Origin of the sequence: Micromonospora taraxaci (assembly GCF_007830095.1) — a bacterium.
GTDB lineage: Bacteria > Actinomycetota > Actinomycetes > Mycobacteriales > Micromonosporaceae > Micromonospora > Micromonospora taraxaci.
Genome location: NZ_VIWZ01000001.1, coordinates 3315781 through 3774998, shown reverse-complemented (window position 1 = coordinate 3774998; position 459218 = coordinate 3315781). Strand labels below are relative to the sequence as shown.

At 71.8% G+C, this 459218-nt stretch carries 424 protein-coding genes, 1 tRNA gene, 5 pseudogenes and 3 riboswitches (2 of these 433 only partly in view); of the genes and pseudogenes, 163 read left to right on the top strand and 267 right to left on the bottom strand.

Going from position 1 to position 459218, the window contains the following annotated elements:
- The 4 genes from FHU34_RS17310 to FHU34_RS17295 all read right to left on the bottom strand — a co-directional run.
- Positions 1-1412: the 5' portion of a M14 family zinc carboxypeptidase gene (locus tag FHU34_RS17310; protein ID WP_145781760.1), read on the bottom strand. It extends 700 nt beyond the left edge of the window; only the first 1412 of its 2112 coding nucleotides appear in the window; the start codon lies at positions 1410-1412; its stop codon lies off the left edge, out of view.
- Positions 1413-1531: 119 nt separating this feature from the next.
- Positions 1532-2332 (bottom strand): MBL fold metallo-hydrolase, encoded by an 801-nt coding sequence (locus tag FHU34_RS17305; protein WP_145781758.1) that lies wholly within the window; start codon positions 2330-2332, stop codon positions 1532-1534.
- Complete coding sequence (locus FHU34_RS17300) at positions 2329-3129, bottom strand: alpha/beta hydrolase (protein ID WP_145781756.1); 801 nt, start codon at positions 3127-3129, stop codon at positions 2329-2331. The genes FHU34_RS17305 and FHU34_RS17300 overlap by 4 nt, the downstream gene beginning before the upstream one ends.
- Positions 3130-3235: 106 nt before the next feature.
- Positions 3236-4015 carry an endonuclease/exonuclease/phosphatase family protein gene (locus FHU34_RS17295; RefSeq protein ID WP_145781754.1) on the bottom strand — a complete coding sequence of 260 codons (780 nt, stop codon included), beginning with the start codon at positions 4013-4015 and terminating at the stop codon, positions 3236-3238.
- Between the two features lie 183 nt (positions 4016-4198).
- On the opposite strand from FHU34_RS17295, the gene FHU34_RS17290 reads away from it, so the two are divergent.
- Complete coding sequence (locus FHU34_RS17290; RefSeq protein ID WP_145781751.1) at positions 4199-4972, top strand: sulfite exporter TauE/SafE family protein; 774 nt, start codon at positions 4199-4201, stop codon at positions 4970-4972.
- On the opposite strand, the gene def is transcribed toward FHU34_RS17290, so the two are convergent.
- On the bottom strand, positions 4969-5478 hold the full coding sequence (gene def, locus FHU34_RS17285) for a peptide deformylase (RefSeq protein ID WP_145781749.1): 510 nt from the start codon (positions 5476-5478) through the stop codon (positions 4969-4971). The genes FHU34_RS17290 and def overlap by 4 nt on opposite strands.
- Before the next feature lie 31 nt (positions 5479-5509).
- Positions 5510-6763, bottom strand: a complete 1254-nt coding sequence (locus FHU34_RS17280) for a chorismate-binding protein (protein ID WP_145781746.1) — start codon at positions 6761-6763, stop codon at positions 5510-5512.
- Positions 6764-6886: 123 nt separating this feature from the next.
- On the opposite strand from FHU34_RS17280, the gene FHU34_RS17275 reads away from it, so the two are divergent.
- Positions 6887-7087, top strand: a complete 201-nt coding sequence (locus FHU34_RS17275) for a DUF5999 family protein (protein ID WP_007460326.1) — start codon at positions 6887-6889, stop codon at positions 7085-7087.
- A gap of 133 nt (positions 7088-7220) precedes the next feature.
- Here FHU34_RS17275 and gcvP read toward each other — a convergent pair whose 3' ends face one another.
- The 3 genes from gcvP to FHU34_RS17260 form a co-directional block, all read right to left on the bottom strand.
- Positions 7221-10043, bottom strand: a complete 2823-nt coding sequence (gene gcvP, locus FHU34_RS17270; RefSeq protein ID WP_145781743.1) for an aminomethyl-transferring glycine dehydrogenase — start codon at positions 10041-10043, stop codon at positions 7221-7223.
- A 74-nt stretch (positions 10044-10117) separates the two neighbouring features.
- A riboswitch (glycine riboswitch) is annotated at positions 10118-10216 on the bottom strand.
- An 82-nt stretch (positions 10217-10298) separates the two neighbouring features.
- Positions 10299-11144 (bottom strand): NAD-dependent protein deacetylase, encoded by an 846-nt coding sequence (locus tag FHU34_RS17265; protein WP_145781741.1) that lies wholly within the window; start codon positions 11142-11144, stop codon positions 10299-10301.
- Positions 11145-11225: 81 nt separating this feature from the next.
- The gene (locus FHU34_RS17260) at positions 11226-12293 is read right to left on the bottom strand and encodes a MerR family transcriptional regulator (RefSeq protein ID WP_208745019.1); all 1068 of its coding nucleotides are present in this window, start codon (positions 12291-12293) and stop codon (positions 11226-11228) included.
- A 132-nt stretch (positions 12294-12425) separates the two neighbouring features.
- On the opposite strand from FHU34_RS17260, the gene FHU34_RS17255 reads away from it, so the two are divergent.
- The gene (locus FHU34_RS17255; protein ID WP_145781738.1) at positions 12426-13082 is read left to right on the top strand and encodes an SDR family oxidoreductase; all 657 of its coding nucleotides are present in this window, start codon (positions 12426-12428) and stop codon (positions 13080-13082) included.
- A gap of 28 nt (positions 13083-13110) precedes the next feature.
- On the opposite strand, the gene FHU34_RS17250 is transcribed toward FHU34_RS17255, so the two are convergent.
- From FHU34_RS17250 to FHU34_RS17180, 15 genes are all read right to left on the bottom strand, one after another.
- The gene (locus FHU34_RS17250; RefSeq protein WP_145781736.1) at positions 13111-13809 is read right to left on the bottom strand and encodes a DivIVA domain-containing protein; all 699 of its coding nucleotides are present in this window, start codon (positions 13807-13809) and stop codon (positions 13111-13113) included.
- Positions 13806-14987, bottom strand: a complete 1182-nt coding sequence (locus FHU34_RS34040) for a globin domain-containing protein (protein WP_145781734.1) — start codon at positions 14985-14987, stop codon at positions 13806-13808. Before FHU34_RS34040 ends, FHU34_RS17250 begins: the two co-directional genes overlap by 4 nt.
- A gap of 2 nt (positions 14988-14989) precedes the next feature.
- Positions 14990-15388: a group I truncated hemoglobin gene (locus FHU34_RS17240; RefSeq protein ID WP_145781732.1), complete on the bottom strand. Its 399-nt coding sequence runs from the start codon at positions 15386-15388 to the stop codon at positions 14990-14992.
- A 261-nt stretch (positions 15389-15649) separates the two neighbouring features.
- Entirely contained in the window at positions 15650-16246 is a 597-nt protein-coding gene (locus FHU34_RS17235) for a MerR family transcriptional regulator (RefSeq protein WP_145781730.1), read from the bottom strand.
- A gap of 196 nt (positions 16247-16442) precedes the next feature.
- Complete coding sequence (locus FHU34_RS17230) at positions 16443-16907, bottom strand: bifunctional nuclease family protein (RefSeq protein ID WP_088989552.1); 465 nt, start codon at positions 16905-16907, stop codon at positions 16443-16445.
- Positions 16908-17092: 185 nt separating this feature from the next.
- Positions 17093-17791, bottom strand: coding sequence for a transcriptional regulator FtsR (ftsR, locus tag FHU34_RS17225; protein WP_197699460.1), 699 nt, complete (start codon positions 17789-17791; stop codon positions 17093-17095).
- Positions 17792-17841: 50 nt separating this feature from the next.
- Positions 17842-18294, bottom strand: a complete 453-nt coding sequence (gene odhI, locus FHU34_RS17220; protein WP_007071101.1) for an oxoglutarate dehydrogenase inhibitor Odhl — start codon at positions 18292-18294, stop codon at positions 17842-17844.
- A 215-nt stretch (positions 18295-18509) separates the two neighbouring features.
- The gene (gene gcvH / locus FHU34_RS17215; RefSeq protein ID WP_088989550.1) at positions 18510-18890 is read right to left on the bottom strand and encodes a glycine cleavage system protein GcvH; all 381 of its coding nucleotides are present in this window, start codon (positions 18888-18890) and stop codon (positions 18510-18512) included.
- A 60-nt stretch (positions 18891-18950) separates the two neighbouring features.
- Positions 18951-19979, bottom strand: a complete 1029-nt coding sequence (locus tag FHU34_RS17210; RefSeq protein ID WP_145781729.1) for a DUF881 domain-containing protein — start codon at positions 19977-19979, stop codon at positions 18951-18953.
- A 10-nt stretch (positions 19980-19989) separates the two neighbouring features.
- Positions 19990-20322: a small basic family protein gene (locus FHU34_RS17205; RefSeq protein ID WP_088989548.1), complete on the bottom strand. Its 333-nt coding sequence runs from the start codon at positions 20320-20322 to the stop codon at positions 19990-19992.
- Complete coding sequence (locus tag FHU34_RS17200) at positions 20319-21263, bottom strand: DUF881 domain-containing protein (protein WP_244311708.1); 945 nt, start codon at positions 21261-21263, stop codon at positions 20319-20321. Before FHU34_RS17200 ends, FHU34_RS17205 begins: the two co-directional genes overlap by 4 nt.
- Positions 21260-21892, bottom strand: a complete 633-nt coding sequence (gene clsA, locus FHU34_RS17195) for a cardiolipin synthase ClsA (RefSeq protein ID WP_145781725.1) — start codon at positions 21890-21892, stop codon at positions 21260-21262. Before clsA ends, FHU34_RS17200 begins: the two co-directional genes overlap by 4 nt.
- A 292-nt stretch (positions 21893-22184) precedes the next feature.
- Positions 22185-22649, bottom strand: a complete 465-nt coding sequence (locus FHU34_RS17190) for a MarR family transcriptional regulator (protein WP_145781724.1) — start codon at positions 22647-22649, stop codon at positions 22185-22187.
- A gap of 53 nt (positions 22650-22702) precedes the next feature.
- Positions 22703-23875, bottom strand: coding sequence for a PP2C family protein-serine/threonine phosphatase (locus FHU34_RS17185; protein WP_145781721.1), 1173 nt, complete (start codon positions 23873-23875; stop codon positions 22703-22705).
- A gap of 71 nt (positions 23876-23946) precedes the next feature.
- On the bottom strand, positions 23947-24693 hold the full coding sequence (locus FHU34_RS17180) for an SAM-dependent methyltransferase (RefSeq protein ID WP_145781719.1): 747 nt from the start codon (positions 24691-24693) through the stop codon (positions 23947-23949).
- A 118-nt stretch (positions 24694-24811) separates the two neighbouring features.
- Here FHU34_RS17180 and FHU34_RS17175 point away from each other — a divergent pair, with 118 nt between their 5' ends.
- The 3 genes from FHU34_RS17175 (at position 24812) to FHU34_RS17165 (ending at position 26451) form a co-directional block, all read left to right on the top strand.
- Positions 24812-25693, top strand: a complete 882-nt coding sequence (locus tag FHU34_RS17175) for a universal stress protein (protein WP_145781717.1) — start codon at positions 24812-24814, stop codon at positions 25691-25693.
- A 72-nt stretch (positions 25694-25765) separates the two neighbouring features.
- Positions 25766-25978, top strand: coding sequence for a phosphatidylethanolamine-binding protein (locus FHU34_RS17170; protein WP_088989541.1), 213 nt, complete (start codon positions 25766-25768; stop codon positions 25976-25978).
- The gene (locus FHU34_RS17165; RefSeq protein ID WP_145781715.1) at positions 25975-26451 is read left to right on the top strand and encodes a hypothetical protein; all 477 of its coding nucleotides are present in this window, start codon (positions 25975-25977) and stop codon (positions 26449-26451) included. Before FHU34_RS17170 ends, FHU34_RS17165 begins: the two co-directional genes overlap by 4 nt.
- Here the strand turns inward: FHU34_RS17165 and FHU34_RS17160 are convergent, their stop codons facing one another.
- The gene (locus FHU34_RS17160) at positions 26452-26655 is read right to left on the bottom strand and encodes a hypothetical protein (RefSeq protein ID WP_088989539.1); all 204 of its coding nucleotides are present in this window, start codon (positions 26653-26655) and stop codon (positions 26452-26454) included.
- A gap of 136 nt (positions 26656-26791) precedes the next feature.
- Here FHU34_RS17160 and FHU34_RS17155 point away from each other — a divergent pair, with 136 nt between their 5' ends.
- Positions 26792-27442, top strand: coding sequence for a hypothetical protein (locus FHU34_RS17155; protein WP_145781713.1), 651 nt, complete (start codon positions 26792-26794; stop codon positions 27440-27442).
- A 4-nt stretch (positions 27443-27446) separates the two neighbouring features.
- Here the strand turns inward: FHU34_RS17155 and FHU34_RS17150 are convergent, their stop codons facing one another.
- The 10 genes from FHU34_RS17150 to FHU34_RS17105 all read right to left on the bottom strand — a co-directional run bounded on the left by FHU34_RS17150 (position 27447) and on the right by FHU34_RS17105 (position 39174).
- Positions 27447-27632, bottom strand: coding sequence for a hypothetical protein (locus tag FHU34_RS17150; RefSeq protein ID WP_036410487.1), 186 nt, complete (start codon positions 27630-27632; stop codon positions 27447-27449).
- A gap of 72 nt (positions 27633-27704) precedes the next feature.
- Complete coding sequence (locus FHU34_RS17145) at positions 27705-28982, bottom strand: hemolysin family protein (RefSeq protein ID WP_145781711.1); 1278 nt, start codon at positions 28980-28982, stop codon at positions 27705-27707.
- A gap of 80 nt (positions 28983-29062) precedes the next feature.
- Positions 29063-29260 (bottom strand): hypothetical protein, encoded by a 198-nt coding sequence (locus FHU34_RS17140; protein ID WP_145781709.1) that lies wholly within the window; start codon positions 29258-29260, stop codon positions 29063-29065.
- 43 nt (positions 29261-29303) lie between these two features.
- Entirely contained in the window at positions 29304-31058 is a 1755-nt protein-coding gene (gene selB / locus FHU34_RS17135; RefSeq protein WP_145781707.1) for a selenocysteine-specific translation elongation factor, read from the bottom strand.
- Between the two features lie 2 nt (positions 31059-31060).
- A complete protein-coding gene (selA, locus tag FHU34_RS17130; protein ID WP_145781705.1) occupies positions 31061-32365 on the bottom strand; it encodes an L-seryl-tRNA(Sec) selenium transferase in 1305 nt (434 codons plus the stop codon).
- A gap of 22 nt (positions 32366-32387) precedes the next feature.
- A tRNA-Sec gene (locus tag FHU34_RS32985) sits at positions 32388-32483 on the bottom strand.
- 38 nt (positions 32484-32521) lie between these two features.
- Positions 32522-33706: an NrfD/PsrC family molybdoenzyme membrane anchor subunit gene (gene nrfD / locus FHU34_RS17125; protein ID WP_145781703.1), complete on the bottom strand. Its 1185-nt coding sequence runs from the start codon at positions 33704-33706 to the stop codon at positions 32522-32524.
- Positions 33703-34698, bottom strand: coding sequence for a 4Fe-4S dicluster domain-containing protein (locus tag FHU34_RS17120; RefSeq protein WP_145781700.1), 996 nt, complete (start codon positions 34696-34698; stop codon positions 33703-33705). The genes nrfD and FHU34_RS17120 overlap by 4 nt, the downstream gene beginning before the upstream one ends.
- On the bottom strand, positions 34646-37918 hold the full coding sequence (fdh, locus tag FHU34_RS17115; protein WP_280116488.1) for a formate dehydrogenase: 3273 nt from the start codon (positions 37916-37918) through the stop codon (positions 34646-34648). Before fdh ends, FHU34_RS17120 begins: the two co-directional genes overlap by 53 nt.
- A 689-nt stretch (positions 37919-38607) precedes the next feature.
- Complete coding sequence (locus FHU34_RS17105; protein WP_145781693.1) at positions 38608-39174, bottom strand: hypothetical protein; 567 nt, start codon at positions 39172-39174, stop codon at positions 38608-38610.
- Between the two features lie 838 nt (positions 39175-40012).
- Here FHU34_RS17105 and FHU34_RS17100 point away from each other — a divergent pair.
- Positions 40013-40354, top strand: coding sequence for a hypothetical protein (locus tag FHU34_RS17100; RefSeq protein ID WP_145781691.1), 342 nt, complete (start codon positions 40013-40015; stop codon positions 40352-40354).
- Complete coding sequence (locus FHU34_RS17095; RefSeq protein WP_145781689.1) at positions 40351-41010, top strand: nucleotidyl transferase AbiEii/AbiGii toxin family protein; 660 nt, start codon at positions 40351-40353, stop codon at positions 41008-41010. Before FHU34_RS17100 ends, FHU34_RS17095 begins: the two co-directional genes overlap by 4 nt.
- 71 nt (positions 41011-41081) lie before the next feature.
- Here FHU34_RS17095 and FHU34_RS34255 read toward each other — a convergent pair whose 3' ends face one another.
- Both FHU34_RS34255 and FHU34_RS34250 read right to left on the bottom strand, forming a co-directional pair.
- Entirely contained in the window at positions 41082-41513 is a 432-nt protein-coding gene (locus FHU34_RS34255) for an SDR family oxidoreductase (protein WP_425280533.1), read from the bottom strand.
- A gap of 76 nt (positions 41514-41589) precedes the next feature.
- Positions 41590-41847: pseudogene (locus FHU34_RS34250) on the bottom strand (SDR family NAD(P)-dependent oxidoreductase); the annotation flags it as partial.
- A gap of 221 nt (positions 41848-42068) precedes the next feature.
- Here FHU34_RS34250 and FHU34_RS17085 point away from each other — a divergent pair.
- Positions 42069-43859 (top strand): bifunctional metallophosphatase/5'-nucleotidase, encoded by a 1791-nt coding sequence (locus tag FHU34_RS17085; RefSeq protein WP_145781687.1) that lies wholly within the window; start codon positions 42069-42071, stop codon positions 43857-43859.
- 54 nt (positions 43860-43913) lie between these two features.
- On the opposite strand, the gene FHU34_RS32980 is transcribed toward FHU34_RS17085, so the two are convergent.
- The gene (locus tag FHU34_RS32980) at positions 43914-44087 is read right to left on the bottom strand and encodes a hypothetical protein (protein ID WP_167524833.1); all 174 of its coding nucleotides are present in this window, start codon (positions 44085-44087) and stop codon (positions 43914-43916) included.
- 79 nt (positions 44088-44166) lie between these two features.
- Complete coding sequence (locus FHU34_RS17080; protein WP_145781685.1) at positions 44167-45324, bottom strand: geranylgeranyl reductase family protein; 1158 nt, start codon at positions 45322-45324, stop codon at positions 44167-44169.
- Between the two features lie 235 nt (positions 45325-45559).
- Between FHU34_RS17080 and FHU34_RS17075 the strand changes: the two genes are divergently transcribed.
- Together FHU34_RS17075 and FHU34_RS17070 are read left to right on the top strand one after the other, a co-directional pair.
- On the top strand, positions 45560-45796 hold the full coding sequence (locus FHU34_RS17075; RefSeq protein WP_030491902.1) for a hypothetical protein: 237 nt from the start codon (positions 45560-45562) through the stop codon (positions 45794-45796).
- 85 nt (positions 45797-45881) lie between these two features.
- A complete protein-coding gene (locus FHU34_RS17070) occupies positions 45882-47315 on the top strand; it encodes an MFS transporter (protein WP_145781682.1) in 1434 nt (477 codons plus the stop codon).
- 68 nt (positions 47316-47383) lie between these two features.
- On the opposite strand, the gene FHU34_RS17065 is transcribed toward FHU34_RS17070, so the two are convergent.
- The 4 genes from FHU34_RS17065 to FHU34_RS17050 form a co-directional block, all read right to left on the bottom strand.
- Entirely contained in the window at positions 47384-47950 is a 567-nt protein-coding gene (locus FHU34_RS17065; protein ID WP_145781680.1) for a hypothetical protein, read from the bottom strand.
- 626 nt (positions 47951-48576) lie between these two features.
- Entirely contained in the window at positions 48577-49206 is a 630-nt protein-coding gene (locus tag FHU34_RS17060; protein ID WP_145781678.1) for a hypothetical protein, read from the bottom strand.
- Between the two features lie 13 nt (positions 49207-49219).
- A complete protein-coding gene (locus FHU34_RS17055) occupies positions 49220-50941 on the bottom strand; it encodes a DUF4012 domain-containing protein (RefSeq protein ID WP_244311707.1) in 1722 nt (573 codons plus the stop codon).
- Between the two features lie 160 nt (positions 50942-51101).
- On the bottom strand, positions 51102-52349 hold the full coding sequence (locus FHU34_RS17050; protein WP_145781674.1) for a glycosyltransferase family 4 protein: 1248 nt from the start codon (positions 52347-52349) through the stop codon (positions 51102-51104).
- A gap of 168 nt (positions 52350-52517) precedes the next feature.
- Here FHU34_RS17050 and FHU34_RS17045 point away from each other — a divergent pair, with 168 nt between their 5' ends.
- Entirely contained in the window at positions 52518-53072 is a 555-nt protein-coding gene (locus FHU34_RS17045) for an arsenate reductase/protein-tyrosine-phosphatase family protein (protein ID WP_145781672.1), read from the top strand.
- Here FHU34_RS17045 and FHU34_RS17040 read toward each other — a convergent pair.
- Complete coding sequence (locus FHU34_RS17040; RefSeq protein WP_145781670.1) at positions 53053-54516, bottom strand: tyrosine-protein kinase domain-containing protein; 1464 nt, start codon at positions 54514-54516, stop codon at positions 53053-53055. The two genes, FHU34_RS17045 and FHU34_RS17040, sit on opposite strands and share 20 nt — an antisense overlap.
- Positions 54517-54852: 336 nt before the next feature.
- On the opposite strand from FHU34_RS17040, the gene nhaA reads away from it, so the two are divergent.
- Positions 54853-56208 carry a Na+/H+ antiporter NhaA gene (gene nhaA, locus FHU34_RS17035; protein ID WP_145781667.1) on the top strand — a complete coding sequence of 452 codons (1356 nt, stop codon included), beginning with the start codon at positions 54853-54855 and terminating at the stop codon, positions 56206-56208.
- A 49-nt stretch (positions 56209-56257) separates the two neighbouring features.
- On the opposite strand, the gene FHU34_RS17030 is transcribed toward nhaA, so the two are convergent.
- From FHU34_RS17030 to FHU34_RS16985, 10 genes are all read right to left on the bottom strand, one after another.
- Positions 56258-56455: a hypothetical protein gene (locus tag FHU34_RS17030; protein WP_145781665.1), complete on the bottom strand. Its 198-nt coding sequence runs from the start codon at positions 56453-56455 to the stop codon at positions 56258-56260.
- Positions 56456-56459: 4 nt separating this feature from the next.
- Positions 56460-56780 carry a hypothetical protein gene (locus tag FHU34_RS17025; protein WP_145781663.1) on the bottom strand — a complete coding sequence of 107 codons (321 nt, stop codon included), beginning with the start codon at positions 56778-56780 and terminating at the stop codon, positions 56460-56462.
- On the bottom strand, positions 56780-57142 hold the full coding sequence (locus FHU34_RS17020) for a DUF1622 domain-containing protein (protein WP_088989513.1): 363 nt from the start codon (positions 57140-57142) through the stop codon (positions 56780-56782). The genes FHU34_RS17025 and FHU34_RS17020 overlap by 1 nt, the downstream gene beginning before the upstream one ends.
- Positions 57143-57181: 39 nt before the next feature.
- Positions 57182-57769, bottom strand: coding sequence for a TMEM165/GDT1 family protein (locus FHU34_RS17015; protein ID WP_145785637.1), 588 nt, complete (start codon positions 57767-57769; stop codon positions 57182-57184).
- Positions 57770-57984: 215 nt separating this feature from the next.
- Positions 57985-58950: an L-histidine N(alpha)-methyltransferase gene (gene egtD / locus FHU34_RS17010; protein WP_145781661.1), complete on the bottom strand. Its 966-nt coding sequence runs from the start codon at positions 58948-58950 to the stop codon at positions 57985-57987.
- 48 nt (positions 58951-58998) lie between these two features.
- Complete coding sequence (egtC, locus tag FHU34_RS17005) at positions 58999-59745, bottom strand: ergothioneine biosynthesis protein EgtC (protein ID WP_145781658.1); 747 nt, start codon at positions 59743-59745, stop codon at positions 58999-59001.
- 28 nt (positions 59746-59773) lie between these two features.
- Positions 59774-61093 (bottom strand): ergothioneine biosynthesis protein EgtB, encoded by a 1320-nt coding sequence (egtB, locus tag FHU34_RS17000; protein WP_145781656.1) that lies wholly within the window; start codon positions 61091-61093, stop codon positions 59774-59776.
- Positions 61094-61209: 116 nt separating this feature from the next.
- Positions 61210-62445 carry an ergothioneine biosynthesis glutamate--cysteine ligase EgtA gene (egtA, locus tag FHU34_RS16995; protein ID WP_145785636.1) on the bottom strand — a complete coding sequence of 412 codons (1236 nt, stop codon included), beginning with the start codon at positions 62443-62445 and terminating at the stop codon, positions 61210-61212.
- A 157-nt stretch (positions 62446-62602) separates the two neighbouring features.
- Positions 62603-63376: a hypothetical protein gene (locus FHU34_RS16990; RefSeq protein WP_145781654.1), complete on the bottom strand. Its 774-nt coding sequence runs from the start codon at positions 63374-63376 to the stop codon at positions 62603-62605.
- A gap of 16 nt (positions 63377-63392) precedes the next feature.
- Positions 63393-64025: an RNA polymerase sigma factor gene (locus FHU34_RS16985; RefSeq protein ID WP_145781652.1), complete on the bottom strand. Its 633-nt coding sequence runs from the start codon at positions 64023-64025 to the stop codon at positions 63393-63395.
- A gap of 530 nt (positions 64026-64555) precedes the next feature.
- Here FHU34_RS16985 and FHU34_RS16980 point away from each other — a divergent pair.
- Both FHU34_RS16980 and FHU34_RS16975 read left to right on the top strand, forming a co-directional pair.
- Complete coding sequence (locus tag FHU34_RS16980) at positions 64556-65932, top strand: serine/threonine-protein kinase (protein WP_145781649.1); 1377 nt, start codon at positions 64556-64558, stop codon at positions 65930-65932.
- Between the two features lie 124 nt (positions 65933-66056).
- Positions 66057-67319 carry a nucleotide sugar dehydrogenase gene (locus FHU34_RS16975; RefSeq protein WP_145781647.1) on the top strand — a complete coding sequence of 421 codons (1263 nt, stop codon included), beginning with the start codon at positions 66057-66059 and terminating at the stop codon, positions 67317-67319.
- An 80-nt stretch (positions 67320-67399) separates the two neighbouring features.
- Here FHU34_RS16975 and FHU34_RS16970 read toward each other — a convergent pair whose 3' ends face one another.
- From FHU34_RS16970 to FHU34_RS16955, 4 genes are all read right to left on the bottom strand, one after another.
- Positions 67400-69874 (bottom strand): ABC transporter permease, encoded by a 2475-nt coding sequence (locus FHU34_RS16970; protein WP_145781645.1) that lies wholly within the window; start codon positions 69872-69874, stop codon positions 67400-67402.
- 147 nt (positions 69875-70021) lie between these two features.
- On the bottom strand, positions 70022-70687 hold the full coding sequence (locus FHU34_RS16965) for a response regulator (RefSeq protein ID WP_145781643.1): 666 nt from the start codon (positions 70685-70687) through the stop codon (positions 70022-70024).
- A complete protein-coding gene (locus tag FHU34_RS16960) occupies positions 70684-71904 on the bottom strand; it encodes a sensor histidine kinase (RefSeq protein ID WP_145781641.1) in 1221 nt (406 codons plus the stop codon). The genes FHU34_RS16965 and FHU34_RS16960 overlap by 4 nt, the downstream gene beginning before the upstream one ends.
- Before the next feature lie 49 nt (positions 71905-71953).
- Positions 71954-72661 carry a DUF305 domain-containing protein gene (locus tag FHU34_RS16955; protein ID WP_145781639.1) on the bottom strand — a complete coding sequence of 236 codons (708 nt, stop codon included), beginning with the start codon at positions 72659-72661 and terminating at the stop codon, positions 71954-71956.
- Between the two features lie 138 nt (positions 72662-72799).
- Between FHU34_RS16955 and FHU34_RS16950 the strand changes: the two genes are divergently transcribed.
- Positions 72800-74245: an LVIVD repeat-containing protein gene (locus FHU34_RS16950; protein WP_145781637.1), complete on the top strand. Its 1446-nt coding sequence runs from the start codon at positions 72800-72802 to the stop codon at positions 74243-74245.
- Between the two features lie 182 nt (positions 74246-74427).
- Positions 74428-75639, top strand: a complete 1212-nt coding sequence (locus tag FHU34_RS16945; protein WP_145781634.1) for an ArsB/NhaD family transporter — start codon at positions 74428-74430, stop codon at positions 75637-75639.
- 34 nt (positions 75640-75673) lie between these two features.
- Here FHU34_RS16945 and FHU34_RS16940 read toward each other — a convergent pair whose 3' ends face one another.
- The 8 genes from FHU34_RS16940 to FHU34_RS16905 all read right to left on the bottom strand — a co-directional run bounded on the left by FHU34_RS16940 (position 75674) and on the right by FHU34_RS16905 (position 83455).
- The gene (locus FHU34_RS16940) at positions 75674-77263 is read right to left on the bottom strand and encodes an asparagine synthetase B family protein (RefSeq protein ID WP_145781632.1); all 1590 of its coding nucleotides are present in this window, start codon (positions 77261-77263) and stop codon (positions 75674-75676) included.
- Between the two features lie 4 nt (positions 77264-77267).
- Positions 77268-78236, bottom strand: a complete 969-nt coding sequence (locus FHU34_RS16935; RefSeq protein ID WP_145781630.1) for a DUF5715 family protein — start codon at positions 78234-78236, stop codon at positions 77268-77270.
- A gap of 101 nt (positions 78237-78337) precedes the next feature.
- Positions 78338-79147 (bottom strand): isocitrate lyase/PEP mutase family protein, encoded by an 810-nt coding sequence (locus tag FHU34_RS16930; RefSeq protein WP_145781629.1) that lies wholly within the window; start codon positions 79145-79147, stop codon positions 78338-78340.
- Positions 79144-80190: a cytochrome P450 gene (locus FHU34_RS16925; protein ID WP_244311706.1), complete on the bottom strand. Its 1047-nt coding sequence runs from the start codon at positions 80188-80190 to the stop codon at positions 79144-79146. The genes FHU34_RS16930 and FHU34_RS16925 overlap by 4 nt, the downstream gene beginning before the upstream one ends.
- Positions 80191-80250: 60 nt before the next feature.
- The gene (locus FHU34_RS16920) at positions 80251-80991 is read right to left on the bottom strand and encodes an ArsR/SmtB family transcription factor (protein ID WP_145781627.1); all 741 of its coding nucleotides are present in this window, start codon (positions 80989-80991) and stop codon (positions 80251-80253) included.
- Positions 80992-81024: 33 nt separating this feature from the next.
- Positions 81025-81543: a 2'-5' RNA ligase family protein gene (locus FHU34_RS16915; RefSeq protein ID WP_145781625.1), complete on the bottom strand. Its 519-nt coding sequence runs from the start codon at positions 81541-81543 to the stop codon at positions 81025-81027.
- Positions 81544-81698: 155 nt separating this feature from the next.
- A complete protein-coding gene (locus tag FHU34_RS16910; protein WP_088989493.1) occupies positions 81699-82304 on the bottom strand; it encodes a response regulator transcription factor in 606 nt (201 codons plus the stop codon).
- Positions 82301-83455 carry a sensor histidine kinase gene (locus FHU34_RS16905; protein ID WP_208745018.1) on the bottom strand — a complete coding sequence of 385 codons (1155 nt, stop codon included), beginning with the start codon at positions 83453-83455 and terminating at the stop codon, positions 82301-82303. The genes FHU34_RS16910 and FHU34_RS16905 overlap by 4 nt, the downstream gene beginning before the upstream one ends.
- 131 nt (positions 83456-83586) lie before the next feature.
- Here FHU34_RS16905 and FHU34_RS16900 point away from each other — a divergent pair, with 131 nt between their 5' ends.
- Both FHU34_RS16900 and FHU34_RS16895 read left to right on the top strand, forming a co-directional pair.
- On the top strand, positions 83587-84501 hold the full coding sequence (locus FHU34_RS16900; RefSeq protein ID WP_208745017.1) for a hypothetical protein: 915 nt from the start codon (positions 83587-83589) through the stop codon (positions 84499-84501).
- A gap of 95 nt (positions 84502-84596) precedes the next feature.
- The gene (locus FHU34_RS16895; RefSeq protein ID WP_145781622.1) at positions 84597-86330 is read left to right on the top strand and encodes a DEAD/DEAH box helicase; all 1734 of its coding nucleotides are present in this window, start codon (positions 84597-84599) and stop codon (positions 86328-86330) included.
- Positions 86331-86378: 48 nt separating this feature from the next.
- Here the strand turns inward: FHU34_RS16895 and FHU34_RS16890 are convergent, their stop codons facing one another.
- The 4 genes from FHU34_RS16890 to FHU34_RS16875 all read right to left on the bottom strand — a co-directional run bounded on the left by FHU34_RS16890 (position 86379) and on the right by FHU34_RS16875 (position 90968).
- Entirely contained in the window at positions 86379-86783 is a 405-nt protein-coding gene (locus FHU34_RS16890) for a DoxX family protein (RefSeq protein ID WP_145781619.1), read from the bottom strand.
- Between the two features lie 136 nt (positions 86784-86919).
- On the bottom strand, positions 86920-89250 hold the full coding sequence (gene lon, locus FHU34_RS16885; protein WP_145781617.1) for an endopeptidase La: 2331 nt from the start codon (positions 89248-89250) through the stop codon (positions 86920-86922).
- A 76-nt stretch (positions 89251-89326) separates the two neighbouring features.
- The gene (locus FHU34_RS16880) at positions 89327-90166 is read right to left on the bottom strand and encodes a manganese catalase (protein WP_145781615.1); all 840 of its coding nucleotides are present in this window, start codon (positions 90164-90166) and stop codon (positions 89327-89329) included.
- Positions 90167-90248: 82 nt separating this feature from the next.
- Positions 90249-90968 (bottom strand): sensor histidine kinase, encoded by a 720-nt coding sequence (locus FHU34_RS16875; protein ID WP_145781613.1) that lies wholly within the window; start codon positions 90966-90968, stop codon positions 90249-90251.
- 83 nt (positions 90969-91051) lie between these two features.
- On the opposite strand from FHU34_RS16875, the gene FHU34_RS16870 reads away from it, so the two are divergent.
- Positions 91052-91675, top strand: a complete 624-nt coding sequence (locus tag FHU34_RS16870) for a response regulator (RefSeq protein ID WP_244311705.1) — start codon at positions 91052-91054, stop codon at positions 91673-91675.
- Positions 91676-91820: 145 nt separating this feature from the next.
- Complete coding sequence (locus tag FHU34_RS16865; protein WP_091397759.1) at positions 91821-92168, top strand: histone-like nucleoid-structuring protein Lsr2; 348 nt, start codon at positions 91821-91823, stop codon at positions 92166-92168.
- A 133-nt stretch (positions 92169-92301) separates the two neighbouring features.
- On the opposite strand, the gene FHU34_RS33265 is transcribed toward FHU34_RS16865, so the two are convergent.
- Together FHU34_RS33265 and FHU34_RS16855 are read right to left on the bottom strand one after the other, a co-directional pair.
- Positions 92302-93582, bottom strand: coding sequence for a hypothetical protein (locus tag FHU34_RS33265; RefSeq protein WP_208745016.1), 1281 nt, complete (start codon positions 93580-93582; stop codon positions 92302-92304).
- A gap of 296 nt (positions 93583-93878) precedes the next feature.
- Positions 93879-94760 (bottom strand): DUF2726 domain-containing protein, encoded by an 882-nt coding sequence (locus FHU34_RS16855; protein ID WP_145781608.1) that lies wholly within the window; start codon positions 94758-94760, stop codon positions 93879-93881.
- Positions 94761-94976: 216 nt separating this feature from the next.
- Between FHU34_RS16855 and FHU34_RS16850 the strand changes: the two genes are divergently transcribed.
- Genes FHU34_RS16850 through FHU34_RS16840 form a run of 3 tightly spaced genes read left to right on the top strand, consistent with a single transcriptional unit; the run spans position 94977 to position 97419 of the window.
- Entirely contained in the window at positions 94977-96077 is a 1101-nt protein-coding gene (locus FHU34_RS16850; RefSeq protein ID WP_145781606.1) for an Asp23/Gls24 family envelope stress response protein, read from the top strand.
- The gene (locus FHU34_RS16845) at positions 96074-96637 is read left to right on the top strand and encodes a hypothetical protein (protein WP_145781603.1); all 564 of its coding nucleotides are present in this window, start codon (positions 96074-96076) and stop codon (positions 96635-96637) included. The genes FHU34_RS16850 and FHU34_RS16845 overlap by 4 nt, the downstream gene beginning before the upstream one ends.
- Positions 96638-96693: 56 nt before the next feature.
- A complete protein-coding gene (locus tag FHU34_RS16840) occupies positions 96694-97419 on the top strand; it encodes a helical backbone metal receptor (protein ID WP_145785632.1) in 726 nt (241 codons plus the stop codon).
- A 32-nt stretch (positions 97420-97451) separates the two neighbouring features.
- Here the strand turns inward: FHU34_RS16840 and FHU34_RS16835 are convergent, their stop codons facing one another.
- The gene (locus FHU34_RS16835; protein ID WP_208745165.1) at positions 97452-98327 is read right to left on the bottom strand and encodes a TerC family protein; all 876 of its coding nucleotides are present in this window, start codon (positions 98325-98327) and stop codon (positions 97452-97454) included.
- A gap of 226 nt (positions 98328-98553) precedes the next feature.
- Positions 98554-99243, bottom strand: a complete 690-nt coding sequence (locus tag FHU34_RS16830) for a CBS domain-containing protein (protein ID WP_145781599.1) — start codon at positions 99241-99243, stop codon at positions 98554-98556.
- 189 nt (positions 99244-99432) lie between these two features.
- Between FHU34_RS16830 and FHU34_RS16825 the strand changes: the two genes are divergently transcribed.
- A complete protein-coding gene (locus FHU34_RS16825) occupies positions 99433-99990 on the top strand; it encodes a hypothetical protein (protein WP_145781598.1) in 558 nt (185 codons plus the stop codon).
- Positions 99991-100215: 225 nt separating this feature from the next.
- A complete protein-coding gene (locus FHU34_RS16820; RefSeq protein ID WP_145781596.1) occupies positions 100216-100608 on the top strand; it encodes an FKBP-type peptidyl-prolyl cis-trans isomerase in 393 nt (130 codons plus the stop codon).
- 44 nt (positions 100609-100652) lie between these two features.
- Here the strand turns inward: FHU34_RS16820 and FHU34_RS16815 are convergent, their stop codons facing one another.
- A complete protein-coding gene (locus FHU34_RS16815; RefSeq protein WP_145781594.1) occupies positions 100653-101039 on the bottom strand; it encodes an STAS domain-containing protein in 387 nt (128 codons plus the stop codon).
- Positions 101040-101346: 307 nt separating this feature from the next.
- On the opposite strand from FHU34_RS16815, the gene FHU34_RS16810 reads away from it, so the two are divergent.
- Positions 101347-102321 (top strand): SMP-30/gluconolactonase/LRE family protein, encoded by a 975-nt coding sequence (locus tag FHU34_RS16810; protein ID WP_244311704.1) that lies wholly within the window; start codon positions 101347-101349, stop codon positions 102319-102321.
- 79 nt (positions 102322-102400) lie between these two features.
- Here FHU34_RS16810 and FHU34_RS16805 read toward each other — a convergent pair whose 3' ends face one another.
- Entirely contained in the window at positions 102401-103669 is a 1269-nt protein-coding gene (locus FHU34_RS16805; RefSeq protein WP_145781590.1) for a L,D-transpeptidase, read from the bottom strand.
- Positions 103670-104395: 726 nt separating this feature from the next.
- On the opposite strand from FHU34_RS16805, the gene FHU34_RS16800 reads away from it, so the two are divergent.
- Together FHU34_RS16800 and FHU34_RS16795 are read left to right on the top strand one after the other, a co-directional pair.
- Positions 104396-105352: a sugar phosphate isomerase/epimerase family protein gene (locus FHU34_RS16800; RefSeq protein WP_145781588.1), complete on the top strand. Its 957-nt coding sequence runs from the start codon at positions 104396-104398 to the stop codon at positions 105350-105352.
- Positions 105353-105375: 23 nt separating this feature from the next.
- Positions 105376-107475, top strand: coding sequence for a PQQ-dependent sugar dehydrogenase (locus tag FHU34_RS16795; RefSeq protein ID WP_145781586.1), 2100 nt, complete (start codon positions 105376-105378; stop codon positions 107473-107475).
- 58 nt (positions 107476-107533) lie between these two features.
- Here the strand turns inward: FHU34_RS16795 and FHU34_RS16790 are convergent, their stop codons facing one another.
- The 4 genes from FHU34_RS16790 to pdhA form a co-directional block, all read right to left on the bottom strand.
- Entirely contained in the window at positions 107534-109213 is a 1680-nt protein-coding gene (locus FHU34_RS16790) for a right-handed parallel beta-helix repeat-containing protein (protein WP_145785631.1), read from the bottom strand.
- A gap of 136 nt (positions 109214-109349) precedes the next feature.
- Complete coding sequence (locus FHU34_RS16785) at positions 109350-110720, bottom strand: dihydrolipoamide acetyltransferase family protein (protein ID WP_425280532.1); 1371 nt, start codon at positions 110718-110720, stop codon at positions 109350-109352.
- Entirely contained in the window at positions 110717-111721 is a 1005-nt protein-coding gene (locus FHU34_RS16780) for an alpha-ketoacid dehydrogenase subunit beta (protein WP_208745163.1), read from the bottom strand. The genes FHU34_RS16785 and FHU34_RS16780 overlap by 4 nt, the downstream gene beginning before the upstream one ends.
- A complete protein-coding gene (gene pdhA, locus FHU34_RS16775) occupies positions 111718-112884 on the bottom strand; it encodes a pyruvate dehydrogenase (acetyl-transferring) E1 component subunit alpha (protein ID WP_425280531.1) in 1167 nt (388 codons plus the stop codon). The genes FHU34_RS16780 and pdhA overlap by 4 nt, the downstream gene beginning before the upstream one ends.
- A gap of 105 nt (positions 112885-112989) precedes the next feature.
- Between pdhA and FHU34_RS16770 the strand changes: the two genes are divergently transcribed.
- Positions 112990-113496, top strand: a complete 507-nt coding sequence (locus FHU34_RS16770; protein WP_145781582.1) for an Lrp/AsnC family transcriptional regulator — start codon at positions 112990-112992, stop codon at positions 113494-113496.
- A gap of 6 nt (positions 113497-113502) precedes the next feature.
- Here FHU34_RS16770 and FHU34_RS16765 read toward each other — a convergent pair whose 3' ends face one another.
- Together FHU34_RS16765 and FHU34_RS16760 are read right to left on the bottom strand one after the other, a co-directional pair.
- Positions 113503-114474, bottom strand: coding sequence for a DNA polymerase domain-containing protein (locus FHU34_RS16765; protein WP_145781579.1), 972 nt, complete (start codon positions 114472-114474; stop codon positions 113503-113505).
- Between the two features lie 101 nt (positions 114475-114575).
- Positions 114576-114902, bottom strand: coding sequence for a hypothetical protein (locus FHU34_RS16760; protein WP_145781577.1), 327 nt, complete (start codon positions 114900-114902; stop codon positions 114576-114578).
- A gap of 247 nt (positions 114903-115149) precedes the next feature.
- Between FHU34_RS16760 and FHU34_RS16755 the strand changes: the two genes are divergently transcribed.
- The 4 genes from FHU34_RS16755 to FHU34_RS16740 all read left to right on the top strand — a co-directional run bounded on the left by FHU34_RS16755 (position 115150) and on the right by FHU34_RS16740 (position 118645).
- Complete coding sequence (locus FHU34_RS16755; RefSeq protein ID WP_167524832.1) at positions 115150-116421, top strand: GNAT family N-acetyltransferase; 1272 nt, start codon at positions 115150-115152, stop codon at positions 116419-116421.
- Positions 116422-116480: 59 nt separating this feature from the next.
- The gene (locus FHU34_RS16750) at positions 116481-117212 is read left to right on the top strand and encodes a histidine phosphatase family protein (protein ID WP_145781573.1); all 732 of its coding nucleotides are present in this window, start codon (positions 116481-116483) and stop codon (positions 117210-117212) included.
- A complete protein-coding gene (locus FHU34_RS16745) occupies positions 117196-118065 on the top strand; it encodes an NAD(P)H-hydrate dehydratase (RefSeq protein ID WP_145781571.1) in 870 nt (289 codons plus the stop codon). Before FHU34_RS16750 ends, FHU34_RS16745 begins: the two co-directional genes overlap by 17 nt.
- Before the next feature lie 79 nt (positions 118066-118144).
- Positions 118145-118645, top strand: a complete 501-nt coding sequence (locus tag FHU34_RS16740) for a hemerythrin domain-containing protein (protein WP_145781568.1) — start codon at positions 118145-118147, stop codon at positions 118643-118645.
- Here the strand turns inward: FHU34_RS16740 and FHU34_RS16735 are convergent.
- Entirely contained in the window at positions 118614-118862 is a 249-nt protein-coding gene (locus FHU34_RS16735) for a hypothetical protein (protein ID WP_244311703.1), read from the bottom strand. The genes FHU34_RS16740 and FHU34_RS16735 overlap by 32 nt on opposite strands.
- Positions 118863-119003: 141 nt before the next feature.
- Positions 119004-119093: riboswitch (ZMP/ZTP riboswitch) on the top strand.
- A gap of 19 nt (positions 119094-119112) precedes the next feature.
- Here FHU34_RS16735 and FHU34_RS16730 point away from each other — a divergent pair.
- A complete protein-coding gene (locus tag FHU34_RS16730) occupies positions 119113-120549 on the top strand; it encodes a glycine hydroxymethyltransferase (protein WP_145781566.1) in 1437 nt (478 codons plus the stop codon).
- A gap of 109 nt (positions 120550-120658) precedes the next feature.
- Here FHU34_RS16730 and FHU34_RS16725 read toward each other — a convergent pair whose 3' ends face one another.
- The 6 genes and pseudogenes from FHU34_RS16725 to FHU34_RS16705 all read right to left on the bottom strand — a co-directional run bounded on the left by FHU34_RS16725 (position 120659) and on the right by FHU34_RS16705 (position 126996).
- Positions 120659-120919, bottom strand: coding sequence for a hypothetical protein (locus FHU34_RS16725; RefSeq protein ID WP_030491328.1), 261 nt, complete (start codon positions 120917-120919; stop codon positions 120659-120661).
- A gap of 67 nt (positions 120920-120986) precedes the next feature.
- Positions 120987-122315 (bottom strand): aminotransferase class I/II-fold pyridoxal phosphate-dependent enzyme, encoded by a 1329-nt coding sequence (locus tag FHU34_RS16720; RefSeq protein ID WP_145781564.1) that lies wholly within the window; start codon positions 122313-122315, stop codon positions 120987-120989.
- A 3-nt stretch (positions 122316-122318) separates the two neighbouring features.
- Complete coding sequence (locus FHU34_RS16715; protein WP_244311957.1) at positions 122319-123422, bottom strand: alpha-hydroxy acid oxidase; 1104 nt, start codon at positions 123420-123422, stop codon at positions 122319-122321.
- Between the two features lie 36 nt (positions 123423-123458).
- Positions 123459-124403, bottom strand: a pseudogene (locus FHU34_RS33710) (alpha/beta hydrolase); the annotation flags it as partial.
- A 7-nt stretch (positions 124404-124410) separates the two neighbouring features.
- Positions 124411-125622, bottom strand: a complete 1212-nt coding sequence (locus FHU34_RS16710) for a cytochrome P450 (RefSeq protein ID WP_145781561.1) — start codon at positions 125620-125622, stop codon at positions 124411-124413.
- Positions 125623-125691: 69 nt separating this feature from the next.
- Complete coding sequence (locus FHU34_RS16705) at positions 125692-126996, bottom strand: SGNH/GDSL hydrolase family protein (RefSeq protein ID WP_145781559.1); 1305 nt, start codon at positions 126994-126996, stop codon at positions 125692-125694.
- Between the two features lie 265 nt (positions 126997-127261).
- On the opposite strand from FHU34_RS16705, the gene FHU34_RS16700 reads away from it, so the two are divergent.
- From FHU34_RS16700 to FHU34_RS16685, 4 genes are read left to right on the top strand one after another with little or no spacing between them, the layout of a single operon-like run.
- Positions 127262-128821, top strand: a complete 1560-nt coding sequence (locus tag FHU34_RS16700) for an AMP-binding protein (RefSeq protein ID WP_145781557.1) — start codon at positions 127262-127264, stop codon at positions 128819-128821.
- Positions 128818-130032: an MFS transporter gene (locus tag FHU34_RS16695; RefSeq protein WP_145781555.1), complete on the top strand. Its 1215-nt coding sequence runs from the start codon at positions 128818-128820 to the stop codon at positions 130030-130032. The genes FHU34_RS16700 and FHU34_RS16695 overlap by 4 nt, the downstream gene beginning before the upstream one ends.
- A 48-nt stretch (positions 130033-130080) precedes the next feature.
- On the top strand, positions 130081-130974 hold the full coding sequence (locus FHU34_RS16690; protein ID WP_167524831.1) for an aminoglycoside phosphotransferase family protein: 894 nt from the start codon (positions 130081-130083) through the stop codon (positions 130972-130974).
- A gap of 18 nt (positions 130975-130992) precedes the next feature.
- Entirely contained in the window at positions 130993-131397 is a 405-nt protein-coding gene (locus FHU34_RS16685) for an MmcQ/YjbR family DNA-binding protein (RefSeq protein ID WP_145781551.1), read from the top strand.
- Here the strand turns inward: FHU34_RS16685 and FHU34_RS16680 are convergent.
- Positions 131394-131966: a hypothetical protein gene (locus FHU34_RS16680; protein WP_145781549.1), complete on the bottom strand. Its 573-nt coding sequence runs from the start codon at positions 131964-131966 to the stop codon at positions 131394-131396. The genes FHU34_RS16685 and FHU34_RS16680 overlap by 4 nt on opposite strands.
- A 233-nt stretch (positions 131967-132199) precedes the next feature.
- Here FHU34_RS16680 and FHU34_RS16675 point away from each other — a divergent pair, with 233 nt between their 5' ends.
- Entirely contained in the window at positions 132200-133138 is a 939-nt protein-coding gene (locus FHU34_RS16675) for a lactonase family protein (RefSeq protein WP_145781547.1), read from the top strand.
- A 46-nt stretch (positions 133139-133184) separates the two neighbouring features.
- Positions 133185-133874, top strand: coding sequence for an SGNH/GDSL hydrolase family protein (locus FHU34_RS16670; protein WP_145781545.1), 690 nt, complete (start codon positions 133185-133187; stop codon positions 133872-133874).
- A gap of 68 nt (positions 133875-133942) precedes the next feature.
- Here FHU34_RS16670 and FHU34_RS16665 read toward each other — a convergent pair whose 3' ends face one another.
- The 12 genes from FHU34_RS16665 to FHU34_RS16610 all read right to left on the bottom strand — a co-directional run bounded on the left by FHU34_RS16665 (position 133943) and on the right by FHU34_RS16610 (position 145222).
- The gene (locus FHU34_RS16665) at positions 133943-135301 is read right to left on the bottom strand and encodes a hypothetical protein (protein ID WP_167524830.1); all 1359 of its coding nucleotides are present in this window, start codon (positions 135299-135301) and stop codon (positions 133943-133945) included.
- Positions 135298-136266, bottom strand: a complete 969-nt coding sequence (locus tag FHU34_RS16660) for an alpha-ketoacid dehydrogenase subunit beta (RefSeq protein ID WP_145781543.1) — start codon at positions 136264-136266, stop codon at positions 135298-135300. The genes FHU34_RS16665 and FHU34_RS16660 overlap by 4 nt, the downstream gene beginning before the upstream one ends.
- A gap of 1 nt (position 136267) precedes the next feature.
- Positions 136268-137239 carry a thiamine pyrophosphate-dependent dehydrogenase E1 component subunit alpha gene (locus tag FHU34_RS16655; protein ID WP_145781541.1) on the bottom strand — a complete coding sequence of 324 codons (972 nt, stop codon included), beginning with the start codon at positions 137237-137239 and terminating at the stop codon, positions 136268-136270.
- Positions 137236-138027, bottom strand: coding sequence for a DUF3050 domain-containing protein (locus FHU34_RS16650; RefSeq protein WP_145781539.1), 792 nt, complete (start codon positions 138025-138027; stop codon positions 137236-137238). Before FHU34_RS16650 ends, FHU34_RS16655 begins: the two co-directional genes overlap by 4 nt.
- A gap of 1 nt (position 138028) precedes the next feature.
- Positions 138029-138940: a phytanoyl-CoA dioxygenase family protein gene (locus FHU34_RS16645; protein WP_145781537.1), complete on the bottom strand. Its 912-nt coding sequence runs from the start codon at positions 138938-138940 to the stop codon at positions 138029-138031.
- Positions 138937-140028, bottom strand: a complete 1092-nt coding sequence (hppD, locus tag FHU34_RS16640; RefSeq protein WP_145781534.1) for a 4-hydroxyphenylpyruvate dioxygenase — start codon at positions 140026-140028, stop codon at positions 138937-138939. The genes FHU34_RS16645 and hppD overlap by 4 nt, the downstream gene beginning before the upstream one ends.
- 74 nt (positions 140029-140102) lie before the next feature.
- The gene (locus tag FHU34_RS16635) at positions 140103-141341 is read right to left on the bottom strand and encodes a beta-ketoacyl-[acyl-carrier-protein] synthase family protein (RefSeq protein WP_145781532.1); all 1239 of its coding nucleotides are present in this window, start codon (positions 141339-141341) and stop codon (positions 140103-140105) included.
- 67 nt (positions 141342-141408) lie between these two features.
- Positions 141409-143025: a class I adenylate-forming enzyme family protein gene (locus FHU34_RS16630; RefSeq protein ID WP_145781530.1), complete on the bottom strand. Its 1617-nt coding sequence runs from the start codon at positions 143023-143025 to the stop codon at positions 141409-141411.
- The gene (locus tag FHU34_RS16625; protein WP_145785626.1) at positions 143022-143540 is read right to left on the bottom strand and encodes a beta-ketoacyl synthase chain length factor; all 519 of its coding nucleotides are present in this window, start codon (positions 143538-143540) and stop codon (positions 143022-143024) included. The genes FHU34_RS16630 and FHU34_RS16625 overlap by 4 nt, the downstream gene beginning before the upstream one ends.
- A 53-nt stretch (positions 143541-143593) precedes the next feature.
- Positions 143594-144700, bottom strand: a complete 1107-nt coding sequence (locus tag FHU34_RS16620) for a beta-ketoacyl-[acyl-carrier-protein] synthase family protein (RefSeq protein ID WP_145781528.1) — start codon at positions 144698-144700, stop codon at positions 143594-143596.
- Positions 144693-144938 (bottom strand): acyl carrier protein, encoded by a 246-nt coding sequence (locus tag FHU34_RS16615; protein WP_145781526.1) that lies wholly within the window; start codon positions 144936-144938, stop codon positions 144693-144695. The genes FHU34_RS16620 and FHU34_RS16615 overlap by 8 nt, the downstream gene beginning before the upstream one ends.
- On the bottom strand, positions 144938-145222 hold the full coding sequence (locus tag FHU34_RS16610) for an acyl carrier protein (protein WP_145781523.1): 285 nt from the start codon (positions 145220-145222) through the stop codon (positions 144938-144940). Before FHU34_RS16610 ends, FHU34_RS16615 begins: the two co-directional genes overlap by 1 nt.
- 15 nt (positions 145223-145237) lie before the next feature.
- Between FHU34_RS16610 and FHU34_RS16605 the strand changes: the two genes are divergently transcribed.
- A complete protein-coding gene (locus FHU34_RS16605; protein ID WP_145781521.1) occupies positions 145238-145954 on the top strand; it encodes a 4'-phosphopantetheinyl transferase family protein in 717 nt (238 codons plus the stop codon).
- Here the strand turns inward: FHU34_RS16605 and FHU34_RS16600 are convergent.
- A complete protein-coding gene (locus FHU34_RS16600) occupies positions 145849-147198 on the bottom strand; it encodes a class I adenylate-forming enzyme family protein (RefSeq protein ID WP_208745015.1) in 1350 nt (449 codons plus the stop codon). The two genes, FHU34_RS16605 and FHU34_RS16600, sit on opposite strands and share 106 nt — an antisense overlap.
- Before the next feature lie 412 nt (positions 147199-147610).
- Between FHU34_RS16600 and FHU34_RS16595 the strand changes: the two genes are divergently transcribed.
- Positions 147611-148702, top strand: a complete 1092-nt coding sequence (locus FHU34_RS16595; protein WP_145781516.1) for a serine hydrolase domain-containing protein — start codon at positions 147611-147613, stop codon at positions 148700-148702.
- Positions 148703-148742: 40 nt separating this feature from the next.
- On the opposite strand, the gene FHU34_RS16590 is transcribed toward FHU34_RS16595, so the two are convergent.
- From FHU34_RS16590 to FHU34_RS16545, 10 genes are all read right to left on the bottom strand, one after another.
- Positions 148743-149570: a M55 family metallopeptidase gene (locus FHU34_RS16590; RefSeq protein ID WP_145781513.1), complete on the bottom strand. Its 828-nt coding sequence runs from the start codon at positions 149568-149570 to the stop codon at positions 148743-148745.
- Positions 149571-149746: 176 nt separating this feature from the next.
- A complete protein-coding gene (locus FHU34_RS16585) occupies positions 149747-150064 on the bottom strand; it encodes an antibiotic biosynthesis monooxygenase family protein (protein ID WP_145781511.1) in 318 nt (105 codons plus the stop codon).
- Positions 150061-151344, bottom strand: a complete 1284-nt coding sequence (locus tag FHU34_RS16580) for a beta-ketoacyl synthase N-terminal-like domain-containing protein (RefSeq protein ID WP_145781507.1) — start codon at positions 151342-151344, stop codon at positions 150061-150063. Before FHU34_RS16580 ends, FHU34_RS16585 begins: the two co-directional genes overlap by 4 nt.
- 50 nt (positions 151345-151394) lie before the next feature.
- On the bottom strand, positions 151395-152669 hold the full coding sequence (locus tag FHU34_RS16575) for a beta-ketoacyl-[acyl-carrier-protein] synthase family protein (RefSeq protein WP_145781505.1): 1275 nt from the start codon (positions 152667-152669) through the stop codon (positions 151395-151397).
- A 55-nt stretch (positions 152670-152724) separates the two neighbouring features.
- Positions 152725-153129, bottom strand: a complete 405-nt coding sequence (locus FHU34_RS16570) for a cupin domain-containing protein (RefSeq protein ID WP_088989433.1) — start codon at positions 153127-153129, stop codon at positions 152725-152727.
- Positions 153122-153877, bottom strand: a complete 756-nt coding sequence (locus tag FHU34_RS16565) for an SRPBCC family protein (protein WP_145781503.1) — start codon at positions 153875-153877, stop codon at positions 153122-153124. Before FHU34_RS16565 ends, FHU34_RS16570 begins: the two co-directional genes overlap by 8 nt.
- Positions 153874-155316, bottom strand: coding sequence for an acetyl-CoA carboxylase biotin carboxylase subunit (locus FHU34_RS16560; RefSeq protein ID WP_145781501.1), 1443 nt, complete (start codon positions 155314-155316; stop codon positions 153874-153876). Before FHU34_RS16560 ends, FHU34_RS16565 begins: the two co-directional genes overlap by 4 nt.
- Positions 155317-155335: 19 nt before the next feature.
- Positions 155336-155860, bottom strand: a complete 525-nt coding sequence (accB, locus tag FHU34_RS16555) for an acetyl-CoA carboxylase biotin carboxyl carrier protein (RefSeq protein ID WP_145781499.1) — start codon at positions 155858-155860, stop codon at positions 155336-155338.
- Positions 155857-157599: an acetyl-CoA carboxylase carboxyltransferase subunit alpha gene (locus tag FHU34_RS16550; RefSeq protein WP_145781496.1), complete on the bottom strand. Its 1743-nt coding sequence runs from the start codon at positions 157597-157599 to the stop codon at positions 155857-155859. The genes accB and FHU34_RS16550 overlap by 4 nt, the downstream gene beginning before the upstream one ends.
- Entirely contained in the window at positions 157596-157934 is a 339-nt protein-coding gene (locus FHU34_RS16545) for a TcmI family type II polyketide cyclase (protein ID WP_145781493.1), read from the bottom strand. Before FHU34_RS16545 ends, FHU34_RS16550 begins: the two co-directional genes overlap by 4 nt.
- A gap of 445 nt (positions 157935-158379) precedes the next feature.
- Between FHU34_RS16545 and FHU34_RS16540 the strand changes: the two genes are divergently transcribed.
- From FHU34_RS16540 to FHU34_RS16520, 5 genes and pseudogenes are all read left to right on the top strand, one after another.
- The gene (locus tag FHU34_RS16540) at positions 158380-159177 is read left to right on the top strand and encodes an AfsR/SARP family transcriptional regulator (protein WP_145781490.1); all 798 of its coding nucleotides are present in this window, start codon (positions 158380-158382) and stop codon (positions 159175-159177) included.
- Between the two features lie 91 nt (positions 159178-159268).
- Positions 159269-159610: pseudogene (locus tag FHU34_RS16535) on the top strand (TcmI family type II polyketide cyclase); the annotation flags it as partial.
- A gap of 97 nt (positions 159611-159707) precedes the next feature.
- A complete protein-coding gene (locus FHU34_RS16530) occupies positions 159708-161057 on the top strand; it encodes an FAD-dependent oxidoreductase (protein WP_145781487.1) in 1350 nt (449 codons plus the stop codon).
- A 1108-nt stretch (positions 161058-162165) separates the two neighbouring features.
- Positions 162166-162402: pseudogene (locus FHU34_RS34170) on the top strand (helix-hairpin-helix domain-containing protein); the annotation flags it as partial.
- 260 nt (positions 162403-162662) lie between these two features.
- Positions 162663-163871 carry a low temperature requirement protein A gene (locus FHU34_RS16520; protein ID WP_145781483.1) on the top strand — a complete coding sequence of 403 codons (1209 nt, stop codon included), beginning with the start codon at positions 162663-162665 and terminating at the stop codon, positions 163869-163871.
- 58 nt (positions 163872-163929) lie between these two features.
- Here the strand turns inward: FHU34_RS16520 and FHU34_RS16515 are convergent, their stop codons facing one another.
- Positions 163930-164757 carry a hypothetical protein gene (locus tag FHU34_RS16515; protein ID WP_145781481.1) on the bottom strand — a complete coding sequence of 276 codons (828 nt, stop codon included), beginning with the start codon at positions 164755-164757 and terminating at the stop codon, positions 163930-163932.
- A gap of 252 nt (positions 164758-165009) precedes the next feature.
- Here FHU34_RS16515 and FHU34_RS16510 point away from each other — a divergent pair, with 252 nt between their 5' ends.
- Positions 165010-165216, top strand: coding sequence for a hypothetical protein (locus FHU34_RS16510; RefSeq protein WP_088989422.1), 207 nt, complete (start codon positions 165010-165012; stop codon positions 165214-165216).
- 50 nt (positions 165217-165266) lie between these two features.
- Here FHU34_RS16510 and FHU34_RS16505 read toward each other — a convergent pair whose 3' ends face one another.
- Together FHU34_RS16505 and FHU34_RS16500 are read right to left on the bottom strand one after the other, a co-directional pair.
- The gene (locus FHU34_RS16505; RefSeq protein ID WP_145781478.1) at positions 165267-165719 is read right to left on the bottom strand and encodes a hypothetical protein; all 453 of its coding nucleotides are present in this window, start codon (positions 165717-165719) and stop codon (positions 165267-165269) included.
- A gap of 189 nt (positions 165720-165908) precedes the next feature.
- Positions 165909-166328, bottom strand: a complete 420-nt coding sequence (locus tag FHU34_RS16500; protein ID WP_145781475.1) for a winged helix-turn-helix transcriptional regulator — start codon at positions 166326-166328, stop codon at positions 165909-165911.
- Positions 166329-166424: 96 nt separating this feature from the next.
- Here FHU34_RS16500 and FHU34_RS16495 point away from each other — a divergent pair, with 96 nt between their 5' ends.
- Both FHU34_RS16495 and FHU34_RS16490 read left to right on the top strand, forming a co-directional pair.
- Positions 166425-167333 carry an NAD(P)-dependent oxidoreductase gene (locus FHU34_RS16495; protein WP_145781473.1) on the top strand — a complete coding sequence of 303 codons (909 nt, stop codon included), beginning with the start codon at positions 166425-166427 and terminating at the stop codon, positions 167331-167333.
- A 115-nt stretch (positions 167334-167448) separates the two neighbouring features.
- On the top strand, positions 167449-168408 hold the full coding sequence (locus FHU34_RS16490) for a TIGR03557 family F420-dependent LLM class oxidoreductase (protein ID WP_145781470.1): 960 nt from the start codon (positions 167449-167451) through the stop codon (positions 168406-168408).
- Positions 168409-168504: 96 nt separating this feature from the next.
- Here FHU34_RS16490 and FHU34_RS16485 read toward each other — a convergent pair whose 3' ends face one another.
- The 5 genes from FHU34_RS16485 to FHU34_RS16465 form a co-directional block, all read right to left on the bottom strand.
- Complete coding sequence (locus FHU34_RS16485) at positions 168505-170019, bottom strand: right-handed parallel beta-helix repeat-containing protein (protein ID WP_145781468.1); 1515 nt, start codon at positions 170017-170019, stop codon at positions 168505-168507.
- Positions 170020-170195: 176 nt separating this feature from the next.
- Positions 170196-172292, bottom strand: a complete 2097-nt coding sequence (locus FHU34_RS16480) for an APC family permease (protein WP_208745014.1) — start codon at positions 172290-172292, stop codon at positions 170196-170198.
- Positions 172293-172380: 88 nt separating this feature from the next.
- Entirely contained in the window at positions 172381-172782 is a 402-nt protein-coding gene (locus FHU34_RS16475) for a hypothetical protein (protein ID WP_145781465.1), read from the bottom strand.
- A gap of 363 nt (positions 172783-173145) precedes the next feature.
- Positions 173146-173916, bottom strand: a complete 771-nt coding sequence (locus FHU34_RS16470) for a DUF5995 family protein (RefSeq protein WP_145781464.1) — start codon at positions 173914-173916, stop codon at positions 173146-173148.
- A 137-nt stretch (positions 173917-174053) separates the two neighbouring features.
- A complete protein-coding gene (locus FHU34_RS16465; RefSeq protein ID WP_145781462.1) occupies positions 174054-176951 on the bottom strand; it encodes a helix-turn-helix transcriptional regulator in 2898 nt (965 codons plus the stop codon).
- Positions 176952-177145: 194 nt separating this feature from the next.
- Here FHU34_RS16465 and FHU34_RS16460 point away from each other — a divergent pair, with 194 nt between their 5' ends.
- Positions 177146-179428, top strand: coding sequence for an adenylate/guanylate cyclase domain-containing protein (locus FHU34_RS16460; RefSeq protein ID WP_145781460.1), 2283 nt, complete (start codon positions 177146-177148; stop codon positions 179426-179428).
- 93 nt (positions 179429-179521) lie between these two features.
- Here the strand turns inward: FHU34_RS16460 and FHU34_RS16455 are convergent, their stop codons facing one another.
- Both FHU34_RS16455 and FHU34_RS16450 read right to left on the bottom strand, forming a co-directional pair.
- On the bottom strand, positions 179522-180067 hold the full coding sequence (locus tag FHU34_RS16455; protein WP_145781458.1) for a YciI family protein: 546 nt from the start codon (positions 180065-180067) through the stop codon (positions 179522-179524).
- Positions 180068-180111: 44 nt separating this feature from the next.
- Positions 180112-180942, bottom strand: a complete 831-nt coding sequence (locus FHU34_RS16450; RefSeq protein WP_145781456.1) for a class I SAM-dependent methyltransferase — start codon at positions 180940-180942, stop codon at positions 180112-180114.
- 172 nt (positions 180943-181114) lie between these two features.
- Between FHU34_RS16450 and FHU34_RS16445 the strand changes: the two genes are divergently transcribed.
- Together FHU34_RS16445 and FHU34_RS16440 are read left to right on the top strand one after the other, a co-directional pair.
- On the top strand, positions 181115-184405 hold the full coding sequence (locus FHU34_RS16445; RefSeq protein ID WP_208745013.1) for an ATP-binding protein: 3291 nt from the start codon (positions 181115-181117) through the stop codon (positions 184403-184405).
- 89 nt (positions 184406-184494) lie between these two features.
- Complete coding sequence (locus FHU34_RS16440) at positions 184495-185187, top strand: hemerythrin domain-containing protein (RefSeq protein ID WP_145781454.1); 693 nt, start codon at positions 184495-184497, stop codon at positions 185185-185187.
- 119 nt (positions 185188-185306) lie between these two features.
- Here FHU34_RS16440 and FHU34_RS16435 read toward each other — a convergent pair whose 3' ends face one another.
- From FHU34_RS16435 to FHU34_RS16415, 5 genes are all read right to left on the bottom strand, one after another.
- Positions 185307-185915, bottom strand: a complete 609-nt coding sequence (locus tag FHU34_RS16435) for a hypothetical protein (protein WP_145781452.1) — start codon at positions 185913-185915, stop codon at positions 185307-185309.
- Positions 185916-186007: 92 nt separating this feature from the next.
- Complete coding sequence (locus FHU34_RS16430) at positions 186008-186571, bottom strand: dienelactone hydrolase family protein (protein ID WP_145781449.1); 564 nt, start codon at positions 186569-186571, stop codon at positions 186008-186010.
- A 106-nt stretch (positions 186572-186677) separates the two neighbouring features.
- On the bottom strand, positions 186678-187784 hold the full coding sequence (locus tag FHU34_RS16425; RefSeq protein ID WP_145781447.1) for a nucleotide disphospho-sugar-binding domain-containing protein: 1107 nt from the start codon (positions 187782-187784) through the stop codon (positions 186678-186680).
- A 132-nt stretch (positions 187785-187916) separates the two neighbouring features.
- Positions 187917-188108: an acyl-CoA synthetase family protein gene (locus tag FHU34_RS34035; protein WP_280116513.1), complete on the bottom strand. Its 192-nt coding sequence runs from the start codon at positions 188106-188108 to the stop codon at positions 187917-187919.
- Positions 188105-188554, bottom strand: coding sequence for a MarR family winged helix-turn-helix transcriptional regulator (locus FHU34_RS16415; protein WP_145781445.1), 450 nt, complete (start codon positions 188552-188554; stop codon positions 188105-188107). Before FHU34_RS16415 ends, FHU34_RS34035 begins: the two co-directional genes overlap by 4 nt.
- Before the next feature lie 139 nt (positions 188555-188693).
- On the opposite strand from FHU34_RS16415, the gene FHU34_RS16410 reads away from it, so the two are divergent.
- The 7 genes from FHU34_RS16410 (at position 188694) to FHU34_RS16380 (ending at position 195229) form a co-directional block, all read left to right on the top strand.
- Positions 188694-189914: an MFS transporter gene (locus tag FHU34_RS16410; protein WP_244311701.1), complete on the top strand. Its 1221-nt coding sequence runs from the start codon at positions 188694-188696 to the stop codon at positions 189912-189914.
- A 141-nt stretch (positions 189915-190055) separates the two neighbouring features.
- Positions 190056-190814 carry a class I SAM-dependent methyltransferase gene (locus tag FHU34_RS16405; RefSeq protein ID WP_145781442.1) on the top strand — a complete coding sequence of 253 codons (759 nt, stop codon included), beginning with the start codon at positions 190056-190058 and terminating at the stop codon, positions 190812-190814.
- Positions 190815-190951: 137 nt separating this feature from the next.
- Entirely contained in the window at positions 190952-191425 is a 474-nt protein-coding gene (locus tag FHU34_RS16400) for a fluoride efflux transporter FluC (protein ID WP_145781439.1), read from the top strand.
- Positions 191425-191787 carry a fluoride efflux transporter CrcB gene (gene crcB / locus FHU34_RS16395; protein ID WP_145781436.1) on the top strand — a complete coding sequence of 121 codons (363 nt, stop codon included), beginning with the start codon at positions 191425-191427 and terminating at the stop codon, positions 191785-191787. The genes FHU34_RS16400 and crcB overlap by 1 nt, the downstream gene beginning before the upstream one ends.
- Positions 191788-191874: 87 nt before the next feature.
- Entirely contained in the window at positions 191875-192399 is a 525-nt protein-coding gene (locus tag FHU34_RS16390) for a PadR family transcriptional regulator (protein ID WP_145781434.1), read from the top strand.
- Positions 192396-193076 (top strand): ABC transporter ATP-binding protein, encoded by a 681-nt coding sequence (locus tag FHU34_RS16385; RefSeq protein ID WP_145781432.1) that lies wholly within the window; start codon positions 192396-192398, stop codon positions 193074-193076. Before FHU34_RS16390 ends, FHU34_RS16385 begins: the two co-directional genes overlap by 4 nt.
- Positions 193073-195229 carry an ABC transporter permease gene (locus FHU34_RS16380; protein ID WP_145781429.1) on the top strand — a complete coding sequence of 719 codons (2157 nt, stop codon included), beginning with the start codon at positions 193073-193075 and terminating at the stop codon, positions 195227-195229. Before FHU34_RS16385 ends, FHU34_RS16380 begins: the two co-directional genes overlap by 4 nt.
- Positions 195230-195232: 3 nt before the next feature.
- Here FHU34_RS16380 and cobA read toward each other — a convergent pair whose 3' ends face one another.
- Genes cobA through cobN form a run of 12 tightly spaced genes read right to left on the bottom strand, consistent with a single transcriptional unit; the run spans position 195233 to position 211336 of the window.
- The gene (gene cobA, locus FHU34_RS16375; protein ID WP_145781426.1) at positions 195233-196876 is read right to left on the bottom strand and encodes a uroporphyrinogen-III C-methyltransferase; all 1644 of its coding nucleotides are present in this window, start codon (positions 196874-196876) and stop codon (positions 195233-195235) included.
- Positions 196873-197469 carry a precorrin-8X methylmutase gene (locus FHU34_RS16370; RefSeq protein WP_145781424.1) on the bottom strand — a complete coding sequence of 199 codons (597 nt, stop codon included), beginning with the start codon at positions 197467-197469 and terminating at the stop codon, positions 196873-196875. Before FHU34_RS16370 ends, cobA begins: the two co-directional genes overlap by 4 nt.
- Complete coding sequence (locus FHU34_RS16365; RefSeq protein WP_145781421.1) at positions 197466-197663, bottom strand: DUF362 domain-containing protein; 198 nt, start codon at positions 197661-197663, stop codon at positions 197466-197468. The genes FHU34_RS16370 and FHU34_RS16365 overlap by 4 nt, the downstream gene beginning before the upstream one ends.
- A complete protein-coding gene (gene cobJ, locus FHU34_RS16360; protein WP_145781419.1) occupies positions 197651-199405 on the bottom strand; it encodes a precorrin-3B C(17)-methyltransferase in 1755 nt (584 codons plus the stop codon). Before cobJ ends, FHU34_RS16365 begins: the two co-directional genes overlap by 13 nt.
- The gene (cbiE, locus tag FHU34_RS16355; protein ID WP_145781416.1) at positions 199393-200709 is read right to left on the bottom strand and encodes a precorrin-6y C5,15-methyltransferase (decarboxylating) subunit CbiE; all 1317 of its coding nucleotides are present in this window, start codon (positions 200707-200709) and stop codon (positions 199393-199395) included. The genes cobJ and cbiE overlap by 13 nt, the downstream gene beginning before the upstream one ends.
- Positions 200706-201857 carry a cobalt-precorrin-5B (C(1))-methyltransferase gene (locus tag FHU34_RS16350; protein ID WP_145781413.1) on the bottom strand — a complete coding sequence of 384 codons (1152 nt, stop codon included), beginning with the start codon at positions 201855-201857 and terminating at the stop codon, positions 200706-200708. Before FHU34_RS16350 ends, cbiE begins: the two co-directional genes overlap by 4 nt.
- Positions 201854-202687 carry a precorrin-4 C(11)-methyltransferase gene (gene cobM, locus FHU34_RS16345; RefSeq protein ID WP_145781411.1) on the bottom strand — a complete coding sequence of 278 codons (834 nt, stop codon included), beginning with the start codon at positions 202685-202687 and terminating at the stop codon, positions 201854-201856. The genes FHU34_RS16350 and cobM overlap by 4 nt, the downstream gene beginning before the upstream one ends.
- A complete protein-coding gene (gene cobI / locus FHU34_RS16340) occupies positions 202684-203424 on the bottom strand; it encodes a precorrin-2 C(20)-methyltransferase (protein WP_145781409.1) in 741 nt (246 codons plus the stop codon). The genes cobM and cobI overlap by 4 nt, the downstream gene beginning before the upstream one ends.
- Complete coding sequence (locus tag FHU34_RS16335) at positions 203421-204782, bottom strand: cobyrinic acid a,c-diamide synthase CobB (protein ID WP_425280530.1); 1362 nt, start codon at positions 204780-204782, stop codon at positions 203421-203423. Before FHU34_RS16335 ends, cobI begins: the two co-directional genes overlap by 4 nt.
- Positions 204779-205390 carry a cob(I)yrinic acid a,c-diamide adenosyltransferase gene (gene cobO / locus FHU34_RS16330; RefSeq protein ID WP_145781404.1) on the bottom strand — a complete coding sequence of 204 codons (612 nt, stop codon included), beginning with the start codon at positions 205388-205390 and terminating at the stop codon, positions 204779-204781. Before cobO ends, FHU34_RS16335 begins: the two co-directional genes overlap by 4 nt.
- Before the next feature lie 55 nt (positions 205391-205445).
- Positions 205446-207671 carry a putative cobaltochelatase gene (locus FHU34_RS16325; RefSeq protein ID WP_425280529.1) on the bottom strand — a complete coding sequence of 742 codons (2226 nt, stop codon included), beginning with the start codon at positions 207669-207671 and terminating at the stop codon, positions 205446-205448.
- A complete protein-coding gene (gene cobN / locus FHU34_RS16320) occupies positions 207668-211336 on the bottom strand; it encodes a cobaltochelatase subunit CobN (protein ID WP_145781402.1) in 3669 nt (1222 codons plus the stop codon). Before cobN ends, FHU34_RS16325 begins: the two co-directional genes overlap by 4 nt.
- Positions 211337-211596: 260 nt before the next feature.
- A riboswitch (cobalamin riboswitch) is annotated at positions 211597-211773 on the bottom strand.
- 318 nt (positions 211774-212091) lie between these two features.
- Here cobN and FHU34_RS16315 point away from each other — a divergent pair.
- The gene (locus FHU34_RS16315) at positions 212092-212808 is read left to right on the top strand and encodes an MBL fold metallo-hydrolase (RefSeq protein ID WP_145781400.1); all 717 of its coding nucleotides are present in this window, start codon (positions 212092-212094) and stop codon (positions 212806-212808) included.
- 11 nt (positions 212809-212819) lie between these two features.
- Here FHU34_RS16315 and FHU34_RS16310 read toward each other — a convergent pair whose 3' ends face one another.
- Positions 212820-213155, bottom strand: coding sequence for a hypothetical protein (locus FHU34_RS16310; RefSeq protein WP_145781398.1), 336 nt, complete (start codon positions 213153-213155; stop codon positions 212820-212822).
- Positions 213156-213402: 247 nt separating this feature from the next.
- Between FHU34_RS16310 and FHU34_RS16305 the strand changes: the two genes are divergently transcribed.
- The 5 genes from FHU34_RS16305 to ileS all read left to right on the top strand — a co-directional run bounded on the left by FHU34_RS16305 (position 213403) and on the right by ileS (position 219276).
- Positions 213403-213858, top strand: a complete 456-nt coding sequence (locus FHU34_RS16305) for an RNA polymerase sigma factor (protein WP_423437405.1) — start codon at positions 213403-213405, stop codon at positions 213856-213858.
- Complete coding sequence (locus FHU34_RS16300) at positions 213851-214561, top strand: hypothetical protein (RefSeq protein ID WP_145781393.1); 711 nt, start codon at positions 213851-213853, stop codon at positions 214559-214561. Before FHU34_RS16305 ends, FHU34_RS16300 begins: the two co-directional genes overlap by 8 nt.
- Positions 214562-214625: 64 nt before the next feature.
- Positions 214626-215156, top strand: coding sequence for a hypothetical protein (locus tag FHU34_RS16295; protein WP_145781390.1), 531 nt, complete (start codon positions 214626-214628; stop codon positions 215154-215156).
- 26 nt (positions 215157-215182) lie between these two features.
- Positions 215183-215851 (top strand): hypothetical protein, encoded by a 669-nt coding sequence (locus FHU34_RS16290; RefSeq protein WP_145781388.1) that lies wholly within the window; start codon positions 215183-215185, stop codon positions 215849-215851.
- A 308-nt stretch (positions 215852-216159) separates the two neighbouring features.
- Positions 216160-219276, top strand: a complete 3117-nt coding sequence (gene ileS, locus FHU34_RS16285; protein ID WP_425280575.1) for an isoleucine--tRNA ligase — start codon at positions 216160-216162, stop codon at positions 219274-219276.
- On the opposite strand, the gene FHU34_RS16280 is transcribed toward ileS, so the two are convergent.
- Both FHU34_RS16280 and FHU34_RS16275 read right to left on the bottom strand, forming a co-directional pair.
- Positions 219273-220175: an aldo/keto reductase gene (locus tag FHU34_RS16280; protein ID WP_145781383.1), complete on the bottom strand. Its 903-nt coding sequence runs from the start codon at positions 220173-220175 to the stop codon at positions 219273-219275. The two genes, ileS and FHU34_RS16280, sit on opposite strands and share 4 nt — an antisense overlap.
- A 73-nt stretch (positions 220176-220248) precedes the next feature.
- A complete protein-coding gene (locus FHU34_RS16275) occupies positions 220249-221499 on the bottom strand; it encodes an MFS transporter (protein WP_145781380.1) in 1251 nt (416 codons plus the stop codon).
- 160 nt (positions 221500-221659) lie between these two features.
- On the opposite strand from FHU34_RS16275, the gene FHU34_RS16270 reads away from it, so the two are divergent.
- On the top strand, positions 221660-222646 hold the full coding sequence (locus FHU34_RS16270) for a LacI family DNA-binding transcriptional regulator (RefSeq protein ID WP_145781378.1): 987 nt from the start codon (positions 221660-221662) through the stop codon (positions 222644-222646).
- A gap of 32 nt (positions 222647-222678) precedes the next feature.
- Here FHU34_RS16270 and FHU34_RS16265 read toward each other — a convergent pair whose 3' ends face one another.
- Positions 222679-223800 carry an FUSC family protein gene (locus tag FHU34_RS16265; RefSeq protein WP_145785621.1) on the bottom strand — a complete coding sequence of 374 codons (1122 nt, stop codon included), beginning with the start codon at positions 223798-223800 and terminating at the stop codon, positions 222679-222681.
- 692 nt (positions 223801-224492) lie between these two features.
- Entirely contained in the window at positions 224493-225122 is a 630-nt protein-coding gene (locus FHU34_RS16255) for a TetR/AcrR family transcriptional regulator (RefSeq protein ID WP_145781372.1), read from the bottom strand.
- 67 nt (positions 225123-225189) lie between these two features.
- Between FHU34_RS16255 and FHU34_RS16250 the strand changes: the two genes are divergently transcribed.
- The 17 genes from FHU34_RS16250 to FHU34_RS16170 all read left to right on the top strand — a co-directional run bounded on the left by FHU34_RS16250 (position 225190) and on the right by FHU34_RS16170 (position 240856).
- Positions 225190-226353, top strand: a complete 1164-nt coding sequence (locus FHU34_RS16250) for an FAD-dependent oxidoreductase (protein ID WP_145781369.1) — start codon at positions 225190-225192, stop codon at positions 226351-226353.
- A gap of 159 nt (positions 226354-226512) precedes the next feature.
- Positions 226513-227289 carry an LppM family (lipo)protein gene (locus tag FHU34_RS16245; protein WP_145781367.1) on the top strand — a complete coding sequence of 259 codons (777 nt, stop codon included), beginning with the start codon at positions 226513-226515 and terminating at the stop codon, positions 227287-227289.
- A gap of 144 nt (positions 227290-227433) precedes the next feature.
- Positions 227434-227778: a hypothetical protein gene (locus tag FHU34_RS16240; protein ID WP_145781364.1), complete on the top strand. Its 345-nt coding sequence runs from the start codon at positions 227434-227436 to the stop codon at positions 227776-227778.
- A gap of 11 nt (positions 227779-227789) precedes the next feature.
- On the top strand, positions 227790-228398 hold the full coding sequence (locus FHU34_RS16235; RefSeq protein WP_145781361.1) for a glycine zipper family protein: 609 nt from the start codon (positions 227790-227792) through the stop codon (positions 228396-228398).
- Positions 228395-229093 (top strand): carboxypeptidase regulatory-like domain-containing protein, encoded by a 699-nt coding sequence (locus FHU34_RS16230; protein ID WP_145781359.1) that lies wholly within the window; start codon positions 228395-228397, stop codon positions 229091-229093. The genes FHU34_RS16235 and FHU34_RS16230 overlap by 4 nt, the downstream gene beginning before the upstream one ends.
- 23 nt (positions 229094-229116) lie before the next feature.
- Positions 229117-230376 (top strand): phage tail sheath family protein, encoded by a 1260-nt coding sequence (locus FHU34_RS16225; RefSeq protein ID WP_145781356.1) that lies wholly within the window; start codon positions 229117-229119, stop codon positions 230374-230376.
- Between the two features lies 1 nt (position 230377).
- The gene (locus FHU34_RS16220; RefSeq protein ID WP_145781353.1) at positions 230378-230860 is read left to right on the top strand and encodes a phage tail protein; all 483 of its coding nucleotides are present in this window, start codon (positions 230378-230380) and stop codon (positions 230858-230860) included.
- The gene (locus FHU34_RS16215; protein WP_145781350.1) at positions 230835-232310 is read left to right on the top strand and encodes a hypothetical protein; all 1476 of its coding nucleotides are present in this window, start codon (positions 230835-230837) and stop codon (positions 232308-232310) included. The genes FHU34_RS16220 and FHU34_RS16215 overlap by 26 nt, the downstream gene beginning before the upstream one ends.
- A complete protein-coding gene (locus tag FHU34_RS16210; RefSeq protein WP_145781347.1) occupies positions 232310-233200 on the top strand; it encodes a CIS tube protein in 891 nt (296 codons plus the stop codon). Before FHU34_RS16215 ends, FHU34_RS16210 begins: the two co-directional genes overlap by 1 nt.
- A complete protein-coding gene (locus FHU34_RS16205) occupies positions 233197-234789 on the top strand; it encodes a contractile injection system protein, VgrG/Pvc8 family (protein WP_145781344.1) in 1593 nt (530 codons plus the stop codon). Before FHU34_RS16210 ends, FHU34_RS16205 begins: the two co-directional genes overlap by 4 nt.
- Positions 234789-235127: a hypothetical protein gene (locus tag FHU34_RS16200; RefSeq protein ID WP_145781341.1), complete on the top strand. Its 339-nt coding sequence runs from the start codon at positions 234789-234791 to the stop codon at positions 235125-235127. Before FHU34_RS16205 ends, FHU34_RS16200 begins: the two co-directional genes overlap by 1 nt.
- Complete coding sequence (locus FHU34_RS16195; protein ID WP_145781339.1) at positions 235124-235558, top strand: GPW/gp25 family protein; 435 nt, start codon at positions 235124-235126, stop codon at positions 235556-235558. Before FHU34_RS16200 ends, FHU34_RS16195 begins: the two co-directional genes overlap by 4 nt.
- Positions 235555-238194 carry a putative baseplate assembly protein gene (locus FHU34_RS16190; RefSeq protein ID WP_145781337.1) on the top strand — a complete coding sequence of 880 codons (2640 nt, stop codon included), beginning with the start codon at positions 235555-235557 and terminating at the stop codon, positions 238192-238194. Before FHU34_RS16195 ends, FHU34_RS16190 begins: the two co-directional genes overlap by 4 nt.
- Positions 238175-238690 carry a phage tail protein gene (locus FHU34_RS16185; RefSeq protein WP_145781333.1) on the top strand — a complete coding sequence of 172 codons (516 nt, stop codon included), beginning with the start codon at positions 238175-238177 and terminating at the stop codon, positions 238688-238690. Before FHU34_RS16190 ends, FHU34_RS16185 begins: the two co-directional genes overlap by 20 nt.
- Positions 238687-239610 (top strand): carbohydrate-binding protein, encoded by a 924-nt coding sequence (locus FHU34_RS16180; protein ID WP_145781329.1) that lies wholly within the window; start codon positions 238687-238689, stop codon positions 239608-239610. Before FHU34_RS16185 ends, FHU34_RS16180 begins: the two co-directional genes overlap by 4 nt.
- On the top strand, positions 239607-240068 hold the full coding sequence (locus FHU34_RS16175; RefSeq protein ID WP_145781326.1) for a hypothetical protein: 462 nt from the start codon (positions 239607-239609) through the stop codon (positions 240066-240068). The genes FHU34_RS16180 and FHU34_RS16175 overlap by 4 nt, the downstream gene beginning before the upstream one ends.
- Before the next feature lie 20 nt (positions 240069-240088).
- On the top strand, positions 240089-240856 hold the full coding sequence (locus tag FHU34_RS16170) for a hypothetical protein (protein ID WP_145781324.1): 768 nt from the start codon (positions 240089-240091) through the stop codon (positions 240854-240856).
- A gap of 51 nt (positions 240857-240907) precedes the next feature.
- On the opposite strand, the gene FHU34_RS16165 is transcribed toward FHU34_RS16170, so the two are convergent.
- The 6 genes from FHU34_RS16165 to FHU34_RS16140 are packed head-to-tail and all read right to left on the bottom strand — an operon-like array spanning position 240908 to position 246827.
- Positions 240908-241756, bottom strand: a complete 849-nt coding sequence (locus FHU34_RS16165) for a DUF6807 domain-containing protein (RefSeq protein WP_244311700.1) — start codon at positions 241754-241756, stop codon at positions 240908-240910.
- Positions 241753-242448: a hypothetical protein gene (locus tag FHU34_RS16160; RefSeq protein ID WP_208745012.1), complete on the bottom strand. Its 696-nt coding sequence runs from the start codon at positions 242446-242448 to the stop codon at positions 241753-241755. Before FHU34_RS16160 ends, FHU34_RS16165 begins: the two co-directional genes overlap by 4 nt.
- On the bottom strand, positions 242432-243313 hold the full coding sequence (locus tag FHU34_RS16155) for a carbohydrate ABC transporter permease (protein ID WP_145781322.1): 882 nt from the start codon (positions 243311-243313) through the stop codon (positions 242432-242434). The genes FHU34_RS16160 and FHU34_RS16155 overlap by 17 nt, the downstream gene beginning before the upstream one ends.
- Positions 243313-244296: a carbohydrate ABC transporter permease gene (locus FHU34_RS16150; protein WP_145781320.1), complete on the bottom strand. Its 984-nt coding sequence runs from the start codon at positions 244294-244296 to the stop codon at positions 243313-243315. Before FHU34_RS16150 ends, FHU34_RS16155 begins: the two co-directional genes overlap by 1 nt.
- A gap of 31 nt (positions 244297-244327) precedes the next feature.
- Positions 244328-245677, bottom strand: a complete 1350-nt coding sequence (locus FHU34_RS16145) for an ABC transporter substrate-binding protein (protein WP_145781316.1) — start codon at positions 245675-245677, stop codon at positions 244328-244330.
- 19 nt (positions 245678-245696) lie between these two features.
- Positions 245697-246827 (bottom strand): LacI family DNA-binding transcriptional regulator, encoded by a 1131-nt coding sequence (locus tag FHU34_RS16140; protein WP_145781314.1) that lies wholly within the window; start codon positions 246825-246827, stop codon positions 245697-245699.
- 238 nt (positions 246828-247065) lie between these two features.
- On the opposite strand from FHU34_RS16140, the gene FHU34_RS16135 reads away from it, so the two are divergent.
- The 8 genes and pseudogenes from FHU34_RS16135 (at position 247066) to FHU34_RS16100 (ending at position 257684) form a co-directional block, all read left to right on the top strand.
- A complete protein-coding gene (locus FHU34_RS16135) occupies positions 247066-248394 on the top strand; it encodes a Gfo/Idh/MocA family protein (protein WP_145781311.1) in 1329 nt (442 codons plus the stop codon).
- A gap of 24 nt (positions 248395-248418) precedes the next feature.
- Positions 248419-249852, top strand: a complete 1434-nt coding sequence (uxaC, locus tag FHU34_RS16130) for a glucuronate isomerase (protein ID WP_145781307.1) — start codon at positions 248419-248421, stop codon at positions 249850-249852.
- Complete coding sequence (locus tag FHU34_RS16125; RefSeq protein WP_145781305.1) at positions 249849-251153, top strand: enolase C-terminal domain-like protein; 1305 nt, start codon at positions 249849-249851, stop codon at positions 251151-251153. The genes uxaC and FHU34_RS16125 overlap by 4 nt, the downstream gene beginning before the upstream one ends.
- Positions 251144-252637: a mannitol dehydrogenase family protein gene (locus FHU34_RS16120; protein ID WP_244311699.1), complete on the top strand. Its 1494-nt coding sequence runs from the start codon at positions 251144-251146 to the stop codon at positions 252635-252637. Before FHU34_RS16125 ends, FHU34_RS16120 begins: the two co-directional genes overlap by 10 nt.
- Positions 252638-252662: 25 nt before the next feature.
- On the top strand, positions 252663-253841 hold the full coding sequence (locus FHU34_RS16115) for a Gfo/Idh/MocA family protein (protein ID WP_145785618.1): 1179 nt from the start codon (positions 252663-252665) through the stop codon (positions 253839-253841).
- Between the two features lie 46 nt (positions 253842-253887).
- Positions 253888-255232 (top strand): annotated as a pseudogene (locus FHU34_RS34245) (pectate lyase family protein).
- Between the two features lie 83 nt (positions 255233-255315).
- On the top strand, positions 255316-256041 hold the full coding sequence (locus tag FHU34_RS16105) for an HD domain-containing protein (protein ID WP_145781302.1): 726 nt from the start codon (positions 255316-255318) through the stop codon (positions 256039-256041).
- Positions 256042-256190: 149 nt separating this feature from the next.
- Positions 256191-257684 carry an FAD-binding oxidoreductase gene (locus FHU34_RS16100; protein WP_145781299.1) on the top strand — a complete coding sequence of 498 codons (1494 nt, stop codon included), beginning with the start codon at positions 256191-256193 and terminating at the stop codon, positions 257682-257684.
- Between the two features lie 251 nt (positions 257685-257935).
- Here FHU34_RS16100 and FHU34_RS16095 read toward each other — a convergent pair whose 3' ends face one another.
- The 19 genes from FHU34_RS16095 to mptB all read right to left on the bottom strand — a co-directional run bounded on the left by FHU34_RS16095 (position 257936) and on the right by mptB (position 279081).
- Positions 257936-258718: an AfsR/SARP family transcriptional regulator gene (locus tag FHU34_RS16095; RefSeq protein WP_145781296.1), complete on the bottom strand. Its 783-nt coding sequence runs from the start codon at positions 258716-258718 to the stop codon at positions 257936-257938.
- A 136-nt stretch (positions 258719-258854) separates the two neighbouring features.
- Entirely contained in the window at positions 258855-259982 is a 1128-nt protein-coding gene (locus FHU34_RS16090) for a hypothetical protein (RefSeq protein WP_145781294.1), read from the bottom strand.
- A gap of 13 nt (positions 259983-259995) precedes the next feature.
- Positions 259996-262341, bottom strand: a complete 2346-nt coding sequence (locus FHU34_RS16085) for a hypothetical protein (RefSeq protein WP_145781292.1) — start codon at positions 262339-262341, stop codon at positions 259996-259998.
- 12 nt (positions 262342-262353) lie between these two features.
- Positions 262354-263790 (bottom strand): baseplate J/gp47 family protein, encoded by a 1437-nt coding sequence (locus tag FHU34_RS16080; protein WP_145781289.1) that lies wholly within the window; start codon positions 263788-263790, stop codon positions 262354-262356.
- Positions 263783-264286, bottom strand: a complete 504-nt coding sequence (locus FHU34_RS16075; RefSeq protein ID WP_145781286.1) for a GPW/gp25 family protein — start codon at positions 264284-264286, stop codon at positions 263783-263785. The genes FHU34_RS16080 and FHU34_RS16075 overlap by 8 nt, the downstream gene beginning before the upstream one ends.
- A 1-nt stretch (position 264287) precedes the next feature.
- Positions 264288-264611 (bottom strand): hypothetical protein, encoded by a 324-nt coding sequence (locus FHU34_RS16070; protein ID WP_145781284.1) that lies wholly within the window; start codon positions 264609-264611, stop codon positions 264288-264290.
- A gap of 10 nt (positions 264612-264621) precedes the next feature.
- Positions 264622-266649, bottom strand: coding sequence for a hypothetical protein (locus FHU34_RS16065; RefSeq protein WP_145781271.1), 2028 nt, complete (start codon positions 266647-266649; stop codon positions 264622-264624).
- Entirely contained in the window at positions 266646-267296 is a 651-nt protein-coding gene (locus FHU34_RS16060) for a hypothetical protein (protein ID WP_145781268.1), read from the bottom strand. The genes FHU34_RS16065 and FHU34_RS16060 overlap by 4 nt, the downstream gene beginning before the upstream one ends.
- Positions 267296-267796, bottom strand: a complete 501-nt coding sequence (locus FHU34_RS16055; RefSeq protein ID WP_145781265.1) for a hypothetical protein — start codon at positions 267794-267796, stop codon at positions 267296-267298. Before FHU34_RS16055 ends, FHU34_RS16060 begins: the two co-directional genes overlap by 1 nt.
- 2 nt (positions 267797-267798) lie before the next feature.
- Positions 267799-269280 (bottom strand): hypothetical protein, encoded by a 1482-nt coding sequence (locus FHU34_RS16050; protein ID WP_145781264.1) that lies wholly within the window; start codon positions 269278-269280, stop codon positions 267799-267801.
- Positions 269277-272492 (bottom strand): hypothetical protein, encoded by a 3216-nt coding sequence (locus tag FHU34_RS16045; protein WP_145781261.1) that lies wholly within the window; start codon positions 272490-272492, stop codon positions 269277-269279. The genes FHU34_RS16050 and FHU34_RS16045 overlap by 4 nt, the downstream gene beginning before the upstream one ends.
- 2 nt (positions 272493-272494) lie before the next feature.
- On the bottom strand, positions 272495-272749 hold the full coding sequence (locus tag FHU34_RS16040; protein ID WP_145781258.1) for a hypothetical protein: 255 nt from the start codon (positions 272747-272749) through the stop codon (positions 272495-272497).
- A gap of 28 nt (positions 272750-272777) precedes the next feature.
- Positions 272778-273206 carry a hypothetical protein gene (locus FHU34_RS16035; protein WP_088989349.1) on the bottom strand — a complete coding sequence of 143 codons (429 nt, stop codon included), beginning with the start codon at positions 273204-273206 and terminating at the stop codon, positions 272778-272780.
- Between the two features lie 17 nt (positions 273207-273223).
- A complete protein-coding gene (locus FHU34_RS16030; protein ID WP_145781255.1) occupies positions 273224-274393 on the bottom strand; it encodes a hypothetical protein in 1170 nt (389 codons plus the stop codon).
- 37 nt (positions 274394-274430) lie between these two features.
- Positions 274431-275372, bottom strand: a complete 942-nt coding sequence (locus tag FHU34_RS16025; protein WP_145781253.1) for a hypothetical protein — start codon at positions 275370-275372, stop codon at positions 274431-274433.
- A gap of 157 nt (positions 275373-275529) precedes the next feature.
- Positions 275530-275895, bottom strand: a complete 366-nt coding sequence (locus FHU34_RS16020) for a barstar family protein (RefSeq protein WP_145781250.1) — start codon at positions 275893-275895, stop codon at positions 275530-275532.
- Positions 275896-275954: 59 nt separating this feature from the next.
- Positions 275955-276404, bottom strand: coding sequence for a ribonuclease domain-containing protein (locus tag FHU34_RS16015; RefSeq protein WP_145781247.1), 450 nt, complete (start codon positions 276402-276404; stop codon positions 275955-275957).
- Positions 276405-276469: 65 nt separating this feature from the next.
- The gene (locus FHU34_RS16010) at positions 276470-277690 is read right to left on the bottom strand and encodes a glycosyltransferase 87 family protein (RefSeq protein ID WP_145781244.1); all 1221 of its coding nucleotides are present in this window, start codon (positions 277688-277690) and stop codon (positions 276470-276472) included.
- Positions 277687-279081 (bottom strand): polyprenol phosphomannose-dependent alpha 1,6 mannosyltransferase MptB, encoded by a 1395-nt coding sequence (gene mptB, locus FHU34_RS16005; RefSeq protein WP_145781241.1) that lies wholly within the window; start codon positions 279079-279081, stop codon positions 277687-277689. Before mptB ends, FHU34_RS16010 begins: the two co-directional genes overlap by 4 nt.
- 176 nt (positions 279082-279257) lie before the next feature.
- Here mptB and FHU34_RS16000 point away from each other — a divergent pair, with 176 nt between their 5' ends.
- Positions 279258-280094: a hypothetical protein gene (locus tag FHU34_RS16000; protein WP_145781239.1), complete on the top strand. Its 837-nt coding sequence runs from the start codon at positions 279258-279260 to the stop codon at positions 280092-280094.
- Positions 280095-280195: 101 nt separating this feature from the next.
- Here FHU34_RS16000 and FHU34_RS15995 read toward each other — a convergent pair whose 3' ends face one another.
- The 8 genes from FHU34_RS15995 to FHU34_RS15960 all read right to left on the bottom strand — a co-directional run bounded on the left by FHU34_RS15995 (position 280196) and on the right by FHU34_RS15960 (position 287705).
- Positions 280196-281155 carry a DUF559 domain-containing protein gene (locus FHU34_RS15995; RefSeq protein WP_145781236.1) on the bottom strand — a complete coding sequence of 320 codons (960 nt, stop codon included), beginning with the start codon at positions 281153-281155 and terminating at the stop codon, positions 280196-280198.
- 255 nt (positions 281156-281410) lie between these two features.
- Positions 281411-281980, bottom strand: a complete 570-nt coding sequence (locus FHU34_RS15990; protein ID WP_244311698.1) for a carboxymuconolactone decarboxylase family protein — start codon at positions 281978-281980, stop codon at positions 281411-281413.
- Between the two features lie 71 nt (positions 281981-282051).
- On the bottom strand, positions 282052-282360 hold the full coding sequence (locus tag FHU34_RS34240) for a DUF3024 domain-containing protein (protein WP_423437360.1): 309 nt from the start codon (positions 282358-282360) through the stop codon (positions 282052-282054).
- Positions 282361-282548: 188 nt separating this feature from the next.
- Complete coding sequence (locus tag FHU34_RS15980) at positions 282549-283112, bottom strand: hypothetical protein (RefSeq protein WP_145781234.1); 564 nt, start codon at positions 283110-283112, stop codon at positions 282549-282551.
- A gap of 40 nt (positions 283113-283152) precedes the next feature.
- The gene (locus tag FHU34_RS15975) at positions 283153-283764 is read right to left on the bottom strand and encodes a restriction endonuclease (RefSeq protein WP_208745010.1); all 612 of its coding nucleotides are present in this window, start codon (positions 283762-283764) and stop codon (positions 283153-283155) included.
- Positions 283765-283972: 208 nt separating this feature from the next.
- A complete protein-coding gene (locus FHU34_RS15970; protein ID WP_145781232.1) occupies positions 283973-284914 on the bottom strand; it encodes an endonuclease domain-containing protein in 942 nt (313 codons plus the stop codon).
- Between the two features lie 188 nt (positions 284915-285102).
- Entirely contained in the window at positions 285103-286728 is a 1626-nt protein-coding gene (locus FHU34_RS15965) for an ABC transporter permease (protein ID WP_145781230.1), read from the bottom strand.
- Entirely contained in the window at positions 286725-287705 is a 981-nt protein-coding gene (locus FHU34_RS15960; RefSeq protein WP_145781228.1) for an ABC transporter ATP-binding protein, read from the bottom strand. Before FHU34_RS15960 ends, FHU34_RS15965 begins: the two co-directional genes overlap by 4 nt.
- 109 nt (positions 287706-287814) lie before the next feature.
- On the opposite strand from FHU34_RS15960, the gene FHU34_RS15955 reads away from it, so the two are divergent.
- The gene (locus FHU34_RS15955; protein ID WP_167524828.1) at positions 287815-288555 is read left to right on the top strand and encodes a TetR family transcriptional regulator; all 741 of its coding nucleotides are present in this window, start codon (positions 287815-287817) and stop codon (positions 288553-288555) included.
- A gap of 47 nt (positions 288556-288602) precedes the next feature.
- On the opposite strand, the gene FHU34_RS15950 is transcribed toward FHU34_RS15955, so the two are convergent.
- Positions 288603-290381 carry an ABC transporter ATP-binding protein gene (locus FHU34_RS15950; protein WP_208745009.1) on the bottom strand — a complete coding sequence of 593 codons (1779 nt, stop codon included), beginning with the start codon at positions 290379-290381 and terminating at the stop codon, positions 288603-288605.
- A gap of 98 nt (positions 290382-290479) precedes the next feature.
- Between FHU34_RS15950 and FHU34_RS15945 the strand changes: the two genes are divergently transcribed.
- Entirely contained in the window at positions 290480-290899 is a 420-nt protein-coding gene (locus FHU34_RS15945) for a MarR family winged helix-turn-helix transcriptional regulator (protein ID WP_145781221.1), read from the top strand.
- A gap of 162 nt (positions 290900-291061) precedes the next feature.
- The gene (locus FHU34_RS15940) at positions 291062-292846 is read left to right on the top strand and encodes an N-acetylglutaminylglutamine amidotransferase (protein WP_145781219.1); all 1785 of its coding nucleotides are present in this window, start codon (positions 291062-291064) and stop codon (positions 292844-292846) included.
- 31 nt (positions 292847-292877) lie between these two features.
- On the opposite strand, the gene FHU34_RS15935 is transcribed toward FHU34_RS15940, so the two are convergent.
- Complete coding sequence (locus tag FHU34_RS15935; protein WP_145781217.1) at positions 292878-294011, bottom strand: carboxylate-amine ligase; 1134 nt, start codon at positions 294009-294011, stop codon at positions 292878-292880.
- 164 nt (positions 294012-294175) lie between these two features.
- Between FHU34_RS15935 and FHU34_RS15930 the strand changes: the two genes are divergently transcribed.
- Positions 294176-294904, top strand: a complete 729-nt coding sequence (locus tag FHU34_RS15930) for a hypothetical protein (RefSeq protein ID WP_145781215.1) — start codon at positions 294176-294178, stop codon at positions 294902-294904.
- 12 nt (positions 294905-294916) lie between these two features.
- Here the strand turns inward: FHU34_RS15930 and FHU34_RS15925 are convergent, their stop codons facing one another.
- On the bottom strand, positions 294917-296125 hold the full coding sequence (locus tag FHU34_RS15925) for an RNA polymerase sigma factor (protein WP_145781213.1): 1209 nt from the start codon (positions 296123-296125) through the stop codon (positions 294917-294919).
- Between the two features lie 2 nt (positions 296126-296127).
- Entirely contained in the window at positions 296128-296487 is a 360-nt protein-coding gene (locus FHU34_RS15920; RefSeq protein WP_145781211.1) for a YciI family protein, read from the bottom strand.
- Between the two features lie 362 nt (positions 296488-296849).
- Between FHU34_RS15920 and FHU34_RS15915 the strand changes: the two genes are divergently transcribed.
- Positions 296850-298175: a flavin monoamine oxidase family protein gene (locus FHU34_RS15915; protein ID WP_145781209.1), complete on the top strand. Its 1326-nt coding sequence runs from the start codon at positions 296850-296852 to the stop codon at positions 298173-298175.
- A gap of 98 nt (positions 298176-298273) precedes the next feature.
- On the opposite strand, the gene FHU34_RS15910 is transcribed toward FHU34_RS15915, so the two are convergent.
- Entirely contained in the window at positions 298274-300496 is a 2223-nt protein-coding gene (locus tag FHU34_RS15910) for a discoidin domain-containing protein (RefSeq protein WP_145781207.1), read from the bottom strand.
- Between the two features lie 230 nt (positions 300497-300726).
- Entirely contained in the window at positions 300727-301926 is a 1200-nt protein-coding gene (locus tag FHU34_RS15905) for an ROK family transcriptional regulator (RefSeq protein WP_145781204.1), read from the bottom strand.
- Positions 301927-302161: 235 nt separating this feature from the next.
- Here FHU34_RS15905 and FHU34_RS15900 point away from each other — a divergent pair, with 235 nt between their 5' ends.
- From FHU34_RS15900 to FHU34_RS15880, 5 genes are all read left to right on the top strand, one after another.
- Positions 302162-303460 (top strand): ABC transporter substrate-binding protein, encoded by a 1299-nt coding sequence (locus FHU34_RS15900; protein WP_145781202.1) that lies wholly within the window; start codon positions 302162-302164, stop codon positions 303458-303460.
- A gap of 70 nt (positions 303461-303530) precedes the next feature.
- Positions 303531-304523 carry a carbohydrate ABC transporter permease gene (locus tag FHU34_RS15895; protein WP_145781200.1) on the top strand — a complete coding sequence of 331 codons (993 nt, stop codon included), beginning with the start codon at positions 303531-303533 and terminating at the stop codon, positions 304521-304523.
- On the top strand, positions 304516-305355 hold the full coding sequence (locus tag FHU34_RS15890; RefSeq protein WP_145781198.1) for a carbohydrate ABC transporter permease: 840 nt from the start codon (positions 304516-304518) through the stop codon (positions 305353-305355). The genes FHU34_RS15895 and FHU34_RS15890 overlap by 8 nt, the downstream gene beginning before the upstream one ends.
- A gap of 29 nt (positions 305356-305384) precedes the next feature.
- On the top strand, positions 305385-306761 hold the full coding sequence (locus FHU34_RS15885; protein ID WP_145781196.1) for a GH1 family beta-glucosidase: 1377 nt from the start codon (positions 305385-305387) through the stop codon (positions 306759-306761).
- Positions 306762-306869: 108 nt separating this feature from the next.
- Positions 306870-307538 carry a TMEM175 family protein gene (locus tag FHU34_RS15880; protein WP_145781194.1) on the top strand — a complete coding sequence of 223 codons (669 nt, stop codon included), beginning with the start codon at positions 306870-306872 and terminating at the stop codon, positions 307536-307538.
- On the opposite strand, the gene FHU34_RS15875 is transcribed toward FHU34_RS15880, so the two are convergent.
- Entirely contained in the window at positions 307512-308120 is a 609-nt protein-coding gene (locus FHU34_RS15875) for a nucleotidyltransferase family protein (RefSeq protein WP_145781192.1), read from the bottom strand. The two genes, FHU34_RS15880 and FHU34_RS15875, sit on opposite strands and share 27 nt — an antisense overlap.
- Before the next feature lie 108 nt (positions 308121-308228).
- On the opposite strand from FHU34_RS15875, the gene FHU34_RS15870 reads away from it, so the two are divergent.
- From FHU34_RS15870 to FHU34_RS15845, 6 genes are read left to right on the top strand one after another with little or no spacing between them, the layout of a single operon-like run.
- Positions 308229-308726 (top strand): 2Fe-2S iron-sulfur cluster-binding protein, encoded by a 498-nt coding sequence (locus FHU34_RS15870; RefSeq protein WP_167524951.1) that lies wholly within the window; start codon positions 308229-308231, stop codon positions 308724-308726.
- The gene (locus FHU34_RS15865; RefSeq protein ID WP_145781188.1) at positions 308723-309706 is read left to right on the top strand and encodes an FAD binding domain-containing protein; all 984 of its coding nucleotides are present in this window, start codon (positions 308723-308725) and stop codon (positions 309704-309706) included. Before FHU34_RS15870 ends, FHU34_RS15865 begins: the two co-directional genes overlap by 4 nt.
- Positions 309703-311811, top strand: a complete 2109-nt coding sequence (locus FHU34_RS15860) for a xanthine dehydrogenase family protein molybdopterin-binding subunit (protein WP_244311697.1) — start codon at positions 309703-309705, stop codon at positions 311809-311811. The genes FHU34_RS15865 and FHU34_RS15860 overlap by 4 nt, the downstream gene beginning before the upstream one ends.
- Positions 311812-311839: 28 nt before the next feature.
- Positions 311840-312205 carry an ArsR/SmtB family transcription factor gene (locus FHU34_RS15855; protein ID WP_145781186.1) on the top strand — a complete coding sequence of 122 codons (366 nt, stop codon included), beginning with the start codon at positions 311840-311842 and terminating at the stop codon, positions 312203-312205.
- Positions 312205-312846: an SRPBCC family protein gene (locus FHU34_RS15850; RefSeq protein WP_145781184.1), complete on the top strand. Its 642-nt coding sequence runs from the start codon at positions 312205-312207 to the stop codon at positions 312844-312846. Before FHU34_RS15855 ends, FHU34_RS15850 begins: the two co-directional genes overlap by 1 nt.
- Positions 312847-312899: 53 nt before the next feature.
- Positions 312900-313415 carry an NUDIX domain-containing protein gene (locus tag FHU34_RS15845; RefSeq protein ID WP_145781182.1) on the top strand — a complete coding sequence of 172 codons (516 nt, stop codon included), beginning with the start codon at positions 312900-312902 and terminating at the stop codon, positions 313413-313415.
- Between the two features lie 24 nt (positions 313416-313439).
- Here the strand turns inward: FHU34_RS15845 and FHU34_RS15840 are convergent, their stop codons facing one another.
- The 3 genes from FHU34_RS15840 to FHU34_RS15830 form a co-directional block, all read right to left on the bottom strand.
- Positions 313440-315383 (bottom strand): ABC transporter ATP-binding protein, encoded by a 1944-nt coding sequence (locus tag FHU34_RS15840; RefSeq protein ID WP_167524950.1) that lies wholly within the window; start codon positions 315381-315383, stop codon positions 313440-313442.
- Positions 315384-315458: 75 nt separating this feature from the next.
- Complete coding sequence (locus FHU34_RS15835; RefSeq protein ID WP_145781178.1) at positions 315459-316916, bottom strand: ATP-binding protein; 1458 nt, start codon at positions 316914-316916, stop codon at positions 315459-315461.
- Positions 316917-316943: 27 nt separating this feature from the next.
- Positions 316944-318602: an NAD(P)/FAD-dependent oxidoreductase gene (locus FHU34_RS15830; protein ID WP_208745008.1), complete on the bottom strand. Its 1659-nt coding sequence runs from the start codon at positions 318600-318602 to the stop codon at positions 316944-316946.
- A 149-nt stretch (positions 318603-318751) separates the two neighbouring features.
- Here FHU34_RS15830 and FHU34_RS15825 point away from each other — a divergent pair, with 149 nt between their 5' ends.
- The 8 genes from FHU34_RS15825 to FHU34_RS15790 all read left to right on the top strand — a co-directional run bounded on the left by FHU34_RS15825 (position 318752) and on the right by FHU34_RS15790 (position 326360).
- On the top strand, positions 318752-320989 hold the full coding sequence (locus tag FHU34_RS15825) for a hypothetical protein (RefSeq protein ID WP_145781173.1): 2238 nt from the start codon (positions 318752-318754) through the stop codon (positions 320987-320989).
- 43 nt (positions 320990-321032) lie between these two features.
- Positions 321033-321524: an SsrA-binding protein SmpB gene (gene smpB / locus FHU34_RS15820; RefSeq protein ID WP_145781171.1), complete on the top strand. Its 492-nt coding sequence runs from the start codon at positions 321033-321035 to the stop codon at positions 321522-321524.
- Between the two features lie 227 nt (positions 321525-321751).
- Positions 321752-322144, top strand: a complete 393-nt coding sequence (locus tag FHU34_RS15815) for an SCO5389 family protein (protein ID WP_145781169.1) — start codon at positions 321752-321754, stop codon at positions 322142-322144.
- Positions 322145-322493: 349 nt separating this feature from the next.
- Positions 322494-322916, top strand: a complete 423-nt coding sequence (locus tag FHU34_RS15810) for a TOBE domain-containing protein (protein ID WP_145781167.1) — start codon at positions 322494-322496, stop codon at positions 322914-322916.
- A gap of 50 nt (positions 322917-322966) precedes the next feature.
- Positions 322967-323737 (top strand): molybdate ABC transporter substrate-binding protein, encoded by a 771-nt coding sequence (gene modA / locus FHU34_RS15805; RefSeq protein ID WP_145785613.1) that lies wholly within the window; start codon positions 322967-322969, stop codon positions 323735-323737.
- Positions 323734-324549, top strand: coding sequence for an ABC transporter permease (locus FHU34_RS15800; RefSeq protein ID WP_145781165.1), 816 nt, complete (start codon positions 323734-323736; stop codon positions 324547-324549). The genes modA and FHU34_RS15800 overlap by 4 nt, the downstream gene beginning before the upstream one ends.
- Positions 324546-325613, top strand: coding sequence for an ABC transporter ATP-binding protein (locus FHU34_RS15795; RefSeq protein WP_145781162.1), 1068 nt, complete (start codon positions 324546-324548; stop codon positions 325611-325613). The genes FHU34_RS15800 and FHU34_RS15795 overlap by 4 nt, the downstream gene beginning before the upstream one ends.
- A 168-nt stretch (positions 325614-325781) precedes the next feature.
- Positions 325782-326360, top strand: coding sequence for a dihydrofolate reductase family protein (locus tag FHU34_RS15790; protein WP_145781160.1), 579 nt, complete (start codon positions 325782-325784; stop codon positions 326358-326360).
- On the opposite strand, the gene FHU34_RS15785 is transcribed toward FHU34_RS15790, so the two are convergent.
- From FHU34_RS15785 to FHU34_RS15770, 4 genes are all read right to left on the bottom strand, one after another.
- A complete protein-coding gene (locus FHU34_RS15785) occupies positions 326342-327052 on the bottom strand; it encodes a helix-turn-helix domain-containing protein (protein WP_145781157.1) in 711 nt (236 codons plus the stop codon). The genes FHU34_RS15790 and FHU34_RS15785 overlap by 19 nt on opposite strands.
- A gap of 177 nt (positions 327053-327229) precedes the next feature.
- Positions 327230-327643 (bottom strand): type II toxin-antitoxin system Phd/YefM family antitoxin, encoded by a 414-nt coding sequence (locus FHU34_RS15780; RefSeq protein WP_145781155.1) that lies wholly within the window; start codon positions 327641-327643, stop codon positions 327230-327232.
- Positions 327644-327682: 39 nt separating this feature from the next.
- Entirely contained in the window at positions 327683-328255 is a 573-nt protein-coding gene (locus tag FHU34_RS15775; RefSeq protein ID WP_145781152.1) for a GNAT family N-acetyltransferase, read from the bottom strand.
- A gap of 121 nt (positions 328256-328376) precedes the next feature.
- Positions 328377-329603: a hypothetical protein gene (locus FHU34_RS15770; protein ID WP_244311696.1), complete on the bottom strand. Its 1227-nt coding sequence runs from the start codon at positions 329601-329603 to the stop codon at positions 328377-328379.
- A gap of 175 nt (positions 329604-329778) precedes the next feature.
- On the opposite strand from FHU34_RS15770, the gene FHU34_RS15765 reads away from it, so the two are divergent.
- The 3 genes from FHU34_RS15765 (at position 329779) to FHU34_RS15755 (ending at position 332439) form a co-directional block, all read left to right on the top strand.
- A complete protein-coding gene (locus FHU34_RS15765) occupies positions 329779-331338 on the top strand; it encodes an NAD(P)/FAD-dependent oxidoreductase (protein ID WP_145785611.1) in 1560 nt (519 codons plus the stop codon).
- A gap of 118 nt (positions 331339-331456) precedes the next feature.
- Positions 331457-331975, top strand: coding sequence for an RNA polymerase sigma factor (locus tag FHU34_RS15760; RefSeq protein WP_145781150.1), 519 nt, complete (start codon positions 331457-331459; stop codon positions 331973-331975).
- Entirely contained in the window at positions 331972-332439 is a 468-nt protein-coding gene (locus FHU34_RS15755; RefSeq protein ID WP_145781148.1) for a hypothetical protein, read from the top strand. The genes FHU34_RS15760 and FHU34_RS15755 overlap by 4 nt, the downstream gene beginning before the upstream one ends.
- Before the next feature lie 22 nt (positions 332440-332461).
- On the opposite strand, the gene FHU34_RS15750 is transcribed toward FHU34_RS15755, so the two are convergent.
- A complete protein-coding gene (locus FHU34_RS15750) occupies positions 332462-332959 on the bottom strand; it encodes a YcxB family protein (protein ID WP_145781146.1) in 498 nt (165 codons plus the stop codon).
- An 88-nt stretch (positions 332960-333047) separates the two neighbouring features.
- Here FHU34_RS15750 and FHU34_RS15745 point away from each other — a divergent pair, with 88 nt between their 5' ends.
- Both FHU34_RS15745 and FHU34_RS15740 read left to right on the top strand, forming a co-directional pair.
- On the top strand, positions 333048-333989 hold the full coding sequence (locus tag FHU34_RS15745; RefSeq protein ID WP_244311694.1) for a PaaX family transcriptional regulator: 942 nt from the start codon (positions 333048-333050) through the stop codon (positions 333987-333989).
- Between the two features lie 170 nt (positions 333990-334159).
- On the top strand, positions 334160-335377 hold the full coding sequence (locus FHU34_RS15740) for a cellulose binding domain-containing protein (RefSeq protein ID WP_145781142.1): 1218 nt from the start codon (positions 334160-334162) through the stop codon (positions 335375-335377).
- 90 nt (positions 335378-335467) lie between these two features.
- On the opposite strand, the gene FHU34_RS15735 is transcribed toward FHU34_RS15740, so the two are convergent.
- On the bottom strand, positions 335468-335992 hold the full coding sequence (locus FHU34_RS15735; protein WP_145781140.1) for a hypothetical protein: 525 nt from the start codon (positions 335990-335992) through the stop codon (positions 335468-335470).
- The gene (locus tag FHU34_RS15730) at positions 335952-336905 is read right to left on the bottom strand and encodes a protein phosphatase 2C domain-containing protein (RefSeq protein WP_208745007.1); all 954 of its coding nucleotides are present in this window, start codon (positions 336903-336905) and stop codon (positions 335952-335954) included. The genes FHU34_RS15735 and FHU34_RS15730 overlap by 41 nt, the downstream gene beginning before the upstream one ends.
- A 59-nt stretch (positions 336906-336964) precedes the next feature.
- On the opposite strand from FHU34_RS15730, the gene FHU34_RS15725 reads away from it, so the two are divergent.
- Positions 336965-337960 (top strand): DUF1152 domain-containing protein, encoded by a 996-nt coding sequence (locus tag FHU34_RS15725; RefSeq protein WP_244311693.1) that lies wholly within the window; start codon positions 336965-336967, stop codon positions 337958-337960.
- Positions 337961-338008: 48 nt separating this feature from the next.
- Here FHU34_RS15725 and FHU34_RS15720 read toward each other — a convergent pair whose 3' ends face one another.
- The gene (locus FHU34_RS15720) at positions 338009-338485 is read right to left on the bottom strand and encodes a DUF3995 domain-containing protein (protein ID WP_145781138.1); all 477 of its coding nucleotides are present in this window, start codon (positions 338483-338485) and stop codon (positions 338009-338011) included.
- A gap of 86 nt (positions 338486-338571) precedes the next feature.
- Positions 338572-339393, bottom strand: a complete 822-nt coding sequence (locus FHU34_RS15715) for an SAM-dependent methyltransferase (protein ID WP_244311692.1) — start codon at positions 339391-339393, stop codon at positions 338572-338574.
- A 192-nt stretch (positions 339394-339585) separates the two neighbouring features.
- Here FHU34_RS15715 and FHU34_RS15710 point away from each other — a divergent pair, with 192 nt between their 5' ends.
- On the top strand, positions 339586-343047 hold the full coding sequence (locus FHU34_RS15710; protein WP_145781136.1) for a ThuA domain-containing protein: 3462 nt from the start codon (positions 339586-339588) through the stop codon (positions 343045-343047).
- 89 nt (positions 343048-343136) lie between these two features.
- Here FHU34_RS15710 and FHU34_RS15705 read toward each other — a convergent pair whose 3' ends face one another.
- Both FHU34_RS15705 and FHU34_RS34030 read right to left on the bottom strand, forming a co-directional pair.
- Entirely contained in the window at positions 343137-343982 is an 846-nt protein-coding gene (locus FHU34_RS15705; RefSeq protein ID WP_244311691.1) for a hypothetical protein, read from the bottom strand.
- Between the two features lie 134 nt (positions 343983-344116).
- Positions 344117-347197 carry a S8 family peptidase gene (locus FHU34_RS34030; RefSeq protein WP_145781133.1) on the bottom strand — a complete coding sequence of 1027 codons (3081 nt, stop codon included), beginning with the start codon at positions 347195-347197 and terminating at the stop codon, positions 344117-344119.
- A gap of 286 nt (positions 347198-347483) precedes the next feature.
- Between FHU34_RS34030 and FHU34_RS15695 the strand changes: the two genes are divergently transcribed.
- On the top strand, positions 347484-348446 hold the full coding sequence (locus tag FHU34_RS15695) for a DUF4034 domain-containing protein (protein ID WP_145781130.1): 963 nt from the start codon (positions 347484-347486) through the stop codon (positions 348444-348446).
- A gap of 170 nt (positions 348447-348616) precedes the next feature.
- Positions 348617-349198, top strand: coding sequence for a GNAT family N-acetyltransferase (locus tag FHU34_RS15690; protein WP_145781128.1), 582 nt, complete (start codon positions 348617-348619; stop codon positions 349196-349198).
- A gap of 6 nt (positions 349199-349204) precedes the next feature.
- On the opposite strand, the gene FHU34_RS15685 is transcribed toward FHU34_RS15690, so the two are convergent.
- The 9 genes from FHU34_RS15685 to FHU34_RS15645 all read right to left on the bottom strand — a co-directional run bounded on the left by FHU34_RS15685 (position 349205) and on the right by FHU34_RS15645 (position 357469).
- Complete coding sequence (locus FHU34_RS15685; RefSeq protein WP_145781126.1) at positions 349205-350362, bottom strand: SLC5/6 family protein; 1158 nt, start codon at positions 350360-350362, stop codon at positions 349205-349207.
- Positions 350355-351158: a sugar phosphate isomerase/epimerase family protein gene (locus FHU34_RS15680; protein ID WP_145781123.1), complete on the bottom strand. Its 804-nt coding sequence runs from the start codon at positions 351156-351158 to the stop codon at positions 350355-350357. Before FHU34_RS15680 ends, FHU34_RS15685 begins: the two co-directional genes overlap by 8 nt.
- Complete coding sequence (locus FHU34_RS15675) at positions 351155-352330, bottom strand: dihydrodipicolinate synthase family protein (protein WP_145781121.1); 1176 nt, start codon at positions 352328-352330, stop codon at positions 351155-351157. The genes FHU34_RS15680 and FHU34_RS15675 overlap by 4 nt, the downstream gene beginning before the upstream one ends.
- On the bottom strand, positions 352327-353478 hold the full coding sequence (locus tag FHU34_RS15670; protein ID WP_145781120.1) for a Gfo/Idh/MocA family protein: 1152 nt from the start codon (positions 353476-353478) through the stop codon (positions 352327-352329). The genes FHU34_RS15675 and FHU34_RS15670 overlap by 4 nt, the downstream gene beginning before the upstream one ends.
- A gap of 38 nt (positions 353479-353516) precedes the next feature.
- Positions 353517-354272, bottom strand: a complete 756-nt coding sequence (locus FHU34_RS15665; protein WP_423437604.1) for an ABC transporter ATP-binding protein — start codon at positions 354270-354272, stop codon at positions 353517-353519.
- 43 nt (positions 354273-354315) lie between these two features.
- Positions 354316-355320: an ABC transporter substrate-binding protein gene (locus FHU34_RS15660; RefSeq protein ID WP_145781116.1), complete on the bottom strand. Its 1005-nt coding sequence runs from the start codon at positions 355318-355320 to the stop codon at positions 354316-354318.
- Positions 355321-355343: 23 nt separating this feature from the next.
- A complete protein-coding gene (locus FHU34_RS15655; RefSeq protein ID WP_145781114.1) occupies positions 355344-356279 on the bottom strand; it encodes an ABC transporter permease in 936 nt (311 codons plus the stop codon).
- Between the two features lie 136 nt (positions 356280-356415).
- Positions 356416-357132 carry a cupin domain-containing protein gene (locus FHU34_RS15650; RefSeq protein WP_145781112.1) on the bottom strand — a complete coding sequence of 239 codons (717 nt, stop codon included), beginning with the start codon at positions 357130-357132 and terminating at the stop codon, positions 356416-356418.
- Positions 357125-357469, bottom strand: coding sequence for a cupin domain-containing protein (locus FHU34_RS15645; RefSeq protein WP_145781110.1), 345 nt, complete (start codon positions 357467-357469; stop codon positions 357125-357127). Before FHU34_RS15645 ends, FHU34_RS15650 begins: the two co-directional genes overlap by 8 nt.
- 93 nt (positions 357470-357562) lie before the next feature.
- On the opposite strand from FHU34_RS15645, the gene FHU34_RS15640 reads away from it, so the two are divergent.
- Positions 357563-358636: a LacI family DNA-binding transcriptional regulator gene (locus tag FHU34_RS15640; protein WP_145781108.1), complete on the top strand. Its 1074-nt coding sequence runs from the start codon at positions 357563-357565 to the stop codon at positions 358634-358636.
- Entirely contained in the window at positions 358633-359652 is a 1020-nt protein-coding gene (locus FHU34_RS15635) for a phosphotransferase family protein (protein ID WP_145781105.1), read from the top strand. The genes FHU34_RS15640 and FHU34_RS15635 overlap by 4 nt, the downstream gene beginning before the upstream one ends.
- Positions 359653-359703: 51 nt before the next feature.
- Here the strand turns inward: FHU34_RS15635 and FHU34_RS15630 are convergent, their stop codons facing one another.
- Complete coding sequence (locus FHU34_RS15630) at positions 359704-360366, bottom strand: fasciclin domain-containing protein (protein WP_145781103.1); 663 nt, start codon at positions 360364-360366, stop codon at positions 359704-359706.
- 132 nt (positions 360367-360498) lie between these two features.
- Between FHU34_RS15630 and FHU34_RS15625 the strand changes: the two genes are divergently transcribed.
- Positions 360499-360984, top strand: a complete 486-nt coding sequence (locus FHU34_RS15625; RefSeq protein ID WP_145781101.1) for a GNAT family N-acetyltransferase — start codon at positions 360499-360501, stop codon at positions 360982-360984.
- Between the two features lie 174 nt (positions 360985-361158).
- Here the strand turns inward: FHU34_RS15625 and FHU34_RS15620 are convergent, their stop codons facing one another.
- Complete coding sequence (locus FHU34_RS15620) at positions 361159-362451, bottom strand: MFS transporter (RefSeq protein ID WP_145781097.1); 1293 nt, start codon at positions 362449-362451, stop codon at positions 361159-361161.
- An 82-nt stretch (positions 362452-362533) separates the two neighbouring features.
- The gene (locus tag FHU34_RS15615) at positions 362534-363094 is read right to left on the bottom strand and encodes an NADPH-dependent FMN reductase (RefSeq protein ID WP_145781095.1); all 561 of its coding nucleotides are present in this window, start codon (positions 363092-363094) and stop codon (positions 362534-362536) included.
- Between the two features lie 138 nt (positions 363095-363232).
- Here FHU34_RS15615 and FHU34_RS15610 point away from each other — a divergent pair, with 138 nt between their 5' ends.
- Positions 363233-363706, top strand: coding sequence for a MarR family winged helix-turn-helix transcriptional regulator (locus FHU34_RS15610; RefSeq protein WP_145781093.1), 474 nt, complete (start codon positions 363233-363235; stop codon positions 363704-363706).
- Between the two features lie 12 nt (positions 363707-363718).
- Here the strand turns inward: FHU34_RS15610 and FHU34_RS15605 are convergent, their stop codons facing one another.
- The 6 genes from FHU34_RS15605 to FHU34_RS15580 form a co-directional block, all read right to left on the bottom strand.
- The gene (locus FHU34_RS15605) at positions 363719-364219 is read right to left on the bottom strand and encodes an anthrone oxygenase family protein (RefSeq protein ID WP_341874436.1); all 501 of its coding nucleotides are present in this window, start codon (positions 364217-364219) and stop codon (positions 363719-363721) included.
- Positions 364220-364268: 49 nt separating this feature from the next.
- Positions 364269-366113 (bottom strand): IucA/IucC family protein, encoded by a 1845-nt coding sequence (locus FHU34_RS15600; protein ID WP_145781089.1) that lies wholly within the window; start codon positions 366111-366113, stop codon positions 364269-364271.
- Positions 366110-366718, bottom strand: coding sequence for a GNAT family N-acetyltransferase (locus tag FHU34_RS15595; protein ID WP_145781087.1), 609 nt, complete (start codon positions 366716-366718; stop codon positions 366110-366112). Before FHU34_RS15595 ends, FHU34_RS15600 begins: the two co-directional genes overlap by 4 nt.
- Positions 366715-367992 (bottom strand): lysine N(6)-hydroxylase/L-ornithine N(5)-oxygenase family protein, encoded by a 1278-nt coding sequence (locus FHU34_RS15590; RefSeq protein WP_145781085.1) that lies wholly within the window; start codon positions 367990-367992, stop codon positions 366715-366717. The genes FHU34_RS15595 and FHU34_RS15590 overlap by 4 nt, the downstream gene beginning before the upstream one ends.
- A 52-nt stretch (positions 367993-368044) precedes the next feature.
- Positions 368045-369583, bottom strand: coding sequence for a pyridoxal phosphate-dependent decarboxylase family protein (locus tag FHU34_RS15585; protein WP_145781084.1), 1539 nt, complete (start codon positions 369581-369583; stop codon positions 368045-368047).
- 80 nt (positions 369584-369663) lie between these two features.
- On the bottom strand, positions 369664-370695 hold the full coding sequence (locus FHU34_RS15580) for an ABC transporter substrate-binding protein (protein ID WP_145781082.1): 1032 nt from the start codon (positions 370693-370695) through the stop codon (positions 369664-369666).
- A gap of 236 nt (positions 370696-370931) precedes the next feature.
- Here FHU34_RS15580 and FHU34_RS15575 point away from each other — a divergent pair, with 236 nt between their 5' ends.
- From FHU34_RS15575 to FHU34_RS15555, 5 genes are read left to right on the top strand one after another with little or no spacing between them, the layout of a single operon-like run.
- Complete coding sequence (locus FHU34_RS15575) at positions 370932-371882, top strand: FecCD family ABC transporter permease (RefSeq protein ID WP_145785606.1); 951 nt, start codon at positions 370932-370934, stop codon at positions 371880-371882.
- Positions 371879-372937 (top strand): FecCD family ABC transporter permease, encoded by a 1059-nt coding sequence (locus FHU34_RS15570; RefSeq protein ID WP_145781080.1) that lies wholly within the window; start codon positions 371879-371881, stop codon positions 372935-372937. The genes FHU34_RS15575 and FHU34_RS15570 overlap by 4 nt, the downstream gene beginning before the upstream one ends.
- A gap of 29 nt (positions 372938-372966) precedes the next feature.
- On the top strand, positions 372967-373779 hold the full coding sequence (locus tag FHU34_RS15565; protein WP_145781078.1) for an ABC transporter ATP-binding protein: 813 nt from the start codon (positions 372967-372969) through the stop codon (positions 373777-373779).
- On the top strand, positions 373776-375830 hold the full coding sequence (locus tag FHU34_RS15560) for a penicillin acylase family protein (protein WP_145781076.1): 2055 nt from the start codon (positions 373776-373778) through the stop codon (positions 375828-375830). Before FHU34_RS15565 ends, FHU34_RS15560 begins: the two co-directional genes overlap by 4 nt.
- Positions 375820-376371 carry a GNAT family N-acetyltransferase gene (locus FHU34_RS15555; RefSeq protein WP_145781074.1) on the top strand — a complete coding sequence of 184 codons (552 nt, stop codon included), beginning with the start codon at positions 375820-375822 and terminating at the stop codon, positions 376369-376371. Before FHU34_RS15560 ends, FHU34_RS15555 begins: the two co-directional genes overlap by 11 nt.
- A 62-nt stretch (positions 376372-376433) precedes the next feature.
- Here FHU34_RS15555 and FHU34_RS15550 read toward each other — a convergent pair whose 3' ends face one another.
- From FHU34_RS15550 to FHU34_RS15535, 4 genes are all read right to left on the bottom strand, one after another.
- A complete protein-coding gene (locus FHU34_RS15550; protein WP_145781072.1) occupies positions 376434-380147 on the bottom strand; it encodes a S8 family serine peptidase in 3714 nt (1237 codons plus the stop codon).
- Between the two features lie 117 nt (positions 380148-380264).
- A complete protein-coding gene (locus FHU34_RS15545) occupies positions 380265-380882 on the bottom strand; it encodes a bifunctional 4-hydroxy-2-oxoglutarate aldolase/2-dehydro-3-deoxy-phosphogluconate aldolase (protein WP_145781070.1) in 618 nt (205 codons plus the stop codon).
- 63 nt (positions 380883-380945) lie between these two features.
- Complete coding sequence (locus tag FHU34_RS15540; protein WP_145781068.1) at positions 380946-381971, bottom strand: sugar kinase; 1026 nt, start codon at positions 381969-381971, stop codon at positions 380946-380948.
- Positions 381972-382055: 84 nt separating this feature from the next.
- On the bottom strand, positions 382056-382910 hold the full coding sequence (locus FHU34_RS15535) for a S1 family peptidase (protein ID WP_145781065.1): 855 nt from the start codon (positions 382908-382910) through the stop codon (positions 382056-382058).
- A gap of 172 nt (positions 382911-383082) precedes the next feature.
- On the opposite strand from FHU34_RS15535, the gene FHU34_RS15530 reads away from it, so the two are divergent.
- Together FHU34_RS15530 and FHU34_RS15525 are read left to right on the top strand one after the other, a co-directional pair.
- A complete protein-coding gene (locus FHU34_RS15530; protein WP_145781063.1) occupies positions 383083-384264 on the top strand; it encodes a low temperature requirement protein A in 1182 nt (393 codons plus the stop codon).
- 121 nt (positions 384265-384385) lie between these two features.
- The gene (locus tag FHU34_RS15525; RefSeq protein WP_145781061.1) at positions 384386-385564 is read left to right on the top strand and encodes a low temperature requirement protein A; all 1179 of its coding nucleotides are present in this window, start codon (positions 384386-384388) and stop codon (positions 385562-385564) included.
- Positions 385565-385567: 3 nt separating this feature from the next.
- Here FHU34_RS15525 and FHU34_RS15520 read toward each other — a convergent pair whose 3' ends face one another.
- The 15 genes from FHU34_RS15520 to FHU34_RS15450 all read right to left on the bottom strand — a co-directional run bounded on the left by FHU34_RS15520 (position 385568) and on the right by FHU34_RS15450 (position 399843).
- Positions 385568-386140 carry a nucleosidase gene (locus FHU34_RS15520; RefSeq protein WP_145781059.1) on the bottom strand — a complete coding sequence of 191 codons (573 nt, stop codon included), beginning with the start codon at positions 386138-386140 and terminating at the stop codon, positions 385568-385570.
- A gap of 37 nt (positions 386141-386177) precedes the next feature.
- The gene (locus FHU34_RS15515) at positions 386178-388898 is read right to left on the bottom strand and encodes an Hsp70 family protein (protein WP_145781057.1); all 2721 of its coding nucleotides are present in this window, start codon (positions 388896-388898) and stop codon (positions 386178-386180) included.
- Positions 388899-389000: 102 nt separating this feature from the next.
- A complete protein-coding gene (locus FHU34_RS15510) occupies positions 389001-389465 on the bottom strand; it encodes a GNAT family N-acetyltransferase (RefSeq protein ID WP_145781055.1) in 465 nt (154 codons plus the stop codon).
- A gap of 81 nt (positions 389466-389546) precedes the next feature.
- Entirely contained in the window at positions 389547-390101 is a 555-nt protein-coding gene (locus FHU34_RS15505; protein ID WP_145781053.1) for a DinB family protein, read from the bottom strand.
- Positions 390102-390259: 158 nt separating this feature from the next.
- The gene (locus tag FHU34_RS15500; protein ID WP_145781050.1) at positions 390260-390982 is read right to left on the bottom strand and encodes a RibD family protein; all 723 of its coding nucleotides are present in this window, start codon (positions 390980-390982) and stop codon (positions 390260-390262) included.
- The gene (locus FHU34_RS15495) at positions 390979-391662 is read right to left on the bottom strand and encodes a GTP cyclohydrolase II (protein WP_145781048.1); all 684 of its coding nucleotides are present in this window, start codon (positions 391660-391662) and stop codon (positions 390979-390981) included. The genes FHU34_RS15500 and FHU34_RS15495 overlap by 4 nt, the downstream gene beginning before the upstream one ends.
- A 57-nt stretch (positions 391663-391719) precedes the next feature.
- On the bottom strand, positions 391720-392658 hold the full coding sequence (locus FHU34_RS15490) for a lysylphosphatidylglycerol synthase transmembrane domain-containing protein (RefSeq protein WP_145781046.1): 939 nt from the start codon (positions 392656-392658) through the stop codon (positions 391720-391722).
- Between the two features lie 66 nt (positions 392659-392724).
- Positions 392725-393543, bottom strand: coding sequence for a class I SAM-dependent methyltransferase (locus tag FHU34_RS15485; protein ID WP_145781043.1), 819 nt, complete (start codon positions 393541-393543; stop codon positions 392725-392727).
- Entirely contained in the window at positions 393540-394622 is a 1083-nt protein-coding gene (locus FHU34_RS15480; protein ID WP_244311690.1) for a glycosyltransferase family 4 protein, read from the bottom strand. The genes FHU34_RS15485 and FHU34_RS15480 overlap by 4 nt, the downstream gene beginning before the upstream one ends.
- The gene (locus FHU34_RS15475) at positions 394619-395017 is read right to left on the bottom strand and encodes a 6-pyruvoyl trahydropterin synthase family protein (RefSeq protein ID WP_145781042.1); all 399 of its coding nucleotides are present in this window, start codon (positions 395015-395017) and stop codon (positions 394619-394621) included. The genes FHU34_RS15480 and FHU34_RS15475 overlap by 4 nt, the downstream gene beginning before the upstream one ends.
- A gap of 2 nt (positions 395018-395019) precedes the next feature.
- Positions 395020-396003 (bottom strand): zinc-dependent alcohol dehydrogenase, encoded by a 984-nt coding sequence (locus tag FHU34_RS15470; RefSeq protein ID WP_145781040.1) that lies wholly within the window; start codon positions 396001-396003, stop codon positions 395020-395022.
- A gap of 154 nt (positions 396004-396157) precedes the next feature.
- On the bottom strand, positions 396158-397705 hold the full coding sequence (locus tag FHU34_RS33690) for a hypothetical protein (protein ID WP_244311689.1): 1548 nt from the start codon (positions 397703-397705) through the stop codon (positions 396158-396160).
- Positions 397706-397714: 9 nt separating this feature from the next.
- Positions 397715-398578 (bottom strand): alpha/beta hydrolase, encoded by an 864-nt coding sequence (locus FHU34_RS15460; RefSeq protein WP_145781038.1) that lies wholly within the window; start codon positions 398576-398578, stop codon positions 397715-397717.
- Positions 398579-398636: 58 nt separating this feature from the next.
- Positions 398637-399218, bottom strand: coding sequence for a hypothetical protein (locus FHU34_RS15455; protein WP_145781036.1), 582 nt, complete (start codon positions 399216-399218; stop codon positions 398637-398639).
- A 31-nt stretch (positions 399219-399249) separates the two neighbouring features.
- Entirely contained in the window at positions 399250-399843 is a 594-nt protein-coding gene (locus FHU34_RS15450) for a helix-turn-helix domain-containing protein (RefSeq protein WP_145781034.1), read from the bottom strand.
- Between the two features lie 38 nt (positions 399844-399881).
- Between FHU34_RS15450 and FHU34_RS15445 the strand changes: the two genes are divergently transcribed.
- The 3 genes from FHU34_RS15445 to FHU34_RS15435 all read left to right on the top strand — a co-directional run bounded on the left by FHU34_RS15445 (position 399882) and on the right by FHU34_RS15435 (position 405009).
- Positions 399882-401492, top strand: coding sequence for an FAD-dependent oxidoreductase (locus FHU34_RS15445; protein ID WP_145781032.1), 1611 nt, complete (start codon positions 399882-399884; stop codon positions 401490-401492).
- A 239-nt stretch (positions 401493-401731) separates the two neighbouring features.
- Positions 401732-403384: a DivIVA domain-containing protein gene (locus tag FHU34_RS15440; RefSeq protein ID WP_145781029.1), complete on the top strand. Its 1653-nt coding sequence runs from the start codon at positions 401732-401734 to the stop codon at positions 403382-403384.
- Between the two features lie 230 nt (positions 403385-403614).
- Positions 403615-405009: an FAD-dependent oxidoreductase gene (locus FHU34_RS15435; RefSeq protein WP_145781027.1), complete on the top strand. Its 1395-nt coding sequence runs from the start codon at positions 403615-403617 to the stop codon at positions 405007-405009.
- On the opposite strand, the gene FHU34_RS15430 is transcribed toward FHU34_RS15435, so the two are convergent.
- Positions 404966-405796, bottom strand: coding sequence for a nucleotidyltransferase domain-containing protein (locus tag FHU34_RS15430; protein WP_244311687.1), 831 nt, complete (start codon positions 405794-405796; stop codon positions 404966-404968). The two genes, FHU34_RS15435 and FHU34_RS15430, sit on opposite strands and share 44 nt — an antisense overlap.
- 317 nt (positions 405797-406113) lie before the next feature.
- Between FHU34_RS15430 and FHU34_RS15425 the strand changes: the two genes are divergently transcribed.
- Positions 406114-408948: a ricin-type beta-trefoil lectin domain protein gene (locus FHU34_RS15425; protein ID WP_145781025.1), complete on the top strand. Its 2835-nt coding sequence runs from the start codon at positions 406114-406116 to the stop codon at positions 408946-408948.
- 46 nt (positions 408949-408994) lie between these two features.
- Here the strand turns inward: FHU34_RS15425 and FHU34_RS15420 are convergent, their stop codons facing one another.
- Positions 408995-409381 (bottom strand): DUF2267 domain-containing protein, encoded by a 387-nt coding sequence (locus tag FHU34_RS15420; RefSeq protein ID WP_145781023.1) that lies wholly within the window; start codon positions 409379-409381, stop codon positions 408995-408997.
- Between the two features lie 180 nt (positions 409382-409561).
- On the opposite strand from FHU34_RS15420, the gene FHU34_RS15415 reads away from it, so the two are divergent.
- The 4 genes from FHU34_RS15415 to FHU34_RS15400 all read left to right on the top strand — a co-directional run bounded on the left by FHU34_RS15415 (position 409562) and on the right by FHU34_RS15400 (position 411874).
- The gene (locus FHU34_RS15415; RefSeq protein ID WP_145781021.1) at positions 409562-409894 is read left to right on the top strand and encodes a nuclear transport factor 2 family protein; all 333 of its coding nucleotides are present in this window, start codon (positions 409562-409564) and stop codon (positions 409892-409894) included.
- 31 nt (positions 409895-409925) lie between these two features.
- Positions 409926-410762 carry an oxidoreductase gene (locus FHU34_RS15410; protein ID WP_145781019.1) on the top strand — a complete coding sequence of 279 codons (837 nt, stop codon included), beginning with the start codon at positions 409926-409928 and terminating at the stop codon, positions 410760-410762.
- A gap of 212 nt (positions 410763-410974) precedes the next feature.
- Complete coding sequence (locus tag FHU34_RS15405; RefSeq protein WP_145781017.1) at positions 410975-411394, top strand: ATP-binding protein; 420 nt, start codon at positions 410975-410977, stop codon at positions 411392-411394.
- A gap of 102 nt (positions 411395-411496) precedes the next feature.
- The gene (locus FHU34_RS15400) at positions 411497-411874 is read left to right on the top strand and encodes a nuclear transport factor 2 family protein (protein ID WP_145781014.1); all 378 of its coding nucleotides are present in this window, start codon (positions 411497-411499) and stop codon (positions 411872-411874) included.
- Here the strand turns inward: FHU34_RS15400 and FHU34_RS15395 are convergent.
- The 5 genes from FHU34_RS15395 to FHU34_RS15375 form a co-directional block, all read right to left on the bottom strand.
- Positions 411861-412652 (bottom strand): nucleotidyltransferase domain-containing protein, encoded by a 792-nt coding sequence (locus FHU34_RS15395; RefSeq protein WP_280116512.1) that lies wholly within the window; start codon positions 412650-412652, stop codon positions 411861-411863. The two genes, FHU34_RS15400 and FHU34_RS15395, sit on opposite strands and share 14 nt — an antisense overlap.
- Before the next feature lie 20 nt (positions 412653-412672).
- Positions 412673-413371, bottom strand: a complete 699-nt coding sequence (locus FHU34_RS15390; RefSeq protein WP_145781010.1) for a nucleotidyltransferase domain-containing protein — start codon at positions 413369-413371, stop codon at positions 412673-412675.
- Between the two features lie 94 nt (positions 413372-413465).
- Positions 413466-413936: a molybdenum cofactor biosysynthesis protein gene (locus FHU34_RS15385; protein ID WP_145781008.1), complete on the bottom strand. Its 471-nt coding sequence runs from the start codon at positions 413934-413936 to the stop codon at positions 413466-413468.
- A gap of 203 nt (positions 413937-414139) precedes the next feature.
- The gene (locus tag FHU34_RS15380; RefSeq protein ID WP_145781005.1) at positions 414140-416227 is read right to left on the bottom strand and encodes a PQQ-dependent sugar dehydrogenase; all 2088 of its coding nucleotides are present in this window, start codon (positions 416225-416227) and stop codon (positions 414140-414142) included.
- A gap of 37 nt (positions 416228-416264) precedes the next feature.
- Complete coding sequence (locus tag FHU34_RS15375) at positions 416265-417212, bottom strand: LamG-like jellyroll fold domain-containing protein (protein WP_208745006.1); 948 nt, start codon at positions 417210-417212, stop codon at positions 416265-416267.
- Between the two features lie 133 nt (positions 417213-417345).
- On the opposite strand from FHU34_RS15375, the gene FHU34_RS15370 reads away from it, so the two are divergent.
- Positions 417346-418380: a LacI family DNA-binding transcriptional regulator gene (locus FHU34_RS15370; protein ID WP_145781001.1), complete on the top strand. Its 1035-nt coding sequence runs from the start codon at positions 417346-417348 to the stop codon at positions 418378-418380.
- Between the two features lie 15 nt (positions 418381-418395).
- On the opposite strand, the gene urtE is transcribed toward FHU34_RS15370, so the two are convergent.
- The 6 genes from urtE to FHU34_RS15340 form a co-directional block, all read right to left on the bottom strand.
- Positions 418396-419088, bottom strand: coding sequence for an urea ABC transporter ATP-binding subunit UrtE (gene urtE / locus FHU34_RS15365; RefSeq protein WP_145780999.1), 693 nt, complete (start codon positions 419086-419088; stop codon positions 418396-418398).
- Entirely contained in the window at positions 419088-419864 is a 777-nt protein-coding gene (urtD, locus tag FHU34_RS15360; RefSeq protein WP_145780997.1) for an urea ABC transporter ATP-binding protein UrtD, read from the bottom strand. The genes urtE and urtD overlap by 1 nt, the downstream gene beginning before the upstream one ends.
- The gene (urtC, locus tag FHU34_RS15355) at positions 419861-421045 is read right to left on the bottom strand and encodes an urea ABC transporter permease subunit UrtC (RefSeq protein WP_145780995.1); all 1185 of its coding nucleotides are present in this window, start codon (positions 421043-421045) and stop codon (positions 419861-419863) included. The genes urtD and urtC overlap by 4 nt, the downstream gene beginning before the upstream one ends.
- Positions 421042-421929, bottom strand: coding sequence for an urea ABC transporter permease subunit UrtB (urtB, locus tag FHU34_RS15350; protein WP_145780993.1), 888 nt, complete (start codon positions 421927-421929; stop codon positions 421042-421044). The genes urtC and urtB overlap by 4 nt, the downstream gene beginning before the upstream one ends.
- 74 nt (positions 421930-422003) lie before the next feature.
- Positions 422004-423248 carry an urea ABC transporter substrate-binding protein gene (gene urtA / locus FHU34_RS15345; RefSeq protein ID WP_145780991.1) on the bottom strand — a complete coding sequence of 415 codons (1245 nt, stop codon included), beginning with the start codon at positions 423246-423248 and terminating at the stop codon, positions 422004-422006.
- Between the two features lie 409 nt (positions 423249-423657).
- A complete protein-coding gene (locus tag FHU34_RS15340) occupies positions 423658-424740 on the bottom strand; it encodes a substrate-binding domain-containing protein (protein ID WP_145780989.1) in 1083 nt (360 codons plus the stop codon).
- Between the two features lie 96 nt (positions 424741-424836).
- Between FHU34_RS15340 and FHU34_RS15335 the strand changes: the two genes are divergently transcribed.
- Positions 424837-425301, top strand: a complete 465-nt coding sequence (locus FHU34_RS15335; RefSeq protein ID WP_145780986.1) for a MarR family winged helix-turn-helix transcriptional regulator — start codon at positions 424837-424839, stop codon at positions 425299-425301.
- Between the two features lie 21 nt (positions 425302-425322).
- On the opposite strand, the gene FHU34_RS15330 is transcribed toward FHU34_RS15335, so the two are convergent.
- The 7 genes from FHU34_RS15330 to FHU34_RS15300 form a co-directional block, all read right to left on the bottom strand.
- A complete protein-coding gene (locus tag FHU34_RS15330) occupies positions 425323-425697 on the bottom strand; it encodes a cupin domain-containing protein (protein ID WP_145780984.1) in 375 nt (124 codons plus the stop codon).
- A gap of 118 nt (positions 425698-425815) precedes the next feature.
- Complete coding sequence (locus FHU34_RS15325) at positions 425816-426532, bottom strand: urease accessory protein UreD (RefSeq protein WP_145780982.1); 717 nt, start codon at positions 426530-426532, stop codon at positions 425816-425818.
- The gene (gene ureG / locus FHU34_RS15320) at positions 426532-427305 is read right to left on the bottom strand and encodes an urease accessory protein UreG (RefSeq protein WP_425280528.1); all 774 of its coding nucleotides are present in this window, start codon (positions 427303-427305) and stop codon (positions 426532-426534) included. The genes FHU34_RS15325 and ureG overlap by 1 nt, the downstream gene beginning before the upstream one ends.
- The gene (locus tag FHU34_RS15315; RefSeq protein ID WP_145780980.1) at positions 427295-427999 is read right to left on the bottom strand and encodes an urease accessory protein UreF; all 705 of its coding nucleotides are present in this window, start codon (positions 427997-427999) and stop codon (positions 427295-427297) included. Before FHU34_RS15315 ends, ureG begins: the two co-directional genes overlap by 11 nt.
- Entirely contained in the window at positions 427999-429702 is a 1704-nt protein-coding gene (locus FHU34_RS15310; RefSeq protein ID WP_145780977.1) for an urease subunit alpha, read from the bottom strand. The genes FHU34_RS15315 and FHU34_RS15310 overlap by 1 nt, the downstream gene beginning before the upstream one ends.
- On the bottom strand, positions 429699-430034 hold the full coding sequence (locus tag FHU34_RS15305) for an urease subunit beta (RefSeq protein ID WP_145780974.1): 336 nt from the start codon (positions 430032-430034) through the stop codon (positions 429699-429701). The genes FHU34_RS15310 and FHU34_RS15305 overlap by 4 nt, the downstream gene beginning before the upstream one ends.
- A complete protein-coding gene (locus FHU34_RS15300) occupies positions 430031-430333 on the bottom strand; it encodes an urease subunit gamma (RefSeq protein WP_088989237.1) in 303 nt (100 codons plus the stop codon). The genes FHU34_RS15305 and FHU34_RS15300 overlap by 4 nt, the downstream gene beginning before the upstream one ends.
- A gap of 320 nt (positions 430334-430653) precedes the next feature.
- Here FHU34_RS15300 and FHU34_RS15295 point away from each other — a divergent pair, with 320 nt between their 5' ends.
- Positions 430654-431058, top strand: coding sequence for a hypothetical protein (locus tag FHU34_RS15295; RefSeq protein ID WP_145780972.1), 405 nt, complete (start codon positions 430654-430656; stop codon positions 431056-431058).
- A gap of 14 nt (positions 431059-431072) precedes the next feature.
- Here FHU34_RS15295 and FHU34_RS15290 read toward each other — a convergent pair whose 3' ends face one another.
- On the bottom strand, positions 431073-432260 hold the full coding sequence (locus FHU34_RS15290) for an LLM class flavin-dependent oxidoreductase (RefSeq protein WP_145780970.1): 1188 nt from the start codon (positions 432258-432260) through the stop codon (positions 431073-431075).
- A gap of 177 nt (positions 432261-432437) precedes the next feature.
- Between FHU34_RS15290 and FHU34_RS15285 the strand changes: the two genes are divergently transcribed.
- The 6 genes from FHU34_RS15285 to FHU34_RS15260 are packed head-to-tail and all read left to right on the top strand — an operon-like array spanning position 432438 to position 438055.
- Positions 432438-433415 carry an aliphatic sulfonate ABC transporter substrate-binding protein gene (locus FHU34_RS15285; RefSeq protein ID WP_145780968.1) on the top strand — a complete coding sequence of 326 codons (978 nt, stop codon included), beginning with the start codon at positions 432438-432440 and terminating at the stop codon, positions 433413-433415.
- Complete coding sequence (locus tag FHU34_RS15280; RefSeq protein ID WP_145780966.1) at positions 433412-434245, top strand: ABC transporter permease; 834 nt, start codon at positions 433412-433414, stop codon at positions 434243-434245. Before FHU34_RS15285 ends, FHU34_RS15280 begins: the two co-directional genes overlap by 4 nt.
- The gene (locus FHU34_RS15275; protein WP_145780963.1) at positions 434218-434949 is read left to right on the top strand and encodes an ABC transporter ATP-binding protein; all 732 of its coding nucleotides are present in this window, start codon (positions 434218-434220) and stop codon (positions 434947-434949) included. Before FHU34_RS15280 ends, FHU34_RS15275 begins: the two co-directional genes overlap by 28 nt.
- A 14-nt stretch (positions 434950-434963) precedes the next feature.
- The gene (locus tag FHU34_RS15270) at positions 434964-436370 is read left to right on the top strand and encodes a selenium-binding family protein (RefSeq protein WP_145780960.1); all 1407 of its coding nucleotides are present in this window, start codon (positions 434964-434966) and stop codon (positions 436368-436370) included.
- Entirely contained in the window at positions 436367-436996 is a 630-nt protein-coding gene (locus FHU34_RS15265; RefSeq protein WP_145780959.1) for a hypothetical protein, read from the top strand. Before FHU34_RS15270 ends, FHU34_RS15265 begins: the two co-directional genes overlap by 4 nt.
- A gap of 42 nt (positions 436997-437038) precedes the next feature.
- Entirely contained in the window at positions 437039-438055 is a 1017-nt protein-coding gene (locus tag FHU34_RS15260) for a methyltransferase (RefSeq protein ID WP_145780957.1), read from the top strand.
- A gap of 90 nt (positions 438056-438145) precedes the next feature.
- Here FHU34_RS15260 and FHU34_RS15255 read toward each other — a convergent pair whose 3' ends face one another.
- Positions 438146-438997 carry an alpha/beta fold hydrolase gene (locus tag FHU34_RS15255; protein WP_145780955.1) on the bottom strand — a complete coding sequence of 284 codons (852 nt, stop codon included), beginning with the start codon at positions 438995-438997 and terminating at the stop codon, positions 438146-438148.
- Positions 438998-439165: 168 nt separating this feature from the next.
- On the opposite strand from FHU34_RS15255, the gene FHU34_RS15250 reads away from it, so the two are divergent.
- The gene (locus FHU34_RS15250; RefSeq protein WP_145780953.1) at positions 439166-439486 is read left to right on the top strand and encodes a hypothetical protein; all 321 of its coding nucleotides are present in this window, start codon (positions 439166-439168) and stop codon (positions 439484-439486) included.
- Positions 439480-439764: a hypothetical protein gene (locus FHU34_RS15245; RefSeq protein WP_145780950.1), complete on the top strand. Its 285-nt coding sequence runs from the start codon at positions 439480-439482 to the stop codon at positions 439762-439764. Before FHU34_RS15250 ends, FHU34_RS15245 begins: the two co-directional genes overlap by 7 nt.
- 22 nt (positions 439765-439786) lie before the next feature.
- Here FHU34_RS15245 and FHU34_RS15240 read toward each other — a convergent pair whose 3' ends face one another.
- Positions 439787-441037: a helix-turn-helix domain-containing protein gene (locus FHU34_RS15240; RefSeq protein ID WP_145780948.1), complete on the bottom strand. Its 1251-nt coding sequence runs from the start codon at positions 441035-441037 to the stop codon at positions 439787-439789.
- A gap of 354 nt (positions 441038-441391) precedes the next feature.
- Between FHU34_RS15240 and FHU34_RS15235 the strand changes: the two genes are divergently transcribed.
- Positions 441392-442141 carry a helix-turn-helix domain-containing protein gene (locus tag FHU34_RS15235; protein WP_145780947.1) on the top strand — a complete coding sequence of 250 codons (750 nt, stop codon included), beginning with the start codon at positions 441392-441394 and terminating at the stop codon, positions 442139-442141.
- A gap of 26 nt (positions 442142-442167) precedes the next feature.
- Positions 442168-442638, top strand: coding sequence for an NUDIX hydrolase (locus FHU34_RS15230; RefSeq protein WP_145780944.1), 471 nt, complete (start codon positions 442168-442170; stop codon positions 442636-442638).
- On the opposite strand, the gene FHU34_RS15225 is transcribed toward FHU34_RS15230, so the two are convergent.
- From FHU34_RS15225 to FHU34_RS15205, 5 genes are all read right to left on the bottom strand, one after another.
- Positions 442626-443180, bottom strand: coding sequence for an HD domain-containing protein (locus FHU34_RS15225; RefSeq protein ID WP_145780942.1), 555 nt, complete (start codon positions 443178-443180; stop codon positions 442626-442628). The genes FHU34_RS15230 and FHU34_RS15225 overlap by 13 nt on opposite strands.
- Before the next feature lie 25 nt (positions 443181-443205).
- Complete coding sequence (locus tag FHU34_RS15220; RefSeq protein ID WP_145780940.1) at positions 443206-446499, bottom strand: NACHT domain-containing protein; 3294 nt, start codon at positions 446497-446499, stop codon at positions 443206-443208.
- 509 nt (positions 446500-447008) lie between these two features.
- The gene (locus FHU34_RS15215; RefSeq protein ID WP_145780938.1) at positions 447009-448142 is read right to left on the bottom strand and encodes a hypothetical protein; all 1134 of its coding nucleotides are present in this window, start codon (positions 448140-448142) and stop codon (positions 447009-447011) included.
- A 510-nt stretch (positions 448143-448652) separates the two neighbouring features.
- On the bottom strand, positions 448653-451040 hold the full coding sequence (locus FHU34_RS15210) for a galactose-binding domain-containing protein (RefSeq protein ID WP_145780936.1): 2388 nt from the start codon (positions 451038-451040) through the stop codon (positions 448653-448655).
- Between the two features lie 124 nt (positions 451041-451164).
- A complete protein-coding gene (locus tag FHU34_RS15205; protein ID WP_145780934.1) occupies positions 451165-452217 on the bottom strand; it encodes an NAD-dependent epimerase/dehydratase family protein in 1053 nt (350 codons plus the stop codon).
- A 247-nt stretch (positions 452218-452464) separates the two neighbouring features.
- Between FHU34_RS15205 and FHU34_RS15200 the strand changes: the two genes are divergently transcribed.
- A complete protein-coding gene (locus FHU34_RS15200) occupies positions 452465-452665 on the top strand; it encodes a hypothetical protein (protein WP_145780932.1) in 201 nt (66 codons plus the stop codon).
- A 195-nt stretch (positions 452666-452860) separates the two neighbouring features.
- Here FHU34_RS15200 and FHU34_RS15195 read toward each other — a convergent pair whose 3' ends face one another.
- From FHU34_RS15195 to FHU34_RS15190, 3 genes are all read right to left on the bottom strand, one after another.
- Positions 452861-454081, bottom strand: coding sequence for a YeiH family protein (locus tag FHU34_RS15195; protein ID WP_145780930.1), 1221 nt, complete (start codon positions 454079-454081; stop codon positions 452861-452863).
- Positions 454081-454227 carry a hypothetical protein gene (locus tag FHU34_RS32975; RefSeq protein WP_167524827.1) on the bottom strand — a complete coding sequence of 49 codons (147 nt, stop codon included), beginning with the start codon at positions 454225-454227 and terminating at the stop codon, positions 454081-454083. Before FHU34_RS32975 ends, FHU34_RS15195 begins: the two co-directional genes overlap by 1 nt.
- 349 nt (positions 454228-454576) lie before the next feature.
- Positions 454577-456430 carry an adenylyl cyclase gene (locus FHU34_RS15190; protein WP_145780928.1) on the bottom strand — a complete coding sequence of 618 codons (1854 nt, stop codon included), beginning with the start codon at positions 456428-456430 and terminating at the stop codon, positions 454577-454579.
- 165 nt (positions 456431-456595) lie between these two features.
- Between FHU34_RS15190 and FHU34_RS15185 the strand changes: the two genes are divergently transcribed.
- Both FHU34_RS15185 and FHU34_RS15180 read left to right on the top strand, forming a co-directional pair.
- Entirely contained in the window at positions 456596-457054 is a 459-nt protein-coding gene (locus tag FHU34_RS15185; RefSeq protein WP_145780925.1) for a hypothetical protein, read from the top strand.
- Between the two features lie 54 nt (positions 457055-457108).
- Positions 457109-459218, top strand: the 5' portion of a protein-coding gene (locus tag FHU34_RS15180) for an AfsR/SARP family transcriptional regulator (RefSeq protein ID WP_244311685.1). The gene runs 932 nt beyond the window's last position; the window shows 2110 of its 3042 coding nt (coding positions 1-2110); the start codon lies at positions 457109-457111; its stop codon lies off the right edge, out of view.

Here is a 459218-nt window from a genome sequence, read left to right as displayed (position 1 = left end):
GGGTGCGGCGCGGGGTGGGCGGGGATGGGTCGGGATCCGCGGAAGACGAGGCGGCCGGTGTTGGCGGCCTGGGTCTCGATGGCTTCAGCGCGGGAGCTGAGGATGTCGGCGCGGTCGGCGCGGTGGTAGTCGAGGAACTGGTGGAAGGTCCACAGGGCGGAGTAGGTCTTGCGGCGGCGGTTGTTGGCGGTGTTGCCCTCGTCGGGGCGGGTCTGGCCGCCGGAGCTGCGCAGTTCCAGGAGGGAGTTGGTGACGTTCTTGAGGCCGAGGGTGTTGCGCAGGATGGTTTCCTCGCTGAGGCCGACGTTGCCGCCGCCTTCGCAGCCGTAGGGGCAGGCCCACCAGCCAGCTTCGGCGCCCTTGGCGTACATGTGGCCTTCGATCATGTCCTGGGACTGGTCGAAGATGGGTTGGGCGACGTTCTGGTGCCGTGGCGGGAGCATCGGGAGGTCGCCGGCGCGGGAGTTGCCGAATTCGTGGCCGTCGTAGCCGGCGACGGGTCGGTAGTCGCGGACCATTCTGATGTACGCGGCGGTCTCCGGCTGGCGGATCAGTGAGTAGTCGCGGTTGAGGTCCTGGCCGGTGGAGTTGCCGCGGGTGTTGTTGGCGCGGCCGTCGCCGTTGATGGTGGGGACGATCAGGACGGTGGTGTGGCTGAGTAGGTCGGTGATGCGGGGGTCGGTGCTGAAGGCGAGTTGCCGGGCCATGATGAGGCAGGCTTCGCGGTCGCCGGGTTCGTTGCCGTGCACGTTGCAGTTGATGGCGACGGGTGCGGTGGCGGCGACGGCTTGCGGGGTGGCGGCCGGGGTGGGGTGGCCGATGACCATCATGTTGATGGGTCGGTTCTGGACGGTGCGGCCGAGTTCGACGACGCGGACGCGGTCGCTGAGGGCGTCGATGGCTGCGGTGTAGGCGTACTCGTCGGTGTCGCTGGTGTATTGCGCGGCGTGGGTGGTTTCCCATTGGGTGCGTAGGTGTTGGCCGGGGGTTTCGGGGTTGCCCCAGGGTGCGGTGGTGGTGGCGACGACCGGGTCGGAGTAGGGCTGTTCGGTGGTGCCGACGCGGGCGCGGACTCGCCATTGGAAGGTGTCGCCGGGGTTGAATCCGGCGTCGGCGAAGGTGGGCGCCTGTTGGTTGATCTGGCGGTTGGGGCGCCAGATTCCGACGATGGTGGGTGCGCCGGTGGGGGTGTTGGTGGCGTCGACGGGGGTGCGTTCGATCTGGTAGTCGGTGGCGTCGGGGACGGGTTGCCAGGCGAGGGTGGCGTATCCGTCGGCCTGGCGGACGGTGAGGGCGGTGACCTGGGACGGTTCCGCGGCGGCGCGTTGGGCGTTGGCGGGGGTTGGTGCGGTGGTGAGGGTGACGGCGATGAGGGTGGACACGGCGATGAGGGTGGGTCGCTGACGTCTCATGTGGCCTCCGACGAGGTGATCGTGGGCGCGTGTCGATCAGCATGATCGTCGAGATCCGTCGATGCAATGATCTTGAGGGAATCTTGCGGATCGGTGGCCGCGCTCCCCCGGGGGTGTCGTCAGGCGGTGACGGTGGTGGGTTCACCCGGTGTCAGCCAGCGGATGCTGTCGCGCACGGCGGGTGGCGCGTCGTGGAAGGCCCGCTCGATGGCCTCGCGGGGTTCCTGGAAGTGGTGCCAGCCCTCGTAGTGCACGGGGATCGCGGTGTGGGGTCGCAGTGCGGCGCACAGGTGCGCGGCCTGGCGGGCGGTCATCGAGTAGCGCAGGGGCCCGGTGACGGGGAACCGTACGCCGCCCAGGTGCAGGAGGACCGTGCCGATGGGGATGCGGGTGGCGGCGGCGCGTACGCGGCGGGTGAGGACGGTGTCGCCGGTGATCCAGAGCGCGCCGTGTCGTTGCCCGGTCCAGCGCAGGGTGAAGCCGATGACGTCGCCGACGAGGGGGCGGCTCAGCGGTGGGCCGTGCCGGCACGGGGTGGCGGTCACCTCGATCGTCGGGCGTTCGGGGTGGGCGAGTCGGGTGGTCTGCCCGGGGTGCAGGCCGCGGGTGTGCTCGCCGAGGCGGCGGGCTCCGGAGGCGGTGGTGAGGACGGTGTCCGCGTTGGTCAGGAGCGCGCGGCCGGTGTCGTCGAGGTTGTCGCCGTGGTGGTCGTGGCTGAGCAGGACCGCGTGGATTTCCCCGAGGTCGGCGGCGGGGACGGCGGGGCCGGTGACCTTTCGCGACGAGGTGCCCCAGCCGAACGTGTAGCGCGCGCCGGGTGGGTCGAACGTGGGGTCGGTGAGCAGCCGCCACCCGCCGACCTCGATGAGGGTGGTGGGGCCGCCGATGTGGGTTATCCGCAGCGGCGGGGAGGTGCTCATCGTGCGTGCCGTAGGGCCCAGTCGAGGGCGTCGTCGGCGATCTGCCGCCAGCCCTGTTGCGCGGTCAGCAGGTGGGCGTACCCGTGGTAGAGCTTGACCTCGGTGATGGTGTCGCCCTTGTAGTGCGCGGCGTTGGAGCGTTGCACGCTGGGCGGCATGATGTGGTCTTCGGAGCCGGAGATGAACAGCAGCGGCGCGCGTTGGTCGTTGTGGTAGTCGACGGCGATGTCCTGTGGGCCGGGTAGCAGGTTGGCCAGGACGCTGTCCCAGAGGATGCCGCCGGCGGCGGGGATGGCGTAGCGCTCGTAGAGGGCGCGGGCGGTGGGTTCGTCGAAGGTGTTGGTGAACGCGTAGTTCCACTGCTCGAAGGTGAACCCGACGGCCCGGTGCCGGTTGGCCGGGTTCTTAAGCACCGGGAAGGTGGAGCGCAGCTGGGAGAAGGGGATGTTCTTGACGCCTTCGGTGGGCGCCGAGTTGAGGGCGACGGCGCTGGCGCCGTACCCCCGGTCGAGCAGCACCTGGGTGAACGCCCCGCCGGCGGAGTGACCGATGATGATCGGCGGCGTGGGTAGGGCGTCGAGCACCGCGGACAGGTGGTCGATGATCTGCGGGGCGGTCAGCGTCTCCAGGGGGCTGGGGTCGGCGTTGATCGCTTCGACCTCTACCTCCAGCCCGGGGTACGCGGGGGTGAGCACCCGGAAGCCCTTGGCCCGGTAGTGGGTGGCCCAGTCTTCCCAGCTGCGGGGGGTGACCCAGAACCCGTGGATGAGGACGATCGTGTCCGGCGTGTCGCTCATGTCAGCTCCGTCGATGTCGGGGGTGGCGATGGCGCAACGGCGGTGGTGTCGGTGAGCTCACCCTAGACATTCGTGACTCGCGATGGCGGGTTTTCCGCGACGTTTGTCAGCCGAGGTCGACCAGCAGGGGGCGGTGGTCGGAGATGGTCGAGGGTGGTGTGGTGACGGCGCGTACCGGTGGGAGCTGTTGGACGGCGTGTCGGTCGGCGAGGATGTGGTCGAGTTGGACGCGGGGTTGCCCGGCGGGGTAGGTGGGGCGGCGGCCCAGGGGGTGCCAGCCGGAGACGAGTCGGGCCGCGCCGGCGGGCAGGTTCAGGTCGCCGAGCAGGACGCGGGGGCCGGGTAACGCGCGTAAGGCGCGGACGGTCTGGCGGAGTTGGCGGGCGTTCCAGCCGGGCACGAAGGACAGATGGGTCGCGGCGACGGTGAGCGGGCCGTGTGGGGTGTCCAGGACGGCGGCGACGACGACGCGGGGTTCGTCGTGCAGCAGGATGAGCCCGCCGCGGGGGCCGGGGACGTAGACCGGTGAGCGGACGGGAGCGGGTTTGAGTCGGGTGACGTGCCAGCTGCGGACGGGGTGTCGGCTGATGAGCCCGATGCCGTAGCAGGGTTCACCGTGTCCGTCGTCGTCGTGGCGCAGGGGGCGGAAGTGTTCGCCGGGGGTGCCGACGACGGCGGCGGCGAACCGGTGGTGCGGCGCGTGCAGGGCGCGGGCGGCGATGGCGGTGAGGTCGAGGTTGCCGCTGCGGTGTTGGTCGCGGTCGACCTCCTGGAGGGCGAGCACGTCGGCGTCGAGGGCGCCGATGGCGGCGGTGAGTCGGTCGGAGTCGACGAGCCCGTCGGTGAGGGATCGTCCGTGCAGCATGTTGAAGGTGGCCAGGCGCACTCCTGCACCTTACGTGCCCGTGGCATGGTTGCCCGGTGGTGAAGGTGTTGCTGTGTTCGATGGTGGTGTTCGTGGCGGTGGGCGCGTTGGGGGTGTGGTTGCGGCGTACGCGGGGCCGCTGACCAGTGAGTTCTCCCACTCGGAGGGACGCTCGGGCGGATCGGGTGGGGAGAATTGCCGCCCATGGACGCCGTGACGCTCAGTACGCTGCTGGCCGCCGCCGCGATGGCCGGGTGGGTCGACGCCGTGGTCGGTGGCGGTGGGTTGTTGCTGTTGCCGGCGTTGCTGGTGGCTGCCCCGGGGTTGCCGGTGGCCACCGCGTTGGGCACGAACAAGCTGGCCGCGATCTTCGGTACGTCCACGGCGGCGGCGACGTACGCCCGGCGTACGAAGGTGGACTGGCGGGTGGCGGGGCCGGCGGCCGGGTTGGCGGTGCTCAGCGCGGGTGTGGGCGCGGCGTTGGCCGGGGCGGTGCCGGCGTCGGCGTACCGGCCGGTCGTGCTGGTGGTGCTGGTGGCGGTGGCGGTGTTCGTGCTGGTGCGCCCCCGGATGGGGGTGGTCGCGGTGCCGGCGAGGCGGACCCCGGTGCGGGTGGGCGTGGTGGTCGCGGTGGCCGGGGTGGGCATCGCCCTGTACGACGGATTGATCGGTCCGGGCACCGGGACGTTCCTGGTGTTGGCGTTCACCGCGCTCGTCGGCGCGGACTTCGTGCACGGTTCGGCGATGGCGAAGGTCGTCAACGCGGGCACGAACCTGGGTGCGTTGGTGGTGTTCGGGGTGACCGGGCACGTGTGGTGGCTGTTGGGTGCGGGGATGGCGGTGTGCAACATCGCCGGCGCGGTGCTGGGGGCGCGGATGGCGTTGCGCCGTGGGTCGGGGTTCGTGCGGGTGGTGCTGCTCGTGGTCGTGGTGGCGTTGGTCGCGAAGCTCGGCCACGACCAGTGGGTCGCCCGCTAGCGGCGGCGGCTGGGTGAGTCGAAGCGGCCGGCGCGGATCTCGCGCAGGGCCCGCCGGCGGATGTCGCCGCGCAGCGTGTCGACGTAGAGGGTGCCGCGCAGGTGGTCGGTCTCGTGTTGCAGGGCGCGGGCGAGGAACCCGCTGCCGGAGATCGTCAACGGCTCGCCGTTCTGGTCGACGCCGTGGGCGGTGGCGTGCAGGGCCCGCGCGGTCGGGAAGTACAGCCCGGGGATGGACAGGCAGCCCTCCTCGTCGTCCTGGAGTTCGTCGGACAGTTCGAGGGTGGGGTTGATCAGGTGGCCGCGGTGCCCGTCGGCGTCGTAGACGAACACCTGGGCGCTGACGCCGATCTGCGGCGCGGCGACGCCGGCGCGGCCGGGCTCGCCGAGCAGGGTGTCCATCAGGTCGGTGACGAGGGCGCGCAGTTCGGCGTCGAAGGTGGTGACCGGCTCGCATTCGGTGCGCAGGACGGGGTCGCCGATGATCCGGATGGGCCGCATGGTCATGGACGGCAGCTTATCGCCGGTGGCGGCGGGTTCAGCGTCCGGCCAGGGTGGCGCGGATCGGGGCGGTCTTCGCTGCGGCTTCGGCGACCTCGGCGGTGGGGTCGCTGTCCCAGGTGATGCCGCCACCGGCCCAGGTGTGCAGGTGCTGGCCGTCGGCGGCGGCGGTGCGGATGGTCAGGCCGAGGTCGACGCGGCCGGGAGCGACCCAGCCCAGCGCGCCCATACTGGCGCCCCGGCCGACCGGTTCGAGGGCGTTGATCTGGGTCAGGGCGGCGCGTTTCGGCGCGCCGGTGACGGAACCGCCGGGGCAGGTGGCGCGCAGCAGGTCGGCCAGGCCGAGCCCGTCGGCGGCGGCGGCCCGTACTGTCGACTCGGCCTGCCACAGGTCGCACCAGCGGCGGACGGTGAACAGGTCGTCGACGGTGACGGTGCCGGTGCGGGCGATGCGGGCGAGGTCGTTGCGTTCCAGGTCGACGATCATGACGTGTTCGGCGCGTTCCTTCGCGCTGGCGAGCAGCTCGGCGCGGCCGGCGGCGGTGGCCGGGCGGGTGCCCTTGATGGGTCGGGTGATCAGCTGCCCTTCGGTGACCTCGATGAGGGTCTCCGGGGAGGCGCAGCCGATGGCCCAGCCGTCGCCGGTGAGCACGCCGCCGTAGCGGGCGCCGGGCAGCGCGCCGAGGCGGCGCAGCGCGGGTAGCGGGTCGCCGGTGTAGCGGGCGGCGGCGTGCCCGACGAGGTTGGTCTGGTAGACGTCCCCGCGGCCGATCGCGGCGCGCACGCTCGTGACGGCGTCGGCGTGCTGACGGCGGGTCCAGCTCTCAATCCACTCGCCGAGCCACCACGCCGAGGCGGGCCGGCCGGCCGGGTCGGCCGGGGTCTGGTGGTGGCCGTAGACGACGACGGTGAGGTCGGGCAGTGTCGGCGCGGGCTCGGGTGCGGTGGTGGGCGCTCCCGCCAGGTGCGCGCCGGCGGCGGCGGACAGGTAGAACGCCGCGCCGCAGACCCCGCTGCCGTCGTGACGGGCCGTGGCGGGCCGGCTCAGGTCGTGCAGGGCCAGGCCGTGTGCGGCCAGGAACTCCTCGGCGAGGGCGGCGGGGTCGCCTCCGTCGCGCAGGTGCCACTGCAGGCGGGCACGTTCGGTGAGCGCGCCTCGACACGTGGCCGGGGCCGCCGGCACATCGATCGACGCAGCCGTGCCGCGGTCTGCGGCCAACCCAGCCGTGCCGCGGTCCGCGGCATACACCTGTGGGAGCGTTTCCACGCCGTACGGTTCGACCTTCCTCATCCGTTCAGTGGATTTCCGGTGCGACAGACGGACACCTGCTCGATGCCGGACACTTTCACTTGGTACTGTGCGTCACTGGTCATGTGAACCATGACACAGTGCCCCCACAGTCCGGAGAACCCGATGTGCCAGCACCAACCGACCTGCCCCTCCGCTGAAGCCACCGACCGGGAAGCCGCGCGAGTCCTCGCTTGCTTCCGTGAGCAGGGCTGGAGCCTGCTCTGCAATGGTGTCATCGTCTTCGAGGACACCGGCGAGCTGCTCCCCGACGGCAGCAGCATCGCACCGCACCGCGGCCCCGCCCGCCACGCTCTCGTGGCCTGACCGACCACTCAGCGTCACCGACTAGCCGCCATTCGACCCAGGCCCCGTCCCCCGGTAAGGGACGCCACGCCCAGGTCGCAGCGGCTGCCGGGGCGGCCCGAAACCGCCCGCCCCGGCACGCCCGTCGCCAAGCTCAGTCTTCGAACGCTTCCGGCGACGGGCACGAGCAGACCAGGTTCCGGTCGCCGTACGCGCCGTCGATGCGCCGCACCGGAGGCCAGTACTTCCCGGCCCGGTCCACCCCGGCCGGGTACGCGCCCACCGACCGCGGGTACGCGTGCGGCCACTCGTCACCGCTGACCATCGCCGCGGTGTGCGGCGCGTTCGCCAGGGGGTTGTCCCCCGCCGGCCACTGCCCCGACCCGACCTGCTCGATCTCCGCGCGGATCGCGATCATCGCGTCGCAGAACCGGTCCAGTTCGGCCAGGTCCTCGCTCTCGGTTGGCTCCACCATCAGCGTCCCCGCGACGGGGAACGACATCGTCGGCGCGTGGAAGCCGTAGTCGATCAGCCGCTTCGCCACGTCGTCCACCGTCACGCCGGTCGCCTTGGTCAACGGCCGCAGGTCGAGGATGCACTCGTGCGCCACCAGGCCCTTGTTGCCGGCGTACAGCACCGGGAAGTGCCCCCGCAGGCGCGCCGCCACGTAGTTCGCCGCGAGGACCGCCACACCGGTGGCCCGGGTCAGCCCTTCGGCGCCCATCATCCGCAGGTACGCCCACGGGATCGGCAGGATCCCCGCCGACCCGTACTTCGCCGCCGAGATCGCCGGCGTCGCATCCGCGTGCGCGCCGAGCGGGTCACCGGGCAGGAACGGCGCCAGGTGCGCGCGGACCGCCACCGGGCCCACACCGGGGCCACCGCCGCCGTGCGGGATGCAGAACGTCTTGTGCAGGTTCAGGTGCGACACGTCCGCCCCGAACTTGCCCGGCTTCGCGAACCCGACCAGGGCGTTGAGGTTCGCCCCGTCGACGTACACCTGCCCGCCGGCGTCGTGGACCTTCGCGCACAGCGACGCGATGCCCGTCTCGTACACGCCGTGCGTCGACGGGTACGTCACCATGATCGCGGCGAGCGCGTCCCGGTGCTTGTCGATCTTCGCGTCCAGGTCGACCAGGTCGACGTTGCCGTCGTCGTCGCAGGCCACCACGACGACCCGCATGCCGGCCATCACCGCCGACGCCGCGTTCGTGCCGTGCGCCGACGAGGGGATCAGGCACACGTCGCGGTGCGTCTCACCCCGCGAGGCGTGGTAGGACCGGATCGCCAACAGGCCGGCCAACTCCCCCTGCGAACCCGCGTTGGGCTGCACGCTGACCGCGTCGTAACCGGTCACCTCGGCCAGCCACGACTCCAACTGGCCGATCATCTCCCGGTACCCGACGGTCTGGTCGTCCGGCGCGAACGGGTGGATGTGCGCGAACTCCGCCCAGCTGACCGGCTCCATCTCGGTGGTCGCGTTCAGCTTCATCGTGCACGACCCGAGGGGGATCATGCCCCGGTCCAGGGCGTAGTCGAAGTCCGACAGCCGCCGCAGGTAGCGCAGCATCGCCGTCTCCGAGTGGTGGCTGCGGAACACCGGGTGGGTCAGGAAGTCGGTGGTGCGACGAAGGTCGACCGGCAGGGCCACGTCCACGGCCCCGTCGAACGCGGGCACCCCGAACGCCTCCCACACCTGCGTCAGGTGCGCGAGGGTGGTCGTCTCGTCGCAGGACACGCCCACCCGGTCGGCGTCGACCAGCCGCAGGTTCACGCCTCGCTGCGCGGCCGCCGCGACGACAGCCGCCGCGCCGCCCGGCACCCGGGCGGTGACGGTGTCGAAGAACGCGACGTCCGCGACGTCGACGCCACCGGCGCGCAGCCCGGCCGCGAGACGCGCCGCCATGTCATGGGTACGCGACGCGATGTCCCGCAACCCGTCCGGGCCGTGGTAGACGGCGTACATGCCGGCCATCACCGCGAGGAGCACCTGCGCGGTGCAGATGTTGCTGGTCGCCTTCTCCCGCCGGATGTGCTGCTCCCGGGTCTGCAACGCCAACCGGTAGGCCGGGTTGCCGTCCGCGTCGCGAGACACCCCGACGAGACGCCCGGGCAGCATCCGCTCCAGGCCCGAGCGCACCGCCAGGTAACCGGCGTGCGGCCCGCCGAATCCCATGGGTACGCCGAACCGCTGGGTGGTGCCGGCGGCGATGTCCGCCCCGATCTCTCCCGGCGCCCGCAGCAGCGTCAACGCCAGCAGGTCCGCGGCGACGGTGACCAGCGCCCCGACGGTGTGCGCGGCCTCGACGAGCCTCGCGTGGTCGCGGACCGCCCCGGACGCCCCCGGGTACTGCAGGTGCAGCCCGAAGAACTCCGCCGGCAACTCGTCGGCATCGACGTCGACGACCCGCACGTCGATGCCGAGCGGCTGCGCCCGGCTGGTGATGACCGCGATGGTCTGCGGCAACGCGTCGGCGTCGACCACGTACACCGGGCTCTTGCTCTTGGAGGCCCGCCGGGCCAGGGTCATCGCCTCCGCCGCCGCGGTGCCCTCGTCGAGCATGGAGGCGTTCGCGGTGGCCAGGCCGGTCAGGTCGGTGACCATCGTCTGGAAGTTCAGCAGCGCCTCCAGGCGGCCCTGGCTGATCTCCGGCTGGTACGGCGTGTACGCCGTGTACCAGGCCGGGTCTTCGAGGACGTTGCGGCGGATCACCGCCGGGGTGTGCGTGCCGTGGTACCCCAGGCCGATCATGGAGACGGCCACGGTGTTGCGGGCCGCCAGGGCCCGCAGCTCGGCGATCGTCTCGGCCTCGGTGGCCGGGTCCGGCAGGTCGAGGGTGCCGTGCCAGCGGATCACCTCGGGGATCGCGGCGTCCATCAGCTCGTCGATCGAGTCGTGCCCGACGACCTCCAACATCCGACGCTCGTCGTCGGGGCCGGGACCGATGTGACGGGTGGCGAACTGCTCTACGGTCATGGGTGGCGCTCCCGGGGCGAGGTCGACGTGTCGGCCTCCCCCTCTGTCACACCCAGGTACGGCGCTCCACAGTGCCTGCCCACGAGGTCCTTTTGCCTGAGAGGTTCCGGGGAGGATTTGCCCCTTCGGCGCCGCCCTGCGTGCTGTCGGGCGGTCTCTCCCACGTGGGTGTTACCGGCACCGACAACGCTACCAGCGTTGGTGTTACCGCCAGATGTCCTACCCCCGGCCCGCCGCCGGTCACCTGGCCGCCGGTCACACGCCGACAGTGGCCGCGCTGGCGCTCACCCGCGCGGTCAACTCCGGCAACACCGCACCCAACGGCGCGTCGACGCACACGCTGGCGTGCCCGTCACCACGGGTCGGCCCCTGGTTCACGATCGCCACCGGGATGCCCTGTTTCGCCGCCCGAATCACGAAACGTCGCCCGGACATCACCGTCAACGACGACCCCAGCACCAGCAACGACCGGGCCCGCTCCACCGCCTCGAAGCACCGCGCCACCCGCTGCGCCGGCACCGTCTCGCCGAAGAACACCACGTCCGGCTTCAACATGCCGGTGCCGCAGATCCCGCAGTCCACCGTCCGGAACGCCTCCACCTGCTCGTCGGGGAGATCCACATCACCGTCCGGGTTCACCGCGGCGACCCGGGCCACGAAGTCCGGGTTCGCCTCCCGCAACCGCCGGTCCAACTCCTCCCGGGAGGTCAGGTTGCCGCAGTCCAGGCAGGTCACCTCGTCGAGGCGACCGTGCAACTCGATCACCGACGTGCTGCCGGCCGCACCGTGCAGACCGTCGACGTTCTGGGTGATCACCGCGTCGACCAGACCGGCCCGCTGCAACCCCGCCACCGCCCGGTGCCCGACGTTCGGCGCCGCACCGGCGATCAACCGCCACCCCAGGTGGCTGCGCGCCCAGTAACGCCGCCGGGCCACCGGATCCCGGGTGAACGCCTGGTACGTCATCGGCGTGTGCCGCCGCGCCACCCCACTCGGACCCCGGTAGTCCGGGATGCCCGACTCGGTGGACAGGCCGGCGCCACTGAGCACCACCACCCCACCCCCGGCCACCAGCGAGGTCAACGCGTCGAGGCTCTCCATCACCCCTCCATGCTGCCTCAACCCGCCACCCGCCGCCGAACCCCGCGCCGGCCGGGTCCGGCGGCGGACGGAGGGCGACGTCTACACCGCGACGACGTCGGCGATGACACAGGCGATGTTGTCCGGCGCCCCCTGCGCCAGCGCCAACTCGACCAACGCCCGTACCGTCTCCGCCGGAGGAGTCGGCGCGGCCACCGTCGACCACACCGCGGCCCGGTCGACGACCGCGGACAACCCGTCCGAGCACAGCAGGTACCGGTCACCCGGCCGGGCGGTCCGCAGCGCCAGGTCCACCTCGACCTGCGTCCCGGCGCCGAGGGCGCGTACCAACAACGCGCGCTGCGGATGCGCGGCGGCCTCGTCACGGTCGAGCCTGCCCTGATCCACCTGCGCCTGCACCCAGGTGTGATCCTGCGTGAGCAGCGACAACTCACCATCGCGCAGCAGGTAGGCCCGGGTGTCACCGACGTGCGCGAGGGCCAGTTGGGAACCGCTGCGCAGCACCGCGGTCACCGTGGTGCCCGGCTGGTGGTCGTCGGTCGCCAACCCCCGCACACTCCGGTCGGCGTCCGCGACCGCAGCGGCGAGCATCGTCAACAGGTCGACGGGCGGCGCGTCCACCAGCGCCAACGGGGTGAGAGCGTCGATCGCGGCGGCGCTGGCGGCAGCACCGCCGGGCCCCCGGATGCCGTCGGCGACCACCAGCAACCGGTCGCTGGCGTACGCGGCGTCCTCGTTGCTGTCGCGCACCAACCCCGTGTCACAACGGGCGGCGTAGCGGACAGCGATGGTCGCACTCGGGTCGGACATGGTGGCGCCCCCTTCAGACAGGTGGTCCACGAGGATGGTCGCGAGCCGCGCGCGGGCCGCGGTGTCGGCGGTGACCCGCCGCCAGTACGCGGTGACCGCCTCGGCCGCCGCCGCCGGATCCAACCCACACACGACGCGGATCGTCGCCAACGGCATACCGATGCCCCGCAGCTGGGCGACCAACCGGGCCGACGGCACCTGCGCCGGGTCGTAGAGCCGATACCCGGACTCCGCGTCGACGGCGGCCGGCGGCACAAGCCCCACCTGGTCGTACAGGCGCAGCGCCTTCGGCGTCAGCCCCGCCGCCTGCGCGAACACCCCGATGGTCATGAGCCCCACGTCGACACCCTCCTCGTGCCGGCCACGGCGACCGGCACACCCCAGGGTGGGCCTTCCCCACAGGTCAAGGTCAAGCCCACCCGGTGGGCTCGTCCGCTGCGAGGGCTCCCACACCGCCGGTAGGTTGGGCGCATGCGCGTCGTCATCGCCGGAGGCCACGGCAAGATCGCCCTACTGCTGCACCACCGCCTCACCGAACGCGGCGACACACCGGTCGGTCTGATCCGCAACCCCGCGCAGGCCCAGACGGTACGCGCCGCCGGCGCCACACCCGTCGTCTGCGACCTGGAACACACCACTGTCGCCGAACTCGCCACGCACCTCACCGACGCCGACGCGGTGATCTTCGCGGCGGGCGCCGGCCCCGGCAGCGGCGCCGCCCGCAAGGACACCGTCGACCGGGCCGCCGCCGCGCTCCTCGCCGACGCCGCCACCCGTGCCGGTGTCCGCCGCTACCTGCTCGTCTCCTCGATGGGCGTGGACGACCCACCCGCCGCCGGCACCGACGACGTGTGGGCGGCGTACCTCCGCGCCAAACGCGCCGCCGAAAACGACCTACGCGACCGCGACCTGGACTGGACGGTGCTGCGACCCGGACGTCTCACCGACGACCCACCCACCGCGGCCGTCACCCTGACCCGGCACGCCGGACGCGGCGCCATCAGCCGCGCCGACGTCGCCCACGTCCTCGCCGCGCTCCTCGACGAACCACGCACCACCGGCGCGACAGTGGAACTCGTCGCCGGCCCCACCCCGATCACCGACGCCGTCCGCGCCGCCACCACCTGAGCGGGCCCGCCGCCGCGCCCCGGCGAGGTCAGCGCTGCTGATGCCGGGGCAACGCCGACCGGCCCGCCGCCGCACCAGCAGCGAACGGCGCCCCCGGCGTCTCCGCCGCGATCCGGTCCATCGTGCGAGCCAGATGCTCACTGCCGTCGTCGAGATGCCGCGCCGCCGCCTGCATGTGCGACACCATCATCTCGCCGAAGATCCGCAACGCCTCCCGGGTGGCCACCGTGTCGTCGAAGCTCGGCCCCGCCGCGCTGCGGTACTCCGCCACCGCCCGCTCCGCCTCCTGCTTCGCCTCGGCCTCCGCCGCGTGCAGGTAACTCTCGTACTGCACCCGGGCGTACTCGGCGACCCGCCGCGCGTAGTCGTGCGCCTGCGCGATGATCTGCTCCGCCTCACGCTGCGCCGCAGACAGCAGATTCACCTCCCGCGCCGCCGGGACCTTCGCCGCCGCACCCGTACTCGGGATCACCCCGTGCCGGTGCAACTCCACCCGGTCGTTCAGCCGCTCGTTCTCCGCCCGCAACGTCGCGATCTGCGTCGCCAGCAGGTCCAACTCGTCGGCCACCTGCACCCGGAACCGGTCCACGTCCGCGTTGTCGTAACCACGCCGGGCGAACGACGCGGACCCGAACTCCCACCGCCGGACCCGGTCGGCGGTCATCCGCACCTGCACACCGCCGGAAACCTGTATCCCGTCATACCGACTGATCGGGGTCGCGCTCACCTGTTCCCGCCTCCCGAAGTGTCACCGGCGGTCGTCTCCTGCACCGCCGTGCGCCAGGCCGAGCCGTACCACTGCGAACCCAGGCCCTCGTGATGCACCTGACCCGGGTGGAAACCCGCCTGGAGCAACGTCTGCACCGCGTGCGAAACCATCTCGTCCGATCCACACACGAACACGTGCCGGGAACGCCAGTCACCGTCGGCCAACGCCCGATCCACCGCGTGCACGAACTCCCCCGGTCGGTGCACGTCGGCACCCACCACGTACGTCACCGTCAACCACGAGTGCGACGACGCCAACTTGTCGATCGCCTCGCTGTCGTAGAGCTCACTACGGGAACGAGCCGCCACGTACAGGTCCACCCGCCGGCGGGAACCCTCCGCCGCCACCTGCTCCACCAACGCCTTCACCGGCGCCCAGCCCGTGCCCGCCACCAACAACAGCAGGTCACTCGAACCCGCCGACCACAACGCCAGCCGATCCCCCACCGGCGCCGCCAGGTGGATCCGATCACCCACCGCCGACCCGTACACCAACCGCGACGACACCGCCCCACCCGGCGCGGCCCGCACGTGCAACTCCAACGTGCCGTCCGCGCGGGGCGCGTTCGCCGGCGAGTAGTACCGCCACGACCGCACCGACGGATGCGACACCCCCACCGACTGGCCGGGGGTGAACGGCAACAGGTACTGCGGACGCACCGTCAACACCGCCACGTCGAACGCCCGCCGCTCGTGCGCCACGATCTCCGCCACCCACCACGGCGGGTTCACCGCCTCGGCGGCCTGCGCGGCCTCCGTCATCACCTGCGCGACCAACCCGTACGCGGCCGTCCAGTCCGCCGCCAGTTCGTCGGTCCACTGCTCGGCGAGGAAATGCTGCAACGTCGCCACCAGCGCCTCACCGACCGCCGGGTAGTGCTCCGCGCGGACCGCGAACTTACGGTGATCGGCGCCGAGGTCCTGAAGGAAACCCACCAGGTGTTCCACCTGGTCCACGTTGGACACGATGTGACCCAGCGCGGTTACCAGGCGATCCCGCTGCCCGGCCATGTTCGTGGGGAACATCTGCCGCGTCTCGGGGTGAGACAGGAACAACGTCGAGTAGAAGTAGAGCGGCACCTGGTCGCCGTGCGCGGCGACCAGCGACCAGCTCTGCTTGAGTCGGGCCGCGTCCACGCTCAGGCGCCCGACCGGTTCTCGCGGGCCACCACCTGGTCCTGCACCTGTCCCAGCACCGTCTGCACATCAGCCAGGATGTCCGCCGGAACACCCAACTCGGTCAGCGTCACCGTCAGGTGCTCGCCCACCTTCGCGTAGTGCTCCACCGGAATGTTCAACGGCTGGTGCGCCTCGGCCAACCCACGCCCGGTGTACTCGTTGGGGCCACCCAGGACCGTGGTCAACATCAACGTCAGATGCCGCCGCTGACCCACCATGTCCACATCGGAGAAGTAACCCGCCAACTCAGGGTCCACGAGCACCTTGTCATAGAACAGCTCAACCGCCGCCTTGACCGAACTGGCACCACCAATACGGTCGTAGTGCGAAGCGGGAGCGGTCTCTTCCGTAACCGTCACGGTCGTTCCTTCCGGGGGGTGAAGGGTCCAGAACCGTCAGGGACCATAGCGTGTCAAACGCCTCCGGTCAGCGCCCCGGTATCGGGTTCCCGACAATCCCCACACACGCTGCGTCACCACTACCGACAGGTAAATCCACAATCGGCCACCGCAACGACACCCACCGTATCCACAATGGACCGCACCGACCCACCGGCCCCCACCACAGTTACCGAGGGTCGCGAGAAAACCAACCGGAAAAAGCCCGGGAAATGGGAACGCTCAGCCGGCCCGCCGCCGCGCCCGCCGCGCCGCCAACTCGTCACCGACCGGATCCGCATCGGACGTCACCGCAGGCTCCACCGGGCCGCTCGTCGCCGGCTCCGCCGGCAGATGCGACAACGACCCCTGGATCTCCTTGAAAGCCCCACCGATCGCGATCCCGAAAACGCCCTGGCCCCCCTGCAACAGGTCGACCACTTCCTCCGGAGACCGGCACTCATACACCGTCGTCCCATCGGAGATCAGCGTGATCCCGGCCAGATCCTCCACACCACGCGACCGCAACGCCTCGATCGCCTTACGGATGTTCTGCAGGGACACCCCCGCATCCAACAACCGCTTCACGACCTTCAACACCACCAGGTCCCGGAACGAATACAACCGCTGCGTCCCCGAACCCGAAGCGTCGCGAACGCTCGGCACCACAAGCGTCGTCCGCGCCCAGTAATCCAACTGCCGGTAACTGATGCCCACCGCGTGGCAGGCCGTCACACCCCGGTAGCCAACCGAACCCTCACCCTCGACCGCCACCTGCGGCGACGAGGCACCCGGCTCAACCCACTCTCGACCCGGATCGGAATCCTGCGGCTCGTGCATCCGGACAACCTCCCCGTCAGTGCGGTGACGCGTCGTTTCCGGGACGCGCACCCCTCGACACGGCAACCCTATAGCCACCTTCAGGGGTTACCACGGAGGAACCGACGCGACACGCCGCGCAGTCACCAGGAAAGATCACCAACCGCACCAGGGCATCACCGACCGTGACACCCAGGGCGCAGAGCCCAGGAACACCTCAGCCCGCGAAATCCTCCGGACGCACCTGGTCCAGGAACTCGCGGAACTTCTCCACCTCGTCCTCCTGCTCATCAGGGATAACGATCCCCGCCTCGCTGAGGACCTGCTCCGAACAACGAATCGGCGCACCGACACGCAACGCCAACGCGATCGAATCGCTCGGCCGCGCCGACACCCGCACCCCATCACCGATCAACAGATCCGCGTAGAACACGTTCTCCTTGAGCTCGGTGATCTCCACCGCCTGCAAGGGCGCCTTCAACGCCGCCAACACATCCCGCAGAAGATCATGAGTCAACGGCCGGGCCGGCTTGACCCCCTGCTGCTCGTAAGCGATAGCCGTCGCCTCGACCGCACCGATCCAGATCGGCAGATAGCGGTCCCCCTCGACCTCCCTGAGCAGGACGATCGGCTGGTTGCTAGGCAACTCCACCCGAACTCCGACCACGCTCAGCTCGCGCACCGCCGCCTCCGTGTCGTTGTCACCTACGCCGCACCGCGCCCTTCCCTGCACGGTACACGGACCGCGACACGGCCGTCCCATGCGCTACAGCACCACGCCCGCGCCAGAAAGGGGTTACCCCGGCAAGCCTACGGCACGCTTCCCGGAAGAGATCTTTCCGCTCAGCCACCACCCACCGGGCACCATCAACGACCCAACGTCGACCGCAAACCCACCCGCACCAACGCCGCGTGCAACTGCTCCGACAACGCCACCAACTCCCGCGCCGTCTCCGCAGCCCGCGCCCGCGCCGCCGGATCACTCTGCCGCGCCAACGGCGCCACCAACTGCGCGAACAAACCAACCTCACGGTCCGCCGCCGTCCGATAACCCCGCAGATGCCGCGGCTCCAACCCGTACGACGCCAACCCCGCCACCGCCGACGCGATGATCAGAGCATCCCCGTCATACCAACCAGGCGGATCCGACACCAGCACACCGAGCCGCTCCAACTCCACCAACGTCGACTCGTCGATCCCACTACGCGCCACCAGGTCCGCCCGGCCGAGCCGCACCTGCGACGACTCGGCCGGCTCCGACTCACGACCCGGCACCGCACCATCAGGACCAACCGCCACCAACGCCGGCCGCGACCTCTCCGGCTGCTCACCGGACGAATCCCACTGCGCCAACTGCTCACGGATCACCCGCAACGGCAGATACCGGTCCCGCTGCGCGGTCAACACGAACCGCAACCGCGCCACATCGTCCCAGCTGTACTTCCGGTAACCCGCCGCCGTCCGCTGCGGCTCGACCAGCCCTTCGGCCTCGAGAAACCGCAACTTCGAGATCGTGGTGTCCGGGAAATCCACCCGCAACTGCCCGAGCACCTCACCGATGCTCATCAGCGGCTGAGACCGGGCCGCACCGGGTGACGTGGAGGCCGCAGGCTCGTTCACCCCCGGCCGGCCTCCTCCTCCGGGCGCGGACCGGCGATGAACACCACCCGGAACTTACCGATCTGAACCTCGTCACCATTGCTCAACGTGGCCGCCTCGACGCGCTCACGATTCACGTACGTGCCATTCAAGCTGCCCACGTCCCGCACCGTGAAAGTGCCACCGTCACGGTGGAACTCCGCGTGCCGACGCGACACCGTCACGTCATCGAGGAAGATGTCACTGTCCGGATGCCGGCCACTGGTCGTCACATCGTGGTCCAACAAGAACCGGGCACCCGCATTCGGACCTCGACGAACCACCAGCAGCGCCATACCCGGCGGCAACGAACCGGACATCCGGCTCGGCACCACATCGGTGTCCGGCCCCTCCAGCACTTCGTCGAGCGAACCGAGATTGAGCGTCGAAGTGACGTCGAGTGGGGGGAACTCGTCGTCTGGCCGCGTCATGGGACCACCTCACGGATCTGTTCGGTCGGCGTCGGGTAATGGCGGGTCTGGCCGCCGGGCACTTGAACACCCGGCGGCTGGCTCCCCGTGCCCGGGAAGGCAATTCCGCAACGCTCAACTATTTGGGTTCTCGGTCGACTGGGCGAGCCTAGCCAGCGCCGAAATGCAGGGCAACCGGACGCGCGCAGACAGCCCACGCACCGGAACAAGCTCACTCAGCCTTCGGTGATCTTCTGATACGCGCCCGCCGTCAGCAACCCATCCGTCGCCGTCGGATCATTCGGCGTGATCTCCACCAACCAACCCTCACCGTACGGATCAGTGTTGATCAGCTCAGGCGTGTCACCCAACGCCTCGTTACGGGCCGCAACCGTACCCGCGACCGGCGCGTAGATCTCCGACACACTCTTGGTCGACTCGATCTCACCCAACGAGTCACCGGCCGCGACCACCGAACCCGCCTCGGGCAACTGCACGTACACGATGTCACCCAGCGCGTCCTGCGCGAAGTGCGTAATGCCGACCCGGATCACACCCGTGCCGTCACCCGCCACCCACTCATGCTCGGCGGTGTATCGCAGATCCTCAGGAATCACCAGACGCGTCCTTCATCCATCGGTGCCCCGGACCACCCGGGTCCGGGGCGGCCGCGCCGGTCAGGAGACCGGACGGGCGTGTTCCAACTTGATCGGCACGTGCAGCGCCGAAACCTCGGCGACCTCACGCTCCCCAAACGTCACGTTACCGCCGCCACCCCGGACCGACGCCACCACCCCACCAGGAATGTTCAACGCCGTACGCATCGTCGCCGGATCACCGATCACCGTGATCGTGTACGGCCCCGTCAACCGACGCCCCTCCACCACCAACGACCCGTTGTCCCCATCGAGGAAATACGTCGACGCGATGATCCGCACCGTCGCCCGATCACCACCGGAGATCTGCATCGCCTCGGCGCCCGCACCCCGCAGCTCCTGCACCGCGTCCAACACCCGGTTCGCCGTGATCGGCTTGGCACCGGAATCGAACTGCACGGTCAGACCCGGGCCCACCGCCGGCAGCGTACCCGCCAGGATTCCCAACTCGTCCGCCCGCCGCGTCGCCTCGTCCAACGCCGCCTGACGGCCCTGCTCACCCGACTGCAACTGCCGTTGGCTGTCCTCCAGAGCACGGATGTCCTGCTGAAGACGGCTCTCCCGCGCATCCAGATCCGACAGGATCCGGACCAGGTCCTCCTGCCGCGTCGCCGCCAACGTCGGGTCCTTCGACGTCGTCTTCAACTGCACGACCAACGTGAAGCCCAGCAACACCAACAACGCCACGATCATCACACCGGCAGCACTCAACCGTGACCGACCACCCACCGCCGGCGTCGACTCCCCCACCGGCTCGGCCAACCCGTCAGAGCTCGCCACCGGCTCGGCCGACCCGTCGGAACTCTCCGCCGGCTCCCCCGACCGCGACACCGCGCTCAAATCCACCGTCGCGCCGTCGTCGACCGGCTCCACCGCAGGCCTAACACTCGACTCCGGCTCCGCGGGCTCACCCTGCGGCGCCAACGGGCTCAGCTCGTCCGGATCCGGCGCATCCGGCCGCGGATCAGGCTCACCCGCCGGCCCACCCGGCCGCGCCGGACCCGCCGGCTGCGGCCACCCCGTCCCCGTGTCGGTCTGCTCGTCACTCATCGCAACCAACCTACGCCCGGAACAGGTGCCGGCGGATCGCCGCCACGTTGCCGAAGATACGCACACCCAACACGACGACCACACCGGTGGACAACTGCCCGCCCACCCCCAACTGGTCGCCCAGATACACGATCAGACCGGCGACCAGCACGTTCGAAATGAACGACACCACGAACTGCTTATCGTCGAAGATGCGGTCCAAACGCGCCCGCACACCACCGAACACCGCGTCCAACGCGGCCACCACCGCGATCGGCAGGTACGGCTGCAACGCCGCCGGCACCGCGGGATCAAGCACCACACCGAGCACCACACCGGCGAGCAACGCCAGCACCGCGATCATCGGCCACCTCCGGAGGGGCTAACTGTCGTCGTCGGACCGGACGACCCGGGACTGCCGGACCGGACACCCGACGCGGAAGGGCTCGGACTGACCGACGGCTTGGCGTAGCGTAGCTGCGGCTCCGCAGCCGCCGGCAGGGTGAGGTCGTCGGACTCCCGCACACCGAACGACAACCCGGTCTTCTGCGCGACCTCCCGCATCAACGCCGCGTTCCGACTGGTCTCAAACTTGCGCCGCATCGAACCCGGGCCGATCGCCGACACCTCGTACGGCCCGGTCACCGGCCGGAAGTCCACCAACATCGCCTCACCCGCCGACCTGATCGTCGACGTCGACGTCAACCGCTGCCCGTTGATGGCGATCGCCTCCGCGCCGGCACTCCACAACGCGTTGGCCACCCCCTGCAGGTCGCTGTACAGCACCCGCGGCGGACCAGCACCGGCGCCGGTCACCGCATCCGCGTTGTCCGGCGCGTCCGCCAACCGCACCACCACACCGTCACCGCGCACCCGGCCCAGGCCCGTACTCGCCTCCAGGTTGCGCAGCCGGGCCGCCGCCGACCCGCTCAACGCCGCGTCCCGCTGCCGACTGACCTCCTCGCGCAGCTGGTCGGCCCGCGTCGACAACCGGTCGGTCTGATTCTCTCGCTCCTTGATCTGCGTCACCAGACCGGAACGGGCCTGGCTGCGCCCCGGCTCGTCGGCCATCGTCTGCCGGTACGCGACCGCGAACAGGAAGCCGAGCATCACCACCACGACAAGGCTGACCGTCCGCGACGACCGCGCCCGCCAACCCCGCACCGGCCCGGACTCCGCCGACCGCCGACGGGCGGCCGCCGCGTCCGCGTACCCCGGATCCAACGGGTTGCGGAACAGTTCGGTGAGGAAGTCCGGCGCGTACACCCGGTCCTGGCCGGGCTTCCCGAGCCGCGGCGCGCTCACGCCGCCGCTCCCGGGCCGCGGGCCGCGCGCACCAACCGGGCCGCCTGTACGACGTACATCGCGCCGGCCACCCAGTAGAGCACCAGCCCCCACCAGGCAAGCCCCCATCCGATCGCGGCGGTCGCCGTCGCCGCGGCGCTCCACTCGGTCGCCAGCAGCAGCACCGGGAAGGCCGCGAGGAGCAGGAACGTCGCGGTCTTACCCACGTAGTGCACCGGCGGCGGCCCGTACCCGTAGCGGCGCAGCACCGCCAGGGAGCCGAGCAGGAGCAGCTCGCGGGCCAGCAGCGCCGCGGTGAACTGCCACGGCACCACCTCGCGCGCGGTGAACGCGATCAGGGTGGCGAGGATGTAGAGCCGGTCGGCGAGGGGGTCGAGCAGTTCGCCGAGTCGGCTGACCTGGCGCAGGCGGCGGGCTATCCAACCGTCGACCCAGTCGGTGGTGCCGCCGATGGCGAGCACGACGATCGCCGCCACGTCGGCCCGCCTGACCAGGAAGAGGTAGAGGAATAGAGGTACGCCCAGCAGCCGTCCGAAGCTGATCAGGTTGGGCAGGGTGAGCACCTGGTTGCCGGGAGTCTGGTCACCGGTGTCCGGCGGTTGCTCTGCCCGAGCCGGCCGACGCGACACCGATCCTCCTCCACGGCACGTGGGCCCCCAGCCGACGTCGGGCGTGGCTGAGGGGCGTACGCGTTGTCGGGCCGACCACCGCCGGCTCCCCCTGCGGCCCCGGGCGGGGCCCTCCCCTGACGCGGCCCGCGATCTCGATGATCGCGGGCCGGGTAAGTGCGCTGTCACTATATCGGGCTTCCGCCTGGCCCCTGAGGCGCTGCCGCGCGGCATCCGGTGCGGCATTGCCGCACTGTGGCGTGGATCACCACGCGTAGAGCGTCCTAGGACACTAGTGGAGGGCGAGCCGCGCTCATGCCGTCTGCGCTGCGGGGTCGTTGTGCTGCTCGGGCACCGGCTGCGTCGCCGCCCGGGCGAACCCGACCAACGCCAGCAACAGATCGTGTTGCATCCGCGTCGGCATCCGATCCAACACCGCCTGCACCGCCCGCTGCCGCCGCTCCGCCAACTCCTCCAACAGGGTCAGCGCGGCCGGGGTCGGCAACAGCCGCACCTCGCGACGGTCACGTGGATCGGCCACCCGGCGCAACAACCCGGTCGCCTCCAGCCGGTCGCAGAGACGGCTCGCCGACGAGGGCACCACGTCCAGCAACTCGGCCAACCCGTTGACGTTGGTCTCCTGCCGGTTGCTGATCAGCATCAGCACCCGCAACTGGGTCGGCGGCAACTGGTGCCGCGACGCGGCCGAATCGAGCACGGCGATCAGCGTCTCGGCAGCCGCGTTGATCGCCGCGGCGAGATCCGCAGGTCGCTCCACCCGATGTCCCCTGCCGTCGTTACGCTGCTGGCCGCCCGGCGAAGCGGCGGCCCTCACCCGCTGCCCCGCTCACGCGGACCGCGCCAGTCCAGACAGACCACGACGGCGTCGTCCCGCAGATCGGACTCCGCGTGGTAGGCGTGCAGCTCGCGCATCACCGTACCAACCGCCTCGGCCGCCGGCTGCAACCGCGTGGCGCGCAGGGAACGCGCCATCACGCGCTGCCCGTACGGCTCCTGACCCGGCGGCTCGGCGGCCCACACCCCGTCGCTGACCACGAAGAGACGGTCACCCGGTTCGAGGCGCAACTCCTGCAGCTCGTAGCGGGTCTCCGCGAACATCCCCAACGGCAGCTGCTGGTCCAGCTTGATCTGTTCCACCACGGACCCCCGCATCCGCAGCAGGTGCGGGGAACCGGCGTCGACCGCCCGCACCTGCCCGGTGCGAGTGTCCACCTCGAGCAGCAGAGTGGCCACATACCGCTGGCCCCGGTGTTGGTAGAAGACCGTGTCCGAGGCCAACTCGGCCTGCTCCACCAGCCCGCCGCCGGACCGACGCGCGTTGCGCATCGCGTTGACGGTGACCGAGGTCAGCATCGACGCGGCCAGACCGTTGCCCTCGCCGTTGAGCACCGTCAGCGTGAGACGGTCACCGTCCAGGGACCAGTCGAAGTGGTCACCACCCACGGTGTACGCCGGCTCCAGCTGGCCGGCCAGGTCGAACGCCCGGTGCGCCACGCTGCGACCAGGCAGCAGGTCCCACTGCATCTCGGCGGCCATCGTGAGTCGCTCGCGGCGGCGCGCCCGCCGGTAACGGTCGGTCTCCCGGTCGGCCGCGCGCATCGCCACCGCCAGGGCGCCGGCGACGTCCGTCGCGCGGCCGGTGACCGCCGGACCGGGTACGTCGGGAAGCTCGATCAACAGCACACCCAGCCGCTCCCCCCACACCGTCAACGGCAGGTACAGCCGGCAGGGACCCTCGCCATCGCGCACCGGCTGCTGGCTGCTGAAACAGCGCTGTGCCACGGTGTGACAGGCCAGGAAACCCGCCGCCGGCAGGTCCGGATCCAGCAGCGGCCACAGCCCGCTGATCCGGTAGTCGGCGACGAACACGTCGGTGCGCAGCGCACCCATCGTCGACCGGATCACCCGGTCCGCCGCCTCCGCCAGTTGGTCGGGCGGGGCGTCGCGCAGCGCGCGCGACACCACGTCCGGCACGTCCACCATGGTCGTCCTCTCGAGAAGCTTGCTACAGGGCAAGCATCATACGGACGCCCCCGGACGCCGGATCCGCGCGGTCAGTCGCCGCCCCGGGCCGCGAGCACGCCGTGGAACGCGTCGGGCACCCGCGCCGGCGAACCCTCCGGCCGCCAGTCGGTGACGGGGACGATCCCGTCCACCGTCGGAGCCCACCGACCCAACAGGGGCGCGAACGCCTCCGGTGGACGCATCCGGAACTGCGGGCCCATCATCGCCAGGGCCTGCGGGTAACCCGCCAGTTCCTCGGTGTCGAAGTCCACGGCGAGCAGGCTCCCCGGTGCCGCGGCGGAGTACAACTCGTCGAGCGTACGGGTCAACGTCTCGTCGTCGAGGAACGCGGCGAGGCCCAGGAAGACCACCCCGACCGGCCGTCGACCCCAGCCGGGCACGAACCGGTGCAACTGTGCCGGGTCGATCGTGCCGATGTCGGTCGCGTCACCGAAGCCGTAGCCGGCCCGGTCGCTGCCGGCGAGGATGCTCTGCCCCAGGCGGATGGTGACCGGGTCGACGTCGGTGTAGAGCACCGTCGCGTCGGTGACGACCTCGTGCACGTTGCCCCGCGTGGGCACCCCGGCGCCGAACACCAGGAAACCGTCCACCCCCTGCTCGGCCATCGCCCGCACCGCCCGGCCCAGGAACGCCCGCAGCTCCCGGAACACCGGCGCGCACGGCCCGTACGCCTGCTCGAACGCATTCGCGGCGGCCACGTCGACCGGGAAGTGATGCTCCCCACCGAGCCAAAAGTCGATCATCCGCGCGGTGCTCGGCTGGTCCGGTTCACCCATCGACGACGCCCCCTCCCCGGCCGGTCGTCGCCAGCGTACCGACCCCGACGCGCTCCGCGGTATCGCGACGCGGAGGCGTCTGAGCCCGCGATACTGACCGCGGGCGGGAGGTGGGGCGGTGAACTCGGCGAACAACGCTGCGGTGGTGGTCGGCGTGGACGGCTCGGAGCCGGCGCTGCGGGCCGTACGCCTCGCCGCCACCGAGGCCGCGCGGCGGCACCGACCGCTGCGGGTCGTGCACGGGTTCATCTGGCCGCTGCTGCACGTGCCGGTCTCCCCCGCCCCGGGCGCGCCGCCCGGGGGTGGGCTACGCCACGGGGCCGAGGAACTGGTCAAGGCGGCGGTGGCCGAGGCCGAGGCGACCGTGCCCGGGCTGTCGATCTCCGGTGAGATCATCGACGGCGAGGCCGCCGCCGTGCTGGTGGGTGAGTCCACCACCGCCGCGCTCATCGTGCTCGGTGACCGTGGCCTGGGCGGCTTCTCGGCGCTGGTGGTCGGCTCGGTCGCCGTGCAGGTCGCCGCGTACGCCGACTGTCCGGTGCTGGTGGCCCGCGGCGCGCAACGGCCCGACGAGCCGGTGCTGGCCGCGGTGGACGGCTCGGAGGCCTCCCGCGTGGCGGCCGACTTCGCCGCGGAGACCGCCGTGTCCCGCGGTGTGCCACTGGTGGCGATGCACGCCTACCGGCATCCCGGCAGCAGCGGCCCCGGCGACATGCAACCCCTGGTGTACGACGAGGCGAAGCTGCACGGCGAGCAGGAGCGGATGCTCGCCGGCTGGCTGACCGGGCTGACCGAGCGCCACCCGACGGTACGGCTGACCTGCCGGGCAGTACGCGGACGAACGGGCAGCGTGCTCGCCGACGCGTCCCGCGCCGCCCAACTGGTGGTGGTGGGTGGGCAGGGGCGCGGCGAGGTGACCGGGTTGCTGCTGGGGTCGGTGAGCCAGTCGCTGCTGCACCACGCGCAGTGCCCGGTCGCCGTGGTCCGCGCGCCCCAGTGACCCGGGGTTGGCCCGCCGGCAGACGGGTAGACGGCCGCGGTACGCCCAGACCGCCGACGAAGGAGGCAGCAGATGCCAGGACCACGGCCGGGCAGTAACGCGTACGACAAGCAGCGGGCGCGGTTGCGCAACGCGATCGACGACTCCGGACGCCGGGTGCCCGACGGCAAGGCCAACCAGGTCGCGAACCGGATCCTGCAGGAGGATCGCGGCCAACGAGGCGTGGTACGGGGCGACCGCACGTACGGGCCGAAGAGTGAGCGCGAACCGGGCGACCCGAAGTGAGAAGGGTCGACGTGGCCGACGGCGCCATCGCGGGCGCCGTCGGGAGCACCGCGTTGAACGTGGTGAGCTACCTCGACATGGCGCTTCGGGGGCGACCGGAGAGCGATGTCCCGCAGGAGACCGTCGACAAGCTGGCCGGGTTCGCCCACCTGGATCTGGGGTCCGGGGACCGGAGGGCCAACCGCCGCTCCGGCCTCGGGCCCCTGATCGGTTACGGGCTCGGTATCGCCGCGGGTGTCGCGTTCGCGCTCTACGCCGGTGATCGGCGTCAACCACTGCCGGTGGCCACCGGCCTGCTCGGCGCCGGTGTGATGACCATGACGGACGGATCGATCACCGCGCTCGGGCTCAGTGACCCGCGCACCTGGCGGCGCTCCGACTGGATCTCCGACATCGTTCCGCACCTCGCGTACGGACTGACGGCCGCCGCCACCTGGAACAGGTTGCGGCGGCCGTCCGGTCGCGGTCGCTGATCAGCGGGTGTCGCTGTCGTCCTCGGCCACCGGCTCACCGGCCGGGCCGTACGGCGACACCTGCCCCCTGGGCACCGGTCGACCGGCGTCGCCGCGCGACGTGCCACGGTTGGCCGGGTGTCCGCCCGGGGCGGGGCCCTTGTTGTCCTGGCTGGTCGCGCCCAGCGCGTTGCGGCGGAGCTCCTGCTGCTGCGGGTTCGTCACGGGGTGTCTCCCTTCCAGGTACGGCAGGCGGCATCGACCGCCTCCACCGTCGGCATACCCGTCCGCCCCGGGGGCATTCCGGCCCCGGAGCGTCGGCGGGACGGCTAGCCGGTCCCAAACCGGGTACCCGGTCGGTGTGGGCAACGACCGAACGGTGGTGCGGGTCCTGCTGGACCGGCGCGGCCGCACGTACGCGGAGGAGGCCGGGATCCGGCTCTCCGACCGACCTGGACCGCTGTACCAGTTGCTGGTGCTGACCACCCTGCTGAGCACTCGGATCCGGGCGTGCGTGGCGGTGGACGCCGCGCGGGAGCTGTTCGCGGCGGGCTACCGCACGCCCCAGGCGATGGAGGCGGCCAGTTGGCAGCAGCGCGTCGACGCGCTGGGTCGGGGTCACTACCGCCGTTACGACGAGCGGACAGCCACCATGCTCGGCACCGGGGCCCGGCTGTGCCTGGACCGCTGGCACGGTGACCTGCGACGGCTGCACCGCGAGGCCAAGGGTGACCCGGTCGGCCTGCGCCGGCGGCTCACCGAGTTCCCCGGCATCGGTCCCACCGGTGCGGACATCTACCTGCGCGAAGCTCAGACGGTCTGGTCGGACGTGCGCCCGTACGCCGACCGTCGGGCCCTGGCCGGGGCGAAGCGGCTGGGTCTGCCGGGTTCCCCGGACCGGCTGGCCGGGCTCGTCGACGAACCGGACTTCGGCCGTCTCGCCTCGGCGCTGGTACGGGTGGCGCTCGGCGAGGAGTCGGCCGGCGAGGTCACCCGCGTCGCCGCCCGCTGAGCACTCACTTCACCGTCTTGTCTCCCGGGCGGGTCAGGTGCCACACCAGCAGGGCGGCGAGCAGCGCCAGGACCACCACCCCGCCGGAGATGCCACGGCCCTCCTCGGGGCTGCGGCCGGCGCTACCGAAGTAGATCACCGCGAGGCCGGCCAGCACCGTGACGAACGTACGCAACCCTCGGTCCTTCACGTATCGCACGGTAACCGGGCTCATCCGACTTTCATCCAGATTCGAGGCCTTTGTCCCCTGGTCGGGTGACGGTCAGCGATCGCTGACGAACCCGCGCAACCGCACCCGACGGACGGCCCGGTCGGCGACCTCCACGACCTCCAGGGTCAACCCGGGCAGGCGCACCGTCTCCCCCGCCTCGCAGGGCAGGTGCCGCAGCCGAGCCAGCACCAGACCCGCCACCGTCGTGTAGTCGCGGGACAACGGGAAACTCAGCCGCACCCCCAGGTCCGGCAGGTCGTGCAGGGGGAAGTCACCGGGCACCAGCAGGGACCCGTCCGGTTCCCGGACGACGCCGTGCACGTCCCGGTCGGTCTCGTCGTACAACTCGCCGACCACCTCGGCCAGCAGGTCCTCCATGGTGACCATGCCGTCGATGCCGCCGTGTTCGTCGACCACCAGGGCCAGTTGCTGGTGTTTCTGCCGGAGCTGCCGCAGCGCGTCGGCGACCGGCAGGGTCACCGGGAGCAGCAGCGGCGACCGGACCCGCTCGCCGACCGGGGCCGCGCCGGCCCGTACCAGGTCGCGGATGTGCACCACGCCTAGCACCTCGTCCAACCCTCCAGGACCGGTGACCGGGGCGCGGGACCGCCCGGCGGCGGCGAGCCGGCGAACCCCCTCGTCCGCGCCGAGGTCGGCCGGCAACGTCGTCACCTCCCGCCGGGCCACCAGGATCTCGCGAAGCGTGCGACCGGCGATGTCGAACGCCCCGGTCAGGATCTCCCGCTGCTGGGCGGACAGCCCGCGCTGGCTGGCCAGCATTTCCCGCAACTCCTCCTCGGTCATCTCCTCCCGGTTGGCCCGCGGGTCACCCCCGGCGAGCCGGACGACAGCGTCGGTGGCCCGACTGAGCAGCCACACCGCCGGCCGGGACACGCGGGCGAGCAGGTCCAGCGGGCCGGCGCTCAGCAGCGCCCACCGCTCCGCCCGCTGCATCGCCAGCCGCTTCGGGGCCAACTCGCCGAGCACCAGCGTGACGAACGTCAACAGCACCGTCACCAGCAGCACCGCGGCGGGACGCGCCGCGCCGCCGAGGAAACCCAACGGGCCGACCAGCGGCTCGGACAGCGACACCGCGGCCGCCGCCGACGCGAGGAAACCCGCCAGGGTGATGCCGAGCTGGATGGTGGCCAGGTAGCGGTTCGGGTCACGGGACAGCTGCACCAACCGGTCGCCGGAGCGGCTGCGCCGACCCAACCGCCGCAACTGCCCCTCGCGCAACGTCACCAGTGCCATCTCACTGCCGGAGAGCGCGGCGTTGACCAGCACGAGGACGGCCACCAGCGCCAACTGCCCGAGCTGGCCACCCATCGCGTACCCCCGTCCGCCGCCTGAGGTCACTCAACCGCAGCGCGGCCGGCTCCGGGTCCGGTTTACGGCCGCGCCCCCGCTCAGTCGACCTCCAGGTCGTCCAGCGAGATGGAGTGGGTCATCAGCCACCGGGCCAACGCCGTCATCCCGAACAGCCACAGCGGCACGGACTCCGTGGGCCCGTTGGTGGCGTAGATGGCGAAGCGCAGGTCCGGCGCGCGGTACGCCTCGATCCGCCACTGGTGCTGCCGGTCCCGCCAGACCGCGGAAGGGTCCATGGCGTCACCGTAGGCGACCGGAGTGGACCCGGGGGCCGGTTGCTCAGGTGACGACGATCCGGGCGTCGTCGGGCAGTCGTCGGGTCGCGCCGCGGCGGTCCAGCAGCTCCAGCAGGGGCACCGCCACCCGCCGGGTGGTGTCCAACGCCTGGCGGGCCGCGGAGAGCGTGAACGGCTGCGGCAGCCCCGCCAGCACCCGGACCGCGCCGTCGAGCGCGTCGGGCAGCAGCACCACGTTGTCGGCCAGCCGCAGCAGGGCGCCGGCCCGTACCGCGGCGCCGATCTCCCGGGGGCCCAGACCCAGGTCGACGAGGCGGTCCGCCTCGGGGGCGCGGAACGGACGGTCGCCGTACTCGGCGCGGACCCGCTGCACGGCCCGGGCCACCGGCTCCGGCAACGTGTCGACGCTCGCCGTCCCGACCCGCCCGGCGTGGATACGCAGCGGTGGCCGGACCAGCGCCTCGACCAGCACCCGGTCGGGCAGGGCGAGACGCTGGCGCAGCGCGTCCACCGGCATCCCCGGTTCCAACGGGTGCTCCTTGGCGTAACGGGCGACCTCCTCCGTCACCTGCTCGCCGAGCCGCTGCCAGTGCGCCGGGTCGGCCAACCAGTCACCGGCCACCGGGGCCGCATCCACCGGCACACCCATCCGGATCAACGTGCCGGCCCGGACCAGCCGACGGCGGCGCAACTCCCCGGCCAGGTCCGGACGACCGTCCAGCTCGGCCAGGACCTGCGCGCGGGCGGCGGCGGCACCCCGGCGGGCCAGCGGTGGCGGCGCCACGTCGAGCACCCGTACCCCACCTGTCACGTGGTGGCGGCCCGGGTCACGCAGCAACGCCCGGTCGCCCACCAACAGCGGCAACGGACGGGCCAACCGCAGCCGTACGGTGTCCGGGCCGAGCGGACGGACCCGTACCGGCACCGCCGCCGACCCGACGTGCAGGGTGAGGGTGGCCGGCAGGTCGGCCGCCGGGTCGCCGGTGAGTCGCACGTCGACGAGGTCGGTGCTGTGGAACCGGCCCGGGGTGAGCAGCGCGTCGCCACGGCCGAGCCGGTCACGGGGTGTACCGCGCAGGTTGACAGCCACCCGGGCCACCGCCGTCACCTCCGGTCGAGCCTCGCCCAGTGAGTGCAGGCCGCGTACCCGGACCGGTTCGTCGGCCCCGGCCACCTCCAACTCGTCGCCCACCCGCAGCCGTCCACCGCCGAGGGTGCCGGTGACCACGGTGCCACTGCCCCGCACGGTGAAGCTGCGGTCCACCCAGAGACGCACCGGGTCGTCGACCACCGGCGCGGGCAGTCCGGCGGCGAGCCGGTCCAGGGCGGCCCGCAGCTCCGGTAGGCCCGCGCCGGTCAGACCACTGACGGCCACCGCCGGCACCGCGCCGAGGCTGGTGGCCGCGATCTCGGCCCGGGCGCGAGCCGTGGCCGGCCCCGGGTCGGCAAGGTCCGCGCGGGTCACCGCCAGCAGGCCGTACGCGACACCGAGCGCGTCGAGCGCGGCCAGGTGCTCGGCGGACTGCGGCATCCACCCCTCGTCGGCGGCCACCACGATCAGCGCCGCCGGCACCGGGCCGACGCCGGCGAGCATGTTCGGCACGAACCGCTCGTGCCCGGGTACGTCGACGAAGGCGACAGTGCCGCCGGACGGCAGCGTCGTCCAGGCGAAGCCGAGGTCGATGGTCATCCCCCGGCGGCGCTCCTCGGCCCACCGGTCGGGTTCCATCCCGGTCAACGCCCGCACCAGTGTCGACTTGCCGTGGTCGACGTGCCCGGCGGTGGCGACGACGAACACGGTCAGTCGTCCCCGGGTACGCGCAGCACTGCCGCCCGGACCGCCTCGTCGGCGTCGGCGGGCACGCACCGCAGGTCGAGCAGGAGCCGACCCCGGACCACCCGCCCGAGCACCGGCTGCTCGCCGGTGCGCAGCGGCCCCGCGTACCGTTCGGGCAGGCTCAGCGCCCACGAGTCCAGCTCGACACCCGGTGCTCCGCCACCACCGACCACCGCGACGGCCGGCACCACCTCCGCCTTGCGGCCGTCCGCGCCGAGCCGGTCGCGGAGCCGCTCCACCCGGTTGCGCAGCGCACCGGGGTCGGCGTGCAGCGCGGCCCGGGTCGGTGTGTCCGGCTGGTGCACCGTCGCGGCCAGCGCGGCCAGGGTGAGCTTGTCCACCCGCAACGCCCGGGCCAGCGGGTGACGGCGCAGCTTCTCGACCAGCTCGACGTCACCGAGCAGCAGGCCCGCCTGCGGGCCGCCGAGCAGCTTGTCGCCGCTGGCCGTGACCAGCGCGGCGCCGGCGCGCAGGGTGGTGGCCGCGTCCGGTTCGTCGGGCAGCAGCGGATCCGCGGTGAGCAGACCGGAGCCGATGTCGGCCACCACCGGCACGCCGAGGGTGGCCAGTTGTCGCACCGGGGTCGCCGAGGTGAAGCCGGTGACCCGGAAGTTCGACGGGTGCACCTTGAGCACGAAGCCGGTCTGCGGGCCGAGGGCCGCGGCGTAGTCGGCGAGTGTGGTGCGGTTGGTCGTGCCCACCTCGCGCAGCCGCGCCCCGGTGCTCTCCAGCAGGTCGGGCAGCCGGAACCCGTCGCCGATCTCGACCAGCTCACCCCGGCTGACGACGATCTCCCGGCCGGCGGCCAACGCGGTGGCGGCCAGCACCAACGCGGCAGCACCGTTGTTGACCACGTGCGCGGCGTCCGCGTCGGGCACGGCGGCCGCCAGCGCGTCGAGGGCGTCGCGGCCACGACGGGCCCGCCGGCCGGTGGTCAGGTCCAGCTCCACGTCGGTGTGCCCGGCGGCGGCGACCACCGCGGCGACCGCGGCGGCGGACAGCGGCGCCCGGCCCAGGTTGGTGTGCAGCACGACACCTGTCGCGTTGAGCACCACGCGGGGCCCGGCCGCGGGCAGCGCGGCGACTGCCGCGTCGCGTGCCTCGTCGGGGCGCAGCTCACCACGGCGGACCCGCTCCTGCGCGCGGGCGACGACCGCCTTGACCCGGTCCCGGCCGAGCGTCGCGCTGGCGGCGGCCAGCCGAGGATCGGCGAGCAGCGTGTCGGTGCGGGGCACCTGCCGTCGCGGGTCCGTCGGCCCGTCACCCATGACGTCATCTCCTGCACTGGTTTGGCGGAGACGGACGGGAATCGAACCCGCCTGGCCCGGGTCCCGGACCACACCGGTTTTGAAGACCGGGAGGGGCACCAGCCGCCTGAACGCCTCCACCGGACATTCGATCACAGCGCGGGCACGACCGCCCGGTCAGGTGGAAGTTCCGCCATTGGTCCGCCGGGCTTCCACCCGCTCGCGCTGCGGCACCACCGTGTACCGGGGGTCGCGGGCCGAGGCGACACCGCCGTAGAAGATGCCGAACCGCGTCGCCACCGACGCGGCCAGCAACGCCACACCGGACAGCCCGCCGACCACGCGACTACGCCGGGCGAGCAGCGCACCGGCGACACCGCCGGCGGTGAGCAGCCGACCGGCGCGCAGCAGCCGACCGGGGCGGCCCAGCCGGTAGGGCTCGCTGAGCAGACCGAGACGGGTCTCCACCCGGTGCGCCCCGTACAACTCCAGGGCCGCGCCGGCCACCGCCATCCGCCGGGCCGGCCCGGCCTGGGCCGGCGGCGCGGCGAGCAGACCCACGCCCGCGCCGCTGGCTAGCGCGCTGCCCGCGAAGATGACCGGCAACTCGGGGTACGCCTCGTGCCACGACGGCACCGCCGTGTCGGCCAGCAACACCCCGGTGTACGTGGCCAGCGCGGGCGCGGTGCCGGCGGCGAGCAGCCCAGCGGCGTGCCCGACCGACGGCAACGCCCTACCGGCCAGCCCGAGCAGGCCGTGGCGTGGCAGCACACCGGCGACCTCGGCGATCGCGGCGACACCGGCGGCCGGCCCGTACGCGGTGAGGATCCAGGTGCCCATCGACATCGGCGAGGTCGGCTTGGCCACGCGCAGCATGTGGTGGAAGCGGGCCGGCCGGCCCAGGTCCTTGACGAGGAAGACGGCGCTGGCGCTGACGGCGGCCAGCGCGGTGACCCGCCCGGCACGACGCAACGCCGGCCGCCCGGTGAGCTGCCCACCGGCCGCGAGCAGCGACGACCCGGCCGCCAGGCCACCGGTGAACAGGTACGCGGCGATGTCCCACTTCCAGACCGGACCCTTGAGGATGGGCCGGCCGTAGTACGACGTGAACTCGGCCTCCGGGACCCGCAGCTCCTCGCCACCGCGCCCGCCGCGTCGGCGGCCCGGCCGCCGACTGGTGCCCCGCTGCGGCGGCGAGGTCACCTGCTGGCGGTCGCCGGCGTGAACCGCGGTGCCCGCCGGTCCGTCATCGTCCCCGGCCTCCGGCCGTGCCGGTAAGCCCGGGCGGTCGGAACCTTCGGCGGCCAGCCGGTCGCGGAAGCGACGGAACAGGTCACCCACCTCGGGGCGCTGCGAACTCACGAGGAACCTCCGACGAACGCGGCGACGGTGGCCGCCGCCATGGCCAGCGCCGCGAGACCGGCGCGTTTCCACATGGCCGGCAGGTCGCGGGTGGTCACGACTGGGTCCGGTGGCAGCCCGTACACCTCCGGCTCGTCGAGCAGCAGGAAGAACGCCCCGTCACCGCCGACGCCGTCGTTCGGGTCGTGCCCGTACAGCCGGGCCTCCGGCACACCCCGTTCGTGCAGGGTGTCCACCCGTGCGGCGGCCCGCTCCCGCAACTCATCCAGGGGCCCGTACTGGATCGACTCCGTCGGACACGCCTGCGCACACGCAGGCGTCATCCCCGCGCCCAACCGGTCGTAGCACAACGTGCACTTCCACGCCCGACCATCGTCCTTACGCTGATCGATCACCCCGTACGGACACGCCGAAATGCAGTAACCGCAACCGTTGCAGATGTCCTCCTGCACCACCACCGTCCCGAACTCCGTCCGGAACAACGACCCCGTCGGACACACGTCCAGACACGCCGCGTGCGTGCAGTGCTTGCAGACGTCCGACATCATCAACCACCGGAAATCGGTACGCCCCTCGACACCGGTGCCCCGACCCGGCGGCTGCGCACCCGGCATCCCCAGGAACTGCGGCCCCGCGCCCGAGGTGGTCGGCTCCCCGAGTACGTCGCCCGCCTGCGGTGCCTGACTCTTGGCCGGGCGGGGCTGCTCGATGAACGCCACGTGCCGCCACGAGTTCGCGGTCAACGCGCCCGTGTTGTCGTACGACATCCCGAGCAGGTCCAAGCCGCTCTCCGGCACACCGTTCCACTCCTTGCAGGCCACCTCACAGGCCTTGCAACCGATGCAGACACTCGTGTCGGTGAAGAACCCCATCCGCGGCGGCGCGTTCTCATAACCCGCGTCCGGCGCCGGGTCCAGCGGACCGTACAGGCTGTTCGGGTCAGGAAGCACCGCGCTCCTTCCCCTCGTCGTCGGTGGTGACCGCCGGAGCATTATGGCCCGGGGTGATCCCGGCGCGCCGCTGGTAGTCGGCGACCAGGTCCAGCAACGCCGGGCCGGTCGGACGACGGCCGGGCCGCACGTCGCAGGTGCCGACCTTGCTCTCCTGGATCAGCACGTTCGGGTCCAGGCTGATGCCGAACAGGTCGTTGGCCGAGTCACCGGTCACCAGACCCTCGAAACCGAAGTGGTACGGCAACCACACCTGGTGGATGATCCGGTCGTCCACCCGCAACGGGGTGAGCCGGTCGGTCACCAGCACCTTCGCCTCGATCACCGCCCGACCGCTGACCAGGTGCGCCCAGCCCAGATGCGTCAGACCGGCCTCGGTCGCGAGGTCCGGGGACACCTCGACGAACATCTCCGGCTGCAACTCGGCCAGCGGCGACACGGTCCGGCTCATCCCGCCGGCGGTGTGGTGCTCGGTGAGCCGGCTGACCGTGAACACGTACGGGAACACCTGACTGTGCTCCTGCGGTGGACTCGGGTTCACCGAGTTCACCGGATGCGCGTACATCTTGCGGGTCGGGTTGGCCTGCTGCCCGTAGAGCGGGTTACGCACCGGCGACTCCACCGGCTCGTAGTGCGTGGGCAGCGGGCCGTCCAGGACACCGCTCGGCGCGTACAGCCAGCCCTTGCCGTCGCCCTGCATGACGAACGGGTCGTCACCAGCGATGCCCTCAGGCCCGGACGCGCCGGCAGGCGGCCGGTACGACGGCGGTTTGGTCTTCTCGAAGTCCGGCACGTCGTAGCCGGTCCACTCGCCCTTCTCCGCGTCCCACCACACGTAACGCTTGCGCTCAGACCACGGGTTGCCGTCCGGGTCGGCGGAGGCACGGTTGTAGAGGATGCGCCGGTTCGCCGGCCACGCCCAACCCCACTCAGCGGCCACCCAGTCCTGTTCGTGTCGGGACTTGCGCCGGGCCGCCTGGTTGACGCCGTCCGCGTACACCCCGGTGTAGATCCAGCAGCCGACGGCGGTGGAACCGTCCGCGCGGGCCTCCGCGAAGCTGGACAGTGGACGGCCGGTCGCCGCGTCGTACCCGTTGATTTCCCGCAGCACCGCCTCGGCGCTCGGCTCCGCGCGCGGACCGTGCGTCGGGTAGTCCCAGGTGAGGTCGAGCAGCGCCCGATCCCGCGGCAGCGCCGAGTCGGCCAGCTTCTCCCGCAGCTTGAGGCCGAGGTGGTAGAAGAACCACAGCTCGGAGCGGGCGTCGCCTGGTGGCTCGACGGCCTTCTCCCGCCACTGCAACAACCGCTGCGTCTGGGTGAACGTGCCCTCCTTCTCCACGTGCGAGGCGGCAGGCAGGAAGAACACCTCCGTGCGGCACTCCTCCGGCACGATCTCGCCGGTGGTCACCTCGGGGCCGTTCTGCCAGAACGTGGCACTTTCGATCATGAACAGGTCCCGGACGACCAACCAGTCCAGGTTGGCCATGCCCAGCCGCTGCGCCCGGCCGTGCGCCGAACCGACCGCCGGGTTCTGACCGAGCAGGAAGTACCCCTTGACCTTCCCGTCGATCATGTTGAGCACCTGCTGGTACGTGCCGTGGTCCCCGGTCAGCCGGGGTAGGTAGCCGTAGCAGAAGTCGTTCTCCGGCGTCGCCGCGTCACCCCAGTACGCCTTCAACAGGCTGGCCGCGAACGACCGAGCGTTGCCCCAGAAACCCTTCTGGCCCGGGTGCCGGATGCTGTCCACCCACTCGTCGAAGGTCGGGTGGTCGGCGTGGTGCGGCATCGGCAGGTAACCGGGCAGCAGGTTGAACAACGTCGGGATGTCGGTCGACCCCTGGATGCTGGCGTGCCCCCGCAGGGCCATCACCCCGCCACCCGGGCGACCCATGTTGCCCAGCAACAACTGGATGATCGCGCCCGTGCGGATGTACTGCACACCCACACTGTGCTGCGTCCACCCCACCGAATAGATCAGCATGCCGGTGCGCTCCCGGCCGGAGTTCGCCGTCCACGCCCGGGCCAACTCCAGGAACAGCTCCTGCGGGATGCCGCAGACCCGCTCCACCATCTCCGGGGTGTAGCGGGCGAAGTGCCGCTTGAGGATCTGGTAGACGCACCGCGGATGCTGCAACGTCTCGTCCCGCCGGGTCTGCCCGCCGACCGGCGCGCCGTGCGACTCGTGCGTCAGCCCTGAGGCGCTGTCCCGTTCCTGGGCGGTGTGCCCACTGCCCGACGAATCCTCGTGCCCCTCGTACTGCCAGCTGTCCTGCACGTAGGTGCCGGTCTCCGGGTCGAAGCCGGAGAAGAAGCCGTCGCCGTCCTCGGTGTCGCTGAACTCCTCGCTGACGATCGTCGCGGCGTTGGTGTACGACAGCACGTACTCCCGAAAGTCCAACTCGTTGTCCAGGATGTACCGCACCACCCCACCGAGCAGCGCGATGTCGGTGCCCGCCCGGATCGGCAGGTACGTGTCAGCGACAGCGCTGGTGCGGGTGAAGCGCGGGTCGACGTGGAACACCTTCGCGCCTCGGCGCTTGGCCTCCATCACCCACTGGAAACCCACCGGGTGCGCCTCGGCCATGTTCGAACCCTGAATGACGATGACGTCAGCGTTGGCGATGTCCTGCTGGAAGTCCGTCGCACCGCCACGACCGAAGCTGGCCCCCAGACCGGGGACGGTGGCGGAGTGTCAAATACGGGCCTGGTTCTCGATCTGGAGCGCCCCCATCGCGGTGAACAACTTCTTGATGAGGTAGTTCTCCTCGTTGTCCAGCGTCGCCCCACCCAGGCTGGAGAACCCCAGCGTCCGGTTGAGCGGCCGGCCCTGCGTGTCGACGTCCTCCCAGGTCTGCTCGCGGGCCGCGAGCATCCGGTCGGCAATCATGTCGAGCGCGGTGTCGAGCTCCAGATCCTCCCACTGCGTCGAGTACGGACGGCGGTAACGAACCTTCGTCTGCCGCAACGGGCTGGTCACCAGGCTCTTACTGGCCGAACCCTTCGGGCAGAGCCGACCCCGCGAGATCGGGCTGTCCGGGTCCCCCTCGATCTGACTGACCTGCCCGTCCTTGACGAACACCCGCTGCCCACAACCCACAGCGCAGTACGGACAGATCGAACGAGCCACGCTGTCGGCGTCCTCGGTACGAGCGGTGAGCGCGCGGGACCCGGCCGACTTCGCCGCCGCGCCCCGGCCCAGCGGATCGATGCCGGTGAGCTGCCGGTAGACCGGCCAACCCTCGATGAAGGTCCGCAACCCCATACCCGACACCCCCTCCCACGCGAGCGACCACATGAACATAGGCCAGTTGAGACATGTTCGCGAGTGGGGCTTACAAGACAGCGCCGCCCCCGGCGTTGTGGGCCGGGGGCGGCGCTGGTGTCGGTGTGCAGGTCGCCTCTCGGCGAGTGGCACGACGCGGCTCCAGCCGAACGGTATTCCGCGAGGGCAATATAGGTGAGGCCCGGGGACACTGAGTCACACCGACACCCTCCACAACCAGCCCGACCCCGACCTTGTTCCCGGGTTCCCGGCGTCCCGGTTCCCGCCGCACGACGCCACGGCGTACCGGGCGGCAGGCCCACCGCACTGCGCGGTCCGCGGCACAGCGCGGTCCGCGACCTCGGCCGCGCGGGCACCACGGATTGGCTGCCTGCCTGTCGGTGTCGGACCAACTGACGCGCACACGACCAGGCACCCCGAACTGTCTGACTGCCGCCGTATGACCGCACGACCGTCCGGCCCCGGGCAGAGCCATGCCGAAGCGCACTGTCGCGTCGCGCCAGGACCCCGAATCGTGAGATCTTGGACAGTTTCCGTTACGCGTGAACGGAAACTGTCCAAGATCTCGGGATGGATGGGCCCGCCGCCGCCTTCGCGTGGCGGTGGATATGCCGCTGGCCGGCACCCGTTGTGGGTGCCGGCCATCGGTCGGATGGTTTCGGTGGGGGTCAGCTGTTCCAGTACTGGCCGACCAGGTCGGTGGCCTGCTGCTCCCACTGGGCGTAGGCGTCGGGGTAGGCGGAGACCTGGACGGTCTGCGCGGCGTCGGTCAGGGGCATGTCCTGCCACCCGTCGACCTGGCGGAGGCCCTTGAGGAACGCGGTGGTGGAGTAGGCCGGGTCGGTGATCTGCTCCGGCGTGCCCCAACCACTGGACGGGCGCTGCTGGAACAGGCCCAACGAGTCATGGTCGTTGGCGTCGCCGAGGTGGCCGAGGTTCTCCAGCTTCGACTCCTGCAGGCTCGTCGCGATCGAGATCACCGCGGCCCGCTCCGGGAGACCGGCCTTCTTCGTCGCGGCGATGATCGCCTTCACGTTGGCCGTCTGCTCGCCGTTCACCGTGATGTGCGACTGCTCGCCCTGCGGCTTCGGCGCCGCCGACTGCACCGCGACAGCAACAGGCTTCGCGTCCACAGCCGGGGTCGCGGCGTGGGCGGCGATCGGACCGGCGAACACACCACCGGCAAACGCCAGACCAGCAACAGACAGCACACTCTTACGCATGATCGTGTTCATGGGGGAAGCTCCTTCGGGGGTAAGAACACCCGACTCAGTGGGCACGGGTGTGAGCACCTCGTCCGGCGCTGCAAAAAGTCTTAGGGGTTCATCGGCGGCCTGCGAACGGGGGCTCGCGGCGCCGGGTCCCTGTGTAACGACCCGGGGACCGAGGTCATTCCGGGGTCGTGGCACCCGGTGAAGCGGGGTGCCGGACGGGGCGGGGTCCAGATGTAACCACCCCAGGCCGGGGACCATTCCCGGGGGCGGACCATCGCGCCGACAGGCCGTGGTCCTGCCATCGTCAGGGTGTGTAACGACCCCGACCCGGCCACGATTCCGGCCGAGATGTGCCGCCGACCACACGTCGACACCACCCAAACGGAACAAACCACACGGACCAACCCGACCCCAGGCACCACACCACCCAGGCCGGCGGGCAGAACACCCCCAGCTCACGCATGATCCACACGACCTCGGCGATGTGGGGGCATCCGAGAGGGTTTGATACCGCGACTTCGCCGAAACGGAGTCGATCAAGGCGCGCGGGTGAGCCAATGCCGACAAACCGGACCCGCGTAACGCCTGGATGCAGACCAGCGAGCACCCTCAGGACAGGACACCCGCGCGGAGCTGACACCACGCCCACCCAGGGCGCACGGACGACACGGCGCACAGACAGCGCGGCACACAGACGACGCGGCCCCGAACGACGCGGCCCACGGACAGCGGCGGCCCACGGACAGCGCCCGTGCAACGCGGCCGCTTAGGCCCTCGCGAGCGGCTCCCCCGACCGGCCCTGGAGCGTGTAGGGATCGTCCTGAGCGACACCGGCTCCGGTGGGCGTTACCCTGACACCATGCAGGCCGTCTCCCCCACCGTGACCGGCGTGGCCTTCCTGGCCCGGCCCGGTCGTCCTGCCGTGGTGGCGAGAACGCTCGCCGAGCTGGCCGGCCCCACGCGCGGGGTGGTCGAGTTGCCCGTGCGGTTGATGTGGAATGCCGAGCGCACCTTCGACCTCGGGGACCCTGACCAGCTCCTCTGGATGTACGAGAACGTGCTCCGCGAGACCACCCGCGCCGAGGACCTGCGCGCCCTCATCAACGGGCGCACGCTTCGGCGGGTGTGGCGACTGCTCAACCTGCCCCGCGGCGTACGCCAGGCGTGGGAGAGCCGCCACCGCGGCCTGCGCGCGGCGTGACCGAGCCGCATCTGCACGAGTTCTATCGGGAGGTCGCCCGGGTGGCGCTCACCGCCGCCGGGCCGTACCGGTTCGTGTTGGGGGGCGGTGTCGCCTGGGCGGCGCACGGGTTGGTCGCCCGTCCGACGGAGGACGTCGACCTCTTCGCGGACGTGGAGGGTGCCGCCGCGGCGGCGTCCACCGGTGTGCGGGTGGCACTGGAGCGCGCCGGCTTCCTCGTCAGCGACGCCGACCCCGACGGGGATCTCGCTGAGCTGTTCGACGGGTACGAGCAGGACATGAAGGACTTCGTGGTGAGCCGCGACGGCCGGCAGATCCGGTTGAGCCTCGCCCGGTTGGACCGCCAGCAGAGCCCAGTGGTGATGGACCTCGGCCCGGTGATGGACGTACGCGACCTGGTGGCCAACAAGATCGCGGCGTTGGTCAACCGGCGGGAGGTCCGTGACTTCATCGACGTGGCGGCGGCGTTGGAGCACTACGACGTGACCGAGCTGTTGATGCTGGCACGGCAGGTCGACCCGGCCCTCGATCCGGCGGACGTGCGTGCCGCCGGGCGTTACCTGGACCGGCTGTCGGAGCAGCGGTTCGGTCGTTACGGTCTGAGCGCCGCCGACGTCGCCCAGGTCCGGCGGCGCTTCGCCACCTGGCCGCGCTGACCGCCGGACCGCACGCGGGACGAGCCGCACCCGGGGCGGGCACCGGAAGCAGCAACCGCCCAAGCGGCGGATCACTTCGTCGGCCGACCGCCCGTGACGCCCAGGATCTCGCCGGTCACGTAGCTGGACTCCTGCGAGGCGAAGAAGACGTACGCGGGTGCGAGCTCCGCGGGCTGTCCGGGGCGACCCTCCGGGGTGTCGGTGCCGAACTGCTTCACCTTCTCCTCCGGCATGGTGGCCGGGATCAGCGGCGTCCAGACCGGGCCGGGTGCGACCGCGTTGACCCGGATGCCCTGCTCGGCCAGGTCGGCGGCGAGCGCGTAATCCAGCAACTGCGGCGACGGGTTGAACGCCTGGATCGACGCCGTGTTGATGATCGCCGCGCCCTCGGTGAGGTGCGGGACGGCCGCCTTGCAGAGCCAGAACATCGCATACAGATTGGTCTTGAGCACCCGGTCGAACTGCTCGGTGGTGATCCCGAGGATCCCCTGGTCCTGCGACATCTGGTAAGCCGCGTTTGTTGACGAGGATGTCCAGGCCGCCCAGGTCGCGTACCGCCCGATCGACCAGCTCCTGACAGTGCGACTCGTCGGTGATGTCACCGCGTACCGCGACGCCCCGCCGGCCGGCCTGCTCGACCAGGCGAATCGTCTCCCGGGCGTCGGAGTCCTCCTCCTCGTCGAGATACGAGATGAGGACGTCCGCGCCCTTCCGGGCGAAGGCGATGGCGACCGCCCGGCCGATCCCCGAGTCACCGCCGGTGATCAGCGCCCGCTTGCCGTCGAGCTTGCCGCTGCGCCGGTACGACTCTTCCCCGTGGTCCGGCTTCGGGTTCATCTGCGCGGTCGAGCCGGCGCGGACTGCTGCTGTGCGGGCTGACCCGACTGCCCGCCGTACTGGCTGGTCGGGGAGCGGTGGCTCGCCCCCGTCCGCCCTACCCCCCGTGGACCTGTGGAAACCACAGCAACGGTCGGGGCTGACGTGGCGGGAGTGTCCGCTGGTGGTTATGGTGCGCGAGGCGCCCACGAAGCGCGTCCACCCCCATGGAAAGGCACGTCATGACCTCTCCCTCCGGCCCGTCGCGTCGTCAGGTGCTCGTCGCCGCCGCGGCGGCGGCGACCGCCCCGCTGATCGCCGCCGCGCCCGCGCAGGCGGCCGGCGCGGCCCGGTCACGCACCTGGGACCTCACCCTCCTGGGCACGTCGGACACCCACGGCAACGTCTACAACTGGGACTACTACCGCGACGCCGAGTACGACGACAGCAAGAAGAACGACATCGGCGTCGCGAAGTTGGCGACCCTGATCAACCAGATCCGTCGGGAGCGGCGCGGCAAGGCGACGCTGGTGCTCGACGCCGGCGACACCATCCAGGGCACTCCCCTGGCGACGTACTACGCCAAGCAGGAACCGATCACGGCCACCGGGGAGAAGCACCCGATGGCCCGGGCGATGAACGTCATCGACTACGACGCGGTGACGCTGGGCAACCACGAGTTCAACTACGGGCTGCCGTTGCTGGACCTGTGGATCCGCCAGCTCGGCTTCCCGGCGCTCGCCGCGAACGCCGTCAACGCGAAGACCGGCAAGCCGGCCTTCCTGCCGTACGTCATCAAGAAGGTCTCCCTCGGTTTCGGCGCGCCCACCCTGCGGGTCGGCATCCTGGGGCTGACCAACCCCGGTGTGGCCATCTGGGACAAGGGCAACGTCGAGGGCAAGCTGCGTTTCGACGACATGGTCGCGACCGCCGCGAAGTGGGTGCCGGTCATGCGGGCCCGGGGTGCGGACGTCGTGCTGATCTCCGCTCACGGCGGTGACAGCGGCACCTCCAGCTACGGCCCGGAGCTGCCGAACGAGAACCCGGTGGCGTTGATCGCCCAGCAGGTGCCGGGGATCGATGCGATCCTGTTCGGTCACGCGCACAACGAGGTGGTCGAACGGTTCGTCACCAACGAGCGGACCGGTGCCCAGGTGCTGCTCTCCGAGCCGTCCAAGTGGGGCCAGCGGCTCACCCGGATGGACTTCACCCTCACCCGCGAGCGTGGCCGGTGGGCGATCACCAAGAAGGCCGCCACCATGCTGAACACGAACACGGTGGTCGAGGACCCGAAGGTGCTCGCGGCGGTGCGGGCCCAACACACCAAGACGGTGGCGTACGTCAACCAGGTGGTAGCGCAGTCCACTGTCGAGCTGTCGGCGGCGGAGTCCCGGTACAAGGACACGCCGATCCTGGACTTCATCAACCACGTGCAGACCGAGGTCGTCGGCGCGGCCCTGGCCGGCACCACGTACGCGGACCTGCCGGTGCTGTCGATTGCGGCGCCGTTCAGCCGTACCGCAGTCTTCCCCGCCGGGGACGTCAAGATCCGCGACGTGGCCGGCCTGTACGTGTACGACAACACCCTCGAAGCAGTGGTGCTCAGCGGAGCCGAGGTGCGCGCGTACCTGGAGTACTCGGCGAAGTACTTCCGGACCCTCGCCCCGGGCGCACCGGTCGACCCGGAGCAGATCAGCGACCCGGCGGTGCCGGACTACAACTACGACGTCTTCTCCGGCGTGGACTACGACATCGACATCTCCCGGCCGGTCGGGCAGCGGATCACCCGCCTGGTGCTCGCCGGCACCGACACCCCCGTGGCCGACAACGCACAGTTCGTGGTGGCGGTGAACAACTACCGGCGCAGCGGCGGCGGCAACTTCCCCGGCATCGTGAAGACGCAGGTCTACAACGCGCAGCAGGAGATCCGTCAGCTGCTCATCGACTGGGCGCAGGCCAAGGGGACGATCGACCCGGCCGACTTCTTCCAGCCCAACTGGCGGCTGGTACGCGAGGGCGTGCCGGTCTTCTGATCGCACAGCACGGACGGGCCGTGGGTGGCGACACCTGCGGCCCGTCTGCTGTTGTCAGCCCTGCACGTTCCAGCGGACCGGGTCCTCGGCCTTCTCCGGGCGGTCCCGCCCGGGATCGGTCTCGGTCAGGGCCACCCGTTCGTCGGGACGGACAGCAGGCGGCAACTCCCCGAACCGGATGTGGCGCAGGAACGCGTACTCGTCATCGGTGAACGGTTGCTCGGCCATCGGCACCTCCCGCTTCCCCTGTCATTGTCCAACGAGCCGGTCGTTCCAGACCAGCACCGCGCACACCCTGTAAGGCGTCCTAGGATCCTGGGAGAACGGCTGTGGGCCGGCGCGGCGTGGGTAGTCGGTCCAGCACGGCGAGGGCGGCCCGGATGGACCGACGTCGCAGCATCTCGTCGAAGCTCGCCCGCCCCTGGCAGAACTGCACGAACATCCGCCAGCCCGGCGGAGTCGCCAACAGGGCGTGGAACACGTCCGGGCGGCGGGTGAACACGTCCAACAGCCGGAACCCCGCCCGCATCTCCGGCACCAGCCGTGCGGCGACCGCCCGTTCGTACCCGACCAGGTCACCGTCGGCGACCGCCGCGCCGGCCAACCCGCCGGACCGCAACGCGAAGCTGATGCCCTCTCGGCTCCACGGCTCCAACAACCCCGCCGCATCCCCCACGACCAGCACCCGGCCGTTGCGCAACGGTGAATCCTCCGCACGGCACCGGGTCAGGTGCCCGGAATCGTGCTCTGCCGGCAACCCGGTCAACCCCAACCGGTCGATGAACCGCCGCAGGTACTCCCGGGTTCCCTCCCCCGCTCCCCGACCGGCGATCACACCGACGGTCAACCGGTCACCCTTCGGGAAAACCCAGGCGTACGAGCCCGGCATGTCGCCCCAGTCCAGCAGCAACCGCCCCCGCCACCGCTCCTGCTCCGCCGGGGGCACCGGGATCTCCAACTCCAGCCCCAGGTCCACCTGCCGGTACCGGACCCCGACGTGCCGGGCGGTCACCCCTGACGAACCATCGGCGCCGATCACCGTCCGGGCCGCGATCGTCGTACCGTCGGCCAGCCGCAGGCGTACCCCCTCGGGATCCTGCTCGATCGCGCGGACCGCGTCCCGCTCACGCATCTGCGCGCCGGCGGCGACCGCCGCCTCGCGCAGCCGGTCGTCGAACTCCTCGCGACGCACCATCGTCACGACCGGAGCGTCGTTGCGGCGGGTGAACTCCCGGCGGCCATCGCGGGTGAACGTGACACGGTCCACCCGGTCGTGCGCGGGCACCTCGATCCGATCCGCGACTGCCGCGAGGGAGGTGCCGATCAGGCCACCGCCGCAGGTCTTGTACCGCGGGTGCTCGGCCCGCTCGACGACAAGTGTGGAGACACCGGCACGGGCAGCGGCGTGTGCCGCGGACAGCCCGGCGGGGCCGGCGCCGACGACGACGAGGTCCCAGACGATCACGAGAGCAGCCTAGCCGTGTGTCGAAGTCCTCGGTCGAGCCGAGGCGGAGTCCAGGCGGAGTCCAGGCGGCGGCCGGCCGCAGGCCGGCCCAGGACTTCGACACACGGCTTCGGCACTACCGGACCGCGACAGCCGGACCCGCCGACCGCCCGATCGGGTGCGCATCTTCGGTCACCGACGGGGTAACCGGCGCACGGCAGCCGCCACGCGATGGCGGACGAACGGAGGAGGAACCATGCAGCAGGTGCAACTGTCGGAGGCCGAGCAACGGGTGTACCAGGCGGTCACCACCCTGGAGGCACGCGGGCAGGTGCCGTACCCGGACCTGATCGCCGAGGAATCCGGGTTGACCGAGGAGCAGGTCGGGAGTCCCCTGCACCTGCTCACCGAGAAGGGCCTGCTGCACCGCGAGGACTCACCGATGGCGGGTCTCGACTTCGGCCCCCGGTTCTGCGCCCGCCAGATGGCGTGACGGGCAGGATCCCACGAGACGGTTCGCCCCCCGCTGACCCGGGTAGCGGTCAGAGATGCGCGATCAACGGTCATCGGGGGGCACGATGAGCGCGGCGCAGCCGGTGACGGCGGCCGAGAACCGGCGGCGCTGGCAGGCCGTCGGCGTCGGCCTGGTCGCCGCGTTCATGACGCTGCTCGACGTCAGCATCGTCAACGTCGCGGTGCCGTCCATCGACCGTGCGCTGCACGCCTCGCCGAGCGACCTGCAGTGGGTTCTCTCCGGGTACGCGCTCACCTTCGGCCTGGCACTGGTCCCCGCCGGTCGCTTCGGCGACGCCCGAGGCCGGCGCAACGCGTTCGTCTTCGGTATCGCCCTGTTCACGATCACCAGCGCACTCGCCGGCCTCGCCACCTCACCGACCTGGCTGGTCGCCACCCGACTCCTTCAGGGCGCCGCCGCCGGCATCGTCAACCCGCAGGTTATCGGGCTCATCCAACAACTGTTCCGCGGTCCGGAACGGGCCCGCCCCTTCGGGCTGCTCGGCGCCACCATCGGCATCTCCACAGCGGTCGGGCCATTGCTCGGCGGACTGCTCATCGCCATCGGCGGCGAGGAACACGGGTGGCGCTGGGTCTTCTTCGTCAACGTGCCGGTCGGCATCCTCGCGGTGATCCTCGGCTGGCGTCTGCTGCCCGGCCGCCCCGCCGGTCAACCCGGCTGGCGTCAACTCGACCCCGTCGGTGTTCTGCTCCTCGGGGTGGGCGTGGTGCTGGTCCTGCTCCCACTCGTGCAGGAACAGCAGTGGGAGACACCCTGGAAGTGGGCGCTCATCCCGATCGGCCTGGCCGTGCTGGTCGTCTTCGGGCTGTGGGAGCGGCGGTACGAACGCCACCACCAACCCCTGTTCGACCTCCGGCTGTTCAGCCTCCAGTCGTACACACTGGGCTCACTGCTGGCGCTTGTCTACTTCGGCGGCTTCACCGCGATCTTCTTCATCTTCACCCTGTTCCTCCAGATGGGTCTCGGCTACAGCGCGCTCGTCGCCGGCCTGGCCATCACCCCGTTCGCCCTGGGCTCGGCGGCCGCCGCCGTCCTCGGTGGCCGCATCGTCAACCGCCTCGGCCGACCGTTGGTCGCCATCGGCCTGTTCACAGTGGTGGTCGGGCTGGCCGCGACGGTGGTCGCGCTACGCCTGGCACCGGACGCCCCGGCACCCTGGGTCGCCGCCGGCCCACTACTCGTCGCGGGCATCGGCAGTGGACTGGTCATCGCCCCCAACCAGACGATCACCCTCTCCGAAGTGCCGGTGGCGCAGGCCGGCAGCGGCGCGGGCATGCTCCAGACCGGCCAGCGGATCGGTGCCGCGGCCGGCATCGCCGCCGTCGGCTCGATGTTCTTCTCGTCGCTGGCCGACACCCGTGGCGACTGGACCACCGCCTTCGAGCGGTCCCTCATACTGGCCACCGGCATCATCGGGCTCGCGCTGATCTGCGCCCTGATCGACATCGTCCGCAGCCGCAACCACCAGGACAACTGATTCGGGTACGCCGATGGCCGGCACCCGTTGTGGGGTGCCGGCCAGCGGTCGGACGGTTTCGGTGGGGGTCAGCTGTTCCAGTACTGGCCGACCAGGTCGGTGGCCTGCTGCTCCCACTGCGCGTACGCGTCCGGGTAAGCCGAAACCTGCACGGTCTGCGCGGCATCCGTCAGCGGCATGTCCTGCCACCCGTCAACCTGCTTCAGACCCTTCAGGAACGCCGTCGTCGAGTAGGCCGGGTCGGTGATCTGCTCCGGCGTACCCCAACCCGAGGACGGGCGCTGCTGGAACAGACCCAACGAGTCATGGTCGTTGGCGTCGCCGAGGTGGCCGAGGTTCTCCAGCTTCGACTCCTGCAGGCTCGTCGCGATCGAGATCACCGCAGCCCGCTCCGGGAGACCGGCCTTCTTCGTCGCGGCGATGATCGCCTTCACGTTCGCGGTCTGCTCATCGTTCAGGGAGATGTGCGACTGCTCGCCCTGCGGCTTCGGCGCCGCCGACTGCACCGCAACAGCAACAGGCTTCGCGTCCACAGCCGGAGTGGCGGCGTGGGCGGCGATCGGACCGGCGAACACACCACCGGCAAACGCCAGACCAGCAACAGACAGCACACTCTTACGCATGATCGTGTTCATGGGGGAAGCTCCTTCGGGGGTAAGAACACCCGACTCAGTGGGCACGGGTGTGAGCACCTCGTCCGGCGCTGCAAAAAGTCTTAGGGGTTCATCGGCGGCCAGCGAGCGGGGGCTCGCGGCGCCGGGACCCTGTGTAACGACCCGGGGGCCGGGGTCATTCCGGCTCCGTGGCACCCGGTGGAGCGGGGTGCCGGTCGGTGCTGGGGTCCAGGTGTGTAACGACCCGGGGTCGGGGGTCATTCCCGGGGGCGGATCATCGCGCCGACAGGCCGTGGTCCTGCCATCGTCAGGATGTGTAACGACCCCGACCCGGCCACGATTCCGGCCGAGATGTGCCGCCGACCACACGTCGATACCACCCAAACGGAACAAACCACACGGACCAACCCGACCCCAGGCACCACACCACCCACGCTGGCGGGCAGAACACCCCCAGCTCACGCTTGATCCACACGACTTCGCTGATGTCGCGGTATCCGTGAGGGTTTGATACCGCGACTTCGCCGAAACCGTGTCGATCAAGACGTGTCGGTCAGGACCGCGCGCCCAGCACAAGGCTGGCGCCCGCCGGAACGTTCCGACGGGCGCCAGCTCTGTGCTGTCCGGGCGTTGCCCGGTGGTGCGGGTTAGTGCGCGGCACCACCGAAGCGCTGGCGGCGACGCCAGGCCAGGGTCAGCAGCAACATGATCGCTCCGGCGCCGACCAGGCCGCCACCGAGCTTCATGGGCGTGCCGAGGCTGTCACCCGTGACGGGGAGCGGCTGCTTCTTGTGCAGCACCCGCAGCTCCGTCGAGGCGGTACGACCGGACTCCCGGCCGGTCGCGGTGAAGGTCAGCAGACCCGTCACCGACGGCTTGTAGCTCTTGGTGAAGCGCCCCTGGGCGTTGGTGAACGCCGTGAAGTTCAGCGGCGCGCTCGCCTGATAGGCCACCGGGGCCATGGCCACGGTGCTGCCGTCGCTGCGGCGAGCCGGAGCCTGACCGCCGGCCGGAGCGGCCAGCGGGGTGACCGTCACCGAGATGTCGACGGTCTCGTTCGGGCCGAAGTTGGTGCCGGTCAGGATGACCGTCTCGCCGAGGAAGATCGTCGGCCGGTTGACGGTCAGTGACGCCACTACCGGCGGGTACGGCGGCGGTTGGGGCGGGTCAGTGGTCGCGCTGGGCGCCGGCTGCGGCTGCGCCGCCCCCGCTGCCGTCGGCACGGCCACCACGGCCAGGCCGACCGTGAGCGCCATGATGATGCGGGATAGCCGCATGATTGGTTCCCTCCTACTGGTCACAGCTTGGTGCGGAATGAACTTGGGTGGTCCAGGGGCTGGCGGTGGGGGTCAGCCACAGCTCGGCCTGACCGACGCCGGTCTTGGCTGTCAGCACGGTGGCCTCCAACGTCTTCTCGGCGCCGGGGGCGACGTCGACGCTGGCGGTCGCCACCTGACGGCGGCGTTCGGTACCGCTACCAACGGCCGTCTCGGCCCCGTCGAGCCGGGCCTCGAGCACCGCTCCGCCCGCAGGGCTGAAGATCGACACCAACGTGCGGACGGTGTACGGATCACCAGCCATACCGAGACCGAGGACGGACTTGGTCAGTCCGGACTTCGGCGCCGTCGAGCGCAGGGTCACCCGCAGCCGGAGTTCGCGGCGACCGTCGGGGCGGCATTCACCGACCGTCAGGTTCGCCGTCTGTCGTAGGTAGTAGCCGAGCTTCGCGCCGCTGCCGTCGTTGAGGAACACGCCGACAGTCGGCACGGTGTCCTGCTCCGGAAGCGTCCCGGCCATCCGGCTGTCGCCGAACGTCCGCTGTTCCTCAGGTCGGGCACTCCAGAACAATATCCGCCGTTCGGTGATAGCACGGTCAAATGCGGACAACAACACCCTAGGGTTGACATTCTTCTTGAAGAAGGCGTCGAAGACCGCCGCCGCCGACGCCGCGAAGAACTCGTCCTGCTCCTCGACGTCGAGCCGCCGGTAACTGTCGTTGAGCAGTGTCTGCACGACCTTCTCGCTGGCCAGCGGCACACCGCCGGGCACCAGCACCGGGCCGGTCGCCTTGAGCAGGTAGGACAGCACCACCGGATCGACGGCGAGGACGCCGTCGACGGTGGTGCCCGTCTTACGCCGGAACATCTCGCGGTACAGCGTCGCGGCGGTCGGGAAGTGTGGGGACAGATTGACGTCGGCCGGGTAGATGCCGGGAAGGTCGGTCCAGAGCGCGCGGGTCTCGGCGGGCACCTTCAGCGCCGGTTTGAAGAAGCCAAGCGAGGACGAACTGCCCTGCTTGCCCATCTTCACGGCGCCGTTCGCCGCCTCGATCATCGCGTACGCGCCGAACATGCCGCCGGTGGCACGCAGCTCGGCGAGGTTCTGTGAGACCAGCAGGTACCGCCGCGGCCCGCTCGCGCCGAGCAGTGGCGGCAGCAGGCGGGCACCCTGGTCGGCAGCCGTGGTGAGGCCGGCCAGGCGGTCGATCTCACCACGCAGGTCGACAAGCGCCTGCCGGACCTGGCTGACCAGGCCGTCGGCCGGCACCGCCGCCAGGTCTCGACGCGTTTCCTGCACGGACTCGTTGACCCGGGTCAGTTCGGCGGAGACGCCGCTGAGCCGGGCCAGGTCCAGACGACCGCCGGTCGGCACCAGGCTGGTCAGGTCCATCCGGAGCAGGGTCGGGAACGCCTGCCGGGCCAACTCGTCGATGGCGGCAGCGATCTGCTGAACGGCATCCAGGTTGTCGCCCACCATCGGGGTACGCCGACCAAGCCGCCAGCTCGGGTCGCTGGTCGCCGCGCGGGCCGCGCGGGACTGCTCCTGAAGGGCGGCAAGGGTCCGCAACGCACGGTCGGTGTCCCCGCCGACCACGAGAGCGCTCAACTCTCGGGCGAGGCCGGCGGCGTTGAGTAGGTGGGCACGCGCCTGCCAGCCGCGAAAGCCGACCCAACCGCCGGCCGCCAGCAGAAGCGAGCCGACCACCAGGGCACTGAGGAGGGCGCGTCTCACTCGGGCACGCCGACGGCGCCGGGACCGGCTCCGCCTTCGGGTCGGCCGTTCGCTTTCCGTCACACCACACTCCCATTCGGGGAATCGGACAGATGGTCGATTCCCTGACGTTCTTAGCATGCGTCCGGGAACTTCGTACCGTTATCGCAATGATTACCGCTTAAGCGAGGTTTCCTCGCAGTTCGCTGACCGGCGCTGCGGCCCGCCCCGCTGCTTCGTGCAGCAGCCGCTCGATCCGGTCCACCCCGGCGGGCAGCGACATCTCCCGCAGGTACGCCGACCGCCCTCGGCGGCCCATCTCAACCCGAGCGGGCGGCGGGATCGTGGCGGCCAGCCAGAACCGGTCGGCCAGCGCCGCCCAGTCCTCCGGCGGGCAGGAGAGACCGGCCCTGGCCCGTTCGACCAGCTCGGCCGTGTCTCCGCCGGCCGACGCGACCACCGGGGCAGCACACGAGAGCGCGGCCTGGAGCTTGCCCGGCACCGTGCCGCGCAGCTCCGGAAGGTCGCGCAGCATGACCAGCTGGTAGTCGGCGGCGGCGTACAGCTCAGGCATGTCGACAGGTGACCGTCGCTCCACGAAGCGGACGTTGTCCGCGCCCAGCTCGGCGGCGAGCCCCCGCACCCGCCGCTCGTCCGCGCCCGAACCGACGAGGACCAGGTCCATCGTCCGGTCGAGCGCCGCCGCCGCCCGGACCGCGGTCTCCAGTCCCTGCCGCGCGCCGATGGTCCCGGCGTGCATCACCACGCACCGACCGTCCCGACGGACCAGTTGGCGGGCCGCCACGCCGGGCGTCACCGGGTGGAAGATCCGCTCGTCGGTCCAGTTGAGCACCTCTCGGACCCGGGTCGGGTCGGCGCCCGCGGCGACCACCAGATCCCGCATCGACGGCGCGGCCACCGCGATCCGCGCCGCGGTCCGAAAGATCCGGGTCATCGCGCTGCCCATCCGCGCCGCCCAGCGGTCCTCGCCGGTCTCCTCGGCGCCGTCACGGGTCCAGACGTCCTGCACGTGCAGCACCGCCGGCACCTGTCCGAGCAACCGGAGCACACCGGCGGTGGCGAACGTCGTCGCCGGTAGTTGGAAGACGTAGAGCGCGTCCAGATCGGTGAAGTACCGCCGGGCGACCCACGTCGCGCTGCCCGCGAAGGACAGGTAGTTGGCCATGCGGCCCCTGGTGGACGTGGCCCGCCCGGGGTAGCGCGGCACCCGTCGGACGGTCAGCTGTCTACTGTGCGTCTCGTGGTGCCATCGCTGCCGCCAGCCGGGATAGACGTGCCCGCCCGGGTAGTCCGGGAATCCGGTGAGCACCCGAACCTCGTGCCCACGCGCGGCCAACTCCTCCGCGAGACTCCCGGGGATGAACGCCGGTTCGGGCGGAAAGTGGTACGACAGGATGCCGATCCTCACTGACACACCCCCGTCCGGTATGGATTGGCGTCGGTCGGCGCGGCACGACGACCGGCGGGCGTCTCGCGCGCGTACGATGCCGACAACCCCTCCCCGCGCGACCACCGGCGTCGACGCACCGCCCCCGCGGTGTGGACACCCGTGTCCGCACCGATGAGAGGGGCTCCGATGGCTGATCGTGTGTTGTTCGTCTGCCACGCCAACCTGTGCCGGTCGCCGATGGCCGAGTTCCTGGCCCGCCGACTGCTGGCCGGCCGGCCCGTCACAGTGGCCAGTGCGGGCACCGACGCGATCGACGGGTTGGGAATGCACCCGTACGCCATGGAGGTCGCGACCGACAGCGGCGCGGACCCGGCGGCGTTCCGGACCCGGGCGTTGCGCCCCGAGTACCTTGCCGACGCGACGCTCGTGCTGACCGCGACCCGGCGCCAGCGCTCGGTCTGCACCGCGCTGGCGCCGGCGGCGCTGCACCGGACGTTCACCGTGCGCCAGTTCGGCCGGCTGGCCGCGGCGGCCGAACCGCCCGCCGGATCGGCCGACGACTCGTTGCAGGCGGCGATCGCCGCCGCCGCCCTCGCCCGGGGACGGCTGCAACCCGCCGCCCCGGACGCGGACGACCTCCAGGACCCGATCGGCGGCACCGCCGCCGACTTCCGACGCTGCGCCGAGGAGATCGAACGGTCGCTGCGACCCCTCGCCGCGCTCATCGGGGCAGCCGGGTGAGTTCCTGGGTGTGGTCGGTGACGCCGTTGAGACCACCGGTGGTCGCGACGTGCCGACCGGTTGCGGCTCGTTCGGTCGGCACCGACGTCGTGGGCGTCGAGGCGACCACCCGGTAGGCCTCGTACTGGTACGCCTCGGCCTTGGCCACCTTCGCCATGTTGAGCACGCAGCCGAGCAGACGCACCGAGACCGAGTGCAGTGAGCGGGCCGCGGCGGCGACCTGGCTTCGCGAGGTACGGCCCTGCTGGGTCACCAGCAGCGCGCCGTCGGCCTGCACGGCCACGACCACGCCGTCGGTCACCGCGAGCAGCGGCGCGGTGTCGATGATCACGATGTCCGCCGACTCCCGGAGCGCCAGCAGCAGGTCCGACATCGCCTTGGAGCCGAGCAGCTCGCTCGGGTTCGGCGGGGCGGAACCGCTGGGCAGCACCAGCAGCGACTTGTCCCCCCAGCGCTGCACGACGTCGCCGACCTGCACGTCGCCGACCAGCACGTCGGTGAGGCCGACGCCCGCGTCCAGGCCCAGGTAGTCGTCGACCTTCGGGCGACGCAGGTCCGCGTCGACCAGCAGCACCCGCCAACCCGCCTCGGCCAGCGCGATGGCCAGGTTGCAGGAGAGCGTGGTCTTCCCCTCACCCTGCAGCGCGCTCGTCACGGCGATGACCCGAGCCGGCTCATGGACATCCACGAAACGCAGATTGGTACGCAACTTGCGGACCGCCTCGGCACGCGCGGAGGTGGAGGCGTCGCCCACGATCAGCGGCGCGCTGCGGGCGTTGCCCTCGAATGGAATCTCGCCGAGCAGAGGGCTGCCGGTGGCTCGTTGCAGACCGGCGGCGTCGCGCAGTCGGACGTCGGCCACGCCGCGCAGGATCGCCAGACCGATACCGAGGATCAGACCGATCACGCCACCGAGGGTGAGGTTCCGGACCGGCTGCGGCGAGACGGGGTTGGCGCTCACCCGGGGGCCGCTGACCACCTCGATCTTGATCGGTGCCTTGCCCTCCGGCGTCGTCTCGACCTTCTGGACGAGTTCGACGAACTTGGTGGCCAGGGTCTCCGTCACCCGCAACGCGCGGGTCTGATCGGTGTCGGTGACCGACGCCTGGAGCATGACGGTGCCGGTCTGGGTGGAGGTCTTCACCCGTTGCTGCACCTCGTCCGCGGTGAGGCCGACCGGGGTCTCGGCCACGACGCTCTGTGCCAGTCGGTCGCTGGTGAGCAGGTCCGCGTACGACTTGACGCGCTGCTGGAGGAAGAGCCCACCCTGGTATGCCTCGCTGACGCCCGTGTTGGGGGTGGTGACGAAGAACGTCACCGAGGCGACGTACCGGGGTTGGGCGCGCACGGTCAGGAAGGCCGAGACGCCGAGGGCCACCATGATCGTGACCAGCGCAACCCACCAGTGCCTACGCACGTGACGCAAATGGCGGAGCAGATCCATCAGGCGCGCCTCCGTGCCGGTCCGGTTACGCCAAAGAACTTCACGAAAACCCCCAAGGTCGTCTCTAAACTCGTGAAACCATTAAAGCGGCTCATGCGGCTTATGTCCGGAGTTATGTATTTTCTGTAGTGCGACATGCATCCGGATGACCAACCCGAGAACCGCCCATTCGGCAGCGGCGACAACGAGGAAAAAGTCGAAAGCCGGTCAGGCGACGTCCGATCGGCCCAGCGGTCGCCGGCGGACGCGAAGCCGGATAGGGTCCGTGGTGGTGTGCCGGGAAGCCTGGTCGGCGAGTGGATTCATGCCGTCCTGACGTCCGAGGTGACCCCGCAGATGACCTCCCGCACCCCGCGATCCGACGGCCAACGCCCGCCGAAGAACCGGCTGTTCACCCGGTCGTCCTGGCCGGAGGCCCGGCACCTGGCCGACGTGCTGCGTACCGAGACCGTGGGCGGCGCGCTGCTGCTGCTCGGCGCCGCTGTCGCGCTCGTCTGGGCCAACTCCCCCTGGTCCGACTCGTACACCAGACTCGCCCGCTGGGTCCCCTGGCCCGGCGGCGCGTCCTGGCACCTCGACCTGGACGTCGCCGCATGGGCGGCGGACGGCCTGTTGGCCATCTTCTTCTTCGTGGTGGGCCTGGAACTCAAGCGGGAGTTCGTCGCCGGGGACCTACGCGACCCACGCCGGGCCGCGCTGCCGGTGGTCGCCGCGCTCGGCGGAATGCTGCTGCCGGCGCTGATCTACGTGGCGGTCATCCTGAGCGCGGGCGGAGAGGGACTACGCGGCTGGGCCGTTCCGACCGCCACCGACATCGCCTTCGCGCTCGCCGTACTCGCGGTGATCAGCACACATCTGCCCCACGGCCTACGCGCATTCCTGCTCACCCTCGCCGTGGTCGACGATCTGTTCGCGATCACCATCATCGCGGTCTTCTACACCGCCGACCTACAGCCCGCCGCGCTGTTCGCCGCGCTGGCCTCGATCGGGATCTTCGCGATTCTGGTGCGGCGCGGAGGTGGCTGGCAGTGGGCGCTCATTCCTCTCGCGGTCACCGCCTGGGCGCTGATGCACGCCTCGGGTGTGCACGCCACGGTGGCCGGCGTCCTGCTCGGCTTCACGGTCCCGGTGCTGGCCGGTCCCCGGACGGCGACCGGTGACCCATCGGCCGCCGACGCCGAGGGTGGGCTCGCCGCGCGCCTGGAGCACCGTTGGCGTCCGGTGTCGGCCGGCTTCGCCGTACCGGTCTTCGCCCTGTTCGCCGCCGGGGTCACAGTGCGCGGCAGCGACCTGACCGCCCTGCTGGCCGACCCGGTGGTGATCGCCGTCGTCGCCGCTCTGGTGCTCGGCAAGAGCATCGGCATCCTCGGCTCGACGTACCTGCTGGCCCGGTTCACCCGGGCCGAACTGGACGAGGACGTCACCTGGTCCGACCTGCTCGGGATCGCGATGCTCGGCGGCATCGGCTTCACGGTGTCGCTGCTCATCGGCGACCTGGCCTTCGGCGTCGGCGGCACCACCGACGGCCGGGTCAAGGCGGCCGTGCTGCTCGGTTCGGTGATCTCCGCCGGGCTGGCCGCGGCGGTGCTCGTCCGGCGCAACGCGGCGTACCGCCGGGTGGCGGAGCGGGAACGGCTCGACGCCGACGGCGACGGCGTGCCCGACGTCTACCAGCGGCCCGCCGAGGGTTGATCGGTATGCCGCACCGCGCGGTGCGGCGACCCGCCGACCCTGGCTCCGATCAGCGTCGACGGTCAGCGGGCGGCAGGTCCTCGGTCTCCTCGACCACCGCCTCGGCGGCGGGAGCGGTGAGGTCGTCGCCCGGCACCGCCACCTCCTCGACACGATCCTGCTCGTCGGCCTTCCCGCCGGGCGGCGGCTCGGGAGCGGTGCCAGCGCCGGAGAAGCCGTACTCGTTCGGTTCGTCGTGCCGGCTCATCTGGTCATCCTCCCGATTTCCTGGTTTCGCGTCCTAGCGCCAACGGTAGGTGGCAATCGTCTTCGGCGCAGGGGGCCGGGGATTGTCGCCCGGACCACGGGGTCGGAGCGCTCAGCGCCGCGCCGAGCAGTTGACGCAGGGCGATGATCGCCACCGCGCCGACCAGACCGTTCCAGCCCGGGTCACCGGCCAGCCGTATCAGGCCGGCCGCCGTCAGCAGGTCCAGCAGCAGTCGGACGCCGGTCTTCAGCGCACCGGTGCTGAGCACTGTCACCACGGCGACGACCAGGGCCAGAGCGGTCACCACAGTGACCAGGGTTTCCATCACCCGTGACGCTCCCCCTCGGCCACCTGGCGCTGCTCCTGACGGATCTCCCGGCCCAGGAAGTAGTTCAACGCCGTCCGGATCGTCGCGATCGCGGCCAGTTGGCCGATCTGCTCGAACGACGGGGACACCGCGGTCCGCAGCACGTCCGCCGCCAACTGGAACTCCAGGCCGAGAGTCAGGAACCGGCCCAGCGAGAGCCGGATCGGAGTGAAACGGGCGGCGGTGCGGTGTCGCAGCCCCTCGACCACGAACCGCACCGCCGCCCAGACCGCGCCCACGAAGATCACCAGCGCGCCGGCCACCTCCACCACGGCCACCAACACCTGGTCGCCGTGTCGCAACAACTCGGCCGGCTCCACCCCGGGCCGTTACCCGCCCTCAGGGCAGCTAGTCGGCACTCAGGTCAGCTCGTTCACCGCCTCCAGGATCAGCCACAGACCGGAGATGGCGAACAGGATCGCGGCACCGTACTTGATGGTCTTCTCCGGCAGCCGACGACCGAGCATCCGACCGACCAGGATGGCCAACGCGTCCGCCGCCACCATGCCGATGGTGGAACCGAGCCAGGTGCCGAACCAGCCGTACTTGGTGGCGAGCGTGATCGTGGCGAGCATCGTCTTGTCACCCAGCTCAGCCAGGAAGAAGGCCACCGACACCGCCACCAACGCGGTCTTGTTCGTCTTCTCCGCCTTGCGCTTCTCCTCCTCGGTGAGTTTGTCCCCGCGCAGGGTCCACGCACCGAAGCCGAGGAACGCCACACCGGCCACCAGGGAGATCCACTCGGTCGGCAGCACCGCTCCGAGGCCCGCGCCGATGGCGACCGACGCCAGGTGCACCACCGCCGTGGCGACAGTGATACCGATCAGCACCGGGATCGGCTTGAACCGCGTGGCGAAGGTCAACGCCATCAACTGGGACTTGTCCCCCAGCTCCGCGACGAAGATGACGCCGAAGCTGACGACCAGCGCGGCGAAAAATCCCTCCATGACGTCCTTCCCGCTCATGCCGGGAGGAGGTACAGGGGCGCCCTCGACCCGGCTGCAACAGCCTGAGTCGAAGGTCTCGCCCGCCTCGGAGACCGAGGCCGCGTGGCCGGATGCGGAACGCACCAGTATGTCGACCACGACATTGGGGGCTACTCCCCTTCGCCCGCTCAGCTTATCCGATCACCAGAGGCCCGGTTCGAGGCGGGTGAACAGGCTCAGCGGGCCCGCGCCAACGTGACCCCGAACAGCCCATCCGGGTCCGTCCAGAACTCCGCCGTCACGAAGCCCGCCGCGGCCAACTCCGCGGCGATCCCCTCCCTGTGGAACTTCGCCGAGACCTCGGTACGCAGGTCCTCCCCCGCCGCGAAGTCGACGGTCATGCCCAACACCCGCACCCGCATCGGCCGGGTCGCCCGCAACCGCATCTCGATCCACTCGTGCTCCGGGTCCCAGAGAGCGACATGGTCGAACGCCCCCGGGTCGAAGTCGGCGCCCAACTCGCGGTTGATCACCTGGAGCACGTTGCGGTTGAACTCGGCGGTGACCCCGGCCGCGTCGTCGTAGGCGGGCACGATCACCGACGGATCCTTCACCAGGTCCGTGCCGAGCAACAGCCAGTCGCCAACCTCCAGCGCCGCGCGCATCGCCGTCAGGAACTCGGCCCGCTCGGCGGGCAGCAGGTTGCCGATGGTGCCGCCGAGGAAGACCACGAGCCGTCGGCCGCCGGTGGGCAGCCGGTCCAACTGCCGGGTGAAGTCCCCCACGATGCCCCGCACCCGCAGGCCCGGATAGTCGGCGGCGATCTGGGCGGTGGACCCTCGCAGGGCGCTGACCGACACGTCGAGCGGAACGAACGTGCCCAGCCCACCCCGGCGGGTGAACGCGTCCAACAACAGGCGGGTCTTCTCCGACGACCCGGACCCCAACTCGATCAACGTCTTGGCCTCGGTCAACGCGGCGATGTCCGGAGCCCGCTCGGCCAACACCGCCCGCTCCGCCCGGGTGGGGTAGTACTCGGGAAGGCGGGTGATCTCCTCGAACAACTCGCTGCCCCGGGCGTCGTAGAACCACTTCGGTGGCAGCCACTTCTGCTCGGCGCTCAGCCCGGCCCGAACGTCGTCGCGCAGACCACGCTCCAGATCGCGCTCTTCGAGGTAGACCTCCAGCGGTTCCGCCGTCATCAACTCGCCCCTCTGCTCGATCGACAATCGCGTGCCGCCCGGCGCTGCTCACCGGGTCGGAAGTGGACGTACCCGCACCCCGTCGGCGGTGGCAAGGACCAGGTGCCCCTCCGGCACCGCCCGCCACCCGGGGCCGTCGTCGTGCGGCTCGGAGGCGAGCAGCACCGCACCGGGCGACTCGCGTACCGACAACGCATGCCCGGCCACGCTCGCCACCGCCTGCCGGCCGTCGGTGAGCAGCAGGTTCAGCCGCGACCCGGGGGCGGCCGCGGCGACGTCGGCCACCGTCCGCCCGACCGCGTCCGCCGGGTCGTCCCCGGCGCGCAGCCGATGCCGCACCAACGCCCATAGCAACGCCGAGTCGGTGGCGGCGTCCAACGTGAGCAGGTCACGAACCGGCAGACCGGCGGCGAGCGGCACCACCGCGTCCGGCCAGCCGCGGACCACACCGTTGTGGCTGAACAGCCACCGCCCCTCGGCGAAGGGCGCGGCGGCGCCGTCGAGCACCGCCATCCCGACAGTGGCCGACCGCACCGCCGCGAGCACCGCCCCGGCGCGGGTCACCGCCGCCAGTTGGGCGATGGTCGGGTCGCTCCAAATCGGCTGCGCCCGCCGATAACGCACCGGCTCACCCTCGCCCGGGTACCAGCCGACGCCGAACCCGTCGGCGTTGATGGTGCCGCCGCCGCGCATGTCCCGAGGTGCCCAGGACTGCCGCACCAACGAGTGCGGCGGGTCGAACAGCACCTCGGCCAGGGTGACCGACGGCCCCAGGTAGACCAGGTGACGACACATCAGGGAACCCTGCCCACCGGACCGTCGATCACCGGTACGACTCGTCCGGTCGGGCGTCGCGGGCACAGCGGAAACCGCTGAAGATCTGCCGGCGGATCGGATAGTCCCAGTTACGGAAGGTGCCCCGGCACGCCGAACGGTCGGTGCCGAACGAACCACCACGCAACACCCGGTAGTCGTCGCCGAAGAAGACCTCCGAGTATTCGCGGTAGGGAAACGCGGTGAAGCCCGGATGCCCGCCGAACGCGCTCGACGTCCACTCCCAGACGTCACCGATGAGCTGGTGCACACCCAACGGCGACACACCGGCCGGGTACGCGCCCACCGGCGCCGGCCACAGATGCCGCTGATCCAGGTTGGCGTGCGCCTCGGTCGGGTCCTCGTCGCCCCACGGATACCGCCGCGACCGTCCCGTCGACGGATCCCACCGGGCCGCCTTCTCCCACTCCGCCTCGGTCGGCAGCCGCTTACCGGCCCACGCCGCGTACGCCTGCGCCTCGTAGAAGCACACGTGCACCACCGGCTCGTCCCCGCGCACCCGATCCCACCGGCCGAAACGCCGGTACGACCACTCGTCGCCGTCACGACGCCAGTGCATCGGCGCCGCCAGGCCCTCCCGAAGCCGATGCGCCCACCCCTGCGGACTCCACCACCGCTGATCGTCGTAACCGCCGTCGGCGATGAAGGCCTCGTACTCCCCGTTGGTGACCGGGGCCGCGTCGATGACGTACGCCGGGAGGTCGACCCGATGCGCGGGACGTTCGTTGTCCAACGCCCACGGGTCGGTGTCGGTGCCCATCGTGAACTCCCCCGCCGGCACCAGCACCTCCCCGCCGACCCGCACCGACGGCTCGGGCGGCGACGGGGCGTGCAGCACCGCCGACCCCGCGCGCAGTTGGTGGGTGGCGAGCATCGTCTCGTCGTGCTGCTGCTCGTGCTGCACGATCATGCCGAAGGCGAACCCGTCGGCGACCAGCGGCCGCTCGCCGAACGCCACCGTGTCGAGCAGGTCGTGCACCTTGTCCCGCACCGTGCCCAGGTAGGCACGCGCCTCGGCGGGCGCCAACAGAGGCAACGCCGGACGGTCCCGACGCGGCTGCTTGAACGCGTCGTACAAATCGTCGATGTCACACCGCACCGGCTCACGCCCGCCGACGTCGCGGACCAGCCACAGCTCCTCCTGGTTACCCACGTGGGCGAGGTCCCAGACCAGCGGCGACATCAGAGGCGAGTGCTGACGCATCAGCTCACCGTCGTCCACCACCTCGGTCAACAACGACGTACGGGAGCGGGCACGGGCCAACTCCACAGCGATCCGATCACGCAACTGCTCACTGCTCGCACTCACCGAACCTCCTGCCGTTCGCGACTGCGGGGCTCGCAACCCCGGCTCACTCCTCGCACTCACCGAACCTCCTGCCGTTCGCGACTGCGGGGCTCGCAACCCCGGCTCACTCCTCGCACTCACTGGTCCCCCTGCTTCGTGGCGGTCAGCCGCCGTCGTACCCCTCGCTCGATCTCTTCCTGGGTGTCGACCGGCAGGCCCAGCCGGGGCAGGACGGTCAGGGCCAGGTCGAGCAGGCCCGTCGCGGCGGCGGCCAACGCGGGGTCGGCCAGGCCCCTGCGGGCGGCGGCCGACCAGCGGTGCGCCACCGGGGCCGAGATGGCGTACGCCCCCCGCACTGTGCCCGGGTCGTGGAAGAGGGCACTCAGCACCGTCAGCGGGAGTCGCCAGTCCCGCTCGGGCTGGGCGTCCAGGTAGCGCAGCTCCAGGTATCCGCGCGGCCGCACCGGCGGGAAGAGCGTGCTGACGTGGTAGTCGAGGTCATCGGTGGTGGGCGGCTGCGGCAGAGCGCCGTCGAGCCAGTCGGCGAAGGTCACACCGGGCGGGACGGTCCAGTCCGAGCCGTGCCGACGCCGGCAGAGCAACGGCGCGGCCAGCACGTACCGGATCCAGGTGTCCCTCGGATTCTCAGCGGCGTCGCCGGGCGTCCAGACCGGTCGGGTGCGGGCCGGGTCGATGGCCAGCCAGGCGGCCATCCGGGCACTGGCCCAACCGGTGCGACGCCCTGCGTGCCGGGTGGCGGAGGCGAACGCCGCGAGCAGCGGCGGGCCCACGGCGTGGGCTGCGGCCCACCGGTCGGCAACCTGCTCCGGCTCGCCGGCGTCGAGACAGACCTGCAGGCCGGCGGTGCTGTACATCATGACGCGGCCGGCCGGACCACGCCGGTCGAAGGCGGCGCGCATCGCGCGGTAACGGGGAGTTTCCACCACCGGATGAGGCCGCCGGTGTGGGTCGATGCCGCTGCGGCCAAGGACCAGACCGGCGGCAGCCAGCAGGTCGGTGACCTGGGCAATGTCAGCCTCGGTGGCCTGGATCAACGCGGCGGTCGAGGGTCGGGGCGGGGTGGAGATCTCCAACTGGCCGCCCGGCTCCAGGGTCACCACGCCGCCGTCTCGCAGCGGCTCGGCCGGGCTGGTGGGATCCAACGTGGCGGGGCTGTGCCGCCCCAGCGCCGCCCTCAGCCGCCCCGGGTCGACGGGACGGACGGGATCGGCGGCGTCGTGCACGGTCCATTCCAGTTCGACACCGGTGTGGGTCGGTGGACCGGTCTTGAAGCAGATCCGGGCAAGGTGTCGGCCTGCGGCTGCTGACTCACGCAGGATGGCGCTGCGCTCCAGCTCGGGTGACGTCACCAACGGTCGGGGCCCCCTCTCCAGGTGCCGGCTCAGCGACACCGTGTCACGGTAAACCCACCCACCGACACCCTCGGAGGGCGTGCACGGAGCCACCAACCTCTGTCCGACAGACGAATTTCCCATGCCGGGCGGAACTAACCACCCGGGCGGCCACCGCTCACTGCGGGGTGCGGCGCTCTGACGGGGGGCGCGGCGCTAGGGTCTTCGCCGGTGCGGAGGGCTTCGCTTCCGGCACCAGCCGGTGGCAGTACTCCTCGACCCGCTCGGCACCACCGGCGGCGGTCACCAGCCGCTCGAAGCCCGGCGTCCGCAATGCCTTCTCCCGCTGGTCGGGCTTCTTGGCCAGCCACGAACGGCACTGGCCGTGCAACGGGCCGGCGGCCGGGCTGTGGGCCGGTGGCACTGCCGCTGACGGCGTGCCGGGCGACGGTGGGCGGGGCGACGCGGTGTCGCGCGCCGGCGTCGACGCCGGCGACCGGGTGTTGTCTCCGGACCGGGGCGAATCCGGCGTCGGCGACGCTCGGTGCGGTTCCGGTGCGACAGGTACCGGTATCCAGTCCTGTCGGACCGCGGCGAAGGCGGCGCCGGCCGTGGCGGTGACCGCGACCGCGCCGATCCAGGCCGCCGCGCCGGTGGTCAGCCGTCGACGGCGCGCCCGGTGGGGCACCGACGGCGACGGTTCGGCCCGGGCGGCCCGGAACGCGGCCAGCGCGGCCTCCTCTCCGGCCAGTTCCCCGGGTCGGACCGGGCCGGCGGCCGCAGCGAGCAACCGGGCAACCGGCTCGGCCGGGGTGGACCCCGGGACCGGGGGGGACGGCACGTCGGTGTCCACCGGGGTAGCGGCCGATCCAGGCCGGGTGCCCCCCTCGGGCTGGGCGGAGTCGAGCAGCCGTTCGGTGTCGGCGTGGTCGGCCCGCCGGAACGGGTTCATCGGAAATCCCCTCATGTCAGCCGTCCGCCGGCTCGGTGCGCGACGCCCGAAAGGCGGGGCTGCTGCCCGTCCGGGGTGGCGGCACCCCGTCGACCCCGACCGGCAGTTCACCCGAATCCGCCCGCTCCAGCAGGGCTGCGAGTCGTCGCAGGCCTCGGTGGGCGGCGGTCCGGACGGCACCGGCCCGACGGCCCAGCACCCGGCCGGCGGATCCCGCGTCGAGCCCGACCACGGCCCTCAGCAGCACCGCTTCGGCCTCACGGGGAGGGAGGGTGGCGATCAGCGCGAGGGCGGTCTCGGTGCCGATCGTCTCGCTGGCCCCCTCCGCGGTGTCCGCGTCGCTGGCCAGGTGGACGAGCGCCTGCACCGGGACGGGGAGGGCCGGGCGGCGGCGCAGCCGGCGCAGGTGGTCCATCGCCCGGTTACGGGCGATGGTGACGACCCACGCGCGGAACTCGCCACCGGTGAACGTCGGCAGGTCGCGGGATATCTGCAGCCAGGACTCCGAGGCGACGTCCTCGGCGTCCGCGCCGACGAGGGCGGTGAGGTACCGCAGGAGTCCCGGCTGGAGGGTGCGGTAGAGGAAACGGAACGCGTCCTCGTCCCCACCCTGTGCCGCGCTGACCGCCTCCGACAGGTCGCCGGTCATCCGCGACCCGTGGACTGCCCGGGACGTGCCGACCTCTGCTGCCTCACCGAGGCAGACCACGGGGAACGAGACGCCGAACCGACCAGTTCCCGCACCCGTACCGCCCCCCGCCGCTCTGATCGCGCCCGCGACCCGGGTGGACCGGGCCGGATGTCCGGGCCACCGCCACGGTGGTCGGCGGCGCGCGCCGAAGTCGCCGGGGACCCGAGCCGGGCTAACGCTAGGAGGGGACCGGCGACGCGACAAGCCGGCACCGCGTCACGGAAGAGTGACAATTATCAACCCTGCCGAACGGCGCGTCGGCGTAACAATCCGTGACCCGGGGCAGTGATCCATGCCCGGTCCCGGCTTTTGGCGGCCCGTCGGGCGTCCGCGCGCGCAGGGATGTCAGCTTTGGTCACCGCACGTCGTCACCGCGTCACAGGAACGTGGCGTCCACACAGGTCAGGGCGGACGCCGCGAGGCGTGTCACCCGCGCGGACGACAGGCTGCGGTGCGCCGTACAGCGCCACTCTAGGTACGGTAATGCGGTGTTGTCATCGGAGGTCGTGCTCAGCGGTCGCTACCGCTTGGACGAACGTGTCGCCACTGGCGGTATGGGCGACGTCTGGCGTGCCTCCGACCTGATCCTCGGCCGGCAGGTCGCGGTCAAGGTTCTGCTGCCCGCACTGGTCTCCGACCCGGATTTCATCGCCCGGTTCCGGGCCGAGGCCCGGATCATGGCGGCGCTGCGTCACCCGGGCATCGTGCAGGTCTTCGACTGCGGCGCCGACGACCTGCCCGGCGACGGCGGCCGAGCAGACTACCTCGTGATGGAGTTCGTCGCCGGCGAGCCGCTGTCCAAGCGGATCGAGACGGCTGGCCGGCTCGACGTGGCCGAGACGATGTCGATCGTGGCCCAGGCGGCCGCCGCGCTCAACGCCGCGCACCGCGGTGGCATCGTGCACCGGGACGTCAAGCCCAGCAACCTGCTGGTGCAGGAGGACGGCACCGTCGTCCTGGTGGACTTCGGTGTGGCCCGTTCCACCGACATCACCAGCATCACCAGCACCAACGCGGTGCCCGGCACCGCCCTCTACATGGCACCCGAGCAGGCGGCCGGTCGGCCGGTGAGTGGTGCCACCGATATCTACGCGCTGGGTGCGGTCACCTACTGCTGCCTCACCGGCAGTCCGCCGTTCACCGGCGACAACCCGCTCCAGGTCGCCGTGCGGCACCTGGACGACGAACCGCCCGAGCTGCCGCACGAGATCCCGGAGGCGGTCCGCGCCCTGGTGTCCCGGGCCCTGGCGAAGGATCCGCTGGACAGGTTCAGCAGCGGGGCGGCGATGGCCGAGGCCGCCCGGACCGCGGTCACCGGCGGCGAGCCTCCGACGGCGATGGCCACACCGGTTGCCCTGCGCGACGCCGGCCCGGGCACCCGTACCGACGTGCCGGCCGGCGCGGCGGTGGCGAGCGGGGGGCAGGCCGGGCGTCAGCGGCGGCGGGGTCCGCTGGTCGGCGCGGCCGCGGCCGTACTGGTCGCGCTGGTCGGGCTCGGTGCCGCTCTGGGCGCGGCGCGCCACACCGGCGAGAACCCGGCGGTCAAACTGCCCACCACCTCGCCGACTGTCGCGCCGAGCGGCCCGCAGGAGCTGCCGGCCGCGAACGAGCAGGTCTCCACCGGTGACCCCGGCCGGCCTGATCGGCCGCCTGTCCCGGGCAACTCCCCGTCCGCCTCGGTCTCCACCACGCCGAGCACGCAGCCCAGCCAGACGACCAGTTCACCGACTCCGACGGGGACGCCGACCGGGCCCACCGCGCCCACAGGTGGTCCGACCGGCGAACCGAGCACCCCGCCGACGTCGGCCACGCCCACGGCGACGGAGAGCACGCCGACCATTCCGGAGGGCGCGGGCGGCGAGTAATCCGCCGCCCGCCGCTCCTCGGCACAGTCCCACCAGCACCGATATCCCCAAAACGGACTTACGTCGCTGAAGACGCCTCTAGGCTCTCTGCAGGCCATTTCCACCAACTGCCGCAGGAGCCTGGGTGAGCGTTGACAAGCTGGTCGTGATTGGTCAGGGGTACGTCGGGCTGCCGCTGGCCCTGCGAGCCGTCGAAGCGGGGCTGGACGTGGTGGGTCTCGACGTCGACGCCGACCGGGTGAAGCGTCTCGCCTCCGGCGAGTCGTTCATCGAGGACATCCCGACCGACCGGCTGGGCCGGGCGTTGAGCAGCGGCCGGTACAACCCCAGCACGGAGTACTCCGACGCGGAGGGCTTCGACATCTGCGTCATCACCGTGCCGACCCCGCTGCGCGACGGCACTCCCGACCTGAGCTTCGTCGAGCAGGCCGGTATCGGTATCGGTCCGTACGTCCGGCCGGGTTGCACGGTCGTCCTGGAGTCCACCACGTACCCCGGCACCACGGAGGAGTTGCTGCGCCCGCTGTTGGAGTCGGCCAGTGGGCTGACCAGCCCGGGTGACTTCCACCTCGGTTACAGCCCGGAACGGATCGACCCGGGCAACCCGACCTGGAAGCTGGAGAACACCCCGAAGGTGGTCTCCGGGGTGGACCCGGCGTCGCTGGCCCGCGTGGACGAGTTCTACCAGCGCCTCGTGCACCGCACCGTCCCGGTGGACTCCACCCGGGTCGCCGAGTTGACCAAGCTGATCGAGAACACGTTCCGCCAGGTCAACATCGCGTTGATCAACGAGCTGACGATGCTCTCGCACCACCTCGACATCGACGTGTGGCAGGCGATCGACGCCGCCGAGACCAAACCGTTCGGCTTCCTGCCGTTCCGGCCCGGCCCCGGAGTGGGCGGGCACTGCCTGCCGATCGACCCGTGTTACCTGTCGTGGCAGGTCAAGCGCCGCCTCGGCCGGCAGTTCCGGTTCATCGAGCTGGCCAACGACATCAACCACGAGATGCCCGAGCACGTCGCGCAGCGGGTCATGGCGGGACTGAACCGGAAGGGCCGCTCCGTCAGCGGTGCCCGACTGTTGCTGCTCGGACTGGCGTACAAGAAGAACACCGGTGACATGCGGGACTCCCCGGCGGTCGACGTGGCCCGCCGGTTGCAGGCGCTCGGGGCCGAGGTCCACGCGGTGGAGCCGTACGCCGAGCCGCACCAGATCCCGGCCGGGGTCACAGTGGTCGGGCTGTCCGAGCGGGAGGTGAGCGCCGCCGACGGGGTGGTGGTGGTCACCGACCACGACAGCTTCGACTACGACCTCGTGGTCCGGCACGCCAGCTACGTGTTCGACACCCGCAACCGGTGCGTCGGCCCGCTGGTCGAGCGCCTGTAGACCCGGCACCGCTGGCCGGTCCCGCCGGCGACGGGTGGCGGGACCGGCCAGCGGATGTCCGTCCGTGCAGCCGTCCCAGGTCACTGGTCGGCCAGCGCCTCGACGACCGGACGGGACAGCGCTCGACGGGCGGGCAACACGGAGGCGAGCAGGGCGGCCACCACCGCGACGGCGAGGGTCAGACCGAGCTGCGCGAGCGGCAGCACCACGTGGAAGTCCCCGCCGAGGCGGTCCAGCAAAGCCATCGCGGAGGCGCTGACGCCGGTGCCCAGCGCCACGCCGAGCACCGCGCCGACCAGCGCCATCAGCACCGCCTCCACGGCGAGTACGGCCCGCATGCGCCCTCGGCTGAGCCCGACCGCCCGCAGCACGGCGTTCTCCCTGGTCCGCTCGACCACCGACAGGCTCAGCGTGTTCGCCACGCCGACCAGTGCGATCACCACCGCCAAGCCGAGCAGCGCGGTGACGAAGACGAGCAGCATGTCGACGGTGCCGGTCAGCATCTTCTTGTACGCGCCCTGGTCCAACAGGTTCACCGTCGGGTAGCGGCCCAGCACCGTCTCGATCACCTCCCGGGCCTGCTCGGCGCTCACCCCGGCGGCGGGGTCGATCTCGGCCAGGAAACCGCGTTGGTCGGGGAAGAGCGCGGCGAAGTCCGCGTCGGCCATGTCGATGACGTGTCCGGTGGGCGCGCCGTCGCCGGACGTGTCGTCGGTGACCACGGCCGCCACCTGGAACGAGTGGCCTCGCACTGTCACCGGTGAGCCGACCTGCCAGCCGCGTGCCTGCGCCAACTCCCGGTGTACCAGCACCTGCCCCGGCCCGACCCGACCGGCGTCGCCGGCGAGCACCGCGCCCAGGGTCCGGCCGACGAGCGCCGGGTGGGCCGCGCGGATCTCGACGTCGGCGACGACAGTGCTGCGCTGCTCGTGCACGACACCCAACTCGGGTCGGGCGGTGAGCTCGTCGGCGAGCGCGGCCGGCAGGTTCTGACCGATACCGCTGACCACGAAGTCGGTGCCGATCTGGGCGTCCACGCTGCGTTCGATGCCGTCCTTGGTGCTGCGGGCGCCGACCATGAACGCCGACACCAGCCCGATCCCGATCACCAGGGCGGTGGCGCTCGCGGCGACCCGCCGCGGGTTGCGGGTCGTGTTGGCCACCGCCAGGTCGCCGGTCGCCCCGAGCACGCGGCGGGCCGGCCAGCCGAACACCCGGGCCAGGGCCGGAACGAGCACCGGCCCGAACAGGACGATCCCGAAGAAGGCCAGCACCCCGCCGGCCGCCACCAGCAGCAGTTGGCCCGCGCTGGCAGCGCCGATCAGCGCCGCGACACCGACGGCCAGGACCACGGCGCCGACGGCCAGCCGCACCCGACCAGCGGCGCGCGCGGGCTGCACCGCGGCGTCGGTCAGCGCGGCCACCGGGGCGACCCGGGTCCCCCGCCAGGCCGGGAGCAGAGCGGCGCACACGGTCAGCGCGGTGCCCAGGAGCAGTCCGGTGAGGACTGTCGAGCCGGTCACGGTCAGGCCGCCAGCGACCGGCGCGTCCAGTCGGGACATCAACAGTCGCATCCCGCCGGCGAGGACCACCCCGAGCAGCACACCGCACGCGGAGGCCACCAGCCCCAGCACCGCCGACTCCAGCACGGCGGCCCGGAAGACCTGGCCCCGCGTGGCCCCGACCAGGCGTAGCAGGGCGGTGCGCCGCGTGCGCTGCGCCAACACGATCGCGAACGTGTTGGCGATGACGAAACCGGCCACCACAACGGCGACCCCAACGAAGATCAACAGCAGCATCCGGAACTGGTCCACGTTGCGGACCGCGTCCTCGACGGCCTCGTCGAGGATCTGCTGACGGCTCTTCACGACGGCCTCGCCGCCGATCACGGCGCGCAGCCGGTCGGTCAGCGCCGCGACGGAGGCGCCCGGCCGGGCCGCCACCAGAATCCGGCCGTACCCCCGCTCGCCGGTGAGGGCCAGGGCGTCCGGTCCGACCATGCCGACGAACGGGCCGCCGACATCACGGGCGGTGCCCGCCACGTCGACGGTGCCGACCAGGGTGTACGGGCGGGCCGGGCCGCTGGAGCCGCCGACGCGGACCGCGGCGCCGAGCGCGAAGCCCTCCGCGGCGACCGTCGGCGCGTCGAGCACCACCTCTCCGGCGCGGTCGGGCAACCGTCCGGCGACCACGTCGTACGAGCGCAGGGCGTCCTCGGTGGGGATCGCGACGAGCATGGTGAAGCCGAGCACCGGTCGACCGTCGACGCCGAGCACCCCGGCCGTGTTGGTCAGTTCACCGGCCGCCGCGGCCACCCCGTCGACCGCCCTCACCCGGTCGACCAGGGTCGGGGGCAACACCTCCCGGCCGGCCGAGTAGACACCCAGGTCGGTATGGCGGTCGAACGTGCCGGCCCGCTCGTACGTCCCGGCGCGCATCCCGTCGACGAAGATCATGGTGCCGGCGACGAACGCGACGCCGAGCACGACGGCCAGCGCGGAGAGCAGCATGCGCAGCGCTTCGGCGCGCAGCGAGCGCAGGGTCAGGCGGATCAAGCGGGGCTCCCGGTGCAGGTGGCGGATCGGACCCTTCCGACGCTATGACCGACGCCTGTCCGCCCGTCTCCACCTGCGCGCTCGACCCGTGTGCGCCCCGGGTCGCGCCGCGTCCGCCGGTCGCTACGACCCAGGTCGTACGCGGCGTCATCCGCCGGGTGTGACCAACCCGCTCTCGTACGCCAGGACCACCGCCTGAACCCGGTCGCGGAGCTGGAGTTTCGCCAGGATCCGCCCGACGTGTGTCTTCACCGTCGCCTCGGCCACGTGCACCCGGTTGGCGATCTCCGCGTTGGAGAGCCCCTGGGCAACCAGCAGCAGCACCTCCCGCTCCCGTTCGGTGAGCTGTGCGAGTCGAGGGTCGGCGGTCGGCGCGGCGCCGAGCTGCCCGGCGAAACGGTCCAGCAGCCGTCGGGTGATCGACGGGGCTACCACGGAGTCGCCCTGGGCGACCACCCGGATCGCGGCCAGCAGGTCCTCCGGTGGGACGTTCTTGAGCAGGAACCCACTCGCGCCGGCCTGCAGGGCCGCGAACGCGTCGGCCTCGGTGTCGAAGGTGGTCAGGACCAGCACCCGGGGCGGGCCGGCGGGCCGGTCGGCGCAGAGCCGCCGGGTCGCCTCCACCCCGTCCATGGTCGGCATCCGGATGTCCATCACGACGACGTCGGCCTCGGTGCGGGCGAGCACCCGCAGGGCGTCGGCGCCGTCGATCGCCTCGCCGACCACCTTCAGGTCGGGCTGGGAGTCCAGCACCATGCGGAACCCGGCGCGGACCAGCGCCTGGTCGTCCACGATCACCACTCGGATCGTCATGCCGCGATCACCTCCGTTGCCGGCTCCGACGGTAGCGGTAGCCGCACCTCGACCTGCCAGCCCCCGACCGGCCGGGGGCCGGCGGTGAGGCTGCCGTCGTACACCGTCACCCGCTCCCGCATGCCCAGGAGACCGTGACCGCCCGACGGTGCCGGGCTGACCAGTGGGCGGCCCAGCCCGTTGTCGAGGACCCGGACCAGGACGGCCTCGTCGCTGTAGGTCAGGACGACCTCGACGCTGGCGCCGACGCCGGCGTGCTTGAGCGCGTTGGTCAGCGCCTCCTGCACGACCCGGTAGACGGTCAGCTCCAATCCCGGGGGCAGCGCCGGAGGCGCCCCGGTGACGGTGCTGCGGATTCGCAGCCCGGCGTCGTCGAACCGGGCCAGCAGGTCGGGCAGCTCGGCCAGGGCCAGGCGGCGGTGCTCCGGGTCGGCGGCCACCACCAGGCCGTCGGACCCGTCCGCGATGCCCGGTCCGGCGTCGCGGAGGACGCCGACCAGGCGACGCATCTCCTCCAGGGCCTGCCGGCCGGTGTCCGCGACCACCTTCACGGCGGTGCGCGCCTGGGCGGGGTCACGGTCGAACATGAATCGGGCGCCGTCCGCCTGGACGATCATCACCGCCATGCTGTGGGCGACCACGTCGTGCAGTTCCCGCGCGATCCGGGTGCGTTCCTCGGCGACCGCCGCCCGGAACTCGGCCTCCCGTTCACGTTCCAGGGTCGTGGCCCGTTCCTCCAGGCTGAGCACGTAGAGCCGCCGGGTGCGCACGTTCAGCGCGACCAGCCACACCGCGCCGGTGACCAGGGCGTACCACAGCGCGGTGACCCACCACTGGATGACGCCGGGGGTCTGCGCGGCGGCCAGCAGCACGCCCACGGCGGCGACCGCGCCGGCCAGAACCCCGTCGCGGAGCCGCTCGCCGTACTTCACCACGCTGTAGAGCGCGATCAGGACGGCGACGTCGTAGACGAGTGGGCCCCACTCGGCGACCACCTGGACCAGGGCGAGCGCCGCGACCACCACGGTCACCGCGCTCGGGTGGGTACGGCGGAACAGCAGTGCCACCGCCATCCCCACGCCGACCAGGGTGGCCGCCCACCCGCCGGGCTGGTTCACCGCCGAGGCCACGGAGACGAGCACCACCAGGGCGGCGACGGCCACATCGAAGGCGACGCCGCGCAGCGGGCGACCGAACAGGGTGCGTCTCACGGTCACCCAGGGTACGTGCCGGGGTGCTCTCGGCCCGCACGCCCCGCGCCCGGGCTCAGGAGCCGAGGATCTCGCGCATCCGGTCGATCTCGACGGTCTGCTCGGTGGCGACGGCGTTGGCGAACTCGTTGAGTGTCAGGTCGGAGCCGACCGTGAGCAGCTTGGTGGCCATCTCGATGGCGCCCTGGTGATGCTCGGTCATCATCCGGACGAAGAGCCGGTCGAAGTCCGCGCCTCGGGTCGCGGCGAGCTGCCGCATCGCCTCGGGCGACTGCATGCCGCGCATGGTGCCGTGGTCGTGCCCCTGGACCTCCGCCGGGAGGCCACGGGTCTGCAGCCAGCCGCGCATCATGCCCATCTCCGGCCCCTGGCTGGCGCGGATGCGCTCGGCGATCGCACGGACGTCGGGATCGGCGGCCCGGTCCGGGGCGAGCTCCGCCATCGCCAGGGCCTGCGCGTGGTGCGGGATCATCATCTGGACGAACACGACGTCCAGCGAGTTGTGCGGGGCGGGGCCGACGTCACGGACCTCGTGCGCCGGGCGGGTGGCCGCTGTCTCGCCGGGGCGGCCGGGCGCGATGACGGTCAGGTCGGTGGGGACGGGGCTGGCCGTCGGCGGCGCGGTGGAGGTGGCGGGGGCGGAGACCGGCTGCCCGGTGCCCGTGCCGGTGTCGTCGCCGAGACGGATCACCAGGAACGCCACCAGCGGCAACACGAGAGCCAGTGTGACGACTGCCAGGGTGCGCGCGCGCCGATTGGTCATGGGCCACTCCCTGAGGTCGAGGTCACCGCGATGTTATCCATTGAGGAACTCACTTTCATGTGATCCAGCTCACATCGACGTTCTTCGTCGGGCGGTAACGTGTCAACCATCGTCTCCCCCTTGCGAAGGGCCCCGCCGATGATCAGACTCCACAAGCCACGGTTACGACAACTGCGCGTCGTGGCGGTCGCCACGACCGGCCTCCTCGTCGCCAGCGCCCTCGTCGCCCCGGCGAGCAACGCGCAGACGGTGCCGCAGGCGGCCCCGGCCCCCGCGCTCACCAACACGATCCCCGGCGTCGACGAGATCGTGAGCAGCCCCAACCTGCGCCAGATCGCCAACGTGCCCAAGGTCGCCCCGTTGGACGCCACCAACAGCGACATCGCCTTCCAGGGCAAGTACGCGTTCGCCGGCAACTACAACGGCTTCGTCATCTACGACATCTCGCGGCCCAGCGCTCCGACGGTCAAGGCCCGGGTGCTCTGCCCGGGGTCGCAGAACGACATCTCCGTCCACGGTGACCTGCTGTTCCTCTCCACCGACTCGTCCCGCAGCGACGACTCCTGCAACAGCACCACGCAGGGGGCGGACGTGAAGGGCTCGTGGGAGGGGATCAAGGTCTTCGACATCAAGGACAAGGCCAACCCGCGCTACATCAAGTCCGTCGAGACGGCCTGCGGCTCGCACACCCACACGCTGGTGCCGGGCAAGGACCGCAAGGCCGTCTACCTGTACGTCTCCTCGTACAGCCCGCGGGCCGAATTCCCGGACTGCCAGCCGCCGCACGACTCCATCTCCATCATCAAGGTGCCGCTGAAGAAGCCGACCGACGCCGCGGTGATCGCCGCACCGAACCTCTTCCCGGACGGCGGTTTCCCGGGCAGTGAGACCGGCTCGGCGACGACCGGCTGCCACGACATCACCGTCTACCCGGCCAAGGACCTGGCCGCCGGCGCGTGCATGGGTGACGGCATCCTGCTCGACATCAAGAACCGGGAAGCACCTCGGGTCATCAACCGGGTCCGGGACGAGGTCAACTTCGCGTTCTGGCACTCGGCCACCTTCAACAACGCCGGCACCAAGGTGATCTTCACCGACGAGCTGGGCGGTGGCGGGGCGGCGACCTGCAACGAGACCGTCGGCCCGAACCGGGGCGCGGACGCCATCTACGACATCTCCGGCCGTGGCAACGCGCGGAAGATGACCTTCCGCAGTTACTACAAGATCCCCCGGGCGAACGCCGACACCGAGAACTGCGTGGCGCACAACGGCTCGCTGATCCCGGTGCTCGGTAAGGACATCATGGTCCAGGCGTGGTACCAGGGCGGCATTTCGGTCTGGGACTTCACCGACTCGGCCAAGCCGAAGGAGATCGCCTTCTGGGAGCGTGGTCCGCTCTCGGCCGACCGACCCGTCGGCGGCGGCACCTGGTCCGCGTACTACTACAACGGCCACATCTACTCCAACGACATGGTGAAGGGCCTGGACGTCCTGGAGCTGAACGACTGGCGCACCTGGACGGCCAAGCTGACCCGCTACCAGGAGCTCAACGTGCAGACCCAGCCCAGCTACCTCGGCTGGTAGGCACCGAGCACGCAACCGGGCCCGGTCCCCGATCGTCGGGGGCCGGGCCCGGCCACGTCCGGACGGGTGCCCACCGCATCGATCCGCCTGCCCTCGTCGGCGGCGGCGCAAACGGTGGGGCTGGTCACCAGCGCGTGGGGTTGCCGGGCAGCTGACCAGGGGCTGTGCCAACGTGAGCAGATGTGACGCTTGCAGCCCCGCCCGAACCGACCACGCGTTGGCGGCCCCACCCGCTGGACGTGGCGGCGGCCGTGCTCGCCGTGGTCGGCGCGGCCTGCGCGCTGAGCGGGCTGCTCCCCCGCGCGGAGACCACCCAGACCCTGCACCGGATCCTGCCGCTGCTGCTGTTCCTCGGCACCGTGATCGTGCTGGCCGAGCTGACCGCCGTGGCCGGTGTCTTCGACGTGCTGGCCAGTGGACTGGCCCGGGCCTCCCGGGGCAGTTGGGCGGCGCTGTTCCTGCTCTGCGGCGGTCTCGCCACACTCACCACCCTCGTGCTCAACCTCGACACCACCGCCGTGCTGCTCACCCCGGTGCTGCTCGCGCTGGCCCGGAACCTGCGGATCCCCGCCGCCCCGCTCGCCGTCACCACGGTCTGGCTGGCCAACACCGCCAGCCTGTTGCTGCCGGTGTCGAACCTGACGAACCTGCTGGCGGCCGACCGGGTCGGCCTGGCGCCCCTGACGTACGCGGCCAGGATGGCGTTGCCGCAGATCGCCGCCGTCGCGGTCACCATGGCCGTGCTCTGGTTCGGGTGGTGGCGGCGGGACCGACCCGTCGGCGGACGGTTCGTTCCGCCGGCCCGCCACGTGCCCGCCGATCCGGTGCTGCACCGCACGGCGCTGGCCGGTTGTCTGCTGTTCGTCGCCGGCATCCTCGCCGGAGTGGAGATTGGTCTGGCCTCCACCGTCGCGCTCGCGCTGGTGCTGGTCGGGTTCCTCGTCCGCTCCCCCGCCACGCTGCGCCCGGGGCTGGTCCCGGTGCGCCTGCTCTTCTTCGTCACCGGCCTGTTCCTGGTGGTGCAGACCCTCGGCCGGCACGGTCTGGACGACCTGGTCGGCAACCTGCTCGGCGCCGACGGCGGTGCGCTGGGCGCGCTGCGCGCCGGGGGCACCGGCGCGCTGCTGGCCAACGGGGTGAACAACCTGCCGGCCTACCTGGCCGGCGAGTCGGTGCTGCCGAGCGCTGACCACACCCGCCTGCTGGCCCTGCTGATCGGCACCAACGTCGGCCCGCTGGCCGCCCCCTGGGCGTCGCTGGCCACCCTGCTTTGGTTCGAGCGGTGCCGGGCCGCCGGGGTGGCGGTGCCGGTGACCCGGTTCGTGCTCACCAGCACGCTGCTCGCGGTCACCGGCACGCTCGCCGCTGTCGGCGCGCTGCTGCTGGTGAGCTGAACACCGGCCGACCCGACGCCCGGGTGGCCTCTGTTCAGCGGCGGGCCGGGCGCGGGCCGACCAGTCGACGGACCACCGGCGCGGCGTTCCACTTGGCCGCGCCGACCAGGTCACGGGCGTGCTCCAGGACGGTGTAGTCGGGCCGGCTCAGCCCGTCCGCGATCGCCCGGTCCAGGTCGTTGCCGCAGCGACTGAGGACACTGTCGAAGTCCCGGCGGACCGGCTCCTGCAGGTCGTAGCCGAACGATCGGTGCAGCCGGGCGAAGAGCGGCTTGTACAGCCGTACCCGCTCGTGCAGCCCCGACGAGTAGGACATCGGGTGCTTCGGGCGGCGCAGGATGTAGTCGGGCAGCACGTCCGCGAACGCCCGCCGGACGATCCACTTCTCCTGTCCGTGGCGCAGTTTCAGATCCAGCGGCAGCCGCATCGCCAGTTCCACCACGCTGAGGTCGAGGAACGGCAGCCGCGCCTCCACCCCGTGCCCCATGGCGGCCCGGTCGACCCGCTGCAACTCCGTACGACACAGGTTGCGGATCCGGTGCAGGAACAGCCTGCGCGCCGCGGCGGGGCCGACCTGGTGGTACATCGGGTAGCCGCCGAACAGCTCGTCGGAGCCGTCGCCGGTGAGCACCACCTTGATGCCCAGGTCGCGCAGCCTCCGGAAGATCGGCACCGAGACCACGGCGTTGATGATGTCGCCGTACTCGGTCAGCTCGGAGATCCGGATCGCCTCGCGGACGTCGGCGAGCCGGATGTCGCGCGGACGCAGCTCGACCACCACGTGCGGCACGTCGAGGTCGGCGGCGAGCCGCCGGGCGTACGCCACGTCGGGGCTGTCCGCCACGCCGACCGTCACCGCGACGCAGTCCGGGTGGATGTCGCGTACCTGCCGCAGTGTCAACGAGCTGTCCAACCCACCGGAGAGCACCACCCCGACGGTCAGGTCGGTCTCCACCCGCATCCGGATCGCGTCGCTCAACGCGGCACGGACGAGCAGGGCGGCCTCGTCCGGGTCGTCGATGACCGGCAGACCCGCGCCGATGGTGAGCAGGTCGACGTGCGGCCTCAGTCGCACGTGCCCGTCCACCTCCGCCCAGCCGTGGTGCCCGGGCGGCACCTCGGAGACCGGGGCGCCGTGCCCGACGAGCGCCTTGACCTCGGAGGCGAGGTGCAGGCAGCCGGGGCGGCGGGACCAGTACAGCGGCTTCACCCCGACCGGGTCGCGGGCCAGGTACGTCCGGCCGGTGGCCCGCTCGACGACCGCGAAGGCGTACTCGCCACGCAGCCGGGTCACCGCCGCCTCGCCCCACTGCTGGAACGCGGCGAGCAGCACCTCGGTGTCGCTGTCGGTGCGGAAGGCCTGCCCGAGGCGGGTCAGCTGCGCCCGTAGCTCCCGGTAGTTGAAGATCTCGCCGTTGAAGCAGAGCAGCCAGCGTTCGTCGGTGGAGGTCCACGGTTGCACCGCCCGGTCCCGGTCGACGATCCGAAGCCGGCGGGTGCCGGCGAGCAGACCGTTCTCGGACCGGGTCTCGGTGACCTCACCGCGAGGGGCCAGGACGGCGAGCATCCGCCGGAACGTCGCCGGGTCGGCCTCGGGGCCGATGCTCAACGCGATGCCGCACACCGGGTCAGACCCCCATCTCGGCCTCGTAGGCCCGGCGCAGGCGACGGCGGGCGGTGGGCGCGAGGCACAGGTGCCACGCCTGCCCCTCGTCGATGACGTTCAGCTCTCCGGCCTTCTGCCGGTTGAGCAGCAGTTCCGCCAGGGTGTCCCGCGCTCCGAACCGCTCGAACCAGGCCAGTTCGACGTCGACGGAGTAGCCGAGGCAGTGCCCACTGGGCAGCATCGCGGCGTAGCCCAGGCGGCGCAGCCGGTACTGGTGTTCGGCGCTGCGGACCAGGCTGGTGACCCACAGCGGCGGGGTGGCCGGCGGCGCGGCGGCGGTGAACTCCCGTCCGATGTCGTTGAGCAGCGCCACCACCTCTCGGCGGGCCCGGCGGAACAGCAGCCCCGCCGTACGCGGGGTGACGTCCGGCCGGAGCCGTCGGCGCAGGCCGCGCGCGGCCCGGCCGAGCATGGTGGCGGGCTGCTCCTGGTAGCGGAAGCGCAGCAGGTCGCGGCGGCGCAGCCACTCCAGGTCGACGAGTTCGGCGCTGCCGTTGACCTGGTCGTCGGTGACGAACGTCGGAGCGTCCTGCCACCACAGCACGTCGATGCGCGAGAGCAGGTAGATCCGGACCAGCGCGGTCAGGTCCCTCGCCGAGGTGCGCTCGTTCGGCTGGTAGCGGGCCATTTCCAGCAGCAGCGTCTCGCGGGCGCCGATCAGCCCCTGTGGGGTGGCGTCGAGGACCGCGGCGAGCGCCGGCTCCCGCAGTCGCTCGTCGATGAGCACCTGTCGGGCCCGGGTGCTCGTCGCGTCGGCCAGGGCGCCCACCTCGACCAGGAGTTCGGCCACGGCGGCCCGGTAGGCGGCCAGGTCGGGCTCGGCGGTGGGGAGGCGGCGGGGTGCCGTGCCGGAGGGGCGGCGCCGGGCCGGGGCGGTGGGTGTGGCGGGAGGGCCGGGTTGCTGTCCCGGACTACGGCTGGGCACTCGCATGACGGGGGTCCCTTTCCTCCGGTCCCACATTGGGTACTTCGCCCTGTAACACACCGTAATCGCCGCGACCGGAGCGGACCGAACAATTCTCCTATCTACCCCTAAGGGAGCAAACCGTCCGGTTGCGTCGGTGCCAGCCGTTGCACCTCGGCGTATGACGGCAGCCCCGCCGGGGCTTCGAGCCCGTCGACGCGTACCCCGTCGGCGGCGGTGAGCGCGGCGGCCAGCGCCGCGCGGAACAGCAGCGAGCCGGTGCTGACCCGGGCGATTCCGACCCGGCTGAACTCGTCCAGCCCTGGACCGCCGGGTTGGTACAGCGCGTTCACCGGGGCGTCGATCCGCTCGGTGAGCCCGCGCAGCGTGGCCAGGTCCACGACGCCGGGCACGAAGATCCCGTCGGCGCCCGCCGCCCGGTAGGCGCGAGCCCGGGCGAGGGTCTGCGGCAGCGGGTCGTCCACGCCGAGCCACCAGGTGTCGACGCGGGCGTTGACGAACAGGTCCGGCACGGCCGTCTTCACCGCCGCGACCTTGTCGGCGAGGTGCTCCGGGTCGGCGAGGGTGCCGTCGGCGCGCCCGTCCTCCAGGTTGATCCCGACCACGCCGAGCCCCGCCAGCTCCGCCACGTACCCGGCCACCTCCGCCGGGTCGTCGCTGAACCCGGCCTCCACGTCGACGCTGAGCAGCACCGGCAACCGCGCCAGCCGGCGAGCCAGGGCCAGGGTCTCCCCGGCGGTGGCGGCGGTGCCGTCGGGAAGGCCCGCGGTGGCGGCCACGCCCAGGCTGGTGGTGCCGACCGCCGGGTGGCCCCGCGCGGCGAGCGCCGCGGCCGAGGCGTGGTCCCACGCGTTGGGTAGCAGCAGGGGGCGGCCGCCGTGGTGCAGGGCGTGGAATGCGGCACGAGAGTCGATCATCTGACGCTCACCTCCAGGTCGGTCGGGACACGCAGTGTGGGGTGCGGCTCGTGACGCAGGTCGGTCCGGGTGCGCCGGCAGCGTGCGCGCAGCACGTCGAGCACTCCGGCGGCAAGGGCCAGGGCGTGCCGGTCGCCGGGGCAGCCGCGCTCCCCCGCCCCGAACGTCAGCAGCCCGGCACCGGGGCGACCGGGTCGGAACGCCGCCGGCTCGGTGAACACCAGCGGGTCGCGGTTGGCAGCGTCGAAGCGCAGCAGTACCGGGCTTCCCGCCGGCAGATCCCGTCCACCCAGTCGTACCCCTGTGGTGGTGACGCGCCGGGTCGCCCGCACCGGCGGATCGAGCCGCAGGACCTCCGCCAGCAGCGCGGTGGTCCCCTCCGCCCCAGGCTCGTCCCCGTCGGGCCGGCCGCCGGACGGCGGCAGCAGGTGGTGGGCGGCGGCACCGATCAGGCCGGCCGTCGCGTCGCAGGCCTGGACCAGCAGACCGATCAGGTTCGCCCGGACCTCCGGCGGGCCCGGCGGCACGAGGGCCAGCAACGCCTCCACCGCCGCGTCGGCCCGCCGGGTCGACGCCGGGTCGACCCCCGGGTGGTACGCGGCCGCGACGACGGCGACCGCCGTCCCGGCGGCTGCCGGGTCGGCGAGACCGAGTCGTTCGGCCAGCACCCGCAGCGGCACCGGGCGGGCCAGTTCACGCATCACGTCGAGGCGGTCACCGGCGCGGTCCAGGACGGCGACGGTCCGCTGGGCGGCCTCGCGCCGCAGAGCGTCCGGGTCCAGGTCGGCCAACGCGTCGACCACTGTCGCCCGACGCTGGGCGTGCCGGTGCGGTGCACTGAACCGGCTGACCGAGGCGCGCAGCCAGGCAAGCGTGCCGGGCGGGCCGCTCTCGACGGGCGGTACCCGCAGGTTCGGGTCGGTGAGCGCCGCGCGTACGTCGGCGTGCCTCGTCACCCACCAGCCGTGTTCCGGCACATGTGAGGGTGGGCCGCAGTGCGGCGTTCCCGCGGCGGGGGCGATGTCGGGCCACGTGTCAGTCACCGCACGACGGTAGGACCGGAACACTTCGCTCCCCGCCGAACAGTCGCGCCTCCTGCGGGTTCAGGCACGTCCGCTGGCGGCTGATGGGCTCGGAGTGGGTGCGAGGGTGCCCTCGGGGACGGACAGGGCTACGGCCAGGTCGGTGCGCCCGGTTGGCGTCAGGCGAACCGCCCGGCCGGTGCCCTGGGTGATCCAGCCCAGGTCGGCGAAGCGGCGGCGCAGCGCCGCCCCGAGCGCTCCGGCCAGGTGCGGACGGCGCTCGGTCCAGTCCAGGCAGTCGCGGACCATCGGGCGTCGGCCGGTGGACAGCGCCTGCACGGGTACGCCCAGGTCGGTCGCCCACGCCCACCCGTCGGCGGTCAACGCCAACCCGCTGGACCGGTCCAGCCGACCGTCGGCCACCAGCGCGTCGTACAGCAGCACGCCGAGCCGCCCGGCCAGGTGGTCGTAGCAGGTCCGGGCGTACGTCAGGGCGGCGCTGGCCGTCGCCGCGCGCAGCGAGCCGGTGGGCGCGGGTGGGGCCGGGGCGTGGCCGGCCAGTTGCTCGATCAGCTGGGCCACCGACGGCCCGGCCAGCCGCAGGTAGCGGTGCCGGCCCTGCCGTTCCTCCACGAGCAGCCCGCCCCGCACCAGCCGGGTGAGGTGGTCGCTGGCCGTGGACGGCGCGACCCCGGCACGCCGGGCGAGCTCCCCGGCGGTCCACGCCCGACCGTCGAGCAGCGCGACGCAGATGCCGGCTCGGGTGCCGTCGGCCAGCAACGCGGCCAACTCGGCCATCGCCCGGCCCTCGGTAGCACTCATGACGCCATCATCACCCCCAGCACCGCGACAACCTCAGCGGAGTCGGGTCAACGGGGACACCGTCCGGTCCGTGCCGTCGTAGCTGCGAGCGCCGTCGAACGAGCCCGCCGGGCGCTGCCCGCCCGCGACGGCCCGGGCCAGCCGTAGGTCCGCGTTGCGGAACCGGAGCGCCAGGCTCAGGTGCGGCACCCAGGCACCCGGCGCGTGCCACGGACGCTGCCCCTCGGTGTCGGCGAGGACGTCCCAGACGGCGGCGTGCAGCGCGGTCAGCACGGGCGTGGGTCGGACGAGCCAGACCAACGGGGCGCTGCCGTCGAGAACCACGACGCGGTCGAGGGTGACCGGCACCGGCAGCGCGTCGTCGAACAGGTCGGCCAGACGGCGCTCGACGCCGGGTGGAAGATCGTCCACCGCGGCGAGGGTGAGGTGCGGCCGGTTGGTCGGATGGATGTTGCGGGCCAGGCTGGGCAGACCCGCCGCCGCCAGCCGCACCCAGGTCGACCGGATTGCCGTCTCCAACCCGGGCGAGCAGACGAGTTCCACCGTACGCACGCGCCTACGCTAACGGGACGGGTCGCCAGCCGAACGCCGGACTGGCGCGCCGGCCGACCCCGGTCACTGGAGCAATCTTGGACAGTTTCCGTTCTCGCGGAACGGAAAGTGTCCGAGACCTACGCGTCGGACACCGAGATGGTCGTCGGCGCGGATCAGAGCCAGCCGTTGTCCCGGGCGGCACGGACCGCCTCGGCCCGATCGGCGGCACCGAGTTTCTGAACGGCCGCCGACAGGTGGTTGCGGACCGTGCCGGTGGACAGGTGCACCCGGCGGGCGATCACCGCCACCGGTGCGCCGAACTCGGCCAGCCGCAGCGTCTCCAACTCCCGAGGCGTGAGCGGGCACGCCGGCAGCGTCAGCGCGTCGGCGGCCAGCGACGGGTCGACGTACCGGCCGCCGGCGTGCACCCGGCGGATGACGTCGGCGAGCGCCCCGCCGGGCGAGCCCTTGGGCACGAAGCCCCGCGCCCCGGCGGTCAACGCCTGGCGGAGGTGCCCGGGCCGACCGTGCCCGGTCAACACGACCACCGCGCACTCAGGACGGACGCGCGCCAGCTCGGCGGCGACGGCGATGCCGTCCAGACCGGGCATCTCCAGGTCCACCACGGCGACGTCCGGGCGGTGCGCGATCGTCGCGGTGACCGCCGTCGGCCCGTCGGCGGCGTGGGCCACCACGTCGATGTCGGGTTCGAGGCCGAGCAGCGCGGCGACCGCCACCCGGATCAGGTCCTCGTCGTCGGCCAGCAGGACGCGGATCACGACGGCACCGGCACTGTAGCCTCGACTGTGAACACCGCGTCCTGGCGACGTACCCGCAGCTCTCCCCCGGCCGCGGCCAACCGGTCGGCCAGACCCCGCAGGCCGTGGCTGTGCTCGTCCGGGCCGCTCTCGCCGGCGCCGTCGTTGGCCACCGTCATCCTGGCCACGTTGCCCTCCCGGTCGATGTGGATCCGGCACCAGTCGGCGCGGCTGTGCCGCAGCACGTTGGTGCTTGCCTCGCGCAGCACCGCCGCCAGTTCGGTCGCGGCCGGCTGCGGCAGGTCCACCGGTGACGGCGGCACCATGCAGCGCACTCCGCACGACCGGAGCACCTCCGCCACGGCGGCCAACTGCTCGCCGAGGTCGACCGCGCGGTAGCCGTGCACGCTCTCGCGGACCTCGGCGAGCGCGGACGCGGCGAGCCGCTGCACCTCGGCGGCCTCCCGACCGGCCCGAACCGGGTCGACCGGGGCGAGCCGTGCGGCGAGTTCGGCTTTCAGCGCGATCACCGTGAGACTGTGCCCCAGCAGGTCGTGCACGTCGCGGGCGAAGCGCAGCCGCTCCTCGGCGGCGGCCAGCCTGCCCTGGGCGGCCTGTCCCTGCCGGGCCTCTACCAGCAGGTCCCAGAACCAGACCTGGAACCTGTTCACCGCCGCCACGCCGACCCCGATCCCGCCCGTGACGGCCAGGGAACGTCCGACCGATCCGCCGGTCCACCAGGCCACCGTCGCCGAGACCAGGAGGGCGCCGGCGGTGACCGCCAACGCTCCGGGGAGGCGGACCACCAACGGGGCCATCCCGACCAGGGAAGCGCCGAGCCACGCCCAGGTCGGCCAGACCCCGGCCGCGACCGGGGCCACCAACGGCACGGTCAGTACCGCCACGACGGCCAGGCCGAGCTGGGCGCGCCGCCGCCACCGCTGCGCGAGCCAGGGGGTGACCGCCGCGTACAACACGGCGGTCTGGGTGGCCGCGAAGGCGAGGATGCCGACCGCGCCGAGCGCGACGCGGCCGACGTCCGGTTCACGGCTCAGGCCGACCGCCGGCAGCAGGACGGTCGCCCACATCCCGACGGCCAGCGACAGCAACGTCGCCCGCCGGGCCCGGAGCAACCGGCGGTCCGCCCGGGGAGTCGCCGCCTCGCTCGTCACGCGTCGATCCTAGGACCGCGCGTCGCCCGGTCCACCCATGCGAGTTGTCACGGTCGGACCGTGCGCCGTGCACGAATATCCGGTGACGGACGCGCCTGCCCACCGAGCCGGGGCGCCGGCACTGTCAAGGCATGGAGAACACACGGATGTACGCCGACCCCGCTGCCCGCGTACCGTCGCCCGGGCCGCTGACGACCGACCAGCCGGCGCCCACGGACGCGACGCAGACCGACGTGACGCCGGCCGGCGGTACCCGACGGCTGCTCTGGCATCTCGGCGAGATGGCGCTGGCGATGGTCGCCGGGATGCTGCTGCTCGGGCCGCTGTTCGAGATGGGCGGTGCCGCTCTGGGGGCGACCGACACGCTGGCCCGCCCGGAGGTGGCCGCGCTGGTGATGGCCACCACCATGACCGTCGGGATGACGGTGTGGATGCGCTACCGGGCGCACCACTGGCGTGGGGTCGGCGAGATGGCCGCCGCGATGTACGTCCCGTTCCTGCTGCTGTTCGTGCCGTACTGGACCGGCCTGCTCGACGCCGACGGCCTGCTCCTCGGCGGCCACCTGCTGATGGTGCCCGCGATGGTGCTCGTGGCGGTGCGGCATCGGCACGAGTCGGCGGCGGTAATCCGTCGACACCCGGCCGTGGTGGCGCTCGCCCGCCGCTGGCCGACCGGGCTGGCGCTGCTGGTGACCGCGGACATGTGGCTCGCCCCGGGGGTGCTCAGCCCGTGGACGATGCTGGTGCTGCCCGGTGGCTACCTGCTGATCGGCCTGATCCGGCGCACGCTGCGCGGTCCCGGTGTGCTCGCCACCCAGCTCGCCGGTCTCGCCGTCTGGGGCACCCTGACGCTGGTCGCGGTCGTGGTTGGCGGGCGGAGCGCCGAATGGCTGGTGGCGCTCGGCTGGCTGGCGCACGCCGGGTGGGACCTGGCGCACCACCGGTCCGGCCGGGTGGTGCCGCGCGGCTACACCGAGTTCTGCGGGGTGCTCGACGCGATCCTCGCCGCGGTGATGATCCTGGCGATCCTGAGCACCCCCGCCTGACCGGGACCACCGTTGACGGCGTGCTGGTGGGCACCTGTCGCGTTCATGTGGCGGTCGGCGCAGCGGCCCGGACGGCGTGATGAAAGGCTTGGCGCATGAGTTCCGCACCTGCACAGCACGACGCACCGTCCGACGCCACCCCCGCCGGCACCGACGAGGTGAACGCCTTCACCGAGCTCGGGCTGCGCGCCGAGCTGCTGGGCGCGCTGTCCGCCCTCGGCTACGAGGAGCCCACACCCATCCAGCGGGAGGCGATCCCACCGCTTCTGGAGGGTCGGGACCTACTGGGTCAGGCGGCCACCGGCACCGGCAAGACGGCGGCGTTCGCGCTCCCGCTGCTGAACCTCATGACGGCCCACCGCCGCGACGGTGACCCGGTGGCGCTGGTGTTGGTGCCGACCCGTGAGCTGGCGGTGCAGGTCTCCGAGGCGTTCCACCGCTACGGCAAGGACCTGGGTGCCCGGGTGCTGCCGATCTACGGTGGGCAGCCGATCGGACGGCAGCTGCGGGCACTCGACAGCGGCGTGGACGTGGTGGTGGCCACCCCGGGACGCGCGCTCGACCACATCGCCCGGGGCACCCTGCGCCTCGGTGGGCTGGCCACGGTGGTGCTCGACGAGGCCGACGAGATGCTCGACATGGGCTTCGCCGAGGACATCGAGGCGATCCTGGAACACGCTCCGGCGCAGCGGCAGACGGTTCTCTTCTCGGCCACCATGCCGTCGCGCATCGACGGGATGGCCCGGCAGCACCTGAACGATCCGGTCCGGATCGAGATCGGTCGGGAGCAGCCGGTCGCGGGTGAGGCGCCCCGGGTGCGGCAGAGCGCGTACATCGTGACCCGGGCGCACAAGCCGGCCGCACTTGGTCGGGTGCTGGACGTCGAGTCGCCCACCGCCGCGATCGTGTTCTGCCGCAGCCGGGAAGAGGTCGACCGGCTGACCGAGACGATGAACGGCCGGGGCTACCGCTCGGAGGCGTTGCACGGTGGCATGAGCCAGGAGCAGCGCGACCGGGTCATGGGCCGGCTGCGGGCGGGCACCGCGGACCTGCTGGTGGCCACCGACGTGGCGGCCCGAGGGCTGGACGTCGAGCAGCTCACCCACGTCGTCAACTACGACGTGCCGTCCGCCCCGGAGTCGTACGTGCACCGGATCGGCCGGGTGGGTCGGGCCGGCCGCGAGGGTGTGGCGATCACCCTCGCCGAGCCACGCGAACACCGGATGCTCAAGACCATCGAGCGGGTAACCGGCCAGCGGATCACCATCGACAAGATCCCCACCGTCGCGGACATGCGGACCCGCCGGTTGGAGCTGACCCAGGCGGCGCTGCGGGAGAGCCTGCTGGAGGACGACCTCGACCCGTACCGGGTGATCGTGGAGACGCTCACCGACGAGTTCGACCTGATGGAGGTCGCCCTCGCCGCCGTGAAGCTGGCCCACGAGGTGACGTCGCCCGGCTCCGACGACGAGGAGGAGATCCCGCAGGCGCCGGTTCGCGGTCCCCGCGAGGGTCGACCGGAGTCCGGCGGCCGGGGCGGCGACCGGCGGGGCGGGGGTCGTCCACGTTCCGGCGGTGGCAACACCGTCCAGGTCTTCGTCGGGCTGGGCCGGCGCGCGGGCGTGCGCCCCCAGGACCTGGTCGGCGCGATCACCGGCGAGACCGGGATCCGCGGCCGGGACATCGGCTCGATCGAGATCGCCGACCGGTTCTCGCTGGTGGAGGTGCCACAGGGGGTGGCCGACGAGGTGATCTCCGGGCTGCGGCAGAGCACGATCAAGGGCCGCAAGGCGACGGTGCGTCGCGACCGCGGGGGCGACGAGCGCTGAGCACGACGCCGGCGACCGCCGGGGTACGACGGTCGCCGGCGCCCGGGATCAGAAGGAGTACGGGCCGAAGCGACCCCAGGCCACCACGGCCGCGAGCACCAGCAGCACCGCGCAGGTGATCGCGCCCTGCACCTCCAGCCGACGCTCGGCCGCCGTCTCGCGCTTCTTCCGGTCGCGCAGGTGCACGAGGAAGCCGCCGATCATGACGATGACCAGCCCGACGGCTGCCAACGGGGTGAGCACTGTGGCGATGCCGGTGAGCGCGGGCAGCACGAGCCCGAGGGCGGCCAGCACCTCGACCGCGCCGAGGGCCTTGACCTGCGACGGCGGGACCGGGTCCACCCATCGCATCATCTCGCGCAGGTTGTCCTTCGGTTGGGTCAGCTTGGCCAGGCCGGCGCCGGCGAAGACAGCGGCGAGCAGGATCTGGATCACCCAGAGCACAAGGTTCACGGGGGTTACCTCCGGGGGCACCGCCTCGCGGCGGAGAGGTGTCGGGGAGCGTCACGCGAGACAGTAGCGCTCGGTGGGCGAACAGCAATGACCCCCGCCGTCACGGGGACGGCGGGGGGTCATTGTGGCCGGAGGGTCAGGAGACGAAGAGCGCCGGACCGTCCAGGGCCGGGACGTCGGCCGGGGTCAGTGCCAGGGCGAGCACGTCGGCCACGTCGGCCAGGGTGTGCACGGTCAGCGCCTCACGCACCTCGGTCGGCAGGTCGTCCAGGTCGGGCTCGTTCCGCGCCGGGATGATCACCTCGGTGAGGCCGGCCCGGTGCGCGGCGAGCAGCTTCTGCTTCACCCCGCCGATCGGCAGCACCCGACCGGAGAGCGTCACCTCACCGGTCATCCCGAACTCGGGGCGGACCGGGCGGCCGGTGACCAGCGACGCCAGGGCCGTCACCATGGTGATGCCGGCGCTCGGGCCGTCCTTGGGAACCGCGCCCGCCGGGAAGTGGACGTGGATCCGCCGCCCGGCCAGGGCGTTCGGGTCGATGCCGAACCGCCGCCCGTTGGAGCGCAGGTACGACAGCGCGATGTGCGCGGACTCCTTCATCACGTCGCCGAGCTGGCCGGTCAGGGTCAGCCCCGGCTCGCCCTCCATGCTGGTCGCCTCGATGAAGAGCACGTCCCCGCCCGCACCGGTGACGGCGAGGCCGGTCGCCACGCCGGGCACCGCGGTGCGCTCGGCCGACTCCGGGGTGAACTTCGGTCGCCCCAGGTAGCCGGTGAGGTTGTCGGTGTCGACGCGTACCGGCGACGGGTCGGTCGCCAACGTCACCGCCACCTTGCGCAGGATCTTCGCCAGGCCCCGTTCGAGCTGCCGGACGCCGGCCTCCCGGGTGTACTCCCCGGCGATCAGCGCGAGCGCCTCGTCGGCGATCTCCACCTCGTCGGCGGTCAACCCGGCCCGCTCCCGCTGCCGGGGCAGCAGGTGGTCCCGGGCGATGGCGACCTTCTCGTCCTCGGTGTAACCGTCCAGCATGACCAGTTCCATCCGGTCCAGCAGCGGGCCGGGGATGGACTCCACCACGTTCGCGGTGGCCAGGAAGAGCACGTCGGACAGGTCGAGGTCGACCTCCAGGTAGTGGTCCCGGAAGGTGTGGTTCTGCGCCGGGTCGAGCACCTCCAGCAGGGCTGCCGCGGGGTCACCGGCGTAGCCGGCGGCCAGCTTGTCCACCTCGTCGAGGAGCACGACCGGGTTCATCGAGCCGGCCTCGCGCAGGGCGCGGACGATCCGGCCGGGCAGCGCGCCCACGTAGGTGCGCCGGTGACCGCGGATCTCCGCCTCGTCGCGGACACCGCCGAGTGACACCCGGACGAAGTTGCGGCCGAGCGCCCGCGCCACGGATTCGCCGAGGCTGGTCTTGCCGACCCCGGGAGGACCGGCGAGGGCGAGCACCGCGCCGGAGCCGCGACCGCCGACCACGCCGAGGTTGCGCTCGGCACGCCGGTTGCGCACCGCCAGGTACTCCAGGATGCGGTCCTTCACGTCGGCCAGGCCGGCGTGGTCGGCGTCGAGTACCGCCCGGGCCGCGGCCAGGTCGGTGTTGTCCTGGGTACGCGTACCCCACGGCATTTCGAGCACGGTGTCCAGCCAGGTGCGGATCCAACCCGCCTCCGGGGAGGCGTCGCTGGCCCGCTCCAGCTTGCCGACCTCGCGCATGGCCGCCTCGCGGACCTTCTCCGGCAGCTCGGCGGTCTCGACCCGGGACCGGTAGTCGGCCGAACCGTCCGGCTCGTCCTCGCCCAGCTCCTTGCGGATCGCGGCGAGCTGCTGACGCAGCAGGAACTCGCGCTGCGACTTCTCCAGGCCCTCGCGGACGTCACTGTTGATCTGCTCGGTGACCTCCTGCTCGGCCAGGTAGTCCTTCACCCAGCCGACCAGCAGTTCCAGTCGGGAGGTGACGTCCGGCGCGGCGAGCAGCTCGGTCTTCTGCTCCAGGGTCAGCCAGGGCGCGTAGCCGGCCGAGTCGGCCAGCTCGGAGAGGTCGGTCATCCGCTCCACCGCGTCGATGACCTGCCAGGCGCCCCGCTGTTGCAGGACGGAGGTCACCAGGGCGCGGTACTCGCGGGCGAGTTCGCGGGCCTTTCCGGCGTAGGCCGGTTCGTCGAGTTCGGACGCCTCGACCCAGAGCGCCGCGCCGGGGCCGGGGACGCCGGAGCCGATCCGGGCCCGGGACAGGCCACGGATGACGGCGGCGGGCTCACCCTCGGGCAGCCGGCCGACCTTCTCGATGGTGGCGATCACGCCGACCGGGCCGTACTCGCCGTCGATCCGGGGCACGGCGAGCAGCTTGCGGTCGCCGGTCGCGCGGGCGGCGTCGATCGCGGCCTGGGTGGACGGGTCGAGGGTCACCGGGATGACCATCCCGGGCAGCAGCACGGCGTCGGTCAGTGGAAGTACCGGAAGAGTTGCCATGGAACACCTGCCATCACGTTGACTTGAGCGTGTCTGGCTCAAGTAACAAAGCGTTCCCCTTGTTCCGGCTTGTGACTCAGGCCACTCCCACCCCCGGGTCGGTGCCGTAGAGCCGTGGATCTCCGGGCGGCAGCACCGGCTCCGGGGCGTTCGCACGCGGGTTGTCGTCGTACCGGAACTCGCCCTTGCCGTCCGGCGACGGTCCGGACGCCCAGCGGCTCTGCGCCGCGTCCGTACCCGAGGAGAACCCGAGGTACGTGTAGCCGTACTCCTCCGCGAGGTCGCCGGTGTCCGGGAACGCCTCCGGCACCGGCATGTCCTCCAGCCCGTCCTCCTTGAGCTGCTCGATCGCCGCCAGCCACATGTTCTGGTGCATCGTGTCGCGGGCCAGCAGGAAGCGCAGCATCTGCTTGACGCCCGGGTCGTCGGTCATGTGGAACAACCGGGCGACCTGGAGCCGACCCTGCGCCTCCGCGGTCACGTTGAGCTGGAAGTCGGCGAGCAGGTTGCCGCTCGCGGTGATGAAGCCGCCGCTCCAGGGCACACCGTTGGCGTCGGTCGGCAGCGCCCCGCCACCGCCGTGGATGAAGTGTGCCGGGTTCGACCCGGCGTAGATCGCCGCGCCCCCGGGGTTGTCCGCGATGCCCTCCGACAGCGACAGCGGCGCGGCGTCCAACAGCCGGGTGATCATCGTGACGATCATCTCGACGTGGCCCATCTCCTCGGTACCGACGTCGAGCAGCAGATCCTTGTACCTGCCGGGCAGGCGGCAGTTCCACCCCTGGAAGAGGTACTGGTTGGCGACCGTCATCTCACCCCACTTGCCGCCCAGCACCTCCTGCAGGCGGCGGGCGAACGCGGCGTCCGGGCCGTCCGGTTTGGCCTCGAACTGCAGGTCCTTGACGTGACGGAACATCTGGCCCCCTCGGTACGGCAATTGGCGGTGCAGCCGTTCCCGTACCGGTGACCCGGCCGGGCCAACCCGTGTCCCGGCGGGGTCAGCGCACCGGAAGCAGCACCTCCAGCGCCGCGCCGCGCGGCTGCAACCGATGCGCCCGCAGCGCTCCTCCGTCCACCGCGACGAGCTGCCGGACGATCCACAACCCCAGCCCGGACATCCCGTGCACCGGCGCCGGGCGGCGCAGCGCGGCCAGCAGCGCGTCGTCGACGCGGCCCTCGTCGGTCACCAGCACGCTCAGGCCGGGCCCGCGCACCGTGGCGTAGAGCCCGACCTGCCCCTGCGGCGGCCCGTGCCGCAGCGCGTTCTCCACCAGGTTGACGAGCACCTGGCGGGTTCGTCCGGACGGCACCGGGCAGGATCCCGCCAACCGGGTGGCCCGCACCCGCCGCCGACCGGCCGGCACCAGCGCGGCGGCCTCGCGCAGAATGCCCGCCAGCGCGACGGTCGGCTCCGGTTGGGGGGTCAGCGCCAGCGCGCCGGTGCCGGCCGCGGCGTCGCGCAGCAGGCTCTGCAGGTGGGCGGCCTGGTCGCGGGCCAGCTCGGTGATCGCCCGCCGGTCGGCGCCGCTCAGCTCGCGGTGCTCGTCGGCCAACGCACAGGTCAGCGAGGTCAGGGTGCTGATCGGCGTACGGAACTCGTGGCACAACACCCGCAACAGCAACTCCGCATCGGCCACCGGTGCTCGCAGGCCACCCGAAGCGGGCTCGATCCGGCGCAACCCTCGCAGCAGGCCCTGCAAACCGTGGCGTGCGCGCATCCACCCGACTCCCCTCGTTCGGTGCGTACCCGCATGATCGGTACCCGCTGGGGAACGGCGCAGACATGCCGGGAGCCTCCACCATGCGAATCGTCGTCGTGGACGATCACCCCCTCTTCGTCCGCGGCCTCGAATTGCTGCTCCCCATCACCACCGACGGCCGGGCCGAGGTGGTCGCCTCCACCGGCGACGCCGCCGCCGCGGCGGCGCTGGTCAGCCGCTGCCAGCCCGACCTGGCCCTGGTCGACCTGCACATGCCACCACCGGGCGGCATCCGGGCGGTGGCAGCGATCCGACGGACCACCCCCCGGATACGTGTGGTCGCGATGTCCGGTTCCACCGACCCGGCACCGGCAATGGAGGCGCTGCGGGCCGGCGCCGAGGGGTTCCTGCCGAAGACCAGCGAGCCGGAGGCACTCCTGCCCCCGTTGCGGGCCGTCCTCGACGGATGGGCGGTCCTCCCGGCCGCGCTGCTGCACGCCATCCTGCGCCCCACCCACGCGACGCCCGTCGACCTGGACGGCGAGGAACGCCAGCTGCTCCGGGCGATCGCCTCCGGCCGCACCACCGTCGACATCGCCGACGAACTGCATGTCTCGGAGCGGACGGTGAAACGAATGACCGCCGCGTTGCTGCGCAAGTTGCGGGTTTCCAACCGGGCGGAGGCAGCCGCCATCGCCGGGCACACCGGCCTTCTCGGCGAATGAGGCCACTTCATCCGCCCCGATTCACGGTTTTGCTCGGTAACGGAATCGCGACGCGCCGAATGAATGGGACGCATATTGTTGCGGATTCCGGGGGTGATAGGTCAGACTTTGGACACATCCCGCCGCACACAGGGAGTAATCGGCAATGGCGAGAAAAGTAATCACGGTCCTGACCGACGACCTCGACGGTGGGAAGGCCGATCGGACGGTCGAGTTCAGTCTCGACGGCGTCGCCTACACGATCGACGTCTCGGACGAGAATGCCGGCGTCCTTCGCAAGGCGCTGGATCCGTACATCAATGCGGGTCGGCGGATCGGGCGCGGCCCGGTCGAGAGCACCCGCTCAGTCCGGCGTCCGGGGCGACCCGCCGGCGCGGGAATGGATCGCGAGCAGAACCGAGCAATCCGGGAATGGGCCGTCAAGAACGGCTACAAAATTTCCGAACGGGGCCGGATCCCGGTTGAGGTCGTCGAGGCGTACAAGAGCCGCTGACGCGCGAGTCGACGACGGGGCCCTGCCGGAAACGGCGGGGCCCCGTCGGCTTGTCCGGGAAACCCTCACGACGCGGCGGCCGGTCACCCGGGGGTTGTCGCCCCGGGTGACCGGCCGCCGTTGGTACGTCCGCTCAGTTGACGGTGATGCGCACCGAGTCGAATGCCGGGGTCTGGTTGGCCCGCTCCATCATCGGCAGACGGTGCGAGCCGTCACCGGCCCAGACGGAGCACTGCGCGGTGCCCGACTCCGGCAGGCCCGGAATCTGGATGGTCACCTCGTCGGGCTGGGCCCCACCGCGGCCGTCCTCGGTCGCGACGAAGAACGCGGGCACCTCCTGCGGCTCCGGCGGGGTGGTCAGGCTGTCCAGCATCCGGCACGCGGTGTGGAAGTGACCCCGGACCAGGCCCTGGGCGTTGAGCAGCGAGCTCTCCACGTAGTAGCCGCCCTGACCGGCCGCCAGGAAGCGGTCGCGCACCAGGTTGCGGGTGCTGACCCGCAGGGTGAAGGCCTGGTTCTGGCCGACCTGCTGGGGGAACTGGGTGATGAGCAGCGACGGGTTGTTCGCGGCGGCGCCGACCTCACCGAACTCGGTGCTCACGCAGCGGTTGCCGTTCTGGAAACCGTCGTGCGGCTGGAGGCGGCTCTCGTCGCAGTCGTTGGCCAGCACCCCGAGACCCGCGCCGGGGGCGTTGCCGCCACCGTTGTTGCCGCCGTTGTTGCCGCCGTTGTTGCCGCCGTTGTTGCCGCCACCGGGCGTGGTGGTGGGGCTGCTGCCGCCGCCGTTGTTGCCGCCACCGTTGTTGGTCGGCTGCACCGTGCACGGGGCGAGTTCCGCGAGACCCTGCGGCCGGGGGCCGACACGGTCGATGGCGGTCGTGATCCGGTCCAGCACCGCGCGCCGCTTGCCGGCCAGCGGTTGCAGGATCGCGTTGCGGATGAACGCCTCACCCTTGTTGCCCTCGGCGGCGAGACGGCGGTCCGCCTCGGCGATCTGCGCCTGCAACTGGGCGAGGTTGCGGTCCACCTCGGCCCGCGCCCGGTCCGGCACCTGCGGCAGCTTGGCCGTCACGTCCGGGCAGGCGATGGCCGTGCCGGTGCCGACCGTGCCGTCCTTGCCGTCCTCGCACTCGGGGACCGACTGCTGCCCGTCACCCCAGTGGTTGCGCACCCACCGACCGTTCTGCCAGGTTCGGCTGGTGGAACCGTCGCCGGTTGGCGCGGTCGCGCCCGGGCTCGGTTCCACGCACTGCCCAGCGGCCGGGCGGGGCTTATTGGTCCGCCGGTCCTGGGCCGACGAAATCTGGGTCACGGCGACGACTCCGCCGAACACCGCGAGCGTGCCGACAACGGCCAACAGACGCTTGCTCCGCGCGTTGCCGGGTGACCGGCGCGCCCGTGTGGACCTGCGCATCGAATTGCTCTCCTTCTCGATCCGGTTGTGGATTCCTGCCCTCGGCGGACCGACGGATGTGAGATGGCACGCCACGGCGGCGACCACCGTGACCTACCCGGTAATGCGTCGATGGCCGACGATGCCCTTTCCACACCGTCCCCCGGGTCCCGACGACGCGAGTGGGGAGATCCTGTTCATTCGCGCAGGAGTACGGGGCGGCGACCGGGAAGGTTCAACCAGTTCACAGGAAATTGCCGCGACCCGACGCGGAGCCGGTGCGGAGCGATGAATCAGCAGGTGGAACGGGCGAGGCGTCAGTCGGCGCAGAGGTGGTCGAAGGCGAACCCGCCGACCAGTTCGTCGCGACGCCGACTCAGCGCGACGATCTGCGCGGTCAACTCGGCACGCGGCACCAGCTCGGAGACCGCGTTGTCCCGCAGTCGCTCCCCGACGGCGACAGTGGCGAGATCCTCGGCCAGCCGGCCCGGGTCGATCCCGCAGGAGAAGCGGTGCTCGGTCACCGAGACCCGCTCGACGAGGCACGCGTCGGGGCGGACCTGCACCCAACTCCACCCCTGCGCCGGCCCGTCCGCCCAGCGCACGTGCAGTCCCCGCACGATCGGGTCGGCCACCCGCCCGGCCACGTAGGCCTCGACCGCCGCCGCGCGGGTCAGCGCCCCGAGGTCGTTGACCGCTCCGGTACGGCCGTCCGGCAGCCGACCGAGGATGTCCCGGAAACCCGTCGGGGCCGGTTCGTCATCGGAGGTGGCCACCCCGGCGCCGCCCGCGGCGTAGGCGCGCGCGTCGATCACGTACTCCACGAGGCGGCGTCCGTGCTCCGCCGCCCGCAACGTCGGAGAACCGATCCGCAGCACGGGCAGGCCGACGGCCTCGCTCACGGCGTCCTTCAGTCGCTCGACGCGCTGCTCCGCCGAGCCGGCGGACGCTACCGGGCCGATCTCCACGGCGACGACCGCGCGGCCGGTGTCGGCAGCGCAGACCACGAAGTCGAAGCTGGCGCGGCTGGCCGAACTCCACTGGCTGCCGGTGACACCAGGTGGCCGACCCTGGACCAGGTCACTGAGCCTGCGGTTCGTCTGGATCCGCTGGCCGGCGCGGCTGAGCAGCGTGTCGCGTCCGCTCTCGGCGGACACCGTCCGCAGCCAGCCGCGGTCCTCGCTGCCGATGCTCGTCATCTGCCTGATCCATCCGCCGGTCGGTCGAGCCGGGCCGAGTCTAGGCGGTCGATCATGGTGTACGCCTCGACGGCACGCCTGATCGCGTCGGGTCCGGCCGCCGGCCGGATGCACGCACCGAGATGTGTGATTCAGGTCACACGGAAGTGGTGTTCCAGGGACTCCCCGAGGTGTATCCAGCGGAGTCGCCGGTCGCGGACCGGCCGGGAGGTCAGCATGTCGCGACAGCAGCTCGGCACCCGCACCGGCACCGGTCGGGGCGCCCGCCCACGCCGGGACGACCCGCGCGCCCGTCGACCTCGACTCGCCGGTGATCCGACCATCCTCCGACGCCCTCGCACCGATCGAGCGGGACGCCACCATCGACTTCCACCGCGCCCCGTGGCCGTCCGTCCGTCCGCCCCGACGGTCGGCACCGCACCGACCGCCGGCACCACCGACGGGAACCCGGGCACCGGCACCCGGGTCGCCCCGCAGCGGAGCGCCGTCGAGACGGCGCACGTCGCCCGGATCGCTGTCCACGCCGCCCGCCAGGTGCCCGGCGTCACCGGCGCCCACCCGGCCACCGTCCGACTGGTCGACACTTCCGTGGGACTCGACCTGCACCTGGTCACCACGTACGGGTACAGCGTGCCCGCCGTCGCCGAGGCGGTCCGGATCGCCGTCGCCGACCGGGTGGCCGCCGGAACCGGGCTCACCGTGGCCGCCGTGACCGTCACTGTGGACGACCTGATCGTCCCCGGGGCGCACCACGCCGATCCAGGACCACCGGTCCGGCGCCCCGAAGCCGGCATGCGCATCGTCAATCGGGCCGCCTCGTCGCTGCTGGCCGTCGCGCTGCTGGTCGGCGGGGTGCTGCTCGCCGTACAGGCGCTGCTGGTCACGCTGGGCCGCCCGGCATCGCTGCTCGCCCGCAGCGGCTGGTACGACACGTTGACCAGCACACGGTGGTACGACCCGGACGTCCGCACCGGCGCCGGCGCGGCCATCCTGTCGGGCCTGGTCATCCTGGTCGCCCAACTGCGCCGTTGGACACCGTCCCGGCTGCGCGTCGACGAGCGGGACGGCTGGCACCTCCGCAGACGGTGCGTGGAACGCCGGCTGACCGACGCGGCCGGGACCGTGCCCGGTGTCTGGCGGGCACGGGTACGCGTCCGGCGGCGCGGTGACCAGTGGCGTCCCCGCGTGCACGCCACCGGCGACCCCGCCGCGCACGCGGAGGTCGAGTTCGCCGTGCGCCAGGAACTACGTCGGCTCGCCGCGCCCCGCACCGGCCGGATCGAGATCCGACTGCTGCCCCGCCGGAGGCCGGCATGACCGACGCCGCACACCGCCTGCTGTGGACGATCATCGCGCTGGTGCTGGTGGCGTTCGGAGCGACAGCGATGTGGCTCAGCGTCAGGGCGCTGCCCGCCGACGACCCGGATGCGGCGCTGCTCGGCGCCGGCCTGCTCGACGCGTGGCGACAGGCCGCGCCGTGGAGCACCCTGGCCGCGGCCGTCACCGGAGTGGTCGCCGCCCTCGCGGGGCAGCGCCTGCTGGCAGGTGAACTGCGCCGACCCCGCCAGGCACTACGCGGCGTGCTGAGCCACCCCGGCCACCGCCCCGGCCGTACCCGCCTGGCCACCGACGTGCTGGTCCGCGCGCTGGAGCGGGACCTGACGACCGGCGACCGCGGTGTGCGCCGCGCACGGGTGGTGCTCACCGGCGCACCGCAGCGGCCCGACGTGTGGATCCGAGTGGAGCTGGCGGCCGACGCGAGGGCCGACGACGTACGCGCGCACGTCGACGCCGCGGTCCGCCGGTTCGCGACGACCGCCGGCTGCGCACCCGCGCACCTCGACGTGACCGCCCGTATCGAGCCCGGCCCGCCCTGACCCGCGTCGCGCCGATCGGAGGGGCATGATCGGTGCCGGCGACGGGAGGTACGCGGATGCGGGTGGTGTCGTTGGTGCCGTCACTGACCGAGGCGGTGGCGCTGACAGTGCCGGGAACGCTGGTCGGGGCCACCGACTGGTGCAGCCATCCGGCCGGGCTCGACGTCGCACGGGTCGGCGGCAGCAAGTACCCGGACCTGGACCGGGTTCGCGCGCTGCGGCCGGACCTGGTGCTCCTGAACGTGGAGGAGAACCGCCGGGCCGACGCCGAGGCGCTGCGGGCGGCCGGCGTACCGGTGCGGGTCACCTATCCGCGCACCGTCGCGGGCGCGTTGACCGAACTGGGCGACCTGCTCGCCGAACTGGGCGCGCCGACGGAGCCGGCCTGGTTACGCGCGGCCCGGCGGGCCTGGGCCGCACCACCCCTGCTGACGCCGTCCCGCCGGGCGGTGGTGCCGGTGTGGCGTCGGCCGTGGGTGGTGCTCGGTGGCGACACGTTCGCCGGCGACGTGCTGCGTCGGCTCGGCGTGGTCAACGCCTACGACGAGCACCCGGAGCGCTATCCCCGACCCACCCTCGCCGAGCTGCGCGAACAGCAACCCGAGCTGGCGGTGCTGCCCGACGAGCCGTACACGTTCACCGCCGACGACGGGCCCGAGGCGTTCCCCGGCGTACCGTGCGCCCTGCTCTCCGGTCGGCACCTCACCTGGTACGGCCCCTCGCTCGCCGAGGCACCCGCGCTCCTGGCCGACCAGCTGTCCCGGCCGGTGCTGGCCGGGTGACCCGACACGTGCTGGCCGGTTGACCTGACACGTCAGCCGGCCGGGGCACGTCGCGCGGCCAGGAGGCTGACGCCGATGGAGATCACCAGGGTCAGCACCACCACCGCGAGGGTCATCCAGACCGGCAGTTTGCCCACCGGCGTCTCGGCGAGGATGAGTTTCAGCCCGGCGAAGGCCAGCAGGAACGCGAGTCCGTACCGCAGGTAGCCGAAGTGTCGGAGCAGACCGGCGAGGCAGAAGTAGAGGCTGCGCAGCCCCAGCACGGCGAACGCGGTGGCCGTCCAGACCAGGAAGGTGTTGGTGGTGATGGCGAGGATCGCCGCCACCGAGTCGATGGCGAACACCACGTCGGTGGCCTCGATGGCGACGAGCGCCACCAGCAGCAGTGTCGCCATCCGCCGGCCGGCCACCCGGGCCGTGAACCGGTCGCCGTGGTAGCGCGCGTCGGTGGGCACCAGCTTCCGGAACAGCCGGACCGCGACGTTGCGTTCCGGGTCGACGTCCGGTTTCCCGCGTACGGCGAGCCGCCAGCCGGTCCAGATCAGGAACGCGCCGAGCACGAACCCGGCCCAGGTGAGCCGGTCCAGCAGCTCGGCGCCGGCGAGGATGAACAGCAGACGGAAGACGAGCGCCCCCACGACCCCCCAGAACAGCACCTTGTGCTGGTAGCCGGCTGGCACCTGGAAGTAGCCGAAGAGCAGGGCGAAGACGAACACGTTGTCCACCGAGAGGGCCTTCTCCAGCAGGTACCCGGAGAAGTAGGCGATGGCCGGGTCGCCGCCGAGCCCCCACCAGACGACCAGCCCGAACAGCAGGCCCGCGCCGATCCAGACGGCACTCCACAGCAGCGCCTCGCGTAGCTCGATGACGTGGTTGTCCCGGTGCAGGAGCACGTCCACGGCGAGCATCACGGCGATCACCGCGCCGACCGCCGCCCAGGCCCAGAGCGGGACCGTGACTGTCACCTCCGCCACCGAAGCCCTCCCGCATCGCCACGGTGCGCGCCCCGTCACCCGCCGGCCGGCCGTTTCCGAGCCTAGGCGAACGGCCGATCCGACGTCGGTGGTCCCGCGAACTCGGCCCCTGTCGAAACGGTGCGGCGACGACCACGGGTGACGGTGGGGGAGGTGGCGCTCAGGCTACCGGCATCACCTGGGCCGGATCGGTGACCGTGTCGTCGGCCTCGTAGGTGATGGCGTTGATCACCCGCACGACGCCGCTGACCTGGCCTGCCAGCCGGCCGGCGAGGTCGACGGCGGAGCGTCGGTCCAACCGACCGGCAAGTGTCACGTCGCCGTGTCGGACCTCGACCGTGACCAGCCCGTCCCGCACGGCGAGCACCCGGCGCAGCACCTCCTGCACCACGTCCTCGCGGATCGCGGCGTCCGAACGCAGGTGCACCCGCAACAGGTCGCCACGGCTGACAATGCCCACTAACCGACCGAGATCATCCAGGACGGGTAGCCGCTTGACCTGCTCGTGGTCCATCAGGCGAGCGGCGCCCGACAACGGCGTCTCCGCGTACGTGCTGACCGCCGGGGCGGTCATCAGGTCCCCCGCGAGCAGCGCGGCCCCCTTGGCCCGGGCACCACGCCGACGGCGGCTCTCGAAGACGCGACGGTGCACCGGCTCGCCGGCGCACTCGACGCGGTGCAGGAGATCAGCCTCGGACACCACGCCCAGCACCCGGCGGAACCCGTCGATCACCGGCACCGCGCTGACCCCGCGACGCAGCAGCACGTCGACGATCTCGCGGTACGGGGTCTCGACGGTCACGGTCTCGACCTCCTGGGTCATCACATCGCCAACCTGCCAGGTCCTCATCACGACCTCACCTTCCTCGTCCCCCTCGGACGCTACGACCGCGCGACAGCCGTCGTCAGGGTCGCCGGACCGGACCGGAGGGGGTCCAACGTCCCGGGCCGATGCGGTCTGTCGGCCCTGCCGCCGAGGGCGCCGTGAGCGTCCACTGGAGATGCCACCGGGAAGTGCGGTGCGAGACTGAGAAGGGACGTGGAGACCATGACCGCGACGACCGACCGGGTCACCGTCGAGAACACCGCTCCGACGGCCGGCACCACTGGAGGGCGGGCCGTCCGGTACATCCTCGCCGGCACCCGACTGGCGCTCGGCTGGATCTTCCTCTGGGCGTTCATCGACAAGATGTTCGGCCTCGGGATGGCCACCGAGTCGAAGAACGCCTGGATCAACGGGGGCAGCCCCACCAAGGGCTTCCTCACCTTCGGGGTGACGGGCCCGTTCAAGGACGTCTACACCGGGATCGCCGGTGCCGCCTGGGCGGACTGGCTGTTCATGGTCGGCCTGGCCGGGATCGGCGTCGCCCTGCTGCTCGGCATCGGCATGCGGGTCGCCGCCGTGACCGGTGGGCTGCTGCTGGTCCTGATGTGGACCGCCGTCCTGCCTCCGGAGAACAACCCCTTCATGGACGACCACCTGATCTACGCCGCGGTGCTGGCGGTGCTCGCGCTGGTCAACGCCGGCGACACCTGGGGCCTCGGCCGGGTGTGGGCGAAGCTGCCCGTCGTCCAGCGGCTGCCCTGGCTGCGCTGACCACGACGCGCCACCCCTGAGCGGGCGTCACCATTTTCCGGTGACGCCCGCCAACCCGTTCCCGGATCCCCCGCTCCCTCGCGCCGCACTGGTCGTGCGCCGGGCTGCGGGCGGCAGCGCCCCGGGGGGATTGAGCAGGTAGCGGGTCCGCCGCACATCGGTGAGGTGCGATCCGGCAGGATCGACGGTGACCGCACATCACCCGACACGGCAGGAGATCCCCGCATGAACCAGGCAGCAGGCGCCCGATCCGGCAAGCCCGAGGTGGGTCCGATCGAGGGTGCACCGCCCGCCGACCTCGTGATCGAGGACATCACCGTGGGCGACGGCCCGCAGGCGGAGGCGGGCCAGCTGGTCAGCGTGCACTACGTTGGCGTGTCGCACTCCACCGGCGGCGAGTTCGACTCGTCCTGGAACCGGGGCGAGGCGTTCGAGTTTCCGCTCGGCGGCGGTCAGGTCATCGCCGGCTGGGACCAGGGCGTGGCCGGCATGCGCGTCGGCGGCCGTCGCCGTCTGACCATCCCGCCACACCTCGGGTACGGCGACCGGGGCGCGGCCGGTGTCATCAAGCCCGGCGAGACGCTGATCTTCGTCGTGGACCTGCTCGGCGTGCGCTGACCGATTCTCGGGGTCGCCGGCTCACGCCGGCGGCCCCGCGCCGGTCAGGCGGCCAACTGGAGGTGCGCGGTCGTGCCTCCGGTGAGACGCGCGGCCTTGATCACCTTGGCCGGCTCCAGGATCGGCATCACGCGGTGCAGACCGCTGGCACGGAGCACCCGCGCCACCACCGGGCTCGGGTCGACGAGGACCAGCTCGCCACCGCAGGCCCGGACGCGCAGATGCGCGGCGAGCAGCGTGCGGACACCCGCGGCGGAGAGCAGCCGCAGATCGGACAACTCCAGCTGAAGCACCCGGCGAGCCGGCGCGGACCACAACGCGGACCGGAACGCCGCCACGGTGGCGATGTCGATCTCGCCCGCCACCCGCATGACGACCACCTGGTCACCCACGCTGACCTGCACGTCGAGCCGGTCGCTGTCCTCTCCCATGCCAAGAAATCTAGCCGCCACCTCCGACAGTTTCGCCCCTCGGCGGAGTGATTCCGGGTACGCCCAGGGTCATACCCCGAGGCGGCACTCCTCCCCCTAAGGGTGGAGGCTCGGGGCCCTCCCGCCCTGCTCCGCCCGGACGATGACCACCTCCGGGTAGACAGGCCGGACCGCCGGTCTCCGCCACCACGGCGGCACTGATGGTCGACGCGCCGCGCAGGCGATGGTCGACGGCAGCCGGCGCCGACGGGTGGAGAATAGGTCGATGCTGATCCCCCGGCCGCGGCCGCCTCGGCTGATCCGCCCCGTGCGTGAGCCCGCGACCGTTCCTCCGGCGCTGACCGGAGCGTGGGCCCCCACCGACGACCGGCTCGACCACGTCGAGGTGCTGCCCCTGCCCGAGGGGGCCGTCGGCCCGGAGGACGTGGTGGTCGACGACGCCGACCGGGTGATCAGCGGCGACGAGGAGGGGCGGCTCTGGTGGTGGCCGGTCGACGCGCCGGCCGGCACCCGACCCCGGCTGCTGGCCGAGACCGGTGGCCGGCCGCTCGGCATCGAGGTGGACCCGTCCGGTGAGGCGCTGGTCGTCTGCGACGCGTACCGCGGGTTGCTGCGGGTCACCCCCGACGGCGCGGTGCACGAACTGACCGGGACCGCGCCGCCGGTGCACCTGGCCAACAATGCGGCGGTGGCCCGCGACGGCACGATCTACTTCACCGACTCCTCCGACCGGTTCCCGGTCTCACACTGGAAGCGGGACCTGCTGGAGCACCGCCCCAACGGCCGGGTGCTGGCCCACCACCCGAACAGCGGCCGCACCGAGGTGGTGGCCGACGGGCTGTACTTCCCCAACGGCATCGCGCTGACCCCGGACGAGTCGGCCCTGATGCTCGTGGAGACCAGCACCCACCGCCTGCTCCGCGTCGAACTGGGCGGCGGCGTGCGGGTTCTGGCCGACCTGCCCGCGTACCCGGACAATCTCGCCGCCGTGGGCGACGGGACGTACTGGATAGCGCTGCCCAGCCCACGGGTGCCGATCGCCGAGCGGCTGCTGCCGCATCCGCGGCTGCGTCAGCTCGCCGCGTTGCTCCCCGACGCGATGCAGCCGCAGCCCCGCCGCTACGGGCTGGTCGCGCTCGTCGACGGCGACGGCACGGTCCGCCGGACGCTGCACGGCCCCAACGGGCACTACCGGATGATCACCGGGGTACGCCAGCACGGCGACCACCTCTGGTTGGGCAGCCTGACCGGGCCGGGGGTGGCCCGCGTACCCCTGCGGTGATCGCCGGGGTCACCGGAGCACGCGCGCGGCGACGGGCCGGTTCGCCGCAGCGGACCGGCCCGTTTGACCGCCGTGTTTCTCAGCGACCGCTGACCGAGGGTGCCGGGGCGGGCGAGCCGCCGGCCACCGCGCCCGGGTGGGCCGGAGCGACCGGGGCGGGCTTGAGCCCGGGTGGCACCGGCAGCGCGCTACCTCGGACGAACTCGTCCCAGCTCACGTTCCACGCGGTCCAGCCGTTGCCCGGCTGCAGTTCCACTTCGGTGCCCTTCACGGTGACCAGGTCCCCGACCTGCGTCACCCCCATCAACCAGTCAGCCGCGGTGGCGGAGACGTTGGCACAACCGTGTGAGACGTTCGTGTTGCCCTGGTCCCCCTCCGACCAGGGTGCGGAGTGGATGAACTCGCCGCCCCAGGTGTAGCGCTGGGCGTCGTCGACGTCGACCACGTAGCCACCGTTGGGCTCACCCCGGGTGTCGAAGGTGGTCCGTTCGTGCTTCTCCATGATCACCATCTTGCCGCTCGAACTCGGCGTGCTCGGCTTGCCCAGACTGACCGGGATCCGGCGGATCTGTTTGCCGTCCTGCAGGACCGTCATCTGCTTGGTGGCGTTGTCGATCTCCAGCGAGACCTGCCGTCCGATCTTGGACGTCGCCGTGCGCTCGGCGTCACCGACCCGGTCCTTGCCGATCGGCAGACCCTCCAGGCCGGCCCGGACGCTGATCGTCGTCCCCGGCTTCCAGAAATCGGGGGCCCGGTAATAGACCTGAGTTCCGTCCTCGAGCCATGACCAGGTGCCCGGCTGCGGAGGATTCGTCTTCACGAACAACCGTCGCTGAACATCCGCTCTGGCCTCTTTCGGAATTCCCGGGTCGAACGCGACGGTAACCGGCATCGCGGTGCCGTACGTCCGTTTGCCGACGAAATAGAGGGTGCTGGTGATCTGCGGTTTGGTCGATTTGGCCATCGTGGTGAAGGTCGTGGTGCGGGTCGTGGTGGCACCGGAGTCACCGGTGGCGGTCACCTCGGCGGTGTACGTCCGTTTCGGTTGCAACGGAGCGGTCGGCACCCAGCCCGACCCGTCCTCACGCGGCTCGGCGCTGACCTGCTTGCCCTTGTCGTCGGTCAGACGCACACCGGTGACCCGGCCCCCCTTGACCACGGTGCCCACCTCGGCGCTGACCGGCACGTCCCGGGCCTTGTCCCCGGGCGTGACGGCGAGCTCCGGCGGGGCGGCGTGCTTCTTGGCCGAACCGGTCGCGGACCCCCGGTCGGCGGTGCACCCACCCAGGACGAGTGGTGCGGCTGCGATGGTTACCGCCAACAGCGTCAATCGCCGCCTACACGTCATGTTCAGTCCCCCCGTATTCGACTTCCCTATGCCGACATTCTCGCTTCCCCGGCATGGGCGATCTCGGTGTTCAGAAATAATTGGCGACGCATTTTGTCGACACAGTTTCCAATTATGTTCCGCTTGGTGGAATAGGAGCTCAGCCGGCATCTCTCGTGCCGTTTGCTCTGCTTCAGCGCAGGCAACGCCGGCTGTCCGGATGACGCCCTCTCGGGGCGGTTGAGGCGAACCGGACCGAAGGCGGCGTACGGCCCGCCCCCATGATCGACTCGGCTTTCCTGAGAGCGGTGCATCGACCACGCTCGGACACCCCGACCTGCCAGGAAGACGAGTGGATCACTCGGGGGGCAGAGGTGGGGCGGGCGCGGGTGCCGGTGGCGCTGCGGAGGGCGCCCGGAAGGAGGAGGTCATCCCTGCCCGCGCACCTCGACAGCCCGCTTTTGTCAGTTGGAGCGAAACTTCTGCCAAACGCGACGAAGCTTTGCCTTCGTCCGGAGGCAAGGGTAGGGTCTCGATCTAGATAGAGGGTTGCCCATTAGTCGATCAGTCTGCCGCCACCCCTGCCGGGTCGCCGCGTTCCGCTCCTGACAGGGCCGGGCCGCACCCGAGCGCCGTCCGTCACCGTCCAGCCGGAGCCCGCCTCCGGCCGGTTCGGCGCGCCCGGGCGATGGCAGCCAGGTCGACCGCCGCCGACGGCATGCCAGCCGTCAGGAAGGGACCACCACCATGGATCGACAGATCAACCGACCGGAGCCGACACCGGCGTCGGAGTCGGTCAGCCGGCGTGGAGTGCTGCGCGCCGCGACTGTTTCCGCTGCTGCCGTCGGTGCCGCCGGTCTGCTCGCCGGGCCGGCCAGCGCCGCACCCGCCGCACAGGCGCAGGGCCGGCGCCGGGTGCCGGTGGACCGGATCAGCATCCAGCTCTACACGCTGCGCGACCAACTCGCCGCCGACCTGCCCGGCACCCTGGACGCGCTGCGTCGGATCGGCTACCGGCGGGTGGAGCACGCCGGTTTCGTCGGACGCACCGCCGCCCAGTTCCGGGCCGCGCTCGATGAGGCGGGGCTGCGCTCCACCTCCGGGCACGTCGGCATTCCGCAGCCGTTCGACGCCGCGACCTGGGAACAGGCCCTCGCCGACGCCAAGGTCGTGGGCTGCAAGAAGATCGTCCACCCGTACTTCGGTCGGGACGCGGCCGGCCAGCCGATCCGGGACCCCGCCGTCTACCGGGCCCTCGCCCGTGACCTGAACAAGGCCGGGCGGCTCGCCGAGCGCGCGGGGCTCGAGTTCGGCTACCACAACCACCAGCTCGAGTTCGTGCCCCTGACCGGCGGCTCGACCGGGTTCGACATCCTCGCCGCGCAGACCGACCCGCGGTTGGTCCACTTCGAGCTGGACCTGTACTGGACCTGGCGCGGCGCGCACGACCCGGTCGACGTGATCCGGGCCAACCGCGGCCGGATCCGCCAGGTGCACGTCAAGGACCTCGACGTCGAGGGCGGTTTCGCCGACCTCGGCGACGGCCTGATCGACTTCGGCCGGATCTTCGCCCACGAGCGCGAGGCCGGCATCGAGGAGTACATCGTGGAGCGTGACGACGCGGGTACGCCGCCGCGCTCCCCCGCCGACGCCCTGGACACCGCGCGGGTCGGCTTCGACTATCTCGCTTCACTTCGGTACTGACACCACCCCGGGGGACACACCTGATGAACAGGACCGCATTCGCGTCCGCCCTGCTGCTGGTGACGGCCGGTCTGGTCGTACCACCGTCGGCAGCGGCCGCAGCGCCGGCCGCGCCGCCGGACAGCAGTTTCCAGAAAGTGACACTGAACGACTTCCCGGGCGAGCCGATGAGCCTCGCCGTCCTGCCCGACCTGCGGGTGCTGCACACCTCCCGCACCGGCGAGGTCCGCATCCACGACCCGCGCACCGGGCTGAACACCCTCGCCGCCGACATCCCGGTGTACGAGCACGACGAGGAGGGGTTGCAGGGCGTCGCGATCGACCCGAACTTCGCCCAGAACAAGTGGGTGTACCTCTACTACTCGCCGCCGATGAACACTCCGGTGGACGACCCGGCGACCCCGGGCGTCAACGAGGGCGACGCGCCGGAGACCGGCACCGAGGCGGACTGGCAGCGGTTCAAGGGCGCGCTGCGGTTGTCCCGGTTCAAGCTGGACGGGATGAAGCTGAACCTCGCCAGCGAGCAGCAGATCATCGACGTGCCGACCGACCGGGGCATCTGCTGCCACGTCGGCGGCCAGATCGACTTCGACAGCAAGGGCAACCTGTACCTGTCGACCGGTGACGACACCAACCCGTTCGCCTCCGACGGCTACATCCCGATCGACGAGCGGGCCGACCGGAACCCGGCGTACGACGCCCAGCGCACCTCGGCGAACACCAACGACCTGCGCGGCAAACTGCTGCGGATCAAGGTCAAGGCCGGTGGTGGCTACACGGTGCCGGCCGGCAACCTGTTCAAGCCCGGCACGGCGCAGACCCGCCCCGAGATCTACGCGATGGGGCTGCGCAACGCGTTCCGGTTCGCCGTCGACAAGCGGACCGATGACGTGTACGTGGGCGACTACTCCCCGGACGCGTCCAACCCGGACCCGGAGCGCGGGCCGGCCGGGCACGGTCGGTGGATGCTCGTGGACCAGCCGGCAAACTACGGCTGGCCGTACTGCGTGACGCCGACGATCGCCTACCGCGACTACGACTTCGCCACCGGCGAGTCGGGTGCCAAGTTCAACTGCAAGCGCCCGGTCAACGACTCACCGCACAACACCGGCAAGCGCGTGCTGCCGCCGGTCGAGCAGCCGGAGGTCTGGTACGCGGCCGCCCCCTCAGCCGAGTTCCCGCAACTGGGCTCCGGCGGCATCTCTCCGATGGGTGGCCCGGCGTACGAGTACGACGGGACCAGCACGTCGCGCACCCGCTGGCCGGCCTACTACGACGGGGTGCCGCTGTTCTACGAGTGGTCCCGCGACTACATCAAGGAGTTCCGCCTCGACGAGGACGGCGATGTCGACGACATCCGTCCGGTGGCGCCGTCGCTGGTCGTGGACAACCCGATGGACATGGAGTTCGGCCCGGACGGCGCGCTCTACGTCCTCGAGTACGGCGACGGTTACTTCGCCGAGAACCCGGACGCGCAGCTGTCCCGGATCGACTTCGTGCGGGGCAACCGGACGCCGATCCCGAAGATCAGCGGCACCCCGACCGTTGGGCAGGCCCCGCTGACCGTCGCGTTCTCCAGCGCCGGCACGACCGACCCGGACGGTGACAAGCTCAGCTACGCGTGGGACTTCAACGCGGACGGCTCGGTGGACAGCACCGCTCCGAACGCGAGCTGGACGTTCCCGGAGAACGGCTCGTACACGCCGACGTTGAAGGTCACCGACCGCACCGGACGGTCCGCCTCGGCGACGCTGCCGCTGGTGGTCGGGCCGACCGCGCCGGTCATCGAGTTCGTCGCCCCGGTCGCCGGGCAGCCCTTCCAGTTCGGGCAGACCGTGGCGTACGAGGTGAAGGTCACCGACGACCTGCCGGTGGACTGCTCCCGGGTGAAGGTCACCTACGTGCTCGGGCACGATGAGCACGGGCACCCGCTGTCCACCTCGACGGGTTGCTCCGGAAGCATCCCCACCTTCCTCGACGGTGGGCACAGCGGCGCGGACAACCTGACCGCGGTGTTCGTCGCGGAGTACACCGACGCCCCGACCGACCCGGGCGTACCTCCGCAGTCCGCTTCGGCGACTGTGGTGCTGGACCCGACCCCGGTTGCCGGTCTGGCCGGCTGATCGGTTTCACCATGACAGTGGCGGCGGCCGGATCCTTCCGGCCGCCGCCGCACGTCGTTCAGCTCCAGTCGCTGTCCACGTGGTTGTCCCGCCACCGTCCGCCCACCGGCGGGGTGTCCAGTCGCATGCCTTCGTCGGCGTTGCCGGCCAGGTCGTTGTCCTCGACCCGGCAGTCCACGCAACTGCCCCGCTCGGTGATCCACAGCCCGTGCGTCTGGGTCGGGTTGTCGTGGTTGTCCCACACCCGGTTGCCCCGGATGGTGGCCGAGTCGAACGGCGCGTCGACCGTGATGCCGGCCCGCAGCTCTGGTGCGGCAGCCAGCTCGTATCCGCATCCCGGCGGTGGCACGTCCCCGCTCCACGCGCTGAACGCGTCCGGGCGGACCGGGGCGAGGGTGAGTTCGTCGCCGGTGTTGGAGGCCACCATGGCCACTGCCTTCCCGACCCGCAGGACCTTGCCCCGGTGCCCGTCGTGCGGCCAGTTCGCCGACCGGTCCACCAGGGACCGCTCGCTGTAGCGGACGGCGTCACCGGTACCGCCGGTGCCCTCGCCGTACTGCCGTCCGTTGTTGCGGATCCGGTTGTTGAGCAGCACCGCGTCGGTCATCTGGTGGTCGATCCGGATCGCGTCGAGGCCGTTGCCCCAGAACTCGTTGCTCTCAATCACCACGTCCCGGATCGAGCCCCGGTAGCCGCGCCCGAGGTCGTGCGAGTGATAACCGTGCCGGCCGTTGCCGCTGATCCGGTTGCCTCGGACGGTGTACGGGCCAGGGCTGTTGCCGATGCTGACCCCGTCGCACATGTTGCCGTCGATGACGCAGTCGGTGAGCAGCCCACCCCGGCCGGCCACCGACGAGGTGCCCTGCGCCGACACGTCGAACCCGGTCTCCAGGTTTCCGGTCATGGTGCAGGCGGAGACGATCAGGCCGTCGGCGCCCCAGTCGGAGATGCCGAAGCGGTTGCCCTGACTGTGGCAGCCGACGATGCGGTAGCCGCGCGGCGGCGCCCAGTAGTCCTTCTGCAGCTCAAGGAAGATTCCGTTGGTGCCGTTGGCCAGGGCGGTGCAGTTGGCGATGGTCAGCCGCTCCACCGCTCCCCAGCCGCCGATGCCGATCCCGATGCCGGCGCCACCCATCTGCTCGCCGTTGTCCAGTCGGCCACAGCCGACGACCACCACGCCGTCGATCAGGGAGTCCTGAAGGAAGTCGCAGCCCAGCCCGGTGGCGGCGGTGTGGTGGATGTAGAGGTTGCGGAAGACGCCCCGCACGACGTACTGGAGGCCGAGGCCCTTGGCCAGGTAGTTGTACTCGGCCATGGCGACGCCGGAGCCGTCGATCTGGAAGTCGGAGAAGGTGCAGTCGGCGATGTGCCGGTCCCGGTCGGCGCCGTGCTGCACTGTGGTCCAGAAGGCCAATGGGGTGGGGTCGGCCCGGTTGCCCTCGTTGCTGAGCATGAACCGGGTCGCCGCCGGGCCGGCCCCGATCAGCGACACACCGCTGCGCCACACGGTGCCCGCGTCCCGGATCGAGTAGATGCCCGGCGGGCAGTAGATGACCCGGGCCCGTCCGTCCGAGGCGTACCCGGTGCCGAGGCGGTCCACGAGGGCGGCCAGCGCCGGCTGGTCGTTGGTCGCGCCGTCGCCGGTGAGCCCGTACTCCAGCGCGTCGCAGTACAGCGGCGCGCCGGCCGAGGCGGGCCGTCGTACCCGGACCGAGTTCAGTAGCAGCTCGTTCGCCACGGCCACGGGCGGGCTCCCTTCGACGCGTTCGGTGCGCTCCGGCGGGGCCGACTTCCCGGTCACGGCGTCGGGAAACCCGCGGGCAGGCGTCGGCCCCGGCGCCGCACGGGCGGCGCCGGGGCCGAGGGGATACGCGTCAGACGGCGGCGATCAGCATCGCCGGGCGTTCCACGCAGTCGGCCACGTGCCGCAGGAAGCCACCGGCCACCCCGCCGTCGCAGACCCGGTGGTCGAAGGTGAGGCTGAGCTGGGTCACCTTGCGGACGGCGAGCTGCCCGTCGACCACCCACGGCTTGTCCACGATCCGCCCGACCCCGAGCAGGGCCGCTTCGGGGTGGTTGATGATCGGCGTGGATCCGTCGACGCCGAACACCCCGTAGTTGTTCAGCGTGAACGTCCCGCCGGTCAGCCGGGCCGGCGGCAGGTTCCCGGCCCGCGCGGCGGCGGTGGTCGCCGCCAGTTCGGCGGCCAGCTCGGCGGTGGTGAGGCGTTGGGCGTCGCGCAGCACTGGCACCAGCAGACCCCGGTCGGTCTGCGCGGCGATGCCGAGGTGCACCCCCGCGGACTGGACGATCCGCTGCCCCTCCGTGTCGACGCGGGCGTTGAGCTGCGGGAACCGGCGTAGCCCGCTGAGGCAGATCCGGGCCAGCAGGGCCAGGATGCTCACCGGCGCGTCGGGGGTCGCCGCGTTGATCGCCGCACGGGTCTCCAGCAGGCCGGTGGCGTCCACATCGACCCAGATGGTCACCTCCGGGATCTCCCGCCGGCTGCGGGAGAGCTTGTCGGCGATCGCCTTGCGCACACCGGTGAGGGGGACGATCACGTCGCCGTCCCCGGCCGGCGCGAGGGCGACGTGCGGGTCCGGGACGGCGGCGAGCCGGGCGGCGGGCGCGGTCAGCGCCGCCTCCACGTCGGCGCGACGGATCACGCCGCCGGGCCCGGTGCCCCGCACCGTACCCAGGTCGACGCCGTGCTCACGGGCCAGCCGTCGGACGATCGGCGAGATGACCAGAGCGGCCGGCGAGCGCGGGTCGGCGGGCGCGGCGGACACGCCGACGTCGGCGCGAGCAGCGTCCGGGCGAGCAGCGTCGGCCGGGCTGACGTCGGTCGGTTCCGGGGCGAGGACCAGCCGGGGCCGACGTCGACGCCGGGTGCCGCCGCCGTGGCCCGTCCCGTACCCGATCAGGACGTTGCCGGAGCCGGCCCGTTCCTCCTCGCGGTAGGTGGCGTGGCCGGCCGGCTCGTCGCCGCCGTCCAGCGGCGCGATGGTGATCAACGGCTGGCCGACCGGGCGTACCTCACCGGCCGCGCCGTGCAGGGTGACCACCCGGCCGGCGTACGGGCAGGGCACGTCCACGACCGCCTTGGCGGTCTCCACCTCGACCACGCTCTGGTCGACGGTGACCACGTCGCCCACGGCGACCCGCCACTCGACGATCTCGGCCTCGCTCAGCCCTTCGCCCAGGTCGGGCAGGAGGAAGACCTGGGTCCGTTCGACGGTGGTCATGCCGCCGCCCAGCGCGCGTCGGGCTGGTCGTCCCACTGGAGGCGGGCCACCGCGTCGAGGACCCGGTCCACGCCGGGGAGGTGGGTGTGCTCCAGCATCGGCGCCGGGTACGGGATGTCCAGCCCGGCCACCCGCAGCACCGGGGCGTGCAACGCGTGGAAGCACCGCTCCTGCACCCGGGCGGCGATCTCCGCGCCGACACCCGCGAAGCCGGGGGCCTCCTGGATCACCACGCACCGACCGGTACGCCGGACCGAGGCGGTGATGGTGGCGTCGTCGAACGGCACGATGGTGCGGACGTCGACGACCTCCAGGTCCCAGCCCTCCTCGCGGGCGGCCTCGGCGGCCTCGAGCGCGACAGGCACCGCCGGCCCGTACGCGACCAGGGTCGCGTCGCGTCCGGGGCGACGCACGACGGCCTTCCCGAACGGCTCGGCACGCGCCGGCAGCTCCGCGTCGGCGCTGGCGAAGTAGAGCTTCTTGGGCTCCATGAAGACCACCGGGTCGGGGTCGTCGATCGCCTCGCGCAGCAGGGAGTACGCGTCCTCGACGGTCGCCGGGGTGACCACCTTCAGTCCGGGGGTGTGCGCGTAGTACGCCTCGGACGAGTCGCAGTGGTGCTCGACCCCGCCGATGCCGCCGGCGTACGGCACCCGGATGACGATCGGCACGCTCAACGCGCCCCGGGTGCGGTTGCGCAGCTTCGCGACGTGCGAGGCGATCTGCTCGAACGCCGGGTACGCGAACGCGTCGAACTGCATCTCGACCACCGGCCGCAGCCCGGACATGGCCAGGCCGACGGCGAAGCCGACGATGCCGGCCTCGGCGAGAGGGGTGTCGAAGCAGCGGTTCTCGCCGAAGCGGGCCTGAAGGCCGTCGGTGATCCGGAAGACGCCGCCGAGTTGACCGACGTCCTCACCGAAGACGACGACCCGGTCGTCGGCGGCGAGGGCGTCGGCGAGCGCGGTGTTGAGCGCCTTCGCCATGGTGGTGGCCATCAGGCGTTCCCCTCCTCGTCGCGGGCGGAGGCCAACTCGGCACGGACCTGCTCGCGCTGTTCGACCAACTGCGGGGTGGGTTGGGCGTACACGTGGTCGAAGAGGCTCAGCGGGTCGACGGTGGGCTGCTCGTTCATCCGCGCCCGCAGGTCCGCCGCGTACGTCTCGGCCTGCTCGGCGACCTCGGCGACGGCCGCGTCGTCGAGGACGCCACGGGCGCGCAGGTAGGTCTCCAGGCGGGCGACCGGGTCCCGGTCGCGCCAGGCGTCGACCTCGGCGCCGTCGCGGTAGCGGCTGGCGTCGTCGGCGTTGGTGTGGGGTTCCATCCGGTAGGTGTGCGCCTCGACCAGGAACGGCCCGTTGCCGGCGCGGGCGTGCGCGACCGCGCGGGTGAGCACGGCGAGCACCGCGACCGGGTCGTTGCCGTCGACCTGCTCGCTCGGTACGCCGTAGCCGACGCCCTTGTAGGCCAGCGACGGCGCGGCGGTCTGCCGGGACAGCGGGACGCTGATCGCGTACCTGTTGTTCTGCACGAAGTAGACCACCGGCGCCTTGAACACGGCGGCGAAGTTGATCCCCTCGTGGAAGTCGCCCTCGCTGGTCGCGCCGTCACCGATGAAGGCCAGTGCCACGGTGTCGCGACCCTGGTACGCCTCGCCGTGCGCCAGCCCGGCGGCGTGCACGCACTGGGTCGCGAGGGGGGTGCACTGCGGCGCGGTCCGCACCTCGGTCGGGTCGTACCCGCAGTGCCAGTCGCCGCGCAGCAGGGTGAGCACCTCGACCGGGTCGATGCCCCGGGCAACCAGAGCCATCGACTCGCGGTAGGTGGGGAAGACCCAGTCGGTGTCGCGGACCGCGAGGACCGCGCCGACCTGGCACGCCTCCTGGCCCCGCGAGGACGGGTAGACGGCGAGCCGGCCCTGCTTGGTCAGGGCGGTCGCCTGGGTGTCGAAGCGGCGGCCGAGCACCATCCGGCGGTACAGCTCGCGCAGCACCTCGACGGGCGGCTCCGGGTAGTCGGTGCGGGCGGGCAGCGGCGTGCCGGTCGGGTCGAGCAGGCGGACAGGCTCGGTGTTCGGCAGCAGCGGACGCGCCGGGTCGGGCGGGGTGGCCGCCCGACGGGTGCGCGGGGATGCCCTGCGGACCGCCTGGGGAGTGGTCGTCACGGCGGAACCTCCTGGGACGTGTGGTGAGCCTATGCTTCCGCTTGTGGATGATTGACTCAAGATCGACACGGAAGGCGGGACGATTGGCATGCGGAGGATCGGTCAGTGAGCCAGGAGACCGCCGACGACGCAGGCCGGGGCGCGGGATCGGGACGATCGGCCCGAGCCCTGGACGAGGTCGACCGGCGGATCCTCGACGAGCTGGTCCGGGACGGTCGCACGTCGGTGCGCACCCTCGCCGAGCGAATCCACATCTCCCGCACCAACGCGTACGCGCGGGTGGAACGGTTGCTCCGCGACGGGGTGATCACCGGGTTCCGGGCCCAGGTGGCGCCCGAGGCGGCCGGGCTGGGCACGTCCGCGTACATCGCCCTGACCATCGAGCAGAACACCTGGCGGGAGGTGTCGGCCGAGCTGGCCCAGGTGCGCTACATCGAGCACGCCGCGCTGCTCGGCGGCGACCACGACGTCCTCGCGCTGGTCCGCGCGCCGGACAACGCCGCGTTGCGGGACGTGGTGCTGGGCCGGGTGCAGAGCATCCCGGGGGTGCTGTCCACCCGCACCTGGCTGGTGTTCGAGGAGTTCGACGGGGCGGGCAGCCCGTGGGCCTGACCCGGCTCAGCGCTCGGGTGGGGCCTCCAGCCCTTCCCGGTCGGCCAACTCCAACAGCGGCTCCAGCGAGTGCCGGTCACCGTCCAGACCGGCGTGCGGGTCGCCGCGCTCGGCGAAGCGCGCCGGCACTGACAGCACGTCGAAGTCCTCCGGTCGGGCGTCGTCCAGCTCCGCCCACTCCAGCGGCGCCGACACCAGCGCCCGGGGCGTCGGGCGGATGGAGTACGCCGAGGCCATCGTGTGGTCCCGTGACATCTGGTTGTAGTCCACGAAGACCGGACGGTCCCGCTGGTCGCGCCACCAGGTGGTGGTGACCAGCTCCGGCAACCGGCGTTGCATCTCCCGGCCCAGGGCGAGCACCGCCCGGCGACACTCACCGAAGCTCCACCGCGGCTCGATCGACAGGTAGATGTGCAGGCCCCGCCCGCCGGTGGTCTTCGGATAGCCGGTCATCCCCAACTCGGCGAGGAAGGCGCGGACCTCCCGGGCCACCGGCACCACCTGCTCGAAGCCGACGCCCGGCATCGGGTCGAGGTCGATGCGCAGCTGGTCGGGGCGTTCCACGTCGGCGGCGCTGACCGGCCACGGGTGGAAACGCAGTGTGCCCAGGTTGGCAGCCCAGATCACCACGGCCAGCTCGCTCGGCGCGATCTCGTCGGCGGTGCGGCCACTGGGGAAGGTGATGTGTGCGGTGCGCACCCACTCGGGCGCGCCCGCCGGCAGCCGTTTCTGGTAGAACGCGTCGCCCCGGTTGGTCTGCCGGGTGGCGATCGTCGCTCCCTCGAAGACACCGCGCGGCCAGCGCTCCAACATCGTCGGCCGGTCCCGTAGCGCGCGCAGGATGCCGTCGCCGACCGCCAGGAAGTAGCGGACCACGTCCAGCTTGGTCAGCCCTCGCTCCGGGAAGTAGGGCTTGTCGGGGCTGGAGACGCGGACCAGCCGCTCCCCCACCTGGATCTCCTCCGCCGCCGTGGCCACGCCCTGAGGGTACGACGCGCGAGCGCGGCGCACGGCCACCGAGCGGACACTCGCGCGGCGCCGAGGGAGACGGCCGTCGACGGCAGCGATGACACGCTCGGTCAGGAGAGCAGCAGCACGCCGACCACGATCAGTGGCAGCCCGACGAAGAGGAAGATGCCGACCCCGGTGAGCACGCGCCCACCGTCGGCCGTCTCCCGCTCCGGCGCGGCGCCGAACGTGGCGCGTGCACCGAGCATGCTGATCCGGCTCAGCGTCAGGTCGCCCGTCATGCCGATGAGCCCGCCCACCACAACCAACCCGATGCCCGGCCGACCGACGTAGTCACCGCCGTCGACCGCCACCCAGATCATTGCCGCGACCGCGACCAGCGCCCCGATCACCACGAACAACAGGACCGCTTCGCGCAGACCTCGTAAGACAGTCATTGTCGACCCCCGTCGGCTGTCCGGCGCCCATTGCCTCGCATCACCAGGTCGCGGCGGTGCCCCGAAACCGACAGCGACGATCAGCAGTGCACCGACCCCACCGGCGCCACTCCCAGCCGTACGACCGAGTCGCCACCGGGCACCGCGACCCGGTCCCCGGCCGCGACCACCACCGCGGCCGACGGCTCCCGCCAGACACCGACTGGTGTCGATCGCCCCTCTTGACCCGGTCGGGCAGGATGGCGTCGTGCGCCAGCAGAAGACCAGATCGGGCGGGGCGCCCACCGTCCGGATCGACGACGCGTCGACCGAGGACATCCCCGCCCTACTCGCCCTCGACGCGCTCTGTTTCCCGCCCGGCGACCCGGCGCACGAGCCGGCGGCGCCGAGTGAGATCGAGAACGGCGTCGCGGCCGGGCACGTCCGGGTGGTCCGCGCCGGCACGGAGATCGTCGGCTTCCTTCAGTACGAGTTGCCGAGTGCCCATCACCTCTACCTGAGTGGGCTCGGCGTGCACCCGGATCAGCGGCGCACCGGTGTGGGTGCGGCACTGCTCGACGACTTCGTGGCCCGGGCCCGGACGGTCGCGGCGCAGCCCCACCTGAGCATCTCCACGGTGACCAGCCCGGAGAACCTGGCCATGCTCGGGTTGCTGCTGTCCCGCGGGTTCGTCGTGCGCACCATCGTGCCGGACTACTTCGGCCCGGGGCGCGACCGCTACTACTGCCAGCACAAGTCGCGGGTGGAGTACGTCGACGCCGACGAGCGCTATCTGATCCCGGTTGCCGCGTCGGCGCAGATCGCCACCCTGCTGGCTGGCGAGGAGAACGTCATCACGGGGCTGGTGAACCTGCCCGCCGGGCCGGCCCTGGAGCTGTCCCGGTTCGAGAAGGACGACTTCGCGGCCCTGCAGTCCGACGAGAGCGCCGCCGGGGTCGCCTTCTCCAGCGGCATCCTGGCCTCGATCGCGTTCGTGCTCGGCCTGTCGTTCACCTCCCCGGCCTATCCCGACGGGGTGCGGGTGCTGCTGATGTGCGCGGCCCTGGCCACCACCGCGTCGCTGATCATCTATGCCAACACCTCCGGTGAGCTGGCCCGGCTGCGAACCAACAGCTTCGGCCGGTACACCAAGTGGGGCAACGTGCTGTCGGAGTTCGGCGGTGTCTTCCCGTTCCTCATCGCCCTACCGGTCACCTTCGCGAAGATCACCTCCTCGGTGGGCGTGGCCCTGGCGGCCGCGGCCCTCTTCGGCGCGGCCCTGCTCGTCTACGACCGGTCGACCTTCGCCATCTCGGCACGCTTCCGACAAACCGTCAGCACGACCGTCCTGTCCCTCTTCGTCGCCGCCGCGCCGGTGCTCGGCGTCCTCGCGGTACGCCACTCCGCTGCGCCGTTCTCCTGGGCCTGGACGGGAGCGGTACTCCTCGCCCTGGCCGCCCAGTCCTTCACGTACCTCTTCCGCCGGCGCGACGAGTCGACCTCCCGGGTGGGGCTACGTCCCTGGCAGAGCCGCCGCTAGCCGGCGGGCGGCGGGCGACGGTCCGATTACCGCACGGTCGTGCCGGGTAGGGGTGCCGCATGGCGGAACTGGCAACCCTCTGGATCGTCCGGCACGGCGAGAGCACCGCGAACGTCGCGGCGACGCGGGCCGAGGCGTCGGGCGCGGAGCTGATCGACCTCACCCACCGCGACGCCGACGTGCCGCTCTCCGCGACCGGCCAGGAGCAGGCCCGGGCGACCGGCCGTTGGCTGGCAGCACTGCCGGACGCGAAGCAGCCGGACGTGGCGGTGGTGTCGCCGTACCTGCGCGCGGTGCAGACCTCGCGGCTGGCGCTGGCCGGCACCGACGTGCCCGTGCACCGCGACGAGCGGCTGCGCGACCGGGAGTTGGGCATCCTCGACGGGCTGACCGGCCACGGGGTACGACGGCGGTACCCGGACGAGGCCGACCGTCGGGAGCGGTTGGGCAAGTTCTACTACCGGCCGCCGGGCGGGGAGTCCTGGACGGACGTGGCGTTGCGGCTGCGGACGCTCCTGGGCGACCTGCGGCGTGACCACGAGGGTTGCCGGGTGCTGCTCTTCGGCCATGACGCGCTTGTCTTCCTGCTTCGTTATCTCATCGAGGGCTTGACCGAGGACGAGCTGATGGCACTCACCCGGCAGGACGTGATCGCCAACTGTTCGATCACCGAGTGGTCGGCGGACGCCGACGGGCGACTGGCGCTCACCGCCTTCAACGACGTCGCGCACCTGCGTCAGCAGGGCGCCGAGCCGACCAGGGAGGACGAGATCCATGCCGAGCCGGTCTGAGGTAAGAGTGATCACACCGGCGTTGCTGCGGGACTGGGCGCTGCCGGTGCCGGTCGGTGGCAAGGAGAGCCGGGGCACCGTGCTGGTGGTCGGTGGTTCCCGCTTCACACCGGGCGCGGTGCTGCTCGCCGGGGTGGCCGCGTTGCGCGCCGGTGCCGGGGTGCTCCAACTCGCCGCCGCCGAGTCCACCGCCGCCGCGCTGAGCATCCAAGTGCCCGAGGCCCTGGTGGTCGGTCTGCCGGAGACCGCCGACGGCGCGGTGGCCGCCGACCGTGACGGCCAACTCGGCGATCTGGTCGCGCAGGCCGACGTGGTGGCGGTCGGCCCAGGCCTGAAGGCGATCGACGAAACCAACCGCCTGCTGGCCCTGGTCCTGGAGGCGGCCCGTCCGGACACGTCGCTGGTGCTCGACGCGTACGCCCTCGGTGCGCTCAGCCACGCACCGGACCTGCTTGTCGGCTCGGGTCGGCCCGTGGTGCTCACGCCCAACGTCACCGAGGCCAGGCACCTGCTCGGACGGGATCCGGGCGACGACCTCGACGCCGAGGCGGCCGAGGTGGCCGCCCGGTACGAGGCGGTCGTGTCGCTGTACGGGCACGTGGCCGCCCCGGACGGACGGGGTTGGCGAGAGGAGAGCGGCGACGCCGGGCTTGGCACCTCCGGCAGCGGCGACGTCCTCGCCGGGTTGTTGGCGGGGCTGCTGTCCCGCGGCGCGGACCCGGCCCAGGCGGCCTGCTGGGGTTCGTTCGCGCACTCGGTGAGCGGCCAGCGACTGATCCCCCGCTACGGCCGGATCGGCTTCCTGGCTCGGGAGTTGCTCGACGAGATCCCCCGCACCCTGGCCATGGTCTGAGGCGGATTCGCCTGTTTCCGCGGTGGTCGTCGGGGTACCGGAACCACACCAGAAGAGACTGTTCAGGGAGGTCATACCGGTGTCGACCGATGCCATCGTGCTGCTCAAAGAGGACCACAAAGAAATGCGCCGCCTGTTCAAGGCCTTCCAGGACGCCGAGGAGGGGCCGGCGAACCAGCGGCAGAAGCTGGTGAACCAGATCCTGGAAGCGCTGACGGTGCACACCTACCTGGAGAACGAGGTGATGTACCCGGAGGTCCGCCGGCTGCTGCCCGACCTGGAGGACGACATCCTCGAGTCGTACGAGGAACACCACGTCGCCGACGTGCTCTGCGCCGAGCTGGCCAGCATGGACGCCAGTGACGAGCGGTTCAACGCCAAGACGACGGTGCTGATCGAGAACGTCACCCACCACGTCGAGGAGGAAGAGGAGGAGTGGTTCCCCAAGGTCCGCGACGCGCTGGGCCGCAAGCAGCTACAGGAGATCGGCGAGAAGATGATCGCGCTGCGCGCGGACGCCCCGCGTACCCCCACCGAGCCGAAGGCGATCAAGAAGGCGATGGACGCGATGACCGCGTGACCCGCCACGCGCAGAGGGCCCGGCGGCGTGCCGGGCCCTCTGCGGTCTGCACCTTGTTGACCAGGGAACCTGCGGTGACCGTCTGGTCACCCATCATCATCGCGGCGAAGCCCTGCTCGGCGACCTTCGCCGGGTCGTCCTTCTTACCCGAACCGACCCGGGTGTCCTCCATCTCGGCCCGCTCGAAGAAGGCGGTGTCGGTCGGGCCCGGCAGCAACGCGGTGACCGTGACGCGTGCCTCCTCCCCTGCGGATGGCGTACCCGCTCGTCAGGTGGTGCCCCAGGTCGGTCACCCAACCCTCCCGGCGTGTGATGAACGGAGGTCGCCCGGGACGGCCCCGGCTGGCCCGGTAGGATCGGACCGGGCCGTTACTGGCGCGTGGGGATGGAGAACCATCGGGGAGCGGCCCCGTCACGAGGACGTTTGCCGAGCGCCTGGGCCTTCCCGCACGTCTGTTGGAGGTCGCATGTCGCGCAACGCCGAGTCCACCGCATTCCGTAGTGCCCTTGAGGTGATCCGGGCGGTCGAGCCCCGGGTGGCCGACGCCATCGGCGCCGAACTGACCGACCAGCGGGAGTCGCTGAAGCTCATCGCCAGCGAGAACTACGCCTCCCCGGCGACCCTGCTGGCCATGGGCAACTGGTTCAGCGACAAGTACGCCGAGGGGACGGTCGGTCGCCGCTTCTACGCCGGCTGCCAGAACGTGGACACCGTCGAGGCACTTGCCGCCGAACACGCACGCGAGCTGTTCGGCGCGGCGCACGCGTACGTGCAGCCGCACTCGGGCATCGACGCCAACCTGGTCGCGTTCTGGGCGGTGCTGGCCGACCGGGTGGAGTCCCCCGCGTTGAAGAAGGCCCAGGTCCGGCAGGTCAACGACCTCACCGAGGCCGACTGGTTCGCGTTGCGCCGCGAGCTGGGCAACCAGCGGATGCTCGGCATGTCGCTGGACGCGGGCGGCCACCTCACTCACGGCTTCCGGCCGAACATCTCCGGCAAGATGTTCGACCAGCGCAGCTACGGCACCGACCCGGAGACCGGCCTGATCGACTACGACCGGGTGGCCGAGGCGGCCCGCGAGTTCAAGCCGCTGATCCTGGTCGGCGGTTACTCGGCGTACCCGCGGAAGGTGAACTTCCGGATCCTGCGGGAGATCGCCGACTCGGTCGGCGCGACCTTCATGGTCGACATGGCGCACTTCGCCGGCCTGGTGGCGGGCAAGGTGTTCACCGGCGACTTCGACCCGGTGCCGCACGCGCACATCGTCACGACCACCACGCACAAGTCGCTGCGCGGGCCGCGCGGCGGCATGGTGCTCTGCCAGCCGGAGCTGGCCGACCAGGTGGACCGGGGCTGCCCGATGGTGCTCGGCGGTCCGCTACCGCACGTGATGGCCGCCAAGGCGGTCGCCCTCGCGGAGGCCCGTCGACCCGATTTCGCCGACTACGCCCAGCGGATCGTGGACAACTCGCAGGCGCTCGCCGAGGGGCTGCTGCGTCGGGGCGCGAAGCTCGTCACCGGTGGCACCGACAACCACCTCGTGCTGATCGACGTGTCCGGTTACGGGCTCACCGGTCGGCAGGCCGAGCAGGCGCTCCTGGACTCGGGCATCGTCACCAACCGCAACTCGGTCCCGCAGGACCCGAACGGGGCGTGGTACACGTCCGGCATCCGGATCGGCACCCCGGCGCTGACCACCCGGGGCCTCGGCACCGCCGAGATGGACCAGACCGCGGAGCTGATCCACACCGTGCTCACGCAGACCACGGCCGGCGCCAACGCCGACGGCACCCCGTCGAAGGCGAAGTACACCCTCGACCCGGCCCTGGCCGACAAGATCGCTCGCCAGGCCACCGACCTGCTGGCCCCCCACCCGCTCTACCCGTCGGTCGACCTGACCTGACCCCCGCCGCTCCTGTCGATCATGGAGTTGTGGTGCCCGAAACGGGCTGGTGCACGACGTTCGTCCACCACCACAACTCCATGATCGACCCGGACGGGGGGTCCTGGGGTTAGGCCATGGGGCGCTTCAGGTGGTAGCGGTGGACTTCGGTGCTGCCTTGGACGTTGTTGACGTCTTCGGCGGCGGAGACGAGCTCCCACCCCTCCCGGCCGGCACGGTTGAGGTGCGCGATGGCGGTGTCCCCGTAGGCGGTGATGTCCTTACGGGACCCGTCCGGCGCGTACCAGACGAACGAGACATGGAAATTGCGGCCCTGTCCCTGATAGCGGCGGACGAGCAGGGCGTACTCCCAGGCAACCATGCGGCCTATTATGACCGTCCACCCAGGACGGCGGAACGCGGGTCGTCGCGCATTGCCATCCGATGAACGCGGTGTGTCAACCCGCCCGGGCGGCCAGCTCGTCGGTGATCAGCGCCGCGAGGCGATCCAACCCGACGTCGATCTGTGCCGGCGTCACCGCGCTGACCGACAGCCGCAGCGCGCACACCGGCGCGGTGTCGTCGTAGAAGTGCGCCATCGGCGTCCACAGCACCCCGTAGTCGCGCGCCGAGCGGTCCAGCAGCGCGTCGTCGACCGGGAACGGCACGGTCACCACCACGAAGAACCCGCCGGCCGGCACCGTCCAGCGCACCGCCGCCGGGCCGTCCGTCCCGGCCGGGAACCGTCGGCGCAGCCCGGTCACCAGGTGGCGCAGATTCCTCGTGTACGCGGAGCGCTCCCGCGTGTTCGCCGGGACCAGGCTGCATCCGTTCTCCAACAACCGGCCACCGATCACCGCCTGCGCTATCGGTGACGTGTTCACAGTGACCATGCTCTTGATCATGGCGAGCTGGTCCGCGAGCGGGCCGACGCGACCGTCCGGGCCGGCCACCCGCTGGTCGGCGACCACGTAACCGACACGCGCGCCGGGGAGCACGGTCTTGGCGAACGAGCCGAGGTAGACGACCCGGCGCTCGGTGTCCAACGCTTTGAGAGTGGGTACGCGCGGCCCCTCGTCGCTGTGGAACAGCCCGTACGGGTTGTCCTCCAGCAGCAGCAGGTCCTCCTCGTCCGCGAGGGTGAGCAACCGCCGCCGGTCCTCCGCGGAGATGCTGACCCCGGACGGGTTGGCGAAGTCCGGCATCACGTAACAGGCGCGCGGCCGCAGCCCCGCCGCCCGGGCCCGCCGCGCCTGGGCCGACAGGTCGGCCAGGTCCACCCCGGGCGGACCGCCGGTGACCGGCCACACCGGCAGGTCCACCAGCCGGGCCGCCCCGGTCAGGCCGACGTAGGTCGGTGCAACGGCGAGCAGCACGTCCGTCGGCCCGGTCCGCAGCGCCCGCAGCACCAGGAACATCGCCTCCTGGCAGCCGACTGTCACCACGACTGCCTCCGGGTCGACGGTGATGCCCTCGTCGACGGCGAGGTTGCGGGCGACCAGGTGGTGCACGATGCCCTTGGTCCGGCCGTACTGCAACAGCAGCCGCCGCGCCTGCTCGGGCGGGTGACCCAGGTCGTCGGTGAGGTGCCTGTGGAACGTGTCCAGGTGCCGGTGCACCGCCGCGACGTCGAAGAACTCCTCGTACGGTCGTCCGGCCGCGAGGGACACCGCCGCCGGGTAGCGCTCGGACACCTCGTTGAGGAAGTTCATCGAGGTCAGCGCCGGGTCGCCCAGCGCGGGGTGCAGGTCTGCGGCGGTCAGGTCGACCGGCTCGGTGGCGGTCACCGCTCAGTCCACGCCGAGTGTCCGCAGCTCGGCCGCCGCCGCCGGGTCGGCGCAGCCGGCCAGGGTGAGCGCGTCGGTCAGCTCGACGGCGAGCAGCGCCAACGCGTCCCGTGCGCCACGTTCGCCGCCGGCGGCCAGCGCCCAGAGCATCGGCCGGCCGAGCAGCACCCCGGCGGCGCCCAACGCGAGCGCCCGCAGCACGTCGGTGCCGCTGCGGATGCCACTGTCCAGAAGCACCTGACACCTGTCACCGACCGCGTCGATGATCTCCGGCAGCATGGTGACGCTGGCCGGCGCGCCGTCGAGTTGCCGGCCGCCGTGGTTGGACACGACCACCGCGTCCGCGCCCATCCGGACAGCCTCGACCGCGTCCCGGGGATCCAGCACACCCTTCACCACCAGCGGCAGGTCGACCCGCTCGCGCAGCCAGGCCAGATCCGCCCAGCGCAGCGCCGGTGCGAACGAGGCGGCGGTGTGCGCGGCGATAGCGGACACCCCGGGGGCGCCGGAGTGCGCCAGGGCGTCGCGACCGTCGGGCAGGTTCGCGGCCACCACGTCGTCCGGCAGCCGGAACGCGTTGCGCAGATCGCGGGGACGACGACCGAGCACCGGGACGTCCACGGTGACCACCAGGGCCCGGCACCCTGCCGCGACGACCCGGGCCAGCAGGTCGCCGACGAGGGCCCGGTCGCGCAGCCAGTAGAGCTGGAACCACACGTCCGCGCCGACGGCGGTGACCTGTTCGACGGGTGTGCTGCTCAACGTGCTCGCCAGGTACGGGATCCCGGCAGCGCCGGCCGCCGAGGCGAGGCCCAGCTCCCCGTCCGGGTGCAGCAACCGCTGGTACGCCATCGGCGCCACCCCGACCGGCATGGCATACGGGCGGCCGAGCAGTCGGGTGCCGAGGTCGACGGTGTCCACCCCGCGCAGCACCCGGGGCAGCACGGCGACCCGGTCCAGCGCGTCCCGGTTGGCGGCGACTGTCACCTCGGCGGCGCTGCCGCCGTCGACGTAGTCCCACACGTCCGGCGGCAGCACCGTCCGGGCCCGCTCGGCGTAGTCGGCGAGCGACACGGCGGGCAGGTCGGTCAGCAGCGGCTCACCCACCGCGTACCGCGTGCCGGTCGGGGCTTCCGCCACCTCGTCGCGCGCGGACGGCAGCCCGAACCGTTCCCGCAGGAACGCCGCCGCGCTGGCCTGCGCCCGCCGGCCGTCGGTGAAGACGCCCGGCATGGCGAAGAAGCCGTGGACCATCCCCGGGTAGTGCGCCAAGCGGGTGGGCACGCCGGCGGCGTCCAGGCGCTCGGCGTACCGCTGCCCCTCGGCGCAGAGGGGGTCCAGCTCGGCGGTGACCACCAGCGCCGGGGGCAGACCGGTCAGGTCGTCGGCGAGCAGCGGCGACGCGAGAGGATCCCGGGCCTGTGCCGGGTCGGCCAGGTAGTGCGTCCGGTACCAGGCCACTGACCGGCTGTTGAACAGCGTCGGATCGTCGTCCTCGCTGGGGCCGGCCGGCTCGCCGCTCTGGTCGGTGTTCGGGTAGACCAGCAGTTGCGCGGCGAGGGAGGGCCCGTCGGTACGGCAGAGCAGGGTGACCGCGGCGGCCAGGTTCCCGCCCGCGCTGTCCCCGCCCACCGCCAGCCGGTCCGGGTCCACGCCCAGCAGGTCGGCGTGTCCGGCGACCCAGCGGGTGGCCGCGTGACAGTCGTGCACCGCCGCCGGGAAGGGGTGTTCCGGAGCGAGCCGGTACCCGACGGTGATCACCTGACAGGGCACCGCGTTGGCCAGCCGCCGGCAGATGCCGTCGGCGGTGTCGATGCTGCCGAGCGTCCAGCCGCCGCCGAAGAAGTACAGCAGCGTGGGCAGCGGACCCGACCCGGCCGGCCGGTACACCCGCAGCGCCAGCTCACCGGCCGGGCCGGGGATGCGCTCGTCGCGTACCTCGGCCACCGGCTCGACCGCGCCGGTGCCGGCGCGGATCGCGGCCAGGTCCGCGGCGCGGGCTTCGGCGAGGGTCTGCGTGTACAGCGGCGGGGTGCCGGTCGCGGCGCGGGCCGCCCGGTACGCCGCCACCTCCGGGTGCACTGCCATGTCGCTCCTATCCGCCGGTGCTGACGAGCAGTTTGTCGATGCCACGCAGGAACAGGCTGCCGCTGTACGTGGGCGTCTCGGTAACCGTCAGGCCCGGGAAGCGGGCGAACAGGCGGGGCAGCGCGAGACGCCCCTCCAACCGGGACACCGCCGCGCCGAGACAGTAGTGCAGCCCTACCCCGAAGGCCAGCGACGGCGGGCCCGGCCGGGTGGGCTCGAAGACGTCCGGCTCCGGAAAGCGTGCCGGATCCCGGTTGGCCGCACCGATGATGATCAGCACGTTGTCGTCCTGGGCCACCGGCACGCCGGCCAGTTCCGTGTCCCTCGGCGCGGCCCGGGCCAGAAAGTGCACCGGGCTCTCCAGCCGCAGCGCCTCGTCGACGCAGCCCTGGGTCAGCTTCTCGTCGGCGGGCAGCGCGGCGACCGTCTCCGGGTGGGCCAGCAGCAGCGGCAGGCCGTTGCTGAACATGTAGACGGTGGTGACGAAGCTGGCGTTGAACAGCACGATCAGGTTGCTGATCAACTCGTCCTCGGTCAGCTCCACCTCACCCGAGTCGAGGGCCTCCACCAGCCCGCTGAGCAGGTCGTCACCGGGCGTTCTGCGGCGGTGCGCCACCAGCTCCCGGTAGAAGACCCGCAGCTCCTCGGCCGCCGTGTTGGCGGCGGCCAGCCGCTCCGGCGTCTTCCCGGCGACGTCGAGGAACTCGTCGATCCAGTCCACCCGTTCGCGGTACCACGCCAACTGCCCCGCCGGGATGCCGATGAACTCGGCCATCACCAACGCCGGAATCGGGTACGCGAAGTCCGCCACGAAGTCGACCACGCTGTTCCCGGCGTCGGCCATCCGGTCCAGCAGATCGTCGACGACGCGCACGATCACCGGTTCCAGCGCGCCCAGCCGACGCGGTGTGAAGGTGCGGGAGAACACGTGCCGCATCCGCGTGTGGTCGGGCGGGTTCACGAACATCATCGAGGTCTGGAAGGTGCGCAGGATCTCCTGTTCCTGCCAGCCGGGTGGTGGTTGTTTGGTCCACTCCGGATCGCGCAGCACCTCGTCGATCACGTCGTAGCCGACCGCCACCGCCGCCACCGTCTTGTGCTCGGCGCGGGGTGGCACCGCGCTGACCGGGCCGAGCCGGTGCAGCTCGGCGTACCACGGATATGGATTCTGGCGGCCCTCTTCGCTGTACAGGCCGGTGAGCAGTTCCTGCACCGTCACGACGTCTTCCTCCCCAGGATGTCGATGCCGCCGGGGGCGGCGGGGATCGCCCGCCGCCCCCGACCGGTGTCACATGCCGAGCAGCCGCAGCGGCACGGCGTCGGCGAGGGCCTGGTTGCCGGCGTCGTTCGGGTGGATGTGATCCCCCGAGTCGTACGCGGGCAGCAGCGCACTGGGCCGTGCCGGGTCGCGCAGCACCCGGTCGAAGTCGAGCAGCCCGTCGAACTCCCGGCTGCTCCGCAGGTACGTGTTGACCGCCTGGCGGGTGGCCTCCTTCTGCGCGGTCCACACGCCGGGCGCCCCGTGCCCCTCGTACGGGGTCAGGGTGGCCACCAGGCTGGTCAGTCCGCGCTGCTGGACCTGCTGGTTGATCTGCCGAAGGGTGGCGATGATCGCCTCGGCTGAGTCGTTGGACATCCAGATGTCGTTGATGCCCAGGTGGGTGACGACGGTACGCACACCGGTCTGGGGGAAGACGTCCTCGTTGAGCCGGGCCGCCGCGTTCGGGCCGAGCTGGTAGTAGCCGGGGTAGTTGCCGTCACCCGGCTCGGTGCCCTCGTGGTTGAGGCGGTTGCCGGCCAGGCTGAGGTTGAGCACACCGGGGGTACGCGCGTCCGGTCGGGCGGCGAGCAGCCGGTCGGACAGCAGGTCGGGCCAGCGCCGGTTGGCGTTGACGGTGCTCCCGTTGCCGTCACCGATGGAGTCGCTGAGCACCACCAGCGCGCCCGGGCTCGCCTTGCGCTGCACGTCGATGCCGGAGAGGAAGAACCAGCAGCAGGTGGGCCGGGTGGTGAACCCGCTGCCCTCGGCCGCCCCGGTCAGGTCGCCCGCGCCGATGAAGTTGGCCTGCTGGGACTGCCCGTGGAAGGTGGTCGGGCCGGTCGGCGTCGGGAAGTGCACGGTGACCACCAGGTCGCTGTCGTCCGCGACCGGGAACGCCAACGGGTCGCTGAGCAGCTCGGCGCCCCGGTTCATGGTCGCCGAGGCGGCGCCGGTGAAGGTCAGCGGACGCAGCGAGGCCGGATCGATGTCGGACAGGTCGTCGGCGGTGGCGGTGTTGGGGCGGGCGACGGTGGCCCGGCCGACAGCGACCGCCTGCTCGCCGTACAGGTTGCTCAGGCGCACCCGCAGTGCCGGGCCGCCCACCGAGACGTGCACGACCATCCGGACGCTCTGGTTGTTGAGGCCGGTGTTGGTCAGCCCGACCGAGTTCCCGCGGGTGACCGCGGTGGCCCAGCTACCCGCCCACTCGGAGCGGTCGGGCCGGCCTGCCGCGGTCCCGGACGGGCCGGCGCTGGCGACGACGGCGGGTGTTCCGGTGACCAGCAGCGCAGCCGCGGCGGCGACGACATGCCATCTCTTCGGGGTCGACATGGAACCTCCATCGTGTGGCAGCCCAGGGTCGTCCAAGGACGGCTCCCGCCTGGACGATGGTCCAGAAACCTAGCCGCCGCCGCTGACGGGCGTCAATCAACCTGATCGACGCGATCAAATGTCCGGCGGGTCTGTCGGACCGCCCGTCGGCACGGTTCCGACCAGCCGTTACCGGCCTAGGCTCGCAGGCGGCGGGCCCACCGGAGCGCGCGCCGCCGTCGCGTCGTCAGCGGGCGCGCCGCTTTCTGGAGAAGGGGGCTGCCGGATGACTGACACACCCGGGCACGCGACGACCTACGTGGACAGGGCGCTGGATCTCTTCGCCGGTTTCGGTGACCGGGAGGCACTGGTCGGAGGGGGCCGTCGCCTCAGTTACACCGACGCTGCCGCGCTGGTGCGGTCGATGGCCGCGACGCTCGCCCGGCACGGCGTACGCCCGGGTGCGGCGGTGCTGGTGACCGTGGCGAACGCGGTCGAGGGTCCGCTGCTCCAACTCGCGCTGCACCTGATCGGCTGCCGGACGATGTGGGTCGCCCCGGTCACGTCCCGCCGGGAGGTCGACGAGTTCATCCGTCTGGCCCGCCCGGACGCCCTGGTCTACGACGCCCGGGACCCGGCCAGCCTGGGCCCGGCCCTGGCCGCCGCGCTGCCCGGCACGCCGGTGTGCTGCCTGGGCGGAGGCGGCGCCGGCCCGGACCTCACCGCTTCCGCCGAGGTGGCGGAGTTGCCGGCACCCGGGGCGACGCCGGAGTCGTTCCTGCAGACCAGCGGCACCACCGGCAGCCCCAAACTGGTGCACCACCGGGAGAGTTTCTACGCCCAGATCCTCACCCTGGCCGCCGACTTCCGTGCCGCCGGGTTCCCGCTGCTGCGGCACCTGTCGCACTCACCGATGTGGCTGGCCAGCGGGCAGATCACCACCCTGTTCAACCTGTTCACCGGTGGGGTGCTGTTCCTGCGCGACGACTGGGACCCGGTGGCCTTCGTGGACACCGTGCAGCGGGAACGGATCAACTCCACCTTCGTCACCCCGCCGATGCTCTACGAGGTGCTGGACCACCCGGCGCTGGTCGGCGCGGACTTCTCCGCGATGTTCATGTTCAACGTGGGCGCCGGGCCCGCCGCGCCCGCCCGGCTGCGCCAGGCCATCGCGCGGTTCGGCCCGGTGCTGCGCATCGTGTACGGCCTCAGCGAAGCTGTCGTGATCACCGCGCTGCCCGGGTTGACCGACGACCCGGAGCACCCGGAACGGCTGCGGTCCTGCGGCCGCCCCTACGGCGACGTGCGGATCGAGGTCCGCGACGACGACGGCGCGGTGCTGCCCACCGGGCGCGACGGTGAGGTGTGGGTGCACACCCGGCTGAGCTTCGCCGGCTACCACGGTCAGCCGGAGCTGACCGCGCAGACGCTCGTCGACGGTTGGGTCCGCACCCGCGACATCGGTCACCTGGACGACGACGGCTACCTCTACCTGGTCGACCGGGCGCACGACATGATCGTCACGCACCGGCGGAACTGGGCGATCTTCTGCCGTCCGATCGAGGACGTGCTGGCCGGGCACCCCCAGGTACGCGCCGCCGCGGTGATCGGCGTACCGGACGACACCGTCGGCGAGGTCCCGTACGCGTACGTGGTGCTCGCACCGGGCGCGACGGTCACCGGGGCGGAGCTGATCGACCTGGTGACCGCGGAACTCAACGAGATGTGGGCGCCGGCCGGGGTCGAGGTCCTCGACCGGCTGCCGGTGAACCGGTCGGTGAAGGTGGACAAACGGGCGTTACGCGAGCGGTACGCGGCGCGGCGGGCGGCGGCGGTCGGGGCGTGACGCCCCGCCGGCAACTGGTCGTCCTGGTCGGCGCGGACCTGATCTCCAACCTGGGCACCCGCATCTCGGTGGTGACGATCCCGTGGCTGGTGCTGGTCAGCACCGGCAGCCCGACCAAGATGGGCCTTGTCGCGTTCGCCGAGACCCTGCCGTACCTGCTGTCCAGTGCGTTGGGCACGCCGTGGGCGGACCGCTTCGGCCTGCGCCGCACGTCGATCCTCTGCGACGCAGGCAGCGCGGTGGCCATGGTGGTCGTCGCGCTGACCCCGTGGCTCGGCTTCGCGCCGCTGGTGGCCCTGGTCGCGGTGGCCGGCGCGCTGCGGGGCATCGGCGACCGGGTGAAGCACGTGATGTTCCGACCGGTCGCCGAGGCCGCCGGGGTGCCGCTGATCCGGCTGACCTCGGCGTACGACGGGCTGAGCCGGGTGGTGACCCTGTTCGGCGCCGCCGTGGGCGGTGTGTTGATCGCCGTGTTCGGGGTGACCGAGGCGATCCTCATCGACGCGGCCACCTTCGCTGTCTGCGCGCTGCTGATCGGCGTCCTGGTGCGTCCGCCGGCCACCCCGTCGCCCCCGGGCCCGCCGGAGAACTACCTTCGTGCGCTGCGCGGCGGGTTCGGCTACCTCGGTCGGGACCGACCACTGCTCGGCATGCTGGTGGTCGTCTCGGCGCTGAACATGGTGGCCAACGCCAGCGTGGCCGTCTACATCCCGGTCTGGGTCGCCCGGGAACTGCACGGGCCGAGCGGGCTGGGCCTGGTGCTGGCGGCGTTCTCGGCGGGCGCGCTGCTGGGCAACGTGGTGTTCACCGCGCTCGGGCCGAGGCTGCCCCGTCGGTTGACGTTCCTGGTCGGTGCGCTGATCGCGGGCACACCCCGGCTGGTCGCCCTGGCGATCAGCGACGACCTGCCGGTGGTGCTCGTGGTGACGTTCCTGTCCGGGATCGGCATCGCGGCGGTCAACCCACTGCTCGGGGTGGCGCTCTACGAACGGGTACCGGCGGAGCTCCAGACCCGGGTGATCGGCATCGCCGGGTCCCTGGCCTTCGTCGGGTTGCCGGTCGGCGCGCTGCTCGGCGGCTGGTCGGTGGACGCGCTCAACCTCACCCCGGCACTGCTGCTCATGGCCGCGTTCTGCCTGCTGGTCACCGCGTCTCCCCTGCTGGCCCGGATGACCACACCGTCGCGCCCCACCCCCGCCACGACGCCGTAGAGCCCAAATCGGTTGCGGGTTTCGGTCGACCCCCGCAGGCTCGGGCGAATGAGCGCACAGCCTGACACGGGCGTATCGGAGATCAGCACCGACCTGGTGCGTCAGCTGATCGCCGAACAGTTCCCCCGGTGGGCGCACCTGCCGGTCCGTCCGGTCGAGGTCGGCGGCTGGGACAACCGCACCTTCCACCTGGGCGACGCGATGACGGTGCGGCTGCCCAGCGGCGAGGGGTACGCCCTTCAGGTCGCCAAGGAACAGCGGTGCCTGCCGGTCCTCGGGGCACGGCTGCCGCTGGAGATCCCCACCCCGCTGGCCCACGGTCGACCCGGTGCCGGCTACCCGTACCCGTGGTCGGTGTACGGCTGGATCGACGGTCAGACCGCCCGCCCCGACCGGATCGACGACCTGACCCGGTTCGCCACGGATCTCGCGGCCTTCCTGTGCGCCCTTCGTGCCGTCGACACTGACGGCGGCCCGGCCGCCGGCCCGCACAGCGCCTGGCGGGGAGGCCCGCTGTCCACCTACGACGCCGAGACCCGTGCCGCGATCGAGGCGCACCGCGACCGGTTGCCCGTCGACACGGTGACCGGCATGTGGCAGGCCGCCCTCGACGCCACCTGGGCTGGGCCGCCGGTGTGGTTCCACGGCGACGTCGCGGACGGCAACCTGCTGGTCCGCGACGGCCGGCTCGCCGCCGTCATCGACTTCGGCTGCTGCGGCGTCGGCGACCCCGCCTGCGACACGGTGATCGCCTGGACCATGCTGGGCGGCGTCAGCCGGGCCGCCTTCCGCGACGCGCTCGGCGTGGACGACGCCACCTGGACCCGGGGGCGTGGATGGGCGCTGTGGAAGGCGCTGATCACGCTGGACGATCCGGAGCGGGCCGCCGGGGCCCGGCACGTGCTCGACGAACTGCTCACCGGGCAGACCGTGACACGCTGAGCCCCGTACCGTGTGGGCATGCCCGGTTGGGACGCCGTACGCCGGATCGCGCTCGCGTTGCCGGAGACCACCGAACGCCCGTCCTACGACGGGCTGCCCGCCTGGCGGGTTCGGGACAAGATGTTCGTCTGGGAGCGACCGCTGCGGCGCGCGGACCTCGACGCCCTCGGCGACACCGCCCCCGACGGCCCTCTCCTCGGCGTCCGAGTGATCGACCTCGGCGTCAAGGAAGCCCTGCTCGCCGACGACCCGTCGATCTACCTCACCACGCCGCACCTCGACGGCTATCCGGCGGTGCTGGTCCAGCTCGACCGGATCAGCCTGGCCGAGCTGACCGAGGTCGTCACCGAGGCGTGGTACGCCCGCGCCCCGAAACGGCTCGCCGCCGCCCACCGCGCAGCTCAGGGGCCCACCAGCGGCTAGCCAGCCGGGGTTGGGACGGCGTGTTCGGTGCGGCAGCGGGGGCAGCGCAGGCGCGCTCCGGCGGCCGTCCGGGGCACCCGCAACCGCTGACCGCAACCGCAGGTCACCACCGGCGCCGACGCCCGCAGGTATTCGTCGCGATCGCGCCTCGGCCACCTGCCGTGACAGCGGGCGCACCACTTCGGCGGGTAGCTGTGGTAGTGGGCGAGACCGAACGCGCCCACGATCATCAGGGTGACCGGGACCAGCAGAGCGAGTACGGCGAGCAGGGCGGACAGCAGCCCGCCGACGCCGTTCGCCACCACAGCGGCCACCACCGTGAGGACGGCCACCGGCACCCCGAGCAGTGTGAACCCGAAGCCCCACGCGAAGACCAGCAGGGACGGCAGGAACAGCCACATGCCGGCGGGGGCCCACCGACGGACGCCGTACCCGCCGCAGCGGGGGCAGTTCGGCGAGGCGCGGTGCGGCACGGACCGCAGCGCCTTCGGTGTCAGCCACTCGACAAGCCGCTTGAGGATCTCCTCGACCAGCTTGGCCGCGAGGGCCTGGAGGAACGAGTCGAGCATCCGTCGCCCCCTCCTCGCCTCAGTCACCGCCACGGGGTCAGCCACCGCCCATCGTGGCCGGCGCGTGCCACCAGCGCGCCTCAGCACGCCGACGTGACCGTCCGTGCGACGTCAACCCGACAGCGCCCAGTCGTACCCCTCGGGTGTTCGTCGGGTGTTCGGCTGGTGGCCGCGCGGGCGTCGGTCGGGCCGGCTACCGTCGGCGCTCTCCCCGCTCCAGGAGGCCGCCGCGCATGACGTCATCGCAGATTCGCCGTACCACCGCCGACGTCGCCGCCGTCCACCGGATCGGCGACAGCGCACCGCACAGCGCGTTCACCGACCTCGTCCGGTACGCCGGGAACTGGTTCTGCGCCTTCCGGGAGGCGCGGACCCACCTCAGCGACGACGGCGTGATCCGGGTGCTGACGTCAGCCGACGGGCGATCGTGGACGTCCGCCGCCGTCCTGCGGCAGGCCGGCGTCGACCTGCGGGACCCGCGCTTCGTCACCCGGCCGGACGGTCGACTGCAACTGCTGGCGGCGGCGGCCACCGGTGAGACCACCAAGACGTTCCAGACGGTGACCTGGCACTCCGGCGACGGGCGCGCCTGGGGCGATGCGGTTCCGGTGGGGGAACCAGGTGTCTGGGTGTGGCGGGCGGCCTGGCACGACGGCGCGATGTACGGCGTCGGCTACGCCACCCGGGAGCCGAGGTTCGCCCGGCTCTACCGCAGCACCGACGGCGTCGACCTCCAGCCGTGGGTGCCACTGCTGGTCGAGGGCGGGTACCCCAACGAGTCGGGGCTCGTCTTCACCCCGGACGGCACCGCCTTCTGCCTGCTGCGCCGCGACGGGGCCGAAGCCACCGCGCTACTCGGTCGGGCACTGCCCCCGTACCAGGACTGGAGGTGGACCGACCTGGGCACCCAGGTGGGCGGGCCGGCGTTGCTGCGGCTGCCCGACGGGCGTCTGCTGGCCGGGGTACGGCTGCACGACGGCGAGGTCCGCACCGCGATCTGCGCCGTCGACCCCGCCCGGGGCGAGCTGACCGAGCTGGTCGCGTTGCCCTCCGGCGGTGACACCAGCTACCCGGGACTGGTCTGGCATGACGGCCTGCTGTGGGTCAGCTACTACTCCTCCCACGAGGGACGGACCTGCGTGTACCTCGCCGAGGTCCGGATGACCGATTGAGGGCGGCCCGCTGTCCACCCCCGGATCACTCGATTAGCCTGCGGGCATGGCATCGACGCTGGCCGAATCGACGGATCCGTACTGCCTGCGGGAGGGCGAGAGCGCGGCACTGCTGAGCGGGCACGGGTGGCGCCGCTTCGTCGTGCTCGGCGACAGCGTCGCCGAGGGCAGTTGCGAACCCACCCCGGGTTACTCCGACCAGCAGTGGGCCGATCGGATCGCCGCCGAACTGGACGCTGCCCGTCCGGGTCTGGCGTACCTCAATCTCGGCCGTAGCGGGCTGCGCGCGCACGAGGTCCGGGCCACCCAGCTGGCCCCGGCTCTGGCGTTCGGTCCGGACCTGGCGCTTGTGGTGTGCGGCGGCAACGACGCCTTCCGGTCCCGGTACGACGCGGACAGCGTCGACGCGGAACTGACCGAGATGATCGTCGCCCTCCAACAGGCCGGCGCGGACGTGATCACGGTGGGCATGTTCGACGTCTCGTACAGTCCGGCGGTGCCGGAGGCGGCGCGCCCCGGTCTGCGGGAGCGGATGCGTCGCCTGTCCGCGCACACCGCGCGACTCGCCGAGCGTCTGGGCACCCTGCATGTGCACCTCACCGACCACCCGCTGACGGCCGACCCGACCCTCTACAGCACCGACGGCCGCCACGGCAGCGCCCGCAGCGACGCCATAGCAACGGCCGAAACCCTCCGCGCTCTCTCCGCCCACCTCGGCCCGACCTCACCCCGTTGATCATGAAGTTACTGCCATCTGCGGCGGCGCGTCGAGGCAGTAACTTCATGATCAACGCAGGTGGGGGGTTAATCCTTGAGGAGGACTCCGGTCAGGAGGACGCCGTGGGCCAGGTTGAGGACGCCGTCGCAGCCGGGGTAGCCGACCCTCGCCAGGCCGCCGGAGGCTCGGCGGCCGAACAGGTACGGAGCCAGGGAGTACGGGACGTCGGCCGTCACCGTCTCGCCCGTCTCGATCTGCACGAAGTCCATCGGCACCCGGTCGGTCGGCAGATACTCCTGGAGGATCGCGCCGCCCTGCTCGACGGCGGCCCGTACGCCGGCCGCCCAGTCCGTCGGGCTCAGCTCCGGGCCGAGCAGCACGCCGTGCCCGGCCGAACCGTCGGCGGGTTTGGCCACCAGCTTCGCCTGCTCGGCGACGGCCCGGTCGAGCACCTCGGCGGTCAACGGCACGGTGTACGGCACGTGCCGCCGGATCAGCGTCTGGTCGTCAGCGGGTAGCCCGTCCACGTCCTCCCACAACCAGGCGAACGTGGTCTTGTTGCCGAGCAGCCAGGCCGCCGCCGACACGAACATCGGCAGGGTGCCCGCCGCGAGGGCACCGGCAACCGCGTCGAGGCCGGCGGTCGGGGTGACCCGATTGGGCACGAACAGTCGGAACAACGCGTCGACCGGCGCACCGCCGACGACCAGGCGGGTGTCGGCGTCCACAGTGGCCGTGGAGAGGGGCGCGATGACCAGGTCGATGCCGAAGTCCCGGGCCCGGACGGCGAGCGGGTCGAGGATCCGGATGAACGTCTCCGGGTCGTCCAGGCCGGGGTAGTCCGCGTCGAAGTCCATCAGCAGCGCCAGCCGGGCGCCGTCGGGCAGCCGAAGTTCCTCCCGGATCGCCACGAACCGCTGGTCCAGCAGGGACGGCGCGGCCCGCGCCGGCAGGCCGTCGAAGATCCCCTGCTCCTCGTACAGGCGCGCGTACCGCTGGATGACGGTGTCGGCGTCGAATCCGCCGCCGAGGCTGCTGTCGATGTTGTACTCGACGAATTTGGGCACCCCACCTGCGAAGATGACGTCCGGGCGGTACGCGGCCAGCAGCGCCTCGGTCAGCGGCTCCGACTCGTCCAGCAGTCGGGTCTCCCCCGCCGGTACGCCGAGCAGTCGACGCAGCTCACCGGCGGTGCCCGCCCGACGGCGGCAGGCGTCGAGGATGAGCTGGGCGAGCCGGTCGCAGACCTCGTTCAGCTCCCGCCACGCGTCGGCGGCCAGCACCGGGGGGCGGGCCAGCCGCCACTGCTTGTTGTAGGTGGCCCGGCCGTGGAAGACCTGCTCCCAGGCCGCCGCCCCACTGGCCACCATGGCCCGACGGGCCGGCTCCGGCAGGTCGGCCCAGGCCCGGTCGGCCGCCGGCCACACGTAGTTAGGGTCGATCATGAGGCGTCCTTCATGGTCAGGTGGATGGCGGTGGTGAGCTGGTCCCGGCCGGGCTGCACGGCCCGGTCCAGGGCCGGCGCGAACGGCAACACCGCGCCGTCCGGTCGGGTGACCCGGCGTGGCGGGGCGAGCAGTCGCACCCGCTCCAGCACCGAGGCGATGATCTCGGCGGCCATCCCGCAGGACCGGTTGCCGTCGTCGAACACGACGAGACGTCCGGTGCGGGCCACCGACTCGGTGAGACCGTCGATGTCGAACGGGTACAGGGTGCGCGGGTCGAACACCTCCACCGAGACCTGGTCGGCGAGCTCGTCGGCGACCGAGAGCGCGTCGTGCACCAGGTGCCCGATCGCGACCACTGTGACGTCGTCGCCGAATCGGTGGATCCGCCCCCGGCCCAGCGGCACCGGCGACAGTTCGTCGACGTCGTCGCGCACGTCCATCGCGCCGGCGGGCGCGAACACCACCACCGGGTCGTCGTGCCGGATCGCGGTGATCAGCAGCCCGTACGCGTCGGCCGGGGTGGCCGGTACGACGGTGACGACGCCGACGTGCGCGAAGAGGCTGTACGGGTGGTCGGAGTGCTGTCCGGCCCAGCCGGTCCGCGACCCGGAGCCGGGCACCAGGTAGGTGACCGGCACCGCGCATTGCCCACCGGTCATCAGCGGGAACTTGTGCGCGTGGTTGACGATCTGCTCGAAGACGAGGAACAGCAGCGACGGGATCTGGAACTCGATCACCGGCCGCAGCCCGGCCAGCGCCGCTCCGGTGGCGAAGCTGGTGAACGCCTGCTCGGACAACGGGGTGTCGCGGACCCGGTCGGCGCCGAACCGCTTGGCCAGGCCGGTGGTCACCATCGACGCCCCGACCTGGACGTCCTCGCCGAGCAGGAACACCGCCTCGTCGCGGGCCAACTCGTCGGCGAGGGCCCGGGTCAGCGCCCGCCGGTACGACAGTCGGGGCACCTCAACCACCTCCGGTGCGGGCGGTCAGACCGCTGGCGTACAGGTAGGCCATGGCGTCGGCCGGGTCGGGTTGCGGGCTGGCCAGGGCGAAGTCCACCGCCGCGTCGACTGTCGCCTCGACCTCGGCGTCCACTGCCGCCCGATCGGCGTCGGAAAGCCGTGAACCCTGAATGTCCACCGGGTCCCGGGCCCGGCCACGGGTCACCTCGTCGGGCGGGCGGTAGTCGAGGCGTACCGCGTGTTCGAAGGTGTGGTGGACGTCGAAGCGGTAGGTGCGGGCCTCGATCAGCTCGGGGCCGCCGCCGGCGCGCATCCGGTCGACGGCGGCGGCCGCGGCGACGCGTACCCCCTCGGGGTCCTGACCGTCGACCACGACGGCCGGGAGGCCGAACGCGGCGGCCCGGCCGGTGATGGTGCCGGCCACCGCGCCGGCGACCGGCATGGTGGTGGCGTAGCCGTTGTTCTCGCAGACGAACAGCACCGGCACCCGCCAGAGCGCGGCCAGGTTGAACGCCTCCAGCAGCATCCCCTCGTTGACAGCGCCGTCGCCGAAGAAGCTCACCCCCACGGTGTCGCGGCCCCGACGGCGGTGGGCCCACACCGCGCCCGTGACGATCGCCCCGGAGGCCCCCACTATCGCGTTGGCGCCGAGCACACCGAGGCTCAGGTCGGCGGCGTGCATCGACCCGCCCCGGCCGGCGTTGAGGCCGGTGACCCGGCCGCACAGCTCGGCGAACATCCGGGCCGGGTCCGCGCCCCGGGCCAGCACGTGCCCGTGGCCGCGGTGGGTCCCGGCGAGCACGTCGTCGGCGCCCAGGGCGGCGCAGACGCCGGCGGCGATTCCCTCCTGACCGAGGTACGGGTGGATGCCGCCGACGATCTGCCCGCCGTGGACCAGCTCCACCGCCCGTTCCTCGAACCGGCGGATCAGCCGGACCGTGCGGTAGAGCCGGACCGGGTCGGCGTCGGTCACGCCGGGCCCTTGATGGCGGCGAGGATGTCGTCCCAGAGGCGGGCCCGGGCGGCGAGCGCCGTGTTGACAGTGTCGGCGCACTCCTGCCACTTGGTGTCGTCGTCGCCGCACAGGTCGGCGAGCATCTGCATGGCCATCGGGGTGTGCTGCTCGCCGTCGACCTCGATGTGCCGTTCCAGGTAGTCGACGAACGTGTGCAGCCGGTTGCTGACCTCGTTGACCGAGACGACCTGGGTGAACATGTCCGGGATCAGGTCCTCCCGGCCGAACGCGAACGCCGCCGCCTGGCAGTGCACCGGGGTCGACTCGATGATCTGCCAGGTGGTCGCGGCGAACGCGGCGGACGGCGCCGGAACCCCGGCCTCGGCGAGCGCGTCGCGCACCGGCTGGCCGGCGCGCAGCAGGTCGATCAGGGCGTTGACGGCGGTGGTGTCCGCCCCGGCCTCGGCCATGCCCCGCACGTACAGCTCGAAGTGGCTGATGAAACCGCCGCCCAGCTCGTCGCTCTCCTCCACCATCACGATGTCGTTGATGAGGCGGCGGCTCCCCGTTGGGCCGGTCGGGATCCACGGCACGGTGACGCAGGTCAGCTGCCGTTGCAGCGACTTCAGCAGGGACATGAAGTCCCAGACCGCGAAGACGTGGTGCTCCATGAAGGTCACCAGCGCCTCGTGGGTGTCCAGGTTGGCGTAGAGGGGGTGCTTGACCACGGCGTCGCGCCGGTCGGTCACCGCCCGCTCCAACCGTTCGATGCCCGGGTGCGTCTTACCCCAGTCGTACCGTGACATGTCAGCCTCCCTGTGGGGCGCGGTGGCGCCAGATGACCGGGCAGTAATCGGGGTCGGCGTAGTCCGGTCGCCCCTCGTGGGTGCGACGGACCAGCACGTCGTGGTTGTACGCGGCGAGCGTGCCGTCGGAGAGCTGATACTCCCGCCAGGCGTTGTCGCCGTCCTGCAGGTGCAGCGAGATCGCCTGCCGGGGGCGGCCGCTGACGTTGGGGCCGCTGCCGTGGTAGGTGCGGCAGTGGTGGAAGCTCACGTGCCCCTTGGGGATCACCATGGGGATCTTGCGGATCTCCGCGCCGTTGTACGCGGCGTTCTCCGCCAGCATCTCCTCCAGCTGGCTGCGGTCCCGGTCGGCGAAGTGCCGCACCACTGTGTCGTCCGCGCCGATCTCCTTCCACCGGTGCGAGCCGTCGACCATGGTGATGGTGCCCATCTCCTCCCCGCAGTCGTGGAACGGGATGAACGCGGTGAGCATCTTCTCCGACGACGAGGACGCCCAGTAGTGCTTGTCGAAGTGCCAGGGCACGATGTTGCTCGGCTCACCGTCGATCGGCGGCTTGTAGATCAACGTGGACTGGAAGACGCGGATCTCGTCGGCCTCGGCGAGCCGGGCGGCGACCGCGCCGATCAGCGGCTTGCGCAGGATCGCGCCGAGCCCGTCGTGTTCGTGGTGGACGTAGTCGTTGTGCCGCTGCACCGGCCCCTTCGACGGGTCCCAGTAGGCCAACTTCGGTGGTCGTACCGGCAGCCGCCGGTCCCGCTCACCGTCGTAGTAGCGCTGCGTGGCGGCGGCGAGGGCGTCCACCTCGTCGTCGGTGAACAGCTTCTTCGACAGGTACCAGCCGTGCTCGGCGTAGTGGCGCACGTCCTCGTCGGAGGGCAGCAGCGCCCGCTCCTCGTCAGTGAGCGTGGTCATGCGCCCACCCCCTGCGGGGTGGCCGCCACAGTGGCGAGTTCCCGTTCCTTGGCCTCGTACAGCGCCTTGATGTTGCCGCTGCCGAAGCCCCGCGCGCCGCGCCGCTCGATCAGCTCCAGGAACAGCGTGCGACGCACGTGCATCGACTCGGCGAAGATCTGCAACAGTTGGCCGTCGTGGTCGGAGTCGACGAGGACGCCCAGCTCACGCAGCCGGTCCAGCGGCGCGTCCACCCGACCGACCCGGGCTTCCAGCGAGTCGTAGTAGCTGCCCGGGGTGCCGGCGAAGCGCACACCGCGCCGGCCGAGCGCCTCGACGGCGGTGAGGATGTCGTCGGTGCGCAGGCCCAGGTGCTGCACTCCCCCACCGGCGTGCTGGTCGAGGAACGCGTCGATCTGCCCCGGCCGCCGGGCGCGGTCCGGTTCCAGCAGCACCACAGTCACCCGACCGGATCCGCTCTGCACCACCTTCGAGTTCATCCCCTGCCCGTCGACCTCGATGTGCTCCTCGAAGATCTGCGCGAAGTCGAACAGCTTCTCGAAGTGCCGGACCGTGTCGTCGAGTTGACCGGGTGGCACGCAGACCGCCAGGTGGTCGATCTCGGCGAGCACCGGCGGATGCTCCTGCGTCGACGACGGCGTCGGTGTGATGGCCCCGGGCAGGAAGTCCGCCCGGTCACCACGGCGCTGCACCAACCGGTGCCGCACGTCGGCGAAGCCGTCCACCTCGGCGAACACCACCTCGGCGTCCGCGCCGGTGCGGGTGGTCGGTGGCGTCACCGCGGTCGCGCCGCGAGCCAGCAGGTCGGCGTACGCGGACGCCACGTCGTCGACCTCGACGGCGACGACAGCGATGCCGTCACCGTGGCGCTGCACGTACCGCGCCGCCGGATGCTCGGCGCTCAGCCCGGAGGTGAGCAGCAACCGGATGTCGCCGTGGCAGAGCAGCAGTGAGCGCTGCCCCTCCAGCCCGGTCTCCGGGCCACCCTGGCCACAGATGTCGAAGCCGACGGCGGTGCTGAAGTAGAAGGCCGCCTGCCGGGCGTCCCCCACGTAGAGTTCGATGTGGTCGATACCACGGATGTCCATGTTCCCTGAAACCCCTCCCACACAATTCCCCCCGTACTGCCGTCCGGGCCTGCCCGCCCGGGATGCCGCGTCGATCACCTCCTCGGCTCGGCGACACGCGCGAGCAGCAGGCTCACGTTCTGACCGCCGAACCCGAACGAGTTCGTCACCGCGTACTCCGGGTCGGCCTTGCGGGGTGTGCCACGGATGTGGTCCGCCGGGCAGGCCGGGTCCGGGTCGTCGAGGTGGTACGTCGGCGGCAGCAGCCCCCGACCGAGCGCCAACGCGGTGGCCGCCGTCTCCAGGACACCGGACGCGCCGAGCAGGTGGCCGGTGAGCGCCTTGGTGGAGCTGACCGGCACGCCGTCGACACCGAAGACGTCCGCGAGGGCGGTGGTCTCCGCGATGTCGCCGCGCTTCGTGGCGGTGCCGTGCGCGTTGACGTAACCGACCGCCGCCGCCGGCACACCGGAGCTGCGCAGCGCCCGGCGGATGCAGGCGGCCGCGCCGGCGCCGTCCGGGCGGGGCGCGGTCGGGTGGTACGCGTCGGTGGTCGCCCCGAAGCCGGCCACCTCGGCGTACCCGGTCACCCCGCGCGCGGCGGCGTGCTCGGCGTTCTCGAGGACCAGCAGCGCGGCGCCCTCGGCCAGCACGAAACCGCTGCGGGAGGTGTCGAACGGCCGGCTGGCGCGGGCCGGGTCGGCGCCGGCGCGGGCCAGGGCCCGCGCGTTGCCGAAGGTGTCCGCGAAGGTCGGGAAGAGCGGCGCCTCACTGGCCCCGCAGAGCACCACGTCGGCCTCCCCGGTCGCGATCAGCCGGACCGCGTCGGCGACCGCCTGCGCGCCGGAGGCGCAGGCGGTGCCGACCGACGAGCTGTAGCCCCGGATGTTGTGCGCGATGGCGATCCGCGCCGCCGGCATGTTCGGCAGGATCCCGGTGAGCAGGTACGGGCTGACCGCCGCCCGACCCCGGGCCGCGCGGGCCAGCACCTGCGCCTCCAGCGTGGCCATCCCGCCGACCCCTCCGACGATCACACCGATCCGCTCGGGGTCGACGTCGCGGCCCACCTCGATGCCGGCGTCGGCGAGCGCGTCGGCGGCGGCGAGCAGAGCGAGCACCACGATCCGGTCCAGCACCCGGGTCTCCGGCCCGGAGGCGACGGTGCGCGGGTCGATGTCGGGCAGCAGGCCGGCGACGTCCAGCGACTGCGCCGCGGGGTGCCCGTCGGGCGGGCGGGTCAGCCCGGAACGCCCGGTGGTCAGCGCCTCGAAGGTCTCCTCGACACCCCTCCCGACCGGAGTGAACAGACCCATCCCGGTGATCAGGGCGCTCACGCCGCCACTCCGCTTCGCTCCGCGCCGGCGTGAGACTCCACGCTGCTGAGCTGCCTGATTCGCTCGCTCATGAGACCGCCTCGGTGAGGTAACGCTCCCGCAGGACCACCTTGCGGACCTTGCCGGTCACGGTGACCGGGATGTCGGCGGAGCGCACCGGCACGACCCGACGCAACGTTGCGCCGACGTCCGGGCCGAGGGCCGTCCGGACCCGCTCGGTGCGGTCCTCTGCCTCGTCGGCGCCGGCGGCCAACTCCAACAACACGTCGGTGACCACCTGGCCGGCCTCGGCGACGATCACCACGGTGCAGTCGGTGACGTCTGGGCAGGCGGCGAGGATCCGCTCCTCGCTCAACGCGGTGTAGAGGCGTCGCCCGTCACCGGTCTCCACCGAGTCCACCGCCCGGTCCAGGTGGTAGTAACGGCCGTCGGCGTCGGCGCGGACCAGGTCGCCGGTCAGATACCAGCCGCGCTGACGGAACCGGTACGTGGTGGCCGAGTCGTTCCAGTAGCCACGGAACAGCGACGGCGAGTCGATGCCGAGGAAACCCACCTCACCTGTCGGCACCGGTTCACCGTCGGCGTCGAGGACCGCGACGGTGGCGAACCGGTACGGGCGGCCGATGCAACGGCCGTACCGGTCGGTGTCGGCGCGGTGCGTGATGTGGAACATCGAATGCCCCATCTCGCTGGAGCCCAGCCCGTCGATGAAGACCGAACCGGGCACCTTCGCCACCCCGTCGCGGGTGACGGTGTCGCGCCAGCCGACGGCGACGAGGCGACGGATGTGCGGCTCGTGCGACGCGTCGCCGGTGTTGAACCACAGCCGCACCGAGTCCAGGTCGTACCCGGACAGGTCGAAGCGGGCCAACTCGGCCCAGGTGACCGAGAAGCCGAACACGCCGTCGGGGTGCCACCGTTGGATGGCGTCGAGCACCCGCTCACCATCCTGTTCGGACAAGAGCAGCATCTCCGCGGAGTTGCCCAGCGCCTGGTTGACCATCAACACCGTCGCGGTGTGCGGGGCCGGCAACGCGTTGAGGATCCGGTGGGTGCCCTGCGCCTGGGGCATGGTGAGCAGGTGCCGGGTGGCGGCGAAGAGGCTGGCGTGCGAGTGCAGCACCGCCTTGGGCACCCCGGTCGTCCCGGAGGTGTGGGTGATCACGATCGGGTCGTCCGGGTGGTGCCGGTAGTGCGCCGGGGCAGCGGACGGGTCGCCGGTGCCGGCCTGCGCGGGGGTGCCGAGCAGCGGTGCGCCGAGGTCGTGCCCGGCCAGCAGCGCGGTGTGCTCGTCGTCGGCGAGTACACCGACGCCCCGCAGCCGGCGGATGTACTCGGCGGCGATCTCCGGGCGGAGCTTGCCGTTCATCAGCGCCGGAATGGCGCCGAGCCGGGCCAGCGCGAGGTAGCTGAGCACCATGTCGGCGGCGGCGGTGGCCCAGACGGCGACCGGGTCACGCAGGCGTACCCCGCGCTCGTGCAGCCAGGCGGCGCGGGCGGCGACCCGCTCGTCGAGCCGGCCCAGCGTGAGCGGTGTCTCGGCCGGGTGCCCGTCGACGGCGGTGTCGAACGTCAGCCCGGGTCCGTCCGGGTCGGCGCCGTGCGCCAACACCCGGGCCAGGACGTTGCCCGCGCCGACCTCGGGGTCGGCGGCCAGGGCAGCGCGTAGTCCTCGTTTCCTCATGGTCGTCCTTCTCCCCCCAGCAGCACCGCGACCGCCTCGGTAGGCGCGTCGGGTGCCTGTTCGATCAGGATCAGCAACACCTCGTCGGCGTCGCCGTCGTCGCGTAGCAGGTCCGCCTCGGCGACGCCGTCGGCGTGCGGGTCACCGGTCGGGCTCAGGCAGACCACCGGACCGCGCAGTCCCCAGCGGGCCGCGACGTGCCCGGCGACGCTGTTGGGCACGGACTGGAAGAAGAACAGCGGCCCGATTCGTCCGCCGTCCTCGACGGTCGCCCGTACGTGCTCCGCGCTGACGCGGTCGCCACTGGCGCTGACCAGCACGATCCCGGTCCGCACTCCGACGGGCACCCCCGCCGTCCCGTACCGCCGCCGCAGGCACCGTTCCGCCACCGCCACCACCACGGGCGCGAACTGCGAGGACACGAAGCCCGGGACTCCCGGCGCCGGCCCGTCGTCTCCGGCCTCCGGCCACCGTGCCCGCGCCAACACGCCCGGCTCTGTCCGGAACCCGCTCACCTGGGCGGGTGCGTCGGTGCGGGCACCGGACGATCGCTGGAACCCGGCGGCGGTCACGGCGCGCCGACCAGCAGTGCGGTGTTGGCGCCGCCGAACGCCGCGTTGAGGGTCAACGCGTGGGTAGCTGTCGTCCGGCGGGGCTGGTCGGTGATGACGTCCAGCGGGCAGGCCTCGTCCGGGGCCAGCCAACCGGCGTTGACCGGCAGGTCGCCGTCCCGGAGCGCGAACGCGGTGACCACGAGTTCGAGCAGCCCGGACGCCTCCAACGCGTGCCCGTGCACCGACTTGGTGGAGCTGACCGGCACCTGCGCCGCGTGCCCACCGAGGGCCCGGCGCAGGGCGGCGGCCTCGGCGGCGTCGCTCTGTGGTGTGCCGGTGGCGTTGGCGTTGACGTAACCGACGGCCTGCGGTGGCAGCCCGGCCCGGCGCAGCGCGGCGTCGACGGCACGGGCCAGCCCGGCCCCGGTCGGGTCCGGCTGGCACGGGTGGAAGGCGTCCCCGGCCCGCCCCCAGCCGGCGACGGTGGCCAGCGATTCGGTCCCGTGCCGACGCCCGGCGCTGGATTCCAGGACCACGGCGGCCACCCCGTCGCCGAGCAGCAACCCCCGCCGGTGGGCGCTGAACGGGCGGACCGCACCGTCGACCGCGAGGGCTCGACCGGCGTCGAAGAGCGCGAACTGGTCGGACTCCACCAGGTATCCGGCGGCGACCACCACCCGGTCGACGTCACCCCGGGCGATCAGTGTCGCCGCGTCGGCCACCGCCGTGCTCGCCGACACGCACGCGCTGGTGTAGACGCGGGTGTGCCCCGACAGTCCACAGCGGGCGGTGAGCTGGCCGGCGAGCGCGCCCGGGGCCGGGCCCGGGCCCGCTGGTCCGCCGTGCACGGCGAGCAGCAGGGGGCACCCGACGCGCTGCGCGGCGGTCAGGCCGGCCGCGTGGCAGGCCGCGTCGACGGCGGCGGTCAGTTCGTCGGGCAGCGCACCGACATCGGGCAGGGTGGCCGCCACGGTGACCCGGCGGGCGGCGGTGTCGAAACGGCGTACCGCTCCGAACGCCGGAACACCGGCCAGCGCGCCGGCGAGCTGCGCCTCGGCACCCCGACCCAGGGCACTGACCGCGTGTACGCCGGTGAGCTGCGCGACGCGCGACTCAGCCATCTGCGGAGGTCGTCAGCGACGCCCGGAACACCGCCAGGGCGTCGTCGACGGTACGGATTCCGGCCAGCTCGTCGTCGGTGAGGTCGAGCCGTCGGTCGTAACGCTGCTCGACGAGGTGCACCAGCCAGGCAAGCTCCATCGAGCCGACCCGGTCGGACACCTCGGCAGCCGGTTTCGCGGTGAGTTCGGCGAGCATGGTCAGCAGGTCAGCTCGCCCCAGGTCGGGCTGACCGCCCATCAGGCTTTGTCGCTCGTCGCCGCCGTGCCGGTCGTCGCCTGGGTGACGCGGTTGGCGACCATTGTGGTGAACTCGCCCACCGTCATCAGGGCCAACTGCTCCGACTCGTCGTCGGCGAACGTCACGCCGTACCGGTCCTCGACCCGGACGGACAGGTCGGCCAGGGCGAGCGACTCCAGGTCGACGCCGGCGGGGCCGAGCGTGGTGTCGTCGTCGAGTCCCTCGACGTCGTAGTTCATGTCGGCGAGCTGCTCGACGACGAAGGCGCGGACCTCGGCTCTCATGGATAACCTCTCTGGGTGGGCCAGCTGACGGCGTCCGGTCGGGACACCGCCTACGTGTGGGTCGGTCGGGATACCGGCGGTCAGCCGGATTCCTCCGCTGATCTGCTGCGTCGGGCGGGTGGTCTGCTGCTCGACCGTCCGGCTGCCGAGGTGCTGCTGACGCACGACAGCGCAGGACGGCCGGTCGTCCGCACGGCCCGGTCGGAGCGGCTGCCGGTCAGCGTCAGCCGTACCGCCGGTGTCGTGGTAGTCGCCGCTCGCACTACCGGCGCGGTCGGGGTGGACGTGGAGCGGATCCGTCCGCTGCCCGCGCTCGCGCTGGCCCGCCGCTGGTTCCCGCCGGCCGAGTCGGCCTGGTTGACCGATCGGCCCGAGGCCGGCCGGGCGGTGGACTTCCTGCGGTTGTGGACCGCGAAGGAGGCGGTGGGCAAGACGCTCGGACGAGGGCTGCGCGGCGGCGGGTTGCTCCGGGAGATGCCGCCCCCGGGGTGGCCGTGGCGACCGGTACCCGGCGTGGAGGCCCTGTGGGTCGGTCACCCGCTGCTGGGCGGAGATGTCGTCCTCGCCGTCGCGGTGCACGCGACGGCCCAGGTCGAGGTCGAGATCGAGGTGGTGCAGTGGCCCGGTCACGACGTGGCCGCCGAGCGCAGCGCGTCGGTCGAACGGACCAGTTTGCCGGTGGTGGTGCGGGGCAGCTGGTCGAGCAGGCGCAGCACCCGAGGGCGCTTGTAGCCGGCCAACCGCTCGGCGAGGAGCTTGTCCAGCGTCTCCTCCGACAGCGGCCCGTCCGGTTGCACGTACGCGGTGATGGCGTCGTCCCACACCACCACCGCGGCGGCCACCCCGGGCAGCTCGGCGACTGTCGTCTCCACCTCGGTCAGGTCGACCTTCATGCCGCCCACGGAGACCTGCGAGTCGAGTCGACCGCGCACGGTGACCAGGCCGGTGTCGGGGTCGACGGTGCCGGCGTCGCGGGTGTGCAGCCAGCCGTCGGCCCAGCGGGTCGGGTCGCTCAGCCCGACGTACGGCGACGCCGGGCAGGACACCCACAGCTCACCGCCGGACTCGCGGACCTCGATGCCGGGCGCCGGGGCGATCGACGGTCGGTGCGACCCGTGCAGGTCGGTGCCGATCACCCCGACCTCGGTCATCCCGTACATGTTGCCCAGCGGAACTCCGTACCGGTCGGTGAACGCACGGGCGACCGCGGCTGGCACCAGCTCACCACCGGTGGTCATCCGCCGTAGCTGCGGCAGCGGGCCGGCCGGCCGGGTGGAGGCGAGCAGTCCGATGTGGAAGGGCACACCCAGCACTGTTGCCGGTGTCGCGTCGGCGGCGATCGCGGCCAGTACGGCGTCACCGCTGAGCCGCTGCGGCGGCACCAGCTCGACCCCGGCGTGCAGCCCGTAGAGCAGGCCACCGACCAGGCCGAGCACGTGCACCATCGAGGGCAGCAGGATGATCCGCTCGCCGGGCAGGGCGACCCCGTCGATCTGCGTGTAGCGGCGCACCTCGGCGACCAGGTCCGCTGCCGTGCGACCGATCACCTTGGACGGTCCGGTGGAGCCGGAGCTGAGTTGGATCACGGCGTGGCCGCTGACCGCCGGGCTGTCGGCGTACGGGGTGACGCCCTCGGTGACGTCGACGAAGATCCGCAACGCGCCACTGCCGCTGCGGATCGGCGCGACCACCACCTGCGGGGTGAGCCGAACCAGGGCGCGGTCCACCTCGTGGTCGGTCAACCGGTGGTCGAGCAGGATCGCCTGCGCCCCGGCGCGCCAGGTGGCGAGCAGGTTCACCACGTACGCCAGCGACGGCGGTAGCCGCAGCGCGGCAGCGCCACCCGGACGCAGTCCGGCCGCGACGAGCCGTCCCTGCGCGGTGGTGACCAGCTGGTGCAGAGTGGCCCGATCGATGGGTTCGGGCAGACGGAGGCAAATGTCGGTAGAGCGGCCGGCGAACAGGATTTCGTCCACCCATCCGGGGTCCGTCGCCGTAGGATCTTCTGCCGCCACTGCCGTTCACCGCCCAGCATTAAATAGGGCAAATATGCCCATGACGTACGCTTGTTGGGGTGCTGCGGGGAACCATACGACGCGCACAGGACCATTGCTAGATGCAAATGGATGGATCAAAAGAAGCGGCCAGCCGGATTGCCGACAGCCCGTTCGGCGGGCAGGATCAGGCGCGTGCCTCGGCAGAGTGTCACCGAGGCATGACGCCTCGTACCACTGTCGCGCGGCCTGAACCGGACGGCCGATGGCGTCGATCAATCGAGACGCACCGGCCGTCGAGGTGATACCGACCCGCGGCGGTGGGGTTAGCCGGAGCACCACCGGGGGGCTTGCCGGAGTGATGACCTCCGGGCCGGTGACCATAGTGGAGGCCATGCGAACTCTTGCGGTGGCAGCGGCAGCGACATTGCTGGTGGCGACGGGTGGCGCCACGACACCGAGTGAGCTCCGGCGTGATGTCGAGGCGCTGCGGGCGACAGGTGTGACGGGCGTCCTGGCCCGTCTGGAGTCGCGGACCGGCGCGAGGGTCGTCCGCTCGGGCCGGGACGTCCCGCACGACCCGTATCTGCGGATCGGGAGTACCACCAAGACGTTCACCGCGGTCGTGGTGCTGCAACTCGTCGGCGAAGGGCGGCTGACGCTTGACGATCAGGTCGACAAGTGGCTCCCGGGTGTGGTGGCCGGTCGGCGGATCTCGGTGCGGCAGCTCCTGCAGCACACCAGCGGCCTGTACGACTACTCGTCCGACCTGATCGGGAACTACGTCACGCCCGAGTCCTACCTGCGGGAGCGGGACAGGCCGTACGCGCCGGAGCAGCTCGTGACGATCGCCATGGGCCACCCGCACGGCGGCACCACCTGGTCGTACTCGAACACCAACTACGTCCTCGCCGGCATGCTGATCACGGCGGTCACCGGGCGGAGCTGGGCACGCGAGGTGGACGCCCGCATCACCGGACCACTGGGCCTGCGGCGCACCCGCACCGGGTTCGTGCGCGACCTGCCCGCGCCGCACGCCACGAACCACATGCAGTTCACGCCAGGCGGTCCGCTGGTAGACACGACGATCGCGATCCGGGGGCTGGACAGCGGCGCCGACGGGTCGATGACCAGCACGGCGTCCGACCTCAACCGGTTCCTGGCCGCCCTGGCCGGAGGCCGCCTGCTGCGGCCGGCGCAGCAGGCGCAGATGCGCACGCTTGTCGCGGCGGCGGATTCCCCCGTCGGGTCCGGGTACGGGTTGGGCATCTTCTGGATCCCGCTGTCCTGCGGCGGTGGCTACTGGCGACACGGCGGCACCGGTTTCGGATACCAGGTGGAGCCGGCGTTCACTGACGACGGGCGTCGGTTGACCGTGTCGATCTTCACCAACACCGGCGACCCCGAACTGGCCGCGACCCGCCAGGACCTCCTCAACGACCTGGTCGACCACGCCTTCTGCCAGACCGTGTCCGCACACTCGTAGCACCGACCCACGCCACACCGGGGCGCGTCGACGACAGCGGCTAGCCGGGTTTGATGCTGGCGAGTTGGACCAGCAGCTGAACCAGCCGGTACGTCTCGGCGACATCGGTGGCGCGGAAGGCGACAGTCCGGCCGCCGCCGACACGGGCCACGCCCGGCACCAGGATTGCGAGATCGACCATGTAGGGGCCGTAGAGGTCGACCTCGACGTCCAACGGCCCGGCCATCGTCACCGGGGCGATCGAGGCGCGCCGTGCGATGGCCTCGGCGGCAGCGTGGCGCAGCCGCTCCCGTGCCTCCTGCGGATGCAGGGCCACCGCGGCGGCCTGACCCAGGGTCTGCTTGACGGCGACGGTGACCGCCGAGGGCACCAGCTCACTGAATTCCGCGCAGGCGGTGTCGTCTCCGCTGAGCAGCACGACCGGCACGTCGAGGTGCCCCGCCATGGCGACGTTGAGGCCGATCTCGCCCAGCGATCGTCCGGCCACCCGTACGTCGAGGACGGCGTCACTTATCGTGTGGGCCAACACGGCGGGCCCGGCACCGGCCCGAGCGTGGTAGCCGACGAGCAGAACGGCATCGGTGTGCTCGTCCAACCCGGCGAGCATGCCCAGTGGGCGGGGTTTACCTCGCACGAGGTGAGCACGCCGGTCGAGGTCCTCCGGCAGGAGGTTCCGAAACGGTCCATGTGCGTCGGCGACCCACACCACCGCGGCGGGTTCGGCGTCGAGCACGCCGGCGATCACCGCATCCGCCTCGGCCGTCATGAGCGCCCGACCGCGTTCGTAGTCGTAGCGATCCGGGTTCGTCTCGGTGGGATGCACAATCCCCGAGATGCCCTCCAGATCCACAGATATCAGTACCTTCATGGGTCCAGAACCCTACGCGCTCAGCGATCACCTCACCCCGTGGACGATCCGGTGGTGGCACCCCTTCCGGCCCAAGATCAGGTGATGAAAAGTAGGTCAGGGACGGTCCTGACAACTATTTTTCATCACCTGATCACGGAAGCAGCGCCGCGGCCATCCTGGCGGGCGCCGACCCGTCAGGCCAGGGCGGGCGTCTGGGCGTGGATGTGGAAACGCAGCGAACGGGCGTCGGTGAAACACTCCCGCATCGGGCGAACAAGGTCCCGGTGCTCCGGGCTGCGTTCCCAGGTCTCGAAGTCGGCCAGGCTCGCCCACTCGCTGGTGATCAACCACTGTTCCGGGTCGGTCGACGAACGGCACACCTGGTCGACCAGGTGCCCCGGCACCCCTCCGGCCACCAGATGCCGCACCTCCTCGTAGGCGGCGAGGAACGCCTCGGTGCGCGGCACCGGCACCCGCACCAGGAAGACCACCCGGGCCCGCTGCTCGCTCATGATGTTTCTCCCATCGTCGGCGCGGCACCCCGCAGGACCAGCGCGCTGTTGAAGCCGTCGAAGCCCCGCGCGCAGACCAGCGCGAGGCGGTTGCGCGGCCGGCGGTGCTCGCGCAGGAAGTCCAGCTCGCACCCGTCGGCCACCTCGTCCGGGCCCGCCGAGGCCGGCAGCGTGTCGTGGGCGAACGCGAGCAGCGCGGTAGCCACGTCCAACGCCGACCCACCCTGGTACGCCCGCCCGGTCAGCGGCTTCTGCGTCGTCACCGGGGGCGGCCGGTCGCCGAACACCGCACGCAGCGCCTCGGCCTCGCTGCGGTCGTAGCGGGACACCCCGAGCGCGTCAGGCAGCACCACGTCGATCCCGGCCGCCGCGACGCCGGCCCGGTCCAGGGCCAACCGCATCGCCCGCGCGTACTGGCCCGGGTCTCCCGCGCTGTCCGCCGTGGTGTGCGCGGCGTCGTGGGTGGAACCCCAACCACTGACTTCGCCGTACACCCGGGCGCCCCGGGCCAGGGCGTGCCCCAACTCCTCCACCACGAACACCGCTCCCCCCTCGGCCGGCAGGTAACCGCTGGCCGAAGCGTCGAACGGCAGGTACGCCCGCTCCGGGTCGGTCACCTCACTGAGCAGACCGGAGCGCAACTGGCACGCCAACGCGTACGGGCTCAGCGGGCACTCGGTCGCCCCGGCGATCACCACCGGTGTGCCCCGGCGCACCGCGCGGGCCGCGTGCGCGAGGCTGTCCAGCCCGCCGGCCGACTCCGCGACCAACACCCCGCTCGGGCCCTTGAACTGGTGGTGGATGGAGAGCTGCCCGACGCTGGCCGCGTAGAACCAGGCAATCGACTGGTACGCCCCGACCGTGCGCGACGTCCCGCCCCAGAGCCGTTGCAGCTCCCGCTGACCGAACAGGTTGCCGCCCGACGAGCTGGCCAGTGTCACCGCGTACCCGTACGGGTCGGAGGCCCGCTCGGGCAGGCCGGCGTCGGCCAACGCCAGCCGGGTCGCCGCGAAGCCGAGGTGCGTCCACCTGTCGGTCTGCACCAACTGTCGACTGTCCGCGTAGGAGTCCGGGGTGAAGCCGGGCACCTCCCCGCCGTTGCGGGTCGGGTAGCCGGACGGGTCGAACAACGTGATCGGACCGGTCCGCCGGGTGCCGGCCAGCACCGTACGCCAGTGCGCGTCCGCGCCGATGCCACTGGGCGCGACCACACCGATGCCGGTCACCACCGCCCGAGCCGCAGGAGCGCTGACCCCGTCCCGCTGCTGGGGCGCGCTCACGCCGGCACGATCCTCAGCGGCGCTCACGCCGCCGTGTTGCTCAGCGGCGCTCACGCCGCCACGCTCCCGGGCAGCCGGCGGAACACCATCGCCGACTGGAAACCGCCGAACCCGCTGCCCACCGACAGGGCCACGTCCACCGGGACCTCCCGCGCCTCGTTCGGCACGTAGTCCAGGTCGCACTCCGGGTCCCGGGTGCTCCAGTTCGCCGTCGGCGGCACCACCCCGAACTCGATCGCGAGGGCACACGCGGCCATCTCGATCGACCCGATCGCACCCAGCGAGTGCCCCACCATCGACTTGATCGAGCTGATCGGCACCTGGTACGCGCGCTGACCCAGCGCCCGCTTGAACGCGGCCGTCTCGTGCCGGTCGTTCTGCCGGGTACCCGAACCGTGCGCGCTGATGTAGGACACCTGCTCCGGGATGATCCGACCCTGCGTGAGCGCATCGGTCACGGCGAGGCTCATCTCCAGCCCGTCCGGCCGCAACCCGGTCATGTGGTAACCGTTGCTGCGGCTGGCGTACCCGGCCACCTCGCAGTAGATGTGCGCCCCCCGCCGCAGGGCGTGCCCGGCCTCCTCCAGCACCAGCACCGCCCCACCCTCGGCCAGCACGAACCCGTGCCGGTCCGCGTCGAACGGACGCGAGGCGTGCGCCGGGTCGTCGTTGTCCGGGCTGGTCGCCTTGATCGCGTCGAACGAGGCCACGGTCACCGGCGAGATCGGCGAGTCCGACGCGCCGGCCAGCATCACGTCCGCCTCACCGTCCACGATCATCTGGTGGGCGTACCCGATGGCGTCGATGCCCGAGGTGCAACCGGTCGACACCACCTGCGCCGGGCCGTGCAACCCGTGCCGGCAGGCCACGTCGGCGGCGAGGCTGCTGGGCACCAACGCCTGATAGAGGTACGGGCCACCGCGCGCCGCGTCGACCAGCCACCGCTGGCCGTGCTCGCTGACCGTGACGTACTCCTGCTCCAACGCCATCGTGCCGCCCACAGCGGTGCCCAGCACCACCCCGGCCCGGTCCCGCTCCGCGTCGGTGAGCACCAGTTGGGCGTCGGCGAGCGCCTCGGCGGAGCAGGCCAGCGCGAACTGGACGTACCGGTCGGCCCGGAGACGCTCGGCCTCGCTGAGCCCCGCCGCGACCGGGTCGAAGTCGCACTCCGCGGCGATCTGCGACCGGAACGGCGACGGGTCGAAGAAGCTGATCCGCCGGGTGGCGGTCCGCCCCTCGGTGATGGTCTTCCAGAACCGGTCCCGGCTCGCGCCGCCCGGGGCGACCACCCCGACCCCGGTCACCACCGTGCGGCGCCTGGTCATCGCGTCACCTCTGTTCGCGACTGCGGGGCTCGCAAAACCGGCTCACTCCTCGCGCTCACGATCCGCCCCGCTGTTCGACCAACTCGGTGTCGACGTGCCCCAACTCGGGGCGCGGGGCGAGCGGACCCAGGTGGAAGACCACCTCGGCCGGCTCGACGCCGGTGTTGCGCAGCCGGTGCCGCACGTTCACCGGAACGAACAGGCCCTCGCCGGTGGCCAGCAGCGTCGGCTGGTCGTCCAGGTCGACGGTGATCGCGCCGCGGACCAGGTACAGGAACTCCTCGCTGTACGGGTGGTAGTGCTCGGCGATCCGCTCCCCCGGCGCGAGGGTGGCCACCCCGAGGAACCCCGAGGTGCTGCCGACGGTGCGGGGGCCCAGCAGCACCCGCAGCTCACCGCCGCGCCGCCGGTCGGCGGGTACGTCCCGGGCGGCGACCGGCCGGGTGCTCAGGTCACTCATCGTCGGCCTCCGTCGACTCGTCGCCGGCCGCCGGGTAGCCCTGGTCGGCGCGTTGCCGGGCGATCCGCTCCACCCGGTCCTTGATCACTGCGAGTTGGATGACGCTGTTGGTGTTGATCCGCTCGGTCATCGCGGCGTTGTCGACGGGTGCTGTCGGCTTCATGGCGAAGTCCTGCGTCCAGGTCATCCGGGTGCCGCCGTCCTCCTCGGTGTAGCGCCAGTGGATCCGCATGTACTCGAACGGCCCGGTCTCCACCCGGTGCGCCCGCACCTGGCGGCTCACCGGGTCGGAGGTGCGTTCACTGACCCAGCTCCAGGACACCCCGTTCTCGTCGGGGTACATGGTGAGCCGGAACCGCACCGTGTGCCCGTCGCGGTGCAGGATCTCCACCACGGCGTACTCGGTGAACAGCTCGGTCCAGTTCGCCACGTCGTTGGTGACCTCCCAGACCACCGCGAGCGGTGCGTCGATGACCACGCTGTTCTCGGTGTGCCCGGGCGGGTCGGCGCGGTTGGCGACCAGGTCGGCCACCGCCGGGATGCTCAGGTGCCCGGCCTGCTCGGGGATGCTCACCTGCCACCTGTCGGCGACGACCGCGGAGAGTTCCAGCAGGGCGAGTGAGTCCATGCCCAGCTCCTCCAGCGACGCGGCGGGCGCCCGGGCCGCGGCGTCGGCGTCCAGCCCGCAGTGCGCCACCAGGATGTCGGTGATCTCGGCGGTCATCGGGCGACCATGGGTGACGGTCATCGGGTCCTCCTGTTGGGTACGTCGGGCGTCGCGGCGGACGCGGGGCGCGGTGCGGGGGTGGCCGTCGGCCGCTGTGCGGGCGCCGCACCGGGCACACCGAGCAGACGGTCGACCAGGCCCGTGGTGTAGCGGCCTTTGCGGAATGCGGCGTCGTCGAGCACCCGCCGGACGAACGGGATGGTGGTGTGCACACCCGGGCCGGCGATGTCGAACTCGTCGAGGGCGCGTTCCAGCCGGTTGAGGGCCAACTCCCGGTCGGGTGCCCAGACGATGACCTTCGCCAGCAGGGAGTCGTACCAGGGGCCGATCACGTAGCCGGCGCTGGCGTGGGTGTCCACCCGGGTGAACGGGCCGCCGGGTGGGGTGAAACGGTCCAACCGGCCGGGGGTGGGCGCGAAGCCACGCCCGGGGTCCTCAGTGTTGACCCGGCACTCCACCGCGACGCCGCGCAGGCGGATCTCCTCCTGCCGCCAGCGCAGCGGCACGCCGGCGGCGATGTGCAGCTGCTCGTGCACCAGGTCGATCCCGGTGATCATCTCGGTCACCGGATGCTCGACCTGGATCCGGCAGTTGATCTCCAAGAAGTGGAACTGTTCCTCGGCGTCGACAAGGAACTCCAGCGTGCCGGCACCGACGAAACCGACCTCGAGCGCACCCCGCAGCGCCGTCTCGGCGATGGTGTCGAGGACGGCGGCGGGCAGCGCCGGGGCGGGCGCCTCCTCCACCAGCTTCTGGTGCCGGCGTTGCACCGAGCAGTCCCGGGTGCCCAGGTGCACCCCGTTCCCGTGGGAGTCGCAGAGCACCTGCACCTCGACGTGCCGAGCCTCGGTGAGGTAGCGCTCGACGTACACCCGGTCGTCGCCGAAGGCGGCCTGCGCGGCGGCCCGGGTCCGGGTGTACGCCCGGCGCAGCTCGCCCGGGGTGCGGACCACTGTCATCCCCCGGCCGCCGCCCCCGGCGGCGGCCTTCACGATCACCGGGTAGCCGACGGCCTCGGCGATCTCGGCGGCCGCGGCGGCGGTCGGCACCGGTGCGACGCTGCCCGGAGACAGCGGCAGGCCGGCGCGGCTCATCAGGGCCCGCGCGGAGGACTTGTCGGCCAACGCGGCCATCACCGCCGGCGGCGGGCCGATGAAGGTCAGCCCGTTGTCCGCGCAGATCTCGGCGAAGTCGGCGTCCTCGGAGAGGAAACCGTAGCCGGGGTGCACGGCCTGCGCGCCCACCTGTCGGGCCGCCTCCACGATGGCGGCGGCGTTCAGGTAGCTGCGCCGGCTCGACGCGGGCCCGATCCGGATCGCCTGGTCGGCGTGACGGACCGCCGCCGAGTCGGCGTCGGCGGCGGAGTAGACGACGGCCGTCCGTACGCCCAGCTCCCGGCAGGCGCGCAGCACCCGCAGCGCGATCTCGCCCCGGTTGGCGATCAGCACGGTCTCGAACATCGTCACGCACCCCGCGCTGTCACGCCGGGTCCAGTTCGACCAGCGGCTGGTCGTACTCCACCGACTGGCCGTCCTCGACGAGGATCGCGACCACCCGACCGGCGCGGTCGGCGGTCACCTCGTTCATCAGCTTCATCGCCTCGACGATGGCGACCGGCTGGCCGGGCCGGACCAGGTCCCCCACCGTGACGAACGGGGTCGCACCCGGTTCCGGCGACCGGTAGAAGGTGCCGACGATCGGCGCCCGCACGGCAGCGCGGCCGGGCACCGACGGTGGGGTCGACGCCGGCGGTGGGCCGGGCACCGGCGGCGCCTCCACCATGGCCGGCGAAGAGGGTACGTCGGATCGGGTCACGTTCTCCGGATGCCACTCGACCTCGAGGACGGCCGGCCCGCTGCGCAGCCGGATCCGGCGCACCGGCCCGGTCAGCTCGGCGATCAGGTGCTGCGCCTGCCGACGTAGTCCGGCCAGCGCCTCCTCCTCGCCGACCTCGGTGTCCTCGGGTGCCTCGACTGTCGACACCGCCCCGTTCTCGGCGCTCACCGGACACCTGCCCGCTGACCGGCACGGGTCGCGCCGAACCGCCGGAACCGTTGCCGGCGGAGGCGGACCAGCATGGCCGGCGGCACGTCGAGCAGCGGCAGCAGATTCGCCAGCAGGGCGGCCCGCAACCGCAGCGCGGTCTCCGCCGGGTCGTCGTGCGCGGCGGCGGGCGGCTCCGGCACGACCTCGTCGACCACGCCGAGCCGGCGCAGGTCGGGGGCGCTCAGCCGCAGCGCCCGGGCGGCCTGCGGAGCCGCCGACCGGTCCGGCCACAGGATCGCCGCGCAGCCCTCGGGGCTGATCACCGAGTAGACGGCGTTCTCCAGCATCAGCACCCGGTCGGCGACGGCGAGGGCCAGCGCGCCGCCGCTGCCGCCCTCTCCGGTGATGACCGCGAGCACGGGGGTGGGCAGCACGGTGAGGGCGAGGATGTTCTCCGCGATGGCCGCCGCCTGGCCGTGTTCCTCGGCGCTCACCCCCGGGTCGGCGCCGGGGGTGTCCACCAGGGTCACCACCGGTAGGCCGAGCCGGGCGGCCAGGCGCATCAACCGCAGCGCCTTGCGATGTCCGGCCGGGCTGGCCATGCCGAAGTTGCGGGCCACCAGTTCGGCGGTGGTGTGCCCCTTCTGGTGTCCGATGACCATCACGTGTCGGCCGGCCAGCCGGGCCACGCCCCCCACGATGGCCGGGCAGTCCGCGCCGAGCCGGTCGCCGTGCAGCTCCACGAAGCCGTCGAAGACGGAGTCGAGGTAGTCCAGTGTGGTCGGCCGGCCGGGGTGCCGTGCCATCCGCACGGTGTCCCACGCGTCGCGTACCGCCGCGGTTCCGTCCGCTGCCGGGGTTGCCGGCGGCCGCGCCGCGGCGGCGGCGTCGTCGGCGAGGCGCTCGCGGTGCGACGCCGGCTCCTGCCGGGGTACGGATGGGCGGGTCGGAGCGCCGGCGTGGGTCGCGGCGAGCAGCGCCACCAGGCGTCCGCGCAGTGACCGGCGCTGCACCACCATGTCGACCTGCCCGTGTCGGAGCAGGAAGTCGGCGGTCTGGAAGCCCTCCGGCAACGCCCGGCCGGTCACCTGACGGATCACCCGGGGGCCGGCGAAACCCATCCGCGCGCCGCTCTCGGCGAGCACCAGATCGGTGTTGGTGGCGAACGACGCGGCCACCCCACCGTAGGTCGGGTCAGTCAGGACGCTCACCGTGAGCAGACCCGCCTCGCGCAGCGCGGCGATGGCCTGGCTGACGGTGGCCATCTGCATCAACGACAGCGCGCCCTCCTGCATCCGCGCTCCACCGGAGGCGGTCACCAGGACGAGCGGGATGCGCTCGTCGAGCGCCCGTTCGGCGGTCCGGGTGATCAGCTCACCGACGGCGCAACCCAGGCTGCCACCGAGGAAACGGAAGTCCATCACCGCCATCGCGACCGGGTGTCCGCCGATGGTGGCCGTGGCACAGACGACGGCTTCGACAAGGCCGGTGCTGGCCCGCGCGGCGGTGAGCCGGTGCGGATACGGCACCACGTCGACGAAGTCGATCGGGTCCGCCTCCGGCAGCCGGTCGGCCAGTGGGCGCAGCGATCCGGGGTCGACGAGTTGGCGCAGGCGTTCCGGTGCCCCGAGTCGGGCGTGCTCCCCGCACTCCGGGCAGACGTCCAGGTTGCGGCGTAACCGTTTGCGGTAGAGCAGGCTGGCGCAGCCGGCGCAGCGGGACCAGAGCTGCTCCTCGCGCGGCGCGGTGGCCGTCACGACCGCCCTCCGGTGTCCGGGGCGTCGAACCGGTAAAAGCACTGCGCCATGGCGTCACGCGGTGAGCGCCAGGTCGACAGGTACGGCGAGACGTACGGGCGCAGGCGGTCGCTGACCCGGATGAACTCAGGGTGGCCACGGGCGGCCTCGACCGCGCCCTCCGTCGACTGCTCGGTCTCCAGCAGGTGCACGTAGAGGTCGTGCAGGCGGTACAGCGAGCGGTGCCGGACGCCGACCAGGCGCGGCAGCTCCGTCGCGTCCGACTCGGCGAAGATCTCGGCGACGCGCTCCGTAGCGGCCGGATCCACCTTCGCGACGATCAGCGATCGGTCCATACTTGGCCTCCCCCCACGGCGTCCGGCCGGCAACGGGTGGTCCCCGGACGCGCTGGACGACTGCCCACACGATGCGGCAGTCCTCGTCACGGCGGCGTCACCAGGCAGGGCCCACCGTGGACGCACCTTCGTGACGCTGCGTTGACGCAAGCTGTGCATCAGCTATGTGTCAGCCATACGCCACGCTCTCGATCGATCTGATGTTTGCGCAGTTCAGAACCGATCTCAGGTTGACTGTCGCCAATAGAAGGTCCACGCCGACATTGACGCAACGTGACCGTTATTGATAATCTTCACGGTGGTCAGCCCGGCGGCCTCGGCGGGTGGGGGCCGCGCCCGGCAGCCGGGGTCGCGCCTCCACCGATGGGGTCGACAGAGGCGTCACGGGCAGCCGATCCAGGACGCAGCAGACAGTCGGGACGAGCGTTCCGCAGGGGGTGCCGCCGTGACCGCTGATCCGACCGTGCCAACCGCCGGAGGCCCGCCCGAGGAGGGCGTGTCGCTCCACCTGCTCGGCGGCTTCCGACTGCTGCGCGACTCCGCGCCGATCGTGGTGCCGCGCGGGCTGCAACGGGTGATCGCGCTGATCGGGCTGCGCCCCGGCGCCACCCGCAGCCAGCTCGCCGGGCTGCTCTGGCCCGACGCGTCGGAGGAACGGGCGCTGTCCTCCCTGCGTACCGCGCTGTGGCGGCTCCGCCAGGACCCGTGCTGCCCGATGACCGTGGCCGGCGACACCGTACGGCTCGACCCGGCGGTCCGGCTCGACGTCGACGACCTGGTCGGCACCGCGGCCCGGGTCCGCGACGGCGACGACCCGAGCACCGCCGCCGGGGCGCTCGCCGCCGGACGGCACGACCTCCTCCCCGGGTGGTACGACGACTGGGTGCTGCTGGACCGGGAGAGGCTGCGCCAACTCCGCCTGCACATGCTGGAACAGCTGGCCGGGCAACACCTCACTGCGGGGCGGCACGGCGAGGCCCTCGAAGCCGCGCTGGAGGCGATGGCGGCCGAGCCGTTACGGGAGACTCCGCACCGGCTGGTCGTCCGCATCCACCTGGCCGAGGGCAACGCCTTCGAAGCCGTGCACGCCTTCTACGTCTACCGGGACCTGCTGCGCAGGGAGTTGCGCCTGGAGCCCAGTCCGGCGATGAGCGCCCTGCTCGACGACACGCTCGCCCCGATCCGCCAGGCCAGCCGGGAAGCCGTCGTCGGTCGCCCGTCACCGGCCGGGCGGCGTACGTGACGGTGACGTGACAGTCGCTGCGGCACGGTGGGCGCACAGAGCACGTGGCGCCGATCCGAGGGTCGGAAAGGCCACCGGCGGAAGGGGTCCCATGAGTCGTCTACTGATCGTCAGCCGGATCATCCCGGGCGCGGAGGGGCGGGTCGCGCAGATCTTCGCCGAATCCGACGCCACCGAGCTGCCCGGCCTGACCGGTGTCACGCACCGGTCCCTGTACTGCCTGCACGACCTGTGCGTACACGTGATGGAAACATCGGACGTCGACCCGGACGCCCTGGCTGCGGCCCGTAACCACCCGCTCTTCCAGCAGGTCAACGAGCGGCTGTCCGCGCACACGTCGCCGTACCTGCCGACCTGGCGTTCCCCACGGGACGCGATCGCCGGCTGCTTCTACCGGTGGGACGCCACCGACGCGCCAGCGGCGCGCCCAGCCAACACCGACGCGCTCACAGCGCGCCCAACCAGCACCGACGTGCCAACGGCACGGCCAGCCAACACCGACGCGCCAGCGGCGCACCCGGCTGGTTGACATGTCCGGCGCGCCACCGCACGTCCTGATCATCGGCGCCGGCACCGGCGGGCTGTGCCTGGCGCACGGCCTGCGCCGGGCCGGGATGACAGTCGCCGTGTACGAACGGCACCGCGACCGCGCCGACGGGCTGCTCGGCTACCGGGTCGGCATCGGCCCGACCGGCAGCCGAGCACTGCGCGAGTGCCTGTCGCCAGAGCTGTTCGCCACCTTCCTCGCGACCTGCGCCCGACCGCCGCACTACTTCAACGTGGTCACCCAGGGGCTACGTCAGACCGCGTCATTCCCCCTGCGGCCGAACGCCGACCCCGTGCACACCGAACACTCGGTGGCCCGGATGGTGCTGCGCCACGTACTGCTCACCGGCCTCGACGACGTGGTGCACTTCGACAAGACCTTCACCCGGTATGAGCAACGCGACGACGGCACTGTCACCGCGCACTTCTCCGACGGCACGACCGCCACCGGGGACCTGCTGGTCGGGGCCGACGGCACGCACTCGGCGGTACGGCGGCAGTACCTTCCGCACGCCGTCACCCGCGACGCCGGCACCATCAACATCGCCACCCGCATCCCACTGACCGCGCACACCCGCGGCCTCGTCCCCGAGCGCGTCGGTCAGGGCATCTCCCTGATCTTCGGCGTCGGCGGCATTATGGGCGTCCTGCATGTCATGGAGTTCAAGTGGGACGCCACGCGGGCCGTCAAACCCGGCGTCAGCGACACGGACGCCGCCCTGCTGAAGAACTGGCCCGGCCTGTCGCAGGACACCACCACCGACAACATCAACCTGATCATCTGGAGTACGGCCCGCCGGTTCCCGAGCGACGTGATGGAGCGTCGCGGGGAGGACCTCGTCCAGGTCGCCCTGGGCCTCACCACCAACTGGCACCCCCACCTGCGGGAGTTGCTGACCCGAGCGGAGCCGGCCAGCGCCCTACCGATCAAGGTGTCGACCTCCGAGCCGGTGCCTCCCTGGAAGAGCAGCACCGTCACGTTGCTCGGCGACGCCATCCACACCATGACCCCCGGTCGCGGTGTCGGCGCGAACACCGCGCTTCGCGACGCCCGCCTGCTCTGCGAGCAACTCACCTGCGCCACCGCCGGTGACAAGACCCTGCTCCAGTCCGTGGCGGACTACGAGGCGGCGATGGCGCCGTACGGCTTCGCGCGGGTCGCCGAATCGTTGAACCGCAGCGGCACCAGCGGCGACGACCGGATGTACCGGCCGGTGGTGGGCCGGCTCGCGCTGCTCGGCGCGCGCGGCTACTTCGGAGTGACGAGCCGGGTGCCGCGGCTGCGCCAACGGTTCGTCGACGACTTCCACACCTATGAGGGCGATCGGGACTGAGTCGGGCAACGGCCACCCGGGCTCGGCGTACCCCGCCGGGCCCGGGTCTCGTCGTGCCGTGCCGCGCCGCGCCGCGGCTGTGTGGGGGCGGTCGGACCGGGCTTCCCGGCTGGTCGGGGCGACGCTGTGTCACCCGTCGGGTACCGGCTGACGTGGTAAACCCGCCCACAGCGCCCCTGGCCGAGCCTCTCTCTCATCGGTAATGGGCGTGTGCGAAGCTGCGGCGAGTTTTTCTCGTGACTTTTCCAACGAGGTGAGAGGGAGGTTCGCCGTGGCGTGGTCTATCGGACACTCGCTGATAGTGGTACTGGCACTGTTGCTGGGACTGGCCGCCGGGTGGCTGCTGCGCGGCCGGCGGGGCGTGCAGGGCAAGTCGATAGTGGAGGGTGACCCGGTCGCCGGACTGGCCGTGATCTCCACGCCGACGCCGGCTGCCACGACCGACGAGCCGCGGCCCGCGGCCGCCGTCGACCCGGCGCCGACCGCCGTCGCCGACGAGCCGGTACCGGTGGACACGGTCAGCGCGCCGGCTTCGGTGACCGACGCGGACGCCCCCACCCCGACGCCGGTCCCGGCGGACGCCCCGAGCACCGTCGACCCGTCCGACATGGCGCTGACCGAGCCCCCGCCGCCCGTACCGGTCGCCGAGCCCGATGCGGATGAGCTGCGGCCGGAGCCCGCAGCGGAGTCCACTCCCGAGCCGGTCACGGTCGACGAGCAGCACGTCCCGACGGCCGTCGTCGCCCCCCGCAAGCCGGCGGACGACCTCCCGCCGGTCGACACCACTCCGGCCGACGAGCCCGCCGTGGTCACCTCGACGGACGAGCCCGCCCGTACCGCTTCGGCTGAGGAGCCGGTCGCCGTCACCCCGGCGGACGACGCGGAGACCAGGGCCTCGGCCGTCGACCCGGAGCCGGCGACCAGCGACGCGACGCTCGCCGGTCCGGTGGACGCTGAGCCGGTGGACGCTGAGCCGGTGGACGCTGAGCCGGAGCGCTCGACCGTGGCGGCCCCTCCGGTGCGGCCTACCGACACCGCTACCCCTCCGGTCCGTTCGGCCGACGACACCTCGATCACCAGCTACGAGGGCGACCCGACGGGGCCGGCCGACGACTTCCGCCGCATCCAGGGGATCGGACCGAAGATGGCGGCGGCGTTGCAGGACGCCGGCGTGCGCACGTACGGCCAGCTCGGTGACCTGGACGAGCCGGCGCTGCGCGACCTGATCCGGGCCGCCGGTCTGCGCGCCGCACCCGGGCTGGCCAGCTGGCCGCAGCAGGCCCGCGTGCTCGCCGGCGCCGGCGACGAGATGGCCGCAGTTCTGCCGAACAGCAACCAGGCCTGACGCCTGACCTGGAGCCCCCGGCCGGCCGTCCACCGCGACGACCGGCCGGGGGCTCGCTCGTCGGTGGCGGAACGACGATCCACTCGACGGTGCGAGGCCCGCGGTAACCGCCGGACGCCGGACGTCCCGGAACCCGGGCCGACCGACCCGGTCGGGGGAAGTCCGGGCAATTCCGGGACCGTGCTGCCGGCCTGTCGTTACCGTCCGTTGAGGTGGGCCGGACAGGTCCGTCGAGTCGACCGGTTCCGCAGGAGCAACCCGTGCACCTCCCCGCGCCGGATCCTGCGTCGCCGCAGGCCAGCGGCCCTCCGGTGCGAGATCCGGAGGGCCCGCGCCGGGTGACCCTCCTCGAACTCTTCTTCGACCTCGTGTACGTGGTCGCGCTGGCGCTCATCTCCCGGACGATGGTCGAGCGACTCGACTGGCACAGCGCCGGGCAGGCCCTGATCATGCTGGCCGCCGTCTGGTGGACCTGGGCGATCACCACCCTCGTCACCGACCTGTACGACCCGGAACGCACCGAGATCAAGCTGCTGATCAGCGCCGTGATGTTCGGCGCGCTGCTGATGACGACGGCGATTCCGGAGGCGTTCGACGACCGTGGGTTCGTCTTCGCCGGCACCTACGTGGCGATCCACCTGGGGCGCGGGCTGTTCCTGATGCCGGCGGTGCGGCGTCAACCGCAGACCCAACGTCGGGCGGCGCGCATCTTCGTCTGGTTCGTGGTGTCGGCGATCCCGTGGCTCATCGGCGCATTCGTCAGCGGGGAAGCCCGGATCATCTGCTGGGCGATCGCGCTCGCCATCGACTACCTCGGTTTCCGGCTCGCGTACCCGGTGCCAGGGCTCGGAGTGGTGCCGGAGAAGCAGCGCAACGTCACGGCGGAGCATCTGTCCGAGCGTTACCAGCAGTTCTTCATCATCGCGCTCGGCGACTGCATCCTGACGATCGGCACCATGTTCAGCCTGGAGCACAACGAGGCCGAGAACCTCGCGGCGTTCGCGGTGGCGTTCCTGACGACTCTGCTGCTCTGGCGGATCTACGTGCACAAGTCCGGCGAGCTGCTGCCGAGCGCCATCAAGGCGTCCGAGTCGCCGAGCAGGTTCCTGTTCAGCGCGCCGTATACCCATCTGTTGATGATTTCCGGGGTGGTGACCACGGCGTCCGGCTTCCACCTGGTGCTGCACGAACCCACCGGGGAGACCCCGCCGGCCTGGCTGGCGGTGATCCTCGGCGGCCCGGCGCTGTTCCTGGCCGGCCGGGCCTCCTTCGAGTACGAGGTGTTCAGCCGGGTGTCCTGGTCCCGACCGGGAGGCATCCTGGCGCTGCTGACCATCGCCCCCGCCGCGCTGTACGTGCCGCCCATGGTCACGTCCCTGGGGGCCCTGGTGGTGCTGGTCGCGGTGGCATACGCGGACTTCCGGCGAAGCCACGGCAAGCCGCCGGAGCCCCCCAGCCCACCGCACTGAGCCGGCACGCGAGCGCGGCCCGATCAGCGTGGAGTCGTCGACCCGGGACCGCCGCCGCTCACACCAGCGCCCCGGCGTACCCCCGGACCTGCAACCGCTGCCGGGCGGTGCCGGCCAGGCGCACCTGCAGGCCGAGCGGCGCGGCGGCCCGGCGGACGTCGTCCAGGTGCAGCGATCCGTGCCGGTCCACGGTGAGCACGGGCGGCTCTTCGAGCTCACCTTCCGGCGCGTGGAAGGAGAGCAGGGTGACCGAGGTGGTGAGGTAGCCCGGGTATGCGGCGCGGGCCGCCGCCTCGTCCCGGTGCGAGAGCACCACCAGGTCGTCGAGGTGGGCGAAGTCGGCGGCGAGAGCGCCGGCCTTCCAGTGCGCCGGCTCCTCGGCCGCCCCGGTGAGGTGCCGGGACCGGTTCGCCGAGGTGATGTAGAGGTGGTCCGACCCGGTCTCGGCGAGCGCCCGCTCGAAGAAGGCGTTGGACGGGCAGGTGAGACCAGGTGCGATCACCTGGGTGGTCCGCAACCCCTCGTCGACCTGGACGAGGTGCTCGGGGATCCGTTCCGCCGCCGGCCCCCGGAAGCCGAACGGCCCGGCCCCGTAGAGGGCGTCCATCAACGCCCGCACCCGCCCGATCGGCAGGCGCGGTGAGATCCGCGTCCAGTCGTACATCCCCGGGATGCGTCCGATGGCGGTGGTGATGCTGCCGACGTGGTGGGCCGGACGGCCCTTGGCGAGGTTGACCCGGCGCACGGTGGCCGCGTCAGGACGAGTGACGATGGCGTAGAAGTTGGCGAACGCCGCCGCGACGACCGCACCGCCGGCGAGCGCGCGGGCCGCGACCGCGACGTCCTCGGGGCGGTCGATGTACAGGGGCGGTGTCGGGGCGTCCATGAGTCCTCCTCGGCGGGGCCGTGAGGCAGTTCTACGTCCACCGGCCCGTACGACGGCGAGGTCGGTCGGCGATCCGATAGCGCGCCCGTGCGACAGGGTGCGGGTGGCCGATGCGCGAGCGGTACTCAACGGTGGACCGCATCGGCCGGACGGACGATTCGCGGGGTCGTTGCTGGGGACCGTTAGCCGCGGGACCCGATTGGGTACAACGCCTGCACCTCAGCAATCCACCACATTCCTCAGGAGGCAGCGATGCGCGGCACCTCGATACTCGGAGTCATCGTCGTGATCTGGTTGTTGATCGGCGCGGTCGCCGCCGGCCAGCGCGGTTACTACAGCGGCGACGACACCAACTGCGCCGAGGCCGGTACGATCCTGGTCACCATCGTGGCCGGGCCCTTGAACTACATCGGCGCCAACCCCAAGGTCGACTGCAAGCTGCCCGAGCCGTCCAAGTAGGACAAAGGCTTTCCGGCCCAGGCCCCGGTGTGGGCCTGGGCCGGCGCGCTTCAGTTGTTGTAGACGATCGAGTCGCAGCGGCCGTTGTAGTCGTCGGGCCTCGAGTAGCCCAGGCAGACGAAGACCTCGGTCCAGCGGTACTGGGTGCCCACGCCGGACTCCCAGGACAGCCGGGCACCTCCGGACGACGAGGTGTCGTCGACGGCGATCGCCCCGCTGTACCCCCGGTTCCAGTAGACGTACACCCGGGCGGCGTAGCCGTCGCCGCTCAGGTCGGTGACGGTGTTGGTCCGGTTCGTGTCCAGCCAGGCGTAGCCGGCGCTGTTGACGCAGAGGGTGGCGGTCGCGGTCGCTCCAGGCCCGCCCTTCGGGCTGGGCACGTCGCCCCTGCCACTGAGGCAGCCCTCCGCGAAGGCCGGCGAGACGCCGGTGAGGGCTGTTCCGCCCCCGAGGACGGCCGCCACGAGCACGGCGGCGGCACGACGGAACACACTGTTGGTCATCCTGACTCCCCTGTTGGCTCTGCCGCGACCGCTACGGCCGCCGACACTGGTCCACGCCTGACCTCGTCTGGCGGTGAGACCGCCCTCGGTCGGGTGGCTCCGCCGGACGAGGAGAAGTCTGTTGGCCCGACGGTGACCGCCGGAAGGGGTGTCCGCTGTTTCGAACAGCCGGCCGGGTGTTCGACCTGGTCACGGGCCAGTTCGGAGATGTTCGAGAGCCCTGTCGCTGTCGTCGCGGGTCACGATGTCGGCCCTGTCCGCCCCGGCTGCGCCCAGGTCTGACCGTTGGCGACCCCAGGCTGCCAGCGGCTCGAGCGCGTCGTTGAGTCGGACGCCGTTTTCGGTCAGCGAGTACTCGACGTGGGGTGGCACCTCGTCGTAGGAGACACGGCGCACGACACCGTCCGCCTCCATCTCGCGCAGGTGTGAGGTCAGCACCTTCTCGGTGATTCCCGGAAGCAGTCGACGCAGCTCACCGAAGCGGCGCTGGGGATGCTCGTGGAGCGCCCAGAGGATCAGCACCTTCCACCTGCCGCCGATGACCTCCATCGCGGTGTCGATCCCGCAGATGTGTCCGTCCGGTGTGCCCGGCCGGTTCAGCGTCGCCATGCCGCATCCTCCTGACGTGCACGCTCACCCCGGGGTAACCACCCACTTCGACGTGCGTACTTGATCATTTGCGGGACTCTGACAAGCGTAGTCGGCATGGCACAGAACACTCTCGAGAAGACCTCCGTCACCGTGCTGGGGCTCGGCGCGATGGGCACCGCGCTGGCGCGTGCCTGGCGTACCGCCGGGCATCCACTCACCGTCTGGAACCGCACCCCGGCCCGCGCCGCTGCGCTCGCCGCCGAGGGCGTGCGGGTCGCGGACAGCGCCGCGGACGCGGTCGCGGCGAACACCCTCGTGGTCGTCTGCCTGTTGGACGACACATCGGTCGGCGAGGTGCTGGCCGGCGCCGACCTGACCGGCAAGGACCTGGTCAACCTGACCACCAGCACCCCTGACCAGGCCCGCGCCCGCGCCGGATGGGCACGGAAGCGGGGCGCCCGTTACCTCGACGCCGGGGTCATGGCCGTCCCTCCGATGGTCGGCACCGCGGACGCTGGTGGCTACGTCATCTACAGCGGCTCTCGGGAATTGTTCGAGCGGCACCAGGAGACCCTGGGCGTACCGCTCGGCACGACCTACGTGGGCGAGGACGCAGGCTTCGCGGCCCTGTACGACGTGGCTCTGCTCAGCGCCATGTACGGGATGTTCGCCGGGGCCGCGCACGCCTTCGCGCTGATCCGCCGGGAGGACATCGACCCCGCGGCACTCGCCCCACTGCTCGCCGACTGGCTCGTGGCGATGGCCCCGACGGTTCACCACACCGCCGACCAGCTGCGCCATGGCGACTACACCAGGGGTGTCGTCTCCAGTCTGGCCATGCAGGTGGCCGGCGCCCCGACCTTCCTGAGCACCGCCGAGGGGCAGGGCGTCAGCACGGAACTGCTCAGCCCCTACTTCGACCTGATGCGCCGTCGTCTGGCCGAGGGCGGTGGCGAGGAGGACCTGACGGGTGTGATCGACATGCTGGTGCGGCGGCCGACCCCTCACGGTGAGGTGACGTGACCGGCACACCCCGTACGGCATCCTAGGAGGCTGGTTTGGGGTCCGGCGGCGTTTGTCGGTGCTCCGGTCGGGAACCGACTGGCGTCAGTCACGCGGACGGCGTCGGGAGCAGGACATGGAGATCGGCTACAAGCTGGCCTCGGAGGGGTACGGCCCTCAGGAGATCATCCGGCAGGCCGTCCTGGCCGAGCAGGCCGGTTTCGACTTCGTCGAGATGAGCGACCACTACCACCCCTGGCTCGACGCGCAGGGCCACTCGTCGTTCACCTGGAGCGTGCTCGGCGCTATCGCGGCCAAGACCACCACACTGCGCCTGGCCACCGGCGTCACCTGCCCCACCGTCCGCTACCACCCGGCGATCATCGCGCAGGCCGCGGCGACCATGGCGCTGGTCTCCGACGGACGGTTCACCCTCGGGGTGGGTGCCGGCGAGCGACTCAACGAGCACGTCGTCGGGCAGGGTTTCCCCAGCGTACGAGGGCGTCACGAGCGACTCCGCGAGGCACTGGAGATCATCCGGCTGCTCTGGCAGGGCGGCTACCAGTCGTACGAGGGCCGGCACCTGCAACTCGAGGACGCCCGGGTGTTCGACCTGCCGGACACCCCGCCGGTGATCGCCGTGGCGGCCAGCGGCGAGGCGTCGGCCCGACTCGCCGCCGAGCTGGGCGACGGGTTGTTCGCCACCGAGCCGGACGCGTCGATCGTCGAGCACTACCGGCGCGCGCACGGCTCGGGCCCCCGCTACGCCGAGGTTCCGTTGGCGTGGGCCACCGACGAGCAGCAGGCGGTGCAGGCGGTGTTGCAGACCAGCCGGTGGCTGGTCACGGGCTGGAAGGTGATGAGCGAGCTGCCGAACCCGGTCAACTTCGACGCGGCCAGCGCGCACGTCGAGGAGAAGCACATCCGTCAGCTCTTCGCCGTCGGCCCCGAGCCGGAGCCGCACGTCGCCAAGGTCCGGTCGTACGTCGACGCCGGCTTCGACCACATCGTCCTGCAGAACGCCGGTCCCGATCCGGACGGCTTCCTGGACTTCTTCGCCAACGACCTCTCCGGTCGCCTGCGCGGGCGGAGCTGACCCACCTGCGGCACGCGAACACCCGGACGTGCCGAGGCCGCCCCGACTGATCGTCGGGGCGGCCGGCTGCGCGTTCGGGATGGGTGCGCGGTGTCCTCAGCGGAAGCAGTGCGCGATGGGCACCTGGCTGCCCTCGCAGTTGGTCGGCTCGTTCTCGACGACAACGCTCTCGTCGTCGATCTTGACCTGGGCGTGCGAGGCGAAGACCCCGCCCGGCTTCAGCGTCGACGCGTTGTGGGTGATCTTGCTGGTGTAGATCGCCACCGAGCCCGCCGTCGCGTAGATGCCGCCACCCGTGGACGTGGCGCCGACCGCCTCGTTGCGGGTCACGTCACTGCCGCGGACCAGCAGGTTCGCCTTCTCGGCGTAGATGCCGGCGCCGAGGCCGTGGGTGGTGTTGCCGTCGACCACGCTGTCGTCGAGCGGGGTCAGGCCCTTGACGGTCGAGATACCGCCGCCGTTGACGGTTGACGTGTTGCCACGGATGGTCATCTTGCGCATCACCAGCACCGCGTCGGAGTTCGCGGCACCGCCGCCGACCTGCGCGGTGTTGTTCAGCAGTTCGGTGTCGGAGACCTTGGTCCGGGCCGAGAAGCTGGCCAGCCCGCCACCCTGCACGGCGCTGTTCTGGGTGAAGGAGACGCTCTCCACCTCGGCCGCGCCCCGGTAGTTGCCGAGCCCGCCGCCGTACGCGTTGGCGCTGTTGCGGTGGAACTCGGAGCGCTTCAGCGTCAGCACGCCACCGTTGAGCAGGCCCCCGCCCTTGCCCGCGGCGCCGGAGGCGCTGTTGCCGATGAACGTGGAGTCGGTGACCACCATGTTGCCGTCGTTGAAGATGCCCCCGCCGCCGCCCTCGGGTGACAGCGACGTGCTCTGGGAGACCGTCACCCGCTCCACCACGGCCGTGGCGCCGTGCACCACGTGCACGCTGCCGCCCTCGATCGCCGAGCGGCCGTTGTGCAACTCCACGTCCCGCAGGGTCAGCTCCCCGCCGTCGCGGACGGTGAAGAACCGGAACGCCGCGGCCTGGGCGTCGCGGGCGATCGTGGCCCCGGCGCCGTCGATGGTGATGGGCTGGTAGATCACTGGCAGGCCGGCGGTGTCGTCGGCCGGGTTGTGCGGGGGCGCCTCGGCGTCACCGGGGGTCTCCGCGGCGTCGGCGGCCTCCCGGGCGTCGCGGATCCCGCCGTCGTACTGGTCGGTTTCGTGGAACGCCTCGGTGAGGACGTAGCGGCACTTGGGCGCGAGGCGGAGTTCCGCCCCGCCCTCGGCGTTGGCCGTCACCAGCGCCGCCACCAGCTTCGCGGCGTCGCAGGGGACCGACACCACGCCGCGCTTGCCGGTGCCCGGGGTGGTCGGGCGGTCCCGCTCGCCATCGCTGCGCTCGCGGTCCTCGCCGCTCCGGTCGTCGGCCCGCCGGTCGTCGTCGCTACCGGCCGTGCTGAGCCGGCTCAGACCGGGAAGGGCGAGGGCCCGGTCGGCGGCGGCGGCCACGCCTGCTGCTCCGGCCGCTCCCACGACCAGGCTCCCTGCCAGCAAACCGCTGGCCAGGAACCATCGGGACCGCCGCCTGGGTCGGGTCGCGCGGTCTCCTCCTGGGTACGTGGACATCAAGAATGCCTACCTTCCTGCCTTACTGCCGTGACCGCGCGCCGATCAGGGCGCGGGGCGCTCGACGTACCGTCGACCACCAAACGTCACGATAAATCCGCAATACGGACAGGAAGGTGTGAACGTGAATAGTGCCCTTATTCATCTTCGGAACCCACCAAACGGGGGCATCCCGATCACCCGCCGACGTGGATGCCGGGGCGTCGTAGCGGGTCGCGCTCGGTCCGGCGGATGATCTCCCGCACCACCGGAGGGGTGTCCCCCCGGCCGAGAATGAGATAGCGCGCCAGGTGCGCGATCGGGCTCCCCTCCGACCACTCGAAGTGCGCGTGCGGCCGCACGCCGGTCGCGTCCCGCAGGGCCAGCAGGATCGCGGCGATCGCGTTGGGCGCGGCCGGGCTGCTGGCCCGCAGCACCCGGAAGCCACTCACCTCGATGCCGTGCACCCGCAGCACCTGACTGAACTCCGACGGGTCGACCACGTCGATCTCCAGGAACAGCACGTCCGCCGCCCCGGGTACCGGATTCATCCCGCGCTGCGCCCGTTCCTTGACCGTGTACTCCTTCACCGAGCCCTTCTGCCGCTTGTTCGCGATCAGGTGCAGCTGCCCGTCATGGGCCAGCGACTCGGTGATGAACCGACGGGCCGGTTCGTCGAACTCGATCCGCTCGGCACGCAGCTCGGTGGTGCGGGTGACCCGGGACACCAGCGAGACGGCGATGATGCCGAGGATGAACAACGCCGAGATGGTGATCCCGTCCGGCTGCTCGATGACGTTCTCGACCAGCGCGTACAGCAGCACCAGCGTCAGCACCGTGAAGCCGATCGCACCCACACGCTGGTGGCGGCGGGCCGCCGCGATCGTCACCGCCACCGCGCCGGAGACCATCATCGCCAGGATGCCCGTGGCGTACGCCCCGGCCTGCGCGTTGACGTCGGCCCCGAAGGCGATCGTGATGCCGACGCTGACGACGGTGTAGACGATCACCACCGGGCGCACCGCCCTCGCCCACTCCGGGGCCATGCCGTACGAGGGCAGGTAGCGGGGCACGATGTTGATCAACCCGGCCATCGCGGACGCGCCGGCGAACCAGAGGATGAGCACGCTGCTCACGTCGTAGACGGTGCCGAAGGCCTCACCCAGGTACCTGTGCGCCAGGAACGCCAGCGCCCGCCCGTTCGCGCCGCCACCCGGCCGGAACTCCTCCGCCGGGATGAGCAGGGTGGTCACGAATGTCGTCGAGATCAGGTACACCGACATGATCAGGGCTGCGGTGGTGAGCAGCCGACGCGTGTTGCGGATCCGGGCGGCCAGGCGGGCCTGTTTGTCCGGCCCGTCGGCCGATACCAGCGGCATCATGCTGACCCCGGTCTCGAAACCGGACAACCCCAGCACCAGCAGCGGGAAGGCCAACACGGCGGTGAGCAGCACGTGGCCCGGTCCGGCGCCGGTGGTGGTCAACACGGCCGTCCAGTCCGACACGATGCCGGGGTCCTCGACGATCCGGGCCACCGCCACCCCGACGATCACCGCGTTGAGCGCCAGGAAGATCGCGACGAGTGGGATGGCGACGACCACCGCCTCGCGGAAGCCGAGCAGGAACACCCCGCCGAGGATGAGCAGCAGCACGACGGTTACCGCGACCGGCACCAGGGCGCCCTCCGGGGCGTCCGGCAGGTACGGGTTCTCCAACAGGTGCACCGTGGCGTCGGCCGACGAGAGCGTGATCGTGATGATCCAGGAGGTCGCCACGAAGCCGAGCAGCACGAGGACGAAGACCTTGCCCCGCCAGAACGGCAGCAGCCGCTCCAGCATCGCCACGGAACCCTGACCGTGCGGGCTGTCGTGGGCCACCCGCCGGTACATCGGCAGCATGCCGAACAGGGTGAGCGCGACGATCAGGAGGGTCGCCAGCGGGGAGAGCGCGCCGGCCGCCACCGCGGCGATGCCCGGGAGGTACGACAGCGTGGAGAAGTAGTCCACCCCGGTCAGGCACATCACCTGCCACCAGGCGTGCGTGCGGTTCTGCCCCTCGCTCGTCTCCGGCCCGGGCGGCTGCACCCGGTGCTGGAAGAGCCAGCGGCGCAACGGGCTGGCCGGCGGCGCCGAACGGGCCGGGGTGTCCACGCGTTCGGGCACCACCACCCCGGGCCGGCCGCCCGGGTGCGGGCGGGCCGGGTCACGGGCCGCCCGCAGCGCCGGGTCCGGCCCGGTCGGCGCGTGGCGGCGTCCACCCCAACGTCGGGCTCTCGCCCGGTGCTCGTCACCCATCGTCAGTCCCCACCCTCACCGGTCCTGACCCGACGGTAGGCGGTGGCCGGGCGCCCAGCCGGGCGAACCGGGGACGTGAACGCGCTGCTCAGGACAGGTCCGGCACGGCGAGCAGTCGGGCCAGTGCCGGCGGGTCGGCGACGGTCACCGTCGCCGCCGGGTGTCGTACGCGCCCGCCGGGCACCAGCGCCGGCACCGGCGCGCCGAAGCGCAGACAGATGCCGCCCGCCGTGCTGCTACCGAAACTCGCGCCCCGGTCGACCATCGACACGTGCGGCCCGATCACCCGCCACCAGCGGTACGGGCCGCTCAGCTCGACGGCGATCACGTTGGCCCGTGCGGTGCGCAGCCGCCACGGCCCGTACCGGATCATCAGGTCCCGGTCGGTCACGACGACCCAGGCCGTCGCCGGGCGGACGCCCACCAGCGCCAACACCGGGCGGAACACCGGATCGAAGCGGAACGGGAACCGCGTCGCGACGTCGGTCACCGGGCACCCGGCCGGGCGGTGGGTCGGGACACCGGGCCACCCGGACGAAGGGGCCCGGGCCGCGCGGGCCGGGGTCGGGCGGCGGGCCGCCGCCGGGCCAGGACGGTCATGGCGCGGGCGTACCCGTTACGCGCCCGCCGACACCCTCGAAATCCCGCACCGTCGACGCCCTGCCCCACCGCCGGCCGACACCCCCCGGGCCGGCCGACGGTGGCAGACGGTCGACACCCCCCGGGCCGACCGGCTGTACCCCGGGCCGACCGGACCTCGGCCGACCCCACGGGGTGGGTGGAGCTGGTGGGATGTGCGCCCCCGCGCTCCGCCGCCCCCCACGGGGCGGAGCGCGGGGACCCCCCGTCCCGACTACTGCAGGAACGCCCCGAGGGGCGAGAGCAGCAGCCGGCCGAGCGCTGCGGCGTTGTCGTCCAACCGCAGGCGCTCACACTCGCGGGCGTCCGGATCGTGCCGGCACCGCCAGATCTTCTGCGCGTTACGCCAGGCGACATCGCGGGTGTACTCGACCAGTTCCCCCTGGTACCAGTCGTCGATGTCGCCGTTGAGCATGTCGATGAGCAGCTGCCACCGCTCCAGATAGCCCCGGCGCAGGCCGGGGATCTTGTCGGCGAAGATGTTGTTGATCTCCAGGTAGTCGTGGTGCTGGTCGCTGCCGTCGACCGGCTCCGACTCCAGGTGGTCGAACGTCGTCACCAACGCGAACGGCAGGTCGAAGTTGATGTGCGCGTTCACCCCGGCCGCCGCCGAGGGCAACGGACGGGCGTCCGGCCCCCGCATCCGCTCGAAGAGGCACGACCAGGCCTTCGGAGTGCCCGGACTGGAGTCGGTCCACAACCGCATCGCGTCGAAGTACCGTGCGGCGAACTCGACGTCGAGCCGGGACAGGAACGCCGGATCGACGAAGCGGTCGTCGTACAGCCCGTCGAGCACGCTGCTGGTGATGGTCAGGTAGAGCTTGTTGAAGTCGGCGAGGGGGCAGCTGTCCTCCAACGGAGGCAGCCGCACCAACAGGTCCTGGAGCTTGGTGAGGTGATCGACCACGGCCGGCACGTCAGCGGGGTGGTCGGCGAGCAGGTCGACGATGTCCCGGTGCACGGGCCCCCAGACCGGTTCGGTCATCTCTCCTCCATCGTGGTCGGCGGCATCCCCCGTGCCGTCGTCGACGCGGCTCAGCCTTTCAGCCCGCACCCGTCGGCCGGATCAGTAGAACGACGTATCCCGGCACGCACAGGCGCGCCGGGATACGTCGTGGTCGGTCAGCCCCGGTGGTTGCGCAACTGGATCGCGCTGGCCTGGACGCGGGTGCGGACCTGCAGCTTGTCGAAGATGTGCGAGACGTGCACGCCGATGGTCCGCTCGCTGATGAACAGCCGCTGCCCGATCTCCTTGTTGGTCAGACCCTCCGCGACCAACGCGAGCACTTCCCGCTCCCGCGCGGTGAGCGCGGCCAGCTCGTCGTCGGACGCCTGGGTCGGCGCCCCCCGCGTCGCGCCGGTGGGCTCCCGCTCCTCCAGCGACACCCGGGCCCGCCCGGCCAGCTCGCGGATCTCCGAGGTCAACGGCACCGCGCCCAACCCCTGCGCCACCTCGTACGCCTCGCGCAACAGCTTGCCGGCGGTCGCCAGTCGACTGCGGCGAGCCAGCAGCGCCTCGGCCTGCCGCAGCCGCGAGTATGCCGCCGGATAGGGGTGGTTACGCCGGTCCCACTCGGCGACCGACGTCGCCCACAGCTCCGGGTCGCTGCCGTCGAGGCGGCTCACCTCGGCGGCGCAGAGCGCCAGGAACCCCTCCACCACCGAGCGCACCGGTCGGGCCGCGCCGGCGCTCTTGCGCGCCATCCGGTCGGCGACGTCGCGCAGTCGGCGCACCGCCGTCGGGTCCACCTCCACGGTGCGGCTGGCGTGCGCCTCCGCCTCGGCGCGCAGACCGTGCCAGACCAGGGCGGACAGGATCATCACGTCGTCGGAGCGGATCTCGGTGAGGCCGCGCTGCACCGCCATCCGCGCCACGTCGTGCCGGCCCTCCCACATGGCCAGCCCGGAGCGCAGGGTGAGCAGCGGAATGACGTGCCGCGCCCCACCGCCGGCGAGCAGGGTCGCGACGGCGTCCAGGTCCCGGCCGGCGGCCTCGATGTCGCCGTAGCCCACCGAGAGCCGGCACCGGGCGAGCAGCAACTCGACGGCGTCCGCACCGGACGGTCGGTGCCGCAGCGCCGCCGCGACCACCTTCTCCGCCTCGGCCCACTGGCCCACCCGGAACAACCCGTTGATGGCTATCGCCAGCAGCCGGGTGCCCCAGGTGCGGCCCAGCCCCAGCTCGGCCACCCGCTCGGCGCCCCGCCGGGCCACGACCACACCCTCCTCGAGGATGTTCAGCGGCCCGGTCAGCAACTCCGCCAGGTGCAGGTACGCGCAGGCGACGTCCTCGGGCTGGCCGGCGCGCTCGGCGGTGTCGAGGGCGTCGCGCATGACCGCCAGACCGGCGTCCGGGTCCTCCAGGAAGGCGTCGCTGAAGCCCAGCGCCGAGCTGGCCAGCACGACCTCCGTGGCGGACCCCTCCACGTTCTCGGCCAGCGCCAGCGCCTCCCGCGCCCGCTCACCGGCGTCGGCGTACCGGCCCAGGTGCAGCAACAACTCGGCCAGGCGGGCGGCGGCCGCGGCCCGGTCGCGCGGGGAGCAGTCCGCCGCCTTCAGCGCCCGCTGGTACTCCTCCTCGGCCAGCGCCGAGCGACCGGCGGCGGCCAGGTAGCGGGCCCGGCGGATGTGCAGCGCGCAGTTCGGTTCGCCGCCCTGGAGCGTGGCCAACTCCTCCAGCAGGGCCAACGCGCGGGCGTGCTCCCCACAGTGGTGGGCGGCCTCGGCGGCGTTTCCGAGCAGCTCGACCCGGTCCACCGCGAGCGGACCCGAGTCAGCGGCGAGCTGCAACGCCGCCGACCAGTGCCGGTGCGCCTCGGCGTAGCCGCCCAGCCGCTCGGCCTCCTGCGCGGCGGCCACCGCCGCCGGCAACGCGCGCGCCGGGTCACCGGCCAGCCGCCAGTGGTGTGCCAGCCGGGCCTGGTGCAGCTCACCCGGGGCCGCGGTCAGCGCCTCGGCGTAGCGGCGGTGCAGCCCGGAACGCTCGGCCGGCAGCAGCTCGTGCGCCAGCACCTCGGCGACGAGACGGTGCCGCAGCCGGTAGCCGTCGTCGGCGCCGACCAGCAGCCGGTGCGCCACGGCCGCGCGGGCCGCGTCGATCAGCTCGTCCTCGGGCAACCGCAGCACCTCGGCCAGCAGCCAGTGCTGCACCGGCTCCACGCCGGCAGCCACCGCGTGCACCACCGCGTGCGCGTGCTGCGGCAGCGCGTCGACCCGGTCGAGGAAGATCTCCCGCAGCGTCTCGGACAGACCGTCGCGGCCGTCGCGCAGGTCGCGGGCCAGCTCCTCGATGACGAACGGGTTGCCGCCGCTGCGCTGCCACACCTGGTCGGCCGCGTCCCCGGACAGGGGCCGACCGACCACCGCCGCGGCCAGCTCCTCGGTCTCGCTTCGGCCCAGCGGTGCCAGGTCGAGCACCCGCACCGTCCGCAGGCGACGCAGCTCGGTGAGCACCCGGCGCAGTGGGTGCGCGCCCTGCAACGACTCGGCGCGTACCGCTGCCAACACCGAGAGCTGCAGGTCGCCCAGACCGGCCAACAGGTAGAGCAGCAACTGCCGGGTGCTGCGGTCGACCCACTGCAGGTCGTCGAGGATCAACACCAGTGGTCTGCCCTCGGCGATCAGGTGCAGCCCGCGCGAGACCCGCTCCAGCAACGCGCCCGCGCCGTCCGGACCGGCGGTCTCGTCGGCGACCATCTGCAACAGCCCGCGCACCGCCGACGAGCTGCGCTTGCGAGAGGCGGACAGGTCGGCGTCGTAGCGGCGCAGCGCCTGCAACAGCGGGTGCAGCGGGGAGGCGTCGCCGATGTCCAGGCAGCTGCCGGTGAGCACCACGGCGCCCTGGTCACGCAACCGGTCGCCGATCTCGCCCAGCAACCGGGTCTTGCCCACACCGCTCTCGCCGGTCAGGAAGACGGCGGCGGTCTGCCCGTGCGCCGCGTCACCGAGCAACGCGGACCGGACCGTCCGCACCAGCTCGGCCCGACCCACGAGCGGTGCGGTGTCCACATCGCTGGCCATGGCACGCAGCCTAATCACAGGGCCCCGCACCGTTCTACGGCCATCCGCCGCTTGTGGTACTCCTCGCGTCGACTTTGCGACTAAAGGTTGCGGGTGGCCGACATACGTCGTTCTGCAGATCCCCCGTGGGCCCAGGGATGCCAATCTCCGGAGGTCATCAGGCAGAAGCGGGAAGAAGGGCCGGTGCGATACCCATGACCAGCAGCATCGTCGTCATCGACCCGCAGCGAACCGGGACCGGACACTGGCCGGTGCCGGAGGAGAGACGCACAGTCACCGTCCTCTTCGCCGACATCGTCGGCTCCACCGGTCTGGTGGACCGGCTAGACCCGGAGGACGTCCGCGCCCTGCAACGGGCCTACTTCGACACCGTCGCCGGCGTGCTGCACCGCTGGCAGGGAGTCGTGGAGAAGTACGTCGGCGACGCGGTGATGGCCCTCTTCGGCGCTCGGCACTCGGACGGCTTCGACGCGTACCGGGCGGTGCGCGCCGGGCTCGAGATCCAGGCCGCGCTGGACCGTCGGCCGATGGTCGGCGACATCAGACTGCGCGTACGCGTCGGTGTCGCCACCGGTGAGGTCGTGGTCGACCTGGGCGGCGCCGTCAGTGGCGGGCACGGCGTGGCCAGCGGCGCGGTGATCACCACAGCGGCCCGCCTCCAGGAGTACGCGGAGCCCGGCTCAGTGGCGCTCTGCGCGGCCACCGCACGGGCCACCGCCGGCCTGATCACCCAGCGTCAACTGGCGGCGGTGCCGGTCTCCGGACGGGTGCCTCCGATGCCGGTCTGGCACGCCGTCGGCCTGGTACGCCCCGGCACCGACCGCCACGACGGCCCGCTGATCGGCCGTCGCCGTGAACTGGCCACCATCCGCGACCAGGTGAGCGAGGCCATCCGCGAGCACAGCCCGAGGTGGCTGTCAGTGGTCGGCCCGACCGGCAGTGGCCGCAGCCGCCTGCTGCACGAGTTGACCCGGGGACTGACCACTGTGGACGGCGTGCCGGTGCGGTGGTGCGTGGCGACCTGCCAGCCGTACCCCGATCAGGTCCTGGCCCCGGCCGCCGATCTGCTCCGTGGCCTCGCGGGGGTGCGGCACGGCGACGGCCCGGCGGTGGTCCACGACCGGCTGGTCGCCGCCCTGACGTCGCTGTTCCCGCCGGAGCGCGTCGCGGCGGCGGTCCCCGCTCTGCAGCGGTTCCTCACCACCCCGGACAGCTCGTCGGCGGCGCTGGCGGGCGCGGCGATCTGCCGGGACGTCCTGTTGCGTCTGGCCGCTCACCAGCCGCTGATCGTCGCCGTGGACGACGTGGACCGGGCGGCGCCCGCGATGAGCCGGTTCCTGCACGCGCTGTTCAGCACGGCGACGGCGCGCGGGTTGCCGCTTGCCCTGATCACCCTGCACCAACCGCAGTGGGCCGACACCCGGCCGAGCCCGGCGCGACGGATGACGATCGGACCCCTGGCCACCGTGCAGTCCGGTCGGCTGCTGCGCCACCTGCTCAGCCGGGCCGGGCAGCCGGTGACCCTGGCCGACCGGTTGCTGCCGCTGGTCGGAGGTCGACCCGGGCACGCGGCGGCGTACGTCGCGTCGCTCGTGGACGGTGCCGACCCGGCGGCGCTCCCCCTGCCCGAGGCGCTACGCCGGGTCGTCGGAGCGGAGCTGGACCACCTCGACGGTGAGCGGCGGGCGGTGCTGATGGCCGCCGGCACCCTCGGCGGTGTGATCTCCGGTGCTGCCGTCGACCGGGCCCTCGGCTGGACGCCCGGTCGGTCCGCACCCGCGCTACGAGGGTTGGTCGCCGCCGGGCTCCTGCTCCACCACCGCACCGGCGGGTACGCGTTCGCCGCGCCCGCGCTGCGTCAGGTCGCCGCCGAGCGCCTGCCTCGCGCGTTGCGGGCCGTCTTCGGCCGCCGCGTCGCCGACGTCGTGGGCCTCGACACCGTCCACCCGGACGTCGTCCGCCCCTGCGGTGACCCGGCTGGCGCCGGTCGTGCCGCCGCCAGCGGCAAGGCCGTACGGCGTGCCGAGGGCGTACCGCGGGCCGAGGTCGTGCCCCTCGAGGCCGTTCGTGCGCGGAACAGCCGGCTCGGCACCGCCGTCGCGCCCACCAACCGCCTCGACGCCGTCTTCGCGGTGTCGCCCTCCGACGTGTCACGCCACCGACCCCGCAGCCCGACGGTGACCACCTCACCGGCCGCGTCCACTCGCGGAACGGACCCGAGGCTGCGCCGACTCCGGGTCGTCGCGTCGACGGGCGGCGTGCCACCGACCCGAGAGTCCACGACGGTTACCCATGCGGGCGTTCCTCGGGCGCCCGGCACGGACCGGGCCTCGGCGGCGATCCTCGTCGTACCTGCCGTGCCGGGGTCAGCCGAACGCACCGCGCCTGCCGACGTCGAGGGTCCACCCGGGGTGGTGCGCGCCCTGCCACGCCCTCCGGTTGCCCAGTGGGCGGACGGTCTGGCCGCCTCGGCGTGAGGCTCCGTCTCAATGGTCGTCGGAGGCCGAGCACCGCCCTGTTGAGCTGCCACGCTCACGCCGGCCATCCCGCGCTAGTCGGCGGGAGCGAGGTCAGGTCGGTCGCCCACCGAACTGCCAGTCGTGCACCTCGACGTCGGCGTACCGGTCCACGGTCAGGATGGCGCGGGCCGCGTCCCGGGACGACGCCCGGAGTAGCGCGGCGGTGCCCAGCCACGTGCCGCCATCGTCGGACAGCAGCGGCCCGTACGCGATCAGCTCGTCCGGGTCGGGTGGCACGGCCAGGTCGACGGCCTGCCCCTCCCCGAGACCGAGCACCAGGTACCTGTCACCGCCGGTCCGACCGCCCGGGAAGTCCCACATCGTGCGGCCCAGCGTGTTGCGCCACCGGCGCACCAGCACATCCCGGTAGACGCCGGCCTGGTAGTTGGGCTCGTCGAAGGCGAACGCCCGCGCGGCGGCCGAGTCGGGCAGATCGACGATGTGCACGCTGCCGGTGGCGGTGTCACCGGACAGAGTCGGGCCGCGAGCGATCATCTCCGTCGCGAACCGGTCCATGTAGGACCAGTGCTCGGCCAACAACTCGTCGCGTAACGCGCCCGAGCCGGGCCGGTCACGGTGGTAGCACAGGAATTCCATGCCGCACATTGTCGACGCCGGGCCCCATCCCCGCCGGACCGAGGTCAGCCGGGCGGTGCCAGGGGTACGGTCGCCGAGGCCAGCAGTGCCGCCGTGGGCAGCGCGAGCAGGCCGTCCGCGTCCCGGTAGGACGCGGTCACCTCGTCGTACACGGCCCGGATGCGGGCCAGCACGTCCGGAGGTTGGGCGACCAGCACCAGGCCGGGCTTGCTGATGCCATTGGCGGGGCCGCTCCACCACGCCTCGGGGTCGGTGCGATGCGCCCAGGTGATCGTCTCGCACCGCACGTCGGCGAGACCCGCGGCGTCGAGCAACCCGCCGAGGCCATCCGGGGTACGGGGGAAGTCCCTGTCCACGTCCACCGTCGGCGCGGTCGGACGGTCGACCCCGGCGGCGTCGAAGACCCTCCCCCACAGGCTCTGCGCCTCGGGCGGCGGGTCGGGCCAGATCGTCACCGCGATCCGACCGGCCGGCCAGACGACCCGTCGGAGCTCGTCGACCGCCGCACGCGGATCACCCACGTGGTTGATCACGAAGTTCGCCACGGCTGCGTCGAAGGATCCGGAGGTCAACGGAAGGCGGGGCAGGGCCGCGAGTCGCACCTCCTCGGCCGACGGGACACGGCGGCGCGTCAACTCCACCATGCTCGGCTCGGCGTCGACGGCGACGACGACCGCGCCACGAGCGCTCGCCAACGCTGCCACGGTGCCGGAACCGGTGCCGGCGTCGAGCACGCGGGTGCCCGCACCGACGTCCACGGCGTCCAACAACGATGGCGCCGGATGGGCGCAGAGCGCGGCGAGGCTGCGGTCGTACGCGGCAGCCCGCCCGGACCAGTGCGACCGTACGTACTCGTCGTAGGCAGTCGTCGTCATCGCCCCACCCCGTCGACGGCGATCATGATGTCGGCGTCAGGATATCGAAGGAGGCACGTTCCGGACGGCCCGCGCACCGACGCGACACCGCGCAGGCCCCCGGTGAGCTGGTCGTCCGTTGTCCACCGGCAGCCGGTGAGCCCGTACGCGGGCGACTAGGATCGGCCCAGTCATGCTGCTACGGGTGCTCGGGCCGCTCGAGGTCGAGGTCGACACAGGCGGACCGGTCGACCTCGGTGGCCCCCGCCAACGCGCCGTGCTCGCGCTGCTGCTGGCGGCCCGAGGCGAGGTCGTCTCCGTCGGTCGGATGATCGAGGATCTGTGGCGGGGTGACCCCCCGCCACGGGCGATCGCCTCCCTGCAGGCGTACGTCTCGCACCTGCGCCGCCTGTTGGAACCGGCCCGCGAACGCCGGGCGCCGGCGCGGGTCCTGGTCACCGCCCCACCCGGCTACGCGATCCGGGTGCCCACCGACGCCGTCGACGCCAGTCGGTTCGAGGCGCTGCTCGCCGACGCACGCGCTGTCAACGCCGCCGACCCGGGCCGGGCACGCCGGCTGCTGGTCACCGGACTCGACCTGTGGCGCGGGCCCGCGTACGCCGAGTTCGTCGAGGAACCGTGGGCGCAGCCGGAGGTGCTGCGGTTGGAAGAGCTGCGCCTCGCCGCCCGGGAGCTGCTGCTCGACGTGACAGTGCGCGGTGGCGACGCGGCCGAGGCGGTGCCGGAGGCGGAGGTGCTGACCCGGCAGGCACCGCTGCGGGAGGAGAGTTGGCGGCTGCTGGCGCTGGCGTTGTGGCGTACCGGCCGGCAGGGCGACGCCCTCGCGGCGCTGCGTCGGGCCCGGGCGACGCTGGCCGACCAGCTCGGTCTGGATCCGGGCCCGGCCCTGGTCGAGCTGGAATCCGCGATCCTGGCCCAGCGTCTCGACCTGCTTCCGCCGGTGGTCGCGACGGCGGCACGGATCGTCGCCCCGCCACCGGCGACCGAGGAGGTGTTCGTCGGACGGGAGGCCGAACTGGCGGCTCTCGGGCAGGCGGCCGCCGAGTGCGTGACGAGCGGGCCGCGTGTCGCGATCGTCAGCGGCGAGGCCGGCGCGGGCAAGACGACGGTGCTCAGCCGGTTCCGGGAGGAACTCAGCTCGCGCGGCTGGCTGGTCGCCGTCGGCCGCTGCCCGGAGGTCGAGGGCGCGCCGCCGGCCTGGCCGTGGGTCGAGGCGCTGCGGCAGCTCGCCGAGGAGACGCCGCCGGGGGGTTTCGCGTCGGCGCTCGCCCCGCTGCTCGGCGGTAGCGACGGCGAGTCGGGTGGTGACGTCGCCGCCGGCCGGTTCCGGTTGCACCGCGCCGTCGGAGCGTGGTTGGACGCGACAGCGGTCCGCAGGCCGGTAGCTGTCGTCCTCGACGACCTGCACGCCGCCGACGCCGAAACGCTGCTCCTGCTGAACAGCGTCACCGAGCTGACCACCGGCGCCGTGCTGTTCGTCGCGGCGATGCGGCCCACTGACAACCGCGAGCGGCTCGCCGACACGATGGCCGTCCTGGCTCGTCGCTCACCCCACCGGATCCAGTTGGGGGGCCTGGCCACGGCCGAGGTCGAACGGCTGCTCGGCGCGCTGGCCCGGACCACCCTCGACTCGGACACGGTCGCCGCGCTGACCGAACGCACCGGCGGGAACCCGTTCTACGTCCGGGAGTCGGCGCGGCTGCTCGCCGCCGAGGGCACGCTCGTCGCCACCTCCGACGTGCCGGAGGGGGTACGCGACGTGTTGCGCCGCCGACTCGCCCGCCTGCCGTCGTCGGCGATCTCGGTGCTGCGTCTCGCCGCCACGCTCGGGCGGGAGGCGGACCTACCGACACTTGTCGACGCCGCCGACGTCGACGAGGCGTCCACCCTCGAAGCCGTGGAGGTCGGACTGACCGCCGGCCTGCTCACCGAACCGGTCCCCGGTCGGGTGCGCTTCGTGCACGGCCTGGTCCGCGACACCATCTACACCGACCTGTCCCACCTGCGCCGGACCCGCCTGCACGCCCGGGTCGCGGACGCCACCCGCCGACTGGCACCCGCTGACTACCCGTCGCTGGCCTACCACTACGCCCGCGCCGCGTCGGCCGACACCGCTCCGCTCGCCGTCGACTACGCCATCCGCGCCGCCGAGCTGGCCGAGCGGCGGTACGCGTACGACACCGCCATCGAGGTGCTCGGCAACGCGCTCGACGCCGCCGCGACGGTCGCCGGGGATCGGGACGCGCTGCGGGTCGACCTGCTCGGCCGGTTGTTGCGGGCCCAGGCTCGGGCCGGTGCGGTGGCCGCCGCCCGGGCGACCCGCGCCCGGGCGATCGACGTCGCCGCCGCGTCCGGTCGGGACGATCTGCTGGTCGCGGCCTTCACCGCGTGGACCGTCCCGACACCGTGGTTGACGCACGCGTACGGCGTGGTGGACCACCGGATCGTGGAGTTGCTCACCCGACTCCTGCGTACCGACGATCTGGACCCGGTCGCCCGCTGCCGACTGCTCGACGCGCTGGCCACCGAACTGGACGGCGAGGCGGACCCTCGGGGCGCGGCGTCCGGGCGGGAGGCTCTGGCGTTGTCGCGGCGACTGGGCGATCCCGAACTGCGCGCCCTCGGGCTGGCCGCGCGGGTCCGCACCATGAGCTACGAACGCGACGCGACGCACCGTCGGGAACTGGCCCTGGAGCTGCGTGACCTCGCCGACGACCACGGGCTGGTGACCTATCGCTCGGTCGCCGAACAGGTGCTCGGCCACTGCGCCGCGGCGCTCAACGAGCCGGACGAGCTCCGCGCCAGCGTCGCCCGACACGGCCGGCTGGCCGGGACGTACCAGCTCAACGAGGCGCAGGTGATCCACCTGTGTGCCCTGGGCGCCCTCGCCCACGTCGCCGGTGACTTCGTCGCGGCGCGACGGCACTACGACGAGGTCGCCGTGCAGATGCGGCGGCAGGGTTCGCTGCACGCCGAGGCCTTCCACTACTTCTCCGTGGCGACCCTGCTGATCAGCCAGGGACGCATCGGCGAGCACGTGGAGGCCACCCGGCGGGTACGCGAGTCGTTGGGGCCGATCGTGGACGACCTGCTGGCGCTGGCGCTGATCGGGAGCGGACGGGTGGACGAGGCACGCGCCATGCCGCTCGGGCGGCACACGTACCGCCCCGACTACTTCGAGTCGGCGCTGCTCAGCGTGCGCGGGATGGTCATCGTGGCACTGGGTCGACGGGACCTCGCCCCACAGGTGATCGACGCCCTGCTGCCGGTACGCGACCAACTGGCCGGTTTCGCCACCACCGCGGCCGTGGTGCGCCCGGTCGCGTTGACGCTCGGGGAACTGTTCCAGCTGCTGGGACGCACCGAGGAGGCGACGCGGCACTTCACGCTGGCGGCCGGGGTGGCCCGCCGGTGGGAGTCGCCGCACTGGCTGGCCGCGGCCACGGCGGCGCTGGCCGGCTGACCGTCGCGGTTGGTGGATTCCAAGCCGGTTCCAAGTGGCACCGAGAATGATCAACAGATCTGTGCCAGTTGATCCTCGGAAAGGTCACCGTGAACCAGAACCACCGCGAAGCCATGGCGGACGTGCGCGACATGTACATGGCCCACACGACGTTCCGTCGCGAGTTCAGCCTGCTGCCGCAGCTCGTCCGCGACGTCACACCAGGTGACGCCAAGCGAGCGGAGACCGTCGGCGCCCACGCCGAGCTGCTCTGCCACATGCTGCACCTGCACCACGAGGGCGAGGATCTGCTGCTGTGGCCGCGGCTCGTCGAGCGCGGCGGGGAGGCGGCCGCGGCCATCGTGCCCACCATGGAGAAGCAACACCACGCCATCGAGGAGGCCCACGGGGCAGCGGTCGCCCTGCTGCCCGCCTGGCGTCGTACCGGTCGCGGCGGTGACCAGCTCGCTGACGCGTTCGAGCACCTCCGCGTGGCGCTGATCGAGCACATGGCCATGGAGGAGGCCGAGATCCTGCCCCTGGCGGAACGGCACGTCACGGCCGCGGAGTGGATGCAGCTCGGCGAGCACGGGATGAGCAAGTCCCCGAAGAAGCAGCTGCCACTGGCCTTCGGCCTGGCCATGTACGAGGGCGACCCCGAGGTGATCAAGGCGGTGCTGGCGCACGCCCCGCTGCCGGCCCGGCTGCTCATGCCGATCATCGGACCCCGACTGTTCGCCAGCCACGCCAAGCGGGTGCACGGCACCGCCACTCCCCCGCGCATCGGCGCCGGGGCCCGCTGAGCGAGGCCGACAACCGACCCGACAGGCCCGACGATCCGACCCGACGTCGGGCCTGCCGGGCTCGGGTACCCCGTGAGGGCGGCGCTGTCGCACATCGCGCGGGAGCCCGGCCCCGGGCCTCATCGTTGCGGCGGGATCGCGGCCTCGTCGCCCACCGGGACGGCCGTCCCGGCGAGGGCGTCGCGGTCCAGACGGCCGCCTGCCCCGGCACGGGAGCGCGACGGCCGCCACCGGGATGTGGGCGTGCGCAGGAGGGGATGGGCCTGCGGTACGCCGGCGCGAATCTGCTGCTGGAGCAGGTGGAGCGTCGGCCACCACTCGGGGTGACTCGCCACCACCTCGTCGAGGATCGGGCTCTGCCGCAGCATCTCGGCCGGCCAGTGATGCCACGAGTGGGCGAAGTCGAAGGCGGGCAGCAGCGAGGCCATCTGAAGATTGCACTCGAGCACGTCGCCGAGGAGTTCCGCGAAGATCAACACCTTCGGCCGCTCCGCGTCGTCCGGCGCGCAAGGCTTCCCGTCGAAGAAGTACGGCCGCGCCGACGGGTCCTGGAGCAGGCGTTCGTGCCAGGAACGGATGAGGTTGTTGACCTCGACGAGCGCGCTGGCCGAGCCGATGCCGTTGTTGATCCGGCTCTGCCTCGCCACCTCTCGGGTCTGCAGCGCGGAGAAGCACAGCGATATCGCGACCAGCATCAGACCGATGACGTTCAGGACCGTCTCGTTCACGCCTGTGCCCTTCGAGGAGGGGAGCCTGTCCTCAGGCTAGGCAGGCGCGGCAACCATCGACGGTCGTGCTGCTCCGCGGGCCTTGATGCTCACTAGGCTGCCAGGAAGGCCAGCACCCTGGGCCAGGTCGCCGTGCTGGCGTCCGGGGAGTACTCGCCGGCTTCCGGGTCGGTGAACAGGTGACCCACGCCGGGGTAACGGAAGACCGTCAGGTCGGCGCCGGCGTCGGTCATCGCCTGCTGCCACTCGTCGACCTCGTCCGGAGTGTCGTACGGGTCGGGGTGGGCGAGGTGCAGCTGCACCGGCAACCCGGGCCGGACCGCGTCCGGCGCACCGCCGGTGCCGTGCAGCAGGAGCAGCCCGCCCGCGTCGGGTCGCTCGGCCAGCAGCGCCCCGGCCACGCCGGCGCCCATCGAGAAGCCGGCGAGAACCGTCTCGGGTGGCAGGTCGTTCAGCGCGTGCCGGGCCCGGTCGAGCACCACCTCCTGACCGACCTTGTCGAGCAGCGCGAAGCCCTCCTCGACGGTGTCGACGGCCGGAACGCCGTACAGGTCAGGGGTGCTGACCTGGTGCCCGGCGGCGCGCAACCGGTCGGCGGCGGCGCGTACGGCGGGCCGCAGCCCGTACACGGAGTGGAACAGCACGACGTGTCGCATCACGTCATCCTGCCGCAACCGGCCGCGTACCAAGGGTGGCCACGCGGGGCGGAGGTCAGACCAACGCCGCCAAGCACACGCCCGGGCTGGCCACGCGGGGCAGCGGTCAGACCAACGCCGCCAGTCGCGCGACGAGGTCGGTCGGCGGCGGCATCGCGGCGATCTCCCGGCTCACCTGACCGGCGGCGGTGCGCAGCGCGTCGTCGGTGAGCAGGCGGGTCAGCGCCTGGGCGGTGATGTCCCGGGGGCGCAGCGCCAGACCGGCGCCGCGACGGGCGACCAGCTCGGCGTTGTGCCGCCGGTCCCCCGGACCGACGGTGGCGAGCTGGGGCAGACCTGCGACGAGGGCGCCGAAGACGCTGCCCGCCCCACCGTGGTGGACCAGCGCAGCGCTCGCCGGCATCGCCGCGTCCAGCGGGATCCAGTCGACCACCCGCACGTTGCCGGGCAGCGAACGGGTCGACCGCTCGTCCGGTCGGACCAGCACGATCTCGGCGTCCACCTGAGCGGCGGCGGCCACCACGGCGGGCATCGGCCCCCGGTCGCCCGGGCCGGTCAGGGTGCTGCGGGTGACCAGGATCCGCTGACGCTCGCCCGGCTCGCGCAGCCAGGCCGGCAGCTCGCCGCCGCCGATGTAGGAGTCGTACCGCATCGGCCACCCGGCCTGGGTGGCGACGCTGGGAGGGGCCACGGCGAGGGCGGCGGCAGGTGGCGGCAGTTCGGTCAGACCGTGCCGGCGCAGTGCGGCGCCGAGCCGGGCGGTGGTCGCGCGGACCAGGTCGCGGCCGTCGAAGAGGGCGTTCTCCTGGCGTACGGCCGGCACGTCGAGGCGCGCGGCGGCCACCGCGCCGGCGACCGCGAACGGCTCGTGCAGCACCAGGTCCGGCCGCCAGCGGGCGGCCAGTGCTACCACCGGGTCGGTGAGCTGGTCGTTGAGCGCGCCGAAGAGCAGGCCGGCGCCCCGGGTGCCGGCGGTGCCGGCCATTTCGGCGCGGGCGATCAGCGGGTGGCGGGGGAAGACGCGCAGCGCGATCCGCCCGAAGTCGAAGCTCGGTGCGATGTCGTGGACGGCCAGCCCGGCGTCGGCGGCGGTCAGACCACCGCCGCCGGTGGCCAGCAGCACGTCGTGGCCGGCGTCGCGCAGCGCGACCGCGAGCGGCACCAGCGGGAAGACGTGCCCGACGAGCGGGGCGGAGACCACCAGCACGCGCATGGGTCGCATCCTATGTCTCCACCGACGTCGGGGCGGGCCCCCGAAACCCCGGTCCGGACGGATCAGAGCAGCCGCCCCACGTCCGGGGCAGTTCTACAGGGGACAGCACCGGCCCACCGGGGTGGCCAGCGGTCAGCGGGCCGCCGGTCGTTGGTCGACGACGCGGCGCATCTTGCCCGTCGACCGCTCCACCGCGTCCGGGGCGAGGACGTCGACGGCAACGCTCACCCCGATGGTGTTCTTCACCAGCTCGGCGAGCGTCGCGCCGGCCCGCTCAGCCGCGTCCGCGGCGACCTCCGCCCGCCAGGCTGACGCGGCGGTCAGCGGGCGGCGGGCAGCCGGTGCAGGGCGTCGACCAGCGGGGCCAGCTCGGGGGTGGCCTCCGCTTCGGCGAGCGCGTCGCCGAGCACCCGGTCGTGCGTGGGCCGGGCCTGGCCGAGCAGCTCGGAGCCGGCCGGGGTCAGCTCGGTGTAGATGCCGCGCCGGTCGTCGGCGCAGAGGATGCGGGTGAGCAGACCGCGTTGCTCCAGGCGGGTGACCAGGCGGGTGGTGGCGCTGCCGGACAGGGCGGCGGCGCGGGCGAGCTGACTCACCCGCATGTGCCAACCGTGCTGACGCGAGAGTGCGTCGAGGACCGTGTATTCGACGACGGACAGCTCGTGACCGGCCTGCAACGCCCGCTCCAGGGAGGCCTCGATCAGCCCGTGCAGGGCGGCGAGGGTGCGCCAACCCTGCGCGCGGATCTCGACGGCGTCGTCGGCGATGCCCATGCCGGCCCCTCCTCGGGTGTGATCTGGACGGGCCCCAGGCTACCACGCTTGCGCCGATATAAAGCGCGTGCAAGTATTTCGTTGCTGACGCGGGTAGTTGCACGCGCCGTCCATCTGACCCCTCCCCGATGGGAAGACCATGTCCGTACGCCAACAGTCCCTGCCGCCTGGCCTGATCGCGCTGGCCATCGGCGCCTTCGGCATCGGACTCACCGAATTCGTGATCATGGGCCTACTGCCCGAGGTGGCCGCCGACTTCGCGGTCACCGAGCCGGTGGCCGGCTGGCTGATCTCCGGCTACGCGCTCAGCGTGGCCGTCGGCGGGGTCGCCCTCACCGCGGCGGTCACCCGGCTGCCCCGCAAGCCGGTGCTGCTCGGCCTGATGGTGCTCTTCATCATCGGCAATCTGCTCTCCGCCCTCGCCGGCGACTACGCCGTGATGATGGCCGGCCGGATCGTCGCCGCCCTCTGCCACGGCGCGTTCTTCGGCATCGGCGCCGTAGTGGCTGCCGGCCTGGTCGCACCGGCCCGCCGGGCGGGCGCCATCGCCATGATGTTCGCCGGCCTGACCATCGCTAACGTCCTCGGCGTCCCCTTCGGCACCTTCCTGGGGCAGCACTTCGGCTGGCGGTCGACGTTCTGGGCGATCACCGCGATCGGCGTCGTCGCGCTGATCGGGCTGGCCCTGCTCATCCCGGCTCGCGACACCGCCAGCGCCGATCGTCCGGCCGCCGGGCTACGCGGCGAACTGCGCGCCTTCACCCATTCGCAGGTCTGGCTCTCCCTGGTGATCACGGTCCTGGGCTTCGGCGGGATGTTCGGCGCGTTCACCTACATCGCCTACACGCTGACCGCGGTCAGCGGCTTCGCCAGCAGCACGGTGCCGTGGCTGCTCGTCCTCTTCGGAGTGGGACTCTTCGCCGGCAACCTGCTCGGCGGCCGGGCAGCCGACCGGTCCCTGTCGCGCACCCTGGTCACCGTCCTGGCGGTGCTCACCGTCGTGCTCGTCGGTTTCGCGCTGACCGCCACCAGCCCGGTGTTGACCATCGTCTCGCTGGTGCTGATGGGCGGGTTCGGCTTCGCCACGGTGCCGCCGTTGCAGATGCGGATCATGCACTACGCGCACCAGGCACCGACCCTGGCGTCCGGCGCGAACATCGCCGCGTTCAACCTCGGCAACGCGCTGGGCGCCTGGATCGGCGGGGTGACGATCGCCGCCGGACTCGGCTACACCTCGCCGATCTGGGCCGGCGCCGCGCTCACACTGGCCGGGCTGGGCGTCCTCCTCGGGGCGCTGCGCCTGGCCCGCCGCAGCGAGCCGACGACGGCCGGAGCGGACCTGGTCGAAACGGCGGCCTGAGCCGCCGACAGGAGTACGCCGGGCCGGGCGGATGCCCGACCCGGCGTCATCCTGATCATCGCCCCGCCATCATCTCGCAATTGCAAGTTATGTGCAACAAGGTCTGGACAACGCCGATGCGACGTAACTAGCCTTCCTTCCATGAGTCCTTACATCACGGATCCGTGGGCGTGGCAGGAGAGCTGGGACCGCCAGCAGGAGGCGTTCATGCCGGACCGGGAACACCGGTTCACCGCCATGCTCGACACCGTCGACGCGATCCTCGACGGTCAGCCACCGCGCGTGCTCGACCTGGCCGGTGGCACCGGCAGCATCTCGCTGCGGACACTGGCGCGCTTCCCCGACGCGGAGGCGACACTGCTGGACCTCGACCCGGCACTGCTCGCCATCGCCCGCGCCTCACTGGGTGACCGGGCCACCATCGTCACGGCCGACCTCGGCACCCCGGACTGGCGCTCCGCGCTCCCCCACCGCGAGTACGACGCCGTGCTCACCGCCACCGCTCTGCACTGGGTGCCAGCCGACCGACTCGGTCAGCTCTACGCCGAGCTGCGCGACGTGCTGCGACCGGGCGGTGTCTTCGTCAACGCCGACCACATGCCGGACGACGGCCTGCCGGAGCTGACCAAGCGGCTGATGGACCGGGCCCGGAACCGGCGCAACGCCCGGTACGCGGCCGGCACGATGCTGTCCTGGTCGGACTGGTGGGATCGGGCCGGCGCGGATCCGGCGCTGTCCCCGTTGGTGCGCCAGCGACAGGACATCTACCCGACCGGGCACAGCCCGGAGTGGAACCCGCCGGTCTCCTGGCACCTCGCCGCGCTCACCGCCGCCGGGTTCAGCGAGGTCGGCACGGTGTGGCGGGGCGGCCCGGACGCCGCCGTCGCAGCAGTTCGCTGACACCACCGTCGGGGCGCAGCGCGCCGACGCCGCAGGTGGCGGCAGCGCAGCCGGGCCGCAGGTGGCGGCAGCGCACTCGGGCCGCAGGTGGCGGCAGCGCACTCGGGCCGCAGGTGGCGGCACTACGCTGGGGACCCGTGGCAGAGCCGCTGGACCCGCGTACCGACCCCGACGTCGACCTCCGGGTCCCCGCCGACCGGGTTGAGCTGACCGCGCACCCCGCGACGGTCCTGGCCGCCATCGCGGTCGGCGGGGTGCTCGGCGCGCTGGCCCGGGCCGGCCTGCAGCACGCCGCACCGCACTCCCCCACGGGGTTTCCGTGGGCGACCTTCGGCATCAACACGTCCGGCTGTCTCCTGATCGGCGCGCTGATGGCGGTGCTCGGACGCCTCGACGGCGGGCATCCCCTGGCTCGCCCGTTCCTCGGGGTCGGAGTGCTCGGCGGGTTCACCACGTTCTCCACCTACACGGTCGACATCCAGCAGGCGCTGGTCGCTGGCGCTCCGGGCACCGCGCTGGTCTACCTGGCCGCGACGCTGCTCGGGGCGCTCGCCGCGGTGGGTCTGGGCGACGCCGTGACCACCCGGGTGCTGCGACGGAGGGCGGCCTGATGACCGTCCTGCTCATCGCCCTGGGCGCGGCCGTCGGCGCTCCGTTGCGCTACCTCACCGACCGGGCCGTGCAGTCCCGGCACGACTCGGCGTTCCCTTGGGGCACGCTGACCGTCAACGTGATCGGGTCGCTGTTGCTCGGCGCGCTCGTCGGGTGGCCGGTCGGCCCGGCTGTCACCGCGGCGCTCGGCACCGGGTTCTGCGGCGCGCTGACCACCTACTCCACCTTCAGCTACGAGACGCTACGACTCGTCCGGGGCGGCAACCGGCTCCTCGCGATCGCCTACGTGCTGGGCAGCGTCGCTGCCGGGCTCGTTGCCGCCACCGCCGGCTATGCCGTAGCCCGCGCCCTGACGAACTGACCCAGCCATCGCTCCCCTGACCAGGAGCCGAGCGACAATGCCCTGAGGGTATATACGCGAGGTATACCCTCGGTGTAGTCTCCTGGCATGAGCGTGCCACTGACCCTCCTCGGCCTCCTCGAACGAGAGCCCAGCCACGGGTACGACCTGAAACGCGACTACGACGCCTTCTTCGGGCGCGGCAAGCCGCTGCCGTTCGGCCAGGTCTACTCCACCCTCAGCCGACTGGCCCGGGACGGCAAGGTGGTGATCAGCGACGTCGCCCCCGGCGCCGGCCCCGACCGCAAGCGCTACATCATCACCGACGTCGGCGCGACCGAAGTCGAGCAGTGGCTGACCCAGCCGGTCGACCCGGAACCGCACCTGCAGACGGTGCTCTTCGCCAAGGTCGTGCTCGCGCTGATGCTCGACCGTCCGGCCGCCGAATACCTCGACACCCAGCGCAGCGCGCACCTGCACCGGATGCGTGAGCTCACCGAGATCAAGCGCGCCGGCAGCCTGGTCGACGCGCTGCTCGCCGACCACGGCCTCTACCACCTGGAGGCGGATCTCCGATGGATCGAGATGACCGGCGCCCGGCTGGACGCCCTGCGGAAAGAGGTGCGGCCGTGAGCGTCGTCATCGAAGCGCGCACCGTGGAGTTCTCCTTCGGCCAGACCCCCGCCCTGCGCGGCGCCAGCGTGGCCGTGGAGGCGGGCGAGATCCTCGCCGTGATGGGCCCCAGCGGCTCGGGCAAGTCCACCCTGTTGCACTGCCTGGCCGGCATCCTGGTCCCCGACGCCGGCGAGATCCTCTTCGACGGGGCCTCGGTGCACTCCATGACCGAGACCGAACGCAGCAGCCTGCGCCGGGACCGGTTCGGTTTCGTGTTCCAGTTCGGTCAGCTCGTCCCCGAGCTCACCGCCGTGGAGAACGTCGCCCTGCCGCTCCTGCTCAGCGGCGTACACCGGAAGCAGGCGCTGCCGAAGGCGAGTGCCTGGTTCGCGCGCCTCGGCCTGGACGGCCTGGAGCAGCGGCGTTCGGGTGAGCTGTCCGGTGGGCAGGCGCAACGGGTCGCCCTGGCCCGGGGCCTGGTCGCCGAGCCGCGGGTGCTCTTTGCCGACGAACCGACCGGAGCGCTCGACTCGCTCACCGGCGAGCAGGTCATGGACCTGTTGGTCGGCGTCGCCCGCGAACAGGGCACCACCGTCATCCTGGTGACCCACGAGGCCAGGATCGCCGCGTACGCCGACCGCGAGGTCATGGTCCGCGACGGGCGCGTGAACGCGCCGGACCGGATCGCCTCATGATCGGCTTCGGGCTCCGCCTCGCCGTGGCCGGCGGCCGTGAGGCGCTCACCCGCCTGATCGTCATCGCCGCCGCCGTCGCGATCGGCAGTGGACTGCTGCTGACCACACTGGCCGGGGTCAACGCGGTCAACTCCCAGCTCACCCGGTACGCGTCGATCTACCCCAACGCCTCGACGGCTGGCGACGTCGACCCGCTGTGGTGGTCGACCCGGGACGACTACTTCCACGGCACACAGATCATCCGTATCGACGTCGCGGCGACCGGGCCGAACGCGGACACCCCGGCCGGCATCCCGAGCACTCCCGGCCCCGGAGAGTTCTACGCCTCACCCGCGCTGCGGGAACTGTTCACCGCGCACCCGGCCGACCAGCTCAACGACCGCTACCCGGGCCGTGACCTCGGTGCCGTCGGCCCGGCCGGGCTGACCTCACCGGACACCCTGCTCGCCATCGTGGGCGGCACCCCGGAGGACGTCGGCAAGCTGCCCAACGCCCGGCAGGTCGGCAGCGTCGGCGACACTCCCGCACTCCCCGAGACCACTGTGAACCTCATCCTGGGCGTGATCGCCGGCGGGCTGCTGTTCCCGGTGCTGATCTTCATCGGCACGGCCACCCGGCTCAGCGCCGCTCGGCGGGAGCAACGATTCGCCGCCATGCGCCTGGTCGGCGCGACGCCCCGACAGATCTCCACCGTCGCCGCCGTGGAGGCGACCGCCGCGGCCGTCGTCGGCACCGCCGTGGGCTTCGGCCTGTTCTACGCGTTCCGGGGGCCACTCGCCGGCATCCCGTTCACCGGCATGCCGTTCTTCCCCAGTGACATGTCCCTGGGCCTGCTGGACGTCCTGCTCGTCGCCCTCGGCGTACCGGCCGGCGCGGCGGTGGCGGCCCAGGTCTCGCTGCGCCGCGTACGGATCTCGCCGCTGGGCGTCACCCGTCGGGTCACCCCCGGGGCACCGCGCGCGTACCGGCTGATCCCGGCCCTGCTCGGCGTCGCCGTGCTTGTCTTCGCGCTCGGCTTCCGGCCCGAGACGTCCGACGGCCAGACGGCGGTGTTCCTGCCCGGGTTGCTGCTCATCATGGCCGGCCTGGTCTTCGCCGGCCCATGGTTGACGATGGTCGGCGCGCGGGTGATGGCCCGGTACGCCAACCGTCCGGCCACGCTCATCGCCGCGCGACGCCTCGCCGACAACCCGAAGGCCGGCTTCCGGGCGATCAGCGGCATCATGCTCGCGCTCTTCGTGACGAGCGTGGCCGTCGGCGTGATCACCACGATCGTCGCCAACCGTGGTCCGGCCCCGGTCGGCTCGACCGACGCGGGCACGGTGACCACGGTCTTCGACGAGAAGGCAGCGTCGGTGCCCGACACGCTCTTCACCGACCTGCACGCGATCACCGGTGTGCGGTCCGCGACCGCCATCCGCGAGAACCCGAACCTCATGAACGGCGGCGAGACCGGAGTGATCGCGTGCGCCGACCTGCCGAGCACGTACGGCCGGTGCAGCGAGGGGGCGAGCGTCATCGAGGTGCCGATGGGGCTCAGCCGCTGGCGGGAGTCGGCGTCGTCCGCGACGGTCTGGCCCGCCGCGTCGCTCACCCTCGACGAACTCCAGCGGCTGCCGGTGGTGTCGATTGTCGTCGGCACGGACGGCTCCGCCGCCGCCATCGAGCGCACCCGCACCGTGCTGGAGGTCGCCTTCCCGACGTTCTGGGTGGGGCCGAACGTTCCCGGCGACTTCGAGTCGGACTTCGCGAACACGCTGCGCGGCTGGGAACAACTGGCGAACGTGATCATCATCGCCAGCCTGGCGCTCGGCGGGTGCAGTCTCGCGGTCAGCGTCATCGGCGGTCTCACCGAACGCCGACGCCCGTTCAGCCTGCTGCGTCTCAGCGGCGCGCCGGTGCGGGTCCTGCGCCGGGTGGTGGCGTTGGAGAGCGCCGTGCCGATGCTCGCCGTCGCCGCCGTCGCCATCGGGATGGGCCTCCTCGCCGCCCACCTGTTCCTGCGGGCACAGATGGGCTACACGCTGATCGCGCCGGAGCCACGCTTCTACGTGATCGTCGTCGTCGGGCTGGCCGCCTGCCTGGGTGTCATCGCCTCCACACTGCCGCTGCTGGAACGCATCACCGGCCCGGAGACCGCCCGCAGCGAGTAGTCGTCATCCCGTCGGCCCGGTGGTGGTGAGGGCGACCACCGGGCCGAGGACGAAGACGGCGGGCGGGCCGACGCCCTCCCGGGCGGCGACGGCACCGATCTCGTCCAGCCGGGCGGGCACCGACAGTTGGTCGGGTAGCCCGGCGTCCTGGACGGCGAGCACCGGGGTCTCCGGGGCGCGGCCGTGCTCGATCAGCGCAGCCGCGATCTTGGCGATGGTGTCGACGGCCATCAGCAGGACGACGGTGCCCCGGGCGCGGGCCAGCGCCGCCCAGTCCACGAGCGAGTCGGGGTGCCCGGGCGGCAGGTGTCCGGACACGACGGTGAGGTCGTGCGCCACCCCCCGGTGGGTGACCGGCACACCGGCGAGGGCCGGAGCGGCGATCGCGCTGCTCACCCCGGGCACGACCGTCACCGGCACCCCGGCCGCCTCGCAGGCCTGCACCTCCTCGTGACCGCGCCCGAAGACGTACGGGTCACCGCCCTTGAGGCGTACCACCTGGCGGCCGGCCTTGGCGTGCGACACCAGCGCCGCGTTGATGGCCTCCTGTGCCATCGACGGACCACGGGGCACCTTGGCGGCATCGACCACCAGCACGTCGGGGCGCAGCCCGGCGAGCAGCCCCTGCGGGGCCAACCGGTCGACCACCACGACGTCCGCCGCGTCGAGCAGTGCCCTCCCGCGTACCGTGATCAGGTCGTCGGGCCCCGGCCCGCCGCCGACCACAGCGACCGCCCCGTGCTCGTGCCCGTGGTGGTCATGGTGGTGGTGGTCGTGCCCGTGGTGATGGTGGTGACCGACCGGGTCGTCGGGGTGGTCGTGCGGGCGTTGCGGGCGACCGACCTTGTCGGCGAAGCCGGGCATCAACACCCGGTACGCGCAGGTGTCGCAGTTCATCCGGATGTCGCCGCCCAGCGCCTCGGCGTAGCGCTCCCGTACCAGGTCGGCGAGGGCGTCGCAGTCGCCGATCACCTCGGCCACCCGCACGTCGAGGTCGCTGTGGGCGGCGGCGAACTCGGCCGACTGGGCGACGATGCGGTCCGGCAGCACCCCGGCGAACAGGAAGTACGGTGCGACGACGATCCGCCGTGCGCCGAGGCGGCGCAGCCGTTCCAGCACCGCCGGGACCGACGGCTGGGCGAGGGAGATGAACCCCGGCTCGACACCGGCGTAGCCGCGTCCCTCCCAGAGCAGACGGGCGACCTTGGCGACCTCGGCGTTGGCGTCCGGGTCGGTGGACCCCCGCCCGATCAACGCGACCCACGTGCCGGCCCGGTCGGCACCCGCCAGCGCGGCGTCGATGCGTTCTTCGAGGGCGGTGTGCAGCAGCGGGTGCGGGCCGAGCGGGCGGCCGTAGCGGTAGGTCAACCCGGGGTGGCGTTCCTGCTCCCGGGCCATCGCGGCGGGGATATCGCCCTTGCCGTGTCCAGCGCCGGTGAGTACCAGCGGCAGGGCCACCAGCGCGCGGTGCCCGCGCGCGACGAGCGCGCCGACCGCGTCGGTCAGCGGTGGGCGGGACAGCTCGATGAAGCCACCCTCGACGTCCCCGATGTCGCCGCGACGGCGGACCCGCTCGACGAGCGCGGCGAACTGGTCGACCCCGGCCGTGCTGCGCGTACCGTGCCCGACGATGACCAATCCGGTCATGACTTCTCCTCGACGTAGAGCAGGGCGTTGAGGGCGGCGGCGGCGACCGCCGAACCACCCTTCTCGCCCACGTTGGAGACCCCGGGCAGGCCACTGGCCCGGAGCGCCGCCTTCGACTCGGCGGCGCCCACGAAACCGACCGGAAGGCCGACGACCAGCGCCGGAGCGGCGTCCAGTGTGAGTAGTTCGACAAGTGCTGTCGGCGCGCAGCCGACCACCCAGACCGCGCCGGGGCCGACCCGGTCCAGGGCGATCCGCACGGCCGCCGCCGAGCGGGTGATCCCGGCCGACCGGCCCAGCTCGGCGGCGGCCGGCTCGGCGACCGGGCAGACCAGTTCCAGGCCGGCTCGGGTGATGCCGGCGGCGACCATCGCCACGTCGGTGACCACCGGCGCTCCGGCGCGTAGCGCGGCCAGGCCAGATTCGAGGGCGGCCTCGTCGCAGACAAGCTCGTCGACGTACGCGAGGTCGGCGCTGGCGTGCACCACCCGCTCGGTCACCGCCCGGGTCAGCGGAGGCAGGTGCGACAGGTCGACGCGCTCGCGCAGGATGCGGTACGACTCGACCTCGATCGGGTGCACGACCCGGCTCATCGGGCTCCTTCGGAAGGGTCGGACGCGGCGACGCTGATCGCGTCGACGGGGCAGATCTCCAGGCATTCCAGGCAGCCGGTGCAACGGTCGGCGCGGACCGTGAGGCCGCCGGGGACGGGTCGGATGGCGTGGGTGGGGCAGGTGAGCAGGCATGCGCCGCAGCCCTGGCACGCGTCGATCGTCACGACCGCCATCGGTACCCCCGTGGTGTGACCATCCGGCCGGCGACCAGCCTGGTGTCGCTGTTGCCGACCACGACGACGCTGTACATGTCGACCACCGCCGGGTCGAGGGTGGCCACTGTCGCCAGGTGCACCTGCTCGCCGGGGCGGCTGGCGTTGCGCACCACACCGACCGGGGTGTCCAGTGGCCGGTGCGCGGCGAGGATGCCGAGCGCCTTGCCGAGCTGCCAGTCCCGGGCCCGGCTGCGCGGGTTGTAGAACACCGTCACGAAGTCACCCTCGGCGGCGGCGGTCACCCGTCGCTCGATGACCTCCCACGGGGTGTGCAGGTCGGAGAGGCTCACGTAGGCGTGGTCGTGGCCGAGCGGCGCGCCGAGCAACGCGCCGGCGGCGAGGGCGGCGGTCACCCCGGGCACGCCCACCACGTCGATCCGCTCGTCGGCGTACTCCAGGGCAGGGCTGGCCATCGCGTACACCCCGGCGTCGCCGGACCCGACCAGCGCGACCGCCCGGCCGGCGGCGGCCTCGGCGACGGCGGCGCGGGCCCGCGCCTCCTCCGCGCCCAGCCCGCTGGACAGGACCCGAGTGCCGGGGCGGAACACGTCGCGGACCTGGTCGAGGTACTGGTCCAGGCCGACCACCACGGCGGCGCGGCGCAGCTCGGCCACCGCGCGGGGGGTGCGCAGGTCGGGCGCGCCCGGTCCGAGGCCGACGACGGCCAGCCGGCCGCGCGGGACGTGCCGGGCCACCGCGACGGTGGCCATCGCCGTCGCGGTCTTGCCGACCAGCAGCGTGGCGTGCTCGGCCCGGCCGTCCGCGCCGAGCAGGGCCGCGGCCTCCGCGACGCTCGGTGTGCCGACGGCGGCGCGGACCACCTCGCTGGGGTGCGGCACGTCGATCGCCGCCAGGCGCGTCGCCGGCCAGGTCACCAGGGGTACGCCGAGCACGTCGGCGGTGCTGCGGATGCCTGCCTCGTCGGCCTTGACGTCGGCGCTGGCCAGGCACCGCAGGCTCGCCGGGTGCAGCCCGGCCTCGGCCAGCACCCGGTGCAGCAGCTCGGCCACCTCCTCGGCGGGTACGCCCCGACTCGCGCCCACCCCGGCGACCAGCGACGGTGGCCGCAGGACGGCGGTCCGTTCGTCGAGCGGCACCACCCGGTCGGTGACCAGCAGCCGGTACCCGCCGCCGGCGGTGTCCCCGTCGGTGTTGGCGTCCCCATGGGTGTCGGCCCGGGGCTGGACGTTCGGTGGCAGGGCGGGCAGCGGCCAGTCGGCGTCGGCGATCAGCTGGACGGGCTCGCCGTCCAGGATGGCCCGGGACACCGCGGCGACCGCGCCCTGCACCGGCCAGCCCAGGGTGTCCAGCCCGGGCAGACCGACGGCGTCGGTGGCGGTGGTGATCACCGGTCGGGCGTCCAGCAGTGCGCCCACCTGCTCGGCGAGGTCGTTGCCGCCGCCGGCGTGCCCGCCGAGCAGCGCCACGGCGTGCCGGGCCGCCTCGTCGACGACCACCACGGCTGGATCGCTGTGCTTGTCGCCGAGCAGCGGCGCGAGGATCCGTACCACCGCTCCGGTGGCCAGGAACGCGACCACCGCGTCACAGCCGGCCCAGGCGGACCGCAGCGCGTCGGCCACGGTGCCCCCCTCGACCAGCCGGGCGTGCGGCCATGCGGCGGCCACGGTGTCGGCGTGCCGGCGGCCGGCGGTGGTGGCGGCCACCAGTCCGATGCGGGTGGTCACTGTCAGGTCGGGCACTGGCGCTCCCCGGTGAGGACGACCACCGGGTTGGTGGCCGCGAGTCGGATCGACCCGCCGGGCAGGTCGGCGAGGCGGGCGGCGGACAGCTGGCTGCCCTCGACCGTGTAACCGGCGGCGCGCAGCAGACCCACCGCCGGTGCGACCCGGTCCAGGGCGGCCAGGGTCAGCACCACCCGTTCGGGCCGGCGGCCCACCACGGCGGCGAGGACGTCCGCGCCGCCACCGCCGACGAAGACGGCGTCCGGCTCGGGTAACCCGGCCAGCGCCTCCGGGGCTCGCCCCGTGACGAGCCGGACGGTGACCGCGTGCGCTGTGGCGTTGGCCCGGATGGTGGCGCCGGCCTCGGGGTCCTGCTCGACGGCGAGCACGGCCGCGCCGAGCAGGGCGCACTCGATGCCGACCGAGCCGCTGCCCGCGCCGACGTCCCACACCAGCCGGCCCAGCCGGGGGCGCAGCCGGGCGACGACGAGGGCACGCACCTCCGACTTGGTGATCATGGAGTCGCGGTGGGCGTACCGGATCTCCGGCAGCGCCCACCCACCGGCCGGCGCGGCGGCCGGCTGGTTGTCGACGCGCATCCCGCCGGCGGTGACCGGATCGGGTACGGCGTCGGCAGACGCCTGGGGTGAAGCAGCGTCGGCGAGCACGGCGGGCTCAGCGTCGGTGCGGCTGAGGACCACGTGCGGGTCGGCCCAGGTCCCGGTGGCGGCCTGCACGGGGGTCACGTCGTGGATCCGTTCGGCGTCGGTGCCCAGGTGCTCGGCGACCAGCAGGCGACGGGGCCAGCCGATCAGGCCCGCGCCCAGCTCGGCCGCCCCGGCGCCGGGCGCGGTGAGCACCGCGACCAGTGGCAGCGCCCGGCAGGCGTTCAGCGCCGGTCGGAGGTCACGGCCGTGCGCGGTGACCACGGCGGCGCCGTCCCAGGGCAGGCCGGCACGGGCGAAGGCGGCAGCCACACTGGACACCGCCGGCACCACCCGCAGCGGCAGCCCTGCGGCGCGCAGCCGCCGGACGATGCCGAACAGGCCCGGGTCGCCGCTGGCCAGCACGACGGCCGGTACCCGGGCGGCGACGGCGTCGGCGAGGCAGTGCAGGGCGGGGGCGAGCGGCCCGAGGGTGACGGTGTCCGCGCCGGCCGGTACGGGCACCGCTGCCAGGTGCCGCGCGGCCCCGACGACCAGCCCGGCGGTGGCCAGCACCGGCGCGAGCGCGGGGTGCGGCGGAGCGCCCGCCGCGTCGAGGCCGACCACTGTCACGCCGACCCCCGGATCCATCGGGGTCGCCGGCTCCATCCGGGTCATCGGGGCCACCGGCCGGACGAGGCGACGACGCGCGCACCGGCGAAGTCGACCATCGCCACGTCCACGGTGACCGTCGGCCCGGCGAAGCGTCGCAACACCTGGCGGACCCGCTGGCAGAGCGCGTCGCCGGCAGGTTCGAGCAGCCCGGCGGCCTCCCACAGCTCGTACGCGTGCCGCCCGGTGTTGGCCTCGGTCACGGCGGCGACGAGGGCCTCGTCACCGCCGGCCTCGGCGGTCACCGCGCCGAGCAGTGAGAGGTCCACCTTGGAGCGGGTGTAGTGGGTCATCAGCACACCGGCGGCGAGTTTGGCCAGCTTGCCGGCCATGCCGACGAAGACCACCCCGGTCATCGCGTCGCCCACGGCGGCGGTCACCGCGGCACCGGTGAAGTCACCGACCTCGACGAAGCAGACCTCGGGCAGGTCGGGCAGGAGCGCGCGGGCAGCCCGCTCGGTACGCCCACCGGTGCAGAGCACCACCGTCCGCTCCCCTTGGGCGGCCATCACGTGCACGGCCTGCACGACACTGGCCCGCCAGGACGCTGTGGAGAAGGGGCGGACGATCCCGGTGGTGCCGAGGATCGAGATGCCGCCGAGGATGCCGAGCCGCCGGTTGGTGGTCTTGCGGGCCATGATCTCGCCCCGGGGCACGCTGATCACCACGCGTACGCCGACCTCGGCGAGGTCGACCACCTCGGCCACCGCCTCGCCGATCATACGGCGGGGGGTGTCGTTGATCGCCGGGCCGCCGACCGCGAGGCCGAGGCCGGGCTTGGTGACAGTGCCGACGCCGACGCCGCCGGCGAGCCGCAGACCGGGCACGTCGGTCCAGCCCACCGTGGCGGTCAGCTCCGCGCCGTGGGTGACGTCCGGGTCGTCCCCGGCGTCCTTGACGACGACCGCCTCGGCGCGCACCGGTGGGTTGCCGGTCACCTCGCAGCGTTCGACCGGGAAGCGCACCCGCCGTCCGGCGGGCAGCCCGATCTCCACGTCCGGCTGGATCTCCCCGGTGACCAGCGCGGTGACTGCCGCCTTGGCCGCCGCCGTCGCGCACGCGCCGGTGGTCCAGCCGGTACGCAGCGCGGTGGGCCGGACCTTCGCGGTACGCGGCAGGTCCGGCTCGCGCAGCGGCGGCTCCGGGTACGTCATGGTGTGCCTGTTCCCCCGGGGCGACCGGTGACCTGGCGGCGTAGCTCGGCGCGGGCGGCCGGCTCCGCCCGGCGGAAGCCGTGGAAGTGGCCGGGGTGGTACAGGTGCGAACGGGTGCCCTCGGCGGCGAGGGCCGGCCCGACCAGGAACAGGGTGTGCTTCCACAGCTTGTGCTGCTTGACGGTGGCCTCCAGGGTGCCGACAGTGCAGCGCACCACCAGCTCGTCGGGCCAGGTCGCCTGGTACGCCACCACGGCCGGGGTGTCCTCCGGGTAGCCGCCGGCCAGCAGCTCGGCCTGCACCTGACCGGAGCGGGCAGCGGAGAGGAACAGCGCCATGGTGGTGCCGTGCCGGGCGAAGTCGCGGACCCGCTCGCCGGGCGGCATCGGGGTCTTGCCGCCTTCGAGGCGGGTGAGGATCACCGACTGGGCCACCTCGGGCACTGTCAGCTCCCGCCCGACGATCGCCGCGACGGCGGTGAACGACGACACCCCGGGCACGATCTCGACGGAAAGGCCGAGCCCTCGACACAGGTCCAGTTGCTCCTGCACCGCGCCCCACAGCGCCGGGTCGCCGGAGTGGATCCGGGCCACCGTCAGCCCCTGCTCGGCGGCCCGCTGGTAGAGCGGCAGCACGCCCTCGATGGGCAGCTGCGACGAGTCGACGATCTCCGCGTCGGGGCGGGCGTGGCCGAGCACGTCGGCGTGCACCAGGCTGGCCGCCCAGATCACGATGTCCGCCTCGGCGATCACCCGGGCGGCCCGCAGGGTCAGCAGGTCGGCGGCACCCGGGCCGGCGCCGACGAACCACACTGTGCCGTCGCTAGTCACAGTTTTCCTCCTCGGTGGTCGCGGCGGGCCGGGACCAGCAGCGTCGACAGGTACGGCAGGTCGTGCCCGGTGGCGTCGACCGGGCCGACCCGTTCGCCGGGCAGCCCGAGGCTGCGCCCGAGGACCGCGTCGGCGAGGCGGCCCTGTCGGCGCAGCTCGGCGAGCAGCTCCGGGTGCCGCCGCCAGCCCTTGTAGACGACGACGGTGCCCGGCCCGGCGAGGGCGTCGACGAACAGCGCCGATCCGGCGGTGGCCGGCAGCAGGGTCAGCGGTTCACGTCCCTCACAGAGCGGGATGCCGCTGCGGGAGGCCAACTCCTGCATCGCGGTGACGCCTGGGACGGTCGCCACCCGCACAGCCGGGCGCAGGGCCCGCACGCTCTGCGCCAGGTAGCCGAAGGTGGAGTAGACGTTGGGATCACCGATGGTGGCGAAGGCCACCGACAGCGCGCCGGCGTCGACTGCCTCGACGACAGTGCGGGCCGCGTCGTCCCAGGCCGCCGCCCGGCGGGCGGTCACCCCGCCCCGGTCGTCCAGGGCGAACGGCAGCCGCCGCAGCCGGTCCGCCGGGACGTGGTCCCGCACCGTCGTCTCGGCCCGCCCGGTGTCCGGTTCAGGTCGGTCCGCCATCACGGGTACGAAGACCACGTCGGCCTCGCGCAGCACCCGCACGGCCTTGACGGTGAGCAGTTCCGGGTCGCCGGGGCCGACGCCGACCCCGGTCAGCGTGGCGGTCATCGGCAGGCCTCGACCAGCCGGCGGGCCGCCTCGGGGTGACCGGCCCAGTGGGTGTGCAGGTAGGAGGCGTGCACCCGTCCGGCGACGAAGCCGTGCGCGGTGTCGTCCCACCGCCACGCCGGCCGGTCGCCGTGCCCCGGGTCGGTGGTGGTGCGGTGGAACTCGTGTCCGCGTACGGGCTCGCCGGCCACTGCCACCGGGGAGTCGGTGACCGCCACCGCCTCGCGGTAGCCGAGGGTGAGGCGGCCGGTCATCCGGGCGGTCAGGTCCAGTCGGCCGCACATCGGTACGCCGTCCAGGGACCGCCCGAGGTAGAGCAGCCCGGCGCACTCGGCCACGATCGGCCCGTCGAAGTCGGCCAGCTCGGCGCGCAGCGCGGCGTTCCCGGCCAGCGCCTCCGCGTACGCCTCGGGGAAGCCGCCCCCGATCACCACCGCACGGGTGCCGGTGGGCAGTGCCGGGTCACGTAGCGGGTCGACGGTGACCACGTCCGCGCCGGCGGCGGTGAGCAGTTCGGTGGTCTCCGCGTACGAGAAGGTGAAGGCCGGACCCCCGGCGAGCGCGATCCGTGGCCGCCCCGCGTCGGCCGGCCCACCGACGGCGGCGACCGGGTCCCACGCCGGGGCGGTCAGCGGTCCGGTGCTGCGGGCCAGGGTGAGCACGGCGTCCAGGTCCACTGTGGCCTCGACCAGCTCGGCGAGCGCGGCGACGATCGCCAGGGACTCGGGCGCCCGCTCGGCGACCGGCACCAACCCGAGGTGCCGGGCCGGCGCGGCCACCTCGGCGGCCCGGGTGACGGCCCCGAGCACCGGCACGCCCACCTCGGCAAGGGCGTCGCGCAGCAGCGTCTCGTGCCGGGACGAGCCGACCCGGTTGAGGATCACCCCGCCGATCCGTACGGCCGGATCGAACGCGGCCATGCCCAGCGTCAGCGCGGCGGCGGAACGGCCCTGCGCGGTGGTGTCCAGCACCAGCAGCACGGGCGCGTCGATCAGCCGGGCGACGTGGGCGGTGGACGCGAAGTCGCGACGGCCGACCGCACCGTCGTGCAGACCCATGACGCCCTCCACCACTGCGACGTCGGCGGGCGTGGGGACGCTCGCACCGTGCCGCAGCAGACCGGCGATCCGCTCCGCGGAGACCAGGAACGGGTCCAGGTTGCGACCGGCCCGGCCGGCGGCGAGGGCGTGGTAGCCGGGGTCGATGTAGTCCGGGCCGACCTTGTGCGGGCTGACCGTCAGGCCGCGTCGGCGCAGCGCGGCGAGCAACCCGGTGGCGATCGTCGTCTTGCCGTGGCCGCTGGCCGGCGCGGCGACGACCACCCGGGGCAGCGACCACGGTTCGGTGCTGGCACTCACCACTCGATGCCCTTCTGGCCCTTCTGGCCGGCGTCCATCGGGTGCTTGACCTTGGTCAGCTCGGCCACCAGGTCGGCGGCGGCGACCAGGCGCGGGTCGGCGTCGCGACCGGTGATGACGACGTGTTGAAAGCCGGGCCGGTCGGCCAGCGTGGCGACCACCTCGTCCACGTCCACCCAGCCCCACTTCATCGGGTAGGTGAACTCGTCCAGCACGTACAACCCGTAGCGTTCGGCGGCCAGGTCACGCTGGATCTGCCGCCACCCCTCCAGGGCGTCGGCGGCGTGGTCGGCGTCGCCGCCGCGCTGGATCCAGGACCAGCCCTCACCCATCTTGTGCCAGGCCACCGGTGCGCCCTGGCCGGTACGCTCATGCACCTCGCCGAGGGCCCGGAAGGCGTTCTCCTCCCCCACCCGCCACTTGGCGCTCTTGACGAACTGGAACACGCCGATCGGCAGGCCGGCCGTCCAGGCCCGCAGCGCCAACCCGAACGCGGCCGTCGACTTCCCCTTCATCTGTCCGGTGTGGACCACGAGCAGTGGCCGGTGCCGCCGCTGCCGGGTCGTCAACCCGTCGGCGGGCACCACACTCGGCTGTCCCTGCGGCATCAGCGATCTCCCCTTCGCGCGATCCTGCGGTGTCGATGGCCCATCGGTGCCCCCGTCACGCCGCCACCGGCAGCCCGGCATCCCGGGCAGGCGGGTGGGTGAGGGCGGCCAGCGGGTGGTGCGGCGCGTGCAACTGCGTCGCCAGACGACGCGCCAGGTTCAGGCGTACCGGGCCGGTTTCGCAGTCCACGACGACGCAGGGAGCGCCAGTCGCCGCCAGGACCGCCGCCGCTCCCGCCGCCCGGTCCAGCGGGCGGGTGCCGGCGGTGGCCCGGCCGTCGGTGACGACGAGGACGAGGGGACGCCGCAACGGGTCGCGCAGGCGCTCCACCCGCAGCAGGTCGGCAGCCGCGAGCAGCCCTTCGGCCAGCGGCGTACGCCCACCGGTGGGCAGTTCGGTCAGCCGGGTCGAGGCGGCCAGCACCGACGAGGTGGCCGGCAGCAACGTCCGCGCGTCGGCGCCCCGGAAGGCGATCACCGCGACCTTGTCCCGCCGCTGGTACGCGTCGGTGAGCAGCGCGAGCACCGCGTCCTTCACCGCGGTCATCCGCTGCCGGGCGCCCATCGACCCGCTGGCGTCCACCACGAACAGCACCAGGTTGCCCTCGCGCCCCTCCCGGACCGCCTCACGCACGTCGTCCGGACGCAACCGCAGGGGGCCGGTCAGCCGCCCCCGTGACGCCTGGTGCGGCGCGGCGGCGCGAACCGTCGCCGGCAGGTGCAGCGCACCGACCCGACCGTTCGGCACCCGGGCCCCTGTGGTGCGCCCCCGCCCGGTGCGGGCCCGCGAACGCCGGCCGGGCACCCCGTCACCCACGCCGGGCGCGGTGAGCAGCCGCGCGGTCAACCCACCCCGGGGTACGGCCACCGGCTGCGCGTCCGCGCCACCGTCCCGCCCCCGGCGTGGGTCGGCGTCGCCACCGTCCGGCGCTTCCCGGCCGCCGTGCTGGGCGTGCCCACCTCGGTCGTCCGTCGAACGCGCGTCGTCGGTCCCACTGGGGCCGTCGGTCGGACCGGCGTCGCCGTCGGCCGCCGAGGGTCCGGCCGGGCCGGATCCACTGTGGTCGACGGGTTCACCCTCGGATGTCGCGTGATCCTGCGGACCACCACCACCGTTCGGACCCCCGCCACCCGGGCCGCCACCGTTCGGGCCACTGTCGTTCGGGCCACTATCGTCCGGGCCGTCGTCGTCGGGGTCGTCGGGGTGGGCGTCCTGGGCGCGCTGCAACGCCTCGTCCAGGCGCTTCTCGTCCAGCCCGGGGGTGTCGAACGGGTCGCGGCGGCTGCGGTGCGGCAGGGCCAGCCGAGCCGCCACCCGTACGTCGTCGATGGTGACCCGGTCCCGGCCGTGCCAGGCGGCGTGCGCCAGAGCGGTACGGGCGGTGACGATGTCGGCGCGCATCCCGTCCACGTCGAACGCGGCGCACACCTCGGCGATCTGCCGCAGCGCGGCGTCCGGCAGGCGTACCCCGGCAAGTCGGCGGCGGGCGGCGGCGACCTGGCCGGCGATCTCCGCGTCCGCGTCGGCCCAGCGGGCGGCGAACCCGGCCGGGTCGGCGTCGGCGGCGAGCCGACGGCGGACCACCTCCACCCGGACCTCCGGATCGCGGCTGGCGCCCACCTCCACGGTCAGCCCGAACCGGTCGAGAAGCTGGGGGCGCAGCTCCCCCTCCTCCGGGTTCATCGTGCCGACCAGCAGGAACCGGGCGGCGTGGCTGACCGAGACGCCCTCCCGCTCGACGTGGCTGCGGCCCATCGCCGCCGCGTCCAGCAGCAGATCCACGAGGTGGTCGTGCAGCAGGTTCACCTCGTCGACGTAGAGCACCCCCCGGTGCGCGGCGGCGAGCAGACCCGGCTCGAAGGCGCGTACACCCTCGCCGAGGGCCTTCTCCAGGTCCAGTGAGCCGACCACCCGGTCCTCGGCGGCGCCCACCGGCAGCTCCACGAGGCGGGCCGGGCGGATCTCGGCGGTCGCGGCGGTCGGATGCGGCCCGTCCGGGCAGGCCGGGTCCGGCTCGGCGGGATCACAGCCGAATCGGCAGCCCGCGACCCGGCGGACCGGGGGCAGCAGCGCGGCGAGCGCGCGAACGGCGGTGGACTTGGCGGTGCCCTTCTCGCCCCGGACCAGCACCCCGCCGATCGCCGGGGACACCGCGTTGAGCAGCAGCGCCAGCCGCATGTCCTCCATGCCGAGCACCGCGCTGAACGGGTATGTCGTCACTGTGCCTTCTTTCGTTCGCGACTGCGGGGCTCGCAAGACCGGCTCACTCCTCGCGCTCACACCCGGTCCTCCAGATCGCCCTCGCTGGCCAGGTAGGTGTCGCGGAGCCGGTCCAGGGTGGCCGGTTCGGGTTTGGCCCACAGCCCCCGGTCGGCGGCCTCCAACAGGCGCTCGGTGATGCCGCGCAGCGCCCACGGGTTGGACTGCTCCAGGAACTCCCGGGTGGTGTCGTCGAAGAGGTACGCGGCGGCCAGGTGCTCGTACATCCAGTCGTCGACGACACCGGCCGTGGCGTCGTAGCCGAACAGGTAGTCCACTGTCGCGGCCAGCTCGAACGCGCCCTTGTAGCCGTGCCGGCGCATCGCGGCGATCCACTTCGGGTTGACCACCCGGGCCCGGAACACCCGCCGGGTCTCCTCGCCCAGGGTGCGGGTCCGCACGTCGTGCGGCATCGCCGAGTCACCCACGTACGCCTGCGGGGACGTGCCGGTAAGGTGACGGACCATCGCCACCATCCCGCCGTGGTACTGGAAGTAGTCGTCGGAGTCGACGATGTCGTGCTCGCGGGTGTCCTGGTTCTTCACCGCCACCGAGATCCGGGCGAAGGACCGTTCCATGTCGGCCCGCGCCTCCCGCCCGTCCAGGCCCCGGCCGTAGGCGTAGCCGCCCCACACCGCGTACACCTCGGCGAGGTCGGCGTCGCTGCGCCACGTCCGGGCGTCGATCAGCGGCAGCAGCCCGGCACCGTACGCCCCGGGCTTCGAGCCGAAGATTCGCGCGGTGGCCCGCCGCTCGTCGCCGTGCTCGGCGAGGTCGGCGGCGACGTGCGCCCGCAGGTAGTTCTCCTCGGCCGGCTCGTCCAGGGCGGCGACCCGCCGCACGGCGTCGTCGAGCAGCGCCACCACGTGCGGGAACGCGTCGCGGAAGAAGCCGGAGATGCGCACCGTGACGTCGACGCGGGGCCGGCCCAACTCGGCCGTGGGCACCACCTCGATGCCGGTGACCCGCCGCGACCTGTCGTCCCAGACCGGGCGGCAGCCCAGCAGCGCGAGCACCTCGGCGATGTCGTCGCCCTGGGTGCGCATGGCGCTGGTGCCCCACACTGTCAAACCCACCGAGCGGGGGTACGCGCCGGTGTCGGCGAGGTGCCGGGCCAGCAGGGAGTCGGCGAGGGCCACCCCGACGTCCCAGGCGTTGCGGCTGGGAATGGCCTTCGGGTCGACGGAGTAGAAGTTGCGGCCGGTGGGCAGCACGTTGACCAGGCCCCGGGTGGGTGAGCCGGACGGGCCGGGCGGCACGAACCGGCCGTCGAGCGCACCGAGGGTGTTGGTCAGCTCGTCGGTGGTGCGGTCCAGCCGAGGTACGAGTTCGGTGGCGGCGAAGCGCAGCACCGCGGCGACGTCGGGGATCGGCTGCCCGGTCACCTCCGCGACCACCGTGTCGACGGTGTCGGCGTCCCAGCCGAGCGTCTCCATGCCGATGACCAGCCGCCGGGCGAGGGCCTCGATCAGGTCGACCGCGTCGGCGGCGGTGCCGGCCGGCCCGTCCACCACGTCGGTCAACGCGCTGGGCAGTGCCAGTCGTTGTCCCGGTGACGCGAGCAGTTCCTGTTCGTCGAGGCCGTACGCGACGGCGAGGGCCTGCCGCAGGCCGGGCAGGGCGTGTGCGCCACCCCAGATCTGCGGGGCGCGCAGCACCGCGAGGACCAGGTTGACCCGGGGCTCCCCGGTGGGCGCGTCGGCGAGGATGTGCAGGCCGTCGCGGATCTGCACGTCCTTGACCTCGCACAGGTACCCGTCGAGGTGCAGCACGAAGTCGTCGAAGTCGTCCGCGTCGGGCATCGCCTCGGCGTGCAGGTCGTGGTGCAGTTCGGCGGCGCGTACCAGGTCCCAGATCTGTGCCCGGACGGTGGGCACCTTGGCCGGGTCGAGGGCCTGCACGGTGGCGTACTCGTCGAGCAGTTGTTCCAGTTTGGCCAGGTCGCCGTAGGTCTCGGCGCGGGCCATCGGCGGCACCAGGTGGTCGATGACCACGGCGTGTGCCCGCCGCTTGGCCTGGGTGCCCTCGCCCGGGTCGTTGACGATGAACGGGTAGACCAGCGGCAGGTCACCGAGGACCGTGTCGGGCGCGCAGTCGGCAGCCAGACCGAGACCCTTGCCGGGCAACCACTCCAGGGTGCCGTGTTTGCCCAGGTGCACCACAGCGTCCGCGTCGAAGCCGCCGTCGGAGGCCGGCGTGGCCAACCAGCGGTACGCGGCCAGGTAGTGATGGCTGGGCGGCAGGTCCGGGTCGTGGTAGATGGCGATCGGATTCTCCCCGAAGCCGCGGGGCGGCTGGATCAGCAGCACCACGTTGCCGAAGCGCAGACCGGCGAGCACGATGTCCCCGCCCTCGGTGTACAGCTCGCCGGGCGGCTCACCCCAGTGCTCCCGCATCCGCTCGCGCAGCTCAGCAGGGACCTGGTCGAACCACCGCCGGTACGTGTCCCCCGGTATCCGGGCCTCGGCGGCGGCCAACTGCTCCGGGGTGAGCCACTCCACGTCGTGCCCACCGGCGGCGATCAGCGCGTGGATCAGCGCGTCCCCGTCGGTGGGTGGCGGCGCGTCGCCCAGGTCGTAGCCGTCCTCGGCCAGTGCGGCGAGCAGCCGGACCGCCGAGACCGGGGTGTCCAGCCCGACGGCGTTGCCGACCCGGGAGTGCTTGGTGGGGTACGAGCTGAGCACCACGGCGACCCGCTTGTCGGGGTTGGGAAGGTACCGCAGCCGGGCGTGGCGCACCGCGATCCCGGCGACCCGGGCGGCCCGCTCGGGATCGGCGGCGTAGACCGAGAGCCCGTCGGAGTCGATCTGCTTGAACGAGAACGGCACGGTGATGATCCGGCCGTCGAACTCGGGGATGGCCACCTGCATCGCGGCGTCCAACGGGGACAGCCCGGCGTCGCTGTCGGCCCACTGCTTCCGGGTGCTGGTCAGGCAGAGCGCCTGGATGATCGGCACGTCCAGGGCGGCCAGGGCGCCGACGTCCCAGGCGTCCTCGTCGCCGCCCCCGGAGGCGTCCGCGGCGACCGCGCCGCCCGCCGCGAGGACGGTGACCAGCAGGGCGTCGCAGCGGGCGAAGAGCCCGAGCGGGCCGGACCCCGTGGTCAGCCCCCGCAACGAACCGCAGAAGATCGGCAGCGGGTTGCCGCCGGCCTCGCGGACCGCGTCCGCGAGCACGTCGACGAAGCCGGTGTTACCGGCGAGGGCGTGCGCCCGGTAGAAGACGATCCCGACGGTGGGCTGCTCCGGATTCGTGGGGTACTCACGGTGCACCCCGTACGCCGGGGTGGGTGTGGGCGGGTCGAACCCCTCGCCGGTGAGCAGCACCGTGTCGGAGAGGAAGCGGGCCAGCTGCCCCAGGTTGTCCGGCCCGCCCTCGACCAGGTACGCGAGCGCCTGGGTGACGACCCCGGACGGCACTGTGGAGATGGCCATCAGCTCCGCGTCAGGCAGCGCCTCACCGCCGAGCACGACAGTCGGCACGCCGGTGGCGAGCACCGCCGCGAGGCCGTCCGGCCAGGCCTGTCGACCGCCGAGCAGGCGTACGACGACGAGGTTCACGCCGTCGAGCAGGGCGGGCACCTCGTCGGCGGCGACCCGGGCGGGGTTGGCCAGCCGGTAGTCAGCGCCGCTGGCGCGGGCGGCCAGCAGGTCGGTGTCGGCGGTGGACAGCAGCAGGATGCGCACGGCGGGCTCCGGGGAGTGACGCCCCGGCCACCACGAGGGTGACCGCGACGATGCGGGTGGGTGCGGCGTCAGCCGGTACGACGGCGGGGCGGACGGCTCGCGGACGCGAGCGGCGGGGCCGGTCGGCGGCGGGCGGCGCTCAGCTCAACGGGGCGTGACCGGTCGCGGGCACTGTGCATCGCCCGCCGTGCGAGTCATGACGAAGTTCGTCGATGAATGAGACGCCGTGCGTCATCGGGTCCTCCTCGGGTGTCCACGCCCTGGGGTACGTCCCGACGGCCGAAGTATCCTGGCTTCCGGATCGACGCTCTCCCCCGGCCTTCCAACCGCAGACACACGGCCGTGACTCACGAGGGGGGATCGCTCCCCGGTGACAGTGGCGGGACCGCGTCGGAATCGCACCGACTTCCTTCACTGCCGTCAGGCCGCGAATGCTGCCACACCCTTCCGCTGCGGGTCAACGCCACTCCGTCCCGGCTAGGCGGCCGACAATCATCGAGCTTCAGCGATTGCCGCGACGGTGGATGCGCGCTGTGGCAATGCCCCGGATGAATGCCCCACGCCCTTTGCTCTGCATACCTATAGGCACCGGGCACGGATCGTCACCGGTGCGCATAGGTATGCAGAGCAAAGGATGGCCGGAACCTGCTCTGGCCTGCGCCGATCGTCCGGTGGGACGGTGCCGGGCGGCACCCTCACCTAGGATCGGAAAACGCCGCACCAGCGTCCACGATCAATCCCGGAGGTCGATCACCATGGTCGCCCCGCAGTTCCACCACCTGGCCGGCCGTGTCTGGATCTGTCCGGGCGATCCCGACCCGGAGGCCGTCCAGGCCGGCGTCGCCGTCGTCGTCGACAAGCGCGGCAGTGTGATGATCGACGCCGGGCAGAGCCCCGCGCACGCTCGCGAGATCCAGGTCGCGCTCGCCGCCGCCGGGCTACCGCAGCCACGTTGGCTCGTCTACACCCACCACCACTGGGACCACGTCTGGGGAGCCTGCGCCTGGCCCGGTGTCGAGATCGTCGGGCACGAGGCGGCCGTGCCGCTGCTGCGCGCCGAGGCCGCCCGGCCGTGGAGCCACCACTACCTGGACGAGCAGGTACGCGCCAACCCTCGCCTCGGCCCGAGCTTCCGGGCGCGGGCACGGGCTGTCGACTCCTGGGAGGACTTCGCGGTCCTACCACCGACCCGGACCTTCACCGATGCCGACGAGTTGCCGGTCGGCGTGGGGCTACGGCACGTCGGAGGTCGGCACGCCCCGGATTCGACTGTCGTCCTGGTGCCCGACTCGGGTGTCATGGTGTTGGGCGACTGCTTCTACCCACCGCCGGCCCATCTGCGCCGACCCGAGGACGGCCTCGACCTGGGCCTGGTCCGACGACTGCTACACGACGACTACCACTGGTACGTCTCCAGCCACGCCGAGCCGATGACCGCTGAACAGGCCCGGTCAGCCGTCGAGGACGCCTGAGCAGGCGAGTCTCAACGGGCGTGGCGCTCCGGGTGGGCGCGGTTCCACACCCGCATCCGTTCCGGGTAGCCGGTGCGGGCGGCCTCGTACAGCGGCACCGCGTGCTTGCGGGCGATGCTCCCCGCCGCCCGGGGAGTACCGGTGCGCCGGCGGATCCACTCACCGTCGTGGGCGATCGCCACCACAGTCGTGTCCGTCGCCGTGGTCTCCGGCTCCAGATAGAACTCCACGCCCCGCCGGCTGGCGACGAACGCCTCCAGCGCCGCGAGGTCCTCGCGGGTCGCCTCCCGGTCCAGCTTCGTCGGGGTCGTCTCGGCACCCCGTGCCCGGCGATTGAACCAGCTCATGACCAGCCCCTCTCCTCGACACCTCTCCCAGTGCACCACCGAATCCTGGCAATACGCTGCACGCCGGGTGGGAGCAACCTGACCCGCGCCGGGTGGAACCCGCGACGCCCGCGCGGTGTCATGAGTGTGATCCGAACGGAGGCCTCCCCTGGACGACGACGCTCTCGTCACCCGCGCTCGAGCCGGTGACCTGGAGGCGTACGACCTCCTGGTAGCCCGGCACACCGCGTCCGCGTACCGGACGGCGGTGCTGCTCGGTGCGGGTTCAGACTCCGAGGACGTCACGCAGGAGGCGTTCGTGAAGGCGTACCGCAAGCTGTCCCGGTACCGGGGCGAGTCGTCCTTCCGCTCGTGGCTGCTCGCGATCGTCGCCAACGAGACCCGCAACCTGCACCGGTCCCGGGGCCGGCGGGACGGGCTCGTCCTGCGGGCGGCGGCGGCCGACCCGACGTCCGAGATCGCCGAGGACGGGGCGGTCGGCGCGGTCCTCGCCGGGGAGCGCCGGGAGGCGCTGGTCGGGGCCCTGCGGCAACTGCCGGTACGGGACCGCGAGGTGATCGTCTGTCGGTACTTCCTCGATCTCACCGAGGAGGAGACGGTGGCGGCACTGGGTTGGCCCCGGGGGACGGTGAAGTCGCGCACCTCCCGGGCGCTGGCGAAACTCCGCGGCCTTCTCGACCGGGAGGAGGTCCGGCATGGGTGACCTCGAACGGGAGTTGCGCGACCTGTCCGCCTGGTTGGAGACACCCGAGCCGCCCGACGTGACCGCCCGTGTCCGCGTACGACTCGACAGGCCCGTGCGCCGGTGGCGTCCGCTCGCCGCTGCGGCGCTGGTCGCCCTCCTGGTCGCGTTGGTGCCGCCGACGCGGGCCGCCGTCGCGGACGCCGTCGCCGGGCTGCTGCGCTTCGCCGGTGTCAGCATCGCCACCTCGTCCGCCCCGACGCCGCCCGCCGGCACCCCGTCGCCGTTGCCCGCGCAGCGGACCGCCGCCTTGGACGAGGCGCAGCGGGCGGTGCGGTTCCCGATCCGCCTACCGGCGTCGTTGGGTCCGCCCGAGCGGGTGCTGGTCGCCGATCCTGACCCTTCGGGTGTCTGCCGGGTGGCGACGCTGCTCTACGACGGGGGCGCGCTGCGCATCGACGCGTTCGACGGTCGCCTCAACCTGGCCTTCCACAAGGAGGTCACCCCGCCGGGGGCGGAGTGGACGCAGGTCGACGGTGACTTCGCCATCTGGGTCGACCGACCACACGTGTTGTCGTACGTGGACCGTGCGGGCGAGGTCCGCGAGGAGACCGCCCGACTGGCCGCCTCGACACTGATCTGGCAGGACGCCGACGTGAGCTACCGGCTCGAAGGTTCCCTCAGCAAGGCCGAGGCGATCGAGATCGCCAGGTCGCTGCGCTAGGAACCTGACCGGCCCGACCGGTGTCCTGACTGTGCGACGAGTCGACGCGCACTGGAGGGGTGAGATGGGTTCACGGGGAAGAGTGACGCTGGCGATGTCCGTGGTGCTGCTGGCGGGCTGCACGGCCACGAGCGACGGCGGGTCGGCGGCGCCGACGAGCGCCGGCGGGTCGGCGGCGCCGACGAGCGACGGCGCCACCACGGCGAGCGCCTGCGCGGCGCGGGTCGAGACGGGAGCTCTGCCCGACTGGGCGGACGCCGGTTTCAGCGGCGACGCTCGGGTCCCGCACGTCTTCGGCGCGAAGGGCAACATCGTGGCGGTGCTGTTCGCCCACCCGCTGCGGCAGCACCGCAAGGACGGGTCGAACAACAAGATCCTGTGGGTGGCCCAGGCCTCCACGACCACACCCGACCCGACGGCACCGGCCACTCTGGTGATCACCGCGACGCTGGACGGCACCGACACCACTGTCACCCGGGAGGTCGCCGGCGGGCCAGGTCCGTCGATCATCGACGTGCCCCAGGCCGGTTGCTGGCGTCTGGACCTGCGCTGGTCCGGCCACACCGACACGATGGACCTGGTCTACGCGCCGTGAGCGCACGGCCGCCTAGGCTGCCGGGCGTGCTGAAGGACCCACGGGCGGCGGCGGCCCACGACAACGCCGAGTGGTGCGACATCGTCTGCGGCAGCCATGGGCTGACCGGCCGTACCGACGCCGACGCCTGGTCGGTCCCCCGCCGTTCGCCACCCTGGTACCCGGACGCGGTCACCCTGCGGCCGGGCATCGACGCCGAGGCCCTGCTCGCCCGGATCGACGTGGGGCCCGGCGCGTCGGTGAAGGACAGCTTCGCCGACCTCGACCTGTCCGGGTACGGCTTCCGGGTGCTCTTCGACGCGCAGTGGATCCACCGGCCACCGTTGGCACCACCTGTCGACACACCGCTGGTCCCGGTCACCACACCCGACCGGTTGGCGGCCTGGGCCGCCGCCCACGGCGGTGGGGACGTGTTCCGCCCCGCGCTCCTGACCGACCCACGGGTACGGGTGCTCGCCCGCCACGACGACCGGGGTGTGATCACCGGCGGTGCGGTGCTCAGCGGCGAGGGAGGCACCTACGGCGTCTCCAACCTGTTCGCCCAGAGCGACGATCCTCGGGAGATCTGGCAGGCGGTGTGCGCCACCGTGCCCGGCGCACCGCTGGTCGGCTACGAAACCACCCCGGACCTGACGCTGGCGCTCTCCGCCGGCTTCACCACCGCCGGCTCCCTCCGCGTCTGGCTGCACGCCTAGCACTCCGGCCATTGGCGCCGCGCACGGACAGCTATGCTCGACGGCATCGGCACCGATCCGGCCATCACCGGGGAGCCTCCGGAAGAACGGGCACGTCAACGCCCCAGTAGACCCGGACGTCGCGGCACGTCACGTCGCGAAATCGAGCGGCGCCCGCACCACCGGGGCGCAAGCGGGGTGGTACCGCGGAGTCCTGGCCATACGCCTGACGCTTCGTCCCCGCGTGGGCAGTGAGCTGATGCCCGCGTGAGCGGACGTGGAGTGTAGGGAGAACGTCGGTGCCGGACGGTCCATCGAAGTCGCCATTCGTGCCACTGCCCACCAGGATCGACCTTGGTGGGATGGACCGTGCGGTCATCGGGTGGTGGCAGGCCAACGACGTGTTCAACCGGAGCCTGGAGCAGACGGCCGACGGTCCGCCGTGGGTGTTCTACGAGGGGCCGCCGACCGCCAACGGCACGCCGGGCACCCATCACATCGAGGCGAGGGTGTTCAAGGACCTCTTCCCCCGGTACCGGACGATGCGCGGCTTCTCGGTGCCACGCCGCGCCGGGTGGGACTGCCACGGCCTGCCGGTCGAGCTCGCGGTGGAGAAGGAGCTGGGGCTGAGCGGCAAGCCCGACATCGAGAAGATGGGCGTCGCCGAGTTCAACGCCCTGTGCCGCACCTCGGTGCTGCGGCACGTGGACGAGTTCGTCGAGCTCAGCCAACGCATGGGTTACTGGATCGACCTGGAGCACCCGTACCAGACGATGTCCCCGGAGTACGTGGACAGTGTCTGGTGGTCACTGAAGCGGATCCACGACGGCGGGCGTCTGGTGGAGGACTTCCGGGTCGCGCCGTACTGCACCCGCGACGGCACGACCCTGTCCGACCACGAGGTGGCGCAGGGGTACGAGACGGTCACCGACCCGTCCGTGTATGTACGGTTTCCGTTACGCGAGGCGGTAGCCGGACACCGCGACGTCGAACTGCTGATCTGGACCACCACGCCGTGGACCCTGGTGTCCAACACCGCCGTCGCCGTCCACCCCACTGTGCCGTACGCCCTCGCCCGCACCGAGCGGGGCACGTTCGTCGTCGCCGAGCCGTTGGCCCGGCGGGTCCTCGGTGAGGAGGCGGAGATCCTGGCGACAGTGCCGGGATCGGCCCTGGAGGGGTTGCGATACGAGCGGCCGTTCGACCTGGTGGAGATCCCGGACGCGCACCGCGTGGTCCTCGCGGACTACGTCACGACCGAGGACGGCACCGGTCTGGTGCACCAGGCGCCAGCCTTCGGGGCGGACGACCTCGCCGTCTGCCGCGCCTACGGGTTGCCGCTGGTGAACCCGGTCGCCCCGAACGGGCGGTTCACCGACGACATCGACCTGGTCGGCGGGGTGTTCTTCAAGGACGCCGACGCGTTGCTCATCGACCGGCTCAAGGAGTCCGGTCGGTTGTTCCGGCACGAGCCGTTCGAGCACCCCTACCCGCACTGCTGGCGGTGCCACACCCCGCTGATGTACTACGCGCAGCCGTCCTGGTACATCCGGACCACCGAGGTACGCGACCAGCTAAACCGGGAGAACGAGAACACGAACTGGTTCCCGGAGCACATCAAACACGGCCGGTACGGCGACTGGCTGAAGAACAACATCGACTGGGCGGTGTCCCGCTCCCGCTACTGGGGCACACCGCTGCCGCTGTGGCGGTGCCCGGACGGCCACGTGACAGCTGTCGGTTCCCGTGCGGAGCTCGGTGAGCTGGCCGGCGCCGACCTGTCCGAGCTGGATCCGCACCGCCCGTACGTCGACGAGATCACCTTCGCGTGCCCGGACTGTGGCCGGACCGCCACCCGGGTCCCCGAGGTGATCGATGCCTGGTACGACTCCGGGGCGATGCCGTTCGCGTCGTTGGGCTACCCCCACGTACCGGGCAGCAAGGAGATCTTCGAGCGCAGCTATCCGGCCCAGTACATCTGCGAGGCGATCGACCAGACGCGGGGGTGGTTCTACACGCTGATGGCGGTGGGCACCCTGGTCTTCGACCGGTCCCCGTACGAGAACGTCGTCTGCCTCGGGCACATCCTGGCCGAGGACGGCCGCAAGATGAGCAAACACCTGGGCAACATCCTGCTGCCGATCCCGTTGATGGACACCCACGGCGCGGACGCGGTGCGCTGGTTCATGGCGTGCTCCGGCTCACCGTGGTCGCCGCGCCGGATCGGTCCCGGTCCGCTCGACGAGATCGTCCGCAAGGTGTTGATGACCTACTGGAACACCGCCGCGTTCTTCTCCCTCTACGCGGCGAACGCGACGTGGACGCCGCACCTGGCGCAGCCGGTCGCCCGACGACCGGTGCTGGACCGGTGGATCGTCGGCGAGGTCCACGCCCTCGCGGCCGCCGTCGACGAACGGATGCGGAACTACGACACGGCCCGCGCCGGCCGGCTGCTCGCCGACTTCATCGACGACCTGTCGAACTGGTACGTCCGGCGCTCGCGGCAGCGTTTCTGGGAGGGCGACCCCGACGCCCTCACCACCCTGTACGAGTGCCTCGACATCCTCACGCGGCTTCTCGCGCCGTTCGTTCCCTTCATCACGGAGGAGGTGTGGCAGCAGGTCATCCGGCGCGGCGCCGCATCGGCACCGGAGTCGGTGCACCTGGCGACCTGGCCCACGCCCGACACCACGGTGATCAGCACGGAGTTGTCGGCCCAGGTGGCCACGGCGCGGGCGCTGGCCGAGGCGGGCCGGTCCGCCCGTAAGACGAGCAGCCTGCGGATCCGTCAGCCGTTGAGCCGGGCGCTCGTGGGACTACCGGCCGGCACGGTGCTCCCGCAGACGTTGCTGGACGACATCGGCGACGAGTTGAACGTCAAGGTCCTCCAGCCGCTCGACTCCCAGAGCGGAGTCATCGACGTGCAGGTCAAGGCGAACTTCCGGACACTGGGTCGCCGGTTCGGCAACCGCACCCAGCAGGTCGCGAAGGCCGTCGCCGGCGTGTCAGCGCGGGAGCTGGTCGACGGTGTCCGGGCGAACGGGACGTACCCGCTGTCGGTCGACGGCGAACAGGTCGAGGTGGGTCTGGACGACATCCTGATCACGGAGGTGCCGCGCACCGGCTGGGTGGTGGAGTCCCAGCGCGGAGTGACCATCGCGCTGGACACCGCGATCACCCCGGAGTTGGCAGCCGAGGGCGTCGCACGCGACGTCGTCCGCATCGTCCAGCAGGCCCGCCGCGAGGCTGATTTCGAGGTCTCCGACCGGATCACGGTGTCGATCGCCGCGCCCGCCGATGTCGCGGCGGCGATCTCCGCGCATCGGAAGCTCATCGCGCACGAGACCCTCGCGCTCAAGCTGACGGTCGCGGACGCGGTGTCGGAGGGCTTCGCCGGCACCGTGGGCGACGGTCAGGAGATCGTCGTGCACGTCGTGCGGGCCTAGGGGGTGTGGAGACGGGTCAGGTCATCGGGGGTCAGGCGTAGGGCTCCGGCGGCGATGTTCTGTTCCAGGTGGTGTGGGTCCGCGGTGCCGGGGATGGCCAGCACGTGTGGGCCCTGGTGCAGGGTCCACGCCAGGCGTACCTGGTGCCCGGTGACGCCGTGCGCGCGGGCGACGGCCTCGACGGCCTCGCCCTGCGCGGCGCTCGCGCCCGCCTCCCGGCCGGTGCCGGCGAGCGCGAAGAACGGCACGAAGGCGATACCCCGTTCGCCGCAGAGCCGAACGACGTCGTCCTGCTCCCGGTAGGCGTCCACCCCGTAGTTGTTCTGTACGCAGACCACCGGCGCGATGCCCGCCACCTCGTCGAGCTGCTCGGGCCGGACGTTGGAGAGCCCGAGGTGCCGGATCAGCCCGGCGGCACGCAGGTCGGCGAGCGCGCCGAACCGCTCGGTCAGCGGCACCTTGCCGGGCCCTCGGCCGAGGCGCAGGTTCACCACGTCGAGGTGGTCGCGGCCGAGCCGACGCAGGTTCTCCTCCACCTGGGCGCGCAACTGCGCCGGGGTGAACGCCTCGGTGAAGCCCGCCTCCCTGTCGTACCCGAAGCCGACCTTGGTGGTGATGACCAGGTCCTGGGGGTACGGGGCGAGCGCCGCGCGGATCAGCTCGGTGGCGTAGCGGGCCGGGCCGGTGCCGACTCGCAGGGTTCCGCCGGGCGAGACGTAGAACGCGGCCGTGTCGATGTGGTTGACGCCCAGCTCGACGGCGCGGCGCAGCAGCGCGACGGCCCGGGCCGGGTCGGGGTCGGCGGTGATCCGCATGGAGCCGAAGCCCATCCGGCGCACGGTGCGGTCGCCCAGTGTCCAGGTGCCCGCCGCTGCGGCGGTGATCTCGTCGGTTGGCATCGGGCGACCCTAACCAGCTCGGGTACGTGACGCAGTCGGCCACGCACCCGATACCGCTCGACGGCGGAGTGGGTTAGTTTTTAGTGGCGGACGAAACGGCGTGCGGCGGGCGCAGCACCGGCACCAGCAGCAGTGTCGGCAGCAGCAGCAGTGGCACCACCAGCAGGGCCCGCAGGGTGCCGACCTCGTCGCCGAGCAGCCCCAGCAGCGGAGGGCCACCGAGGAACGCGGTGTAGCCGATCACCGCGACGACGCTCACCCGCACCGCCGCGTGCGCCTCGTCGTCGGCGGCAGCGCTCATGCCGACCGGGAAGCCCAGCGACGCGCCGAGGCCCCACAGCGCGACGCCGACGACGGCCACCGGCCCGGAGCCGGCCAGCACGGCCAGGCCGGCGCCGACCACGGCGAGCCCGATGGTGCCGCTGAGCACCGGCACCCGACCCCACCGGTCCAGCGCGACGGTGCCGACGGTGCGTCCGACGGTCATGCCCACGACGAAGACCGCGAAGACGGCCGCGCCGGCGGCCTCGCTGAGGTCCCGTCCGTCGATGAACGCGACGGCCAGCCAGTCGTTGGCGGCTCCCTCGGTGAACGCCGCCACCAGCACAAACAGCCCGATGAGCAGGGTGCGCGGCTCCCGCCAGGCGGCGAGTTGCGCCCGACGGCGGGCGGCCGGGGTGGCGTCCGCCGGGTCGCCGGTGGAGTCGATGCCCTGGGGCAGGTACGTCCGGGCGGCGAGCACCGTACCGGCCAACACGACCACCGCCACCGCGACGAGGTGCGCGCCGACCGCTACGTCGAACCGGGCCGCCCCGGCGCCGAGTGCCGCTCCGGCCACCGAACCGAGACTCCACCCCGCGTGGAAACGAGGCATGATCGTGCGGCCGAGCCGACGCTCCACCGCCGCGCCCTCGACGTTCATCGCCACGTCACAGGCGCCGGAGCCGTAGCCGAAGGCGACGAGGCCCACGGCGACGACGGCGAACGACCCGGTCATCGTGGCACCCAGCCCGGCCACGGTCAGGCCGGCCGCTACCACCCCGGTGGCCAGGGTGACGGTGCGGGCCGCACCGAGACGCTGGGCGAGCAGCCCGGCGGTGGGCATGGCGAGCAGCGCGCCGACGCTCATCGCGAGCAGCAGCAGCCCGAGCCGGCCGGCGGAGAGGTCCAACGCCTCGCGGACCGCCGGCACCCGGGAGAACCAGCTGCCGACGGCGAGCCCGTTGAGGGTGAAGGTGACCGCGACGCCGTTGCGGGCGAGCAGCACCGCTTTCGCGGACGGCGCGGTAGCCGGGGCTACGGGTCGACTGGTGGGGGCGCTCACGGGGTGGGTCCTCTTCCTCGGGGTGATCTCCTGGGACGATCGCACACCTGAGAGCGCTACCACCACAACCGGCAACCGCCCCTTACCGCTGATGTGTCCGCCGGGGCATGATGTGAGCAGGCGTTTGTCCGACCGGGCGGGCCTCGGCGGGGAGGCGACGATGACGACAGCGGCACACCGACCGGCAACTCTCGAGGACGTCGCGCGGGTCGCCGGGGTGTCCCGGTCCACCGCGTCGCGGGTGATCGCCGGCACGGGATTCGCCTCGCCGGCGGCCCGGGAACTGGTCGCGGCGGCTGTCGACCAGCTCGGCTACGTGCCCAACCCGGCTGCCCGGGCGCTGGTCCGCGGCGGCGGCGTGCGGATGGTCGTGGCGGTGCTGGGGGCCAGCGCGGCGGTGCTGGACGACCCGTACGTGCACCAGGTCGTCGGTTCGGCGGCCCGGGTGTGCACGCCCGCCGGTGTCGGTGTGGCGTTGCACTGGCTGCCGCTCGGTGACCCGGGCGGGCTGGCCCGGCTCGACGATCGCAGCGTGTGCGGGGTGATCCTGGTCAACACCACAGAGGAGTTGCTGGAGTCGGTGCCCCGGTCACTGCGGGGCCGGGTGGTCTCGATCGGCGTCGGCTCGGCGAGCGTGCCGTCGTTCGACGTGGACAACGTGGCCGGGTCCGAGGCGGTGCTGCGCCATCTGTACGCAACGGGTCGACGCCGCATCGCCATGGTGGCCGGCCCCCGGTGGTTGCCCTGCGCGCAGCGCCCCGTGGAGACGTACCGCCGGCTGATGCGTCAGGCCGGAATGCCGGAGCGGGTGCTGCCCGGGGACTTCACGGCGGCGTGCGGCCGGGCGGCGGCCGACGTGGCGCTTCGTCAGTGGCCGGACGTCGACGCGATCTACGCGATCAGCGACGACACCGCGCTCGGGGTGATCGCCGGCCTGCGCGACGCCGGGGTGCGGGTGCCCGGCGACGTCGCGGTGGCCGGTTTCGACGACATCCCACTGGCCGGGCTGACCGCCCCGGCGTTGACCACGGCGAGCCACCCGGTGGGGCGGATCGCCGCCGCCGCTGCCACCGCCCTGCTGGACGGACGTCCGGCCGCGCCGGTGACCCTCTTCCCGTCCGCCCTGGTGGCCCGGGCCAGCGCCTGACCGGCGAGTCGGTGGTGGGGCCGACGGCCCGATCAGACGGCAGGGAGGCCGAGGGCTTCGTCGACGCGGGCGAGGACGCTGGCGTCGTCCTCGGGGTTGACGCCGCGCAGCAGGTCGATGGCCGTGGCCCGGACCTGCCCGATGATCATCGCTAACGGGAGGGTCTGGGTGGCGCCGAAGAGCTGCCCAGCGGTGTGCACGGCGGCCAGCGCTGCCTCGTCGGCCCGCGCGGCATGCTGGTCGGCGTTGTCGTCCTGGCCGTTGAGGTCGGCGGCGAGGGCGGCGCCGGCGTTGCTGACCGCCTCGGCCAGCGACCGCAGGGCGACACCCAGCTCGGGCGGGACGGGGGTGTGCAGCCGGCTGAGTGTCACGCCGGCGCGGGCCAGCACCCGGACGTTGCGGACGGCGTAGTCGGTCTGCCGGATCGACTGGTCCACCGAGCGCAGCCGACCGATGTGGCGGCGTCGACGGACGTTGAGCCGTAGCGCCTCGCCGGCGGCGAGCACTCCGTCGCGCAACCCGTCCACGCGGGCGTCCATCCCCCGGGCCCGGGTCAACATGGTGACCGCGGCGTCCTCGTCGCGGCGGTCGAGGGCGTCTGCGATCCCGCCGAGCAGCCCGGCCAACTCGTCGAAGGTCCGCCGGACCTCGGCGACCAGCGGAGCCAGTGGGCGACGGGCGTCGACCAGCAGGCTGGCCGCGAGCGCGACCACGCCCCCGATGAGAGCGTCGACGAAGCGGAACGGCACCAATGTCCCGTCCGGTGGTGCGACCACCACCAGGTAGAGCGCGGAGACCGCGGCCTGCACCAGCGTCACGCCGGTGGCGCCGAAGGCCACCGCGAGCAGGACGGTGAGCAGGATGACGGTGAAGACCGTCCAGGTGCTGCCCGGGCCGAGCGCCTGCACCACCAGGTCCGCGACGAGCACCCCGGCAGCGACGCCGAGGACGACCTCGACGGCCCGACGGATGCGTTGACCCCGGGCCTGACCGAGGACGATCAGCGCGGCGGCCGGCGCGAAGAAGGGCTGCGGATGCCCGAGCAACCGGGTGGCCAGCAGCCAGGCCACCGTCGCCGCGACGGTGGCCTCCAGCACCGGCCGCCAGCCGTGCCGGAGCCGCCCGCCGGCCGTCCGCAAGCCGCTGAACCGCATGATCACCCAATCCCTCCTACCCGCGCCGACCGGCCCGCCGCACCCCGACCTGAACAGCACGTCGCCACCGAACGGCACGCTGCCGTCAACCCCCGGCGCACGCCATCACCGCCCGCCCGCACCACACCGCCCGCCCGCACCACGCCGCTCCCTCATGCCGCCCGCCCCCCTCATGCCGCCCGCCGGCCCCATGCCGCCCGCCCGCCTCATGCCGGCCCCATGCCGCCCGCTCCCCCTTTGGAGCTGATGCCACAAACGAATCGGCTCGTGCCGTGATCGCATCAGGCGCGATGTCGTAAACGATTCAGCTCCAAAGGACCGAACCGCAGCACCACACCCCCGACCCCACGACCGACGGCCCACGACCCACGACCCACGACCCACGACCCACGACCCACGACCCACGACCCACGACCCACGACCCACGACCCACGACCCACGACCCACGACCCACGACCCACGGCCCACGGCCCACGACCCACGACCCACGACCCACGACCCACGACGGTGATCGTCCCAGCACGCGTCAGACCTGCTCACCGGGCCCCACGCCGCGCCTTCCGACGCCAGTACGCCGATGTTCTGACCGGTCCCACGCGACCCGGCCGCGTGCCGGGCGTACCTGGCTGGCCCGCGCACCCGCCACGTCCGCGCGGCCACGTCCGCGCGGCCGCGCCCGTGCGGGGCTGGGGTCAGCTTCCGGTCAGGGCACGAAGCAGCGTGCGGACTGCGGCGCTCAGGTCGGTGCGGCTGGCCGCGCTGCCGGGCGGTGGGGCGGTGAGCGCGCCCGCGCCGACCAGCCTGTCGAACAGGAGCCCGTCCACGAACGCGACGAACTGGTCGCCCTGCCGGTCGGGGTCGGTGGCCCCGGCGCGGGCCAGCAGGTCCCGGGCCTGCACCCGCGAACCGGTGCCGTGGTGCAGGATGCCCCGCAGCTCGGGCCGGTGTACCGCCTCCAGCAGGCAGGCGTACCGGGCCAGGGTCCGGCTGCGCCCGACGCTCAACCACCTGTCGAGCACCTCGGCGATGCCGGCGGCGAGCAGGTCGAGGTCGGTGCCGTCGAGCCGGGGGGCCGGCGTCGGGAGCGGCGGGTCGGTCGGCAGGTCGTACGCCGCCAGGTCGGCCCGGTCCCGGTCGGCGAGCCGTCCCACCACGGCCTCGATCAACGCCTGGCGGGTCCGCAGGTACGCGGAGGTGGTGCCGGGAGGCATTCCCGCGCGGCCGTCGACCGCCCGGTGGGTCAGCGCTCGCATGCCACCGTCGGCGATCAGTTCGATGGCCGCGTCGGTCAGCAGCGCGATCCGGTTCGTCCGGGCCGTCACGGCACTCCCCCTTTCCGAGGTCCGCAGGTAGTATCCGCTTTCTACAGGTGTAGAAGGGTGGATCGAGATGGACGACTCACACGCGGTGGTCGTGGGCGGCGGGATCGGCGGCCTGAGCGCGGCGCTCGCCCTGCACCGGCACGGCTGGCGGGTCACCGTGCTGGAACGCGCCGCCGAGCTGCGCGAGGTCGGCGCCGGTCTGAGCCTGATGGCCAACGCGGTGCGCGGGCTGGACGCCCTCGGCCTCGGCCCGGCCCTGCGCGACGGTGGGCACGGCGAGGCACCCGGTGGGATCCGCGACCGGCACGGGCGGTGGCTGTCCCGGGTGGACGCCACCGAGATGGTCCGCCAGTTGGGCACCACAGCCCTCGGTGTGCACCGGGCGACCCTGCACCGCACCCTGCGCGAGGCCCTGCCCGCCTCGTCCCTGCACACCGACGCCACGGTGGAGCACGTCGAGCCCGGCCCCGACCACGCCGAGGTGCGCTACCAGGGCCCCGACGGGCCGCACACCCTCCGCGCCGACCTGGTGGTCGGCGCCGACGGCCTGCGCAGCCGGATCCGCGCCCAACTCTGGCCGCGACACCCCGGCCCGGTGTACGCGGGATCGACGGCCTGGCGAGCGGCGATCGCGTTCCCCGACCCGGTCCCGGCCGCGATCACCTGGGGACCGGGCGCCGAGTTCGGCATGGTGCCGATCGGCGACGGCCAGCTCTACTGGTACGCCGCGCTGAACGCGCCACCCGGCGGCCACGCCCCCGACGAACTGGCGGCCCTGCGGGAGCGCTTCGGCGACTGGCACGACCCCATCCCGGCGCTGATGGCGGCGACCCCACCCGGAGTCGTCCTGCGCAACGACATCCACCACCTGGCCGTGCCGCTGCCCACGTACGTGCGGGGACGGGTCGCGCTGCTCGGCGACGCCGCCCACGCGATGACACCCAACCTCGGGCAGGGCGCCGGGCAGGCCATCGAGGACGCGGTCGTGCTGGGCGCCGTCTGCGCCGCCGGTGCCGCCGCGGTGCCCGCCGCGCTTGCCGCGTACGACGAGCAGCGACGACCACGTAGCCAGGCCGTTGCCCGGGCCTCCCTCAACGCCGGCCGTTTCGGCCAGCAACTGCGCAACCCGATCGCCGTCGCGGTACGGGACAACGCGTTGCGGCTCACCCCGGCCCGGGCCGCCCTGCGGAGCATGGCCCGCTACGCGGACTGGAGACCTCCGGTGGGCTGAGCCGGCCCCGTGCTCGACGAGGGTGGCCCAACACTCCAGGGTATTTATCGAGGCTGCAGGCGGACTCGTTCGAAGGCGACAGCGCGCCCGTACAATCGGCGACTGTCTTGTGACCGATCGCTGACTGCTGGTGTGAAAGCGATCACACACACTGAGCCCATGAACAGGAGAGTCAACCGCGGTAAGGCACTCCGCGTCGCGGTGTGTCTCATTCTTCTCGCCGCGCTCAGCGGTTGCATGCAACTCAACATGGGCCTCACCGTCAACGCTGACGACACAGTCGACGGTCAACTGCTGCTGACGGCCCAGAAGAATGTGTTGAGCGCCCGGAACAAGAACGTCCCGGCCGCCTTCGCGGAGCTGCGGCAGAACATTCCCGCGCTGCCTGCCGGCGAGGAGACCCTTTACCAGGACGACACTTTCTACGGCTCCCAGATCAGTTACCGCAAGGCGCCGCTGGCCGGTTTCGACACGGAGAGCGTGAAGCTGGTCCGGGACGGCGATCTGTACCGTTTCACACTGCCACTGGATCCGAAGAAATACGGCGGAAAGGTCGCCCAGCAGAATCCGCAGCAACAGCAGGCGTTCCTCAAGCTCATGTCGTTCGAGATCTCGGTGACATTTCCCGGTCGCGTGATCGACAGCAATGGCACTGTCAACGGCCGTTCGGTGAGCTGGAAGGTCGACCCCAACCAGGACAAGCCGGCCGAGCTGCGGGCCGTGGCCGAGGCGCCACCTCGACCGTCCGCCTCGCCGGCCGCCGCAGGCGACGACGGAGGCGGCTTTCCCTGGTTGCTGGTCGGCGGCGGCGTACTCCTTCTGCTGCTGCTCGCCGTGGTGGGCGTACTCCTGCTGCGCCGCCGTCAGCCCACCGCGCCGGCTGCGCCCGGCCCGACCCCGGCGGGCCCGCCCGCCGGCGCCCCGGGGCCCGGCTGATCCACCTGGTGGCCGGCGCCGCCGGCCGCGCCCGGCTCCGGCCGCCCCCGCTACGACGGCGACCGGCCCGGTGCTCCCGGTGGGAGCACCGAACCTCACCACCACCACATCCCGGTCGCACCATCGCAGAAAAGGGGGATCGCCGTGAACGATCTCTTCACCTGGGCAGCCCTGGGCAGCATCGCCGGTGCCAGCGCCGCCACCCTCCTGGCCACCAACGTCATCGGCGGGCTCATCGGCCCCAGCGGCGACAAGGCCCGCAAGTGGATCGCCATCGGCATCGCGCTCCTGCTGTCCTACGTGACAGCGGCGTTCGCCGACGAGGCCGGCGGCGAGAAGTGGGTTATCGCGTTCTTCAACGCGCTGGTCATCTTCTCCGCCGCGCTCGGCATCAACCAGATCCCACCCGGTAACCGGCAGGCGACCCAGGCGTCGCCAACTCAGGTCGCGCAGAACCGCGAGCCCCGTTTTGTCCGCTCCTGGGTCTGAGAGGTGACGTCATGGTCTTCGGAATTCTCAGCGCGGCGATCCAGGTCATCCTCGGCGCCCTGTTCGGCTTCCTCGCCGGCGGCACGATCGGCCTGCTGATCGGCGCCGTCGTGGGCCTGCTGGTCGGCGCGGTCTTCGGCTGGGCGGTGACCTCCGCCGGGGTGTACGCGCCGGACGCGCGCGGCATCTTCCTCTTCGTCGTCGACCACACCTGGAGCCTGCTCAACACTGTCGTCGGGGCCATCTACCTGGCCGTACACCTGATCTTCGGGCACTCGCTGGACCGGCCCACCTCGGCCGGCAGCGGGCGGGTCTGCGTGGTGGAGGGGGTCTCCCCCCGCTACGCCACCACCATCGGCACCGTCTGCGCCGGCGCCAGCTCGGGCATCCAACGGCACGAGGACGTGCACATCTTCCAGGGCCGCCTGCTCGGGCCGCTCTACATTCCGCTGGTGCTGGCGAACTACGTGCTGTTCACCATCGCCCCGGTGTGGTTGCTGTACCACGACCACACCAACGCCCCGATCAACCGGTTCACCCGGTACTTCGAGATCGGCGTCTACCCGCACGTGTGGAACGAGGCCATCGCGTACCGGATCCAGGGGACGCCGCCGCGATGACCACCGATGGGCGCGGCCCGATCGAGACGGCCACCGCCGAGTTGGCCTCCTGGCTGACCGGCGCGGTGGGGGAACCCGTCCCGGTCGGTCCGCCCCGCACCGACGGCGACGCCGCCGGCCTCACTCTCTGGCCGCTGGAGTTGCGCCCGGCCCGGCAGACCCGCTCCAGCGGCGCGGTCCGCGAACCGTACCGGTTCACGGTCCGCTATCTGCTCTGCGTGACCGGTCCGGCCGGGTTGACCCGGCTGGACCGGGTGCTCACCGCCGCGACCACCGACGGCAAGTACCCGGTCGTCCTGGAGGCCGGTGACCCGCCACTCTGGACCGCGTTCGGCGCGGTGCCGCGCCCGGCGCTGCTGATCGACGTGCCCGCGCAGGTGGACCACCCCACCCCGGCCGCGCCGCCGGTCCTGCAACCGCTGCGGCTGCGGCAAATCGGGGTGCGCGCCCTCGCCGGCCGGGTGGTCGGCCCCGAGGACCAACCGCTCGCCGCGATGCGGGTCGAGCTTCCCGCCACCGGATCCGCGACCCGCACCGACCCCGACGGCCGGTTCGTGATCGCCGGCGTCCCGCACGACCCCGACCACCCGAGTCCGGTCCGGCTCCGACTGACCGGACGCGGACTCGTCCTCACCGCCGACGTCGACCCCACCGAACCCGACCTCGTCATCGTCTGCGCGCCACCGACCCACTGACGCCCACCCGCACAGGAGGACCGATGCCCAGCTACTTCTCCCCCGGCATCTATGTCGAGGAGGTCCCCAGCGGCGCCCGACCGATCGGCCCGGCGAGCACCAGCATCGCCGCGTTCGTCGGCGTCGCCCCGGACCGCTCCGCCCACCTCGGCAAGGCGGTGCCGGTCAACAACTGGACGGAGTTCCTGCGGCTCTTCGCCGGCGGTGAGCGGGTGGAGAGCACCCCACTCGCCCGGGCGGTCTTCGGTTTCCTGGACAACGGGGGTGCCCGCTGCTGGGTCGTCAACGTCGGCGAGGGCGGCGCGATCACCGGCACCGGGCAGCGACGCGGTGGCCTGCAACTCCTGGAAGCCGTCGACGAGATCTCCATCATCGCCGCCCCCGGCTTCCACGACCCGGTGTCGCACGAGGCGCTGCTCAGCATGGCCGAACGCACCCGCACCATGGTCGCGATCTGCGACCCGGCGCCGGACATCGACGACATCTCCGCGTTGACCCGCGTCGCCACACCGTCCTCCGGCAAACCCCCCAAGCCCGACGGGGGTACGGGCGGCGGCTCGGGCGGTCCCGGCGGCGGCTCGGCCCAGCCGGGCGGCTCCGGCGGGCACGAGGGCGCGGCCTACCGGCCACGGCAGTCCGAGTTCGGGGCCTTCTACTATCCCTGGCTGCGGGTCCGCGACCCGATCAGCGGCGAGTTGGAACTCACCCCGCCCAGCGGGCACCTGGCGGGCATCTGGGCCCGCACCGACGCCTTGCGCGGCGTGCACAAGGCACCGGCCAACGAACCCGTACGCGGCGCCGTCGACCTGGGCTACCTGGTCACCCGACCGGAACACGACGTGCTCAACCCCAAGGGCGTCAACGTGATCCGGTACTTCGCCGGGGAGGGCATCCGCGTCTGGGGCGCCCGTACGCTCGCCGCCGAGGCCAGCGAGTGGCGCTACCTCAACGTACGGCGGCTCAGCATCGCCATCGAACAGGCCATCGCCAACGGCACCCGGTGGATGGTGTTCGAGCCCAACGACTTCACCCTGTGGCGCTCGATCCGACGCGACATCGGGGCGTTCCTCACCCGGGTCTGGCGCGACGGCGCGCTGCTGGGGCGCAGCCCCGAGGAGGCGTTCTTCGTCAAGTGCGACGAGGAGACCAACCCGCCGGACGTACGCGACGCCGGCATGGTGATCGCCCACATCGGCATTGCTGTCGTCAAGCCCGCCGAGTTCGTGGTGTTCAAGCTGAGCCAGTGGGCCGGCGGCACCGAGACCGAGACGATCGGAGGCTGACATGCCCACCACAGCCACCCCGCAGCCCGGCGCGCCGGTCGACCCGTACCGGGCGTACAACTTCCGGCTGCTCATCAACGGCGTCACCAACGGCCACTTCACGGAGATGACCGGGTTGGAGGTGAACATCCCCGGGCAGCCGTACCGCGAGCACGGCCTGGGCCGGATGCGGATGGTGCCCGGACAGGCCGAGTACGAGCCGGTGACGTTGCACTTCGGCCTCACCGCCTCCCGCGAGCTGTGGGACTGGGTGAACGCCACCGCGCAGGGCACCCTCAACCGCCGCAACGTCTCGGTGGTGCTGCTCGACTCGGTCGGCTCCACGGAGGTGCTGCGCTGGAACCTGATCGGCGCCTGGCCGACCCGGTGGCGTGGCGCGCACCTCAACACCCTCAGCCACGAGATCGCCATCGCCTCGTTGACCCTGCGCTACGAGGGCCTGGAGCTGGAGACCGGCGGTGCCACCGCGCCAGCGCCCGCGTAACTGGTTGGCCGGCCGGCTGCGCTCGGCCGCCGGGGCGGTCGAGCGCCTCGCCGGGCGGGTCGAGCCCGTCGGGCAACCCCGGCAGGAGCCGCCGTCGGACCCGCCACGCCGCTTCGGGGAACCCCCGCAGCACTGGCTGGACGTGGTGGCCACGCACGCCCCCGGCCTGCTGCACGACCTGGACCTCGACACCGCCCGGGCGGACGCCGGGCGGACCCTGGTCCGCGACGACCGACCGGACGGGACCGGAACCGATGGGGCGGTCCCGGGCTCGCCGGACGGGCCGACGCAACCGTCCATCGTGGAACGTGGCGGCAGATCGGTCGGGGAGCGTTCCCGGCCGTCCGCCGGATCGGCCGGGTTCCCGGCCGCCGGCACTCGCGACACCGCCAGCGCCGACTCGCCCCAGACCGGTGGTCGCCGCCGGCCGTCCGGTGCGCGGGGCGGCTTCGGCGCACCGGACGTCCCCGCGACGGCGGATGGCACCGGGACCAGGGTCGGCCCCGACCCCGGTGCAGTGGGTTCCCCCGAAACCGTGGGCGCCCCCGCGACGGCCGGCCTCCTCGGAGCGGCGGGCGCCCACGGAACCGCAGGCTCCCTCCACCCGACGGGGGGCTTCCCTGCGGCGGCCGGTGCTCGCGGAACGGCTGGCCTCCCCGCACCGGACGGCTCTCACGGAACCGCAGGCTCCCCCTCGACGCCGGTCGGACACGGCACGACGGGCACCGGGCGTGTCGGCAGCCCCGACGCGTCCGGCATCCACGGCACCAGCGCGCCGCCGTATGGCGGCGACATGTCACACACGAGCGCGTCCGGCAGGTCGGCAGCGTCGTGGCCCGCGGGTGAGACCGCCGGCTCGATCGGCGAACTCGGCGGCTCCGCGATCGGCAACCCTGCCGGCGACACCCCCGGCGGCGGGGAAACACCCGACGGGCACGCGGGGCAGCCACGCCGGACACGGCCTGGTCGGCTCGGCTCGCCCCACGGGCGGGACGAGGCGACCTTCTCTCCCACTCCCGCACCCGTCGCTCCCGGCGGGATCGTCGCACCCTCCGGGCGCAGCCGCCGTCAGGGATTCGCCCTCGCCGCCGCACCCGGCGACGCTGGGTGGGACGGGCGGGCGGCGGTCGCGGTCGGTGGCTCGTGGCCCGCCCTGCCCGACGAACGGGCGCGGCCCGACCACCGGCGCCCCGACCAGCACGCTGCTCGGCAGGGCGGGTGGCGGGGCAGCGACAGGGGGACGGTCGGGGCCCCGGTCGGCGCAGCCCCACGTGACCCGGTCGGCGGGCGCTGGCCGGTGAGCATCGAGTTCCCGCCGACCGAGATCGGGTCGGCGGCCGCCGACCCGTGGCCGGCGCTACCGGACGACGGGGCGGTGTGGGCAGTGCCCGGGGACGTGCTGGACACCGCCCACCTGGGTCGACTGGACCGGGAACAGGCGGGCGACTGATGGAACGCGTCGCCTTCCTCATCGACTCCTCAGGCGTTCGGGTGGACTGCCTGCTCAACCCGGAGACCGTGCAGGTGACCCGGCTCGCCGGCGTACGCCGACGGGGTGCCGCCGGCGGTCAGCTCACCGGGTCCGGGCTGGCCGACGACCCGCTCGTCTTCACCGGCGGCGGCCGGACCGAGCTGGTGCTCGACCTGCTCTTCGACGTCGACTTCGTGGAGGCGCAGGTCCGTCCGGCCGACGTGCGGGTGCTGACCCGTCCGCTGTGGATGCTGGCGGAGAACTCCGCGGTGGAGCATGGCTGGCTCCGACCTCCGCTGGTGCGGTTGGTGTGGGGCAAGACCTGGAACGTGCCCGGCGTGATCGTCGCGGTGGCCGAGCGGTTCGACGCGTTCACCGGCACCGGGTCGCCCCGCCGATCCTGGTTGCGGCTGAAGCTGGTCCGGGCCGCCGAGACGGCCGACCAGGCGCAGGCCGGCTTCGAAGAGGAACTGGCCGCGGCGACCACGCCGACCGCCGCGCCGGGCAGCGCGGTGATCGCCGCCGGCGACGGCGCGGCAGAGCCGGGCCGATCCGGGGTGCGCTTCGACCTGCTGGCCAACGACGCGCTCGGCTCGCCGTTGCGCTGGCGTCTCCTCGCCGAACACAACCGGATCACCGACCCCCTCGCCGTACCGGCCGGCACCACCCTGGCGGTCCCACCACCGGCGCCGACCGGCGGCCCGGCCACGACGGGTGCGGTCACCGCAGCCGCGCGGGCGCTCGCCGGCGCGGTGGGTGCCGGCGCGGCGTTCGTCGGAGCGTCGATCGCCACCGCCCCCGCCGCCTGGGGCGCGGCGACCGGGCCCGCGCCGACCAGCACACCCACCGGCACCGGGGGTACGCCGTGACGAGCGCCGCGCCCCGGGCGCTGACCGTCCTGCTCGACGGCGTCGAGCTGACCGGCGCGGCCCGTCAGCGGATCCGCTCGCTGCGCGTGGCGGCACGACTCGACCAGCCCACCCAGGCGGAGCTGGTTCTCGCCACCACCGTCGGCGCCGGCGCGTTCGACCCGGCGGTCCGCCCCGGCACGACCCTCGGCGTACGGCTGGCCGATCATGCCGATGCCCTGTTCGACGGGGAGGTCACCGCGGTGGAGGTCGACTACGCCGCCGACGGTGGCGCGCTGCTGCGGCTGCGCGCGTACGACCCGCTGCACCGGTTGCGCAAGCGGCAGGGGTTGCGGGTGTTCACAGCGGTCACCGCCGTCGAGGTGGCCCGGGAGCTGTGCGGCGAGGTGGGGTTGGCGGTGACCGCCGACGTCGACGGGCCACGTGTGGAACGGCTGTTGCAGCACCGGCACAGCGACCTGGAGTTGCTGCGGGAGGTGGCCGGTCGGGCCGGGCTGCACCTGGCCGCCGACGGTGACGGCGTCCGGTTGGTCACCCTCGCCGGTTACGGAGAGCCGGTCGCGTTGACCCTCGGCGCGGGCGTGCACACCCTGCGCCTGTCCACGAACACCGACCAGGCCAGCGGTGCGAGCGTGGCGCTGGGCTGGCACCCGCAGCGGGCCGAGGTGATCAGCCAGCAGGCCGACGAGGCGCGCTGCGGTCGACCCGCCGACGACCGCCCGGACCCGGCCGACGTGGGCGCCGGTGGGGTACGAACCGCCGTCGACCAGCCCGGCCGCAGCGACGACGAGTTGGCGGCATTGGCCCAGGCCCGCCTGGACACCCGGGCGGCGACGCTGGTCACCGCCGAGGGGGTGGCCGAAGGCGACCCGGCGCTGCGACCGGGCCGGCGGATCGACCTGGGTGGTGTGCCCGACCCGGTCGCCGGGACGTACGTGCTGACCGAGGTGGTGCACACGGTGGACGCCAACGGGCACCTGACCCGGTTCTCCACGGTGCCACCGGTCACCCCACCGGCCCCGACCGGCGGCGCGGTGGTCACCCTGGGCTCGGTCACCGACGTCGCCGACCCGGACGGGCTGGGACGGGTCCGGCTGACCCTGCCCGCGTACGGGGACCTGGACGCCGGCTGGCTCGCCGTGCTCTGCCCCGGGGCGGGGCGGGGCAAGGGTCTGGTGGCGCTCCCCGACCCGGACGACACGGTGCTGGTGGTGCTGCCCGGCGGCGAGCCGGCCTCGGGCATCGTGCTCGGTTCGCTGTTCGGCGCTGTCGAGCCGTACGACGCGGGCATCGACGACGGGCGGGCACGGCGCTGGACGATGCGCACCGCAGGCGGGCAGTCGATCGTCGTCGACGACGTGAACCGCAGCCTGCGGCTCGCCACCGAGGGCGGCAGTTTCCTGGAACTGACGCCGGATCTGGCCACGCTGCACGCGGCGTCCGACCTGGTGATCTCCGCACCCGGCCGGGCCATGGTGGTACGCGCCCGCAGCGTGGACTTCCTGCACGCCGAGTCGACCGAGGACCAGACGACGGCGGCGGAGCAGGCCCGTTCCCTCGCCCGTGCCCACCACGAAGGAGGCGGCTGATGCGCTGGATTCACAGTGACTCCGTGATCACCTGTGACCACGACGGTCGGGTCGAGAACCGGCCCTCGCGGGAGTGGGTGACCGTCACCGGCGTGCCCGTGCTGGTGGACGACGACCCGGAAGGACGCGACATCGTCGCCTGCCCGAACTACGGGCCGACCATCAAGCCGTGTACGACGACGCTGACCGTCCGGGTCGGCTACAGCGACTGGATCCGCGTCGACGGGCACCGGCTGGTGCTCTCCCACCTCTCCGGGTTCACCAACGGCACGCCGCCAGGGCTGGTCAAGCACACAGTGCGGTACCCGCGCCAGCAGTTCCTGGGAGCGGACCGGTGAGGGCCTTCCGCTTCGTCGGCGCCGGCTTCGACGCTGGCCGGACCGGCGGGTTGGCGCTCACCGCGGCGGGTGGCCTGGCGATGACCGAGGGCGACGAGAGCGTACGCCAGGCGCTGTTCCTGCTCCTGTCGACCACGCCGGGCGAACGGCTGATGCGACCCGGGTACGGGTCCCGGCTGCACCGCCTGGTCTTCGCGCCCAACGACGACACCACGGCCGGCCTGGCCATCCACTACGTCCGGCAGGCGATCAACCGCTGGGAGCCCCGGGTCGAGGTGATCGACGTGGACGCCGGTCCGGATCCGGACGACGCGTGGCGGCTGGTGATCAGGTTGGACTACCGGGTGCGGACCAGCCTCACACCCGGGCAGCTGGTCTTCTCCGTGGACCTGCTCCCGGCCGACGATCCCGCCCAGGGAGGACCCTCATGACACTGCCCGTGCCGCACCTGGACGATCGCGGCTTCCTCGACCTGGTCACCGAGGCCCGGGAACGGATCCGGCAGTCCTGCCCGGCGTGGACCGACCTGTCGGCGCACGACCCCGGCATGGCGCTGGTGGAGGCGTTCGCGCACCTGACCGAGGTCATGATCTACCGGCTGAACCAGTTGCCGGAGAAGGCGTACGTCTCGTTCCTGAACCTGCTCGGGGTCGCCCGGCACGCACCCACCGCCGCGTGGGCGGACGTCCGGTTCACCCGCACCGGCACCGACCGCGCGGCGCTCCGGATCCCGGCCGGCCTGCGGGTCGCGGCGGCTCGCGGCGCGGACCCCCGGCCGGTCGTGTTCGTCACCACCGAACCGGCGATGCTGCCCGCCGACGAGACGTCGGTGACGGTACGGATGCACCACTGCGAGACGGTCGAGGCGGAGCTGCTCGGTGTGGGGACCGGCCAGCCGGGTCAGGTGCTGCGGGCCGCCCACGCACCACTGGCGCACACCGCCGAACCGCTGGACCTGCTGCTCGGCGTGGAGGTGCCGACCGGCACCGTGGAGTTGGGCGCGGCGGCCCGCGAGCACGACGGCCGCACGTTCGAGATCTGGCAACCGGTGGACAGTTTCGCGGGGCTCGGCCCCCAGTCCAAGGCGTACCTGGTCGACCGCTGCTCGGGCACCGTCACCTTCGCCCCGGCCCTCGACCTGCGACCCCCCGCCGCCGCGCAGCCCTCGGCGGGGACCCCGACGCCGGTCACCGTCGCGGCCGTGCCGCCGGCTGGGCGGCAGGTCCGGCTCTGGTACCGCTCCGGTGGTGGGCCCACCGGCAACGTGGCGGCGGGCACCCTGACCAGCCTGCGCGACCCCCTGCCGGGGGTGAGGGTGGACAACCCCGCGCCGGCCGCCGGTGGCCGCGAGATGGAGGCGCTGGAGTCGGTGCTGCTACGCGGCCCGTACGAGTTCTTCGCGCAGCAGCGGGCGGTGACCGCACGCGACTTCGAGGTGCTCGCCACCAGCTCCGGCGCGGTGGCGAGGGCGCGGGCGTTCACCCGCGCGGCGGTGTACAGCTTCGCCCGGCCCGGTGAGGTCGAGGTGGTGCTGGTGCCGTACGTGCCGCCGACCGCCCGCCCCAACGGCCGGCTTCCGGTCGCGGTGCTGCGCGAACACGAGGTGCCCGAGGCGCGGCACCGCGTCGAGGCGGACCTGGAGGAACGCCGGATGGTCGGCATCCGGTCCCGGGCGACCTGGGCCCGCTTCAAGGCGGTGTCGGTGCAGGCCCGGGTGGTGGTCCGGCGTGAGGAGGACGTGGACGCCGTCCGCAGCCGCATCCACGACCGGCTGCACCAGACGCTGAGTCCGCTGCCGACAGCGCTCAACCCGACCGGGTGGCCGTTCGGGGAGCCCCTGCGGGCGTCCAACGTGTACCGGTTGCTGGAGCACGCCGAGCCGGGTGTGCGCTACGTCGAGTCGGTCCGGTTCGTGGTCGACGAGGCGCCCGACGCGGCGGTCCGCGCCCTGGCCGTGGACCAGTACCAGCCACGCACCTGGTACGCCGGGCGCGGCCCGGTGCTGTTCCGCTCCAGCAACGGCGGCGCGGGGTGGGAGCCGGCCGGCCGCTTCGACGACGAGACGGTGGTCCGGGTTGCGCCGGCGCCCGCGCCGGTGCGGCCGGGCATCGTGGCACGTCCCGGCTCGGTGGCCGTGGTGACGGTGCGCGCCTCCGGCGGCTCCCGGGTGCACCTGAGCACCGACCTCGGCGAGACGTGGTCCCTGCTCACCGACCTGGACTCGCGGATCTCCGACGTGGCGTGGCTGGACCGCGACGGCGCGGGTGCGCTGCTGGTGGCCACCGACACCGGCCTGTACGAGGTGTCGCTGCTGCCCGGGGCGGTGCCGTTGCAGATCCTGGTCGACCCGTCCGACGCCGACCGGGGGTTCTACGCGGTACGCACGTTCGTCTCGGAGCGCGGCGCGCCGGGCGTCGCGGTGGCCGCGCAGGCGAGCTTCGGGGTGTACCTGTCGACCGCCGGTGGCCGGCCGGGCAGCTTCACCCACGTCGGGTTGTCGAACGTGGACAACCGGGTCCTCGCCGTGCAGTACGACGGGCCGGCCACGCTGCTGTGGAGCGGGGCCGGTGAGCCGGACCCGAAGAAGCCCGGCCAGGGCTGTCATCGCACCCGGCTGTTCGAGTCCGACGTGAAGTGGCAGTCGACGCAGTCCGGGTGGATCGGCGGCACCTGCCGGGACCTGGCGTTCGCCGGGTCGCTGGCGGTGGCGGCCACGCAGAGCGGCGGGGTGCTGCGGCTGGACACCCTGGCCACGCAGCCGCAGTGGCAGCCGGTGTCGGTCAACTGCGGGTTGCCGCTGCGGGACCGGACCCGGTTCGTGCCGGTCGACGCCATCGCCGTGAACGGCCCGGCGACCGGCGGGAGCGCCGGCGGCTCCGGCGCGGCGGAGCGGCTCATCCTGGCCGGCGGCGAACGCGGCGTGTACCGCAGCGCCACAGCTGTCGACTGGACACCCAGCGCCAACCAGGCCACCGCCGACGTGGTGACCGTCCCGGATACCTGGCTGCTCTGCTCCGGCGAGCACGACATCGAGGTGGTGCGCCAGGATGCGACGCTCGGCGATTGAACGGCTGCTGCCCGCCGCCTACCAGCGGGCCTGCGTGCCCGGCAGCGTGCTCTGGACGCTGCTGGACGTCATGGAGGCGCTGCACGCCCCGGACGAGGCGATCCTCGCCGAGGTGGACGCCCTGTTCGACCCGTACCGGGCGCCGGACGGGCTGGTCGTGCGGTTGACGCGCTGGGTGGCGATGGACCACGTGGTGGCGTCGCCCCGGCCGGACACCCCGCTGCCGCTGCCGGTGGGCCGGCTGCGTGACCTGGTGGCCAACGCCGCGCTGCTGGCCCGGTGGCGCGGCACCCCGTACGGGATACGCCGGGCTCTCGAGCTGGCCACCGGAATGTCGGGCTTCGCGATCGACGAACCCGCCGAGCAGCCGTTCCACGTGGTGGTGCGGGTGCCGGCGTCCGCCGCCGGTCAACTCGCCGTGATCACCCGCATCGTCGAGGCGGAGAAGCCCGCCTCGACCACCGTCGAGATCGTCCTGGAAGAGGAGTCGTCATGACCACCGAGTGGGCGGTCGTCGCCGCCGCCGAACAGTTCACGCTCGACCCGCGCAACAGCGGCGAGCTGACGTTCACCGTCTCCAACCCGGGCAACGCGCCGGACACCGTCGTGTTCGACGTGGCCCCCGGTGACGGCTCCCAGCGGGCGTGGTTCACCGTGGCCGAGCCGCAGCGGGTGGTACCCGGGCAGGGCTCGGTGTCGTTCCTGGTCAAACTCGCCGTGCCGGCCGGCACCGCACCCCGGCGGTACGACATGACCGGGTTCGCGTACTCGGCGAACACCGCGCCGGAGGAGAGTTCCCGTTCCAGCGGTCGGGTCACCTACGAGGTGCGGGCGGTCGCGCCACCGCGGCGTACCCCCTGGTTGTGGATCGCCGCCGCGGCGGCGTTGGTGTTGGTGGTGGTGACCGTGGGGGTCGTCCTGCTGACCCGCGACTCGGGCCCGGGCGAGCCCCGCGTCGTCACCGTCGAAGCGGAGAGCCTGGTCGACGGCGCGGCGGTGGAGTCGCCGAAGAAGAGCAAGGCGACGGTGGAGGCGCAGCCGAACTGCTGTGGGGTGACCTGGTCCGGCGACGAACAACTGTTCTTCCAGGGTCTGGCCATCGGCGACAAGGTGACGATGACGGTGCAGATCCCGGCCGACGGCACCTGGCGGTTCGCCGCGGTGCGCACCACCTCGTTCGACTACGCCAACACCGTCTTCGTCATCGACGGCAACCAGGTCGGTGGCACGTTCCTCGGGTTCACGCCGACGGTGCAGAAGACGGAGTTCCTGGACGTCGGCACGGTCCAGCTCACCAGGGGCGCGCACCAGGTCTCCCTGCTGGTGGTCGGCAAGACGCAGGGCACCAACCGCTACTTCGCCGGCGTCGACGTGCTCCGGTTCAGCGAGGTCGTGTCACCGGCCGCCGCGCGATGAGCGGCCGGCAGAAGGCGCTGCTGGGCGTGCTGGCCGTCCTGCTGGTGGCGCTGTTCGTGGTCGCGATCGGGGCGGGGCGCGACGACCGGGGTGACCCGGGCGCGCGGCACGGGCTGGTCGACCGGTTGGGGGCGCTGGGCGGTGAGCGCGCCGCTGTGGACCCGGGCACGGTCAGCGCCGACTGCTTCGAGGAGCCCGGCCGGCTGGTCTTCTCGGGTAGTTGTGAGCTGCGGGTCGCCGACCCCGGTGGGTTACGCACCCTGGTGCTGCGCAGCGCGGCGCGGTTCACGGTCACCGCGCCCGCCCCGGGCGACGCCGACCTGACCATCCGTGACGAGGTCGAACCGGCCGCCGACGGCACCGGAGCCGTGGCGAAGGTGGCCGTCGACGAGGCCACAGTGGTCGGCGTGCGCTGTCCCGGCCTCGGTTCCTGCACCGTCATCGTGGCGACGTCCTGAGCTGAGTGGAGGGTTTTGACGTGGGTGACCTGCGTAAACCGTTCCTGCTGCTGGCCATGCTCGCCATCGTCCTGGCGATCGGGGTGGAGTTGGGCGCCGGGCTGCTGATCGGCGGCGGCGACGCCGGGGCAGCGCTCGCGGACAGCGCCGGAGCGTTGGACGTCCAGATCGACGACGTGTCCGGGGTCAGCGAGCCGTCCGGCCGGGGCACCGGCTACCTGGCGTTGATCGACGCGGTGGCGGTCTGGAGCACCGGGCTGTTCTGCCTGGGTCTGCTGCTGCCGGAGCGGATCCAGGGCCGGGTGCAGGGCGTCGCCAGCCTGATCTTCTCGATCATCCTGATCATCGTGGGGCTGATCGCGCTGCTCATCGCGTTCGTCGAACTAATGATCATGGTGTCGCTGTTCCTGGCCGTCCCGTTCGGCACACTGGCGTACCTGGCCCTGTGGGGGTTCTTCCCGGTCGGCGACGCGGCGGTGCTGCTCGGGCTGGTGCTGCTGCTCAAGCTCGTGTGGGCCGGGCTGCTGGTGCTGGCCCAGCCCCGGTTCCTGCAGAACAAGGGCCTCGTCCTGCTGATCCTGACCACCCTGCTGTGCACCGTCGTGCTGGAGTTCCTGCACAACCTGGTGCCGGTGATCCTGGTCAGCATCGTCGACGACGTGGCGGCGCTGGTCTTCGCGATCATCGCGATCATCTGGGGGCTCGTGCTGCTGATCGGCTCGATCCCGGCGATAGTCAAGGCCATCCGGGTCACCGCCGCACTCCCGACCCGCTCCTCGCCCCGTTGATCATGAAGTTATCGCCACATCGGTCGGCGTGTCGTGGCGATAACTTCATGGTCAACCTGAGCGAGCCAGGGCGGCGACGGCGGCCCGGTCGAGGGCCCCGTCCGCCACCCACACCCGGTACCGGCCGTGCCGGCTCCCACCGACCGGCAGCACCGCCGGACTGTCGAACGCGAACGCCACACAGACCCCCGGATACATCCCGGTCCGCACGAACCACCTGTCGCCCCGACCAAGACCCCCGAAGACAAGGGTGTACGCCCCGCCGTCCGACCCGACGCCGGTCAGCGCGAGCCACGGTGCCGCGCTGCCGTTGACCGTCTCCTCCCCGGCGGCGTCGGCGGTGAACACCTCCGGCTCGCCGTCGGCGACGGCCCGCCAGAAGAATCCGCCGTAGCCGGCCCCGCCCGGGCGTCCGTTGGTGGCCGGGCTACCCAGACGCACCTCCCGGTCGTCCGGTGCCACGAGCACGGTCTCCAGGTCGAGCCGCCAGACGTCCGGTGTCAGCGCCGACGCGGCGAGCCACCGACGCTCGGTCAACAGGACCCCACCGGCGCGGTCGCGCCACTGGAGGTCGTGGACGTACCCGCCCGGGGACCGCTCGACCTCCCCGGTGTGGGCGATGACGCCATGATCGTCACGCCAGGTGTAGCCGACGTCGCGCACGTAGGTGCGCCCGCCCCAGAGGTTGCTGCCGTTGACGTCCTGCACCGCCAGGGACGCGCCGAGGTGCCACACGTGGTCGGCGGGCAGCGCGTCGGTGACGACAGTGCCGCCGAGGGTGCGTACCGGATGCAGGTACGGTCGGGGGCCGTGCCGCGCGTCCAGCTTCGGGTCGATGACGTACCGCGCCACCTCGGTCCCGCCGACCAGCATCCGCACCGGCTCCGGTGCCCCGCTCACGGCGACTCCGGGTAGGTCGGCACCGACCGGCGGCCGCCTGCGTGGCCTCCCCGCCCGGAGGTGACGGCCGCGGCGATCGGCTGGCGGTTGGCGACGGCGTGCAGGGCGGCCAGCGTGTATCCGGCGAGGATCGGCACCGCGACCGGGGTCACCAGGACGGCGAGCAGCCCGGCGAGCGCGACGACCCCGGTGAGGGCGGCCCAGCGGGTGGGTGCGTCGAGGCAGGCCCGCGCCGCCGAGCGGGCTGCCTCCCGCCACCGGCCGCCCCCGCCCACCTCGACGACGGCCAGCCCGGCGTACCCGGCCAGGCCGGCCGTGACCAGCGCCGTCACCAGCAGCGCCACCGGGCCGCCGGGCACCCGGCCGGTGGCCAGCGCCGCCAGGTCGGCGGCGAGCAACCCGGCCACGGCGAGCGCGAGCAGGCTGACCGGCACCCCGGGCGGCACCGCACGGCCGAAGCGGCGCACTGTCGTCCGCGCGGACGGCCAACTGCCGGTACGCGTCCAGTCGTGCACTGCCGCGCTGGCCGTGCCCACCGCCGCGGCGACGGTGAGCAACGGCAGCGCGGCGAGGGTCAGCAGGATGCCGAGCAGCGCCAGGTCGGCGGCGTCGCGGAGAACGTCGCGCCAGTCCCGCCGTCCGGCGGCGTCGACAGATTCGGCCCTTGACGCCGGTTCAGCCCTTGATGCCACTGGTGTTGATCCCCTCGACGAGCATCCGCTGGAAGGCGACGAAGAACAGGAAGACCGGCAGCAACGACAGCACCGACATGGCGAACATCGGCCCGACCGCGCTCTGGCTGGTCGAGTCGATGAACAGGGTCAGCGCGACCGGCACCGTGTAGTCCTCCAGTTGGGACAGGAAGACCAGTTGTCGGAAGAAGTCGTTCCAGGTCCAGATGAACGAGAAGATCGCCGTGGTGACCAGCGCCGGGCGGCTCAGCGGCAGGATGATGTGCCGGAAGATGCCGAACGGGCCGGCGCCGTCGATCCGGGCCGCCTCGTCCAGCTCACGCGGCACACCGCGCATGAACTGCACCATCAGGAAGACGAAGAACGCCTCGGTGGCCAGGAACTGCGGGATGAGCAGCGGCAGGTAGGGCCAGTCGCCGCCGACCAGCCCGAGCGTCCGGAAGAGGATGTACTGCGGCACGATCAGGACGTGCTGGGGCAGCAGCAGCGTGCCGATCATGACGGCGAACCACATGCCGCGCAGCCGGAACCGCAGCCGGGCGAAGGCGTACGCGGCCAGCAGGCAGGAGAGCCCGTTGCCGACCACGGTGAGCAGGCTGACCATCGCGCTGTTGAGGAAGAACCGGCCGAAGCTGACGTCGAAGTTGGACCACCCGGCGGTGTAGTTGCCCGGGGTGAACCGCTCCGGCAGCAGCCCGAGGTTGTTGACGATCTCCTCCTGGGACTTCACCGAGGTGCCGATCATCCAGATCAACGGGTAGAGCACCACGGCGACGATCGCCACCAGGATCAGCAGCCGCAGCACGGGCCGACCGCCGGGGCGTCGGCGTGGGCTCGGTGGCGCTACGACCGTCGGGGTCGCCATCACCGGTCCTCCCCGTCGGAGTAGTGCACCCAGAACCGTCCGGTGCTGAAGAAGACCGCGGTGATCACCGCGATGGCGAGCAGGAACACCCAGGCCATCGCCGAGGCGTAACCCATGTCGAGCTCGGTGAAGCCGGTGATGTAGAGGTTCAGCGTGTACATCAGGGTGGAGTCGACCGGGCCGCCGGTGCCGTTGCTGAGCACGAACGCGGCGGTGAAGCCCTGGAACCCGTTGATGGTCTCCAGCACCAGGTTGAAGAAGATGACCGGGGAGAGCATCGGCAGTGTGACGTTGCGGAACTGGCGGAACCGGCCGGCCCCGTCGACCGAGGCGGCCTCGTAGAGTTCGGTGGGCACCTGCTTGAGCCCGGCCAGGAAGATCACCATCGGCGCGCCGAACTGCCAGATGGCCAGCACCATCAACGTCTCCAGGGCCCAGTCCGGGTCGTTGACCCACGGCTTGCCGGTGATGCCGAAGAGGCTCAACAACGAGTTGAACGCGCCGTCGCGGTTGAACATGTTGACCCAGACGATGGCCAGCGCGACGCTGCCGCCGAGCAGCGACGGCAGGTAGAACAGCCCTCGGAACAGCCCGACGCCGCGCCAGGCGCGGTTGAGCAGCAGAGCCACGCCGAGGGCGGCGGCGAGCTTCAACGGCACGGCGATCAGCGCGAAGGTCAGTGTCACCCGCACCGCGTGCCAGTACGACGGGTCGGCGGTGAACATCCGCTCGTAGTTGGCCAGCCCCACCCACTGCACCTCGGAGAACGGGGTGAGGATGTCGTAGTTGGTGAAGCTCAGGTAGAGCGACAACAGCATGGGGACCGCCGTGACACCCATCAGCCCGATGAGCCACGGCGACAGGAAGACGTACCCCGCCAGACCTTCGCTGTGCCGGAGGCGGCCGGGCCCACGCCTGTCGGTGTGGGCCCGGTCGGTTCCGGAGCCGCGTCGGGTCGGGTCGGGCGCCGTGGTCAACGCCACGAACTGCTCCTCTCCTCGCCTGGTGCGGCGGTCAGGCGATGGCGGACTTGCACGCCTCGACGAACTGGGCGGCGGCCTCGGCGGGGGTGGCCCGGCCGTACTGCGCGTTCTCGGCCGCCTTGATCAGCTCCGACTTGACCTTGCTGTGTCCCTTGATCGGCACCTGCGGCGACTTGCCGAACTTCTGGGTCAGCTCCGCCTCCACGGCGATGGACTGCTTCATGGCCGGGTCGGTGGTGTCGTCGCTGACCACCCGGCGCAGGTCCAGGTTGGACGGCAGGCCTCGGTCGGTACCGAGCAGCTTGACGGCCTCCATGTCGTTGTTCAGGAAGTTGATCACGTCGACTGCGACGTCCTTGTTCTTACTGCCCTTGAACACCGACCAGTACATCGAGGCCCGGGCCCACTGCGCGCTGGGGTCACCGGGGTAGGCGATCACGCCCAGCTCGTCCTTAGTGTTCTTCTTCAGGTCCGGCATCTGGTTGGCCCAGACCCAGGAGGTCGCCGACTTGCCGGTGACCACCAACTGCTTGGTGACGTCGCTGGAGTTGCCCTCGTGGATCACGTCGGCGGTCGGGGTGGCCTTGCGGTCCCGGGCGCCCTTCCACAGGTCGAACCACTTGGTCACGTCCTCGGCGGTGAAGCCCAGCTCCTTGCCCTTGTAGAGGTCCTTGCCCTGCTGCCGCAGCCAGACCCAGAGGGCCTTGTAGTCGGCGCTCGGGTCCTGGGTGCCGGGCACACCGGTCTTCTTCGACACCTCCTCGGCCCAGGCGATGTGCTGCTCCCAGGTCATCCCGGTGGTCGGCTCGGGCAGGTTGTTCTTGGTCAGCAGCGTCTTGTTGTAGACCAGACCCTGGGTGTTCTCCCCGGCGGCCAGGCCGGCGAACTTGCCGTCGACAACGCCGTACTGCCAGAGGCTCTCGGGGAACTTCGAGGTGTCCAGCTTGCCGGACTTCTGGTACGAGGTCAGGTCCAGCGTGGTGTTGCGGGCCGCGTACTCGGCCAGGTAGTTGTCGTCGATCTGGAACAGGTCCGGCGGGTTGCCGCCGGCGGTGAGCGTGGCCAGCTTGTCGAAGTAGCCCTGGTTGGCCTGCCAGGTCTTCTCGAAGGTCACGTTCGGGTGTTTCTTGGTGTAGAGAGCCAGCGCGTCCTCGGTCAGCTTGGCCCGGGCATCACCTCCCCACCAGAAGATGGAGAGCTTGACCGGGGCGTTCGGATCGGCGGAGGGCTCGTCGTCTCCGCCGCAGGCGGCAGCGCCGAACATCAGCGGCGCGGCGACCGTCACGGCGAGCAGGCCACGCAGCAGGCGCCGCCGAGGCAGCGCGGTACGGTGAGCGCGCCCGACGGGCGCGTCAGTGGTGGGGGGCGTTGCGGGGTGCATGTGCGCTCACTCCTCGGCATTAGGAGGCGACGGCGTCACCGGTGGCCGCGGTCGGGATGCCCGGGCCCGCAGGGCAATGCGGGTCCGGGCCCTGCGGCGCGGCCAGGGGACGTGCCGGTCGGGCGTGCGGGCCCGGGCCGGTCGAGTCGCGGATGACCAGGTCGGTCTGGAGCATTACCTGTGCGGTGGTACGACGGACGCCGAGCGCCGTGCCGGCACCCAGCCCTCGCGCGCCGCGCGGTGACTCGGTGTCCTGTTGCAGCAGCATGTCGACGGCCGTCCGGCCGGCGGCCCCGGTGGGTGTGGCCACCGTCGTCAGTTTGGGTCGGGTGAGCCGACTCAGGGTGATGTCGTCGACCCCGACGACGCTCACCTCCTGCGGCACCCGGACCCCGAGCGCGTCCAGCCCTTCGATGAGGCCGATCGCCATCAGGTCGTTGTAGGCGAGCACGGCCGACACACCGCTGCGCCGCACCTGCTCGGCGGCGGCGGATCCGCCGGTCTCGGTGGGCGCGTTCGGGCCGAGCACTGTCAGTTCCGCGCCGCCCGCCCGGGCGGCCGCGCCGGCGGCCCGGCGCATCTCCCGGTTGGTCCACGAGCTGCGCGGGCCGCCGAGCAACGCGATGCTGCGGTGTCCCAGGCCGACCAGGTGCTCGATCGCCGACCGGGCACCCTGCCCGACGTCCATCAGCACGCAGGGCAGGCCGGTCACCTGGCGGTTCACCACCACCAACGGCACCTCACGGCTGAGCTGCTCGATCAGGCTGTTGCTCATCCGTGGACTGCACAGCAGCACACCGTCGACCTGCTTGGCCAACGCGTGGACCAGTTCCTCCTCCGCGGTCGGGTCCTCGTTGGTGTCGGCCACGAACACGTGGTAGTCGCGGTGCCGGGCCTGACTCTCCGCCGCCTTGATCAGCGGCGGGAAGAACGGGTTCGCGATGTCCGCGATGATCAGCCCGATGTTGTGCGTACGCCCGGTGATCAGTGCCCTCGCGGCCCGGTTCGGCCGGTAGCCCAGGTCCTCCGCGCAGGCCAGCACCCGGACCCGGGTCTCCGGGTTGACCAGGTGCGGAGCGGAGAAGGTGCGGGACACGGTGGAGATGTGCACACCGGACGCCCGGGCGACGTCCCGGATGGTGACTGGCACGGCGGCCCCTTCGTCCGATGTGGTGGCGGTCACGTGGGTGTGGCCCATTAATGCAAACGGTTGCGTCAGTGTCAACGGTCAATGGCTACAGCTTTGTTGCATCCAGACTCCCCTTGGTGAACTAACGCCTCGCAAACACGGACATTCACCGCCGTTTGTATCGTCGCCGTTGACGCGATCACATCGATCGTGATTACTTCACTGCAAACCTTTGCAGGATCACCGGGGGGGCGACCGCATGTCACCGAGAGCCGACGGCCGGGTCCGGTACGCCGTCGTGGGCACCGGCGCGCGAGCGGAGATGTTCGTCCGCGCCCTGGTGCTCGACCACGCCGACACCACCGAGTTGGTCGCCTTCGCCGACGTCAACCAGGCCCGGATGGACGCGCACAACCGCTGGTTGGCCGAGCTGGGTCACCGTCCGGTGCCCACCTACCCGGCCGGTGACTTCGCGGCCATGCTGGACGCCGAACGCGTCGACGTCGTCCTGGTCACCAGCGTCGACGTCACCCACGACGAGTACGTGGTGGCCGCGTTACGCGCCGGCCGGCAGGTCGTCACCGAGAAGCCGATGACGGTGGACGTGCCGCGCTGCCGGCGCATCCTGGACACGGTGACCGAGACCGGTGGTCGGGTGACCGTCGCGTTCAACTACCGCTACAACCCACTGCACGAGCAGGTCCGCCGGCTGCTCGCCGAGGGCGCGGTCGGCGAGATCGGCTCGGTGCACTTCGAGTGGCTGCTCGACGTGCGCCACGGCGCCGACTACTTCCGCCGCTGGCACCGCGACAAGGCCAGCTCCGGCGGGCTGATGGTGCACAAGGCCAGCCACCACTTCGACCTGGTCAACTGGTGGCTGGCCGCCACGCCCGTCGAGGTGTACGCGGCCGGACGGCTCTTCTTCTACGGCGAGGACGGCCGCCGGCACGGCTACGCCCGTGACTACGACCGGGCGTACGGCTCCCCCGCCGCCGCCGACGACCCGTTCGCCCTGCGACTCGACGCGCACCCCCGGCTGCGCGAGTTGTACCTCGACGCCGAGGCCGAGGACGGCTACCAGCGCGACCGCAACGTCTTCGCCCCCGGCGTCAGCATCGAGGACGACATGGCAGTGCTGGCCCGCTACTCCACCGGCGCCACGATGACCTACCACCTCACCGCGTACGCCCCCTGGGAGGGTTACCGGGTGATGGTCAACGGCAGCCGGGGCCGGCTGGAGCTGGAGGTCACCGAGAACGACTTCGTCGACCGCGGCACCGCCGGCGCGGTCAAGGGCGCCGCCCTGCACGGTGTCGAAGCCCCGCCCGAGGGCGGTGGCGCGACCCTGACTGTGCGCCCGTTCTGGCAACCGCCCCGGCAGATCCCCGTGGAGAGGCGCAGCCGGCACGGCCACGGCGGCGCGGATGCCCGGATGACAGGTGTGCTCTTCGGCGGGCAACCCGACCCGCTGGAGCGCGCCGCGACCGCCGACGACGGCGCGTTGGCCCTGCTCACCGGCCTGGCGGCCAACCGGTCCTTCGAGACCGGTCGACCGGTCCGGGTCGCCGACCTGCTCACCCCCCGCTGACCAGGAGACGAGGAGCCCATCCCCGTGCCGACGTTCGACCACACCGACCTGCTCCTGCCGCCCGAACCGGGCCAGCGCGCGCTGGCCCGGGAGCTGTACGCCCTCGCGGCGGAACAACCCATCATCTCGCCGCACGGGCACGTCGACCCGGCCCTGCTCGCCGAGGACCGGCCCTTCCCCGACCCGGCGCAGCTGCTCATCGTGCCCGACCACTATCTGACCCGGATGCTACTCAGCCAGGGCGTACCCCCGTCGGACCTCGGTGTGCCCACCCGCGACGGCAGCCCGGTGGAGACCGACGGGCGGGTGATCTGGCGACGTTTCGCCGCGCACTGGCACCTGTTCCGGGGCACCCCGTCGCGGCTCTGGCTGGAGCAGACCTTCCGCACCGTGTTCGGTGTGCACACCCCGCTCGGCCCGGCCACCGCCGACACCCTCTACGACGAGATCGCGGCCCGGCTCGCCGAGCCGGACTTCCGGCCCCGGGCGCTGTTCGAGCGGTTCCACATCGAGGTCCTCGCGACCACCGAGTCTCCGCTGGACGACCTCGGCCAGCACGCCAAGCTCGCCGCCGACGGCTGGGGCGGGCCGGGCGGCCGGGTGGTCACCACCTTCCGCCCGGACGACGTGGTGGACATGGAGTTCGAGGGCTGGTCGACCAACGTGGAGCGGCTCGGTGAGCGGGCCGGCGAGGACACCGGCACGTACGCCGGCTACCTGGCCGCGCTGCGGGCCCGACGGGCGGCGTTCATCGCCGCCGGCGCGACATCCTCCGACCACGGACACCCCACCGCGCGCACCCTGGACCTGACGCCGGAGGAGGCCGAGCGGCTGTACGACCGGGGTCGGCGCGGCCAGGCCGACGCCGCCGACGCCGAGGCGTTCCGCGCGCACATGCTCATGGAGTTCGCCCGGATGTCGCTCGACGACGGCCTGGTCATGCAGCTGCACCCCGGCGCGGTACGCAACCACAACCGCTGGCTGCACGCCCGGCACGGCCGCGACGTCGGCGGCGACGTCCCGCAGGCCACCGAGTACGTGCACGCGCTCGCCCCGCTGCTGGAGCGCTACGGCAACGACCCCCGGCTGCGGGTCGTGCTCTACACCCTGGACGAGGACACCTTCACCCGCGAGCTGGCACCCCTCGCCGGCGGGTACGCCGCGCTGCTGCTCGGCGCGCCCTGGTGGTTCCTGGACTCCCCGGAGGTGCTGCGCCGGTTCCGGGAGGCGGTCACCGAGAGCGCCGGCTTCTACAACACCACCGGGTTCGTCGACGACACCCGGGCGTTCTGCTCCATCCCGGTACGCCACGACGTGGCCCGCCGGGTCGACGCCGGCTTCCTGGCCCGGCTGGTCGCCGAGCATCGGCTGCCGATGGACGAGGCGGCCGAGACCATCGTCGACCTGGCGTACCGGCTGCCCAGGCGGGTCTTCAAGTTCGGAGGCGTGGACCAGTGACCACCACCATCACCTCCGTCGAGGTGCACGACGTGCGGTTCCCGACCGCCGCGCGGGGCGACGGCTCCGACGCGATCAACCGGGGCGACTACTCGGCGACGTACGTGGAGTTGGGCACCGACGTCGGGGCCACCGGCGCGGGCTTCACCTTCACCAACGGCCGGGGCAACGAGATCACCTGCGCGGCGGTCCGCGCGCTGGCCCACCACGTACGGGGACGCACTGTCGAGGAGATCGTGGCCGAGCCGGTGGCGTTCTGGCGCTCGCTCAGCGCCGACGTGCAGCTGCGCTGGCTGGGCCCGGAGAAGGGCGTCATCCACATGGCGACCGGGGCGCTGGTCAACGCGGTGTGGGACCTGCGGGCCACACTGGCCGGCAAGCCGATGTGGCGGTTCCTCGCCGAACTGCCCACCGACGACCTCGTCGCCAGCGTCGACTTCAAGCACATCAGCGACGCGCTCACCCCGGACGACGCGGCGGCGATCCTCGACAAGGGATTAATCGGAGGGGATGGCCGGCTCGCGGAACTCAAGCAGAGCGGCTTTGCTTCGTACACCACCTCGGTCGGCTGGCTCGGCTACCCGGACGACAAGGTGCGGGCACTGACCCGGCAGGCGTACGACGACGGTTGGCGTGCGATGAAGATGAAGGTCGGCGGCCCGCTCGCCGACGATCTGCGGCGGGCCCGGATCATCCGGGAGGAGATCGGCCCGGACGCGCTGCTGATGATGGACGCCAACCAGGTCTGGGACGTCGACGAGGCGATCACCGCGATGGCCACCCTCGCGGAGGTCGACCCGTACTGGATCGAGGAGCCCACCCACGCCGACGACATCCTCGGTCACGCCCGGATCGCCCGGGCGGTGACCGAACTGACCGGCGGCCGGTGCCGGGTCGCCACCGGTGAGGTGGCCGCCAACCGGGTGATCTTCAAGCAGTTGTTGCAGGCCGAGGCGATCGGCGTGATGCAGATCGACGCGTGCCGGGTCGGCGGTGTCAACGAGGTCCTGGCCGAGCTGCTGCTGGCGGCGAAGTTCGGGGTGCCGGTCTGCCCGCACGCCGGTGGGGTCGGCCTCTGCGAGTACGTCCAACACCTGGCGATCTTCGACTACCTGCGAGTGGGCACCGCGCTCGACGGTCGGATGATCGAGTACGTCGACCACCTGCACGAGCACTTCGTCGACCCGGTGCGTACCCGCGGTGGCCGTTACCTCCTGCCCGAGCGGCCCGGTTACAGCGCCACCATGAAACCGGCGTCGATCGCCGAGTTCCGCTTCCCGGACGGTCCGGCGTGGCGGTGACCGTCGGCGCGTCCCGGCTCGGCCTGGGCATGGTGCGCCACCTGCCCGTCGAGGCCCGCCCCCTGATCCGGCCGGGGACGGTGCCCACTGGCGTCGTACACCTGGGGTTGGGCGCGTTCCACCGCGCCCACCAGGCGGTCTTCACCGAGGCGGCGGTCGGCGCGGCCGGCGGCGACTGGGGCATCGTGGCCGTCGCGCCGCGCAGCACCGCAGTGGTCGAGGCGCTCACCGCCCAGGACAACCTGTTCACCGTCAGCGCCCTCTCCGCGACCGGCAGCGCCACCCGGGTGGTGGGGGCGCTGAGCGGCGTCCGGCACGCGGCCAGCGACCCGGACGCCGTGGTGGCGTTGCTCGCCGACCCGGCGGTGCGCGTGGTGACCCTGACCGTCACCGAGAAGGCGTACCAACTCGACCCGGTGACCGGCCACCTGTCGCCGGACTCGGCGCTCGCCGCGGACCTGGCCGGCGGCCGTCCGCCGAGCACGGTGCCGGGGCTGCTGCTGCGCGGGCTGGCCGCACGGGCCGCCGCGGACGCCGGGCCGGTGGCGCTGGTGAGCTGCGACAACCTGCCGGCCAACGGCCGGCGGCTGCGGGGCATGCTCGACCAGACGGTCGGTCGTGCCGTCGGGGTGCCGACCGGGCTGGTCGACTGGGTGGCCGCCAACGTCTCCTGCCCGGGCACCATGGTGGACCGGATCGTCCCGGCCAGCACCCCGGAGACCATCGAGGCGGTACGCCGGGCGCTCGGCGTCACCGACCTTGCGGCGGTCGCCGCCGAACCGTACGCCCAGTGGGTCATCGAGGACGACTTCCCCGGTGGCCGGCCGGGCTGGGAGCACGCCGGGGCGGTGCTCACCGACGACGCCGGCCCGTGGGAGCGGTTGAAGTTGCGCGCCCTCAACGGCGTCCACTCGGCCACCGCGTACCTGGGTGCGCTGGCCGGTCGGGAGACCGTCGCCGAGGCGCTGGAGATCCCGCACCTGGGCGACGTGCTGCGCCGGTTGATCGCCGAGGACGTCGCCGCCAGCTTCACCCCACCGGACGGGGTCCGGGTGGTCGACTACGGCGAGCAGGTCCTCGCCCGGTTCGGTAACCCGGCGATCCGCCACCGCACCCTCCAGGTGGCGATGGACGGCTCGCAGAAGCTGCCGCAGCGCGTCCTGCACACCATCGCCGACCTGCGCGCGACCGGTCGGTCCGCGCGCTGGGGCGCGCTGGTCGTGGCGTCCTGGTTACGCTTCGCGTTGGGGTACGCCGACGACGGCCAGCCGTTGCCGTTCCAGGACCCCCTCGCCGGGCCGATCCGCGCGGCACTCGACGCCGGTCGGCAGAGCCCCGCGGGCGCTGTCGACGCGCTCTTCGCGCTGCGTGAGGTCATCCCGGTGGAGGTCGCCGAGGACGACGAGGTCCGCGCCGACGTGGTCGCCTGGTTGACGGCGCTGGAACGGCACGGCGTCGAGGCCACAGTGGCCGGTGCCCGGTGAGCGGGCCGACACTGGCCGGTGGGTGGTGAACGGGGGGACGCCGCCGCCGCGGGTGGCGGTGATCGGGGCGAACGGGCACGGCCGGTGGCATCGGCGGGTGATCGCGCCGCTGCACGCCGACGGCCGGCTGCGACTGGTCGCCCTGGTCGACGTCCGGCCGGTGGAGGACGACCCGGCGGCGCCGGTGCCCCCCGGCGTCCAGGTGTTCACCGACCACCGGGCGATGCTCGCCGCCACCCGGCCGGACGTGGTGGTGATCTGCACGCCGCCGCACACCCACCTGGCGATCGCCCGCGACGCCCTGGCCACCGGCGCGGACCTGCTGCTGGAGAAGCCTCCGGTGCTGTCGCTGGCCGAACACGAGGAGCTGACCTGGGCTCTCGCCGCCGCCGGACGGGTCGCCCAGGTCGGCTTCCAGGCGCTGGGTTCGGCGGCTCTCACCGCGCTGACCGACGCGCTGGCCGCCGGCCGACTGGGCACCGTCACCGGCGTCGCCACGGTGGCCGCGTGGCAGCGGCCGGACGCCTACTACGCCCGCTCCCCCTGGGCCGGTCGTCGCACGCTCGACGGCCGACCGGTGCTGGACGGCGCGCTGGCCAACCCGCTCGCGCACGCGGTGATGCAGTGCCTGGCCGTCGCCGAGGCGCTCGGCGGGGCGACGCCCTGGCCGGTGGCGATCGAGGTGGAGCGTTACCGGGTCCGCCCGATCGAGGTGGAGGACACCGCGGTGCTGCGGGTCCTGTTCCGTGCCGGCCCGCCGGTGCTGGCGGCGGTGACCCTGGCCGCCGAGGAGTTCGTGGCGGGCGAGGTCGTGGTGACCGGGACGGCCGGGCGGGCGGTGCTGGAGTACCCGACGGACCGGTTGCGGCTGCCCGGGGACGTGGTGACCCGCCGGGTGCCGGGGCGGTCGGGACTGCTGGAGAACCTGCTCGCGCACCGGGCCGACCCGGCCGGGGTGCCGCTGATCGCGCCGCTGGCCCGTACCGCGCCGTTCACCGCGCTGCTGGACGCGTTGCGGGCCGCCCCGGAGCCCCGGCTGCTCGACGGTGACCTGGTGACCACCGTCGGCGAGGGCGGGGAACGGGTCCGTCACCTGCGGGGCGTGGTCGACGTGCTGCGTCGGGCGGCCGAGCGGGGGGCGCTCCCGAGTGAGCTGGCGGTGCCCTGGGCGGTCGCCGCGTACCGCGCCGAGTTGACGAGATAGCCGGACAACGAACCCGCACCCCCACCTCCAGTGAATGGAGAGAGTCATGCGCAGAGTCCTCACCGGCGCGACAGTCGTCGCCCTTCTGCTCGGTGCCGCCCCGGCCGCCGCCGCTGCCCGCCCGGACGACCGACTCTCCTGGTCGGCCCGCCAACTCGGTCGGCAGGCGCTGCCCGCGCGGGACGGCTGGGCGGCCGAGGGCGCCGGCACCACCGGCGGTTCGGCGGCGACCCCGGAGCGGACCACAGTGGTGCGCAGCCGGGCCGAGCTGGTCGCCGCGCTGGGCGGCGACAACGCCGGCAACGCCACCGACGCGACGCCGAAGCTCGTCTACGTCGACGGCGTCATCGACGGTTTCGAAGGGCCCGACGGCGCTCCGCTGAGCTGCGCCGACCTGGCCGACCCGGCGTACCGGTTGGATGCCTATCTGGAGGCCTACGACCCGGCGGTGTGGGGGCGGGTCGCCCCGAGCGGTCCGCTGGAGGAGGCCCGGGTGCGTTCGGTGGCCAACCAGACCCGGCAAACCCAGATCAACGTCGGCCCGAACACCACGATCGTCGGGCTGCGCGGCGCGCGGTTGACCGGACTGACGCTGATGATCGACCGGGCGTCGAACGTGATCGTCCGCAACCTGACCCTCGTCGACGCCCGGGACTGCTTCCCCGCCTGGTCACCGACCGACGGTGAGGCCGGCAACTGGAACAGCCAGTACGACCAGATCTCGGTACGCCGCAGCGAGAACGTCTGGGTCGACCACATCACCTTCACCGACGGCGACAACCCGGACAGCGCCCAGCCCATCCACTTCGGTCGGCCGTACCAGGTGCACGACGGGCTCGCTGGACATCACGCACACGGCCAGCCTGGTCACCGCGTCGTGGAACCGTTTCACCGGCCGGGACAAGCTGCTGCTGATCGGCTCGTCCAACACTGTCGGCCCGGACGTGGGGCGGCTGAAGGTCACACTGCACCACAACCTCTTCGACGGCGTCCTGCAACGGCTGCCGAGGGTGCGCTTCGGGCAGGTCGACGTCTACAACAACCACTACCGGCTCGGTGGGGACGACTTCCAGTACGCGCTCGGCGTCGGCGTGCAGTCGGCGATCTACGCGCAGAACAACTTCTTCTCGCTGGACGCGTCGGTCGACCCGGCCGACCTGCTCTACGACTGGGGCGGCACGGCGTTGACCGAGCGCGGCTCCTGGGTGCGTCAGGGCGACGGGCCGGCGCGGCCGGTCGACGTGCTGGCGGCGTACAACGCGACCCACGACCCCGACCTCGCCGCCGACGCGGGCTGGACGCCGACCCTGCGCCGCGACCCGGTCCTCCCGGCCCCGCTGGTCCCCCTCCTGGTGGGACCGCTCGCCGGCGCCGACCGGCTACCGGTCTGACCACCCGGTCCGGGCGGGAACTCGTGGTCGGGTCGACGACGTACGGGCTCATCGATGTGGGGAAGATCGGCTATAAGTGACGCATGGACTTCCCTCCGCACCTGGGCAGCATGCCGATGCACGCGATCACCGAGATCCACGGCGAACCGGGCCTGCTGGAGCGCTTCCGGTTGGAGGTCCAGCAGTTCGACGACGCCGCCCGGGCGCGGTTGACCGCCGCGCTCGATCTCGCCGCCGACCTGCACCGCGACGACCGACGCGTCCGTGAGCCGTACCTGAACCACCTGTTGCGGGTGGCGATCCGGTTGATGCACCACTACCAGGTGCGCGACGTTGACGTGATCGTCGCCGGTCTGCTGCACGACGCGGTCGAGGACCACCCGTCCGAGTTGGCCGTCGGTGACCCGGGGGCCGACCCGACCGAGGCCGCGTTGAGTGCGCTCGCCGCACGGTTCGGGCCGCGGGTGGCCACCCTGGTCGCCGCCGTCACCAACCCGGTGTACGACCCCGAGCAGGACCGCAACACGCAGTACCGGGAGCACCTGGCGGTCAGCCTGGACCGGGAGCCCTGGGCTCGGGTGATCAAGGTATCGGACTTCACCGACAACGGTGTGGGGGTGATCCACACGGTCGGGCCGAAGGTCGTCTCGTCGGCCCGGAAGTACCGGCCGCTGGTGCCGCTCTTCCGGGACCTGATCGGCCGACCGGACACCCCGCTGTCGCCAGCGGTGAAGCGGCACATCTTCGGGCAGCTCGACCTTGCCGAGGAGCGTTTCAGCGCCATCCTGGACGTGCCTGCCCCGAACTGACGGCGGTCGCATCACCCGACCGGGTTCCGTGACAAGTTCTCGGATCTGCGAGAACGCCTCGGGCTTTACGGTTGGTTTGCGCCTGATGAGAGGTAAGTCCCCTCTCGGTCTACCTTTCGGGCGCGTCACCAATCGAGAGGATTCGGACCATGCGCGATCTTTCCCGTCGTGATCTGCTCAGGGCGACGGCCGTCGGCGCCGGAGCGGTCGCACTCCCGAGCGTCATCGCCGGCAGCTCGGCAATCGCCGCCGACGGTCCCGGGTGGCCCTCCGACACGAAGTTCCCAGCGGCCGAGCTGACCGGCCGTATCGTCCGCCCGCAGAGCCCCGACTACGCGGACGCGAGCCTCGGCTGGGACGAGTTGTTCGTGCGCTATCCGCTGGTCATCGTCTTCGCCCAGGAGACCCGGGACGTGGTCAACGCCCTCACCTGGGCGCGGCAGCACGACGTCGCGCTGCGCGTACGCAGTGGCCGGCACAGCCTGGAAGGCTGGTCGAACGTCGACAACGGCATCGTGATCGACGTCAGCGAGCTGAAGGACGTCCACATCGACACCGCCACCCGCATCGCGAAGGTCGGCGCGGGGCTCAACCAGTCGGAGGCGGTGACCGCCCTCGGGGAGCACAACTTGGCGGCGACGACCGGCACGGAGGGGACGGTGGGCCTGTCCGGGGCGACCCTCGGCGGCGGCTTCGGCTTCCTCACCCGCTACCTCGGGATGGCCTGCGACAACCTGATCGGCGCGGAGATCGTCGTGGCGGCGGGCGCGGACGGCGCGAAGGTGCTCGAGGTGGACCCGTGGAACCACCCGGACCTGCTCTGGGCGCTGCGTGGGGCGGGCAACGGAAACTTCGGGATCGTCACCTCCCTGACCTACAAGGTCGCCCCGCTCACCAGCGTCGCCTACCTGCAGGTGACCTGGCCCGGTCTCGGCGATCTGCACGAGGTCTTCGACGCCTGGCAGCGCGTCGCGCCCTTCACCGACCCCCGCCTCGGCACCCAGATCGAGGTCCACCCGACCGAGATCCTGCTGTTTGCAGTGCTGGCGGAGGGGTCGGAGGCAGAGGCCAGGAAACTGCTGGCACCGATCCTGTCGATCGGCGACCCCACGGTCACGACGCAGATCGGCGGCTGGGGCGACGTCTACGCCGGCTTCCAGATCCCGACCGCGGACGAGCCCGCGAACTGGAAGTTCTTCTCCCAGTTCACCCGCGAGCCGTTCCCGGCGAAGGCGATCAGCGTGATCCAGGCATTCATGGAGAAGGCGCCCTCGCCCGACAGCAACTTCTTTACCCAGGCCTTCGGCAGGGGGGCGCAACGGCAGGAGCCGTTCGGTGGTGCGGCCTTCCCGCACCGCGACGCGCTCTTCTACTCCGAGCCAGGAGCGGGTTGGGGCACCCGCGGCGAGCCCGACAGCGGCGACGCCGTCACCCCGATCGCCCAGACCTGGATCGCCGAGTTCAGCCAGGCGCTGCGGCCCTACGTGGACGGCGCCTACGTCAACGTGCCGAACATCGGCATGGCCGAGTGGGAGACCGCCTACTGGGGACGCAACTTCCCTCGACTGCGCAAGATCAAGGCCAAGTACGACCCGCACAACGTCTTCCAGTACGAGCAGAGCATCCCACCCGCAACACACTGACCGGCCCCACCCGCCCCCACCGCGCCCCCACCTCACCGCGCCTCGCTCACCTCACCTCATGCGCATCCTTTGCTCTGCACCCACGTATGCACCAGCTACAGACCGTGAGTGTCGCGCCCGTGGGTGCAGAGCAAAGGACGAAAGACAGGTGTCCGGGGGTGGCGGCCGTGGGCACTGAGGGCGGGAATGTGGGGGCTGGCGGGGGGCGGGAATGTGGGGGCTGGCGGGGGGCGGGAAGAGAGCGGGGCCGGTTACGGAGACGGAACGGGAGCACCGGTGGCACCGGCGCGGACAAGCTGCTCCAGCCAGGGTGTCGGGGCCACGCCCAACTCCCGGCCCAGGTCGGCGCGGAACAGCTCGAACCGCCGTACCGCCTCGTTGATGTTGCGCTCGGCCAGGTGCACGGCGATCAACGCCCGGGTGGCGCTCTCCCGCAGCGGCTCCAGGTGCACGGCGGTCAACGCCACCTGCACCGCCTCGCTGTACCGGCCCTGCGTGGTGAGCCGCTCGGCGAGCGCCTCCAGCGCGTACAGCCGGGTCTGGCGCAGGCGTTCCCGCTCGGCCAGCACCCAGTCGTCGTACCAGCCGGGTAGCAACTCGCCGGTCGCCAGCGCCGGCACGCCCAGGCCGACGCCGATCACCGGTGACCCGCCGGCCAGGAACGCGGTGGCCGCCGCGCCCAGGATGGCCACGTCGCTGGTCACCCCGGCGGCCAGGGCCAGCCGATCGTCCTCCTGCACCAGAGGCTCGGGGGTCACCCGGTGCAACCGCCAGAGCATGGTGCGCAGGTTGGCACGGGCACGCTCCTCGTGGGAGCCGGGCCAGAGCGTACCGGCGGCCTCGGACCGGGCACAGTGCTGACGTACGCCGAGGTAGGCCAGCAGTCGGCGGGCGCCCTGCGGCACCGCCACCACCCGTCCGTCGCGTTCCAACCCGAACCCGCCGAGCAGTCGTAACGCGTACCGGGGAGGCAGCCCCGTGTCGGTCTCGGGTGTCCCGGTGCGATCGTCCCGCGTCACCTCGTGAACAGCCATGCATGCGCCTTTCGCACCGATCGCCCCGTGGGAGTTCCACGGTCGGGTGTGGACGATCGTCGCGCCAGCGCAGTGTCGTCACACCGACCCGGCGAGCGGCGTGGATCAACCGTTCGCCGGAGTCGGTGCCGGCCGTTCAGCGCAGCTTGCTCAGCGTCTGGGCGTACCCGGTCCATTCGGCGGCGTCACCGACGTCGGCGCGTACCCCGGCCTCCTTCATGACGGCGAGCACCTGCTCGGGATTCGCGTCGGCCAGCTTGCCGAGAGTGCTGATCCCGGCGCGGGTCAGCGCCGCGCGAGCCTTGGTCGGCACCCCGGCGAGCATGGCGATGTCGGCGTCCGCGATGTTCTCCAGCTCGGCCTCGATGCCGAGCGCCGCCGAGACCGCCGACGGGGCGCCGACAGTGGTCCGGACGATCGCTGCCTCACGCTCGCTCACCTCGCCGAACATCGCGTCCAGGCTCGGGTAGCTGGTGTCGGCGGGCAGCACCTTGAGCACGTCGCGGATCGTCCGGCCGTCGGCCAACTCGTCCTCGCCGAAGAACCGGATGAACTCCACCAGCTTCACCTCTCGGGGGAAACGCTGCCGGACGTCGCCGTGCTCGGCGGCGTGGCGGGCGAGTTGGGCAGCGCCGCGCACCTTCGGGCCGACGACCACGTCCACCCCGAGGGTCTCCACGGCGGGCAGCACGATGGTGCCGGCCTTGGTCTGCCAGATGCTGACCTTCTTGTCCATGAACATCGTGGTTCCCATGTACTTACCGAAGTCCAACGCGCCGATGTAGTTGGGGATCTGCTCGATGGCGTGCGGGCCGAGCGTCACCTTGTTCTCGTGCACCGTGGAGTGCAGCCGGTTGATCTCGGCGCGGATCTCGTCGAGCAGCCGGCGCAGGCTGACCCGCATGGCCGCCATGCAGGAGAACGCCTTGGCCAGGTCGGTGCCGAGGTGGTCCAGGTCGTGCTCGATGCGGTGGAACCGCTCGTTGAAGCCCTCCTCGCCCGGGGTCTGCCCGGCCTGCACCACGTCCTCCCCGTCAACCCAGTCGGTGTGGGCGAAGGTGCGGGCGAACGGTGGCGGCGCGCAACCCGGCTCCACGGCGGGGAACGACTCGGCGTAGCTGAACACCCGCTTCGCGGTGCCCACGTTCTCGTAGATCCACGACGAGACCAGCACGCTGGCGTCCGAGGCCGGAATGCCGTGCTTGGTGAACGCCTCGTACAGCTCGGTGACGGTCACCCCGTCGTAATTGATCTCGCTCGCCATGGTGGTGTCCCTCTCAGAGCTGGTCGTACACGCCGCGGTGCCGGCGCTGCTGGAAGGTGCGGAAGGTGCGGGCCACCGCCGGGCGCAGCGGCTCGGCGGTGCCGTCGTCGTCGAGGTCGACGTGGTCGCGACGAATGCCGAACGTGTTGATCTCCACGCCGAGCGGGCAGACCCTGCTCAGGGCGTTCATCAGCCGCTCGTACTGCTCCAGGTTCAACGTCACCCCGTCGGGCAGCTCCACCCGGAACTCGTACGGGTCGGTCAGACCGGTCCGCACGTAGGAGAGCGCCACCACGGCGACCAACCCGGTGTGGGTGGGCCGCAGCACGGTCCGCGCGCCCACCGCCTTGATCTCCGCCGTGCCGCCGCCGAGCCCCACCGTGTACCAGCGGAACCCGGTGGCCCGGCGCTCGGCCAGGTTCAGCCCGGCCTGCGGCAGGCCGATCACGCTGCACACCAGCAGCACCCGGTTGCCCGTCTCGACGAGTGGCAGCGCGGCGGCGAGGTGCTGGTCGCGCAGCAGCCCGACCAACCGGGCCAGCCGATCACCGGCGGCCGGCTGCCCGGCGATCAGCGCGGCGGCCAGCGCCACCGGCAGTTCGATGGTCTCCACCAGCTCGTCGGGGAGCCGGTTCAGCGCCGCCACCACCGGCGCCGGGTCCCGTACCGCCGGCAGACCGGCGGCGGCCAGGACCTGGTCGACCGGTTGCCCGGCCGGTCGGGTCGGCACGGCCGCCCACCGGGTGCGCGCCACCGCGTCGGTCAACGGCGACCACGCGGTCTCACCGGCGCTGGTCCAGGCCGCCCTGGCCGCGGTCAAGCCGGCCAGCAGCAACGCGTTGCCGCCCGGGTCACCCGGGGCATGGAACTGCGCCTCGACGTTCGTGTTCGCGCCGACGGCCGCACTCAGCGGCGCGGTCACCGCCAGCCCCCGGGTGGGCAGGTGCGACAGGTACATCCGGGTGGTGCTGATCCGGTGCGTGGTCGGTAGGCCGCACACCCGCCACAGCCACGCCACCTCACCGTCGGCCGCCGCCGTGGGCACACCGGCGGCGCGGGCGGCGGCGATCAGCGCCTCGGCGGTCCGGTCGGCGGTGACCGCGCGCCCGGTGTCCAGCACCCGGTTGCGCAGGTCGGTCGCCTGCGCGGGGGTCGGCCAACTGACGTCCACGCCGAGGCCCAACTCGTAGCGGCTGCCGCCGGCGTCGTCCTGGGCCCGGGTCACCTGCCACACGATCGACGAGCCGAGCGCCCGACAGACCCGCCCGGCCCGGTCCAGGGCGGCGGCCAGCGGCGGCGCGACGCCGTGCGTGCTCTCGAAGGTGTACGACTGGCGTAGGCTGGCCCGCAGCGCGGTGATCTCGGTCAGCCGGTTGGCCGGCAGGGCCCGGCCGGCGTGCACTGTGTTGTTCGGCGGGGTGTTCGCGGGCAGCACGAGACGGTCGCGGCGCAGTTGGGCGAGGAAGTTCGTGCGGTGCTGCGGATCGCCGGCGGCGACCAGCCGGATCGCCACCGCGAACCTGTCGTCGTCCTCGCGCAGCGTGAACCGTGCGCCGCCGGGCAGGTCGGCGAAGAGCCCGGTGTTCGGGTCGGTGTCCGCGCCGGGGCCGTTGAGCAGTCGTCGTACCGCGCCCGGGGTGGGCAGCAGGAACCGGCGGTAGAGCCCGAGCCGGTGGGCGTACGCGGCGTCCGGCTCGCGGGCCGGCGGGGCCAGCCGGCGGGCGTACACCTCGCCGTTGGTCGGCTCGTGCACCAGCTCGTCGACGAAGCGGGCCACCCCGACGTCCGCGCCGATCCGGTCCAGCGCGTCGCGCCGGGCGTGCGCGAGGGTGCGGTAGGCGTGCACCTCGCGGGCCGCGCGGCGCAGCCGGTGCTTCTCGTACGACACCAGGTACAGCAGCCGACCCAGGTTGCCCTCCAGCACGGCCAGCTCGACCAGCCCGGTGAGCGCGGCACCGGTGACCGCCGTGGCGGCGGCCCCGTCGACAGCCTGTTCGGCCGTGACGGCGACGGCGAACGAGGCGACCAGCGGCTCGTCGGCGGTGTCCGGGACGTACGCGGGCACCGACGCCCCGGCGGCCGACCAGGCGGCGAAGACCACGGGCGGCAGCGCCCGCTCCCCCGCGCCGCCCGGGTCGACGGTGACTGTCACCCGCACGGTCTCCTCGGCCAGGTCGCGGCGCAGCACGACGGTGAGCAGCGGATGCCGGCTGGTCCAGTCCACCACTGCCGCGCCGGTGCCGGCGAGCGGCACCACCACCCGCCGGACCGTGCCGGGGTACGGGCCTTCCAGCTGGTCGACGAGGTTGCGTTCGACGGACGGGTCGGCGCCGTCCACCGGTACCCGGATGTCGGTCATCGGGGCCCCCGCTCAGACGATCCGGAACGGCCGGGGATCGTCCCGGTCGACGTAGACGGGCACCTGGTTCGCGGCGAGTACCGCGTTGTCGCCGACCGGCAGTCGCTGTACGCCGTCGCCGGTGGGCGCGCTGCCGGTCACCACCACCGCCGAGTCGGCCGGGAAGCGGACCAGCCGCAGTTCGCGGACGTCCGCGACGCCGGGCTCGTTCATCAGCGTCCAGATCACCTCGGCGGCGCGGACCGGCTCGCCGAAGGGCAACTCGTCGACGTAGCGGCGCAGCCGGGCGTGCAGTCGGGCGCGCAGCTCGGTGGCGGCGGTGGACGCGTTCACCGTCTCCTTCGAGCCGGTGGGCAGTGGCAGGCCCCGGATCACCAGGTCCGCCTCGACGCCGATGCCCACCTCGTCGGCCCGGTCCACCGAGGCGAAGATGCCCACCGGACGGAGGTCCTCGATAACCGACTCGACGGCGGCGTGCAGACCGTCCGGGCCGTCCCAGATGGCGGCGGCGGTCGGCGCGACGAGCACCGTGACGTAGTACGGGTTGCCGAGGTCACGTTCGGTGCTGAAGACCCGCTCGATGAAGGTGAAGTTGCCGAAGATGGACTGGTTGAGGTCCAGCCCGCCCCGGCCGTCGAAGACCTGCACCTGACGTACGCCGGGCACTGTCGCCACGGCCAGCCCGATCGCCTCGGCCGTCCAGATGGAGCGGGGCGCGGCCAGCAGCAGTTGCCGGTAGCGGGCGTCGGGGACCTGCTGTTCACCCCCGGTCAGCGCGACGGTGTGGGTGATCTCCACCAACTCCTTGCCGGCGGCCTGCTCGGCGTCGTCCAGGTCAGCCAGCAGGGTGTCGGCCCGGTTCCACCTGTCGATCTTCTGGTTGGGCTGCGCGGGGTCCAGGTTGTGCGCGGGGCCGGGGTAGAAGGCGGCGACGGCCGGCACGCGTTCGGCCACTGCGGCGGAGAGCACGACGGTCTCGTCCAGGGCGACGTGGTGCCCGCCGGGGGTGGACAGTCGGGCGCCCCGGGGCAGCGTGAGCTGGGTGCGTCCGGTGGGCAGCGCGGCTGTCAGCTTCAGCTTCACGGTGCCCCGCGCCGGCAGGTACGGCCGGGGTATGCCGAGTTCCTCGCCGAGGCGGGTCAGCGCGTCGGCGGTCGCCGACACCACGTACGAGTTGTCGTAGACGGCCCCGAGCGCCGCCCAGAGACGGGCGTCCTCCAGCGCGGCCAGTTCGAGGACCTTGCGCAGCACCGCGCCGCTGGTCAGGTCGATGTCGTCACCGAAGAGCAGTCGGGCGGTGGCCAGCTTCTCGGCGAGCAGCCGGGCGAAGGATTTCGGCACGAATCCGTTCTCGACGATGCCGAAGCCGGTCGAGCCGGTGGACCGCAGCGCGGCGGCGTCGACGGCCAGGACATCGGCCAGCTCGGCCGGGAGGGTCGGGTCAGACATTGGGTAGCTCCCCGAGATGCACCGAGAGCCGGTCGTCGGTGATGGTTTCGAACTGGACCTGGACCTGCAGGGTGCGCGACGCGCGCAGCGCGGCCCGCGACGCGTCGTCCGGGGTGCCCGCGCCGAGCCGGCCGTCGTCGAGGTTCACGTCGACGATCTTGCGGACGCGCGGGTCGCGGTCGAGCAGGGTGATGATGCCGATGCGTACCTGTTCGCGGATCAGGTTCGGCTCGATCTGCTCGGCGAGGGCGTTGAGACCGTCGAAGCCGAAGGTGGCGTCGAAGACGTTGGAGCCGCGCAGCGTGGTCAGTGCCACCGCGAGACTCTGGGCCACGTTGTCGGTGCCGGCGACGAGGGCCAGCACCCGGCCGTTGGGGCCGTCGTCGAAGACGACGTCGCGGGCCAGGTCCACGCCGGGCATTGTGGGTTCGAAAGCGAGGCCCCAGCCGAGGTAGCGGCGCTGGGCGGCCTGCCGTTCCCGTTCGGTGCGGTCCATCTCAGACCGCCTTCAGCTTGGTCTGCTTGGCGTTCGCCGCCAGGCCGGAGGTGCTGCCGTTGGTGGCGCCCGTGAGGGTGCTCAGCGCGACTCCGGCCCCGCTGACGACGAGCTTCTGGGCGGCGCCGGTCGCCGACATCACCTTCTTGCACTGCATGGTGGAGTTGCTGTCGGTGATCGTGCACCCGGACACCGACTTGCCGGTGATGCCGTCGAGGCGGGTCACCTCGTCGCCGGCCACGATCAGCTTCGACTGCCCGGCCGGGGTGACGGTGCCCTGGCTGGGGCAGTGCACGTCGCTCGACGTGGTGAGCACGAAAGCCATGTCGTTCCCCTCAGTGGACGTTCATCGCGTTGGCGACCTGGACGTCGACGTCGTCGGCGGCGATGTTGACGGTGCCGCCGCTGATGTTCACCGCGCCGTTGCCCGCGTCCAGGTCGATCTGGGTGGCGGTGATGGTGATCGAGCCGTCCTGTTTCATCACGATCGACGACCCGCCGGCGGCGTGTTCGATGGTGATGCTGTCGGCCTCGTCGGCGCGGGCCGGACGTTGACCACGACCCTTCAACTGGGCCCGGCCCACCCGCACGGTCAGCTCACCCAGCTCGATGACCCGGTTGCCGTCGCCGTCGGTGAGGTCGTGCGCCACCTTGCCGTCGTGGTCGGCGGGCACCACCGTGTCGCCGATCGACGAGCGACTGCTGGTGGCCACCCCGACCGGCAGCGACAACCACCAGTCCCCCGGCTGGGACACCGGGGCGTGCCCGGTGGGCCAGAGCGCGCCCACCTCCACCGGGTCGTCCGGCGCTCCGTTGCGGTAGGCCAGCGCCACCCGGGTGCCCGGGTAGCGGGGCAGGATGAGCCCGCACCCACCCCAGGCGAACGGGGTCAGGTAGGTCACCCCGGGCAGCGGCGCGGGCTGCTCCCGGCGGACCGGCAGGCGGCGGGCGCCGTTGGGTCGGCCGTCGGGGCGGACCAGCCCCTCCCACACCGTCTCGGTCTGCGCCGGTGGTTCCACAGCTCCGCTGGCGTTGGTGGCCGCCGCGCGTACCTCGCCGATCTCCAGGCCGCGGGTCTCGCCCCGGGCCGCCCGGGCCGCGCGGCGCACCGCCTCGGCGGCGGCCACCCCGGGCGACGACGTCGGGCCTGCCGGCTCGGCGGCGGCCACACCGGAGGCGTCGCTCCAGCTGTCCCAGGCCTGGGCGCCGGAGGCGACCTCGACGCCCTGCACCACTGTGACGAAACCGGCGGTACGCGACAGGGTGTGCCGGGCGGCGCTGAGGTAGAGCAGTTTCGCCCCCGCGCCCAACTCTCCGGTCGACGGGGCGAACGGCGCGGCGAACGAGCCGAGCAGCGCCGCGCCGACGCTGCCCAGCGTGGTGGCCTCGTCCACCGCCGGCGGGTCGAAGCACACCAGGTCACCGGGCTTCAGATCCGGGCGACCCTTGAGCGTGAGCGTCCACGCCCGACGGCGGGGCGCTGCGGTGCCGCCGGCCTCGGTGGCCGCGTACGGGTCGGTGTCCTGGCTGCCGTTCTCGGTGCAGGCCAGCAGGCCGGTGGCGAGGGTAAGCGGCTTCGGTTCGCCCTCCGGGTACGGGATCGGCCGCTTGCCGACGTGCACGGTGCCGTCGCGGATCAGCAGCATCCCCCGCCCGTACGCGTTGAGCGACTGCTGCAACGCGCCGCCGATCCGCTCCAGCGCGGCGCGGTAGAGCAGCCCGGCGCCGAAGGCGGCCCGTTCGTCGCCGGACGCCTCGGTGGCGCCCCGGGTCATGGTGCCGTCCGGGTTGGCGCCCCAGGTGGTGATGTCCACCCGGGTCCGGTCGGCGATGGCCCGGACCGCGGCGCTGAAGGTGGCGGCCTCGAAGCGTTCGGCGACCCGCTGCCCGAGTCGGGCGTACGCCTGCTCGACGAGGGTCAACTCGGTGTCGTACGTCCGCTCGCCGGTGAGCCGGCGGACCTTCGTCACCCGCAGCACGGCGACCAGCGCCTGCGTCAGCTCGGCCGGGGTGGGACCGGCGTTGACACCGACCAGGTTGGTGAAGAACGCGCCGACCGAGGTGTTGGCGTCACGCCAGTACAGGTGCAGCTTCGCCACCAGCGGCGGTTGCCCCTCGGCGGTGCGCAGCGCGGCGAAGTGCTCGTCGATCAGCCCCTGCACGGTGACCGTGTACGCGCCGGGGCCCAACCCGTCGGGCAGGGCGGCGTCGATGGCCGCGTAGTAGTCGGCGCTGGTCAGCGTGAGCGCCACATCGGGGCTGAGCCCGGTCGGGGTCTCCCGGTGGAAGGTGATGGTCCAGCCGGCGTCGTTGCCGACCGCGCCCTGGCGGACCTGACCGGTCTGGAACGGCGTGAGCGTCATCGCAGCCCCCTCCGCAGCTTCTTGTCGAGCAGGTAGCGGTAGCGCAGCCGGCCGGGGCCCAGCTCGGATTCGACCCGTTGCGCGGGTGGGCGGCGACGCCAGACGAACTCGTTGATCGGCGGCGGTCCGAACTCGTCCACCGCGCGGTCGGCACGCCGCCAGGCCAGCGTCACGGACGAGCCGTAGTCGCCGGAGCCGCGTACCGTCCCGGCGTGCAGCAGCCAGGCGAGCACCAGCACCTCGACGGCGACCGGGGCGGAGCCGGTGGTGTCGGCGGGCGTGCCGGCGTCCGGGCAGACCCGGCGCAGGCCGGCGGCGAGCGGCACCGAGCCGAGGATCCGGGTGCCCTGGCGGACGACGAGGCGCAGGGGCACCCGGCCGACCAGCGCCGGGGGCGGGGGTGCGGCCGGCGGGGCGGGTCGGGGCGCCAGGTCGTCCGCGGAGCTGCTCACCACGGCGAGCGGGTCGGTGGCCAGCCACTGCCGGGCCAGCCCGGTGGGCAGGATCAGCACCGCGTGGACACCGGCGCCCAACTCGACACGGTGCGGAAGGCCGGCGGTAAGGCTCTGCCGCACCTCGGTGAACCCCTCGGGCACCTCGACGGGCGTCTCCGGCAGGAGGTAACGGTCGATCGGGAACTGTGGCATCAGTTGCCCAACCCGTCGGCGAGCGCGCCGACTCCGATGCTGGCCACGTCGAGCAGCTTGCCGAGCAGGCTGGGACGGGGCACGTGGACGAGGGTGATGGTGGTGTCCAGGACGTCGCGGCGGGCGGCGGAGGCGTTGAAGGTCAACGACTGCACCTGCATGTCGGTGCGGATGGTCATCGAGGTGACCAGGATCAGCCCGCCGAACTTCCCCCCGGAGTACGCGGCGAGGGCCGTGCCGCGTTTGCTCGCCTCGGCCATCGTCTCCAGGGCGAACTTCCAGGCGTAGCGTTCCGCGCCGACGAGCACCCCGGTCAACGTGATGGTGTCGTCGTGGGTGGCCACGATGGCCTTGTGCGCGGTGGAGCCGATCGGCGGCAGGTGGTACGTCTCGGCGAGGGAGATGGCGGTGACCGCCCACAGTGGGATCGGCAGCACCCCGTCGCTGATGATCGCCGACGGCACCGTGCCGTACCGCATGAAGCTGCTGGTGATGGCCATGCTCAGCGCCCTCCGGTGGGTGGCAGCGGCACCGGCGTACCGGTGGGTTCGACGGCCAGGCCCAGGTCGCGCAGGGCCTGGGTGATCTCGCGGACCTCGCCGGCGGCGCTGGTGACGCGCAGCCGCAGCCGGCGCTCCTCCAGTGCCGCGCTGATCCGCGCGGGCCGGGTGGACGCGGAGCCGCGCCGGTTGATCCGGTCGATCTCGGCGGCGGCGTCCTCCATCCGGGAGATCGCGTCGAGGATCCGTGGGTCGGGGGTGAACCCGGGGTCGTCGCGGTGCAGGCGGGCGATGGCGTCGCGGAAGTCGGCGGCGTCGCGGCGCAGGTTGGCGACGAGGTTGTCGGTGAGCGCGCTGACCCCGGCGACGCTGGTGGCCCGGTGCGACTTGTCGTCGATCAGCCACACCCAGCCGTCGTGGCCGATGCCGACCAGGTCGGTGCCGGCGACCTTGACGTTGGCGTCCGGTCCCTTCAGGAACAGCTCGATGCTGCTCAACGAGAACGCCGCGCTGTACTCGCCGAGCACGCCCCGCCCGTAGGTGACCATGTCGTGGCGCAGGTAGGCACGGAAGCCGGGGCCGTCGTCGGCGCGTCCGCCCCGGTCGCGGAAGCGCCGCCACAGGGTGGTCAGGGCCTCCGGGTTGTGCAGGGCGAGTTGCTGGGTTAGCCAGACGTCGCCGCCCTCGACCACGGCCCGCAGGTCCGGGTCGGCGATGCGGCCCAGGGCTTCAGCCAGTCGCGCCTCGCTCACCTGCAGGCCGCGCGAGCGAGCCTTGCCGAGATCGTCGACGGCCGTGCGCAGCCGGGCCAGTTCGTCGGGCGTGAGCCGGCCGCCGAGGCGGGTCTCCAGGTCCGCCAGGGCAGCCCGCTTTCCGGCCCCGGACTCGGCGGCCACCGCGTGCCACAGCGCTGTCGGCTCCAGCGCGGCGGCGCGGCGCAGCGCCTCCTGCGAGTCCGTCGGCATGGCCCGGAACGCGCCGCCGACGATCGCGTCGGGCTCGACGTGCCGGCCGGCCTCGCCGCCGCCGGCGGTGTCGAACTCGCGCAGCAGCGAGTCGGCGTACGCGGCGGAGTCGTCGGCCAGCCGCAGCGGCGCGTCCCCCACGATGCCGTCGCGGGGTCGGCTCAGCTCGCGCATCTCGGTGTTGAGCTGGTCGAAGTACTCGCCGAGGGTGGCCACCCGCACCCCCTCGGGCAGGGTGCCGCCCTCCAGCACGTGGTCGAGGATCGCGGCGATGTTGTCCCGCAGCACGGCGATGCGTTCCAGCCGGTTGAGCGCGTTGTTCAGGTGCAGGTCGGCGACGTCGTCGATCATGCGCCGGACGAGGTGTTCCAGCAGCCGACGGGAGCGCACCTCGCCGGCCTCGCTGTGCGCGGCGACGGTCCGGATGAAACGGCGCAGCCGAGGGTTGGCGTCGGCGGCGGCGTGCACCGCGGCCGCGTCGAGGAACCGGCCGGCGCGGAACCGGCGCGGCCCGGTCACGGCCGCACCACCGGGACGCGCGGCCCGGCGGCGGCGCCACCGGGTGCCGAGTCGAGCACCATGAGGATGAACCGGGCGCCCTCCGGGCCGCCGACCGCGCCGCTGAGCATCGCCTCGCGCTCCACGTACGCGAGGATCGGCTCCATCAGCTTCTGCACGACCCGTTCCAGCACCTCGTTGAGCAGGATCTCGGTGAGGAAGGCCTGGAGCAGGTCACGGGACGCGGCTTCGACGATCTGCCGGGTGACCCGGCGTACCACGTACCCCCGGGCGGCGCGCAGCCCCGCGCGGACGCCGAAGCGCAGGGCGACCCGGCCGCCGCGCACGGCCGCGCCGCCGATGGTGCCGGCCTCCGGGATCAACGACATCGCCAGCCCGAGGTACGCGGCGAACAGCTCGACCTCGACCTCGGTGCGGGTGAGCACCAGCTCCGGGTCGAGCATGGAGCCGTAGAGGCGCTCGCGAAGGTGAGCGTGCGCCACGTCGACGGCGGCGACGGCCACCCCGACGACGAAGCCCAGCGGTGGGCAGAGGACGGACAGCGCGATGATCCCCACCATGGTGGCGAAGGCGCTCAGCGCCTCCCGGCCCAGTTCGGTGCTGAACAGGTCGTCGACGCCGGTGGCGTAGTAGAGGTTGCCGCCGAAGAACTCGCCGATCTGCTGGTGGGTCACCAGGTGGATGCCCTGCAGCGCGTACCGTCCCCGGGGGATCGTCGCCGACGGGATGTGTTCGCTGATCCGGCTGGACCGGAACGCGAACCGGGCGTCGTTGCGGGCGCGACCGAGCATCTCGGTGTTGTTGCGCCGCATGTCCTGCAACACCCGCCACAGCTCGTCGCGGATCGCTGCGCGGTTACCGGCGAAGCGGGCCAGCACGTCGGGCAGGTCGGTGATCTGCTTGACCAGCGGGTCGATGCCCTCGGCCTCGCCGCGTTGGATGACCAGCGCCTGTTCGATCTCGGCGAGGGTCCAGAGCACCGCGTGCGAGTCACGGATCCGGGTGGTGCCGTCGCGTTCGACGATCTCCCCGGCCGCTCCGGGGCTGCTCAGGGCGGCTTCGGTGGCGAGGAACGCGCTGGAGATGGCACGGGCGGCCCCGTACCAGGCGGTGGACGGGTTGGCCATGCTCAGCGTGGCGACGGTGCCGCCGCCCAGGTCGGTGTGCGCAGACGCCCACCGGGCGGCCTCGTGGCGGCGCAGCCGCTCCCGCAGTCCCTGAAGCTCGGCGTAGTCGGTGAGCTGGGAGACGATCAGCCGCTCGAAGATCGGGGCGTACCTGTCGAAGTTGGTGATCCGGGCGTCGATGCCGGTACGCGAGCTGAGCAGCAGTTGCACAAGCATGGCCTGGCTGCCGACGACGAAGAGCTGCCCGACGGCGCCCTTGAGGGCCGAGCTGAACGCCTGGACGAAGTGCAGGTTCCAGGAGGCGGACGTGTCGATCCAGCCTCCCTGGATCCGGGCGAAGTGCTCTGGCTGGCTGTAGCGGCCCATCACCAGTTGGGCGAGGCGGTCCAGTCGGGGCACGACCCCGGCCAGGTGGCGCAGGAACTGCACGGCCGGCGAGGCGACCGGCCGGAAGTCCAGCGGACCGAGCCGTCCGCTGCCCTCCGGTACGGGTCGGGTGAACGCCTCCCGCTCGGCCGAGCCGACCAGCAGGCTGATCGCCGCGGCCCGACCGCGCAGAATGGCGGCGGCCTGGAGGCAGAAGTTCGCCGGATAGCGGCACGGCTCGCCCATTTGCAGGCGGAACGCGATGTCGTCCATCAGCCGGCGCAGCTCGTCGCCGTCCGGGCCGAGCGCGGCCAGCTCCGGTTCGCCGTTGAAGGGGGCGCAGGCGCGCGTCTCGGCGTGCGCGCCGGTGACGGCGGGGAACCGTCGACCCTCGGTGCCGGGTGGGGCGCTGGGGCTGCTCGGGTCGAAGACGAACCCACCCCGCCGGGCGCCGCCGGTGCCACCGGCATCCCCGCCGGGCCCGGTGCCGGTGCCCAGGCCGCCCGAGCCGCTGCCACCCGGTCCGCTGCCACCCGGTCCGTTGCCGGTGCCGGATCCGCCGCCCGCGCCGGAGCCGCTGCCGGTGCCCGTGCCGTCGCCGATGCTCCCGCCGGGCGGCGCGTTCGGATCCGGTGGGGTGGCCGGTCGGTGCTCGACGCTGATCGGCAACAGGTTCGCCGTTCCGGTCCAGTGCAGCGTGTTGTCGGTCTCCTCGGTGCCCACCAGCAGCAGGGAGACCCCGCCGATGCTGACCACCACGAGACTGGTCGGGGTGGCCCCGCCCACCGAGGCAAGGATCGCGTCGACCCGCCGGGTCACCTCGGCGTCGACGGCCCGTTCGATCTGCGCCTGGTACTCGTCAGCGCTCGTGGTCTCGCCGCGCGGCTGGGCGGTCCGCAACCGTTGCCGGATGTCGGCGCTCAACTCCTCGTCCACCATCGACACCAGGGCGCTGCGCCCGGCCACCGGTCGCCGCTGCACAGTGCCGGGTTGCGGGCTGGGGATCCGCTCCTCCACCTCGAAATGCGGTTGCGGGGTGGCCCGGAACACCGTCTCGCCGAACCGCTCGAAGGTGAAGACCGACCACGGCGTGGTGTTCACCATGACCGCCCAGACCGGACGACCGTCGGAACCGATCACCCGGGCGATCACCCCCTGCGGGGTGCCCGACGGCAGGCCACCGTGCTGGCGTACCGCCTCCTGACCCAGCTCGCCGAGATGACTGGCCAGGTAGGCGGCCGGACGCAGCAGCCACTGGTAGGTCACCGGCGGTGGTTCGTCGCCGTCCACCGGCACCTCGGCGGCGTCCCCACCGTCGTCGTAGGACGGCACCCGGTAGACAGCGAGGAGGTGACGCATCCGAGACGCGTCGAACACCTCGGCCGCCGGCCGGCTCAGCGGCACGGCCACCCCGGCGGGCAGCCCCGGGTCCAGCCGCGCCGCGGTGACCACCTCGTCGATGCGCCGGCGCAGCCGGGCCTCGAACGCCCGCCGGTCGTCCGGGGACACCCCCTGCACGCCCGCGCCGGTCCAACCGAACTCCGGCGCTGCGGGGCGTACCTCCAGGTAGCCGCCGCGGGGCGCGACCACCTCGCGGCGGGAACGTTCCAACGCGCGGGCCAGGGCCGCGCCGAGCGCCTCGGTCACGGCCTCCGGCCGCTCGGTCACCGACCGGGCGTCCAGCCGGATCCGCACCGGCACGTGCACCGAGATGGCCACCGTCAGACCCGCCCGTCCAGGTGCTCGGCGAGGCGGGCCAACGCGAGGTCGGCGAGCGCGTCGGCGTCGAGGGCGCCGCCAGCCGCGACCACCTCGATCTCCACCGGGAAGTGGTACGCGATGACCGCGCGATCGTCCTCGGCGACCTGCTCGGCCTCCGCCTCGCTGCCGGCCGCCGGCAGCACCAACTCACCCGCGTGCACCAGGGCCAGCCCGGTACGGGTGACCCGGGCGGCACGGCCAGCACCGGTCGCCATTCGCTACCTCCGGTTGATCCTCGTGGGGTTACGGCAGGACGGACTGGTCGCCGGTCTTCGGGTCGACGGTGGCGGCCAGGCTGAAGCCGCTGAAGGTCGCCGCGGGAGCGCCGGAGATGGTGGCGGTGGTCGGGGTGGCGCTGGTGATCAGGCAGTCGCGCAGGACGAAGGACGAGAACGCCCAGTCGTCTCCGGTGTGCTCCAGCAGCGCGATGTCGAACAGCTCTCCGTCGAGGGCCAGCTTGGTGAGCCGGCCGGCGACGTCCCCGATCGCCTTGACGGTCATCGTGAAGTTCATCGACACCGGCGCGTGGATGACACCCAGGTGGGTCACCTCGCACGAGTGCAACGCCTCGACGTTGAGCGAGAAGGACGGACTGAACGAGTCGATGGGGCTGATCAGCACCGTCTCGGTGCCCTTGGTGTACTGCACCGCCAGGCGGGTCTTCCACTCCATGGTCTGGTTCCTCCGGGTCAGAACTTGGCCACGAGCGTGACCAGCAGGCGGCTCACGGCTGGGCCGTACGTGACGGTGACGACCAGGTCGACGGTGCGGTCGGCCCGGGCGGCGGTGACGATCGAGGTGTCGGTGGCGGTGCGCGCGACCTCGGGGATGGCGAGGATGTCCAGCACCGGGATCTCGATGGTGTAGTCGTCGATCACCGCCTGCCGCTTGAGGGGGCCGAGGATGCCGTCGACCTGGGTCTTCAGCAGCGTCATGCCGGGCTTGGTGATCCGCGCGTCGCCGACCAGGCCGATCAGGCCGGCGCGCAGCATGAACTCGATCTGGTCGAGGGTGCGCACCAGGTCGACGTGTAGCAGGCTGGCGTCGGAGGTGAACAGTCGTCCGTCGGCGAAGTGCAGGCTCTCCCCGGTGATCAGGGTCGGGTCGATGATCGGGGTGAGGTTCGCCTCGGAGAGGCCCTTGATCTCGGCCGGGCTGTACTGCTTGGCCACCGGGATGGCGACTCCACGGATCTTCTTGAGCACGATGCTGTGGTGCACGGGAAGTCCGGCCACGGCGGCCATCGCGGCGGTGGCCGCGTCACCGTCCGCGCCCCGGGCGGCGATCATCACCATCCGGCTGGTACTGCTCTTGAGCGGGTTCGCGGTGGCGGTGATGTCCGCGACGTAGGTGGGGCTCTTGTCGGTGGCCGGGTTGACCATGGCGAACCCGATCCGCCGTTGGCCGGCCGCGGACATCGTCTCCACGTGCGCCTTGAGGGCGTGCAGTCCGGTGGGCGCGCCCGCGCCGGCGGGGTTGCCGACGCTCGACTCGTTGGCCAGCGACACCATCGTCACGTCGTCGGCGGCTTCCAGACCACCGAGCGCGGCGGCGTAGTCGTCGCCGGCGACCTTGACCCCGTACACCTTGGCCGGGCGCGGGTCCTGCAGGAACGCCAACTCCAACGAGTTGTAGAGGGCGTTGCGGACCACGTTGCCGGCCTGCCGGCGGGCGAAGTTGGTGACCGCGTCGTCGAGGGTCTCGATCCGGACCGGCGTGTTCGCCGGCGCCGAGCCCCCGTCGGCCGTGGACGGCGCTTTGCCCACCACGGCGATGACGCCCGGAGAGCGCTGGGCCAGCGGGGCCGGTGGTGGCACGATCCGGACTTCGATGAACGGGAATGCTGCTGTCGGTGCCACGGGTCCTCCCGGACGAAGTTGCTACTGGTCTGAGTTCTCAGGTCGAGACGGCGGCGAGTCCGATGCCGCTGCGGGCGAGCCACTGGCCGGCCCTCGCGAACCGGGCGGCCCGCTTCTGTGCGTCGGTGCCGGTGTCGCCGCCGGGCCAACCGTCGTCGTCGAACGTCTCGACGGGGACCACCCAGACGGCGACCACCCGGTGTCGTCGCCGGACGTCGTCCGGTGCGGGCACGTCCAGCCCCAACTCCTCGGCGCGGGCCCGCACCAGGCGGGTTTCGACGAGCAGGTCGGCCAGGGAGAAGCCCTTGTCGCGGACCAGCACGGCGGCGGCGAACGGCAGTGGACGCGGGGTGGGTGGGGCGGCCGACGGCGCGGCGTAGCGCAGCTTCACGGTGGCTCCGGCGGCCTGTCCGCGCATCCGTGTCACCAGGTCACCGGCGTTCGTGGCGCCGACACCGGCGAGCAGCCGGTCCAGGTGCGCGTCGGTGAACGCGGCCGGTTGGTGCAGCCCGGCCCGCAGCCGGGTCACCAGCCGCGTACGGCGTTCGGTCTCCAACTGCGCCGGGTCGGACGGCAACGCGCCCAGGTCCGCGATGATCTGTGGGTCCACGTCGAAGGCGGGCACCGCCACGTCCAGGTCCTCGACCCGGTCCCGGGCGACGCTGGTGCGCACCACCAGACTGCCCCGCCACAACGCGTCGATGCGCAGCGCCGAGCCGCCGAGGCCGTGCAGGCGTACGCGCAACTCGGTACGGGTGGTTCCGCCGGAGCCCAGCCACTCCCCCTCGGCCACGGTGACGGGGGCGGCGGCGAAGCCGAGGGTCAGCTCGTCGAAGACCGCCGCGTACGGCGGCGCGACAGGCATCGCCTCGGTGTCGTACGCGGCCTCGACCAGGTGCGCCAGCGACGCCTCGTCGAAGAGCGACGCGCGGGTGCCCGGGTCGGCCAACCGCACCAGCACCCCGTCGACGAAGTCCACCGCACGGCCTCCCCGTTGCCCGCGCCGGTGCACAGTGCCCGGCTCGGCACGAGGATCGCGAAGGGCCCGTCACCCGACCGTCACCGCCACCGTCACCGCACCCGCTCACCGCCCCGACTGTCGGGAACTGAGCACCCGCACAGGCTCGGGACGGCCGTCAGGTGGTCGGGACGTCGCGAAGGACGACGCGCAGGGGGTGCGGTGCGGTGGCGGCGAGGTCACCGAGCACGCTGAGCAGCAGGGCGTACTGACCGGCCGGCTCGTCGACGAGCAACTCGCCGGCGTCGTTGATCAGCAGGGTGAGCGGACCGGTGTCCAGCCGGTCCCGGAGCACGTCGGAGAGGGCGTCCCAGGTGCTCCCCAGGTGAGTCGGCAGGGCCAGCGCACCGCCCAACGCGGCGAAGAGCGCGGGCCGGGTCCGGGTCGCCGCACCGTCCAGCACCACCGCGCCCTGCGCCTGCGGCGCGTCGTCGCGGCGCACCGTCAACCAGTCGGGCCACCGCCGGTCGTCCTCGTCGGCCATCACGTGCCTCCTGCTGCACAACTGCGGGGCCGGCCCGGATCGACCGGCCCCGGCGTCGGTCAGAGCCGGTAGAAGTCGGTGTAGTGGTTGGGCGAGAACCAGGTCACCCCGGTGCTGCGGTTCACCACGATGCGGTACGCGTCCCGGGCGGCGCCCTGGGTACGCGGGTAGACGTCGTACTCGTTGTAGGTGGCGTTGGTGGGCAGTTGACCCTCGTAGTTGTAGAACTGGCCGCCGGCGAAGTTGGACTTCCCCCCGCTCCAGGAGTACCAGCCGCGGCTGGTCGGGAAGCCCTTCGCGGCCCAGCCCGAACGGGCGGCGCGGGCGTCGGCGCAGCGACTCATCGTGCAGGAGCTGTAGACCGCCGCCGAGGCGGAGTCGGTCAGTCGGGGGGTCACCACGGACGGACCGACCAGCGCGGCGGCGACCATGACGAGGAGCAGGGCGACTGTGGTGGTACGCCGGCGGATCGCGCCGAGCGTGACCGGCGGGGACACGAGGGTGGACACAGGCTGCCTCCAGACCATCCAGTGCATCGATCTGCGTGATTGTCAGATCGTGCCTAGTCTCGCCTCTAGCGGCCGACGCCAACACCCCCCGGCACCTCAACTGCTCCACAATGCTCGGTTAACCGAGGATGATCCTTCCCCGGGTCGGCACGTCCGACCGGAAGCAGCACGAGCATCCCGACACTGACCCAGACGTACGCGTTCGCGCCGAGGAACCCCAGCGGTCCGGCCGACCCGTTGGCGAAGACCCAGACCAGCCCGCTACAGAGCACGACGTACCCGGCGACGCCCGCACGTGCCCGCCGACGGGCCGTCGGGTCGACCGGCGGCCACGGCAGCGTGGACGCCGCGATCACCACCAGCCCCGGCACCAGCCACACCAGGTGGTGCACCCAGGTGACCGGGCTGACCAGGCACGCGACGACACCTGTCACCGCGAAGCCGGCCCGCTCGTCACCGTTGCGCACCGCCCGGCGTACCCGCGTCGCCCACACCACCAGCACGACGGCGACCAGCGCCACCCACAGCCGCCGGTCCGGGTGCGTCGGGTCGAGCCGGGCGACCACGCCCAGCACTGACTGGTTCGACACGTACGCCAGCCGGCCCACCCGGTCGGTGTCCCACAGCGCCTCGGTGAAGAACGTGCGGGTGGCGTCCGGCGCGAACGCCGCCGTGACGGTGGTGGCGGCGACGGCGGTGCCGATGGCCGTGGCGGCGGCCCGCCAGCGCCCGGTGACCAGCAGATAACCGATGTAGACCGCCGGGGTGAGCTTGACCGCGGCGGCCAGCCCGGTCCCGACGCCCGCCAGCCGACTGCCCCGCTCCACCAACCACAGGTCCAGGTAGACCAGCGCCACCAGCACCAGGTTGACCTGCCCGAAGCTGACCGTGTCCCGCACCGGGTTCAGCCCGGCCAGCAGGCAGCACGACAGCGCGAGCGCGTACCAGCGGCTCCACCCGTGCCGTCGGGCCACCGGGTCCACGAGCAGGTGCAGCAGGAACGCGACGGCCAGCGCGGTGAGCAGCAGGTTCGCCACGATCGTCGGGTACCAGGCCAGTGCCGCCATCGGCAGCATGCTGACGGCGGCGAACGGCGGGTAGGTGAAGCCGTACCCGTTGCCGGTGGTCCACTGGTACAGGTCGCCGCCGCGTACCCAGTGCCCGACCGCACCGTGGTAGACGCCGACGTCGAACCAACCCCGGTGCCCGGGGAGCACCGCGATCGCCACCGTGAGGACGACGGCCAGCACCGCCACCGTCGCCGCCCGACGCCGGTTGGCACTCATCGGGCCACCCGCACGGCAGCCGGTGGCAGCAGCAGGCGCAGTGATCCGACAGCGAGCAGCCCGACCAGCACCCCGGCGGCGGCCAGCACCGCCTGCGCCGCGTCCGGTCCGAATCCACTGGGCAGGGCCACGAACGCGAGCACCACCGCCCCCAGCGCCGCCGCCGGCCGGGCCCGCCCGTGCGCCGCCGCCGCGATTAGGACCAGACCCCAGAGCGCGTACCAGGGCCGGGTCGCCGGGCCGAGCAGCGCCGCCGCCAGCAGCACCAACCCCAGCGCGTACGCCGGGCCGAGCCGCCGCCGATGCCACCACGCGGCGACCGCCACGGCCAGTGCGGCGACCACCCCCAGCGCCAGGCAGAGCCGCATCGGGGCGTCGCCCAGGTGCAGACCGGACCGTCCGGCCGCCCGCAGCGCCACCCGACCGAGCGCGCTCGAGATCGACCAACTGTGCCGGTACATCGGGGTGCCGAGTGCGCCGACCCACCCGTACCCCATGCCGGTGGCCCAGGTGACCGCGGCGGCGGTGCCCACCGCGACGCCGGCCGTGCGTGCCACCGAGGTCGGGAGCCCGCGGTGACGCGCGGCGAGCGAGACGACCACCAGCAGCGCGACCACCGCCGGCACCTTGACCAGCGCGGCGAGGGTGACCAGCACTGTCGCCGCGCCGTAGCGGTGCTCGAAGGCGAGGCTGAGCCCGGCCACCAGCAGGCCCAGCATTACCGCCTCGTTGTGCGCGCCGGCGATGAGATGCAACGGTACGAGAGGGTTGAGCACGCCCAGCCAGAGTGCGGCCGACGGGTCGACGCTACAGTGCCGGGCCAGCCGGGGCAGGTACGCCACCAGCAGCGCCACCCCGGCCACCGCCACCAGACGAAGGCCGAGCACACCCAGCACCAGCTTGCCGCCTGTCACACCACTGACGACGGCCGCCACGGCGAGGAACACCGGCCCGTACGGCGCGGGGGTCTGCTGCCACATCTGCGGCACCTCGGCAGCCAACGCACCACCCAACTGGGTCACCCCGTGCCGGTAGACGTCGATGTCGGCGAGGACCATCGCCCCCTGCGCCAGGTAGCTGTACGCGTCCCTGCTGAACAGCGGCGGCGCCACCAGCAGCGGTCCCGCCCAGCAGGCCAGCGTGAGCGCGGCGGACCGCCGGTCGACGACCTCGTCGGGTGCCCGCCCCGCCCACCACCAGGCGGCGACGAGGAGGGTCAGGCCGGCGTACCCGCAGAGCAGCCCCGGCCCCGCGAGCTGCCGCAACGCGCTCCACCAGGCGGCGTGCGCGCCGACGGGCAGCGCCCCGGCGGCCAGGCCGGCGCACGACAGCAGCGTGGCACCGACGCCCCCGAGCAGCCGGTACGCGACGACGGTCGGCAGTGTGCGCACCCGGGCAGGATGTCGTCCCCGACTGACCGGCACACGACGCCCCGACGATCACCAGACGACGGCGCGGTGTCATACCGGCTTCGTCGTCGGCGGTGGTCCCGTGACGGCGTGGCTACGGGCATTTCGGGCACTGGTTGTTAGCGTGAGACGCGGATCCGAGGCCGTGGAGGGGTGCCATGACGGACGCCCCCGACGGGAGGCCGAGGCCCGCCGACCAGTGGCGACGCCGGGGTGTCCGCGCGCTGGTCGTCACCCGCGACGGCAGTGTCCGCGGTTGGCGGTGGTGGGCGCGGAACTGGGATCGGCTGGTCGCCGCGCTCCAGGACGAGGCACCCGTCGGATCCGCTGCCGCGCCGGCACCCTCCGGCCCCCTCGTCGAGCAGCGCGACGCGCCCCGGCTGATCGCCGTGCCCGCCCGGGGCTACGTGTACTCGTTCTACGTCCGCGCCACGTTCGCGTGGTCCTCACCGGCGACCATGCGAGCCGAGGTGCTGAGCTGGTACGTGCAGTACTTCCAGCCCAACGCGATCCAGCGGCTGACCCGGCTCGCCGCCGACGCTGCCCGGGACCTGCCACCGCACCGGGCCGCGGACCTGGAGGTGGCGTTGCAGCAGGCGCTGGCCGAAGACCCCCGGTGGCACTACCAGCGGGGCGACATCACGCTCACCTGCCGCCCCGACGCCACTGTCCGCCTCGACGAACGGATCATGCCGGCGCTCCAACCGCACGTCGACCGGATGGTCGAGCTCGAGTACCAGTTCGAGGAGCAGCTCCGCAAAGCCCGGTACGCCGAACACCTGAGCCGCCAGTGGGCGACGATCCTCAGCGACGACGCCGACGACCAGGACGTAGCCGACGCCCGCGACCAGATGCTCACCGCGCAGCGGGAAGCCGCCCGCTGGATCACCGACCTCCTCCGCCGCAACGGCGACCACCCAACGGACCCGCCAAGCACGCCCCCGATCCCACCCCAGCAGAGCCGCGACACTCCGACGCAGCCCGCCACCGACTGAGCCGCCCCCTCGCCCCTCGCCCCTCGCCCCTCGCCCCTCGCCCCTCGCCATGATCAAGTGATGAAAAGTAGCTTCTGGGGCGCTCTCAGAGCTATTTCTCATCACTTGATCATGGTTAGACGGCGTCGGGACGCGAGGATGGCAAGGGTTTCCTGACGGACCTGGAGCGGATTCGCGGTGAGGCGACGATGCGTGAAGCGGACGACGAGGATTCCGACGGTGGCGAGCAGTGCGTCACGGCGCAGGTCGATCTCGCGTTCGGCCGGATCGCCGTGGCTGGTCGCGCCGTCCAGCTCGATGTTGACCCGCTCCGCCTCGGCGAACATGTCCAGGTAGAACGTTCGCGCCCCCACCCGCACCCGCACCTGCCGGACGAACGTCGGCATGCCCGGACCGGTAAAGACGTGGTCGTGGCCCCAGATCTCCAGCGCGCTGCGACAACCAGTCGCGAGCCGGTCCAGCAGACCAGACAGCGCCGCACGGTCGGGAACCCTCGACACTTCCGCGAGCACGGTGACCAGACGCTGCGGGGTGGTCAGCCGGTCGTTGACCGCACGGATGAGCGGCCCCGAGCGGTCGACCGACGGCAGCAGTGGCCAGCAGTCCACCAGGGTTCGGTCAAGCCGGGTGACCGGCAATCCGTTCCGGGTCACGACGTACGGTGGCGCCACCGCGAAGTCGGACCGGTGGCGCACCACGAGTTGGGGACGGCCGCGCAGGCCTGCCCCTCTGGGCAGGTCCAGATACACCGGCTCGTCAGCCGGCTGGCGGCGGAGTCCCCACACGTCGAGCGCGGTGAGCCGACTCAACGCCGCGCGCCCGCCGGCGTACGCCAGCGACGCCCGGCGGGCGATCTCGGGCCCGACTCGGGACAGCAGCGGCAGGCTGGGCTCCGATTCGCGGACCAGCGCGGCGTCAACGTAGATCCCGGGTAGCACCCGGACCATCCGACCTGCCCGGCAGGCGCTTTGAAGCGCCCAGGGAGAAACCACGCTGAGCATCTCGCGCCGCATGGCCAGGCCACCACGTCGATCGAGCAGGGCTTGCAGGCGCGCGTCCACGAACACACCGTGCCTCTGATCGCCGCCAGGGCGAGGGCCGCTGTGGACAGCGAATGCACCTGTGGACGATCGCCCGGGCCACCGCAGGTTGTGGTAGAAGCCCGCCGAGATCCGTGCCAGCTACGACTCCCGCATCCAGGTCTTCAGGTCGGTTACGAAGAACACCTTGCCCTGCTGCCGTCGGATAAGTGGCGAACGCTGCCTCCGCGCTCCCCGGTGGCGCTCGGCCAGCCGGTCGGTGCGTTTTCGCCGGGTCTAACCGCCGAAGCTCAGCGCCTGCCGCAGATCCACGTCCAGGCTCTCCTTGTACTGCGGATCGGGCTCAGCCCCGGCGGCACTGAGGACGGTACTGAAGAAGCATCTGGCACCAACCGCGAGGATCACGCGGAAGATATCGGTGTCATCGAGACCGTGACCGCGCAGGCCCGCGACGTCGGCCTCGGTGACGGAGTTCGCATCGGCCGCGACCTTTCCGGCGAAGTTGACGACTGCGACCTCCTGCGCGGAGAGACCGGCGCTTCCATGGTCCGACGCGATGGCGGCGACGGTCGGCGCGTCGAAGAACTTGTCGCGTAGGACCTTTCCGTGTGCCAGACCGCAGTAGGAGGATTTCAGGGCCCGGGCTGCGGCGAGGGTCGCCAACTCGTAGCGGCGCAGTTCCATCCCGTCCTTCACCGCACCGTTGAGCTGCTGCCATGCCAGGTACACCGCCGGGCTGTGGGCGAACAACCTGGTGTAGTTGGGCAGATAGCCCATCGCCTTCGTGTCGCTGTCGAACATCCGCTCGGTGTCCGGGGACTGCTCTGCCTGCCGCAGGAAACTCATCCGACTCCTCCCATAGGTGGACCCGGACGGTACGCCGTTGGGGCTGCGAATGCTGTCGGGAAATCGAGCGGTCAGCCCCAGAAGATCGCTGTCGGGTCCCGATCGAGTTCGTCAAGGAGTTCGCCCACGTTGGTTGTCGGCGGGACCAGGTCGTACCGACGGAACCGAAGGGTGCGCTCCCGGTAGTACAACGTCCAGGTGCCAGTGGTCCTGGTGTGCCCGAGGCGCGCGACGGGAACACGAGTCCACTCCGACCCCAACTCGACCCGCCACGGGGCCCGACACTCGACGATCGTCAGGTGACGGTCCGCCTCCTCACACTCGATGCGTACCTGGTCACGGACCCGCTCGGGGACCCGCTGATCGCACCACCGCCGCACATCAGCTATGTCCGCTGCCGGTAACCCTTGACGTGCCGCCACTCTGACCTCCCGCCAATCCAACGGTAACTGGTCAGGAGGCTGCCACCGTGCTGGCCTCGGCTCGTGACCCGGGGCCGTCGCGTCACAAGGATCTCCGCCTTCTTGGGGGCGAACTCGTCCTCAGGAATGACACCCACCATCCACCGTCACGAGCCGGTCCCAGTCACGGGAAGTTCACGCATTGCCTGCCGCAGCGCCGCCGACTGCTCCACCGACCCACCGCGTACACCGAGGCTCCGCCGAGCCGCCCGGTAGTAGCCGTCGCGGGCGTCGTTGATCTGGATCAACAGGTCGGAGATGTCCGACGGGGGCTCGGTCACCCCACGGGCAAGCCGCTCGACCTGCCAGATCGCGTCGCGCCAACGAGCCGCGGCAACGACGGTCGGCTCGTCACCGAGCAGCAACAGGTTCTCCCAGACGATGGTGCGCCGGGCATCCGACTCGGCGAGGCGAACGAGGCCCTCATCACGGTCGATCGGGTGGCTGTGCGATCCCGGTCGCAGGTCGGCCGTCATCCGCAACGCCACCATGTGACTTTCCTTGAGGGCGTGCGCGTATCCGACGTACGCGTCGAGCCGTCGCTCGTCCCAGCGGACGCTCTGGCTGCGCTGCCACCGGGCACGGTCGGCCAGTGACGTGGCGAGGATGGTGCCGAGGGTGCCGACCAGTACGCCGAGGAGCGCCGGAAGCTGCGTCAGAAGGGTGCCCACGCCACCGAGGCTGCCAGCACCAGGCAAGCCCTGCGGCCTCTCACGTCAGCACGCCCCGAGCGCCACCAACGGCGGTTGCCCCGTCCAGGCCCACATCTCCAGCGCCTCCCGGTCGACGAGGGTGATGTTGAGCTGCTGGGCGATCCGGATGCCGTCGCCCGCTGTTCGTCACGAGTATGCAGATCTCGCCACCGTGAATGTCCCGGCAGGTGCCGGCGAACCGCTGGATCGCGGCACTGCCCACCCGGTTCTTGATGCTCTGCCGCTTGCACTGCACCACGACCCGTCGACCGTCAGGAGCGACAGCCAGGACGTCCGCTCCCCGGTCACGGGAGCCGCCGCAGACCGTGACATCGCGAAACCCGGACGCGACCAGGATCCGCGCGAACCACTGCTCGAACTCGGGGCCGTTCATGGTGTCGGTGACCGCGATCAGCCTGTCGCGCTGGGCTTGGTCGGCCCGCTCGCGGGCCCGCTGCCTCGACAGGAGGAGAACCACCGTGATCGCTCCGGCGACGACGAGGATCGCCAGGAAAGCGGACCAGAAGGGGTGCCGCCGCACGAAGTCGACGACCATGCCGACGAGCACGAAGCCGACGACGGCGGCCAGCACCAGAAACCAGCCTTTGGCCGGGCCGCCACCACGGGACACCCGGCGGACCGTCGACCTCTGCCGTCCACGGGCGGAGCGCCGCCTGCGGTAGTGCGCCCGAACCCGCGCGCCGTTCCTCCTGGTATGCGATCTGACGAACGGCACGAGGCGCCTCCACAGTCGCGGAAGCCCCAGTGTCGCTCCCCCTTTCAACAACCGGGGCGATCTCGGTGGCCCAGCTCGGTCCGGCAGGCGGGCCATCATCGCGTCAGGTCCGGCGGGTGGCGAGGACGGCCAGGGTTTCCCGGCGTACCGCGTCGATCTCGTGCAGCAGCCGGCGGTGGGCGAAGCGGACCACCAGGATCCCGATACTCGCCAACTGGGCATCGCGGCGAAGGTCGATCTCCCGCTGACGTGGGTCGCCGTGTGTGGTGGTCCCATCAAGTTCGATATTGACCCGTTCGCGCTCGGCGAGCATGTCGAGGTAGACCGTGCGCCGCCCGACCTTGACCGCTACCTGTCGACGGAACGCCGGCATCCCCGGACCGGTGAAGACGTGTTCGTGTCCCCAGATCTCCAGCGGGCTCCGGCAGCCCTCGGCGAGCCTCGTCAGCAGTGTCCGTAACGCCGCTCGGTCGGTCAACTTCGGAACGCTCTCCAGGGCTACTCTCAGCCGCTCGGGTGTGGTCAGCCACTCGTTGACCGCCCAAATCACTGGTGCCCGCCGCTCGGCGGGCGGAATTGTCGGCCACGAGTCGACGAGCGCCTGCTCGAGGCGGGTGACCGTCAGCCCCTGTCGCACCACCACGTGCGGGGGCTCGATGAGCAGGTTACGGCGTCGATGAATGACCACTCCGGGTCGAGTCCGCAGGTTGGCGTTCGCTGGCGTACTCAGGTGTACGACCTCACCCACAGCCTGCGGACGTAACCCCCACGCGTCGAGGGCGCTGAGGTGACTGAGTGCGCCGCAGCCTCCGGCCCAGGCGAGAGCCGCGCGATGACTCAGAGCGGGGTCGAGCCGACTCAGGGCAGGGGTATCGGGTCGACCACCGACGAGGCGCGCCGCCACGAACACCTCGGGCAGTACTCGCACCAGCTCGCCGTTACGGCAGGCCGACTCAACCGTCCACGACGGCACCACTTGCCGGGCAGCGCCGAGCGTGACCAGCCCGTCACCAAGCTCCACCAGCCCCTGAAGCACCGAGTCCACACCAGGGACCGTCCAACCTCACCCCGACCCTCCACAACCGCGCCGTCCCGCCGTCTGTGGACAGCGGGCCGTCTGTGGACGACGCCCTGCCGCGCCCCAGTGTTGTTAGCCGAGGTGATCGTTGGCAGCTGTGCAGTGCAGACGGCGGCGTGTCGAACTGTTCAGCTGCCAACGATCAAGGAAAGGCCTCAGCTCGGCACGTCGCGGCGGCGGAAGGCCGTCACTCCGACGGCGAGAAGGGCCGCGGCGACCGCTGTCAGCACCACCAGGGGCAGCGCCGCCGGGTCGACCGCGGGCACGGACGGCACATGGGTGTACGGCGAGAGGTCGAGCGCGGCTTGGGGCAGCTTCAGCACCGCACCGAGTTGCCCGAGCAGCAGGAAGACCAGCAGGACCGTCCAGGACAGCACCACCGACCAGCGGGGCAGCAGCCCGAACAGTGTGGTCACCACCCCGGCCACCACGAGCAGGGCGGGCAGTCGCAGCAGCGCGGCACCGCCCAGGTCGAGGGCCTGGCCGAGCGGGTCGTCGGTGACGAGGCCGTAGCCGAGCCCGGTGGTCAGGCCGGCGAGCAGCAGCAGCGCGACCGCGCCGAGGGTCGCGGCGAGCACCTGGGTGCCGAGCCAGCGGGTACGGCTGACAGCGGTGGCGAGCACGGCTTCCAGGACGCCGTCGGCTTCGTCGCCGCGTACCCGGAGGAGGGCCTGTACCACGTACGCCCCGATGGTCAGCGCGAAGAGCCCGAGCATCGCGGCCAGGTACGCGTCGACCAGAACCCCACCGCCGCCCATCGCGTTGATGGCCTCGGCGGCGGCCGGGTTCTGGTCGATCATGGCGTTGAACTCGTCGGCGGCGATGCCCATGGAGAACCCGAGTACGGCCAGGCCGACCGCCCAGCCGAGCAGCGTGCCGCGTTGCATGCGCCAGGCCAACCCGGCGGGGCTGAGCAGTCGTGGCGCGGCGCTGGCTGGCCCGCGTCGGGGTGCGATCAGCCCGGCGCCCTGGTCGCGTCGCTCCGCCAGGGCGTACGCCACGGCCACGCCGGCGAGCAGCAGCGCGACCGGAAGGGCGAGCACCCACCAGCGTTCACCGCCGAAGGCCCGTACCTGGTTGCCCCAGCCGAGCGGGGAGATCCACGATGGCCAGGCGCTCTGCACCCGGGTGCCGTCGGCGCTCTGTTCGCCGAGCACGTCACCGGCGGCGCGCAGCACGAAGGAGATCCCGACGGTGGCGGCGGCGAGCGCGTTGGCGCCCCGGGAGGTGACGGAGAGCTGGGCGGTGACAGCGGCGATCGCGGTGAAGGCGACCCCGACGCCACCGATCGCGGCGGCGGCCGCGACGGAGCCGGCGAGCGGCAGGCCGGCGCCGACCAGCGCGAACGCCAGCAGTACGGCAGCGAGGGTGTTCGCCGCGACGATGACGAGCAGCGCGGCGGTGAGCGGCGCGTACCGGCCGACCACTGAGGCGCCGAGCAGCTCCGCCCGGCCGGTCTCCTCGTTCTGCCGGGTGTGCCGGGTCACCGCGAAGGTGCTCAGCAGGGCGACGATCAGGGCCAGCGTCACGTACGTCTCGGCGACCACCACGGCACCGAGGTCGGTGCCGGCGATCGGACCGTTGAACGCGCGGGCGACGAGGCTGGACGCCGAGGTGGTGGCGTAGCCCTGGCGGGATGTCTCGTCCGGGTAGATGCCGGCGACGCTGCCGGCGAGGGCGTAGCCGAGCAGCGGCGTACCGAGCACCCAGATGGCGAGCCGGACCCGGTCGCGGCGCAGCACGAGCCGGGCCAGCAGGGCCGTGCCGGTGAGGGCGCTCACCGGGCACCGGCCTGCGGGGCGCCAACCTGCGAGTCGGCGTCCGAGGCACCAGCCGACCCAGCACCGGCGACAGGACCATCGGCCGGCCCGGCGGCGGGGTCGTCGCCGTAGTGGCGCAGGAAGAGCTGTTCCAGGGTGGGTGGGGTGCTGGTCAGGGCGCGTACGCCGGAGCGGACGAGCTGACCGAGCAGCTCGTCGAGGTGCGCCGGCTCGACCTCCAGATGGGTACGCCCGTCGACCTCGTGCACGTCGTGCACACCGGGAAGCGCGTCCAGGCCGGTGAGCGGACGGGCGGTCTCGACGGTGACCGCCGTGCGGGTGAGGTGGCGCAGCTCGGCGAGGGTGCCGGACTCGACGGTGCGGCCCTCGCGGATGATGCTGACCCGGTCGCAGAGGGCCTCGACCTCGGCGAGCACGTGGCTGGAGAGCAGCACTGTCGCGCCGGCCTGCTTGACCCGCCGGACCTCGTCCTGGAACACCGCCTCCATCAGGGGGTCGAGGCCGGAGGTGGGCTCGTCGAGCACGTACAGCTCCACCGCCGAGGCGAAGGCGGCGACGATGGCGACCTTCTGCCGGTTGCCCTTGGAGTACGTGCGACAGCGGCGGGTCGGGTCCAGGTCGAAGCGTTGCAGCAGCTCGTCGCGGCGTTGCCGGTCGAGGCCGCCGCGAAGCTGACCGAACAGGTCGATGGCTTCCCCGCCGGTGAGGTTGGGCCAGAGGCTGACGTCGCCCGGCACGTACGCCAGTCGGCGGTGCAGGCGGACCGCGTCGCGCCACGGGTCGGCGCCGAGCACCTGGGCGTCTCCGGAGTCGCGGCGGAGCAGCCCGAGCAGGATCCGGATGGTGGTGGACTTGCCGGAGCCGTTGGGCCCGAGGAAGCCGTGCACCTCCCCCTGCTCGACGCGCAGATCCAGCCCGTCGAGTGCCCGGATCGCGCCGAAGGTCTTGACCAGGTTGTCGATCGAGATGACGGGCATCGCCCCTCCTGCCGTTGGCTGCGTCGACCACCACCACTGTACTGACCGATGGTCAGTAGAATCAACGGTGATGGTGCCCACCGGTCAGGACGTCGCTAGGCTGACCAGCATGACCGCCGACCCCGGGGACGACACTCGCACCCGGATCCTGCGCGCCGCGCTCGACCTGTTCGCCGAGCACGGTTACCAGCGCACCTCGCTGCGGCAGATCGGTGAACGGCTACGGCTGACCAAGGCCGCGATCCTGTACCACTTCCCGGCCAAGGAACACCTGCTGTCCGCGCTGGTCGAGCCGTTGTTGGTCGATCTGGAAGCGTTGCTCGACACCGCGCGGACGCAGCCCGTCGAGCAGGCACGGTGGACGGTGCTGGAGGGTTGGGTGGACGTCATGCTCGCCCACCGCCGGCCCCTCGGCATGCTGTTCCACGACATCGCGCTGGTCGGTCGTGGCGACACGTACCACCGCCTGATGGAGGTCGCGATGCGGGCCAACGACCTCATCGCCGGGCCGGACGCCGGACGGCGGGAGCGGGTCCTGGCGACGCAGGCGGTGGCGGCGTGCAGCGATCCGATCGTCTTCTTCGTCGACGTGTCCGACGAGGTGCTGCGCGCCGACATGCTCGACGGCGTACGCCGACTGCTGACGCCGGCCGCCACGGACGCCGCAGGCCCGTCGGGCGCGAGCACCGCGGACCGGCGGCGGCGGCCGGGACGACCGCGGGCGCTGGGTCGGGAGCAGGTGGAGACGGCCCGGCGGATGCACGCGGCGGGCACCCACTCGGTGGATGCCATCGCCGCCACGCTGGGTGTCTCGCGGGCCACCGTCTACCGACACCTGGACCCGGAATAATGAGACAGTTTTAGCGACGGTTTCGAGACGGGTTTCTGAGCGGACGCTCAGGCCGCCAGTGTGGCGTAGCGGCCGTTACGGTCCAGCAGGCTGTCGTGGGTGCCGGCCTCGACGATGCGGCCGTGGTCGAGCACCGCGATCTGGTCGGCGTCGCGGACGGTGGAGAGCCGGTGGGCGATGGTGATCGTGGTCCGGCCTTCGGCGAGCACGTCGAACGCGCGTTGCACGGCTCGCTCGGTCTCGGTGTCCAGCGCGCTGGTGGCCTCGTCGAGGACCAGGATGCGCGGGTCGCGCAGCAACGTGCGGGCGATGGCGAGCCGCTGCTTCTCGCCGCCGGAGAAGCGGTGGCCACGGGAGCCGACCATGGTGTCGTACCCGTCGGGCAGCCCGGCGATCAGGTCGTGGATCTGGGCCGCGCGGGCGGCGTCCTCGATCTCCGCGTCGGTGGCGTCCGGCCGGGCGTAGCGCAGGTTCTCCCGGACGGTGGTGTGCAGCAGGTACGTCTCCTGGCTGACCACGCCGACGATCGCGGCCAGGTCGGCCAGGCGCAGGTCGCGCAGGTCGACGCCGTCGACGGTGATCCGGCCGGCGGTCGGGTCGTGCAGCCGGCTGACCAGGCCGGCGAGGGTGCTCTTGCCGGACCCGGTCTCCCCGACCAGGGCGAGGCTGGTGCCGGCGGGCACGTCCAGTGTGATCCCGGCGAGGGCGGCGGTGTCGCTACCGGGGTAGCCGAAGGTGACGTCCTCCAGGCGCAGGTGACCGCGCACCTGGGCGGGGTCGAGGCGGACCGGCTCGGTGGGGTCGGCCACGTCGACAGGGAGGTCCAGGTATTCGAAGATCCGGGCGAACAGCGCCAGCGACGCGGTGAGCGAGACACCCACGTTGAGCAGGCCCATCAGTGGCCGGAACAGGCCGCCCTGCAGGGCGGTGAAGGCGACCAGGGTGCCGATGCTCAGCGTTCCGGCGGTGCCGGGCAGCCCGGCGGCGAGGTAGATAACCGCCGGTACGGCGGCGAAGATGATGCTCATCGAGGCCATCCGCCAGCGGCCGGCCAGCTCGCTGCGCAGCTCCAGGTCGACCAGGCGGGCCGAGGAGGCGCTGAACCGCTCGATGAGCGCCGGCCCGGTGCCGAGGGTCTTGGCCAACTGGACGCCGCTGATCGAGAGCCCTTCCTCGACCGTGACGTTGAGGTCGGCGAGTTCACGTTGCCGCTGGGCGGTGATCTCCCGGCGCATCCGGGCGACCCGGCGGGTCAGCCAGACGGCGGGCGGCAGCACCACGAGCGAGACCAGGGACAGCTGCCAGGAGAGCGCGACCATGGCGACCGCGGTGGCGACCACTGTGGTGAGGTTGGCCGCGACGGCGGTGGCGGTGGAGGTGACCACCGACTGCATGCCGCCGATGTCGTTGGTGATCCGGGACTGCACCTCGCCGGTGCGGGTGCGGGTGAAGAAGCCCAGCGACTGGCGCTGGAGGTGGCTGAAGACGTCGGTGCGCAGCCGGTGCATGACCTGCTGGCCGACCTGGGTGGAGATCCAGGTCTGCACGACGCCGAGGGCGGAGGTCACGGCCGCCACGGCGACCATGCCGAGGACCAGCCAGACCAGCAGGGTCACGTCACCCTGCGGTAGCGCCCGGTCGATGACGGCACGCAGCAGAAACGGGCTGGCCATCGCGATGACCGAGGAGAGCACGATGATCGCGGTGACGGCGGCGAGCGCGGGCCGGTGGCTGGTGAACAGGCGGCCGATCCGGCGCAGGGACACCTGGCGGGCCTGCGTCTTCTCTTCGGCGCTGACGGTGCGGTGGCCGCGGTCTCGGCCCATGGGGGTGGGTTCCAAGGAGCAACTACCTTTCAGTGGACGACATTGCTGAGGTTACCTCAACATGAGGGAACAACCACATCTCCTGCTACCGTATTCCGGTGACCGAGGACACCACTGACGACAGCCTGGCCGAGACGTTCTGGGCGGTGGCGTCCCGTTTGCGGCGGCAGACCCGGGAGTCGTTGGCGCCCTGGGACATCACCCCCAGCCAGTCCCGGGCGCTCGGTGTCCTGGGCCGCCACGGCGAGGTACGCCCCGGAACACTCGCCGAGCACCTGCGCATCGCGCCCCGCTCGGCCACCGAGGTCATCGACGACCTGCAGACCCGTGGGCTCGTCGAGCGCCGAGGAGACCCGGCCGACCGGCGAGCCACACTTGTCGCCCTCACCGACGAGGGCAACCGGGTCAGCACCGCCATCCGGGCCGCCCGCCGGGCCGAGGCCGACCGCTTCTTCGGGCACCTCGACGAGACCGACCGTGCCGAACTGGCCCGCATCCTGCGCACCCTGCGCGGCTGAGCCGGACGGGCGGGGCCACCGGACGCGGGACCACCTGCGGGTTTGCCCACCCGCTACCCGGGTAGCCAGCGCCCCCGTTTCCACCGCGGGCCCCGCCACCACCAGTCGGGGAGACCTGACAGGAGGGGCCATGTCTGCCCTGGACCAGCACCGCCCGGCCTGATGTGCGGGATCAGCGGGGAGGCGCGGTTCGACGGCCGGTCCCCCGACGCGGCGGCGGTCACCCGGATGACCGAGGCGATGCGATCCCGCGGCCCGGACGACGAGGGCCTGTTCGCCGACGGTTGGGTGACCCTCGGGCACCGCCGGTTGACCATCATCGACCTGTCCGACGCGGGCGGGCAGCCGATGGTCCGCGACGACCTGGGCCTCGCCCTGGTCTTCAACGGCTGCATCTACAACTACCCGGAGCTACGCGAGGAGTTGCGGAACGCCGGGTACGGGTTCCACTCCACCAGCGACACCGAGGTGATCCTGGTGGCGTACGCGCACTGGGGTGAGCGTTTCGTCGACCACCTGGTCGGCATGTTCGCGATCGGCCTGGTGGACCGGGCCCGGCAGCGGTTGGTGCTGGCCCGCGACCGGCTCGGCATCAAGCCGCTCTACCTCGCCGAGACGCCCGGGCGGCTCCGGTTCGCCTCCACCCTGCCCGCGCTGCTGGCCGCCGGCGACGTCGACACCGGCATCGACCCGGTGGCGCTGCACCACTACCTGTCCTGGCACTCCATCGTGCCCGCGCCCCGGACGGTGCTGCATGGTGTGCGCAAACTGCCGCCGGCCACCCTGCGGGTGATCGAGGCGGACGGGCGCAGCCGCGAGGAGGTGTACTGGCGACCCGACTACGTGCGGGAGCCCGCCGACACGGGGATGGACGCCGCCGACTGGCGGGCCGCCATCGGGGACGCGCTGCGCGCGGCGGTACGCCGACGGCTGGTCGCCGACGTACCGGTAGGCGTGCTGCTGTCCGGTGGTCTGGACTCCAGCCTCATCGTGGCGCTCCTCGCCGAGGCCGGCCAGCAGCACCTGCGGACGTTCAGCATCGGCTTCGACAGTCGGGGCGGCGAGTCCGGCGACGAGTTCCACTACTCCGACCTGGTGGCCCGCGCGTTCGACACCGACCACCACCGGATCCGGCTGGCCGACGACGACCTGGTGCCCGCCGTACGCCGTGCGGTGCTGGCGATGACCGAGCCGATGGGCAGCCACGACGTGGTCGCCTTCCACCTGCTGTCCGAGCAGGTGGCGCACCACGTGAAGGTGGCGCAGTCCGGGCAGGGCGCCGACGAGGTGTTCGCCGGCTACGGCTACCACCAGCCGCTCACCGAGGTGCCTCGGCACAGCGCCGCCGAGACGTTCGCCGCCGCGTTCTTCGACCGCGACCACGACGAGCTGCGCAACCTCGTCGGCCCGGAGTACGCGCTGGAGCACGACGCCAGCCGGGAACTGCTCGCCGGGCACCTCGCCGCGCCGGGGGCGCAGACCGCGCTCGATGCCGTGCTGCGCCTGGACACCCACCTGATGCTCCCCGACGACCCGGTCAAGCGGGTGGACAGCATGAGCATGGCGTGGGGCCTGGAGGTACGCACGCCCTTCCTCGACCAGGACCTGGTCACCCTGGCCGCGCACTGTCCGCCGGAGCACAAGGTCGCGCAGGGCGGTAAGGGCGTCCTCAAGGAGGTCGCCCGGGAGGTGCTGTCCGCCGAGGTGATCGACCGTCGCAAGGGGTACTTCCCCGTGCCGGCGTTGCGCAACGTGGACGGCCCGGTGCGGGAGCTGGTCGCCGAGGCGTTGCAGGCGCCGGCCGCGCGCGAGCGAGGGCTGTTCCGACCGGAGTACGTGGCACACCTGCTCGCCGAGCCGGACCGGGCCGAGGCGGCGGCCGGCAGTAACAAGCTGTGGCAGCTCGGCCTGCTGGAGCTGTGGTTGCAGACGCACGACGTCCGCTGAGCCGCGCCACTCCCCTGACGTCAGGTCGCAGTCAGGTGGCGGCGGTGCGGCCGGCCAGGTCGTCGATGACGGCGCGCAGGTCACCGGTACTTTCCAGCACCCGGCGCTGCCGTGTCGCGCCGGTCCCGTCGCGGCGCAGCCGGGCCAGGTGCGCCAGCACGTACCCGAGGTCGCCGTGGCGCAGCAGGGCCGGGGCGATCACCGCCATCAGCTCGTCGACCAGCGCCCAGGCTGGTCGGGTGCCACCGGCGCGCAGGTCGATCAGCTCGCCGTCGAGGCCGTCGTGGGCGGCCCGCCAGTGCGCGGCGGCGACCAGACAGTCCCGGGTGTGCGGGGCGGTCACCCCGGCGCGTACGTCGTCGGCCAGGGTGGCGACGAGGGACCGGACCAGCGCGGCGACCAGGACCGTGTCGTCCACGTCGGAGCAGACGTCGCCCACCCGCACCTCCACTGTCGGGTACGCCGACGACGGCCGGGCGTACCAGTAGACCATCGCGGCGTCGAGCATGATGCCGGCGGCGATCAGCTCGTCCACGGTCCGGTCGTAGTCGGCGGCGGAGTCGAAGTACGGAGTCGGACCGATGCTGGGCCACCGTTCCAGCTGCATCGACCGCCAACTGGCGTGGCCGGTGTCGCGCCCGTCGTGCAGCGGCGAGTTGGTGGTGATCGCCTGGATCACCGGCAGCCACGTGCGCAGGTGGTTGCAGACCTGCACGGCCAGTTCCCGGTCGGGCAGCCCGACGTGCACGTGACAGCCGCAGACCGCCGGGTCGTGCGCCACCGGACCGTACCGGCGCGACATCGCGTGATAGCGGGGCCGGTCGGGGACCGTCCGGTGCGGCTCGGCAACGGGGGTCGCGCCGACGGCGACCAGTCGGGCTCCGGCCGCCGTGGCGGCCTCCGCGGCCGAGTGGCGCAGCGACACCAGGTGCGTGCGCAGTTCGTTGAGGTCGGCGCAGACCGGCGTGACCATTTCCACCATGCTGTGCCGGAACTCCTGGCGACTCTGGTCGCGGGCGTGGCCACGCAGCGCGGCCAGCACCTGGTCCGCCACCGGAAGGTTGCGCCCGTTGTCCGGGTCGAGCAGCAGGAACTCCTCCTCCACGCCGAGCGTGAGGGTGGACAGGTCGGTTACGGTGTCGGCGACGGTCGGACGGTATGCCATGGCCGCCTCCATCCACTGCTGCGGCCACGGGTGGACCCGTGGCCGGGGCGGCTCGGGTTCCCGACGCGCCCGCTGGCAAACACGCCCACCCGGGGATCTCCCCCGCCGTCGACCGAACCGGACACCGACGGCACACAGTGGAAAATGTCTGGGACGATGCAGGGATGCTGATGCGTTGGCGTGGTTCCCGCTGGCTCCACATCGCCCTGGGTCTGGTGGCCGGTGCCGCCGTGGGGTTGGCGGTGTACCTGGCCAGTCGACTGACCGGGCCCGCCCTCTTCGCGCTCTGCGGCACGACGGCGGGTGGCGTCGCGGCCGTGGTGGCCTCGGCGTACTCGCGGTTCTTCCAGCTGGCGGAGGTGACCGTCTCGGTTCCGCAGTTCAGCGAGCTGAGGTTCGCCGTCACCAGGGACAACAAGCAGACCGCTTGGCGCCTGTTCGTCGAGGCGGTCACCCGGGTGTCAGGTCAACCGCTGGCGACCGGTACGGGTCTCGTCCGGGAGGCGATGACGTCGCTCTACCAGCTGTTCGCGATCACCCGGGAGGTGCTGAGCGAGGCGGCGCCGACCATCCGGACCACCGGTCGCCCGACCGTCGAACACCTCGGGATCGCCATGCTCAACAACGAGCTTCGACCTTTCCTCTCCACGTGGCATCCGCGATTGAGAGCGTGGGAGCTGGCCAACCCCGACGGGCCCGAGTCGGCCTGGCCCGACGACGCGGAGTGCCGCGCGGAGCTGGCCGCGATGCAGCTCCGGTTGCTGCGCTACGTCGAAGGGCTGGGCGAGCTCGCCCAGGTGCCCAACGTCGAGGACGTGATGGGCGGCATCATCGCCGAACCACCGACAGTTCCCGGTCAGCCGACACGACGGTCGGCGGTGGCGGACCAGTAGCGTCCGCCTGGGTCACTGCGGCGTCAGGGCCGCCGCGCGGGCGGTGAGGAAGGCCCGTTCCGCCGCGTTGTCCGTCAGTGCGACGGCGGTCCGGTACGCGTCGACAGCCTCGGCGTTGCGACCGAGCCGGGCCAGCAGGTCAGCGCGGACCGCATGGTGCGGGTGGTAACCGGCCAGGTCGAGACGGTCCACCTCGGCGAGCGCGACTGTCGGTCCGGCCACCTCGGCGAGGGCGACCGCCCGGTTCAGCGCTACCACCGGGCTGGGGGCGATCCTCGTCAGGTGGTCGTACAGCTGAAGGATCTGGCCCCAGTCGGTGTCGGCGGCACGCGGTGCGGTGCTGTGCACGGCGGCGATCGCGGCCTGGATCTGGTACGGCCCGGGCTGGTCGCGACGCAGGCAGCGGCGGACCAGCGCCTGCCCCTCGGCCACCAGTTCGGCGTCCCACCTGCCCCGGTCCTGCCGGGGCAGCGGAACGAGGTCGCCGTCGGCGGTGGTCCGCGCCGCGCGGCGTGACTCGGTGAGCAGCATCAGTGCGAGCAGGCCGAGCGCCTCGGGTTCGTCCGGCATCAGCTCGACCAGCAGACGGGTCAGCCGGATGGCCTCGACGCACAGCTCGGCGCGGATCAGGTGCCGTCCGGCACTGGCCGTGTACCCCTCGTTGAAGATCAGGTAGAGCACCGCGAGGACGGCGTACAGCCGGTCGGGCAGGTCGGCGTCGCGCGGTATCCGGTACGGGATCCGGGCGTGACGGATCTTCGACTTGGCACGGACCAGCCGCTGCGCCATGGTCGGCTCGGGCACCAGGAACGCTCGGGCGATCTCGGCGGTGCTCAGTCCGCCGAGCAGGCGCAGGGTGAGGGCGACCCGGGCGGTCGGGGCGAGCGCCGGGTGACAGCAGGTGAAGATCAGCCGTAGCCGGTCGTCGCGCACAGGTCCCTCCTCGGCAGGGCCGTCGGTGGCGAACAGCAGGGACGCCTGGGCGTGCCGGTCGACCCGGGACGCCTCGCGGCGCAGCCGGTCGTACGCCCGGTTCCTGGCGGTGGTGATGATCCAACCGGCCGGGCTGGGTGGCGGGCCGGTCGTCGGCCACTTCGCCACCGCGATGACGAAAGCCTCCTGGACGGCCTCCTCGGCGAGGTCGATGTCGCCGAGGAGGCGAACCAGGACGGCGACCGCGCGCCCGTACTCCGCGCGGAACACCGCCTCGACGTCTGGCACGGTCAGTCTCCGGCCCCGTCGTGGAAGGGGCGGACCTCGATCGGCAGCGTGGTGGCCACCGCGTAGCGGCGGCCCCAGTCCAGGGCGACGTCCAGGTCCGGTACGTCGATGATGGTGATGCCGCCCAGGTACTCCTTGCCCTCGACGAACGGCCCGTCCGTGACCAGGACCTCGCCGCCCTCGCGGGCCCGCAGCACCGTGGCGGTCTCCGGGCCGTGCAGACCGTGCCCGAACACCCACGACCCGGTCGACGCCAACTCGTCGCGGAAATCGGCGAGCTGACGCATCACCCCGGCCAGGAACTCCGGGTCCGGTGGCAGCTCACCCTGGGGCTGGTGAAGGCTGAGCAGGTACAACGTCATCGTTCCTCCTCGCGGGGCGGCCGGCCGCACACCGACCTCTCATCCTCCACACGATCGGCGACCGCCCGGATCGACAGGCCGGCAGAAAAATGTTCGGCGGCCGGTCGGGGCCGCCCGGTCGGGGCGGCCCGGACCGGCCGGTCCGCCCGGTGGTGGTGTGCCCTTTGCTCTGCACCCACGGATGCGACGGGGGCGCCGGCCCGGGTGGTGCCTCCGCGGGTGCAGAGCAAAGGACGAACAGAGGGGGGTACGGTCTGCCGCGCCGCAGCCGCGGCACCAGCCCGAGCGCAGCACCAGCCGGAGCGGTCAGCCGCGACCGACGACGGTAGTCATGCCTTCGGCGGTTGTGGGTAGACCCCAGCGTGGCCGACGGCTTGCGGGTGGTCGTGGTCGGCGCCGGTTTCTCCGGGCTCGCCGCCGCGCTGGCGCTCACCCGTGCCGGCGCCCAGGTGCGACTGCTGGAGGCCCGCGACCGGGTGGGCGGTCGGGTGTTGACCCGCTGGCTGCCCGACGTCACCCAACTCGACCTGGGCGCGCAGTGGATCGGCCCGACGCAGGACCGGATGTACGCGCTGGTCGCCGAGCACGGGTTGGCCACGTTCGCGTCGGCGGCGCTCGGCGCGCCCACCGTGCTGTGGGCCGGGGAGCGTCGAGCCGAGCCTCCGGCGCGGGCCGCCCGGGTCCTCGGTTTGCTCGACGAGTACGCCGCCCGCCTGGACCCGAGCGCGCCCTGGCAGGCGCCGGAGGCCGCGCAGTGGGACCGGACGGTCCTCGGCGGCTGGTTGCGCGCCGCGGCCGGGGACGACGACACCGCCGACTTCCTGGGGCGGCTGCTCGCCGGTGGATTGCTGGCCACCGGCGCGGACGAGGTGTCGTTGTTGCACCTGCTGTTCTATCTGCGCAGCGCCGGCGGGACCGGGCCCCTGCTGGGGATGGCGGGCGGCGCGCAGCAGGACCGGATCGTGGGCGGGCCCCCGGCGCTGGCCGAGCGGATGGCCGCCGCCCTGCCGCCGGGGGCGCTGACGCTGGCCGCGCCGGTGCGGGCCGTGGAACAGAACGTCGACGGGGTGACGGCGTGGACCGACACCGGGCGCGTCAACGGCGACGCCCTGGTGGTCGCGCTGGCCCCGGCTCTGGCGGGCCGGATCCGGTACGCCCCACCGCTGCCTCCGTTGCGCGACGGGCTGACCCAGCGGATGCCGATGGGTTCGGCGCTGAAGGTCCACGCCGTCTACCCGGAGCCGTTCTGGCGCGCCGACGGGTTGTCCGGGGTGTCCACGAGCAGCGCCGGTCCGCTCACCGAGACGGTCGACAACTCCACCCCGACCTCGCCGCTCGGGGTGTTGACCGGGTTCAGCTACGCCTCGGACGCCGCCGCGCTTCGGGAGATGTCCCCCGAGCAGCGTCGGCGGTGCCTGCTGGATGCGTTCGTCACGGTGGTCGGGTCGCAGGCCGGTGATCCGGTGGACCTGATCGAGTACGACTGGTCGGCCGAGGAGTGGACGCGGGGCTGTTTCTCCGGCGCGCTCACCCCGGGGGCCTGGGGCGCGTACGGCCCGCACCTGCGGACCCCGGTGGGCCGGGTGTACTGGGCGGGCACCGAGACGGCGACCCGCTGGTCGGGTTACCTGGAGGGCGCGGTGCGGGCCGGTGAGCGGGCGGCGGCGGAGGTGCTGGCACGACCGTAGCCGGCCCGGTCTCGGCGGGACCGGGCCGGCCGCGGCCCTGGGTGCGACCCGCACCGACCCGGTCCGATGAGACGACCGGGCCGGCGCGGGTGCCCCGGTCAGGGGTAGGTGGTCAGGTACACCGTCTGGTTGGCCGCGTTCGCGGTGCCACCGGCGTTGTTGATCACCCGGTTGATGGTGCCGACGCCACCGAGCGAGACGGTGACCATGTTCGTGAAGCGCACGTTCGGGTTGTTGGGTACCTCAAAGGAGCGTTCCGCCACCACCGCGGGGTTGACGTTGAAGTAGCTGTAGCTACCCAGCCCCCACGCCTGGTGGCTGGTCACCGAGTCGGCGACCTTGTACGCGGCGTAGCCCCGGGTCGACCCGTTCATCCACGCGGCCTGGTTGGGCGGGTCGTACGGCAGTTCGTTCTGGTAGAAGTACGTCCGGCCACCGTTGCCGTTCCAGATGGTCTGGTACTTCTGGTAGTGCTCGACGAAGAGGCCGTACATGGTGACGTTGTCGCCGTTGACGGTGAGCCCGGTGTCGGCGGTGTTCAGCGTCCACCCGGTCGGTACGCCGCTGGCGGCGTGGTCGGCCCGCCACAGCCACATGTGGTCGCCGATCACGTTGTCGCTGTTGACGGTCAGCGTGTTGGTGGCCTTGCCGACGTGTGGGCCGCCGATGCGGAAGAACACGTCGTGCAGCGAGGTCGGGTTCGAGGCGTGGCTCGCGGACGAGCCGGATGGCCCGACCTCCATGAGCACCGGCGAGTTCGTGGTGCCGGCCTCGAACATGATGCCGGCGACCTTGACGCCGTCCACGTCGGCCACCCGCATCCCGACGGTGCCGTTGTCGGCCTGGATGGTGGCCAGGCCCAGACCGAGGATCACCGTGTCGGCCCGGTTGACCTGGATCGGCTCGGTGATGCGGTGCACGCCCGGGGTGAAGAGCAGGTGCTTGCCCTGAGTGAGAGCCGCGTTGATGGTGGCGGCGCTGGTGCCGGGCTGGACGACGAAGAACTGCGACAGCGACAGGGACGAGCCGGCCGGCGTCTTGTTGTACCAGCTGGTGCCGGTGGAGTTGGTGCGCAGCGCGGGCACGAACACCCGGTACTCACCGCTGCTCGTCACGTAGAGGAACGGCTTCTCCCGGACCTGCGGGGTCTGGCCGATGACGGTGTGCGACGGGTTGGGGAAACTCGGCGCGGGGGCGCCGGTGACGCCCTGGAAGACCATGTTCCACACCGAGCCGGTCCAGCCGTTGCCGAACTCGCTGTTACGGGAGTACCACTGCTGCTGCGAGCCGGAGACGACCAGCCCGTCGACGCGGGTGTCGGCCATCAGGCCGCCGCTGGACCAGCCGTCGCCGCCGTTCCAGAGCTGGATCTGGTTCTGCGCGCCGCGCAGGTGCATCCGCCGGTACGGGGCGGCCTGGGACACCGCCCAGCGCTCCACGGTCTGCCCGGCGGGCAGGGTGACGGAGAGGTTCTCGGCGGCCCGCCAGAAGTTCTGGGTGGCGTTGCCGCCGAACCAGAACGCCTCGGTGCGGACGTGCCCGTTGAGGTTGACGTCGTCCGGGCTCATGCCGAGGCCGGCGACCTGGGTGAAGAAGCCGAGGTTGACGTCGGCGGTGTAGGTGCCGGGCTTGAACAGCACCGCGTAGCGCTGCGGGCCGAACTGGTTGGTCTCCTGCTGGGTGAAGAGCGTGTTCAGTCGACTCTGGATCGTCGACGTGGGCGTGCTCGGGTCGAAGACGAACGTGTTCGACCCGAGGTTGGGGTTGTACGGGTCGGTGGGCGTCACCGGGGGCTCGTTGGTGCCGCCGGTCTCGCCGTAGACCTGGAACTCCCAGAGCGAGTAGCCGTAGCCGGTGCCCCGGACGGTGCCGTACATGCGGACGTAGCGGCCCGCGCCGGAGACGGTGAGGTTCTGGGTGCCGCCGGTGCCGGTGGTGGTCGAGTAGATCGTGGTCCAGGTGGACCCGTTGTCGGAGGTCTGGAGCTGGAAGGCCCGGCCGTGGGCGGCCTCCCAGAGCAGGTTGACCTGGGTGATGGTGGCGCGGGCGCCCAGGTCGACCTGGAGCCACTGCGGGTCGCTGAACGCGCTGGACCAGCGGGTGCCGGTGTTGCCGTCGACAGCGGCGGCGGCGGGAGTTCCACCGTTCTCGGTGGACGAGGCGGTGGCCGTACGGCCCTGGGACAGCAGGACGGGGGCGGCCTGCGCGGGTGACGTGGTTCCGGTCGGGGTAAGCGCCGCGACCAGGGCCACGGTGAGCCCGGCGAGCAGGTGCCGCACGACCCGGGGACGCGGGCGTACGGATGTAGCACGAGATGTCATGACATCGCCTGTCGATAGGGGGCTACGGGTTGCCGCACGGATGGGGGGTTCAGGCTCGCCCGTAGCGCCGGGGGTGGTGCCGCCGAGGCGACGCCGCGGGATGGAGAGCGCTCTCGTAGGAGTGTTGCGGCGAGATTGCGACGGCGTCAAGACATCGATCTATAACTTCGTTATTTATCCCGAGGATTCTGTTTGTGTAATTTGCCGCCGGCCTGCGGAGTCGTGCCCCGTCAGCGCCGGACGCCACCCTCGGTCAGGAAGCGGGCGATCGGGAGGGTGGCCGCGCCGAGCGCCACCGCGTCCACCCCGAGCTGACACAGCTCGATCGACGCCTGGCCGAACGGCTGGCGCAGCGCCTGCCGGCCGGCGGCCTCCCGGACGGCCGGCAGCAGGTCGCCCAACGCCATCGCCGCCCAGCCGCCGAGCACCACCCGCTCCGGGTTGAACAGGTTGATCAGGTTGGCCACCCCGGCCCCGAGGTAGCCGGCGGTGTCGTCGAGGACCCGTCGGGCGGTGGCCGAGGTAGCGGCGGCGTCGACCAGGGCGGCGATCTGGGACTCCTCGTCCTCACCGGGCACCGGTCGACCCCGGCGCGCCTCCCGGTAGCGGTCGATGATCGCCTCCGCGCCCACGTACGCCTCCAGGCAGCCGCGCGCGCCGCACCGGCAGGCCCGCCCGCCGTACACGAGGGTGGTGTGTCCCCACTCCCCCGCGCTGCTGGACGCGCCCCGGTAGGTGGCCCCGTTGGTCACCACCGACGCGCCGACGCCGGAGCCGACCAGCGCGAACACGGCGTGCCGGGCGCCCCGACCGGCGCCGAACCACATCTCGGCCTGGCCGAGGGTCTTGGCGCCGTTGTCGATGTGCAGCGGCAGGTCGGTGCCGGCGCCGATCAGTCGCTCCAGCGGCACCCGGTCCCAGCCGAGGGCCTGGGCGTGCACGACGGCCTCGGCGCCCTGCTCGACCACGCCGGAGACGCCGATGCCGACGCCGAGCACGTCGGCGGTGGCCACCCCGGCCCGACCGGTCACCGCGTCGATCCCGGCCAGGACGTGCCCGGCCACCATGTCCGGCTCGGTACGCGCCGGGTCGAGTGGGTACTCGATGCTCGCCAGCAGGGTCATCGCGAAGTCGAACAGCTCCACCCGGACCCGGGTCTCGCCGACGTCCACGCCGACCAGGAACGCGAAGCGGGGCGCGATGCGCAGCAGCATGCTGGGCCGTCCGCCGTCGGACTCGGCGGCCCCCGCCTCGGCGACCAACCCCTCGTCGATCAGGTCGGCCACCACGTTGCTGACCGCCGGCTGGCTCAGCCCGGTGCTGCGCACCAGGTCCTGCCGGGTGAGCGGACCGTCGAGGAAGAGCTTGGTCAGCAGGGCGGACCTGTTGCGCAGCCGCACGCTGCGGTTGGTGGCACGCGCCAGCTCCACTCGTCACCTCGTTCCCGTCGGCCGTTCGAGGCGACTGTAACCGCCTCGTGCTTGACGACCCACCGGCCAACAACTTTAATGACGACATAAATTAAGCCGTGATGTAACTCCCGGGAAACGCCGACGGACCCCCGACGGCGCACCCCCGAACCCTGTCCGCAGCCGGCTGCCCGTCGCCCACCCCTATCGGCGACGAGGGCCGGCGGACCCCCACCACGCACCGGAAGGGCTGACCGTGTCGAGACGACACCTCGGGATATTCACCGCCGCCGTACTGGCCGCCGCCTCGCTGACCGCCTGCGGCGGCTCCGGCGACGACTCCGCCTCATCGCCCAAGACGCTGACCTACTGGGCCAGCAACCAGGGCGCCAGCCTGGAGGCCGACAAGACCATCCTCCAGCCGGAGCTGGACAAGTTCGAGAAGCAGACCGGGATCAAGGTCACCGTCGAGGTGGTCCCCTGGTCGGACCTGCTCAACCGTCTGCTCGCGGCCGCCACCTCGGGCAAGGGCCCGGACGTGGTCAACATCGGCAACACCTGGTCGGCGTCGCTGCAGGCCACCGGCGCGCTCGTCGAGTTCGACGACGCCACCCTGCAGGCCGTCGGCGGCAAGGACCGGATCGTGCCGGCCGCGCTCGCCGCCGCCGGGGCCCCCGGCAAGCCGCCGGCCGCCGTGCCGCTCTACAGCATGGCGTACAGCCTGTACTACAACAAGAAGTCCTTCGCCGACGCCGGCATCACCGCGCCGCCGACCACCTGGGAGCAGCTCGCCGAGTACGGCAAGAAGCTGAGCACCGGAGGCAAGTGGGGCCTGGCGATCGAGGGGGCCAACCCGTCGGAGAACGCGCACCACGCCTTCACCTTCAGCCAGCAGTACGGCGGTGAGTGGTTCGACTCGGCCGGCAAGCCGACCTTCGACACCCCGCAGAACGTGTCGGCGATCAAGCGGTACATCGACTTCATGGCCGCCGACAAGATCACCAACCCGAGCAACGCCGAGTACGCGCAGAACCAGTCGGTCTCCGACTTCGCCAACGGCAAGGCCGCCATGCTGCTCTGGCAGTCCGCCGGCTCGAACCTGAAGACGCAGAACATGCCCGCCGACGCGTACGGGGTGGCCCCGGTGCCGTTCCTGGCCAGCCCGCCGGCCGGCGGCAAGAAGGTCAACAGCATGGTCGCCGGGATCAACATGGCGGTCTTCAAGCACACCAAGAACAAGGACGGCGCGCTGAGCTTCGTCAAGTTCATGACCAGCGACGAGGAGCAGACGATCCTCAACAAGACGTACGGCTCGCTGCCCGCGGTGAAGACCGCCGGCGCCGACCCGGCGTTCAGCGCCACCGAGCAGAAGACCATCCAGGAGACCCTGGTCACCACGGCGGCCCCGCTGCCGCAGGTGCCCGAGGAGAGCACCTTCGAGACCCTGGTCGGCACCGCGATGAAGGAGCTGTTCGCGGACGCGGCCAGCGGCAAGCCGGTCACCGAGGCGTCGGTGAAGGCGAAGCTGACCGACGCGCAGCAGAAGATGCGCTGACCCAGGCGTCACCGGTGGCCGTGGTCGGGTGCTGAGCCCGACCACGGCCACCGACTCCGAGAGGACCCCGATGGCAACCAGCACCACCGCGCCGGACGCCGACCGACGCGAACCCCGGGCCGGGTCACCGGCACGGAAGCCGGCCCGCCGGCCCCGCGGCCCGCGCCGCTCGCTCCTGCCGTATCTGCTGCTCGCCCCGGCCATCCTGCTGGAACTCGGCATCCACGTGATCCCGATGGTGGTCGGGGTCTGGATGAGCATGCTGGAGCTGACCCAGTTCCACATCCGCGACTGGTCCACCGCACCGTTCGTGGGGTGGGAGAACTACCGGGCGACGCTCGACCTGAACAGCGCCGCCGGCAAGGAACTGCTGCACTCGTTCTGGATCACCCTGGCCTACAGCGTGCTCTCGGTCGGGTTCGCCTGGCTGCTCGGCATCTCGGCGGCCGTCGTGCTGCAACGGCCGTTCCGGGGGCGGGCGATCCTGCGGGCGCTCTTCCTCACCCCGTACGCCCTGCCGGTCTACGCCGCGGTGATCACCTGGAGTTTCCTGCTGCAACGCGACACCGGCCTGGTCAACCACGTCCTCGTCGACCAGCTCGGGCTGCTGGGCGAGCGACCGTTCTGGCTGATCGGCGACAACAGCTTCTGGTCGCTGCTGGTGGTGTCGGTGTGGCGCAACTGGCCGTTCGCGTTCCTGTGCCTGATGGCCGGCCTGCAGAACGTGCCCGGCGAGCTGTACGAGGCCGCCGCGATCGACGGCGCCGGGTTCTGGCGTCGGCTGCGCTCGGTCACCCTGCCCATGCTGCGGCCGGTGAACCTGGTGCTGCTGCTGGTGCTGTTCCTGTGGACGTTCAACGACTTCAACACCCCGTTCGTGCTGTTCGGCGGCTCCGCTCCGGAGCAGGCCGACCTCATCTCCATCCACATCTACCGCAGCTCCTTCAAGACCTGGGACTTCGGCTCCGGCTCGGCGATGTCCGTGGCGCTGCTGCTGTTCCTGCTCGTCGTGTCGGCCGTGTACCTGCTGATCACCAACCGTCGGAGGGACGACCATGCGTGAGACCGCCGGTGAGCGCTGGGGCCGGCGCATCGTGCTGACCCTGCTCACCCTCTTCGTCGTCATCCCGCTCTACGTGATGGTGACCTCGGCCGCGAAGCCGTTGCAGGACGTGCAGAACGGCTTCACCTGGTGGCCCAGCCGGCCCACCCTGCAACCGTTCGTCGACATGTGGAGCACCGTGCCGCTGGCCCGGTACCTGGTCAACAGCCTGGTGGTGTCGAGCATCGCGGCGGTCTGCTCGGTGGCGATCGCCATCTTCGCCGCGTTCGCGGTGAGCCGGTACCGGTTCCGGGGCCGGGGAGTCTTCACGGTGACGGTGCTGTCCACCCAGATGTTCCCCGGCATCCTGTTCCTGCTGCCGTTGTTCCTCATCTACGTCAACCTGGGCAACGCCACCGGCATCGAGCTGTACGCCAGTCGCACAGGTCTGGTGATCACGTACCTGACGTTCTCGTTGCCGTTCTCGATCTGGATGCTGGTCGGCTACTTCGACTCGATCCCCCGGGGGTTGGACGAGGCGGCGCAGGTCGACGGCGCGGGGCCGCTGCGCACCCTGTTCCAGGTCATCCTGCCGGCCGCCGTGCCCGGCGTCGTCGCGGTCACCGTGTACGCGTTCATGACGGCCTGGGGTGAGGTGCTGTTCGCGTCGGTGATGACCGACGAGGGCAGCCGCACCCTGGCCGTGGGCCTGCAGGGCTACTCCACCCAGTTCAACGTCTACTGGAACCAGATCATGGCCGCCTCGCTGGTGGTCAGCATCCCGGTCGTCGTCGGGTTCCTGGCCCTGCAGCGGTACTTCGTCGCCGGCCTCACCGCCGGCGCTGTCAAGTGAGTCATCCGATCCCAGAGGAGAACCATCCCGTGCCCGACCTGTCCAAGCTGCCACCCGACTTCCTCTGGGGCGTCGCCACGGCGGCGTACCAGATCGAGGGGGCCGTCGACGTCGACGGCCGGGCGCCGTCCATCTGGGACACCTTCTCGGCGACACCCGGCAACGTCGACAACGGCGACACCGGCGCGGTGGCCTGCGACCACTACCACCGGTGGCCGGAGGACCTGGCGCTGCTGCGCCGGCTCGGCGTGGACGCGTACCGCTTCTCGGTGGCCTGGCCCCGGGTCATGCCCGACGGCGTCGGTCGGGTCAACCCGGCCGGGCTGGACTTCTACGACCGGCTCGTCGACACGCTGCTCGCCGACGGGATCCGGCCGTTCGTCACGCTGTACCACTGGGATCTGCCGCAGGCCCTGCAGGACCGGGGCGGTTGGCCGGAGCGCGCCACCGCCGAGGCGTTCGCCGAGTACGCGGCGGTGGTGGCCGGCCGCCTCGGTGACCGGGTGGCCGACTGGAACACCGTCAACGAGCCGCTCTGCGTGTCCTGGATCGGGCACCTGGAGGGGCGGATGGCCCCGGGCGAGCGGGACCTGACCCGCGCGGTGCACACCTCGCACCACGTGCTGCTCGGGCACGGCCTGGCAACCCAGGCGATCCGCGCCAACGCCGCCCGGCCGGCCTCGGTGGGCCTGGTGCTCAACCTCAGCCCGATCGAGGCGGCGACCGACCGGCCGGAGGACGTCGCGGCGGCCCGCCGGGCGGACGGGCACGTCAACAGGTGGTGGCTGGACCCGATCCACGGGCGCGGCTACCCGGCCGACATGATCGCCACCTACGGTGTCGAGCCGCCGGTACGCGGTGACGACCTGGCGGTGATCGCCACGCCGACGGACTTCCTCGGGGTGAACTACTACTTCCGTCAGCTGGTGGTCGACGATCCGACCGGCGCGGCGCCGTTCGCACGGCAGGTGCCGGTCCCCGGCTCGGTGGAGACCGCGATGGGCTGGGAGGTGTTTCCGGCGGGGCTGGAGCGGCTGCTGGTCGACGTGCACGAGGAGTACCGGCCGGGCCGGATCATCGTCACCGAGAGCGGTTCGGCCTGGCCGGACGAGGTCACCGCGGACGGCACGGTGGAGGACAAGGAGCGCACCGACCACCTGGAGCAGCACCTGGCGGCCTGCGCGTCGGCGGTGGCCCGGGGCGTGCCGCTGGACGGCTACTTCGTCTGGTCGTTGCTGGACAACTTCGAGTGGGCGTACGGCTACGACAAGCGCTTCGGGTTGGTGCACGTGGACTACGCCACCCAGCGGCGGACGATGAAGGCGAGCGGTCTGCGCTACGCCGAGGTGATCCGCGCTCACCAGGCGGTCGCCCGGGCGACCGGCACCGCCACGCCGGTGGCCTGAGACGCGGCAGTGCGGACGGCCGCCCGGGGGGTGACCCTGGGCGGCCGTTCGTGTTTCGGTCGGACGAAACCGCCACGAGCCGCCGCCACGAGTGGCTAGCCTGCGGCAATGTCCGCAGCACCCGACGAGGTCGCGCATCCCGAGCCCACCGGGCGGGTCTCCGGCACCGACCGGATGACGGCCTTCAGCGACGGTGTCTTCGCCATCGTCATCACGCTGCTGGTCATCGACCTGCGGGTGCCGGAGTACCACGAGGGTGAGCTGCTGACCGGTCTGCTCGACGAGGGCCCCTCGTACCTCGCCTTCGTGGTGTCCTTCGTCTACATCGGGGTGCTCTGGCTCAACCACCACGCACTGCTGCGGCTGATCCGCCGGACCACCCTCGCGCTGAGCTGGATCAACCTGGGCATCCTCTTCGGCGCGGTGATCATTCCGTTCCCCACCGCCGTGCTGGCGTCCGCGTTCACCCAGGGCGACATCGACGACCAGCGCGCGGCGGTCGCCCTGTACGCGCTGTCCGCGGCATTGATGTCGGCCCCCTGGCTGGTGTTCTTCGGCTACCTGCACCGCCACCCGGCGTTGCTCGAACAGCGGGTCAGCCCGGGGTACGTGCGGGCGCAGCGACTGCGACCGATCACCGGCCTCGTCCTGTACGGGGTCGGCGGCCTGCTCGGCTGGTTCGTCAACCCACTGCTGGGCCTGATCGCCGTCATCGTGATGATCACCTATCACGCGCTGACCAGCCAGGGACTACCCCGGTGGCTCGTGCGCCGCTGAGCGGCGCAGCCGGAGCAGGTCGGCCGGGGTGTCCACGTCGACGGGCGTGCCGACGTCGTCGCAGGGCACCTCGACCACCAGCTCCGGACGCTCGCGGAGCAGGTCGCGGGCACCCCGGTCGCCGACGGCGTACCTGTTCAGCAGCGGCCAGGTCCGTCGGCACAGCAGGATCGGGTGGCCCGGCCGGCCGGCGTAGGTGGCGACCACCACCGACTCAGCGGCGTACGCCTCACGTACCCGCCGGACGGCGACCGGGCTGAGCAGCGGCTGGTCGACGAGGACCACGACCGCTCCCGGCACGTCGGCCGGTAGCGAGGCCAGGCCCCGGCGCAACGACGAGCCCAGTCCGTCGGACCAGCGGTCGTGGCGCACCGGCACCGCGCCGGGCAGCTCGGGCACCTCGTCGGCGCCCGCTCCGAGGACCACGTGCACGGGTACGCAACCACCGTCGGCGAGCAGGCGGACCCCGCGCCGCACCAGCGGCTCGCCATCCAGCTCGACGAGCGCCTTCGGGCGGCCGTAGCGCCGTCCGGCCCCGGCGGCCAGGAGCAGTCCGGCGATCACCGTCGTCCTCTCGGGCATGAAGAGCTTTGCGTTATTCGCACCGACATATACCGATAAGGCTAATCTGGCCCGGTGCGGGACGAACCGGAGAACGCGACGACGACCGACGAGCGGCACTCGTCCCGGTTGACGTTCGACGTCAACGGCGCGTCCAGGGAGGTGACAGTGGACAACCGCACCACAGTGCTCGACACGCTGCGCGAGCACCTCGGCCTGACCGGGGCGAAGAAGGGCTGCGACCACGGCCAGTGCGGCTCCTGCACCGTCCTGCTCGACGGCCGCCGGGTGAAGAGCTGCCTGGTCCTCGCGGTCACCGTGGACGGCCGGTCGGTGGTGACAGTCGAAGGTCTGGCCGGACCGGACGAGCTGTCCCCGTTGCAGGCCGCATTCGTCGCTCACGACGCCTTCCAGTGCGGCTACTGCACCCCCGGGCAACTCTGCTCTGCCCGGGGCATGCTCGACGAGGTCGCCAAGGGATGGCCCAGCGCGGTCACCGACGACCTCGTCGCGCCCGCCGAGCTGACCGACGCGGAGATCCGCGAGCGGATGGCCGGCAACCTCTGCCGCTGCGCCGCGTACCCGCACATCGTCGCGGCCGTGCGCGAGACGGCGGCGGCGACGTGAAGGCGTTCCGCTACCACCGGCCCGCCGACGTGGCGGACGCGGTCGCCGTGCTGGCGGCCGAGCCGCAGGCCGCGTACCTGGGTGGCGGCACCAACCTGGTGGACCTAATGAAACTCGGTGTGCAACGCCCGGACGTGCTGGTGGACGTGACCCGACTTCCGCTGGACACCGTCGAGGAGTTGCCCGACGGCGGGCTGCGCGTCGGGGCGACAGTCCGCAACAGCGACCTCGCGGCCCACCCGGCGGTGCGCCGGGACTACCCGGTGCTGGCCCGCGCCCTGCTCGCCGCCGCCTCCGGACAACTGCGCAACATGGCCACCACCGGCGGCAACCTGTTGCAGCGCACCCGTTGCGTCTACTTCCAGGACACCGGCAAGGCCTGCAACAAGCGGGAACCGGGCAGCGGCTGCGCCGCCCTGCACGGCCAGAACCGCGACCTCGCGGTGCTGGACTGGTCCGAGCAGTGCGTCGCCACCCACCCGTCCGACCTGGCCGTGGCGCTGACCGCCCTCGACGCCGTGGTGGAGGTGCACGAGACCGACGGCCCCCGTGACATCCCGATCACCGCCCTGTACCGCTCCCCCGGCACCCACCCGGAACGTGAGACCACACTGACCAGAGGCGCGCTGATCACCGCCGTCCGGTTGCCACCGCTGCCGGCCGCGCGCCGCTCGACGTACCTCAAGGTGCGCGACCGGGCGTCGTTCGCCTTCGCCGCCGGCTCGGTGGCCGCCGTGCTGGACCTCGACGGCGACACCGTCCGCGACGTGCGGTTGGCGTACGGGGCGGTGGCGCACCGGCCGTGGCGGGCGTACCGGGCGGAGGAGGAACTGCGGGGGCGTCCGTTCAGCCCGGAACTGGCCGGGCAGGCCGCCGACGCGGAGCTGGCCGAGGCGCGCCCACTGCGACACAACGGTTTCAAGCTGCCGCTGACCCGGGCCATCACCGTGCGGGCGCTCACCGAACTGGCCACATCGTGAGCGGTGGCGAGCCCGGCCGGGTCGTGAGCGGCGGGGCGGTCGGGCGCGCGTACCCCCGGTTGGAGGGCCCGGAGAAGGTCACCGGCACGGCCCGCTACGCGGTGGAGTACCCGGTGGACGGGGTCACCTACGGCTGGGCGGTGCCGTCGGCGGTGGTCCGGGGCCGGATCACGCGGGTGGACACGGCGCAGGCGCTGGCGTCGCCGGGCGTGCTGGCCGTGCTGCACCACGGCAACGCGCCCCGGCTCGCGCCCGGCCCGGAGCGGGAGTTGTGGCTGTTGCAGGAGCCGGTGGTGCACTACCGGGGGCAGTACGTCGCCGTGGTGGTGGCCACCAGCCTGGAGGCGGCCCGCGAGGGCGCCCGGCTGGTCCGGATCGACTACGACGCCGGCCCGCACAGCACCGTGCTCGCCGACGACCACCCCGGCCTGTACAAGCCCGACCACGTCAACCCCAGCTACCCGACCGACACCGCCGAAGGCGACTTCGACGCCGGGTTCGCGGCCGCCCCGGTGCGGGTGGACGTCACGTACCGGACGCCGGCGTACCACAACAACCCGATGGAGCCGCACGCCACGACGGCGCAGTGGCGCGACGGGCGGCTGCTGGTGCACGACTCCACCCAGGGCGCGACGCCGGTGCGCGCCACCCTCGCCGAGCTGTTCGAACTGCCGCCGGAGTCGATCCGGGTCGTCGCCGAGCACGTCGGCGGCGGCTTCGGCAGCAAGGGGTACGCCAAGGCCCCGGTGGTGCTGGCCGCCCTCGCCGCCCGACACGTGGACCGGCCGGTCAAGCTGGCGTTGACCCGCCAGCAACTGTTCGGGCCGGTCGGCTACCGCACCCCCACCATCCAGCGCGTCCGCCTCGCCGCCGACACCGACGGGCGGCTCACCGCGATCTGCCACGACGCGATCAGCCAGACGTCGACCATCCGGGAGTTCGCCGAGCAGACCGCCGTCTACACCCGCAGCATGTACGCCGCTCCGCACCGCCGCACCACTCACCGGTTGGTCCGCCTCGACGTGCCCACGCCCTTCTGGATGCGTGCCCCCGGCGAGTGCCCGGGCGCGTACGCGCTGGAGTCCGCAATGGACGAGTTGGCCGTCGCCGTCGGCATCGATCCGGTGGAGCTGCGCGTCCGCAACGACACCGCTGTCGACCCCGACCAGGGGCGGCCGTTCACCAGCCGCAACCTGGTGGCCTGCCTGCGTGAGGGCGCCCAGCGGTTCGGCTGGACCGACCGGGACCCGACGCCCCGCGCCCGGCGCGACGGGCGTTGGCTGCTCGGCACGGGGGTGGCCGGGTCGAGCTACCCGGCCCGGGCCAGGCCGTCGACGGCCACCGCCACCGCCCGGCCCGACGGAAGCTTCCTGGTCCGGATCAACGCCACCGACATCGGCACCGGCGCCCGTACGGCGATCTGGCAGGTGGCCGCCGACGCGCTCGGGGTGCCACCCGAGCAGGTGGAGATCCACATCGGGGACAGTGAGCTGCCGACCGCCCCGTTGGCCGGCGGATCGATGGGCACCGCGAGCTGGAGCTGGGCGGTCATCCGCGCCTGCCAGGCGTTGCGGGAGAAGCGGCGCGACAACCCCGGCGAGGTGTCCGCCGAGGCGGACACCACCGACGAGGTGGGCGGACAGCCCGCGCTCCCCCGGTACGCGTACGGGGCGCAGTTCGTCGAGGTGCGGGTGGACGCCGACACCGGCGAGGTACGCGTGAACCGCATGCTCGGGGTGTTCGCCGCCGGCCGGGTGGTGAACCCGACGACGGCGCGCAGCCAGCTCATCGGCGGTATGACGATGGGCCTGTCGATGGCGCTACACGAGGAGGGGCTGCTCGACGAGCGGTACGGCGACTGGGTCAACCACGACCTGGCTACGTACCACATCACCGGCTACGCGGACGTGGAGTCCATCGAGGCGTACTGGCTGGACGAGCGCGACGACGGGCTGAACCCGGCCGGGGTGAAGGGCATCGGTGAGATCGGCATCGTCGGCGCCGCGGCGGCGATCGCCAACGCGGTGCACCACGCGACCGGCGTACGGATCCGGGAGCTGCCGATCCGGCTCGACAAACTCATCGGAGTATCGGAACTGGCTTAAATAAGCCGTCAGTGATACAACTGTCGTCGTGCACGCCTTCGACGTGCTGGGCGATCCGGTCCGGCGCCGCATCCTGGAACTGCTCGCCGACGGCGAGCAGACCGCCGGCGCGGTCAACGCGGTGATCCGCGACGAGTTCGGCATCTCCCAACCCGCCGTTTCCCAACACCTCAAGGTGTTACGCGACAACGGCTTCGCCACCGTGCGGCCGGAAGGCACCCGGCGGCTGTACGCGGTCGACCCCCGCCCACTGCGCGAGGTCGACGGCTGGCTGGAGCACTTCCGCCGGTTCTGGACCCCACCCCTGGCGGCACTCGCCACGGAGCTGGCCCGAGGTCGACGCGAACGTCGGCTCCGCGGGCCCGCCGATTCATCCGACGAGAGGAACACCTGATGTTCGACGCGACCGAGCAGATCAACGCCGTCCAGCGGAAGGTCGGCAGCCGCACCCTGGAGGCCGGCGAGGCTCGGGTGACCACGATCAGCCAGACCTACCAGGCGACGGTCGATGATCTCTGGGACGCCTGCACCAGCGCCGAGCGCATCCCCCGCTGGTTCCTGCCGATCTCCGGCGACCTGCGGCTGCACGGCACGTACCAGTTGCAGGGCAACGCCCACGGCACCATCGAGACCTGCGAGCCGCCGCACCGCTTCACCGCCACCTGGGAGTACGGCGACGAGGTGAGCTGGATCGAGGTGCGCGTCACAGCTGTCGGCGACGAGCGGGCCCGCCTCGACCTGGACCACATCGCGCACGTCGACCAGGACCGGTGGGCGCAGTTCGGGCCGGGCGCCGTCGGGGTCGGCTGGGACCTGGGCCTGCTCGGGCTCGCCTCGCACCTGGCCGGCGACGGCAGCGGGATCACCCCGGACCAGGCCGCCGAATGGACCGGCTCCCCCGAGGGCCGGCGGGCCATGGAACTGAGCAGCCACCTGTGGGGTGAGGCCAGCATCGCCGCCGGCACCGACGCCGACGAGGCGAAGGCCGCCGCCGAACGCACCACCGCCTTCTACACCGGCACCCCGGAGCTCTGAGCGCGGGCGGCGGCGCGGCAGACTTCGGGGTTGTCGGAGTAGCGTGCTGCGGCATGACCGGCACGCCGTACTCACACTGCTCCTACTGTGGCGCCGCCTACCCGCCGGCCGCCGGCTGGCCCCGGGTCTGCGCGGCCTGCGGCGAGACCGTCTGGCGCAACCCGCTGCCCGTGGCGGTCGCGGTGCTGCCGGTCCGCACGGCCGAGGGCCTGGGCGTGGTGGTGGTCCGCCGGGACATCGAACCGGCCCGCGGCCTGCTCGCGCTGCCCGGCGGCTTCATCGAGTACGGCGAGGAGTGGTCCGACGCGCTCGTCCGTGAGCTGCGGGAGGAGACCGGCCTGGTCGCGGCGGCCGAGGACGCCCGACTGTTCGCGGTGCATGGTGCCCCGGCGGGCGGCACCATGATGGTCTTCGGGGTGCTGCCCGAGCAGCGGGCCGAGGACCTGCCGGCGTCGGCGCCGACCGACGAGGCGACCGAGTGGCTGGTGCTCACCGACCCGGTCGAGCTGGCGTTCTCCACCCACACCCGGGTGCTGGCCGACTTCCTCGCGGCGGCACGCAGCGCCTGACCGAACGGCTGCCCGGGTGGACGGTCAGCGGGGCAGGGCGTCGTCGGTGCCGGTCAGGTAACCGCTGGCCTGCAACTCGAACAGCTCACGATAGAGGCCACCGGACGCCATCAGCTCGTCGTGGTTGCCCTGCTGGACCAGTCGGCCCCGTTCCATCACGAAGATCCGGTCGGCGTGCCGGACGTTGGCCAACCGGTGGGTGATCAGGACGACAGCCCGGTCGGGGCTGCGGCGGAGGTGCTGGAACAGGGCGTGTTCGGCGCGGGCGTCCAGGGCCGCCGACGGTTCGTCACAGATCAGCAGCGCCGCGTCCCGATACAGGCCGCGGGCAGCGACCAACCGTTGCCACTGCCCACCGGACAGTTCATGGCCGTCCTTGAACTCCCGGTCGAGCAGCGTGTCGTAGCTGTTGGGCAGGCCGACGATCATGTCGTGGGCGGCAGCCGCGCCGGCCGCCTCCTGCACGCTGGGGCCGGATCGCCCGGGTGCGCGGTCGTGCCGCCCCACGCGGATGTTCTGCCCGGCGGTGAACGGGAACTTCCAGTACTCCTGGGTCATCACGGCCACCTGGCCACCGAGGCCGCGTGGGTCCAGCTCGACGGCGTCGACACCGTCCCAGCGGATCACCCCACCGGTTGGCCGGTAGAGCCCGGCGATCAGTTTGGCCAGTGTGGTCTTGCCGGAGCCGTTCTCGCCGACCAGAGCGACCACCTCCCCCCGGCGGACGGTCAGACTCACCCGGTCCACGGCGGGCGTGTCGGTGTCCGGATACCTCAGGCTCACCTCGTCCAGCTCGATCACCTGGACGCCGTCGACCACGCGGTCGCCGCCGATCGGCACCCGGGCGTGGGCGCGGGACAGGAAGTCCCGGTAGTCCTGGTAGTAGAGGGCATCCTCGTAGAGCGAGTTCGTGGCGATGACCGCCACACCCAGGCTGTTCCGCGCCGACTGAAGGGCGAGCAGGGCGGTGGCCGCGGCGGCGAGGGCCACCATTCCGGCCAGCAGAAGACCACCGAGCACCGCGTACACCCCGAAGGTGGCCAGGCCCGCGACGGTCGCGCCGCCGACCCGCGTGCCGGTCTGGGCGCGGACCAACCGCAGTTGGGCCCGCGTCTCGACGGCCATCACGCCGCGATACTCGGCAAGCAGAAAATCGCGCATCTGGTACGCGCGCACCTCGGCGGCGGTGTGTCGGTTGGCCATCAGGTGGGCCAGCATCCACATCCGCCGCTGGCGGGTGATCCGGGCCAGCATCGCCAGGTACTCACGGCGGGCCATCCGCACCGCGGTGATTGCCTGGGGCACCGCGGCGAGCAGCAGACAGGGCAGCAGCAGCGGTTGGATGACAGTCACTGCGACGGCGGTGGCCAGCATGCCGACCACACCGGTGACCAGGTTGACAGTGTGACTGACGATGTACGCGGCCTCCGCCATCCCGCGGTCCCGGGCCCGGTCCATCTCCTCGGCGAAGCCGGCGTCGTCGAACGCGGCAAGTTCCACGGCGGTGGTGGCCTCGAACAGGCGCAACTCCACCTGATAGTTGATCTGCGGGGTCAGCCGGGCCTGCGCCCATCCGGCCGCGATCGCCAGGCCCCCACGCGCCGACACGGCCGCCGCCGCCACGACCAGCGCCGGCAGCGCCGCCCGGACCCGGTCCGGTGTGGGACCGGCGGCGAACAACTCGCTCAACACACTCGTCGTGGCCAGCAGGCCGAACGTGGTCATCACACCGGCGGCGACGTTCAGGCCGATGGAGGCGACGGTGTCCCGACGGTTGGTGGCCCAGGCCAGCCCGACCGCCTCGCGGACCAGTCGGGGCAGCCGGCGGGCCACCGCCCAGAAACCCGTGTGGGCGAACTCGTGCGCGTGATGCAACCAGTCCGGGTCCTCCAGCTCCGGCAACATCGTGCCGGCCGGCGGATCGCCCGGCTGGTCGGCGTCCTCGGCGGCGGTGCGCTGGCGGGCCATCGACTCCACGGACCCTCCTCGGGGGCGGGATCACCAACGCTGCCCGAGACTACTGCCGGCTATCGCCCGCTGTCTCTAGGTAGTCGGCGCGTCGCCCGGCGCGTCCGGTGAGCCCTCCGCGATGGGCAGCAGCACCCGGAAGGTGGTCCGCCCCGGCTCGGTCTCCACCCGGATGTCGCCGTGGTGCTTGTTCACCACGATCCGGTACGAGATGTCCAGCCCCAACCCGGTGCCCGCGCCCACCGGCTTGGTGGTGAAGAACGGCTCGAAGATGCGCGGCCGCACCTCCGGCGGGATACCCGGGCCGGTGTCGGTGATCTCCACCGCCAGCAGGTCGCCGACGAGTCCGGTGCGGACGGTCAACACACCCTTCTCGCCCATCGCGCCCAACGCGTTGTCGATCAGGTTGGTCCACACCTGGTTCAGCTCGGCCGCGTACGCCGGGACCGGCGGAAGACCACGGTCGTACTCACGGACCAGCTTGACCTCGGCGGGAATCTTTCCCTTGAACATCACCAGCGTGGCGTCGAGCAGGTCGTGCACGTCCACCACCCGGTGCGGCGCGCGGTCCAGCTGCGAGTACTGCTTGGCGGCGCCCACCAGGCCCGAGATCCGGGTCACCGCGTCGCCGATCTCCCGCATCAACAGCTCGGTGTCGACCGTGTAGGTGAGCCAGCGCACCGCCGCCTCCAGGTCGGCCGGGCCGACCGCCGCCTTCACCCGCGTCAGCCAGGCCGTGTCGAGGCCGCCACCGACCAGAATCGGCGCCAGGTCCCAGGCACCCTCGACCCCGTGCTCCTCCAGCCAGTCCGTGAGGGTGTCCTCGGCGTCCGCGGTGGCCACCGGGGACAGCTTCGGCGCGGTCGCGACCCGGGCGACGGCTTCCTCCTGCAACGCGACGAGACCGTGCAGGGCGCTGCCGTCGAGCCGACCATCGGCGATCATGGCGAGCTTGTGGCGCATCCCGGCAACCCGGTCCCGCAACACCGACGTCGCCCGCACCGCCGCCGCAGCCGGATTGTTCAGCTCGTGCGTCAGCCCCGCCGACAACGAGCCGAGCGCCAGCAGCCGCTCCCGTTCACCGACGATGGCCTGCGAGTCCCGCATCCCGAAGAACAGCCCCTCCAACAGGTGCATGGGCATCGGGAACCAGGACCGCAGGGCGTACGCGAAGTCCTCCGCCGGCAGCACGAAGAAGTCCGCGTCGGTCACCGCCCGCAGGCTGTTGCGGTAGACCTGGTCGACCTGCTCACCGAGGTACGCCTGGGTGGCCCCGCCGTACACCCCGCGCTGCTCGGTCCGGCTGACCTCCACGTCGTCGCCGTGCACCAGACGGCTCAACGCCACCGCCCCGCGCACCAGCACGAAGAAGCAGGTCGCCGGCTCACCCTCGGCGTACACGAGGGTCCCCCCGGCCCGCTGCTCGACCCGGCCGTGCTCGGCCAGCCAGTCGAGCTGCGCGTCGTCGAGGGCCTCGAACAGGAACAGGGTACGCAGCTCCGCAGGTGTCAACCGATCAGACTCGGTGCTCACTGGGACTCCTCCGCTCGCAGAACCGGCTCATTGGGCTTCCAGGTAGCGGTGCACGAGCGACACGGCCATCGCGCCCTCGCCGACGGCCGAGGCGACCCGCTTGACCGACTCGGCCCGCACGTCGCCGGCGGCGAACACGCCCGGCACGCTGGTCTCCAGGTGGTACGGGTCGCGTGACAACGACCAGCCCGCCGGCCGCCGCCCCCCGGCCAGCAGATCCGGACCGGTGACGATGAAGCCGCGCTCGTCGCGGACCAGCACCCCGTCCAGCCAGTCGGTACGCGGCTCCGCGCCGATGAAGATGAACAGCCACGAGGTGTCCACCGAACGGGCCTCCCCGGTGCGGGTGTCACAGAGGGTCAGCCGTTCCAGGTGACCCTCACCGGCCCCGCCGACCACTGCGGTGTGCGGGTGCACGGTGATCCGGTCGATCCGTTCCAACTGGTCGATCAGGTACCGCGACATCGAGGCGGTCAGGTCGGCGCCACGGATCAGCAGGTGCACCCTCGACGCGTACCGGGAGAAGTGCACCGCCGCCTGGCCGGCGGAGTTGGCCCCGCCGACGATGTAGACGTCCTGCTCGACGCAGCTCGGCGCCTCGGTGGCGGCGGCGCCGTAGAACACCCCCCGGCCGGTGAGGTCGGCCAGCCCGGGAGCGTCTAGCACCCGGTACGACACCCCCGTCGCCAGCACCACAGTGTGCGCCGCGATCTCGCTGCCGTCGCCGAAGCGCAGCAGCCGGGCACCACCCGCCTCGCTGAGACCGACCACCTCACGGGCGCTGAGCAGCTCCGCGCCGAACTTCACCGCCTGCCGCCGGGCCCGATCGGTCAACTGCGCGCCGGACACGCCGTCCGGGAAGCCCAGGTAGTTCTCGATCCGACTGCTCTGCCCGGCCTGCCCGCCGGTCGCCCGCCGCTCGACGAGCACGGTCCGCAGCCCTTCCGACGCCCCGTACACGGCCGAGCCGAGGCCCGCCGGGCCACCGCCGATCACCACCAGGTCGTAGAAGTCGGACGCCGGCACCACTGTCAACCCGGCCAGCGCGGCCAGCTCGGCCTCACTGGGGGCGATCAACGCCTTGCCCTCGGGGGTCACCACCAGCGGCACGTCCGCCTCGGTGGCACCGGCCGCGTCGAGCAACCGGACGCCCTCCGGGTCGTCCGACAGCAACCAGCGGTACGGCACCAGGTTGCGGGCCAGGAAGTCACGGACCTTGAACGACGGCGCCGACCACCGGTGCCCGACGACCCGGATCTCGGCACTCGCCGCGTCCGGGGTGGCCGCCCACGCCTCCAGCAGCCCGTCGACCACCGGGTACAGCTTCTCCTCCGGCGGATGCCACGGCTTGAGCAGGTAGTGGTCCAGGTCCACCACGTTGATCGCCTCGATCGCGGCGTCGGTGTCCGCGTACGCGGTGAGGAGCACCCGGCGCGCCGCCGGGAAGATGTCCATGGCCGCCTCGAGGAACTCCACGCCGGTCATCTCCGGCATCCGGTGGTCGGCCAGCAGCAGCGCCACCTGTTCGCCGCGCAGCTTGACCTCCCGCAGCGCGTCCAGCGCCTCCGGCCCCGACGAGGCCCGCAGCACCCGGTAGCGGTCGCCGTAGCGGCGCCGGACGTCCCGGGCCACCGCCCGGGACACCACGGGATCGTCGTCGACGGTCAGGATCACCGGGTTAGCCATGGCGCCATGAAACCACCTGCCGCGGGTCCGCCGCATCGGGGCGTGAGGTCCACCGCACGGTTGACCGGGCTCGGGACGGGTAAGCCGGGGAGCCGCGCGGGCCGCACCCCGGCCATCCGCCCGGTTGCCGCGCACACTTCGGGGGGCCCATGGCGGACGCGACACCGACCCGACCGGCGACGTCGGGTTCGATCGTGGAGCTGCGGGTGCACGGCGTCTCCGGCGCGGGGGCGGACCAGGTGTTGGACCGACCGCACGTGCACCAGGTCGCCGGAGACCGCAGCGGCGGGTTCTACCGACCGCGTCCCGGCTACCCGGACTCGACCGGGACCGACGGGGTGACGCTGGAGGCGTACCGCTGGAGTGACCTGCCCTCCGGCACGGCCGTCCGGACGCTGTCACTGGTGTTCCTGCTGCCGTTCATGCTCTGCAACGTGGCGCTGTGGATGCGCCCGGCGAACACCGCTTCGAAGAGCGGTTTCATGGCGCTGTGCCGGGTGCTCGCCCTCACGCTCACCATGCTCTACGTACTCTCCATCGTCGGCGTGGCGCTCGACCTCATCGCCTGGCGCTGCATGGGCACCCCGGCGTGCCTGGCCGGCCGGAGCTGGTTGTCCTGGCTCGGCGGGCGACCAACCGGGCTGCGCCTCGCTCTCCTGGCGTTGGTTCCGGTCGCCGCCATCGGGCTCGTCTGGCGGCTGGGCTCCCGCCCGAGCCACTCGTTCGACGCGTTCCGGACCCCCTCCACGCCCGTCTCGAAGCACCGGTTGAGCGCGGTCGGCCAGTGGGACGGCGCCCCACTGGTGGGTCGACTGCGCTCGGTCCACGTCGCGGCAGCGTTCGCCACGCTGGACGGCAGTCTGCTGGCCGCGCGGGCCAGCCAGCACTCCTCGTGGACCATGGCGATACTCCTGACGGCCACCGGGGCGGTGCTGCTGACCTGCCTGGTCATGGTCACGATCGTGCCGAGCATCGATCGACCGGATCCGTCACCCCGCGTCGACACCCTCTCCCGCACCCTGCGCACACTCGCCTGCGGCCTGACCATCCTGGTGATCGTTCACATCGCCATCAGCCCGGCACCGTGGCCGCAGGGCGGCGTACTGCCCGGCTACAGCGCCATCGTCGCCTGGGTGTTCGTCAGTCAGACCGTGCTGGTGGTCGCCCTCGCCGCGCTGGTGCTCTGGCGGCGCGGTGGCGGGCAGCGAAGGGCACCGCTGCGCGCGTTGGGAGCCCCGGTCTTCATCACGATCGCCGCCGAACTGGCGGTGGCCTTCTCCGCCGAACTGGTCTACCGGGGCGCGGACCTGCTCGACCGCAACGGGACGACGGCGGACAGCCTGGAAACCAGCCCTCCCCTGGCGTACAAATGGGCGATCTTCGGGTTTTTCCTCGCGGTGGTGACCGCCCTGCTGATCGCCGGCCTGGTCACCCGGCTGACCAGACCCGGGCGGCGGCGGGCCGCGCGGGCGATCGTGGCCGCCGACTTCCCGGACGCCCCGCCGTCGGCGGCGAGCCGGCTGCGCCGCGTCGAGCAGGCGGTCGCTCGGGCGCGCTTCACCGAACGGCTCGAACCACTCTCGGTGGTGTACGCCGGCCTGGCGGCTCTCGGCCTGTCCACCAGCGTGCTCGGCCTGCTCCAACTGCTCCCCGGCGACGAGGCGCAGCGCTACGTCGGAATACCCGAGAGCATGGTCGACTTCCTGATCGGATTCGGCAGCTACCTCATCGCGGCGGTCGTGCTCGGGCTGGTGATCGGCGGCATCTTCGCCTACCGGACGGCCGGGTTCCGGCGGTACGTGGGCGTGCTGTGGGACCTGGGCACCTTCTGGCCCCGGGCCGCGCACCCCTTCGCCCCGCCCTGCTACGCCGAGCGGGCCGTACCGGAGCTGGCCAAACGGGTCAGCTACCTGGTGGAGCAGGGGCACGGGGTGCTGCTCGCCGGGCACAGCCACGGTTCGGTGCTGCTCGCCGCGACCGTGCTACAGCTACCCACCCGGATCACCGACCGGGTCGCCCTGCTGACCTACGGGTCCCCACTGGGACGGTTGTACTCACGGCTGTTCCCGGCGTACACCGACGACCCGGCGTTGCGGGAGATCGGCGAGCGCGTCGGTTGGCGGTGGCTCAACCTGTGGCGCGACACCGACCCGATCGGCGGCTGGATCTTCGCCTCCCACCGGCCCGGGCGGGCGGAGAAACTGACCGGGCCGGCGGCGACCGTGGATCGCCGACTGGTCGACCCGGCGGACGTGGTGCCCGCCCCCAGCGACAGCGTGCCGCCCCCGATCCTCGGGCACTGGCCGTGCGAGTCGCAGGACGACTTCACCGAGGCTGAGCGGGACCTCATCGCGCGGCTGCGCCCCGCCCCCCGCGCGCGCGACTGAGCCGACCGACGCCTCAGCTCCGGCGGCCGGATATCGTCGCGGGGTGACTCCGTCCAAGCAGCCCGAACGTCGGCTGATCGCCTCGAACAAGAAAGCCCGGCACGAGTACGAGGTGCTGCGCACGTACGAGGCGGGCATCGTGCTGGTCGGGACCGAGGTGAAGTCGCTACGCGAGGGACGGGCCTCGCTGGTGGACGCGTTCGCGCACGAACGAGACGGCGAGATCGTGCTGTACGGCCTGCACATCGCCGAGTACACCTACGGCACCTGGACCAACCACGCACCCCGCCGCAACCGCAAGCTGCTGCTGCACCGCGCCGAAATCGACCGGATCCTCGACAAGGTCCGCGAGGGCGGGGTGACCATGGTCCCGCTGTCCATGTACTTCGAGAACGGCTACGCCAAGGTCGAACTGGCCCTGGCGAAGGGCAAGCGCTCCTACGACAAGCGGCAGACGTTGGCCGAGCGGGACGCCAACCGGGAGATCGCCCGCGAACTGGGCCGACACCTCAAGGGCCACCCCCGCCGGGTCTGAGCTGGGGCGGCGTTGTCGGCGGGCGGCGTTGCTGACGGTCCGCCTATCGGAGCGGCCCGAGTCTCGGAGCGCGGTTCTCGCGCGGGTGGCGGCTGGGCTTGACGAGGTTTTCGAAGGGGTGGCGGCGCGGCGCGCCGGCACCCTCGTTGACGTGCGTCCGGCGACGTGGTCTGCTCAATCCGTGCCGTTATTGGAAACGGTATTCGTTAGCGATACGGAGGAGAACCATGTCACTCACCGTCCCGCCCGCCCTGCTCGACGCCGCCGAACGCGGCCCCGTCGACGACGAGGCGTTCATCGCCTGCGTCCGCGACTCGCTCCCGTACGCCTGGGCCACCGTGAGCCGGGTGGTGGCCGAGCTTGAGTCGGGCGACGCCGAACTGGCCGACAACGTCGTCCCGCCGCCCAGCGACGCCGACCGGGGGCAACTGCTCCGGGCGCTGGCGAGCGACGCGATCCGCGCCGGCCTGGAACGACACTTCGGTGTACGCCTCGCCTTCCAGAACTGCCACCGCGTCGCCGCGTTCCGGCCGTCGGCCGTCGACGGGGAGCGCTACCGGCGCTTCGTATCGACCCGTGGCCAGCTCCTCAACCAGTCCCCCGAGCTGCGCAACTGCTGACCGGACGCCCGCCCACGATCCGCGCAACAACAGGGATAGTGCTGCCCCCACTCGCCCCGAGGCAGCACTATCCCCGAAACTGCGCAGACCTTGGGCGGGCGCCCCGCGCCCCGCGCCCCGCGCCTCGCGCCTCGCGCCACGCGCCCCGCCAAGATCGTGCTCGAACCAGGAAGTAGGGGCCTCGCCGCCGCACCGACACCACTACATCCTGGATGTAGTGCGATCTTGGTGAGCGCCCCGAAAACATGGCCTGCGGGGCGCAATTGCTGGCCCTGGCACCCACTACCTTATGTGAATGCGGGCCGTTCCGGGCTTTCGTGCTTGCAGGTGCGAACGATAAGGTCAGCCGGTGACGACCTTCCGGATCGGCGAGGCGGCCGACCTGCTCGGTGTCAGCACCGACACCATCCGCCGCTGGGTGGACGCCGGGCGACTGACGGCCGGGCGCGACGAGCACGGCCACCGGGTGATCGACGGTGTCGACCTGGCCGCGTTCGCCCGCGCTCAGGCCGCCGACCCGGATGCGGGTGCGGAGTTCTCCTCCGCCCGCAACCGGCTCCGCGGCATCGTCGTCGACGTCCGTAAGGACACCGTGATGGCCCAGGTCGACATCCAGGCCGGCCCGTTTCGCGTCGTGTCGCTGATGAGCCGGGAGGCGGTCGACGAGCTCGACCTGCGCGTCGGTTCGGTGGCCGTCGCGGTGATCAAGTCGACCACCGTGGTGGTGGAGCGGGCCGCACCCACCCCGACCAGGGGAAGGGCTGGCGGATGAACGCGCGGAAGGCCCCCCGGATGAACGCGCAGAAGGGCTGGCGCAGGGCGATGAGGCGGGTGGCAGCCGTCCTGGTGGCACTGGCTGTTTCCGGCTGCGGCGCGGACGGTGGCCGGGCCTCCGGCGGTGCCGCGGACGGTCGGGGCGTCGGCGCGGTGACGGTGTTCGCGGCCGCCTCGCTGACCGAGTCGTTCACCCGGATCGGGAAGGACTTCGAGGCCGCCAACCCGGGCAGCAGTGTGACCCTCAACGTCGCCGGCAGTTCCGCCCTGGCCAACCAGATCAACCAGGGCGCGCCGGCCGACGTGTTCGCCTCGGCCGCCCCGGCGAACATGTCCACCGTCAGCGAGGCCGGCAACGCCGATGGCACGCCGAGCATCTTCGCCCGCAACCAGTTGGTCATCGCGGTGCCCCGGGGCAACCCGGAGGGGGTCAAGGGGCTGGCCGACCTCGGCAAGCCTGGTGTGAAGGTGGCACTGTGCGCCACGCAGGTGCCCTGCGGCGCGGCGGCGCGCACCGCCCTGGACTCGGCCGGCATCACGCTGACGCCGGCCACTCTTGAACGGGACGTCAAGGGCGCGCTCGCCAAGGTGAAGCTCGGTGAGGTCGACGCGGCCCTGGTCTACCGCACCGACGCGCTGGCGGCGAGCGCCGACGTGACCGGTGTGGAGTTCCCCGAGTCGGCGCGGGCGGTCAACGACTATCTGATCGTCGCGCTTAAGGACGCACCGAATCCGACCGCCGCGCGGGCCTTCGTCGCGTACGTCCGCTCGGCGTCGGCGCAGGCGGTCCTCGTCGAGGCCGGCTTCCAGGCTCCATGAGCCGGCCCCTCGATCACGCCACGTCCCGGCGGCGGGGGCGGGTGCCGGCAGCACTGCTGATCCCCGCCGGGTTGGGGCTGCTCTTCCTCGTCCTGCCGTTGGCCGGGCTGGTGATCCGGGCGCCGTGGACGACCCTGCCGGGGCGGCTCACCGAGCCGGGCGCGCTGACCGCTCTGCGGCTGTCGGTGCAGACCGCGACCCTGGCCACCGTTCTCTGTCTGGTGCTCGGGGTGCCCCTCGCCTGGATGCTGGCCCGGGTCGACTTCCCCGGCCGCCGACTGGTACGCGCGCTGGTCACCGTGCCGCTGGTACTGCCGCCGGTGGTCGGTGGGGTGGCGCTGTTGCTGGTCTTCGGTCGGCGTGGGCTGCTCGGCGGTTGGCTCGACGCCACCTTCGGCATCACCCTGCCCTTCACCACCACGGGTGTCGTGCTCGCCGAGTCGTTCGTGGCCATGCCGTTCCTGGTCATCGCCGTCGAGGGGGCCCTCCGTGCTGCCGACCACCGCTTCGAGGAGGCCGCCGCGACGCTGGGCGCCAGCCGGTGGACCACCTTCACCCATGTGACGCTGCCGCTGGTGGCACCCGGGCTGGCCGCCGGCGCGGTGCTCTGCTGGGCGCGGGCGCTCGGCGAGTTCGGGGCCACCATCACCTTCGCCGGCAACTATCCCGGCCGGACGCAGACCATGCCACTCGCCGTCTACCTGGCGTTGGAGACCGACCTGGAGTCCGCGATCGTGCTCAGCCTGGTGCTGCTCGTCGTGTCGGTCGGCATCCTGGTCGCGCTGCGCGACCGCTGGATGGCCAGCGCATGACCGGCCCGCTGCTCGACGCCCGGCTCGTCGTCGACCGGGGTACGTTCCGACTCGACGTGCCGTTGCGGGTCGCGCCCGGCGAGGTCGTCGCGCTGCTCGGCCCGAACGGTGCCGGCAAGACCACCGCGCTACGTGCCCTGGCCGGGCTGCACCCCCTCACCGAGGGCCACGTCACGCTCGACGGCGTCGACCTGGACCGTCCGGCGACGCGGGGTTGGGTGCCGACGGAACGCCGGTCGATCGGTGTGGTCTTCCAGGACTACCTGCTCTTTCCGCACCTGAGCGCACTGGACAACGTGGCTTTCGGCCCGCGTCGGCACGGCGTCGACCGGAAGGCGGCCCGGGCGACGGCCCGTGACTGGCTCGACCGGGTGGGGCTCGACGGCCAGGTGCACCGTCGCCCTCGGCAGCTCTCCGGCGGCCAGGCACAACGGGTAGCACTGGCGCGCGCGTTGGCGCTCGCGCCGTCGCTGTTGCTGTTGGACGAGCCGCTCGCGGCCCTGGACGCGCGCACCCGGCTGGACACCCGCGCCGAGCTGCACCGCCACCTGTCCGCGCACCCGGGCGCGACGCTGCTGGTCACCCACGACCCGCTGGACGCCCTCGCCTTGGCGGACCGGCTGGTCATCGTCGAGGGCGGACGGGTGGTCCAGGAGGGTGACGGGCCGAGCGTGACCGCCCGTCCGCGCACCGACTACGTCGCCAGGCTGGTGGGGCTGAACCTCTTCCGGGGCAGGGCCGACGGTCTCGGGGTACGGGTCGCGCCGGAGCTGACCCTCGCCGTCGCGGACCGGCTGGATGGCGAGGCGTTCGTGGCGTTCCGGCCGGCGGCGGTGGCCCTGCACTCGAGCCGACCGGAGGGCAGCCCGCGCAACACCTGGGCGGGGACGGTGGCCGGTGTCCAACGGCACGGCGACAATCTGCGCGTGCAGGTGGACGGGCCGATCGAGGTGGCCGCCGACGTCACGCCGGCCGCCGTCGCCCAGTTGCGGCTGATCCCCGGCCAGCGCGTGTGGGTGGCGGTGAAGGCCGCCGAGACGCACGCCTACCCGGCCAACGGCTGATGCTGGGCACCAGCCCATCTGGCTCTGATCAACACCTCGGGCACAGACAGACTGACGACGAGCCAGCTTCGGCGGTGCGGACCCGCTGTCGTTTTCGTCCAAGACGGCTGCCGCGGTTGCCATCTAGCCTGGATCCGGCAGCTTGCCGGAACATGAGGAGACAGCACTATGCGCAGCCTGGTCTACACCGGTTTCATGTCGCTGGACGGCGTCGTCGACTCCCCCGGCGGCGGGCCTTCGGAGGAGCACCGCAGCGGCGGGTGGGTGTTCAAGGACCTCGAGTTCGTCCCGGAAGCCTGGTCGCTGAAGGGCGAGGAGCTCACCGACACGACGGCGTTGATGTTCGGCCGTCGCAGCTACGAGGCGTTCGCGCCGGTCTGGCCCGGCTCGGAGGACCACGCCGGTTACAAGGAGTTGCCGAAGTACGTGGTGTCGACCTCGCTGTCCGACGACGCCGTCGTCGACGGGTGGGGGCCGACCACCATCCTGCGCTCCACGGGGGACGTCGCCGCGCTCAAGGAGGGCGAAGGCGGCGCGATCTTCATCCACGGGAGCGCGGAGCTGGCTCGGCGGCTGTCCGACGCGGGCTTGATCGACCAGTACAACCTGCTTGTCTTCCCCGTGCTGCTCGGTGCCGGCAAGAGCCTGTTCGGCCGGGCCGACCGGGACAAGCACATGCTGACGCTGCGGGAATCGGAGAGCTACCCGAACGGGATCCTCAAGCTGGTCTACGGCGTCAAGCGGTGATCCAGGTCGAGGGCGATCGCGCCACCCGCCCCCTCGCGCAGCTGCCGGGCAGTGCGGCCGACGTAGGAGCGCAGCGCTCGGGCCAGGTGCGGCTCGTCGTAGTAGTCGAGCTTGACGACGACGTCGGCGGCTAGGTCGCCGGCAGCCAGTAGTTCCGCCGCTGTGCGGGCACGCTCGATCTGCCGGACGACGCCCTGCGTCAGTCCGGTCGCGGCGCGGAACCGGCGTTCGACAGTGCGTCCCGAGACGGCCGGGCGGTGACCCCGCAGCACGTCGACGACGAGTGCGTCACGGACCACGATCCCGGCCCGGACGAGACGGTCGACCAAAGCCTCGGCGTCGTCGGGAGAGGGTGTCTCCCAGCGCTCCCCGTCCAGCCGGAACGTCCGGCGCGTGGTGTCGGGAAGCTCGATGCCGCCGTCGGTCAGCGCCGAGGTGGGCACGGCCCGCAGCGAGGTGCCCACGGCGAACTCGATGCCCGTGAAGGTCGCACCCTCCGGCACCGGCGCCGCGCTAGTCCGGGTCTCGGGACCGGTGATGACCGTGTGGGCCCGGCTGGCCTGTTCCCAGAACACCAGGCCCCACCGCACCCCTGCGACGGACGTCATCGCAGTGACCTGCTCGCTCGTGCAGGTCCAGACGGTGTCTACCCAAGGCGAGTCCGATCCGCGCGTCGTGAACCGCAGTCCCACGGACGAAGGATACGTCGCCGCGGGTTCTCCGTTGCTCGCCCGACTCTGCACTACGGCACGCTGTGCACAACGACGAACCCCAACGGCCGGTCTGGGCGACCCGGACAGACTGACGTGCCCCGTCCGCGTGCCCGGGACGCGGAACTGTCCGCCGCCACCTGTGCCGCGCGGAGGCGGTCAGCCGGCGAGCAGGTCGGTGTGCGCGGCACGCAGTCGGGCCAGCGCGGGGTCGCTGCCTGGAATGACGCGGCGGTCCAGCTCGGCCCATGCCTCGGCCAGTGCCGCGCGGACCGCCCCCAGCTCGGCGGCGTGTCGTTGACTGCTGCGTCGGTGCTGATCGTCGAGGCGTCGGGCCCAGCCGGCGGTGACGGCGGCGAGCCGGTCGGCGTCGGCGCGGGCCTGGGCGCCACTGCGGGCGGCTGCGGCGGGGACGATTGCCGCGACCGGGCGGGGGTCGCCGTCGCGGGTGACGACGGTGACCGCGTCGGTCAGCTCGGCCAGCGCGACGAGCTGGCTGAACCGGGTGCGCGCCTCACGCAGCGGCACGGAACGCGGCGGGTCGGAATGAGGGGTGAGCGCGGGGACGGCCATGAATGCATGGTGGCGACCGGGTACGACAGAAATCCGTCGTCAGTGGACGGTGGCCGGCGATCCGCTCGCCGCGGACAGCCACTCGTCGGCCAGCACCGACCAGATTTCGAGGTCGATTCGCCCGTGCGGACCGGGCCTGAGCTGGCGGAGTGTGCCGTCGAGGCGCAGACCGAGCCGACGGGCGAGTGCCTTGCTGCGAATGTTGTCGGCGTTGGTCCGCCACTCCACCCGCTGGATGCCGCGCTCGCGGACCGCCCAGTCGACGATCCGGCGGATCGCCGGCGCGACCATGCCCCTGCCCTCGGCTGCCGGCTCCACCCAGCATCCGACCTCGCAGGCGCCGCTGGTCGCGTCGAACGACACGAAGATGACCCCGCCGACGAGGGTGCCCCGCCACCACAGGCCCCACATGCCTCCGCTGTCGCTGGCCAAGCGGTCGGCGTACCGCTGCAACACCGCTCGGGCCGAGGTCAGGTCGGTGGCGGCGAAGGACGGCGACACCCACGGCTGGATGTGCTCGCGGGCGCGGTCCATGTGGGCGAGGAACTCCTCGGCCCGCCACGGCTCCAGCGGGCGGAGCTCGACATCCTCGGTCAGCGGCAGGGCGAACACCGGGCCTCCATTCTGGTGTGCGTCGAACGTCGGTAGCAGGCTCGCACAGGCCCGGACGTCCGGGCCGCACCGGGGCACGCTCGGCGATCTGCCCATCCTGCCCGAACGACAGCCGGCGCAATCAGATGATCATGTGGGTCCAGTAGCTGAGCCAGAGCACGAACAGCGCCCCCTGCACCACGGCGAGTGTCGCGGTCAGCCAGACGTCGACGCCGGCGTGGCGAGCCCAGCGAGCCAGGACCAGCGCCACCGGGAACGCGGCGAGCAGGTAGCGCAGCAGGCTCTTGTACACCGCCGGGCCCATCGACAGCGGCACGAGCACCATGAGTACGCCGTACACCAGGTAGGGCAGTTCCCGACGGCGGAACCCGGCGGCCAGCACGACCAGCACGGCCACGGCGAACCAGACCCGGGCGGCGTCGCGCGGTTCCCCGGCCAGCCCGTGCAGGAGCACCGGCAGCGGGTTCTGCACCCGGATTCCCCAGCCGGTCTCCTGGGCGTGCTGGTAGGCGAACCAGTCGCCGCCGCGCCACCGGCAGTACGCCATGAAGGTGAACCATCCGGCGGGCAGCAGCAGCAATGGCCAGCCGATCCGTAGGTAGCCGAGCAGGGCGCGTGGGCCGAGCCGCCAGTCGTGCTGACGGAGCAGTACCAGCCCCAACGGCAGGGCCACGAGCAGGCCGACGGACCGGCTCATCGCCAGGAAGTAGCCGATGACGCCGACGAGCAGCCAGCGGCTCCGCTCGGCGTGATAGAAGGCGGCCAGCGCGAGACAGACGAACAACGATTCGGTCAGCGCGGCCTGGAACAGGAACGCGGTCGGCAGCAGCACCAGGTACCTGGTGAACCGGCGGGCCGCGTCCGCGCCGCCGAGCAGCAGCTCGGCGAGTCGGTAGCCGTACCAGAGGGCCAGCAGGAAGGCGACGTTGCTGATCAGCAGCAGGGCGAGCGCGGTGTCGCCGCCGAGCAGCGCGCCGACCGGGCGGGCCAGGAACGGGTACAGCAGGGGGAAGCCGAAGTCCCGCCACGGCCCGGTCAGGGGCAGCTCGCTCAGCCGCAAATAGAGCAGCGAGTCCCAGGCGAACCAGAAGGAGATCCACCGGTGCCCGGAGATCTCCCGCTGCTGGGCCCACATCAACGCCTCGTCCGCCGGGGGCGCGCCGGGGATGCCGTCCCAGGCGTGCAGGACCAGCAGACCGAGCAGTGTCAACAGCAGCTTCGCGCCGAGGAACAGGCCGATCACGTACGCCCAGGGCGCCGGCACCCGACGGGCCAGGCGGGCTGCGCCGTGGCCGGCCGCGACGGTGCGCGCGGCCAGCGTCGCCGCGCCGCCTCGCCACCGGTGCATCCGCCCCGCTCCCCCGGTCCGCCGGCCCGCCCGTCGCGCGCGGGTGTCGCCCCCTCCCGTTGTACGCCGCCGCGTGCCATGCCGAAGCGGAAATCACCCAGGACAAGGGTGACAATCCGTGCAGAACGGGTACGCGCCGCACCTCAACCATGACGGTGGGCAGGAGCGCGGCAGCATGAGCGAGCAGCACGGCACGGTGGTCATCGGTGCGGGGCCGGCGGGGCTCACGGCCGCGTACGAACTGCTCCGGCACGGCCTGCCGGTCCAGGTGTTCGAGGCCGACGAGGTGGTCGGCGGGATCAGCCGGACCGTGGAACGCGACGGGTGGCGGTTCGACATCGGCGGCCACCGGTTCTTCACGAAGGTGCCCCGGGTGGAGGCGTTCTGGCACGAGATCCTGCCGGACGAGGATTTCCTGACCCGACCCCGGATGAGCCGGATCTTCTACCGGGGCGCGTTGTTCAACTACCCGCTCAGCGCTATGAACGCGCTGCGCAACCTGGGGCTGCCGGAGGCGGCCCGCTGCCTCGGCTCGTACGCCCGGGCCCGACTGCGCCCACCCCGGGACCAGTCGCACTTCGAGGGCTGGGTGTCGGCCCGGTTCGGCTGGCGGCTGTACTCGATCTTCTTCAAGACGTACACCGAGAAGGTCTGGGGAATGCCGGCGGACCGGTTGCAGGCCGACTGGGCCGCGCAGCGGATCAAGAACCTGTCGCTGGCCACTGCCATCCGCAACGCGCTGCTGCCCAGCCGCCGGCGCACCGACGTGACCAGCCTGATCGAGCAGTTCCAGTACCCGAAGTACGGGCCGGGCATGATGTGGGAACGCTGCGCCGAGCAGGTCCGCAAGCGTGGCGGTCACCTGTCGACAGGCAGTTGGGTCACCGCCGTGCACCGCGACCCGAAACGACGGCGCGCCATCAGCGTGACTGTCGACGGCGCGGGCGGGCAGCGCACCCAGCCGGCCGACCACGTGATCTCGTCCATGCCGATCTCGGAACTGGTGGCCGCACTGCGTCCGTCGGCGCCCCCGGAGGTGCTGGCCTGCGCCGCCGACCTGCGCTACCGCGACTTCCTGACCGTCGCGCTGGTGGTGCCGGCGGAGTTCTCGTTCCCGGACAACTGGATCTACGTGCACGACCCGGGGGTACGGGTGGGCCGGATCCAGAACTTCGGCTCCTGGTCGCCGTACCTCGTCAAGGACGGCCGCACCTGCCTGGGCCTGGAGTACTTCGTGTTCGAGGGCGACGAGATGTGGCGTACCCCCGATGCCGACCTCGTCGCGGTGGCGACCGCGGAGCTGGAGCGGTTGGGGTTGGTCCGACCCGGTGTGGTGGAGGCCGGCTACGTCGTGCGCATGCCGAAGGCCTACCCGGTGTACGACGAGCGTTACCAGCACAACGTGGACGTGATCCGGGCGTGGCTGGCCGAGGCAGTACCGAACGTGCACCCGGTGGGCCGCAACGGCATGCACCGCTACAACAACCAGGACCACTCGATGCTCACCGCGATGCTCACCGCCGAGAACATCGCCACCGGCAGTACGCACGACGTCTGGTCGGTCAACGTGGAGCAGGACTACCACGAGGAGTCCGGCGGCGGCGACGGCCGACGGGGCACCGGCCGGGACGCGCCGGTGCTGCCCAGTCGCATCGTCGCCGCCCCGATCACGGCACCCGTCGGGGTCCGCGCCGCCGACGACGGCGACCGGTCCGCGCAGGCGCCGCTGGTCTGACGAGGGGTACGCCTCCGACCGGTCCTGCCCGGGTCGTCGACACGCCGCCCTGCGATTGTGGTGGCAGGACGTGAACCTGCCGGGCCCTCACGCCGACTGAACAGGCGAAGGAGGGCCGATGAGCGATGAGTTGCTGGTGGTCCGCTGTCAGCTCGGTGAGCGGGAGGCGTTCACCGCACTGGTGCAGGGCTGGCATCCGGCGGTCGAGCGGTACGTCGGGCGGATGCTCGGCGGGTCCGACGACGACGTGGTGCAGGAGATCTGGTTGGCGGTGTTCCGGGGGTTGCCGAAGCTGCGGCAGCCGGACCGGTTCACTCCGTGGTTGTTCGCCATCGCCCGTCGGGCGGTGATGAACCGGCTGCGGGCCGCGTACGCGCGTCCGGATCCCGAGCCGATCGACGACCTGCCGGGCGACGACGAGGCGGAGGAGATCGTCAACCGCGAGACGCTGGCCGGCGCGCTGGCGGCGCTACCCGTCCGGGAACGGGAGGTGCTCTTCCTCTTCTACCTCGAGGACCTGCCGCTGGACGCCTGCGCGCAGATCTGCGCCGTACCCGTCGGCACCGTCAAGTCGCGGCTCAACCGGGCCCGCAGGTTGTTACGCAACGAACTGGTACGGAAGGGGTACGAGGCATGACGCCGGAAGAGGTGCTGGCACGACTCGACGCGCCGCTGTCGCTGCGGAGGCGGGTCGGCTACCTGGCCGTGGCTCTCGCCGGTCTGACCGGGAGCGCCCTGATCAGCCTGCTCTGGGCAACGGAGCCCGGGTTGCCACCGCGCACGGCCGCGGCCTTCGCGGTCCTGGTGGCGATCGGACTGTGCTGGGCGGTGTTCGGCGGCTGGGCCGTGACCCGACGGACCCCGTTGTTCGCCCAGGATCGGGTGGTCGCCGGATGGCTCGGCCTCGGCGCCTGGCTGGTCTTCACGGTCGGCGCGTCGGTCATCACACTGCCGCGACACAAGCTCGAACCGTCGCTGCTGGCCGTCGTGCTCACGTTGGGAGCGGTGGCGGTGGTGAACCTGTGGGCGGCTCGCCGGGCGAGAGCAGCGCTGCTGCGCCGCCGGGACACGCTGACCGGGGCGGCGACGCGCGACGGGTGACCGCCGCTCATTCGTAGCGCGGTCAGCGGGGTGCGAGCAGGCCGCGCTCGGTCATGTAGGTCCGCAGCGTCTCGGCGTCCTCGGCGGACATCAGCCAACGGGGGATCACGGTCGCCGGCATCCGGTCGACGTACACGATCCAGAAGTCACTCGTGTCCTTCACGCGGGTGACCCCGTCCCAGGCGATGCCGCCGGACTCCGAGCCGCTGCGCATCATGATGTTGTCGTCGGTGATCTCGTAGGCACCGTCGACGGCGTAACCGCCGGACCGGCGGCGGGCGCGCCAGCGCACCCATGGCAGGAACAGCATCGACAGCACGCCGGCCAGGACCAGAGTCGTCCACAGCCCAGTGGTTCGCTCGCCGGCCGCCGATCCCCGCGAGACGGCGAAACCGATCACGCCGACCGCCGCCAGCACCGCACCGATGTAGAGGAACCGGCGCAGGCGGACGCCGCCGAGCGCGGCGGCCACCCGGCCGGGGTAGGCGGGGTCGGCGGGTACGTCGAAACGGATGTGCACGCCAGAACGATAGTGCCCCCGTCCGCGCCCGACGTCGTCAGACACCCGCCGACCACGCCCTGACCACCGGGTGAGGCAGTCTGGGATGGTGAACGTCCACGAGCCCGCCGACGACGTCCGGGTGCCCCGGGCCCAGGTCGGGTCCAGTCCGCAGCACCTGCTGGCGACGGTGCTCGGCGAGTATCTCGACTCCTCGGACGCCGACCTGCCGTCGGCGGCGGTCATCGCGATCCTGCGGGAGTTCGGGATCAGCGAACCCAGTGCCCGTTCCGCCCTGTCCCGGCTGGTCAAGCGTGGTCTCATCGCGACCCGGGGGAACGGACGGCCGCCGGTCTACCACCTCACACCGTGGGCGATCGCCCGGCACCGCACCCGGATGCGGCACTTTCTGACCTTCGGTGCCCACCCGCCGCCCTGGACCGGCGCATGGGTGCAGGCGTCCTTCTCGATCCCGAGCTCCGGCCAGGCTGCCCGGCACGCGGTCCGCAGGTCGTTGGGCGCGCTCGGGTTCGTCGGCCTGTACGACAGCGTGTGGATCCGGCCGGGGTCCGACGCCGCACCGGTGCGGGAGGCGCTCGATGACCTGTTGCAGCACGTCGCGGGCGCCCGGTGGTCGGTCCTGCACGTCCGGTTCGACGAGGAGTCCGGGCCGCACGGTCCGGCCTCCGCGTACGACCTGACCAGCCTCGCCTCGGCGTACTCGGATTTCATCGGGCGGTACGCGGACCTGCGGGTGGCCGCCCGCGACGGGACGCTGGACCCCGCCGGGGCGTTGGTGGCGCGGACCTCGGCCATGGACTCCTGGCGCAGGTTCGCGGACATCGACCCGGACCTGCCCGAGCATCTGCTGCCGCAGCCCTGGCCGCGCCAGCGGGCCAGGGAGACCTTCCTGGACATCCACTCCGCGCTCGGTTCGCTGGCCCAGGCACGTCTCGTCGAGGTGGCCACCCCGCACTGGCCCGACGCCGCCTCGTGGGTCACGCACTTCCAGGCTTCGAGGGACGAGCCGACCACAGACTCTTCACATTGACACTTATCGTTGCGCCGGTGATAGTAACTGCAAACAGCTCCCGTCGTACCGCCGGGTGGTGGACCCCGCCCACCTCCACCCGGCCCGCGGCCACCGCCACCACCCTGGTCGGACGCGAACGGACGTCCGCCTCGGCCGGGAGCACCGTCGTGACATCCGCTGGAGGGCGAATGAGAAGAACGTCGAAGATCTACGTGGGCCTGGCGGCCATCCTCGTCCCGGTCACCTCGATGATCATGGCGGTCGGCGTGACGCCGGCCAACGCCGCGGTAGGCGGTTCCGGTCCCTATCCCGCCGACTACGAGACGTCGGCCAGCCTGGCGAACCACACCATCTTCCGGCCCCAGAACCTCCCGACCGAGCGCCTTCCCATCGTCGCGTGGGGCAACGGCGGCTGCTCCGGCAACGGGCTCTCCCAGGGCAACTTCCTCCGCGAGATCGCCTCCCACGGTTTCCTCGCCATCGCCAACGGAGCACCGAACGGCTCCGGCTCCACCACGTCGCAGATGCTCACCCAGTCCATCGACTGGGCGTTCGCGGAGAACTCCCGACAGGGCAGCAAGTACTACAACAAGATCGACACCACGAAAGTCGCCGTCGCGGGCTTCTCCTGCGGAGGCCTGGAGGCGTACGCCGTCTCCAACGACCCGCGCGTCACCACGACCGGCATCTTCAGCAGCGGTCTGCTGAACGACGCCGACGACTACCAGCTCCGGAGGCTGACCAAGCCGATCGCCTACTTCGTCGGCGGGCCCAGCGACATCGCCTACCCGAACGCCATGGACGACTGGGGCAAACTGCCGGCCGGGCTGCCCGCGTTCATGGGCAACCTGAACGTTGGACACGGTGGCACCTACGACCAGACCAACGGCGGTGAGTTCGGCCGGGTGGCGACGCTGTACTTCAAGTGGCGCCTCAAGGGCGACAACACCGCCGGCACCAACTTCGTCGGCGCCAACTGCGGGCTGTGCCGCACCCAGTGGACCGTCCAGCAGAAGAACCTGACGCTCGACGACACCCCGCCGCCCACGACGCCTCCGCCCACCACCCCGCCGCCCACGACGCCTCCGCCGACGACCCCGCCGCCCAGCGGCGGTGCCTGCACCGCGGTCTACGCCGTCCAGGACCAGTGGAACGGCGGATTCGTCGCCAACGTCAGCGTCACCGCCGGCACCGCCGCCCTGACCGGCTGGCGCGTCACCCTCACCCTGCCGAGCGGGGCGGCGGTCACCTCGCTGTGGAACGGCGTCGCCAGCGGCACCAGCGGCACCGTCACCGTCGCCAACCAGAGCTACAACGGACGACTGGCCGCCGGTCAGGGCACCAGTTTCGGATTCCAGGGCACCGGGAACGGCAGCGGAACCACCGCCACCTGCACCGGAAGCTGACACCGCCCGGCGGGCCGGCGCATCGACGCCGGCCCGCCGAGAGCGGTCCGCAGTCCCCGGTCATCGGGCCCTGCTCGTACCGCCCGCCGGTCAGTGCCCCCGGGGCGATGCCACGTCCGCCGCCGTGGCGGGCTTTCGCCTCATCATCCACTCGACCGGCCAGACGCCATCCGTCAACCTGGCGTCCGGGATGTTCAGACTCTGACGGGCTGCGGCATAAAAGTCGGTACGCGCGCGGCTAGCATCGGCCACCGCCCGCTCCCATCCGTCGGCATCGGCATCCTCGATCCAACCGTGCGCGTACCACTCCATAAGCCAAACGCTCCGGTGCCACGTTCGCGCCGCTTCCACGGTTGCGGGATCGCCCAGCAGTAGGACGTGCTCCCAGTCGCGCTCCCGCTGGGCCGCGGCCGCTTCGAGCTGCGGCAAGCCGTCCTCAGGGGACAGCGAGGGGGTTTGCGCATGCAGGCCCCTGCCTGCCGCGATTCTGTTCGACAACTGGTAACAGGCCTTGATGGCGCGGCCGTAGCCCGCGTAGGCCGCCGAGCGCTGTTCGAACAGCTTTGCCGTGTGGTCACGGCGAAACCGGGCCCGGTCGTTGAGCCCTGTGCCCACGAACGAGAGGACCGCGCCCGCGAGAACGGCTCCCACCGTGAGGAGCTGTTGAGTCACATTCATCGGGATGCTCCCCTCGTCGGCGGTCCTCAGGGTGGCAGGTGGTGTCGAACGTGCAGTGGGCGACCGTGGCGTCGTCCGGCACCCGAAATTCGGAGCCACCGCTCGGGGCTTCGGCCTCTCGGACGCGACGGATGACACCGGCCGGGCCTTCGGCGGCGAGCAGTTCCAGCACGCCGGGCCAGTCGGTCAGGGCGTACGGGCTGACGATCCGGCTGGCGCCGTTGCTGCACAGTGCGAGCCCGTCGAGGTCATCGAGAGGCCTGCTGCCGGTCACCGCTTCCTGGGCCGCGCACGGGTCGTCCTTGGCGATCCAGTACCCGCCCACCTGGTTTCGGCGGGCACGCAGTGCTTCGGCACAGGAGGCGCGGACGCGGTCGTACTCCGGGTTTCCCGGTGCGAGACCGTCCAGGGGCACTGAGCATTCCCGCCTGGCGGTCACCTCGCGGTCGTCGGTGATCACGTGAAAGCTGCCGCCGGCCAGATCGAAGACGAGGAAGGAGTCCGCGAGCAGGAGATAGTCGAGGCTGTCCCGGTTGACGCGGAGCACCGCGACGGTGGCCTGAGGGCTGCGGGGATCTGCGATGTCGCACGTGTCGCAGTGCTCGGCGGCTGTCTCGACAATGGCACTGGCGAGGACCGCCGCAAGATCTCGCCCGTCGTCGTACGACAGGTGCGCGAGCAGCGCGGCGCCGAGGTGGCGGGTGTACCAGACGACACCATGGGAGCAGAGCGACTCGGCTCCCGGGATGCCGGCACCGTCCAGCAGGACGACGGCACCGGGCACCGCGCCGACGAAGTCCTCGTTCGGTCGACCGGGCCTACCGGCGCTCGTCGCCAGGTTGACGTACACCGTGTGCGTTCCTCTCCCTGGACGAAACGGATCGGTGGGACACCCCTCATCATTGAGCGGTGACGACCCCTGCCGCACTGCCCACCGATCTCGGTGTGTTCTCGTTGGCCGTACCCCCACTGTTCGCCGCGCTGGCTCCGGCGCGGAACGTCCTCATCGCCGGGGCGGGCGGTGGCTTCGACGTGTACGCGGGTCTGCCGTTGGCACTCGCCCTGTGGCGCGGCGGCACACAGGTGCACCTGGCCAGTCTTTCCTTCTCGGAACTCGAACTGATCGACCAGGACGCGTGGAGCGCAGAGCACGTCGCTGCCGTGCAGCCGGGCACCACCAGCCCGGACTGGTACTTCCCGGAACGGACGCTCGCCCGGTGGCTGGCGGCCCAGGATCTGCCGTCGACCGTGTACGCCTTCCCACCGCTCGGTGTCCAACCGCTCCGGGCCGCGTACCGGCATCTGGTCGAGAAACTCGACATCGACGCGGTCGTGCTTGTCGACGGGGGCACCGACATCCTGCTGCATGGCGACGAGAGCAATCTCGGCACGCCGGTGGAGGACGTCACCAGTCTCGCGGCGGTGACCGCGCTGGACGTCCCGATCAAGCTGGTGTCCAGCCTCGGCTTCGGTATCGACGCCTACGACGGCGTCAACCACGTCGAGGTGCTGGAGAACCTCGCCGCGCTCGACCGCGACGGCGGCTACCTCGGTGCCCTGTCCATCCCCGGTTCCAGCCGGGAGGCAGCGCTCTATCGTGATGCTGTCGCCGACGCCCAGGCCGCCACCCCGGACCGGCCGAGCATCGTGCAGGGACAGATCGCCGCCGCCACCAGCGGCGCGTTCGGAGACGTCCGGTTCACCCGGCGTACCGGCGGTGGGGACCTGTTCGTCAACCCGCTGATGGCGATGTACTTCACCGTCGACCTCGACAAACTCGCCGCCCGATGCCTGTACCTCGACCGCATCGAGAACACCGTCGGCAGACGGCAGGTGATCACGCGCATCCAAGCCTTCCGCGAGGAGTTCCTGAACACCCGCATCCCCCGCGCGTTCCCGCACTGAACACCGGGGCGCGTCGGCCATGGCTGGGGGCCGCCTGGCCCTCACGCATCACTCCGCCAGGCCCGCCGAGCGGCGGACGTAGGAGTTCGTTGCTCCGACCAGCAGCACCGCGCCGACGAAGAAGTAGGTGTTGATGGCGAGGCCGGCCCAGAACTCACCCGTGGAGATGTCCTGGGCCCCCACGAATCCACCACGACGGACTCCCGTCACCATCAGCAGGTTCTCGACCATCCCCGGAACACCTCGGACGACGAGCAGGACACTTCCGAACCAGAGCGGCGTCAGGATCAACCACCGGGGCAGGGGTCGAGCCGATGGACGGACCGTCGCGACGACGACGGCCGCCCCGGCGAGCGACATCGCGATGAGTACGACGTTGAAGACCGTGTAGGCCCTCGTGCCGCCGGGGCTGTGGGCGCTCGGATCGTCACCGGGGAAGAGCAGCAGGACCACATGGGACACCACGAAGAAGATCAACCAGGCCAGGGCGCCGTACGCCCACCGACGGCTCGCGAAATGGGGCATGGGAGCACCTTCGCCCGGCCGGCGCGAGAACGCCTCCCGCCGCCGGTGGTGCCGACTCCCCCGCCAGGGGGAACAACAGAGCCCGGTCAGGGCTTACGGGCCACCGCGCCGTAGATGGAGGCGTCGGCCAGGGGCGGTCGCTGCTCCGGTGACACCTGCGGCCGCCACTCGGTGACCGGGACGATGCCCGGCTCGGCCAACTCCAGGCCGGTGAAGAAGCGGGCGAACTCGGCGCGGTCGCGGGGCACGGCGTCCTGCTTCATCCGGCCGGCGGCGAACTCGGCCTCCATCCGTCTGACGATCTCGACGGGAATGTGGTCGGTGGTGAAGTGGGTCAGGGCGAGCCAACTCCCCGACGGCAGCGCGTCAAGCAGCCGGGCGACCTGCTCGTGCGGGCGGTCGTCGTCGGTGAGGAAGTGCGTCACGGCGATCAACACCAGGGCCACCGGCTGGGACAGGTCCAGCGTGGCCTGCAACTGCGGGTCGGCGAGGATCTTCTCCGGGTCGCGCAGGTCGGCGTCGAGGTAGGCGGTGGCACCGGACGGATCGCTGGTCAGCAACGCGCGGGCGTGGACCAGCACCATCGGGTCGTTGTCGACGTAGACCACTCGGGCCTCGGGGGCGACGGACTGGGCCGCCTCGTGGGTGTTGTCCGCGCTCGGGATGCCCGTGCCGATGTCGAGGAACTGTCGGACGCCGGCCTCCTGGGCGAGGAACCGCACCGCCCGGCCGAGGAAGGCCCGATTCTCTCGGGCGAGGGTGCGTACCCCGGGGTAGACGGCGGCGATCTGGTCGCCGGACTCCCGGTCGACGGCGAAGTTGTCCTTGCCGCCGAGCCAGTAGTTGTAGCGGCGGGCCGGGTGCACGACGCTCGTGTCGATCCGGTCGGACGGTGATGGTGTCGTCACGTGACCTCCCCAGGTCGACCGCCACCGATCGTAGGGGAAGAACGTCGATGTGGTGACCCCACGCAAGCGCTGCCCTCCGCCAGGAAACCGCTTACCCCCCTGCTATTGACGCTCGTCACTGGCTGTCAGTACCGTGGTGCGGGCAGCGAGAAAGCGCTTTCCGACCCTCACCGTCCGACAGGGAGCGCCCCCATGCCCCGAAGCCTCCGTTCGCTCTGCCTCATCCTGCTCGCCGTCGTCGCCGTGGTGAGCACCACCACCGCCCTGCCCGCCGAGGCCGCCCCCCGCTTCCGGGTGCTGGTCTTCTCCAAGATCACGAACTTCTACCACGACTCGATTCCGGCTGGCATCGCCGCCATCCAGCAACTCGGCACCGCACACAACTTCGAGGTCGTCGCCACCACCGACGCCGCCGCGTTCACCGACGCCAACCTCGCCACCTTCGACGCCCTGGTGTTCAACAACACCAACTCGCTGCCAACCTCGGGTGACCTGCTCAACGCCAGCCAACGGGCCGCGTTGCAGACCTTCATCCGCAACGGCGGCGGCTGGGCCGGCCTGCACGCCGCCTCGGCCAGCGAACGCGACTGGCAGTGGTACGAGGGCCTGGTCGGCACGATCTTCGACTACCACCCGGACTTCTCGTCCACCGGCGGCACGTTCCCCGGCCGCGTCAAGGTGCTCGACCGGGCGCACCCCTCCACCCGCAACCTGCCGGAGCTCTGGGAGCAGAGCGAGGAGTGGTACAACTGGCGGACCAACCCGACCGGCAACGTGCACACCCTCGCGCAGATCAAGGTGCGGGACGGGATCAACGGGCTGGACGAGGGCGTCGACCACGCGTACTCCTGGTGTCAGCGCTACGACGGCGGCCGGTCCTGGTTCACCGCCGGTGGGCACGCCAGCTCACAGTTCAGCAGCGCGACCTTCCTGGAGCACCTGCGCTACGGCATCGAGTGGGCCGCCGGCGCGGTAGCCGGCGACTGCTCGGCCACCAAGAGCAGCAACTTCGAACGGGTTGGTCTGGTCACCGAGAACCTGGCCGACCCGTTCGAACTGGCCGTCGCCCCGGACCGGAAGGTCTACTACATCCAGCGCACCGGCGCGTTGAAGGTGGTCAACCAGGACACCCTCCAGGTCACCACGCTGCTGGACTTCGCATACACCTCGGCCATGACCGACCAGTCCGACGGGCTGCTCGGGATGACCCTGGACCGCAACTTCGCCAGCAACGGCTGGATCTACCTGCTCTGGTCGGACAAGACCCTCAAACAGCTCAACCTGTCCCGTTTCACGGTCGCCAACAACAGCGTCGCGCTCTCCTCGGAGAAACGCCTGCTGACCATCCCCACCTACCGGGGTGAGGGCCGGGCCAACTCGCACATGGGCGGCTCGCTGACCATGGACGGGGCGGGGCGGCTCTACGCGGCGATCGGCGACAACACCGACCCGTTCGCCTCCAGCGGCTACACCCCGATCGACGAGCGCTCCGGCCGTGCCGCCTGGGACGCCCAGGGCACCGCCGGCAACACCAACGACCTGCGCGGCAAGATCCTGCGGATCACCCCGCAGTCCGACGGTACGTACACAGTGCCCAGCGGCAACCTCTTCGCCCCCGGCACCGCGAGGACCCGGCCGGAGATCTACGCGATGGGCATGCGCAACCCGTTCCGGATCACCGTCGAGCCGCAGACCAACGCGGTGCTCGTGGCGGACTACGGCCCGGACGCCCGCGCGGCCGATGCCAACCGCGGCCCGGAGGGGACTGTCGAGTTCAACCGAATCACGGCGGCCGGCAACTACGGTTGGCCGTACTGCGTGGGCAACAACATCCCGTTCAACGACTACAACTTCGCCACCAACACCTCGGGCGCGAAGTTCAACTGCGGCGCGCCGGTCAACAACTCCCCCAACAACACCGGCCTGACCAATCTGCCGGCGTCGAAGTCGGCACTGGTCTGGTACGCGTACTCCGCGTCCACCCAGTTCCCGGAGCTGGGCACCGGCGGTGGCGGGCCGATGAGCGGCCCGGTCTACGACTACGACCCGGCCAACACCCGTACCACCAAGTTCCCGGAGTACTTCGAGGGCAAGTGGATCACCTACGAGCTGACGCGCAGGTGGTTCAAGACGCTCTCGATCCACAAGACGGCGCAGACGTTCAGCAACGCGCGCTTCGGGCCGACCGCCGTCGGTGACCTCCAGTCGATCAACGGCATCTTCGACACCATGAGCTGGATCCAGCCCTTCGAGGCGGAGTTCGGCCCGGACGGTTCGCTCTACGTCATCGACTTCGGCGAGGGCACCGGTAGCGGTCGCGGCGGCAGCAACGCCGGGGCGGGCATCTACCGGATCGACTACGTGGCGAACGGCCGACCACCGACCGCGAAGATCGCCGCCACCCCGGACAGCGGACGCACGCCGCTCACTGTCAGCTTCTCCTCGGCCGGCACGACGGCGGGTGACGGCACGGCACTCAGCTACGCCTGGGACTTCACCAACGACGGCACCACCGACTCGACCGCCGCCAACCCGAGCTTCACCTACACCAGCGCCGGCAAGTACACGGCTCGGTTGACCGTCCGCAACAGCGGCAACGGGTTGACCGCGACCGCTGTCACCGACGTGGTGGTCGGCAACACCCGACCCACGGTGACCCTCAGCGTGCCCGACGGCGGCTTCTTCGACTTCGGCGACAAGATCCCGTTCACGGTGACGGTCACCGACCCGGAGGACACCACAGTCGACTGCAGCAGGGTGACAGTGCAGACGCAGCTCGGCCACGACTCGCACGCCCACCCGTTGGACGTCTACACCGGCTGCTCGGGACTGCTCTCCACCGAGGCGGACGCCGGTGACGGGCACGGGCCGGGGCAGAACCTCTACACCCTGATCACCGCGCAGTACACCGACGGGGGCGCGGCCGGCGCACCGGCGCTGACCGGCTCGACCCGCGTGCAGTTGCAGCCCAAGAGCAAGGAGGCCGAGCACTTCACCGCCCAGTCCGGCGTCACCGTCAACGACCGGCCCACCGCCCGCGCCGGCAAGCGGCTCGGCGACGTCGACCACAACGACTGGGTCGCGTACGGGCCGGTGGACCTGCGCAACGTCGGCTCGGTGACGCTCGGGCTGACCAACGGCGGTCTCGGTGGCACCATCGAGCTGCGCACCGGCTCGCCGACCGGCACGCTGATCGGCACGGCCGCCGTCGCCTCGACCGGCGGGTGGGACAACCTGGTCTCCCCCACCGTCACGCTGACCAACAAGCCGACGGGCACCACCACCCTGTACGCGAAGTTCGTCAACACCGCCCAGACCGGCGGCACCCCCGACCTGCTCGCGTTGGACTGGCTGCGGTTCAACGGCGCCGGAGTCAAACAGGAACCGGGCGGAACCTTGTCACTGGCCGCGAACCCGGCCAGCGGCACCGGGACGCTGAACACCACGCTCACCGCCACCGCGACGGCGCCGTCCGGGCAGAGCATCACCGACTACGCGTGGGACTTCGGCGACAACAGCGCCATCACGCACGGGGCGACGCTGCGGTCGATCGCTCACACGTACCCCCGAAAGGGCATCTACACCGCCCGGGTGACGACCACCTACACGAGCGGGGAAACCCGCTCGATCAACCTGACCGTCACGGTCAACTGATCGCAAGGCGGTGGCGGGCGGGGTGACCCCGCCTGCCACCGCCCTGTTCCGTGAGGGTCGGCGAGGACTGTCGACGGTGTGCGATGACGTCACCCGTCACTCGACGTGGTGAGTACGGTCAAGTCGCAACAGTCTGGGTGCGTGGCGCGGTGTCGATGTGCCCAGAGGCCAGGATCGAGTTCCTGCCGGCGAGGCGGGACCGCGGCGAGTTGCAGGCGACGCAGCAGATGAAGGTTGCGGGGCAACGCCGCGATGTCCGTCGCACGAAGGCGAGGGTGATCGACGATGAGCGACCCGTCGCTCATCGTCACCAGCACCCGATACTGACGAAGATCGGCTGGTCCGTCGGGTTGGAACAGCGTCTCACCGTGGCGGCTCGGACGGATGATGTGCCGCCCGTCCGGATCGAGATGGTTGAGAAACCATTCGCCGGCAGCGGTGCGGGCCGGCCCGTACGTGGGGTCGTGGCGGTCGACTGCGCGGGCTTGGCGCACGAGGTTGGCGAGGGTGCTCGAGTCGACCGCGAGGAACGTCTTCGGATCGCGGGGTAACTGCCAATGCTTCCAGCTCGGCCGGGTGTCGGGTGCGGTCGCCGGCCGTGGGAGCCGCGGTGCCTGCTCCAGAAACGTCGTGTCGATCGCGGCGCGGGCGAAGTGCTTACGCAGCCAGGAGCGCTGGAAGTCGTTGGCGCTCTGCCAGGTGTAGACGAGTCCGTCGTATTCACCGGTTGGCCTGGGTCGGTCGGCACCGGGCAGGTTGTGGCAGACGTCGGCGATGAGCCTGATCTCGACAAGATGCCCGTCCGGATGCTTCGAGCTGTCTGGCCTCGATGCCAAGGCCCGGATTTCGATCATCGCGGCCGACAGCAACACGGCGATGGCCGCGCGACGTTGATCGTGTGACCACCCCATACCTGGCGTTCGGCGAAGGTGCACGCCGGAACGATATCCCTTGTCGTCAGGCTGCTGGCGTGGACCTGCGTGAGCTGAGGTGCCGCACCAGCCCACGGGTGTCGCCGGAAGGGCTGTGGGGCGGTGCACAACGGCACCGCCCCACAGCTCACAACTGTTTACTCCCAGGAACTCTGCTGCGTGTAGACGAGGTTGCCGGGGATGACAGTCCCGTTGGTGTTCCACTCGGTGTACGCCCAGAAGTCGCCGTCGGCCAGCGGCTTCTCCGGCTTCAGCGTGAACCCGTACGTCAGTCCGCGCTCCACGGTGGAGGGCGCCTCGAGCGTGGCACCCGCGTACGTGGCGTTTCGGCTGATGATGGCGTGCCCGAGTTGGAAGTCGACGACCGGGCCACCGGGGTACTGCGCGAACACGTACGCCGTGTAGCGCCCCGGCTCGGGCAGGAACTTGTAGGCCTGCTCCGCGCTGGTCCAGTACCTGTCACTGCTGTAGACCAGCTCGTCGCCCTTGTACAGGTATAGATCGAGGTTCGTGTTCGGGTCGTCGGTGGTGGTCTCGACCACGATGCCTGCGGTGTTCGCCGGCACCGTGAAGTCGACCTTCTTCACTCCGGTGGCCGTCGGGTCGAACACGCCGCCGTAGACGCCGGCCGGCATCGAGTACGACGTCCGCTGCATCGGCGTGTAACCGGTGCTGCGGCCGGCGAACGGTCCGGTGAAGCCGGGCTGGAGCGAGCCGAACGCACCGTTGGTCATCCGGCCGAACTCCTCACCGTCGTCGGCGTACGGCCGGGGGGTGATGCCCCACGGGCGGGCGGCGACCGGGATCCGGGCGCTGTGTGCCTTGCCCTGCCAGGTGATCGAGCCGGTCACGTAGCGGTCCCAGGGAGCGCTGCCCCGGCGCACGGTGATGGTCACCGTCGCGGACGTGCCGGGCGCCAGCGTCACCGATGCCGGGGACACGGTGACCTTCATGCCGGGCAGGCCGGACACCGACGAACGGTAGGTCTCCTTCGCCTTACCCACGTTGGTCAGGGTGCGGGTGACGGTCACCGGGCGGGTGCCGTCGTACTCGCGCAACGAGATGGCCGGCAGGTTGAGTTCCTTGCCGTCGGGCTGGGCCGTCTCGCTGAAGGTGACCAGTTCCGCCGCCGTCGGTTGGATGACCAGGCCGGGGTCGGTGGCCTTGGCCAGGTTGATGAACCCGCTGCCCTGCTCCAGGGGGTCGCTGGTGCCGACGGTGTCGGTGGCGGTGGTCCGCAGCGCGGAGGCGACCGCGCCGGGTGACCAGTCCGGGTGGGTGGCGCGCAGGATCGCTGCCGCGCCGGCCACGTACGGCGAGGCCATCGAGGTGCCGGAGTACGCGTCGTAGTTCCGCCCGAAGTTGCCTGCGGGCGAGACCGCGGCGATGATGTTCGACCCCGGCGCGACGAGGTCCGGCTTGAAGACGCCGAGGGTCACCTTGTCCGGGCCGGTGGAGGAGAAGTCCGCCACGCTGGGCAGGCCGGGGACGCTGGAGCCGTCACCGCCGCTGCGCAGGGAGACCTTCGCGTCGGTGGGGTGGCGCATCAGGTAGTTGAAGAGCGAGCCGGCCTGCTTCTCGGTCGGCAGGTAGACCACCGGGAAGTTGAAGATGGAGTTGATCCGGTAGTTGCCGACCGGGTCGAACACCACCATCGCCGCCCCGCCCTTGGCCTTGATCTCGGCGGCGGAGCCGAACATGTCGGACAGCGCGCAGGCGACGACCTTGCCCTTGATCTTGGCAGCGTCGAGGCTGCCGGGCTCGCAGTAGACAGCGCCCAGGTCGGGCGAGCCGGCCTGCTCGCCGAAGACCATCGGCCGCGAGTCGCCACCGGGCAGGGCGTCCAGCGAACCGCCGACGAGCTTCGTGCCGTCGCCCAGCTTGACCGTCGCCTCGTCGAGCTTCGTCACCGCCGCGCCGACAGTGGTCACCCATGGCGCCGCGTTGCTGATCGCCCCGCTCACGATGCCGGTGTTGCCCGCCGACGCCGCCACGAAGACCCCGGCCAGCGTGGCGTTGAGGAACGCGATGCCGATGGGGGTGTTGGCCTCCCAGTCGCCGAGCTGGGAGCCGATCGAGAAGTTGATGACCTGCACGCCGTCGGCGACGGCGGCGTCGATGCCGGCGATGATGTCGGCGTCGTAGCCCATGCCGCCCCAGAGCACCTTGTAGACGGCGATCTGGGCGTCCGGGGCCACCCCGGAGACGGGACCGAAGCGACGACCGTCGATCGTGACGTTCGGCAGCGGCAGACCGGCAGCGGTGGAGGCGGTGTGTGTGCCGTGCCCGGACACGTCGCGGGGGGACAGGATCTCACCGTCGGGCACCGTGCCGCCGTAGGCCAACCACGAGTCGGCGAAGTACCGCGCGCCGACGATCTTGCCGTTGCAGTGCTCGGCCACGAAGGCCACACCGGTCTGGCAGGTGCCACGCCAGTTCGCCGGGGCGGGCATCTTCTTGGCGAAGGACGCGCTCTCCGGCCAGATGCCGGTGTCCAGGACACCGACCACCATGCCCGCGCCGGTGCCCGGGCCGGGCTTGCCGGGCTTACCGGGCTTGTCCGGCTTGCCGGCGGAATCCGCTCCTGCCGGTTGGTCCAGCTCGCCAGGATTCGGCGTGGCCGGGGCGCTGGGGGCCGGTGCGGTCGGCGGAGGCGTCGGGGTGCCGAGCGCCCGTGAGGCGGTGACGGCGCGGACGCGCTTGTCCGCCCGCAACGCGGTCACCTGCTGGGCGGTCAGCTTCGCGGAGAACCCGTTGAAAGCGGTGGTGTATGAGGCAGTGACCTGCACCTTCGCGGCGGCAGCGACGGCGCTGCGCTGCGCGTCGAGGTGGCCGCGGTAGGCCCGTGCCGGTGCCGACGTCACGTCCAGCCGGTCACCCGCCTGCGGGCGGGTCCGCGCCAACCCGGACGAGCCGCCGGTGTACGAGGTCAGGGGTTCCTCGGCCAGCTCGACGATGTACATGCCGGGACGGGTCTCGTCCGCCGTGGCCTGTTGGTCGGCTGCCTTCCTGCCGCCCGGCCGGCGGTCGGCGCCGTCGGTCAGGGTGACCTTCTTGTCGGACCCGGCGGTGAAGTAGCCGGCGCTGCCGCCACCGGACGGCCCTGCGGGTGCCGCCGACGCCGATCCCGCGACGCCGGTGGTACCGGTGACCAGGGCGAGGACCAGCGTCGGTATCGCTAGTCTCCGCAGCCTGTGTTCGCTCGTGCTGGTAGCCACGAGGCTCCTTTCGATGGCTCCTTTGTGGAGCACTGTTCCGATCGCGACCCGCTCATGGGAGCGCTCCCCCACCTAAGCCTCCGACGGTTAATCGAGGGTTCGGAGAGTGTTTCGGATCGCTGGTGCGTATAAGATCACGTTCCACGGGCCACGCCTAGATCATGTTTTGCCGATGCCGCCGGAGCGGCGACCCCCGCCGACGGCGCCCACCCGCGCTCCGCAGTGGTCGGACATGATCATTTAGTATCGGCGTCCATCGCGACGTGTGGCACGGGGGTTTGGTGGCATGTGGGGATTCATGAAGCGGTCCAAGGCACCGGCCCTGGACCCGACCTATGGCGACCCGCATCGAAAGGCCCTGATCCGAGCGTTGGAGAAGCGTCGGTGGAAGTTCGCGCGGGAGCTGCTCACCATGGCCGCCGACCCGGACGAGATGGCCTTTCTCATGGAGGCGGTCGGCGGTGTCGACGGGATCCAGGACTGGATCGGAGAATGGATCGACGCCGAGCCCGATTCGACGCTCCCCGTGCTGGTCGCTGGCTGTCACGCGGTGCACTGGGCGTGGGAGGCACGCGGCGGCAAGCGGGCGAAGTACACCACCGCTGAGCAGTTCAAGGGGTTCCACGAGCGGCTGCACTACGCCGAATCGTTGTTGGAGAAGGTGCTCGCCCGCGAACCCGACAACGTGACCGCCCGCGCCTGGCTGGTCACCAGCGCCCGCGGCCTGGGAGTCGGGGCGGCGGAGGCCCGAGAGCGCTTCGAGGCGGTGACTCGACTCCACCCGGGGCACGTGGTCGCGCACGAGCAGCGGCTGCAATATCTGTGCGCGAAGTGGTCCGGCAGTCACGAGGAGATGTTCGACTTCGCCAGGGGTGCAGCGGCTGCGGCCGGGCCTTACAGCCTCCTGCACGAGTTGGTGGCCGTCGCCCACTTCGAGAGGTGGGAGGCCACCGACATCGAGGACGGCAACGCCTACTTCGATTCGGACGAGGTCCGCGCCGAGCTGCTCGCCGCGGCGGAGAGCTCGATCTTCCACCCAGACTACGTTCCCGCCGGTCCCGGCTGGGCGCCTCGGCTGGCCATCTTCGCCCTGACCTTCGAGCTGGCGGAGGAGTTCGACGCGGCCGCGCACGCGTTCGCGTTGCTCGACGGGATGGTCACCGAGTGGCCGTGGCAGGTCCTCGGCGATCCGGTGGAGAAGTTCACCGCTTCCCGCGACTGGGTGGCCACGAACCGAGGTGCCGCCTGAGCGAGTGGTGCCTGACCTGCGCCCGCCACCTCAACGACCCCGACAGGTGTCACGGTCGACGACCGGGCGACCGACCGCGCCGGCAGATATGTGGTTGCTCACCCCCGACCTCGACCGGCTAGGGTCAGGCGGCCAGGCCGTGACATCCGGGAGTCCACGGGGAGAACCCGATGACCGATCTCAGCCACAAGCCCACTCTGACCGGACGCCTGGTCACGCTGCGGCCACCGACCGCCGACGACGCCGAAGCCATGACCGCGGTCATGGCTGATCCCGACGTGGCCCGCCTGACCGGCAGTGTGAGCAGCAGCGCGGATCTGGGAGTGCCTCCACCGTTGGAGCGCAGCCGCGACTGGTACGGCTCACGGAGCGCCGCCGACGACCGGCTCGACCTGGTCGTCGTGGACAAGGCAACAGATCGTGTCGTCGGCGAGGTCGTCCTCAACTCGTGGGACCCCGACGCCCGCAGCGTCAACTTCCGCACCATGGTCGGGCCGGAGGGCCGCGGTCGCGGTCTGGGCACCGAGGCCGCCCGGCTCGTGCTCGGCTACGCCTTCGACCAGCTGGGGATGCATCGGGTGGGGTTGGAGGTCTTCGACTTCAATCCCCGCGCCCGGCACGTCTACGAAAAGGTCGGTTTCATCCACGAGGGCACCCGACGCCACGCTCTGTGCTTCGACGGCGACTGGGTCGACGCCCACGACATGTCCATCCTGGAGCACGAGTGGGCTGACCGCCGCGGCGACTCCTGAGCGAAATCACCGAGCGGCCCGCCGCCAGAGCACTGTGCACACCCCGGCGAGAGCCAGCCCGAGCAGCGGGGCGACACCCACGCCGGCGAGGGTGCAGGCCACCGCCAGCAGCGCGGGTGGCACCCAGCACCAGGCCGGCACGGTCCGCGGCGCGCTACCGCGGCGGCGGGCGGCGGCCTCGGTCGCCATCGGCACCACCAGCACCGGCAGCGCGGCGGCCAGCAGCGTCAGCCAGGGCAGCACCAGGCGGTCGAAGCGCGCCACCGCCAGCAGCCCACCGAGCACCGCGACGGCGAGCATCGCCGCCCGCGCCGGCACCCGGGGCGCCAGGCCGCGCAACGCCAACGAACCGGAGTACGTGGTGGTCAGCGCGGCGGCGAAGACCGCCACCGCGACGAACAGATTCGCGTACGCGGCCAGGCCCGATCCGGCGGCGAGCAGCGTGACCACGTCCGCCTCGCCGGTGCGCAGCCACAGGCCGGCACCGGCGATCACCCCGAGCAACGCCGGCCCGATCAGCAGCCCCACGCACCAGAGCAGGTCCCGCCGCCGGGCGAGGCCGACGCTGAAGTCGGGTGCGCGCAACGCGAACACCGCCGCGTAGCCGATCAGCGCGGCGGCGTCGGCGAACCCACCGAAGGCGAGCCGGACGGGCGCGCCGGGCGGAGGCAGCACGGCCAGGCACCAGCCGACCAGCACCACCGCGCTGAGCGTGGTGACCACCGCGATCCGGTTGCCGAGTCGGGCCGGCGCCCAGGAGACGGCGAGGACCGCCACCTCCAACAGGGCCGGCCCGGCCCAGCCCGGCAGGTGGGTCAACGCGGCCAGCGAGGCACCGCCGAGCCCGACGTTGAACCCGTTCCAACCGACCATCGACACGGTCAGCACCGCCGCCAGCAGCAACCGCGAGGTGTTCCCCAGGTACGCGGGCAGCACCGCGGTCAGCGTCCCGCCGTCGCCGAGCGGCCGACGCAGACCGATCCGACCCTGCCCCCAGAGCAGTGCCGCCATCAGCGCCCCGCCGACCAGCAGACCCGCCACCGGCACCGCACCGCCGTGCCGGGCGGCCATCGCCGCGCCGAGCACCAGCGTGGCAGGTGCGGTGCCGATTCCCAGCCACGCGCCGACCGCCGCCGGCCAGCGCCGTTCGGCAGTCTCAGACAACGTGGCGCAGGTAACCGGCCACCGCCGCGTCCAGCACCTCGGCACCCGGGCGCGCCCACACCTCGGCGGAGAAGACCTCCACCTCGATCGGGCCGACGTAACCGGCCGCGTCCACCGCCTCGCGCAACCGGCGCAACTCGATGCACCCGTCGCCCGGCAGCGCCCGGCCGAGCAGCACCCCCTCCGGCAGTGGCGTCACCCAGTCGCAGACCTGGAACGCCGCGATCCACTCCCCGGCCCGCGCGATCTGCGCGTACACCGTGTCGTCCCACCAGACGTGGTACGCGTCCACGACCACGCCGACCACCGACGGGTCGAACCGCTCGGCGATGTCGAGCGCCTGACCCAGGGTGGCGATCACGCAGCGGTCGGCGGCGAACATCGGGTGCAGCGGCTCGATCGCCAGCCGCACCCCGGCGGCCTCGGCGTGCGGGGCCAACTCCCCGATCGCGTCGGCGACCCGCTGCCGGGCGCCGTCGATGTCCCGGCTGCCGGGCGGCAGCCCACCGGACACCAGGACCAGCTCCGGGGCACCCACTGTGGCCGCCTCCTCGATGGCCCGCAAGTTCTCCTCGTGCCAGTCGTCGGCGGAGAAGAAACCACCCCGGCACAGCGAAGTGACGGTGAGACCCGCGTCGCGGACCAGCTTCGCCGACCGGGCCAACCCGTACTCGGCGACCGGCTCGCGCCACAACCCGATGCCCGGCACTCCGGCCGCCACGCAGCCAGCCACCACGTCCGGCAGCGGCCAGCGCTGGGCGGTGGCCTGGTTGAACGAGAAGCGCGCGAGGCTCATTGGGCCACCCCGGCAACCGTGAAGAACGCCCGCGCCCGGGCCGCCGCCAGGTCGGCATCCGGCAACAACCCGGCCGCGTCGGCGAGGGTGAGCAGGGTGGCCAGGTGCGCCGGGGACCGGCCGGACTGCGCGCCGCCGACCATGGTGAAGTGGTCCTGGTGCCCGGCCAGCCAGGCCAGGAACACGATACCCGTCTTGTAGTGCCAGGTCGGGGCCGCGAACAGGTGCCGGGCCAGCGGCACTGTCGGTGCGAAGATCTCGTCGTACGCCGCCAGGTCCCCCCGGTCCAGCGCGGCGAACGCGGCCGCGGCGGCGGGCGCGATGGCCGCGAACACCCCGAGCAGCGCGTCGGAATGCCCCACCTCGTCGCCCCGGATCAGCTCCGGGTAGTGGAAGTCGTCACCCGTGTAGAGGCGCACCCCGGCGGGGAGCCGGCGGCGCAGCGCGACCTCCCGGTCGGCGTCCAGCAGCGACACCTTGATGCCGTCCACAATCGACTGATGCGCCTTGATCAGCTCGACGACCGTGTCGGCGGCCAGGTCCAGGTCGGCAGCACCCCAGTAGCCGTTCAACGCCGGGTCGAACATCGGGCCCAGCCAGTGCAGCACCACCGGCTCGTCGGCGGCGCTCAGCAGCTCGTCGTACACCCGGAGGTAGTCCTCCGGGCCGCGCGCCGCGGCGGCCAGATGCCGGCTGCACATCAACACCGGGCGGGCGCCGGCCGCGCGGACGTCGGCGAGCTGTTCGAGGTACGCGGCGGTGACCGCCGCCACTGTCGCCGGACCGGCCGGCAGCTGGTCCGTGCCGACCCCGGCGACGATCCGGCCTCCCACCGCGCGGGCCTCGGCGGCGCTGCGGCGGATCAACTCCCGGGTGGCCCTGTAGTCCAGCCCCATCCCCCGCTGCGCGGTGTCCATCGCCTCGGCGACCCCGAGCCCGTACGACCAGAGGTGCCGCCGGAAGGCGAGGGTGGTGTCCCAGTCCACGGCCGCCGGGGCACCCGGCACGTTCTCCGCCGTCGGGTCGGCGACCACGTGCGCGGCGGCGTACGCGATCCGGCTGGTCGCCGGCGCGGCCGGGCGGGCGAAGCCGCCGCCCCCGGTGAGCCGGTGCCGCCGGCCACCCGGCAGCGCCACCTCGGCCGTCACCGGCGGCACCACCTCGGCCGTCATGAGCGCAGCTCCGGCACCTCGACCCGACCACCCTCGCGAGCGGAGCGCAGCCCCAACTCGGCGAGTTGCACGCCGCGCGCGCCGGCCAGGAAGTCCCAGCGGAACGGCTCACCGGCGACGACGTGCCGCAGGTACGCCTCCCACTGCACCTTGAAGCCGTTGTCGAACTCCTCGTTGTCGGGCACCTCGGCCCACTGGGCGCGGAAGTCCTCGGTGGCCGGCAGGTCCGGGTTCCACACCGGCTTCGGGGTGACCGCCCGGTGCTGCACCCGGCAGTTGCGCAGCCCGGCCACCGCGCTGCCCTCGGTGCCGTCGACCTGGAACTCCACCAGCTCGTCGCGGTACACCCGCACGTTCCAGGACGAGTTGATCTGCGCGATGATCCCGCCGTCGAGTTCGAAGACGGCGTACGCGGCGTCGTCGGCGGTGGCCGGATACACCTGACCGGCCTCGTCGACGCGCTCGGGCACGTGGGTGGCGGTCACGCAGGACACCGCCCGCACCCGGCCGAACAGCTCCTCCAGCACGTAGTGCCAGTGCGGGAACATGTCGACCACAATGCCGCCGCCGTCCTCGGCCCGGTAGTTCCACGACGGCCGCTGGGCGGGCTGCCAGTCACCTTCGAACACCCAGTAACCGAACTCGCCGCGCACCGAGAGGATCCGGCCGAAGAAGCCGCCGTCGACGAGGCGCTTGAGCTTGCGCAGCCCCGGTAGGAAGAGCTTGTCCTGCACGACGCCGGTGCGTACGCCGGCTGCGTCCGCCGCCCGGGCCAGGTCGAGCGCGGCAGCGGTGTCCTCGGCGAGGGGCTTCTCCGTGTAGATGTGCTTGCCGGCCTCGATGGCCTGCCGGATCGCCTTCTCGCGCTGCTGGGTGACCTGCGCGTCGAAGTAGATCTGGACGTCGTCGCGGGCGAGCGCGGCGGTCAGGTCCGTGGTCCATTCGGTGAGCCCGTGCCGCTCGGCGATCTCGCGGAGCTTCGTCTCGTTACGCCCGACCAGGACCGGCTCCGGCCAGACGGTCGTGCCGTCGGCCAGCGTCACGCCGCCGGACTCCCGGATGGCCAGCAAGGACCGGACGAGGTGCTGGCGGTAGCCCATCCTTCCGGTCACACCGTTGACGATGATGCCGATCGACCTGCGGGTCATGGTGTTCCTTCCGTCGTGCTGGTCGTGCCGATCCGCGCTCAGTGGTTGGCGGCCGCGCTGCCGAGCAACCCACGCAGGTCGGTGGCGAGCCGGTCGAAACGGGGATCCGACATCACCGACGCGTAGTCGCGGTGCGCCGGCAGGTCGACCGGGAAGGTGCGGATGATCCGGCCGGGCCGGGGGCTCATCACCACGACCCGGGTACCGAGGAAGACCGCCTCGGCGATGGAGTGGGTGACCAGCACGACAGTGGTGCCGGTCTCCCGCCAGATCCGGTGCAGTTCGGCGTTCATCTGCTCCCGGGTCAGCGCGTCCAGCGCGCCGAACGGCTCGTCCATGAGCAGCACCGGCGGGGAGTGCAGCAGCGCGCGGCAGAGCGCCACCCGCTGCTGCATGCCGCCGGACAACTCGTGTGGCAGTGCCTTCTCGAAGCCGGTCAGGCCGGTCATCTCGATCAGCTCGTCGGCCCGACGGGACGCCTGGGCCCGGTCCATGCCGCGCATCTCGGCCTGGAGCAGGATGTTGGCCCGGGCACCGCGCCACTCCAGCAGCGCCGCCTTCTGGAAGACGAAGCCGATCTCCTTCTGCGGGCCACGGACCGGACGCTCCAACAGCGACACCGCACCGCTGGTCGGCGTGACCAACCCGGCGACGATCTTCAGGAGAGTGGACTTGCCGCAGCCGGACGGGCCGACGATCGTGACGAACTCGCCGGGCTCGATGTCCAGCGACACGTCGTCCAGGGCGGTGGTCTGGGACCGCCGGGAGGTGAACCGTACGGTCACCCCGGACATCCCGATGGCGGTGCCGGTGGCTGCCGGCGCGGCGGTCACCGGGTCACCCCTGCTTCGCGTACGAGGAGTCCCAGTACGCGTTGGGCGCGCCCGGGTCCTTCAGCTCCGCGTAGCGGGACATCAGGTCGATGGTCTCGGTCCACTGGGCCTCGGTGTTCACCCCGGGCGGTCCTTCGCCGCCGAGCAGCGGCAGCACGAGGGTGAGTTGCTTGGTGAGCACCTCGGGTGCCGGCTCGTTCTCGGCGAGCGCGGCCATCGCGGTCACCGCGCCGGCCGGGTCGCGGGCGGCGTCGGCCCAGGACTTCTGGGTGGCCTTGACGAACTTGCGGGCCAACTCCGGGTCCTTCTGCAGGGTCTGGGTGTTGGCGATCAGGCCGGTGCCGAGCAGGTTCATCCCGTAGTCGGCGAAGAGCAGGACGTCGACCTTCTTACCGGTCTTGCTCTCGATGGTGGGCGCCTGGTCGTGGAAGAAGCCCATGATGGCGTCGACCTTGCCCTCGGCCAGGGCGGCGATCTTGCCGGCGGCGTCGACGTTGACGACCTTGACGTCGTTCTGCTTGAGGCCGTTCTTCTCCAGCCAGGCCGGGAAGGTCGCGTAGAGGGCGTCGCCGGGGGTGCCCCCGACGGTCTTGCCCTTGAGATCCGCCGGGGTCTTGATGTTCTTCTCGGAGAAGAACTCCACCGAGGAGGGGCCCTTCTCCAGGTACGCGCCGAGGCTGCGCACCGGCATCCCGGTGGCCACCGACTTGAGCAGCACCGGGCTGTCGGCCCAGCCGAAGTCGGTCTGCTTCTGGGCGACCTGCTTGACCGTGTTGCCCGAGCCGTTGCCCGGCAGGATCTTCAGGTCGATGCCCTCGGCCGAGTAGTAGCCGTTCTGCAGGCCGTAGTAGAACGGCGCGTGCTCGCCGTAGGGCACCCAGTTCAGGGTCAGGGTGACCTGCTTCTTGCCGTCCGCGCCGGTCTTGCCGGCGGAGTCGTCCCCACCGCAGCCGGTGGCGGCGAACAGGAGGGCGGCGGTGACCAGGATGGTGGTGGCGGTGCGTTTCATCGGTGCCTCCGTGATGGGGTCGGTCAGGAGGTGGTCAGGGACACGCCGGCCCGGCGACTGGCGTGCCACGGGATGAGCAGTGCCTCGGCGATCTCGACCAGGACGAACAGGACGATGCCGATGGCGGACATCAGGATCAGGTCGGCGAACAGCAGCGGGGCGTCGAGGTTGCCGTTGGCCAGCAACAGGACGTAGCCGAGCCCTTCGCTGGCGCCGACGAACTCGCCGACCACGGCACCGACCACCGCGAGGGTGACCGCCACCTTGAGACCGGCCATGAGGTGCGGCAACGCGTTCGGGAAGCGGATCTTGCGGAAGGTGCGCCACGGCCCGGCACCCATCGTGGCGGCCAGGTCGAGCAGCTCAGGGTCGGTGGAGCGCAGGCCGGCCACACCGGAGATGACCACCGGGAAGAACGCGATGAGCACCGCCAGGATGATCTTCGGGGTGAGGCCGAGGCCAAACCAGACCACCAGTAGGGGCGCGATGGCGATCTTCGGGATGACCTGTGCGAACAGGACGATCGGGTAGAGCGCCTTGTCCAGGGTGCGGGAGTACGCGATGGCGACAGCGGTCGCGAGGCCCAACGCGGCGGCCAGCACGAAGCCGAGGACCGTCTCGTACAGGGTGACCAGTGTGTGTCGGGCTAGTTCCGACCACTGGTCGGTCATCGTCTCCCAGACCTGGCCGGGTGTGGGCACCAGGTAGTTCGGGACGTATTCCTGGGCGGCCACGAACCACCAAGCGGCGAACAGGACCGCGAGGACCAGCGCCGGACGCCAGAGCGAGTCGGCGAAGGCCGCCGCCCGGCGACCGAGCGTCGGTCGTGGTGGACGGCCACCGCCGGTCGGCGCACCGGACGATGCCGGTCTGTCGACTGTGGTCGGGGCCGCCCGCTCGCTGTCCACCGCCTCGGCGTCGGCGCGGCGACCTGCGGTGTCCAAAGAGTTCTCGGTCACGCGAAACCTCCTCGGGCGCCCGGCACGGCACCGACATCCGGGCCGATCGGCGGATCAGGCAAACGCTTTCCTGGGAGCGTAGGCTGCCCCTGCGATGCCGGGCAAGGCCTTTCCTCGATGTATTCGTCCGACGCCGTCAGCCGGCCGCCGGGTAGGTGTCGAGCAGGCCGCACATGCCCAGCCGACCCCGCTCGACCGGCTCGTCCACCGCGTACACGCCGGCCTCGCCCAGGTGCCGGGGGTCCCCCCGCTCCAGAGCGTCGAGGTGGGCGCCGGTGTCGGCGGCGGCCCGACCCGCGCCGGACTCCCAGCGCTGCCGCCACCGCGCCAGCAGCGGCTCGCGCAGCGCGACCGCCGCGGCGTGGAAGGCGGCCAACGCCATCGGCCCGCCGGACCGCAACGCCTGGAACCCGGTCACCGCCAGATCACGTCGGCGGTACGCGGCCCACACGTCCGCGCCCGGCGCTCCCCCGTCGGGAAGTGCCGCCGCGGCGGCGTACGCGGCCGGATCGGCCAGCACGTCGGGCGGGAAGGTCAGGACCGCGTCACCGGCCTCGGGCAACCCGCTGTTCTGCATGAGCACCACGATGGTCAACCCTCCCCCGTTGACCAGGCGGTGCACGGTGCCGGGCTCGAACCAGACCACAGCGCCCGGCCGCAGCGGCGTCTCCCGGAAGCCGGCGGCGGTCAGGGTCTGCACCGCGCCCTCGCCGTCGGTCACCACGTACCCCTCGGTGCAGCACAGGTGCACGTGCGGGGTGCCGCCGACCAGCCCGTCCGGGGCGAGCGTGTCGTAGACGCGCAGCCGGGAAACCCCGATCCCACCGGGCAGCGGGGCCGACCGGTCAGTCATCGAAGTACTCGTCGGTGTCGTCCGCCGCCGGCAGCGACACCAGCAGCACGGTCAGGTCGCCGATGGCCCGGTGCCGGCAACCCGGCTTGATCAGGAACGCGGACATCGGTCGAGCCGGATGGCGGACGCCGTCCAACTCGACCTCGCCCTCACCGGCGAGCACGATGTAGTACTCGGTGGCGACCCGGTGGTGGTGGGTGACCGCGTCCTGCACCTGGAGCAGGTGCACGCTGGCCTGGCCGTCGCTCTCGGCGATGAAGCCTCGGCGGGTGGTCCCACACGAGCAGCGCCGGGCCGGAAGGTCGTCGAGTTGGAGTACCGCGAAGCTGTCGGACACGGCCGGGCCTCCCTGCGGGAAAGGGCTTTCTCTGCGGTACCGTGACGCTAGCCGGCACGACGAAACGCCGTCAACAGATCGAGGGGGCGGGCCATGGCGACCCTGTCCGATGTGGCGCGCCGCGCGGGCGTCTCACCCGCCACCGCCTCCCGTGTCATCAACGGCAGCAGCAAACCGGTCACCGACGAGCTGCGCGAGCGGGTGCTCGCCGCCGTCGCCGAGTTGCAGTACGTGCCGAACGCGCACGCCCAGTTGCTGGCCCGCTCGCACCGCAGCGCGGTGGGCGTGATCGTGCACGACGTCTCCGACCCGTACTTCGCCGAGATCACCCGTGGGCTGCAACGTGTCGCCACCGACCAGGGCCGACTGCTGATGATCTGCAACAGCTACCGGGACCCGGACCGTGAGTTGGAGTACGTGGAGCTGCTGCGCGGCCACCAGGTGGCGGCGTTGATCCTGGCCGGCTCCGGCTACCACGACGAGGCGTTCACCCGGCAGCTCAACGAGAAGCTCGCCGCGTACGAGGCCACCGGCGGGCGGGTCGCGGTGATCGGCCGGCACGAGCACTCCGGCGACGCGGTCATGCCGGACAACCGGACCGGCGGCTACCTGGCGGGTCGGGAGCTGTGCGGGCTGGGGCACCGGGCGATCGGCGTCGTCGCCGGCCCACGGATCCTCACCACCACGACCGACCGGCTGGCCGGTCTCCGCCAGGCCCTCACCGAGCAGGGCCGCGAGCTGCCGGACCGGCGCATCCGGTACGCGGAGTTCGACCGCGACGGGGGCGCGGAGGCGACCGCCCGACTCCTCGACGCCGACCCGGAGCTGACCGCGATCGTGGCGCTCAACGACTCGATGGCCATCGGCGCGCTCGCCACCCTGCGAGCGCGAGGGCTGGCCGTGCCGCAGCAGACCTCGGTGGTGGGCTTCGACGACATGCCGATCGCCCGGGACGTGACGCCGGCGCTGACCACAGTGCGACTGCCCCTCGTCGACATGGGGGCGCGCGCGATGTCCCTGGTGCTCGGCGTCGGGGCGCCGACGCCTCGGGTCGAGGTGCTCCCCGCCGAGCTGGTCCGCCGTGACACCGCCGGGCCCGTCCCGCCCTCCGTCCGTGCCACCGCCGGCTCGACGCCGCACCCGCGGCGAGGAGACGCGACGACGTGACCGTGGTCAGCCCGACCCAACGGCGCATCACCAGTGCCGACGTGCGGCATCTGGTCGGCGCGTCGTTCGGGCCACACGCCCGGGTGCGGGACACCGGCCCGCTGACCGGAGGTGGATACGCGACGGTCTGGTGGGCGTTGCTCGACGACGACCGCCGGGTGGTGCTGAAGCTGGCGCCACCGGCCGGGACGCCGCTGCTGCGCTACGAGCGTGGGCTCTGCGTGGCCGAGGCCGACTACTTCCGGCTCGTCGCCGAGCGTGCCCCGCAGGTGCCGACGCCCGTCGTGCTGCACCACGGCTCCGACCCGGCGTACGGCGAGTGGTTGGTCACCACGATGCTGCCCGGCCGATCGCTGTCCGACCTGGCCGAGGACGGCGCCGCGATCGACGACGGCCCGGCGCGCCACGACCTCGGGGCGGCCCTCGCCGCGTTGCACCGGGTCACCGGCGACCGGTTCGGCTACGACGGCGACCGGCCTTCCGGGTCGACCTGGCGGGCCGCGTTCACGGCGATGCTGGACGCGCTGCTCGCCGACGCGTCCGACTGGAACGTCCGGCTGCCTTTCCCGCCCGAGCGCCTGCACGCGCTTGTAGAGCGGCACGCCGACGTGCTGGACGAGGTGCGTCGCCCGGCGCTGCTGCACTTCGACTGCTGGGACGGCAACGTCCTGGCCGCGCCCGACGCGGACGGCCGGCTGCGGCTGCGTGGCCTGGTGGACGGCGAGCGGTTCCTCTACGGCGATCCGTTGCTGGACCTGGTCTCGCCGCTGCTCTTCCGGCGCGTCGAGGACGAGCCGGAGCACCCGTTGCTGCGCGGCTACCGGGCCGCCGCCGCCGAGCCGCTGCTGCTGGACGCCTCGGCGCGGAGCCGCCTGGGTCTGTACCGGTTGCACCTCTACCTGCTGATGACAGTGGAGATGCCCAGCCGCGGCATGACCGTTCACACCCACCCCTGGCGGCACGCCCGACTGGCGGAGCTGCTCGACGGAGAGATCACCGCGCTCGCCTCCGACTGACGGCCGGCGCGGGTGACGCCCGACGCGTGGTCGGACGCCACCCGCCCCCGGTCAGGGCAGGTCGATCGGGCGCAGCACCCGGTCGACGGTGTGCGCGATCTGCCGGTTGCCCTTGTTGACGTCGAAGGTGACGACGCGGGCGTTCCGGTCGTCGGTGTCGGCGTCGACGAGCCGCACCTGGCGGAAGACGTGCAGGTAGGTGCGCACGTCGACCTCGACGGTGGACCCGAGCGCGGTGCTCAGGTCAGTGCCGTCGGCCCGGACCGCCGTCTTGCGATCGATGGTGGCACCGGGCACCACGTGGTAGAGCAGCACCGACTCGACGGTGTCGATGCCCAGCCCGGCGACGGCGGTGAACGCCGCGCTCTCGCTCGGCAGCTTCCTCGCCTCCGTGATCTCGCGTACCAACTGCTGGAAGGCCGCGTCGGTGGGGATGAACGCGGTCAGCGCGACAGTGCCGTCGGTGAGCACCTTGACCGGTGAGTTCGGCTTGGCCTCCAGTACGGCCAGCACGGCCGCGGTCAGCACGTCGAAGTCCCGCGAGTTGCGGTCGAAGCCGCTGGTGTCCTTCGTGAGCACCTCGGCGAGCGAGGTCGTGCCGAGCGGCTTGGTCTTGCCGGTCGCCTGCGCGGCCGGCACGGCGATGGCCGTGGTGGCCAGCGCGGTGGCCATGGTGCCCACCGCCACCCTGGCGGCGAATCGTGCGATCTTCATCAGCGGGCCTTTCGTCGAAGCGACGGATCCGTGACGTCTCGTCACGACCCATGCTTCGCACCGGGAACGCCGCTCGGATGCACCCGGGGATAACCGATTGTCCGCGGCTCATTGCGGGCTTAGCCTCCCCCGGTGCTGATTCGGGAGTTCGTCGACCAGGACTGGTCGCAGGTGTGGCCGATCATCCAGGAGGTGATCGGGGCTCAGGAGACCTTCACCTACGACCCGGCGATGACCGCCGAGCAGTCGTACGGCATGTGGGTCGAAATGGCACCGGGCCGGACGGTCGTCGCGGTGGACGGCGGGCGGGTGCTCGGCACCGCGAAGATGGGCACCAACAAACCGGGACCGGGCGCGCACGTCTCCACGGCGAGCTTCATGGTCGCCGCCGACGCCCGTGGCCGGGGCGTCGGCACCGCGCTGTGCCGCGACGCCCTGACCTGGGCCCGCGAGCAGGGGTACGCGGGCATGCAGTTCAACGCCGTCGCGGAGAGCAACCGCTCGGCGGTGGAGCTGTACCGGCGGGAAGGCTTCGCGGTGATCGGCACGGTGCCGGGCGCGTTCCGTCACCCCACCCTCGGCCGGGTCGGCCTGCACGTCATGTACCAGGAGTTCTGACCGGAGCGCTCAGCTCAGGACTGCATTGCGCTGGTCGGCACCTTTGGAGCTGATGTCACAAACGAATCGATCCTCGCCGCGTCGACCGAGTCGCCTCAGGACAACCGAATCGCTGCCGGCCAGGCGAGTCACCTCAGCTGTGTGACTCGTCTGTGACATCAGGTCGACAGGACCTCAACCGCCGACAGTGCCGCTGGCCGAGGACACACGGACGTCAGGCGGCGCCGCAGCCGGTTCCGCGCCGGCGCGGCGGACCGGACTGAAGAGGCCGGCGACAGCTACCAGCAGGCATCCCGTGCCGGCCGCTAGCGTGACGGCCGCGACCCCGAACCGGGCGGCGGCCCAGGTCAGCACGACAGCGCCGGCCGGACCGAGGGCGTAGTGCGTGCTCCAGAACGCCGACGTCACCCGGCCGAGCAGGTGGTCGGGGGTGATCTCCTGGCGCAGCGACATCGAACAGATCCCGCCGATGCTGAGGCAGCACAGGTACACCGCTGTCAGCGCGGTGACCGCCGGCACGCTCGTCGCGATGCCGACGCCCGCCACCGCGAAACCGCAGACGGCGTGCGCGCCGATCCAGGTCGCGCCGAATCCGCGTCGCCGGCGCAGCGGGGCCACCAGCAGCGCACCGGCGACCGTGCCCAGCGCCGCCAGACCGAGGACCGTGCCGACGGTGCCCTCGGAGCCGCCCAGGTCGCGGGTGACGTGGTAGATCAGCACGTCGACGAAGCCGTAGGTCAGGAAGATGAAGACCGACAACAGGACGGTCAGCGCGCGCAGGACGGGCTGTCCCCACAGGAACCGCGCCCCGGCGAGGAACTCGGCCAACGGGCGTTCCCGGGCCACCGGGGCGGCGTCGACAGGCGCGGGTCGCAGACGGATCAGCCACAGTCCGGCCGCGGAGAGCGCGAAGCTCGCCGCGTTGACGGCGATGGCGGTCGCCGGGCCGAAGCGGGCCGCCACCACACCGGCGAGCAGCGGCCCGAGGACGGCGGCCGACGCGTACGTCGCCTGCAACCGGCCGTTGGCCTCGGTGATCCGATCCCGGTCGACGAGGTTGCGGACGGCGGTCACCGCCGCGACCTGGAACACCATGCCGGCCGCCTCGCAGATCGGCAGCACGACGAAGAGCAGCCACACCTGCGGGCCGGCGAGCCACACCAACGGCACCAGACCGTAGAGCACCAGCCGCATCAGGTCCGCCACGATCATCAGCGTGCGGCGGTCGTACCTGTCGACCAGCACCCCGCCGAAGACCCCGGCGGCGACGGACGCCGCACCCGCGACGGCGGTGAGGAGGCCCATCTGCGCCACCGACCCGGTCGCCTGGAGCACCAGCAGCGGCACCGCGAGATAGGCGAACGAGTCGCCGGCCGCCGAGAGCGACTGCGCGACCCAGTACGTGCCGAAGGTGCGGTCCCGCCACAGCGGAGCCCTAGCAGGAGGGCCAACGGTCGGTGTACTCATCGCATTGGATGGTGGCACGACCGCAGGACGCAGGGAAACGGCCGCGGGATGGTCCCGCGGCCGTTTCCGAGGAGCGGAACGCTCAGGCCTTACGCAGCGGAGCGAGCGCGCCGCTCCAGGCGACCACCTGGTCGAGCGTGGTGGTCAGCGCGTCCTGCTGGAACGGGCCGGGCTTGAACGTGCTGAAGTTCTCGAAGTCGGTGAAGAGCGACAGCGCGACCTGCGAGCGCACGTCCGCCATCTGCAGCTCACCGGAGATCAGCCGCAGGTGCTCCACGGCGCGCGCGCCGCCGACCGAGCCGTAGCTGACGAAGCCGACGGCCTTGTTGTTCCACTCGGCGTACAGGAAGTCGATGGCGTTCTTCAGGGCACCCGAGGTGGAGTGGTTGTACTCGGGGGTGACGATGACGAAGCCGTCGTACGAGGCGATCGTCTCGGCCCACCGCTTGGTGTGCGGCTGGGAGTACTGGCCCATCGAGGGCGGGTACGCCTCGTCGAGGTGCGGCAGCTGGTAGTCGAGCAGGTCGATCAGCTCGTACTCCGCGTCGGTGCGCTGCTTGGCGATCTCGAGCACCCAGCGGGCGACGGCTTCCCCGTTACGCCCCGGGCGGGTGCTTCCGAGGATGATCCCGATCCTGGTCATGTGTGGCGCCTTTCAGAGGGTCCTTACCTGACGGCGAGAACGCTAACCGGTGCTTGATTGGTCAAGCAAATATCTCGTCTATGGTCGTTGTCACACGGAGGGTAACCATTTGCTCAGTCAAACAAGTATGATATGAGGATGTCCAACCCCTCCGCAGAGACTCCGCAACCCCTCACCCCTGATGAAGAGGCCTTGGTCCGTGCCCTGGGCCAGGTGATGTACGTGCTGCCCCGCACGATCGACGCGGACATGGTCGGTGACCGTCAGCTACCACTCACCGAGTACACCGCCCTGATGAACCTGTCCGAGGCACCGGAACGGCGGCTGCGCATGCACGAACTCGCCGCCCTCTGCTACCTCTCGCTCAGCGGCATGACCCGGACGATCATCCGGTTGGAGACCCAGGGCCTGGTCAAGCGGGAACGCTGCGAGGAGGACGCCCGGGGCTGGAACGCCGTCCTCACCGACGCGGGCTTCGCCCGCCTGGAAGAGTCCTGGCCCAGCCACCTGGCCGCCGTACGCCGCCGGTTCCTCCAGCACTTCGACGGTCACGACCTGGCCCGGTTGGCCCGCGCGTTCCGGCAGGCCGGAGCGGCGGAGACGACCGACTGAGCCGCGAACGGCTCAGCCGGAGTGCCGTCCCGCCACCACCAGGGCCCAGGCCAGCAGCCCGAACGCGCCGGTCGACGCGACGGCCCGGACGACGTTGCCGCGTACCCAGGTGGTCTCGAAGCGCTCCCGCACTGCCGCGAGGTCGGTGACCTGGTCGACGTCGCCGGCGCGAGCCAGCACGTTGTTGAGCGGCACGTTGACCACCGCGGTGACACCGAGCACCACCAGGTAGGCCAGCAGCCCGGCGACGATCCACGGCAGCGCCGCCCGGCGGTCGGCGCCCAGATGCAGCGCCGCCGCCAGCAGCGTGAACAGCAACGCGCCACCGAAGCAGACCGCGAACCAGCCGTTCAGGATCGACTCGTTGATCCGTTGCATGGCGAGCACCAACGTCCGGTCGTCGGCACGACCCAGCCCTGGCATGACCGCGTACGCGAAGGCGGCGAACAGCCCGGCGGTCAGGCCGGTGGTCACTGTGGCGGCGAACAGGCTCACGGTACTCAGCAATCCCATAAGCCCCATTGCACCCGTTGGCACGCCCCCTGACCAGACCCGAGCACGGTCACCGGGCCGGGGCGTGGGCGGCGAGGGGGTTGGTGAGGGTGCCGACGAACTGGAGAGCCGCCGACGGGTCGGCCAGGTCGATCATCTGCTGGTTGTTGCGCAACTGCAGCCGGTTGAGGCAGGAGAGCGTGAACTCCGGTGCGAACAGGTCGTAGTGGCGGACCCGATCGGCCAGGTGCGGCACCCGGTCGAAGTAGTCGGCGGCGCAGGCCGCGACCGTACGCCAGAGGTCGTCCTCGCCGATCACGCCGGCCTCGGCCAGAACCGCGTTGAGGTGGCGCAGGAAGCAGTCCACCACGTCGGTGAAGATGGTCAGCAGCTTGGTGTCGTCGGGCACGTCGACCCGGATCCGCTCGACCGCCTCCGGCAGCTCGACGTCGGCGCTCATCACCGCGATCTCCTCGGCGATGTCCTTGAAGATCACCCGCTCGACGGTGTCGTTCTCGTCGAGGACGAGGATGACGTTCTCGCCGTGCGGCATGAACGCCAGGTCGTGGGCGTAGAAGCTGTGCAGCAACGGGGTGAGGTAGGCGTCCAGGTAACGGCGCAACCACACCTCGGGCGTCGACCCGGACCGGGCGATCAGTGCCGCCGCCAGCGACCCGCCGTCGCTGTCCACGTGCAGCAGCGCGGCCATGGTGGACAGTCGACGCCCCGGCGCCAGGTCGGGCACCGGGCTCTCCCGCCACAGGGCGGCCAACATCTTGCGGTACGGGGAGGTGCGGTCGGTGGCCGCCTCGTACTGCCGGTGCCGGTAACCCACAGCGGCCCGCTCCCGGATCACGGTCAGGCCGGTGCCGGTCAGCACCTCGTCGCCCGCGATCAGGTCGGCCAGCCAGTCGTTGATCGCCGGGGTCGCCGCCATGTACGCGGCCGACAACCCTCGCATGAAGCCCATGTTCAGCACCGACAGCGCGGTCTTCACGTAGTGCCGGCTCGGCTCGCTGACGTTGAAGAACGTGCGGATGGACTGCTGGGCCAGGTACACGTCCGGGCCGGGGCCGAGGTGCACCAGCCGACGCTCGGCCAGCTCCCCGGCGAAGGTGACCGCCAGCTTGTTCCACCACTGCCACGGGTGCGCGGGGATCAGGTGGTAGTCGGCCAGGTCCAGCCCGAGATCGATCATCGTGGCGGCGAACCGGGCCCGGGTCTCCGCGTCCAGCTCGCCCTCGATGAGCCTGTCGTAGTCGAGGTCGGCGGCACTGCTGAACGTCGAGTGGTCCCGGTGCGCGGCCAGCCACTCGAGCCGGATCGGTGCGGCGACCTCCGGGGCGTAGCTGTGGTACTCGTCGACGCCAAAGCCGAGGCGGCCGTTGTTGGCCACGAAACACGGGTGGCCCTCGGTCATCGACGTCTCGATGGTCTGGAAGTCGGCCTCGGCCAGCTCGGCGGCGCTCGGCGCGGCCTGGGCCAGCTTGTACGCGGTGCCGGCCAGCGTCGAGGTGATCTCCTCCAGGTAGACCGGGAGCACCCGCGCGGAGAGCCCGAGGGTGTCGCGAAGCTCGATGACGAGGTCCACCGCGTCGGGTGGCGTCGGCTTGCCGTCGCGGTGCCGGGTGATGCTGTCCGCGTCGATCTGCCAGTGCTCCAGGGCGAGCACCCGCGCGGCGAACCGGTAGGTGACGGTGCCGTCGTCGCTGCTGACCTCGTACCACTGGCGGTCGTCGGTGCCCGGCACGGGCTCCGGGGTGAGCAGGCGTTCGTGGGTGAACTCGGCGAGCGCCTTGCGGACCAGCAGCCGGTTGGCCCGGGCCCAGCGCTCCGGGGTGAGGTGGCCGACCGGACTGCCGGCGGCGTGCCCGGTGGTGGCGGACGTCGGGGTGGGGACGGCGGTGGCGGTCACGCCGGGGCTCCTTCGATTCGGGTGGTGGCAGCACTGTCGACGGCAGTGCTGTTGACCGCAGCTTCGAACTGGGCGCGGGTGCAGACGCTGAGCAGGGCGTCCTTCTCCGGCTTGGCGATCGGCCCGACGACCTCGAAGCCGACGGCGGCGTTCAACGCGTGTACGGCGGTGTTGCGGACGTCCGGTTCGACCACCACCCGCCGGGTCGTCGGGTCGGCGAAGAGCCACGCCATGACGGTGGTCAGCACCGCCCGGGTGAAGCCGTGCACAGGTGTGCCGACGGGCGCGCAGAGGAAGTGCATGCCCACGTCACCGGGTTGGTGGTCGTAGAGGCCGACCAGCTCGACGTGGGCCGGGTCGTAGCGCTCGGCGAGGAAGGCGGGACTCCCCCGCCAGAGCCCGAGGTACGCGTCGTGGTGCGGGTGCGCGGCGATCCGCTGGTACTCCTCTGCCACCCGGGTCAGGTCGGCGTCCTGCATCAGCCAGAACGCCGCCTTCGGGTGGGTCACCCACTGGTGCAGCAACGCGGCGTCGGCGTCCGGATCGAGCGTACGGAGGGCGAACTCGCCGAGCCGGTCGTCCACGCGGGCGACGACGACTGTCACGACGGCACCCCGAACTCCTGGAACGTGATGCTCTTCTCGATCGGGTAGTGCTCCCGGCCGAGCAGCTCCCGGATGATCCAGGAGTTGCGGTAGGGGCCCATGCCCAGGTCCGGCGACGTGATGCTGTGCGTGTGGGTGCCCGCGTTCTGCAGGAAGACGCCCCGCCCGCTGTGGTCGATGCTGTAGTTGCGGGCCACGTCGAAGCGGCCGTGCGCGTCCCAGCGGATCCGCTCGCGCACCGGGTCGAGGAACTCCGGCACCCGGTAGTGGTAGCCGGTGGCGAAGACGAGCCCCTCGGTCCGCAGCGTGAAGTCGCGCTCCTGCTCCACCTGACGCAACCCCAGGGTGTACGTCCCGTCCTGGTGGTCGGCGCCGACCAGCTCGGTGTTGGTGAGCAGGCGGGTGTTCACCGGCCCGTCGACGCTGTGAGCGTACAGCAGGTCGAAGATGTCGTTGATGAGGTCCGAGTTGATCCCCTTGAACAGCCCCTTCTGCTCGGTCTCCAGCCGGTAGCGGGTCGCCTCGGGCAGCGCGTGGAAGTAGTCCACGTAGTCCGGTGAGGTCATCTCCAGCGTCAGCTTCGTGTATTCGAGCGGGAAGAACCGCGGTGAACGGGTCACCCAGTTGAGCTGGTAGCCGTACCGGTCGATGTCGCCGAGGAGGTCGTGGTAGATCTCGGCGGCACTCTGCCCACTGCCCACCACCGTGATGCTGCGCTTGGTGCGCAACGCCGCCCGGTGCTCCAGGTAGCGGGAGTTGTGCACGGCGTCCCCGGGCAGCGCGGCCACGGCATCGGGCAGGTACGGCGGGGTGCCGGTGCCGAGCACCAGGTGCCGGGCCCGGTACTCCACGGTCTCCCCCGCGCCGGTGCTGGCCCGCACCACGTACCGCTCGTCGGCGGAATCGAACTCCACTGTGGTCACGGTCTGTCCGAAGCGCAGGTTCGGCAGCTTCGCCGCCGCCCACCGGCAGTACGCGTCGTACTCGCTGCGCAGCGGGTAGAAGCTCTCCCGGATGTAGAACGGGTAGAGCCGGCCGATCTCCTTGAGGTAGTTGAGGAAGGAGTACGGCGACGTCGGGTCGGCGAGGCTGACCAGGTCGGCGATGAACGGGGTCTGCAACCGGGCCGACTCCAGCAGCATGCCGGGGTGCCAGGCCAGGCTGGGACGGGCCTCCAGGAACACCCCGTCCAGGTCGTCGATCGGCGCGGTGAGGCAGGCCAGACCCAGGTTGTACGGGCCGAGCCCGATGGCGACGAAGTCGTGGGTGGACATGCGAGTCTCCAGGCGCGGTCGGCGTCAGCCGACGTGGCAGGTCAGGTCGGCGTCAGCCGACGTGGCAGGTCAGGTCGGCGGCCGTGCGGTCGTGCACGTACCGGCCGGCGTGGTGGGCGATCAGTTCCAACACGTGGTCGACGTCGTCGACGGTGGTCGCCGGGTTGAGCAGTGTGAACTTCAGGAAGTGGTGGCCGTCCACCCGGGTCCCGGCGACCACGGCGAGGCCGGACGCCGCGAGGGCCTCACGGGCGTGCAGGTTCGCCGCGTCGGCCAACTCCCGGCCGGGGCCGGTCGGCAGGTAGCGGAAGACCACGGTGCTCAGCTCGGAGCGGGTCACCACCTCGAACCGGGGGTCCTCGCTGACCAGCTGCCAGGCGTCGGCGGCCCGGTCGACCACCTCGTCGAAGAGCGCGCCGAGCGCGTCCGGGCCCATCACCCGCAGGGTCAGCCAGAGCTTCAACGCGTCGAAGCGGCGGGTGGTCTGGAGGCTCTTGTCGACCTGGTTGGGGATGCGCTGCTCGACCATCCGGGCCGGGTTGAGGTAGTCGGCGTGGTACGTGGCGTGCCGCAGGGTCCGCCGGTCGCGGACGAGCAGCGCGCTGGAACTGACCGGCTGGAAGAACGACTTGTGGAAGTCGACGGTGACCGAGTCGGCCCGCTCGATGCCGTCGAGCAGGTGCCGGCGCGTCGGCGAGACGAGCAGACCGCAGCCGTACGCGGCGTCCACGTGCAGCCACACGCCGGTCGCCGCGCAGATCGCGGCCAGCTCCGTCAACGGGTCGATGGAGCCGAAGTCGGTGGTGCCGGCGGTGGCGACGACGGCCATCACCACAAGTCCGGCCTCCCGGCACCGCGCGATCTCCGCGCTCACGGCTGCCGACCGGATCCGCCGACGGCTGTCGGTGGGTACCGCGATCACCGCGTCCGGGGCGAGGCCCAGTAGCTTGGCCGACTTCTGCACGCTGAAGTGACCGGCGGCGGAGGTGAGCACCCGCAGCCGGGGCAGCAGCTCGGCACGGGCCGCCGGGCCGATCGCGTCGGCGCACGCCTCCTCGCGGGCCAGCAGCAGCGCCTGGAGGTTGGACTGGCTGCCGCCGCTGGTGAAGACACCGTCGGCGCTGGGGCCGAGGCCGATCCGCGCGGCGGTCCAGTCGATCAGCCGCCGCTCGATGAGGGTCGCCCCGCCGCTCTGGTCCCAGGTGTCCAGTGAGGAGTTCACGGCGGTGAGCACCGCCTCGCCGAGCAGCGCCGGGATGGCCACCGGGCAGTTGAGGTGGGCGAGGTAGCGGGGGTGGTGGAACCAGACGGCGTCGCGCAGGTAGACGTCCTCCAACTCGTCCAGCGCGGCGCCGGCATCGCCCAGCGGTCGGTCCAGGTCCACCCGGTCGACCAGGGGGGCCAGCTCGGCCGGGGTGATCCCGGTGACGGGACGGTCGACGCTGGCGACCCGGCGGGCGACCCGGTCGACGCCGTCGGCGATGGTCCGGCGGTACTGCTCGACCGAACCATCGTGCAGCAGGTGGGCCCGCGCGACGGCGGGCGTCGGTGACGGCGCGGTGGTCTCGACGGGGTACGTCGGCACGGTCACGGGATGTCCTTCCACGTTCTCGACGAGGGCAGCGAGGACCCACCCCGGGCGCGGCGGTGCGCCCGGGGGCGATGGGTGGTTCAGCTGACCTTCTTCGCGTTCCGGATGGCGGTGGCGAGGTTCTCCAGCAACGGCGCGGAGCCGGCGTACGAGAAGCGGGGCACCGCGTCCCACGGGGTCACCTGGTTGGCCTTGACCGCCGGCAGTTGCTGCCAGGTCGGCTTGGCGGCGAGGTCCTTGGGCTGAAGGGCGGTGCTGCGGTTGTCCAGCAGGATCAGGTCGGCCGGGAACTTGGCGGTGTTCTCCCAGCTCAGCGCCTCGAAGTAGTCGCCGGCTTCGAGCTTGGTGGGTACCACGATGTCGACGCCCAGCTCGGCGAAGTACATCAGGTCGGTGCTGACCTTCGGGTTGGAGACGTAGAAGAGGTCGGGGCTGCCGGAGCAGGCCATCACCGTGATGCCGGGGTTGGCCTTGACCGCCTGCCGGACCGACTCGGCTGCGGCGTCGAAGCGGGCCTTCGCGTCGGTGACCTTCTTGGCGGACAGGTCCGCGCCGAGCGACTCGGCCAGCGCGGCGTAGCGCTCGATCGGCTTGGTCATCGGCACCCGGGCGGTGGTGATCGCCACGCTGGGCGCGAGCGGGAGGATCTTGGCCTTGCTCTCGTCCGGCACGTACCAGAGCGCGTCCGGGTCGTACATGTGGGTGACCAGCAGCTCGGGACGCAGCGCCGCGTACTTCTCCAGGCTGAACTCGCCCCACACGTTGCCGAGGATCTCGACGGCCTCGATGTTGAGGTCACCGGCCTGCGGGTCGGCGCTACCGTCCGCACGCCTGGTCTCACCGAACACGCCCACCAGCTGCTTATCGAGACCGAAATCGATCAGTGCTGCCGCCACGCCGGTGAAGGCCACCACGCGCGTCGGCCGGGCCTTCGCCTCGACCTTCGTGGCCCGGTCGTCGGTGAACGACCAGGGGCCACTTCCGTTGCCGGCGGCGGGCTTCGCGGTGTCGTCAGTGCCGCAGGCGGCGAGCAGGGTGGCCAACGTGGCGGCACCACCGGCGGCCAGGAGGCCACGGCGGGAGAGACGACGTGCGGACAGGGCATCGGGCATGGTGTTGTCTTTCGATCAAGGGTTTGGCCGGACTCGACCAGGGCGGCGGGGTTAGGTTAGCCTAACCTCGGTCATTGTCAACAGCGGTTCGTCGCACCGCCACCACCCCGGAGCCCACACTGGACGCCACACCCACCGTCACCAGGCAGGCACCACGCGTGCCGGACCGGGGCCCGGCCGTCATCCCGGTTCGTCGCGGTCGCCAGGCGGTACGCGCCGCCGGCCTGATCGCCGCGGTGACACTGCTCGGAGTGATCGTGCTGCTCAGCATCGCGGTCGGGGCGAAAGCCATGCCGCTCACCGACGTCTGGTCCGGCCTGCTGCACCGCGACGCCGCCGAGTACGCGGTGGTGCACCGGATGCGCCTGCCGCGTACCCTCCTCGGGCTCCTCGCCGGCGCCGCGCTCGGCGTGGCCGGCGCGGTCATGCAGGCCCTCACCCGCAACCCGCTGGCCGACCCCGGCCTGCTCGGCATCAACGCCGGGGCGTCCGCGGCGGTCGCCACCGCCGCCGCCTTCCTGGGCGTCACCGCCGTCGGCGGGTACGTCTGGTTCGCGCTGCTCGGCGCGGCGGTCGTGACCGCCCTCGTCTACGCCGTCGGCGGCGGACGTGGGGCCACCCCGGCCCGCCTCGCGCTGGCCGGCGCGGCGCTCAACGCGACCCTCTACTCCTACGTGAGCGCGGTGATGCTGCTGGACACGGCCTCGCTGGACCGGCTGCGGTTCTGGACGGTTGGCTCGCTGGCCAGCGCGGACGCCGCGACCGTGCAGCGGGTGCTGCCGTTCATCCTCATCGGCCTGCTGGTCGCGCTCGGCGCCGCCCGCCCGCTGAACGCGCTCGCCCTCGGCGACGACGCGGCGCGCGCCCTGGGCGCCCGACCCGGGCTGATCCGCGCTGCGGTGATCGTGGCGGTCACGCTGCTGTGCGGCGCGGCGACTGCCGCCTGCGGCCCGATCGTCTTCGTCGGGCTGCTGGTGCCGCACCTGGTCCGCGCCCTGACCGGCCCGGACCTGCGGTGGCTGCTGCCGTACTGCGCGGTGCTCGCGCCCGCGCTGCTGCTCGGCGCGGACGTGCTCGGCCGGGTGCTGGGTCGGCCGGGAGAGCTCCAGGTCGGCATGGTGACCGCCGTGTTGGGCGGCCCGCTCTTCCTCTGGCTGGTCTCCCGTGCCAAGGTGGCCCACCCGTGAGCGGGCGAACCAGCAGACTCGACACCGCGACAGTCCTCCGTACCCCCGGCGGGTTGTCGCTGCGGTACCGTCCCCGCGCGCTGGCCGTCGGTGTCGCGGCGGCGCTGCTCGCGGTCGGGCTCGGCCTGGTCGCCCTGGGCAGCGGTGACTATCCGATGGGCTCGGCCGACGTGCTGCGCACGCTCGCCGGCGGCGGCACACCCGCGGAGCAGTTCATCGTGCACGAGCTGCGACTGCCCCGCCTGGTCACCGCGCTGCTGGTCGGCGCTGCGCTGTCGCTGGCCGGCACGGTGTTCCAGTCGCTGGTCCGCAACCCGCTGGGCAGCCCGGACATCCTCGGCTTCACCCAGGGCGCGTCGGCCGGCGCGCTGGTGGTGGTCGTCCTCGGCGGCAGCAGCCTGGCCCTCGCGGGCGCGGCGGTCGCCGGTGGGCTCGCCACCGGCCTGGTGATCTACGCCCTCGCCTGGCGACGCGGCGTACACGGGTACCGGCTCATCCTGGTCGGCATCGGCATCGCCGCGATCCTGACCGGAGTCAACGGCTACCTGCTGACCCGGGCGCCCCTGATGGACGCCGCCCGGGCGGTGCTCTGGCTCACCGGCAGCCTGGACGGGCGGGGCTGGGCCAACGCCGGGCCGCTGATCGCCGTCCTGGTCGTCGTGACGCCAGTGGTCCTCGTCCTCTGCGGCCCGGCGCTGCGGATGATGGAGTTGGGTGACGACACGGCCAACGCCCTCGGCGTGCCGGTGCGCCGGCTGCGCCTGGTGCTGCTCACGGCGGCGGTGCTGCTGGTCTCGTTCGCGGCGGCCGCCGCCGGGCCGGTGTCCTTCGTGGCGCTGGTCGCCCCCCACGTGACGAAACGGCTGACCCGGGCGCCCGGCCCGAACCTGCTGCCGTCGATGGCCGTCGGAGCGGCGCTGCTGGTCGGCGCGGACCTGCTGGCCCAGCGCGCGTTCCCCGGGCACCAGCTTCCGGTCGGTGTGGTGACCGGAGTGATCGGCGGCGGCTATCTCGTCTGGCTGCTGGCGCTGGAACGCCGGGCGGGTCGACTGTGAACACCCGCGACGCCCTCGAAGGAGCACCCATGCACCCCGGCACCTCCCGGCTCGGCGGCACCGCGCTGACCCTCGCCTACGACCAGCGCACCATCGCGGAGAACCTGACCGTCGCGGTGCCGGACAACTCGTTCACGGTGATCATCGGTCCGAACGCGTGCGGCAAGTCGACACTGCTCCGCGCGCTGTCCCGGATGCTGCGCCCGAGCGTCGGCACCGTGCTGCTGGACGGGCGCGACATCCACGACCAGCCGGCCCGCGCCGTCGCCCGCACACTCGGCCTGCTCCCCCAGTCGTCGATCGCGCCGGACGGCATCAGCGTCGCCGAGTTGGTCGCCCGGGGTCGATACCCCCACCAGGGGCTGCTGCGGCAGTGGTCGCGCGAGGACGAGCGGGTGGTCGAGGAGTCGATGGCCGCGACCGGCGTCGACGACCTCGCCGACCGTTCGGTGGACGAACTCTCCGGTGGGCAACGGCAGCGGGTGTGGATCGCCATGGCGCTGGCCCAGCAGACCCCGTTGCTGCTGCTCGACGAGCCCACCACGTTCCTCGACATCGCCCACCAGATCGAGATCCTGGATCTGTGCGCCCGACTGCACGAGGAGCAGGGACGCACCCTGGTCGCGGTGCTGCACGACCTGAACCACGCGGCCCGCTACGCCACCCACCTGATCGCCATGCGCGACGGTCGCGTGGTGGCCGCCGGAGAACCGACGTCGGTGGTCACCGCCGACCTGGTGGCCGAGGTGTTCGGGCTGCCCTGCCGGGTCATCGACGACCCGGAGACCGGCACCCCGCTGGTCGTTCCCGCCGCCCGCCGTCGCGCCGTCGAGCCCGCGTGAACGCCGAGCGTTTCCGCGACCCCTGGGGCGTTCCGCACCTGCGTGCCGACGACCCCCTCGCGCTGGCGGCGGCCCAGGGGCGGGTGACGGCCTACGACCGGGCGTGGCAGATCGAGGTGGAACGGCACCGGTCCCAGGGCACCAGCGCGGCGTTCCTCGGCGTCGACGCGCTCGACTGGGACCGGTTCGCCAGACGGGTACGACTCGACGACACCGCGCGTCGCTGCCACGCCGCGCTCGACCGGGCGACCGCCGAGTGGGTGGGCGCGTACGTCGACGGGGTCAACGACGGCCTCGCCGCCGGGGCGGCCCGCGCGCCGGAGTTCGCCGCCACCGGGCTGAGCCCCGGCCGGTGGGAACCGTGGACCCCGCTGGCGGTCTGGCTGGGCCATCACATCCTGTTCGCCGGGTTCCCGGGCAAGCTCTGGCGGGAACACGTGGCGCAGCGGCTCGGCCCGGACCTGGTCGAGGCGTTCGCCACCGACGGACCGGCCGTCGCCGGCAGCAACGGGTGGCTGCTCGCCGCCGAGCGCACCGGCACCGGGGGCGCGCTGCTCGCCGGCGACCCGCACCGGTTCATCGAGGACCCGGGCGTCTACCAGCAGATCCGATTGGCCTGCCCGGAGTACGACGTTATCGGGCTGGCGGTGCCCGGTGTCCCGGGCATCGCGCACTTCGGGCACACCGGCGCGGTGGCCTGGGCGATCACCAACGCGATGGCCGACTACCAGGACCTGTACGCCGAGCGGCTGCGCCGGCAGGACCGGCAGGTGCAGGCCCTCGGCCCGGACGGCTGGCAGTCCGTGCACTGCCACGTCGAGACGATCGAGGTGGCCGGGGCGGACCCGGTCGAGGTCGAGGTGATGGAGACCGACCGGGGTCCGGTGATCGTCGGCGGGCCCGGCGACGAGACGGCGATCAGCCTGCGCTACCCGCCCCGGGTCCGCGCCGAGCTGGGTTTCGCGACGCTGCCGGAGCTGCTGCGCGCCCGCACCGTGACCGATGTGGACCACGCGCTGCGGCACTGGGTGGAGCCGGTCAACGTGGTGCAGGCGGCGGACACCGTCGGCGGGCTGCTGCACCGGGTCGCCGGGGTGGTTCCGGTACGGCATCCGGACAACGGCCGGCGGATCGTCCCCGCGTGGGACGACGCGTACACCTGGCAGGGGTGGTACGCGCCGATGCCCCGCGCCGAGGTGGCCGGTCGGGCGGTGATGGCGAACGAGCGTGGCCTGGCGACGCCGTTGGGGGTGGAGTTCGCCGCGCCGCACCGGGCGCGCCGCATCGCCGAGCTGCTCGACGCCGGGCAGGGCTGGACGGCCGACAAGATGGCCGCGGTGCACACCGACACGTACCTGGGCTCGGCCGGGCCACTGCTGGCGGTGCTGGCCGAGTCGGACGGGCTCAGCCCGGAGGCCGCCGCGCTGCGCGACCGGCTGCTGCGCTGGGACCGACGGATGACCGCCGACAGCGCCGACGCGGCGGCGTTCGCCACAGTGCGGGCGGCTGTCGTACGGCGGATCGCCGCGCACCCGGCGCTGGCCGCGCTGGCCGAGCCGCCCGCGTACCCCGAGGTGTTCGCGCCCTGGTTGGCGGTGACGCCGCGCGTCGGTTACGCGCTGGAGCACCTGCTCGGCGGACGTCCGCTGCCCGGCGTGGACCCGGCGGCGGTGGTGCGCGCGGCGGCCGAGGAGGTCGCCGAGGCGACGGCCGGGCCGGCGCGCTGGGGGGACCTGCACCGGTTGGCGGCCTGGCGGGCGCTGCCCGACCCGGACGCCGGCCCCGGCCCCCGCCTCGACGGCGACCACGACTGCGTGCTGTCCACGTCCAGCGTCCCCGGGGTCACCCACTGGTGTTTCCGGGGCCCGGCGGCGCGTTTCGTCTGGGATCTGGCGCGGCGCGAGGACAGCCGCTGGGTGGTGCCGCTGGGCGCGTGCGGAGTGCCCGGCGACACGCACCACGCCGACCAGGGCCCCGCGTGGTTGGCGGGCGAGCTGCTGCCGATCGTCACCGACTGGGACCGACTCGTCGAGGAGCCGGATGAGCACTGACCGACACCACCACCACAGCAAGGTCGACGGATTCGGGACGGTCACCATCCGCCCGGTGCGGCCCGACGAGGACGTCGACCTGCTGCACGGCTGGGTCACCCAGGACCGGGCCCGCTTCTGGGGGATGCGGGAGGCGAGCCGCGAACGGGTGCACGAGATCTACGCGTACCTGGACTCGCTGGTCACCCACCACGCGTACCTGGTGCACCGCGACGGGGCGCCGGCCGCGTTGGCGCAGACCTACCAGCCCGAGGCGGACCCGGTCGGCGACTGCTACGAGGTACGCCCCGGCGACGTCGGGGTCCACCTGCTCATCGGACCCCCGACAACTGTCGAACGCGGGTTCACCGGCGCGTTGTTCGGCGCGATCCTCGACTTCGTCCTCGCCGACCCGGACCGACGGCGGGTCGTGATCGAGCCGGACGCCCGCAACGAGCGGGCCATCAACCGGTTCCTGCGTACCGGATTCCGGCCCGGACCACTGATCGACCTCCCGGAGAAACGCGCCCGCCTGCTCTTTTTGGACCGACCGACGGGCTGAAGCGGACCGGCCGCCGGTCGGGCTGCCTCGCGCAGCTCGACCGGCGGCCGGTGACCGTGGCGTCAGCGCAGACCGAACGCCCGGGTGATGCTCTGGTCCACGGTGTTGCCGGCGGCATCGCGCGCGGTGGTCCGCAGGCTGACGAAGCTGGCCTTCGCCGGCGCGGCCAGCGCCAGACGCCACCCGTCGCCGTGCCGGGTCAACCGCGGCTTCTGCCAGGTCGCGCCGTCGTCGTAGGACACCTCCACGGTCACCGCGCCGACCGTGCCGGAGACGTCGGGCAGGTGCGAGGCGACCACGGTGAGCGGCGCGCGCCGCGACGCCTTTCCGTCCCGGTCGATGTCCACCTGGTAGTCCAGCTGGATCATCGGCAGCACCTCCGCCGACTCCTCCCCGGTGACCGCCGAGCGGAAGCCCCACTCGGTGCGGGTCCGCCGCGAGTACGGGTTGGTCCAGGCGGCCCTGTCGTTCTCCACCACCAGTCGGTACGGCAGTCGCTGCGCAGGCAGGGCGGACACCTGGAGGTACTCGGCGTTGCCCCAGTTCAGCTCCTTGTCCCCCTGGTAGAGGGTGGTCCGGTTGACCATGTCGAAGTTCGCGTACGCCTCACCGATGTGGCCACCGCCGTCGCCCCACCCGGGCGCGGGCAGGTAGACGGTGTCCAGGTACCGCACGGGCACGTAGTTCCCGCCCATCCGAGGGCGCTGGATCGGCCCGAACCAGCGGACCGTGCTCGGCTTGCCGGCCGGGTAGGCGGTCACCCCCATCAGGTGCTGACCGGTCTCGCCGGCGATGAACGCGTCGTCGACCCACCGCTGGTCGGCGCTCACCCAGTCGGTGCGCCGGCCCTGCGCCGGGGCAGTCTCCTGGTTGCTCGACGCCCAGCCCCGCCAGATGTCGGTGCGGAACTCCAACGCCTTGCCCTGCCGGTAGTTGCGGAACTCCACGTCCACCCGGGCCAGGTCCCGCTTCGTCGGCCGGTAGGTGAGGTCGCCCGGCACCGCGCCGGTCCAGTGGTGCGCCACGTCGTACAGGTAGCTGGTCTCCGGGTGCGACTCGACGGTCAGCCGCACCGCGCCGCGCTCCAGGGAGGCGATGAGCTGGTCGCCCTCGTCGGCACCGAGGGTGGCGACGGTCACCGGGGCGGGGCTCTCCGGGCTCCACGCGAACTCGTCCCACGGCTGGAGCCGCCCGACACCGTCGTTGACGACCAGCAGCAGCGTGGCTCCGGCCGCGGCGGCGGCCTGCGCCTGGGTGGCGATGTCCACGGTGTCGCTGCGCCTGACCACCACGGCCCGGTCCCGGACCGGCCGCTTCGCCAACCCGGCCGCCGACGCGTCGGCGACATAGACCGCGTCCAGCTGACGACGACCGGCCGGCAGCGCCGGGGTCGAACGCTTCACCATCAGATCGTCGTACGAGCGGCCGCCGGCCGAGACGGTCAACGGCGGCTGTTCCAACCGCCACCGCGCACCGAACTCGAACTCGCCGTCGGTGACCTTACGGCCCGTCGGCAACGCCCACATGCTGTCGTACGAGTCGTCGGGCAGCACCTGACTTTCGGTGAGACTGGCCCCGGAGGACCTGTGGATGTCCATCCGCAACGACGTGGCGGTGGCCTCCTGCGGCACGACGGCCCGCACCTGCCGGGCAGCCCGAGCGTCGAGGGTGACGGTCCGGTCCCGGTCCAGCGTGACGTCGGTGAAGCTGAGCATCGCCATGCCCTTGGAACGCGGCCCGTGCACGCCGCGCACGTCCGCGGAGATCCAGCCGGACCAGGTGGCCACCGGCAGCCGCAGTGTCGCGGTGCCGCTCTCGGGCAGGTCCACGGCGGTGAACAGACCGTCGGTGGTGAGGATGACCTTGCCGACGAGTGGCTTGCCGTCGCGGTCCTTCGCGACGAGCGTCAGGTTCTGCCGCTGGCCCTCCTTGCCCGCCCCGATCAGGGTGCGGCCACGAACCGCCCCGGTGTCGTCGGTGGCGACGATCATGCCACTGACCTGCTTCTCCACCGGCAGCTTGTCGTACGCCGCGGTGACCGTCACGGTGGCGGTGCCGCCGGCGGGCACGGTGACCGTGTCGGCAGAGAGGGCGAAGAGGCCGGCCGGTGCGGTGGCCGCGTCGACGGCCAGTTTCAGGGTGACCGGCGCGCCACCGACGTTGGTGTAGGTGACCGTCCGGTCGACAGTCGATCCGGGCTGCTGCGGCCAGCCCTGGAAGCCGGAGTACGCGCTCGGGGTGGCGAAGACGGTGGCGTGCGCGGCGGCGACCGCGTCCACCCGGCCGGCACCGGCCTGGTACGGGGTGTACCCGGGCGTGGCCTTGACCGTGCTGACCAGCGCCTCCTTGATCCGCTGACCGGTCCAGTCGGGGTGCGCGGCGGCGACCAACGCGGCCGTGCCGGCCACGTGCGGAGTGGCCATCGACGTGCCGCTCATCAGCGTGTAGTCCCCAGAGCCGCCGCGCACCAGGTGGGAGCGGGCCGCCAGGATGTCCACACCGGGTGCGGTGATCTCGGGCTTGAGCCCGCCGTCGCCCGCACGCGGGCCCTGGCTGGAGAAGTCGGCCAGGTGGTCGGTGGCGTCGACCGCACCGACGGTCAGCGCGGAGTCGGCGGCACCGGGGCTGCCGATGCTCGCCGGGCCGCTGTTGCCGGCCGCGATCACGAAGAGGGCGCCAGTCTCGGCGCTGAGGCGGTCGACCGCCTGGCTCATCGGGTCGCTGCCGTCGGTGGCCTCACCGCCCAGGCTCATGCTGACGACCCGGGCCTTCTGCTCGCGGGCCGCCCACTCCATACCGGCGATGATCCACGAGTCCTGGCCGCTGCCCTCGCTGTTGAGGACCTTGCCGATGTGCAGCCGGGCGCCGGGGGCGACGCCCTTCTCGACACCGCCGGAGGCCGCGCCGGTTCCGGCGATCGTCGAGGCGACGTGGGTGCCATGGCCCTTGTAGTCGAGGATGTCGGGCTCCGACGGCACGAAGCTGCTGGACTCGGCGATCTGGCCGGCGAGGTCCGGGTGCTCGGCGTCCGCACCGGAGTCGAGGACCGCGACGTCGACACCAGCGGCGGTGTTGCCCTCGGCCCACAGCGTCGGCGCGCCGATCTGCGCGGTGGACTCGGCCAGGTCGGCGTGCACCCGACCGTCCAGCCACACCTTGGCGATGCCGTTGGCCAGGACCGGGGCGTCGCCCGTACGGCGGGCCGAGCCGGCCGTCAGCGCGGCCCAGAACCGGCCGGCGGTGGAACGCTCGCGGGTCAGCGCCGCGCCCTGCACGCTGTCCAACGGCCGGACCAGGGTGGCACCGTCCACCGTGGGTCGGGTGCGGGCCCGGGCCGCCGCGTCGGTCATGGTGACGATCAGCGGCAACTTGTCGGTGTGCGCGTCGTCGTACCCGTCGGCGATGAGGTCGGTGACGTTGAACAGCTGCCGGTCCAGCACACCGCTCGTGACGTACGACAGCGCCGTGTCCGGGTAGACGTAGGTGTCGCCGTCGAGGACGGTGCGGTGGAAGCTCGGCGTGCTGCCGTCCGGCCGGCGCACTGTCGAGACGGTGCTGCCGTCCGCGCCGGTGGTGACAGTGACCGTGTCACCGGTGATCAGGGTGACGGTCGACGCGCGTCCGGCTGCGGCGGGAGGAATCCCGGCCGGGCGTTCGGGGCTGGTGGGCGGGGCGGCGGACGCCCCCGCGGCGGGTGGGGTGAACCCGGCCGCCAGGGTGAGGGCGGCGCCGAGGGCGATCAGCCCGGTTCGGCGACGCCGGTGAGACAGAGCCAAGATGACCTCTTTGTGTCGAGAAGTGGTACGCAGCACAGCATCGATGCCACGCCCACCTCTCGTCCCCCACCAAACGGCGGCGCGTTTGAGCCATGGCACAAACCCGCCACCGCTGGTTCACCTCGCGGACGCGCCCGCAGTGGCCAGTTCGGCGAGCCGGTCCAGCTGGCTCGGGTCGGACAGGGCCGACCCGACCGCCACCACCCGTACGCCCGCTTGCAGGAACGGGGCGGCGTTGCCCGCGTCGAGGCCGCCGGTCGCGACGAAGCGCAGCTGGGGCAGCGGGCCGGCGAGGGCCTTGAACCAGGCCGGGCCGAGGGTGATCGCGGGGAACGCCTTGAGCCAGGTAAGGCCGTGCCGCAGCGCCTGCTGGGCTTCCGTCGGGGTGGCCACACCGGGCAGGTGCGGCAGGCCCCGCGCGGCGGCGGCGTCGGCGATCGCCAGGTCCAGGCCGGGCGCGACGGTGAACGCGGCTCCCGCGTCGGCCGAGGCGGCGACCTGCTCGACGTCGAGCACGGTGCCCGCGCCGACGATGCGGCCACGCGCGGAGCCGGCCTCGACGGCGGCGCGCAGCGCGGGCACCGCGTCGGCGGTGGCCACCGGGACCTCCACCACGTCGATGCCGAGGTCCCAGGCGCGCTCGGCGAGCCGGACGGTCTCGGCGACCGGCAGGCCGCGCAGGATGGCCATCACCCGGGCGCCGCCGAAGATGTGGTCGAAGTCCGCTGTGGTCATGGTGCACTCCATCCGAGATCGCGGTGAAACGGTTGCCTGGTGGTCCGGCCGGAACCCGACGACTCAGACCGGCGTCGGGGTGGCGGTCAGGTCGAGCGGCGACCAGGCCTCGACGGGGGCGGCGAGCAGCTCCTCGAACCAGGCCCACGGCGGGACGGGGGCGTTGTCGCCGCTGCTGGTCAGCGCCTGCGCCGCCATCAGGTGGCCGAGGCGCAACCGGCGCACGGGGTCGAGGTCGCGCAGCAGACCCGCGAGGTAGCCGGCGGCGAACGCGTCTCCCGCGCCGACCGGCTCGACCACGGTCACCCGGGGCGCGGGTACGAAGACCGGCTCGGCGTCGTGGCGCAACGCGGTGGCGCCCACCGCGCCGTCCTTGACCACCACCGTCTCCGGGGTGGGCAACAACCGGCGTACGGCGGCCGGGTCGGTGGTGCCCCACAGCGTCTGCGCCTCGTCCTGACCGACGAACACCAGGTCGCACCGGTCGGCGAGGTCACGCAGCACCGGTGCGGCCTGTTCGGCGGACCACAGCCGGGCCCGGTGGTTGACGTCGAAGCTGACCAGTGAGCCGGCCAGCGGGCGGGCGGTCACCGCGTGCTCGACAAGCGCCCGGCAGGAGGCGGAGAGCGCCGGGGTGATGCCGGACAGGTGCAGCACACGGGCACCGCTCAGCCCCGGGTCGGCAAGCGTGCCCGGGTCCATCCGGGAGGCCGCCGACCCGGCCCGGTAGTAGTGCACGGCGGTGCCCTCCGGGCCCGGGTCCTTGAGGTACAGGCCGGTGGGGGCGGCGGGGTCCACGACCACCTGGTCCACCCGGACGCCGGCGGCGGCGACGTGCCGGACCACGGCCCGGCCGAAGGGGTCGTCGCCGACGCGGCTCACCCAGGCGACCTGGTGTCCCAGTCGGGCCAGGTAACCGGCCACGTTGGACTCCGCGCCGCCGACCGAGACGGCGACCCGTTCGGCGTGCTCCAACGGCTCACCGGGCGCGGGGCAGAGCACCACCATCGTCTCCCCCACCGCGGCGACCTCGACCGGCGTACGGCCGGCCGGGGTGGTCGAGCGAACCTGTCGGGGGTCGGTCGGCATCGGGCACACGTCCTCGCGGCGGGGTCCTGGGCGTCGCCGAGCCTAGGTGTCAGGTGCGAGACGGGCAACCCGTCGCGTCACCGGTCAGGGCAACGTCAGCCCGTACGCGGCCAGCACCTCCGAGATCGGCTGGTAGAAGGTGGTGCCGCCGGCGGTGCAGTTGCCGGTGCCGCCGGAGAGGATGCCGATGATGGTGCCGGTGGACGCCACGTAGAGCGGTCCCCCGCTGTCTCCCGGCTCGGCGCAGATGTTGGTACGGATCAGGCCGTAGATCACGCCGGTGGAGTAGTTGACGGTCTGGTTGAGCCCGGTGACAGTGCCGCAGCGCACCCCGGTGGTGCTGCCGCTGCGGCACACCGCCTGCCCGATGTACGCGTTGCCGGCACCGTAGATGGTCAGCAGACCGGGGTAGGTGTAGACGGCGCTCGGGTGGGCGATCCGACCGGTGTAGCGGATCAGGCCGTAGTCGTTGGTCGGGTAGCTGCTGGCGGTGCGGGTGCCGAGCACTGTGGTCTGGGCGCTGTCGGCGTACCAGGTGCTGGCAGCGTTGGTGCAGTGCCCTGCGGTGACCACGTAGTAGGTGCTGCCGCTACGCACGTTCGCACCGAGCGAGCAGCGCGCCCCGCCGCCGTAGATCCCCTGCCCGGCCGCGATCAGGGGGCGCAGCGTTCCGGGCTCGCGGCGTAGCAGCGCCCCGGCCCGGTCGGCCACCGCCCGTAGCGCCGTCAGCTCGGCGGGGGCCACGGTGTCGTCGACGGTGAGGGTCATCCGACCGCTGGCCGGGTCGAGGCCCCAGGAGGTGCCAGCGGTGCGCACCTGGGCCAGCACGGCCGCCGGGTCGGCGGGGGTGGCTCGGTCGGGGACGGCGGCCTGCGCCGCGCCGGGCGCGACGAGCAGGAGGACCGTCAGGACGAGGGCGGGGAGCGGGGAGCGGCGCATCCGAACCTCCGAGCAGATCGAGCTTGATGGATGCGGCCAAGCATCGCCCGGTGCCCGACGCCGTGGCAACCTCCGGCCGTCCTCTTCCCCGCCCGGCGGGAATCGTCGATCCGGGGACGACCCGGGCCAGGCCCACTGATAATTCCTCGGGAGACACGGCGGGAGGCCGGGCATGACCACCAAAGGCAATGCGGCGCTGGTACGCCGGCTGGACGGGTCGACCCGGGCAACACTGCTGGAGTTGCTCTTCGACGTGGTCTTCGTGGCCGCCCTCGCGCTGACCTCAAAACTGTTGTCCGAAGAGCTCTCCTGGTCCGGCGTCGCCAAGCTGCTGCTGATGCTGACCGCCGTCTGGTGGACGTGGTCGATCACCACGACCACGACCGAGTTCTACGATCCGCAGCAACGCCCGATCCAGGCCATCCTGATGATCGCCATGGTCGGGTCGGTGGGGATGGCGGCATCGCTGCCGATGGTCACCATCGGGCACCAACTGCTCTTCGTGACCTCCTACGTCGGCACGCACGTGATCCGCTGCATCATCCTGGTCGCCGCCCTGCACCGGCAGGGGCACCGGACGGCCAGGGAGCGGGCCACCCGGTTTCTCTTCTGGTTCACGGTGTCCGGCGTCTTCTGGGTCATCGGCGCACTGTCGGAGACTCCGAACTGGGGGCTCTGGACGATCGCCATGACGATCGACCTGGTCGCCGGGGCGGCACGCTACCCGACGCCCCGGCTGGGCCGGGTGCCGCTTGTCCAGTACGGGCGGACCACCGAGCACCTGGGCGAGCGGTACCAACAGTTCATCATCCTGGCCCTCGGCGACATCATCCTGTTGCCGACGTTGCAAGTGAGCCGGGGCCATCTCGATCACCTCCGGCTCGCCTCCCTGCTCTGCGCCTTCGCCACCATGCTGCTGCTCTGGCAGATCTACGTCTTCCGCGCCGGCGAGCTGTTGGTGGCGGCCGAGGCCCACGGGAGCCGGGCGACGCGACTCGCCCCGTTCACCCATCTGGTCATGCTGGCCGGCGTGGCCGGCACTGCCGCCACCTTCGACCTGATCGTCACCAGGCCGACCGGCACGACGCCGGTGCCGTGGCTCGTGCTGATCATCACCGGCCCGACGCTGTTCGTGGTCGGCCGCGTCCTCTTCACCCTGGCGGTGTCGTGGGTCATGCCGTGGCGGCGAGTTGTCTGGCAGCTCCTGCCGCTACTGGTGCTGCCGTGGGCCGGCGGCTGGCCGCCGCTGCTGGTGGCCGCGATCGTGGCGCTCGGGTTGGCCGGTCACATCCTGCTTCCCGGGGCGGCCCGGGAGACCACGCCGGGCCTGCGGTTCCGGCAACCCGGCGACTGACCTCCCCGGTCAGCCGACGTGTCCGGCCGCCCTCGTCCCCGGTTCGCGGGAATCGCCGATCCGGGGACGGCCCGCGTCGCCGCCGCCGATAATCCTCGGAGACGGCGGCGGGAGGCCGGGCATGACCACCGCAGGAACCGCGGCGCTGGTACGCCGGCCGGACGGGTCGACCCGGGCCACGCTGCTGGAGCTGCTCTTCGACGTGGTCTTCGTGGCCGCCCTCGCGCTGACCTCGACGCTGCTGACCGAGAACATCTCCTGGTCCGGTGGCGCGAAGGTGCTGCTGATGCTGACGGCCATCTGGTGGACCTGGTCGGTCACCTCCACCACCACCGAGTTCTACGACCCGCAGCAACGTCCCATCCAGGCCATCCTGATGATCGCCATGGTCGGGTCGGTGGGGATGGCGGCGTCGCTGCCCATGGTCACCGACGGGCACGCGATGATCTTCGCGGTCGCGTACGTCGGCACGCACGTGCTCCGCGGCATCATCCTGATCACGTCGCTGTACCGGCAGCGCCACCGGGCGGCCACCATCCGGGCCAGCCGATTCCTGTTCTGGTTCGTCGTGTCCGGCGTCTTCTGGATCACCGGTGCGGCGACCGGCGACGTGAACTGGACGCTCTGGACCATCGCCATCGTGATCGACCTGCTGTCCGCGGCGGCCCGCTATCCGACGCCCTGGCTGGGCCGGGTGCCCATCGACCAGTACGAGCGGACCACCGGGCACCTGGGCGAGCGGTACCAACAGTTCGTCATCCTGGCACTCGGCGACATCATCCTGGTGCCCACCATGCGGGTCAGCCGTAGCGACCTCGACGGTATCCGGATCACCTCGCTGTTCTGCGCGTTCGCCGTCATGCTGCTGCTCTGGCAGGTGTACGTGTTCCGGGCCGGCGAATTGCTGGAGGCCGGGGCGCGGGCCGGCCGACCGGCCCGGGTGGCCCCGTACACCCATCTGGTGATGTTGGCCGGCGTGGTCGCCACGGCGGCCTCGTTCGACCTGGTCGTCTCGCAGCCGACCGGGACGACGCCGGCCCGGTGGCTCCTGCTGATCGTGGGCGGCCCGGCGCTGTTCGTGGTGGGCCGCGCGTTGTTCACCCTGCTGGTGTCCACGAACGTGCCGTGGTGGCGGATGGCCTGTCTGGTCGTGCCGCTGCTGGTGCTGCCCTGGGCCGGCGACTGGCCGCCGGTGCTGGTCGTCGTGGCCGTCGCGCTGGGGCTGACAGGTCACGTGCTGCTCCCCGGAGCGGTCCGGGAGACCACGCCCGGCCTACAGATGCGGCGACCGGGAGGGTGAGCCTCAGCCGAGGTGTCGACCGGCCCACTCGGCGAGGTCCCGGGCGCACGCGTCCACCGACTCCCGCCAGGTCCGGGCCGCGCCGTCCCCCGCCTCGTCGCTGACCTGCTTGACCAGCCGACACGGCACGCCGGCCTGCGCGGCGGCCCACGCCACCGCGTACCCCTCCATGTCGACCAGGTCGGCGCGCTGCGCCAACCGGTCCCGTGCCGCGTCGTCGGCGACGAACGTGTCACCGGTGGCCAGCACCGCGCCCTCGGCGGCCAGCGACAGTGGCGCCCCGTAGGTCTCGCCGGTCAGCGACCGCAGCAACTCGGTGTCCAGGTCGTGCTGGAGCACTGTGGCCACCTCGTGGATGCCGGCCAACCCGGGGCGCAACGCCCCGGCCGTGCCCAGGTTGAGCAGCAGGGACGGGCGCGGCCCGGCGGCCAGCACCGCGGCCACCGCGCTGGCGGCGTTCACCTTGCCCATGCCGGTGAGCAGGACCGGCAGGTCGGGCGGCAGGTAACGGGCCTCCTCCCCGACAGCGAGCACCACCAGCGGACGATCGGCGCGGACCGTACCCCGAAGATTCACCGGAGCATCGTACGGGCCGGCTCCTCGGCCGCCGACATCAGTCGTCGGCGAAGCGGTACAGGACGAAGTCCTTCTCCGCGCCGCAGGCGATCACGTGGGTGCTCCACGAGCAGGACGCGCTCCGGACGTCCTTCAGCTCGCCCAACTCGTCGGGTTCGCCGGACTCGGCCCACACGCCGGCCAGCACGCGGTTGTCAGTGACAGTGCTGGGCGCCTTGGAGAACACCAGCAGGTTGCCCGCGTCGAGTCGCACCCCCACACCGTCGCGGTCCCGCAGCACCGGCTTACCGGCGCTGTCGAAGAGAGTGAGGGCCGGTTCCGGGTACTCCCGCTGGGCGAGCACCTGCTCACCTACCGCGACCAGGCTGGTTGCGCCCGGCGTCGGGAAGCGTCTCGTGGGCTTACCCTCGGCCGCCGCCACCACCTCGGTGCGCTCGGCGTCGTTGTTGGGCACCTGCAACAGGCAGGCCCGCCGCTCGCCGCAGGCGATCAGCTCCTTCGGGCGGTACTCGTCGTTGCCCGCCCGGTGCAGCACCACCGGCTCCGCGTCGGAACCCAGGTCGTACGCCAGCAACTGGTAACCGCCCTCGTTGGCGGCCACGTACAGGCGGTCCTCGTCGGCGACCACCAGGTCGTCGAGGTCGGCGACGCTCCCCCACTGGCGCAGCACCCGACCGGAGGCCATGTCGACAAGCCGCACGGACCGGTCCGCACCGACCTGGACGAGTCGCCGCCCCGAGCCCGTCCACGGATCGCGGGGCGTGCCGTCGAGGAAGGCCGGCCCGCCCGCCGCCTCGGCACTGCCCACCGGCCGGACCACTGTGCGGTTGCCGCCGTACTGGTCGCCGGGGTTGGCCTGGGTCCACTTCTGCGCGCCGTCGCTCAGTCGCAGGCCGACGAGTTGGGCGGCGTTCCGGTCCACGAGCACCGCCGTGTCGTCGGCGAAGAAGACGTCGTCGTCACCGCGGACCGCGCGCTGCCACCGCTGCCTGCCGTCCCCACCGTCGAGCAGGGCCAGCGGCCGCAGGGTGCTGTCGCCCGGGGCGTCGGCCAGCACGGCGACCCCTCCCGGTACGGCGATGATCGCCTCCCAGTCGGCGGCCCGGGCGTCGGTCTGCTCACGCCACACCTCGTCGCCGGTTCTCGCGTCGACGGCCACCACCTCCAGCCGGTCGTCGGGACGTGAGAACCCCAGGTAGGCCCGGTCGCCGAGGATCGCCGTCCACATGCCGGCCGGTCGCTCCGCGCCGGCCGGCGGCCGGGACAGCTCGCGCAGCGACCGGAACTCCAGGTCGGGGTAGCGGTCACGGGTCAGGTAGAGAGCCGTCGCGGCGCCCACCCCGACCACTGCCAGCACCGCCCCGAGCACCAGCCAGCGCGCCCGGGGCCAGCGCGTCGCGCCGCCGGACGAGGGCACTGTGACGCCGGCCCAGTCCGGCCCGGGCGGAGGGCTCACCGGCGGGGTCGACCCGGGCCAAGGCGGCGACGGTACGACCGGCGCGGCGGCCCCGGCCGGCGCAGGCGGGCCCACGGGCCTCGGCGCGGGCGGGCTCACAGGGTTCGGCGCAGGCGGGCTCACAGGGCTCGGCGGCCCCGCGTAGGCCGGGGCCGGCAGCGCCTTGCGCAGTGGCAGGTCGGTCAACGCACCCTCAGCCACCGGCAACTCGGGCTGGTCCAGCACCGTCGGGGCGATCCCCAACTCGGCGTGCAGCATCCGGGCCACCAGCGGGATCCGGGACGAGCCACCGACGAGGAACAACCCGGCGAGCTGATCGGGGCGCAGGCCGGCCTCGGCGATCACTTCCCGGGCACGCTCGACCGCCCGGTGCAGCAACGGCGTGGCCACCCGCTCGACGTCGTCCCGGGTCAGCTGGACCGTCTCGGCCACCCCCGGCACGGCCACCGGTGCGACAGTGGACCGGGACAGCGTCTCCTTCGCACCCCGTACCTCGTCCCAGAGCCGCACCTGGTCGCGGCGCTGCGCCGGGTCCGTCGGTCGGACCAGCCTCGCCCACTGCGCGGCGTGCCGCTCACCGACCACCTCGCCGACCCGCCGCACCAACGCGGCGTCGAGGTCGAGGCCGCCCAGGTCGGGCAGGCCACCGTCGGCGACGACGCTGAAGCCGGAGTCGCCCCACGGGTCGGCACCCTCGTTGCGCAGCACCGCGACGTCGAGCGTCCCGCCGCCGAAGTCGAACACGGCGATCGCGCCGCCCACCGGAACAGGCCTCTGCAACACCTGCGTGTAGTAGCGGGCGGCGGCCACCGGCTCCCGCAGCAGCCGGGTGCCCGGCGGCGTCGGCCCGGCGAGGGTGTGCTCGGCGACCTGCGGCCAGCCCGCCAGCAGCAACGCGTCGGCCAGCACCTGCCGTCGCGTCGCGTCCCAGGCGGCCGGGCAGGTGAGGACGGCCGGGGGCAGGAAGCCGACGGCACCGACCGCGGCCCGCCCGACCGCCGCCAGCACCGCGGCAAGCAGGTCGGCCGGCGGGTACGGGCGGTCGCCGAGCAGCACCGTCGGCTCGTCCACCCGACGCTTCGGGTTCGCCTCGAACCGGGCCGGGTCGGTCTGCGCCAACCGTCGGGCGTCCCAGCCGGTGTGCAGGGTGCCGTCCGGGTCGGCGTACACGGCGGAAGGGCTGAGCGGTTGACCGTCCATCAGCAGCGGACGGGTCCGCCCGTCCGGCCAGCGCAGCACCGCGACCGTGTTGGACGTACCGAGGTCGACGCCGAGGGCGAAACCCTCGTGCTGGCCTGCCATCTGCCCGTTACCTCCGCCGATACGAGGGGAATTCGACCCCGCATCGTACGCAGGCCGCGCCGCCTCACTGATCACTCGGTCAGGGAAGCCGGTGATCCCGGCTCAGTGGGCGGACCGGACGGCGACGATCTGGCCTCCGCTGGTCTCCCCGGTCGGGCGGAACCCGAGCTTGAGGTAGAACCCCTCCGGGCCGTCCTCCCCCGATTCCCAGGTGGTGTAGACCCGGTCGTGCCCTCGCCTGCGGGCCTCCGCGCGGACGGCGTCCACCGCGTAGCGGCCGTACCCCCGGCCCTGCTGCTCGGCGGCTATGTTCAGCCGCCACAGGCCCGAGCGCCTGTCGTCCGGTCGGTCCCACTCGATGTCGAAGAAGCCCATCAGGAAGCCGACGATCTCGTCACCCTCCACGATCAGACGTGGCCAGGCGATCTCGGGTTGCGCGTACGCCTCGGCGAGGGACCAGGCGACCGGCGATGAGTACTTCTCCTGGTCGGGTCGTACGGTCAGCCGGCACGCGGCTTCCACGTTGTGTTCAGTGATCTTCACCAGTGCGGGCACGCTCGCCACCATACCGAGCGGGATCCGTCAGCAGGCCGTCGAGCAGCCCGCGCAGTCCGAAGCCGCCACGCAACGAGAAGCCGCCCGTGCCCATTAGAGCCTCCGGGGCATCTGGTGATCAGAGATGGGCTGTGCCGCGCGCATCAGCCGGAGCTGACCGATCTCCGCGACGTTCTTCATCAACTCGGCGTTGACCCAGCCGATCGTGTGCGTGACAGTGTGGTCGGTGTCGTTCCGCCACGGGAACGTGGCGACGCTGTCGAGGTCTGCCTCGGTGAGACTGTCGAGAACACCCCACCACTCGGTACGCATCCCGCGCAGCCACACGACGGTCGGCTCCCCCGCGCCCGGCCATGCGACATCCACGCGCTCCCGCGGTGGTCGGCCCCGAAGATGATCGATGGCGACCGTCCACCACCAGCCCATGTGCCAGGTCAGCCAGCCGATCGTCGGCACCGGAATCGGGTCGGGCTCGGTGTCGGCCCAGTCCGGGGTCCAGCTGCCGTCGGCGCCGCGCCGCACGGACCAACAGTGCGTGGCCGGCTCCCAGAGGAAGTCCTCGGGTGCGAGTCGTTCGAGGTGGTATTCGAACAGCGACCAGGTCAGGTCGAACTGCCAGCGCAGGAGGGCAAGGGACGGTACGGACATCCGGGAATCCTGCCGGACACCGGCGTCGCCGTCGACCGGATAATCGCTCTGAGCGTGATGCCTGTGTGGCATCAAGATGCCGCAGCGGCATCACGCTCGCAGCGAATACTGCTTCGCCGCGCGAGCCAGCGCGTGCCGGCGTGGGCCAGCGCGAGCGATCAGGCGGCGGGGGCGTCATCGGCGGGGCAGCGGTCGGAGAGGGCGTAGCGGAGCAGGACCACGTCGCCGATCTGGCGGGCCTCGGCGAGCCGGGCGCGACGGCCGGGGTGCCAGGGGAAGCGACCCTCGCCGACGAACCGGGGCGCCCGCCCGTCGCCGACGAAGAACGGGGCGACCACCAGGTGCAGCTCGTCGGCGAGCCCGGCGGCGAGGAACTGGGCGTGCACCGTCCCGCCGCCCTCCACCATGAGCCGCCGTACGCCCCGCGTGGCCAGGTCGCTCAGCATCCAGCCGGGGTCGACCGGCTCCCCCGCGTCGACAACGGTGGCCAGGTGTCCGAGGCGTTCCCGGGCCTTCTCCACCGCGCCGGTGGCGCAGTAGACGAGCCGGGTCGACTCGCCGGCGGTGAAGAAGCGCGCGGTGGGGTCGAGGTCACCCTGGGCGGTCAACGTGACCTTGGCGGGCGACTCGGGTCGGCCAGTCGCCACCCGCTCGGCGCGTCGGTCCGCCGAACGCACCAGCAGCCGAGGATCGTCGCGGCGGACCGTGCCGGCGCCGACCAGGATCGCGTCGCAGCTGGCCCGGACCGCGTCGACCCGGTCCAGGTCGTCCTCGTTGGAGAGCAGCAACCGTTGGTCGGAGGCGTCGTCGATGTACCCGTCGATCGATGCGGCGCAACTGAGCAGCACGTACGGCCGCGTGGACTCCGACCGGCCGCTCATCGGGAGGCGGGACGGTCGGAGGTGCGAGTCGGAAGCGCTTCCGCCGCCTCGGTCTCCGCCGCCTTGGCCGCCTTGGCCGCCAGGTAGCCGGCGTTGGCCGGGGAGAGGAACACGCTGGTGGGCACCCGTTCGGCGACGTCCACGCCCAACCGCGTCAACTGCTCGGCCTTGTCGGGGTTGCTGCTGAGCAGTCGGACCCGCGGCACGCCCAGCGTGGCCAGCATCTGCGCGGCGACCGTGTAGTCCCGCTCGTCCTCACCCCGACCCAGCGCCACGTTGGCCTGGTAGGTGTCCAGACCGGCGTCCTGCAACGCGTACGCGTCGAGCTTGGCGTACAGGCCGATGCCCCGGCCCTCCTGCCGCAGGTAGAGCAGGAAGCCGCCGGTCTCGGCGATCCGCTGCACCGCCTCGTGCAACTGCGGGCCGCAGTCACAGCGTTCGCTGCCGAACACGTCTCCGGTCAGGCACTCGCTGTGGGGGCGGACCAGCGGGGGTTCTCCGCCGGCGGCGAGCCGGTCCAGTGCGCCCGCCCAGTCGCCCAGGCCGAAGGCCAGGTGCTCCCGACCGTCCACCAGACCCTTGAACGTGAACACCCGGGCGGTCGTGGCGTAGCCGTTGGGGAACGTCAGCGGCACCGTGACCTGTGTACGGATCGTGGCGACCGGCAGTGCTTCGGGCATGGAACTCCTCTGTCCGGCGTCACCGCCATGCGGCGACGCGTACGTCTCACCACCCACTCAACACCCGCCAGCGGAGGCGGCTTCCCGGGCGGGGGCCGGGGTCCGGGAACGCCGGGCCAGCAGCACGGCGGCTCCGGGCAGGCTGGCGACCAACACCAGCGCACCGTAGACAGTGGCGGTCGCGACACCCTCGGCCGCGCTGAGCCCGGCAGCGCCGAACACCCACGCGGCCACCCCCTCGCGGGGCCCGAAGCCGGCGACGTTCAGCGGCAGGCCCATGGCGAGCAGGGCCAGCAGTGTCAACGGCAGCAGCCGCGACAGGGGGGCGTCCGACCCGGCGGTCCGTGCCGCCACCAGGAAGGTGGCGAGGTGACCGGCGACCATCACAGCGGAGGCGATCAGCACGCCGAGCCAGGTGCGCCGGGCCAGCAGGCCGGAGCGCACGTCCGCCACGGCGGTGCGCAACGCCCGCGCCCAGCGGGAGGGGCCGGCGTTCGGCACGGCCCGGGCCACCAGCACGGCGACCAGCCCGCCTCCGACCAGCAACGCGGCGGCGAGCGGCAGGTACGGCCGCACCGGGGACGGGAAGGCCGCGAGCACCACCAGCGCGACGCCGACCAGGACCACCTGCCCGGCCGTACGTTCCCACACCACCGCGCGGATGCCCCGGCTCACGTCACCGGCGTCACGGCCGTGGCGTACCGCCCGGTGTACGTCGCCGAGCATCCCGCCCGGCAGGGTGGCGTTGAGGAACACCGCCCGGTAGCAGTGCGCCACAGCTGTCGCCAGCGGCAGCCGTACGCCGAGGCCGCCGGCGACCAGGCTCCACCGCCAGGCCGCGCAGACCGTGGTGAGCACCCCGATGGCCAGCGCCGCGCCCAACGCGGGCGCGTCGATCAGCCGCACCCCGGCGAGGAACGGGCCGCTGCCCACCTGCCACAACAGGACGGCGAGCAGACCCACCCCACCGACCACTCGTGCCCAGGCCCAGAACATCGGCGTCGGCCCTCCCCTTGAAGATCGTCCACTTGCCCTAGTGCACGTACCCAGGGCGTGAACGGTTCATCCACCGGCGAGGAGGTCACTGTGTTCGACCAGCACGGTGAGCTGTCCGGCCGCCGCCTCGTCCAGCCGACGGCGGGCGTACGCCCGGGCCGGACCGGCCAGCTCGGGGCGCTGCTCGCACGCCGCGCCCAGCCAACCCCGCAGCCACTCGGCGGCCAGGTCGCCCTGCTCCGGGCCGAGCCGCCACGGGCTGGGCCGTTCCCGCACGTCGACGCCGTGTCGGGCGAACGCGGCGACGGTGGCGGCCACGGCGTCCGGGCCGAGCAGTCGTCGACCGTCGACGGTACGTCGCTGGTGCTCGTTGAACGCGGTCTCGACCGCCGCATCCAGCGGGTCGGCCGGGGTGAGCAGGACCCGCCCGGTCACCGAGACCGCGAAGAGGGTGGGTCGGCCGACACAGGCGGCCACCACCCGTTCGATCTCCTCGGCGGTGAGCATGTCCAGCAGCGCGGACGCGGTGACCAGGGAAGCATCGGCCAGGTCGGCGGCGTCGAGCCGGGTGAGATCACCGCAGCGGGTGCTGACGGTCACCGGGGCGCCGTCGGCCGCGACCACCCCGGCCATGCCCTCGGCGACCCGGGCCAGCAGCTCCGCGTCCCGGTCGTGCAGCACCCAGTGCTGCGGACCGGGTAGGCGGGCGGCCACCCAACGGCTCATCGAGCCGGTGCCGCTGCCCAGGTCGTGGATCACCGTCGGGGTCGGGCCGGCCAGCCGGGGGCGGACGGCCTCCAGCAGGTCCTCGGCACGCGCCGCCGCGTCGGCCGGCTCACGCAGGCGCAGCCAGTCGGCGAACGACAGGGTCTCCTCGACGGTCATCCCGCCACCTCCTCCAGCGCGGCGGCCAGCAACGCGGTGGTCACCGGCCAGTCGGTCAGGGTGTCGCGCCGGGCCAGGGCGGCCCGCCGCAGCCGGGCGCGTAGCGCGTCGTCGGTCAGCCAACTGATCAACGCCCCGGCCAGCGCGGCCGGGTCGTCGGGCGTGACCAGCAGGCCCGGCCGGTCCCCGTCGGGCGCGTACCCGAGCGCCTCCGGGAGCCCACCGACCTCGGTGGCCAGCACCGGCAGGCCACGGGCCAGCGCCTCGGTGACGACCATGCCGTACGTCTCACCCCTGGACGGCAGCACCAGCAGGTCGGCGTCGTCGTACGCGGCGTCCAGCGCCGCACCGGTCAGCGGGCCCGCGAATCGCACCCGTTCGGTGAGGCCCGCGCCGGTGAGCCGCTCGCGCAGCCGTCGCACCAGGTCCGGCTCCCGGTGCAGTGTGCCCGCGCACACCATCGTCCAGGGCAGCCCGACCACTGTGGACAAGGCGTCGACGAGCACGTCGTACCCCTTGTGACGGGTGACCGCCGCGACGCAGAGCAACCGTTTGCCGGTGACCGAGCCCGGTGCCGCCGGCGCCGGTCGCACCCCGGGCGGCGCGGCCCGGACGCGGTCGGCGAGGGTCCGGTGGCGGGTGACGAGGTGGCGGCGGGTCCACTCGCTGGTGGTCACCACGGCCCGCGCGGTGGCCAGCGCCCTGGCCTCCGCCTCGTCGTCGAGCGGCAGGTGCACGAGGACGACCAGGCGCAGCCGGCGGGCGTGCGGGACGAGCAGGTCCGGCACGGTCGAGGCGATCAGGCCGTCGAGCAGCACCACGCCGTCGTCGGGCAGGGCGGCGAGGACCTCGGCCAGCTTCGCCCGGTCGACCGGGTCGGGGTCCGGCCACGCGCCGGACACCGGGTGCTCGCGCACCGACCAGCCCTGCTCACCGAGCCCGGCGCAGATCCGCCGGTCGTAGGTGTTGCCACCGCTGGGAGCTGCCGGATCGTCGATGTCGCCGGGCAGGACGACGTGCACCGAACGGCCGGTCGTGTCCGACCCGTCGGCGGGCGCCGCCCGCCCGGCATCGATCACAGCGACCGCTCGTAGCTGGCCCAGGCGATGTGCGACTCGTGCAGGGTGACGGTGATGCCGGTGAGGTCCCGCGCTCCCGCACCGAGGTCGCCGGCGTGCACGCGCTCGACCAGCCGGTCCGCGATCGTGCGGGCCAGCACCTCGGTGGTGGTGTTCACCCCGGCGAAGGCCGGCTCGTCGTCCAGGTTGCGGTAGGTCAGGTCGCCCAGTACGGCCCGCAGCTGTTCGGTGGCCAGGCCGATGTCGACGACGATCCCGTCGGCGTCCAGGTCGGGCCGGCGGAACGTCGCGTCCACCACGAACGTCGCCCCGTGCAGACGCTGGGCCGGGCCGAACACCTCGCCCCAGAAACTGTGGGCGATCATGATGTGATCCCGAACGGTCACGCTGAACACTGTCACTCCCCGTCGTCGTAGGTGATGAGGTGGCAGAGCGCGGGCAGGTCGCCCGTGCTCAGTCGGGCAAGCACGTCGGGCAGCTCCGTGAACCGGGACGCGCCGGTTATCAGGGCGTCGAAGGCCGGGTCGTCGAGCAGGTCCAGGGCGAGCGCCAGCCGGTCGGCGTAGCTGCGCCGACCCCGCCGGGCGGGCGCGACCATGCCGACCTGACTGCTGCGTACGGTCAGCCGGCCCGAGTGGAACGACCCACCCAGCGACACCTGCACCGGGCGGTCGCCGTACCAGCTCAGCTCGACGACAGTGCCCTCCGGCGCGAGCAGGTCCAGCGACCGTTGCAGGCCGGCGCCGGTGGCGCTGGCGTGCACGACGAGGTCACGGTCGCCGCTCGCGTCATCGGGGTGGGCGAAGCGCACGCCGAGCGCGCCGGCCACCCCGGCCTTGCGGACGTCGGTGTCGACCAACTCGACGTCCACGCCGGGGAACCGGGCGAGCAGCGCGGCGACGCAGCAGCCCACCATGCCCGCGCCGATGACGGTGACCCGGTCTCCGATCAGCGGCGCGGCGTCCCACAGCGCGTTGACGGCGGTCTCCACAGCGCCGGCGAGCACCGCCCGGGCGGGAGGCACCCCGTCCGGCACGGGCACCACGGCGGTGGCCGGCACGACGTACGCGCTCTGGTGCGGGTGCAGGCAGAACACCGTACGCCCGAGCAGGTCGGCGGGCCCCTGCTCAACCACGCCGACGCTGAGGTAGCCGTACTTCACCGGGCCGGGGAAGTCGCCGTCCTGGAAGGGCGCGCGCATCGCGGCGTACTGGTCGGGGGGCACCCGGCCGGCGAAGACCAGCGTCTCGGTGCCCCGGCTGACCCCGGAGTAGCGGGCCCGCACCAGCACCTCGTCGGGCCCTGGTGCGGGAAGCGTCACCGGGCGGATCTCCGCCGCGCCGGGCTCGCGCACCCAGCAGGCGTACGCCTCGCGGTCCACCGTCGCGCACCTCGTCTCCTGCTCCGGCCAGACCCGACGGTCCGGCTTCCGTGCCCCGGTCGGGGTCGTCGATCATAAACACGGCGCTACTGTGTGCGCGGTTCGAAGCCGTCCCCAGTGATCTCTATTCCGGACAAAACGGGCACCCCCTTGCTTATGGCCCAACGCTTCCCACCTCGGTCAACCGCCAGACCCTGCTCGCGACGTCGTAAACCACCCTGCGATCGACCTGTTCCGGGACCGACTGACCAAGCCGCCACGATTCGGAAGTGGCATACAGATCGACGACCACCGAACCCCGCGTCGCCGGGCCCAGCTCGCCGACCCAGTGCCGGCCCTCCTCGATCAGCCTCTCCACGGTCTCGACGTCGGGCGCTGTCACCTCCGCCACAGTGGTGTCGACAAGGGCCGAGCCGACCAGCAAGGCCAGGAGCCGGCCGAGGACCGCCGCAGGCACCGTACGGTCCGTCGTCTCGACAGCCACGTAGCAGTCGTCGTGCCCGGAGTACAACAGGCGTGAGCCCGCCAGAGCAGGCAGGACCGGCTCGTCGTACGTGGCCGCTCCGATGACGACGATCATCTCGTCGATGCGCTCGGCGGAAGGCGTGCCCGGCACGTCGAGGAATGTCAGCTCGTACGGGTACCAACCGGCCAGGAACCGGGGCAGCTCCTCCCGGCTGATCAGCAGGGCCTCTTCGCTGAGGCCGACGACGCCGGACGCCAGGGCGCCGACCTGATGTACCACGACGTTGACGCCCTGCTCCGCCGCGATCCGCGACGGCCGCCACTGTCGATAGTCCTCGTTCAGGAAGCTGTTGGTCTCCAGGCCGACAACCATGATGGTGTCGTTCCCGGCGGGCATGAGCACATCGACCAGCTCCGCGGCCTGTGCCGCGGACGCACTCACCATCCAGGAGCCGCCTGCCTCGCGAACGCTGAAACTCAACGGGAAGGCTGCCCTGCTCCATCCCACGGTGTTCACGGAGAACGCGCCGTCAGGTCGGACTCCGACCGTCGCAGCGTCGTCCCCGGCGATCGGGTAGCCGATCGCGGCGACGTCTACCCGCAGGTCGGCGACGGTGAGCTGAGGATTCAGTGCCTTCGTCACGGTGTCGGTGAGCGGTCGATGGGCAACGATGTGCTCGACTGCCGCTCGGTCCACCGTCATCTCGTAGTAGTCGACGGCGAACTCGACGAAACGGTCGACGATGTCGTCGAGCAGGATGTCGAGCATGCTGGCCCCGTCCGGGCCGGTGTCCTCGTACGGTCCGCTCGATGGTGGGAAGGCGATGCCGTCGCCGGCGTGCCAGCGCTCGTCCCCCGACAGCCGCCACAGCACGGCCGTCGCGATGAACTGCCCGGCCTCGTCGCAGAAGGCGGGTTCGGTCAGCTGCGGACGCAGGACCTCAGGGACACCGTCCTCCAGGCCCGGCCACAACTCGTGGTCCGGATGACGGTACGGCGACATCGCCGACTCGTGATCGAAGAGCCGGATGAATGCGCCGTCGGCGGTGAACACGACAGCCCACTCGTCGCCGCTGCCATTGCTCATCAGTGCCGCCTGGTCCGTGCCCCAGGTCGAGGTGTAGGCGTAGTAGGGGTCCCCACCGTCGATGATGCGCTCGAGCACGGCCAGTGCCTTGCAGCGCTGCCGCAGCCGCTCGATGTCGGGGAGTCTGGCGGCGACGTCATGTGCGTTCACCGGGTCACCCTAGTGATGGGGCAACACCCCGGTCTCCGGGGCGAGGACTCGGATGAAGAACGCCAGAGTGTCGCGGACCAGCGGCTCCAGCGGCACTCCGCCGAAGCAGTGGTCGGCACCCCGCACCACCGACAACTCGACCTCGGCACCGGCCGCGGTCAATGCTGCGGCAAGCTCCTCGCTCTGCCCTACCGGTACGACCAGGTCCTGGTCACCGTGGACCAGCAGCATGGGTGGGGCCTGGTCGGTGACGTAGGTGATCGGACTGGCCGCCCGGCCCGCTTCCGGGTTGTCGGCCAACGGGGCGCCGATCAGAAGAGACTCCGGCGAGTCGGCCGCGTCGTGGTCGATGGTGCCGGACGGGTGCGCCTGCGACTGCATCGTCAGCAGGTTCGACGGCGCGTACCAGCAGACCGCCGCCTGGACGCCGCTGTCGTCCTGGTCGTCTCCGGTCAGCGCGACCATCGAGGCCAGATGCCCACCGGCGGACTCACCCCACACCCCGATCCGCTCACGGTCCACGCCCACCGTGTCGCTGTGTCGGCGCAGCCAGCGCACCGCCGCCTTGACGTCGTCGAGTTGGGCGGGAAAAGGCGCCTCGCCGCTCAGTCGATACTGAGCGGAGGCGACGGCGAACCCGGCCCGGATGGCGGCGCTGAACGGATCCGCTTCCATGAGCCAGTCCGCCGGGCGCTTGGGCGAGCCGAACAGCCACGCCCCGCCGTGGATCCACACCAGGACCGGGACCGGTCGGGGTTCCGCCACCGGCACCACAAGGTCCAACGTCAGCGGACGGAAGCCCGGAACCTCGTTGACGACGATGTCCCGGTGCTCGACCCGGTCGGGCCAACGCTGGGATGCCGCATCGATCATCGGCCCATCCTCGCACCAGTCGTTCACGCACGGTGGCGGCGAGCCGGGCGCTTCCCGCTCAGTCCCGCCACCAGTCGACGAAGGCACCCATCCGCTCTGTGCGCCAGCGTTCCCTTGCCGAGTACCCGTACCAGCGGCCCTCCGCCATCTCGAAGCGCCACCGCAAGAGCGGCCCGGGGCGATAGGCGACGACATCGATGCCCCACTGCCGCGCGAGTCCTTCCGCCTCACTGATCAACCGATCGAGATTGCCGGGTGCGAGGCCGAGACCCACGGTGGCGGTGACGATCACCCCCCACTGCGCGGCGACGCGGCGCGGCGGCGTGATGTCCACCTCGGGCACGTCCGCGAACTGTTCGGTGACGAGCAGCGCGATCTCGTCCGCGGTGACGTCGGACGCTGCCTGGAGCCGCATGGTCACCCGCTCGGCGAACTGGTGGATCTCCTCCGGGCTGTCCAGATCAGGGCGCAGCCAGCGCACCGTCACCTTGAACATGCCCGCCAGCACCGCCGCCAGGGCCCTGTTGTCGGGCTTCGCCGTCGTCAACACTCGACGCGCCAGGGTGCGATTGCCAAGGAGCATGGCGTGCCAGTAGTAGCCCTGGCTCGTACTCAGCCTGGTTGCTCGCCCCGTGGTCATGCCAGCAGGGTACGAACGAACGCGAAATGAACTACCCCTGGTCGGGCGTGGCGGGGCGGGCGCGGACGTGCAGCCGCTCCCCCTGCGGCCCGAAGAGGATCAGGGCCTCGGCGGTGCCGGGGCCGGGGTTGAGGACGCGGTGCGGAACCCGGGTGTCGAACTCCGCCACCTCGCCCGACGTCAGGATCAGGTCGTTCTCGCCGAGCAGCAGACGCAGCCGGCCGGAGAGCACGTAGAGCCACTCGTACCCCTCGTGGGTCTGCTGGCTCCGATCGCCGCTGGGGGCGTCCGGCGGGAAGATCAGCTTGAACGCCTGCAGACCCCCGGGTCGGCGGGTCAGCGGCAGGAACGTGATGCCGTGCTTGATGATCGGTTTGGGGCGTACCCGAGGGTCGCCGGTGTCCGGGGCGTCGACCAGTTCGTCGAGCGCCACCTGGTACGCCCGGGCCAGCGGGAGCAGCAGCTCCAGGGTGGGCCGGCGGCTGCCCGATTCCAGCCGGGACAGGGTGCTCACCGAGATGCCGGTGAGGTCGGCGAGCTGGGTCAGCGTGATCCCGCGTTGGGTGCGCAGGGCGCGCAGGCGGGGGCCGACCCCGGCCAGCGCGACGGCGTCGTCTTTTGCCATAACGGCAAGGATAGTTGCCACCCGACTGGTGGCGACGGATGGTGTTCCCAGACGACAAGCAAGAGGAGAGACCAGTGGACGAGACATACGACGTGGTGGTGGTCGGCGGCGGCGCCGCGGGGCTCAGCGGAGCCCTGGCGCTGAGCCGGGCCCGACGGTCGGTGCTGGTGGTCGACTCCGGTGAGCCGCGCAACGCGCCCGCCGACCGGATTCACAACTACCTGGGCCGGGAGGGGACGCCGCCGGGCGAGTTGCTCGCGACCGGTCGGGCCGAGGTGGCCGGGTACGGCGGGCAGTTCCGCACCGGGCGGGTGGAGGCCGCGACCCGGGACGACGACGGGTTCCGGCTGAGCCTCGACGGCGGGGATTCGGTGCGGGCTCGGCGTTTGCTGGTGACCACCGGCCTGACCGACGAACTGCCCGACGTGCCCGGCCTGGCGCAGCGGTGGGGGCGCGACGTGCTGCACTGCCCGTACTGCCACGGCTGGGAGGTCCGGGACCAGCGCATCGGCGTCCTGGCGACCGGACCGTTGGCAGTGCACCAGGCGGAGATGTGGCGACAGTGGAGCCCCAACGTGCTGCTCCTGCTGCACGGCTCCCCCGCACCGGACGCGGAGGTCGCCGAGCGGCTCGCCGCCCGGGGCATCGCGGTGGTGCCGGGTCCGGTCGCCGAGGTGGAGGTGACCGACGACGCGCTGACCGGTGTACGGCTCGCCGACGGCCGGGTGGTGGCGCTCGACGCCGTCGTGGTGGCGACGCGGCTGACCCCTCGCGCCGGGCTGCTGGTGGGCCTGGGCCTGGCCCCGGAGGAGGTGACGATGGGTGAGCACGTGATCGGTGCCCAGATCCCGGCCGACCCCACCGGTGCGACGACCGTCCCGGGTGTCTGGGTGGCGGGCAACGTGGCCGACCTCCGCGCTCAGGTGATCACGTCCGCGGGGGCCGGCCTGAACGCGGCGGCGGCGATCAACGCCGACCTGATCGCGGAGGACACCCGTGTGGCGGTCGCCGAGTACCGGCAGGTGGTGGCCACCGCATTCGAGGAGCCGGCGTGGGAGGAGCGCTACCAGTCCCGACCGGCGGTGTGGAGTGGCCGGCCGAACCCGCAGCTCGTCGCCGAGGTCGCCGACCTGGCCCCGGGGCGGGCGCTGGACGTGGGCAGCGGGGAGGGCGCCGACGCGGTGTGGCTGGCGGAGCGGGGCTGGCAGGTCACGGCCGTGGACATCTCCGCCACCGCGCTGACCCGGGCCGCCGCCAACGCCGACACCGTCGGCGTCGGTGACCGGATCGAGTTCACGCACGCCGACCTGCGCGACAAGCCGCCGGCCGAGGAGGCGTACGACCTGGTGTCCGCGCAGTTCATGCATCTGCCGCCGGAGCAGCGGCGGGAGTTGTTCGACCGGTTGGCCGCGGCGGTGGCTCCCGGCGGCGTTCTGCTGATCGTCGGGCACCATCCGTCGGACCTGTGGACGACGGCTCGTCGGATGCACATGCCGGACATGATGTACACCGCGCAGGACGTGGCCGCCGGTCTGGACCCGTCGCAGTGGGAGGTGCTCACGGCCGAGGCCCGTCCCCGCCCGGCCACCGACCCGGACGGCCACGACGTGACCATCCACGACGCGGTCCTCCTCGCTCGCCGCCGTTAGGCAGACCTGCGTCGATCATGGAGTTGTGCGGGATGACAAAGGTGGTGAGTCCACAGCTTTCCGGCACCACAAGTCCATGATCGGCGCGGGAGCGGGCGGGACGCGGGGCGACAACGTGAGACGTGGTGGGGCGGGACTTCGCATCAGGTCGGCTCGGCGGTAGCGTTGCGCCACACTGACGGCCCGCGGGGCAGGCGACCGCCGACCCTCACGCCCCCGAATCGTACGGAGGATGGTGCATGTCCATCGGCGCCGAGTCGCGCGCAGGACGCGACGATGCGGCCTCACGGCCGGACTTCGATGTCACCCTGCGCGGCTACGACAAACGCCAGGTGGACCGGCACCTGGAGCAGCTCGACGGCCAGATCGCGATGCTCAGTGGGGAGCACGGGCGCTCCGCCGTCCGCGTCCGCGAGTTGACCGCCGAGGTGGAGCGCCTACGGACCGAACTAGCCGACCTTCAGGAGAAACCGGTGCAGGTGGACCGCGCGACGATCCACGACCTGGGCCCGATGGTCGCCGAGATCATGGCTCTCGCCGACAAGCAGGCCACCATGATCACTGAATCGGCCACCGACCGCGCGAACGAGCTGCGCAGCGAAGCGGAGCAGATCCTCGCCGACACCAGGGAACGCGCGGCGCAGGCACGTCAGGATCTGGCCGAGGAGTTGGCGACCCGGCGGGCGGAGCAGGAGCAGGCGCACGAGGAGCGGCGCACGCTGGCCGAGGCCGAGTTGACAGCGATCCGCGAGCACGCGGAGCAGTTGCGCGCCGACGGTGAGGCGGCGCACGAGCGCGCCCAGCACGAGGCGAAGCGGATCACCGAGCAGAGCGCGCAGCAGCTCAACCAGACCCGGGTCGCCGCCGACGCGCTGATGAAGTCAGCCCGCACCCAGATCCAGCAGGAACTCCAGTCGGCCCGGGCGAAGAACCAGCAGGAGATGGCCCAGTGGCAGGCCAGCGTGGAGCGGGAGGTCAACGAACGGCGGACCGCCGCCGAGCGGGACATCGCCGAGCAGCAGGCCGCCGCCGAGCAGGAACTCGCCGAGCAGAGCAGCGCGACCGAGCAGCAGATCGCCGCGCTGTTGGCCGAGGCGCAGCAGCACGTGACGGAGCTGCGTAACCGCGCCGACGAGCAGGCCGCGATCCACCAGGAGCAGCTCACCGCCCTTCAGCAGGAGATCGCGGAGCGCCAGCAGGAGTCCACTGAGCTGAACGCCGAGCTGGACACCGCCCGCCAGCAGCTCGCCGAGATCCGCCAGGAGGGCGAGACGCTGGAGGACGAGCTGTCGCGGATGCAGCAGCGCCTCAGCGAGGTCCGCCGGGACCTCACCGCCGAGAGCACCCGGTTGGAGGAGGCCCGGCGGGCCGGGGACTCCGCCGAGCGACACGCCAAGGAGGTTCGCGCCCGGGTGCAACGGGAGGCGAAGCGGGTGGCCGACCTCGCCGCCGCCGCGGTCATGGCCGCGGCTGCCGGCGGGACGGAAACCGCCGAGTACCCGATGGTGGGTTCCCGTTCCGGCACCGACCGACCCGCTCCCGAGCGGGCGGGGGTCGAGCGGCTCACCGTGGACCGACCCACGGCGAGCGAGGCGGACGCCGATCGCGTCACTCCTGTCCACGCGCCTGTCGACCCGGCCCCGGCGGAGAGCGGCAGCTCCGCGGACCATGCTCCAGCCGACCAGGTGAACGGCGAGCACGTGAACGGCGAGCACGTGAACGGCGAGCACGTGAACGGCGAGCAGGGTGGCGTACCGACGACGGCGCGGGAGGTCAGCACCGACGACACCGAGCCGACCTTCCCCCGGCACATCAATGCGGACGCACCGACGCCCGTGCCGTTCCTTGCCTTTGGGCAGCCGGTCAGCGAGAACGGCGCCGCCCGGCACTGACCTGGGGACACGGGCGGTGATCAAGTGATGAAAAGTAGGCCGGAGAGGACCGGAAGACCTACTTTTCATCACTTGATCAAGGTGGGAGGGCGGTTTCTGCGCGGAACCGGGTCGCCGGGATCGGCCGACCTGGCAGGCTTGGCAGGCCGTCACGCAGCACGACGGCGACGCGCCCGGACCGCGCACCAGCGGCGTGCGCCGGCCTGCCCGGCGGCCGAGAGGAGCAGTCGGTGACCGACCGACCGGAGGAGTTCGACCTGCTCGTCGTGGGCGGCGGTAAGGCCGGCAAGACGTTGAGCATGGACGTCGCCCGGTCCGGGCAGCGGGTCGCCATGGTCGAACGCGGCATGATCGGCGGCAGCTGCATCAACGTCGCGTGCATCCCGACGAAGGCGCTGGTGACCAGCGCCCGGGCGGCCCGCCACCTGCGCGACGCGGGCGCGCTCGGCCTGGTGGTGCAGGGCGGCCAGGTCGACGTCGATCTGCTGCGGGCGCACAAGCAGGACGTGGTCGAGGGGATGGTGGCCGCCAACCGGCAGCAGTTCCTCGACTCCGGCCTGCACCTGGTGATCGGCGAGGCCCGGTTCGTCGGCCCCCGGACCGTGCGGGTGTCGCTCGCCGACGGCGGCGAGCGGCTGCTGCGTGGCGCGGACGTGGTGATCAACACGGGTACGCGTCCGCACCTGCCCTCGGTGCCCGGGATGGCCGAGGCGGGGGTGTTGACCAGCGACACCCTGCTGCGCCTGGATCGGCTTCCGGCGCGGCTGGTGGTGCTCGGCGGTGGCACCGTCGGGGTGGAGTTCGCGCAGATGTTCGCGTCGTTCGGCAGCGCGGTGACGCTGGTCGAGGGCGGGCCGCGGCTGCTCACCCGCGAGGATCCCGACGTCAGTGACGCGGTGATGCGGGTCTTCGTCGACGACGGCATCGACGTACGGGTGGGTGTCGCGGTGGCCCGGGTCGACCGGGACGTCGACGGCACGATCCGGGTGACGCTCGACGACGGCAGCCTGGTGACCGGGGACGACGTGCTGGTGGCCGCCGGTCGGGAACCGGTCACCGACGGGCTCGACCTGGATTTGGCCGGCGTACGCCTCAGCGAGCGGGGCTTCGTGGAGGTCGACGAGCACCTGCGCACCACCGCCGAGCGCACCTGGGCGGCCGGAGACGTCGCCGGCAGCCCGCAGTTCACCCACGTCTCGTTGGACGACTACCGGATCATCCGGGCGAACCTCGCGGGTGGGCAGCGCAGCACCGCCGACCGGCTCGTCCCGTACACCGTCTTCACCACCCCGGAGCTGGCCCGGGTCGGGCTCACCGAGACCGAGGCGCGTCGCGCCGGGTACGACGTCGAGGTCGCCCGCCTACCGGTCGCCGCGATCCCCCGGGCACGCACCCTGCGTCAGACCCAGGGCATGTGGAAGGCGGTCGTCGACACCGGCACCGACCGGATCCTCGGCGCGGCGCTGCTCGGGCCCGAGGCCGGCGAGGTGATCACGTCGGTGCAGTTGGCCATGCTCGCCGGGATGCCGTGGACCGCTCTGCGCGACGCAGTCATCACCCATCCGACGATGACCGAGGGTCTCAACCTGCTCTTCGCCTCGTTGCAGTCCCGTCCGGTCCGCTGACCACCAGCTCGACGGCCGGCTGTCCGGCGATCTCGTCGCGTACCCGTTGCTGGAAGGCGCGGGCCTGCGCGCCGGTCGGTGGCGGCCCGCCGTGGCGTGCGGCGATCGCGCGGTGGATCACCTCGGCCCGCTCACCGGCGTCGACCAGCCGCTGAGCGGCCGCGACCTTGGCGAGCCAGACGCCGTCGCGGTGCCGCACCAGGGACCGGCAGGCGCCGAGCACCGCGTCCTCGGCGCCGGGCGCGGGCTGGTCGTCCGGCGGTGTCGGCAGGGCGAGCCACCAGGACAGCGCCTCGACGAGCAGCCGACGCAGGTCGGCCGCCGTGAGGTCGGCGAAGACCTCCCCGGCCGGCGGACCGAGCAGCGGAAGCCCGCTCTGGCGCAGGATGCTGCGGTCCAACCCGTACCAGAAGCGTCCGTCGGCGGCCGGTCGTTCGGCCGGGTCGACTGTGCACCGGAACGGCATGGCGGCACCCGTGTTCAGTTCGACCTCGAAGCCGGGCTCCGGTGTTCCGGACGCGGCCACCGCCCGGTCGTAGACCACCAGCTCCAGTCCTCGTGCCGGACAGGGCAGCGCCTCGTGCCGCAGCCGCGCCACCACCTCCCGTTTGACTGCCTCGGTGAGCGGCCCGGCGCTGACCAGCGCCACGTCCACGTCGCTGCGGCCGGGTTGGTAGGCGCCGAGCCCCACCGAGCCGGCCGCGTACGCGCCGGCCAGGTCGGCCCCAAGCACGCCCCGGGCGGTGGCGACCAGGTCGTCGAGGTAGCGCTGGAGGTCGGAGTCCACGTGCCCATCCTGGCGCGCGGACGGCAGCGGCCCGACGCCGGGTCCGACCCGCGACGCACGCACCGGATACGGACCACCGCATCGGGCATTCCGTGTCAACCACCACGAACTTTCGCACGGACATCAGCAACTTTTGATGAATCGAGGCGAAGCCATGGACACCTCAATCGAAACACCTTAATGTCTCGATCCATCCAGCCGGTGTTTCCGCAACGTCACTCGTCGGCGTCGAGGACGTTACGGCACCGGGCCGACGGCCTCCCTCACCGCTGCTCCACGCCCGGCCGCCGGACACTCCACCGCCTCCTGGAGGAACGATGGGCACACCCCTGCTACGCCGACTCCGCACACCCGTCCTGGGTACGCTCGCACTCGTTCTCACCGCCAGCGCCTGGGCCGCTCCGGCCGCCGCTGCCCCCGCACAGGAACCGGGCGTCACGCTTCGCGTCTTCGACGTGCAGGTGCCGCTCTCCGAGATCTGCACCCTCAAGCCGGCGCAGACCCCCAACGTGGACAAGCTGATGTCCACGATCAACTGGACCTCGGCGGCCGACTTCGGCTTCGAGGACAACTTCGTCTCGCAGGTGCTCGGCAACATCACCACCACCCAGGCCGGCAGCTACACGTTCCGGCTCAGCAGCGACGACGGTTCCAAGCTGGCGATCGACAACACCGTGGTGATCAACCACGACGGGTTGCACGGCGCGACCCCACCCAAGGAGGGCACCGTCACCCTCACCGCCGGGTTGCACGCGCTGCGCATCGACCATTTCGAGCGAGGGGGTGGGCAGCAGATCACCCTGGAGTGGAAGACGCCCGGTTCGTCGTCCTTCGTGGTCGTACCGAACTCGGCGCTGAGCACCGACGCCGGCGTGGTGCGGGTGACCGCGCCGGGCCGCAAGGAGTGCGAGGGCATCGCCGACACTCCCGGCGACGGCCTGCCGCTGACCGGGGTGCATCCCGGTTACACGCTGACCAACCTGCGGCCCAGCGGGTTCCAGCCGAAGGTCACCGGGATGGACTGGCTGGCCGACGGCCGACTGGTCGTCTCCACCTGGGGCGGCAGCGACCAGTCCGGCACCTCCCAGGACGGTGAGGTCTGGATCCTCGGCAACACCGGCGGCGCGACCACTCCGGGTGCCGTGACCACCAAGAAGATCGCCGGTGGGCTGAAGGAGCCGATGGGGCTGAAGGTCGTCGACGGGGTGGTCTACGTCTCGGAGAAGCAGCGGCTGACCCGGCTGGTCAACACCGGCGGCGACGAGGTGGCCGAGCGGCTGGAGACGGTCGCCACCTGGCCGTACGGGGGCAACTTCCACGAGTTCGCCTTCGGCCTGCTCTACGCCGACGGATTCTTCTACCTGAACCTGTCGGTGTCGATCAACTCCGGCGGCGCCACCACCAACCCGCAGCCCGCCACCAACCGGGGCACCACCCTCAAAGTCAACAAGGACACCGGCGCGATCAGCTACGTCGCCGGTGGTCTGCGTACCCCGCACGGCATCGGGTGGGGCCCGGAGGGCGGCATCTTCGTCACCGACAACCAGGGTGGTTGGCTGCCCTCGTCGAAGCTCGTGCACATCAAGCAGGGCCGGTTCTTCAACCACTACACCAACCCGGCCGGCCCGTTCGACACCGCAGCGGTCACCCCGCCGGTGCTGTGGATGCCGCAGAACGAGATCGCCAACTCTCCCAGCACTCCGCTGTACCTGACCAGCGGACGGTACGCCGGCCAGTTCGTCATCGGCGACGTGACGTACGGCGGCCTCCAGCGCGCCAACGTGGAAAAGGTCAACGGCGAGTACCAGGGCGCCCTGTTCCGGCTCACCCAGGGCCTGGAGGCGGGTGTCTCCGAGGTCAACATCGGCCCGGACGGCGCGATCTACGTCGGTGGGCTCGGCGCGGGCGGCAACTGGGGCCAGACCGGCAAGCTGTCGTACGGCCTGCAGAAGCTCACCCCGAACAGCACCACGACGTTCGAGATGCTCGCCATGCGGGCCACCACCGCCGGCTTCGAGGTGGAGTACACCCAGCCCGTGTCGACGGAGACCGCCGCCGACCTCGCCGCGCGTTACAAGATCAAGCAGTGGAGGTACGTGGCGACCTCGAACTACGGCGGCCCGAAGATCGACGAGGAGACGCTGACCGTCACCTCGGCCACCCTCTCGTCGGACGGCAAGAAGGTCAACCTGGCGGTCGCCGGTCGCAAGGCGGGCCACGTGGTCCACCTGCGCTCGCCACGTCCGTTCACCTCCACCAACGGCCAGTCACTGTGGAGCACCGAGGCGTGGTACACGCTCAACGCCATCCCGGGCGTCACCCCGCCGCCCAGTGACGGGACCAACCTGGCGCTCAACAAGCCGGCCGTCGCGGACAGCTCCTGCTCCACCAGCGAGAGCCCGGCCAAGGCCGTCAACGGCAGCGTGACCGGCGGCAACAGCGACAAGTGGTGCTCGAAGGGCACCAACAGGTACCTCCAGGTGGACCTGGGCGCCAGCCACACGGTGAACCGGGTCGTGGTCAAGCACGCCGGGGCCGGCGGTGAGGATCCCGCCTGGAACACCCGCGACTTCACCATCGCGTCCAGCGCCGACGGCACGACCTGGACCACCCGCGCCACGGTGACCGGCAACACGGCGAGCACCACCACCCACAACCTGGTCGCGCCGGGCACCCGTCACGTCCGGTTGGCGATCACCGCGCCGACCAGTACGACCGACACGGCCGCGCGGATCTACGAGCTGGAGGTGTACGCGAGCGCCGCCGGCACGCCGGGCAGCATCACCGGCGTCGGCGGCAAGTGCCTGGACGTCGACAACGCGGGCACCGCCGACGGCACCAAGGTGCAGCTGTGGACCTGCAACAACACCGCCGCGCAGTTGTGGAGCCGCGTCGGCGACACGTACCGCGCTCTGGGCAAGTGCCTGGACGTGGACAACGCGGGCACCGCCGACGGCACGAAGGTGCAGCTGTGGACCTGCAACGGCACCGGTTCGCAGGTGTGGCAGCCGCAGTCCGACGGGTCGCTGCGCAACCCGCAGTCGGGCAAGGTCCTCCAGGCCGCCGGCGGTGCCACCGCCGACGGCACGCAGATTCAGATCGGCACCAACACCGGGGCCGCCCACCAGAAGTGGGTGGTCAACGCCACCTGACAACGGAGGGGCCGGACCGGGTGACCGGTCCGGCCCCGCTCCCGTCTCAGGGGCCGTGCGGCAGCGGCTGCGCCAGCGCCCGAAGATCCGCCGGGAGTTGGGCCAGCGCGTCCTCGAACTCGCGATGCCCGACCACCCGGTGCATCGTCTGGAGCACCGCCCGGGTGCCCCGCTCGGCGGCCGGGCGGTCGATCCCGGCCCGGTCGGCGACCCGGCGCAGGAACTCGTCGAAGCCGAACGCCTCCGGTGGCTCGGCGGCCTTGACCAACAGCGGGCTCAGCTCGTCGGCCAGGTGCGGGGCCAACGCTCCCGCCTCACCGCCGCTGAGCCGCTCGGTGAGGGTCCGCAGAACAGCCTCGGTCAGTGGGCGCGCCTGCTCCGGCGGAACCCCCGCCCGTGCCGCGACCTTGTCGACGAACCCCAGCTCGGCCATGTCCCCGCCCTTCGTCCCGGAATCGCGTGGCTACCCGGGCCCTCCGACGGCAAACCCCCGGCAGCCGTAGCGGGATCGTTCTGGTTGTTGCTCCGCGCGGCACCGTTCCCGTCTCGTACGGTGAGGTCGGACCGGGAACCCGACGGCTGCCGACGGCGGCCCGTGCCGCAGGAGGAGCAGATGGCCGTCGACCTACCCGACGTGATCGACAGGTACTTCCGGGCCGTCAACGACCGGGACCTGGACGCCTTCGTCGCCTGCTTCGCGGACACCGCGAGTGTCGCCGACGAGGACCGGCTGTACGACGGGCGGGCCTCGATCCGCGCGTGGCGGCAGAAGACGATGGACGCCTACTCGTACACCGCCGAGCCGGTCCGTGTGACGTCGCAGGCGGGTGACTCCTACCTGGCTCTCACCCGGGTCTCCGGCGACTTCCCCGGCAGCCCGATCGAGCTGCGGTACCGGTTCACTCTGCGCGACGGCCTGATCGGTGCCCTGGACATCCGGCCGTAACCGCTGGAGATCGCCCGATGGGAGAAGCGACGTGCCGCGAGTCTGGCTCATCACCGGTTGCACCCGAGGTCTCGGCCGGGCCCTCGCCGAGGCCGTGCTGGCCGACGGCGACCAACTGGTAGCCACCGCACGGAACCCCAGCCAGCTGAATGCCCTCAGCGACCAGTACGGCGATCAGGTCCAGCCGATAGCTCTCGACGTCACCGACCCGGCCGCCGCCCGCGACGCGGTCCGCACTGCAGTGGACGGGTTCGGTCGTCTGGACGTTCTGGTGAACAACGCCGGGTACGCCGACGTCGCCGCGATCGAGGACATCTCGGAGGAGGACTTCCGCGCGCAGATCGACGCGAACTTCTACGGGGTGGTCAACCTGTCCCGCGCGGCGCTGCCGACGATGCGGGAGCAGGGGCGGGGGCACATCGTGCAGATCTCCAGCGTCGGTAGTCGGGTCGCCAGCACCGGTCTGGGGGCGTACCAGGCCGCCAAGTGGGCGGTCAGCGGCTTCTCCGGCGTGCTCGCCAGGGAGGTCGCGGCGTTCGGAATCCGGATCACCAGCGTCGAGCCGGGCGGGCTGCGCACCGACTGGGCCGGCTCGTCGATGAGTGAGCTGCCGATCAGCGAACCGTACCGCCCGGTCATCGACCCGGCCGTGCAGCGGCTGCGTCGGGGCAGCGGCAACCAGCCGGGCGACCCGGTACGTGCCGCCCAGGCGATCATCCGGATCACCACTGTCGACGACCCGCCCCTGCGGTTGCTGCTCGGCACCGACGCGGTAGCGGCCGCCTCGGCAGCCGCCGAGGCCCTCGCGACGTCCGACGCGCGGTGGCGGTCGCTGAGCGAGTCCGTCGCCTTCGACGCGGCCCCCTGAGTACCGGACCGACGACGTTTCGGGCCGGCCCGCAGGTGATCGACCGCCGAACGGACGAACGGGCGCGGCACCGCGGATGACATGATGTGGCGACAACGGCTTCGGCACGAGAAGGGTTGCTGCTGTCCGATGGCGCACTTCGGGGCTCGCACGTCCACGCTGACCGGCCCGATCGTGGTGGCGCTGACCGGCGACCCCGGACCGGAGGGCTGATGCCGGCCGAACGACGGGACACCGTGATCGAGCAGAGCGTCCCCGCCCAGTTCGCAGACACCATGACGTACCAGGTGGCGACCGACGTGCGGGCTCTACGCGCGTTCGTCAGCGCCGCCGCGCTGGCCCGGGGGCTGCCGCCGCACCGGGTGGAGGTGTTGACGCTGGCGGTCAGCGAGCTGGCCTCCAACACGTTGCAGCACACCACCGGCGGCGGCCGGGTCCTGCTCTGGGCCGAGGCGGGCCACCTGATCTGCGACGTCGTCGACCAGGGCCCGACGCGGACGTTCGGCCGCAGCATGCCGGCCACCGACGCGGTACGGGGTCGTGGGCTGGCGATCGTGGAGCAGATCTGCGACGAGGTCGCCGTGTTCACCAGGGCCGGGGAGACCGTCGTACGGATTCGCCTGACCCTGTGAACGCCGGCGGCGATCCACTCCCTCCCCGGCCAGGGGAGCTGCCACAATGCCGACAGACCGGTCCGACTGGAACCGGGGCGAACCGACCGGGAGGACGCCACAATGCCGGACAGCGCACGCGAGGCAGAGCTGCTCGACGCCGAGCGCACCCTGCAGGCCGCCCAACGGGCCGGCGACGCCGACGCCCTCGACCAGTTACTTGTCGACCAACTGATCTGCGTCGGCCCGGACGGCCGTACGTACACCAAGCAGGACGACCTGACGGCACACCGGGAGCGCCGCTCGGTGGTACGGGAGCTGGTCGAGGAGGAGCTGGACCTTCTCGTCGTCGGGTCGACCGGGGTGACGTTCTTCCTGGGTCGGGTGGCCGGGACCGTCGACGGGGCGCCGTTCGCGGCTCGCCTGCGCTACACCCGCACCTGGATCCACGACGACCCGCACGGCTGGCGGGTCCTCGCCGCGCACATCAGCCCGGTCTGACCCCGGTCTCCGCCAGCGCGCGGCTCACCCGGTCGGACAGCCGGGCCGTCACCACCAGCTCGTTGAGCTGGGCCAGCCCGTCGGGTTGCTCGGGCAGCCGGGTCTCGTGGTGCGCCTGGTCGAGCCGCGACGCCAACTCGGCCAGGTCACGGTCGAGGACCGGGCCGGCCACGGCGTCGCCGAGCCCGCCGTGTTCGGCGGCTTGCTTCGCCGCGATCAGGTCGGGAAGGTACGTCGGCGCCGGTTCAGCTTCGAGCAGGCTCGGCAGGTGAGCCAGAACCCGACCGCTCCGCATCAGGTGGACGCCGGTGAGCAGCGCCCGGAAGGTGTACAGCAGGGGTTTCAGTTCGCCGGTCCTGTCGAACAGCCGCCGCTGCGTGGCGGCGAAGCCACGGTAGTGGTGAGCGTGGTGACGGGTCAGCACCGACGGCGCCAACCCGACCAACGCCGAGTGTGCCGCGGAGGTGTGCACCACCAGCGGTGACAGCAACTGTTCGAGCACGTAGCCGTTGCGACGGAGCATCAGCCGCACGAACTTGCGCAGGTCGTGAGTGACCAGGTCCAGTTCCACGCCGTCGCGGTCGGTCATGACCGTCTGCGTCTCGGTCGGCTGCGCCAGCCCGACCAGGTCCCGCACCGGAAGCAGGTGTGCGCCGCGCAGGTCGACATCCGAGTCGACGGACGGGAACCCGTACAGGTGCGCTCCGGAGACGGTGGCGAACACCATCGGGTACGGCTGGTCGGCGACGATGCCCGTCAGGTCGACGCCGCCCGGCAGACCGGCACCCTCCCAGGCGGTCACGCCGCACACCGCAGCGAGCGGTCCCGGACCGAGACCAACCACCGCTCGACCCTCGCCTCATCGGGTCGGTCCGGCAACGGGCTGGTGGGGAGGTCGGCCGCCATCCGGCTCACCAGCCGATCCCGCCAGGCGACGACGTCGTCCCAGGGCACCTCACCGGCCTTGACCGCCAGCAGACGGTCCCGGTCGGCACCCACGTCCAGCACCAGACGGCCGGTACGGACCAGATCGCCCCCGGCGGCCAGCAGCCGGATCAGGTGCGTCACGTGCCGCCACACCGGCATGCCGGAGCGGGCGATCCCGCGTTCAGCCTTGCCGAACTGGGCCGTGGCGTACCGCAGGTAGGTGTCCGCCACGCGCCGGGACAGGAAGGCCGGCGCGAGAGCCAGCAACTCCTCCCCCAGCGGGGTGCACCTCTCGACCAGCGGAGAGTGCAGCACTTCCAGGACTGTGGGGTTCGCCGCCAACCCCAGCACGCAGACCCGCTCCACCTCCCACCGCACCTGCTCCGGGAGGGGCCCGTCGTGATGCCACGCGGGCTTGCGCAGCCCCCAGAACGCCGAGGCCGGCAGGGCGTACACCCCGCGTCGGTCGGTGTCCGACGTCGCGCCGGACAGGCCGAAGGCGCGGGATCCCACCACCACCTGCAGGATCGTCCGGTCGTCGACCAGCTGATCCGTCAGCACGTGTGTCATTGACGCCTCCCCCGCGCGCTTGCGTCCACCGCCCGAACGACGGTGTCCGCGGCACACCATGCCTGTCGCGGACCGCTGCCGTCGAATCCTTTCCTCAGGTGACGACGGCCTCGATCGGCCCGACGCGCAGGGTGCCGTCGTTGAGTGGGGTGCAGCGGATGCCGCCAGTGGTGCGCAATGCCTTCCACGTGCCCGGTCCGACGGTGACGTCCATCCAGGCGCAGGGCCGGGCCGCCCGGTTGACCCGCAGGCTGACCGGGCCGTCCCCGGAGTCCAGCACCAGCACCCTGCCGATCAACTCGTCCACGGCTATCCCGGTGGTGAGGATGTTGCGGCGGACCTCGGCCAGACCGATGCCGACCGGCAGCGACTCTTGGGCGATGACCGTGACGCTGGCGTCGCGGTGTGCCTGCTGGCCGAAGTACCGGTCGCCGACGATGCCGAGGCCGGCCCGGATCCGGACCGTGTCGACCACCTCACCGGGCGGCGCCGGCGCCGGGCCGTCGGCGGGCCGGCCCAGAAAGCGGTGCACGGGCGAGGCCAGCAACTCGACGATCTCCGGCATGGCAGGAATTGTACGAAGCGGACAGGGTCCCGCGAGGCAGGTCGACGGACGACCGGGCCGTCGTACGCGGCGGGCGGTGACCGTCGGTCACCTCAGTGGGGGCGGGTGCGGTAGCGAGCGGTATACCTCAGAGTCATATTCATGACTCTGAGGTATACCGCTCGACAGCACATCGACCTGGGCAGGCCCAACCGCGACTCGGTTCAGGCTGGTGTGCCGGTGACGGTGAGGTTGCGCAGCCGACCCACGTTGTCGAACGAGCCGAAGCCCACCCGCCCGGAGCCGAAGGTGGTGTCCTTCGCGGTCAGCAGCGGGTCCTTGTGCCCGTCGACGTAGACGCCGATCTCGCCGGTGGACGGCAGGTGCACCACCCGGACCCGGTGCCAGTCGGCATCGGTGATCGCCGGGTTGGCGCCCCGTGACCGACCGTTCCACTGGTGGTCGATGCGCTCCCGGTCGGCGTTGTTCACCTTGAAGATGCCGTTGTGCGGGTAGATGGTGTTGTCGGTGGAGAGGTGGGCGTAGTAGAACTCGGTGTCCGAGCGCCAGCCGAAGACGACGATCACGTCGCGGTTGGTGACCTCCACCGGTGTGTCGAGGCGTACCCGAGCGTCGACCTGCACCGACGACCACGCCGGGCCGGCGGTCAGCACGGCGTACTCGAACGGCCGGCGCGGGCCCGGCCGGCTCTCCCCGGCCTCGGCCAGGATGACCTGGTCGCCTGTGAACTGCCACTTCGACGGGGTCACCGGCGCCCAGTTCGCGGCTCCGGCGGTGCGGCGCACCGTGGTGTCGCCGACGTCGCCGCTGGCGAACTCCCGAGTGCCGGTCACCTTCCAGATCTTCCCGTTGGCCTTGGCGACCAGGTAGAGCTCACCGGCGGCGTCGGTGCCGAAGCGCAGGTCCACCCGGTTGGGGTCGCCGGGGGCGCCCGGCCCGGAGAGGTCCCGCATCCGGACCGCGTTGCCGGCGGCGTCGAAGAGCGCGAGTTGGTGGATCGGGGCCAGGCCACGGCCGCGCCGCATCTCGTTCGCCTCGGTGTAGAGCACCCGACCGTCGACCAGGTCACCGAAGACGTACTTGCCGCGCAGCGCGGGCAGCGTCCGTCCCCGGTAGACGAAGCCGCCGGCCACCGCGACGCCGACGTCGTCGGTGCAGTTCCAGCCCGCGGCGGGGTCGTGGTCGTACGCGGCGACGGGGTACGTGTAGCCGTACCTGTCATCGTCGGCGGGCAATGGCAGCAGTCGGTCACAGGGGCTCGTGGCCGACTTGTCGAAGACGAAGGAGCCCTCGCGCTCGCTCCAGCCGAAGTTGTCGCCGGCGCGGACCTCGTAGATCGCTTCGACGGCGTGCTCACCGATGTGCCCGAGGTACATGCGGCCGGTGGCCCGATCCCAGCTGAACCGGTGCGGGTCGCGGAAGCCCAGGGCGTAGATCTCGCCGAGCGCCCTGGCGGTGCCGACGAACGGGTTCCCGGGTGGGATGCCGTAGCGCCCGTTGGCCGAGTTGGTGCCCCGGGGGTCGATCCGCAGCAGTTTGCCGTGCGGGAGGGCCAGGTTCTGCGGGTCGGTGTTGCGGGCGCCCTGGCCGCCGTCGCCGACCGCGAGGTAGAGCAGGCCGTAGTCGCGGTCGTGACGCTTGGCCGTGGGGTTGAAGTTGATCTCCTGGATGCCGTGCACCTGGCCGCCGAAGCCGATGCGCAGCACCTCACGGTGGGTGCCGGCGAAGGTCGGAGCGGCCGGATCGGTAGCCGTCCATTCGGTGATGACGCCGTGGAAGAGCGTGTTGGGCTGGGCGAAGTCCGGTGTGGTGGTCGTCGTCGAGGCCAACTCGGTGTGGATGGTGTAGAACCGGCCGTTGACGCCGAACTCCGGGTGGAACGCGACGTACCCGAAGCCCTGGCCCAGACCCCGGCCGGAGAAGAACTGCGGCGCGAACGTCGCGGCCACGTCCAGGTAGACGTGCGGCACGCCGTTCTCGACCAGGTAGAGGTTGCCGTTGAGGTCGGGCACCGCCCGCCGGCCCGAGCCGTCGGGCAGCTCCATGACGGTGTTGATCCGGGCGGTCCGCATGAGCCGCGGATCGGTCGGGGCCGGAGTGGGGTACGACTGCGGGAGGCTGGCGTACTCGCTGAGGACCAGCCCGATCCGGGACTGGATCGGCATCTCGGGGATCGGGTCGTCGACGGCGTCGACGGCCCGGGCGGGTGGCGCGAGCAGTGTGGACAGGACCAGCGCGAGGGCGGTGAGGCCAGCGGTCAGCCCGGATCGACGGCGGTGGGGGTTGAGCACGCGTGTCTCCTTCTCGGTGGGACGGTGCCGAGGGTGGTCAGCGGGCCAGGTGGCGATACTGCCTCCGCACGTCGCTCGCGGAGACCACGTTGTCGAGGAACATCAGGCCGTCCATGCGGCAGTCACAGGGGTTACGTTCGGCGGTGTTCTGGGGGAAGCTCCCGCCGATCTTGATGCCACGGGGGTCGGAGGCGGTGGTTACGTGTGGGCCGGGCCCGGACACCAGCCACGGGTCGTCGGTGCGGGTGTAGAAGCCGTCCACCGGTTCGCCGTTGCGGTAGAGGGCGAGGGCGCCGGTGTCGAAGTCGAAGGTGGCAGCGAGGTGCACCCACTCCCCCACCGGCAGCAGCTCGCGCCAGTCGCTGTTGGCGGCGAAGGTCTGCGAGTTGCCGCCGTCGAGTCGCCGCCCGAGCGCGACCAGGCGCAGTTGCCCGTCGACGTCGATCAGCTCCAGCAGGGCCCGGACGCCGTGGCCGTCGGAGTCGCCGGTCAGCACCCCGGCCAGCCCGATGGCGTTGTACCGGTCGTCCGGGTCGGCGGTCGTGGAGTTGGGCAGCGGGCTGTCCATGTTGAGCTTGAACCAGCCCAGCACGCTGGTGCCCGCCGTGCCGCTGAAGGCGCGCAGGGTCCGCACTCCGCTTGCCGACCAGGTGCCGGCCTTCCAGTCGTCGTTGCCGGCCACGGCCGGGTCAACCTGCCGGGTCTGTAGCGCGTTGCGGCTGCCCCGGTAGGCACGGTCGGGCACCCGCATGGCGGCCCCGCCGTTGATCAGCTCGATCTCGGTGCCGGACCGGCCCTGGTCGCGTTCCAGCGCGGGGTCGCCGAGCACCGGGTGGTCGAAGTCGTACGCGGCGACCAGGTGCGCGCGCAGCGCCGGGTGGACGTCGTGCGAGATGGTGCGCTCCGCCTGCGCCGGTGGCGCCCCGGCGCCGGTCAGTGCGCCGATCGCCAGGAGGGAGACGGCGGCTCGTCGGGCCCTGGACATCGCTGTCACCTCGTTTCGCGGCATGCCGGATGCCGGTCACGTAAGCGCTTACGTAAGCGCTTACGTACCCTAGGCTTCGATGAATGTCGCTCGCAATAGATCGGGTGGCATGAATGTTCTCGGAGGGTTGCCGATGCCCAGGGCCAGCCAGCGGCCGCGCCTCGTGGACGTCGCGGAACACGCCGCCGTCTCGCTGGCGACCGCGTCCCGGGCCCTCGCCGGCCGCGAGGGCGTCAGCGCCGAGGTGGCCGACCGGATCCGGCAGATCGCACACGACCTGGGATACGTCGCCAACCCGTACGCCCGCACGCTGGCCAGCGGGGCCAGCTCGACAGTGGGGCTGATCGTCCACCAGATCGACGATCCGTACTTCGCCGAGATCTCCGCCGGAGTCATCCAGTTCGCCGCCGAACAGGGGCTTCTGGTGCAGATCTGCCAGTCCGGCCGCGACCCCGGCTACGAGTTGCAGCAGCTACGGCACCTGATCGCCCAGCGGGTCGGCATCGTCCTGATCAGCGGGTCGGGCTACGACGACCCCCGCACGGAGGTGGCCGCCCGTGCCGAGCTGGCCGCGTTCCAGGACCATGGCGGGCGGGCCGCGGCCATCGGACGGCACGCGCTCGGCATCGACGCCGTCCTGCCGGACAACGAGGCCGGCGGTCACGCGCTCGCCCAGCACCTGATGGATCTCGGCCATCGGCGGATCGCTGTCGCCGCGGGCAGCGCCGGTCTCACCACTGTCGCCGACCGGCTGGCCGGAGTGTCGTCGGCAGTGCGGCAGCGCGGGCGGTCCCCGGACGATCTCGCCGTGGTGCACAGCGACTTCACCCGCGGTGGTGGTCGGGCGGCAGCCGAGCAGATCCTCAGCGAGCACCCGGAGACGACAGCGATCGTCGCGCTCAACGACGCGATGGCCATGGGCGTGTTGTCGACGCTGCGGTCGCGCCGGGTGCCGGTGCCCGCGCGGATGTCCGTCGTCGGCTTCGACGACGTGTCCGTGGCGGCCGACCTCGCGCCCAGCCTCACCACCATCCGCCTGCCGATGACCGAGATGGGCCGTACCGCACTCGGTCTGGCCCTCAAGCCCCGCTCGACACGCCCCCGCCGACGCCCCACCGGGCACCTGCTTGTCGTCCGCGACTCGACCGGCCCGGCCCCGAGGATCTGACCGGTCGACGCCAACTCACACCGCCAGGGCCGCCCGGACCTCCCGTTCCGCCGTGACACCCCCGTCGCCGTGCGAGGTGACCCGGCCGGATTCCAGCACCTGGTAGCGGTCCGCCACACGCAGCGCGAAACCCAGGTGCTGTTCCACGAGCAGCACGCTGAACCCGGACTGCCGGGTCAGCTCGACGATCCGTTCCTGGATCTCCGCGACCACCGACGGTTGGATGCCCTCGGTCGGCTCGTCGAGCATCAGCAGTCTCGGCCGGGTGATCAGAGCGCGGGCGATGGCCAGTTGCTGGCGCTGGCCTCCGGAGAGCAGCCCGGCCCGACGCCGCAGCAGCGGACGCAACGCTGGGAACAGGTCCAGCACCTCGGCGGTGGCCACCGTGCCGTCGCGCCGGCCGTCGGCGACCAGACGCAGATTCTCCGCGGCGGTCAGGTGTGGGAAGCACTGCTGGCCCTGCGGGACGTACGCCATTCCCCGCGCCACCCGCTCGTGCGGCCCGAGGCGGGTGACGTCCTCACCGTCCAGCTCGACGGTACCGGCGCTCGGGCGCAGCAGCCCGGCGGCGACCCGCAGCAGTGTGCTCTTGCCGGCGCCGTTGTGCCCGAGCACCGCGGCGACCCCGTCCGGCGGGACGGCCAGGTCGACGCCGTGCAGCACCCGAGAGCGCCCGTACCCGGCGTGCACCGCACGCAACGTCAGCATCATGCCTCCAGGCCGGTACGGGCCGACCCGGCGTCGACCGGGTGGCCAAGGTAGACCTCCTGCACGCGCGGGTCCGCCTGGACCTGCGCCACAGTGCCCTCGCTGAGCACCCGCCCGGCGTGCAGCACCGTGACGCTGCGCGCGAACCGGCGCAGGAAGTCCATGTCGTGCTCGATCACGACCACCGTGCGGTCCCGGCTCACCGTCTCCAGCAGCGACCCGGTGGCGTCGCGTTCCTCGTGGCTCATGCCGGCGACCGGCTCGTCGAGCAGCAGCAGCCGCGCGTCCTGCACCAGCAGCATCCCGATCTCCAGCCACTGCTTCTGACCGTGCGCGAGCGTTCCGGCAAGGTGGTCGGCCCGGTCGACCAGCCCGATGGTCTCCAGCGCGGCCGCCACGTCGTCGGGGACACCCCGCCGACGGCGGGCCAGTGTCGCCCACCCGCGCCGGGCGCCCGCCGCGATGTCGAGGTTCTGCAACACCGACAGCTCCTCGAAGACCGCCGACGTCTGGAACGTCCGCCCGATGCCCAGGCGACTGATCCGGTGCACCGGGCGCCCCAACAGCTCGTCGTCACCGAAACGGACCGAGCCGGTGGCCCGGACCAGGCCGGTGATCGCGTCCACGAGGGTGGTCTTGCCGGCCCCGTTCGGCCCGATCAGGAACCGGATGTCACCGGCGGGCACCTCCAGGGACACGCCGTCCACGGCGGTGAAACCGTCGAAGCTGACCCGCACGTCACGGACGGACAACCCGTCCAACCGGTCGCCGCTCATGCCGTTGTCACCTCCCGCTCGGCGCGTCGTCGGCCCGGTGGGGACCACCAACGCCGCGCTGGTGTGGCGCTGCCGTCACGGCGGCGGGCCAGCGCCCACAGCGACGCCAGGCCGCCGGGGAGGAACGCCACCACGACCACGAAGAGCAAACCCTGGAGGTACGTCCAGGTGCCCGGGAACCGTTCCGAGAGGGCGGTACGCGCCCAGGCCACCGCCACCGCGCCGAGCACCGGGCCGAGCAGGGTGGCCCGGCCGCCCACCGCGACGCCGATGACGAACTCGATCGACGGGACGATGCCGATCAGCGCGGGCGAGATGATGCCCACGGCCGGCACGAACAGCGCTCCGGCCAGCCCGGCCATCCCGGCCGCGACCACGTACGCCACGAGTTTGACCGACGCCGGGTCGTAGCCGAGGAAGCGGACCCGTTCCTCACCGTCGCGGACCGCCACCAGCAGCTCGCCGTAACGACTGTGGATGAGCTGACGGGCCAGCGCGAGCAACGCCAACAGGGTTCCGGCGATGACGAAGTAGACCATCCGCTGGTTGACCGGGTCGTCCAGGTCGTACCCGAAGAAGCCCTTGATGTCGGTGAGGCCGTTGGTGCCACCGGTGGTGCCCTGCTGGCCGATCAACAGGATCACCATCGCGGCGGCGAGCGCCTGGCTGAGGATGGCGAAGTACGCGCCCCGGACGCGGCGGCGGAAGACCAGCGAGCCCAGCCCGAAGGCGACCGCCATCGGCAGCAGCACTGTCGCGGGCAGCGCGAACCACGGGCTGGCGAACGGTCGCCACCACAGCGGCAGTTCGTCGAGTTGCCCGTACAGCTGCATGAAGTCGGGCATCCCGCCCGGGCCCGCGTCGGCGAGCTTGAGGTGCATGGCCATCGCGTAGCCGCCGAGGCCGAAGAAGACTCCCTGGCCGAGGGTGAGCATGCCGCCCCGGCCCCAGGCGATCCCGATGCCGACGGCGACCATGGCGACGCAGAGGTACTTGGCGAGCAGGGACAGCCGGAAGTCCGACAGCACCAGGGGCGCGACGGCGAACAGCAGCGCCGCCCCGAACGCGAAGCCGGCCGCCGCGCGCAGCCGCGATCGCCTTCGCGGCGGGTTCGGTGGTGCGGCGCCGGCGGGCGCGGGGCGGACGGCGGTGCTGGGCGGCGCGGGGGTGACGGCGGTCATGCGAGGCTCCTGGTCCGCAGGGTGAACAGGCCCTGTGGCCGCCACTGGAGGAACGCGACGATCGCCACGAACACGATCACCTTGGCGACGCTGAGGGTGGTGAGGTACTCCCCGGTGGCCTGGAGGACACCGAGGGCGAAGGCAACGATCACGCTGCCCTTGAGCTGGCCGATCCCGCCGACCACGACGACCAGGAAGGCATCGATGATCAGGTTGGTGCCCATCGTCGGGCCGATCGGGCCGAGCAGGGTCAGCGCCACACCGGCGAGCCCGGCCAGCCCGGACCCGACGAAGAAGGTCGTCCGGTCGACCCGGGAGGTGGCGATGCCGGACACCGCGGCGAGGTCCCGGTTCTGCACCACCGCGCGGATGCGACGCCCGAGTGGGGTGAGCCGCAGCGCCAGCGTGAGGGCCGCGACGGCGGCCAGCGCGAGGGCCAGGATGAACAGCCGGTTGTTGGCGATGGTCAGCCCACCGGGGAGCGCCACGTTGCCGGTCAGCAACTCCGGCGCGCGGGTCTGCACGTTCGGGCTGCCGAAGATGTCCCGGGCCAGCTGTTGCAGCATCAGGGACACACCCCAGGTGACCAGCAGGGTGTCCAGCGGTCGGGCGTACAGCCGGCGGATGAGCAGCAGCTCCAGGAGCGCGCCCATGGTGCCGGCGACCACGAATGCCACCGGCAGCGCGACCACCAGCGACCAGCCGGCCCCGGTGATGCTCTGCTGGAGGACGTAGGTGGTGTACGCGCCGGCCATGATGAACTCACCGTGGGCCATGTTGATCACGTTCATCTGGCCGAAGGTCAGCGCGAGGCCGAGCGCGATGAGCAGCAGCACCGCGCCGATGCTGATACCGGTGAAGAGTTGACCGAAGAGGACTGTCACTGTGGGTCTCCGAACTGCTGGTCGGGTGGCCCGGGTGGGGCGCGCGGCAACACGCCCCGCCCGGGCCGGCGTCGTCAGCTCAGGCCGCTCGCCCACGGATAGGTCTTGAGGTACGGGTCCGGTACGACAGGCTTGCCGGAGTTCCACACCTCGGTGATCAGACCGTCCGCGCCGATCTTGCCGATCCGGGCGGTCTTGGCGATGTGCTGGGTCTTGCCGTCCACAGTGACCAGGCCCTCCGGCGCGTCGAAGGTGATCCCGTCGGACGCGCCGCGGACCTTCTCCACGTCGAAGGCGCCGGCCTTCTCGACCATCGCCTTCCACAGGTACACGGCGACGTACGCGGCCTCCATCGGGTCGCTGGTCGGCTTGTCCGCGCCGTACTTCGCCTTGTACGCGGCCACGAACTTCGAGTTCGCCGCCCCGGGGGTGGTCTGGTAGTAGTTCCAGGCGGTCAGCTGCCCCTCCAGGTACTGGGTGCCGATGCCCTTGACCTCCTCCTCGGCGATCGACACCGACACCACGGGCATGGCGGCGGCGGTCAGGCCGGCGGACTTGTACTCCTTGAAGAACGCCACGTTGCTGTCGCCGTTGAGCGTGTTGAAAACGGCGGCGGCCCCGGACGACTTGACCTTGTTGACGATGGTGCCGAACTCGGTGGATCCGAGCGGCGCGTAGTCCTCACCGAGAACTGTCATCCCGTTCGCGGTCGCGTACGCCTTGATGATTTTGTTGGCGGTGCGGGGAAAGACGTAGTCGCTGCCAACCAGATAGACCGACTTGACACCCTGCGCCTTGAGGTAGTCGAGGCCGGGAACGATCTGCTGGTTGGTCGTCGCACCGGTGTAGAAGATGTAGGGAGACTGTTCGAGCCCCTCGTACTGCACGGGGTAGAACAGCAGCGCCTTGTTCTTCTCGAACACCGGCTTGACGGCCTTGCGGCTGGCCGACGTCCAGCAGCCGAAGACGGCGGCGACCCGGTCCTCGGAGATGAGCTTCTCGGCCTTCTCGGCGAAGGTGGGCCAGTCGGAGGCACCGTCCTCACCGACCGGTTGGATCTTCTTGCCGAGGACGCCGCCGGCGGCGTTGATCTCCTCGACGGCGAGCATGATGGAGTCGCGGACGGTGACCTCGCTGATCGCCATGGTGCCGGAGAGCGAGTTGAGCAGGCCCACCTTGACGGTGTCGCCGGAGACGTCGGCGGTGACGCCGGACGCGGTGCCCGCGTCGGTGGTCTTGCTGCCGCACGCGGTCAACGCGGCCGCGGCGACAAGGGTCATGGCACCCGCCAGGATGCGGCGGCCGGGGAACAGTGACATCTACTCTCCCTGCGGTGCACTGAGGAAGTGGCGAAAGGACGGTCGGTGCGGTCCGGTGGAGCTGACGTGGGCGATGCCGGTCAGACGGGTGGACGTCGGCCCGGGGCATCGACTCGGATATGGGCACCGAAAGCGTCGACCGGCATCATTGCGCAAGTGTTTCCCGGTCCTTAATTGACTGTTTCCGCGCCGCCAGCCGGGCGCACACGAAAAAACGGCCGGCACCGTCGGAGAAACGGTTACGGCCGTTCAGAGAGGCTGGGAAAAAGAGTCACCACAATGGTCGGGAGACGATTTCACCGACCGGGGACGCGCATTGGCGGAATCCGACCCCGAGGGCAGATCCTTCACACAGGAAGTATTTTAGGTCCGGGTCGGGTGCGGCTGTCAAGGGTCCGGGCGGGCCGACTCAGAGCTGGGCGAGCACTGTGAAGTCGAGCCCGTCGGCCTCGGCAAGATAGATGCGCTGACGGACGTGCCGACCCCGCAGCCGCAACCGTCCGCGCGGCCCGTGGTACGCCACGGTGTCCGCTGCCGTCTCGATGGCCCGTACGTCGAGGGTGCGGGCCTGACCGATCAGCGCGGCGAGCAGCATCACGCCCTCGTAGCAGGACTCCCCCAGGCTGCCCAACGGCGGCGCCTCCACCCCGAAGCGGCGGGCGAAGTCGCCGTGGAAGTCCAGGTTCTCCTGGGTCACCAGACCGGCGAAGAAACCCGCTGTGCTGTACAACCGCCGCGTCGCGCCGGCACCGCTGGCCAGCAACATGTTCTCGTCCATCAGCGTGCTCAGGCGCAGGCAGCGCTGGTCCAGCCCGGAGCGGGCGAACGCCCGGTTGAACCGCACCGCGTCCGCACCGACCAGCAACATCAGCACCGCGTCCGCGTCGCTGTGCTCGATGCGCCGCAACACCTCGCCGAAGTCGTGCGCGTCCAACGGCAGGAAGTGCTGGCCCACCACCTGCCCGCCGCCGCGCACCGCGTACCGCTGGGCCGCCCGCGCCGTCCGGCGGGGCCAGACGTAGTCGTTGCCGACCACGAACCAACGACGCACCCGCTGCTCTCCTGCGAGCAGCCGCATCGCGGGCCACAGTTGGGCGTCCGGCGTCTCGCTGGTCAGGAAGACCCCTTCGGTACGCTCACCGCCCTCGTAGAGTGCGGTGTAGACGTACGGCACCCGGTGCGCGACACGGGGCGCCAGCGCCTGGCGCACCGACGAGATGTGCCACCCCGTCACCCCCTGCACGGCCCCCACCGACACCAACGCCTCGACCTCGGCGGCCACCTCGGCCGGAGGCGCACCGCCGTCGACCGGCACCAGCCGCAGCTCACGACCCAGCACGCCGCCACAGCTGTTGATCTCCTCCACCGCGAGCTGCGCGCACAGTTCACAGGTGGGGCCGAACATCCCGCCCGGCCCGCGCATGGGATAGACCAGCGCGATGCTGACCACGGCACTGTCGACGGTCAGCCACGGCGGTGCCGGAGCGGACATGAGCACATGATTGCCCGACCCACGACGGAAGGCCAGAGCTCACCACGGACCGGGACGACTCGGTACCATGGCGGGGCCACCGGACCAGGGAGTTGCATGTCAGACGTGCCCGGGGCGCCAGCCGACCTGCTGCGCTCGCTCACCCGCGCCGAACGGCTGCTCTCCCGCCGGCTGGGCGCCGTGCTGGCCGACGACGCGCTGACGATCGAGGCGTGGCGGGTGCTCTGCCTCCTCGCCGACGGCCAGGGTCACCCGATGAGCGAGGTGTCCGCCGAGGCGTCGCTGCCTCCTGGCACCCTCACCAAACTGGTCGACCACCTTGTCGACCGCAACCTCGTCTTCCGCCGGATAGACCCACTGGACCGTCGACGGATCCGCGCGTACCTCACGACGCGGGGCCGACGCGAGCACGAACGGCTCGACCAGCGGGTTCGGGCCAGCCTGGCCGAGCTGGGCATCCCGACGGGCACCGGCCTGGTCCAGCGGCTCGACGACCTGGTCGACCGCCTCGACCCGACGCGCCGTGGCGACCGCGCCGACGCGACCGGCTCACGCCGCTGACCCGCGCACCGTCTCGTCGGCTCACTCGACCTTGGTGAGCAGCGGTTTGCCCTTCTCCACGACGTACGTGGCCAGTTCGACGGCGACACCCCCGCCGACGTTCTTCGCCTGGTGGTGAACCCCGTACGGCACAGTGAGGGCGTCACCCACGTTGCACACCACGGGTGGTTGACCCTCGAGCGTGTACTCCAGCGATCCCTGGAGCACGCAGATGATCTCCTCGCCGGGGTGGAAGTGCTTGAACGGCGGCGAGTCCGGCGTGAACTCCACCCGACTCTGCACGACCTCACGCCCCGGAATGCTGAGATCGTGCCTCTGCAGGTCGACGCGCCACAGGCCCGGCGCTCCCTCCACCGCCGTCGGACTGATGCCCTCGGGTCGATCGTTCCCACTCATCACGGCCTCCTGTGCACCGTCGTGCGCGACCCGCAGTCGCGGGTGTTTTCGACCATATGGGGCGGCAGACCCGTCCCGGGCGAGGATGCCGAACACGAAGGCCCGGGACCGCACCTCCTCACGGGGTGAGATGGGCACGCAGGGTGTGCGCGTCCGGGGCGGTGGCGGTCCAGAGGGTCGCCGGTCCGCCGGCCAGCGGCAGTCGGGCGACGGTCCCGTCCACCGCCGCCGGCTCGACGGGTCGCGATTCGTCGACCACCAGCAACGAACCGGTGGCCGGCGCCCCACCGAGCACCGCGGGGCCGGCCCAGCCGGGCGCGTGCGGTCCCACCGCCAGGGACTGACGCAGCAGCGGCCGATCCGCGTAGTCGACCTGCGTGTGCACGACCGCGCCGCCGGGCGACTCGCCGTACCGACCGCAGACCAGCTCGTCGCGCCACCGCAGGCTCGACCCGGCGGCCAGTTCGACCCGGGATTCGGCGAGGTGCGCGCAGCCGGCCGCAGCGACCAACTGCTCGGGAAGCCAGTGCAGGGTGGCACCGGCGTGCACCACCGCCCGCACCGTCATCCGGGACACCGCACCCGGCCGGCCCGGCAGGGCGATCGCTGCGGCGACGGTGTGCACCCGCACCGCCGCGCCCGCTCCCACCTCGATCTCCAGCCGCAGATCGTCGCCGGCGAGCGGGCCGGCCGCCCCGCCGACGAGGTGCACCGTGGCGACACCACCGTCGGCGGGGGTCTGGCGCAGCAGGAGCGGCGTCTCGCCGCGCAGCTCGACCAGTGTCGTCCCGCCCCGGCCGTCGGCCCTGGCGACCAGCCGGGCGAGCGCACGCATCAGTGCGGCTCCACCGGCACGGCGAGCGGGTGCAGGGCGGCGTGGTGGGCCAACTCGTGCCGGATCCAGTCGGCGACGCGACTCGCCGTCGGGTCTCCCACGATGGACAGGAAGACGGTCGGCAGGTCGCCGCGCCGCGCCCGCGCGTCCCGGTCCATGACGGCGAGGTCGGCACCCACGAGCGGCGCCAGATCGGTCTTGTTGATGACGAGGAGGTCGGCGGCGCTGACTCCCGGGCCACCCTTGCGGGGCACCTTGTCCCCTCCGGCCACGTCCACCACGAAGATCTGCCGGTCGACGAGCCCTCGGCTGAAGGTCGCGGTCAGGTTGTCTCCACCGCTCTCCACCAGGACCAGGTCCAACGGGCCGACCGCCTCGGCCAGCTCGTCGACGGCGTCCAGGTTCGCGCCGATGTCGTCACGGATCGCCGTGTGCGGGCAGCAGCCTGTCTCCACCGCGCGGATGCGCGCCGGGTCCAGCACTCCGGCCCGTCGGAGGAAGTCGGCGTCCTCGGTGGTGTAGATGTCGTTGGTCACCACCCCGAGCCGCAGCTCGTCGGCGAAGGCACGGCAGAGCGCGGCCACCAGGGCCGTCTTGCCGGACCCGACCGGTCCGCCGATGCCGACCCGCAGGGCGCGGCCCGGACGCGGCAGCGGCGGGTGCGGATCCACCCCCGGCTCGGGATGGGTGTGTGGAACGGTCTCGTCGTGCGGCGCGGCGGTCGACAGCAGTGTGGTCGACTCGGCGGTGGGCACAGCGGTGTCAGGACGCAAAGAGACGCACCTCCCAGGTGGCATGGATTTCGGCATGGATGTCGGCGAGTGGAGCGGCGGCGGCCGGCAGCCGCTCCGGTGGACCGTCGGCGGCCCGCGCCGCTTCGGCGGCCGTGCCGTCGCAGGCGTCGGCGAGGCCGACCAGCAGGGCCTGGACGCGGTACGGGTCGAGGCCGAGCAGACGTACGCCGGCGCTGGCCGCCCCGGTCACCGTCCCGTAGGCGGCGACAGTGGCGGTGTCGAGGCGGGACAGCCCGGCCGCGGCGCAGAGCAGCCCGAGCACCAACGGTTGGTGCACTCCGCACGGTGTCGCGGGCAGGTCCCCGAACGGAGCGTCCGGCCAGATGGTCCGGCCGGCACGCAGCAGCGCCCGGCCCTGCCGGCGGGAAACCTCCCGCAGGGTCGGGGCGGCGGTACGCGCGTCCAGCTCCGCGTCGAGCTGAACCAACGCGCTCGACCGGGCCGCCTCGTCCGCACCGGCGCTCCCGGACACGGCGGCGCGGTGCGCGGCGGCCGCGAACGCCGCACCGACCAGACCCGCGGTGGCCAACCGTCCGGCCAGGAAGTCCTCCAACGTCGCCAGGTCGGTGACCCGGCCGGCGGCGACGGCCGCCTCCAGACCTCCGGAGTGCGCGTGCGCCCCGGCCGGGAAGCGCCCGTCGGCCACCAGCAACAGCAGACTCGGCGTCGCCATCAGAACAGGAAGTACCGCTGGGCCATCGGCAGGCGCGTCACCGGGTCCGGCTCCACCACCTGCCCGTCGATCCGCACGGTGAAGGTGTCCGGGTCCACCTCGATGCGCGGCATGGCGTTGTTCTCCGGCAGGTCGGCCTTGCCCCGCGAGCGCACGTCGTTGACCGGCACGACCCGACGTCGTACGTCCAGGCGCAGCCCCGCGTCCAGTGCCGCCGGCGCCACGAACGCCAGGCTGGTGGCCGCCGCCGCGGTACCGTACGCCCCGAACATCGGCCGGGGCAGCATCGGCTGCGGCGTCGGGATCGAGGCGTTCGCGTCACCCATCTGGGCGTACGCGATCATGCCGCCCTTGATCACCAGGTGCGGTCGTACGCCGAAGAACGCCGGATCCCACAGCACCAGATCGGCGAGTTTGCCCGGCTCGACCGAGCCGATCTCCCGTTCCAGCCCGTTCGCCATGGCCGCGCAGATGGTGTACTTCGCCACGTACCGCCGGGCCCGGTGGTTGTCGGCGGCGCCGTCGCCGGGCAGCGCGCCCACCCGGTCCTTCATCACGTGCGCGCTCTGCCAGGTCCGCAGGATCACCTCGCCGACCCGGCCCATCGCCTGCGCGTCCGAGCCGATGATGGAGATCGCGCCGAGGTCGTGCAGCAGGTCCTCGGCTGCCATGGTGGACGGCCGGATCCGGCTCTCCGCGAAGGCCAGGTCCTCCGGCACGGACGGGTTGAGGTGGTGGCAGACCATCAGCATGTCCAGGTGCTCGGCGAGGGTGTTGGCGGTGTACGGCCGGGTCGGGTTGGTCGACGACGGCAACACGTTCGGCTCGCTGGCGACCGTGATGATGTCCGGCGCGTGCCCGCCGCCGGCCCCCTCGGTGTGGTACGAGTGGATGGCCCGGCCCCCGATCGCCCGCAGGGTGTCGGCGACGAAACCGGCCTCGTTGAGCGTGTCGGTGTGGATCGACACCTGCACCCCGGACGCGTCCGCCACCCGTAGGCAGGCGTCGATCGCCGCCGGCGTGGTGCCCCAGTCCTCGTGCAGCTTGAAACCGCCCGCGCCGGCCCGCAACTGCTCCCACAGCGCCTCTTCCGAGACGGTGTTCCCCTTGCCGAGAAGCAGCACGTTGACCGGCATCGTGTCCAACGCCTCGTGCATCCGGGCCAGGTGCCATCCGTTCGGCGTGACGGTGGTCGCCCGCGTCCCCTCGGCTGGCCCGGTGCCGCCGCCGACGAGTGTGGTGATGCCACTGGCCAGGGCCTCGGTGACGATCTGCGGGCAGATGAAGTGCACGTGGGTGTCCACCGCGCCGGCGGTGAGGATCCGGCCGTTGCCGGCGATCACCTCGGTCGACGGGCCGATCACCAGGTCGGGGTGGACACCGGGCATGGTGTCCGGGTTGCCGGCCCGACCGAGCGCCACGATCCGTCCGTCGCGCAGCCCCACGTCGGCCTTGACCACACCCCAGTGGTCGAGCACCACCGCGCCGGTGATGACGGTGTCCAGTGCCCCTTCGGCGCGGGTAGCCCGGGACTGGCCCATCGACTCGCGGATCACCTTCCCGCCACCGAAGACCGCCTCGTCACCGCCGACGCAGTGATCGGTCTCCACCTCGATCAGCAGGTTGGTGTCGGCCAGCCGGATCCGGTCGCCGGTCGTGGGCCCGTACAGGTCGATGTAGCGGTCGCGCCGCACGGCGCTCACCGCGACGACCCGTCGGCCGGTGACCGGTCCAGCGGGCCGGCGCACTCGCCGCGCAGCCCCGGCACGATGCGCGCTCCGCCGAACGGGACGAGGTCGACGCTGCGGCTGATGCCCGGCTCGAACCGGACCGAGGTGCCCGCCGGCACGGCGAGCCGCTGCCCCCAGGCGGCGCCCCGGTCGAACGACAACGCCGGGTTGGCCTCGGCAAAGTGGTAGTGCGAGCCCACCTGCACCGGCCGGTCGGCGGTGTTGACCACGAGCACGGTGGTCACCGGGCGGCCCACGTTGATCTCGACCGGATCGGACGCCGGCAGGATCTCCCCTGGGATCACGGGATCGGGTGGTGCACCGTCACCAGCTTGGTGCCGTCCGGGAACGTCGCCTCCACCTGCACCTCCCTCAGCAGCTCGGGGATGCCGTCCTGGACGTCGTCGCGGCCGAGCACGGTCCGGCCGGCCGCCATCAGGTCGACCACGGACCGGCCGTCGCGGGCCCCTTCGAGCAGGAACGCGGTGATGATCGCGACGGCTTCGGGGTAGTTGAGGCGCAGGCCGCGCTCGCGGCGGGCGCGGGCGACATCAGCCGCCACGTGGACGAGCAGACGGTCCTGCTCGTGCGGGCTGAGGAACACGGGGCTTCTCCCGGTGGGATCGGCGTGCCCGGCTCGCCGTCGGCCCCGCAGGGAGCCGCGCCGGGCAGCAACACCCGGGGTACGAGCTGGAGTCACACGACCGCCGAGTCTCCCGCCGACGGGGCGACCCGGGACTCCACCATCCCGGCCCGCACGACGGGCAACCGGCGGTGTCCGGTCGGATGCGGACCGCACCGCCCACCGCTGAGCCGACCGTAGAGGATCACCACCGGCCGGGGCAACAGTCCGGGCGGAATCGCGTCGGGGTCTGGGTACCGGGGCTCATTCCGCTTCCGCGTCGTGCCGGGCATGATCGTCCGATGACGGCGACGAGGGGTACGCACGCACTGCTCGGTGTCCTGTTCCTGGCGGCGGCCACGGTCGGGGCCTGGCTGCTCTGGCTGGGCTGGGACAACGGGTACACGGTCGACGCGGAGACCGGTGCGACAAGCGGCCCGTACGAGGCGTGGCAGGTGCTCGGCTGTGTGCTGACGCTCGTTCTGCTGGCCGCGCTCGCCGGTAGACGACTCAGCCCGTGGCTGGTGGTGCCGGTGATGACAGTCGCCTTCACGGCGGCCTGGACGTGGCGGGCGGCGTCCACCGACGACAGCGGCCTGTGGGCCGTCGGGGCGGTGCTGGTGCTGGTCGGGATGGCCGCCGGCAGCACGGCGGTGAGCCTCACCGCGCGGCGGGTCGGCCGGCGCTCTCCCGACCGACCCGTCTAACTCCAGCCGCCGGGTCAGCGGCTCGCGACCGGCTCCGGCACCGCGCGGGGTGGCGCCGAACCGGCGAAGGGGACGTCGACGTGCTCCGTCGACTCCGGCTGCCCGTCGGGGTGCCGCCACAGCCCTCGGTCGCGCAGGATCGGCAGCACACCCTCGCCGAACCAGTACGCCTCCTCCAGGTGCGGATAGCCGGAGAGGACGAACTCGTCGATGCCGAGTGCGTGGTACTCGGCGATCCGGTCGGCGATCTCGGTGTGGCTGCCGACGAGTGCGGTGCCGGCCCCTCCCCGCACCAGTCCCACGCCGGCCCACAGGTTGGGCGCGACCTCCAGGCTGTCGCGGGATCCGCCGTGCAGGTCGAGCATCCGACGCTGCCCCTCCGACTCGCTGCGGCGCAGCCCCTCCTGCACGGCCCGGATGTCGGCCTCGGCGATGCCGTCGAGCAGGCGGCGGGCCTGCGCCCACGCCTCGTCGGCGGTGTCCCGGGCGATGACGTGCAGCCGGATGCCGAAGCGCAGGTCCCGCCCGACGTCGGCGGCCAGCGCCCGGACCCGGCCGACCTTCTCGGCGACCTGGGCCGGTGGCTCGCCCCAGGTGAGGTAGACGTCGCTGTGCCGCACGGCCACGGGCAGGGCGGCGGCGGACGAGCCACCGAAGTAGACCGGCGGGACCGGGTCCGGCAGCCGGTGCAGCCGCGCCTGCTCGACGCGCAGGTGGGTGCCCGTGTGGTCGACCGTCTCACCCCGCCACAGCGAGTGGACGACGTGCAGGAACTCGTCGGCCCGCGCGTACCGGGCGTCCTTGTCCAGGAAGTCGCCGTAGGCCCGCTGTTCCTGCGACTCGCCACCGGTGACCACGTTGAGCAGGAGGCGGCCCTTCGACAGCCGCTGGAAGGTCGAGGCCATCTGGGCGGCCAGGGTCGGGGACAGCAGACCGGGCCGGAAGGCGACCAGGAACTTCAGCCGCTCGGTCACCTCGCTCAGCATCGCGGTGGTCAGCCAGGCGTCCTCGCACCAGGCGCCGGTCGGGGTGAGCGCGCCGACGAACCCGAGCTGTTCGGCGGTGCGGGCGATCTGCCCGAGGTAGGCCACGCTGGCCGGGCGGGCGCCTCCGGCGGCGCCGGTCGGCACGCCGTGTCCGCCGCCGACGATGTCCCGGCTGTCGCCGTTGGTGGGCAGGAACCAGTGGAAGGTGAGGGTCATCGCGGCTCTTTCCTCCAGCGGGAGCGGTCGGCGCACGCGACGATGCGGCACCTCCTGAGGGGTGGGACGATCCCGCGGACAGCCTACCCATAAAACCTATCGGGTTAGTAGGCTACCTGCCACGGCGCCGACACCTGTCGATGCGCCTCCACCCGCATGCCCGACCGAGGAGCCGCCATGCCCATCCCGTCGACGAGTCGCCTCCCGCGCCGCCGCCTCCTGACGGCCGCGCTCACCACAGTGGCGCTGCTCGCCACGGTCACGGTGAGCGCGTGCGGCGGGTCCGCCGATGCCGGCGGCACCGCGAGCAAGCTCCGGATCGGCTACCAGCGCTTCGGCGGGCTGAGCCTGGTCAAGGCGCGCGGCGCGGCGCCGAACGTGGAGTGGTCGCTGTTCGAGAGCGGCCCGGCGCTCACCGAGGCGCTCAAGGCCGGCTCCATCGACATCGGACAGGTCGGCGAGGCACCACCGGTCTTCGCCGCAGCCGGGAAGATCCCGTTCTCCATCATCGGCACGTCGGCGCCGATCCCGCAGGGTGAGGCCGTGCTGGTCAAAGCCGATCGCGGCTACCGCAGCTTCGCCGACCTCAAGGGCAGGACGGTGGCCCTCAACAAGGGGTCCAACGTGCACTGGCTGCTGGTCCAGCTCTTGAAGGCGAACAACATGACCCTGAAGGACATCCAGGTCAAGTACCTCAAGCCCGCCGAGGGGCGGCCCGCGTTCGACGGCGGCCAGGTCGACGCCTGGGTGATCTGGGATCCGTACTTCGCCCTGGCCGAGCAACCCGGGGTCCAGGTGCTCGCCGACGCCACCAACCTGGCCAGCAACCGTGAGTACGTCCTGGCCGCACCCGACGCGGTCGAGAAGAGGTCGGACGACATCCGGGAGTTCCTCCAGCGCTACCGCGAGGTGACCGACTGGGGCATCGCCCACCCCGAGGAGCGGGCCAGCACCCTCGCACCAGAGCTGAAGATCCCGCAGGACGTCACCAGCCGCGCCCTGGCCCGCAGCGCCAAACCCCTCGCCCCGGTCACCCCGGCCATCGGCGACGAACTCCAGGCGATCACCGACAGCTTCATCGCCCTCGACCTCATCCCCGGGCCGGTCGACATCCGGTCCCGGGTCGACGGCCGGTTCAACGAGGTGTTCCAGTGAGCCGTACGACACTGGTCGAGGCGCCCAGCGAGACAGTGGCAGTGCCACCTGTCGCGCCCCGGCGGCAGCGGCCGGCCCGACGCTGGTGGCGGCTGGTCAGCCCGGTGGCCCTGGTCCTGGGCTGGGAGATGGCCGCGCGGACCGGGCTGCTGGCACCGGAGAAGCTGCCAGCGCCCAGCGACGTCCTGGCCACCGGCTGGCGACTGAGCCGGGACGGCACACTCGGCATCCACCTGCTGGACTCCCTCACCCGGGCCGGGGCGGGCCTGCTGATCGGCGGCCTGCTGGCGCTCGCCCTGGGCACAGTGGCCGGGCTGCTGCGGCTCGGTGACGACCTGGTCGACCCGCCGGTGCAGATGGCCCGGATGCTGCCCCACCTGGGCCTGGTCCCGCTGCTGATCATCTGGGTCGGGATCGGCGAGTCACTGAAGATCAGTCTGGTGGCCCTCGGCGCGTTCTTCCCCATCTACTTCAACACCTACGCCGGCATCCGGGACATCGACGAACGGCTGGTGGAGGCGGCCCGCACCTGCGGGCTGGGGCAGGCCGCCCGCCTGCGCCACGTGGTGCTGCCCGGCGCACTGCCGTCCCTCTTCCTCGGCCTACGGCTGGCGATCGGCGCGGCCTGGCTCAGCCTGGTCGTCGGTGAGCAGGTCAACGCCCAGACCGGGATCGGCTTCCTGATGATGGAGGCGCGGGAGTTCAGCCAGACCGACGTGGTGGTGCTCGGCCTGCTCGTCTACGCCCTGCTCGGGCTGATATCCGACAGTGCGCTGCGCATCCTGGAGAGGAGGATGTTGACATGGCGTCGCGGACTGCGGGCCACCTGAACGGCGCGACGCCGGTGCTGACCGCTCACGCGGTGCACCGGGCGTTCGGGCCGACTGTCGTGCTGGCCGGGGTCGACCTGACCATCGCGCGCCGCGAAGTGGTCGCCCTGCTGGGCGGCAGCGGCTCCGGCAAGAGCACCCTCCTGCGGATTCTCGCCGGGCTGGACGGCGAGGCCAGCGGTCAGATCGTCGTGCACGGCACCGCCGCTGTGGTGTTCCAGGAGCACCGTCTGCTGCCCTGGAAGCGGGTCGCGGCCAACGTCGGGCTCGGGCTGTCGGGTGCGGACATCTCCGGGCGCATCCAACGGGCGTTGGCCGAGGTCGGGCTCGCCGAGCGGCACCACGCCTGGCCGGCCGAGCTGTCCGGCGGGCAGGCACAACGGGTGGCCGTCGCACGAGCGCTGGTCCGCGAGCCGGACCTGCTGCTGCTCGACGAGCCGTTCGGCGCCCTGGACGCGCTGACCCGCCTGCGGATGCAGATCCTGCTGCGCCGACTCCGCGCCGAGCACGGCTTCGCCGCACTGCTGGTCACCCACGACGTGGAGGAGGCGCTGCTGCTCGCCGACCGGATTCTGCTCCTCGACGAGGGCCGCATCGCCGCGGAACTGCCCGTCGACCTCGGCCCCACCCGTACGCCGGACGACCCGGCCTTCGGCGCGCTGCGCCGCCACCTGCTCGACCGACTCGGCGTTCCCACCACCTGACGAGCGGAGCTGTGATGACCCGCTGGACCCCCGATCCCACGTTCTACCCCTCCCCCCGCGAGGCGGTGACCGCGCCGGCGGAGAAGCTCGCCTACGTGGCGGCCTTCGACCGTACGGCCAGCCGTCCGGACGCCATCGTGGTGCTGGACACCGACCCCGACTCCCCCGACTACGGTCGGGTCGTGGGCTGGACCGACCTGCCCCACGTCGGCGACGAGCTGCACCACTTCGGGTGGAACGCGTGCAGCAGCGCGCTCTGCCCGACCGCTCCGCACCCGCACGTGGAGCGGCGCTACCTGATCGTGCCCGGCCTACGGTCGTCGCGCATCCACGTGATCGACACCCAGCCCGACCCGCGCCAGCCCCAGGTCGTCAAGGTGATCGGCCCGGAGGAGCTGGCGAAGAGGGCCGGCTACTCCCGGCCGCACACAGTGCACTGTGGGCCGGACGGCATCTACCTCTCCGCTCTCGGCGGCGCGGACGGCGAGGAGGGGCCCGGAGGCATCGCCGTCCTCGACCACACCACCTTCGAGGTACGCGGAGCGTGGGAGGCCGACCGGGGCCCGCAGTTCCTCGCGTACGACGTGTGGTGGCACCTCACCCAGGACGTGCTGGTCACCAGCGAGTGGGGCACCCCGTCGATGATCGAGGACGGCATCATCGGCGAGTTGCTGCTGGGCCGGCGCTACGGGCACGCCATCCACTTCTGGGACCTCGCGAAACGCCGGCACGTCCAGCGGGTCGACCTGGGCGACCAGTACCAGATGCCGCTGGAGCTGCGTCCGGCGCACGACCCCACCAAGTCGTACGGGTTCGTCGGGGTGGTCATCAGCGTCGAGGACCTGTCCGCGTCGATCTGGCTGTGGCACCGCGACGGCGACGCCTGGGCGGTCACCAAGGTGATCGACATCCCGGCTGAGCCGGCCGATCCGGCGGACCTGCCCGACCTGCTCAAGCCGTTCGGCGCGGTGCCACCGCTGGTGACCGACATCGACCTGTCGGTCGACGACCGGTTCCTCTACGTCTCCTGCTGGGGCACGGGTGAGCTGCGCCAGTACGACGTCAGCGACCCGCTTCACCCGGTGCAGACCGGCTCGGTGCACCTCGGCGGGATCGTCCGCCGCACCGCTCACCCGTCCGCGCCGGACGAGGCCCTGGCCGGTGGTCCGCAGATGGTGGAGGTCAGCCGCGACGGCCGGCGGGTCTACGTCAGCAACTCGCTCTACGGGGCGTGGGACGACCAGTTCTACCCCGACGGGGTGGGTGCCTGGCTGGCCAAGCTCGACGTCGACGTGGACGCCGGTGGCCTCACCCCCGACGTGCGGTTCTTCCCGCACGGGGACGAGTTCCGGGGCCTGCGGGTGCACCAGACGCGCTTGCAGGGTGGGGACGCGTCCTCCGACTCGTACTGCTTTCCGTGACCGTCACCGCCCTGGCGACGCTCGCCGTGCTCGGCGCGTTCCACGGTCTGAACCCGGCGATGGGGTGGCTGTTCGCGGTGGCCCGGGGCCTCCAGGAGCGCAGCCGGTCGGCGCTGCTGCGGGCACTGCCGCCGATCGCGGCGGGGCACCTCGCCTCGGTGGGGATCGTCGCCGCGCTGGTCAGCGCGACCCGTTCGGTGACGGCGAGCACCGCTCTCGCGGTGGCCGGCGGCGTGCTGCTGGTGGCCTTCGGGCTGTGGCGGTTGCTCTCCGAGCGGCACTTCCGCTGGGCGGGGATGCGGCTGTCCGCGGCGCAGCTCGCCGGCTGGTCGTTCCTCATGTCGTCGGCGCACGGCGCGGGGCTGATGCTGCTGCCGCTGCTGGTGGCCGAGCCGGTGTCCGGGGGTCACTCCGGGCACCTGGCCGCCGCGCCGGTGGGTGCGCTGACCGGGCTCGCGGCGGCCGGCGTGCACACCGTGGCGATGCTCGGGACCGCAGTGGTCGTGGCGATGCTGGTCTACCAGGTGCTCGGGGTCGGGGTGCTGCGCCGGGCGTGGTTCAACGTCGACCGGCTCTGGGCCGGGGTGCTGGTGGCCGCCGGGCTGGTCACGCTGCTGCGGGCGTGACCGACCATCGTGGACGGACGCGAATCGTGATCTGATGACCGCATGATCTCTCCGACTCCCCTCATGCACCTGGTGGCCGGTGTGTGGGGGTTCAAGACCCTCGCGGTCGGCGTCGAGCTGGGCCTGTTCACCCGGCTGGCCGGCGGGCGGACGATGACCGTCGAGGAAGCCTCCGCCGAGTTCGGCCTGCCCGACCGGCCCGCGGACCTGCTGCTGGCCGCCAGCGCGTCGCTCGGCCTGTTGGAGAAGGCCGGCGACGGCTACCGCAACTCCGAGTTGGCCGAGCAGTTCCTGGTCGAGGGCCGCCCGTACTACTTCGGGGCGCAGGTCCGCTACTCGGACCTGCGCACCTACCTGCCCTGGCACCGCATAGGCGAGGCGCTGCGCACGGATCGGCCGTTGACCTGGGACCCGGAGGCCCAACAGTCGATGTTCGACACCGCCGACCCGGAGATGCTGGCGCAGTTCTGGGACGCGATGTTCTCCACGTCCAGCTTCACCGCCAGCGCGCTGGCCGACGCCTACGACTTCTCCGCGCACCGCCGGCTTCTCGACGTCGGTGGCGGGGCCGGCGCGTTCCCGATCGAGTTCTGCCGCCGCCTGCCCGACCTGCGGGCCACCGTCCTGGACCTGCCCCACGTGTGCGTCCGGGCCCGGGAGCGGATCGCGGAGGCCGGCCTGACCGGGCGGATCGACGCGGTGGCCGGTGACTTCCTCGCCGACCCGGCGCTGCCGGAGGGGCACGACGTCATCCTGCTCAGCATGATCCTGCACGACTGGGACGAGCCGACGAACCGGGCGTTGTTGGCCCGCTGCCACGCGGCGTTGCCACCGGGCGGGGCGATCGTCGTCTGCGAGCTGCTGCTCAACGACGAGCGCACCGGGCCACCGGAGGCGGCCCTCATGGGCATGAACATGCTGGTTGAGACCGAGGGCGGTCGAAACTACTCGGGCGCCGAGTACGCCGCCTGGCTCACCGACGCGGGCTTCGTCGACGTACGGACGGTCCCGTTCGACGCGCCCGGCGCCAACGGCGCGGTGGTGGCCCGCCGGGCCTGACCGACGACGACACCCGGCCCCGGTGCGAACCGTGGGCCGGGTGTCGCGGCGCCGTCACGGCGCTGGTGTCCGATCGGCTACCGGGACGGGTCAGGCGCGAGCCTTGGCGGGCTGCTTCATGAAGTCCATGATCGCCTTGTTGACCTCGTCGGCGTGGGTCCACGGGATGCCGTGCGGCGCGCCCTTGAGCGTGACGAGCGTGCCGGTCGGCATCATCGGCCCGAGCCGCTGACCGGTCACCGGGTAGGGCAGCACCCGGTCCTGGTCACCCTGGACGATCAACACCGGAATGTTGATCTTCGGCAGGTCCTGGCGGAAGTCCTCCTGCCAGGCGTCCACGCTGTCGTGGGTGGCCTTGCCGGAGGCCATCGCGCCGATCTGCCAGTGCGCCCGGTACGCCTCCTCGCTGACCCGCTTACCCATGTTCTGGTCCGGGTTGAAGAACGCGTCGCAGAAGGACGTCAGGTAGGCGAAGCGGTCCTTGAGGATGGCGTCCTGGAAGCCCTTGAAGAGGCTCCGCTCGACACCCTCCGGGTTGTCGCTCGCCTTTGCCAGCATCGGTTGCAGCGGGCTCAGCACAACGGCCCGACTCACGCGCTGCGAGCCGTAGTTGCCCAGGTAGCGAATGACCTCGCCGGTGCCCATCGAGTGACCGATCAGGGTCACGTCGTTCAGGTCCAGCTCGGTCATCAACACGTCCAGGTCCGCCGCGAACGTGTTGTAGTCGTACCCGAACGCCGGCTGGGCGGAGTTACCGTAACCGCGGCGATCGTAGGTGATCGTCCGGTATCCGGCGTTGAGCAGCGCGGTTGTCTCCTTCTCCCAGGTCGCGCCGTTGAACGGGAAGCCGTGGATCAGCACCACCGGCTTACCGGAACCGTGGTCCTCGTAGTAAAGGTCGATGGGCGCGGAGTTTTCCGTCCCCACGGTGATGAAAGGCATGTTTGACTCCTGCTCCGGTCTGGGCTGTCGGACGCCCCGCGCTTTCCCGCCCGGTCGCGAGATATGCCGTCCACCGTGGGCCCCTCCCCGGACCCACTCGCCATCGACATTTATCGACGCCGCCGATACGCTCGCCGGTAGGAAAGTTTCGGCGTACGGGAGGTGGGCATGCCCCGACGATTGCGTCCGGCGGCTGCGGCGTTGGCCATCGGAGCGACAACGGCCGCGCTGGCCGCGACGCCGGCCCAGGCCGAACCGGTGGTGCCCCGGCACGCCATCGTGGTCTGCCAGAGCGCCAGCTTCTACGCCAACTACGACTCTGCCGGCGGGCCCACCGGCCTCAAGCGCACCCTGGTCTACGGCAACAAGATCGGCCACACGCCAGGCGCGCACCCGGTCTACAACGGATGGGCGGCGTCGTTCGACTTCGGCCCCAACGACTGGGGCTACCTGCGCGCCGAGTGCATCGGCGGGTACGACTCATGGTGAGACGACGACTGATTGCTTGCCTGCTGGCCGGGGTCGTGGCCGCGACGCTCGCCCTGCCGAGCCCCGCCCACGCCGCCAACGGCACGATCGGCCAACGCGAGACGGTGTGCGCGAGTGACCTGTTCGTCCGCACCCAACCCGTCGGCGCCTGGATGGGCACCCTCTACCAGGGTCAGACGTTCCTGGTCGAGGGTCCGCGCAGTGGCGGCTACGTCTACGGCTTCGCCTACGGGCACATCAACCGGCGAGGTTGGGTGCAGGACGGCTGGTTCTGCTGACGGCCGGGCCGGGCGCCGCCCGTCAGCGGGTGAGGCCGACCAGCGTCGCCAGTCGCGCCACGCCGGCCGGCGCCGGCTGCGACCGGGCAACGTCGGCGATGACGGTACGCGCCAACGACCGGCTCCGAACCTCAGCCGGCGCGACACTGTCCGCGTCGACCAAGGCGCGCGCCGCCCCACGCAGGTCGCCTACCTGGAGGTACGCCCGAGCGACCTCGACCAGGTACGCACCCCGATACTCGGCCGGCAACCGCCACCACCCCTCCCGCCGCACCACGGCCGAGTGCCTCCGTAACGCCTCGACGGCGTCACCCCGTTGCGCCGCCACCAGCACCCGTGCCAGCTCGACGGCGACCGGCCCGAAGCTGGTGCGGTGCGCATCGTCGTACCCCCGAAGGTTTGCGGCGACGCCCGCAGCCCGCTCGGTCAGTTCGTCGGCACGGTGGTGCTCGCCGCAGCCGGCGGCAGCGAGCGCGGCCTGAACCAGCAGCGTCCCACCCACCGCCCACTCCCCCGGCGCCTGCTGCCGCCCGTGCACCCCCGCCCCGACCCGGTGATCATGGGGTTGACGGGCGCTTTGATCTCCCCCGGACCCGCCAACCTCATGATCACCGGGAGAAGGCGGGGGTGGGAGGAGGCGGTTGGCGGGCGGGAGCAGGGCGGCCAGGGCCAGGTGGTCTCGGTTCTGCGCGCGGAGCGCCTGGCCTACCGAGATGGTCGCTGCTGCCGCGAGGAGCGCGTCGTTTCCGGCGGCAGCCATGGCGCGGTCGGCGGCCAGCCAGCCGAGGTCGGCTTCGCCGAGCTTGACCAGTAGCGACGAGGTGATCCGGTACGTCTGCACCAGCAACTCCGGTGACCGCGCGGCCTGAGCCGCGTCGAGCAAACCCGGCAGCACCCGCACCAACTGTCCGTAGTGCGCATGCTGGTAGGTCAACCAGGCGCAGCCGACCTGCCTTCTCAGCTCGTCGGGCGGCTGTGCCGGGGCCCGCGGGTTGTCGTAGCGGGCCAGCGCGGCCCGAATGTCGTCCACCCCGTCCGGCGGGCTCGCCGGGGTGCTGCGCTGCTGGCCAAGCAACACCTCCGGGTCGACCCGCAGGACGTGGGCCAACTCCTGGATCACCGAGTACCGATCCAGGGTGCGCACACCCCGCTCCACCTTGTCCACCCAGCTCTTCGACCTCCGCAGCCGGTCCGCGAGCATCTGCTGCGTCATAGACCGCCGCACCCGCCATCGGGCGACCCGTCGGCCGATCGGGAGGTCATCGCTGCTCACGCCGCCACCGCCGGTCCGGGACCGCACGGGTCGTGTCCTCCACGGGTACGCGCTCCGCCTCGGCCTGAGCCAGGAGACGCTGCTTGGCAGCCTCCCGCTCGGCCGCCTCACATTGCTCGCCTCTGCTCGTCGGCTCGTCGCCTTGCATGCCCACCTCCGTCAGCCGGTGCCGACGCTTGGACTCGCCGAGCTTCGGCGAGGGCTCTCTCGTCCTGTCTGGATGACCTCTCCTGTGGAACCAGGCTCCGCCGATTGGTAGTGACAACTTCACCGCGAGTCACGGACGACTGGGGACATCCTTGCTAGGCTGATTCGTCCCCATGCCGTCCCCCAAGCCACTGAGCAGGAGACGCGATGCCGAACGACCGTCTTCGCAACGGCATGCTCAAGAACGGTCTGACGGCATCGGCGCTGGCCGAAAAGCTGGGTGTCGACCCAAAAACTGTCGAGCGCTGGGTGACACAGACCCGCAACCCGTACCCGCGCTATCGCCACACGATCGCCGAACTGCTGAACGAGAGTGAGTCGTACCTCTGGCCAGATGCCCTTCCGACGCAACGAGCCGTGCAGATCAGCCAGTCGGAACTTGTCCACATCTACCCTCGCCGCGGAGCGGTTCCCACCGACCTTTGGCAGCGGCTCCTAGAGCACGCCACCCGACAGGTCGGCGTCCTGGTCTACGGAGGACTGTTCCTGCCCGAGTTCAACCACCGCTGGATCGCAACGCTCCGCGAGAAGGCTTTGGCTGGGGCGCAGGTGGAGTTGCTATTCGGCGACCCGGACGGCGAGCACATCGCCGAGCGTGGAGACGCCGAGGGCATCGGCCCGGCGATGTCCAACAAGATCCTGAACGCGTTGGCGTTCTACAAGGACTTACGGGACTTGGACAACGTCGGGATCTACTACCACGACACCATCCTGTACAACTCCATCTACCGCTTCGACGACGAGATGCTGGTCAACACCCACCTCTACGGCACGCCGGCCGCGTACGCGCCAGTGCTGCACCTGCGGCGCCTTGGCGGCGGGGACCTGTTCGACAGTTACGTCGCCAGCTTCAACCGAGTGCTCGGCAAGAAGCGGGCCGTCTGGCCCGAACACTGAGTCGCAGGTGGTGAGAGGCTGAGGACATGGCCCGGACCGAGCACTACAACAATCCGAACGCCCCGAAGCCGAACAGCATCGTCGTCGCGGTTACCGTCTTCGTTCAGGACGAGCAGGGACGGGTGCTACTCATCCAGCGCACCGACAACGGCTTGTGGGCACTACCCGGCGGCGCCCAGGACTTCGGCGAGTACATCGCCGAGACGGCCGTACGGGAGACGCGCGAAGAAGCCGGCGTCGAGGTGGAGGTGACCGGTTTGGTCGGGGTCTACTCCAACCCGAACCATGTGGTCGAGTACAACGACGGTGAGGTAAGGCAGCAGTTCTCGATCTGCTTCCGCGCCCGATACTCGAGCGGAGCGCCAACGACTAGTGACGAGTCTTCGGCAGTGCAATGGGTCGCCCGCGACGGGCTGGCCGAGCTATCAATCCACCCATCGATGCGGCTCCGCATCCAGCATGGCTTTGTAGGAGAAAACCAGCCCTACATCGGTTGAGCGACCATCCGGTCCTGCGTCCGACGTACGGCTTCGACCAACGCTGCCTCGGCCTTCCGCCAGAACCCCGTGACTAGGTGATCGGGGCCGTATCGCTCACGGATCTCGGCCAGCCGCTCCTTGGTGGTCAGATCCTGGCCGTCGGGTCCGGTGGTCATGTCCGCGTACCAGAGCGCATCAGAGGCGGATGACTCCTCTAGGGGAAACTCTGCGGCTAGGACCGCACCCAACCCTCGCTCATGCGCTTCGTAGGAAGCACACGAATGATGTGCAACGAGACCGGCCAGGCGCCGGCCAAACCCTTGCCGGAGTAACCAGCGTGCCCCATCCAGCGAGTGGAACCCGGTGTCGGCAATTTCCACCGCATAGCCGATGTCGTGTAGCCAAGCGGCAGCGTGAAGGATGGCGGCGTCATCGCCGACCAGTGCTCTAAGACCTTCAGCCTTAGCCGCGACAGCCTCCACATGAGACCAACGGCGCGGCAAACTGAGGGCTAGGTACTGCTCGGCAACCTGTCTTGCGCGCACAACAGCGTCAACCACCCTGCCAGGGTACGGCCTTCCCTGACTACTGGTCTATAGCATCGGATCTTGCTCGGTGAGAAAGATGCCCGTTGATCACGACTTCTGTCGTGGAATTACGCGGAAGATTGTTGGAAAGCTCTTGAATCAAAGTTGGCAGTTGTGCGCCCCGATAGTATTGCACCTTATGCCCGCGAGTGAGTTCGCGCCATTTGTTCGATCGCACTCTCTCCAAGGTGAAGATGGCAATTTCCAAACGTCGCAAAGAAGGCAATGATCGAAGTGTGCGCAATGCCCCAAACTCTATTTTCGGGTAGCTATATTCGAGTCCGGCAGACAATACAACGTCTCGCAGGTCATCATCCGCCACGACAACGCGCAGCGTTTCCAATTCTGCCATCGTTCGCAGAATCTCTAGTTCTGTCGGTGAAGGCCACCCGGACACCGAGAGCTCACGCAAACTTCGGAGATGACTGACTGCAGCAACACTAGCGCGCCGCCAGTTCTGCTCCTTATTGGAGCCGGAGAAACTTGCCCAGGCTAGATCTCGATGCACATAGTCAATCGCAGAAGCCATCCATGGCGAGGCGAGCAAATCTATTCGCTCCACGGCGCAGGTTGCTGCAAGCAACTTGACGTCCTTGGCGACCATCGCCTGATCTATAGTTAAACGTCGAAGTTTTGGTAGTGTGTTCAATGCTTCTATACATTTCTCGACACTCGAGACGTGCTGGATTCCTAGCACAGCGACCTCTTCGAGTTCTAAACCCGAGATGCTTGATATTCCGTCAGCTAAATTGGACCTGAAAAGTATAAGACTCCGAAGCAATTCGCATTTTCGTACGAAATTAAGGTCACTCAGACTTGCCGGACCCAACATTATCGTCCTCAATGCTGGGTGGCCACTAAGCTGGTGAAGGGAATCTGACACTCCCTCAATTAATATGTCTGTGAGTGCAGGAAGTTTCGCGGCCGATCGAAGTTGCCGCTCAGTGCGCACGTGAACCGTAACGTCGTCTAGCCGCATACCGTTTAAGACGGTTTCCGAATAGGCTTCGACGGCAGCATCGGGCCAATCCGCCGCCAGCTTTCCTCGAATGGCTCGGCTGTTTGACCGTCCAATTCTCGCGAGAACCGGCAACGTATCTTCGATATCGAAGCGATTCACAGCGTCGATCAACAGCGTGCCTTCCCTGTCGGTCAACGAGGTCGGATCAGGGATGACGTCAAGAATCACCTCGCCAGCCGCAGCGACTAGATCGACCTGCCTCTCGTCTTCGGGCACGACCAGGCGTGAGGCCTTTTCTCTAACGGTTTCAACCAACTCCGGGTCCAACGCACCGGGGTGTTCCAGGCAGGAAACCGCTAACAGATACAAGGGCCGACGAATCTCCTCAACCCTGTCGCCGCGCTCAAGTAAGCCTCTGATTATTCTTTCACGCTCATCTCGCCGGCCGTGACCTATCGCCATGACGATCACCTCCCTCCAGTGATCCTCATGTGCGTGAAGGAGCATCGAGTCGATATCGCCCTCGTCGAGAATGGCGCGTGCCGCCAGGTACTCCTGAAATGTCTTGTGAAGGAAGTCGACAACTCCGACTACGGGTTCGCGCAAGACCCCGGATCGGAGCAAGAGGAAGTCGAGCACATCCGCAGGCTTAGCGTCCACGTACGGCATGGCTTGCATATATCGAGATATCCTCGCAGCCGCGGCGCCGCGGTCACAGTCCGACCAGCCGTTCCGCACCAACCAGTATGCAAGCTGGCCAAGAAGCGCCTCTTGGTCCTGCTGAGAAAGCGTTAGCCGGTCCGCGCTTATACCTCTGGCTTCGTCGCGCCGGACGAGAAGCATTTCAAGTGCCGCGCTGTAGAGGCCCATGCGATCCTGGGGCAACTGTCGATAACGTTCTAGGTGAAGGGCGCAAATCAGAGCACACAGCAGAGGATTCGTTGCGAGTCGCCGCAAATCACGACGGCGAGCAAGTTTCTCTAGCAGCTCGGTTTCGTACATCTTGATCGATTGGCTGGTGTCATCTCGGACAGCAGTGATTGCCGTGTGCCATTGACCTACGAAAGTTCGAACGTCTGCGGCACCCATCGGAAGCAGCATGAAGGTCTCGAAGCCGTCGGGAACGAGAACCTTGCCGTCTACGGCCGGAGGCCGTGAGGTGATGACATAGGTCGCGTCCGGGTACGTGACGACCAAGTCGTGTAGCCAGATCCAGACGTCTCCTCGCCTACTGCGCGGCAACTCATCAACGCCGTCAATAAGGATAAGGGCTCGGCCAGATCGCATAACGGAGGCCATCCATGTCGAAGGCGCCTCGTAGGATAGCGCTGGAGCAACCTCGCGTGGAAAAAGAGCTGGGGAAGGCAGATCCTGCAGGGCATACCGCCGGAGTGGCACCAGAAAAGGAATGGCTCCGACCCATCCGACTGGAAGGTTCTGTGGAGCCTGTACGGAATTGACAGCAAGCCACTGGAGGAGGGTGGTTTTGCCTGATCCTGCTTCTCCGCGAATTAGTACCCTTTTGGCGTCGGCTAGTGCCTCATGAACCCTAAGTCGGTCAGCGCTAACCCGGCCACCTCGTGCTACCGATTCGGGCGCGGCATGAAGACTGAGGTAGGCGGTGCTGAGAGAGTAGGCGTCGCTGTGCCTAAGAGTCACCCCGAACAACTGGAGACTATCAAGCTTTTCAAGCACCAGGTCGAGATATCGCCGCTCGAAGTCCTCGATCACCTGCGGCTCGGTGGTGACGGCTAGGTCCTTCACCGATGAAGCGATTTCGCCAGTTCGGCGAATAAGCTCCAGCTGTATTCGCCGCGTAAACTCGGGCTGCCGACTAACGAACTCGACGATTTGCCACGAACACTCTCGAAGGATTCGTTCGTACGCCATCGATTGACTCTCGTTAAGCGCAGCTCTGTCGATGCGCCCATGGTCTTGTTCGCGGCACTCTCGATAGAGGCGCTCCGGATCCAGGTCCATCGCAATAAGCATCGTCGCGGTAATCGGAGATATCTGGGCAAGAGTTTCGGAGGCGGCACTCACTGCGGCTTCCCATTCTTCGCCCGCCAGGTCACCGAATTCGATCTCATGAACCGCAGTCAGCGTTGCCCCTACCTGCTCGGCAAGCTTCTTGCTCAACGCGCGGGTCAGGTTGCCAACTCTTCGCCCCGGTAGTTTCACCCGCCCCTCTGGATATAGGGGCTTTGCCACTGATCCGGCTCCAACCGGCCGTTCTATGGCCGCTCGCACAAGCGTGCCGATCACAGGTCCAAGGAGCTTGGAAAGGTCCACCATGAAACCTCCAGCTGCTTCGGCTGTGGGTTCAGTCATTGTGCCCTATCGGGTCCAGCAAGTCACTCCACACCCGGAACACACTAAAAGGATAGATTTGGTCCATCCTTCCGTAGTTGCCCGGTGAAGACTTTCTGTACGAGATCAAGGCAGCCCACTTCGCAGGCCGCTCGCGCCGCCGAACAGGCCAGGTCGATGGTCCGCCGCCGCGCCTCTGGCATTCGGCCGCCAGCGCGACGGTGACAGCCCACCGGCGCCGCGACATTCGAAGAAGCCCCGGGCCGCCACGATCGCTGGCAGTTTCGGGGCATCAAGTGGTGAAGACACAGGCAGTGCCTCCGGCGGGGCGCCCGAGCGCTCCGGGATGGTGGCCGCATCCCGACAACCCCGTACAGGCGAAGACGAGCAGGTGGGGCCTGCCCGGTCAGGGTCGTTCAGACGGTGGGGTGCTCCACCTGCTCCACTGTGTGCGGACGAAAGCCGACGGGATGGTTAGCGGGCGTTGCAGGCAGCGGCTGGTGTCGTGTCGTGTCGTAACAGGCCGTTGATCACTGGTCGGCGGCTCGCGGGGTGGCAGTCCATTGCAAGAAGGTTGGATGTGGGCCTGTGAACAGACTCTTGTCCAGAGGCAGTGTGTCGAACCCGTCAGATCTAACAAGGATGATCGTCATGGGTGGAACTCCATCTGCCAGGTCGCGAACACCCAATGCTTGTTCGATTTCCCGAAAGGCTAGATCTCGTAGCTTGGAGTTCTGAAGGTCGGGAGAAACGAAGAAGATGACTGGGCGGAAGGGTCCGTTAAACTCCTTGTGCGTCGAATAGCTTGCGGTTCGAGCCCATTCGATCGCTTGTAAAACCCGCCTTCGTACGACTGTGGTTGTCAATCCGCTAAGCGTGGCGACATCTACGGCCAGGTGTGGCATGTCGTCGGTGTCGGAGGTCACGATAAAATCTGCCCGCTCGCGACCGACCCGAACACCACGGACGTAGTCAAGCTTCCCCTCGTATAGGCGCTCCAGGTACAGCAGAGCCTCTTCCTGTGCTTGAATGTAGGCGAGCATTCCGCGGATTTCTTTAGTGCCCGCGTTCCTCTTCACGATCTGGAGCGCTTCAATGTTTGCGCGAGTGCCGCTTGACATCGTGGGGGCGGTTTCCTGGTTCGCCTTATCCGAGGGTTTCCGAGGGTTGGGCAGGTCCTCGGCCGTGGCACTCTGGGAAGATTCCTCTGTCGGCGCAACCTCCTCCGCTTCTAATGACTGATCGATCGCGTCGACCGTCTCGTCGTCGGTCTCCTTGTTCTGGCGGATCAATGAACGGATTTCGTGTCTAACTCTTTCCTGCTCCAGCTTCACGGACGTCAGGTCTTCGGACTCTCGCTCGTTTAGGCGGTCTTGTCGTGTCTTCCATATGGTGCCGCCGATGAAGATCAGCAAGAGGCCTATCGCTCCGAGAGCGATCGAGGCGTGCGGCCAATGGTTAATGACCCACAAGGCCTGCCTCTGTTGTTCCAGGACTGCGGACTTGGAATCGGGGCTCAAGTCGGCAAGCTGCTTTTGTGTCACCATGACGGCCTTTTGAGACCGCAACAGGAGTACGGGGAGCGCAACCGCCGAGGCTAGAGATAAGCCGCCAGCGCTCACGAGGAACTTGTGAAACTCGCTGAACTGAAGGCTGGGAAGCACGAGCCACAGTACCCCGTCCTCGACCGGTCGGTCCCCTGGACAGGCCGGTAGCGTCCGGAGGTAGGGCTCCTAAAACGGTGCTTTCAGGTTGTGCCCGGACGGGCGGCGCGCAATGCGTCGGCGTGGCTAGGGCCGCATCAGGGCGGCCAGGGCGTGCCGGGCTTCGCGCGGTGTGTGCCCGCCGAGCGCACGTACAGCAGTAAGTACAGCAACCGACAACACCCCCCGGAACAACTGCAACCACCATCAGGCCGTTGACCAGCGGTGGGAGCCGAACCTGGACTGTACTGCCGATCTCTGGGGGTCAAGGGGTCGTCGGCTCGATCGGTCGATCTCGACACATGCCAGGAGGCCGTTCGGGGAGTTTTTGAATGCAGTGGCCTCAGGGGCGACTTCGCGTCGACGGCGAGGATTTTCATCCTGGCCGAAGGTTCAGTTCTGATCTGAAGAGTGTGCTGCCCGCCCGATGGGCGACCGCCGGTCGGGTCCGGTGGCCGCCCATCCGATCGGTCAGCTGGCGTAGACCTCCAGCGCCGACAACTGCCCGGCCGGCCACCCCGTGTTGCCGGTGACGGTGATCCGCACGTAACGCGCCTGCCCGGCGGTGAAGGTGAGACTCACCTGGTTACCGCTGGCCGGATTGAAGACCCGTCCCGCCGAGCCGACGAGCGTGCTGAAGCTCGACCCGTCGGTGCTGCCCTGGACGGAGAGAGTCTGCGTCCGAGTACCCCAGGCCGACGACGGCGGCAGTTTCAACACCACCCGCCCAACAGTGCGCGAGGAACCCAGGTCGACCTGGACCCACTGCGGGAACGCGTTGTTGGCGCTCTCCCAGTAGGTGTTCGCGTCACCGTCGACCACGTTGCCCGACCCATAGCTCTGCACGTGGCCGCTCTCCGACGTGGGTCGACCCCGGGCGAGGTCCGCGTTGGCCGCGGCGTCCGTGGTCACTGTGACCGCGGAAGACGCGCCGGAGGTGTTGCCGGCGGCATCGCGGGCGACGACAGTGAAGGTGTACGACGTGGACGCGGAGAGCCCGCTCACGGTGGCGGTGGTGCTCGTGACGGTGGAGACCACGGTGCCGCCCTGGCGCACCTGGTAGCCGGTCACCCCCTTGTCGTCGGTCGACGCGGTCCAGGCCAGGGACACGCTCGTCGACGTCTTGCCAGTGACGGTGAGACCACTCGGGGCGGTCGGCGGGGTGTCCGTGGTGCCGCTGGCGCCGTACACCTCGACCTTGGCGAGCTGGCCCGCCGGCCAGCCGGTGTTACCGGCGATGCTGAGCCGGATGTGTCGGGCCGTGGTGGTCGTCAGCGTGCGGCTGACGGTGTTGCCGGTGGCCGGGTCGAAGGTGAACGCGGAGGCCGCGGCGATGGTCGAGAAGGAGCTGCCGTCGACGCTGCCCTGCACGGTGATGGTCTGGGTACGCGCGCCCCAGCCGGCGGGTAGCCGCACCACGATCCGGCTGACCTGCTGGCTGGCGCCGAGGTCGACCTGCCACCAGTGCGGGAACGCGCCACCGCCGCTCTCCCAGTAGCTGCCGGCGTCGGAGTCCACCGCGTTGGACGCGAGGAAGGGGCCGTTCTGGCTGCTGGCCGTTGTGGACCGGCCGGCCGCGAGGTCGCCGCTGGTCGGGGGTGGAGTGCCGACCATCGGCGGGGTGGGACGGACCGCCGTGAGCGCGAGCTGGCCCTTGAGCATCCGGCCGCCGTCGGCGGTGATCCGCAGGTAGTAGTCGGAGGAGCAGGCGACGCCGTCCTCGTCCAGCGCCCGGATGTTCGCGCCGGCCGGGGTGGTGGCCTGGGTCTCGGACGTCTTGGCGATCTGGTTGCCCTCGTTGTACTCGTCGTACATGGACACGTACAGGCCCTGGGAGCCGAGCCGGACCATGTTGTAGATGTGCCGCCAGTAGAAGTCGCCGTGCTTGCGGTGCCCACCGGCCAGGTCGCCGGGCATCACGCAGGGCAGGTAGTCGATGCCGCGTGCCGCGCAGTCGGCCATGTCGCCGACGTTGACGTTGTTGTAGTACGAGTCCAGCTCCTCCACGGTCCTGGCCCGGTAGACCATCCACGGCGAGATCGCGTGGAACGCGTGGTAGACGTCGAGGAAGCCGGGGCGGGAGTCCTCGATGCCCTGCCGCCACCAGGTGGGCACGCCACCGATGACGTAACAGCCCTGCGCCTTGAACCAGTTGATGACCTCCAGGCAGGGGCCCGGGGTGAAGGGGCGGCTGGGCTCGCTGAACCCGAAGCCCCAGATGCAGACGACCGGTTTGCCGTTCTGTCGGGCGTACGCGCTGGATGCGACGTGCGCCGACATCTTCGTCGTCCAGTCGGTCTTGATCTCCGACTGGAACGTCAACCAGTCGGTGACGTCGTACATGATGTAGAACTTGCGGTTGTAGCGCTCGGCGGCGGAACGCACCTTCTGCGTCATCGCGTCGCGGGTCGGGCCCTCGTCGCCCATCGGGTTGAACCGTTGCAGGGCGGCGGTGTCGCAGCCGTACTCCTGCATCCACCGGAAGTGGGTGTCGACCGTCTGCTGGTCGTAGGAGGAGAAGAGCGTGGCCGGCTGGCCGTTGCCGAGGTTGGGGTACGCGGTGGGATAGGCGCGGGTGTACTCGCGCATGTCCGGCCAGGACACGATGGTGGTGTTGGCCGGCGACGGCGGCTGGAACCTGTCGCGGCTCCAGTGCCACCAGCCGCCGATCGGCGCGGAGTCGCCGGGGGCGCTGAACCAGCCCTGGTAGCCGACCGTCACCTTGCCGACCACGTCCCCGGGGGGACTGGCGGCGTGTGCAGGGCTGGACATGGTGGCGAGCAGCTCGGTGCTGGAGGCGGCGGCGAGGGCGGACCCCGCCATCACGGACGTGACGAACCTGCGGCGGGAGACCGCCATGACGACCACTCCTTCGGGACGGAAGGCATTGACGGCCATCGTGGCAGCAGTGGATACCAACCCGCAAGAGTTAGACTGATCAATGAAAATCCCGTTCAGATCACGGGAATTATGCGCTGGGTCGTCAGTGGCTGATGGCGCGCTCCAGCGCCCACACCGGGGACAGGATCTGGCTGGCGTCCTGGCGGCGGCGGGCGTCGCGCACCGTCATCCGTACGCCCGCGGTGAAGCCGACCTTGGGGTACCAGCCGAGCAGTTCGCGCGCCTTCCTGCTGTCCAGCGCCATGGTGCGCACCTCGCCCGGCCAGGGCAGCGGCTCGTAACGGGCCGCGTTGTCGACGCCGGACGCCTCCCGGACGGTGTCGTACACCTCGTTGACGCTCGTCTGCCGACCCGAGGCGATGTTGACCATCCCCACCCCGTTGTGGTGACAGGCGACCGCGATCGCCTCGGCGACGTCGCTGACGTAGATGAAATCCCGGGTCTGCGCGCCGTCGTCGTAGATGACCACCTGCCGGCCCCCGAGTAGCGCGTCGGCCATCAGGGACACCACGCCGCAGTCACTGCCCTGCGGCCGGGGCCCGTAGACATTTCCCAACACCATCGAGGTGTACGACAGGCCGTGCTGATGCCCGTACCAGTCGAGGTAGCGCAGGCCGGCAGCCATGCTGATGCCGTACGGGCTCACCGGCGCGATCGGACGGTCCTCGCCGACCGGCAACTCGTGGGCGGCGACACTGCCGAAGATGGCGCCGCTGACCGCGTTGATCACCAGCCGTACACCGCTCCGGGCGCAGGCGTCCAGCACGTTGACGGTGCCGAACACGTTCACGTCGGCGTCGTACAGGTGTGACCGACGGGCAGCGGGAACGCTCGACTGTGCGGCGAGGTGCACCACCACGTCCGGCTGCCACCTATGGATGACCTCGACACCCTCCGGCGTACGGATGTCACCCGAGACGACGTCCGACTCGGTCAGTCCGCTGTACGCAGCGTCGACCAGGTTTTCGATCCGGCCGGCGGAGAAGTTGTCCAGTACCCGGACCTGGTTGCCCATCAGCATCAGTCGGGCGACCACGTGACTGCCGATGAAGCCGGCGCCTCCGGTCACCAGGACGCGCCGGGGCATCAGGTTCGTCGGCGGATCGACACCGCCGGCGGCAACGGGAAGATCCATGTGGAACTCCTTGGAACGACGAAACGGTCGGCCCGCAGCGGCAACGACGGCCGGGCACGACGGTAACCCACTCAATACCCGCCAAAGGGATGATTAGCCCAATATGCGATAGCAATACGCGAAGCCTAGTCCAATAAGTCCCGTTTAGACCATTAAGTACTGTTTAGCCCTTTGTCTCTAGTAATTTGCTCACCGGGGGGTGCTCGCTGGCATGCCCCGGGTGCCTTTGACGGAGGGGGTTGCCGCAATGAGAGTGCCGGTCGTCGCGCCCAGCGTGCTGCTCGCCGGGGTCGGGCTGGGCGCAGTGATGACAGTGGTCACCCTGCTACCCGGGCCGGTCGGCCTGACTGCCACCATCGGCGTGCTGTGCGCCGGTGTGTTCCTGCTCTGGCCCCGGGGCGGTACTGCCGGTCGGCATCGTCGGCGGCACCCTGCTCAGCGGCGGTGACGTACGCGGCTACATCGCGGTGGAGGTGCCGCTGCTGGCCACTGGCGGCGCCGCGCTGGCCGTGCGCCACTGGCTGGGTTCGAGACGGTCCCGCGCGCCGACCACCTCCACGACACCACCCCGCTGACGGTGATGGGCCGGAGCCAGCATGGCTCCGGCCCATCACGTCCGCGCGGACGCCGACTACCGCCCGCCTCAGGCCGAGAAGTTGCGGAAAAGCAGGGACGCCAGGCCGAGCGCCAACGCCAGGTTGAACACGGTGGCGCTGGCGAACACCGCCACCGGCCGCCAACCGGCCTCCCGCAACGACGCGACCCGGACCTCCAGACCGATGCTGACGAAGGCCAGGATCAGGAACCACACCCGCAGGTCGTTGACGATGGCGATGGTGGCCTTGCCGTCCGCGCCCGCCGCGTCGAGGTACCAGGTGGCGATGACCGAGGCCGCGATGAAGCCCAGGACAAACTTGGGAAACCGCGTCCACAACTCGCCGAGACCAGGTCGGGCCGCGCCGGGCCGCCGTTCCACCCGCAGGGTGAAGTACGCGGTGAGCGCCACCGCGACGACACCCATCAACGCGTTCTGGGTGACCTTGACGATGCTGGCGATCTGGAGCGCCTCCTCGCCGGCGAGCGCTCCGGCGGCGGTGACCGCGGCGGTGGTGTCGATGTTGCCGCCGATCCACGCCCCGGCCACCGCGTCGGACAGTCCGAACACGTCGGCCAACCAGGGCAGGACGAAGATGGACGGCAACGCGAAGACGATCACCAGACTTGCCGTGTAGGCCAACTGCTCGCGGCGCGCACGAACCGCGCCGGCGGCGGCGATCGCCGCGCTGACGCCGCAGATCGACACCGCCGACGCGAGCAGCGCCCGCAGCTTGTCGTCCAGGCCGAACCTGCCGGCCAACCACCAGGTGAACAGGAAGACCCCGCTGATCAGCAGGATCGCCTGGGCGATGGCCGGCCCGGCGGCACTGGCGATGACGGCCAGGTTGATCGAGGCACCGAGCAGCACGAGACCGGTCTTGATGAAGAATTCGGTCCGGAACGCGGCGGCGATCCGGTCCCGCCAGCCGAGCACTGTGACGGCGACGTTGCCCAACAGGCCGAGCAGGATGGCGTAGACCGGGTACTCGACAGCGGCCCCGACGTCCTCCAGCGCGGTGCCCTCGGCCCAGTCGGGAACGTTCTGCTCCAGGTAGCGCGTGAGCGCGGCGAGACCGACAACGATCACCAGGCCGAGCACGGTCCAGGCCCAGAACAGGCCGTCGCGCGCCACGGTGGTCGGAGCGGGATCGTCGGTGGCCGGAGGGGGCACGACAGCATCGGGCGCGTCGCCGGCCGGGGTTCCGTCGGCCGGGGTTCCATGGGCCGGGCGAGGCTCGTCGGCAGTGCGGGTCGCGTCGGCGCTCATCAGGGCACCAGCCCGGCAGGAATGGCACCGAGCAGGACCAGGGCGAGCAGGGCGAGGCCGAGGATTGTCGCGAGCCAGTCCTCGTTGAACGCGAGCCGGGACTCTCCGGCCGTCGGTGGGGTGGGCGGTGGCTGATCGGATGTCATGGCGTACTCCATGGTTGTGAACCGATCCGGCGGGGCCGGATCGGTGGAACGTGCGGTGACGAGCGCGCCGGGGGTTAGGAGTCGACGCGGGATGCGGCTGCGCGGCCGGAAGAGGAAAGCGGTGCTGCGGGGCTCAGGTGGTGGCCGGTGCGCCCGGACAGAGCTCGCTGGCGACCCGCATCAGGTCGACGACCCGACGCGAGGTGAGGAGCGGACTGACCGGCATTCACCTATTTTCCTACCGTCAAGATAGGAATTCAAGACCGTTGACGCACAATCTCCCTGGGCGGAAACGGACGACGGGGCCGGAGCCTCGCCGGCTCCAGCCCCGTCGGTACGCCCGGGATCCCTACGGGGTCGGGTACTGCGTGAGGTAGACCGGTGCGCCGACCTTGGTCATGTCGGCAGCGTCGCCGACGCCGTTGACCACGTGGTCGATCGTCCCGGCGCTGAGGTTCACGGTCATGATGTGGTGCAGCTTCACACCCGGCCGGTTCGGCACCTCGAAGCCGTTCTCGGTGTGGATCGACGGGTTGTTCTGGTTGAAGACGTACACCCCGCCGCCGTGCAGGGTGTGGTGACGTACCCGGTCACCCACCTTGTACCCGGCCCAGCCCTCGACCGGGCCGTTCATCCAGTCGGCCTGCGTCGGCGGGTCGTACGGCAGCTCGTTCTGGTAGAGGATCGTGGTGCCGTGCTCGCCGTTCCAGACCGTGTTGTAGCGCTGGAAGTGTTCGACGAACAGGCCGGTCGCGGTCACGTGGTCGCCGTTGATGACGGCGCCGTAGCGACCGGTGTTGGTCCGCCAGCGGTCGGTGTCGCCGTTGACGCCCTCGGTGAAGCCCTCGACGCCGTGGTCACCGCGCCACACCCAGGTGTGGTCGATGAGCACGTTGTCGCTGTTGACCTCCAGCGCCGTGTCCGTCCGGCCGATGTGCGGGCCACCGACGCGGAAGTACACGTCGGACAGGGTGGTCGGGTTGTGCCGGCTGCTGGCGTTGTGGCCGTGCTCTCGACCCACCCGCAGCAGGACCGGCGACTCGACGGTGCCGGCGTCGATCGTGACACCGGCGACGATCACGCCGGGCACACCGGCGACGTCCAGCGGGACGGCGCCGTTCACCGCGGTGAGGGTGGCGTGCCCGATGCCGAGCACGACAGTGTTGGCGCGCCGGATCTCGATGCTGCGCGCGACGTCGTACACCCCGGGGGTGAGCAGCAGGTGCTTGCCGCGGGCGAGTTGGGCGTTGATGACGCGTACCGGGTCGGAGGGCTTGGCGACGAAGAAGTCGCCGATCGGGATGGTCCGGCCCGGCGTGATGCCGTCCGCCCAGGAGACACCGCGGCTGTCCCGCTGCGCGGCGGGCACCCGGACCTGGTAACGACCCTTGCCGTCGACGAAGAGGTACGGCTTCTCTCGGCTGAGCGGAGTGGTCTCCAGTGTGGTGTACGGCGGGTCGGGGAACGTGGCGTCGTCCGGCGCGCCCTCGACTCCGGCGAAGACCTGGTTCCACACCGCGTTGGACCAGCCGCCGACCTCGCTGTTGCGGGTCAGCCACTGCTGCTGTGAGCCGTTGGTGGTGGCGGGCAGCCGGGAGTCGGCGATGAAGCCGCCACTGGCGTACTGCGGGCCGGCGGTGCAGTAGTCCATCAGCGACAGACCGCCGCCGCCGATGTTCAGCCGGCGCATCGACACCGCCTGCGACACGGCCCAGAAGTTCGCCGACGATCGGCAGCCGTCCTGGCCGGCGGCGTTGATGGTGAGCGACAGGTTGGACAGGGTGCGCCAGAAGTTCACCAGGGCCAGGCAGTTGCCGGTGCCGCCGTCGGCGAGGCAGCGGTTGTAGACCTCCAGCTTGCCGTTGACAGTGACGTCGGTGGGCGAGGCGCCCAGGCCGGACACCTCGGTGTAGTAGCCGACCTTGGCCTGCAACGGCTGCTCGGCGGTGCCGTACGTGCCCGGCTTGAACAGGTAGGCGTGCCGCTCGGTGCCCATCTCGTTGTCGACCTGCCGGGCGTGTGCCGCGTCGAGGGTCTGCTGGATCGCACCGACCGGCATGGACGGGTCGAAGATCGTCACGTTCGGGCCGAAGTCGGGTGCGCCGTACGTGGGGCGGCCGGCGCTTGCCGCCGTGCCGCTCACGGTGACGGTCGTGGCCACCAGCAGAGCGAATATGAGGGTACGACGGGACGGGGTTGACATGCGGTTCGTCCTCTCCGCTGGCCGGAGCGGACTCCGGCGCAGTCTAGGGCGGTGAGAGCGCTCTCTCGCCCCTGTTTCTACCTGGCGAACCGGCCCCACGCCATTGCCGGGATCGGCGAACTTCGGTCGGTCGGTGAGAATGGAGCGCAGAACGGGGAGGCACCCATGCGAATCGACACACTGCCGCACGTGGACGAACACGCCACCGTCATCGAGGCCGAGCCCGAGGAAGCCTGGCCGCACCTCGTCCACGCCGTCGAGACGACGTTCGGCCGGCCCGGGACGGGCGCGTACGCCCGCCTGGTCAGCGCCGCCGACCCCGTCGCGTCCGGGCCCCGACCGCTCGCCGAAGGCTCGACGATCCCCGGGTTCCGGGTGGCCACCGCGATCCCCGGACGGGAGCTGACACTGCGGGGCAGCCACCGGTTCTCGACGTACGCGCTGGTCTTCCGGCTCGAACAGACCGGGCCGGGCCGATCCCGCCTCCGGGCGGAGACCCGGGCCGTCTTCCCCGGTCTGGCCGGCGGCCTCTACCGACAGCTACTCCTCAGGTCCGGCGGTCACGTGCTCGGCGTACGGCGGATGCTCGCGGCGGTCCGCCGCAGCGCCGAACGACGATCCTGACGGTCCCCGCCGCCGCGCTCGCCGTCCGCTTCCGGTCACCCTGGCGGCGATAGGATGACCGCCGTGCAGTTCGGGGTGCTCGGGCCGCTCGCCGTGACCACCGACACCGGCGAGCCGGTGGTGGTGCCCGGCACGAAGGTCCGCGCGTTGCTGGCCGACCTGCTGACCAACCGCAACCAGGTGGTCTCGGCGGATCGCCTCATCGACGACCTGTGGGGCGAGGACTCCCCCGCCAATCCCGCCGGCGCCCTCCAGGTACGGGTGTCGCAGCTACGCAAGGCGCTCAACGACGCCGAGCCGGGTGCCCGGGACCTGGTGGAGTCCCGGGCACCCGGTTACCTGCTGCGGGCCGATGCCGTCGACGCGGACCGGTTCGCCGAGCTGGCACACCGCACCGACGTCGACCGGCTCAGCGAAGCCCTGGCATTGTGGCGTGGCGAGGCGTACGCCGACGTGGCCGACGCCGAGTTCGTCCGTGCCGAGGCGACCCGCCTCGCCGAGCAGCGCCTCGCCGTACACGAGCGGTTGGCCGAGGCCCGGCTGGCCCGGGGTGAACACGACCTGGTCGCCGCCGACCTGGCCGACCTGGTCACCCGCCATCCGCTGCACGAAGGCCTGCGCGCGGTGCAGCTACGCGCCCTGTACGCGGCGGGCCGCCAGTCCGAGGCGTTGGACAGCTACACCGACCTGCGGGCTCGACTCGCCGAGGAGCTGGGTCTCGACCCCGGCCCCGAGTTGGTAGCCCTGCACCGCCGGATCCTCGAACAGGACGCCGGCTTGAGCGCCCCACCGAGGGCCGCGGTCGCCCGCACCAGCCTCCCCGCCCCGCTCGACGAGTTGGTCGGGCGCGCCGAGGCGTTGGCCGAGCTGGACGCGCTGCTGCCGCGGCAGCGGCTGGTCACGCTGGTCGGGCCGGGTGGCGTCGGCAAGACCCGGCTGGCCATCGAGACGGCCCGCGCGCAGTCCGTTCCCGACGGCGTCCAGCTGGTCGAGCTGGCCCCGCTGCCGGCCGGCGACACGCTCGTCGCCGAGCGGGTGCTCGCCGCTCTGGGCACCTACGAGACCGCCGGCACGAGCCTGTCCCCCACCGACCGGGTGGTCGCGGCCCTGCGACACCGCCAGCTCCTGCTGGTGCTGGACAACTGCGAACACGTCATCGAGCCGGTGGCCGCGCTGGTCGCCCGGCTGCTGCGCGACGTACCCGGGCTGAGGGTGCTGGCCACCAGCAGGGAGCCACTCGGGCTGACCGGTGAACTGCTCTGGGAGGTACCCCCGCTGTCCGTGCCGGACGACGGTGACCTGGACGCGGTCCGGCGCTCGGCGGCGGCCCGGTTGTTCGCCGCCCGCGCCGCCGCGCAGCAGCGCGGTTTCCGCCTCGACGGGCAGACCGCGGCGGCGATCGCCCAACTCTGCCGCCGCCTCGACGGCCTGCCGCTGGCGCTGGAGCTGGCCGCGACCCGGGTGCGGGCGCTGGGAGTACGCGGGGTGGTGGACCGGCTCGACGACCGTTTCCGGCTGCTCACCACCCAGCAGCGCGACGTGCCACCCCGCCAGCGGACGCTCACCGCGGTCATCGGCTGGAGCTGGGACCTCCTCGACGAGACCGACCGGGCGGTGCTGGCCCGGCTGGCGGTGTTCCGGGACGGCTGTAGCCCGGAGGCCGCCGAACACGTCTGCGGCACCGATCTGGACACCCTCGCCCGACTGGTGGACCGGTCGCTGGTGGTGCTCGACGACTCCGGCACCGATCCCCGCTACCGGCTGCTCGAATCGGTCGCCGCTTTCTGCCTGGACCGCCTGACCGACGCCGACGAAATACGCGCACGACACGCTGCCTACTACACCGAGCTGGCCGAGCGCGCCGACCCCGAGCTACGCGGGGCCGACCAACAGCGGTGGCTGGCGTTGCTGGACGCCGAGATGGCGAACCTGCGATCGGCGCTCGATCACGGTGGTGGGCTGCGCCTGGCAGTCGCCCTGAGCTGGTACTGGCACCTGCGCGGCCGGCTCACCGAGGCGCGGCGGGCCCTGGCCGTGCCCGGCGACCCGGAGCAGGAGGCCCGTGCGGCCCCGTGGCGCGTCGGCTTCGCCCTGTCGCTGGGCGAGGCGGTCGCGCCCGACGAGGTACGCGCGGCGGTGGCCGTCGACCCGGACGGCCACGCCG

Excerpts from the sequence above, each read along its gene's own strand:
- FHU34_RS16380 (WP_145781429.1), top strand. The coding sequence starts at position 193,073 with ATGATCGGCTTCGGGCTCCGCCTCGCCGTGGCCGGCGGCCGTGAGGCG.
- FHU34_RS17065 (WP_145781680.1), bottom strand. The coding sequence starts at position 47,950 with ATGAACACGATCATGCGTAAGAGTGTGCTGTCTGTTGCTGGTCTGGCG.
- FHU34_RS15670 (WP_145781120.1), bottom strand. The coding sequence starts at position 353,478 with ATGACCCGCAGGTCGATCGGCATCATCGTCAACGGTGTGACCGGAAGG.
- FHU34_RS16850 (WP_145781606.1), top strand. The coding sequence starts at position 94,977 with ATGTCGCGACAGCAGCTCGGCACCCGCACCGGCACCGGTCGGGGCGCC.
- cobI (WP_145781409.1), bottom strand. The coding sequence starts at position 203,424 with ATGACCGCCACGCTGACCGGGGTCGGCGTCGGCCCCGGCGACCCGGAA.
- FHU34_RS17210 (WP_145781729.1), bottom strand. The coding sequence starts at position 19,979 with ATGAGTGACGAGCAGACCGACACGGGGACGGGGTGGCCGCAGCCGGCG.
- FHU34_RS16180 (WP_145781329.1), top strand. The coding sequence starts at position 238,687 with ATGACCACCGAGTGGGCGGTCGTCGCCGCCGCCGAACAGTTCACGCTC.
- FHU34_RS16135 (WP_145781311.1), top strand. The coding sequence starts at position 247,066 with ATGTCACCGAGAGCCGACGGCCGGGTCCGGTACGCCGTCGTGGGCACC.
- FHU34_RS15950 (WP_208745009.1), bottom strand. The coding sequence starts at position 290,381 with ATGGGCCGAGACCGCGGCCACCGCACCGTCAGCGCCGAAGAGAAGACG.
- gcvP (WP_145781743.1), bottom strand. The coding sequence starts at position 10,043 with ATGACCGTAGAGCAGTTCGCCACCCGTCACATCGGTCCCGGCCCCGAC.
- FHU34_RS15720 (WP_145781138.1), bottom strand. The coding sequence starts at position 338,485 with ATGCCCCATTTCGCGAGCCGTCGGTGGGCGTACGGCGCCCTGGCCTGG.
- FHU34_RS16315 (WP_145781400.1), top strand. The coding sequence starts at position 212,092 with ATGGTCGCCCCGCAGTTCCACCACCTGGCCGGCCGTGTCTGGATCTGT.
- FHU34_RS16930 (WP_145781629.1), bottom strand. The coding sequence starts at position 79,147 with ATGATCGACTCTCGTGCCGCATTCCACGCCCTGCACCACGGCGGCCGC.
- FHU34_RS16805 (WP_145781590.1), bottom strand. The coding sequence starts at position 103,669 with ATGACGTGTAGGCGGCGATTGACGCTGTTGGCGGTAACCATCGCAGCC.
- FHU34_RS16425 (WP_145781447.1), bottom strand. The coding sequence starts at position 187,784 with ATGCGCGTGCTGGTGGTCTCCGCCCCGCTCGTCGGGCACGTCTTCCCG.
- FHU34_RS16490 (WP_145781470.1), top strand. The coding sequence starts at position 167,449 with ATGGAGATCGGCTACAAGCTGGCCTCGGAGGGGTACGGCCCTCAGGAG.
- FHU34_RS16470 (WP_145781464.1), bottom strand. The coding sequence starts at position 173,916 with ATGACCGAACCGGTCTGGGGGCCCGTGCACCGGGACATCGTCGACCTG.
- FHU34_RS16145 (WP_145781316.1), bottom strand. The coding sequence starts at position 245,677 with ATGCACCCCGCAACGCCCCCCACCACTGACGCGCCCGTCGGGCGCGCT.
- FHU34_RS16095 (WP_145781296.1), bottom strand. The coding sequence starts at position 258,718 with ATGGCTGTTCACGAGGTGACGCGGGACGATCGCACCGGGACACCCGAG.
- FHU34_RS16900 (WP_208745017.1), top strand. The coding sequence starts at position 83,587 with ATGGAGAACACACGGATGTACGCCGACCCCGCTGCCCGCGTACCGTCG.
- FHU34_RS17265 (WP_145781741.1), bottom strand. The coding sequence starts at position 11,144 with ATGGAGAGCCTCGACGCGTTGACCTCGCTGGTGGCCGGGGGTGGGGTG.
- FHU34_RS15540 (WP_145781068.1), bottom strand. The coding sequence starts at position 381,971 with ATGCCGACCGACCCCCGACAGGTTCGCTCGACCACCCCGGCCGGCCGT.
- FHU34_RS16855 (WP_145781608.1), bottom strand. The coding sequence starts at position 94,760 with ATGACGAGCATCGGCAGCGAGGACCGCGGCTGGCTGCGGACGGTGTCC.
- FHU34_RS15690 (WP_145781128.1), top strand. The coding sequence starts at position 348,617 with ATGACCGATCTCAGCCACAAGCCCACTCTGACCGGACGCCTGGTCACG.
- FHU34_RS15770 (WP_244311696.1), bottom strand. The coding sequence starts at position 329,603 with ATGCACCGGTGGCGAGGCGGCGCGGCGACGCTGGCCGCGCGCACCGTC.
- FHU34_RS16920 (WP_145781627.1), bottom strand. The coding sequence starts at position 80,991 with ATGAGTGCTACCGAGGGCCGGGCGATGGCCGAGTTGGCCGCGTTGCTG.
- FHU34_RS15195 (WP_145780930.1), bottom strand. The coding sequence starts at position 454,081 with ATGAGCGCCGACGCGACCCGCACTGCCGACGAGCCTCGCCCGGCCCAT.
- FHU34_RS16230 (WP_145781359.1), top strand. The coding sequence starts at position 228,395 with ATGACCACCGATGGGCGCGGCCCGATCGAGACGGCCACCGCCGAGTTG.
- FHU34_RS16270 (WP_145781378.1), top strand. The coding sequence starts at position 221,660 with ATGACGACAGCGGCACACCGACCGGCAACTCTCGAGGACGTCGCGCGG.
- FHU34_RS15755 (WP_145781148.1), top strand. The coding sequence starts at position 331,972 with ATGACGCCGGAAGAGGTGCTGGCACGACTCGACGCGCCGCTGTCGCTG.
- FHU34_RS16405 (WP_145781442.1), top strand. The coding sequence starts at position 190,056 with ATGAGTCCTTACATCACGGATCCGTGGGCGTGGCAGGAGAGCTGGGAC.
- FHU34_RS16155 (WP_145781322.1), bottom strand. The coding sequence starts at position 243,313 with ATGGCGACCCCGACGGTCGTAGCGCCACCGAGCCCACGCCGACGCCCC.
- FHU34_RS15200 (WP_145780932.1), top strand. The coding sequence starts at position 452,465 with ATGAGAGTGCCGGTCGTCGCGCCCAGCGTGCTGCTCGCCGGGGTCGGG.
- FHU34_RS15930 (WP_145781215.1), top strand. The coding sequence starts at position 294,176 with ATGCTGATGCGTTGGCGTGGTTCCCGCTGGCTCCACATCGCCCTGGGT.
- FHU34_RS16835 (WP_208745165.1), bottom strand. The coding sequence starts at position 98,327 with ATGCTCGCCGTGGACGTGCTCCTGCACCGGGACAACCACGTCATCGAG.
- FHU34_RS16800 (WP_145781588.1), top strand. The coding sequence starts at position 104,396 with ATGGATCGACAGATCAACCGACCGGAGCCGACACCGGCGTCGGAGTCG.
- FHU34_RS16985 (WP_145781652.1), bottom strand. The coding sequence starts at position 64,025 with ATGACCGGCGACCTGTCGGAGGCGGTCAGCGCGGCACAGGGTGGGGAC.
- FHU34_RS16680 (WP_145781549.1), bottom strand. The coding sequence starts at position 131,966 with ATGCTCGACTCGTTCCTCCAGGCCCTCGCGGCCAAGCTGGTCGAGGAG.
- FHU34_RS16090 (WP_145781294.1), bottom strand. The coding sequence starts at position 259,982 with ATGGCGAGCGAGATCAATTACGACGGGGTGACCGTCACCGAGCTGTAC.
- FHU34_RS16020 (WP_145781250.1), bottom strand. The coding sequence starts at position 275,895 with ATGGCCGACGAGGACGACCGGCGGTGGCCCGACTGGTTGACGGTGCGC.
- FHU34_RS17045 (WP_145781672.1), top strand. The coding sequence starts at position 52,518 with ATGGCTGATCGTGTGTTGTTCGTCTGCCACGCCAACCTGTGCCGGTCG.
- FHU34_RS32980 (WP_167524833.1), bottom strand. The coding sequence starts at position 44,087 with ATGGCCGAGCAACCGTTCACCGATGACGAGTACGCGTTCCTGCGCCAC.
- FHU34_RS17300 (WP_145781756.1), bottom strand. The coding sequence starts at position 3,129 with ATGAGCGACACGCCGGACACGATCGTCCTCATCCACGGGTTCTGGGTC.
- cbiE (WP_145781416.1), bottom strand. The coding sequence starts at position 200,709 with ATGACCCGGATGGAGCCGGCGACCCCGATGGATCCGGGGGTCGGCGTG.
- FHU34_RS15740 (WP_145781142.1), top strand. The coding sequence starts at position 334,160 with ATGAGAAGAACGTCGAAGATCTACGTGGGCCTGGCGGCCATCCTCGTC.
- FHU34_RS17140 (WP_145781709.1), bottom strand. The coding sequence starts at position 29,260 with ATGGACCCTTCCGCGGTCTGGCGGGACCGGCAGCACCAGTGGCGGATC.
- FHU34_RS16370 (WP_145781424.1), bottom strand. The coding sequence starts at position 197,469 with ATGAGCCGGGTCGTGCACCCGATCGAGGTCGAGTCGTACCGCATCCTG.
- FHU34_RS16495 (WP_145781473.1), top strand. The coding sequence starts at position 166,425 with ATGGCACAGAACACTCTCGAGAAGACCTCCGTCACCGTGCTGGGGCTC.
- egtD (WP_145781661.1), bottom strand. The coding sequence starts at position 58,950 with ATGACGGCGGAACCGCTGGAGGTCTACCTCGAAGAGCGCGATCTGGAG.
- FHU34_RS16630 (WP_145781530.1), bottom strand. The coding sequence starts at position 143,025 with ATGAGGAAACGAGGACTACGCGCTGCCCTGGCCGCCGACCCCGAGGTC.
- FHU34_RS15290 (WP_145780970.1), bottom strand. The coding sequence starts at position 432,260 with ATGACCCTCACCTTCCACTGGTTCCTGCCCACCAACGGCGACAGCCGG.
- FHU34_RS16200 (WP_145781341.1), top strand. The coding sequence starts at position 234,789 with ATGCGCTGGATTCACAGTGACTCCGTGATCACCTGTGACCACGACGGT.
- FHU34_RS16690 (WP_167524831.1), top strand. The coding sequence starts at position 130,081 with ATGAGCGCACAGCCTGACACGGGCGTATCGGAGATCAGCACCGACCTG.
- FHU34_RS16670 (WP_145781545.1), top strand. The coding sequence starts at position 133,185 with ATGGCATCGACGCTGGCCGAATCGACGGATCCGTACTGCCTGCGGGAG.
- FHU34_RS16455 (WP_145781458.1), bottom strand. The coding sequence starts at position 180,067 with ATGGAATTCCTGTGCTACCACCGTGACCGGCCCGGCTCGGGCGCGTTA.
- FHU34_RS16000 (WP_145781239.1), top strand. The coding sequence starts at position 279,258 with ATGACGGACGCCCCCGACGGGAGGCCGAGGCCCGCCGACCAGTGGCGA.
- FHU34_RS15270 (WP_145780960.1), top strand. The coding sequence starts at position 434,964 with ATGACCCGCTGGACCCCCGATCCCACGTTCTACCCCTCCCCCCGCGAG.
- FHU34_RS15220 (WP_145780940.1), bottom strand. The coding sequence starts at position 446,499 with ATGACTGAACCCACAGCCGAAGCAGCTGGAGGTTTCATGGTGGACCTT.
- FHU34_RS17205 (WP_088989548.1), bottom strand. The coding sequence starts at position 20,322 with ATGATCGCGGTGCTGGCGTTGCTCGCCGGTGTGGTGCTCGGTGTGGTG.
- FHU34_RS15790 (WP_145781160.1), top strand. The coding sequence starts at position 325,782 with ATGCGCAGCCTGGTCTACACCGGTTTCATGTCGCTGGACGGCGTCGTC.
- FHU34_RS16570 (WP_088989433.1), bottom strand. The coding sequence starts at position 153,129 with ATGAGTGACCTGAGCACCCGGCCGGTCGCCGCCCGGGACGTACCCGCC.
- FHU34_RS15285 (WP_145780968.1), top strand. The coding sequence starts at position 432,438 with ATGCCCATCCCGTCGACGAGTCGCCTCCCGCGCCGCCGCCTCCTGACG.
- FHU34_RS16515 (WP_145781481.1), bottom strand. The coding sequence starts at position 164,757 with ATGGACGCCCCGACACCGCCCCTGTACATCGACCGCCCCGAGGACGTC.
- FHU34_RS16590 (WP_145781513.1), bottom strand. The coding sequence starts at position 149,570 with ATGAAGGTACTGATATCTGTGGATCTGGAGGGCATCTCGGGGATTGTG.
- urtE (WP_145780999.1), bottom strand. The coding sequence starts at position 419,088 with ATGCTGACGTTGCGTGCGGTGCACGCCGGGTACGGGCGCTCTCGGGTG.
- FHU34_RS17290 (WP_145781751.1), top strand. The coding sequence starts at position 4,199 with ATGGACGCCGTGACGCTCAGTACGCTGCTGGCCGCCGCCGCGATGGCC.
- FHU34_RS15335 (WP_145780986.1), top strand. The coding sequence starts at position 424,837 with ATGTCAGACGTGCCCGGGGCGCCAGCCGACCTGCTGCGCTCGCTCACC.
- FHU34_RS15620 (WP_145781097.1), bottom strand. The coding sequence starts at position 362,451 with ATGAGTACACCGACCGTTGGCCCTCCTGCTAGGGCTCCGCTGTGGCGG.
- FHU34_RS15250 (WP_145780953.1), top strand. The coding sequence starts at position 439,166 with ATGCCCCGACGATTGCGTCCGGCGGCTGCGGCGTTGGCCATCGGAGCG.
- FHU34_RS16485 (WP_145781468.1), bottom strand. The coding sequence starts at position 170,019 with ATGTCCACGTACCCAGGAGGAGACCGCGCGACCCGACCCAGGCGGCGG.
- FHU34_RS16010 (WP_145781244.1), bottom strand. The coding sequence starts at position 277,690 with ATGAGTGCCAACCGGCGTCGGGCGGCGACGGTGGCGGTGCTGGCCGTC.
- FHU34_RS15400 (WP_145781014.1), top strand. The coding sequence starts at position 411,497 with ATGCCGGACAGCGCACGCGAGGCAGAGCTGCTCGACGCCGAGCGCACC.
- FHU34_RS16245 (WP_145781367.1), top strand. The coding sequence starts at position 226,513 with ATGAACAGGAGAGTCAACCGCGGTAAGGCACTCCGCGTCGCGGTGTGT.
- FHU34_RS16815 (WP_145781594.1), bottom strand. The coding sequence starts at position 101,039 with ATGGGAGAGGACAGCGACCGGCTCGACGTGCAGGTCAGCGTGGGTGAC.
- FHU34_RS15675 (WP_145781121.1), bottom strand. The coding sequence starts at position 352,330 with ATGACGGCCGAGGTGGTGCCGCCGGTGACGGCCGAGGTGGCGCTGCCG.
- FHU34_RS16060 (WP_145781268.1), bottom strand. The coding sequence starts at position 267,296 with ATGCCACAGTTCCCGATCGACCGTTACCTCCTGCCGGAGACGCCCGTC.
- FHU34_RS16220 (WP_145781353.1), top strand. The coding sequence starts at position 230,378 with ATGCCCACCACAGCCACCCCGCAGCCCGGCGCGCCGGTCGACCCGTAC.
- FHU34_RS15415 (WP_145781021.1), top strand. The coding sequence starts at position 409,562 with ATGGCCGTCGACCTACCCGACGTGATCGACAGGTACTTCCGGGCCGTC.
- FHU34_RS16105 (WP_145781302.1), top strand. The coding sequence starts at position 255,316 with ATGGACTTCCCTCCGCACCTGGGCAGCATGCCGATGCACGCGATCACC.
- FHU34_RS15960 (WP_145781228.1), bottom strand. The coding sequence starts at position 287,705 with ATGCCCGTCATCTCGATCGACAACCTGGTCAAGACCTTCGGCGCGATC.
- FHU34_RS17305 (WP_145781758.1), bottom strand. The coding sequence starts at position 2,332 with ATGAGCACCTCCCCGCCGCTGCGGATAACCCACATCGGCGGCCCCACC.
- FHU34_RS16685 (WP_145781551.1), top strand. The coding sequence starts at position 130,993 with ATGCCCGGTTGGGACGCCGTACGCCGGATCGCGCTCGCGTTGCCGGAG.
- FHU34_RS15890 (WP_145781198.1), top strand. The coding sequence starts at position 304,516 with ATGCGTGAGACCGCCGGTGAGCGCTGGGGCCGGCGCATCGTGCTGACC.
- FHU34_RS15650 (WP_145781112.1), bottom strand. The coding sequence starts at position 357,132 with ATGACTGACCGGTCGGCCCCGCTGCCCGGTGGGATCGGGGTTTCCCGG.
- FHU34_RS15640 (WP_145781108.1), top strand. The coding sequence starts at position 357,563 with ATGGCGACCCTGTCCGATGTGGCGCGCCGCGCGGGCGTCTCACCCGCC.
- FHU34_RS16675 (WP_145781547.1), top strand. The coding sequence starts at position 132,200 with ATGACGTCATCGCAGATTCGCCGTACCACCGCCGACGTCGCCGCCGTC.
- FHU34_RS16730 (WP_145781566.1), top strand. The coding sequence starts at position 119,113 with ATGTCGCGCAACGCCGAGTCCACCGCATTCCGTAGTGCCCTTGAGGTG.
- FHU34_RS32975 (WP_167524827.1), bottom strand. The coding sequence starts at position 454,227 with ATGACATCCGATCAGCCACCGCCCACCCCACCGACGGCCGGAGAGTCC.
- FHU34_RS15325 (WP_145780982.1), bottom strand. The coding sequence starts at position 426,532 with ATGCGTGCGCTCGCCCGGCTGGTCGCCAGGGCCGACGGCCGGGGCGGG.
- FHU34_RS16875 (WP_145781613.1), bottom strand. The coding sequence starts at position 90,968 with ATGCGCGCACGCCACGGTTTGCAGGGCCTGCTGCGAGGGTTGCGCCGG.
- FHU34_RS15525 (WP_145781061.1), top strand. The coding sequence starts at position 384,386 with ATGACCACCGCAGGAACCGCGGCGCTGGTACGCCGGCCGGACGGGTCG.
- FHU34_RS15605 (WP_341874436.1), bottom strand. The coding sequence starts at position 364,219 with ATGGGATTGCTGAGTACCGTGAGCCTGTTCGCCGCCACAGTGACCACC.
- FHU34_RS15680 (WP_145781123.1), bottom strand. The coding sequence starts at position 351,158 with ATGAGCCTCGCGCGCTTCTCGTTCAACCAGGCCACCGCCCAGCGCTGG.
- FHU34_RS15485 (WP_145781043.1), bottom strand. The coding sequence starts at position 393,543 with ATGACCGTCGAGGAGACCCTGTCGTTCGCCGACTGGCTGCGCCTGCGT.
- FHU34_RS16085 (WP_145781292.1), bottom strand. The coding sequence starts at position 262,341 with ATGACCGACATCCGGGTACCGGTGGACGGCGCCGACCCGTCCGTCGAA.
- FHU34_RS15495 (WP_145781048.1), bottom strand. The coding sequence starts at position 391,662 with ATGCCCGAAGCACTGCCGGTCGCCACGATCCGTACACAGGTCACGGTG.
- FHU34_RS16870 (WP_244311705.1), top strand. The coding sequence starts at position 91,052 with ATGCGAATCGTCGTCGTGGACGATCACCCCCTCTTCGTCCGCGGCCTC.
- FHU34_RS16990 (WP_145781654.1), bottom strand. The coding sequence starts at position 63,376 with ATGAACCCGTTCCGGCGGGCCGACCACGCCGACACCGAACGGCTGCTC.
- FHU34_RS16965 (WP_145781643.1), bottom strand. The coding sequence starts at position 70,687 with ATGACGATCCGAGTGGTGATCGTGGACGACCAGGCGCTGGTCCGCGCC.
- FHU34_RS15455 (WP_145781036.1), bottom strand. The coding sequence starts at position 399,218 with ATGACCACGGGGCGAGCAACCAGGCTGAGTACGAGCCAGGGCTACTAC.
- crcB (WP_145781436.1), top strand. The coding sequence starts at position 191,425 with ATGACCGTCCTGCTCATCGCCCTGGGCGCGGCCGTCGGCGCTCCGTTG.
- FHU34_RS17170 (WP_088989541.1), top strand. The coding sequence starts at position 25,766 with ATGCCAGGACCACGGCCGGGCAGTAACGCGTACGACAAGCAGCGGGCG.
- FHU34_RS17075 (WP_030491902.1), top strand. The coding sequence starts at position 45,560 with ATGCAGCAGGTGCAACTGTCGGAGGCCGAGCAACGGGTGTACCAGGCG.
- FHU34_RS15940 (WP_145781219.1), top strand. The coding sequence starts at position 291,062 with ATGTGCGGGATCAGCGGGGAGGCGCGGTTCGACGGCCGGTCCCCCGAC.
- FHU34_RS16035 (WP_088989349.1), bottom strand. The coding sequence starts at position 273,206 with ATGGAGTGGAAGACCCGCCTGGCGGTGCAGTACACCAAGGGCACCGAG.
- FHU34_RS16365 (WP_145781421.1), bottom strand. The coding sequence starts at position 197,663 with ATGGCGGTCGTGACGATCGACGCGTGCCAGGGCTGCGGCGCATGCCTG.
- FHU34_RS15210 (WP_145780936.1), bottom strand. The coding sequence starts at position 451,040 with ATGGCGGTCTCCCGCCGCAGGTTCGTCACGTCCGTGATGGCGGGGTCC.
- FHU34_RS15185 (WP_145780925.1), top strand. The coding sequence starts at position 456,596 with ATGCGAATCGACACACTGCCGCACGTGGACGAACACGCCACCGTCATC.
- FHU34_RS15935 (WP_145781217.1), bottom strand. The coding sequence starts at position 294,011 with ATGGCATACCGTCCGACCGTCGCCGACACCGTAACCGACCTGTCCACC.
- urtC (WP_145780995.1), bottom strand. The coding sequence starts at position 421,045 with ATGACCGCCGTCACCCCCGCGCCGCCCAGCACCGCCGTCCGCCCCGCG.
- FHU34_RS16575 (WP_145781505.1), bottom strand. The coding sequence starts at position 152,669 with ATGACCAGGCGCCGCACGGTGGTGACCGGGGTCGGGGTGGTCGCCCCG.
- FHU34_RS17070 (WP_145781682.1), top strand. The coding sequence starts at position 45,882 with ATGAGCGCGGCGCAGCCGGTGACGGCGGCCGAGAACCGGCGGCGCTGG.
- FHU34_RS15590 (WP_145781085.1), bottom strand. The coding sequence starts at position 367,992 with ATGTCCACCCACGACTTCGTCGCCATCGGGCTCGGCCCGTACAACCTG.
- FHU34_RS16645 (WP_145781537.1), bottom strand. The coding sequence starts at position 138,940 with ATGACCACGCTCACTGACGAGGAGCGGGCGCTGCTGCCCTCCGACGAG.
- FHU34_RS16585 (WP_145781511.1), bottom strand. The coding sequence starts at position 150,064 with ATGAGCGAGCAGCGGGCCCGGGTGGTCTTCCTGGTGCGGGTGCCGGTG.
- FHU34_RS16450 (WP_145781456.1), bottom strand. The coding sequence starts at position 180,942 with ATGACGACGACTGCCTACGACGAGTACGTACGGTCGCACTGGTCCGGG.
- FHU34_RS16390 (WP_145781434.1), top strand. The coding sequence starts at position 191,875 with ATGAGCGTGCCACTGACCCTCCTCGGCCTCCTCGAACGAGAGCCCAGC.
- FHU34_RS16795 (WP_145781586.1), top strand. The coding sequence starts at position 105,376 with ATGAACAGGACCGCATTCGCGTCCGCCCTGCTGCTGGTGACGGCCGGT.
- FHU34_RS16175 (WP_145781326.1), top strand. The coding sequence starts at position 239,607 with ATGAGCGGCCGGCAGAAGGCGCTGCTGGGCGTGCTGGCCGTCCTGCTG.
- FHU34_RS17280 (WP_145781746.1), bottom strand. The coding sequence starts at position 6,763 with ATGAGGAAGGTCGAACCGTACGGCGTGGAAACGCTCCCACAGGTGTAT.
- FHU34_RS16560 (WP_145781501.1), bottom strand. The coding sequence starts at position 155,316 with ATGTTCGAGACCGTGCTGATCGCCAACCGGGGCGAGATCGCGCTGCGG.
- FHU34_RS16880 (WP_145781615.1), bottom strand. The coding sequence starts at position 90,166 with ATGTTCCGTCACGTCAAGGACCTGCAGTTCGAGGCCAAACCGGACGGC.
- cobA (WP_145781426.1), bottom strand. The coding sequence starts at position 196,876 with ATGACCGGATTGGTCATCGTCGGGCACGGTACGCGCAGCACGGCCGGG.
- FHU34_RS34255 (WP_425280533.1), bottom strand. The coding sequence starts at position 41,513 with ATGTCGCAGGACCAGGGGATCCTCGGGATCACCACCGAGCAGTTCGAC.
- FHU34_RS15235 (WP_145780947.1), top strand. The coding sequence starts at position 441,392 with ATGCCGAACGACCGTCTTCGCAACGGCATGCTCAAGAACGGTCTGACG.
- FHU34_RS16830 (WP_145781599.1), bottom strand. The coding sequence starts at position 99,243 with ATGAGGACCTGGCAGGTTGGCGATGTGATGACCCAGGAGGTCGAGACC.
- FHU34_RS15760 (WP_145781150.1), top strand. The coding sequence starts at position 331,457 with ATGAGCGATGAGTTGCTGGTGGTCCGCTGTCAGCTCGGTGAGCGGGAG.
- FHU34_RS16065 (WP_145781271.1), bottom strand. The coding sequence starts at position 266,649 with ATGACGCTCACGCCGTTCCAGACCGGTCAGGTCCGCCAGGGCGCGGTC.
- FHU34_RS16895 (WP_145781622.1), top strand. The coding sequence starts at position 84,597 with ATGAGTTCCGCACCTGCACAGCACGACGCACCGTCCGACGCCACCCCC.
- FHU34_RS17025 (WP_145781663.1), bottom strand. The coding sequence starts at position 56,780 with ATGGAAACCCTGGTCACTGTGGTGACCGCTCTGGCCCTGGTCGTCGCC.
- FHU34_RS17275 (WP_007460326.1), top strand. The coding sequence starts at position 6,887 with ATGTGCCAGCACCAACCGACCTGCCCCTCCGCTGAAGCCACCGACCGG.
- selA (WP_145781705.1), bottom strand. The coding sequence starts at position 32,365 with ATGGGTGACGGGCCGACGGACCCGCGACGGCAGGTGCCCCGCACCGAC.
- FHU34_RS15260 (WP_145780957.1), top strand. The coding sequence starts at position 437,039 with ATGATCTCTCCGACTCCCCTCATGCACCTGGTGGCCGGTGTGTGGGGG.
- ftsR (WP_197699460.1), bottom strand. The coding sequence starts at position 17,791 with ATGAGCATCGGTGAGGTGCTCGGGCAGTTGCGGGTGGATTTCCCGGAC.
- FHU34_RS17015 (WP_145785637.1), bottom strand. The coding sequence starts at position 57,769 with ATGGAGGGATTTTTCGCCGCGCTGGTCGTCAGCTTCGGCGTCATCTTC.
- FHU34_RS16075 (WP_145781286.1), bottom strand. The coding sequence starts at position 264,286 with ATGGACCGCACCGAACGGGAACGGCAGGCCGCCCAGCGCCGCTACCTC.
- FHU34_RS16705 (WP_145781559.1), bottom strand. The coding sequence starts at position 126,996 with ATGTCGACCCCGAAGAGATGGCATGTCGTCGCCGCCGCGGCTGCGCTG.
- FHU34_RS15510 (WP_145781055.1), bottom strand. The coding sequence starts at position 389,465 with ATGGTGGCGAGCGTGCCCGCACTGGTGAAGATCACTGAACACAACGTG.
- FHU34_RS16610 (WP_145781523.1), bottom strand. The coding sequence starts at position 145,222 with ATGAGAGCCGAGGTCCGCGCCTTCGTCGTCGAGCAGCTCGCCGACATG.
- FHU34_RS15565 (WP_145781078.1), top strand. The coding sequence starts at position 372,967 with ATGCACCCCGGCACCTCCCGGCTCGGCGGCACCGCGCTGACCCTCGCC.
- FHU34_RS16280 (WP_145781383.1), bottom strand. The coding sequence starts at position 220,175 with ATGCCAACCGACGAGATCACCGCCGCAGCGGCGGGCACCTGGACACTG.
- FHU34_RS15610 (WP_145781093.1), top strand. The coding sequence starts at position 363,233 with ATGTCCAACCCCTCCGCAGAGACTCCGCAACCCCTCACCCCTGATGAA.
- FHU34_RS33265 (WP_208745016.1), bottom strand. The coding sequence starts at position 93,582 with ATGCGCAGGTCCACACGGGCGCGCCGGTCACCCGGCAACGCGCGGAGC.
- FHU34_RS16760 (WP_145781577.1), bottom strand. The coding sequence starts at position 114,902 with ATGACTGTCTTACGAGGTCTGCGCGAAGCGGTCCTGTTGTTCGTGGTG.
- cobO (WP_145781404.1), bottom strand. The coding sequence starts at position 205,390 with ATGCCGCAGGGACAGCCGAGTGTGGTGCCCGCCGACGGGTTGACGACC.
- FHU34_RS16700 (WP_145781557.1), top strand. The coding sequence starts at position 127,262 with ATGACTGACACACCCGGGCACGCGACGACCTACGTGGACAGGGCGCTG.
- FHU34_RS16665 (WP_167524830.1), bottom strand. The coding sequence starts at position 135,301 with ATGATCGACCCTAACTACGTGTGGCCGGCGGCCGACCGGGCCTGGGCC.
- FHU34_RS15490 (WP_145781046.1), bottom strand. The coding sequence starts at position 392,658 with ATGTTCTGGGCCTGGGCACGAGTGGTCGGTGGGGTGGGTCTGCTCGCC.
- FHU34_RS17185 (WP_145781721.1), bottom strand. The coding sequence starts at position 23,875 with ATGGTGGACGTGCCGGACGTGGTGTCGCGCGCGCTGCGCGACGCCCCG.
- FHU34_RS15530 (WP_145781063.1), top strand. The coding sequence starts at position 383,083 with ATGACCACCAAAGGCAATGCGGCGCTGGTACGCCGGCTGGACGGGTCG.
- FHU34_RS17120 (WP_145781700.1), bottom strand. The coding sequence starts at position 34,698 with ATGCTCCGGCGGTCACCACCGACGACGAGGGGAAGGAGCGCGGTGCTT.
- lon (WP_145781617.1), bottom strand. The coding sequence starts at position 89,250 with ATGGCAACTCTTCCGGTACTTCCACTGACCGACGCCGTGCTGCTGCCC.
- FHU34_RS15545 (WP_145781070.1), bottom strand. The coding sequence starts at position 380,882 with ATGACCACAGCGGACTTCGACCACATCTTCGGCGGCGCCCGGGTGATG.
- FHU34_RS16310 (WP_145781398.1), bottom strand. The coding sequence starts at position 213,155 with ATGAGCTGGTTCAATCGCCGGGCACGGGGTGCCGAGACGACCCCGACG.
- FHU34_RS15795 (WP_145781162.1), top strand. The coding sequence starts at position 324,546 with ATGACCGGCCCGCTGCTCGACGCCCGGCTCGTCGTCGACCGGGGTACG.
- FHU34_RS16565 (WP_145781503.1), bottom strand. The coding sequence starts at position 153,877 with ATGACCGTCACCCATGGTCGCCCGATGACCGCCGAGATCACCGACATC.
- FHU34_RS15850 (WP_145781184.1), top strand. The coding sequence starts at position 312,205 with ATGTTCGACGCGACCGAGCAGATCAACGCCGTCCAGCGGAAGGTCGGC.
- urtD (WP_145780997.1), bottom strand. The coding sequence starts at position 419,864 with ATGAGCGGCGACCGGTTGGACGGGTTGTCCGTCCGTGACGTGCGGGTC.
- FHU34_RS15230 (WP_145780944.1), top strand. The coding sequence starts at position 442,168 with ATGGCCCGGACCGAGCACTACAACAATCCGAACGCCCCGAAGCCGAAC.
- FHU34_RS15815 (WP_145781169.1), top strand. The coding sequence starts at position 321,752 with ATGTCACTCACCGTCCCGCCCGCCCTGCTCGACGCCGCCGAACGCGGC.
- FHU34_RS15555 (WP_145781074.1), top strand. The coding sequence starts at position 375,820 with ATGAGCACTGACCGACACCACCACCACAGCAAGGTCGACGGATTCGGG.
- hppD (WP_145781534.1), bottom strand. The coding sequence starts at position 140,028 with ATGGACATCCGTGGTATCGACCACATCGAACTCTACGTGGGGGACGCC.
- FHU34_RS16650 (WP_145781539.1), bottom strand. The coding sequence starts at position 138,027 with ATGTCACGGTACGACTGGGGTAAGACGCACCCGGGCATCGAACGGTTG.
- FHU34_RS15450 (WP_145781034.1), bottom strand. The coding sequence starts at position 399,843 with ATGGCAAAAGACGACGCCGTCGCGCTGGCCGGGGTCGGCCCCCGCCTG.
- FHU34_RS15505 (WP_145781053.1), bottom strand. The coding sequence starts at position 390,101 with ATGTCCGTACCGTCCCTTGCCCTCCTGCGCTGGCAGTTCGACCTGACC.
- FHU34_RS15765 (WP_145785611.1), top strand. The coding sequence starts at position 329,779 with ATGAGCGAGCAGCACGGCACGGTGGTCATCGGTGCGGGGCCGGCGGGG.
- FHU34_RS15830 (WP_208745008.1), bottom strand. The coding sequence starts at position 318,602 with ATGGCTAACCCGGTGATCCTGACCGTCGACGACGATCCCGTGGTGTCC.
- FHU34_RS16745 (WP_145781571.1), top strand. The coding sequence starts at position 117,196 with ATGCCGAGCCGGTCTGAGGTAAGAGTGATCACACCGGCGTTGCTGCGG.
- FHU34_RS17060 (WP_145781678.1), bottom strand. The coding sequence starts at position 49,206 with ATGCGGCTATCCCGCATCATCATGGCGCTCACGGTCGGCCTGGCCGTG.
- FHU34_RS15780 (WP_145781155.1), bottom strand. The coding sequence starts at position 327,643 with ATGGCCGTCCCCGCGCTCACCCCTCATTCCGACCCGCCGCGTTCCGTG.
- FHU34_RS16820 (WP_145781596.1), top strand. The coding sequence starts at position 100,216 with ATGAACCAGGCAGCAGGCGCCCGATCCGGCAAGCCCGAGGTGGGTCCG.
- FHU34_RS16935 (WP_145781630.1), bottom strand. The coding sequence starts at position 78,236 with ATGCGAGTGCCCAGCCGTAGTCCGGGACAGCAACCCGGCCCTCCCGCC.
- FHU34_RS15205 (WP_145780934.1), bottom strand. The coding sequence starts at position 452,217 with ATGGATCTTCCCGTTGCCGCCGGCGGTGTCGATCCGCCGACGAACCTG.
- FHU34_RS15955 (WP_167524828.1), top strand. The coding sequence starts at position 287,815 with ATGACCGCCGACCCCGGGGACGACACTCGCACCCGGATCCTGCGCGCC.
- FHU34_RS15390 (WP_145781010.1), bottom strand. The coding sequence starts at position 413,371 with ATGACACACGTGCTGACGGATCAGCTGGTCGACGACCGGACGATCCTG.
- FHU34_RS15800 (WP_145781165.1), top strand. The coding sequence starts at position 323,734 with ATGAGCCGGCCCCTCGATCACGCCACGTCCCGGCGGCGGGGGCGGGTG.
- FHU34_RS16190 (WP_145781337.1), top strand. The coding sequence starts at position 235,555 with ATGACACTGCCCGTGCCGCACCTGGACGATCGCGGCTTCCTCGACCTG.
- FHU34_RS15245 (WP_145780950.1), top strand. The coding sequence starts at position 439,480 with ATGGTGAGACGACGACTGATTGCTTGCCTGCTGGCCGGGGTCGTGGCC.
- FHU34_RS15340 (WP_145780989.1), bottom strand. The coding sequence starts at position 424,740 with ATGTCCGCTCCGGCACCGCCGTGGCTGACCGTCGACAGTGCCGTGGTC.
- FHU34_RS15695 (WP_145781130.1), top strand. The coding sequence starts at position 347,484 with ATGTGGGGATTCATGAAGCGGTCCAAGGCACCGGCCCTGGACCCGACC.
- FHU34_RS16595 (WP_145781516.1), top strand. The coding sequence starts at position 147,611 with ATGCGAACTCTTGCGGTGGCAGCGGCAGCGACATTGCTGGTGGCGACG.
- FHU34_RS16100 (WP_145781299.1), top strand. The coding sequence starts at position 256,191 with ATGCGCGATCTTTCCCGTCGTGATCTGCTCAGGGCGACGGCCGTCGGC.
- def (WP_145781749.1), bottom strand. The coding sequence starts at position 5,478 with ATGACCATGCGGCCCATCCGGATCATCGGCGACCCCGTCCTGCGCACC.
- FHU34_RS16445 (WP_208745013.1), top strand. The coding sequence starts at position 181,115 with ATGCTGCTACGGGTGCTCGGGCCGCTCGAGGTCGAGGTCGACACAGGC.
- FHU34_RS16265 (WP_145785621.1), bottom strand. The coding sequence starts at position 223,800 with ATGCGGTTCAGCGGCTTGCGGACGGCCGGCGGGCGGCTCCGGCACGGC.
- FHU34_RS15615 (WP_145781095.1), bottom strand. The coding sequence starts at position 363,094 with ATGACCAGGATCGGGATCATCCTCGGAAGCACCCGCCCGGGGCGTAAC.
- FHU34_RS16865 (WP_091397759.1), top strand. The coding sequence starts at position 91,821 with ATGGCGAGAAAAGTAATCACGGTCCTGACCGACGACCTCGACGGTGGG.
- modA (WP_145785613.1), top strand. The coding sequence starts at position 322,967 with ATGAGGCGGGTGGCAGCCGTCCTGGTGGCACTGGCTGTTTCCGGCTGC.
- FHU34_RS17105 (WP_145781693.1), bottom strand. The coding sequence starts at position 39,174 with ATGAACACGATCATGCGTAAGAGTGTGCTGTCTGTTGCTGGTCTGGCG.
- FHU34_RS15515 (WP_145781057.1), bottom strand. The coding sequence starts at position 388,898 with ATGGCAGGCCAGCACGAGGGTTTCGCCCTCGGCGTCGACCTCGGTACG.
- FHU34_RS16235 (WP_145781361.1), top strand. The coding sequence starts at position 227,790 with ATGGTCTTCGGAATTCTCAGCGCGGCGATCCAGGTCATCCTCGGCGCC.
- FHU34_RS15295 (WP_145780972.1), top strand. The coding sequence starts at position 430,654 with ATGACGGCGACGAGGGGTACGCACGCACTGCTCGGTGTCCTGTTCCTG.
- nhaA (WP_145781667.1), top strand. The coding sequence starts at position 54,853 with ATGACCTCCCGCACCCCGCGATCCGACGGCCAACGCCCGCCGAAGAAC.
- FHU34_RS15990 (WP_244311698.1), bottom strand. The coding sequence starts at position 281,980 with ATGAGTTTCCTGCGGCAGGCAGAGCAGTCCCCGGACACCGAGCGGATG.
- FHU34_RS15660 (WP_145781116.1), bottom strand. The coding sequence starts at position 355,320 with ATGAAACGCACCGCCACCACCATCCTGGTCACCGCCGCCCTCCTGTTC.
- FHU34_RS15630 (WP_145781103.1), bottom strand. The coding sequence starts at position 360,366 with ATGAAGATCGCACGATTCGCCGCCAGGGTGGCGGTGGGCACCATGGCC.
- FHU34_RS17100 (WP_145781691.1), top strand. The coding sequence starts at position 40,013 with ATGCAGGCCGTCTCCCCCACCGTGACCGGCGTGGCCTTCCTGGCCCGG.
- FHU34_RS16250 (WP_145781369.1), top strand. The coding sequence starts at position 225,190 with ATGGACGACTCACACGCGGTGGTCGTGGGCGGCGGGATCGGCGGCCTG.
- FHU34_RS15370 (WP_145781001.1), top strand. The coding sequence starts at position 417,346 with ATGCCCAGGGCCAGCCAGCGGCCGCGCCTCGTGGACGTCGCGGAACAC.
- FHU34_RS16480 (WP_208745014.1), bottom strand. The coding sequence starts at position 172,292 with ATGGGTGACGAGCACCGGGCGAGAGCCCGACGTTGGGGTGGACGCCGC.
- FHU34_RS16750 (WP_145781573.1), top strand. The coding sequence starts at position 116,481 with ATGGCGGAACTGGCAACCCTCTGGATCGTCCGGCACGGCGAGAGCACC.
- FHU34_RS15710 (WP_145781136.1), top strand. The coding sequence starts at position 339,586 with ATGCCCCGAAGCCTCCGTTCGCTCTGCCTCATCCTGCTCGCCGTCGTC.
- FHU34_RS15375 (WP_208745006.1), bottom strand. The coding sequence starts at position 417,212 with ATGTCCAGGGCCCGACGAGCCGCCGTCTCCCTCCTGGCGATCGGCGCA.
- FHU34_RS16620 (WP_145781528.1), bottom strand. The coding sequence starts at position 144,700 with ATGGCTGAGTCGCGCGTCGCGCAGCTCACCGGCGTACACGCGGTCAGT.
- FHU34_RS16500 (WP_145781475.1), bottom strand. The coding sequence starts at position 166,328 with ATGGCGACGCTGAACCGGCCGGGCACACCGGACGGACACATCTGCGGG.
- FHU34_RS16505 (WP_145781478.1), bottom strand. The coding sequence starts at position 165,719 with ATGACCAACAGTGTGTTCCGTCGTGCCGCCGCCGTGCTCGTGGCGGCC.
- FHU34_RS16185 (WP_145781333.1), top strand. The coding sequence starts at position 238,175 with ATGCGACGCTCGGCGATTGAACGGCTGCTGCCCGCCGCCTACCAGCGG.
- FHU34_RS15910 (WP_145781207.1), bottom strand. The coding sequence starts at position 300,496 with ATGACATCTCGTGCTACATCCGTACGCCCGCGTCCCCGGGTCGTGCGG.
- FHU34_RS16430 (WP_145781449.1), bottom strand. The coding sequence starts at position 186,571 with ATGCGACACGTCGTGCTGTTCCACTCCGTGTACGGGCTGCGGCCCGCC.
- FHU34_RS15405 (WP_145781017.1), top strand. The coding sequence starts at position 410,975 with ATGCCGGCCGAACGACGGGACACCGTGATCGAGCAGAGCGTCCCCGCC.
- FHU34_RS15880 (WP_145781194.1), top strand. The coding sequence starts at position 306,870 with ATGTCCGCAGCACCCGACGAGGTCGCGCATCCCGAGCCCACCGGGCGG.
- FHU34_RS15275 (WP_145780963.1), top strand. The coding sequence starts at position 434,218 with ATGGCGTCGCGGACTGCGGGCCACCTGAACGGCGCGACGCCGGTGCTG.
- FHU34_RS16210 (WP_145781347.1), top strand. The coding sequence starts at position 232,310 with ATGGAACGCGTCGCCTTCCTCATCGACTCCTCAGGCGTTCGGGTGGAC.
- FHU34_RS16225 (WP_145781356.1), top strand. The coding sequence starts at position 229,117 with ATGCCCAGCTACTTCTCCCCCGGCATCTATGTCGAGGAGGTCCCCAGC.
- FHU34_RS15255 (WP_145780955.1), bottom strand. The coding sequence starts at position 438,997 with ATGCCTTTCATCACCGTGGGGACGGAAAACTCCGCGCCCATCGACCTT.
- urtA (WP_145780991.1), bottom strand. The coding sequence starts at position 423,248 with ATGTCACTGTTCCCCGGCCGCCGCATCCTGGCGGGTGCCATGACCCTT.
- egtC (WP_145781658.1), bottom strand. The coding sequence starts at position 59,745 with ATGTGTCGTCACCTGGTCTACCTGGGGCCGTCGGTCACCCTGGCCGAG.
- FHU34_RS16055 (WP_145781265.1), bottom strand. The coding sequence starts at position 267,796 with ATGGCCATCACCAGCAGCTTCATGCGGTACGGCACGGTGCCGTCGGCG.
- FHU34_RS15825 (WP_145781173.1), top strand. The coding sequence starts at position 318,752 with ATGGCGGACGCGACACCGACCCGACCGGCGACGTCGGGTTCGATCGTG.
- FHU34_RS15420 (WP_145781023.1), bottom strand. The coding sequence starts at position 409,381 with ATGGCCGAGCTGGGGTTCGTCGACAAGGTCGCGGCACGGGCGGGGGTT.
- FHU34_RS15425 (WP_145781025.1), top strand. The coding sequence starts at position 406,114 with ATGGGCACACCCCTGCTACGCCGACTCCGCACACCCGTCCTGGGTACG.
- FHU34_RS16465 (WP_145781462.1), bottom strand. The coding sequence starts at position 176,951 with ATGGCCAGCGATGTGGACACCGCACCGCTCGTGGGTCGGGCCGAGCTG.
- FHU34_RS15580 (WP_145781082.1), bottom strand. The coding sequence starts at position 370,695 with ATGCCCGATGCCCTGTCCGCACGTCGTCTCTCCCGCCGTGGCCTCCTG.
- FHU34_RS16410 (WP_244311701.1), top strand. The coding sequence starts at position 188,694 with ATGTCCGTACGCCAACAGTCCCTGCCGCCTGGCCTGATCGCGCTGGCC.
- FHU34_RS16460 (WP_145781460.1), top strand. The coding sequence starts at position 177,146 with ATGACCAGCAGCATCGTCGTCATCGACCCGCAGCGAACCGGGACCGGA.
- FHU34_RS17030 (WP_145781665.1), bottom strand. The coding sequence starts at position 56,455 with ATGAGCCGGCACGACGAACCGAACGAGTACGGCTTCTCCGGCGCTGGC.
- FHU34_RS15845 (WP_145781182.1), top strand. The coding sequence starts at position 312,900 with ATGACCGGCACGCCGTACTCACACTGCTCCTACTGTGGCGCCGCCTAC.
- FHU34_RS16295 (WP_145781390.1), top strand. The coding sequence starts at position 214,626 with ATGGGTTCACGGGGAAGAGTGACGCTGGCGATGTCCGTGGTGCTGCTG.
- FHU34_RS16545 (WP_145781493.1), bottom strand. The coding sequence starts at position 157,934 with ATGGACCGATCGCTGATCGTCGCGAAGGTGGATCCGGCCGCTACGGAG.
- FHU34_RS15840 (WP_167524950.1), bottom strand. The coding sequence starts at position 315,383 with ATGGCCCGCCAGCGCACCGCCGCCGAGGACGCCGACCAGCCGGGCGAT.
- FHU34_RS15920 (WP_145781211.1), bottom strand. The coding sequence starts at position 296,487 with ATGACGTTGTACCTGCTCAGCCTTCACCAGCCCCAGGGTGAGCTGCCA.
- FHU34_RS17255 (WP_145781738.1), top strand. The coding sequence starts at position 12,426 with ATGCGCGTCGTCATCGCCGGAGGCCACGGCAAGATCGCCCTACTGCTG.
- FHU34_RS15315 (WP_145780980.1), bottom strand. The coding sequence starts at position 427,999 with ATGGCGACGCCGAGTCTGCTGTTGCTGGTGGCCGACGGGCGCTTCCCG.
- FHU34_RS15445 (WP_145781032.1), top strand. The coding sequence starts at position 399,882 with ATGGTGTTCCCAGACGACAAGCAAGAGGAGAGACCAGTGGACGAGACA.
- FHU34_RS15665 (WP_423437604.1), bottom strand. The coding sequence starts at position 354,272 with ATGTCCGGGGTGACCGTACGGTTCACCTCCCGGCGGTCCCAGACCACC.
- FHU34_RS15895 (WP_145781200.1), top strand. The coding sequence starts at position 303,531 with ATGGCAACCAGCACCACCGCGCCGGACGCCGACCGACGCGAACCCCGG.
- FHU34_RS17145 (WP_145781711.1), bottom strand. The coding sequence starts at position 28,982 with ATGGGTGGCCAGCTCGGGCAGTTGGCGCTGGTGGCCGTCCTCGTGCTG.
- FHU34_RS17040 (WP_145781670.1), bottom strand. The coding sequence starts at position 54,516 with ATGGATCTGCTCCGCCATTTGCGTCACGTGCGTAGGCACTGGTGGGTT.
- FHU34_RS15385 (WP_145781008.1), bottom strand. The coding sequence starts at position 413,936 with ATGCCGGAGATCGTCGAGTTGCTGGCCTCGCCCGTGCACCGCTTTCTG.
- FHU34_RS16615 (WP_145781526.1), bottom strand. The coding sequence starts at position 144,938 with ATGGGCGGTCAGCCCGACCTGGGGCGAGCTGACCTGCTGACCATGCTC.
- FHU34_RS16530 (WP_145781487.1), top strand. The coding sequence starts at position 159,708 with ATGTCCGGCGCGCCACCGCACGTCCTGATCATCGGCGCCGGCACCGGC.
- FHU34_RS16300 (WP_145781393.1), top strand. The coding sequence starts at position 213,851 with ATGGGTGACCTCGAACGGGAGTTGCGCGACCTGTCCGCCTGGTTGGAG.
- FHU34_RS17180 (WP_145781719.1), bottom strand. The coding sequence starts at position 24,693 with ATGGGTGAACCGGACCAGCCGAGCACCGCGCGGATGATCGACTTTTGG.
- FHU34_RS16785 (WP_425280532.1), bottom strand. The coding sequence starts at position 110,720 with ATGACCACCGTCGAACGGACCCAGGTCTTCCTCCTGCCCGACCTGGGC.
- FHU34_RS16070 (WP_145781284.1), bottom strand. The coding sequence starts at position 264,611 with ATGGCTTTCGTGCTCACCACGTCGAGCGACGTGCACTGCCCCAGCCAG.
- FHU34_RS15440 (WP_145781029.1), top strand. The coding sequence starts at position 401,732 with ATGTCCATCGGCGCCGAGTCGCGCGCAGGACGCGACGATGCGGCCTCA.
- FHU34_RS16955 (WP_145781639.1), bottom strand. The coding sequence starts at position 72,661 with ATGACCAATCGGCGCGCGCGCACCCTGGCAGTCGTCACACTGGCTCTC.
- FHU34_RS17085 (WP_145781687.1), top strand. The coding sequence starts at position 42,069 with ATGACCTCTCCCTCCGGCCCGTCGCGTCGTCAGGTGCTCGTCGCCGCC.
- FHU34_RS16350 (WP_145781413.1), bottom strand. The coding sequence starts at position 201,857 with ATGACGTACCCGGAGCCGCCGCTGCGCGAGCCGGACCTGCCGCGTACC.
- FHU34_RS15460 (WP_145781038.1), bottom strand. The coding sequence starts at position 398,578 with ATGATCGATGCGGCATCCCAGCGTTGGCCCGACCGGGTCGAGCACCGG.
- FHU34_RS15500 (WP_145781050.1), bottom strand. The coding sequence starts at position 390,982 with ATGAGCGGCCGGTCGGAGTCCACGCGGCCGTACGTGCTGCTCAGTTGC.
- FHU34_RS17235 (WP_145781730.1), bottom strand. The coding sequence starts at position 16,246 with ATGCACGAGCCGCAGGATTCCGATCCGGGTCGAGAGTGGGTTGAGCCG.
- FHU34_RS16840 (WP_145785632.1), top strand. The coding sequence starts at position 96,694 with ATGCGGGTGGTGTCGTTGGTGCCGTCACTGACCGAGGCGGTGGCGCTG.
- FHU34_RS16510 (WP_088989422.1), top strand. The coding sequence starts at position 165,010 with ATGCGCGGCACCTCGATACTCGGAGTCATCGTCGTGATCTGGTTGTTG.
- FHU34_RS16950 (WP_145781637.1), top strand. The coding sequence starts at position 72,800 with ATGATCAGACTCCACAAGCCACGGTTACGACAACTGCGCGTCGTGGCG.
- FHU34_RS16845 (WP_145781603.1), top strand. The coding sequence starts at position 96,074 with ATGACCGACGCCGCACACCGCCTGCTGTGGACGATCATCGCGCTGGTG.
- odhI (WP_007071101.1), bottom strand. The coding sequence starts at position 18,294 with ATGACGCGGCCAGACGACGAGTTCCCCCCACTCGACGTCACTTCGACG.
- FHU34_RS15330 (WP_145780984.1), bottom strand. The coding sequence starts at position 425,697 with ATGAGTGGGAACGATCGACCCGAGGGCATCAGTCCGACGGCGGTGGAG.
- FHU34_RS15190 (WP_145780928.1), bottom strand. The coding sequence starts at position 456,430 with ATGTCAACCCCGTCCCGTCGTACCCTCATATTCGCTCTGCTGGTGGCC.
- FHU34_RS15535 (WP_145781065.1), bottom strand. The coding sequence starts at position 382,910 with ATGCGCCGCTCCCCGCTCCCCGCCCTCGTCCTGACGGTCCTCCTGCTC.
- FHU34_RS16080 (WP_145781289.1), bottom strand. The coding sequence starts at position 263,790 with ATGTCTGACCCGACCCTCCCGGCCGAGCTGGCCGATGTCCTGGCCGTC.
- FHU34_RS16040 (WP_145781258.1), bottom strand. The coding sequence starts at position 272,749 with ATGGCGACCGGTGCTGGCCGTGCCGCCCGGGTCACCCGTACCGGGCTG.
- FHU34_RS16415 (WP_145781445.1), bottom strand. The coding sequence starts at position 188,554 with ATGGGCATCGCCGACGACGCCGTCGAGATCCGCGCGCAGGGTTGGCGC.
- FHU34_RS15875 (WP_145781192.1), bottom strand. The coding sequence starts at position 308,120 with ATGCCCGAGAGGACGACGGTGATCGCCGGACTGCTCCTGGCCGCCGGG.